At 45.6% G+C, this 461,373-nt stretch carries 344 protein-coding genes, 8 tRNA genes, 50 pseudogenes, 2 riboswitches and 1 other annotated feature (1 of these 405 running past the window's edge); of the genes and pseudogenes, 168 read left to right on the top strand and 234 right to left on the bottom strand.

Translation table 11 applies throughout. The features are described from left to right. Positions 1-335, top strand: partial view of a VOC family protein gene (locus KW548_08800; protein QXX05366.1) — the 3' portion only. The gene continues 214 nt to the left of window position 1, outside the view; only the last 335 of its 549 coding nucleotides appear in the window; its start codon lies off the left edge, out of view; the stop codon is at positions 333-335. 91 nt (positions 336-426) lie between these two features. On the opposite strand, the gene KW548_08795 is transcribed toward KW548_08800, so the two are convergent. Together KW548_08795 and KW548_08790 are read right to left on the bottom strand one after the other, a co-directional pair. Then, entirely contained in the window at positions 427-969 is a 543-nt protein-coding gene (locus tag KW548_08795; GenBank protein QXX05365.1) for a porin family protein, read from the bottom strand. 131 nt (positions 970-1,100) lie between these two features. Then, complete coding sequence (locus KW548_08790) at positions 1,101-1,625, bottom strand: TetR/AcrR family transcriptional regulator (protein QXX05364.1); 525 nt, start codon at positions 1,623-1,625, stop codon at positions 1,101-1,103. Positions 1,626-2,307: 682 nt separating this feature from the next. Between KW548_08790 and dld the strand changes: the two genes are divergently transcribed. After that, a complete protein-coding gene (dld, locus tag KW548_08785) occupies positions 2,308-4,017 on the top strand; it encodes a D-lactate dehydrogenase (protein QXX05363.1) in 1,710 nt (569 codons plus the stop codon). Positions 4,018-4,088: 71 nt separating this feature from the next. Here dld and KW548_08780 read toward each other — a convergent pair whose 3' ends face one another. Then, entirely contained in the window at positions 4,089-5,045 is a 957-nt protein-coding gene (locus KW548_08780; GenBank protein ID QXX05362.1) for a LysR family transcriptional regulator, read from the bottom strand. Positions 5,046-5,149: 104 nt separating this feature from the next. Between KW548_08780 and KW548_08775 the strand changes: the two genes are divergently transcribed. Together KW548_08775 and KW548_08770 are read left to right on the top strand one after the other, a co-directional pair. After that, positions 5,150-6,490, top strand: coding sequence for an MATE family efflux transporter (locus KW548_08775; protein ID QXX05361.1), 1,341 nt, complete (start codon positions 5,150-5,152; stop codon positions 6,488-6,490). Between the two features lie 36 nt (positions 6,491-6,526). After that, a complete protein-coding gene (locus tag KW548_08770) occupies positions 6,527-6,988 on the top strand; it encodes a hypothetical protein (protein ID QXX05360.1) in 462 nt (153 codons plus the stop codon). Here the strand turns inward: KW548_08770 and KW548_08765 are convergent. After that, complete coding sequence (locus tag KW548_08765; GenBank protein QXX05359.1) at positions 6,985-7,983, bottom strand: LacI family DNA-binding transcriptional regulator; 999 nt, start codon at positions 7,981-7,983, stop codon at positions 6,985-6,987. The genes KW548_08770 and KW548_08765 overlap by 4 nt on opposite strands. Before the next feature lie 197 nt (positions 7,984-8,180). On the opposite strand from KW548_08765, the gene KW548_08760 reads away from it, so the two are divergent. Continuing rightward, the gene (locus KW548_08760; protein QXX08018.1) at positions 8,181-9,110 is read left to right on the top strand and encodes an aminoimidazole riboside kinase; all 930 of its coding nucleotides are present in this window, start codon (positions 8,181-8,183) and stop codon (positions 9,108-9,110) included. A 181-nt stretch (positions 9,111-9,291) separates the two neighbouring features. On the opposite strand, the gene KW548_08755 is transcribed toward KW548_08760, so the two are convergent. The 3 genes and pseudogenes from KW548_08755 to KW548_08745 all read right to left on the bottom strand — a co-directional run bounded on the left by KW548_08755 (position 9,292) and on the right by KW548_08745 (position 13,815). Beyond that, complete coding sequence (locus KW548_08755) at positions 9,292-10,911, bottom strand: glycoside hydrolase family 32 protein (protein QXX05358.1); 1,620 nt, start codon at positions 10,909-10,911, stop codon at positions 9,292-9,294. A gap of 227 nt (positions 10,912-11,138) precedes the next feature. Further along, positions 11,139-12,519 (bottom strand): annotated as a pseudogene (locus KW548_08750) (carbohydrate porin). A 306-nt stretch (positions 12,520-12,825) separates the two neighbouring features. Next, positions 12,826-13,815, bottom strand: a complete 990-nt coding sequence (locus KW548_08745; protein ID QXX05357.1) for a LacI family transcriptional regulator — start codon at positions 13,813-13,815, stop codon at positions 12,826-12,828. A 238-nt stretch (positions 13,816-14,053) separates the two neighbouring features. Here KW548_08745 and KW548_08740 point away from each other — a divergent pair, with 238 nt between their 5' ends. The 6 genes from KW548_08740 (at position 14,054) to KW548_08715 (ending at position 18,487) form a co-directional block, all read left to right on the top strand. Then, positions 14,054-15,493 (top strand): sucrose-specific PTS transporter subunit IIBC, encoded by a 1,440-nt coding sequence (locus KW548_08740; GenBank protein QXX05356.1) that lies wholly within the window; start codon positions 14,054-14,056, stop codon positions 15,491-15,493. 335 nt (positions 15,494-15,828) lie between these two features. Further along, positions 15,829-16,335: an XRE family transcriptional regulator gene (locus tag KW548_08735; protein QXX05355.1), complete on the top strand. Its 507-nt coding sequence runs from the start codon at positions 15,829-15,831 to the stop codon at positions 16,333-16,335. Continuing rightward, positions 16,322-16,642: a hypothetical protein gene (locus tag KW548_08730; protein QXX05354.1), complete on the top strand. Its 321-nt coding sequence runs from the start codon at positions 16,322-16,324 to the stop codon at positions 16,640-16,642. Before KW548_08735 ends, KW548_08730 begins: the two co-directional genes overlap by 14 nt. A gap of 3 nt (positions 16,643-16,645) precedes the next feature. Beyond that, entirely contained in the window at positions 16,646-17,278 is a 633-nt protein-coding gene (locus tag KW548_08725; protein QXX05353.1) for a queuosine precursor transporter, read from the top strand. Beyond that, positions 17,256-17,984, top strand: a complete 729-nt coding sequence (locus tag KW548_08720) for a metallophosphoesterase (GenBank protein ID QXX05352.1) — start codon at positions 17,256-17,258, stop codon at positions 17,982-17,984. Before KW548_08725 ends, KW548_08720 begins: the two co-directional genes overlap by 23 nt. Beyond that, positions 17,981-18,487, top strand: coding sequence for a DUF2165 domain-containing protein (locus KW548_08715; protein QXX05351.1), 507 nt, complete (start codon positions 17,981-17,983; stop codon positions 18,485-18,487). Before KW548_08720 ends, KW548_08715 begins: the two co-directional genes overlap by 4 nt. A gap of 72 nt (positions 18,488-18,559) precedes the next feature. On the opposite strand, the gene pheT is transcribed toward KW548_08715, so the two are convergent. The 6 genes from pheT to KW548_08685 all read right to left on the bottom strand — a co-directional run bounded on the left by pheT (position 18,560) and on the right by KW548_08685 (position 27,667). Continuing rightward, positions 18,560-20,965, bottom strand: a complete 2,406-nt coding sequence (gene pheT, locus KW548_08710) for a phenylalanine--tRNA ligase subunit beta (protein QXX05350.1) — start codon at positions 20,963-20,965, stop codon at positions 18,560-18,562. Positions 20,966-20,983: 18 nt separating this feature from the next. Beyond that, a complete protein-coding gene (gene pheS / locus KW548_08705; GenBank protein QXX05349.1) occupies positions 20,984-21,967 on the bottom strand; it encodes a phenylalanine--tRNA ligase subunit alpha in 984 nt (327 codons plus the stop codon). Between the two features lie 337 nt (positions 21,968-22,304). Then, positions 22,305-23,486 carry a hypothetical protein gene (locus KW548_08700; protein ID QXX05348.1) on the bottom strand — a complete coding sequence of 394 codons (1,182 nt, stop codon included), beginning with the start codon at positions 23,484-23,486 and terminating at the stop codon, positions 22,305-22,307. An 8-nt stretch (positions 23,487-23,494) separates the two neighbouring features. Continuing rightward, on the bottom strand, positions 23,495-24,295 hold the full coding sequence (locus KW548_08695; GenBank protein ID QXX05347.1) for an outer membrane lipoprotein-sorting protein: 801 nt from the start codon (positions 24,293-24,295) through the stop codon (positions 23,495-23,497). 11 nt (positions 24,296-24,306) lie between these two features. Then, complete coding sequence (locus tag KW548_08690; GenBank protein QXX05346.1) at positions 24,307-26,697, bottom strand: MMPL family transporter; 2,391 nt, start codon at positions 26,695-26,697, stop codon at positions 24,307-24,309. Positions 26,698-26,878: 181 nt separating this feature from the next. After that, positions 26,879-27,667, bottom strand: a complete 789-nt coding sequence (locus tag KW548_08685) for a TetR/AcrR family transcriptional regulator (GenBank protein ID QXX05345.1) — start codon at positions 27,665-27,667, stop codon at positions 26,879-26,881. A 344-nt stretch (positions 27,668-28,011) separates the two neighbouring features. Here KW548_08685 and KW548_08680 point away from each other — a divergent pair, with 344 nt between their 5' ends. Then, positions 28,012-28,989: a PQQ-dependent sugar dehydrogenase gene (locus tag KW548_08680; protein QXX08017.1), complete on the top strand. Its 978-nt coding sequence runs from the start codon at positions 28,012-28,014 to the stop codon at positions 28,987-28,989. Positions 28,990-29,019: 30 nt separating this feature from the next. Here the strand turns inward: KW548_08680 and KW548_08675 are convergent, their stop codons facing one another. Then, positions 29,020-29,598: a TetR/AcrR family transcriptional regulator gene (locus tag KW548_08675; protein QXX05344.1), complete on the bottom strand. Its 579-nt coding sequence runs from the start codon at positions 29,596-29,598 to the stop codon at positions 29,020-29,022. A 135-nt stretch (positions 29,599-29,733) separates the two neighbouring features. On the opposite strand from KW548_08675, the gene KW548_08670 reads away from it, so the two are divergent. Continuing rightward, entirely contained in the window at positions 29,734-30,774 is a 1,041-nt protein-coding gene (locus tag KW548_08670) for an alkene reductase (GenBank protein ID QXX05343.1), read from the top strand. A 105-nt stretch (positions 30,775-30,879) separates the two neighbouring features. Here the strand turns inward: KW548_08670 and KW548_08665 are convergent. The 7 genes and pseudogenes from KW548_08665 to uvrY form a co-directional block, all read right to left on the bottom strand. After that, positions 30,880-30,955: transfer RNA gene (locus tag KW548_08665), tRNA-Gly, on the bottom strand. Positions 30,956-30,972: 17 nt separating this feature from the next. Further along, a tRNA-Leu gene (locus KW548_08660) sits at positions 30,973-31,059 on the bottom strand. A 71-nt stretch (positions 31,060-31,130) separates the two neighbouring features. Continuing rightward, positions 31,131-31,206 (bottom strand) — tRNA-Gly (locus KW548_08655). Positions 31,207-31,209: 3 nt separating this feature from the next. Next, positions 31,210-31,283: transfer RNA gene (locus KW548_08650), tRNA-Cys, on the bottom strand. 235 nt (positions 31,284-31,518) lie between these two features. After that, positions 31,519-32,076, bottom strand: a complete 558-nt coding sequence (gene pgsA / locus KW548_08645; GenBank protein ID QXX05342.1) for a CDP-diacylglycerol--glycerol-3-phosphate 3-phosphatidyltransferase — start codon at positions 32,074-32,076, stop codon at positions 31,519-31,521. Positions 32,077-32,154: 78 nt separating this feature from the next. Next, a pseudogene (gene uvrC / locus KW548_08640) lies at positions 32,155-33,986 on the bottom strand (excinuclease ABC subunit UvrC). Beyond that, on the bottom strand, positions 33,986-34,630 hold the full coding sequence (gene uvrY, locus KW548_08635; GenBank protein QXX05341.1) for a UvrY/SirA/GacA family response regulator transcription factor: 645 nt from the start codon (positions 34,628-34,630) through the stop codon (positions 33,986-33,988). Before uvrY ends, uvrC begins: the two are co-directional and overlap by 1 nt. A 350-nt stretch (positions 34,631-34,980) precedes the next feature. On the opposite strand from uvrY, the gene KW548_08630 reads away from it, so the two are divergent. The 3 genes and pseudogenes from KW548_08630 (at position 34,981) to KW548_08620 (ending at position 39,877) form a co-directional block, all read left to right on the top strand. Next, a complete protein-coding gene (locus tag KW548_08630; protein QXX05340.1) occupies positions 34,981-35,466 on the top strand; it encodes a DUF3015 domain-containing protein in 486 nt (161 codons plus the stop codon). 123 nt (positions 35,467-35,589) lie between these two features. Continuing rightward, positions 35,590-37,440, top strand: a complete 1,851-nt coding sequence (locus tag KW548_08625; GenBank protein QXX05339.1) for a DUF4105 domain-containing protein — start codon at positions 35,590-35,592, stop codon at positions 37,438-37,440. Between the two features lie 74 nt (positions 37,441-37,514). Next, positions 37,515-39,877, top strand: a pseudogene (locus KW548_08620) (DNA polymerase II). Between the two features lie 11 nt (positions 39,878-39,888). Here KW548_08620 and KW548_08615 read toward each other — a convergent pair. Beyond that, positions 39,889-40,302: a transporter substrate-binding domain-containing protein gene (locus KW548_08615; GenBank protein ID QXX05338.1), complete on the bottom strand. Its 414-nt coding sequence runs from the start codon at positions 40,300-40,302 to the stop codon at positions 39,889-39,891. Continuing rightward, entirely contained in the window at positions 40,269-40,616 is a 348-nt protein-coding gene (locus tag KW548_08610; protein ID QXX05337.1) for a hypothetical protein, read from the bottom strand. Before KW548_08610 ends, KW548_08615 begins: the two co-directional genes overlap by 34 nt. 423 nt (positions 40,617-41,039) lie before the next feature. Here KW548_08610 and KW548_08605 point away from each other — a divergent pair, with 423 nt between their 5' ends. Then, positions 41,040-42,890: a leukocidin family pore-forming toxin gene (locus KW548_08605; GenBank protein ID QXX05336.1), complete on the top strand. Its 1,851-nt coding sequence runs from the start codon at positions 41,040-41,042 to the stop codon at positions 42,888-42,890. A 65-nt stretch (positions 42,891-42,955) separates the two neighbouring features. Here the strand turns inward: KW548_08605 and KW548_08600 are convergent, their stop codons facing one another. Next, positions 42,956-43,723: a nucleotidyltransferase domain-containing protein gene (locus KW548_08600; protein QXX05335.1), complete on the bottom strand. Its 768-nt coding sequence runs from the start codon at positions 43,721-43,723 to the stop codon at positions 42,956-42,958. A 136-nt stretch (positions 43,724-43,859) separates the two neighbouring features. On the opposite strand from KW548_08600, the gene yeiP reads away from it, so the two are divergent. Both yeiP and KW548_08590 read left to right on the top strand, forming a co-directional pair. Then, positions 43,860-44,426 (top strand): elongation factor P-like protein YeiP, encoded by a 567-nt coding sequence (gene yeiP / locus KW548_08595; protein QXX05334.1) that lies wholly within the window; start codon positions 43,860-43,862, stop codon positions 44,424-44,426. A 2-nt stretch (positions 44,427-44,428) separates the two neighbouring features. Then, positions 44,429-44,749: an HI1450 family dsDNA-mimic protein gene (locus tag KW548_08590; protein QXX05333.1), complete on the top strand. Its 321-nt coding sequence runs from the start codon at positions 44,429-44,431 to the stop codon at positions 44,747-44,749. Between the two features lie 117 nt (positions 44,750-44,866). On the opposite strand, the gene ihfA is transcribed toward KW548_08590, so the two are convergent. Then, positions 44,867-45,163, bottom strand: a complete 297-nt coding sequence (ihfA, locus tag KW548_08585; GenBank protein ID QXX05332.1) for an integration host factor subunit alpha — start codon at positions 45,161-45,163, stop codon at positions 44,867-44,869. Between the two features lie 689 nt (positions 45,164-45,852). Between ihfA and KW548_08580 the strand changes: the two genes are divergently transcribed. The 7 genes and pseudogenes from KW548_08580 (at position 45,853) to KW548_08550 (ending at position 51,426) form a co-directional block, all read left to right on the top strand. Next, a complete protein-coding gene (locus KW548_08580; protein QXX05331.1) occupies positions 45,853-48,354 on the top strand; it encodes a response regulator in 2,502 nt (833 codons plus the stop codon). 290 nt (positions 48,355-48,644) lie between these two features. Further along, positions 48,645-48,887 (top strand): hypothetical protein, encoded by a 243-nt coding sequence (locus KW548_08575; protein QXX05330.1) that lies wholly within the window; start codon positions 48,645-48,647, stop codon positions 48,885-48,887. 127 nt (positions 48,888-49,014) lie between these two features. Beyond that, positions 49,015-49,567, top strand: a pseudogene (locus KW548_08570) (septation protein A). A gap of 92 nt (positions 49,568-49,659) precedes the next feature. Continuing rightward, entirely contained in the window at positions 49,660-50,058 is a 399-nt protein-coding gene (gene yciA / locus KW548_08565) for an acyl-CoA thioester hydrolase YciA (protein ID QXX05329.1), read from the top strand. Between the two features lie 113 nt (positions 50,059-50,171). Continuing rightward, positions 50,172-50,468, top strand: coding sequence for a YciI family protein (locus tag KW548_08560; protein ID QXX05328.1), 297 nt, complete (start codon positions 50,172-50,174; stop codon positions 50,466-50,468). A 1-nt stretch (position 50,469) separates the two neighbouring features. Continuing rightward, the gene (locus KW548_08555) at positions 50,470-50,868 is read left to right on the top strand and encodes a GspS/AspS pilotin family protein (protein QXX05327.1); all 399 of its coding nucleotides are present in this window, start codon (positions 50,470-50,472) and stop codon (positions 50,866-50,868) included. Between the two features lie 336 nt (positions 50,869-51,204). After that, on the top strand, positions 51,205-51,426 hold the full coding sequence (locus KW548_08550) for a hypothetical protein (GenBank protein QXX05326.1): 222 nt from the start codon (positions 51,205-51,207) through the stop codon (positions 51,424-51,426). A 72-nt stretch (positions 51,427-51,498) separates the two neighbouring features. On the opposite strand, the gene KW548_08545 is transcribed toward KW548_08550, so the two are convergent. Then, positions 51,499-51,747 (bottom strand): DUF1289 domain-containing protein, encoded by a 249-nt coding sequence (locus KW548_08545; protein ID QXX05325.1) that lies wholly within the window; start codon positions 51,745-51,747, stop codon positions 51,499-51,501. 214 nt (positions 51,748-51,961) lie between these two features. On the opposite strand from KW548_08545, the gene KW548_08540 reads away from it, so the two are divergent. From KW548_08540 to KW548_08520, 5 genes and pseudogenes are all read left to right on the top strand, one after another. Then, entirely contained in the window at positions 51,962-52,408 is a 447-nt protein-coding gene (locus tag KW548_08540) for an META domain-containing protein (GenBank protein QXX05324.1), read from the top strand. A 204-nt stretch (positions 52,409-52,612) separates the two neighbouring features. Next, positions 52,613-53,754 (top strand): annotated as a pseudogene (locus tag KW548_08535) (ABC transporter substrate-binding protein). A 27-nt stretch (positions 53,755-53,781) separates the two neighbouring features. Continuing rightward, complete coding sequence (locus tag KW548_08530) at positions 53,782-55,491, top strand: thiamine ABC transporter permease (protein QXX05323.1); 1,710 nt, start codon at positions 53,782-53,784, stop codon at positions 55,489-55,491. Then, on the top strand, positions 55,457-56,107 hold the full coding sequence (locus KW548_08525; protein QXX05322.1) for an ATP-binding cassette domain-containing protein: 651 nt from the start codon (positions 55,457-55,459) through the stop codon (positions 56,105-56,107). The genes KW548_08530 and KW548_08525 overlap by 35 nt, the downstream gene beginning before the upstream one ends. Next, a complete protein-coding gene (locus KW548_08520; GenBank protein QXX05321.1) occupies positions 56,100-56,705 on the top strand; it encodes a CDP-alcohol phosphatidyltransferase family protein in 606 nt (201 codons plus the stop codon). The genes KW548_08525 and KW548_08520 overlap by 8 nt, the downstream gene beginning before the upstream one ends. A gap of 30 nt (positions 56,706-56,735) precedes the next feature. Here KW548_08520 and KW548_08515 read toward each other — a convergent pair whose 3' ends face one another. The 4 genes and pseudogenes from KW548_08515 to KW548_08500 form a co-directional block, all read right to left on the bottom strand. Further along, positions 56,736-56,885, bottom strand: a complete 150-nt coding sequence (locus KW548_08515) for a hypothetical protein (GenBank protein ID QXX05320.1) — start codon at positions 56,883-56,885, stop codon at positions 56,736-56,738. Between the two features lie 91 nt (positions 56,886-56,976). Then, positions 56,977-57,909 (bottom strand): class I SAM-dependent methyltransferase, encoded by a 933-nt coding sequence (locus KW548_08510; protein QXX07945.1) that lies wholly within the window; start codon positions 57,907-57,909, stop codon positions 56,977-56,979. Positions 57,910-57,919: 10 nt separating this feature from the next. Further along, positions 57,920-58,615, bottom strand: a complete 696-nt coding sequence (locus KW548_08505; protein QXX07944.1) for a TIGR01621 family pseudouridine synthase — start codon at positions 58,613-58,615, stop codon at positions 57,920-57,922. Positions 58,616-58,737: 122 nt separating this feature from the next. Next, a pseudogene (locus KW548_08500) lies at positions 58,738-60,169 on the bottom strand (sodium-dependent transporter). 404 nt (positions 60,170-60,573) lie between these two features. On the opposite strand from KW548_08500, the gene cls reads away from it, so the two are divergent. The 4 genes from cls (at position 60,574) to KW548_08480 (ending at position 65,351) form a co-directional block, all read left to right on the top strand. After that, positions 60,574-62,028: a cardiolipin synthase gene (cls, locus tag KW548_08495; protein ID QXX07943.1), complete on the top strand. Its 1,455-nt coding sequence runs from the start codon at positions 60,574-60,576 to the stop codon at positions 62,026-62,028. An 87-nt stretch (positions 62,029-62,115) separates the two neighbouring features. Next, positions 62,116-63,321 (top strand): cystathionine beta-lyase, encoded by a 1,206-nt coding sequence (locus KW548_08490; protein ID QXX07942.1) that lies wholly within the window; start codon positions 62,116-62,118, stop codon positions 63,319-63,321. A gap of 241 nt (positions 63,322-63,562) precedes the next feature. After that, a complete protein-coding gene (locus tag KW548_08485; GenBank protein QXX08016.1) occupies positions 63,563-64,483 on the top strand; it encodes a triacylglycerol lipase in 921 nt (306 codons plus the stop codon). A gap of 10 nt (positions 64,484-64,493) precedes the next feature. After that, on the top strand, positions 64,494-65,351 hold the full coding sequence (locus tag KW548_08480) for a lipase secretion chaperone (GenBank protein QXX07941.1): 858 nt from the start codon (positions 64,494-64,496) through the stop codon (positions 65,349-65,351). A 21-nt stretch (positions 65,352-65,372) separates the two neighbouring features. Here the strand turns inward: KW548_08480 and KW548_08475 are convergent, their stop codons facing one another. The 7 genes and pseudogenes from KW548_08475 to pspA all read right to left on the bottom strand — a co-directional run bounded on the left by KW548_08475 (position 65,373) and on the right by pspA (position 72,794). Then, positions 65,373-65,933 carry a DNA-3-methyladenine glycosylase I gene (locus tag KW548_08475; protein QXX07940.1) on the bottom strand — a complete coding sequence of 187 codons (561 nt, stop codon included), beginning with the start codon at positions 65,931-65,933 and terminating at the stop codon, positions 65,373-65,375. Positions 65,934-65,994: 61 nt separating this feature from the next. Then, positions 65,995-69,095 (bottom strand): annotated as a pseudogene (locus KW548_08470) (efflux RND transporter permease subunit). Further along, complete coding sequence (locus KW548_08465) at positions 69,088-70,173, bottom strand: efflux RND transporter periplasmic adaptor subunit (GenBank protein QXX07939.1); 1,086 nt, start codon at positions 70,171-70,173, stop codon at positions 69,088-69,090. Before KW548_08465 ends, KW548_08470 begins: the two are co-directional and overlap by 8 nt. Before the next feature lies 1 nt (position 70,174). Then, positions 70,175-71,206: an efflux RND transporter periplasmic adaptor subunit gene (locus tag KW548_08460; GenBank protein ID QXX07938.1), complete on the bottom strand. Its 1,032-nt coding sequence runs from the start codon at positions 71,204-71,206 to the stop codon at positions 70,175-70,177. Between the two features lie 133 nt (positions 71,207-71,339). Next, positions 71,340-71,729: an envelope stress response membrane protein PspC gene (pspC, locus tag KW548_08455; GenBank protein QXX07937.1), complete on the bottom strand. Its 390-nt coding sequence runs from the start codon at positions 71,727-71,729 to the stop codon at positions 71,340-71,342. Beyond that, positions 71,722-71,955 carry an envelope stress response membrane protein PspB gene (gene pspB, locus KW548_08450; protein QXX07936.1) on the bottom strand — a complete coding sequence of 78 codons (234 nt, stop codon included), beginning with the start codon at positions 71,953-71,955 and terminating at the stop codon, positions 71,722-71,724. The genes pspC and pspB overlap by 8 nt, the downstream gene beginning before the upstream one ends. Before the next feature lie 170 nt (positions 71,956-72,125). Then, positions 72,126-72,794, bottom strand: coding sequence for a phage shock protein PspA (gene pspA / locus KW548_08445; protein QXX07935.1), 669 nt, complete (start codon positions 72,792-72,794; stop codon positions 72,126-72,128). 215 nt (positions 72,795-73,009) lie between these two features. Between pspA and pspF the strand changes: the two genes are divergently transcribed. The 7 genes and pseudogenes from pspF to KW548_08410 all read left to right on the top strand — a co-directional run bounded on the left by pspF (position 73,010) and on the right by KW548_08410 (position 80,167). After that, positions 73,010-74,008, top strand: coding sequence for a phage shock protein operon transcriptional activator (gene pspF, locus KW548_08440; protein ID QXX07934.1), 999 nt, complete (start codon positions 73,010-73,012; stop codon positions 74,006-74,008). Between the two features lie 110 nt (positions 74,009-74,118). Further along, positions 74,119-75,738, top strand: a complete 1,620-nt coding sequence (sapA, locus tag KW548_08435) for a peptide ABC transporter substrate-binding protein SapA (protein ID QXX07933.1) — start codon at positions 74,119-74,121, stop codon at positions 75,736-75,738. Further along, positions 75,738-76,700, top strand: coding sequence for an ABC transporter permease subunit (locus KW548_08430; protein QXX07932.1), 963 nt, complete (start codon positions 75,738-75,740; stop codon positions 76,698-76,700). The genes sapA and KW548_08430 overlap by 1 nt, the downstream gene beginning before the upstream one ends. Then, positions 76,687-77,573: pseudogene (locus KW548_08425) on the top strand (ABC transporter permease subunit). The gene KW548_08430 and the pseudogene KW548_08425 overlap by 14 nt, the downstream one beginning before the upstream one ends. Next, positions 77,573-78,571, top strand: a complete 999-nt coding sequence (locus KW548_08420) for an ATP-binding cassette domain-containing protein (GenBank protein ID QXX07931.1) — start codon at positions 77,573-77,575, stop codon at positions 78,569-78,571. The pseudogene KW548_08425 and the gene KW548_08420 overlap by 1 nt, the downstream one beginning before the upstream one ends. Then, positions 78,568-79,353: an ATP-binding cassette domain-containing protein gene (locus tag KW548_08415; GenBank protein QXX07930.1), complete on the top strand. Its 786-nt coding sequence runs from the start codon at positions 78,568-78,570 to the stop codon at positions 79,351-79,353. The genes KW548_08420 and KW548_08415 overlap by 4 nt, the downstream gene beginning before the upstream one ends. A gap of 28 nt (positions 79,354-79,381) precedes the next feature. Next, positions 79,382-80,167: a DUF2927 domain-containing protein gene (locus KW548_08410; protein ID QXX07929.1), complete on the top strand. Its 786-nt coding sequence runs from the start codon at positions 79,382-79,384 to the stop codon at positions 80,165-80,167. Positions 80,168-80,177: 10 nt separating this feature from the next. Here the strand turns inward: KW548_08410 and KW548_08405 are convergent, their stop codons facing one another. Together KW548_08405 and KW548_08400 are read right to left on the bottom strand one after the other, a co-directional pair. Then, positions 80,178-80,567 carry a DUF2750 domain-containing protein gene (locus KW548_08405; GenBank protein ID QXX07928.1) on the bottom strand — a complete coding sequence of 130 codons (390 nt, stop codon included), beginning with the start codon at positions 80,565-80,567 and terminating at the stop codon, positions 80,178-80,180. A gap of 69 nt (positions 80,568-80,636) precedes the next feature. Further along, positions 80,637-81,542, bottom strand: a complete 906-nt coding sequence (locus tag KW548_08400) for a manganese-dependent inorganic pyrophosphatase (protein QXX07927.1) — start codon at positions 81,540-81,542, stop codon at positions 80,637-80,639. Between the two features lie 184 nt (positions 81,543-81,726). Here KW548_08400 and KW548_08395 point away from each other — a divergent pair, with 184 nt between their 5' ends. Continuing rightward, the gene (locus tag KW548_08395) at positions 81,727-82,941 is read left to right on the top strand and encodes a putative manganese transporter (protein QXX07926.1); all 1,215 of its coding nucleotides are present in this window, start codon (positions 81,727-81,729) and stop codon (positions 82,939-82,941) included. 43 nt (positions 82,942-82,984) lie between these two features. Here the strand turns inward: KW548_08395 and alr are convergent, their stop codons facing one another. The 11 genes and pseudogenes from alr to KW548_08340 form a co-directional block, all read right to left on the bottom strand. Then, a complete protein-coding gene (gene alr, locus KW548_08390) occupies positions 82,985-84,214 on the bottom strand; it encodes an alanine racemase (GenBank protein QXX07925.1) in 1,230 nt (409 codons plus the stop codon). 72 nt (positions 84,215-84,286) lie between these two features. Next, positions 84,287-85,918, bottom strand: a complete 1,632-nt coding sequence (locus KW548_08385) for a methyl-accepting chemotaxis protein (GenBank protein QXX07924.1) — start codon at positions 85,916-85,918, stop codon at positions 84,287-84,289. Between the two features lie 284 nt (positions 85,919-86,202). Further along, positions 86,203-86,838: a bifunctional phosphoribosyl-AMP cyclohydrolase/phosphoribosyl-ATP diphosphatase HisIE gene (locus KW548_08380; GenBank protein QXX07923.1), complete on the bottom strand. Its 636-nt coding sequence runs from the start codon at positions 86,836-86,838 to the stop codon at positions 86,203-86,205. Continuing rightward, positions 86,835-87,608, bottom strand: coding sequence for an imidazole glycerol phosphate synthase subunit HisF (gene hisF / locus KW548_08375; GenBank protein QXX07922.1), 774 nt, complete (start codon positions 87,606-87,608; stop codon positions 86,835-86,837). The genes KW548_08380 and hisF overlap by 4 nt, the downstream gene beginning before the upstream one ends. Beyond that, positions 87,590-88,327, bottom strand: a complete 738-nt coding sequence (gene hisA / locus KW548_08370) for a 1-(5-phosphoribosyl)-5-[(5-phosphoribosylamino)methylideneamino]imidazole-4-carboxamide isomerase (protein QXX07921.1) — start codon at positions 88,325-88,327, stop codon at positions 87,590-87,592. Before hisA ends, hisF begins: the two co-directional genes overlap by 19 nt. A gap of 12 nt (positions 88,328-88,339) precedes the next feature. After that, on the bottom strand, positions 88,340-88,954 hold the full coding sequence (gene hisH / locus KW548_08365; GenBank protein QXX07920.1) for an imidazole glycerol phosphate synthase subunit HisH: 615 nt from the start codon (positions 88,952-88,954) through the stop codon (positions 88,340-88,342). 26 nt (positions 88,955-88,980) lie between these two features. Then, positions 88,981-90,054, bottom strand: coding sequence for a bifunctional histidinol-phosphatase/imidazoleglycerol-phosphate dehydratase HisB (gene hisB, locus KW548_08360; GenBank protein ID QXX07919.1), 1,074 nt, complete (start codon positions 90,052-90,054; stop codon positions 88,981-88,983). A gap of 68 nt (positions 90,055-90,122) precedes the next feature. Further along, a complete protein-coding gene (gene hisC / locus KW548_08355; protein QXX07918.1) occupies positions 90,123-91,163 on the bottom strand; it encodes a histidinol-phosphate transaminase in 1,041 nt (346 codons plus the stop codon). A 12-nt stretch (positions 91,164-91,175) separates the two neighbouring features. Continuing rightward, complete coding sequence (hisD, locus tag KW548_08350) at positions 91,176-92,468, bottom strand: histidinol dehydrogenase (GenBank protein ID QXX07917.1); 1,293 nt, start codon at positions 92,466-92,468, stop codon at positions 91,176-91,178. A 5-nt stretch (positions 92,469-92,473) separates the two neighbouring features. Continuing rightward, positions 92,474-93,371, bottom strand: a pseudogene (gene hisG, locus KW548_08345) (ATP phosphoribosyltransferase). A gap of 40 nt (positions 93,372-93,411) precedes the next feature. Then, positions 93,412-93,548 (bottom strand) — a sequence feature (His leader region). 174 nt (positions 93,549-93,722) lie between these two features. Further along, positions 93,723-95,324, bottom strand: a complete 1,602-nt coding sequence (locus KW548_08340) for a Na+/H+ antiporter NhaC family protein (protein ID QXX07916.1) — start codon at positions 95,322-95,324, stop codon at positions 93,723-93,725. Between the two features lie 909 nt (positions 95,325-96,233). Here KW548_08340 and KW548_08335 point away from each other — a divergent pair. Then, a complete protein-coding gene (locus KW548_08335) occupies positions 96,234-96,641 on the top strand; it encodes an H-NS histone family protein (GenBank protein QXX07915.1) in 408 nt (135 codons plus the stop codon). Between the two features lie 93 nt (positions 96,642-96,734). Here KW548_08335 and KW548_08330 read toward each other — a convergent pair whose 3' ends face one another. Continuing rightward, complete coding sequence (locus KW548_08330; GenBank protein ID QXX07914.1) at positions 96,735-98,039, bottom strand: inosine/guanosine kinase; 1,305 nt, start codon at positions 98,037-98,039, stop codon at positions 96,735-96,737. A 239-nt stretch (positions 98,040-98,278) separates the two neighbouring features. Next, positions 98,279-98,548: a hypothetical protein gene (locus KW548_08325; protein QXX07913.1), complete on the bottom strand. Its 270-nt coding sequence runs from the start codon at positions 98,546-98,548 to the stop codon at positions 98,279-98,281. Positions 98,549-98,741: 193 nt separating this feature from the next. Here KW548_08325 and mnmA point away from each other — a divergent pair. From mnmA to purB, 3 genes and pseudogenes are all read left to right on the top strand, one after another. Beyond that, a pseudogene (mnmA, locus tag KW548_08320) lies at positions 98,742-99,864 on the top strand (tRNA 2-thiouridine(34) synthase MnmA). 28 nt (positions 99,865-99,892) lie between these two features. Then, a complete protein-coding gene (gene hflD, locus KW548_08315; GenBank protein QXX07912.1) occupies positions 99,893-100,510 on the top strand; it encodes a high frequency lysogenization protein HflD in 618 nt (205 codons plus the stop codon). Positions 100,511-100,659: 149 nt separating this feature from the next. Continuing rightward, positions 100,660-102,030, top strand: coding sequence for an adenylosuccinate lyase (gene purB, locus KW548_08310; protein QXX07911.1), 1,371 nt, complete (start codon positions 100,660-100,662; stop codon positions 102,028-102,030). 80 nt (positions 102,031-102,110) lie between these two features. Here the strand turns inward: purB and KW548_08305 are convergent, their stop codons facing one another. The 9 genes and pseudogenes from KW548_08305 to htpX form a co-directional block, all read right to left on the bottom strand. Beyond that, positions 102,111-102,644, bottom strand: coding sequence for a DUF3833 domain-containing protein (locus tag KW548_08305; protein QXX07910.1), 534 nt, complete (start codon positions 102,642-102,644; stop codon positions 102,111-102,113). Position 102,645: 1 nt separating this feature from the next. Further along, positions 102,646-103,179: a chalcone isomerase family protein gene (locus KW548_08300; protein ID QXX08015.1), complete on the bottom strand. Its 534-nt coding sequence runs from the start codon at positions 103,177-103,179 to the stop codon at positions 102,646-102,648. Then, positions 103,162-103,674, bottom strand: a pseudogene (locus tag KW548_08295) (DUF2878 domain-containing protein). Before KW548_08295 ends, KW548_08300 begins: the two are co-directional and overlap by 18 nt. A 2-nt stretch (positions 103,675-103,676) precedes the next feature. After that, positions 103,677-104,916: pseudogene (locus tag KW548_08290) on the bottom strand (cyclopropane-fatty-acyl-phospholipid synthase family protein). Next, positions 104,913-105,711, bottom strand: a pseudogene (locus KW548_08285) (DUF1365 family protein). Before KW548_08285 ends, KW548_08290 begins: the two co-directional pseudogenes overlap by 4 nt. Beyond that, positions 105,711-106,991, bottom strand: a complete 1,281-nt coding sequence (locus KW548_08280) for an NAD(P)/FAD-dependent oxidoreductase (protein ID QXX07909.1) — start codon at positions 106,989-106,991, stop codon at positions 105,711-105,713. Before KW548_08280 ends, KW548_08285 begins: the two are co-directional and overlap by 1 nt. Before the next feature lie 12 nt (positions 106,992-107,003). Further along, positions 107,004-107,729, bottom strand: coding sequence for an SDR family NAD(P)-dependent oxidoreductase (locus KW548_08275; GenBank protein ID QXX07908.1), 726 nt, complete (start codon positions 107,727-107,729; stop codon positions 107,004-107,006). Next, a complete protein-coding gene (locus KW548_08270; GenBank protein QXX07907.1) occupies positions 107,726-108,145 on the bottom strand; it encodes a nuclear transport factor 2 family protein in 420 nt (139 codons plus the stop codon). Before KW548_08270 ends, KW548_08275 begins: the two co-directional genes overlap by 4 nt. A 186-nt stretch (positions 108,146-108,331) precedes the next feature. Then, positions 108,332-109,191 (bottom strand): annotated as a pseudogene (htpX, locus tag KW548_08265) (protease HtpX). Between the two features lie 308 nt (positions 109,192-109,499). On the opposite strand from htpX, the gene KW548_08260 reads away from it, so the two are divergent. After that, positions 109,500-109,667: a hypothetical protein gene (locus KW548_08260; GenBank protein ID QXX07906.1), complete on the top strand. Its 168-nt coding sequence runs from the start codon at positions 109,500-109,502 to the stop codon at positions 109,665-109,667. A gap of 64 nt (positions 109,668-109,731) precedes the next feature. Here KW548_08260 and bioD read toward each other — a convergent pair whose 3' ends face one another. Genes bioD through bioB form a run of 4 tightly spaced genes read right to left on the bottom strand, consistent with a single transcriptional unit; the run spans position 109,732 to position 113,402 of the window. Beyond that, positions 109,732-110,418 carry a dethiobiotin synthase gene (gene bioD, locus KW548_08255; protein QXX07905.1) on the bottom strand — a complete coding sequence of 229 codons (687 nt, stop codon included), beginning with the start codon at positions 110,416-110,418 and terminating at the stop codon, positions 109,732-109,734. Further along, positions 110,415-111,218, bottom strand: a complete 804-nt coding sequence (gene bioC / locus KW548_08250; GenBank protein QXX07904.1) for a malonyl-ACP O-methyltransferase BioC — start codon at positions 111,216-111,218, stop codon at positions 110,415-110,417. The genes bioD and bioC overlap by 4 nt, the downstream gene beginning before the upstream one ends. Continuing rightward, the gene (gene bioF, locus KW548_08245) at positions 111,218-112,363 is read right to left on the bottom strand and encodes an 8-amino-7-oxononanoate synthase (GenBank protein QXX07903.1); all 1,146 of its coding nucleotides are present in this window, start codon (positions 112,361-112,363) and stop codon (positions 111,218-111,220) included. The genes bioC and bioF overlap by 1 nt, the downstream gene beginning before the upstream one ends. Continuing rightward, on the bottom strand, positions 112,350-113,402 hold the full coding sequence (bioB, locus tag KW548_08240) for a biotin synthase BioB (GenBank protein QXX07902.1): 1,053 nt from the start codon (positions 113,400-113,402) through the stop codon (positions 112,350-112,352). Before bioB ends, bioF begins: the two co-directional genes overlap by 14 nt. A 134-nt stretch (positions 113,403-113,536) precedes the next feature. On the opposite strand from bioB, the gene bioA reads away from it, so the two are divergent. Further along, complete coding sequence (bioA, locus tag KW548_08235) at positions 113,537-114,814, top strand: adenosylmethionine--8-amino-7-oxononanoate transaminase (protein ID QXX08014.1); 1,278 nt, start codon at positions 113,537-113,539, stop codon at positions 114,812-114,814. A gap of 48 nt (positions 114,815-114,862) precedes the next feature. Here bioA and KW548_08230 read toward each other — a convergent pair whose 3' ends face one another. Beyond that, positions 114,863-115,528: a DUF2057 domain-containing protein gene (locus KW548_08230; protein ID QXX07901.1), complete on the bottom strand. Its 666-nt coding sequence runs from the start codon at positions 115,526-115,528 to the stop codon at positions 114,863-114,865. 75 nt (positions 115,529-115,603) lie between these two features. Then, positions 115,604-116,710, bottom strand: a complete 1,107-nt coding sequence (locus KW548_08225; protein QXX07900.1) for a porin — start codon at positions 116,708-116,710, stop codon at positions 115,604-115,606. A gap of 519 nt (positions 116,711-117,229) precedes the next feature. Between KW548_08225 and dinG the strand changes: the two genes are divergently transcribed. The 5 genes and pseudogenes from dinG to KW548_08200 all read left to right on the top strand — a co-directional run bounded on the left by dinG (position 117,230) and on the right by KW548_08200 (position 121,942). Then, the gene (dinG, locus tag KW548_08220; GenBank protein QXX07899.1) at positions 117,230-119,302 is read left to right on the top strand and encodes an ATP-dependent DNA helicase DinG; all 2,073 of its coding nucleotides are present in this window, start codon (positions 117,230-117,232) and stop codon (positions 119,300-119,302) included. Between the two features lie 18 nt (positions 119,303-119,320). Further along, on the top strand, positions 119,321-120,100 hold the full coding sequence (locus KW548_08215; GenBank protein QXX07898.1) for a TSUP family transporter: 780 nt from the start codon (positions 119,321-119,323) through the stop codon (positions 120,098-120,100). Further along, positions 120,097-120,643: pseudogene (locus KW548_08210) on the top strand (primosomal replication protein). The gene KW548_08215 and the pseudogene KW548_08210 overlap by 4 nt, the downstream one beginning before the upstream one ends. Before the next feature lies 1 nt (position 120,644). Then, complete coding sequence (gene rsmS, locus KW548_08205) at positions 120,645-120,809, top strand: pleiotropic regulatory protein RsmS (GenBank protein ID QXX07897.1); 165 nt, start codon at positions 120,645-120,647, stop codon at positions 120,807-120,809. Positions 120,810-120,829: 20 nt separating this feature from the next. Beyond that, a complete protein-coding gene (locus tag KW548_08200; GenBank protein QXX08013.1) occupies positions 120,830-121,942 on the top strand; it encodes a cupin domain-containing protein in 1,113 nt (370 codons plus the stop codon). A 34-nt stretch (positions 121,943-121,976) separates the two neighbouring features. On the opposite strand, the gene KW548_08195 is transcribed toward KW548_08200, so the two are convergent. Beyond that, positions 121,977-124,094: a methyl-accepting chemotaxis protein gene (locus tag KW548_08195; GenBank protein ID QXX07896.1), complete on the bottom strand. Its 2,118-nt coding sequence runs from the start codon at positions 124,092-124,094 to the stop codon at positions 121,977-121,979. A 223-nt stretch (positions 124,095-124,317) separates the two neighbouring features. On the opposite strand from KW548_08195, the gene xthA reads away from it, so the two are divergent. Beyond that, complete coding sequence (xthA, locus tag KW548_08190) at positions 124,318-125,124, top strand: exodeoxyribonuclease III (protein QXX07895.1); 807 nt, start codon at positions 124,318-124,320, stop codon at positions 125,122-125,124. A 94-nt stretch (positions 125,125-125,218) separates the two neighbouring features. On the opposite strand, the gene KW548_08185 is transcribed toward xthA, so the two are convergent. Together KW548_08185 and KW548_08180 are read right to left on the bottom strand one after the other, a co-directional pair. Further along, a complete protein-coding gene (locus KW548_08185; protein QXX07894.1) occupies positions 125,219-126,280 on the bottom strand; it encodes a hypothetical protein in 1,062 nt (353 codons plus the stop codon). After that, positions 126,238-126,864, bottom strand: coding sequence for a hypothetical protein (locus KW548_08180; protein ID QXX07893.1), 627 nt, complete (start codon positions 126,862-126,864; stop codon positions 126,238-126,240). The genes KW548_08185 and KW548_08180 overlap by 43 nt, the downstream gene beginning before the upstream one ends. Positions 126,865-127,187: 323 nt before the next feature. Between KW548_08180 and KW548_08175 the strand changes: the two genes are divergently transcribed. Then, on the top strand, positions 127,188-128,264 hold the full coding sequence (locus tag KW548_08175; GenBank protein ID QXX07892.1) for a formylglycine-generating enzyme family protein: 1,077 nt from the start codon (positions 127,188-127,190) through the stop codon (positions 128,262-128,264). Positions 128,265-128,419: 155 nt separating this feature from the next. Further along, positions 128,420-129,488: pseudogene (locus tag KW548_08170) on the top strand (formylglycine-generating enzyme family protein). Positions 129,489-129,512: 24 nt separating this feature from the next. Here the strand turns inward: KW548_08170 and KW548_08165 are convergent. The 10 genes and pseudogenes from KW548_08165 to KW548_08120 form a co-directional block, all read right to left on the bottom strand. Continuing rightward, on the bottom strand, positions 129,513-130,187 hold the full coding sequence (locus KW548_08165) for a hypothetical protein (protein QXX07891.1): 675 nt from the start codon (positions 130,185-130,187) through the stop codon (positions 129,513-129,515). Then, complete coding sequence (locus tag KW548_08160; protein QXX07890.1) at positions 130,109-132,073, bottom strand: LysM peptidoglycan-binding domain-containing protein; 1,965 nt, start codon at positions 132,071-132,073, stop codon at positions 130,109-130,111. Before KW548_08160 ends, KW548_08165 begins: the two co-directional genes overlap by 79 nt. Beyond that, positions 132,070-132,669, bottom strand: coding sequence for a DUF4123 domain-containing protein (locus tag KW548_08155; GenBank protein ID QXX07889.1), 600 nt, complete (start codon positions 132,667-132,669; stop codon positions 132,070-132,072). Before KW548_08155 ends, KW548_08160 begins: the two co-directional genes overlap by 4 nt. Positions 132,670-132,775: 106 nt before the next feature. Further along, positions 132,776-134,907: pseudogene (vgrG, locus tag KW548_08150) on the bottom strand (type VI secretion system tip protein VgrG). A 545-nt stretch (positions 134,908-135,452) separates the two neighbouring features. Beyond that, a complete protein-coding gene (locus KW548_08145; protein ID QXX07888.1) occupies positions 135,453-136,655 on the bottom strand; it encodes a trans-2-enoyl-CoA reductase family protein in 1,203 nt (400 codons plus the stop codon). Between the two features lie 179 nt (positions 136,656-136,834). Further along, positions 136,835-139,119 (bottom strand): annotated as a pseudogene (locus tag KW548_08140) (acyl-CoA dehydrogenase). Between the two features lie 65 nt (positions 139,120-139,184). Further along, positions 139,185-139,811, bottom strand: coding sequence for a TetR/AcrR family transcriptional regulator (locus KW548_08135; protein QXX07887.1), 627 nt, complete (start codon positions 139,809-139,811; stop codon positions 139,185-139,187). 345 nt (positions 139,812-140,156) lie between these two features. Continuing rightward, complete coding sequence (locus KW548_08130) at positions 140,157-140,570, bottom strand: GtrA family protein (GenBank protein QXX08012.1); 414 nt, start codon at positions 140,568-140,570, stop codon at positions 140,157-140,159. Beyond that, entirely contained in the window at positions 140,570-141,970 is a 1,401-nt protein-coding gene (locus KW548_08125; protein QXX07886.1) for a glycosyltransferase family 39 protein, read from the bottom strand. The genes KW548_08130 and KW548_08125 overlap by 1 nt, the downstream gene beginning before the upstream one ends. Then, positions 141,967-142,968: a glycosyltransferase family 2 protein gene (locus tag KW548_08120; GenBank protein QXX07885.1), complete on the bottom strand. Its 1,002-nt coding sequence runs from the start codon at positions 142,966-142,968 to the stop codon at positions 141,967-141,969. The genes KW548_08125 and KW548_08120 overlap by 4 nt, the downstream gene beginning before the upstream one ends. Before the next feature lie 214 nt (positions 142,969-143,182). Between KW548_08120 and KW548_08115 the strand changes: the two are divergent. The 4 genes and pseudogenes from KW548_08115 (at position 143,183) to KW548_08100 (ending at position 146,483) form a co-directional block, all read left to right on the top strand. Next, positions 143,183-143,858: pseudogene (locus tag KW548_08115) on the top strand (response regulator transcription factor). Between the two features lies 1 nt (position 143,859). After that, complete coding sequence (locus KW548_08110) at positions 143,860-145,119, top strand: HAMP domain-containing histidine kinase (GenBank protein QXX07884.1); 1,260 nt, start codon at positions 143,860-143,862, stop codon at positions 145,117-145,119. A gap of 67 nt (positions 145,120-145,186) precedes the next feature. Next, positions 145,187-146,080, top strand: coding sequence for a 1-aminocyclopropane-1-carboxylate deaminase/D-cysteine desulfhydrase (locus KW548_08105; GenBank protein QXX07883.1), 894 nt, complete (start codon positions 145,187-145,189; stop codon positions 146,078-146,080). A 97-nt stretch (positions 146,081-146,177) separates the two neighbouring features. Beyond that, positions 146,178-146,483, top strand: coding sequence for a YnjH family protein (locus KW548_08100; GenBank protein ID QXX07882.1), 306 nt, complete (start codon positions 146,178-146,180; stop codon positions 146,481-146,483). Between the two features lies 1 nt (position 146,484). Here KW548_08100 and KW548_08095 read toward each other — a convergent pair. Further along, a pseudogene (locus tag KW548_08095) lies at positions 146,485-147,386 on the bottom strand (ROK family protein). Between the two features lie 157 nt (positions 147,387-147,543). On the opposite strand from KW548_08095, the gene manA reads away from it, so the two are divergent. Continuing rightward, entirely contained in the window at positions 147,544-148,728 is a 1,185-nt protein-coding gene (manA, locus tag KW548_08090; GenBank protein QXX07881.1) for a mannose-6-phosphate isomerase, class I, read from the top strand. An 87-nt stretch (positions 148,729-148,815) separates the two neighbouring features. After that, positions 148,816-149,214, top strand: coding sequence for a DUF296 domain-containing protein (locus KW548_08085; GenBank protein QXX07880.1), 399 nt, complete (start codon positions 148,816-148,818; stop codon positions 149,212-149,214). Positions 149,215-149,231: 17 nt separating this feature from the next. Here the strand turns inward: KW548_08085 and KW548_08080 are convergent, their stop codons facing one another. From KW548_08080 to KW548_08015, 14 genes and pseudogenes are all read right to left on the bottom strand, one after another. Then, entirely contained in the window at positions 149,232-149,840 is a 609-nt protein-coding gene (locus KW548_08080; GenBank protein ID QXX07879.1) for a hypothetical protein, read from the bottom strand. A gap of 82 nt (positions 149,841-149,922) precedes the next feature. Continuing rightward, positions 149,923-150,534, bottom strand: a complete 612-nt coding sequence (locus KW548_08075) for a hypothetical protein (GenBank protein ID QXX07878.1) — start codon at positions 150,532-150,534, stop codon at positions 149,923-149,925. Between the two features lie 4 nt (positions 150,535-150,538). Further along, positions 150,539-151,150, bottom strand: coding sequence for a hypothetical protein (locus KW548_08070; protein QXX07877.1), 612 nt, complete (start codon positions 151,148-151,150; stop codon positions 150,539-150,541). Between the two features lie 9 nt (positions 151,151-151,159). Then, entirely contained in the window at positions 151,160-151,774 is a 615-nt protein-coding gene (locus KW548_08065) for a hypothetical protein (GenBank protein ID QXX07876.1), read from the bottom strand. Positions 151,775-151,987: 213 nt separating this feature from the next. Continuing rightward, positions 151,988-152,599 carry a hypothetical protein gene (locus tag KW548_08060; GenBank protein QXX07875.1) on the bottom strand — a complete coding sequence of 204 codons (612 nt, stop codon included), beginning with the start codon at positions 152,597-152,599 and terminating at the stop codon, positions 151,988-151,990. A gap of 146 nt (positions 152,600-152,745) precedes the next feature. After that, complete coding sequence (locus KW548_08055; GenBank protein QXX08011.1) at positions 152,746-153,372, bottom strand: hypothetical protein; 627 nt, start codon at positions 153,370-153,372, stop codon at positions 152,746-152,748. Between the two features lie 258 nt (positions 153,373-153,630). Then, positions 153,631-154,098, bottom strand: a complete 468-nt coding sequence (locus KW548_08050; protein QXX07874.1) for a hypothetical protein — start codon at positions 154,096-154,098, stop codon at positions 153,631-153,633. A gap of 15 nt (positions 154,099-154,113) precedes the next feature. Continuing rightward, positions 154,114-154,398 (bottom strand): hypothetical protein, encoded by a 285-nt coding sequence (locus KW548_08045; GenBank protein QXX07873.1) that lies wholly within the window; start codon positions 154,396-154,398, stop codon positions 154,114-154,116. A gap of 174 nt (positions 154,399-154,572) precedes the next feature. Further along, positions 154,573-155,207: pseudogene (locus KW548_08040) on the bottom strand (hypothetical protein). 348 nt (positions 155,208-155,555) lie between these two features. Next, positions 155,556-156,182 (bottom strand): hypothetical protein, encoded by a 627-nt coding sequence (locus KW548_08035; GenBank protein QXX08010.1) that lies wholly within the window; start codon positions 156,180-156,182, stop codon positions 155,556-155,558. An 11-nt stretch (positions 156,183-156,193) separates the two neighbouring features. Beyond that, a complete protein-coding gene (locus KW548_08030) occupies positions 156,194-156,808 on the bottom strand; it encodes an AHH domain-containing protein (GenBank protein QXX07872.1) in 615 nt (204 codons plus the stop codon). 8 nt (positions 156,809-156,816) lie between these two features. Continuing rightward, positions 156,817-159,590, bottom strand: a pseudogene (locus KW548_08025) (DUF4150 domain-containing protein). Positions 159,591-159,612: 22 nt separating this feature from the next. Then, positions 159,613-160,071, bottom strand: coding sequence for a hypothetical protein (locus tag KW548_08020; protein QXX08009.1), 459 nt, complete (start codon positions 160,069-160,071; stop codon positions 159,613-159,615). 489 nt (positions 160,072-160,560) lie between these two features. Further along, the gene (locus tag KW548_08015; protein ID QXX07871.1) at positions 160,561-161,142 is read right to left on the bottom strand and encodes a porin family protein; all 582 of its coding nucleotides are present in this window, start codon (positions 161,140-161,142) and stop codon (positions 160,561-160,563) included. A 308-nt stretch (positions 161,143-161,450) separates the two neighbouring features. Here KW548_08015 and KW548_08010 point away from each other — a divergent pair, with 308 nt between their 5' ends. Both KW548_08010 and KW548_08005 read left to right on the top strand, forming a co-directional pair. After that, on the top strand, positions 161,451-162,275 hold the full coding sequence (locus tag KW548_08010; protein QXX07870.1) for a winged helix-turn-helix domain-containing protein: 825 nt from the start codon (positions 161,451-161,453) through the stop codon (positions 162,273-162,275). Then, complete coding sequence (locus tag KW548_08005; GenBank protein ID QXX07869.1) at positions 162,266-162,745, top strand: hypothetical protein; 480 nt, start codon at positions 162,266-162,268, stop codon at positions 162,743-162,745. Before KW548_08010 ends, KW548_08005 begins: the two co-directional genes overlap by 10 nt. 92 nt (positions 162,746-162,837) lie before the next feature. Here KW548_08005 and KW548_08000 read toward each other — a convergent pair. The 17 genes and pseudogenes from KW548_08000 to KW548_07920 form a co-directional block, all read right to left on the bottom strand. Next, positions 162,838-169,034: pseudogene (locus tag KW548_08000) on the bottom strand (DEAD/DEAH box helicase). 14 nt (positions 169,035-169,048) lie between these two features. After that, positions 169,049-172,428: pseudogene (locus KW548_07995) on the bottom strand (STY4851/ECs_5259 family protein). Positions 172,429-172,531: 103 nt separating this feature from the next. Next, on the bottom strand, positions 172,532-173,836 hold the full coding sequence (locus KW548_07990) for an McrC family protein (GenBank protein ID QXX07868.1): 1,305 nt from the start codon (positions 173,834-173,836) through the stop codon (positions 172,532-172,534). Then, a pseudogene (locus KW548_07985) lies at positions 173,836-174,615 on the bottom strand (AAA family ATPase). The gene KW548_07990 and the pseudogene KW548_07985 overlap by 1 nt, the downstream one beginning before the upstream one ends. Before the next feature lie 2,316 nt (positions 174,616-176,931). Next, positions 176,932-178,275 carry a restriction endonuclease subunit S gene (locus KW548_07980; GenBank protein QXX07867.1) on the bottom strand — a complete coding sequence of 448 codons (1,344 nt, stop codon included), beginning with the start codon at positions 178,273-178,275 and terminating at the stop codon, positions 176,932-176,934. Further along, complete coding sequence (locus KW548_07975; GenBank protein QXX07866.1) at positions 178,275-179,876, bottom strand: type I restriction-modification system subunit M; 1,602 nt, start codon at positions 179,874-179,876, stop codon at positions 178,275-178,277. The genes KW548_07980 and KW548_07975 overlap by 1 nt, the downstream gene beginning before the upstream one ends. Positions 179,877-180,052: 176 nt before the next feature. Further along, on the bottom strand, positions 180,053-183,607 hold the full coding sequence (gene hsdR / locus KW548_07970; protein QXX07865.1) for a type I restriction-modification system endonuclease: 3,555 nt from the start codon (positions 183,605-183,607) through the stop codon (positions 180,053-180,055). A 34-nt stretch (positions 183,608-183,641) separates the two neighbouring features. Beyond that, on the bottom strand, positions 183,642-184,772 hold the full coding sequence (locus tag KW548_07965; GenBank protein ID QXX07864.1) for a TIGR02584 family CRISPR-associated protein: 1,131 nt from the start codon (positions 184,770-184,772) through the stop codon (positions 183,642-183,644). Between the two features lie 91 nt (positions 184,773-184,863). Then, on the bottom strand, positions 184,864-186,534 hold the full coding sequence (locus tag KW548_07960) for a hypothetical protein (GenBank protein ID QXX08008.1): 1,671 nt from the start codon (positions 186,532-186,534) through the stop codon (positions 184,864-184,866). A gap of 76 nt (positions 186,535-186,610) precedes the next feature. Beyond that, positions 186,611-187,270, bottom strand: coding sequence for an OmpA family protein (locus tag KW548_07955; GenBank protein QXX07863.1), 660 nt, complete (start codon positions 187,268-187,270; stop codon positions 186,611-186,613). Continuing rightward, on the bottom strand, positions 187,270-189,510 hold the full coding sequence (locus KW548_07950; protein ID QXX07862.1) for a hypothetical protein: 2,241 nt from the start codon (positions 189,508-189,510) through the stop codon (positions 187,270-187,272). The genes KW548_07955 and KW548_07950 overlap by 1 nt, the downstream gene beginning before the upstream one ends. A gap of 2 nt (positions 189,511-189,512) precedes the next feature. Continuing rightward, positions 189,513-189,860, bottom strand: a complete 348-nt coding sequence (locus tag KW548_07945) for a hypothetical protein (protein ID QXX07861.1) — start codon at positions 189,858-189,860, stop codon at positions 189,513-189,515. Between the two features lie 4 nt (positions 189,861-189,864). Next, on the bottom strand, positions 189,865-190,950 hold the full coding sequence (locus KW548_07940; protein QXX07860.1) for an HNH endonuclease: 1,086 nt from the start codon (positions 190,948-190,950) through the stop codon (positions 189,865-189,867). Position 190,951: 1 nt separating this feature from the next. Then, complete coding sequence (locus KW548_07935) at positions 190,952-191,662, bottom strand: OmpA family protein (GenBank protein ID QXX07859.1); 711 nt, start codon at positions 191,660-191,662, stop codon at positions 190,952-190,954. Between the two features lie 2 nt (positions 191,663-191,664). Beyond that, on the bottom strand, positions 191,665-193,419 hold the full coding sequence (locus tag KW548_07930; protein QXX07858.1) for a hypothetical protein: 1,755 nt from the start codon (positions 193,417-193,419) through the stop codon (positions 191,665-191,667). A gap of 395 nt (positions 193,420-193,814) precedes the next feature. After that, positions 193,815-195,878: a hypothetical protein gene (locus KW548_07925; GenBank protein QXX07857.1), complete on the bottom strand. Its 2,064-nt coding sequence runs from the start codon at positions 195,876-195,878 to the stop codon at positions 193,815-193,817. Continuing rightward, the gene (locus KW548_07920) at positions 195,860-199,477 is read right to left on the bottom strand and encodes a hypothetical protein (protein QXX07856.1); all 3,618 of its coding nucleotides are present in this window, start codon (positions 199,475-199,477) and stop codon (positions 195,860-195,862) included. The genes KW548_07925 and KW548_07920 overlap by 19 nt, the downstream gene beginning before the upstream one ends. A gap of 72 nt (positions 199,478-199,549) precedes the next feature. Here KW548_07920 and KW548_07915 point away from each other — a divergent pair, with 72 nt between their 5' ends. Continuing rightward, a complete protein-coding gene (locus KW548_07915; GenBank protein ID QXX08007.1) occupies positions 199,550-200,410 on the top strand; it encodes a WYL domain-containing protein in 861 nt (286 codons plus the stop codon). Between the two features lie 62 nt (positions 200,411-200,472). Here the strand turns inward: KW548_07915 and KW548_07910 are convergent. The 3 pseudogenes from KW548_07910 to KW548_07900 form a co-directional block, all read right to left on the bottom strand. Then, positions 200,473-200,873 (bottom strand): annotated as a pseudogene (locus KW548_07910) ((deoxy)nucleoside triphosphate pyrophosphohydrolase). Next, a pseudogene (locus KW548_07905) lies at positions 200,870-201,707 on the bottom strand (HNH endonuclease). The pseudogenes KW548_07910 and KW548_07905 overlap by 4 nt, the downstream one beginning before the upstream one ends. A 43-nt stretch (positions 201,708-201,750) precedes the next feature. Next, a pseudogene (locus KW548_07900) lies at positions 201,751-203,459 on the bottom strand (methyltransferase domain-containing protein). 490 nt (positions 203,460-203,949) lie between these two features. Between KW548_07900 and KW548_07895 the strand changes: the two are divergent. The 3 genes from KW548_07895 (at position 203,950) to KW548_07885 (ending at position 212,026) form a co-directional block, all read left to right on the top strand. Next, the gene (locus KW548_07895) at positions 203,950-205,281 is read left to right on the top strand and encodes an MBL fold metallo-hydrolase (GenBank protein QXX07855.1); all 1,332 of its coding nucleotides are present in this window, start codon (positions 203,950-203,952) and stop codon (positions 205,279-205,281) included. 311 nt (positions 205,282-205,592) lie between these two features. Continuing rightward, entirely contained in the window at positions 205,593-209,918 is a 4,326-nt protein-coding gene (locus KW548_07890; GenBank protein ID QXX07854.1) for an Ig-like domain-containing protein, read from the top strand. Between the two features lie 335 nt (positions 209,919-210,253). Beyond that, a complete protein-coding gene (locus KW548_07885) occupies positions 210,254-212,026 on the top strand; it encodes a hypothetical protein (protein ID QXX07853.1) in 1,773 nt (590 codons plus the stop codon). A gap of 129 nt (positions 212,027-212,155) precedes the next feature. Here the strand turns inward: KW548_07885 and KW548_07880 are convergent, their stop codons facing one another. Together KW548_07880 and KW548_07875 are read right to left on the bottom strand one after the other, a co-directional pair. Beyond that, positions 212,156-212,545: a type II toxin-antitoxin system VapC family toxin gene (locus KW548_07880; protein QXX08006.1), complete on the bottom strand. Its 390-nt coding sequence runs from the start codon at positions 212,543-212,545 to the stop codon at positions 212,156-212,158. Positions 212,546-212,558: 13 nt separating this feature from the next. Beyond that, positions 212,559-212,792, bottom strand: coding sequence for an AbrB/MazE/SpoVT family DNA-binding domain-containing protein (locus KW548_07875; protein ID QXX07852.1), 234 nt, complete (start codon positions 212,790-212,792; stop codon positions 212,559-212,561). 613 nt (positions 212,793-213,405) lie between these two features. On the opposite strand from KW548_07875, the gene KW548_07870 reads away from it, so the two are divergent. Further along, positions 213,406-218,754, top strand: coding sequence for an Ig-like domain-containing protein (locus KW548_07870; GenBank protein QXX07851.1), 5,349 nt, complete (start codon positions 213,406-213,408; stop codon positions 218,752-218,754). Positions 218,755-218,995: 241 nt separating this feature from the next. Here the strand turns inward: KW548_07870 and KW548_07865 are convergent, their stop codons facing one another. Continuing rightward, a complete protein-coding gene (locus KW548_07865) occupies positions 218,996-220,708 on the bottom strand; it encodes a hypothetical protein (protein QXX07850.1) in 1,713 nt (570 codons plus the stop codon). After that, positions 220,687-222,177: a hypothetical protein gene (locus KW548_07860; protein QXX07849.1), complete on the bottom strand. Its 1,491-nt coding sequence runs from the start codon at positions 222,175-222,177 to the stop codon at positions 220,687-220,689. Before KW548_07860 ends, KW548_07865 begins: the two co-directional genes overlap by 22 nt. Before the next feature lie 249 nt (positions 222,178-222,426). Here KW548_07860 and KW548_07855 point away from each other — a divergent pair. Continuing rightward, a pseudogene (locus KW548_07855) lies at positions 222,427-222,749 on the top strand (hypothetical protein). A gap of 313 nt (positions 222,750-223,062) precedes the next feature. After that, positions 223,063-224,166, top strand: a complete 1,104-nt coding sequence (locus tag KW548_07850; GenBank protein QXX07848.1) for an alpha/beta hydrolase — start codon at positions 223,063-223,065, stop codon at positions 224,164-224,166. Positions 224,167-224,369: 203 nt separating this feature from the next. Here KW548_07850 and KW548_07845 read toward each other — a convergent pair. Continuing rightward, a pseudogene (locus KW548_07845) lies at positions 224,370-225,611 on the bottom strand (S8 family peptidase). Positions 225,612-225,990: 379 nt separating this feature from the next. Here KW548_07845 and KW548_07840 point away from each other — a divergent pair. From KW548_07840 to KW548_07830, 3 genes are all read left to right on the top strand, one after another. Further along, positions 225,991-226,170, top strand: a complete 180-nt coding sequence (locus KW548_07840; protein QXX07847.1) for a hypothetical protein — start codon at positions 225,991-225,993, stop codon at positions 226,168-226,170. Positions 226,171-226,381: 211 nt separating this feature from the next. Then, positions 226,382-226,990 (top strand): bifunctional diaminohydroxyphosphoribosylaminopyrimidine deaminase/5-amino-6-(5-phosphoribosylamino)uracil reductase RibD, encoded by a 609-nt coding sequence (ribD, locus tag KW548_07835; GenBank protein QXX07846.1) that lies wholly within the window; start codon positions 226,382-226,384, stop codon positions 226,988-226,990. Beyond that, positions 226,918-227,475, top strand: coding sequence for a RibD family protein (locus KW548_07830; GenBank protein ID QXX07845.1), 558 nt, complete (start codon positions 226,918-226,920; stop codon positions 227,473-227,475). The genes ribD and KW548_07830 overlap by 73 nt, the downstream gene beginning before the upstream one ends. Before the next feature lie 63 nt (positions 227,476-227,538). On the opposite strand, the gene KW548_07825 is transcribed toward KW548_07830, so the two are convergent. From KW548_07825 to KW548_07780, 10 genes are all read right to left on the bottom strand, one after another. Continuing rightward, positions 227,539-228,453: a LysR family transcriptional regulator gene (locus KW548_07825; protein QXX07844.1), complete on the bottom strand. Its 915-nt coding sequence runs from the start codon at positions 228,451-228,453 to the stop codon at positions 227,539-227,541. Between the two features lie 131 nt (positions 228,454-228,584). Beyond that, positions 228,585-229,187: a nitroreductase family protein gene (locus tag KW548_07820; protein QXX07843.1), complete on the bottom strand. Its 603-nt coding sequence runs from the start codon at positions 229,185-229,187 to the stop codon at positions 228,585-228,587. Positions 229,188-229,204: 17 nt separating this feature from the next. Beyond that, the gene (locus KW548_07815) at positions 229,205-229,735 is read right to left on the bottom strand and encodes a DMT family transporter (GenBank protein QXX07842.1); all 531 of its coding nucleotides are present in this window, start codon (positions 229,733-229,735) and stop codon (positions 229,205-229,207) included. 161 nt (positions 229,736-229,896) lie between these two features. After that, on the bottom strand, positions 229,897-231,567 hold the full coding sequence (locus KW548_07810) for a WD40 repeat domain-containing protein (GenBank protein QXX07841.1): 1,671 nt from the start codon (positions 231,565-231,567) through the stop codon (positions 229,897-229,899). A gap of 17 nt (positions 231,568-231,584) precedes the next feature. Next, complete coding sequence (locus KW548_07805) at positions 231,585-232,142, bottom strand: GTP cyclohydrolase II (protein QXX08005.1); 558 nt, start codon at positions 232,140-232,142, stop codon at positions 231,585-231,587. A 47-nt stretch (positions 232,143-232,189) separates the two neighbouring features. Beyond that, the gene (locus KW548_07800; protein ID QXX07840.1) at positions 232,190-233,197 is read right to left on the bottom strand and encodes a formylglycine-generating enzyme family protein; all 1,008 of its coding nucleotides are present in this window, start codon (positions 233,195-233,197) and stop codon (positions 232,190-232,192) included. A 15-nt stretch (positions 233,198-233,212) separates the two neighbouring features. After that, on the bottom strand, positions 233,213-233,950 hold the full coding sequence (locus tag KW548_07795) for a class I SAM-dependent methyltransferase (GenBank protein ID QXX07839.1): 738 nt from the start codon (positions 233,948-233,950) through the stop codon (positions 233,213-233,215). A 1,073-nt stretch (positions 233,951-235,023) separates the two neighbouring features. Then, on the bottom strand, positions 235,024-235,467 hold the full coding sequence (locus tag KW548_07790; protein ID QXX07838.1) for a MarR family transcriptional regulator: 444 nt from the start codon (positions 235,465-235,467) through the stop codon (positions 235,024-235,026). Continuing rightward, on the bottom strand, positions 235,464-236,084 hold the full coding sequence (locus tag KW548_07785; protein QXX07837.1) for a DJ-1/PfpI family protein: 621 nt from the start codon (positions 236,082-236,084) through the stop codon (positions 235,464-235,466). Before KW548_07785 ends, KW548_07790 begins: the two co-directional genes overlap by 4 nt. Positions 236,085-236,526: 442 nt before the next feature. After that, the gene (locus KW548_07780) at positions 236,527-236,985 is read right to left on the bottom strand and encodes an HPP family protein (GenBank protein ID QXX07836.1); all 459 of its coding nucleotides are present in this window, start codon (positions 236,983-236,985) and stop codon (positions 236,527-236,529) included. Between the two features lie 99 nt (positions 236,986-237,084). Between KW548_07780 and KW548_07775 the strand changes: the two genes are divergently transcribed. Next, complete coding sequence (locus tag KW548_07775; protein QXX07835.1) at positions 237,085-237,648, top strand: TetR/AcrR family transcriptional regulator; 564 nt, start codon at positions 237,085-237,087, stop codon at positions 237,646-237,648. 83 nt (positions 237,649-237,731) lie between these two features. Here KW548_07775 and KW548_07770 read toward each other — a convergent pair whose 3' ends face one another. The 5 genes and pseudogenes from KW548_07770 to KW548_07750 form a co-directional block, all read right to left on the bottom strand. Continuing rightward, positions 237,732-238,325, bottom strand: coding sequence for an RNA methyltransferase (locus KW548_07770; protein ID QXX07834.1), 594 nt, complete (start codon positions 238,323-238,325; stop codon positions 237,732-237,734). A 153-nt stretch (positions 238,326-238,478) separates the two neighbouring features. Further along, positions 238,479-238,828 (bottom strand): annotated as a pseudogene (locus KW548_07765) (hypothetical protein). Positions 238,829-238,911: 83 nt separating this feature from the next. Continuing rightward, a pseudogene (locus KW548_07760) lies at positions 238,912-239,816 on the bottom strand (alpha/beta hydrolase). Between the two features lie 403 nt (positions 239,817-240,219). Continuing rightward, positions 240,220-241,329 (bottom strand): alkene reductase, encoded by a 1,110-nt coding sequence (locus KW548_07755; GenBank protein ID QXX08004.1) that lies wholly within the window; start codon positions 241,327-241,329, stop codon positions 240,220-240,222. 481 nt (positions 241,330-241,810) lie between these two features. Next, complete coding sequence (locus tag KW548_07750) at positions 241,811-242,086, bottom strand: hypothetical protein (protein ID QXX07833.1); 276 nt, start codon at positions 242,084-242,086, stop codon at positions 241,811-241,813. 306 nt (positions 242,087-242,392) lie between these two features. Here KW548_07750 and KW548_07745 point away from each other — a divergent pair, with 306 nt between their 5' ends. After that, positions 242,393-242,854 (top strand): VOC family protein, encoded by a 462-nt coding sequence (locus tag KW548_07745; protein ID QXX07832.1) that lies wholly within the window; start codon positions 242,393-242,395, stop codon positions 242,852-242,854. Between the two features lie 144 nt (positions 242,855-242,998). On the opposite strand, the gene KW548_07740 is transcribed toward KW548_07745, so the two are convergent. From KW548_07740 to KW548_07720, 5 genes are all read right to left on the bottom strand, one after another. After that, positions 242,999-243,643: a leucine-rich repeat domain-containing protein gene (locus KW548_07740; protein QXX07831.1), complete on the bottom strand. Its 645-nt coding sequence runs from the start codon at positions 243,641-243,643 to the stop codon at positions 242,999-243,001. Positions 243,644-243,728: 85 nt separating this feature from the next. Continuing rightward, positions 243,729-244,052 carry a hypothetical protein gene (locus KW548_07735; protein QXX07830.1) on the bottom strand — a complete coding sequence of 108 codons (324 nt, stop codon included), beginning with the start codon at positions 244,050-244,052 and terminating at the stop codon, positions 243,729-243,731. Positions 244,053-244,317: 265 nt separating this feature from the next. Then, positions 244,318-244,405: transfer RNA gene (locus tag KW548_07730), tRNA-Ser, on the bottom strand. Between the two features lie 147 nt (positions 244,406-244,552). Continuing rightward, a complete protein-coding gene (locus KW548_07725) occupies positions 244,553-245,002 on the bottom strand; it encodes an L-alanine exporter AlaE (protein QXX07829.1) in 450 nt (149 codons plus the stop codon). Between the two features lie 224 nt (positions 245,003-245,226). Beyond that, positions 245,227-247,659, bottom strand: a complete 2,433-nt coding sequence (locus KW548_07720) for a response regulator (GenBank protein QXX07828.1) — start codon at positions 247,657-247,659, stop codon at positions 245,227-245,229. 124 nt (positions 247,660-247,783) lie between these two features. Here KW548_07720 and KW548_07715 point away from each other — a divergent pair, with 124 nt between their 5' ends. Beyond that, entirely contained in the window at positions 247,784-248,353 is a 570-nt protein-coding gene (locus KW548_07715) for a UPF0149 family protein (GenBank protein QXX07827.1), read from the top strand. 31 nt (positions 248,354-248,384) lie between these two features. On the opposite strand, the gene KW548_07710 is transcribed toward KW548_07715, so the two are convergent. The 3 genes from KW548_07710 to KW548_07700 all read right to left on the bottom strand — a co-directional run bounded on the left by KW548_07710 (position 248,385) and on the right by KW548_07700 (position 251,167). Further along, positions 248,385-248,744, bottom strand: coding sequence for a hypothetical protein (locus tag KW548_07710; GenBank protein ID QXX07826.1), 360 nt, complete (start codon positions 248,742-248,744; stop codon positions 248,385-248,387). After that, positions 248,737-249,963 (bottom strand): serine protease, encoded by a 1,227-nt coding sequence (locus KW548_07705; GenBank protein QXX07825.1) that lies wholly within the window; start codon positions 249,961-249,963, stop codon positions 248,737-248,739. Before KW548_07705 ends, KW548_07710 begins: the two co-directional genes overlap by 8 nt. 166 nt (positions 249,964-250,129) lie before the next feature. Beyond that, positions 250,130-251,167 (bottom strand): potassium channel family protein, encoded by a 1,038-nt coding sequence (locus KW548_07700; protein ID QXX07824.1) that lies wholly within the window; start codon positions 251,165-251,167, stop codon positions 250,130-250,132. A 292-nt stretch (positions 251,168-251,459) separates the two neighbouring features. Here KW548_07700 and KW548_07695 point away from each other — a divergent pair, with 292 nt between their 5' ends. Both KW548_07695 and KW548_07690 read left to right on the top strand, forming a co-directional pair. Beyond that, positions 251,460-251,615 (top strand): hypothetical protein, encoded by a 156-nt coding sequence (locus KW548_07695; GenBank protein QXX07823.1) that lies wholly within the window; start codon positions 251,460-251,462, stop codon positions 251,613-251,615. Between the two features lie 12 nt (positions 251,616-251,627). Beyond that, entirely contained in the window at positions 251,628-252,167 is a 540-nt protein-coding gene (locus KW548_07690) for a disulfide bond formation protein B (protein ID QXX07822.1), read from the top strand. Positions 252,168-252,223: 56 nt separating this feature from the next. Here KW548_07690 and nadA read toward each other — a convergent pair whose 3' ends face one another. From nadA to KW548_07610, 16 genes and pseudogenes are all read right to left on the bottom strand, one after another. Beyond that, positions 252,224-253,285 carry a quinolinate synthase NadA gene (gene nadA / locus KW548_07685; GenBank protein QXX07821.1) on the bottom strand — a complete coding sequence of 354 codons (1,062 nt, stop codon included), beginning with the start codon at positions 253,283-253,285 and terminating at the stop codon, positions 252,224-252,226. Between the two features lie 146 nt (positions 253,286-253,431). After that, complete coding sequence (gene ybgF / locus KW548_07680) at positions 253,432-254,208, bottom strand: tol-pal system protein YbgF (GenBank protein ID QXX07820.1); 777 nt, start codon at positions 254,206-254,208, stop codon at positions 253,432-253,434. Between the two features lie 14 nt (positions 254,209-254,222). After that, positions 254,223-254,762, bottom strand: a complete 540-nt coding sequence (gene pal / locus KW548_07675; GenBank protein ID QXX07819.1) for a peptidoglycan-associated lipoprotein Pal — start codon at positions 254,760-254,762, stop codon at positions 254,223-254,225. 37 nt (positions 254,763-254,799) lie between these two features. Then, positions 254,800-256,152: a Tol-Pal system beta propeller repeat protein TolB gene (tolB, locus tag KW548_07670; protein QXX07818.1), complete on the bottom strand. Its 1,353-nt coding sequence runs from the start codon at positions 256,150-256,152 to the stop codon at positions 254,800-254,802. A gap of 10 nt (positions 256,153-256,162) precedes the next feature. Next, a pseudogene (gene tolA / locus KW548_07665) lies at positions 256,163-257,193 on the bottom strand (cell envelope integrity protein TolA). Between the two features lie 13 nt (positions 257,194-257,206). Beyond that, the gene (locus KW548_07660; GenBank protein ID QXX07817.1) at positions 257,207-257,650 is read right to left on the bottom strand and encodes an ExbD/TolR family protein; all 444 of its coding nucleotides are present in this window, start codon (positions 257,648-257,650) and stop codon (positions 257,207-257,209) included. Between the two features lie 5 nt (positions 257,651-257,655). After that, on the bottom strand, positions 257,656-258,354 hold the full coding sequence (tolQ, locus tag KW548_07655) for a protein TolQ (GenBank protein QXX07816.1): 699 nt from the start codon (positions 258,352-258,354) through the stop codon (positions 257,656-257,658). Beyond that, positions 258,344-258,763: a tol-pal system-associated acyl-CoA thioesterase gene (gene ybgC, locus KW548_07650; protein ID QXX07815.1), complete on the bottom strand. Its 420-nt coding sequence runs from the start codon at positions 258,761-258,763 to the stop codon at positions 258,344-258,346. The genes tolQ and ybgC overlap by 11 nt, the downstream gene beginning before the upstream one ends. 165 nt (positions 258,764-258,928) lie before the next feature. Beyond that, entirely contained in the window at positions 258,929-259,231 is a 303-nt protein-coding gene (gene ybgE, locus KW548_07645) for a cyd operon protein YbgE (GenBank protein ID QXX07814.1), read from the bottom strand. Continuing rightward, a complete protein-coding gene (gene cydX, locus KW548_07640) occupies positions 259,224-259,331 on the bottom strand; it encodes a cytochrome bd-I oxidase subunit CydX (GenBank protein ID QXX07813.1) in 108 nt (35 codons plus the stop codon). Before cydX ends, ybgE begins: the two co-directional genes overlap by 8 nt. A 12-nt stretch (positions 259,332-259,343) precedes the next feature. Further along, positions 259,344-260,480 carry a cytochrome d ubiquinol oxidase subunit II gene (cydB, locus tag KW548_07635; protein QXX07812.1) on the bottom strand — a complete coding sequence of 379 codons (1,137 nt, stop codon included), beginning with the start codon at positions 260,478-260,480 and terminating at the stop codon, positions 259,344-259,346. 15 nt (positions 260,481-260,495) lie between these two features. Continuing rightward, positions 260,496-262,082 carry a cytochrome ubiquinol oxidase subunit I gene (gene cydA / locus KW548_07630; GenBank protein QXX07811.1) on the bottom strand — a complete coding sequence of 529 codons (1,587 nt, stop codon included), beginning with the start codon at positions 262,080-262,082 and terminating at the stop codon, positions 260,496-260,498. Positions 262,083-262,540: 458 nt separating this feature from the next. Beyond that, positions 262,541-263,544, bottom strand: a pseudogene (ruvB, locus tag KW548_07625) (Holliday junction branch migration DNA helicase RuvB). A gap of 20 nt (positions 263,545-263,564) precedes the next feature. Continuing rightward, entirely contained in the window at positions 263,565-264,182 is a 618-nt protein-coding gene (gene ruvA / locus KW548_07620) for a Holliday junction branch migration protein RuvA (protein ID QXX08003.1), read from the bottom strand. 227 nt (positions 264,183-264,409) lie between these two features. Further along, on the bottom strand, positions 264,410-264,931 hold the full coding sequence (gene ruvC / locus KW548_07615; GenBank protein QXX07810.1) for a crossover junction endodeoxyribonuclease RuvC: 522 nt from the start codon (positions 264,929-264,931) through the stop codon (positions 264,410-264,412). Between the two features lie 57 nt (positions 264,932-264,988). Then, the gene (locus tag KW548_07610) at positions 264,989-266,737 is read right to left on the bottom strand and encodes an alpha-galactosidase (GenBank protein QXX07809.1); all 1,749 of its coding nucleotides are present in this window, start codon (positions 266,735-266,737) and stop codon (positions 264,989-264,991) included. 470 nt (positions 266,738-267,207) lie between these two features. Here KW548_07610 and KW548_07605 point away from each other — a divergent pair, with 470 nt between their 5' ends. After that, positions 267,208-268,911: a YdiU family protein gene (locus tag KW548_07605; GenBank protein QXX07808.1), complete on the top strand. Its 1,704-nt coding sequence runs from the start codon at positions 267,208-267,210 to the stop codon at positions 268,909-268,911. Between the two features lie 81 nt (positions 268,912-268,992). Here the strand turns inward: KW548_07605 and torA are convergent, their stop codons facing one another. The 3 genes from torA to torE are packed head-to-tail and all read right to left on the bottom strand — an operon-like array spanning position 268,993 to position 272,894. Next, complete coding sequence (gene torA, locus KW548_07600) at positions 268,993-271,455, bottom strand: trimethylamine-N-oxide reductase TorA (protein QXX07807.1); 2,463 nt, start codon at positions 271,453-271,455, stop codon at positions 268,993-268,995. A gap of 24 nt (positions 271,456-271,479) precedes the next feature. Then, positions 271,480-272,664 carry a pentaheme c-type cytochrome TorC gene (gene torC, locus KW548_07595; GenBank protein ID QXX07806.1) on the bottom strand — a complete coding sequence of 395 codons (1,185 nt, stop codon included), beginning with the start codon at positions 272,662-272,664 and terminating at the stop codon, positions 271,480-271,482. A 50-nt stretch (positions 272,665-272,714) separates the two neighbouring features. After that, positions 272,715-272,894: a trimethylamine N-oxide reductase system protein TorE gene (torE, locus tag KW548_07590; GenBank protein QXX07805.1), complete on the bottom strand. Its 180-nt coding sequence runs from the start codon at positions 272,892-272,894 to the stop codon at positions 272,715-272,717. A gap of 471 nt (positions 272,895-273,365) precedes the next feature. Here torE and KW548_07585 point away from each other — a divergent pair, with 471 nt between their 5' ends. Beyond that, entirely contained in the window at positions 273,366-274,169 is an 804-nt protein-coding gene (locus KW548_07585) for an ABC transporter permease (protein ID QXX07804.1), read from the top strand. A gap of 209 nt (positions 274,170-274,378) precedes the next feature. After that, the gene (locus KW548_07580) at positions 274,379-274,519 is read left to right on the top strand and encodes a hypothetical protein (protein QXX07803.1); all 141 of its coding nucleotides are present in this window, start codon (positions 274,379-274,381) and stop codon (positions 274,517-274,519) included. 54 nt (positions 274,520-274,573) lie between these two features. Here the strand turns inward: KW548_07580 and focA are convergent, their stop codons facing one another. Further along, entirely contained in the window at positions 274,574-275,416 is an 843-nt protein-coding gene (gene focA / locus KW548_07575; protein ID QXX08002.1) for a formate transporter FocA, read from the bottom strand. A 453-nt stretch (positions 275,417-275,869) separates the two neighbouring features. Between focA and KW548_07570 the strand changes: the two genes are divergently transcribed. Then, the gene (locus KW548_07570) at positions 275,870-276,103 is read left to right on the top strand and encodes a TIGR02647 family protein (GenBank protein ID QXX07802.1); all 234 of its coding nucleotides are present in this window, start codon (positions 275,870-275,872) and stop codon (positions 276,101-276,103) included. Here the strand turns inward: KW548_07570 and KW548_07565 are convergent. After that, positions 276,096-276,878 carry an ABC transporter substrate-binding protein gene (locus KW548_07565; protein QXX07801.1) on the bottom strand — a complete coding sequence of 261 codons (783 nt, stop codon included), beginning with the start codon at positions 276,876-276,878 and terminating at the stop codon, positions 276,096-276,098. The genes KW548_07570 and KW548_07565 overlap by 8 nt on opposite strands. Before the next feature lie 182 nt (positions 276,879-277,060). Between KW548_07565 and KW548_07560 the strand changes: the two genes are divergently transcribed. Then, positions 277,061-277,882 carry an NAD(P)H-binding protein gene (locus tag KW548_07560; protein QXX07800.1) on the top strand — a complete coding sequence of 274 codons (822 nt, stop codon included), beginning with the start codon at positions 277,061-277,063 and terminating at the stop codon, positions 277,880-277,882. A gap of 15 nt (positions 277,883-277,897) precedes the next feature. Further along, positions 277,898-278,530: pseudogene (locus KW548_07555) on the top strand (YdcF family protein). Between the two features lie 52 nt (positions 278,531-278,582). Here KW548_07555 and clpA read toward each other — a convergent pair. Further along, positions 278,583-280,856 carry an ATP-dependent Clp protease ATP-binding subunit ClpA gene (gene clpA, locus KW548_07550; GenBank protein QXX07799.1) on the bottom strand — a complete coding sequence of 758 codons (2,274 nt, stop codon included), beginning with the start codon at positions 280,854-280,856 and terminating at the stop codon, positions 278,583-278,585. A gap of 42 nt (positions 280,857-280,898) precedes the next feature. Then, positions 280,899-281,219 (bottom strand): ATP-dependent Clp protease adapter ClpS, encoded by a 321-nt coding sequence (gene clpS / locus KW548_07545; protein ID QXX07798.1) that lies wholly within the window; start codon positions 281,217-281,219, stop codon positions 280,899-280,901. A gap of 464 nt (positions 281,220-281,683) precedes the next feature. Between clpS and cspD the strand changes: the two genes are divergently transcribed. Further along, on the top strand, positions 281,684-281,905 hold the full coding sequence (gene cspD / locus KW548_07540) for a cold shock domain-containing protein CspD (GenBank protein QXX07797.1): 222 nt from the start codon (positions 281,684-281,686) through the stop codon (positions 281,903-281,905). A gap of 96 nt (positions 281,906-282,001) precedes the next feature. Here the strand turns inward: cspD and KW548_07535 are convergent, their stop codons facing one another. Then, entirely contained in the window at positions 282,002-284,227 is a 2,226-nt protein-coding gene (locus KW548_07535; GenBank protein QXX07796.1) for an NADP-dependent isocitrate dehydrogenase, read from the bottom strand. Between the two features lie 302 nt (positions 284,228-284,529). Between KW548_07535 and KW548_07530 the strand changes: the two are divergent. After that, positions 284,530-285,223: pseudogene (locus tag KW548_07530) on the top strand (pseudouridine synthase). A gap of 747 nt (positions 285,224-285,970) precedes the next feature. Here KW548_07530 and aspS read toward each other — a convergent pair. After that, positions 285,971-287,746, bottom strand: coding sequence for an aspartate--tRNA ligase (aspS, locus tag KW548_07525; GenBank protein QXX07795.1), 1,776 nt, complete (start codon positions 287,744-287,746; stop codon positions 285,971-285,973). A gap of 275 nt (positions 287,747-288,021) precedes the next feature. Between aspS and KW548_07520 the strand changes: the two are divergent. The 6 genes and pseudogenes from KW548_07520 to KW548_07495 all read left to right on the top strand — a co-directional run bounded on the left by KW548_07520 (position 288,022) and on the right by KW548_07495 (position 294,340). Then, positions 288,022-288,887, top strand: a pseudogene (locus tag KW548_07520) (DUF72 domain-containing protein). A gap of 92 nt (positions 288,888-288,979) precedes the next feature. After that, positions 288,980-289,717 carry a carboxy-S-adenosyl-L-methionine synthase CmoA gene (gene cmoA, locus KW548_07515; protein QXX07794.1) on the top strand — a complete coding sequence of 246 codons (738 nt, stop codon included), beginning with the start codon at positions 288,980-288,982 and terminating at the stop codon, positions 289,715-289,717. A 173-nt stretch (positions 289,718-289,890) separates the two neighbouring features. Next, complete coding sequence (cmoB, locus tag KW548_07510) at positions 289,891-290,865, top strand: tRNA 5-methoxyuridine(34)/uridine 5-oxyacetic acid(34) synthase CmoB (GenBank protein QXX07793.1); 975 nt, start codon at positions 289,891-289,893, stop codon at positions 290,863-290,865. 221 nt (positions 290,866-291,086) lie between these two features. Beyond that, entirely contained in the window at positions 291,087-291,833 is a 747-nt protein-coding gene (locus tag KW548_07505) for an ATP-dependent zinc protease (protein ID QXX07792.1), read from the top strand. 8 nt (positions 291,834-291,841) lie between these two features. After that, positions 291,842-293,347 carry an inactive transglutaminase family protein gene (locus KW548_07500; protein ID QXX07791.1) on the top strand — a complete coding sequence of 502 codons (1,506 nt, stop codon included), beginning with the start codon at positions 291,842-291,844 and terminating at the stop codon, positions 293,345-293,347. A gap of 3 nt (positions 293,348-293,350) precedes the next feature. Next, positions 293,351-294,340, top strand: coding sequence for an alpha-L-glutamate ligase-like protein (locus KW548_07495; protein QXX07790.1), 990 nt, complete (start codon positions 293,351-293,353; stop codon positions 294,338-294,340). Positions 294,341-294,467: 127 nt separating this feature from the next. Here the strand turns inward: KW548_07495 and mukB are convergent. The 4 genes and pseudogenes from mukB to cmoM all read right to left on the bottom strand — a co-directional run bounded on the left by mukB (position 294,468) and on the right by cmoM (position 301,766). Beyond that, a pseudogene (gene mukB / locus KW548_07490) lies at positions 294,468-298,929 on the bottom strand (chromosome partition protein MukB). Further along, positions 298,926-299,654, bottom strand: coding sequence for a chromosome partition protein MukE (gene mukE, locus KW548_07485; protein ID QXX07789.1), 729 nt, complete (start codon positions 299,652-299,654; stop codon positions 298,926-298,928). The pseudogene mukB and the gene mukE overlap by 4 nt, the downstream one beginning before the upstream one ends. Continuing rightward, positions 299,635-300,972 carry a chromosome partition protein MukF gene (gene mukF, locus KW548_07480; protein ID QXX07788.1) on the bottom strand — a complete coding sequence of 446 codons (1,338 nt, stop codon included), beginning with the start codon at positions 300,970-300,972 and terminating at the stop codon, positions 299,635-299,637. The genes mukE and mukF overlap by 20 nt, the downstream gene beginning before the upstream one ends. Before the next feature lie 2 nt (positions 300,973-300,974). Next, positions 300,975-301,766 (bottom strand): tRNA uridine 5-oxyacetic acid(34) methyltransferase CmoM, encoded by a 792-nt coding sequence (gene cmoM / locus KW548_07475; GenBank protein ID QXX07787.1) that lies wholly within the window; start codon positions 301,764-301,766, stop codon positions 300,975-300,977. Positions 301,767-301,880: 114 nt separating this feature from the next. Between cmoM and elyC the strand changes: the two are divergent. Further along, positions 301,881-302,671: pseudogene (elyC, locus tag KW548_07470) on the top strand (envelope biogenesis factor ElyC). 49 nt (positions 302,672-302,720) lie between these two features. Here the strand turns inward: elyC and torR are convergent. Next, positions 302,721-303,434, bottom strand: a complete 714-nt coding sequence (gene torR, locus KW548_07465) for a two-component system response regulator TorR (protein ID QXX07786.1) — start codon at positions 303,432-303,434, stop codon at positions 302,721-302,723. A 237-nt stretch (positions 303,435-303,671) separates the two neighbouring features. On the opposite strand from torR, the gene torD reads away from it, so the two are divergent. The 5 genes and pseudogenes from torD (at position 303,672) to KW548_07440 (ending at position 307,696) form a co-directional block, all read left to right on the top strand. Then, positions 303,672-304,319, top strand: coding sequence for a molecular chaperone TorD (gene torD / locus KW548_07460; GenBank protein ID QXX07785.1), 648 nt, complete (start codon positions 303,672-303,674; stop codon positions 304,317-304,319). 214 nt (positions 304,320-304,533) lie between these two features. After that, the gene (gene purR, locus KW548_07455) at positions 304,534-305,541 is read left to right on the top strand and encodes an HTH-type transcriptional repressor PurR (protein ID QXX07784.1); all 1,008 of its coding nucleotides are present in this window, start codon (positions 304,534-304,536) and stop codon (positions 305,539-305,541) included. 145 nt (positions 305,542-305,686) lie between these two features. After that, positions 305,687-305,772: riboswitch (cyclic di-GMP riboswitch) on the top strand. Between the two features lie 188 nt (positions 305,773-305,960). Further along, positions 305,961-306,555: pseudogene (locus tag KW548_07450) on the top strand (TfoX/Sxy family DNA transformation protein). A gap of 137 nt (positions 306,556-306,692) precedes the next feature. Further along, complete coding sequence (locus KW548_07445; protein QXX07783.1) at positions 306,693-307,388, top strand: TVP38/TMEM64 family protein; 696 nt, start codon at positions 306,693-306,695, stop codon at positions 307,386-307,388. Further along, the gene (locus KW548_07440; GenBank protein ID QXX07782.1) at positions 307,385-307,696 is read left to right on the top strand and encodes a DUF2007 domain-containing protein; all 312 of its coding nucleotides are present in this window, start codon (positions 307,385-307,387) and stop codon (positions 307,694-307,696) included. Before KW548_07445 ends, KW548_07440 begins: the two co-directional genes overlap by 4 nt. On the opposite strand, the pseudogene KW548_07435 reads toward KW548_07440, so the two are convergent. The 4 genes and pseudogenes from KW548_07435 to topA form a co-directional block, all read right to left on the bottom strand. After that, positions 307,693-308,489: pseudogene (locus KW548_07435) on the bottom strand (alpha/beta hydrolase). The gene KW548_07440 and the pseudogene KW548_07435 sit on opposite strands and share 4 nt — an antisense overlap. A 164-nt stretch (positions 308,490-308,653) precedes the next feature. Beyond that, positions 308,654-310,111, bottom strand: coding sequence for a glycogen synthase GlgA (gene glgA, locus KW548_07430; protein ID QXX07781.1), 1,458 nt, complete (start codon positions 310,109-310,111; stop codon positions 308,654-308,656). Continuing rightward, a complete protein-coding gene (glgC, locus tag KW548_07425) occupies positions 310,101-311,318 on the bottom strand; it encodes a glucose-1-phosphate adenylyltransferase (GenBank protein ID QXX07780.1) in 1,218 nt (405 codons plus the stop codon). The genes glgA and glgC overlap by 11 nt, the downstream gene beginning before the upstream one ends. Before the next feature lie 507 nt (positions 311,319-311,825). Next, positions 311,826-314,453, bottom strand: coding sequence for a type I DNA topoisomerase (topA, locus tag KW548_07420; protein QXX07779.1), 2,628 nt, complete (start codon positions 314,451-314,453; stop codon positions 311,826-311,828). A 382-nt stretch (positions 314,454-314,835) separates the two neighbouring features. On the opposite strand from topA, the gene KW548_07415 reads away from it, so the two are divergent. Then, positions 314,836-315,066 carry a DUF2498 family protein gene (locus KW548_07415; protein QXX08001.1) on the top strand — a complete coding sequence of 77 codons (231 nt, stop codon included), beginning with the start codon at positions 314,836-314,838 and terminating at the stop codon, positions 315,064-315,066. A 45-nt stretch (positions 315,067-315,111) separates the two neighbouring features. Here the strand turns inward: KW548_07415 and aroA are convergent. Together aroA and KW548_07405 are read right to left on the bottom strand one after the other, a co-directional pair. Further along, a pseudogene (gene aroA / locus KW548_07410) lies at positions 315,112-316,393 on the bottom strand (3-phosphoshikimate 1-carboxyvinyltransferase). 159 nt (positions 316,394-316,552) lie between these two features. Beyond that, positions 316,553-317,008: a glycine zipper 2TM domain-containing protein gene (locus KW548_07405; protein QXX08000.1), complete on the bottom strand. Its 456-nt coding sequence runs from the start codon at positions 317,006-317,008 to the stop codon at positions 316,553-316,555. A 17-nt stretch (positions 317,009-317,025) separates the two neighbouring features. Here KW548_07405 and aat point away from each other — a divergent pair, with 17 nt between their 5' ends. The 3 genes from aat to infA all read left to right on the top strand — a co-directional run bounded on the left by aat (position 317,026) and on the right by infA (position 318,742). Then, positions 317,026-317,748: a leucyl/phenylalanyl-tRNA--protein transferase gene (aat, locus tag KW548_07400; protein ID QXX07778.1), complete on the top strand. Its 723-nt coding sequence runs from the start codon at positions 317,026-317,028 to the stop codon at positions 317,746-317,748. Next, positions 317,745-318,443, top strand: coding sequence for an arginyltransferase (locus KW548_07395; GenBank protein QXX07777.1), 699 nt, complete (start codon positions 317,745-317,747; stop codon positions 318,441-318,443). Before aat ends, KW548_07395 begins: the two co-directional genes overlap by 4 nt. An 80-nt stretch (positions 318,444-318,523) precedes the next feature. Next, a complete protein-coding gene (gene infA / locus KW548_07390; GenBank protein QXX07776.1) occupies positions 318,524-318,742 on the top strand; it encodes a translation initiation factor IF-1 in 219 nt (72 codons plus the stop codon). Between the two features lie 90 nt (positions 318,743-318,832). Here the strand turns inward: infA and KW548_07385 are convergent, their stop codons facing one another. Continuing rightward, on the bottom strand, positions 318,833-319,411 hold the full coding sequence (locus KW548_07385; GenBank protein QXX07775.1) for a thymidine kinase: 579 nt from the start codon (positions 319,409-319,411) through the stop codon (positions 318,833-318,835). A gap of 65 nt (positions 319,412-319,476) precedes the next feature. Then, a complete protein-coding gene (cysS, locus tag KW548_07380) occupies positions 319,477-320,859 on the bottom strand; it encodes a cysteine--tRNA ligase (protein ID QXX07774.1) in 1,383 nt (460 codons plus the stop codon). Between the two features lie 201 nt (positions 320,860-321,060). Between cysS and KW548_07375 the strand changes: the two genes are divergently transcribed. From KW548_07375 to KW548_07360, 4 genes and pseudogenes are all read left to right on the top strand, one after another. Then, on the top strand, positions 321,061-321,555 hold the full coding sequence (locus KW548_07375) for a peptidylprolyl isomerase (protein QXX07773.1): 495 nt from the start codon (positions 321,061-321,063) through the stop codon (positions 321,553-321,555). A gap of 56 nt (positions 321,556-321,611) precedes the next feature. Continuing rightward, a pseudogene (lpxH, locus tag KW548_07370) lies at positions 321,612-322,345 on the top strand (UDP-2,3-diacylglucosamine diphosphatase). A 77-nt stretch (positions 322,346-322,422) separates the two neighbouring features. After that, the gene (locus KW548_07365; protein ID QXX07772.1) at positions 322,423-323,640 is read left to right on the top strand and encodes an HDOD domain-containing protein; all 1,218 of its coding nucleotides are present in this window, start codon (positions 322,423-322,425) and stop codon (positions 323,638-323,640) included. An 18-nt stretch (positions 323,641-323,658) separates the two neighbouring features. Continuing rightward, positions 323,659-324,153 carry a YchJ family protein gene (locus KW548_07360; GenBank protein QXX07771.1) on the top strand — a complete coding sequence of 165 codons (495 nt, stop codon included), beginning with the start codon at positions 323,659-323,661 and terminating at the stop codon, positions 324,151-324,153. Between the two features lie 64 nt (positions 324,154-324,217). Here the strand turns inward: KW548_07360 and KW548_07355 are convergent, their stop codons facing one another. Then, positions 324,218-324,505: a DUF1315 family protein gene (locus KW548_07355; protein ID QXX07770.1), complete on the bottom strand. Its 288-nt coding sequence runs from the start codon at positions 324,503-324,505 to the stop codon at positions 324,218-324,220. A gap of 107 nt (positions 324,506-324,612) precedes the next feature. Here KW548_07355 and KW548_07350 point away from each other — a divergent pair, with 107 nt between their 5' ends. Then, the gene (locus KW548_07350) at positions 324,613-325,434 is read left to right on the top strand and encodes a DUF2989 domain-containing protein (protein ID QXX07769.1); all 822 of its coding nucleotides are present in this window, start codon (positions 324,613-324,615) and stop codon (positions 325,432-325,434) included. A gap of 53 nt (positions 325,435-325,487) precedes the next feature. On the opposite strand, the gene msrB is transcribed toward KW548_07350, so the two are convergent. Then, entirely contained in the window at positions 325,488-325,892 is a 405-nt protein-coding gene (gene msrB / locus KW548_07345; GenBank protein ID QXX07768.1) for a peptide-methionine (R)-S-oxide reductase MsrB, read from the bottom strand. A gap of 336 nt (positions 325,893-326,228) precedes the next feature. Here msrB and gap point away from each other — a divergent pair, with 336 nt between their 5' ends. From gap to KW548_07295, 10 genes are all read left to right on the top strand, one after another. Next, positions 326,229-327,224, top strand: a complete 996-nt coding sequence (gap, locus tag KW548_07340) for a type I glyceraldehyde-3-phosphate dehydrogenase (protein QXX07767.1) — start codon at positions 326,229-326,231, stop codon at positions 327,222-327,224. Positions 327,225-327,379: 155 nt separating this feature from the next. Then, positions 327,380-328,264 (top strand): D-hexose-6-phosphate mutarotase, encoded by an 885-nt coding sequence (locus KW548_07335; GenBank protein ID QXX07766.1) that lies wholly within the window; start codon positions 327,380-327,382, stop codon positions 328,262-328,264. A 243-nt stretch (positions 328,265-328,507) separates the two neighbouring features. Beyond that, complete coding sequence (locus KW548_07330) at positions 328,508-330,544, top strand: methyl-accepting chemotaxis protein (GenBank protein QXX07765.1); 2,037 nt, start codon at positions 328,508-328,510, stop codon at positions 330,542-330,544. Positions 330,545-330,661: 117 nt separating this feature from the next. Further along, positions 330,662-331,498 (top strand): 23S rRNA (guanine(745)-N(1))-methyltransferase, encoded by an 837-nt coding sequence (gene rlmA / locus KW548_07325; protein ID QXX07764.1) that lies wholly within the window; start codon positions 330,662-330,664, stop codon positions 331,496-331,498. Positions 331,499-331,569: 71 nt separating this feature from the next. Further along, positions 331,570-332,496: a ChaN family lipoprotein gene (locus tag KW548_07320; protein ID QXX07763.1), complete on the top strand. Its 927-nt coding sequence runs from the start codon at positions 331,570-331,572 to the stop codon at positions 332,494-332,496. Between the two features lie 202 nt (positions 332,497-332,698). Further along, a complete protein-coding gene (locus KW548_07315) occupies positions 332,699-333,055 on the top strand; it encodes a hypothetical protein (protein ID QXX07762.1) in 357 nt (118 codons plus the stop codon). A gap of 404 nt (positions 333,056-333,459) precedes the next feature. Further along, the gene (locus KW548_07310) at positions 333,460-335,037 is read left to right on the top strand and encodes an alkaline phosphatase (GenBank protein ID QXX07761.1); all 1,578 of its coding nucleotides are present in this window, start codon (positions 333,460-333,462) and stop codon (positions 335,035-335,037) included. 125 nt (positions 335,038-335,162) lie between these two features. Then, positions 335,163-335,468: a ribbon-helix-helix domain-containing protein gene (locus KW548_07305; GenBank protein QXX07760.1), complete on the top strand. Its 306-nt coding sequence runs from the start codon at positions 335,163-335,165 to the stop codon at positions 335,466-335,468. A gap of 83 nt (positions 335,469-335,551) precedes the next feature. After that, complete coding sequence (locus KW548_07300; protein QXX07759.1) at positions 335,552-335,947, top strand: VOC family protein; 396 nt, start codon at positions 335,552-335,554, stop codon at positions 335,945-335,947. A 37-nt stretch (positions 335,948-335,984) separates the two neighbouring features. Continuing rightward, the gene (locus KW548_07295) at positions 335,985-336,269 is read left to right on the top strand and encodes an antibiotic biosynthesis monooxygenase (GenBank protein ID QXX07999.1); all 285 of its coding nucleotides are present in this window, start codon (positions 335,985-335,987) and stop codon (positions 336,267-336,269) included. A 289-nt stretch (positions 336,270-336,558) separates the two neighbouring features. Here KW548_07295 and KW548_07290 read toward each other — a convergent pair whose 3' ends face one another. The 3 genes from KW548_07290 to KW548_07280 form a co-directional block, all read right to left on the bottom strand. Further along, positions 336,559-337,611, bottom strand: a complete 1,053-nt coding sequence (locus tag KW548_07290; protein ID QXX07758.1) for an acyltransferase — start codon at positions 337,609-337,611, stop codon at positions 336,559-336,561. Positions 337,612-338,199: 588 nt separating this feature from the next. Then, complete coding sequence (locus KW548_07285; protein QXX07757.1) at positions 338,200-338,937, bottom strand: hypothetical protein; 738 nt, start codon at positions 338,935-338,937, stop codon at positions 338,200-338,202. Beyond that, positions 338,928-339,329, bottom strand: coding sequence for a hypothetical protein (locus tag KW548_07280; GenBank protein ID QXX07756.1), 402 nt, complete (start codon positions 339,327-339,329; stop codon positions 338,928-338,930). Before KW548_07280 ends, KW548_07285 begins: the two co-directional genes overlap by 10 nt. 26 nt (positions 339,330-339,355) lie before the next feature. Here KW548_07280 and KW548_07275 point away from each other — a divergent pair. Further along, positions 339,356-339,496, top strand: a pseudogene (locus tag KW548_07275) (site-specific integrase). 119 nt (positions 339,497-339,615) lie between these two features. Here the strand turns inward: KW548_07275 and KW548_07270 are convergent. Next, complete coding sequence (locus KW548_07270) at positions 339,616-340,056, bottom strand: YcgN family cysteine cluster protein (protein ID QXX07755.1); 441 nt, start codon at positions 340,054-340,056, stop codon at positions 339,616-339,618. 147 nt (positions 340,057-340,203) lie between these two features. Then, positions 340,204-340,611 (bottom strand): DUF2850 domain-containing protein, encoded by a 408-nt coding sequence (locus tag KW548_07265; GenBank protein ID QXX07754.1) that lies wholly within the window; start codon positions 340,609-340,611, stop codon positions 340,204-340,206. Between the two features lie 222 nt (positions 340,612-340,833). Between KW548_07265 and KW548_07260 the strand changes: the two genes are divergently transcribed. Beyond that, on the top strand, positions 340,834-341,082 hold the full coding sequence (locus KW548_07260; protein ID QXX07753.1) for a YkgJ family cysteine cluster protein: 249 nt from the start codon (positions 340,834-340,836) through the stop codon (positions 341,080-341,082). A gap of 33 nt (positions 341,083-341,115) precedes the next feature. Here KW548_07260 and KW548_07255 read toward each other — a convergent pair whose 3' ends face one another. The 4 genes from KW548_07255 to KW548_07240 all read right to left on the bottom strand — a co-directional run bounded on the left by KW548_07255 (position 341,116) and on the right by KW548_07240 (position 344,832). After that, positions 341,116-342,315, bottom strand: coding sequence for a NupC/NupG family nucleoside CNT transporter (locus tag KW548_07255; GenBank protein ID QXX07752.1), 1,200 nt, complete (start codon positions 342,313-342,315; stop codon positions 341,116-341,118). Between the two features lie 222 nt (positions 342,316-342,537). Continuing rightward, the gene (locus tag KW548_07250) at positions 342,538-343,485 is read right to left on the bottom strand and encodes a LysR family transcriptional regulator (GenBank protein ID QXX07751.1); all 948 of its coding nucleotides are present in this window, start codon (positions 343,483-343,485) and stop codon (positions 342,538-342,540) included. 50 nt (positions 343,486-343,535) lie between these two features. Beyond that, positions 343,536-344,501, bottom strand: coding sequence for a lytic murein transglycosylase (locus KW548_07245; GenBank protein ID QXX07750.1), 966 nt, complete (start codon positions 344,499-344,501; stop codon positions 343,536-343,538). 43 nt (positions 344,502-344,544) lie between these two features. Beyond that, a complete protein-coding gene (locus KW548_07240; protein QXX07749.1) occupies positions 344,545-344,832 on the bottom strand; it encodes a YcgL domain-containing protein in 288 nt (95 codons plus the stop codon). A gap of 161 nt (positions 344,833-344,993) precedes the next feature. On the opposite strand from KW548_07240, the gene minC reads away from it, so the two are divergent. The 3 genes from minC to minE are packed head-to-tail and all read left to right on the top strand — an operon-like array spanning position 344,994 to position 346,753. Continuing rightward, positions 344,994-345,656 carry a septum site-determining protein MinC gene (gene minC / locus KW548_07235; protein ID QXX07998.1) on the top strand — a complete coding sequence of 221 codons (663 nt, stop codon included), beginning with the start codon at positions 344,994-344,996 and terminating at the stop codon, positions 345,654-345,656. Between the two features lie 20 nt (positions 345,657-345,676). Further along, on the top strand, positions 345,677-346,489 hold the full coding sequence (gene minD / locus KW548_07230; protein QXX07748.1) for a septum site-determining protein MinD: 813 nt from the start codon (positions 345,677-345,679) through the stop codon (positions 346,487-346,489). Then, complete coding sequence (gene minE, locus KW548_07225) at positions 346,490-346,753, top strand: cell division topological specificity factor MinE (GenBank protein QXX07747.1); 264 nt, start codon at positions 346,490-346,492, stop codon at positions 346,751-346,753. A 1,259-nt stretch (positions 346,754-348,012) separates the two neighbouring features. Here the strand turns inward: minE and adhE are convergent. Beyond that, on the bottom strand, positions 348,013-350,715 hold the full coding sequence (gene adhE / locus KW548_07220; GenBank protein ID QXX07746.1) for a bifunctional acetaldehyde-CoA/alcohol dehydrogenase: 2,703 nt from the start codon (positions 350,713-350,715) through the stop codon (positions 348,013-348,015). A gap of 609 nt (positions 350,716-351,324) precedes the next feature. Between adhE and KW548_07215 the strand changes: the two genes are divergently transcribed. Next, positions 351,325-351,963 (top strand): YchE family NAAT transporter, encoded by a 639-nt coding sequence (locus tag KW548_07215; GenBank protein ID QXX07745.1) that lies wholly within the window; start codon positions 351,325-351,327, stop codon positions 351,961-351,963. Positions 351,964-352,014: 51 nt separating this feature from the next. Continuing rightward, the gene (locus tag KW548_07210) at positions 352,015-352,857 is read left to right on the top strand and encodes an ion transporter (GenBank protein ID QXX07744.1); all 843 of its coding nucleotides are present in this window, start codon (positions 352,015-352,017) and stop codon (positions 352,855-352,857) included. A gap of 104 nt (positions 352,858-352,961) precedes the next feature. On the opposite strand, the gene asd is transcribed toward KW548_07210, so the two are convergent. Continuing rightward, a complete protein-coding gene (gene asd / locus KW548_07205) occupies positions 352,962-354,092 on the bottom strand; it encodes an aspartate-semialdehyde dehydrogenase (protein QXX07743.1) in 1,131 nt (376 codons plus the stop codon). Positions 354,093-354,539: 447 nt separating this feature from the next. Here asd and nhaC point away from each other — a divergent pair, with 447 nt between their 5' ends. Next, positions 354,540-355,973, top strand: coding sequence for a Na+/H+ antiporter NhaC (gene nhaC / locus KW548_07200; protein QXX07742.1), 1,434 nt, complete (start codon positions 354,540-354,542; stop codon positions 355,971-355,973). 44 nt (positions 355,974-356,017) lie between these two features. On the opposite strand, the gene KW548_07195 is transcribed toward nhaC, so the two are convergent. After that, positions 356,018-356,446, bottom strand: a complete 429-nt coding sequence (locus KW548_07195) for a VOC family protein (GenBank protein QXX07741.1) — start codon at positions 356,444-356,446, stop codon at positions 356,018-356,020. A gap of 218 nt (positions 356,447-356,664) precedes the next feature. On the opposite strand from KW548_07195, the gene KW548_07190 reads away from it, so the two are divergent. Next, a complete protein-coding gene (locus tag KW548_07190; GenBank protein QXX07740.1) occupies positions 356,665-357,369 on the top strand; it encodes a class I SAM-dependent methyltransferase in 705 nt (234 codons plus the stop codon). On the opposite strand, the gene KW548_07185 is transcribed toward KW548_07190, so the two are convergent. Next, complete coding sequence (locus KW548_07185) at positions 357,325-358,557, bottom strand: Hpt domain-containing protein (protein ID QXX07739.1); 1,233 nt, start codon at positions 358,555-358,557, stop codon at positions 357,325-357,327. The genes KW548_07190 and KW548_07185 overlap by 45 nt on opposite strands. Before the next feature lie 108 nt (positions 358,558-358,665). After that, entirely contained in the window at positions 358,666-359,667 is a 1,002-nt protein-coding gene (yejK, locus tag KW548_07180; GenBank protein QXX07738.1) for a nucleoid-associated protein YejK, read from the bottom strand. A gap of 85 nt (positions 359,668-359,752) precedes the next feature. Between yejK and KW548_07175 the strand changes: the two genes are divergently transcribed. From KW548_07175 to KW548_07165, 3 genes are all read left to right on the top strand, one after another. After that, complete coding sequence (locus KW548_07175; protein QXX07737.1) at positions 359,753-359,977, top strand: YejL family protein; 225 nt, start codon at positions 359,753-359,755, stop codon at positions 359,975-359,977. A gap of 27 nt (positions 359,978-360,004) precedes the next feature. After that, positions 360,005-361,810 carry a DUF3413 domain-containing protein gene (locus KW548_07170; protein ID QXX07736.1) on the top strand — a complete coding sequence of 602 codons (1,806 nt, stop codon included), beginning with the start codon at positions 360,005-360,007 and terminating at the stop codon, positions 361,808-361,810. A 53-nt stretch (positions 361,811-361,863) separates the two neighbouring features. Continuing rightward, positions 361,864-361,940: transfer RNA gene (locus KW548_07165), tRNA-Pro, on the top strand. A 235-nt stretch (positions 361,941-362,175) separates the two neighbouring features. Here KW548_07165 and KW548_07160 read toward each other — a convergent pair. Then, positions 362,176-364,229, bottom strand: a pseudogene (locus KW548_07160) (PAS domain S-box protein). Between the two features lie 165 nt (positions 364,230-364,394). Between KW548_07160 and KW548_07155 the strand changes: the two are divergent. The 8 genes from KW548_07155 (at position 364,395) to KW548_07120 (ending at position 376,831) form a co-directional block, all read left to right on the top strand. Further along, entirely contained in the window at positions 364,395-365,750 is a 1,356-nt protein-coding gene (locus KW548_07155; protein QXX07735.1) for a sigma-54 dependent transcriptional regulator, read from the top strand. Positions 365,751-366,036: 286 nt separating this feature from the next. Next, positions 366,037-367,041, top strand: a complete 1,005-nt coding sequence (locus tag KW548_07150; GenBank protein ID QXX07734.1) for a TAXI family TRAP transporter solute-binding subunit — start codon at positions 366,037-366,039, stop codon at positions 367,039-367,041. 31 nt (positions 367,042-367,072) lie between these two features. Then, the gene (locus KW548_07145) at positions 367,073-369,202 is read left to right on the top strand and encodes a TRAP transporter permease (GenBank protein QXX07733.1); all 2,130 of its coding nucleotides are present in this window, start codon (positions 367,073-367,075) and stop codon (positions 369,200-369,202) included. Positions 369,203-369,444: 242 nt separating this feature from the next. Then, a tRNA-Ser gene (locus KW548_07140) sits at positions 369,445-369,535 on the top strand. 546 nt (positions 369,536-370,081) lie between these two features. Beyond that, a complete protein-coding gene (locus tag KW548_07135) occupies positions 370,082-374,389 on the top strand; it encodes a LysM peptidoglycan-binding domain-containing protein (GenBank protein QXX07732.1) in 4,308 nt (1,435 codons plus the stop codon). A gap of 64 nt (positions 374,390-374,453) precedes the next feature. Continuing rightward, on the top strand, positions 374,454-375,206 hold the full coding sequence (locus tag KW548_07130; GenBank protein ID QXX07731.1) for a hypothetical protein: 753 nt from the start codon (positions 374,454-374,456) through the stop codon (positions 375,204-375,206). 129 nt (positions 375,207-375,335) lie between these two features. Then, on the top strand, positions 375,336-376,082 hold the full coding sequence (locus KW548_07125; GenBank protein ID QXX07730.1) for a hypothetical protein: 747 nt from the start codon (positions 375,336-375,338) through the stop codon (positions 376,080-376,082). A 17-nt stretch (positions 376,083-376,099) separates the two neighbouring features. Next, positions 376,100-376,831: a hypothetical protein gene (locus KW548_07120; protein QXX07729.1), complete on the top strand. Its 732-nt coding sequence runs from the start codon at positions 376,100-376,102 to the stop codon at positions 376,829-376,831. 113 nt (positions 376,832-376,944) lie between these two features. Here KW548_07120 and KW548_07115 read toward each other — a convergent pair whose 3' ends face one another. Both KW548_07115 and KW548_07110 read right to left on the bottom strand, forming a co-directional pair. Further along, positions 376,945-377,568, bottom strand: coding sequence for a hypothetical protein (locus tag KW548_07115; protein ID QXX07728.1), 624 nt, complete (start codon positions 377,566-377,568; stop codon positions 376,945-376,947). After that, positions 377,510-377,878, bottom strand: coding sequence for a LysR family transcriptional regulator (locus KW548_07110; GenBank protein ID QXX07727.1), 369 nt, complete (start codon positions 377,876-377,878; stop codon positions 377,510-377,512). The genes KW548_07115 and KW548_07110 overlap by 59 nt, the downstream gene beginning before the upstream one ends. 117 nt (positions 377,879-377,995) lie before the next feature. Here KW548_07110 and KW548_07105 point away from each other — a divergent pair, with 117 nt between their 5' ends. Together KW548_07105 and KW548_07100 are read left to right on the top strand one after the other, a co-directional pair. Continuing rightward, positions 377,996-378,214 carry a hypothetical protein gene (locus KW548_07105; protein QXX07726.1) on the top strand — a complete coding sequence of 73 codons (219 nt, stop codon included), beginning with the start codon at positions 377,996-377,998 and terminating at the stop codon, positions 378,212-378,214. A gap of 3 nt (positions 378,215-378,217) precedes the next feature. Beyond that, a complete protein-coding gene (locus KW548_07100; GenBank protein ID QXX07725.1) occupies positions 378,218-379,150 on the top strand; it encodes a sodium-dependent bicarbonate transport family permease in 933 nt (310 codons plus the stop codon). Between the two features lie 156 nt (positions 379,151-379,306). Here KW548_07100 and KW548_07095 read toward each other — a convergent pair whose 3' ends face one another. Both KW548_07095 and KW548_07090 read right to left on the bottom strand, forming a co-directional pair. Then, on the bottom strand, positions 379,307-379,789 hold the full coding sequence (locus tag KW548_07095; protein QXX07724.1) for an NUDIX domain-containing protein: 483 nt from the start codon (positions 379,787-379,789) through the stop codon (positions 379,307-379,309). Positions 379,790-379,798: 9 nt separating this feature from the next. Beyond that, entirely contained in the window at positions 379,799-380,725 is a 927-nt protein-coding gene (locus tag KW548_07090) for a histone deacetylase (GenBank protein QXX07723.1), read from the bottom strand. Between the two features lie 258 nt (positions 380,726-380,983). On the opposite strand from KW548_07090, the gene KW548_07085 reads away from it, so the two are divergent. From KW548_07085 to KW548_07075, 3 genes are all read left to right on the top strand, one after another. After that, positions 380,984-381,664: an SDR family oxidoreductase gene (locus KW548_07085; protein QXX07722.1), complete on the top strand. Its 681-nt coding sequence runs from the start codon at positions 380,984-380,986 to the stop codon at positions 381,662-381,664. 121 nt (positions 381,665-381,785) lie between these two features. Further along, positions 381,786-382,319 (top strand): YbhB/YbcL family Raf kinase inhibitor-like protein, encoded by a 534-nt coding sequence (locus KW548_07080; GenBank protein ID QXX07721.1) that lies wholly within the window; start codon positions 381,786-381,788, stop codon positions 382,317-382,319. A gap of 14 nt (positions 382,320-382,333) precedes the next feature. Then, complete coding sequence (locus KW548_07075) at positions 382,334-383,119, top strand: helix-turn-helix transcriptional regulator (GenBank protein QXX07720.1); 786 nt, start codon at positions 382,334-382,336, stop codon at positions 383,117-383,119. On the opposite strand, the gene KW548_07070 is transcribed toward KW548_07075, so the two are convergent. After that, positions 383,116-385,080 carry a DNA topoisomerase III gene (locus KW548_07070; GenBank protein QXX07719.1) on the bottom strand — a complete coding sequence of 655 codons (1,965 nt, stop codon included), beginning with the start codon at positions 385,078-385,080 and terminating at the stop codon, positions 383,116-383,118. The two genes, KW548_07075 and KW548_07070, sit on opposite strands and share 4 nt — an antisense overlap. 93 nt (positions 385,081-385,173) lie before the next feature. Next, positions 385,174-385,509, bottom strand: coding sequence for a Grx4 family monothiol glutaredoxin (locus KW548_07065; protein ID QXX07718.1), 336 nt, complete (start codon positions 385,507-385,509; stop codon positions 385,174-385,176). Positions 385,510-385,764: 255 nt separating this feature from the next. Here KW548_07065 and sodB point away from each other — a divergent pair, with 255 nt between their 5' ends. The 3 genes from sodB (at position 385,765) to KW548_07050 (ending at position 387,852) form a co-directional block, all read left to right on the top strand. Further along, a complete protein-coding gene (sodB, locus tag KW548_07060; protein QXX07717.1) occupies positions 385,765-386,349 on the top strand; it encodes a superoxide dismutase [Fe] in 585 nt (194 codons plus the stop codon). Positions 386,350-386,481: 132 nt separating this feature from the next. Continuing rightward, entirely contained in the window at positions 386,482-386,991 is a 510-nt protein-coding gene (locus KW548_07055; protein QXX07716.1) for a hypothetical protein, read from the top strand. Between the two features lie 198 nt (positions 386,992-387,189). Beyond that, positions 387,190-387,852 (top strand): SDR family oxidoreductase, encoded by a 663-nt coding sequence (locus tag KW548_07050; GenBank protein QXX07715.1) that lies wholly within the window; start codon positions 387,190-387,192, stop codon positions 387,850-387,852. A gap of 1 nt (position 387,853) precedes the next feature. Here the strand turns inward: KW548_07050 and KW548_07045 are convergent, their stop codons facing one another. Continuing rightward, the gene (locus tag KW548_07045) at positions 387,854-388,318 is read right to left on the bottom strand and encodes a low molecular weight phosphotyrosine protein phosphatase (protein QXX07714.1); all 465 of its coding nucleotides are present in this window, start codon (positions 388,316-388,318) and stop codon (positions 387,854-387,856) included. 492 nt (positions 388,319-388,810) lie between these two features. On the opposite strand from KW548_07045, the gene folK reads away from it, so the two are divergent. The 5 genes from folK to cobO all read left to right on the top strand — a co-directional run bounded on the left by folK (position 388,811) and on the right by cobO (position 391,813). After that, positions 388,811-389,323 carry a 2-amino-4-hydroxy-6-hydroxymethyldihydropteridine diphosphokinase gene (gene folK / locus KW548_07040; GenBank protein QXX07713.1) on the top strand — a complete coding sequence of 171 codons (513 nt, stop codon included), beginning with the start codon at positions 388,811-388,813 and terminating at the stop codon, positions 389,321-389,323. 89 nt (positions 389,324-389,412) lie between these two features. Continuing rightward, positions 389,413-389,790, top strand: a complete 378-nt coding sequence (folX, locus tag KW548_07035; GenBank protein ID QXX07712.1) for a dihydroneopterin triphosphate 2'-epimerase — start codon at positions 389,413-389,415, stop codon at positions 389,788-389,790. Beyond that, positions 389,787-390,425: a GTP cyclohydrolase I FolE gene (gene folE / locus KW548_07030; GenBank protein QXX07711.1), complete on the top strand. Its 639-nt coding sequence runs from the start codon at positions 389,787-389,789 to the stop codon at positions 390,423-390,425. Before folX ends, folE begins: the two co-directional genes overlap by 4 nt. Continuing rightward, on the top strand, positions 390,422-391,135 hold the full coding sequence (gene folM, locus KW548_07025; protein ID QXX07710.1) for a dihydromonapterin reductase: 714 nt from the start codon (positions 390,422-390,424) through the stop codon (positions 391,133-391,135). Before folE ends, folM begins: the two co-directional genes overlap by 4 nt. 72 nt (positions 391,136-391,207) lie before the next feature. Then, complete coding sequence (gene cobO / locus KW548_07020; protein ID QXX07709.1) at positions 391,208-391,813, top strand: cob(I)yrinic acid a,c-diamide adenosyltransferase; 606 nt, start codon at positions 391,208-391,210, stop codon at positions 391,811-391,813. A 175-nt stretch (positions 391,814-391,988) separates the two neighbouring features. On the opposite strand, the gene KW548_07015 is transcribed toward cobO, so the two are convergent. The 3 genes from KW548_07015 to apbC all read right to left on the bottom strand — a co-directional run bounded on the left by KW548_07015 (position 391,989) and on the right by apbC (position 396,277). Further along, complete coding sequence (locus KW548_07015; GenBank protein QXX07708.1) at positions 391,989-394,181, bottom strand: AsmA family protein; 2,193 nt, start codon at positions 394,179-394,181, stop codon at positions 391,989-391,991. A 146-nt stretch (positions 394,182-394,327) separates the two neighbouring features. Next, entirely contained in the window at positions 394,328-394,969 is a 642-nt protein-coding gene (udk, locus tag KW548_07010) for a uridine kinase (protein QXX07707.1), read from the bottom strand. A 234-nt stretch (positions 394,970-395,203) separates the two neighbouring features. Further along, positions 395,204-396,277, bottom strand: a complete 1,074-nt coding sequence (gene apbC / locus KW548_07005; GenBank protein ID QXX07706.1) for an iron-sulfur cluster carrier protein ApbC — start codon at positions 396,275-396,277, stop codon at positions 395,204-395,206. 155 nt (positions 396,278-396,432) lie between these two features. Here apbC and metG point away from each other — a divergent pair, with 155 nt between their 5' ends. The 4 genes from metG (at position 396,433) to KW548_06985 (ending at position 402,690) form a co-directional block, all read left to right on the top strand. Then, positions 396,433-398,493: a methionine--tRNA ligase gene (metG, locus tag KW548_07000; protein ID QXX07997.1), complete on the top strand. Its 2,061-nt coding sequence runs from the start codon at positions 396,433-396,435 to the stop codon at positions 398,491-398,493. 194 nt (positions 398,494-398,687) lie between these two features. Then, a complete protein-coding gene (locus tag KW548_06995) occupies positions 398,688-399,770 on the top strand; it encodes a hypothetical protein (protein ID QXX07705.1) in 1,083 nt (360 codons plus the stop codon). Next, entirely contained in the window at positions 399,767-401,674 is a 1,908-nt protein-coding gene (locus KW548_06990) for a DUF3857 domain-containing protein (protein ID QXX07704.1), read from the top strand. Before KW548_06995 ends, KW548_06990 begins: the two co-directional genes overlap by 4 nt. 203 nt (positions 401,675-401,877) lie before the next feature. Next, positions 401,878-402,690, top strand: coding sequence for a hypothetical protein (locus KW548_06985; protein QXX07703.1), 813 nt, complete (start codon positions 401,878-401,880; stop codon positions 402,688-402,690). A gap of 86 nt (positions 402,691-402,776) precedes the next feature. Here KW548_06985 and udp read toward each other — a convergent pair whose 3' ends face one another. The 10 genes and pseudogenes from udp to moaA all read right to left on the bottom strand — a co-directional run bounded on the left by udp (position 402,777) and on the right by moaA (position 411,400). Further along, positions 402,777-403,535: a uridine phosphorylase gene (gene udp, locus KW548_06980; protein ID QXX07702.1), complete on the bottom strand. Its 759-nt coding sequence runs from the start codon at positions 403,533-403,535 to the stop codon at positions 402,777-402,779. Positions 403,536-403,802: 267 nt separating this feature from the next. Continuing rightward, positions 403,803-406,108, bottom strand: a pseudogene (locus tag KW548_06975) (zinc/cadmium/mercury/lead-transporting ATPase). Between the two features lie 57 nt (positions 406,109-406,165). Beyond that, a pseudogene (locus tag KW548_06970) lies at positions 406,166-407,631 on the bottom strand (MATE family efflux transporter). Between the two features lie 81 nt (positions 407,632-407,712). Beyond that, a complete protein-coding gene (locus tag KW548_06965; protein ID QXX07701.1) occupies positions 407,713-408,129 on the bottom strand; it encodes a CBS domain-containing protein in 417 nt (138 codons plus the stop codon). Between the two features lie 114 nt (positions 408,130-408,243). Beyond that, the gene (gene nrtS, locus KW548_06960; GenBank protein QXX07700.1) at positions 408,244-408,453 is read right to left on the bottom strand and encodes a nitrate/nitrite transporter NrtS; all 210 of its coding nucleotides are present in this window, start codon (positions 408,451-408,453) and stop codon (positions 408,244-408,246) included. A gap of 163 nt (positions 408,454-408,616) precedes the next feature. Further along, positions 408,617-409,071 (bottom strand): annotated as a pseudogene (moaE, locus tag KW548_06955) (molybdopterin synthase catalytic subunit MoaE). After that, the gene (gene moaD / locus KW548_06950; protein QXX07699.1) at positions 409,071-409,316 is read right to left on the bottom strand and encodes a molybdopterin synthase sulfur carrier subunit; all 246 of its coding nucleotides are present in this window, start codon (positions 409,314-409,316) and stop codon (positions 409,071-409,073) included. The pseudogene moaE and the gene moaD overlap by 1 nt, the downstream one beginning before the upstream one ends. After that, positions 409,313-409,792 carry a cyclic pyranopterin monophosphate synthase MoaC gene (moaC, locus tag KW548_06945; GenBank protein ID QXX07698.1) on the bottom strand — a complete coding sequence of 160 codons (480 nt, stop codon included), beginning with the start codon at positions 409,790-409,792 and terminating at the stop codon, positions 409,313-409,315. The genes moaD and moaC overlap by 4 nt, the downstream gene beginning before the upstream one ends. Positions 409,793-409,808: 16 nt before the next feature. Continuing rightward, complete coding sequence (gene moaB, locus KW548_06940; protein QXX07697.1) at positions 409,809-410,321, bottom strand: molybdenum cofactor biosynthesis protein B; 513 nt, start codon at positions 410,319-410,321, stop codon at positions 409,809-409,811. A gap of 89 nt (positions 410,322-410,410) precedes the next feature. Continuing rightward, positions 410,411-411,400, bottom strand: coding sequence for a GTP 3',8-cyclase MoaA (gene moaA, locus KW548_06935; GenBank protein QXX07696.1), 990 nt, complete (start codon positions 411,398-411,400; stop codon positions 410,411-410,413). Continuing rightward, positions 411,389-411,526: riboswitch (molybdenum cofactor riboswitch) on the bottom strand. Its footprint overlaps the gene before it by 12 nt. Before the next feature lie 179 nt (positions 411,527-411,705). Here moaA and yvcK point away from each other — a divergent pair. After that, complete coding sequence (yvcK, locus tag KW548_06930; GenBank protein QXX07695.1) at positions 411,706-412,593, top strand: uridine diphosphate-N-acetylglucosamine-binding protein YvcK; 888 nt, start codon at positions 411,706-411,708, stop codon at positions 412,591-412,593. Here yvcK and KW548_06925 read toward each other — a convergent pair. The 3 genes from KW548_06925 to uvrB form a co-directional block, all read right to left on the bottom strand. Then, entirely contained in the window at positions 412,579-412,923 is a 345-nt protein-coding gene (locus KW548_06925; GenBank protein ID QXX07996.1) for an Hpt domain-containing protein, read from the bottom strand. The genes yvcK and KW548_06925 overlap by 15 nt on opposite strands. A 3-nt stretch (positions 412,924-412,926) precedes the next feature. Next, positions 412,927-414,321 carry a sigma-54 dependent transcriptional regulator gene (locus tag KW548_06920; GenBank protein QXX07694.1) on the bottom strand — a complete coding sequence of 465 codons (1,395 nt, stop codon included), beginning with the start codon at positions 414,319-414,321 and terminating at the stop codon, positions 412,927-412,929. Positions 414,322-414,570: 249 nt separating this feature from the next. Then, positions 414,571-416,601 carry an excinuclease ABC subunit UvrB gene (uvrB, locus tag KW548_06915; protein QXX07693.1) on the bottom strand — a complete coding sequence of 677 codons (2,031 nt, stop codon included), beginning with the start codon at positions 416,599-416,601 and terminating at the stop codon, positions 414,571-414,573. A 553-nt stretch (positions 416,602-417,154) separates the two neighbouring features. On the opposite strand from uvrB, the gene KW548_06910 reads away from it, so the two are divergent. From KW548_06910 to KW548_06860, 11 genes and pseudogenes are all read left to right on the top strand, one after another. Continuing rightward, a tRNA-Asn gene (locus KW548_06910) sits at positions 417,155-417,230 on the top strand. A 754-nt stretch (positions 417,231-417,984) separates the two neighbouring features. Next, the gene (locus KW548_06905; protein ID QXX07692.1) at positions 417,985-418,962 is read left to right on the top strand and encodes an AraC family transcriptional regulator; all 978 of its coding nucleotides are present in this window, start codon (positions 417,985-417,987) and stop codon (positions 418,960-418,962) included. Positions 418,963-419,120: 158 nt separating this feature from the next. Then, complete coding sequence (locus KW548_06900; GenBank protein ID QXX07691.1) at positions 419,121-420,083, top strand: helix-turn-helix transcriptional regulator; 963 nt, start codon at positions 419,121-419,123, stop codon at positions 420,081-420,083. Positions 420,084-420,343: 260 nt separating this feature from the next. Next, positions 420,344-422,311 (top strand): TonB-dependent receptor, encoded by a 1,968-nt coding sequence (locus tag KW548_06895; GenBank protein QXX07690.1) that lies wholly within the window; start codon positions 420,344-420,346, stop codon positions 422,309-422,311. A 4-nt stretch (positions 422,312-422,315) separates the two neighbouring features. Then, a complete protein-coding gene (locus KW548_06890) occupies positions 422,316-423,557 on the top strand; it encodes an MFS transporter (GenBank protein QXX07689.1) in 1,242 nt (413 codons plus the stop codon). A gap of 108 nt (positions 423,558-423,665) precedes the next feature. Beyond that, positions 423,666-429,815, top strand: a complete 6,150-nt coding sequence (locus KW548_06885; protein ID QXX07688.1) for an amino acid adenylation domain-containing protein — start codon at positions 423,666-423,668, stop codon at positions 429,813-429,815. A 55-nt stretch (positions 429,816-429,870) separates the two neighbouring features. Further along, positions 429,871-441,850 (top strand): annotated as a pseudogene (locus KW548_06880) (amino acid adenylation domain-containing protein). Next, the gene (locus KW548_06875; protein QXX07687.1) at positions 441,843-442,928 is read left to right on the top strand and encodes a Gfo/Idh/MocA family oxidoreductase; all 1,086 of its coding nucleotides are present in this window, start codon (positions 441,843-441,845) and stop codon (positions 442,926-442,928) included. The pseudogene KW548_06880 and the gene KW548_06875 overlap by 8 nt, the downstream one beginning before the upstream one ends. Further along, positions 442,925-443,761: a thioesterase gene (locus tag KW548_06870; protein ID QXX07686.1), complete on the top strand. Its 837-nt coding sequence runs from the start codon at positions 442,925-442,927 to the stop codon at positions 443,759-443,761. The genes KW548_06875 and KW548_06870 overlap by 4 nt, the downstream gene beginning before the upstream one ends. Next, positions 443,754-445,150 (top strand): annotated as a pseudogene (locus KW548_06865) (salicylate synthase). Before KW548_06870 ends, KW548_06865 begins: the two are co-directional and overlap by 8 nt. Continuing rightward, on the top strand, positions 445,147-446,754 hold the full coding sequence (locus KW548_06860) for an AMP-binding protein (GenBank protein ID QXX07685.1): 1,608 nt from the start codon (positions 445,147-445,149) through the stop codon (positions 446,752-446,754). Before KW548_06865 ends, KW548_06860 begins: the two are co-directional and overlap by 4 nt. A 56-nt stretch (positions 446,755-446,810) precedes the next feature. On the opposite strand, the gene KW548_06855 is transcribed toward KW548_06860, so the two are convergent. The 13 genes from KW548_06855 to KW548_06795 all read right to left on the bottom strand — a co-directional run bounded on the left by KW548_06855 (position 446,811) and on the right by KW548_06795 (position 461,122). Further along, entirely contained in the window at positions 446,811-448,499 is a 1,689-nt protein-coding gene (locus tag KW548_06855) for an ABC transporter ATP-binding protein/permease (GenBank protein QXX07684.1), read from the bottom strand. Further along, on the bottom strand, positions 448,492-450,144 hold the full coding sequence (locus tag KW548_06850; protein ID QXX07683.1) for an ABC transporter ATP-binding protein/permease: 1,653 nt from the start codon (positions 450,142-450,144) through the stop codon (positions 448,492-448,494). The genes KW548_06855 and KW548_06850 overlap by 8 nt, the downstream gene beginning before the upstream one ends. A gap of 252 nt (positions 450,145-450,396) precedes the next feature. Then, positions 450,397-450,837 carry a polymer-forming cytoskeletal protein gene (locus KW548_06845; protein QXX07682.1) on the bottom strand — a complete coding sequence of 147 codons (441 nt, stop codon included), beginning with the start codon at positions 450,835-450,837 and terminating at the stop codon, positions 450,397-450,399. Further along, complete coding sequence (locus KW548_06840; GenBank protein ID QXX07681.1) at positions 450,723-451,691, bottom strand: peptidoglycan DD-metalloendopeptidase family protein; 969 nt, start codon at positions 451,689-451,691, stop codon at positions 450,723-450,725. Before KW548_06840 ends, KW548_06845 begins: the two co-directional genes overlap by 115 nt. Before the next feature lie 179 nt (positions 451,692-451,870). Next, on the bottom strand, positions 451,871-453,241 hold the full coding sequence (locus tag KW548_06835; protein ID QXX07680.1) for a hypothetical protein: 1,371 nt from the start codon (positions 453,239-453,241) through the stop codon (positions 451,871-451,873). A 76-nt stretch (positions 453,242-453,317) separates the two neighbouring features. Continuing rightward, on the bottom strand, positions 453,318-453,758 hold the full coding sequence (locus KW548_06830; GenBank protein ID QXX07679.1) for a flagellar export protein FliJ: 441 nt from the start codon (positions 453,756-453,758) through the stop codon (positions 453,318-453,320). Positions 453,759-453,768: 10 nt separating this feature from the next. Next, a complete protein-coding gene (locus KW548_06825; GenBank protein ID QXX07678.1) occupies positions 453,769-455,115 on the bottom strand; it encodes a FliI/YscN family ATPase in 1,347 nt (448 codons plus the stop codon). After that, entirely contained in the window at positions 455,108-455,857 is a 750-nt protein-coding gene (locus tag KW548_06820; protein ID QXX07677.1) for a flagellar assembly protein H, read from the bottom strand. The genes KW548_06825 and KW548_06820 overlap by 8 nt, the downstream gene beginning before the upstream one ends. Before the next feature lie 3 nt (positions 455,858-455,860). Next, positions 455,861-456,880, bottom strand: a complete 1,020-nt coding sequence (locus tag KW548_06815; GenBank protein ID QXX07676.1) for a flagellar motor switch protein FliG — start codon at positions 456,878-456,880, stop codon at positions 455,861-455,863. After that, the gene (gene fliF, locus KW548_06810; protein ID QXX07675.1) at positions 456,843-458,591 is read right to left on the bottom strand and encodes a flagellar M-ring protein FliF; all 1,749 of its coding nucleotides are present in this window, start codon (positions 458,589-458,591) and stop codon (positions 456,843-456,845) included. The genes KW548_06815 and fliF overlap by 38 nt, the downstream gene beginning before the upstream one ends. A gap of 3 nt (positions 458,592-458,594) precedes the next feature. Further along, a complete protein-coding gene (gene fliE, locus KW548_06805) occupies positions 458,595-458,951 on the bottom strand; it encodes a flagellar hook-basal body complex protein FliE (protein QXX07674.1) in 357 nt (118 codons plus the stop codon). Positions 458,952-458,963: 12 nt separating this feature from the next. Further along, positions 458,964-460,295: a sigma-54 dependent transcriptional regulator gene (locus KW548_06800; protein QXX07673.1), complete on the bottom strand. Its 1,332-nt coding sequence runs from the start codon at positions 460,293-460,295 to the stop codon at positions 458,964-458,966. A gap of 2 nt (positions 460,296-460,297) precedes the next feature. Beyond that, on the bottom strand, positions 460,298-461,122 hold the full coding sequence (locus KW548_06795) for an OmpA family protein (GenBank protein QXX07672.1): 825 nt from the start codon (positions 461,120-461,122) through the stop codon (positions 460,298-460,300). Between the last annotated feature and the right edge of the window lie 251 nt (positions 461,123-461,373).

Genomic DNA, 461,373 nt, shown 5'->3' with positions numbered 1-461,373 from the left:
GTCCAATTGATCATATTTCATTTAGAGTGAAAAGTATTGGTGATCTAAAGCTTTTCAATTCATCATTAAGGTCAGTCTCTGGCATCAATTTGCAAACGGTATCTCACGGCACCACTTGGTCTCTATATTTTCGTGATCCTGAAAACAATAGATTTGAAATTTTCACAGATACACCATGGCATGTAAACCAGCCATGTAAGTTCCCTATTAGTCTAGAATTATCTGATCAAGAGTTAATTGAATTTACAGAGAATGAGGTTAGAAATAGGCACGGTTTTTGTCCAAAGAGCGATTGGAAAATCGCTCATAAAAAGAGTTTAGGCGAATTTGCTTAACCATGGCCGTATAAGAAATTCAAAAGCCAACAGAAGGGAGTAGTAACTTGATGCTATTCCCTTTTATTTTTTCTATTGAGTTAACCTGAGTTCAGAACTTAATGTTCATACCAGCAAAGATCACATCGGATTCAAAGTCATCAGCCAACAAAAACTTTCTGTATTCCAAGTTTAAACCAAGGGTACTAAAAAATATCAGCTCAGTGCCGGCTCCGTAGTATGGGTGTAGTCCGGTGTGAGTATCAGTTCTTTCTGTTCCCCCCGAAGGCGTATAAGTTTTCTCAACATCCGAATAATTCGCACCACCGACAACATATAGGTTGACGAAAGAAACAGGAGATACGCCCGCTTTCAAGCCAGCAAAGCCAGTAGAGTAAGTCACTTCTTGCTTGGTCGTCCCAAAAACAGATGTGACGATATTGCTTGTCATACCATCAACCGCAGCATAACCGATCTCTGCGGCAAAGTTGGGGTGGAATTGATACGCGTAATCAATCTTGCCCGCAAACCCCGAGTCACTCCAATCATTCGGCCCATCCGTACTACCACCCCCTATCCCAAAGCCGATTTGATGATTACCTGCAAACGCGGCTGAAGATAGCAATAATGGCAATAGTAAAAGCATTTTTTTCATCGTTGAGTACTCATCATAAACATCTCATAAAGCTGGAAAATACGGCAAACTTTCAATAAGTTGTACATATTCTTTGTAAGCCTTTGTCAGAGCATTGTATTAAAAGGTGTGGTCATTGATACACGCTTCGACTAGACGATATTGAAAATTTTACGATACTTATCCTCAAGTTCTTGCAAGGCGGCTGTTAAGTTAGGCTCTGGTCGACTGAGGTGAGTAATCAGAGTCATAAAATAACAGTCCATAATTAGCGGTATTCTTTCCGCTCCCTTGGTCGACAAGTTTGAGTTTGCAAATACAGCATCATTGTAAGATTGGTAGTAATCCATATCCCAAATAACTTCTTTGAGCAGCGCTCGACTTAAGTTCACATTAGCAAAATAGTAACCATAATAGGTTGTTGCAAACCTCAGCCCAATTGCCATTACGTCGTTATCTGAGTTGGATATTCCCTGGTCAGCCATCTCAGTAAGCTGAGCTAGCATACCTTCACGCAATATCGCGAGCTTATTTTCAAAATGGCTAAAGACCGTACCATCAGCCACTCTTGCTTGCCTTGCTATTTGACGTGTCGACGTTTCCTGATAGCCCTGCGCTTCAAAAAGTTCCCACGCAGCGCTAAGGATCCGTTGTCGCGTTTGTTCTCTCTTTCCCATGATTTCTTCATCCCAAATATTGCTGTTAGATCATACCTGTCCCCAGATGAGTTGACAAATTGAGCACGCTCATTTAATAATTGAGCACGCTCAATTATTAAATGTGGAAATTATAATGAAAGACTCTTTTAAGAAAGCCATCACCCTTTTGGTTCAGTGGTTAGTGTTCATACCGATCTTGTTTTGCTTCTCTTACGTTTTAAGACCAATACTGATGTCAATTTTGATCCCTGGCGGTCTGTTGTTTCTTGCCATCATTGGAGGTGCGGAGGTAAGAAAAGTAATGAAGAAAATGCTAATGTCTTCCTTAACTAAATGAGTCTAAGTAATGAATACGACTCAAATAGGTGGGGCAATTCGGTCATGTTCGCTCGTAACTGTTTGCCTTGCTCTCGCGACTCATCATTGGGTTAAGTGAGGGTTTGATCACTTAATTTTTACAACTTAACGTGCATTGATTATGTTCATTTTGGAACAAGACAATAACACTTATTCCAATAATAGATGAATGACAATCACTTAAGTAGTTGATAATTGGTGACTTAGCTTCTAAGGCGTGTTTTATTGACCGAGAAAGCTCGCAGCTATGAATTTTCACTTCTGGTTCGAAATGAGATTCGAATTTAAAATATCCAAAACCAGAAAGTAACAAGCACGTCACAAAGGAAGCAAAAGGGACGCCATGAGTAATCAAGCGCTAATTCAGACATTCATCAACATTGTCGGCCAAGACCATGTGTTAACTGATCACAAAAAAACCGAATATTACCGCTCAGGCTTCCGCTCGGGTAAAGGCAAAGCGCTGGCGGTTGTGTTTCCTGGTTCATTAGTTGAGCAGTGGCGTCTGCTTCAGGCTGCAGTAGAAGCGAACTGCATTGTGATCATGCAAGCCGCCAAAACTGGTCTAACCGAAGGCTCTGCACCAAGTGGCGATGATTACGACCGTGAAGTGGTAGTGATCAATATCATGCGCATCAATTCGCTGCATTTGATTGAAAATGGCGAGCAGATCATCAGTTTACCAGGTGTGAGCCTTCATCAACTTGAGAAAAAACTCAAGTCCGTTAATCGTGCGCCTCATTCCGTGATTGGTTCTTCTTCAATTGGGGCGACCGTTGTTGGTGGTATTGCCAACAACTCCGGTGGTGCTTTGGTCAAACGTGGCCCTGCGTATACGGAATTGGCGCTATTTGGCCAAGTTACCAAAGAGGGCAAACTAGAACTTGTAAATCATTTGGGGATCGAAGGCCTTGGTGAAACGCCAGAAGAGATCCTGACCAATGTTGAACAAGGCAACTTTGACCCGTCTAAGATTGTCCACAATGAAGCCATGGCATCAGACAAAGAGTACGAGGCTCGCGTTCGTGACGTCGATGCTGAAACCCCTTCCCGTTTTAATGCTGATTCCAGACGCCTGTTTGAAGCCAGTGGCTGTGCAGGTAAGCTGGCAGTGTTTGCAGTCCGTGTCGATACCAACCCTGTCGCTGAAAAAGAACAGCTTTTCTACATCGGCTGTAGCGATCCAGCGAAAATGACGATGCTGCGCCGTGACATGCTCAGTGGCTTTAAACATTTGCCAGAAATGGGCGAATACATGCATCGCGACATTTTCAATTTGGCAGAAACTTACGGTAAAGATGTTTTCCTGTCGATTCATCACCTAGGCACTGACAAATTGCCTAAGTTCTTTGCGCTAAAAGCAAAAGTAGAGTCGATTCTCAAACGCATACCGTTTGTTTCTAAAGATTTGCCAGATATTACGCTTTACTGGCTCAGCAAGCTGTTTCCACAGCACCTTCCTAAGCGCATGCTGGAATTCAGAGACAAGTACCAACACCATCTGATCCTAAAAATGAGTGATGGTGGTATCGATGAAGCGAAAGAGTACCTGGAGAACGTCTGGTCTAAGCAGGACGGATGTGAGTACTTTGTTTGTGATGCAGATGAAGGCAAGAAAGCTCTGCTTCATCGCTTTGCGGCCGCGGGTGCTGCGATTCGCTATGAAACCATTCACTCCAATGAAGTGGAAGACATTCTGGCGCTGGATATTGCTCTGCGCCGAAACGACATTGACTGGGTGGAACAGCTACCAGAAGAGATCACTAAAGACTTAGTTATGGGTCTCTACTACGGTCACTTTATGTGTCATGTCTTCCATCAGGATTACATCTTCAGAAAAGGCGCAGACACAAAGAAGATCAAACAGAAAATGCTTGAACTTTTAACTCAGAAAGGCGCGAAATACCCAGCAGAGCATAACGTTGGCCACCTTTATGAAGCAGAAAAACAGCTTCAGGAGTTCTACCACTCGTTGGATCCTACTAACACCTTTAATCCAGGTATTGGCAAGATGAGTAAGTACAAACGTAACTGCAGTTGCTGTGGCGGTTAACGGGCTTATTTAACTCTGAGCTTTTTCAGTTCTTAACTCAAAGAGCTCAGAGGCTTTCTCACTCTGCTGCATTACCCCAAAGCTACGTTATTCTGGCTCCAGCCAAATTTGTCGCACAGCACTTTAAGCTGATTAATCTCATCTTGAGTCTGTTCGACCAACCAGTTAAGAATCTCACTGATCATGGGAGAATGATTACGTTGGCAGCAGTAGTACTGCCAGTCACTATGTTGAAGTGAGAGCTGTTCAGGGCATTTAAGAAACTCACGCTTGAGTTCAGGTAATACCAACAGCAGGTCTGTCACTGTTACTCCCTGACCGGACAAACATGCACTTAGCGCTAAATCCAAGCTGAAAAATACGGTATCCCTACCCTTTTTCGCCCCTTGCAGATCAGCGTTGTTTAACCAGTTTTTCCAATCTTGGTGATCGAGAGTCGCATGCAAATGTGGCAACGTCAGAACGTCACTTAACTGAATATGCTGCTTAGAGAGAGATTCAGCGTAAACTGGCGCCATAAACTCATCGCGAAGGAAGGTCACATCTGAGCGATTCTGGTATCGCTCACGCTTTCGCGTGTTCACGATCAGCAGATCGCAGTCTTCAGAATCAAGCGGTGGATCTTCTTCAATCGATGGGATGATAACAATCTCGTGTTCAGGATATCGCTCATTGAGCATCGCAACCTTAGGCATCAGAATACGCGTGGCATAACTGAGCGCACTTTTTATCACAATACGCTTCTTATTCGGTAACGCCCACTGAGCTATCAAGCTATCCAATGCAATGTAGTTTTTACGTAGCACTTCATAGAGGTCTTTCCCTTGCGTCGTTAACTCAATCGCTCGGTGTTTTCGGCTCACTAGAGATGCTTCTAGCTCATCTTCAAGTTGTTTTATCTGACGACTGACTGCACTTTGGGTAACATTAAGCTCATCAGCCGCTTTGGTAAAGCTCATAAGGCGTGCCACAGATTCAAAGACTTTCAATCCGTTGTGTGAATAAGGGAGACGGTCATAAGGGGACATAATTCACTCGCATGATCTGAACTCATGTAAGAGTGGCATAAATGTCATTTGAAGGCTAGTCAGCAAACTCGTACCTTATTGTGATAACGATCACGAGGCACACAATGAAAAAAATTCTCTCTCTGGCATTTCCACTGATAATTTCGCAGCTCATCGCAATGGCACTGGTTCTGACTGATGTCTGGATGATGTCGCGACTCAGTGTGTCTGCGCTAGCAGCTGGAGGATTGGGTGCATCCATCTACAGTTTCGTCTTTATTGTGGCGAGCAGCACCGTGGGTTGTGTGGCGAATTTAATTGCCATTGCTTATGGTCAACGTATTGCGAGACCGGAATACGGCAATCAGCAAATCCGCTTAGCCGTAAAAGGGGCTGTACTACTGACGGTGATCCTGTCTGCGATCTTAACCTTGTGTTTTGCATATGCACCGCAACTACTGGCACTGGCGAAGCAGCCTCAAGAGCTCGCTGGCCCAGCTATGGCATACCTAGACGCATTAAAATGGGCCATGTTGCCGTCTCTGATGCTACTGGTGTTGCGCGGCTTAACCAGTGCGCTTGGTAATGTTCGCTCGATCATGGTGATGTCATTACTCACCGTTGTGCTCAACGTACCTATCAGCTATTTGCTTGCTTTCCAGCTAGAGCTTGGCTTGGCAGGACTTGGCGCGGGTACCGCTTTAGCAGCGTTCATTGTAATGATGGGCTACGGCTACTGGGTGTTTAAACGCCCTGAATACCAGCCGTTTGCGCCGTGGAAAAATACAGAAGAATACTCGCTATCATTGCTTAAACCTTTACTGGCGATGGGATTGCCTATTGCACTGGCTGCGCTGCTTGAACACGGCCTGATTTACGGTGGCACCTTGATGGCAGGCACCATCAGCATCGCCGCACTCGCATTGCACCAAATTTTGCTGCAATGCCTGAGCTTCACCTGGAACATCAACTTTGGTTTCTCGCAAGCCGCTGCAATTTTGGTCGGGCAGGACTATGGGGCGGAAGACTATGATGGTATTAAGCGCACAGCCCTGCGTAGCTTTGGCCTGACGACAATGATCAGCGCAGTGCTGGCAGGTGTCTTCATGTTATGGCCTGAGCTGATCGGCTCCATTTTCAATCTGGATTCTGAGCTTTCAACACTACTCGTCGCCGTTCTATGGGTAGTCGCATTATCTTTCATTGTTGATGCATGGCAGCTACTGGCGATTAACCTGCTTCGCGGCATGAAGATCGTTGTTGGCCCGACTGTAGTGACGGCTGTCGGCTACTGGCTGTTTGGTCTGCCTGCTGCATGGTTGCTACTGCCAGACTTTGGTTTAGGCGGCATCTGGGGTGGTATCGGTATTGGTCTAGGTGTCACAGGTGTGCTGTTACTTGTTCAGCTTCTGCTAGCGATTAAGAAGCAACGCCATACAGATTCTCTTGCCGTAGCCATGGGTTAGTCGGTAGTATCGCTTCGACCATGAGTGAGAGAAGCGATGACAGACCTCGATATTGAATTTGAACATATTTTTCTGGAAGTAAAGGCCGAACGCTGGCATAGCATCGAGCGATTTTATTTCAGCTACTTTTGCTTCCGGGAAAGTTACCTCACCAAGAAAGGCAAGCCAGATTGGGAACTCGCCCGGCAACATTGCCCTCGTTCACGCTCCCTCACTATCATTAAGCACGCTGAGCTTGAGCCGTTAGTCCCACACGAAGTGATCACCGGAGAAATCAAACGTTACTGGCGTGATGGTTTACTCACACCAAGAGCATTACGCCGTATTCTCGACAGCCTTCTGGATTATGTGACCATTACCAAAGCAGAAAAGAACGCCTTAAAACAAGCAGGCCTTCTCAACGCAATGCCAGCCTTTTGGTATCAATCCAAAGACAAATCACCGATATCAAGGTTCACAGCCGCAAATATCGAGATGCAAGACCAATCAAGAGATTAGCGCCTACGATGAATTCTTGCGGGCAATACCGTAATTCCTGTTTTCATCTGCGGCTGCTTTAGAATGGTTTGCCCGTAATCAAATAGTGTCTGAGCAATCAGCTCACAGTCCTGTTCAACCGAGTCAATTTTCACGGGTAAGCAATCCAGAATGTCGTAGTTATCGAAGGTCGCCAAGCGAATATCTTCACCCAGCATGTTCTTCTCGGTCAAAAAACGCAAAACCCCTTCCAACAATGAATACGAGGCGGTATACACGGCTTTAGGTAGACGCCCTAGATCTTCTACAGCCAGTGCCATGAGCTCGTAGCCTGACTCAGGTTGATAATCCTTGGTATACACGTAGCGATCATCAAAACGCACACCTGCATCCTTAAGCCCGAGCTGATAACCCTTAAAACGATCTCGGCTCGTAGACAAGTTAAGCTGACCACCGATATACACGCACTCTTCACCACTTAAGGCTAATTGAGCCACCACTTCCTTCGTCGCTTGTTCAGCATTGGTTTTGATATTGATGAAATGGCTATCTTCTAATATACGGTCAAAGAAAATGACTGGAGTGCTTGGGCTGATAGGTTGATAGAAGGTGTCATCCATCATGCAAGTTGCCACTAACAGGACATCCACCTGCCGTTCAATCAAGCTCTTTACTGCCTGCTGTTCCTGTTCATGATCATCGTCGGACGAGGCGATAAGTAGCTGATAACCATTATTCCGACACAGTATTTCCAACCGTTTAGCAATGTTCGCAAAACCCATGTTCGCTAAATCCGGAATGACTAAGCCTACGGTATAGGTCTGCTTAGACTTGAGCGCTCTGGCGTAGATACTTGGCTTGTAATGATACTGTTCAGCAATAGCCTGTACTTTCTCCACCGTGTCTTCATGAATACGGTGCTTTTTTGCGTGTCCATTGAGCACAAAGCTCACTGTTGACTTGGAAACACCCGCTAATGCTGCGATATCTGCCAATTTCAGCTTTTTACCTGCCATTATTCTCTTTTCCTACTCGGTGTCTTTATCAGCCTGCCTTGCTGCTAGCTCTATCAACGACACTGTGCTCTCATGTTTAGACTCTGACAATGATCACAATTTGATCTTTATCGTGATAAATGATCTCTGCAAACCTAGATCGCTAAACCGTTTTAGCCATACAATCAGCTTAATTTAGTTAAGTAAGAGATGCAATGATGATGAAGAACAGAGTTTGGGTAACAGGAGATGCCGTTGTAGACCTGATTCCAGATAGCGAGTCCAGCTACTTGAAATGCCCAGGTGGCGCGCCTGCTAATGTGGCAGTCGCCATCGCCAGATTGGAAGGTGACGTCGCTTTTATTGGTCGTGTCGGGCAAGATCCCCTTGGCCGTTTTATGCAACAGACACTCAAGCAAGAGCAAGTCGATACGCAGATGATGATACTCGACGAAGCACAGCGCACTTCAACCGTCATAGTTGATCTTGATGATTCTGGCGAGCGAAGTTTTACCTTTATGGTCAAGCCCAGTGCAGACCAATTCCTTGAAACCAGTGACCTGCCGGCCTTCACCCAGGGTCAGTGGCTGCACGTATGCTCAATTGCGCTAGCGAACGAGCCAAGTCGCAGCAGCACACTGGAAGCGATGCGTCAGATTAAAGCCGCAGGTGGATATGTAAGTTTTGACCCTAACTTAAGAGAAGAAGTGTGGGCAAACCCAGAAGAGCTCAAACCTATCGTACGTGAAGCTATTGCGCTAGCCGATGTCGTCAAGTTTTCCGATGATGAACTGCTGTTTTTGACCGGTAGCGATACCCTTGAACAAGGTGTGGAAGCACTGGAACCGTTTAAAAATACACTGGTCTTAATCACTCAGGGGGCAAAAGGTGCGTTAGTCCTGTTTGAAAAAACACAACAGCTTATTGCCAGCCAAGCAGTATCACCCATTGATACTACAGGTGCAGGCGATGCTTTTGTCGGAGGCTTGCTCGCTAAGTTGTCTCAATATAATGACTGGCAGCAGCTCGAGGTCATTCAGTCTGCGGTAAAATGGGCTAATGGCTGTGGCGCACTTGCTACTACGCAGAAAGGCGCTATGACTGCTCTACCTTCCTATCAGGCTCTTGAGGAGTATATTCAGAGGTAGTTGGAAGGAAATTCTGGATAAGAGAAAAGGCAGAGGGTTCTGCCTTTTTATCGCCTAACTCACCTACGGAACCTCAACAATTCAGGGAACACTTCAACTGCGCGGTTGACGTCATCTCCAAGTACAGCTTCAATGTCTGAACTCCGGTTACGCCAATCCACCGCCGCAGTCCGTTACCTAATCAAGCAAATGGCGGTCGTGCTGCTTTGAGTGTTTTTAATCTGGCGGTCTGACAGCCATGCAACAGTGAAATACCTGTCGCTGCCTGCTCAACGAAAACTCGTGATGTCATCACTGCTAGGCCGTGGTTGATGAACACTTCTATTGAGGAAGTATCGGCAAGAATGCGCAGTTGAATCTTATCTGCATCGATCTTGAGCTCTCTTTTAGTATCTACCGCTCGATTCAGTGTCTGGCTGCGGTCCAATATCAGTGTTTGGCGATCTTCATCCGCGTACAAAACAACTTTGTGCTGGCTACTTTCAAACAAATTCAGGCTTTGCCCCCAATCAAGCTCAACTTCAAGATCGAACGAGTTACGATCCAAGCGATAAGGCTCGTCGCTTAACTCAATGTAGCATTGTCTTTGAACGAGCTCGTCGAGCTCCTTAACAGGCCATTGGTTCAGTTGTCCGTTTTGGTAACTCAGCTCACGCATACAAGTGAGCTGATGCACCCAACCATTTTCGCTGCTTGGTTGGTCAACTTCATCAGGTAATCCCATCCAGCCACACATGACCCGCCGACCATCCGGTGTTTCAAGTGTCTGGGGAGCGTAAAAATCGAAACCGTGATCCAGGTGTTCAAACTGCGACAAAGATAAACCGTTTTCCAAACAAGCTTTAGCAATCCCGTTGTGATGAGGAATCGTATTGTGCTTAGAGAAAGACTCAATCCCTTGTGGCCCAATGACGACAAACATCTGCCCATCGAGTTCAAACATGTCAGGACACTCCCACATGTAACCAAAATCCCCCAGCTCTTCACCATAAAGCGCATCAAACTTCCAGGTCCTAAGATCTGTTGAGGTGTAAACAGCTAGGCGTCCTTTTAGGTGCGTAGTTTGTGCACCTAACAACATAAACCATTGGTTTTGATGTCGGACGATTTTAGGGTCGCGAATGTGTGCGGTAACTCCATCGGGTAACTCACTGATAACCGGCCCATGTTTATCGAAATTCACACCATCTTTGGATGTGGCAAGACACTGAGTTGTGTGACGTTCGCGATTCTCGCCAATACGAGCATTACCTGTATAGAACAGCATCAACTCAGAGCCATGACTGAGTGCGTGCCCAGAAAAGACACCATGGCTATCAAACCAGTCAGATGGTGTGAGCGCAACTGGTTGCCACTGCCATTCAATCAAGTTTTTGCTGGTTAAATGTGCCCAGTATTTGTCCTTGTGGGTACAGCCATGAGGATACCATTGATAAAACAAGTGATACTGCCCTTCATGATAAACAAAACCGTTAGGATCGTTGAGTAACCCCTGTGGCGGAGAAATATGCCAATCGGGTCGAAACGGACAGTTAACCGCGTCGAGCGCGTGTTCAAGCTCCAATCTTTGTTTTCCGCCGATACGCTGTCCTATAGACAGCAGATCGGCGGGGCTCATTGAGTCTGGAATTGGGAACTCTACTTGATATTCACCTAGTACAATTTTGATTTGAGAACCTGACACCATGCTCGCCACTCGCGAACAATCTCTGATTGCAAATATCAATCGACCTTGCGGCATCAGAACTCTTGTTATGTTTGTCTCACCACCACACTGGGTGATCAGGCTTTCAATCGACATCTTTAAAACCTAAAAATTGGGAACGTTTGCAAAATACACTATTTGTTCTATTTGAACAAGATCTGCAGATACTCGCCTTCACTATTCAGATGGTGACAGAGTGTATCGAAACGAAAATAAATACGCAGAATCCGGTGAGATTCAGAAATTGAAAATGGCTTCCGGCACTAAGCTAGCACCTGACCGGAAGCCTTTTTATCGAGCAATGATTCTTTGAAAGCTCGGGGCTAGAACCAAGTTTCCATTTGTAGGGCAAACAAGGTTTCACCACCTTGCCCCATTGTGCTGGCACCTGAATCCAAGCTTACTGAATAGTTGTCTGAGATCTTCACTCCAGTCAACGTAACTGACAGCAAAGCGAATTTCAGGGCGGTCAAAGAATCCAGCTGATGTCGCCAGCTTCACAGTCGGAGCCACCGTTAACTTGTAGAAGCTACCGTCTGCTTTTTCCACGCTGTTATCTAGATTCATGTACTGATAGGAACCTTCATAAACCATCTCAAAGTTCGCATTTAGCTCTTGAGCCAATCGAACGTTAACAGATGCCCATAGGAATTCATCGTTATCTTTAACACGATCTTTGCTCATCTCAGCCATAAATGCGGGTGCGATGCGCCAGTTATCGGAGAATTTAGTGACGCCATAACTAAAGATTCGAACTGCCTGAGCATCATCATTCAGATCACCATCAGAGCCAATACCTTTGAGTGATGCACCAAGGCCCTGGCCAATCAATACACCAGACTTCGAGAAGCCCTCGCTGACACCGAAAAAGTCATTGCCATGGTAGGCTAACATTGCATGTAGGCCGTCTTCTGCTCGCTCTGTGGGTGACGATGAGCTGGTTGAGCGGTCTGCATTATCGTTTGATTTCATCGCGTTGAGCATTAACTGCCATGAGCCAAAGTAGTTGTTCATAGTCGCAACATAGTTCTCCACATCAGTACTTGAACTATCGATTTCGCCAAAATCGCGGCCATAAAGAGAGAAGTTTGCTTTCCAGTCCTCACCTAGTTTCACGTCATACAGACCGGCGCCCGTACCAGAGAGAAATACGATGTCAGAATCAAAGAAATGGATATCGAAATTGTCTCTATCAAATCTCTTACCCGCCCAGATCTTCGCCTCTTCAAACGCACCGCTAAACCAGGTTAAATCAGAGAACTCTGTGTACACCTGTCGAACGTTTAGCTGACTATCGCTTGCTGTCCATTCATTGTTAGTCTCGACACTGTCCGCCAGCATGATTTTGTAATACGCTTTTGAACCATCTTCGGCCACGCGATGATGAACAAGGTTGGCTTCCAGATAGTTATCATCTTCAAGGCCAAGACGTCCAACCGGAGCACCTAAGGTTCCTGCCGCCGTCATGTATGGGCCACTTCCTGTCGCACCATTCAGGCTATCATTAATCAACAATCCTGCTCGCGCATAACCGTGGAACTCAAAGCTTCCGGCAGATTTTTCAGCCTCTTTTGCTACTTGCTCTGTTTGAGCTAGGCGGCTTTCTAGTTCCGAGATCCTTGCTTCAAGAGAAGCCATATCGTCTTGAGAAAAGGCATTAGGTGTGATTGCCAGAGTGACAGCACACGTAAGTAAAGACTTCATATTGTTCATTCTAATTCTCCATTGAGTAAATAACTTGGATTCAGCAGCAAACGTTCCCAGTTAATTCACAACCAATGCGAATCGTCGAATTTTAGGTCTATAAACCTCAATACTCGTTCTCGATTTATTTACTTCACCTCAGTGATAGTGAGTGGACTATAAATATAATTTCGGTAACGTTCCCGAAATTAATTATAAAAATAGAATACTCATCACGAATATCTATAGAAGTGTGATCTTATATGATGATAGGATTTTCATATGTGGGAATAAAAACGCCTGAAACCAAGTTCAGGCGTAGAAAAGCTAGCAGGTTTCGCGCTGTATATTCTGAAAAGTGAGTACCACTTTACTCATCACCTGAGGTTTACCCTCAATCAATTCAAGCAGCACAGATGCACCACTTTCTCCTGCTTTATCAAATGGATAACTAAACGTCGACAAACTTGGAGATACAACAAAACCAAGCTCATCATTACCTACTCCCAGTATTTTAACTTGCTCACCAACCACTATGTTTTCTTCCTGCAGTGCTTTAATTGCACCAATGGCAATTCGGTCAGTTGCACAAAAAACACCATCAACCTGAGGATATTCTTTGATAAGACGCCGCATATTGGCATAACCAGATTCAATGCTGAACTCTCCGTGACAATGGAACAATAACGCTTGTTCACTGTGCATCGTAAGCGCTTGCTTCAATCCATCAGAACGCTGTTTATCTACGGCGAGGTCTGAATCCGCTACTCCAATAAATCCGATATTTTCGCATCCAGCATTGAGCAAGCGCTTTCCTGCTTCGTACCCTACACGCAGATCATCATGGACAATACTCGGGATATTAAATAGTGAACCGTCCTGGCCAATTAGAACAATCGGAGCTCTTGACTGAGCAATGGCTTCAACCAACTGAGTGTCAATGTGTGTCGCATACAGAACAATACCCTCCACTCGCTTTTGATTGAATAAGCGAATGAACTCGATCTCTTTCGAATCGGATTGCTGAGTGCTGGCCAGCAAAACATGCTTTCCTGCCTTTTCGAATATGCGGCTTAGGCCATCAACACCTTGAGACGTGGCATTAGATGAAACTCGCGGCACAATGACACCCACCAAATTGGTTTTCTGTGATTTGAGATCTTTCGCCACTTGATTGACCACATAGCCCACTTCGTCGACAGCTTTCATGACTTTCAACTTGGTCGCTTCTTTTACACCATACTCGTTGTTGATCACACGAGAGACTGTGGATTTAGATACTCCGGCCAGTCTGGCGACATCGTGCAGGCTTGCCATGTCTATGCCTTCATTAAGTTATTGGGAATGTTTGCAAAAGTTACCAGAATCTGACGGAATTTCCACTTCGCACAATCGGTTTAGCAAAAAAGTTTAGCCGATCCAACTCACAATACCTTTTATTACCCTTTGACTGACGCTGACAGATAGAGAAAAATTCATTTTGCAAACGTTCCCAGAAAAATTTACTGCCTTTTTGAACTATAAATTATTAGCAAAATAATAATCGGGGTTTGGAATGAATTATCCAAAAATTGCCAGAGAGCTGCTGGAGTTACTTGGAGGTAAAGACAACCTTCAAGCACTCGCCCACTGCGCGACGCGACTGCGCCTTGCACTGAAAGACGATTCAATCATCAATGAAGAAGCGATCAGTAACTTAGATGGCGTCAAAGGCCAATTCAAAGTTGCTGGACAATATCAAATCATTTTTGGTTCAGGCATTGTTAATCAGGTACACGCTGAAATGGCGAAGCTAACGGGCATGGCAGACATGTCGACCAACGATGTAGCCAGTGCGGGTGCACAGAAACAGAATATCATTCAGCGTGCAGTGAAAGGTTTATCCGACATTTTTGTACCTATCATCCCTGCAATTGTCGCTGGTGGTCTGTTGATGGGTCTGTTCAACGTACTGACAGCGAAAGGCCTCTTCATTGACGGTCAATCTCTGATTGATGCCAACCCAGGGCTTGCTGATCTCGCTAGCATGATCAACACATTCGCTAACGCACCTTTTGTTTACCTTCCTGTTTTATTAGCGTTTTCTGCCAGTAAAAAATTTGGTGGAAACCCGTTCCTCGGGGCTGCTCTGGGTATGCTGATGGTACACCCAGATCTGCTGAACGGCTGGGGATTCGGTGGAGCAAGCGTAGCTGGGACAATCCCGACGTGGAACATCTTTGGTTTCGAAATCCAAAAAGTCGGTTATCAAGGTTCAGTTCTACCTGTATTGGTTTCTGCCTTCATACTTGCCAAGGTTGAAAATGGCCTACGCAAGGTAATTCCTTCTGTGCTGGATAACCTCCTAACGCCGATGCTGGCTATTTTTATCACGGGTTTCCTGACCTTTACATTGGTTGGCCCAATCACGCGTGATATTGGTTTCCTGCTTGGCGATGGTCTCAACTGGCTATACGATTCTGCTGGTTTCATTGGCGGCGCACTGTTCGGCTTCATCTACGCACCGTTTGTGATTACCGGCATGCACCATAGCTTTATCGCAATTGAAACTCAGTTGCTCGCAGATATTGCAGTCACTGGCGGCACCTTTATTTTCCCTATCGCTGCCATGTCTAACATCGCACAAGGTGCTGCAGCATTGGCGGTTGGCTTTACCACTAAGGACAACAAACTTAAAGGCATTGCAATGCCTTCGGGGGTCACTGCCCTACTGGGTATTACCGAGCCAGCCATGTTTGGTGTCAATCTTAAGCTGCGTTATCCGTTTATTGCGGCGATTATCGGAGCGGCATCGGCCAGTGCATTTATTACTCTGTTTAACGTCAAAGCTCAGGCATTAGGTGCTGCAGGTCTACCTGGCGTGATTTCGATTGTGCCTGACAAGCTAGGCTACTATGTCACAGGCATGGCTATTTCATTCGTTATAGCGTTTGCTCTAACACTCGTACTTGGTGCTCGCTCCGGCCAAGAGTCAGGCAACGCTGCAACAACATAGATGAGAGCAGTCCCCCGTAGCTAAAACATGTTTTTTAGCTCACTCCTACCCGCCTAAGGCGGGGTATTTTATCTTGAATGAAAAAAGCCCACCAAAAGGCGGGCTATGATTCCAAAAATGGAGAATATAATTGGCAATAATACAACTATGTCCCGATTAACAGGTGACGACTTTAATCAGATCAATTAACTTATAATTAACTCTGGATTAATAGCCTAAAAACATTTAGATTCTCGGGGATCATATAAAAATTACACATTAGAATAGAATAAATCAAAGAAATTTATTTTAATGAATTACAAGCATGAATTAAATCACGTTTGGTTGGCAATTAAATGATAGATAAAATAATTAGGCTTATCACAGAGAGTAAGCATGACACAGGTGGTGTGAAGTTCCTCGCTCAAGAAATGGGCATTAAGTACAGCACGCTGTACAGTCTATATTCTGGCAAGAATAGTAACCCTACTATAGATACGGTTGGGAAGATCTGTGATTATTACAACATCACTTTCTCCGATCTTTCTGATGAAGCAGAAACACCTCATCATTTTGACTCGTTACAACCTGAAATTATTAGGCTGGCTCAACATGAAGGTGTCGACATATTCATTAAAAACAACCAACTTATTGATACTTTACCCAAAAGTAGCCAATTGATTTTTGAAAAGTTCACACCACCTTTGAAGAATAAAAATCACTACATTTGTCTCACAGAAACTGGTGAAATAGTCTTGAGAAAAGCCATTGAAGAAGATGATAATTTTTTATTTATCTCTTCCAATAGAATAATTCACAATAATGATTATCCAATAATGCAGCTTAAGAATGTCAAAATATAACTTCTTCAAAATAAGAAAAAAACGATCTCAGCTCTATTCCATCGATGGACTGGTGGGTTTTATAGATAAAGAGATGTTTCGCCACGCTTATATTGATAAACACGACGTCGATCTTCACAACGGAAAGTATTCGATTTCCGATAAACGGATCCGTGCGATCAATGTAAAAGACAAAACCATCGAAATGGAAATATCTGATATTCCAGTAACTGTGACGATGAAAAGCCTGCTTACCCCTTCAATCAGACAAGAGCTCAATATTAGTAATGAAAACTTTGTCGCTATCTATCGCCAAATGGAGCAATAATCAATGAACGTACTCGAAAGATCGACCATGCTTGCTACGCTCGGTCTGTTCTGTTTCCTAACCGCTTCAAACATGGCTGCAGCAAAAGCTGTTGAATTCTTCGGTATCCACCTAACTGCGGGATTCTTCACCTATCCGTTTGTTTACCTCTTCTCTTCCATCATCATGGCGACACGCTCTCCAGATGTGTACTTCAAGTGTATTACCTTTGCCTATTTCGGTTATCTGTCGTTTATCAGCCTGATGTACATTGCAGCGATTCTGCCCGGCGTCAACGCCGAGTCGACTTACAACAAGAGTTTTGACCTCATCTACAATCTCAGTAACTACCGTATTTATTTATCCTCACTGTGCGCCTACTTTGTTTCGATGTTTCTGTTTGGTGTACTGTTTAATTCACTGAAAATTGAGAGTATCGCAATAAGAATTGCGTTAGCGACACTGATCGTCGCCCTCGCCGACGTAAACCTATTCCTCATCCTGGCTTTCTGGGGTGTTAAAGCAAGCAGCCTACTGATGGACATTATGTTCTGGGCGAGTATTAAAAAACTCGTCGCTCAGCTGGTTCTATTGGGTCCCACTCTCTTAATTATCAATCTTATCAGGAACAAGCATGAATACTGTGTTTCAAATTAGCGATTGCCATTTGAGCGATGAGTCGAGCTTCAAAAACCTTGGGAAGGCGCTGGATGTTGCAAATGCTGATAGTGATTGCGACACAATTCTGCTGACCGGTGATATCTGCTGTGGCCCTAAATCAGGCGATTATACAAAGCTGCTGAGTTTTGTTTCCCAGCACGTTGATAGTAAAAAACAGGTTTATGCCATTGCAGGTAACCATGATGATATCGTTTTGATGAAAGATGAGCTGAAGGGCTCTTTGATTCAGGTGGTGGATCAATGTGAGATTGCAGGGCGTGATTTCATCTTCCTTGATTCAAGCCAGAAGCCTATTGATGCTCAACACCCTCTCGGCTCTGGCAGAATTGACAATCGCGGTATCGCTCACCTGAGAAAGCAAATCCGCAAGAAGAAAAACCCTATTGTGGTCGTACATCACCCAGTGATTCGTGTTGGCTCAGAGTGGATGAAAGCCATCTGCCTTGAGAACGACCAACAGATATTCAACATCCTTAAGCAATCTGGTGTCAGAGAAGTTATTTGTGGTCATGGTCATGATCATATTACCTGCACCAAAGAAGGTGTTACGCAGTACATGGCGCCAGCAACCGCTTATGGATTTGATCACTCCATTCCTGAATACAATCGAAGTGAACGTATCGGAATGAACAAATTTACTATTTCAAAACAAACAATAACTGTAAATGAGGTTGTGCTATGAGATTAAGCTTGGTTCTCGATATTTCGAAAGCCGTTGTCGCGATGTATGTGGGGATCTTCTGTGTGCTGGTCAGCTATAACAATGTGATTGACTACAATACAAACTTCCAATTTGTACAACACGTATTAGCTATGGACCAAATGAAGGCATTTTTTACAGGCGATAACCTGTATGGGCGTGCGATCACTTCTCCAACACTTCATACTGTGTTTTACAATCTGATCATCGCACTTGAATTCCTTGCAGGCGCTTTGTGCGTTGTCGGCGCTATAATTATGTTCTTCAAACGTGAAGCGGCCGGATTCTCCAAAGGTCAGGCGTTCTATGTAGCTGGTGTTACCGTCGCTTTAGGTGTGTGGTATTTCGGTTTCGGCGTGGTTGGCGCTGAATGGTTTTCGATGTGGGCAAACTCATGGAATGGACAAATGAAGGCATACACCTTCGCGATGTTTATCATTCTGACGTTGATTTATGTCCTGATGCCAAGACCAAATAACGATTAGTTCATTGCTATACTAATAGCAATAAAAAACCCTGCTAACTAAGCAGGGTTTTTACTATCTAATCAGAAGTGATTAGTCACGCAGTGACGCACCAAACTTGTCAGATACGTGAGCAACGATAGCGTCAACCGCGCCAGCGATGTCGGCATCTTCAAGCGTGCGCTCTACAGATTGTAGCGTTAGCGCGATTGCTAGGCTCTTCTTACCTTCTTCAACGCCTTTACCAACGTAAACGTCGAACAGTTTCGCATCTTTCAGGAACTCGCCACCTTGCTCAAGACATGCTGCAACGATGTCGCCAGAAGCGACTGCTTCGTCAACAACTACCGCGATGTCACGACGGTTTGATGGGAACTTAGAAAGCTGTACTGCTTCAGGGATCACTTTAGTGCTGATTGCAGACCATTCCACTTCGAATACGATAGTACGGCCGTTTAGACCAAACTTACGCTCTAGCTCAGGGTGAACGGTACCAATCACACCAACTTGCTTGCCATCAACGATGATAGCTGCAGATTGACCTGGGTGAAGCGCTGGGTTCGCTGCTTTGTCTTCAGCAGAAAGCGCTGCGAAAGCGTAAGCGGCTTCATTTGCTGTTAGCTCAAGAACCGCTTCTAGATCGCCTTTCAGATCAAAGAAATCAACTGTGTTGGTTTCGATGTCCCAGTGCTCTTCGCTGCGAGTACCTGCGATAACACCAGCAAGCATAGGCTCTTGGCGCATACCGTTTTCAGCCGACTCACAAGGGATGAAACGTAGGCCGTATTCGAATAGACGAACGCGCGGCTGTTGACGCTTCTGGTTGTGAACCACAGTGTTTAGTAGACCTTGAATTAGGCCTAGACGCATTGCTGACATGTCCGCAGAGATTGGGAATGGCAGGATTAGCGGTTCAACACCTGGAACAACAAGCTTTTGCTGCTCTGGCTCAACGAAGCTGTAAGTGATCGCTTCTTGGTAACCACGGTCAACAAGAAGGTTACGAACGCGTTTTAGCGGGATGTTCGCTTCAACGTGGTCGTGCATCTTAAGTGCTGCCGCTGGGTTTTGGTTAGGAATGTTATCGTAACCGTAGATACGACCTACTTCTTCAATTAGGTCTTGCTCGATTGCGATATCAAAACGCCATGTCGGTGCAGTTGCTGTCCAACCTGCATCTGTTGTTTCAACAGTTAGGCCAAGACGCTCTAGGATTTCAACAACATCGCTGTCTGCAATGTGGTGGCCTAGTAGGCTGTCTAGCTTAGTGCGACGTAGTGATACTGTGTTTGCTTTTGGTAGGTCAGCTTCTGACTCTACTGCAACAACAGGGGCTACTTCACCGCCACAGATCTCAACTAGAAGCTCTGTTGCACGCTCCATTGCGCTTGTTTGTAGTGCGAAATCCACACCACGCTCAAAACGCATTGAAGAATCTGTGTGTAGACCGTAGCTACGCGCGCGGCCACGGATGTGGTCTGGTGCGAAGAACGCACATTCAAGTAGTACGTCTTTAGTTTCAGTGGTTACACCAGACTCTTCACCGCCAAAGATACCTGCGATAGCAAGGGCTTTGTTGTAGTCTGCGACAACTAGAGTATCTGCGTTTAGCTCAGCTTCGTTGCCGTCTAGAAGAGTTAGCTTCTCGCCCTGCTCTGCCATACGAACCACGATGCCGCCTTCAATCTTAGCAAGATCAAATGCGTGCATTGGCTGGCCTTGCTCTAGAAGAATAAAGTTAGTGATGTCTACTACTGGATCGATAGAACGGATACCACAACGGCGCAGTTTTTCTTGCATCCAAAGTGGTGTTTCAGCTTTAACGTTTACGTTCTTAACCACACGGCCAAGGTAACGTGGACATGCAGCTGTCGCTTTCACTTCGATAGAAACCGTGTCATCAATCGCTGGATCTACTGCGTTTACTGCAGGCTCAGTTACGTCAGCACGGTTTAGAACGCCAACTTCACGCGCCATACCACGGATGCTGAAACAGTCCGCGCGGTTAGCCGTTAGGTCTACGTCTACTGTTACGTCGTCTAGACCTAGGAATTCGCGGAAATCAGTACCGATTACTGCGTCTTCTGCTAGTTCCATGATGCCATCAGATTCAACGTCGATACCTAGTTCAGAGAATGAACACAGCATGCCGTGTGATGGTTGACCACGTAGTTTTGCTTTTTTGATTTTGAAATCGCCTGGTAGAACAGCACCAACCGTTGCTACAGCAACTTTGATACCTAGGCGACAGTTAGATGCGCCACAAACGATGTCTAGAAGTTCTTCAGCGCCAACATCTACTTTAGTTACACGTAGTTTGTCAGCGTCTGGGTGTTGACCACACTCAACCACTTTACCTACTTTAACGCCAGTGAAAGAACCAGCTACAGGTAGTACGTCGTCTACTTCTAGACCCGCCATTGTGATTTGGTGTGTAAGTTCGTCAGTCGATACCGCAGGGCTTACCCACTCACGAAGCCAAGATTCGCTAAATTTCATAGTGATGGTTCCCCTGGATTACTTGAACTGTTTTAGGAAACGAAGGTCGTTCTCGAAGAACGCACGAAGATCGTTTACGCCGTAACGAAGCATAGTTAGACGCTCAACGCCCATACCAAATGCAAAGCCAGAGTATTTCTCAGGGTCGATGCCTACGCTGCGAAGTACGTTCGGGTGAACCATGCCACAACCTAGAACTTCAAGCCATTTACCGTTTTTACCTTTCACATCTACTTCAGCTGAAGGCTCAGTGAATGGGAAGTAAGAAGGACGGAAACGCACTTCCACTTCTTCTTCAAAGAAGTTACATAGGAAGTCGTGCAGGATGCCTTTAAGCTGTGCGAAGTTTACGTTCTCGTCTACTAGCATGCCTTCCACTTGGTGGAACATTGGCGTGTGCGTTTGGTCGTAGTCGTTACGGTAAACACGTCCCGGTGCGATGAAGCGGAATGGTGGTTTGCCATTTTCCATCGTACGGATCTGAACGCCAGACGTGTGAGTACGTAGCATTAGGTCTGGGTTAAAGAAGAACGTGTCGTGGTCAGTACGCGCTGGGTGATCTTCTGCGATGTTTAGTGCATCAAAGTTGTGGAATGCATCTTCAATCTCAGGACCAGACTCAGTGTTAAAGCCTAGCTCACCAAAGAACTGTTCAATACGCTCAACAGTACGAGTAACAGGGTGTAGACCACCGTTCTCGATACGACGACCCGGTAGAGTCACGTCGATAGTTTCTGCTGCTAGCTTCGCTTCTAGTTCTGCACGTTGTAGCGCATCTTTACGAGCTGCGATCGCTTGTTGAACAACGCCTTTCGCTTTGTTGATCTCTTGACCAGCTTCACGGCGCTCTTCTGGTGGTAGTTTACCTAGGCTTTGAAGTTGAGCCGTTAGCTCACCTTTCTTACCTAGATACTGAACACGCACTTCATCAAGTGCAACTAACGAATCTGCTGCTTCAATAGCGGCGTTCGCGTTAGCAATGATCTCTTCTAGATGTTGCATCGTTTCCTCATCTACCTTTAGGTAGTTTCCATAAGGGTTCCCGCGAGGGATTTTTGGTATTTTAAGATAGCTGTACATAGTAACGAAAGCGAGGTTTAAATCCAATCTGAAATCGGGATTCGACCTCTCTTTGGGTAAAAAAGCAGCTTAATGATTGTTCACTTTCATCACGCTCAGCCATTTAAGCCTAAAACTGAGTGTTTTAGAGACAAACGTGATACCTCACAGTACAGAGGAATACCGCGATGCTAAAGACTTAAATACAACAAAGGGAGCACAGTCGCCCCCTAAGAATGACCACAAAGACCCATTGAAAAATGTACTACTGAGTTGTCACTTAAAAATAATACTCTAGCGACACTTCAATGAAGTCATCCTTACGCGCGAAGTACAATAAGTCGTCAGGTGTTTCATTCTCAAACCACCAACCATCGACTCGCCATTTAAGGTGATTGGTCAATCGACTCGAAGCCTCCAACTTAGCACTGAACACGTCACTGTTATCCAGATCCTGAGTGAATCCGAGTAATATTTCAGTACCATCCTCATCGTTCAACTCGAAACGTGAACCGATGAACACATCGTTTTGACCTGTACTTTGAGCATTGTTGCCTCGACTGTCATAGAGATACTCTGTGATAAGCCCGACATCCCAAACACTTTCCAATGCACCAACAATGGTGTATTCAAACCCTGAAACCAGCCCAATGTGGTGATCAAAACTGTCACGATAGATGCTCTCGAGCTTCCATAGCCAGTCGCCGACAATGCCTTGAACATCCACGCCGACTTGCTTCGCCTGCGCGTAGTAAGGCTTCAAGTCAGTTCCTTGAAGGCGGAAATACGGATCACGATTGGTCCCTTGAAAGTAGCTTAACCCTAGATCCCAATCTCCAAACATCTGGGTGTATCTCAGTGCATAATCAACGTGCTGCTCCTCACGCGAAGATTCATACACCGCATTCTCTGACACTGGCAATGTCGTCCTCAAACGCCCGTCTTGGCCTGCAAAGGTACGTTCACGGAAGTAAGGAAGAAGCATCGCGTCAAGAATTCCCCAATCTTTGACTGAAGTCAGGTGCAACATGGGTTGCCCTAGCTTGTCTTCGCCATCCACCGCTTCAATCGAATCGGTTTGATTCACTACATCGACCAGATGTGCCGACTCAGTAACGCCCCAGAAAACCTTTCCGATCCCGGCACGCAGCTCGTAGTCGTCCCAGTAGGTTAAATAAAGCGCTTCTCGAATGTCGCCGTGACTTCGCTCATCATCTTCGCTGTCTAAACGATAAAAAGGCGTGAAGGTAAAATCTGAATTGTCATCAATCTGCCAATAAAATTCAGGCTGTAAGACGATTGAACTTTGACCTTTACCTTGCCCCTGAAGTCCGTCGGAAAAGAACTGTCGATGCTCAAGATTGACCTGACCTGAGAGCTCGACACCATGGCAATGTAAGGCAGCTAGCGTCAGCGATACACAGGCCGCGAGGCGACCTGTCTTACTCCATATTTTTCTCATAGCGATCCTTATTTCACCCGTTTGAGGATATTCTTCTCAAAATCTCTTGCTCTCAAACCAGTCTGAAACTGGAGACCACTAGTAGTAAGCAACGTGCTCTTGCCTGTTTGATGGTTCGTCATCGCCATGGTGTGGGCACGCCAGTATTTATCTAGATAAAGCTGATAATCATCGAATTTAAGGGTTTTCAGCAGTGAACCTTTTCGGTCATAGAATTCAACCTGCATTGGTCGGTAATGCTCTTTATCCAGCCAAACTTGCTGTTTGGTGTAACCCGAATTTTTGTCTGTTGGTATCTGCTCGACAACGAAAGTGTTACTTCCTCCGAACTCTTCATCACGGAGGTAAGTAAAGGTGTATTTCTCCAACTCAAACGAGCTCAAGTCTTCGTAAGCAAATTCACTGCCCATAAACGGGCCCGATTTATTACGTGATGAAATCCGTTTAACTCGTTTGAGCGCTGGTAGATACAGCCATTGGTCATCAGCATCGACTGTGTGCGAGTGATTGAGAAATGCCGTTCCTTTGACGTCTCTTGGCTGGTCAAAAATCGTCAAACCTTTATCGCCGTCATCAGCCACTTCAAATGACTTCATGCGCATTTCGCGAGTACTGCTCTCTCCTTGTGCATTTTTCAGTACCATTTGCATGGTTGCGATTGAGTCACCCCAGCCTTCATCTCGTGCTTTGCGTTCAGTGGCAATTTCCAATCCTTTTTCAGCGTTAGCAAACGCCGTAGATTGACCGCCGATTGTCAACAAAGCAGACAGCACGACCGATGTTATCAATGAATAATTTGAATGTTTCATAGTGTATTCCCTTAACTTTGTGTCTGAGGAGCCGTTGTTGGCTGAATTGAATTGGTGGCTGATATCAGTGATTCATTTTCCTGCGCGTAGCTTGCGGTATCAAAGCGCATCAACAGCGCTGGTAGGAAAACAAAATCAACAACAAGAGCAATAAAGATCACCATGGCGCTTAACTGGCCCATATCTGCATTAAGTCTGAACGTGGACATGGCCAGCACAGTGAACCCTGCAACCAGTACAATGGTGGTGATCCATAGAGCTCGGCCTACTGTGTGAAAAGCGTAGCGAACGGCTTGCTCCGCGTTTTGCCCTTGCTTACGTGCACGTTGATATTTCGAGAGAAAGTGGACCGCATCATCAACAACGATACCCAGTGTCAGAGTGACAACCACAGACAGACCTAGATTTATCTCACCAGAGATCAAGGCCCATAAACCAAAGCCAATAATTGCTGGAGCCATGTTGGGTACAATACTGATCACACCAAGTCGCATTGATCTCAGTGCAAAAACCATCAACGCTGAAATCAAGATCAGAGTAATAGGCAGTGTCGACAACATACTAGCCATGTTGGTCTCACCAATGTGTGCAAACATCAGCGATGGGCTTGAAGCCAACGCGTCGTACTGCGAGCCATTAGCCTTAAACCAGTCGTAAATTCGATTCTCTAAATCGACCAGTTCAACACTGCCCAAGTTGTCGATGGTCACCACCAGTTTGATCGACGATTTATCGACATTAATCTGGTTATTAAGATCAAGACCATATGGCAGTGACATTTCATACAACAGCAAATATTGGGCAGCGAGCTCTCTTTGCAGAGGCAGCTTGTAGTAGCTGTCATCATCGCCATGCATGTTCTTGTTCAGGCGTTTATAGACATCGGAAAGTGTGGCGACGTGATCCGTTTCAGGCTGCATACGAAGCCAGTCAGTAAAATTACTAATCGTCTGGAGAAAAATAGGATCCGCAATCCCTTGGGACTCATGGGTTTTCACCGCAATACTGATGGTTGTCATGCCACTGATGCGCTCTTCCATGAAATCTGCAGCACGGCGAAACTCATTGCGCGAATCAAAATACTTCACCGATTCATCGTTCACCTTATTCAGTGGAATCAGTGCTGCTGATACCGCAATCACAACAACAGAAATAGGCAGCAAGGCTTTGCGATTATTCACTACCCAATCGCCAAGCTTATCCATCGAGTCGCTGCTTTTCCGATTATCGGTCTCTTTTTGCTTCACTTTAATTGGCAGCAATTTGAGTAACGCTGGCAACAAGCTGACTGACAGAAAACACGCCAACATCACACCGAGCGCTGCCAAGTTACCGAAATCTCTCAATACCGGTGAATCCGACATATTCATCATCAGAAAACCAATTGCTGTAGTCACTGAGGTGATGAAGATGGGCATGAAGTTAATCGAAACGCTGTGGTCGATCGCGTACTGCTTAGAATGGCCTTTTTGCATGCTCTGACGCATCGTTGCGATAACATGAACGCAGTCTGCGACAGCCAACGTCATCACTAAGGTGGGAATATTGACCGTAGCTGTACTAAGGAACATACCAGCCCAACCCGATAATCCCATAGTTGAAGCGACTGAGCCGATAATCACCACAAGCGTGGCGATCACACTCAGGAAGGAACGCAGCATAATGGTCAAAAACACCAGTATTACCAGCAACATGGCTGGCACTAATGTTGAGCTGTCATCCTGAGCGGCGACCATGAAAGCATGGTTCATTGCAATGATCCCCGCTTTATGGAACTCGACATGAGGATACAACTCACTGTATTTGCTTAACAGTTGATCGACTCCAGCAACCACTTCGAGTGCTTCCGTCGTCTCATCAATTTCAGGCAACTGAACGGTGACATTCACCACTGTCACATCGCCTTTTTCAGAGATCAGGGCGTGCTTGACCACAGGTTCAGACAAAGCAATTGCCTTAACCTTTTCGATGCGTTCTGGCGTAAGAGGATAATCTTCCAACAGAAGATCCTCGACAATCAGGTCATCTTCAATGGCTTCGGTATGCTGATAATTGGCTATGGAGTCGACTCGGCTTGAATAAGGAACTAGCCAAGCATCTCGGGTGAGCTGCTGAATCAGTTCCAGAGTTCTTGGCTCAAAAACGTTACCGCTTTGGGGAGAAATGATGATTGCGATGTTGTCGGATTTGGCAAAAGTGGTTTGTATTTCCTCATAGGCGAGCAGTTGTTGGTTTTTTCCGTCAAAAAAGATGTTGTAGTCACCTCGGAAATAGAGATTCTTTCCTCCAAAAGTGGCAGCGGTGACCAGTGCTAATGTCAGTAGGAGTACCCAACCGCTAAATCGGGTGGGTAAAGTTAACCACGGGTGTGGTTGATTTGGATTAGAGTTGGCTGATTTCATCACACTCTCCGTTTGTGACGTTTCGTCAAAAGTTGTTATTTAAAAACCAGCTAACGCTGGCACTTAAGTAACAAAGCTCGTGTTTGAATAATTCAAACCTTATCGAGTGTCTTTTTTGACGATTCGTCATTTAGAGAGTCAAATAAAACCCATAACGGGCTTTATTTTAGGCTGAAGTAGATTAGCGTCCGACGGAGTTGAGATATTCGATCTCTTGACTAAATAGCTCCTGTTCTACTCGGCGCCAGGTTTTCTTGTAATCCCACTCACTAGAGAGAGGCTTCCAGTTCAACCCATCTAACAGCATATTCGCATTATGGAGCACAGAGAACGGGTCCTGTAGGCGATTGATACAATGGCTATTGGACGCATTTTGCGTAAGGGCATTAGACCCAAAAGCAATCGACCAATTGGCAAACACTATCGCATCTGAGCTGATACCTGGTGAGAACTTGAGGTCACCACTTTCAACCGCGTAGTTAACCAGTTGATCGGCGCCTTCTATCACTTGCTCTTCCAGCTCATTTAGCGCTTTAACACGTTCTGGCGACGCCTTCTCAAGTACAAAAGGATTTTTCGCCATTAGTGCACACATGGACAAAATCGGCTCCATGCGCGTGTAGATACGGTAGCCTACATGCATCGCTATGATTTTTTCCCGTGTACAGCCTTCAAATTCTGCAGCGCGGGCGAATAACACAGCTTCGCTTTTCAGAGAATGAATACAAAGCGCAACAATCGCGTCTTCTTTACTACTAAAGTGATTATAAATCGTACCTTTCGAGTAAGGGCTTGCTGCCGTCAGCTTGTCCATGGTCAGGTTACTCCACCCTTCCTTTTGAACCAGCGCTTTCGCCAGCAGAATCAGCTCTATTTCTCTATCGGCAATGGCCTGTTGTTTCTTGGTTAACCCAAAACCACAACGGACGCCGTCTTTTTTATCACTCTTTTTACAGCTAAAGCCAAACATGATTATTTCGATCCGTACCCGTCTGTTACTCCTTAACTTTCTCATTGTAACACGAATCATAATATTGCGATAAACCACAATTATGACGATTCGTCATTTTTGACACTTCGTCATAATAGATCATATATTACTCAAATAAAAGATTTATTCGTAGATACATACATAAAAACTATGAATTATTATCGTGCTAAACTTTATGCACTTATCTGAACTAGAGAGACATTGCCACGTGTTCAAATACTTAGCTTTACCGCTTGTTACTTTTACATGCTGGACAAGTCCGGCATTGTCAGCGGATTACTCAACAGAAAAAAATTGCTTCAGGTTTACTGGTTCCTTGGGGAATGACGTTTGCCGACGACAACACGTTACTGGTCACCGAACGCAAAGGCCATATTCTCTCGGTCGATATCGCTACAGGCAAAAGTACTCAGCTTATGGAAGACCCCGCAGGCCTTTATGCCAACGGTCAGGGAGGGTTGCTCGATATCGCGATGTCCCCTTTCGAACCGAACAAAGCGTATGTGACCTATAGTAAACGCACCGCTAGCGGTTCAGATACCACTCTTGCTACCTTCACATTTTCAGACGGTAAGGTCTCTGACTGGAGAAACATCCTTACGACAACATCCAATTCCTCGACCAATCGCCACTATGGTAGTCGGGTGACCTTCGATGATCAGTACCTCTACATGAGTGTTGGCGATCGCGGAGAACGAGATAATGGACAGGACTTAAGTACCCATGCGGGGTCGATTCTCAGGTTGAATCCTGATGGTTCAGCAGTCGAAGACAACCCTTTCGCCGAGCAAAAAGGCGCGCAAAAGGAAATCTGGAGCTTTGGTCATCGTAATCCACAAGGCTTGTTTTACGATTCAGCAGCTAGCGCTTTGTGGTCGATAGAACATGGTCCTAGAGGCGGCGATGAAATCAATTTTATTCAGGCAGGCTCAAACTATGGCTGGCCAATCACTTCTCACGGTAAAGAATACTGGGGGCCGATTAATGTCGGAGAATCTAAAGAAAAAGAAGGGATCGAGTCACCAGTAAAGGTGTATGTTCCTTCCATCGCTCCCTCAAGTTTGCTTTTGTATCGAGGTAAAAACTACCCTGAACTGAACGGTAAGCTTCTCGCACCCGCTTTAAAACTGACCCATATTAATGTGGTCACGATAGACAAAAACAATCAAGCGGTAGATGAAACTCGAATATTATCAGAACTTAACGAACGCATTCGCCATGTCATCGTCAGCCCTAAGGATGAACTCATCTTTAGTACTGATCAAGGCAATATATACCGCCTTGTTCCAACTCGCAGTTAAGAAAAAGGCCCGCAATAACGGGCCTTGTTCTTAAGCAGTGATATGCTCCAGCAGTTCATCCTTGAGCTCACCTAATACCCCAGGCTTTGGCTGAGTGTGAGATAAAGTCCGCATACCATAGATGCCCATCACCAAAAATTGAGCTAACTGAGCTGGCGATTTTTTTTGAGACGCATTTCCCTCTCGCTGAGCCAGAGAAAGCTTCTCTTCAATAGACTGATGCCAATCTTGAAGCATCATGCTGATAAGATGTTCCACCTCATCATCCTGCTGTGCCATCTCACTGAGTGATTTCTGCAGCAAACAGTCTTTGATTTCTTCCGTTTCACACTCTTCGACAACCCAACTTAGATATTTTTCAAAGCCATCCATCACTGTTGGTTGAGAGTCAAACAAAGCCTGAAACTCTTGCGATTTATCATCACGATACTGTTCCAACGCCGCAATCAATAAGCCGCGCTTGTTTTCAAAGGCACAATAGATTGAACCGGGGTGCAGTCCAGTTACCTTTTTTAGGTCTTGCATACTGGTCTTAGCGTACCCTTTAGCTACAAAAGCATCCATTGCAGAACGTAATACTTCTTCCCGATCAAATTCAGCGCTGCGCATTGGTTCTCTTATCTCAATTATCAATATTGATTGATTCTACTTTATTTTGAACAAGCATTCAAAAAAGTAGTTGAATGCTTGTTCAAATTAGACTAACTTGAATGGGCATTCAAGAAAAACCACAAAGGGAACGTCATGAATAACCTATTTGAACCATTAGCGCTGAACGACACCATTACGTTGAACAACAGAATTGTGATGGCACCACTGACTCGTTGTATGGCTGATGACAGCCTAGTTCCAACTCAAGCGATGGTGGATTACTACGCTCGTCGAGCAGATACTGGTTTGATTATTAGTGAAGCGACCATCATTCGCCCAGATGGTCAGGGATATCCAAATACCCCCGGAATATTCAGTCAGGAGCAAATTGCAGGCTGGCGTAGGGTGACAGACGCGGTTCATGAAAAAGGCGGTAAGATTTTTGTGCAGTTGTGGCACACTGGCCGTGTTGCGCACCCTCATTTCTTCAATGGAGAATATGTACTGGCGCCTTCCGCAGTCAGCGTTGAAGGCAGCGTACCCCGCATGCGAGAATTGGCCTACACCACGCCTAAGCCAGCGACCCGAGAAGAGATTGAAGAACTTGTTGACGATTATCGTCAGGCCGCTATTAACGCTCTAGAGGCAGGCTTTGACGGGGTTGAAATCCACGGAGCAAATGGCTATCTGATCGACCAATTCCTGCATTATTCAAGCAATACTCGAGACGATGAATTTGGTGGCTCAGCAGAAAATATGGCGCGCTTCCCGTTGCAAGTCGTCGATGCAATCGTTGATGCTATTGGTAAAGATAGAACAGCACTACGACTCTCTCCGGGTGCTTACTTCAACATGGAACCAGACAGTCGTGATCGTCAGGTTTCAGATTACTTGCTCAAAGCGCTCGAAAGTCGTGATCTAAGTTACCTTCACGTGGGAATTTTTGACGATAGCATGTCATTTGATTACCTAGATGGCACCGTTTCAGAGTATATGCGTTCAAACTACAGTAAGACGCTAATGGGTGTTGGTGGTTTTACACCAGAAACCGGGAATGCGGCGTTGGAGTCCGGTAAATTTGATTTACTAGCAATTGGTCGTCCATTAATCGCCAACCCTGACTATGTCGAAAAAGTAAAATCAGGCTCAGTGTTGACAGAATATTCGGATGAAATGCTTGCCGAGCTTGTATAACCCGTTCACGTTTGGTGAGTTAAAAATCAGCGGCTTTTTGCCGCTGATTTCTTATGTAATGAAAATACAAAAAAGCCCTGACCAAATGGTCAGGGCTTCGTAATTTGGAGCGACACACGAGGTTCGAACTCGTGACCTCAACCTTGGCAAGGTTGCGCTCTACCAACTGAGCTAGTGTCGCATAATGCGTTAGTTAGATGGTGCCCCGGGCCGGACTTGAACCGGCACAGCGCGAACGCCGAGGGATTTTAAATCCCTTGTGTCTACCAATTCCACCACCAGGGCACACAAATCTAAATTTGTGATGGAGACACCATCTTTGACATCGACCCATTAGGAATCGTTATCATAAAATTTGGAGCGACACACGAGGTTCGAACTCGTGACCTCAACCTTGGCAAGGTTGCGCTCTACCAACTGAGCTAGTGTCGCAAATGGAGGCGCGTCCCGGAGTCGAACCGAGGTCCACGGATTTGCAATCCGCTGCATAGCCACTCTGCCAACGCGCCTTCGTAACACCAATCGTCTCGCTTATTTCGCTGCGTTCCTCTTGGGTACGGGATGCATTCTACGGATTCGAACTAATGAGTCAACACTATTTTTAATTTTTTGAATCGTTTGTCTAATTAACAGTCAAAAGCTTCTAATTTGATTAATTTACTCTCAAAATTCTTTTAATTTTGACCAAGTTAACTTAAACAAAGTAGATGAGAGGTATAAAAAACGGGCTATTGCCCGTTTTCTTTAATGATGCTCTTCACTGAGAAGGTCGTCTTTGGCTGCCATTAAATACTGTGCCATAGACCAATAGGTCAATACGGTCGCAACATAAAGCGCGGCGTAACCTAACCAAACCATCCAGTCATCATAACGCCAGATAAGCACCCATAAAGCAAACATTTGGCTAAGCGTTTTTACTTTACCTACCCATGAAACTGCCACACTGGCACGTTTACCGATTTCTGCCATCCATTCACGCAATGCAGAAATAATGATTTCTCGAGCAATCATAGTCACAGCAGGAATTGTTACCCAAATGGAGTGGTAGTGTTCCGTGACAAGAATCAGAGCGGTCGCGACAAGGACTTTATCAGCAACAGGATCGATAAAAGCACCAAAACGGGAGGTTTGCCCCAACTTTCGCGCTAACATTCCATCTAGCCAGTCCGTGAACCCTGCAACCCAGAACACCATTGCCGCTGCAAAAGGTGCCCAACTGTAAGGAAGATAAAAAACCACGACAAATACTGGAATAAGGAAAAGTCGTAACAAAGATAAAATGTTAGGGATATTTAAACGCATATTTATTGAGGCTCTTATCGTTTGCGTATTGCTCTGTTCACTGCTTAAAAACAGGGCTCTTATGGTGCGGGATTTTTCCTATTGTTTCAATGCTTGATAAATGTTTTCTGCCAAAGAAACACTAATCCCAGGAACTTTGGCGATTTCTTCTACGCTAGCACGTTGAAGTTCCTGTAATCCCCCCATGTATTTGAGCAATGCCTGACGACGTTTCGGCCCCACCCCTTCAATGCCTTCCAAGGCACTGGTTCTTCTTGTTTTTCCACGCTTGGCTCTATGCCCCGCAATGGCATGGTTATGGCTTTCATCACGGATATGTTGCATCAAATGTAGAGCTGGTGCATCACTAGGCAAGTTGAACTCTTCACCGTCTGTGGTAATCAAAGTTTCCAATCCTGGTTTACGAGTTACTCCTTTCGCAATACCAATCAAACGTGGCCGTTTAGGCCAATCTCCCCAATACTGTGAAATGATTTCAAATGCTCGGTTAAGCTGCCCTTTCCCCCCATCAATAAACACAATATCCGGGATTTTTTCTACATCTAGCTGCTTGGAGTAACGCCGCTCAAGCGCTTGTCCCATCGCGGCGTAATCATCACCACCGGTAATTCCAGTAATATTGTAGCGACGGTATTCCTGCTTCACTGGCCCTTCTTGATTAAACACAACACAGGAAGCAATCGTACTTTCTCCCATTGTATGCGATATATCGAAACATTCCATACGAGTGATAATATCCATACCTAAGACTTCCCGTAACTCTTTAAAACGTTGGGATATTGTCATCTTGTGGTTGATTTTAGTAGTAATTGCCGTCAGTGCGTTGGTATTCGACAACTTAAGGTAACGTCCACGAGTCCCCGTCGGGTTAACATGAAAATGGACTTTACGTCCGGCAATCTCGCCTAGAGCCTCTTGTAATGGCAGCGATTCTTCCATCAGGCCGGAATTAAGGATGATTCGTGTCGGGATCGTTCGTGCTTCGTTGTGGCTTAGATAATACTGGCTAAAAAAACTATAAAACACTTCTTCCTGAGTCGTATCATTGGGAATCTTAGGGAAATGGCTACGACTGCCTAAAATCTTACCTTGGCGAATCATCAGAATATGGATACAGGCAATGCCATTTTCTTGAGCAAAACCTAAGACGTCCATATCATCTTGAGAGTCTTCAGAAACAAATTGCTGCTCCTGAACACGGCGTATCGCTTGAATTTGGTCTCTAAACTTTGCCGCGTCTTCAAACTTAAGACTTTTACTAGCTAGCTCCATTTTTTCAACCAATGTTGTTAAAACCTGCTGATCTTTTCCTTGCAGGAACAAACGAACAAAACCCACCAGTTCGGCATAATCTTCATCGGAGACAATACTGCTAACACATGGCCCCGCACATCGGCCAATTTGGTACATCAGACAAGGCCGAGTTCGATTACTGTAAACCGTATCTTCACATTGTCGAACTGGGAAAATTTTTTGAATTAAATGCAGCGTTTCCCGAACCGCTCCCGAGTCAGGGTAAGGCCCAAAGTATTCACCTTTGCGCTTTTTGCACCGCGGTGCATCGATAGTCGCGGGTGCTTGTGGCCACTGACAAAAATGTAAGGATATGATTTGTCATCACGCAGTAATACATTGTATTTAGGCAAATATTGCTTAATGTAATTGTGTTCAAGTATCAGTGCTTCTGTTTCGGTATGCGTCACCGTGACATCAATCTTGTCAATATTACTGACTAAAGCTCGTGTTTTTTCACTGTCTACTTTGCTGCGGAAATAACTAGAAAGGCGTTTTTTGAGGTCTTTAGCTTTACCCACATAAATGACAACAGCCTCGGCGTTATACATTCTGTATACGCCGGGCTGATTAGTAACGGTTTTTAGAAAGGAAGCCGAGTCGAATGTGTCGGTCACTACAATGTCTCGGTGTCTAACATTCCATGGCGAATGGCTAGATGAGTCAACTCTACATCACCGCTGATATCCAGTTTATTGAACAAGCGGTAGCGGTAACTGTTGACCGTTTTCGGGCTCAAATTCAGCTGCTCTGAAATATCAGTGACTTTCTGCCCTTTGGTGATCATCATCATGATTTGTAATTCACGCTCGGAAAGATCGGCAAAAGGATTTTCTGATGCTGGAGAGAATTGGCTAAGCGCCATCTGCTGAGCAATTTCAGGAGAAATATAACGCTGGCCGCTATTGACCACACGAATTGCGTTGACCATTTCATCTGGCCCCGCACCTTTAGTCAGGTAACCCGCGGCACCTGCTTGCATCACTTTAGTTGGAAACGGATTTTCCGTATGAACAGTTAAAACAATGATTTTCACATCAGGATTGAAACGCAAGATTTTCTTGGTTGCCTCTAAGCCACCAATACCTGGCATATTCATATCCATCAAAATGACATCGGCATGATTGCTACGACACCATTTCGCTGCGTCTTCACCGCTTTCAGCTTCCCCTGCTACGTTCATTCCACGGACGTCTTCAATAATACGTCGTATCCCTGTGCGAACCAGCTCATGATCATCTACAAGGAAAACACTTATCAAACTTGTATCTCCACACTTCTTGATTGGCTCTGCACCCACTCGTTAATAGTGGATAACAGCATGGCAGCCTATTTTAACTCAAATTACATTTTTTACTTACTCTGAATATGTGCTCTAACGCAAACTTTAGCAAGTACTTATTTTCATATCTGCTGCTTAACACACTATTGACATATCGATCAATAACTTAAGTCATACATTGCGCTTGTGATTCAAAAAGCCGCATGGGGACACACAACACAAGCCTTAATATTGAAAATGAATCTAATTTCACTTAATAATACGCAGTGCAATACATATTGTTGCACAAATAAAAATACACTTTAAATATTATCTTATAAGGATATGTTATGAAAAAGCTTCTAGCAGTGGCAGCCCTAGCAACAACTCTTCCTATGTCTAATCTAGCACTGGCAGATAATGATATTGGTTGTGGTTTGGGTACTATGGTATTCGATGGTAATTCAGGTAAGGTCTCTAAAATCCTAGCCGCTACAACTAACGGTACTTCTGGCAACCAAACTTTTGGTATCACTTTTGGTACTCTAGGCTGTGACGGTACTGGTACGATTTCATCATCTCAAAAGCTAGCGATGTTCATTGATGGAAACATGGACAACCTAGCACGTGACATTGCTAAAGGCGAAGGCGAAACTCTCGCGACGCTTTCTGAGGTATGGGGTATTAACGAAGCAGACAAAGCAACATTTAACACACTAGCTCAGGAAAACTTTGCACAGGTTTTCAAATCTGAAAATGTCACTTCTCAAGAAGTGTTTGTAAACCTGAACAACGTTGTTGCTGATAACGCACAATTAGCGGGTTACGCTATTTAATCAATACCTTTCTAAAAGGTGCCTTCCTGGGCACCTTTTAGCATCACCCTAAACCTCCCTTCTCTTTGCTGTACCCTAGCACTGAAAGTAGAAGATAAACCAAACTGTAAGACTGTGTATTAGATGAAGTCCTGTGTGCTAAAAATTTCATTGTTGTGTGGCGTTAGCTTGTTGCTACCTTTTACCTCGACCGCTAGCGAATTCGATGTAGAACAGCTTTCCAAGCACTCTTACTGGCATAAGCTGGGACACTATTTGCCTACGTTTATCACTGGATACGAGAGTACCGTCGATAAAAGCGAGTTTTTTCTTTCAGAGCAAGGAAAGTACTCTCCTAGAGCCGAGCTTGAGGCAACCATCAATCAGCTCTATTCCGAAGATAAGCAACTTGCATTAGAAACTCAGTGCCAATACCCCGCGCGCTATCGTTGGCTTGAGCAACAACAAGGTCGTGAGGCGATATTGAACTGCCCAGAGTTGGAAACTTGGAGCCAAGCCATCGATCCGGCGGGTCTTACGCTGGTTTTCCCAACCGCATTTATGAATAACCCTTCTTCGATGTTTGGTCACACTCTATTGCGTGTCGATGCTAAGGATCAAACCAGACATAAAGAATTGGTAGCCTTTGCTATTAATTTTGCTGCTGAACCGGAAACAGATGACAACCCTGCTCTGTTTGCCATCAAGGGGTTGATCGGCAGCTATCCCGGTCGTTACACCGTGATGCCATATTATCGAAAAGTTCGTGAATACAACGACATCGAATCCAGAGACATTTGGGAGTACAAACTTAAACTCACGGAAGACGAAGTCAATCGAGTGCTATTGCACTTATGGGAGATGCAAAGAGCAGAGTTTGATTACTATTTCTTAGACGAAAATTGTTCTTATCAATTGCTGTCTCTGTTAGATGTCGCTCGGGAAGATTTGCGCTTAACCAAAAACTTCTCTGTACAGGCTATTCCATCAGATACGGTTTATGCCTTAGCGGAAAGCGGACTATTGGAAGAGCCTCAATATCGCGAAGCATTTGGCACCAGATTGCTACATCAAGCCAATGAAGTCGATGAGAAAATATTCGAGGCTGCGAAAAAAGCGACACAAGGCGAGTACCCGAGTGAAAACGAATTCTCAGATAAAGAACGAGCAGCGATTCTAGAGCTCGCCTATGAGTGGTTAAACTTTCAATTGTATGACTCCGATTTAGAGCGAGACCCAACAGCCAAACGATTGACTAAGTTGCTCTATCTACGCAGCAGAATCAAAGTTGAATCTCCGTTTACCCCAGTACTTCAACCTGATGTCCCACCAGAAAAAGGGCATGCTTCCGCTCGTATCGGACTGAGCTACCAGTACTGGGACGAGTACAATAATCAAGCCACTATTGAATGGAGAGCAGCGTATCATGATTTGCTTGATTCACAGGATGGCTTCATACCCGGCGCACAGATTAATTTTTTAGATACTCAAGTGAGCTTTGATCGGCAAGGCACTGCTCGGCTGGATCGATTTTACTTTATCGACACAATGGCGCTGGCGCCAAGTAATAGAGTGTTCGACAGTTGGGCTTGGAATATTCGTACTGGTTTTGACCGCCAGCCTATGTCTAATAAGATGGCAGGCAGATGGTTCGGACAGGGTGGCTTTGGCAAGGCCTGGGGCTCACCAGGCAAAGTCCACGTATACACTCTCTTGTCAGGTGCAGTCAGTGGCGGCAATCTGACCGAATATGACGCAACCCCTGGAGTCGGCTTGGAAACGGGTATAATTTTCCAAGCTGGCCGTAATCATAGAATAGGGTTACAAGCTCAAACTATGGCGCTGGTAAGTTCTCCGGAAGAGAGCCATGTCGACATTGATGCAAGCTGGAACTGGAGCTTTGATCGTAACTTTGCTGTGCGAACACAATTGAGTTATCAAAGTTGGCAGTCTGAGAACATTGGCGCCAAACTTACTGGCTTTATCTATTATTGAGAGTGAGCCTGCTTATGCTAAGCTAGTGAAACCAAGCTTCATCCGTTGCTTGGTTTTCATTTAGAGCAGTACAAATGTCCGTCCAACAAGGCTTCCTACTTACCCGTCACGCCAGAGATGTTTCTGGTCAAACTCAGATCGATTTATGGTTATCTACTGATAATGGGCCTGTACAGCTTGTTATACCGGGAGAGAAAACCGTCTTCTTTATTCCTCAAGACGATATCGAACAATGCCAAACTCTAATTAAAGAGTTATCAATTCAGGCTGAGATAAAACCTTTGGCGCTGCATAGCTTTGATGATGTAGAACTTGCGGCTTGTTACTGCTTAACCATTAAAGACGGACAACGGCTAAGCCAGAAATTCAAACAACATGAAATTCTGGTACTCGAAGACGATATACGCCTTGCAGATCGATATTTAATGGAGCGTTTTGTTCAAGGCAGTGTCGAATTTACTGGTCACCCCCAACTAAGAAAAGACTACACTCGCTTTTCAAGCGTCAAATGTCGTCAGGGGGACTATATCCCTCAGCTGAAGGTCGTCTCGCTCGATATTGAATGTTCAGAGAAAGGCGTTCTGTACTCTATCGGACTCGATAGCCCGATGGACAGTCGAGTGGTCATGATAGGTGAACCGCAAGAGGCGTGCACGAGTATCGAATGGGTCAAAGATGAAAAACAACTCCTGCTCACTTTAATCTCATGGTTTGAACGGTTTGATCCTGACGTCATCATCGGGTGGAATGTAATCGATTTCGACTTTAGGCTGCTACATAAACGTGCCGAGTGGAATAAAGTCAGATTAGCGATAGGACGTGCGAATCAGGCGAGTTTTTTCGCACCTCAAGTAACACTCAACAAGCATTCATATCAATCCCAGGTCGCGTGGTTTTAGATGGTATCGATACGCTAAAAACTGCCACTTACCACTTTCGAAGCTGGTCGCTTGAATCGGTTTCTCAGGAGTTACTCGGCGAGGGTAAGCAAATCCACAATGTTCATGATCGAATGGACGAAATCAATTACATGTTCAAAAAGGATAAGCCCTCACTTGCAAAGTACAACCTGCAAGATTGTGTTCTGGTCAACAAGATTTTTGCCCACACCCACTTGCTCGAGTTCGCCATTGAACGCTCTAAACTGACTGGCGTTGAGCTGGACCGTGTCGGCGGTTCGGTCGCTGCATTTACCAACCTTTACCTGCCACAAATCCATCGTGCTGGGTACATTGCCCCTAACCTACAATCTGAAAACTGGCTGGCTAGCCCAGGGGGCTATGTCATGGACTCCATTCCGAACCTGTATGATTCGGTGTTAGTTCTGGACTTTAAGAGCCTGTACCCTTCCATTATTCGCTCTTTCCTAATTGACCCAATGGGTTTGATCGAAGGGTTGAAATTGGACGTGGGTAAACAAGAGAACCAGGCTGTTGAAGGATTTCGTGGCGGTCAATTTCATCGTAGTAAACACTTTTTGCCCGAGATGATCGAAAACCTGTGGGCAGCGCGCGATATCGCTAAGAAAAACAACGAAAAGGCGTTCTCACAAGCCATTAAGATCATCATGAACTCGTTCTATGGGGTACTGGGGTCTTCTGGCTGTCGCTTCTTTGATACTCGCTTGGCGTCAAGTATCACTATGCGTGGTCACGAAATCATGAAGCAGACAAAAGTACTTATCGAGAATAAAGGCTATCAAGTAATTTATGGGGATACAGATTCGACGTTTGTATCGTTAAACGGGCAATTTTCTCAACAACAAGCCGATAAGATTGGCCACCAGCTTGTAGACCACATCAACGAATGGTGGACGAATCACTTACGTAATGAGTACAACCTCAACTCAATTTTGGAGTTAGAGTATGAAACACACTACAAAAAATTCTTAATGCCAACGATTCGCGGGCAGGAAACAGGGTCAAAAAAACGTTATGCGGGACTTATTGGTGAGGGAGAAAATGAGCAGCTGATTTTCAAAGGATTAGAAAGTGCGCGAACAGACTGGACCCCACTAGCACAAGAGTTCCAAAAAACACTGTACTCAATGGTATTTCATGGTGAGAATCCGAGTGAATATATTCGCGGATTTGTCGAGCAAACAAAAGCGGGAGATCTCGATGATAAGCTGATTTATCAAAAGCGATTGAGAAGAAAGCTCCATGAATACCAGAAAAACATTCCCCCTCAGGTACGCGCAGCCAGAATGGCGGATGAAATAAACAGTCAACTCGGTCGCCCGTTACAGTATCAAAACAAAGGGAGGATTGAATACGTCATCACTATTTCAGGACCTGAGCCCAAAGAATACCAAAAAAGCGCCATCGACTATCAGCACTACATTGATAAACAACTCAAACCGGTTGCCGAAGCCATCTTGCCATTTATTGGCCTTGATTTCTCGTCACTTAGTGAGCCACAACTAGGTTTGTTCTGACAATGAACAAACTATTTGGCATCTTTCATTATCTCCTCATAACGGCCAGATGCGATCAGTTTCTCTAAACCTAGGTTAAACTGCTCCACAAAATACCTTTGATGAGGGCTGTTATTTGAGATGAGTACACTCCATTTTTGCGTATCGATGGACTTTCTAGCATGAGTGATTCTTTTGGCTTCCTCAACAGAAAGACTGTTACGAATTAGGGCATAACCAACACTTTCGGTCGCCACAACTAAGTCTACTCGGTTGGCCAGCAGTTTTTTAAAATTCCCGACTTCTTTTGCTATACGCTGAACATTAATCACGCCTTGCCGTTCAGCCTCCTGGAATTCATCTGAATACTCATAACCAATAGTTCCACCAATCTCATATTCACTAAGGTCACTCAGCGTATGCCAGTTGACGACCTTGTCAACCAAATGAAAAAAACACGACGATCCTCTAAAATAGGAAGGGTATAGAGGAAGGCGGCTTGACGCTTTTTGTTTTCGGACCAAATCACTGTTCCATCATATTGGCCTTCTTCAGCTAGAACGTAAGACCGTTGCCACGGGTACCAACCCCAAATCACATCTATGCCTTGGTGTTTGTACGCCTCAACAATAACTTGCGATGATGGCCCACCATTTGGTAAAGATTTCGACAGATAAGGAGGCCATTCACCGTTGGTTAATTTAATGACATCCGGCTGTGCAAAAACATACGCAGAGACTAAATAAAGAGTTGTAAGCATCAACCGAACATTCAAAGTAACTCCGACAGGGTAAAGAGTCCATCACTATGACAAGTATAGTCGAGCCAGCAGCCCTTTGTGATTCCAGCCTCCGCTTGCACTCATCGATTACGCTCTATTGTCGCAACGCCATTGATGCCCCCACCTATCCATGATTGGCCGCCAACAGTGTGAGACATTCGTTCAAAACCAATCATTTAATAACAAAACATGTATTCTTGCTTGCGGTTTTTAACCCATTTTTAACCCTATTTGTACTATTAACGACATGCAACCACTATTTGAACATTCGGTGCTGCTTAATTCTATATTTCGGCCAAACCTAGCGCATCACACAAATCTTGACTGTTCCCGTTATCAACTTCATTGGTGTCCAGATTGCCAACGTTCAGGTTTGTGCCGTCAAATAACAAGAGAGATAGTATGAAAAGACAATTCAACCTGCTTCTAATAGCTGTATCAAGCGTTTTGAGTACCAACATTTGGGCATCAGAATTTGACGAGCCTGCTGGAGCAGCCATTAATATTCTCAGTGCCTTACAAGATTCAAGTGCGGTGAATTACATCAATGCTGAAAATCTCGTCAACGGAAACAGCAAACCACCGACATTATCTCAAGTCAAAACTCAGGTTTTAGCGCAGAACAAACGCTATTTGATCGATTTTAGCAACATAGAACATGAATCTGACAAAAACATAGCTCAAGATAAGCTCCGTAGAAGCTTAGGGTTATTGACTCTCGGAGATATGCTAATCATAAGTGAACACAAAGGTAAACTCCTGTTTAGTCAGTTGGAGGGTTCTGATGACACCAACCTTAAACGTCTTGAATACAAACCAAAAACACGCCGAGTAAAGAAAAGCATCTCCCCTCTTGCAGAGGTAGACAACAGCATACCTAGGGTCGCTTTTTATATCGAGGCGAAACGCGCCATCAGTGATGCAGCATGTAACCCTACCTGGAATACTTACCAAGGCCCCGTAAAAAGTACAGGCATGTGTGACAATGCCCATATTTCTCTGATTTATCAGGTGACACTGCAGCGTTCATTACCATTTGGAACCCAAGGAAGCGCAACACCTGATGCCAAAATAGTGAGAATTGCAATTGACGATTCAACGACTGGTGCGGGTATTCAACTGAACCGAAACTTCGGCAACATTCTGCTTCATACACGCGGTATACCTTGGCCTGAGGGCGGCGACGAGCATGAGATGGTGACCACAGCACTCGCGCAAAGTTATGACTTCAATTTCAATGCTTCAAATGAAAAAGCCCATATCCTGCGCACTGTGCCTAAAAGCAATTTAAACAAGAATTACACAAACCGTGAGATTTCGACCTTTTCATTTGGTGTGGTCGCGGGAGGTGACGCAAGTAGTGACGGTGCAAAAGGCAAACTCGAAGCTTCGGCGAACTGGACAGAATCAAAATGGTTATCCTTTGAAACCAATGACTATCGAGTCGATCGCCATTCAAATGGCCCTCAGCATGTGGGTTTCGAGTGGGCAAGGGAGCAGTACCCAACCGCGGAGTCAGTGATGGTCACCACGATTCATGGCTATACGGCGGGAATCACACTACCTGTAGATGAAAGTCGTATCAACAAAATGGGCCACGCAAGCTTCCTACCAAAAATGGAAGTCATTTACTCTGCTGACCCTGATGCGACGGGAAACACCAAATTTGATATTGATTCCACTGTCGACATCACTGGTTTTAGGTATATGACGAACGTGACGCCATTCTTTGGAGTACGAACTTACTACGCTAAAGACGACGATCACCAAATCAATAGCGTCAACAAGAACATTAATTTTGTGGTTGATTGGGACCACCCTGTGTTCACTGGCGGCAGGCCAGTTAATCTGCAACTGGGCGGATTCAAGAACCAATGTCTGGCTATCGATACTCAACAGCATATTTCGGCTAAAGAGTGTGATGAATACGATAACCAACAAGCTTTCATCTACAATCGAGATGGTCATTATATTAGCGCATACAATACAGAATATTGCTTAGACAGTACTGACCTAACTCAAGCTCAGTCATGCAGCTTAAGCCTCACACAGAAATGGAGTTGGGAAGAAGAAGCTAACCAAGATCGTTTAAAGAGTGCCCACCTCGACCATTATCTGACACACGATAAGCAGACTGGTGAACTCAGCATGACTGTCGGTACAGAATCAAAGTCTAGCCTCAGCACCAAGATGTACACACGATATGTCAATGTTTTTGATCCTTCTACGGTAGAAACCAACTCGTATAAGTAATCAGCCACATACCTAAAAGCGGCAATAAAAGACAGTGAGGCTTTTATTGCCGCGTCATCAATATCTCAGCCTATTTTAAATTCGGTTTTTTTGTACTGCTTAGCCAACCACTCACCGAAACCATCAAGGATACCAATCACAGAGCGCTTTGCGATCACCCGTCCGGTGAGCAAAATTCCTAACCGTTCAATTTCGACTTGTTTATCTGGGTAATAGCGTAAAAAATTCTGGCCGCACTCGATAGGATCATCAAACCAATTCTTGTCTTTGTACATCACCAAGGAATAACTCGCACGCAAAAGCTTCTTAGCAATCACTATCTGCGCTTTTGACTGTTCCTCTGGCGTTGCGGAGCGAGCAATGCGATTACGATAAACGGCTACCCAATCTTCCACATCCATATTCCAATGTTTGGCAATTTCCCAACTTGGCTCATAATCACCAAAGCATTCGGAAAGGTCTTCGCCATAAATGCACACCGAGCAGTGGCGTAACTGGAAGCCCCAAGAAAATATGCTTTCCAAACTGGCCACTTCTTTTACGAGCGTGTTCTTCAAGGAGACATCTTTAATAAAGGGATAAGATTTCTGAAAACGCCATTTTATCGAATTGAATAGGGTCGTTCTGACATCACTAAAGCTCTCATTGGTCACCACTAAAACATCGAGATTTGAACGATTAGGCCTCGCTCGCTTGCGAGCAACACTACCATAAAGGTAAACACTGTGTAGATTATCGCCCAGTCCCCCTTTAAGAAAAGCGATAAGATCGTTGATGGCAGGCTGATACCTTGCTTGAAAAGGTTGATTCGGATCGATAATGGAAAGATGCATTTAGTTGATAACAATAATTTTTAGATCTTCGATTTCTTAATGTTCGCCCACTCGCCTGGATGAATCAAGATATTCCTTCCCTTAAACACTATGTATATAATACGGCGATTCCATTCCATATTAAGGAAACATTTTTATGCCAAGGGCAAGTGAACTTAAAAAAGGTTTTGCTATCGAATCTAGCGGCAAAACACTCTTGATCAAAGATATCGAAGTCACCACTCCGGGCGGTCGCGGCGGCGCAAAAATCTATAAACTGCGTTGTACTGATCTTGCAACAGGTGGACGCGTTGATGAGCGCTTTAAATCCGACGACGTAGTTGAAACGGTGGATATGTTTAAACGTGCTGTCGCTTTCTCCTACGTTGATGGTGACGAATACATCTTCATGGATAACGAAGATTACACTCAGTACACCTTCAAAAAAGAAGAAATTGAAGATGAGCTACAGTTTGTCACTGAAGAAATTCAAGGTTTGCACGTCATTGTCGTTGATGGCAATGCAGTAGGACTGGAACTTCCAGCCTCTGTTGAGCTTGTCATCGAAGAAACTGACCCATCAATTAAAGGCGCTTCAGCTTCAGCGCGCACGAAACCCGCACGTTTCGCGACAGGTCTGACCGTTCAAGTTCCTGAGTACATAGCAACGGGCGACCGTATTGTGATCAATACAACTGAACGTAAATACATGAGTCGAGCGTAATTATGTCTGAACTGATCTCCTATGATGACACCATTGAAACGGCTTATGACATCTTTCTAGAAATGGCTCCGGATAATCTGGAAGCAGCAGACGTTATTATTTTCACTGCGCAATTTGATGATCGTGGCGCTGCCGAACTCGTTGAAACTGGCGATGACTGGTCTGGTCATGTTGGCTTTGACGTTGATAAGGAAACGTACGCGGAAGTCCGCATAGGCTTAGTCAATGAAGTGAATGACGTCTTAGATGAAGTCTTTGCTCGTTTACTGGTGAGCCGAGATCCGGACCATAAGTTCTGCCACGTGTTGTGGAAGCGAGACTAAATGCTACAAAATACCCAAGCTTTAACATGGGTATTTTTAGCAATAACTAGAAGACGAATTATCGACTAATTCGTCTTCTAGAATTCTGTCGGTTTCAACTGACAAACGGTGTGCTTGTTAGTCTTCTACCTTGGCATTTTCTACACGGGCTTTTAGTTTTTGCCCCGGGCGGAAGGTGACAACGCGACGAGCGCTGATTGGAATGTCTTCACCCGTCTTTGGGTTTCGACCTGGACGTTCGTTTTTTTCTCGAAGATCAAAGTTACCAAATCCAGACAGTTTTACCTGTTCGCCACTCTCTAGTGCCTTACGAATTTCTTCGAAAAACGCCTCAACCGTTTCCTTGGCATCCCGTTTACTGTATCCGAGCTTCTCAAACAGGTTTTCAGCCAAATCGGCCTTTGTGAGCGCCATAAAACTTTCCTCAAAGCTGTGTTATACAATGCTGCCGACTTGACAGCGCCAAAGCATTTTGCCCAGCCAATCAACAACATATCGGCTTTACTTGGGAAAGTGTATGCCAACCTTCTGATTTTCGCCAACTTTTTTGTTGATTGAACGCACTTTAATCTTAAAAAACAAACAGATAAATCAATCCTCTCATCCTTAAAACGACACAAGAGAGTTATTAAGCTTTTGTTTTTTATGAAAAATCACCCCTAAAATCAAATTAGTCAGTATTAGGCACTGAAATAGTTGGCAAAAAAAATTTATTTTGACGTGAAGGTCAATTTCTATCGTCGCTTAAGTCCAGATGATCTGCTTTTAAATTCATCGCAATACCAAGTGTCGTACTAAAAACATTCAACCTGACTTAACTACATTCGCTCAGAATCCACTCCTTAACTCGTCTGGTTAGAAAACTTTAATATAAATAATGAGACAGAGCTCAGACACAAATAAAAAACAGGTTGCATAATTTTTTTTTGTCATGTACACAAGACTTCCAAGCGTTGAACCACTACACATATCGTCCGAGGGTAGCTTAAACTTTGTCACCTTCGCATTGGATAATTACTAGGCTCCCAATGAACATTGACGATAACTACAAATAAAATTCGGGCCAACGTTCGTAACGTCAAAACTGGTGAAAGCAGAACATCATGTTCAGTTATTTATTGAGTCAACTTATGTATACCAAGGCGGTGGTTTTAATTTTAACCGCCCTATTGGTGCTGATTTGGGCTGTGTACTTTTGTACAGTACTTGCCAAACGTCATGGAGCACTGAGTTTGTGGCAGTATAGCTACTATATTTGCTACTCAATTGGCGTCTCCATATGGATTCTTAGCAATAGCTATTTTCATACTGGCTTACTGGTGCATTTTAGTGATGAAGTGGCAATCAACATGGCTATTATTGCCAACTTAGCGACCTCGCTTGCCTTTGCTTGCGCATGTTGCTTTATCGCCAAGCTACACAAACACTACACGGGCCGATCTGCCCCGATGTGGCAAGGGGTATTGGTTGCGTTTATTTCTATATTTGGCGTTGTGGTCAATCTGATCCCTGGGTGGACAGTTAGCGGTATAGAGATAGTAGGTCCGAGTGAGTTTCAATTAGAGTTTGGCCCTTTCACCAAATACTTCTTTCTTGGTTTTACCACCATCATTTTTCTGACGCTTGTTAATTTGCTGTCCCTAAAAAATTGTACAAGTCAAATCAGACGGAACCGTATCAACTACATGATATTAGGCATCGCTATTTTCATGTGTTCCACAGCTATCATTCAAGTTGGTGTCACTTTTTTCTTCGATGATTTCTCATTGACTTGGTTACCACCAATGCTCTCAATCAGCGAAATGCTTTTGATGGGTTATGCACTGCTGACATCGAGGTTTTATAGCCCCAAGTATATATGTTTTGTTGCTCTTAGTATCGGAATAACTGCCGTCATCTATGCGTGCGCAATATTGCTGCCCTTCTCTGGTGACAGTGCAGAACTCTTCGAGATCCTATTTGTTGTTTTGATTGTTGGTATGACATGGCAACCACTTTATAAAGTGGTTAGGCAGGGCGTGAGTCAAGTCTTGTACGGGGATGTAATGTGCCCCGTCGACAAGATTTCTCAACTAGAAGTAGACTTTAGGAGTTCACCTTCTACAGCCATGGAACAACTAGCGATTTATCTCGGAGTTCCCAAAGATCAACTTCGCTTGCTTGATGATTCTCATGGTGCAGATCTCTACCGCTCGTATTTTGCAAACAACAGTAGTTCTCTCGTTATCGAAGAAGTTGAAGAGGCTTTACTTCTATCATGTGATCAAACACTTAGGGCTATTCATCATAGAATGAATGAAACTAACTCTGCCCTTGTCTTACCGCTCTATGAACGTCAAAACAAACTATCTCATGTCCTAGTTTCAAGCTCAAAAAGTGGCGGCGTCTATTTCTCCAACGAAGAACTATCTGCGCTAGAGCGAGTGTTCAAAAAAGTTCAGGTGTACATAAACCACGAGCGGAAGGTGAAACAATCACAAGCACTCGCCAGCTCCATTGCAAATGAGATGCAAAGCCCTTTCGCACAACTGCAATTTGAATTCGAACATTTAAATCACGGTATCGAACTTAGTCGACCGCCAGAGCAGCTCGCTCAGCACTTAAGTAAGGGGAGAGACGCCATAAATAGAGGTCGTCAACTGATCGACATAATAGTTCGAGAAGTCAGTAAACCATCATTGGCTGAAGAACCGGTTATGCCTTCATCGATAGCTTCTGCTATTAATGTTGCCGTTAGTCAGTACAGCTTCCACGATAAATCGCTTCGCCAGCGCGTACAAGTGTCTGTCGAGCAGGATTTTGTGGCCAATATTAATCAAACTTTATTCAATTTCGTCTTGTTCAACTTGCTACGCAATGCCATCTATTACTTTGATTTATATCCTGATAGCCAAATAATCATCCAGACAGAAAAAGGACGCTTCCAAAATCATGTCATTTTCACGGACACAGGCCCTGGGATACCTCAAATCTACTTAGCACGTATATTCGAAGATTTTTTCAGTCACAATAAAACTGGAGGGAGTGGTTTAGGGTTAGGTTACTGCAAACGAGTCATGAACGCCTTTGGTGGAACGATTCAATGCGACTCGAAAGTCGATGAATATACAAGGTTCTATTTGAGTTTTCCTGTTACTTCAAACACAGAGGAGGAATTCCACGCCAAAGAAGCGATTGTAAGCGCTGACGATGTCAGAACTTTGCCCACGTCTATCGCCAATTCAACAACCACTTCAGAGAAACCTCTTATCCTCGTTGTAGACGACAAACAAGTTCAGCTTTCACTCGCTAAGCTTTATCTTGAGCAATTGGGTTATAACGTTCTACTGGCAAACAATGGACAAGTCGCCATTGAGGTAATTGAGAACCATCCAATTAGCCTCGTCTTTATGGACATTCAAATGCCGATAATGGATGGATTTGAAGCAGCAACTATAATCAAGCGTTCACACCCATCTCTTCCCATCATTGCTCTGTCAGGCGAATCGGGAGAAAAGGAACTGAAAAGAATTAGTGAAGTTATGGATGGGCGTTTATCCAAACCCACATCAAAGCAGGCATTGGATCAGATGCTGGCATCAGCGTTGTCTGCTTGTGTGCACTAGCGCTATTGCAATTTCAAAACGACTCGCAAAATGCGTGGCGCTGAGAGGTGATGATCAAAAGCAATCTTTCTTGTATCAATTATTATTTGGCGTTTGAAATTTGACACCGAAATTGAACTCTCTAAGTGATTAATACAGCGAACGAAAGTTCATTTTGGTGTAGTCCTATTCGATTGTGGCACTCATTATGCTTCTACATGATCAACGAGGATAAAGTGGCAATAATTTGTCTCCGTCACTTTATCAGCCTGAGACGGTTACCGGGCAGACGCAGATAAGAGAGGCTGTTTATGGAAATTCATCGACATACGTATTATCGCCTTATCCATCATGGAATCAAAAGCTTGTTAGTTGATCGCATCGGTCATTTCACTGAACACGAGTATCATGATTATCTCAATTACATGACTGGTAAATCCAGCTGTTTCTCCATGACTAATGAGGAGCTGGAGGTCGCTGTCGCTAACCTTAAAAGCGAAGGCTATCTAGAAGACATCAAACCCTTGATACGACACTTTGAAATGCACTCCTAATGATACAACGCCAAGGCCAGCAAGATATCGCTGGCTTCGGTATATCATCGCAACAGGGGCTTAAACCATTGTGAATTGTACAGATTTGGTTAGACTGAGGGCAATTTGGCAACTCACAGACTCTACAATGAAACAACTGATCGATTTTATTCCGCTCATTATCTTTTTTTGTCCTGTATAAAATGCACGACATCTACGTAGCTACAGGCGCTCTCATCGTAGCGACAGCAATTCAAATAATCGTTACCTACGCCTTATACAAAAAAGTTGAAAAGATGCAGCTTATCACCTTCTTGATGGTGGCTTTTTTTGGTGGCCTGACCATTTTCCTACACGATGACAATTTCATTAAGTGGAAAGTCACCATTGTATACATGGTCTTCGCAATCGGCCTTGCCGTCAGCCATATCATTGGCAAATCGGCCATAAAGGGGATGCTTGGCAAAGAAATTAGCCTGTCCGATCCAGTATGGGCGAAGGTCACTTGGGCGTGGGTTGTGTTCTTTTCACTCTGTGCGGGACTCAACGTGTATGTTGCGTTTGAGCTACCACTTGATGTGTGGGTCAATTTCAAAGTCTTTGGTCTACTTGCAGCAACATTTGGTTTTACCTTGCTGACCGGTATCTATATCTACAAACATCTGCCAAAAGACAAGCCCGAAGCCGACTCTGGTGACTGACCATACGTTTTTGATATAATCCACACTAATTTTTCCCCATTGGGGTATTTCAGCGGCTGTATTGGCCGCTGTTTAATTTTATGGATGTCAAAATGAGTAAAGAAATCACTTCCCCTCGGGGACAAATGCTTTTACGCACCCTTGCCATGCCAGCAGACACCAATGCAAATGGCGATATATTTGGTGGTTGGATCATGTCACAGCTCGATTTAGCAGGCGGCATTCTAGCAAAGGAAATATCTGGTGGACGAATTGTCACTGTGTCGGTTTCAGGGATAACTTTCAAAAAGCCAGTTAAGGTTGGCGATGTTGTATGCTGCTACGGTGAATGTACCAAGATTGGCCGTACATCGATGAGCATTGATCTGGAAGTGTGGGTAAAACCAGTCAAAGAACACGGCGTGGAAGATCGCTTCATGGTGTGTGATGCTACGTTCAACTATGTGGCTATCGACACAGAAGGCAAACCTCGCCCTATCAAACAAAACTAATCTCACACTTTGCTGTCAGAAGGTCTTTAAAAAGCTGTTACATTCTGTAGAGTTAGGCTAATCACACAATAAGCGGTTTCTTAGTAGCTTATTTATTATAAGGACATCTATACATGTGGTATGTAATTTTCTCTCAAGACGTTGAAAACTCGTTGGAAAAACGTTTAAGTGCTCGCCCTGCTCATCTAGAGCGCCTGCAAAAGTTACAAGATGAGGGCAGACTACTAACCGCTGGCCCGATGCCAGCCATTGATTCGGACAACCCTGGCGAAGCTGGTTTTACAGGCTCTACGGTGATTGCTGAGTTCGAATCCCTTGAACAGGCTCAGAACTGGGCCGATGCGGATCCTTATATTGAAGCAGGTGTCTACGAAAAAGTGATCGTCAAACCTTTCAAGAAAGTATTTTAAGATGAAATTAAAGATTGCCTTAGCTGCGCTCTCTGCTGTTCTTATGGCAGGCTGTACATCACCAGAGGGAGACAAGCAACGACAGCTGGAGCTACTCGCTAGCAACCGTGCCAGTTTATTGGCTTCAGAGTTGCCGATGGAAGCCGGTCCACTTTCTATCATGAGAGCCAGTGCAAAAGGCCCGTTCATAGAAATCATGATGGTATACAACCAAGATGCCCAAGGCGCCAAACCCATCCAGCAAGTGCTTCGCCAAAGCATCAACACATACTGTACCAATCCTGATACCAAAAGTAATTTGGATGTCGGTTTAGGTTATCGATTGAAAATGCGCAACAGCCGCGGACAGTTAATGGTGGACGAAATCGTAACTAAGCAGACTTGCCAAGCCAGACCTTAGCACGCTTTTCGCCCAGTAATTACCCCTAAGACCTCGCAATGCGGGGTCTTATTTATTGAAGCATTTGCTCACTTCCTCTTGCCCCTCCATTTAATAAAAACTCAGTTGCATACGAAGCATATGATAAAAATGAAGTTTTTATGACAACTAAATTACATTATAAAATAGACAAAAACCTCTAAGTGCTTATCGATAATCAAAATAATCAACCCCAATACGTGTATTTAATCGCCATAAAAAAGAGAGATAATCTTTAATCTTGTGTTCTCACATTGACGCTTACCTAATCGCCTTCTAACTTTTCATATTAGTGTTACTACCAAGGAGGATTCCCCAATGAAGCGCGCAAGCAATTCCTACCGCCTGCAACTAATAAAAGAAGTCGCTACCCGGCAAGAGCGACTCAACTGCGGGGATCCCATGGCTAACTATATTCAAGGATTATTAGACTCCAAGTCTGATTCTGAACTACATACAGAAAAGCATTATCGCTTTAGCGGCAATCACTTCGACGAGCATGTTGGCGGCTGGGTTAGTGACAAGTGGGGGTTAAAATAACCAGTGACATGAGGGGTATAAACAAGAGGGTATACTTCTCACCTTGGCGTTTGTTTAAAGTGTCTAAAGCAATCAAAAAAGGTCTTGCTGAGGACTTTGGGGACCCGAGTCTGCTTGCTGTTCAACTTTGGCACCGAGTCTTTTCCGACGATAGCGCTGGCGACATAGTTTAATAATGTGCAATTGCTCGGCAGGGGTAAAAGTAAGCCAATTAAAGCGCTCTTCACGCTTGCGCATACAGCCCTTACAGTAGCCTTTTTCATCTACTGTGCATACGCCTACACAGGGGCTCGGGACGACAAAAAATTCTAGCTGCTCCATATGTGCCTCTTCAATCGTTTTCTCAGCTACCCTTTACGCACCTATAACCACTTTATCGCATCCACAATTGAATAAAGTTCAATCACTTCCATTGTGTGACTACAAACAAACTATGACCTTAACCTGACAAGAACAGTGGTTTATAACCTATACTTTGTGCCATTAAAGTCGGCAAAGTGTCGATTGATGTTTCTATATTTCGGAGTTCATTACTATGAAGTTTAGCCCAAAAATATTACTTGCTGCCGTCACTGTACCGTTTGTTATGACGGCTTGCGCAAGCAATGGAGGCGATGTGAAGCAAATAACTGTTCAGGACCTTCAACATCACAACTGGGAACTGGTGAGTATTGATGGAAAAGAAATCAAACTGGAAGGCCACCAAAAACGACCTCGCCTAGAATTGGGCGAAAAAATGATGGCCAACGGCAACGCTGGTTGTAACAATTACTTTGGTCAAGCTGAACTCAAGGATAACCAGTTCCGCATCGAAAAAATGGGCATGACGATGAAAATGTGTATGGGTGACGCGATGGATTTAGAGCGGTCATTCTCGACAACGCTCGCTGAATGGAGCGACATATCCCTGACCAACGAAGGCATGGTACTTAAAAATGACCTTCATACTCTGACTTTCAAGCTAAGTGATTGGAAAAACTAATCACCCGCAAGGATAAACGAAAGCAGTCGATTGATGGCTGCTTTTTTGTTGCCCGTAGCAAAAGAGAACAAATCTCATACAACCCGTCTACCATTCCTTCAAATACATAAAAAAATTAAATTTTTTCAGTCATAATGAATGAAAAGCATGGATAGCACGGTCTATCACAAAACTTATAGATTCATTCAAAGGGTAAGGACAACCATGAAAAGGCTGATCACTTTCATCTCTGCTGCACTTCTGTCTGTCGGAGTCACGGCACAAGACAATTGGCAACAAGTAACAGAGCAAGCAAAAGGACAAACCGTGTACTTCCATGCTTGGGGTGGCAGTCAAGAAATCAACAACTATCTGCGCTGGGCAGATAAACAATTGCAATCACAATATGGTGTGACGCTAAAACATGTCAAAGTCACGGATATCGCCGAAACCACAACTCGCTTAATTGCAGAGAAAGCAGCCGGCAAGAACACTGGCGGCAGTGTTGATATGGTATGGATAAATGGTGAAAACTTCAAATCAATGAAGAACAACCAACTGCTTTTCGGCCCTTTTGTCGAACGTTTACCGAGTTGGCAAAAAGTCGATAAGTCCTTGCCCGTTGATAGTGATTTCTCAGAGCCTACTGAAGGATTAGAAGCACCTTGGGGGTAGGCCAGTTGGTATTCATCCACGATAAGATGACGCTCAACAACCCTCCAGCATCGTATGCTGAAATGCTCAGCTACGCCAAAGCATTTCCCAACAAATTGAGCTACCCTCGCCCACCCGCATTCCATGGCACCAGTTTTCTTAAAGCCGTATTAATCGAACTGACCGCTAATGATCCGTCTCTAGCCAAACCAGTTGAACAAGTCGATTTCAATGCTGTCACTGCGCCTTTGTGGAAGTACCTAGATGAATTTCACAAAGTCGCATGGCGCCAAGGCAAACAATTCCCGGCAAGCTCTGCTGAAACAGTTCAATTGCTCGACGATGGGCAGTTGGATTTAGCCATCACGTTTAATCCAAACTCAGTTTATTCCGCACAGGCGAATGGTAATCTGGCCGAAAGTACCACTGTGTACGCCATGGATGGAGGCGCTTTGTCGAACATACATTTCCTAGCGATTCCATGGAATGCGAATGCGACAGAAGGTGCATTAGTCGCTATTAATTTTCTTTTAAGCCCTGAAGCGCAATCACGCAAAGGCGATGTGTCTATCTGGGGCGATCCATCGGTACTTGAAAATCAATACCTGACAGGAAGTGCAAAGAAAACGACCTTGTTTAAATCCGTTGCCGAACCACACCCTAGCTGGCAGGCTGCTCTGGAAGCAGAATGGCAAAAACGCTACGGTAATTAAGAACAATCGTTAAGTTACGAGAGCCAGATGTTAAGAGCTGCGTACATAGTATTAATTTTGCTTTGCATTGCACCAACAATCCCCGGATTAGTTGGTGTAATGCTCTCATCATTTGGCTACGTTCCTCCTGTTGGCCTGTTCAATTTCTCACTCAGCAGCTATCAGCAGTTTTTCGAATGGCCTGGGATCAAGCACTCTATTGGGCTGACTTTATTCAGTTCGATAGTAAGTACTTATCTTTCTTGCTTAATCTGCTTTGCCATTCTTCAAAGCCTTTGGTTAGACCGCCATTGGCGTAAAGTTGAAGCACTGCTGTCACCTTTACTAGCAATGCCTCACGTTGCTTTCGCGATTGGATTTGCTTTTCTATTCGCCCCAACCGGTATGGTTGCACGCTTGCTAGCACAAACCTTAGGTATTGACGTCGACACACATGAAGTAACTTGGTTAGTCCATGACCCTTATGCACTGGGGTTAGCCATGGCACTTTCATTTAAAGAAGTACCATTTTTGCTACTCATGAGCATTCCCGTTTTGCAGCAGATTAAAATCGACAAATTGTATCAAGTCAGCTCCTCTCTGGGGTACTCACCCGCACAAATGTGGTGGAAGTCGGTCTTCCCTCTTTGGTTAGTAAGAATGCGCTTCGCTTTGTTTGCCGTGATGGCTTATGGCGTTTCCGTGGTCGATTTGAGTTTGATCTTGGGCCCAACCAATCCACCTACTTTGGCCGTATTAGTCTGGCAGTGGTTTAACGATCCGGACTTATCCCTTATCCCTCGTGCGGCATCAGGTGCAGTTATGCTGTTTGTGTTAGCCAGTTTACTTTTAGTCTTAATCGTGTTGGTCGAAAAACTACTCGTCGGTCACTTTGGTCAATGGCAATACTCAGGTCGAAGAGGGTTTAATCTCCCCGGGAAAACGCTGTTTACCTTCTCGGCCATTTTAGCCGGCGTCATGTTTCCACTAATGTTGATCTGGAGTTTCGCTCATCGATGGCGCTTTCCGGACCTGCTCCCAACCCGATATAGTGACCGCTTTTGGAGCAATGAGTGGCTCAATATATTACCGACGATTAACCAAAGTTTGATCATTGCTGCCGTCACCGCTTGTTTTGCTGTGATATTAGGCGTTGTGGCTCAGGAAAGTCGTCTCCGTTTTCGCTTGCATTTGCCAGGTTATGTCATTGCTTTACCTATGCTTATCCCGCAGCTTTCTATCTTATTTGGTATCCAGATAACCACTCTCTACTTGTCCGGTGACGCCTATTACGTTTGGGTTATCTGGTCACACGTGTTCTTCGCGTTTCCATTTGTGTACTTAGCACTGGATGGCCCTTGGCAAAGCTATGACAACAACTATACTCGAGCAGCATTAAGCCTTGGGAAAACACCTCTTTTTGTTTTTTTTCACATTAAGGTTAAGTTGTTGCTGCCTGCCATCTTGTACGCGTGGGCTGTCGGAGCCAGTGTGAGCTTGGCGCAATATCTACCCACTTTGATGCTCGGTGGAGGCAGGATTGCAACCGTGACCACGGAAGCTGTCGCTCTTTCGAGTGGCTTCGATCGACGTGTTACTGCCATCTACGCGATTTGGCAAGCCATCTTGCCATTTGTATTCTTTGTCTCTGCCATCCTCATTGGTAGATTCGCATTGAGACAACCTGATTATCAACAACAAACGAACAAGGATGCCCTTACACATGACGCTGTCCCTAGAAAGCCTCGCCATCCATAAAACCAACGGTGAAGCCCTATTCTCTGATTTGAATATATCCGTTTCAGCGCAGGAAGTCGTTTGTCTAATGGGCCCCAGTGGATGTGGGAAATCAACCTTGTTGAGCTTAATTGCAGGGCATATGAGTAGCGAGTTTGTCCATTCTGGACACGTGCTACTGAATGGCATTAACTTGGCTGAACTTGAACCCCATCAGCGACAAGTTGGAATTCTGTTTCAGGATGATTTGCTATTTCCACATCTAAACGTGTGGCAAAATCTCGCTTTTGCCCTTCCTAACTCAATCAAAGGCGATGAAAGACGCCATCAAGCTATAACTGCATTGAACAAGGTTGAGCTCTCACAACTCTCGGACTCTTTTCCTGACCAGATCTCCGGCGGCCAACGTGCGCGTGTCAGCTTACTCAGAATGCTGCTGGCCAAGCCTAAACTGGCGCTGTTGGATGAACCATTTAGCAAACTGGATAAAGAACTTAGAACACAGTTTCGTGACTGGGTCATCGCTCAACTGGAAGAAGCAAACATTCCTACTCTGATGGTGACACATGACAGGGATGATGTTCCTGAGAATGGGCGGATATTGAGTTGGCCGTGGGAGACGACTCATCATGCTTGATAGATTTAGTATCAAAATCATTCGTTCTCCTTTGGCCATTGCAGCCGCTGGATTGGATAAACTCGGTGTGACCGCAAACCAAACGACGCTAAGTGGTTTTCTTCTTGGGTGTCTGGCGTTTCCCGCTCTGTGCTTTGAGCAATACGAGCTGGCACTTGTGTTGATCGTTATTAACCGAGTGTTTGATGGTTTGGATGGCGCGTTAGCTCGGCGTCAAGGCATCACAGATGCCGGTGGGTTCCTCGATATAAGCCTCGACTTCCTGTTTTACTCTCTGATCCCATTTGGCTTTGTGGTTGCTAATCCAGAGCAAAACGCGGTAGCGGGCGCCTTTCTCATTTTCTCATTCATTGGTACTGGCTGCAGTTTTCTTGCTTTTGCCGTCATGGCAGGGAAGCGCGGAATTGAGAATCCTGTTTATAAAAACAAATCCCTTTATTATATGAGTGGGCTGACTGAGGGCACTGAAACCATAGCGTGTTTCATTGCGTTTTGTCTTTTTCCGCAGCACTTTGCCATCATTGCATACCTGTTTGGTACAGCCTGCTGGTTCACGACCTTTACTCGCATCTATTCAGGTTTCCATACCCTGAAATAGACATTAAAAAAGGTCGCTTAGCGACCTTTTTTAGAAGACAAAATTGATCAACACTGCGACCAACAATCCGGACAAGAAACTCGGAACATGAAACTGACGTTTCGGCATAGATTGGTATTCCAATGCAGGCTCTTCCTGAAATGTTTTCTTTGTTAATTCCTTGGTGTAGTCATTCTGCAACTGCATTCTCCCAACTGAAGTGAATCTGACTTCAGCATAGAAGCTCAAGTTAAGTTGAGGTCAAGATGGAATGACAAAGATTTCAGTGCACTTAGCGAAACAGCATCACTTTAAGCGCCGCTTCACTATCAACATCAGCAAATTCTGGCGGATTATCTAACCGTTGAACAAAGCTCAGTTCTGGCGCTTCTTCCTTCATGCTTTCAATCAAGAAATCACTACTAACCTGAGGAGAATTCACACATGCAAGCACTTCGCCCTTATCAGTGAGTAACTCAGGCAAACGACGCAAAATTCTCTTGTAGTCTTTGGTTAGCGCAAAGCTGCCTTTTTGAAATGAAGGTGGATCGATGATGACTAGATCATAAGGTCCGGATCTTTTGATTTTCCCCCAAGACTTGAATATGTCGTAAGCGAGAAATTTCACTTGATTAAGGTTGTGCTCGTTCAATCTATGGTTATCTCGCCCTTTCGACAATGATGACCTTGCCATGTCGACATTCACTACTTGATCAGCACCACCATCAATAGCCGCAACAGAGAATCCACAGGTATAAGCAAATAAGTTAAGAACATTTTTATGTTTAGCATGCTGCTGAACCCACTCTCGACCTAGGCGCATATCGAGAAACAAACCAAAGTTCTGGTTGCGACCAATATCGAGTTGGTACTTCAGTCCTGACTCAACCACAATAGGTTTAGTGTTCAGTTCACCGATAAGCACTTCCGATGGCACACCTTCGCTGTATCTATGCTGGATAACCGCACATTTAACACCTTTCTCCTGCCATAGCGCAGTCTCAGATAGCTCATGCAATCCCTGTTTGAGCTGCTCAAGAAACGCGTCGTCAACACTCTTGAAGATATTGATCAGCAATTGGCAATCGACCCAATCACACGTGATCTGCTCTAAACCTTGGTATACACGGCCTCGACCATGAAATAAACGCCTAACTTCATTGGAAGTACTCGCTAACTGTTTCGTAATGTGAGCAAAGAATGTTGGAAGTTGTTCAACCTGCATACTGGTTCCTTTATTTTTTGATTTTCGGCCATGAAAGCTCCCAAGGTTTCAACCAAGCATTGATTCCTTGGCTGACAATTTCCTGCCGCCACTTATCGCCAAGCAGAGTATTTTCTCTCGGGTCACAAACAAACTGGAATGCTTTTTCATGAAACTCGAACCCTAGTGCAAATGCATGGAGGTAACCTCGGTCTGATTGACTGGTAGGGGTATAAATCGCATCTCCGACGATAGGTGAACCGACCGACTTTAGTGCCACCCTGATTTGATGCGTTTTACCTGTATGGAGCTTGCACAAGAACAAACGCTCTCCCGGTTCCGCGCTAGCTGAAAGAAACTGCGTGATCGCCGGATTTGAATGAGAGTTGGTCAGTTTCCATGCCGAGCGACGCGAACGCTCCATATCACCACTGACAAGCCCTTGTTTCTTTTTAGGCTTCTTACTACCAATCGCCAAATAGAATTTCTCCACACGACGTTGAGCAAATTGTGCCGATAACTCACTTGCAGCCGCAGCGTTGCGCGCAAGCAAAAGAAGCCCAGAAGTCATCTTATCCAATCGATGCACAAGGTAGAGCTGCTCATCTCCAGTAAATAATGCCACTTCATGTAGCAACATGGTTTCGCCATCATCTTTATGAACTGAAACATTGGGGTGTTTGTTAATGACGACAAAGTCTGAGTGAGAAAAAACGATATCAAACATAGAGGGCTCCACTTTGGACGCATGAGTATACCTGTTACGCGATTGAATTCCATAAGTAGATAAGCAAATAAAAACGGGAAGCCATACTGGCTTCCCGTTTATGCTCTTGTCTGGATTCAGCGTTACAGTTTCTTAGAGAAGAGACCAGCAAGCGCAATGATCCCAATACCCAGTAACATGATTTCTCCTTTGCCACTATCGAAGCCAGACTTAATGCCCATGTAAGCAACGATTGCGATAGCAACAGGAATAACGAATTTCACTAGGTTGTACCATAGACCAAATAGAGGGAAAGGTACTTTACCGTCGTTAGTGATTTCTTTCTCAAGCTCGGCACGACTTAGACGCCAGCCCGCAAAGATACATACCAGCATTCCACCAACGGCTAGGAAGATCTTGTCAGTCAGTAAGTCGAAAATGTCGAATGCACCCGAACCAAACAGAGTTGGACCTACACCATTCAGAGATAGAGAAGCAAACACACACAGTGCCGCCATGACTGAGCTGGCTGCGATTACCGCTATTGGTCGTTTCATACCTTTCTCATCGATTAGGTAAGAAACCACCACTTCAAGCAATGAAACTGACGATGTTAATGCTGCAACAGTGAGACCGATAAAAAACAGCAGCGCGAAAATAAGGCCAATAACACCACCCATTTCAGCGAACAGCTGAGGAACAACAACAAACACTAAACCAGGACCGGCTGCGGGCTCCATACCAAATGCGAACATCGCTGGGAACATAGCCACACCAGCTAGGATAGCAACACCCGTATCCATTGCTGTCACCATGCCCGTCGTCTGAACTAGATTCTCTTTCTTCTTCAGGTAAGAACCGTATGTCATCATACAACCCATACCGAGACTTAGTGAGAAAAACGCCTGACCTAGTGCAGCCAATACGACATTGCTATTCACTTTGGAAAAATCTGGCATAAATAGAAACTCTAAACCGGCCATTGCACCTGGCAGCATTAAGCCTTTTACCGATACAACGATCAGGATGAGGAATAGCAGTGGCATCAGAATCTTGCCCGCCTTTTCGATACCGCCAGAAATACCTTTAATTACGATAGCGATGTTAAACATCAGGTAAATACCCATCCACATCAATGGCTGGAAAGGGTCAGAAATAAAACCATCAAAACTATCGCCAATCGCTTCTGGCGTATTGAGTAGTCCACCACCAACTTTAAAGATGTATGCCAGTGCCCAACCGCCTACTACTGGGTAGAAACCCATGATAAGCAAGCCACTGAAAACACCGATGACACCAGCAAATGTCCAATGACGATCGGTAGACTTAAACGCACCGACTGCAGATAAACCTGTCTTACGGCCAATAGCGAACTCTGTCAACATAACGCTAAAACCGATAAAAATAACAAAAATCAGATAGATAGCGACGAACGCACCGCCGCCACTCTCACCTGCTGTGTAAGGAAACTTCCATATATTGCCCAAACCTACAGCAGAACCTGCTGCGGCCATTACGAAGCCTAATTTAGACCCCCCATGTATCACGGGGCTTTGCACTTGTACTGGTAGCCACGGTTACTCCATTAATAAATTCATTAGTTGTGTTTGCTAGGTTAGGCGTCGAAAAGTTGAGTGTGCATTTTTATTTACACCTTTTAGAATTCTGAGTGACCCTAACATTGTGGCAAGTAAAGCAGTTTGGGAGTAAAATTGGAACCCCAAAAATTATAAATTCCCACCACGACACGGTATAGCATGCTTAAATGCTGCTTTTTTAATCAAAATCCTCCTCTTTTATCTACAATTTACATTTTCATAACATAATAATTCTATTTCTGATATTTATCTAACCACTTATGTCACATTACTCATAACAACATTTAGCAACGAAATTTTGTTGTCGGCGCTGTGAACTGGATTTAATATCTAAGCTAGCCATCCACTACGCACAACCAATTGATTTATTCAGGAAATTGAATGGAAAAGTTCTATCACTTCCTCACATTAGCAGGCATTGTCTTTTACTGGATTCTAGTTGCAGGAGTGACTTTGCGCGTCGTTCTGAAACGGAGAGCCGTTAGCGTCTCTCTCGCATGGCTAATGATCATCTACATCATCCCCATTGTTGGGGTCGGATGCTACTTCCTATTTGGTGAATTGAATCTCGGGCGGAAAAGAGCAGAACGCGCAAAAGAGATGTTTGCTCCTTTCGCTCAATGGTTTTCCAGTCTTAATGAATGCCATGCACATGATACCAAGAGCTTTGGACGCCACATTTCTCGCATTGATGAGTTGTGCAACAATCGCTTGGGCCTGCCAGCCTTGAGTGGCAATACCCTGTCTCTTCAGAGTTCACCGACTGAAATACTCCACTCCATCATTAATGATATTGAGAGTGCGCAAACAAGCGTAAGAATGGTTTTTTACATCTGGCATCCGGGTGGACTTGCCGATTCAGTCGCCTCCGCACTAATAAGGGCTGCAAAGCGTGGAGTGGACGTCAAACTGCTTCTCGACTCAGCAGGCAGCCCACGCTTCTTCCGCAGTCCGTGGCTCAAGATGATGCAAACCGCTGGTGTGGAAGTAGTGCAAGCATTGGAAGTGAGTCCTTGGCGTATTTTTCTGCGTCGCCTCGATCTCCGTCAACACCGCAAGATCATCGTTATAGATGACAATATTGGCTATACAGGTTCAATGAACCTCGTTGACCCAGCTTTCTTCAAACAAGAGTCAGGTGTCGGACAATGGATCGATATGATGGTCCGTGTCACTGGCCCAACCGTAAATGTTCTTTCTGCTATCCACTGCTGGGATTGGGAAGTGGAAACTGGCTCTCGTTCACTCCCTCAGCTACCAGAATGCCGGCTGGATCCAAATGAACCTCAACATCCAGTGCAAGTTGTGCCTTCTGGGCCAGGGATGCCTGAGCATCTGATCTCACAGGTGCTGACACTCGCGATTAATCAGGCTAATCAATCCGTGAGGATAACCACTCCCTATTTCGTACCCAGTGCAGATCTACTCGAAACCCTCAAAATGACGGCGCAAAGAGGCATTTCCGTTGAACTGATTATCCCGCACAAAAACGATTCACTGATGGTCCAATGGGCTTCGAGGGCGTTTTATGCTGAGTTGATGGAAGCTGGTGTAGAAATTTACGAGTTTTATGGTGGCCTATTGCATACCAAATCGGTTGTTATTGACCAACAGTTCTGTTTAGTAGGAACCGTTAATATGGACATGCGCAGCCTTTGGCTTAATTTTGAGCTCACATTAGCTATTGATGACGAAGCATTCACTAAAGAGATGTATTGGCTTCAAGAGAATTATATGCAAACCTCCCACCAAGTGAAGTTAGAGGAATGGAAAAAGCGCTCTCTATATTCACGTTTCTTAGAGCGTACTTACTACCTATTTAACCCACTCCTGTAATCTGTTATTTCTTACTCTTGCCCCTCTTGCTATTCATGCGTTGCCATGTTTTAAATAGAGCAACGCATTTTCAGGTAAGGACTTCCAATGTCAGAAGGCAAGCAAACAAGACTCGTCACCGCAGGTCGTGATGAAAAATGGACCAATGGTGTCGTTAATCCCCCCGTTCAACGAGCTTCTACTGTCGTATTTAATACGGTTGCTGAAAAACACCATGCAACCGTTAACCGCGCAAACAAAACACTCTTTTATGGCCGTCGCGGCACCAACACTCACTTTGCTTTCCAAGATGCAATGGTTGAAGTTGAAGGCGGCGCAGGTTGTGCTTTATACCCTTGTGGCACAGCGGCGATTTCAAACGCGATTCTCTCTTTTGTCGAGTCGGGTGATCATATTCTTATGGTTGATACCTGCTATGAACCAACCCGCGACTTCTGTGACAAGATCATGAAGAAGATGGGAGTAGAAACCACCTATTACGACCCTGTGATTGGAGAAGGTATTCGCGATTTGGTTCAGCCTAATACCAAAGTACTTTTTCTAGAATCACCTGGCTCTATCACTATGGAAGTACAAGACGTTCCGACCTTAGCCAAGATCGCTCACGAACATGACATCATTGTAATGCTCGACAATACTTGGGCTGCTGGTGTGAATTTCTCGCCTTTTAAACATGGTGTTGATATTTCTATTCAAGCGGCGACTAAGTATATTGTTGGCCACTCGGATGTCATGTTAGGCACTGCCATCGCCAACGAAAAGCATTGGGATCAACTGCGTGAGCAAAGCTACCTGATGGGTCAATGTGTGTCGCCGGATGATGCTTATTTAGGGCTTCGCGGTATCCGCACACTAGATGTCCGACTGCGCCAACATGCTGAAAATAGCCTTAAGGTTGCCCAGTGGTTACAAAGTCGACCTGAAGTCGATCACGTGCGACACCCAGCTTTAGAAAGCTGTCCCGGTCATGAGTTTTACCAGCGAGATTTCAATGGCGGTAATGGCCTGTTTTCATTTGTACTCAAAACCAGCTACCCACGGGCTACTACAGCACTACTTGATGGAATGAAGCATTTCAGTATGGGCTATTCTTGGGGAGGTTTTGAAAGCTTAATTCTGGCAAACGAACCAAAAAGCTTCAACAGCTTGAGAACCGTTGCCAATCCAAACTTCGATGGCACGTTGATCCGCCTGCATATCGGTTTGGAGAATGTTGAGGATCTGATCGCTGACCTTGAGCGAGGTTTTGAACGCTACAACTCACTCATTTTAGAGCAGTCCGCGACGGCTTAACGCTAGCCAATTCAATCAAGCCCCTGACTCAGGGGCTTGTTTTTAAATTAATGATATTATTGAACATTTTATCAATTAAAAATGTTATTAATATGTTAATTGATTGTGTTGTTTTGTATCTCCAATTCACAATTCTATTGCTTACTGTCCATTCAAATTTCGTATAGATCAGTTTCTGCTCTACTGTTTAGTTACTCATCAGAGGTCAAACCAGAAGGAGCTAATTTTGAAACACAAACTGATACTTGCTGTGCTCTGTATTTTCAGTTTAGGGCTATCAGCAACAACCAGCGCATCCGGTGCTAGTGGTTACACTCAAACTCAACACCCCATCGTGCTAGTTCACGGGTTATTCGGCTTTGATACTTTGGCAGGCGTTGACTACTTCTACGGTATTCCTCACGCATTGACCAAAGATGGTGCAAAGGTGTACGTCGCCCAAGTTTCCGCGACCAATAGCTCGGAAGTTCGAGGAGAGCAGTTGCTTGAACAAGTGGAAACTTTACTTTCAGCAACAGGCGCAGCAAAAGTGAACCTAGTCGGACATAGCCACGGTGGTCCTACTGCGCGTTACGTGGCATCTGTCAGACCTGATCTTGTCGCTTCTGTCACCAGTATCGGCGGTGTCAACAAAGGCTCTAAAGTCGCTGATCTCGTTCGTGGTACCGTACCGGAAGGATCGGGGTTAGAGGCCTTGGCAGTCAAACTAGCCGAAGGACTAACGACATTGATTAATCTGTTGTCTGGTGGTGGCGACCTCGACCAAGATCCTCTTGCTTCATTGGATGCATTGACGACTGAAGGTTCACTTGCATTCAACCAACACTACCCTGAAGGTATTCCTACTACTGAATGTGGCAACGGTGAATTACTCGCTGATAATGGGGTCTATTACTACTCTTGGACAGGTTCCTCTACCTTTACCAATATCTTCGACCCAACAGATGCCGCAATGACCATTCTAGGCTTAGCATTCAATGAGCCTAATGATGGGCTGGTTGGGGCTTGTAGCACTCACTTAGGTCAGGTTATTCGTGACGACTACAAAATGAATCATTTGGACGAGATCAATGGCTTGCTAGGTATCCACCATTTATTCGAAACCGATCCTGTTACCCTTTATCGCCAGCATGCCAATCGCCTGAAACTTCAAGGTTTATAGGAACGACAAGATGAAAAAGACCGCTCTAATAACAACAGTGATGATCGCCTCGATGAGTCTTGGAGCGGTCTATTTTGTCAATCAAGAAGACGGCGAAACTGTGATTAACCAATCACAATCTCAAAGAGATACCCAGATCGATACCTCCTCAAGTCGAGACTTGTTTGATTACGCGCTAAGCAGCTTAGGTGAACAAGAGTTAGACCAAATTAAAGCTCAGATACAAAGCTTTCCTAAAGACCAACCAGGTCTAGTCGTCGATGAAGCACTCTTCGAGACCTATTTACAATACAAAACCGAACTTGCAACTTTAGAGTCTTTTACCTCACTTAAAATCACCCTAGCCGATCTAGAACAATTGCATCGGCAGATTATGGCGCTACAAAGCCAGTATTTTACTGACGAACAGATACAGACATTGTTTGGTGAAGAAAATAGATTACGCCAGCTCGCGATCGATAAACTCGCGATAGCCAATCAAAACTTGGATGCGGAGTCAAAAGCGCAATGGTTAGAAGAGACCTTAGCCGACCAACCTGACTATATTCAGCAAGCAGAACGCAACAATCAGCTCATTATCGGGCTTAACCAATCGGCTCAAATGGATGAACAAAACAAACATTTGACGCGCGTAGAGTTAGTCGGGGAAGAAGCGGCAGAGAGGCTTGATAAACTAGACGCCAAACGTGAAAAGTTTAATACTCAGCTCGGCAGCTACTTGCAGCAAAGAAGCGTAATCCTTTCTAACAACACCTTATCGGACGATGACAAGCAATCTCAAATCGCATATCTGAGAGAACAAAGTTTCGACGCTGTGCAATGGCGAAGAATCGAGGCATTAGAACGCATCCATGATCAAAATTTGTAGTCGTAGGATGCGTCTAAGCAGTCAATACTTGGGTTTCTTAGGACAACTCACCAGGTGGTCATCGACCATGCCAACCGCCTGCATAAACGCGTAGCAAATGGTCTCGCCCACAAATTTGAAGCCTTTCTTTTTCAGGAATTTGCTCATGGCTTTTGACTGCTCTGTCGAGGCTGGCACTTCGCTCATCTCTTGCCACTGGTTGACCCTAGGCTTGCCATCCACAAACTGCCATAACGCCTGTGATAAGCTACCGTATTCTTCGATCAGCGCTTTCGCGGCTCGCGCATTACTGAACACGGATTTAATTTTGCCTCTGTGCTTAACCACATCATAATTTTCAACAATATACTCAGCGTGCTCGTCCTCATACGCCGCTAATGTATCCAGATCATAGTCTGCAAAGGCTTGTCGGTAGCCTTCGCGTTTTTTTAGGATGGTGATCCAACTCAATCCTGCTTGGGCTCCCTCTAAAGTAATAAACTCGAACAATACCGTATCGTCATAAACGGGAACACCCCATTCTTTATCGTGGTATTCACGCTCAAGCTCATGATTCATCGCCCATGCGCAAGTGGTATCCATTGCTTTCTCCTCAAATAAAACGCCCCCGACAAAGTCAGGGGCGTCTTCGATCTTAGTTGATTCAGTTTGGCACTTTCACTTTGTGAAAGATACGATACAACACTGGCACGACAATAAGTGTCAGTACGGTCGCAAATCCCAAACCAAACATGATGGTCACTGCCATTGGTTTAAAGAATATATCCGGTAGCAGCGGAATCATGCCCAGAATCGTGGTAATAGCAGCCATACAAACTGGACGTACACGGCTCAGAGAAGCGTCCACGACGGCCAGATATGGGTCTTTGCCTGACTTCATTTCGATTTCTATCTGATCAAGCAGTACGATACCGTTTTTGAGCAACATACCCGATAAGCTGAGGAAACCGAGTAATGCCATAAAGCCAAACGGAGTGTTTAATGCCAGCAAACCGGTTGTCACACCAATAATGGCGAGCGGAACAGTTAGCCATACGATCAAAGGCTCTTTCACAGTATTAAACAGGAACACCGTCACTAGGAACATGAACAGATAACCCATCGGCATGGTCGTGAACAACGACGCTTGCGCATCACCAGATGACTCGTATTCGCCCCCCACTCCAACTTATAGCCTGGCGGAAGTTCAATCTCCTCAATCTGAGGCTGCAAACGCTTCTGCAAGGTTGCTGCCGTCTCTTCGCCAAGCAAGTCGGGATCAGCCATCACTGTCAGCATGCGTTTTCGGTTCTTACGCACGATGATTGGGTCTTCCCAACGCATGTCGTAACCTAGCGTCACTTGCTGCAGTGGAATGTATTCGCTTAACGCCGGACTCCAAATTTTCATCCCTTCAATATTGCGAATATCCACACGTTCTTCTTCTGGTAACCGCGCCACAATAGGCATAAGCGTTGTACCATCACGATACACACCAACGGATTTTCCGGAAAATGACATCGCGAGAAATTCGTCCACATCTGACTTAGTGATACCATAACGTCGAGCCTGACCTTCGTTAAACTGTGGTTCCAGCACTTTAGTACGCTCGCGCCAGTCATGGCGGATGTTGGTCGCACCTGGGTCAGCATGCATGATGTCTTCAACTTGCTTCGCAATGGTTCTCAATACGGTCGGATCGGAACCGATCACACGAGCTTCTATCTTCGCGCCGCCGCCCGGGCCCAATTCAATTTGCTTAAGCTTATAATTGATTTCCGGGAACCCTTTTTCGACGTGAGCTCGGAAATCAGACATCAACTTAGCTAATTGGTCATAGCTCTCAACCCGGGTCGTGATCTCACCATACGCCGAATAACTCTTCTCTGGAGCGTAAGTAAGCATGAAGCGTTGTAAGCCTTTACCCGCTGTGGTCGTAATGTGCTCAACACCATCTTGCTCGGACAACCAAGACTCTAATGCCTTCAGCTTTGTGTTGGTTGCTCGAATATCTGTCCCTTCCGGAAGCCAGATGTCCGCTTGAAATATTGGCGTTGTAGACGATGGGAAGAATGACTGCTTAACGAAAGTGAAGCCGTAGATACTGACTACCAAGCCAGCAATCATCACAGCAACCGTCAACCAAGCACGCTTCATACAAAACTCAAGGAAGCCCTTGTAAAGCACGAATATCATGCCGTTATATGGATCGCTGTCTTCTCCGCCACCTTTCATTTTTTGCCCTTTAAAGAAGATATCGGCAAAGAACGGCGTCAGAGAAATCGCAGTAAACCAGCTGAGCATGAGAGAAATTAGGAGCACGGTAAATAGAGTGCCACAGTATTCGCCCGTTGCATCCTCAGACAGTCCAATAGGCGCAAACGCGGTAACAGCAATGACTGTCGCACCCAGCAACGGCCACTTGGTTTGAGTCACAATGTCAGTAGCCGCCTGCATTCGCGTTCGGCCTTTTTGCGTCCCTATCAGTATCCCTTCGACCACTACGATGGCGTTATCCACCAGCATACCGAGAGCGATAACCAGTGCACCAAGCGAAATACGCTGTAAGTCGATGGCAAAATACTTCATGAAGATGAAGGTGCCCAATACGGTGAGCAACAAGATCAAGCCAATAAGTAAGCCTGAGCGCAGCCCCATAAAGAACAGCAGGACGATAATGACGATCGCCACAGCCTGTCCGAGGCTCACCACAAAACCACTGACTGATTTATCCACTTCTTTTGGCTGACTATAGATTTCAGAAATACCAACGCCGACAGGTTGCTGGTACTTGAGCTCTGCGAGGCGGCGATCAAAGCGTTTACCCACTTCAACCACGTTAACACCTTGAGCAAACGAGACGCCTACGTTCAATGCCAATGAACCGTTGAAGGTAATAATGTTGTCCGGAACGTCAATATATCCCCGCTTAATTTCGGCAACATCACGAAGATAAATCAGTCCCTGAGCACCACTCTCCGTGATGATCAAGTCACCCAGTTGATCGACATTCTCAAACTCACCCGTCGGTTGAATACGTATATACTCACTACCAACCCGAATAGCGCCGGCATCAGAAACCACGTTTTGAGTCGACAACAGGTTAAACACTGTGTTGGGTGCCAAACCCAAACTGCTCAAACGCTTCATTGAAATTTCGATGAAGACTTGCTCTTGTTGCTGACCAGAAACAGAGACCTTACTCACACCATCGATCAGCTCCAGTTCACGCCTTAAATAGTCGACGTAATCGAGCAGCTCTTTGTAACTGTACCCTTCTCCGGTTACAGCGAGCAAAATACCGTAAACATCACCAAAGTCATCAATCACCGACGGATCATTCACTCCCGGAGGAAGCTGCCCTTTCAGATCATTTACCTTACGGCGCAACTCATCCCAGATTTGCGGTAAATCGTCTGGGCCGTAGTTGTTCTTCATTGTCACCGTGATTTGAGATAACCCACGACTAGAAATCGAGTTTATCTCATCAACATACGTAAGCTGCTGAATCGCTTTTTCGATCGGATAGGTCACCTCTTCTTCGACTTGTTGAGGCGTCGCTCCAGGGTAAGAAGTCACGACCATGGCGTCTTTAATAGTGAAGGCAGGATCTTCCAAACGACCTAAGCCGAAGAACGCTGCTACCCCACCAATCAAAAAGATCAGTGAAATCATCCAACTGATGACACGATTGCGAATAAAATACGCGGCGATACCTGTTATCTCTTCGTCTTTGAGAGACGGTTGATTATTTTGCTCAGTCATTGCCTGCCTCCTGATGTACGATTTCAACCTTCATCCCTTCCCTTAAACGAGAAATGCCCGCCACTATTACCTGCTGTTGACTTTCAAGGCCATCAAGAATTTGCAAATCATTTTTGGTCACTTTACCAACCGTTACTGCTTGTTTAGAAACAGTGTTGCCATCGTCTAAAACCCAGACATATTTGTTCGAACGGCCAATATCGTCGCCATCAGCATTGAACACAGCTTCAATAGGTACCAATACACCAGCGTTCAAGCTGAGGCCTACGTCATCACCTTCAGATGTCACTTCAACCGCCATACCGTCCAAAATAAACTCTTCATCAGGCATGAGAAGTGACAGGGTCACGGTAAATGTACCAGTGGCAGGATCTGGCTCGGTGGTGAATTCTTTTATGGAAGCTGAATATTCATTTCCACTTGGTACTTTCACCAAAGCTTGAATACGTGACAAGGTTTCGGGATCCGGTTGATTGACATACAGTCGATCCGGCAACTGAATCAGGACTTCAACATTTTCGAGGCTATGAATATTAACAACCTGCTGCCCAACCTGAACATTTTCAAACTGATCAACACTGACGCGGGAGATAATGCCATCCACGGGAGCAAGCAACTCGGTGAAAGAGAGCCTTAGCTGGGCTAGCCTTAACTCTGCAAAGGCAATCTGTCGATTTGCAGCAATTTCATCGAACTGAGATTTCGCTAACAAGCCTTTGTCGACTAAAGGTTTCGACCGCTTGTACTGGCTATCAACCACGCTGTACTTTGCCGAGGCATTGTCAACAGCCAGTTTATAATCCGTAGGGTCTAGCTTGGCTAACACATCACCCTTCTTAACTTGGTCACCTTCTTTAACATTGAGCTCACTGATTTCTCCTGCAACACGGAAACTGAGATGTGAGCGTTCTGCGGCATTGGCCACTGCAGGGAAATACAAATTGTCGCCTTGTGTTCCACTGCCTACTTCCATGACTTTTACTTTAGGTAAACCAAAATCCACATACTGATTTTCAGCACCACAGCCAGCAAGAATTGCAGCTGTGGAAAGCATACTCAGGCTAATCCAGTGCTTCATATTACAACCCTCGCTCCTTGACCCACTCTCTCACTTTGATACCAGGCTCAATTCCGCTGACACCAGAGATAATGATACGGTCACCATCATTTAAGCCACTTTTCACCTGACGTTTGTCGTTTAAAACAATCGCGGCTTTCTCAACCACGCCTGTCTGACCGACACGCCACACGCAGGTTTTGCCGTTTTCTTCGAAGATAGCGGCACTAGGGATTCGAGTCGCTCCGGTTGCATCCACTTTGACATGCACCTCACCCGCCATACCAGGAAGAATACCGATGTCGGTTGGACGTTCCATTACCATTGTGACTTTGTATGAACCTGTTTTAGGATCGGCTTCAGTATCGACTTCTTGGAAAGTGAGTTCGTAACTATTCTCTGGGAAAGCATCAAACTTCATCGTAGCGGTAAGGTTGATACCACTCGCGAAACGATTAAGTAAATGATCTGGAAGCTGGAATTGCACCTTCATCAGCTGATTAGTCTGGATGTTCATCACGCCTTCTTTAGCCGCAATATATTCATAGTTCTCAGCGGGAATGATCGAGATAGTGCCATCATATGGCGCAACTAATTTGGTATAACGCAGATTGGCGCGCGCTTGTTCTAAAGTCGCTTTTGCCGAATTGTGGTTGGCTTTGGCTTGATCAAAGTCTTGCTCAGAAACGACTTTATCAACGCGAAGCTTTTTATAACGTTCATATTGAACGTCGGCCAGACGATATTGCGCCTCAGCTTGTTTGGCCAACAACGAATATTCGTCTGGGTTTAAAGAAGCTAGTACTTCACCTTTAGTTACAGGTTGACCTGAAAGCACATCGATAGATTGAAGTTGACCCGGGACTCGGAAAGCTAAAACGGCTTTATCACCAGCTTCAGATGTGGCGGGAAAATGTCTTTCAAACTGAGCGTTGCCAACTGAAACAGTAAAGAGTTTTGCAGGTCTGGAGTCGGGTTCAGGGACAGGAGGGAGCTCCTTACCACAGCCGCTTAGGGTTGCAGCCATGGCGAGAAGCACGAGATTCTTGTGCATAGTCAAACATCCATTTGTCACTTGTAGATACAAAGATAGATGAATGATTACCCGACTGCCAGATACATACCAGTAAATTATTATGAAAATTAGTAATTTGCTGACAAAAGATAGTCGCACTTCTCACTATGAGCTATAAACTTTTAAACTCTCGGTCGACTTTAAATGTGTCAGATGTTACATACGCTTCTAGATCACGAATGTTGCCTTCGAGCCTATCAAAATCTCTCTCAAGCGTCTCTAGCAAAGCGCCTGGAGTCTGGCCTTGTTGCCATGGCTTACTTTTCAGCTTATGCTCCTGCTCACTCTTCAGAGACTCAACATAATTGGCAGGCTGTTTCTCAATCATAAACGTCATCGCTATATACGCCAGCAGTACCAAGAAGCTACCGCCTAGAAGCGCGGCCGATATGACCAATATTCGAATCAACCAAACTTCAGTACCAAAGTAGTTTGCTAAGCCTGCACAAACTCCAGAAAGCTTACCATTGGTAGTATCATGATACAGTTCTCGTTTATTCATATCTACGTCTCCAATTGGGGGTTTCTTCATCAAGAATGCGCTCTAGCGTGTTCACTCGCTTTTGCATCTGATCGGCTTTTTCTGACAAGGTTTGTAGCCTTTGAAAATCGTCTTCCGATAAACCACCTGCTGTTTTCTTCTTACTGCGATAATGCAGTAGCAGCCACAATGGAGCGACAAAAATCAAGAAGACAATCAATGGTCCAGCAATAAGAAATGACGACATAAGCGACTCCTAAATAGGCAACAGTTTTACGTCAGCAAGCCCTCTGCATAGCGTAAACTGTTATAAAATCAATTAAATAAAACTAAGTACTTCAATACTTTTTAATGAAACGATTCTTTAGGCTAAGTCAGGTGGTGCACCTGACCTATGCCCTCGGATGAAGAAGGATATTACTTCTTTTCGCTCATCTGTTTTTTCAGGTTTTCGAGCTCTTTCTCAATCTCATCTTGAGCTTGAAGTTCAGCAAACTCTTGGTCTAAAGATTTCGAATTGCCTGACTTAGCGTACACATCAGCTTCAGCTTCTAACTCATCAATCTTGCGAGAGTATTGCTCAAATTTCGCCATTGCTTCAGACGTACGCGCAGTGTGCAAGTGCTTTTGCACATCACGTCTATTCGATGCTGCCTGAGAACGAATAGTGAGAGCCTGCTGCTTAGCTCGAGTTTCGGTGATTTTGCTCTCAAGTTTACTAATTTCACCAGTGAGTTTTGCAATCGTTTCTTCTACTAACGTTTGTTCAGTATGCAGACCTTTTAGTACATCTTGCAGCTTTTGCTTTTCAATTAGCGCTGCCCTTGCTAAGTCTTCACGCTGCTTAGTCAGAGCCAAAGTTGCCTTCTCTTGCCATTCACTGATTTGTTCTTCAAGGGCTTCAACTTTACGTGACAACTCTTTTTTATCCGCAATAGCTTTAGCGGAGTTTGTTCTTACCTCAACCAAGGTATCTTCCATTTCCTGAATGATAAGGCGAATCATTTTTTCAGGATCTTCAGCTTTATCCAATAGGGCGCTGATGTTTGAATTTACGATGTCGGCAAAACGAGAAAAAATACCCATAACTTAGCTCCTTATGCTGTAATCAATCACTACTGTCGCGATTTGATTGCATCTGATGTTCATAGTAGGTTTCACTTACTCATGAACTAACCAAGATACGTGCCAACATATAATTTTATATAAAACAATACATTAAGAAAAATGTCATTGTAATTTTATCTAATCTATGATGAATTTAACTAACAATAGGTAAATTTCACCATCGGAGTGGTTTCATGCAACAAAATCTCATTGGCGAGTCACCCGCTTTCCTTTCGGTCCTAGATAAGGTATCCAAACTGGCCGCCATAGAAAGACCCATTCTGATCATCGGTGAGCGAGGAACGGGTAAAGAATTAATTGCACAGCGCCTACATTATCTTTCGAAACGGTGGGATCAATCACTTATCTCTCTCAACTGCTCGACTTTAAGTGAAGGCTTGATTGATTCAGAACTGTTCGGCCATGAACAAGGCGCATTTACTGGTTCTAAGGGGCGTCACAAAGGGCGCTTTGAGCGTGCTGAAAACGGTACGCTATTCCTCGATGAACTCGCCACCGCTCCGTTGTTGGTCCAAGAGAAACTACTGAGAGTCATTGAGTACGGACAGTACGAACGTGTCGGTGGACACCAACTGCTTAATGCCAACGTGCGTTTGATATGCGCAACCAATGCAGACCTTCCCGAGATGGCTGAAAAGGGAGAATTCAGAGCAGACTTGCTCGATAGACTCGCATTCGACGTCATCCATTTACCACCGCTTCGTCAACGCAAAGAAGACATCTTGCTGTTAGCAGAGTACTACGCCATAAAAATGTGTCGAGAGTTAAGCTTTGAGTACTTCGTTGGTTTTTCTCCTAATGCTGAGCAGTCACTACTTGATTACCAGTGGCCGGGAAATGTCCGTGAACTTAAGAACGTCATAGAAAGAGCCGTCTATCAGCATGGGCAACAAGACGTACCAATTGATAACTTGATATTCGATCCTTTTGCATCCCAGTGGCAAACGAAACCCAACCGCACTGAGATAGGATCAGGCGCAACGACAGAACAAGCGACTTATCACTTTCCGATCGACTACAAAGTTTGGCAGGAAAGCCAAGATATCGAACTGTTAAAAGCGGCACTTGAAGAGAGTAAGTATAACCAACGGAAAGCTGCCGATATGCTGGGTCTGAGCTATCATCAGCTAAGGGGGATGATTAGAAAGTATAACCTCTCCAATCTCTCCTAACCACATGGCGTATTATTTTGAAAACCACAAACTAATAATGGTAAATTACTGAGATCTTAAGGCATAATGGAAAGTTATATTATGCTTTGTCTCCGGCAATTGTTCTTTCTATGAAAGCAATCATTCAACTGACATTGAGTATCTTCGGTATCACGCTACTTTCTGGCTGTGGTGAAGAGCTTGATCACAATAAAATTCGTCAAAGTGGTTTCGTCTACTGTGGTCAAGGTGGGCCAACTAGCTTCAATCCGCAGTTAGTGGACAGTGGTATTACGTCTGAAACACTAAGTCCTCAAATTTTCGACACCTTATTAACGCTAGATTCGAGTAATTTCAAACCCATCGCCAATCTTGCCACGAGTTGGTCAGTTAACAAAGCGGGGACGGAGTATACGTTTAACCTGCGTGAGGACGTCAGTTTTCAAACGACCGCATGGTTTACCCCCAGTAGAACCATGAATGCAGACGATGTGGTGTTCAGTTTCCGTCGCATCATCGACAGCGCTCATCCCTATCATTACGTAGGTAGCGGTCTATACCCTTGGTTCAGTGGTATTGACTTTCAAGACCTATTGATTGATGTTCAAGCTGTTTCAAAACATCAGGTTCGTTTTACTCTAAGCCGTCCGGATAATACCTTTTTGTCAAACATTGCCACAAGCCACGCTGTCGTCCATTCAGCGGAGTATGCAAGTCAGCTTGAGTTAAGAGATGATAAAGCCATGCTAGACAGTCACCCTGTTGGAACCGGCCCATTCTATCTAGATGATTATCAGGTCAACGACCTAGTCAGACTTAAACGCCACAACGGTTACTGGAAAGGCAGACCCAAGATGGCTCAGGTGGTATTCGATATTTCCCACCGCGGGACAGGTACTTTAGCTAAACTGCTTCGCAATGAGTGTGATGTATTGAACTCACCTCTGTCCAGCCAGATCCCTATTATTGAAAAGCAGAGCGATATTGAGCTGACGGCTAAACCCGCAATGAACATCTCGTTTATAGCGGTAAACACAACCCATCCCGCGCTCAATGATCCTAGGGTAAGAAAAGCACTCAACTACGCGATTAACCGCCAGAATATTCTGGAGTCTGTCTATTACGGAACCGGTAGTCAGGCATATTCTGTTTTACCACCAAGCTCATGGGCTTACCTCAAAGACAGTGTGCAAATTCGCTATGATCGAAATTACGCCATAGCTCTGATTAAAGATGCGGGATTCGACAAAGGACTTGAGCTAACAATGTCAGTACCTCTTGAGCCAAGGGCATATAACCCGAGTCCTCGTAAAACAGCAGAGCTTATTCAAGCTAACTTGGCAGATATTGGCATTACACTCAACCTGCTAACAGACGACCGCTATGACCGCACTGACATAGCAAGCAATACCAATATTGACCTATATCTTACCGGATGGATTGCCAACACAGGTGACCCAGATAACTTCCTTCGACCGTTGCTTTCGTGTGATTCAAAACGGGTCGGTTTGAATGTGTCAAGTTGGTGTAACTCCGACTTTGATTTCCTGCTCGATCTCGCGTTAGAAGTCGATAAGCCTCGTTACCGTCTCAACTTATACAAACAAGCGCAAAACATTCTCAACGAAGAGTTTCCTGTGATACCACTGAGTCATGGCATGCAGTTCCAAGCGCATGATGCTTCATTGAAGGGCTTCAAGGTAAGCCCATTTAACGCACAGCCTTTTGATGCAGTAGAGAGGGCTAAATAATGTTTCTTTATACCTTTCGACGCATCAACCTTTTTATTATTACTTTACTGATACTGACCATGGTGGGCTTTAGTCTTCTTCGCCTTGATCCTAACTCTCATTGGTCTCTTCAAAGCTTTTGGCCTGGTTGGTTAACTTACATTGGCGAGCTCATGCATCTTAACTTTGGGGTGACAAAAAATGGCGTTCCAATTGCCGATGAACTCGCTTTGGTCTTTCCTGCAACACTTGAGTTGTGCTTGATTGCATTTACGCTTTCTCTCCTCATTGGTATTCCAATAGGAACGCTGGCGGGGATGAAACAAGGAAAATGGATTGATACAGCGATTTCCTTTACGTCTATGTCCGGTTATTCTGCGCCTATATTCTGGGTGGCACTGCTAATGATCATGGCATTTTCACTTCATTTTGAGATGTTGCCAGTCGCAGGACGTTATGATCTGCTCTATGAAATCGATCACGTCACTGGCTTTGCCATCGTAGATGCTTTCTTTACGCGTGGTGAATATCGCGCCCATGCCCTACAAAGTGTTCTCGAACACTTGATATTACCCTGTCTGGTGTTAGCCCTTGCCCCCACAACTCAAGTCATTGGCTTAATGCGAGCTTCGGTCGCTGAGGTCATGGGGCAAAACTACATTCGAGCCGCTCGCATTAAAGGTCTTTCAACACATGAGATTGTTACTCAACACGTATTGAGGAACGCGATACCACCTATTATTCCCAAGATAGGTGTTCAGCTTTCAAGTATGCTGACGCTGGCCATTATCACTGAATCGATCTTTAATTGGCCTGGTATTGGGCGCTGGCTTCTAGATGCGTTGTCCAATCAAGATTACGTTTCGATCCAGGCAGGCGTTATTGTGGTCGCGACTTTGGTTTTGACCGCTAATATTCTTTCAGATTTGATCGGTGCAATGGTCAATCCGTTAGTAAGGAAAGAGTGGTATGTTAACCGATAACGTATATCAGGAAGAACAGATCCCGACTCAATTTGAGCGTTTTTGGCGCAGTTATCGTGCCAATGGACTGGCCATGTTCGGATTGTGGTGCCTTGTCTTAATAACACTGGTCACTATCACTTCTCCTTGGTTGACACCGCATGACCCTCATGCACAAGCCGGTGAGTTATTAGTCCCGCCTTCTTGGGATCCAGCAGGCACAGTCGAGTACTTCCTCGGTACCGATGATTTAGGTCGAGATATTCTCTCCCGTCTCATTGAAGGTTCACAATTAACCTTCGGTGCTGCGGTTATCATCACACTCATTGCAACAGTTGTAGGTTGTCTGATGGGTATTTTAGCGGGAATGACAAAGGGCTAGTATCGAGTACGCTTAACCATCTACTCGACACGGTTATGTCTATCCCCTCTTTACTACTGGCCATTATTTTTGTCGCATTTCTAGGCTTCGGTGAGTTTAACATCCTACTTGCAATATGCCTTGCATTGATTCCAAGGTTCGTCCGCTCGATTTACATAGCGGTCCACACTGAAGTGGAAAAAGACTACATCATGGCGGCACGTCTCGATGGCGCAAATGACTTTTATCTACTCTGGAATTCCATCTTACCGAATATTTTAGTGGTGATTGCTTCCGAGGTAACTCTCGCTCTTTCCATTGCTATTTTGGACATTACTGCGCTGGGTTTCCTAGGTTTAGGCGCACAAGCTCCAAGCACCGAATGGGGAGCCATTCTCGGAGATTCGGTAGAACTAATCTATTTAGCACCTTGGACGGTGACTCTTCCCGGTCTTGCCATTATGTTTATTGTGATCGTCATAAACTTGGTGGGTGAAGGGGTTCGTCAAGCTCTCAATGCGGGGATTGAATAATGCCATTACTAGATATACGCCACCTGACGATTGAAATTGAGACACCTCAAGGGCTGATGAAGGCGGTAGATCGAATGAGCCTGACCATGAATGAGGGTGAAATTCGTGGTTTAGTAGGCGAGTCCGGGTCAGGTAAAAGCTTAGTTGCCAAAGCCATTGTTGGTGTCTGTAAAGAAAACTGGAAAGTGACCGCCGACCGGATGCGTCTTGGCAATGTTGACTTACTCCAGTTAACACCGAAAGAGCGACGCAGGGTCATAGCGCGCGATATCGCAATGATTTTTCAAGAGCCTTCCACTTGTCTCGACCCTTCGGATGAGGTCGGAAAACAGCTGATTGAGTCGATTCCAGCTCATTCTTTTAGCGGCAAATGGTGGAAACGTTTTCAGTGGCGAAAAAAACAAGCGGTCGCTCTGCTACATAAAGTTGGAATCAAAAATCACGAACAAATCATGTCGAGTTACCCATATGAGTTAACCGATGGGGAATGTCAAAAGATCATGATTGCCATGGCTATTGCGGCCAAGCCTAAGCTCCTGATCGCTGATGAACCGACCAATGACCTCGACCCAATCACACAATCTCAGATTCTGAGGCTGCTTAGTCGTATGAATCAGATCAACAACACCTCGATATTGTTAATTGGTCATGATCTTACCACCATCACTCAGTGGGCAACGAGAATTACCGTTATGTATTGTGGACAGTCGGTCGAATCGGCGGATACGAAAAAGATTCTTGAGAAATCTAAGCATCCTTATACAGTGGCTTTACTCAAAGCGATGCCTGACTTTGGTGAGTGGATTCCTCATAAAGAAAAACTTCAGTCTCTACCCGGAAGTATTCCACCATTACAACATTTGCCTATCGGTTGCCGCCTCGGCCCACGTTGCCCGTATGCACAAAGGCAATGTGTTGAAATGCCAATGACAAAACAGGTTAAAAATCACAAGTTCGCCTGTCACTTCCCGCTCAATATGGAGAAGAAAAAAGTATGAGTGCGCTGCTAGAAGTCAATGGTCTAGGCAAAGAGTTCGTGACTCGATCCGGTCTGTTGCGAAAAAAAGTCCATCAAGCAGTTAAGCCCGTCAGCTTTACACTTGAAGCTGGCCAAACTCTTGGTTTCATTGGTCAGAATGGCTCTGGGAAATCGACACTAGCACGGATGTTGGCAGGTGTAGTAGAACCCACAGCCGGTGAAATTCGTGTCAATGGAGAGCGTTTAGAACACAAAGATTATTCAACTCGCTGCAAGTTGATTCGGATGATATTTCAGGACCCCAATACCTCTCTCAATCCACGCATTCAAATTGGGCGAATTCTTGAAGGTCCTTTAAAACGTAACACCAATATGACGCCTGATGCACGTATGAAACGGGTCAAAGATGTCTTGCTTCGGGTTGGACTACTTCCAGAACATGCGTATTTTTACCCTCAAATGCTAGCCGCAGGTCAAAAACAGCGTATATGTCTGGCACGAGCTTTGATTCTTCAACCTTCGATTATTGTTGCAGATGAAGCACTCAATGGTCTTGATATGGCCATGCGTTCCCAGATTATTAATCTATTCTTAGAACTACAGGAAGAGATGGGCGTATCGTTTATCTACGTATCGCAGCATCTCGGGGTCGTTAAACACATCACAGATAAAGTGATGGTTATGCATAATGGTGAGGTGGTCGAGGCCGGAGAAACTCAGCAGGTTTTGAGCTGTCCAGACCACATCATCACTCAACGTATGGTGGAAAGCCACTTCAACAAAGCGACCTGCTTTAAGTAATCGGTTTTAAGATTGACAGGAGTCCCACATGCTACGGATAGCGATTGGATTCATATTTGGTTTACTGCTACTCAGCCCTGCATTGGCGTACACCACGACCAAAACGTGGTTAGATCCCAGCTTTATCAACCAGGCATTTTTGGACGTCGCCCTAAAGAACGAATATTCAGCAGGCAATAAACCTTTGGTCAAGTGGAAGCAACCGATCAAAGTTTGGGTTGAACACAAGGTCGCTGACCAAGATCTTCATGATGAACTCACCAATGCTCAACTGAGAGACCTCTCATCGATAACTCGCCACCCAATAGAACGCGTCGCCAGTAGAGAACAGGCCAATATTGTCTGGATCTATACCCGTGAGTCAGATTGGCGAAAAGACATCGAAAGAGAAATCGGTCCAAGTGCGCTGAAAAACATTCATGGCGCACTTTGCAAGGCGGGATATCGAATAAACCAAACCACGAGTGAGATTGATTCTGCAGTCGTCATTATCCCCGTCGACCAAGCAAGAGAACATGGAAAGCTATTGGCTTGTATCGTAGAAGAAATCACCCAGGTGATGGGCTTGCCCAATGATGCAGACTCAGCCTACCCCTCAATTTTCAATGATGAAACGCCCGAGGATCTTCTTTCTCCTTTGGACATCATTCTATTGAAAATGCTCTATGACCCAACGTTAGAACCAGGAATGGAGCGAGCTCAAGTGAAAAAGCTCGCTAAGAAGATTTTAGACCAGTATCAACGTCAAGGGTTACTCAGCGAAGCCGTCGCCATCTCGAAGTCTGGCGAGTTGTTCCAGCTTGCTGGATATTAATCAGGGTAAATTAACGCTTATTTTCCTGCTTTTTTAGTTCAAACTCGAACTCATCCGGGTAGAGCACCAAACCTTCTTCATTTTGGTTTGGAAATACCACGATGGATAGTTCATCGTCTTCAAGACCGTACGTCCAGCGGCTAAACCATTTTGCAGTTGAAATCGACTCTGCCTTACAGTGTTCCCAATCGCCTGTTGCCCATTGATTGGCAAACTCTTCGTGAGGCCAAACAGGCACACAATCTTCATCTTCAGTGTTGAGCATGACACAGCCGTGTTCATCAGTAAGAATCCATACTTTTCTATGCTTCGCGATTTCTTTGACTGTGTACTTCAGGCGCTCATCTTCACGCATTTTAAGCACTGATTCAACCTGCTGCGGTGAAAGTGGTTCTGACATTTTCTTACTCCTCAAATAAAACGCCCACGGAAGTCCGTGGGCGTCGAATTTTGTTATTGCACTGACGATTTAAGCCAGTTCAGTCTGAAGCCAAGGCCAACCTTGCTTCTTACGGCTTAGCGTGTTTTCCATCATCAGCATGCCATCTTTTTCATGCTGAGTCAGTTTCTCAGCCCACTCACCTTTGTATAGTAGACGAGTTTGAGCTGTAGTGATGTCAGTGAGCATGACTGCAGCAAAGGCTAGGTTTTCTTCAGCACAGCGGCGTTCTAGATCAGACTCCAGCGCGTCAATCATGCCGTCGACTTGCTCTAAAGTCGCAAGTTCAACCTGACCGACAACTACATCACGACCGTTAAATGGGTAACCTTTCAGATCTTTTTCTACAAGCTCAGCCGCAGAAAGACCTTCGATGTTTGTTTTTGCGATAAGAAGATCTTTAATGAAAGCGTCAACATCACATACATCGGCAATTCTCGCTAGCTCTTCAACAGCATCTTTATCTTTCTGTGTACAAGTTGGAGAAGCAAAGCCGACGGTGTCAGACAGGATAGCCGACATCATTAGCTTAGCGATTTGTGGTGAGATCTCATGACCTTCGATTTTAAACATGTTGAAAAGTACTGTATTCGTACAACCAACAGGCCAAATCCACGCTTCCATTGGGTTGACAGTCATAACATCACCTAGGCGGTGATGGTCAACAATACCTAAGATTTCTGCTTCAGCCACGTCATCCGGTGCTTGTGCTAGATCTGAGTAGTCAACCAACCAAATTTTCTCACCGGCAACAGAGGTACGAAGTTCAGGAACTTCAGCACTTGCGACTTCAAGAATATGCTGTGTTTCACGGTTGATTTCGCCTTGGCGAATTGGCATTGCTTCAACGCCACGCGCTTTCAGCAGTTCAGTGGCTACCAATGCACTACAGATACTATCACTATCAGGGTTCTTGTGACCTACAACTAGAATCATCTTATTTCCTACTACGACTTAAATAGGCCCGTATTGGGCAATTACTCACAAAGGCCGATACTTTACCTGAATTTTGAAATTTGTCATGAGTTAGCAAAAAGAAAAGTGCAAATCACAACTTTTAGTTGCAAATAATCGTGACTACCATATATTGAGAATTATTCGTATTTGCATTTAAAGCCCAATGGACTCGATAAGACTTTCTCATTCATTGCCAGATTGGCTGTCTTTTTCCCAGTTTCGGCCTGCCTATAAGCGCCTTCTTCTGCCTGTAACTCTACTGGCACTGGTATTGAACGAAACCACACGTGAAGTGACTGTTTCCACTCTGTCTGACGCGTTCTGGGCAGTGTCTGCATACGTCGCTTTTACTCTGGTCATCTATCACTACGTTTCCCTGTGGATGAACAAGGAGAGCAAGCTGATTAACCTATACCAGAGCTCACGTAGCTATCAGGTTTTTTTTGCTGCTTTGCTGGGCGCTCTACCCGGATGTGGCGGCGCCATTATCGTCACCACTCAGTTTGTCAGCGGGCGAGTTGGGTTTGGCGCGATAGTGGCAGTATTGGCTTCGACTATGGGCGACGCCGCTTTCCTTCTGCTTGCCAGTAAACCGGACATCGGACTAGGTGTCGTCGGAATGGGTATTGTCGTAGGCAGCGTTTCTGGTTGGGTTGTTAACGCTGTCCACAAAGATGATTTTTTGCGTCCGACAGTAAAATCGGCGATCGCGGAAAAGTTCAACTGTCGTTGCAGTGACAATGAGCAGTCCCATTTCGAGAAGAAAGCCATCAACCTGCAAGGGGCCTTCTGGAAGTGGTTCATCATTCCTGCGACTGTGGTAGCGGTATTGGGTTCATTTCAAGTCGATATCAATCAACTGCTTTCTTTACCTACTATGAGCATTGAGTGGCTTGGGGCTGGGCTGATCATTTTGAGTATGCTGCTTTGGTCGCTGACAAAAGAAATTAAGGACTACCAGTCAACCGTATCAGAAGATAAGAAAACCGTTTCTTCACATCCTTTACAGAAAGCAGCTCAGGATACCAACTTCGTTACAGCGTGGGTTATTTTAGCCTTTATGGCGTTTGAGTTGATCGCTTTCTTTGGCCACATCGATTTAGCCACCACGTTTTCTGGTTGGGGAGTATGGATGCCACTGATGGGCTTAGCAGTTGGGATGCTGCCTGGATGTGGACCGCAAATTCTGGTGACCAGTTTATATATCTCTGGAGCAGTACCACTGTCTGCTCAATTAGCCAACGCGATTTCAAATGATGGTGATGCCCTATTCCCTGCCATTGCTCTGGCGCCGAAAGCCGCTCTCGTCGCCAGCATTTATACTGCCATACCAGCACTACTTGTAGGATACAGCTACTATTATCTTTTTGAAGTTTAATCAGTAGAAAGGCAAAGCTGACTTTGCCTTTCATATTGGCATTTTAGTGAATATAAAATCTTGGGTTGCTATTCCCCCAAATCGTATAAAGCTCAGGGAATATAAGCTCCGCATGATTTTCCATCTCACTAATTGAGATAGACTGCTTGTCTTGTGAGCCAAACAGTGTGACTTCATCTCCGGGGAGAACCCCTTTAATATCGGACATATCAACCATCATGGTATTCATCGAGGTTACTCCGATGACTTTAGCCCGCTGACCATTGATCAGTACCTCCGACTTGTTGCCCATTTTTCGTGGATAACCATCTGAGTAACCTACCGGAATATTCGCCAACACACTGTCTTTTTTTGTCACAAATGTGCTCTCGTAGCCAACTGTACTGCCTTTCGGCAACGCATGCAGCGAAGCCACACGTGTCTTAAATGATACAATTGACGGATATTCAGGGTTTGTTGGCAGATCGCCATACAACACGCCCCCAGGGCGAACCATATCTAGCTGAGCTTCAGGTACATTCAGTGCCGTATATGAATTCGCCACATGGAGCAGAACATCCTTACGCTTTACATCACTGTTTTTTATCAGCCAAGACACGTGTTGCTCAAAAGTAACCAGCTTTGCGCGAATATCATCTGCATCATAACTCGGGAAGTGAGTCATGATACCTACGATTGATACCCCCTTTTGTTTAGTAATGCGTACAGCCGCTGTTTCACCACTTTTATTGCTCATGTCTAAGCCATTACGGCCCATACCACCATCATTGAGGGCAAGATGAACTTTGATATCACGGCCTTGCTTCAACGCCAACTCAGAGAGCGCTTTTGCTTGCTCTTCACTACCAATCATTTCTTCAATATCTAAATGCAAACCGCTCTCTACTTCAGACAGGCTGGCTGCACGAACTCGCATCAGTTGACCCGTAAATCCGCTATTTCGTACGGTTTCTGCTTCAATGTTACTGGCAATGGCAACACAAGGAATGTTTTGTGCCAGTATAGCTGGCATAAGGCCTTCAATGCCGTTACCGTATGCATCGGCTTTCATTACAGCACAAAACCGAGTTTTCTCGCTTAGGTGTGATTTGAATTGATCAATATTTTTATTGAACTGCGCGACGTTTACCTCCAACCATGCATTGGTTTTGGCCAACTGGCTTTCATTTGAGACAGGATGAGTTAACGAACTGGGCGCTGCTAGCGTATTGACTGACGGGGTCAACACAGCCGTCGCCACAGCCATAGACAACAAAGATTTTTTTATTAGCATAGGTCCTCAAATGCACAAATTGAGACAATGATTGAATGAGCCCTGATAATTCAGGGCTTTAGTGAATTGGCATTAATTCAGATTGAAACGAGTCATGACTTTTTGAAGGGAGTGTGAAAGCTGCGTAAGCTCACGACATGCTTGAGAAGTTTGCTCAGCACCCTGGGCAACCTCTTCTGATGACATGTGAATACTTTCAATATTTCGATTTAGCTCTTCAGCAACGGAATCTTGTTGATGACAGGCTGTCGCAATTTGAGTGCTCATATCAGAGATATCTGAGATGGTGGACTCTATTTCTGTCATGATCACTTCAGAATGAGTGCCTTGTTCGACGCATTTAGATATCGACAAAATCGAATCATTGGTGGTCGACTTGGCTTCTTTGGTTAGTGATTGTAATTGCTGAATGATCTCGGCGATTTCACTGGTTGACTCTTGAGTTCTTCCTGCAAGTGTTCTCACCTCTGAGGCCACAACTGCAAAACCGCGTCCATGTTCACCCGCTCTCGCTGCCTCAATGGCCGCGTTGAGTGCAAGAAGATTGGTTTGTTCCGCAATATCACGAATTACATCAACGATCATCGTGATTTGATTCGATTGCTCTTCAAGCTCAGTCACTTTCTTGCCAGCTTCTTGCATAATGTCTGAAACGTTTTCAATCTCAGCCACCATGGTTTTGATGTTTTCAACACCCTGTCTAGAACGAAGATTAGCGGAATTAGCGCGCTCAGCAGAATCGTCAGTATTGCGTGCGACATCCGCAACTGCCGCTTTCATTTCTGTCATTGCAGTCGCAACTTGGGTCACTTGTAACTGCTGAGAAGTCATACCCGATGCAGATGTCTCCGAGACTTGTGTCATTTCTTCTGCCGCGCTGCCAAGTTGCGTTACCGCTGCAATCACACTGTGAATAACATCACGCAGATCGTCCTGCATTTTACTGGTTGCATCGGCAAGTGTACCCAGCTCATCATGACCAATGGCTTTGCGGTCAATAGAATGAGAAAGATCACCTTTCGCGATTGCGTTCGCTTGTTTCACGACTAAGTTCAATGGACCACAAATCAAACGAGTCAATACAATCGTCACTGCGATCATAATACAAAGGATCATCAGGTTGCTGATAATACTGGACACATTGAGGTCATTAACTGACTTAAGTATGTGAGTTTTATTGCTATCCATCGCTTGCTTTAAGATCTTAACAAGCTTGGAAAGTTCATTGTCTAAACTTTGAAACTCTGGCAGAGAGTTGGCCAAGATTGGATGAGCGGCCGCTTTATCATTCGCTAACATAGCTTGGTTGTAGCGATCCATGATCTTCAGGTAATCACGCCACTCACGCATTAGCTTGTTAAAAGTCTGTTCTTCTTCACCAGGCCAAAGTGTTTTACTGTAAGCGTCAAGCTTGCGCGCAATCTGTTCCCTTTCTTGAATATTACTGGCAATTTTCTCAGCCACTTTGTCACTATTCTCAAAGGTATAGGCAACAAACTGAGACCTGCGCCAACGAGATATATCATCACGAATGGCATCGACTCGCTCCATCGCTGGAAGAGTATCATCAGTGTAGTTAAGCAACTCTGATTTGATGTTTTTGAGCTCGACCGATAAGTAGATACCAAAGACGATGTTAATCAAAGCAATGATAGAAAAAGTGAATGATATCTTTTTCGGAATTGATAAATTCTTAATAAACATGGGTGATACACCTAAAATAATGCTGTTTTGGCAACCAAAATCACATCCATTAACCTTACAAAAATCACATTTTCCATTGCAAAATCCGGCAAAATGTATCACAAGAGAGAATCAATTAATATAAAAATCAATACATCGGATGAGTTGTCGATAGGCAGCAGAAATACAAATGAGCAAAATATCGTGGCATGTCTTTACGGCAGGGAGCACAAAAAAGCCGTGACGACTTGTCACGGCTTCTTTGATTTGCAAAAGATAAAATGCGGTTTGCAGTAGAAAAATAGTTAGCGATGACGTTCCTTGAGCTTATTGATCACATCATTTATTGATAACCCTTGGTCTTGCAACAAGACCAACAAGTGATAAACCAAGTCGGCTGATTCACACACTAGCTCCGCCTTATCACCCGACGTCGCCGCAAGCGCGACTTCAACACCTTCTTCGCCCACTTTTTGCGAAATACGCTTGGTGCCACGGGAATAAAGGTTGGCAGTATAAGAGGAATCAGGGTCGGCACTCTTGCGGGCAGCCAGTAACTGTTCAAGTTGATGAAGCCATACCATTTGCGACTCCTCTTGTGGGTCGACACCCCAGCAAGTGGTGTTGCCCAAGTGACACGTAGGGCCAATGGGATTCACTTTCACCAGTAGCGTATCGTTATCGCAATCTAATTGCATGTTCACCAATTGCAATACGTTGCCTGAGGTTTCACCTTTGGTCCAAAGACGCTGTTTGGTACGAGAGAAAAACGTCACTTGACCCGTTTCACCCGTTTTTGCCAACGCATCTTGGTTCATGTAACCCATCATCAGCACTTGGCTTGATTGGAAATCTTGTACGATGGCAGGTACTAGGCCATCCACCTTGTCCCAGTTGATGCGCTCAGCTAAAGAACTTACTTCGGCGGTGTTTACACTCATAGTCGCACCTCAATACCTTGTTGTTTCAAATACTGCTTTAGTTCACCAATATTGATGACTTGTTTGTGAAACACCGATGCGGCAAGCGCCCCATCGACATTTGCTTTTTGGTAAGCTTCTGCAAAGTGCTCCATCGCCCCTGCCCCGCCAGATGCAATCAGCGGCACGTTACACACTTCACGCACCATGTTCAGTTGTTCGATGTCGTAACCGTTACGCACGCCGTCTTGGTTCATCATGTTCAATACGATTTCACCAGCACCACGCTTTTGCACTTCTTGCACCCAATCACGCATTTCCCATTGGGTCGCTTTGGTTCGTTCTTCATCGCCAGTAAACTGGTACACCTGATACTTGCCAGTCTCTTGGTCGTAGTATGAGTCGATGCCAACCACGATACATTGAACGCCAAATTTATCCGCAAGGTCAGTGATTAACTGTGGGTTTGCCAATGCTGGTGAGTTGATAGACACCTTGTCTGCACCGAACTCAAGAATACGCGCTGCGTCTTCGGCTGACTTAATGCCACCAGCGACACAGAAAGGAATATCGATCACTTCTGCTACACGCGCAACCCAGCTTTTATCAACCACACGGCCATCGCTTGAAGCGGTAATGTCGTAAAACACTAGCTCGTCTGCACCTTCTTCTGCATAACGCTGAGCCAGAGGAACGATGTCGCCAATGATTTCGTGGTTGCGGAACTGAACGCCCTTCACCACTTGTCCATCACGTACATCAAGACATGGAATTATTCGCTTAGCCAACATGCAAATGCCTCCTCTGCTGTGAACTTGCCATCAAGTAGTGCGCGACCAACGATCACTCCAGCGACACCAGAACCTTTCAGCGCTTCTATATCCGCTAATGAGCCAATGCCACCTGATGATTGGAATTGCACTTGTGGGTATTGTTTGCATAGGTCTACATATAGCTCAACGTTTGAGCCTTCTAGCGTACCGTCACGAGAAATATCAGTACAAAGCACATGCTGTAAGCCAACGGTTAGGTAATCATTAATCAGAGCTTCGATAGTCACGCCTGAGTCTTCTTGCCAACCAGAGATCGCTACCTTACGAGTACCGTCTTGAGCGATGTTGATATCTAGCGCGAGAACAATTTTTTCCGCGCCGTATTTTTCCATCCAACCTTTTACTAGTTCAGGTTGCTTTACCGCTGTCGAGCCAACAACAACGCGCTGAGCGCCTGCTTCGAGTAGATCGACAACGTCTTGTTCTGTACGTACACCACCACCGATTTGGATATTCGCTGGAGTGCTCGCAAGTAGCTTGGCAATCAAATCAAGTTGGCGCGCTGTCGTGTCTTTCGCGCCCGTTAGATCGACTAAATGCAACCAATTAGCACCGGCTTGGTGATACAAGTTGAACTGTTCTGCTGGGTCCACTTTGTACTCGGTTACTTGGCCGTAATCACCTTGATAAAGGCGAACCACCTGTCCTTCAATTAAATCAAGAGCTGGAATAATCACACTAAATCCCTTTTATAATTCTAAGAAGTTTTGAATAAGCTTTGCGCCCGCTTTTGAAGAACGCTCAGGGTGGAATTGCACACCGTAGTAGTTACCGCTTTGCACTGCAGCCGTGAATGGGTTTTCGTATTCACATTCTGCAATCGTGTACTCGCCAACAGGCATGGCAAAACTATGTACGAAATAGAAGTACTCGCCTTCTTCAATCCCTTTGAATAGTGGGTTGCCCGTTTTAGCTGAGACAGTGTTCCACCCCATGTGGGGCAGTGGTAAGTCACCGGTTTGAAGCAGCTTCACTTCACCATCACAAAGTCCAAGGCACTCAACTAGCTCTTCCGCTTTCTGCCCTTTTTCTTGAGATACTTTGCCTAACAGTTGCATTCCTAAGCAGATACCTAACAGCGGCTTTTCTACCTGTTTGACCAAGCTAATTAGATCTCGCTCTTCGAGGTTCTTCATCGCTTCACTTGCTGTCCCTACACCCGGTAGGAATAGCTTGTCAGCCGATAATACAACTTGTGGCTCTTTTGAAATTGTTACGTCATAGCCTAGGCGTTCAATGGCAAACTTCACCGAAGAAACGTTGGCACAACCAGTATCGATGATAACAACTTTCTGTTCTGTCACTGTTTTTCTCCTTACTAGCGCTAACCTTAAAGCACGCCTTTACTACTTGGCAGCTCAGTACCTTCTACTTTGATTGCTTGACGCAGAGTACGACCAAACGCTTTAAATAGACTCTCAATGATATGGTGATCATTGTCGCCAGCAGAAGAAAGGTGCAGCGTACACGCTAGAGTGTCAGTCAAAGAACGGAAGAAGTGAATCACCATCTCGGTTGAAAGGTCACCCACTTGCTCACGGCTGAACTTCGCGTCGAACTTAAGGTAAGGACGCCCCGACAAGTCTAGAGCACATTGTGCCAAACACTCATCCATTGGCAGGCTAAAGCCAAATCGGCCAATACCACGCTTATCACCTAGCGCTTCTTTCAGCGCTTGGCCCAACGCAAGTGCGGTGTCTTCCACAGAGTGATGATCATCAATGTGTAGGTCGCCCTCCACTTTACACACCATCTTAAATCCACCGTGTGTTGCGATTTGATCAAGCATATGGTCAAAGAAGCCTAAGCCAGTAGAAATATCATTACCGCCTTGGTCATCAAGATTTACCGCGACTTTAATGTCCGTTTCTTTCGTCGTGCGGACCACTTCAGCAACGCGGGCTTTCACCGTCAGATCTTTCAGAATCTGCTTCCAGCCCATGGTTTCTGGGTTGTACTGAATGCCGCGAATCGCCATGTTTTCTGCAAGTTGAAGATCGGTTTGACGATCGCCAATCACAACAGAGTTTTGGAAGTCCACTTTGCCACCTTGAAGGTACTCTTTCACCATGCCTAATTTAGGCTTGCGGCATGAGCAGTTATCTTCTTCAAAGTGAGGGCAAATCAGTACGTCATCGAACGTCACACCTTGAGATTCGAAGATTTCCATCATCATATCGTGCGGTGCATCAAAGTCTGCTTGTGGGTAGCTCTCGGTACCCAAACCATCTTGGTTGGTGACCATCACTAGGCGGTATCCTGCGTCCTGCAACGACAGCAGGCTTGGGATAACAAATGGCTCTAGCTTTAGCTTATCTAGGCGGTCTACTTGAAAATCAACCGGCGGCTCAACAATTAAGGTGCCATCACGGTCAATAAAAAGGATTTTTTGTTGTTTGCTCACTCGAACTTCCTTATTGCTAATCTTTGGCGCCCCCGCTTGTCAGCGAAGGCAATTAATTTTGTCTCTACTTATGAGTAGTAGTTTCTAACAAATCCGAGTGTTTTTTCGCACTCGTCACGGTTACCGACACTGATACGCACGCAGTTCTCAATTGGCGTGTTACGCAAGATAATGCCTGTCTCCCAAGCGGCTTTGAAAAGATCATCGCCATCTGGGAATTTCACCAATAGGTAGTTTCCCCACCCTTCAAACACTTCCAAACCCGGAATCATTGAAAGACCAACTTGCAAGTAAGCACGGTTTGCATTCAGATCGAGAACTTGGAACTTCGCTCGCGCTAGGCCTGCTTCAGAAAGCGCTTGGGTAGCAATTTCCGCCACTGGAACCGGGACTGGGTATGGTGCGATCACTTTCAGAAGTACATTAATCAGCTCTTCGTTCGCAAGCGTAAATCCACACCGCAGACCAGCAAGGGCAAAAGCTTTCGACAGAGTGCGCAGAATCGCAAGATTCGGGTATTGCGCCAGTAGGTCTACCGTTGACGCTTCTGGACAAAAATCGATGTACGCTTCATCCATCACCACGATTGCACGGTCTTTTGTCATCTCAAGCAGAGACACAATATCTTCACGCTTAACCAAGTTACCTGTTGGGTTGTTTGGCGAACATACAAAAACCAGTTTCACCTTATCCAGATTGGCTTCGATACCTGCAAGATCTAGTTGCCAATCTGACGTTAGCGGCACGGTTTTACGCTCTACACCGATGGTTTCTGCACTGATGGCGTACATGCCGTAAGTCGGTGGGCAGTAAAGAATCGCATCTTCACCCGGCTCACAGAAAGCACGGATCAGTAGTTCAATACCTTCATCCGCACCGCGAGATGTTAGTGTTTGCTCTGGTTTGACACCTGCATAGGCTGCGTAAGCAGAAATCAGTTCTTTAGGCTGGCATTCGCTGTAACGATTAAGACGAGCAAAGTCTGTTTTGTATTCATTATTAAATGGCGATTCGTTGGCATTTAGCCACACATCACCTGTACCACCGATACGACGAGCCGATAAATAAGGGGTCAGTTTTTGAACCTGTTTGCGCGCTAGCTTTTCCATCTCAATATCCTCTTACTTAGCTGCCAATTTTTCTACACGGATAGTCACTGCACGTTTGTGTGCATCTAAGCCTTCCGCTTCTGCCATGGTTACCACGGTTGGTGCTAGACCTTTGAGACCGTCAGCAGACAGCTCTTGAACCGTCATACGTTTCGAAAAGTCCGCTAAGCCTAAGCTTGAATACGTGCGTGTGTAACCGTAAGTAGGAAGAACGTGGTTGGTGCCCGATGCGTAATCACCTGCTGATTCAGGCGACCAATCACCTAAGAAAATCGATCCAGCGTTATCTAGCAGCGGTAGAAGCTCGCGTGGATTCTTTGTCTGAACAATTAAGTGCTCAGGACCGTAATAATTCGAGATGGAAACTGATTGAGTAAGAGACTCGGCAATGATGATCAAGCTTGAGGCCAATGCTTGCTCGGCGATGTCCGCGCGAGATAGATCCTTAAGCTGACGTTGAACCGCATCCGTCACTTGATCTGCAATAACAGGAGAAGGAGTAACAAGTACCACTTGAGAATCAGGACCGTGCTCGGCTTGGCTTAGCAGATCAGCAGCGATGAAGTCAGGATCCGCAGTGTCATCGGCCAACACCAGCACTTCAGATGGGCCTGCTGGCATATCAATCGCAGCACCGCGGAAATCATTGCTCACCTGACGTTTTGCTTCCGTCACATAAGCGTTACCCGGGCCAAAGATCTTATCAACTTTGGATACCGTCTCTGTACCATAAGCCATCGCAGCAACTGCTTGACCACCACCGACGTTGTACACTTCATCAATACCACACAGTTGCGCGACATAAAGGATCTCGTCTGCGATTGGCGGTGGAGAACACAACACCACTTTACGACAGCCCGCAATTTTTGCAGGAACGCCGAGCATCAAAACCGTCGAAGGCAATGGCGCACTCCCGCCCGGAATGTACAAACCCACTTTTTGAATCGGGCGCGTTACCTGCTCACAAAGCACACCCGGTTGAGTCTCTACTTTGATTCGCTGTGGCTTCTGTGCTTTATGAAACTTCGAGATGTTTGCATAAGCTTGCTCAAGCGCATCTTTCATCTTTTCAGAAAGGCGAGCAGACGCTTCATCAATTTCTTGTGCTGAGACACGAATGGATCCCGGCTTCACACGGTCAAACTTCTCAGTCAGTTCCAATAATGCAGCATCACCCTCTTTACGAACTTTTGCGATTATTTCAGAAACCGCAGTCGTGATGTTTGCGCCCTCTGCGATTGCCGGACGCTCTAGAATCGATTCTTGCTGCGTTTCACTCAGCGATTGCCATACGACGGTTCTCATTGCAATTACTCCATCATTTTCTCAATGGGTAGGACTAGAATTGAGCTCGCACCCAGTTCCTTTAGCTGTTCCATGGTTTCCCAGAACAGGTTTTCAGTACTAACCAAATGAACCGCTACTTTTTGCTTGTCAGCAGATAGAGGTAATACCGTTGGGTCTTCTGCACCAGGAAGCAATGCTTTGATTTGGTCTAGTTTCTCGGCTGGTGCGTGTAGCATGATGTACTTCGACTCTTTTGCTTGCTGTACGCCTTGCATGCGAGTCAACAGTTTTTCGATTAGTGCTACTTTATCTGCATCGAATTCACCGGTGCGTTGAATCAGCGTCGCTTTTGACTTGAAGATAATCTCAGCTTCTTTTAAGCCATTCGCTTCTAGTGTCGCACCTGTAGAAACCAAATCTGCGATGGCGTCGGCAAGACCCGCACGAGGGGCAACTTCTACAGAACCGGTCAGCATACAGGTAGAAAATGGAACACCTTGTTGATCCATGTAAGCTTTAAGCAATTGTGGGTAGGTAGTGGCAATTCGTTTGCCTGCTAAATCCTGAGGACCGTTGTATTCTTCATCTTTGTCGATAGCGATAGATAAACGGCAACCACCGAAATCGAGACGACGAAGTGGAACAAATTCACATGGCTCGCCAAGCGCCTTACGATCAAGACGAACTTCTTCAAGTTCGTTTTCACCAATAAAGCCAAGGTCAACAACACCATCCATAATTAGACCAGGAATGTCGTCATCACGGACTAACAGCAGATCAATAGGCATGTTCAGCGAGTGAACGACCAGACGTTCACCCATGATGTTGAATTTTACGCCGCACTTTTTGAGCAGTTCTTGGCATTCTTTGCTTAGGCGACCTTTTTTTTTGGATTGCGATTCTTAGGCGTTGTGTTTGCATTGCTGTTATCCCTGTGCAAATTAATTTTTAAATCGTTAAAACTAAAAAACCCTCGGAAGAATTGGTCTCCCGAGGGTTCTGAATCTTGTAGTTTGCGATTTCTGCCTCCGGGAGTTTCCTATCTCCCGGGTATGCGTACATCTCCCGAAAGACTAGACTGGGTGATGATGGTGATGAATGTTCATTACAAAATTACGCATACTTATAAGCTCTTCAGTTCGCTTGCTTGGTAACCACACTAACTAAGGCAAATCCATTTTTCAACTAAAAATTGAAGATTTTTTCAATTTGTATAAGACAAATAAAAAGGGAGCGAAAGCTCCCTTTAAAATTCTTTTATCGTTCAGCTCATTAAACGTTTTGACAGCTTGCCATCTTCGCTTTTGAAAGAATCGATAGCAAAACACAAACGCCTACAAAAGCAACCGCCGAAACAGCGAAAGAAATGCCTACTGATGCGGTCATACCCAGTGTGATGAAACCAATACAAGAGACAGCCGCAACTGATAATGCATAAGGCAACTGAGTCGCTACGTGATCAATATGGTTACAACGTGCCCCCGTTGAAGAGAGAATTGTCGTATCTGAAATTGGTGAACAGTGATCTCCAAATACCGAGCCTGCCAACACAGCACTTAGCATAGGCAGCATCAAAGCAAGATCCGTGGCACCTGCCATATCGCCAGCAATTGGCAGCATAATACCAAACGTCCCCCATGATGTACCGGTAGAGAAAGCCATAAGACCAGATAGCAAGAACAGGATAACAGGTAGCCAATGAGGATTGATATTGCCTTGTGCTAATGTCGATAGGTATTTACCCGTGTTCATATCACCGATAACAGAGCCAATAGTCCAAGCAAAAATAAGGATCAAAATGGCACTAAACATTGATTTGGCACCAATCCAAAGAGTACGAGCTATTTCGCTAAATGCGATGCCCTGCTTAAGCACCGTAAACAGAGCGACAGCCAACCCGACAAGACCACCATAGATCAACGAAGTGCCTACATCTGTGTTCTCAAAAGCGCCCAGAACATTAAAGGCTTTGCCATCTGCGGCTAATTCCTGTCCGCCCGTATATAGCATTGAAACAATCGTTGCGACAATCAGGAATACAATCGGTAGAACTAAGTCGGAAACTTTACCGCCTTCACTTTCCTGGATATCCAACTCTTCATTGATATCATGCGCTTCCTGAGAGTCATCAGCTTGTTCTTTATCAAAGCCGTGTCCCTGAGATGCTGCAATTTCATGGTTGCGCATCTTACCAATATCGAGACCAAACCAAGCCACTGCAAATACCATTAGCAAAGCGAAAACAGCGTAAAAGTTCATTGGAATAAGACGTACATAAGCACCAAGTGCTGAATACTCAGTAATACCATGGGATACCAAAATACCAGCGATAATCGTCATGATGTAAGCACCCCAACTAGAGGCTGGCATGATCACGCACATAGGTGCTGCTGTTGAGTCTAAGATGTAGGCCAACTTAGCGCGGGATACATAAAAACGGTCTGTAACAGGTCGAGAAATCGCGCCAACGGCTAGGCTGTTAAAATAGTCATCAACAAAAATGAATACGCCTAGAAAAGCGGCCAGTAACTTGGAGCCACGCTTGCTTTTCACTCGTGATTGGGCCCACTCAGCAAAAGCGCGAGTACCCCCTGACAAGGTTAACAACGCTGTCATCATGCCTAGTAAGAGTAAGAAGCCAACAATACTCATGTTCCAAGTATTAATACCGCCATCTTCGATAAAGACGCTTGATACCGTTGAACCGACATAACTGAGCGTACTCCCCATAGAATAATCATTGAGAAGGATAGCGCCCAGCGTGATACCTACGCCCAGAGACACCAGCACACGACGGGTAATAATTGCTAGACTCAGAGCCACCAGTGGTGGTAACAAAGAGATAGGAGATGATGCAAAATCAATTAAATTCATGATCTTCAAAAACCAGTAATAAATGGTTAGAGATCTACTGCAGACAGAATTGGAGGAAAAGTTTCCAAACAATCAAGTTGAACCAAGCGAAAGGGAAGCGAAAGCTTCACCCAGCCCTACAGTAGCGCTCCATAGTTTTACAAAATTATAGACTATGGCAGTGTTACCCCTTTCGAGTGTAACCCCAGCAAGCATCTTTGATTTGATTACTCACTTCGGCGAAATAACCTTTCACATTTGTTCATTGGCATCACCCCAACAAATGCTACTGATCTATCTCGCGCCTCTACCGCGATTGTTGGTGTTTAAAACTGTCATTAACAAAATCTTACAACAATTTAACCAACCTATCGCATTAGGTGGCGCCCATTGTACTCATCTAAAGCCCTATTTCAATACATCATGCCAAAAATTCCAGCCTCTATATTGTCATCTCAACAATGCTGAAGGTTTCTTAGCTATTGCATAGAGTTCAACTAATATCATAGCCAGACTGTCGCACATGGCACTCATTATTCATAATTTAACTTGCGAATACTGATTTATACGTCTACATCTAGATATTAAGCTCTAAAAACGAAAACTCTAGAGAAAAACTCGTGAATTGATGAAGATTTGTTACTATCTTGATAATTAGCTGACAAAAGGATAATTCAAATTATTTTGATACTGTAAAACAAATATCTGTTTACGTATGAAACTTATCCGCTATAAGTATTGTCAAAATCACAAATCTCCCGATATTTTATGCAACAAGAATTGGTTGATTAATTAGAAAGGTCTCATTATTCAAATGACCTAACGATTAATTAATAAATTTTTATAACAATTTAACCAGAAAATATTGTATTGCGAATAATACGGGTTTAATATTTATTTTATCGGCTCCTTAAATAAGTGGGAATTTACATGTCGGAACTAACTAAAACTCTATTAAACATTCGTAGTCTACGCGCATTCGCACGTGACTTAACTCTAGAACAACTAGAGGAAGCTCTAGACAAATTATCAACCGTTGTCGGTGAACGCAAAGAAGCAGAGGCAGCAGAACGCGAAGCTCAAGCGGCACAAGAAGCCAAGTTGGCAGATATTGCAGAACAAATTAAACAACTTGGTCTAGATAAGGACATGGTTATTTCTGCGCTTGCAGGTGAAGCAGCAGGTAAAGCAAAACCTAAGCGTGCTCCTCGCCCAGCAAAATACAAATATCTGGATAATACTGGTGCAGAAAAGACTTGGACAGGTCAAGGTCGAACTCCTTCAGCAATCCAAGAACAGCTAGACGCTGGTAAGTCACTAGACGACTTCCTAATCTAATCTGGCTGAATTTATAAAACGCTAGCTGCTAGCGTTTTATCGCTCAATAAAAAGCCTCGCTATAGCGAGGCTTTTATATAATTAATACCCTAATTAACGTTCCCAGTATGCCTCTTCTAGGCTGTCTTCTCGCTCAGGTAAACCTCGAGACAAGCGCGGAGAGTGCTGAACTAACACTTCATAGCTGGCACGATTTGAATATTTGCATACTTGGGAGAAAGAAGAATATGTCAGGTACGCATGAGCATGCTTACTCGAGTTAGGCACATTTTCTTTATGGTATTTATTCGCAGCCATATCGTGTAACAGCGCTGATAATGCGGCGTCACCAGCACCATTGGTATTTTTAATCTTTTCTGGCCCACCCATATAAGGAGATATATGTGAGTATACTTTAATTGGATTATCACAGGCCCATCTTGCAGCTGGACGACTAAACTCATATCGGTTGAATTCAGCAATGCTTCCAGGAAGTAACGGCAGAGAAGTTTGACGCTTAGCGGCTTCTTCCGTGTAACCCGCCATAAACAAACCTACAGGGCCCGCAGTACATAGCACTAGGTCGACCCATTCGAGCGTTTTATCTGACGCCGCTAATGGATCAGATTCGCCCGTTAACGCCTCTGCCTCGTCTTCATTCATAGCCACAACACTCACGTGGTCACGTAAAAAGTTTTGCCAAAATACCGGATCATCCTGAATAACGAATTTCGTTCCAAGTGTGAGCACGACAGGAACATTATACTTCTTCGCATATTCAATCGCTTTCATCGTAGCTTCTGGCATTGGGTCACCTTGTTTACAGCGAACCAAATAAGCCGTAAGCACTAAAGCAGACGCATTTTCAAAAATCTTCTCTGGAATGCTATTCGGATGCAGCTGGTTCATCTGACCTTCGCTAATGGCAAAAGTGCGCTCACCATCATCGGAAATCAGAGCAAAACAACGACCAATAGCACCATCAACACCCTGTAAATAGTTCAGGTCCATTCGACTGGAAGTGTTACACAAATAGCGGAAACCATAGCTACCAATCTTAATATCTTGACTCATGACCCCCAAAAGTGTTGAGCGGTCATCGGCAAGTACAGAATAGTTGTGAAGAGTATTACCAATAGTACCACCCGCATATTCATTGGTAATCAGTCCATTTTCCTTCAGCTCATTGTACAGCGCTTCCGCGGTCACATCGTCAATAACGAGTGAGTGACCTTTACTCAACTGATATTTCTCAATGAGTTCCGTGCTGACTTTCGCTTCAATATCCACCAAAGTCTGGTCAATACCGATAATATGCGTGCTGGACATTTTCTTGCTCTCTTGAGATTGACTCACTAAAGGGTCGCGCGCATGGACAGGAAAATAGTGCTTGGACTTTCGTTGGCCTGGAAACTTCATAACAAAATATTCTGAGATAGGGTCAAAAGATGCCGGATTCTACCGCGCACTATCTAACGCGGCAACAACCGGAATTATAGCAAACGTTTGCGGGAGAAATTAAAATTCTATCACTTGATAGGTGATAAACAGGAAGCACTTAATGCACAAATAATTGTAAATAGGAAACCGCTAAAGTTTGACGAGCCACACCGCAATGTAACAAGCCAACTGATGACCAGTTGGCATGGGGTTACCGCTTATTCACCTTCCATAAAACTGATATCTGGCAAACGGTCAAGGTGTTCTGAATAACGTTTGAGATTAAACTCACCTTCGTTTTTCATTACGTCGAAGATCTCAATAGAGACAGCACATGCCATCATCGCGACAGCCTCGTCTCGCGGCGTTCCTGTCATCATCAAACGCATCAACGTTTCTTTTACTTTTAGCGGCTCACCATCTTCCAGCTGATTCTCAACAATTTCAATCAGCTCTGCTTCCGCCATGAATTGACTATCATCACTCACGTTTTGTACCTTAGTTCACTTGAATTTTGCCAACTATGCCACATATAGCCTGTCTGTAGTGAAAATTCGCAGATTAAGATCGTGAACGAGTAAAATTGCGGCAAAATTGAAGTGTGAGTTCGATCTCGGAACTGTCACCTCGAAACGCTTTCTGTTAAAATCTGCCTCCAGTTAAATTTTGTGGTGTTTAGTAATGTCTGAGAACTGTACTGACAACAGTAAAAAGAAAGTTATCGTCGGCATGTCCGGTGGTGTGGATTCATCCGTTTCCGCGTATCTCCTCAAGCAGCAGGGCTATCAGGTTGAAGGCCTGTTCATGAAGAACTGGGAAGAAGACGATAACGAAGAATACTGTACAGCTGCAGAAGACTTAGCTGATGCTCAAGCTGTTTGCGATAAATTGGGAATACACCTCCACACCATCAACTTTGCCGCCGAATACTGGGACAATGTATTTGAGTATTTTCTGGCGGAATACAAAGCTGGTCGCACACCGAATCCTGATATCCTTTGTAACAAAGAAATCAAGTTCAAAGCTTTCCTTGAATTTGCAGATGAAGTTCTCGATGCAGATTACATTGCGATGGGTCATTATGTTCGACGTACTTTCCCTGAGAACAGTGACAAGCCGCAAATGTTGCGTGGTCTAGATGGCAACAAAGATCAAAGCTATTTCTTGTATACATTGAGCAGTGAACAGATCGCTCGCAGCTTATTCCCTGTTGGAGAGCTGGAAAAACCTGAAGTGCGCCGAATCGCCGAAGAGCAAGATCTAATTACCGCGAAGAAAAAAAGATTCGACGGGCATATGCTTCATTGGTGAACGTAAGTTTACTGACTTCCTATCTCGTTACTTGCCAGCACAACCGGGCAAGATTGAGACACCTGAAGGCAAAGTGATCGGTGAGCATCAAGGTTTGATGTATCACACATTAGGGCAACGTAAAGGTTTACATATAGGCGGTCAGAAAGGCGGCGGTGGTAATGAAGAGCCATGGTACGTCGCAGAGAAGGATCTTAAACGTAACGTACTCATTGCAGTGCAAGGTGCTGAGCATCCACTGTTAAAATCTCAAGGATTGATTGCTTCTCAGCTGCACTGGGTCGATCGCGAAATTATCAAATCACCACTTCAATGCAGTGTGAAGACACGATACCGTCAAACGGATATCCCTTGTACCATTATCCCAATTGATGATGAAAATATTAAAGTTATTTTCGATGACCCACAGGTAGCCGTAACCCCAGGTCAATCAGCAGTATTTTATAAGGATGATGTTTGCCTTGGTGGCGGCATCATTGAAAAACGTATTTAATTCAATGTCTTTTCAGGAGTAATACGACGTGACTAACGCTCTTTACGACCGTACCATCGCATTTGCAGGAATATGCCAAGCTGTCGCTCTGGTTCAACAGGTCGCGAAAAACGGTCACTGTGACTCTGATGCATTTGAAACGTCGCTCAAAGCGATCTTAAACACAAACCCAAATAACACCGTCAGTGTTTATGGTCGAGAGTCGGATTTAAAACTTGGCTTAGAATGTTTGGTGAAGGGCATCGATAGCACACCTTCTGGCAGTGAAGTGACTCGCTATATCATCAGCTTGATGGCGCTTGAACGTAAACTGAGTGGACGCAACGATGCGATGTCTCAATTAGCCGACCGAATTAAAATGATAGAGCGACAACTTGATCATTTTGAACTCTTAGATGACCAAATGATAAGCAATCTTGCCAGCGTCTATTTGGATGTCATCAGCCCGATCGGGCCGAGAATTCAGGTAACTGGAACCCCTTCTGTACTGCAACAGACAGGTAACCAACATAAAGTTCGAGCCTTGTTACTATCTGGTATTCGCAGTGCTGTGTTATGGCGCCAAGTAGGCGGAAAGCGTCGCCACCTCATTTTCGGGCGCAAAAAAATGGTTGAACAGGCTCAAATCCTCTTAGCCCGTATGTAATGACTTAACAATACAGCTCGCGCCCATCGCGAGCTGATTTTTTCTACCAAAACAAGCTCAAGGCAAACGATTGCGCAATCTGCGTGACAATCTATGCGGTTATTGGTATAAAGCACACGAAATTTAGAAACTCAATTCAGGAGAACATCATGGAACTGTCAGCACTGACTGCTGTTTCACCAGTAGACGGCCGTTACGGAAGTAAGACGATTGCACTTCGCAGCATTTTTAGCGAATTTGGCCTTCTAAAGTACCGCTCTATCGTTGAAATTCGTTGGCTACAGAAGCTTGCTGCAACTGATGCAATCAAAGAAGTACCAGCGTTCAGTGCAGAAGCAAACCAGTTTCTTGATGATCTTGCCGCTAACTTCAGTGAAGAAGACGCTGCTCGAATTAAAGAAATCGAGCGTACGACGAACCACGACGTAAAAGCTGTTGAATACTTCCTGAAAGAAAAAGTGGCTGATATCCCAGAACTTCATGCCGTCAATGAATTCCTTCACTTTGCTTGTACTTCAGAAGACATCAACAACACGTCTCACGCGCTAATGCTTAAAGAAGCTCGTGATGAAGTCATTCTTCCTGAGATCAAAAACATCATTGACGCGATTAAAGCACTTGCTGTTGAATACCGCGATATTCCTCTTCTATCTCGTACACACGGCCAGCCAGCTTCTCCATCTACTATGGGTAAAGAAATGGCGAACGTGGCGTACCGTATGGAGCGTCAATACAAGCAAATCGCTAACGTAGAAATCCTAGGTAAGATTAACGGCGCTGTAGGTAACTACAACGCTCACCTATCAGCTTACCCAGAACTAGACTGGCACAAGTTCTCTGAAGAGTTCATCACAGAGTCTCTAGGCGTAACTTGGAACCCTTACACAACTCAGATTGAGCCACATGATTACATCGCAGAACTATTCGATGCGGTTGCACGTTTCAACACCATCTTGATCGACTTTGATCGTGACGTTTGGGGTTACATCGCACTAGGCCACTTTAAGCAGAAGACAATCGCTGGTGAAATCGGTTCTTCTACCATGCCTCACAAAGTTAACCCAATCGACTTTGAAAACTCAGAAGGCAACCTAGGTCTTGCGAACGCGGTATTCGGCCATCTAGCACAAAAATTGCCAATCTCTCGCTGGCAGCGTGACCTGACTGACTCAACCGTTCTACGTAACTTAGGTGTTGGTGTTGGCTACGCAATCATTGCTTACACTTCTACGCTGAAAGGTATCAGCAAGCTAGAAGTTAACCGTGAAGCACTACTTGCTGAACTAGATCAAAACTGGGAAGTTCTTGCTGAACCTGTACAAACTGTTATGCGTCGCTACGGAATCGAGAAGCCATACGAGAAGCTAAAAGAGCTAACTCGTGGTAAACGTGTAGATGGTGAAGCAATGCGTAACTTTATCGACAGTCTTGAGCTACCAGAGCACGAGAAAGCACGTCTAAAAGAGATGACACCTGCCAACTACATCGGCCAAGCCATCGAGCTGACCGACAAACTGTAATACAGTCTATGTAAACACTTAGGGCTGACGTCGATACGTCAGCCCTTTTTTATGTCGATTAGACACCACTATCGAGTCGACTAACTGTCGACTTTTTGAAAGAACAACGTAATTTTGCCAACCTCAATACCGAACTTTCGTATGCTCGTGATATTGAATACATGAGTCTCGTCTTGTCTGAACAACCAATCATCAAACGCGACCGTTATTGTAGAACCGTCGACGACAAGCTCAAAGTCATAGACCCAGTGCAATGCATTACCCTCTTCTTTGCCTCGTGCGACACCTAAGATGTCTCCAGCTTCTCCTTCGTAGGTATTGTCGCTGAGTCTCTTGATTTTCCAAATCCTTTGGTCAAGCTCGCCGTCATCGAACTCAAAGTCTTCGACAAGAGTTAGGGTATCACCATCGATACTGCCGACAATATCAACTTTAAAACGACGTTGCTGCTTGTTGGTATAATCCTGAACCATTCCCCAAGCTGTCACCTCTCCTTCAAAATACTCAAACAGATTGAAGGCAGGTGTACTGCCTTTGTATTCCGATATATCCGTAGAGCACCCGGTTAATAGCGTTAATAAGCCAACAACAATCAGCATTTTAATCTTTCGCATTTTATCTCGCTCCAATGAGGTCTTGTCTTAACTTGGGGTACTGTGTTTGTGGGGATAGCCATATCGCTAGAAATGCGTCGTTCAGAAGTGGATCATTGATTGAACCAATCAACCGGTTTTGGTCATTTTGTGACGAAAAAAAGAATCGCCCAGTGTCACCATCAGAGACATAAGTCAGCTGTTGGCCATCTTTAACATCGGGAAAAATCCTCTCGAGCTGAGTCACCCAAGGGCCCGTATCAGAGTACCCTAACTTGTCCCATTGCTCTCTCGTGGCATCAACCAACTGTTTCTGGCTGATGTCTCGTTGATATTTAATAGATAAAGCCAGTGGGTGTGGTGAGATATCTTTGCCGAGAATATACTCACCAGTCGGGGTGAAGAGCTGAGATTGGTAAACGTCGAAAAAGAGAAAAGTAAGCTGTGCGCTCCCGACTTTACGCCATTCCTGCCATTTATCGTCGCTAGCCATGGTGGCTTTTGCGCTTGCGCTGACCAACAAGACGCTAACGATCCCCCTACCAACGTAGTCCATTTGATCCGATGCATTTCCATAAACCTTTATAATGGCTGCCACAATGAGCAGCCACTCCACCATTAATACAATCAACGTGGTTGTCGTTGGTAAAGGGAAATAGACCGCGCCAAGTTTTTCTCCCGCCAAATAGCTCAACGCCCCACCAACGCCTCCTACTGTATATACGAGTATTGTCGGAAATCGGCTCACTATCGGAGCGAGAAAATAGGCGTACCAAACAAATATAAACCAAAGTGCCATCAGCCAAATTGGGAAATCACTATCGGTGAAACGAAATACACCCAGCGTCATGTTGGCATAATCGACCATGACACCCAATACCGCCACTAAAAACACTCGTTCAAGCTTTATTGGTGCAACCAACTGGCTGTATACATAGGTACCGACGACCAGACCGACAGCTAACCACTGCAACTTCTCTTGGCCTAGTACAGCAACTATCCAGACAACTTGGAACCAGAGGGAATAACAAATCAGCTTTTTTGTCGTCATCATCACGCCTTTTGAAAGGTCATATGAACAGTGCTTATGCTTTGGGCACGAAATCCACCTTCACAGTAACAGAAATAATATTTCCACATACGCATAAAGGTGTCATCAAAACCTAGCTTCCTGACATTGCTTTCTGATGACACAAATCGTGTGTGCCACTCTTTCAATGTCTTTGCATAGTCCAAGCCAATATCGTATAGGTTACGCAAAACTAAATCGCTATGCGCTGTTGTTGCTTGGGTCAAAGCCGTAATCGAAGGTAGGAAACCACCTGGAAAAATATACTTCTGTATGAAATCGACATTGTTACTGTAATAGTCGTATCTTTGATCGGCGATAGTAATGGCTTGTATGGCCATCAACCCTTTTGGCCTTAAAAAGAGACTGACACTTTTTAATGTACGAGCCTAAGTATTCTTTACCAACCGCTTCGATCATTTCAATGGACACCAACTTGTCGTAGTGCCCTTTTAATTTTCTATAATCCTGCTTGAGCAAGGTTATTTTGTGCTCAAGTCCCTTATCGATTATCTTCTGCTTAGCGTACTGATACTGCTGTTCCGAGATCGTCGTGGTGGTTACGTGGCACCCATACTTTTCCGCCATATATATGGCCATGCCACCCCAGCCTGTCCCTATCTCAATCACGTGGTCGTCAGAGGACAATTCAAGCTGCTGGCACAATCTTTCCATTTTGTTGAGCTGAGCCTGCTCCAAACTGTCTGATTCCCTATTAAAGATTGCAGCGGAGTACAACATCTCTTGATCAAGAAACGTTTCGTAGAGTTCATTGCTCAAGTCATAGTGGGCGCTAATATTCTTAGCGGCATTCTTCTCAGTGTTGCGGTTGAACCAGTGCCCAAGCTGGTATGATATTCGAGAGATAAAACTACTTTGGCCTTCAATAGAATCGAGGGTTGCTAAGTTCACGGCCATCAGTTCCATCAGCGCCGTCAAATCTGGGCTGTCCCACCAGCCGTCCATGTAGGCTTCGCCTGCTGCAATACTCCCGCCTTTGAGCAGCCTAGCGTAAAAGTCTGGATGTTTGACCTCGATAGCCGCCTGTAAGCGTGAGGCTCCTGTGTCACCAAAAGTCACCCTATTTTCTGAAACGGAGAATGATTCAATGACCGTTAGCGAACCTGATTTGATTTTCTTGAGGAGTGACATTGCCACGCTACGCGCTGTTTTTTGTGTCGTGCTTAGTGACGTTGAGTAATCTATCGTTTGGGAGTTAATCATGACTTATGCTCCTTGCCCTGCTCTCTCGATTTATAGTTTTTAGAAGGTATTTCTGGTTGTTTTTTATTATTAGGATGGGAGTAAAATGGAGCACCCTTACACCAGAGCTTAAACGCCTGCCAGTAAATTCCAATCAACATTTTTACTGCCATTAGCGGCGTTTTAATCAAGTGTTTGAGAAGCACTCTCGATGTCAGAGCCTGTTTGCCCATGCTAAGCGTGGCATCAAATTCCTTTTTGATCCCGATGGCACTCTAGGTGAATCGAAAGCTTTCTCCCTAATGGCTTCAATCGCCAAACATAGTCTTGGTCTATAGGGTTAAACGGTGACACATGAAACGCTTTGCCGTGTCGCCACAATGTTTGGTCAAAAGCAGGAATCGCATAGTAGTGTCTTTGATTCCAAGGGGTATTACTCACTTCAGCCAACAAGTAACGCCATTCTCCTTCCTTGTTATAAACATAGTAGAAGTTTACCGGACTGAAATAGATACCAAGATAACGGAGATGAATGACGGCTTTGACGCTCCCCTCGACAGTCTCTCCCGTGAGCTCTTTAATCTTGTCAAATACCGCGTGTTTTAAATCTCCTTCCCCTAAATAATCAGAGCGTTTAAACCTCGCCCAATGCCACCACTTTCGTCCAAAGCCCCAAACAGATTTCTCCACAGCATGGATCTTATCCAAGTCGATACATGGCATAAAGATAGGGTAGCTTAACTGATGCTCTACTGGGCTAAAGCGCCGATGTCTTACATCACCCACAAATAAAGAGCCGCCATGCTCTGCGCTCATTATGCTGCTCCTCGTTGGCGATCAACGTTTTTGAGCAGTTTCAACTCACTGACAATATCTAGAGCGCTTCGAACCCCGTCTTCATGAAAACCGTTGTACCAGTAGGCACCGCAGAACCACACCTTGTCCTGCCCATTGATTTCCTTACGTCTCTGCTGGGCCTGCATAGATTGCTCGCTGAACACAGGATGGTGATACGTGAATGTTTTGAGCACTTTACTTGAGTCAATAAGATGACCGCTATTTAAAGAAACACAGAATGTCACAGGCGCTTGTATATGTTGTAGAATATTCATGTTGTAAGTCAGGGTTGGTGGGCGTTCACTTTCACCTTGCTTTCCATCTAACCAATAATTCCAAGACGCCCAAGCCGACTTTCTTTTAGGCAGTAAACTCTCATCAGTATGCAGTGTCACTTCATTCGCTTGATATTCCAGCTGACCTAGAATTTTACTCTCGAGGTCACTGGCATCACTAAGCAGGGCAAGCGCTTGGTCGCTATGACAGGCAAAAATCACTTGGTCAAAGCGCTCAGTCCGATCGCCAAGATCAATTCGCACGCCCATTTGCTCCCTGCAAACCGATTTTACAGGTGTAGAAAGGTGAATGCGGTCAGCATACTCCTGAGTGAGTGGCTCGACATAGGCATTAGAACCGCCTTTTATCACGTACCACTGAGGCCTGTTCAACACATCGAGTAGTCCATGATTCAGAAAGAATCGTGCAAAGAATTGCAGCGGAAAAGCGCGCATATCGGCAAGTGTGGAAGACCAGATTGCAGCACCCATTGGTAAGATATAGTTGTTGCAAAAATAGTCGCTGAATTTCTCTTCCGATAAAAAGTCGCCGAGTGTTTTCTCACACTCACTGGATTGTTCGACTATCCGTTTAACCTGTTTATTGAAACGCAGTATCTCGAAAATGAAGGCATAAAACTTGGGATTGAACCAATTTCTTTTCTGCGCGAAAAGCGTCGACACTGTGTGTCCATTGTACTCCAATCCACACCCATCGTTTCTTACACTGAAACTCATCTGTGTAGGTAAGCCCTCCACACCCACCTCATCCATCATGGCAATAAAATTGGGATACGTTCTATCGTTGTACACAATAAAACCGGTGTCGACCGCATAGTTCTCGCCTTCCACTTCCACATTGACCGTCGCAGTGTGCCCACCGATGTAATCATTGGCTTCGAATAGAGTGACATCATGTTGTTTATTCAGATGATAGGCACATGTCAACCCAGAGATACCTGTCCCGATTATGGCTATTTTCATTTTGGAATCCTCTTACTCTGAGATCAATTTCGCGGTTAAATACTTTTGCCAGCGGTAAGGCAAGGCACCAATCAGGCGCAGTAGCGTTGTGAACCTTCGCGGGAAATATATATACGGTTTACGTTTAGCAAGCCCTTTACGTATCGCTTGTGACGCCTGTTGTGTCGTCACAAGCATTGGCATTGGAAACGTGTTTTTATCGGTCAAAGGCGTTTTGACGAAGCCAGGGTATATCACTGACACACAAATCTCTTTTTTAACCAAATCAAGCTGGAGCGCTCTACCTAAATAGCTGACAGCGGCTTTAGATGCGCCATAGGCTTCAGCCCTTGGTAAGGCCAATTCGCTCGCAATAGAACCGACCAGAGCCACAATATGTCCGGGCTGAAAATGGTGCTGGCTTGCTTCTATCGCGTTAGCAAGCCCAACCACATTGATGTCGAATACACGCTTTATCAATTGTGCGTCAATGACACCATCATCAATGTACTCACAATCTCCAGCATTAAAAATCCAAACATCAGGGGTAATGACCAGCTTTTCTAACGCCTTTTTCGTAGCCGATAAATCGGTTAGGTCAAATTGAAGCGAGGTAATATTAGTAGAGGTAGAAACAAGCGCTTCTAACGCTTGTGGGTTCCTTCCGCAAGCAACGACTTCATGTCCCGCATTTGCATAATCTTCTGCCAGTTGCCTACCGATACCGGATGTGGCGCCGGTGATTAACACACAAGTCATTGCCCTAGCCTCTGTTTGATGGTCTTGATCACTGAACCTAGCAGTGGAAGGTTTTCATAAAGCATTTCACCGAGGTCGAAGTAATCTCTGTGATAGATAACCCTACCATCTTTGAATTTGAGGTGGCTGACACCATTGACGACCACGGTTTTACCTTTTTGCAGTTTGGGATGCTCCAGCGACATAGACCACGTAAGAAATCCACTGTCACCAGACTGCTGTTGCTCTTTTATGTCAAAGTCGCAGCGCCTGACGTTTGTATAAAGACTGTCAAAATAGCTTTGTAACGCTTGCCAACCTTGGAGACGATGCGCAGAATCTTCGAAGACAACATCTTGATGGTAAACACCATTTAACAAGTGCAAATTTTCCTTGCTAAGTTGCTGATATATTTGACCAACTGACTCGACGTTCATATCCTCTCCAGATAATTATACAAAATAAAATAATGTACAACCCTAACGCTAGCTTAGGGTAATTTGTTGGGGTTGTACAAACATTAATTTTGTAAAAGTTTAGTTTTCAGCTTTGTACGGCGGTTAAATAATAAGGGATCAAAAAAGGCTTGATATAAAATCAAGCCTTTTCGTTAAATCATAAACTTATGAGTTTCGCAGCGCTGCGATGCGCTTATCTAATGGAGGGTGACTCATCAATAATTCTGTTACTGAACGCTTACCATTGATACCAAATGCCATCATTGAACCTTCTAGCTGAGATTCATGACTCACTTTTAAACGCTCCAAAGCAGCAATCATTTTGTGCTTACCGACCAACTGCGCTGCACCTGCATCAGCATGAAACTCACGATGGCGGCTGTACCACATAGTAAGAAAGCTCGCTAGGAAGCCAAACACGAGTTCAAGAACAATGGATACACCAAAGTAAACCATCATGTTGCTGCCACCTTCTTCATCATCGTTAGATGAAACAATATTTGCAATAAAGCGTGATAGGAAAATCACGAAGGTATTCACCACACCTTGCATTAGCGTCATGGTGACCATGTCACCATTGGCAATATGACTCACTTCGTGAGCAAGTACGGCTTCAGCTTCATCACGAGTCATATTTTGCAAAAGACCAGTTGAAACTGCCACCAAAGAATCATTACGCTTAGCGCCTGTTGCAAACGCGTTGATATCAGCGGAATCATAGATGGCGACGGTTGGCATACCGATGCCCACTTGCTCAGACTGTCGGCGAACCGTTTCAAGTAACCAATGCTCTGTTTCATTACGCGGGCTTTCAATCACCATCCCCCGACAGAACGCAGCGCCATACCTTTTGACATCATCAATGAGATGAATGAACCACCAAAACCAAACACAGCGGCCATAACAAGCAGTCCAGACAAGCTACCAGGTTGCATACCTGTAACCGCATACACAATATTTAAAACAACACTCAGAACCAGAATAACGGCCAAGTTGGTTGCCAAAAATAACATCACTCGCTTCATTACTTTTCTCCGAAACAGGAAGCTTAATTATCTGCCGTTGCGATACGAATATCGCACTGAGGCTTTATGTCTAACTTATAGATATAGTCTATTCCTTTTAAACACAAGGGATAGACGTAAATTGAAACATTTGTTTTCTCAACGGAAAAAATTGTTAAAACACTCGACAAACATTCACATGAAAAATGATTCGATTTCAATGTATTAATCAATAGCACCAGCATTAGACTTTAGTCTTATTGTACCTAGACAACAGCGTGCTAGATTGTACCCAGAATACAATACCCATGTGTGAAAAGGACAAAATCATGGTCGAAACTAACAACTATCAAATGGCTATTGACCTACTATGCTGCCACCTTGGTATTTCAGAGGAAGAAGCAAAGCAGCAACTTGGTATATCTTCAGAGCAACAAGCGCAACAACGCATCTCGGATACCCAGCAAGCATTGATGGGCTTGCACCAAGACAAGTAATCGTCAAAATTTAGATAAAGTAAAGGCTGCCATTGGCAGCCTTTCTATTTTGGTCAGATAAACACTACTCTTCGCCAACAAGAGTAGAAACATCAATATATCTGGCTAAGTCTTTTTGTTTGACACCTGGCACGTAAGGGATTTCCCCCAATTTGGGAGCGCCAATCTTCTGTTCCAACATTTGTATAATGTCAGCATAGTGTTCAGTACCAGGGTTAATTCGATTCGCAACCCAGCCTACCAAGGATAAACCGTCTGCTTTAATCGCATCCACTGTTAGCATCGCATGGCTAAGACATCCTAACTTGATGCCTACCACTAGTATGACAGGCAAACTTTCTTGCTGCACCCAGCTTGAAAGACAATCAGATTCTGACACTGGTACGCGCCATCCTCCTGCTCCTTCAACCAAAACCACATCCGCTTTCTGTTTATGACCTGCTAATTTTTCACTCAACACTGAATATTGAATGTCAATGCCGTCATGCTGAGCAGCAATATGCGGTGAAGCGGGCAACGCCAAAGCGTATGGATTGACCTCATCATAAGCGACGTCAACGGTCGATGCTTTTTGCAAATACAAAGCATCCGAGTTGCGATAGCCTTGTTGCGTTTTTTCGCAACCGGCCGCAACAGGCTTATAGCCAATCGTTTTTAAGTCCTTTTGCGCTAAAGCGTTAAGAATTGCCTTTGAAGCGACTGTTTTACCAACATCGGTATCCGTACCAGCAATAAAAAATGCATCAATCATAGATGTATAACCCCTAAACAAACCTGATAAGTGGCAGGCAGAAGACCTTGATGGTTTTTGAACTGTCGATACGCTCGTTCGACTTTAAGTAGCGCACTACGGTGGGTTAAACCATCAGAACGACCATTAACATGGTTAGCGCCAATGCCCTTTAAGTCACGCATTAAGGCGAACGCAGTATCGTACCAAACTATCATGGTAGGCAAGTCTAGATGATTGCGGTGATTGCCAGATTGCGCTAACGCAATTTTTACCTGATTGCTGCTGATAAAATCGTTGACGTGTTGATAGGCATCCACTTCACCCCAAGCACTCTTTAACTCTTTCAGCGAACCGTCTAATAGGGTGGAAAAGTACGCTTTGCCGTGAGGCTTTAATACCCTGCGCATTTCGCGTAAAGGGCGTGACAAATCATCACACCACTGCAATGCCAAGCTAGAAAACACATAATCGATTGAGCAGTCATCGAATGGTAAGAACTCAGCATCACCTTGGCGGTATGTCATTCTCTCAAAGCCACACCGTTGTTGCGCTTTATCCAACATTGACGGTGACAAATCACAACAAATGACCATAGCTCCCCGATCGCGGAGTTTCTCTGAAAAATACCCAGTGCCACAACCCAGATCGAGCACGGTTTTACCCCCCAGATCTTGGGGGAGTTTTGCTAATAAACGTTCTCCAACTTCTCTTTGAAAAGCAGCATGATTATCGTAGGTGCTTGCCGCTTTACCAAACGCTTCAGCGATGGCGGATTTGTCTTGCTGCCAACTATCATGCATCAAGGTCGCTTGTTCCATTAACATTCCTTTTCTATCGCACTCTCTAGGATGTTCGCCAATTTTCGTACGTGTTGCACAGAGTGATTTACAGAGAGCGTTACTCTTAGCCTTGCTGAGTTTTTGGCGACCGTTGGTGGCCTGATCGCAGTCAGCCAACAGCCCGATTGCCTTACTGATTCGGCAACGTTGAGCGCAGACTGACTGTCACCGATTAGCAGGGGTTTTATTGGTGTGGGTGTCTCTACGTAACCTTTAAACGAAGAAAAACACCGCTGGTACTCTTGTTGCAGTTCTTGAAGCTTCTCTCGTCGCCAATCTTGCTTTCGTGTCATATCGATCGCGTGTATTAATGCAAACGCTTGGGACGGAGGCATTGCCGTCGAATAAACATGGTGACGAGCAAACTGGGTTAAATAGTCCCCGATTTCTTTGCTGCACATAATCGCGGCCCCTGAAACTCCTAACGCCTTACCAAAAGTCACAACAAGCAGATCTGAGCGGATTCCCGCCTTTTCACAGCTGCCTCTGCCTTGATCGCCCAACACACCGATACCATGGGCGTCATCAACCACTAACCATGACACGCCTTGTGTTACTTTGTGTATGTCCTTTAGAGGCGCCAGATCACCATCCATACTAAACACGCCTTCGGTAACGACTAAAGCACTTCGCTGCATAAGCTCTTGCAGATGCGCAGAATCGTTGTGACGAAAACGTTTCATTGTCGCACAAGAGAGCATACCGGCTTCCATCAGCGAGGCATGATTCAGCTTGTCTTGAATCAGAAGGTCATCTTTGTCTAGCAGACTAAAGAGCAATGCCTGATTCGCTGAGAACCCCGAACTGAACAATATTGCACGTTCATAACCTAACCAGTCACAGAGAGAAGCTTCTAATTCTAGATGGGCTGTTGAGTATCCTGTCACAAGTGGAGAAGCACCGCTTCCACTTCCATACAAATCCAAACCACGCTGCCACGCTGCCACGAGGCTTTTCTCGGCAGCTAAGCCCAAGTAGTCATTGTTGGAAAAGTTCACATAGGGTTTGCCTTCAAACAGTAACTCAGCACTATTACCTGATTCAACAATACGCAGGCGGCGTTCCAATCCCTGCTGCTTCCGGAGACTCAGGGATTGGCGAATACGGTCGTTAAACACTGGCATCGTAGAAAAGATCATCCTTCGCTGGACGAGCAGCGATACGCTCAACGACACGATCAAGCAGATCATTTTCTTCAATCTCATCTGGCCGCTGAGAGACTTCTTGGCTGTTGATACCCAGCTTGGTAAATAACTGCATATCTTTGTCTTCCGAAGGGTTGGGCGTTGTCAACAGTTTGCATCCATAAAACACCGAGTTGGCTCCAGCCATAAAGCACAGAGCCTGCATCTGCTCATTCATATTTTCGCGCCCCGCTGACAAGCGCACTGCTGATTTTGGCATCAAAATACGTGCAACAGCGATGAGACGAATAAAATCAAATGGCTCAACATCTTCAACCTCTTCAAGTGGCGTTCCTTTAACCTTGACCAACATGTTGATAGGGACGCTTTCAGGATGAGTAGGTAAGTTGGCTAACTCCACCAACAGTCCAGCACGATCGTTGGCACTTTCTCCCATACCTATGATCCCACCAGAGCAGATTTTCATACCGGCGTCACGCACGTGAGACAAGGTATCTAAACGATCTTGGTAGGTACGTGTCGTGATAATACTGCCGTAAAACTCAGGAGAGGTATCAAGATTATGGTTGTAATAATCCAAACCCGCATCTGCTAATTCCGTCGCTTGCTCAGGCGTGAGCATACCGAGAGTCATACAGGTCTCAAGACCCATACCTTTGACCCCCTTAATCATTTCGGTCAAATGCGGCATGTCACGAGCTTTAGGGTTTTTCCAAGCCGCCCCCATACAAAAACGGGTCGAACCCGCATTTTTGGCTTTTTGTGCAGCATCTAACACTCGCTCCACTTCCATCAAGCGCTCTTTTTCGATATCGGTTTGATAGCGGGCACTCTGCGGACAGTACTTACAATCTTCAGGACATGCACCTGTTTTAATGGAAAGTAACGTACTGACCTGTACGTAGTTGTGTTGTTGATGCTGGCGATGGACTAGCTGCGCTTCAAAAAGAAGATCCATAAACGGCTTTGCCATTAGCTCGCGTACTTCAGACACGGTCCAGTTATGACGTACTTCCACTTGTATTCCTTACTATTATTGTTAGTTTCTAGACTTGGCTAGTCTACCGACGCGAGGTAAACTGTCAACACAATTAAAATTCAAATGTTTACATGTGATTAATAATGAATCAACTCAATGTTAAACAAACATCGATGGATCTCGAGTTTGACCGTCGCCATATATGGCACCCCTATACTTCGACACTAACACCTCTGACCTGCTACCCCGTGACCTCCGCCAAAGGGGTCTATTTACAACTCGAAGATGGTAGAGCACTCGTTGATGGCATGTCTTCTTGGTGGTCAGCTATTCACGGCTACAATCATCCTGCTCTCAACGAAGCGGCTCACCAACAAATAGGAAAAATGTCACACGTGATGTTTGGCGGCATCACTCACGAGCCTGCGATTAACCTGTGCAAAAAACTCCTATCACTGACTCCCAGTAATCTTGAACATGTATTTTTGGCCGATTCAGGGTCCGTGGCCGTCGAAGTGAGCCTCAAAATGGCCCTTCAGTATTGGCATGCAAAAGGAAAAACACGTCCTAAGTTTTTGACCCTCAGAGACGGTTATCATGGTGATACCTTCGCCGCAATGTCCGTGACAGACCCAGATAACTCAATGCATTCGATTTATAAGGGCTTCCTTCCCGAGCATATCTTTGCTGACTCGCCGCGAACTGGCTTTCATCAGGAGTGGGATGAATCCGATCTGGATGATTTCACCGCTAAACTGGAAGCTCATCACAACGAAATCGCCGCCGTGATCCTTGAGCCCATTGTTCAAGGCGCCGGTGGGATGCGCATTTACCACCCCAACTTTCTAAAAGGCGTACGCCAGTTATGCGATAAGTATGGTGTGCTATTAATACTTGATGAGATTGCTACAGGGTTTGGGCGAACAGGTACAATGTTCGCCTGTGAACATTCGCAAATCGAGCCCGATATTCTGTGTGTTGGCAAAGCGCTGACAGGAGGGTACATGACATTGTCAGCCACTCTCGCCTCAAAACACGTCGCCGACACTGTCTGTGGCGGTGAAGCGGGCTGCTTTATGCACGGACCCACTTTTATGGGCAACCCACTCGCCTGCGCTGTGGCGGCAGCAAACTTAGAAATACTTGAAACGGGTCATTGGCAGCATCAAACACAGCAAATCGAATCGGCCTTTAGTGAGTTGTTGCCGAGGTTAAAACACTATGACTTAGTCGCTGATGTAAGATGGCTAGGGGCCATTGGCGTCGTTGAGGCAACACGACCTGTTAATATGGAAAAAATCCAACAACAATTTGTTGATCAAGGGGTGTGGATCCGCCCATTTGGCAAGCTTATCTATATGATGCCACCATTGATCAGCCAGCCTAGACATATCGAAACACTCGTGAATGCTATTGAGAGTGCGTTACTAGAGCCTGACTGCTTTGATTAAATACTGAGTATTAAAAAGGCTTCCAATTGGAAGCCTTTTTAATTCAAATTAGTCTTGCTCGATCATCCAGCGCTTAAAGTTCTTGCGATCTTCATCGCTTGCGCGCAAATACCAGAGTTTTAGCTGTAAGGTATTTTCTGACTCAGTAACACCTGCAATCGTGGTAGTTTTTCTTTCGCCCGAAGCAAGAGGTTGGCTTTGCTCTAATTTGGCTAACTCTTCTTTTAGCTCAACGACTTTTCCAGAATCGAACACCAGTCCACGCTCTTTATTATACGTATCCACTAAAGCCGGAATATTTGAGTATGGGAAGGTGCCTTCAGCAGGAGGCAGTAGCTCTTGATGGTCATCAATGACTTTTCCATCAATTTTAAATTGAAAGATCGGTTGTTTTTTATCAACCCACCGTTCGATTTTATTCAACTTTGTGGAAAGCAATTCCACTTCTAGTTTCTCGGCTGTGGAAAGGTCCAAAGTCACAATATATGGGCGTGAAGAATAATATTCTCGCTTGTGGCCGTCTTTCAGTTTGCCACTAAATTCAAACACAAACTGGTTGTCACCTTTGACCAATTCATAGTTTTCGTCTTTGATTGTTTTGCCATTCAATACTTCTGCTGAAATACCACTGCCTAAATCCAAATCAAGCGCCATGGAAGGGAGAGAAATAGCAGTCGCCAGTACAGCCAGAAATAGAGGTTTTATTTTTTTCACGTGGTATTTCCTTTTAAAATAACAAAAAAGCCAACGCTTACGCGTTGGCTTTAACCTATTCTAAATGACGAGCAATTAGAATGTGTAGTAAGCACCAAGTACAAACGTATCTGCGTCTAGACCTTTAGCACCGTTAGCACCGTCAAAGTCGTTAGAAGTTTCCGCAGTTTGGAATTCACCAAAGATAGTTACGTTGTCTTGAAGAGCGTAGTCAACACCAAGAACTAGGTTAGTAGTGTCACCTTCAGCATTCGCGCCGCTTACAGTGAACTCGTCTAGGTCCATTACATCGTAAGTTGCGTATAGACGAGTCTTGTTGATAGTGTACTGTGCAGCAACGCCGTAAGCATTACCGTCCATGTATGCGTAGTCGTTATCAACAGTAGACTTAGCACCATTCGCGTCTGTGAAAGTTGAAGTAGTCTTGTCACCAAATAGACCGAACGAGTTTACACCTTCAAACTGTGCAAACGTTGCAGCAAAGTAGAAACCGCCAACCGTTGCAGAAGCAGACATACCCACTACTTGGTAATCAGTGTCTTGAGCTTGCTCACCGTTGATAGCAGAAGCACCTACAGAGAACATGTCGTTGATAGTCCAGTCTAGAGACGCACCGTAAGTGTTGTCTACGTTTTTGCTAGACTCAGTGTTAGCGTCAGCTACGAATACTAGACCTTCAGCAAGTTCAGCTTTGAATACGATGCCGTTGCCGCTTGACTCAGCACGGTGACCGCCAGCAGAACCGAAGAATTGACCTTCGTTAGTGATATCGCCTTTCTCGATTGCGTCTAGAGATTCAGCTAGGTCGCCAACTTCACCAATTGCCACACCCCAAGTGTCAGTTTTAACACCGATGTACATGTCGTCAAACTTAGCGCTGTTATCTGTCTTCGATGAATCGAAACCAGTGCTAGATTCGATTTCGAAAGAAGCGAAGCTAGTTAGTGTATCGCTAACTTTGTGCTCAGCGTCTAGTTGAACTTTACCCCAAACTGTAACAAATGGGTCTGTTTCAGTGCGTTCTACACCAGAAGTGCCTTGCTTTTCGATATCTGTAGTTGCAACGTATGCATCTACTTCACCCTTTAGAGATACTTTAGAAGCATCTGTAGAGTAAATTTCAGCTGCATTTACGTTTGCTGCTGCCGCTAGAACTGAAAGAGCTACTAGAGTCTTTTTCATAATAATCCACTGCCTTTTCTATAGAAATAGGGAAATCCTTATCCGGTTCCCTTTATGTTTTTTGATGACAACTCTGAACTCTTACTGGTCAGATGTTGTCGCCACTAAATTTCGGGGTCTAGATTGCAAAAAGAATCTCTTCACTGTCAAATGATATAAATAAAACAAATAAAAAAACATAAAACCCTTAAATTACAACAACTTAACAGGGGTGCGAGAAGATTTTAGAGCAAGTAATAATCAAACTAACTAAATTATCATTAAAAAGAAAAAACGACTTTAGCGATATAATAAACTACAAATAGTTAATGTTGAGTTAACAGGCAGAATTTTTATCTGCGCAAAAAACACTTATGAAGAGATATATTTTTAGATCAAAAAATATGAGCTAAGTTTATGAAGGTTCAGTTTTTTTTTGTGAACGAGATCTAGATTTTAACTGAAAGGCTCTTATTTCGTGAACTACTTACCGCTTAAGAAAATGTGATAACATCGCTTTCCCCAACTGAAGGCGCCCGTATGACAATCAGTAAAATCCAGCAAATCATTCGTACCAGTTATCAAAACTTGCAATCTCAGTTGGATAACTTCGTACCTCGGCGAGCTCAAAACTACTTAGTCGCAGAAATTACTAAAACTTTATGTGGTGAATATCACAAATCTACACGCATGATTGTCGCAGAAGCTGGAACAGGCATAGGAAAGTCACTCTCTTATCTTATGGCAGCGATCCCGGTAGCCTTGCTCAACAATCGCAAGGTGGTCATTTCAACCGCCACGGTGGCGTTACAAGAACAATTGATCAACAAAGACCTCCCTCTATATAGAAGATTGGTTGAGCGAGAGTTTTCTTTCATACTGGCCAAAGGAAGGCAACGTTATTGTTGCGCGGAGAAGCTCGCCTCGGCTTGTGGCGCGGATGGCGGCCAGATGGCGATGTTCGACAGCAAACCAAAGCGCAAAGATATTGAGCAACTTGAGCTGATGTACAACAGGCTGGTACAAAATAAGTGGGATGGTGATCGAGACTCTTGGCCAAAACCCATCCCAGATGACATTTGGCAGTCAATCGTCAGTGACAAACATAGCTGCAACAACAGTATGCCTGCTCATCGCGATTGTCCGTTCCAAAAAGCACGTTCAGAGTTAGACAAAACCGATGTCATTATTGCCAACCATAGCTTAGTGATGGCTGACGCCGACCTCGGTGGCGGCGTTATTCTTCCCGAGCCCGAAAATACCATTTACGTGTTTGATGAAGCCCATCACCTACCCCATGTGGCGCGAGATCACTCCTCGGCAGCCGCGAGTTTAAAAGGTGCCGCCAGTTGGCTTGAGCGTTTAAATCAGTCTGTGACCAAGTTTGCCAACCTTGCCGATGAAAAGCGCGTCGGCCGCTTTCGCAACGATCTGCAAGATGCCGTTCAGCAGTTGATTCCCTCACTGACTCAACTTGCCAGCCGCTTTGATGCGGATCAGTTCGAAGATGGCTGTTATCGATTCGAAAATGGCGATTTGCCGACTTGGCTCGAGGAAGAGTCCAAACAACTTAAAATCATCACACAAAAAAGCGCACAAGCCGTCGCCAAAATTGCCGACCTGATCGCAGAGCGAGTCAAAGAAGGCGAACTGGCTAATCGACTAGCGGAACCAGCTCTGGCAGAACTGGGCTTTTACATACAAAGAATGGATAACCTGGCTCAGGTCTGGAACCTGATGGCAGAACCTGCGCGAGAAAAAGGTGCTCCCCTTGCAAGATGGCTAGAGGTTGCTCCAGAACGTGAAGGCGACTTTGTTGTCAATGTCTCCCCATTAGAAGTGGGTTGGCAATTGGATCAACAACTATGGAGTCGATGCATTGGTGCTGTCTTAGTGTCAGCCACCATGAGAGCACTCAACTCCTTTAGTTTCTTCTGTCGACAAGCCGGGATCAGTGAAAAGCCAGAAGACGGTGTGAAATTCCTCGCACTGGCTTCCCCGTTTGACTACCAGAATCAAGCTGAGCTTCGTGTGCCTAAAATGAGTTACGAACCTCAAGCTCCTCAGTTCACGGAACACTTGGTCGATCGTTTACCAGAACTCATCGTTGAGAACAAAGCTAACTTAGTCTTGTTTTCATCTTACTGGCAGATGAATCAGGTCACGGATGCCTTGTCGTCATATTTTATAAAAAAAGGTTGGGCACTACAGGTACAAGGTAAGGAGTCTCGCTCCGAAATCCTAAAAAAACATAAAACCTTGGTTCAATGTCAGAAAACCAGCATTCTATTCGGCACGGGTAGCTTTTCCGAAGGGCTTGACCTTCCTGGGGAGTTGCTGGAAAACCTTATCATTACCAAGATACCTTTTGCCGTCCCCACTTCACCAGTGGAACAAGCTCACGCAGAGTATATTGAGAGCAAAGGTGGAAACCCATTTATGCAAATCACAGTACCTGAAGCGAGCAAAAAAATGATTCAATCCGTCGGACGACTGCTGCGTAAAGAGCGCGATTCTGGTACAGTCATCATCCTTGACCGCCGTATTGTCACAAAGCGATATGGCAAGGCACTACTCGACTCTCTGCCGCCATTTAAACGTATCATCGAATAACTAGAATTAAGACACTGTATGGAATTTTTTGAACCGACAATGTTGTTGGTGTTAGCCTTGGTTGCCTTTGTTGCAGGCTTTATCGACGCCGTTGCCGGTGGAGGTGGTATGCTCACCGTGCCCGCTCTGCTTTCATTGGGCTTACCCCCTCATATTGCCTTGGGGACCAACAAGCTCGCCGCCACTTTTGCTTCTTCAACAGCCGCGGTGACCTATTACAAAAAACGCCTATTCAAACCTCACTGTTGGGGAAGGGCCTTTATTGCAACATTAATTGGGGCAACACTCGGTACCTTGGTGGTTGACCTTATTAGTACCGAGTGGCTGGAAAAAATTCTGCCCATCATCATACTACTGGCGGCGATGTATACCATCTGGCATAAAACACCACACTCAAACAGCAACGAAATGCCACAACCTTGTCCTAAGTTCAATAAGAAGCAATACATCCAAGGCTTCAGCATAGGTTTTTATGATGGGGTGGCAGGACCGGGGACAGGCGCGTTTTGGACCGTCAGTTCGATGGCTTTATATCGACTCAATATCTTGTTAGCCTCTGGCTTATCGAAGGCGATGAACTTTACCAGTAATTTTACGTCGCTGGTCACCTTCGCCATCTTAGGTCACATTGATTGGGTGCTTGGGCTCACCATGGGGATATGCCTAATGGCTGGTGCCTTTGTTGGCGCCCATTCCGCCATTCGATTTGGCGCCAAGTTTATTCGCCCTGTCTTTGTTACAGTAGTCAGTATATTGGCCGTTAAACTTGCCTATGAAGCTTGGTTTGTTAACTTATGAATCCATTTAGCCAGCTATCGCCACTTTTAGAACAGTTAGAGCAAGACGCCGCTCAACTCGACGCCAGTAGAGGTGAACACCATGACGATCGATTTGATAAAAAGCTATTTCGCTGCCAGTCCAAGCTATTGACCCCCTGTGTGCATGAAGCACATGAGACGCTCGACAAGATCCTTTACGAACAGTCAACCGGAACATTAACGCCACAACAGGCCGAATTTCTCACTGATCGCCTGCTTTGCCAAGTCAGTGCTATTAAACGAGAGCTTGCGACTCAATCTCTGAGAGCAAACGAACCGATCAGAAAATCGTTCAGCCAACAAAGCCTCAACGCTCTGTATCAAAGCCTTGCTCAACACCAAGAGTGGGAACAGCGTCTGAAAGCACTGGTTCAAGAGAAAGAATCGCAGCACAAATGCGCCCCCCAAAGACAAGTCCTTCGCAGCCCAGACGTTGCAATCGGCTCGTCGGCGTTTACAGAGATGCCAGCAGGCTAAAATCAAAATCGAAAAACAGATCACCTATAAAGAACGGAATCAGTAATATGTCATCGAACTCAACCGGTCTGGAGAGTGCTCCAGATGAAATTAAACTCGCCGTTGATCTGATTTACCTGATCGAAAGTAACGAGATCGATCCTCACGTTGCTCTCGCAGCAATAAAAATCGTCGAGTCTGATTTGAAGCAAAAAGTGGAGTCTAACTCGTGAGCTATTCATTGCGTTTCGACATGGCTGAGTTTCTGGCTCAGTACTGGCACAAAAAACCCACGGTCATTAAATCTGGGTTTAGTGATTTTGTTGACCCAATTTCTCCAGACGAGTTAGCTGGGCTTGCGATGGAAGAAGAGGTCGATTCACGCTACATTGCTAACGCCGACGGTCAGTGGTCAGCGCAACAGGGCCCTTTTGACGATTCTCTGTTTGAAAACCTGCCAGAATCCCATTGGCAATTGGTCGTTCAAGCCTGCAACCATTGGCACCTTGGCGCCGCACAACTCATAGAGCCTTTTAAACAACTACCGAATTGGCTATTTGATGATCTCATGGTGTGCTTTTCTGCACCTCAAGGCGGCGTCGGCCCCCACATCGACCAATATGATGTATTCATCATTCAAGGCAGCGGGCAACGTCGCTGGCGGGTTGGCGCTCTCGATAAAGGTCAATATAAAGAATCGATTCAGGCTGGTGCTTTACGTCAGATTGAAGGGTTTGATGCGATCATAGATCAAGTCCTAGAACCCGGCGACATTCTCTATATCCCGCCAGGGTTCCCTCATGAAGGGGATACGCTAGAACCAAGCATGAGCTACTCGATGGGCTTTCGTTCACCAAAAGAACAAGAGCTGCTGAGCAACTTCGCTGACTATATACTCGCCAACGACAAAGGCGATGTGCATCTGCACAACCCAGAGATGACCCCTCAGCATCAGTACGGTGAGATCCTCAGCACAGACTTAGACAAACTAACGTCGATGCTAAGATCGGCTCTGCAATCAGAGTCCGACATCCGTGAATTCATGGGTAGCATGCTCAGCCAATCTCGCCACCAGCTCGATATAGTTGAACCTGAAGCACCGCTCAACACACAGGACATCTATCACCACCTCGAATCGCTAGGCAGTTTACGTAAAGTCTCGGGCCTACGTGCTCTGTACCATCAAAATCAACCTGCTCACGTGTACATAAACGGCGAGGCCTACTCCGTTGAGTCACCGCATCTTGCCGATCTATTATGCAATCAAGAGTCAATCGAGTTGCAGCACATCGACGGCCAGTTATCTGACCCACAACTGCAGCTTCTCACGACACTGGTCAATCTCGGCTACTGGTACCTAGATTAGTCAGCAAAAGGGCCTCATTAAGAGGCCCTTTACGTTACACTTTAAATTGACTGACCAGTTGCTGCTGCCTTTGTGAAAGTGTACCGATTTGTGTGCTGACCGTTTCAGACTCTTCTGCTTGAGATAAGATCTGGGCGCTCAGATCACGGATGTTACTGACACTCTGATTGACTTCTCCTGAGACAGACTGCTGTTCTTCCGCGGCTTTCACTATTTGTGAGTTCATATCATTAATAGAGGCAATCGCCTCAAAGATCTGGTTCAGTTGTGAGACCGCTCTTTCCACTTGCTGCGCAGAATCGTTGGCAAGGTTATTACCATCCTGAATAGCATCCACCACATCTTGCGTGCCTTGCTGAACACTCTCAATCACCTGACGAATCTCACCAACCGAAGACTGTGTACGACTGGCTAGACTGCGAACCTCATCGGCGACGACAGCAAAGCCACGCCCTTGTTCACCCGCTCGCGCCGCTTCAATGGCTGCGTTTAACGCCAGTAGATTCGTTTGTTCTGAAATGCCTTCAATGACCGTCAGGATCTCAGTGATATTGGCGTTGTTTTTCGCCAACTCTTCCACCACAGGGACCGCCGCCGTCATTCTCTCAACCAAACGAACCATCTCGGTTTGAGATTGCTCAATCACCTTCTTACCTGAGTCAGCCGCTAGATTAGCTTTTTCCGCTTCACTTACGGCAATTTCTGCATTTTGAACAACCAGGCCTGCCGTTTGTGTCATCTCTTCAGAGGCCGTGGCAACCAAATCCACCTCTTTGAACTGAGCATCACTGCTTGAACGGGTTTGCTGCGCGGCAACGTGGGATTGCTCAGTCGTGGTACCAATTTGCAACGTCGTTTCGACAACATCACTAATAATGGATTGCAGCTTATCTAAAAACTGGTTAAACCCGATCGCAAGATGACCAATCTCATCTTGAGATTTAACCTCCAAACGCTGCGTTAAATCCCCCTCACCAGAAGCAATGTCATCCAATCTTGCCACCACTTCACGGATCGGCTTAACCAAACGAGATGCCAGCAAAGCAATCGTCGCTAGCCCTAGAATGACCAATACCACACCGGCAAACAATTCTGTTTTTACGCTAGACTCCACTTGATGGCTGATCGTCTGATCAAGCATTTCAGCATCGGCCAACACACTGCTTCTTGGCATATCAAACAGGACACCCCAAGTCTGATTGGCCACCATAATAGGCGCAAATACGCTCAACCACTGCCCATTACTGCTCCACTGGGTTTGAACCTCTTGGCCGAAAAGAAGATCCGTCAGCTGATCACCCGACAAGGTACTGCTACTGAACGACTGCCCAATGGCAGCAGAAGGCTCGTCACTGGCGATCAACGAGCCATCTAAACTGATAATATTGACATGGCCGTTGCCATTAAAGAGCTGATTGTCCGACTCGGCGACAATATTAGCCATCGCATCCAAGCGTAGATCAATACCAAAAAAACCAATCACAGTATCATCGATCATGATCGGAACCGATATCGACGTTGCGAGCACTTGCCCACCATCCTGATTGATCAAACGGGGTGTACTCACACAGGAGCCACCGCTCGAGAGTGGACAGAAAAAACGCTCGCTATTTTGAGTCGCGTCTAGGTCAGCTTGGCTCAATACGTTAGACACCACGTTCTCGCCATTTTGAGCAGTAACCCAATAAGGGGCAAACTGCCCTCTTTCGTTTGAGCCAACATATTCCGCATCAACATAGTTGCTGTCTTCGCCATCCAACATGTTTGGTCTAAACACCAGATAAGCGCCATGAATCGAATCAAAACTCAGTACCGACCTGCGTACCATCTCATCTAAAGCGGTACGTAACTCCTCACTGTCACCAAAATTTTCTTCCGTATTGGTTTTCAGAAACAGCGCATTAGAGGCCAACATTTCTGCTCGATACAAAGCCTCATTGAGATACTCAGCGACCTCAGTGGCATTGAGCTGAGCTCGTGTTTCAAGCAGTTGCTCAGACTTATTGATCACAGACTCAGCACTTTGTGCCTTAATCTGTTGTTGGTTAGTCACTGCGTTGTAGACAGAAAATCCGATCAGGGATAAAGAAGTGATAAGCAGGCAACAACCTGCGAGAAGGGTTATTTTCCATTGAACGGAAAGGGTTCGCATAGTACATCCTTATGAGCAAACTCATTCATATCGCATCAAAAACGAAGGCCAAATTCTACATTTCGAGACCAATTACAACATATTGCAATCATTTATCAATCGAAAGTTTACAAATATGTTAATGCCAATACACCAAGTGTTAACTTTAGGTAGTGACTCAAGAAAGTGGTAATATCTGGGGAAATTTCAATTGGTTGAATTATTTCAATAACAAGGAATAAAAATGAAAGTGATCAGCTTTAACATCAATGGTCTGCGCGCACGCTTGCATCAACTGCAAGCGGTCATCGACAAACACCAACCTGATGTGATCGGCCTTCAAGAAATCAAAGTGCACGATGAAGCCTTCCCGGTCGAAGACGTTGAAGCGATGGGCTACAAAGTCTACTTCCATGGTCAAAAAGCCCACTACGGTGTCGCCATGCTATGTAAGAAAGCACCGCTTTCTGTTCAGAAAGGCTTTCCAACCGACAACGAAGATCATCAAAAACGTATGATCATGGCGACGTTTGAAGACGACAACGGCGAGAAAGTCACCGTGCTTAACGGCTACTTTCCTCAGGGCGACAACATCAGCCACGAGACCAAGTACCCATACAAGCGCCAGTTCTACCAAGACTTGATGACTTACCTAAATGATCATCATAACAATGACGAGCAGCTTATCGTGATGGGCGACATCAACATCAGCCCAATAGATGCTGATATCGGTATCGGCGAACCCAACCGCAAACGCTGGTTAAAAACAGGCAAATGCTCTTTCCAACCAGAAGAGCGCCAATGGTTGAAAACATTGATCGACTGGGGATTTGTCGATACCTTCCGCCAGCTTCACCCACAGGTTGAGGATCGTTTCTCTTGGTTTGACTATCGCTCACGCGGTTTTGATGACAACCGTGGGCTACGTATTGACGTAGTACTGGCGACACCAAAGCTTGCTGAGAAATGTATCGAATCAGACATCGACTACGAACTGCGCGGTATCGAAAAGCCGTCGGACCACGCCCCGATTTGGGCGACGTTTAAATAACCAAAACACAACAAGCTAAAGGGGTGACGTGTTGTGTCGCCCCTTTGACTATGCCCAAACCTAACCTATTAGATAGATGCACTTTCAGTGGTTTTTAGTCTTGCTCGGATTGCGTATCGACTAAATTCCAAAAGTCACTCCACGACGTATCTTTAATGGCGCGGTGTTTTACTTGATTGGCTCCCAAGGTATACATGACGCGTCCTGCGTTTTGCGCTTCAAGCCTATTTTTATGGATGGAAAGTGGCGACCCACTATCATGTCTCTCAAACAATTGCTCAAGGATGTCAGTCAACCATGCCCGCGTTTGTTCAGTGAATTGAGGCTGGTGTTTCAGCTTTCGGCGTACCAATAGTTCTGCCGCCTCAATATAGGCCCTTTTGGCTTCCTTATCTTCCACCTTGTCCCAGAACTTGGTCTCATCTACTCCAGCACTGACAAAGATTCGATTGAGTAACCTTTTTACCGCCTGATCATCGGATATCTCTATGTCATCGATATAATAATACTTGTTGCAAAACACAACGTAAGGCTCTGACTTATCCAACGTCTTCTTAGGGACATGAGGCACCTCTGACTCCCAAGCATAGCGCCCTAAAACGTCATCCCATACCGCTTCAAGAGAAATATGATTGTCTTTGTGCATAGCCAATTTGAGCTGGATTGCCGCTAGCACGCCGTCAGAAGTCAGAAATTCACAGTTACGCAAACTGTAAAAATTGCCAAAAGCGCTGTATGCCCCACCCATGCCCAATTCGTTTTGATACTCAGGATCCAACTGAGACCGTGCTTCAACCCGACTAATGCCAATTTGCCCAAGGTGGAGATACTCACTTAAGCTGAGCACGTTGGTTCTGGGCAGGATGTTCGCGTCTTCATTAACGCCAGATTGATGACCAAAATAGAGGGTACTTTTGTAGTTATCCGCTAACGCAACATGTACGCACCTTTGCTGAGTACGATTCAAACCATGAGGCGCATCCATCACATCGGTCAGATCAATCAAATTGGTTCCCACAGCTTCGCAATAGTCCCGCCACTCAGTGACCTCATCTGGCGTTAATTTGCTGCCCACGAAACCAATATCATGCATAGGTAACTGCTTTTTTGCATTCATTGCATTGATGATTTCGACAATGTCTTTAAAGGCTTGCATGTAAGTGCTGTGCCTTTCATTTCTCGGATCCCAAACCTCACTTTTGGCTCGCCGATTAATGTTAAATAGCACCAGGCACTTTTCTCTATTCCTAACCGGCCCAATGTGTTTCGAGGCGAGATATTGTCCGACACTCGGATCATTGGCGATTTTGTCTTGATAGAATAGCAACGCTTGTCGGCGGATATCGCGGTCATAAGTGTTGTTGTCATACTCTTGGTAATGATGGACTTTATCCGCGTGCTTTTTACTTCGTTGACATCCTTGGTGGTCAACCAAACATAGTCCCGCCCCTCTTTGAGTAAACCAAGATCTCTGATGTGCTGATTGATTGCCGGGATATTTCGATTGAATTCTTCCTGCTCAGACCCTTCTCGAGGAGAATCAAAATATTCAAATACCGTAATCGGTCGCGCCATTTCCTCTTTAAAGGCAACGTATTTGTAGGCATTCATATCCCCTCTGGCACTGGGTGGGTAATGCACAAAAGGCCTTTTCGAATTCAAAAGCCTTAAGACCAGATTGTTTTTGTACTGCGTGATATCTGGCTGTGAAACGATGTCAGTTAAGTCTTTATTGCTCATTGATTTCTCACTTAGAAAATGAATATGATAAAAATCAAAACGCACCACCTAAAGATATCGACTTGATAAAGCAATATATGTCAAGCAATTAGCGGCACACCCGATGTGAAAAATTCGCTAATCCTCAAAATTAGGTCGTCCTACCCGCGTTATATATCGGGCTATTTTATTGACTTGGAAGACTCGGTAATTGGGCTGTTGGGTGAGAAATTAGGGGTAAGCGACGGGATTGCAGCCTATCTCTAACAGGGTACTGATAGTCGCCCCCTGAAAGGCAGCCTGCTTATGGGTAAAATAGGCGCATTAAACACAAGGAGTATCGAATGAAAAACCGATGGTTAGGGTTAATCGGCACACTGCCTGTCTTGGTCGCCTGTCACACTGGCTCCAGTATCCAGCTCTCTAGTGAAACGGTTTCTCCGCAGCAAATCAAAACCATTGTCACCAATATCACTACCCGTTACCCGCAAGCAACAGCACAACAAAAACAACAAGCGGCTGAAGCTGTGGTCCGTGCGATTGAAAATATGGTGTTTGTCGACGGTGGCAGCTTTGATATGGGCGATTTTAAAATGGATTGTGATTTTCCTAGTAAAACCGAGAATCGCCTCGATTGGTCCCCTGATGCCGAATGTCTTAGTCATTTTGCGAGCAGTATGTTCGGCGCTCAATACTTACATAAAATCACCTTGGATTCTTACTCGATCTCCAAATATGAAACCAGCTTTTTAGATATGGAATGGATGCGGCAAATTAATCAGCTACCGCCCGCCATGACCTACTATGTCAGTATGATCCCGATGCAAGCTAGACCAATGAAACGTACGGATGACAGATACCATAATGCGATGAAATATAATTTAAAGCATACTAGAGCGACGTATACTAAATCGTGGCAAGAAGCCAAAGACTACTGCCAATGGCTAGGCGACATCTCTGGCTTAGCGTTTGATTTACCGACCGAAGCGCAGTGGGAATACGCGGCAAGAAGTCGAGGCCAGCACTATTACTACGCCACCAATGACGGTTACCGCTCTCTGGCAGGAGGGTATTATTTTGATCCTCTCACTGACCAGTATGTTGATATTCTACCCTCCGAAGTCAACAGTGACATCAGTCAAGAGGAATATATTGGCCGTTGGCCTGCCAACCCACTGGGTATTTATGGGATGAGCAATGGAATTAAGGAGTGGGTAAATGATTGGTACGCAAAAGACTACTATCTCAATTCCCCCGAGCACAACCCTCAAGGGCCAAGTTCAGGGACACAAAAAGTAATGCGAGATAGCGCAAGTAATGGCATGACATTTGGCCGATATGCAGAGGATCTTGTTTTGGAACATTACTCTGTCACAAACAGTTTTCGCTGCGCGGTACAAAGCACAACGCCGCTCCACTGAGCGTGGCCCAATAGGGCCACGGTTTTAGCCATAAAGGTAAGCGTAAAGCTTGGTGACAAAATTCCTGCGTTATCACTGGGCTTATGGTGTTTTTGCAACTGTTTTCTCAGCATGTTTTTGCGTAAAATAGCAGCATTAAACACAAGGAGTATCGAATGAAAAACCGATGGTTAGGGTTAATCGGCACACTGCCTGTCTTGGTCGCCTGTCACACTGGCTCCAGTATCCAGCTCTCTAGTGAAACGGTTTCTCCGCAGCAAATCAAAACCATTGTCACCAACATCACTACCCGTTACCCGCAAGCAACAGCGCAACAAAAACAACAAGCGGCTGAAGCTGTGGTCCGTGCGATTGAGAATATGGTGTTTGTCGACGGTGGCAGCTTTGATATGGGCGATTTTAAAATGGATTGTGATTTTCCTAGTAAAACCGAGACTCGCCTCGATTGGTCCCCTGATGCCGAGTGTTTTAACTTTGCTACTAACTTATCTGGTGCGCAACATTTACATAAAGTCACCTTGGATTCTTACTCGATCTCCAAATATGAAACCAGCTTTTTAGATATGGAGTGGATGCGTCAAATTCATCAGCTACCGCCCGCAATGAGCCAGTTTGTTAGTGTTAATCCATTGAAAGCAAAGCAAATACAGCGCACGGATGACAGATACCATAATGCGATGAAATATAATTTAAAGCATACTAGAGCGACGTATACTAAATCGTGGCAAGAAGCCAAAGACTACTGCCAATGGCTAGGCGACATCTCTGGCTTAGCGTTTGATTTACCGACCGAAGCGCAGTGGGAATACGCGGCAAGAAGTCGAGGCCAGCACTATTATTATGCCACCAATGACGGTTACCTCTCTTTTGCAGGAGGGTATTATTTTGACCCTCTCACTGACCAGTATGTCGATATTCTACCCTCCGAAGTCAACAGTGGTATCAGTAAAGAGGAATATATTGGCCGTTGGCCTGCCAACCCGCTGGGTATTTATGGGATGAGTAATGGCATCAGTGAATGGGTAAACGACTGGTATGAAAAGGACTATTATCTCAATTCCCCCGAGCACAACCCTCAAGGGCCCAAACATGGCAACAAGAAAGTATCGCGAGATGGGGGGGGTAAAGACTTTTGGCCGCTATGGACAAGATCCTGTTTTAGAACATTATTCTGTCACAAACAGTTTTCGCTGTGCGGTGCAAAGCACAACGCCGCTCCACTGAGCGTGGCCCAATAGGGCCACGGTTTTAGACATAAGGGTAGGAGGTAACATTGCCATATAAAGAAGCGTATTGCTGCTCAATTTGGGTTTGTTTTTGGGTAAACTCCCTGTGTTGATAAACCGCAAAGGGCGCTTGTGCTACCTTATCAGCCAAGTTGACTTCCGTTAATGTCGCCACCCAGCGATTAAACATTGCTTGCTGCTTATTATCAAGAATGGCGTTAATGCGTTCGATGCTGTTAAACAGGGCTTTTTCACCGCTCACCTTGCTACCTGTTGGGTTCATTCTGGCTAAAATCTCTTCAAACTTATGCCAACTGTAGGTGCTCTCTTGCAGCAGTTTGCAAATCGCTTGTTCCTGTTTTTCTTCCCAGTTGAAGATAAAGGTGCGGGTTAGCGTATCCAGCATACGGCCAACGGCTTCTGGCGGAAGCTGGTTAAAGGGCACCCCACTGCGAGTCGAGTCATCCAGCACCCGCTCGGCTAATACAATGGCTTCTTTTTCGAGATTTAATGTTTCGTTCCTTACATCTTTGAGCTCATCTATGAAGCTTTCGCCAGCAGAAACGGCGAATTTAAGCGCATTAGCAGGTGAGGTAATGGTGTCTACCGCAGTAAAGGCTAAATACGTAGCATCAACCAAATATTCATAGGCTTTAGGGGCGATATTGCTGAGTTGACGGTAGTCGATGTATTGCAACCCTTGCCACACCACTTTAGCCAGTTGCCAAATCGTTTGCCCATCAATGGCAATGGCAAATCCAGCCCCCCGCCGACGCCCCAAACCAATTTGGCTGACACTTTCAGGAAAAATTGCCCCCGTTCTAAGTGCAAAATAAAGTCGGCGTTATAACCGCCGCCGACAGAGACGTTGCCTTCCAGGCTGACTTCCGCCAACGAGCGAAAATAAGTGGTGGTGTCTGTTGGCGGCTCTTTCCATTGAACGCCGCCAGAAAACTCACCGCTTAGCTGCCCACCGCCAAATATACCTGCTCGAAACCCTATTTGACCATTGGTGTTGCCCATGGTGACACTGGGGTCGAAGAGAATCCCCACATCATCACCGACTTCTGGGCGCCCATTGCCAGCGCTAAGCCGTGCTTGACCGTTCACACCAACAAAACAGCCAAGTTTGACTTTGGCATTAAATCTAAAGCTGCCGAACGAATGCGTGGCGTCTTGACCATTGGCGTCCTTATAGCTAAGGCAAGGGGTGTAGCCCGCATCACTAGGTAAGAACAGCTCAGCCCCTACTGCCGCTTCAAAGACCGAAAATGCCGCTTGGACACCGACCCCTAAGTCTACTTGAGCATTGGCGTTGCCATTCTCATCTTTGTTAAATGGGTTGAGTTGAGCGTCTACCGCCGCTTGCATCCCCCAACGACAAAGCTGCGCTTCTGCACTGACGGCAAACATGGTGTTGCCTTCACTATTACGCAGTAGCGAGCTTGTGGTTTTCCACTCCGCCAATTTCCCGCCCGGAGCTTGCCATTTCCATAGGTTCGCTTTGAGGTCGGGGTTTACCAACTTTTTGCTCGCATCCTTAGTGATGTCATCAGCGATGGCTTTACCTAAGGCGGCGGTATCGCCTCTGGTCAGCGCTTGGTGAGAGCGGGTGGTGCTGGTTAACGTCATCCACGAGTTGCGAATCCGTGTTTCACGCTCAAAAAAGGCTTCTCTGATGTACAGATACACACCACGGTTAATCGAGTACAGCTCTCGCACCCCAGAACGGTTAACAATGCCATCCAAGCGTGTTTCTTTGGTCTTGCCTGATCGAGCCAGGTCAACCGACTTCACGTAAGGAGTTTGAGGTTTCACCGCTAGCTTAGCGAGAGGTTCCCACTTAGCCAGCTCGCTTTCCAAGTTAGGGATCACCGTATTGATCAAATGCGCTTTGAGTTTGTCGGTGGAATCCTGCGTTCCATACCAATGGTCATACGCTTTGATGTAGTGAATGCGGTTTTTTATCTCAGTGACTTTCGCATTGGCGCGGCGTTGGTTTTCAAGCGCCTTCTCTTTTGCTCGTTTTTCTTTGCGACGTTGCTCTGCCCTTACAGAGGCTCGGTTGTTGGTTTTCGGCGCAGGCAGTACGCCTGCGTAAATCAGCTTTTCACATAAGGCTTGGCGTTGCTCGGCGTGTTTTTCTATCTCAGCCCAAGCTTGATCACCTTTAGGCGCACCACTGAGCACCTCTTGGTAACACTCAAAAAGAGTTTGAGTTTGTTCAATTTCTTGATCTAGCTTTTCAATAGCTTCCGCGGTTAAACAGTAATAATGATTCGCAGGTTCACCTGTGGCAAAGACTACGTCTTCAATCTCCTTGGCGGCACACAAGGGAGGCACCGTAAGACTGCCCTTTTCCTTGACGCACATTGCCGTGACTGGCTCGACGGGAAAGTCTGTTTCCGCAGGTTTCGTCTCTTGTGGCACAGGAAGTTGCAGCGTTTCGCCTGCGACAATGAGGTCAGGATTGGGTTGATACTGTGGGTTTAACGTCAACAAGGTCGTAAAGTCGACATTGTGCTCGATGCCGATACCGATCAAGGTATCGCCGGGTTTAATTAAATAAGGTTGGGTGCTCATGAGTTGATTACCATTGCGATGCGCTCCATCGCGCTGAGTTGTTCTTGCGAAAGTGCCCAAGGTACTAATGGCTGTACTGACTCTGAGGGGGCGTCAAATGATACGCTCAGCCATGCACCATGATGCCATTGCAGGTGAGACAGCAGAGGAAAGGCGGTCTGTCGTTCCTCATCACTCAGCGCCGCCATTAACGGTAACAAGGTTCTGGGTTCGTAATAACGGAATAACGTTTGGCCCCTTTCTGTGGTGAGGAAAAGACGCTGGCGCAAAGAGGCCACCAGTGCGTCTGTGGCGATCCCAATCGGGCTCCATACCAAGCATCCACAAGGCGATTCGCTCATTTTATCAACGCAGGCTTGAAGCGCCTCATGAGCCTTGTTCAAAGGGATCAATAAAGGGCCGTTAGGCAAATAAGATAGTCGCGTTCCCGCCATCAAAGCGTGGGCATCAAGCGGCGTGATATAAGCGTCGAGTGCTTCCTGCCAATCGGGCCAAAGCAGTGGTTCGATAATGGCATAAGCATTCTGTCCTTCTCTTAAGTGAGGCTCGCTCTGGTTTTGAATGCGCCATTGAGTCGTTAGCTGTGTATTTGACATGTTTTTCCACTCCCACAATCACAAAGTTCTTGCATAAGACCGCCTTCTTCAACCAAACCTTGGTAAGTGGCTGGCGTCATAACGGGCAAGATTTTCCTCATAATGGCTAGCCCCCTCGGGCGCTGAGTTTGCACGCTGACGTTACCGTGTGCTGCACCACTGTCGTTAATATTGACCTTGCCCCCATGGCCTTAACATCGCTCGCGCCATCAATGGTGATCGACGTTCCGTTAAGGTGGATCGCTCCGCTGCTTTTGAGCACTAAGCTTGATGCGCCCACTTGCACTTTGATTTCATCCGCCGCTACGATGGCGGTGCGGCCCTCAGAGCGCACCGAGGTATTGCCGTTGACTTCAACACTGAGGTGTTTGCCAACCGTTAATGCGTCATCGCCACCAATGTCCTGAGCACGCGCATCCAAGATGACACTGGATTGATCCTCCCCCACCTCTAGGGTGTCATTTTTGCCTATCTGAGTGCGGCGATTGTCGTCAACATAGCCATCACGATTGTGCGCGAGTGAGACCGCTTCGTTGGCGTTGTAGGTCACCGTGACATCTTGTTCGACTCGCTCCATGAAGGTCTGCTTGGTGACCGAGGTTTTGTGACCATCAATCTCCTCTTTGCGATCACCGTGAACCACGTTTTCTTGCAGGTTGCCAACCACTAACTCTTCATCGTTCCCAATATCTCGATAGCGATTGTTGAGTACCTTGGTTCTCATGTCCTTCTGAGCACGCAGATACACCCTTTCTTGGTTATTTTCGTCTTCGAAATAGAGCTCGTTATGGCCTTCTGCTTTGTGGCTTTGAGTGCGAAAAACGGTGCGCGTTTTGTGTTCTGGCAAGGAATAAGGCGGTAAGTGCAAGCCGTTGTAGACGGCGCCTGTCACCAGCGGCCTATCGGGGTCACCTTCTAAGAAGGTCACCACCACTTCGTGACCAATTCGCGGCAGGTATACCGCCCCCCAGCTTGGGGCCGCCATCGACTGACTGACGCGCAGCCAACATGAACTGCGTTCATCATTTTTCCGTAGCGGTCCCAGTGAAATTGGACTTTGATTCGCCCCAGCTCGTCGGTATAAATTTCTTCGCCCGCAGGACCAACCACCACCGCGGTTTGCGGCCCTTCAACCACCGGCGGGGCGATTTTCTTCACCCGATAAGTGACATCACGCGGTAAGCAGACAAATTGATTGCGGTATTGGGTGGGGGCGTCCGACCCTTCTTCTTCGTGGACGCGCGGGTTTTCGCCAAAGTGCGTCACGGAGAGCATCAGATAATCACGATTTATCGCCGCACGAGGGTGCTCAACTATCTCAAAGCCAGCCCCTGATGCTAAGCGCATAATATTGCTGGAGGCGTAAATTTGGTGGCTCTCTACCGTGTATTGTGACCTCCACTCGTTGCTGCGCAGAGCGCCAATCTCGGGCGCCGTGTAGCGTCCTGGGTAGTCGTAGCGTTGCAAGTCGCTGTTGGCATCGTCCCCCGACTCTTGGCCTTGAGGAACCTTTGGGGTCAGATAGTTGTAGTCGTTGTAGCTCACATGCCCTGTCAAGGCACGATGAACTTGCGCCAAATCGAAAATGTGTTCTCGATCGGCCACACCGCCGCCTTGAGCATGAAACAGCAAAGGCCCAAGGTAAGAGCCGTTCTGATGCGTGCTCTCCAGTTCTGGAATGGCATCATTGCTGTCTACAATCACCATGGTATGCGCGCTATCGCTGTGCTCAAAGTAAAACCACAAGCCATGTTCTGCCAGCAGGCGCGTCACAAACTTATGATCACTTTCACGGTATTGTAAAACGTAGTCTTTTGCTTGGTACTGCCCCGTCAGTTCAAAGCGATAATCGCTCATTCCCGCGTCATCAAAGACATGGCGAATGATATCTGGCGCCGTTTGGTTTTGAAAAATTCGGCAGTCTTGGCGATAGGTCAAAAACCACAACTGCGGCACCAGGGTAATCTGATAGCGAGAGTAACGCCGACCCGTGCCCAAATAGCTCAGCGCTGAAATGCAGCCGTTAAACTGGCGAGCTGTCGCTAGACCTTGACCAAACAAACTCAGCACGCCGTTTTTCCTGCTCAGCGTTTCAAAGGTCATGTCATTGGTCTCTGATAACACCGTGAGGCTGATTTCAAACGCGGTGGACAGGGCTTCCTTGACACAAAAACTTTCAACTTTGAACCTGGGTAAAACACCAGACACTTCAAAGGTAAACTCTAAATCATTAGCCATACCGTTTCACTCTTGTGACCATCATCGATTGCGAAAAATGAACTTATGTGCATACCAAACGGTAAAACGGTAACAAGTTATGAGTGAGGTATCACTAGGCAAAAGTAGGGTGTTGAAGCGAAGAAAAACCGGCAAAATCACCAAATCATTAGTGTTTTTACCTAAAGGGGCATATAAGGACACCGCAGCTGTAGTGAAAAGCACGGTTTTGTTATCCGCAGATAAATGTGTTTTTTAGAACGACTTCACATTATGGGATTAGATGCACATTTAATAAGGGTATGATTGCTCTTAAGCACCTTTCTACTGCTGTTACGCAAACCCGATATCGAGTTCACTCAAGTGAGTAAGGGCAAGGACAGAACGCTTTTTTATGCTAAATAATTAGATTATTTAGAACAAGCCCAAGACCACAGAATGTTGACAAGGGTCATGGTTTTGCGAGTTTGGCGCAACCCGTGATGACTACCCATAGCCACACATCGCGGCGCAAAAAAAATCCGGAGCCAAGGCTCCGGATTGGGTGACTCACTGAGTGCCATCAATTAGATAGCAATAAAGTCTGCTTTGTAGTCTGGGTTAACGTCCGCGTCATAATCGACACCTTCAGCACCAAAACCAAACAGCTTCAAGAACTCTTCTTTGTACTCAACATAGTCTGTCAGTTCTTTCAGGTTCTCAGATGTGATTTGTGGCCATAGCTCACGACAGTGCTGCTGGATATCATCACGCAGTTCCCAGTCGTCTAGGCGTAGGCGGTTTTTGTCATCCACTTCAGGGGCAGAGCCATCTTCTTTGTACAAGCGCTGGCTGAACATGCGGAAGATTTGTTCCATACACCCTTCGTGTACGCCTTGTTCACGCATTTTCTTAAACACCATCGCGATGTAAAGCGGCATAACAGGAATCGCTGAACTGGCTTGAGTCACAACAGACTTCAATACCGCAACGTTGGCTGTTCCGCCTGTTGCCGATAGCTTCTCGTTTAGCGCTGCTGCCGCACGGTCTAGGTCCATCTTAGCTTTACCTAGCGCACCATCCCAATAGATTGGCCAAGTCAGCTCAGTACCGATGTAGCTGTAGGCCACTGTCTTACAGCCTTCAGCTAGAACGCCAGCTTCTGAAAGCGCGTTGATCCATAGTTCCCAATCTTCACCGCCCATTACCGTGACCGTGTCTTTGATCTCTTCTTCAGTAGCAGGCTCAACGCTCGCTTCGATAATCACATCTTTGTTGGTGTCTACCGCTGTCGAAGTGTAAGTCTCACCAATTGGCTTAAGCGAAGAACGAATCACTTCACCTGTTTCCGGCATTTTACGTACTGGAGAAGCCAGTGAGTAAACCACCATATCGATTTGACCCAAGTCTTGTTTAATTAGATCGATGGTTTTTTGCTTCGCTTCGTTAGAGAAAGCATCGCCATTAAGGCTCTTTGCATAAAGGCCTTCTTCACGAGCAAGCTTTTCAAAGGCAACGGAGTTATAGAAACCTGCAGTGCCTGGCTTTTTCTCTGTGCCTTCTTTTTCGAAGAACACACCGATAGTTGAAGCGCCGCCACCAAATGCCGCAGCGATACGAGAAGATAGACCGTAGCCACTTGAAGCACCAACCACAAGAACACGCTTAGGCGCATTTTTAATTGGGCCTTGTGCTTTTGTGTAAGCAATTTGTTCTTTTACGTTAGCTTCACAACCCACAGGGTGCGTTGTCGTACAGATAAATCCGCGAATTCTAGGTTTGATGATCATATTCAACTTCCTTTACAAAACCCCGCTAGGATAAAAGGTTCAAGGCCAGTTCGCATCTAATTTCTGTAAAAATGTCGGCAAAATGCAAGTGGTTGGAGCTGTTTCATACCAGTTTTAGATTTCGAGCAAAAAGAAAGGCACCGTGAAGGTGCCTTTTACTAAATACAGATTATTCCAACTTAAGCCACGCTATCGAGCTTCGGCTTTGAGCGATCGGTACCAGTTCTTACTTCGCTGAAATCATGGCTAAAGTCATCCACTTGAATCGCTTTGTAACGCAGCGCGTCTGCAGCTAGGATTTGGTCGACTTCATCCTGCGTTAGTACATCCGCTTCCAGCGCTTGAGCCAGACGATCTTTGAGCAGGCCTTTACGAGCCACTTTACCGTCTTTCGCCGCTCGCATCAGTTTACGTTCTAAACTCTGTACGCCATACATCGCAAGGAAAGCATTTTCCATCAGGCCAACGCTGTCGTCTTCGGCTTTACCGATGTAGCAAAGGTGCGTTAGACGATCTCGATGAGCGCCCGGTGTCATTAGGCTTTCGGCCAACTTCACAGTGAGCGTGTCGCTTGGTTTAGCGAAATGATTCCCCAATGGGAAGATCAACACTTTCAGCAGGCCACCCACCGCTTTTTGCGGGTAGTTAGAAAACGCTTCTTGAAGCGCCTTGGCCGCGTTATGCAGACAGTGCTGAACCGAGTAGTGAACGTAATCAAGATCTTGCTGCTGACGTCCTTCGTCTTCGTATTTCTTCAGTGCCGCTGATCCCATGTAAAGGTAAGCCAACACATCACCTAGGCGCGCTGAGATCATTTCTTTTCGTTTCAGATCGCCACCGAGTGTTGCCATCGCGATATCGGCACTCACAGCTAACGCGCGGCTTAGACGAGTCAGATCTTTGTAGTAGTGCTGAGTTGGACCACTCATGTCTGCTTTGATAAAGCGTGACCCTGTCAAAGCAGCACCGAACGCACCCAAGGTGTTTTTAGTCGCATGGCCAATATGCTTAAACAACAAGTCATCAAACTCTTTGGCACCTTGATTTTGATCTGGGTTAGCGGCGGCTTCCATCTCCTTAAGTACATAAGGGTGACAGCGAGTCGCACCTTGACCGAAGATCATCAGGTTACGGGTCAGAATGTTGGCCCCTTCCACTGTAATCGCAACAGGGATCCCTAAGTAAGGCGACGCCAAATAGTTCATTGGGCCATCTTGAATCGCGCGACCCGAATGGATGTCCATTGAATCATTGAGGATAGTACGCGCCATTTCAGTCATATGATATTTGGCAATGGCTGTGACTATGCCCGGCTTCTCTTTCAGATCGAGTGATGTTGTCGTGAGCGTGCGGGTCGCTTCCAGTAAGTAAGTTAGACCACCGATCCGGCCCATGGCTTCTGCCACCCCTTCGAACTTACCAATCGACATGCCAAACTGTTTACGAACATAGGCATAAGCCCCCGTGGTACGTGACGTTAGGTGGCCGATTGCCGTGCCTAATGCCGGTAGAGAAATACCCCGACCTGCAGACAGACATTCCACCAGCATACGCCAACCTTTACCAGCGTAATCTTGACCACCGATCAGCCATTCCATTGGGATGAACACATCTTTACCGCGTGTTGGACCGTTCATAAACGCAAGACCTAGTGGGTCATGACGCTCACCAATCTCGACACCTTCATGATCAGCAGGGATAAGCGCACAAGTAATGCCTAACTCTTTCTTATCACCAATCAAGCCATCTGGGTCGTACATCTTAAAGGCAAGGCCAAGTACCGTAGCTACTGGTGCCAGCGTGATATAACGCTTGTTCCAGTTAAGACGAATACCTAGTACTTCTTTGCCTTCGTGCTCGCCATAACAAACCACACCATCATCTGGAATGCCGCCTGCATCAGAACCCGCTTCAGGGCCCGTCAAGGCAAAACACGGAATGTCTGTACCGTTCGCCAAGCGCGGCAACCAATAATCTTTTTGCTCCTGAGTACCATAGTGAGACAGCAGTTCACCTGGGCCCAAAGAGTTAGGCACCATAACAGAAACCGCCGCACTGATACTGCGAGTCGCAATACGAGTCACAATGGTAGAGTTGGCTAACGCCGAAAATTCTCGACCGCCGTACTCTTTGGAAATGATCAATGAGAAGAAGCGCTCTTTACGCAAGTATTGCCAAACTTCAGGCGGCAAGTCGCGGTCTTGTTTGACGATTTTTTGATCGTCTAACATGCTAAGTAGCGTCTCCAACTCGTTGTCTACGAAGGACTGCTCTTCCGCGCTCAACGTAGGGGTTGGATATTTGTGCAGCTTGGTGAAGTCTGGGCGACCTGAAAACAGCTCCCCATCCCACCAAACACTGCCCGCTTCCATTGCTTCCTTCTCAGTGCTGGAAAGTGGTGGCAGTACTTTTTAAACATTTTGAAAGCTGGGTCACTGACCCATTTTCTGCGTAGAGAGCCCATAATCAGATCCTTTTGTTCACTGTTGGTGGTCCAATTTATATTTGTTTTATATTTCGTTTGTTCTATTACTCAGCCGCAACACCTGCGGCTAAATATGGGATAAGCTGATCGACAATAGACTTAGCGTCGACCGGCTGCCCGTATGAATTTTCTGCAATGTCCATCAGAGCTTGACTCGAGGCCATAGTGAATACACACGTACCTAACGTAAAATGAAGTCGCCAAAACAACTCTTCCTGAGTCAGCTTAGGGTTGGCTTTGGTCACGGATTGGGTAAACAAAGTCAACGTCTCTTGATAACGAGTGGTAATAAACCAGCGCAAATGGCCTTGCACATCGGTGTATCCGCGGCCAATCAGCAACATAAAGCGACTGGTCCCATTTGGTCTAACATCATTCAGTGCGCGCAGCGGCCCTCTTAGCGATTCAAACACATCCGCCATTTGGTAACTTTCGTTGAGATTGAGAGTGATCAAGGCATCTTGAACCGCTGGCATAAAGGCTTCGAGATAGCGGTTCAATACAGCACGTACCAGTGTTTTCTTATCACCAAAGTGATAGTTCACCGACGCGAGGTTAACGCCCGCTTTACTGGTAATCGTACGCAGTGAGGTGTCGTTGAAACCGTGTTCTGCAAACAGAGCTTCCGCAACATCTAGGATTTTCTCTTTGGTCGTATTTCTCATCGACATTTCAATCGCTCGTATTAAACATCTGTTTGAAATATACATCCGAAACAAATAACCAACAAGTTTTTAACATCACATTTTTGAAGATTGGTCCGACCAGATTGTAAATTGTGCGAGATAAGCCTTTGAAGAAAAAAAAAAAAAAAAAATTAAAAAAATTTTGCCAACTATGGAACTGATTTGAATTCGGTGGGTCTCAATAAGTGTAGTTAGCAGAGCCTTCTTAAGTTTACAGGCCGTAACACTTGTTTTCTTGACTGACGCTACTAATTTACGCTGCTTTTTCTTCATTAACTCCTATGTTTTGTATCAGCCCAGAGCGCGATTGCTCTGGGCTTTTTTTATTCGTCACTGAGACTCTGTGTGTGGAAGAGATTGTTGGCCAAACACCCACCAATGACAGAACGCAAAGTTACTCACCATGCCAGCCAACACACCAAGGGCTAAAGCCAGCATCGCCAACATGCCGTCACTGCCACAATAATGCGTCGTCAGTTTGAATACTCCGACATTAGGCACAGCGGACAACGTCGCGCATCCGACGAATTTAAGCCATTGCGAGAACTTCCCAGTGGTTTGTTGATGTGTAAAGGTAAAGATTCGGTTGCCAAACCAAGTGACGGTGGCCGCGAAGAAAAAAGACACCACACGCGCCCCCAGTATCGGCCACCCGATGCCATAGAAGAACAAAGCAAAAAGAGAGGCGTCGGCGGCAAAGCCAACGCCTCCGACAATAGCGAAGCGCCACAATTTACTCATTATCAAGGCTGCTCACAGCGATATAAAGCTCGCTTGCTTTGTGCCACAAAATCAATCGAGCAACTGAGCTTGTTCGCCTTGACCAGCGGCTCTACTTGGCTTTTCTCGCCGATCAGCTGCACTTTGTCTAACCCATCCAGCAGTGAACTGTCTGTGAGCTTTTTCGCCTTGCCCTGACTGTAGAACTGGCCCGAAAATGGCCGATTGCCAACGTAATACGTGGTGACCTGAGGGTCGGCATTGCGAAAAATCACCTTGTCACTTTTACGCTCCCCCACCCCAAACTGGATATAAATCACGGCAGCAATCAACAAACAGGGCAAAATACCCGCCGTTACTTTGAACCACTTTATGTCCTCTCGCACATCCGAGAGCAGGATCGCCATCAGCATGCCGATCGCAGGCACACCCGGTAACACATACGCAGGGAGTATGTTGCCTGAAAAAGTAAACAGCAGCAGAGGTGACAGCATCCAGCACACAAGAAAACTTATGATGCCCTGTTTGAGTTCGATGTCTCGCCCCAGCGCTTTACGTTTTAAGAACAAAACAACCGGCAATACCACTGACCATGGCGCGGCCGAATAGAGCCAGAACAGCCAGATGGTCCCTCTCGGTTCATCGTGTGCCGTGCCATAGAGATCTCCCTGCCAGCCGCTGACCAGAAAACGGTGAAAATGTTCACCAACAAGAAAGTAATCGAGAAAACCAGGCGTGGCCGCTTCAGCCGCGACATACCACGGCAATGCGAGAGCCAACATTACAACCGTGCCGCCCAAGAGTGGAAAGCGTTGCCAAAGCACGGCCAATGCCCCTCGTGCACCATGCTGAATCACCAACCATGGCATAACGGCCAAGCCCATCAAAACAAGCACCAGCGGCCCTTTAGCCAGTAGCCCGATCGCCAAGCCCACAAAACCGACATAGCCCCACACTCTTGCCCCTTGCCAACACAAGTAAAAACCGATCATCGCCAGCGACAGCCCTAATGTCAGCGCCATATCTGTCATAACCGCGCCCGCCGCGACAGAAAAAATACCGCAAGTCGCTAACACCACCGCCGTGATCAAACCACTAAATCCTTGCCGATTGGCAAAATAAGCCATTAAGGCAATCACCATCACTCCGGCTAACCAGTGGGGCGCACGCACCGCAAACTCATTAATACCAAACAATTCGATACCGCCAGCACTTAGCCAAGTAAATAGCGGCGGCTTGCTCCAAAAAGGCACCCCATAATCAAACTGTGGGGTGATCCAGTTATTGGTTTCAATCATCAGACGCGCCATTTCTCCGTAGCGCGCTTCCGTGGTATCCATCAACGGATACGCGCCCAAACTCAGCAAGCGAATCAGTAACGCAACGCCTAATAGTGCCCATAAGTGGACTCGGTTGATACTCACGCGCGTTTCTCCAAGGCTGGATGTTGAGTGGTGGCTGGTTTCTCATTGACGGATTGAACCAAATACAGTGGTCGCCCTTTGGATTCAATGAAAATGCGGCCGATGTATTCGCCGAGCACACCAAGACACAACAACTGGATCCCGCCTAGCGCAAGCTGAACCACCATCATTGACGGATAGCCAGTGACCGCTTCACCAAAAATCACGGTTTTCAACACAATAAAGGCTCCATAGCCGAACGCACTTGCCGCAATCAAAGCACCAAACAAGGTGGCCAAGCGCAATGGTTTGATCGAGAAAGAAGTGATGCCGTCCACTGCTAGACCAAGCAGTTTGAGGTAATTCCATTTGGTTTCACCGCAGCGGCGCGCCTCTCGTTGAAAAGGCAGTGTCGCTTGCTTAAAACCCGGCCAAACGAAGAGCCCCTTCATATAGCGATTGCGCTCTGGCAGTTGATTAATGTGATCCACCACCTCACGGCTTAACAGCCTAAAGTCACCGACATTTTCAGGAATGTCCGATTTGACCAATGTATTCAGCAGACGGTAAAACGCCGCGGCAGAAGCCCGCTTCAACCAGCTTTCCCCTCGCCTTTCGCTACGCTGCATGTTGACTACATCGTAGCCTTCTCGCCACTTAGCCAGCATCTGAGGGATCAACTCCGGCGGATCTTGCAGATCGGCGTCAATCAGTATCATCGCCAGTCCTCGGCTATGCTCAAGACCTGCGCTCATCGCCGCCTCTTTACCGAAGTTACGACTTAGCCCAATGCTACGGATGGTGGTGCTTTGCGCACTAAACGATTCGACCAACGACAAACTGTGGTCGCTGCTACCATCGTCCACATAGATGATTTCACTGCTCTCGGGCAGCGCGTTCAATACCTGAGTTAACCTTTGGTGTAGCTCAGGCAACACCTCCGCTTCGTTGTAGTAAGGAACAATGACCGATACTGTCACCGCTGTTTGTCTGTTTGGTACCGAAGTGACTAGCCCCATAGAAAGACTCACTCTAGTTGCATACGTACCATGAGATGCTTCACTATACGTATTGTTTATCTGAACAAGACTGAGACGGTGATTTCACTCATCTTGACGCCCAGCCTTTGCGACGTTTTGCTAGGTTACCAATCGCAACGTGAAAACGATGTTGTTCACGTTTTTTCCACGTCGGTTTTGCTTTCATAAGGCGATAGAAATAGAGAGCCATTGCATGAACAAAATTTTATTGGTCGAAGACAACCGGGAAGTGGCCGGTATTCTGTTTGATTACTTCGAAAGTATCGGTATGGAGCTTGACTACGCAGACAATGGCGAGCTGGGTTTGCAACTGGCCCTCAGCGGCAACTTTGACCTCATTTTATTGGACTTGATGCTACCCAGAATGGATGGCCTGACCGTGTGCAACACACTCCGTGAGGCAGGTAACAACACCCCAGTATTGATGCTCACCGCCCTAGACAATCGCGAGGACATGCTGAAAGGGTTTGAGCACGGTGCCGATGATTACCTCACCAAACCGTTTGATTTGGACATTCTGGAAGCCCGCATGCACGCCCTCGTCAAGCGCTACCGTGGCCAAGTCGCCAACACAGTCCTGAGCTTTGGCAGCCTGAAGGTGGATCAAAAAAACGCGTCAGGCCTTTCGTGAAGGCAAGTTACTCGCCCTCAACCCAACCACCTATACCATTCTTGAGGCACTGTGCCTCAAAGCACCTGAGATCCTCACTAGACAGGAGATCTCTGAAAAGCTCTGGCAAGAAAAAGAGCCGAACCATGACGTGTTGCGCAGTCACATCTATCAGCTACGCAATCAACTCGACAAACCATTCGCTGAGCCGATGTTGACCACCTTGCCCAAGATTGGCTTTCGTTTAGAGGACGTCTGACATGAACCGAGTCCTCTCCAGTACCAGGACGCTCACCGGTCGATTGGCGCTGTTTTTCACCAGCCTCTCCTGCATTATTGGCGTGGTCATTTTTCTCATTTTTACCTTATCGCTCCAATGGTCGGAAGACAGAGTCGGTGAACGCAGGATCTTGATTGATAGAGACGAAGCCGTGGCACGCTTTATTGCGGGTGAAGACGGCGAAATACAGATTGATGCCCTAACCCGAGCGTATAACGACTTATCGTTAGTCCCGGATTTTTATCGTCAGGTTACCGATGCTTATGACACTTACCTAGGCGAAGTTGGCTCCACCTTGTCCCCCAACGGCCATATGGTTTACAAGGGCTACTACACCGATCAGGGTGAAAAGAAAGTGGTGGTGCTGTTGTCTCTCATTGATCAAGTTGAATTCGCCACCGATGAATTCATCTACTCTGGCGTGATCGTGATTTCTTTTGTCTCAGTTTTAATGTTCCTGTTCGGTACTTTGCTCTATCGGTTATCAACCCGGCTCATCGAGCCCGTCAACGAGATTGCCAAACAGTTGGAAAGCCACTCCGGGAGCGCCACACAAGCCTTCACCATACGTGAAGGGGCCGCCGACGAATTTCAGACCCTGACACAACAGCTCAATCAATACCGACAAGACCTCAACCTTGCCCTCAAACGCGAACAAGCCTTTGCCCGTTATGCCAGCCATGAACTGCGCACGCCACTCACGGTCGTCAAAGGGGCCAACAAACTGCTGACTCGTTCCGAACCGTGCGAATTTCAGCAAAGGCAAATCAGCCGCATTGACGATGCGACGAATCAAATGACCACTATGGTCGATGCTCTGCTCTCCATCGTTCGCTACGAAAGAAATGTCGATGACGCGCCGCTAAGAGCAATCGAAAAAAATGAGCTTGAATCGATTGTCGAGGCCAATTCGGTTCAAGCGACCGAGAAAAACGTCACCATTCGGCTCATTACTTCTGGCTTGCCTAGCGTCAGGGCAACCCCTGCGGTCATGAACATGATTGTAGGTAACTTGATCCGCAATGCGATCGCCGCCACCGCAGAAGGGACGATCACTATCGACGTCTCCGAGCAAGAGTTAGTAATTATTGACGATGGGCCGGGGTTGAGCGACACCCCCAATGCTGACGGACACGGACTCGGGCTGTTGATTGTCGATGATCTTAGCCAGCGCTATGGCTGGTCATTTGAACTGGAAAACCACCCTAGCCGAGGCTGCGTCGCTCGCATCCGGTTTTGATCCATATTCAGGCTTTTGCGGCGAAATCAGGTAAGATAGGCCCCCATTTTACTGGCCAACGATTCAGATGAAACTTTGCGACACACCCATCACCCAGCACCAATTTAACGGCACCACGTTTTACCTCAAACGGGACGACCAGCTCCATAGCCATTTCAGTGGTAACAAAGCTCGCAAGTTCATGACGCTGTTAGAGGGAAGCTACCCAGAGGTAACCACTCTGATTAGCTATGGCAGTGCGCAAGCCAACTCACTTTACTCATTGGCCGCTCTGTGCGCCATCAAAGGCTGGACCCTTGAATATTACGTTGACCGAATTCCGCCGTGGCTAGTCGACAGACCGATGGGTAACTATCGAGGCGCGCTCGAACTGGGCGCGCGTGTCATCCCTGTTAATGAATCCAACCTTCACCCAGCACAATTCATTGATACTGTTCGCCAGCCAGATGCCCGCTGCCTCGTCATTGAAGAAGGCGGCCGTTCCGCCGACGCTAGATTGGGCATTGAGCAGCTTGGCCGTGAAATCCTATCTTGGAGTCGCTTCGAAACAGGCAAAGAATTTGTTGTGGCGCTGCCATCCGGCACGGGCACCACAGCACTGTATTTGCACCGTTTTCTCCACACGCACGGTATCCAAGTCCTGACCTGCCCTTGTGTGGGTGGCAAAGACTACTTAATCGAGCAATTTAAGCAGCTCGGTGAACGCGATTTCCCGCACATACTCGAACTGGAAAGCAAACATCATTTTGGCAAACTTTATCGTCAAGATTATGAAATCTGGCGTAAACTTCTCGAACAAACCCATGTGGAGTTTGACCTGCTTTACGACCCTATGATGTGGCAGTGTTTACAATCTTGGTCTGAGCAACACCGAGACAAAACCATTATCTATGTCCATCAGGGAGGCGTGTTGGGCAACGAAAGTATGTTGCCTCGATATCAGCGCAAATATGGCGATTGAAGCGGCATCGCCACCCGCTAACCTTTTTCTCGCGAGTCATTTAATCTTCACTCACTATCGGTCGCCCATAATTGATGGGTTAATCTAAGGAGAGTTTATGCGCATCCATCTATTTACTTTACTGCTACTGGCATCGGCATCCACTTGTGCCAACGTGATCACCACACCCGGCAATGCCGTGATTGCCATCGATGGCAGCGAAGCCGCCAAGCGAGTCTGCTACTACCAAGATCAGGGCTACTCTCTCGGCGCCGTTATTCAGGTTGGTGACCACTATATGACGTGCACCCAAGCCAACGACTTTGAAACCAATGGTGCGTTAAAATGGGCGCCTCTCGACAGCCAAACTCAAGCTGAGCCAAAAGAGAGCCAACCCAATGTCAAACGTTACTCCGTTAAGTAACTCACTGGCCGAGGGAGTGCAAAAACGCCGCCCCTCGCACGCCAGATGAATCACCATGGACACTTTTGACAATGCGCGTTTGGGCGGATTTATTAAAGGTGTAGAGGTTCAGTTTGGCGTTCACCAACGGGTAAATAGCGTCAACATTGGACATACCGCCGCCAAGGACGATCACTTCAGGATCGACAAAGTTAACGATTGACGCACACACACGTGCCAGCTGATCACAGTAGAGATCAAAGTGCTGCTGTGCGGCTGTATCGCCCTCAGCGCAAAGCGCCATGATTTGTTTGGCATCCGCAGGGCCGTGTTTTTCGGCAAACGAGCGGCTAAAACCCGTTCCTGATACAAAGGATTCTGTGCAGTTGAGTGACCCGCAGTAACATTGCACTGGCGCGCCATCTTTGTCTTTATCGAAACCCGGTAAAGGGTTATGCCCTAGCTCTCCCCCAGCTTGTTCAACCCCGTCACTAAGCCGTTGTTGATCACCACACCAGAGCCGCACCCAGTACCAATAATGATAGCAACACACGAATGCTGGGCGTGTTTCGCCGCCCCATCTTTAAATTCAGACAGAGCGAGACAGTCTGCATCGTTGGCTAAGGCAACCGGCACATCGATATAACGCGTTAAGTCACCAATAAAATCCTGACCGTTGAGAACCGTAACGTTCGCCCCTTGCATCAAACCATCATTGCCGACCGAGCCACAGCATCCGATACCAATAGACTCGATCTCACCATGTTGCGCCACCTCTTTTATGACCGCTAATACCGAATCAAGAAACCCCTGATAGCTGTGTGTATTGGTCGGCTCACGATGTTTGACTAAGGTTGCATAGCTCTCCTTATCGAGACCGACACCTTCTATTTTTGTCCCACCAATATCTAGGCCAACAAGCATCGTTTTCCTCTCCATTCACCACTAAACGTTTCACCACATCATGACACAGTCACACTCTTATCTCTTTTATCTTGCTCATGGTATTGGCAAGTTTGTAAACTAGGTGTGTTTAGGCCCGTTTGGGCTTTTTGCTAGCTGTATTTTTTAAGGTATAAGAATGTCTAACCCTGCTCCATTTTTCCTACTGGAAAATGTTATTCAACCCTACCCTTGGGGTAGCCGAGATTCGATCAACACTTTGTTTGGTATTGCCAACCCTGAGCAACAGCCTCAAGCTGAAATCTGGATGGGTGCCCACCCTAACGGATGTTCAAAAATTCAAATCGCGAATGAGACGGTTTTGCTGTCTGATTTTATCAACCAGAACCCAGAGCAAACCCTTGGTGCCGAGACCCAACAGCGATTTGGTGAACTGCCCTTCCTGTTTAAGGTACTGGCCGCCGCTCAGGCGCTTTCCATTCAGGTTCACCCATCCAAAGCCCAAGCGGAAGAAGGGTTTGCCAGAGAAGACGCCGCTGGCATTGCGCGCAACGCGGCTAACCGCAACTACAAAGATCCAAACCACAAGCCCGAGCTGGTTTACGCACTGACGCCTTACATGGCGATGAACGGCTTCCGTGACTTCGAAGAAACCATTGCCCTATTTGATGCGTTGAATGCCCCCGCGCTAAAGCAAGATGTTGACGCTTTTCGTCATAACCTGACCTCACAAGGTTTACAGGCCTTCTTTAAAGCCATGTTAGAACTGGATGGCGATAAAAAATCTCAGGCACTAGACGCACTGCTTAGCTGGGCCAATAACAACCCAGATCCGTTAGCAGTGCTGGTGGTGGAGCTAAATAGTCAATACCCGAATGACGTTGGCCTGCTGGCCCCGCTGATGCTTAACGTGCTTGAGCTTCAGCCCGGTGAAGCCATGTTCTTGGATGCCGGCACCCCACACGCCTACATCAAGGGCACAGGCCTTGAGATCATGGCCAATTCGGATAACGTGTTGCGCGCGGGTCTCACGCCAAAATACATGGACGTAGAAGAGTTGGTCGGCAGCTGTAAATTTGCCGCGCTGAATAAAGATAAAATCCTGACGCAACCCGTCGAAAGCGACGGTGAGTTCAACTTCCCAGTGCCTGTGGAAGACTTTAAGTTTTCTGTGCTGAAGCAACCAAAAAACAAACCGCTGACGCTGAACCGCGCTGAGATCCTATTTGCGGTGGATGACGATGTCACACTGCAAGCTGGTGACGAGACACTTGTCTTGACCAAGGGGCAATCTGCTTTTGTACCACTATCGACTAAGACGCTCACCGTCAGCTCGCAAGGCACAGTAGCAAGAGCCCATTAAGCCGCTGCTTGGCAGCCAGACCCAACATTTGAAAGGAGCAAACCATTTGCTCCTTTTTTACACACCACATGGATACCGGAACCGACTATGATTCAGCCCATCGCCGTTCGACTCACCAAAGGCCAGGACTTAAAAAAGCAAATTCAGTCTCTGGTAACAGAGCATAAAATTCAAGCTGGCACTATTGCCTCGTGTGTCGGGTGTTTAGAGCAAGTTAGCCTTCGCCTTGCGGGCGCTGAGCAATCCATCACGCTGACGCAACCTTTTGAAATAGTATCGGTGATGGGAACACTGACGCCAAACCACCAACACATTCACATTTCTGTTGCTGACAGCAACGGCAAAGTCATTGGCGGCCACCTTCTCGACAACAGCCTTATCGATACCACTGCCGAACTGATCCTTCACACGTACCCAAGCCTACGCTTTTCGAGAGAGCAGGATGACACTACAGGGTATAGCGAGTTAGTAGTTGAGGAGTGTTGAACAACAACAGAGCGATGTTATACGTATTTGCCGCCTAATCTATATTCACTCAGTCGAAAAAACCTAAAAGCATCAGGGTCTATGTAGCGACTAATTTGCGTTACTAGATTTTCATGAATAAATAAACCACCGCCAGCGACTTTGCTTGGGCGTACAATCAGACGATTTTCTAATGGAATCGCATCTAACACGTCATTCTTTAATTGGTATCGGATGATTTCATGCCGACTGTCTTCTGGCGAATAATCAAGTATTTCACTGCGATCAAAGTCTATACAGTCGAGGTTGTCATAAGCATTAAAGAAGAAAAAATCTTCATGCCACTTCTCGTCATCACCAATCAAAACCGCTGGAAACAACTGAAAACCATTAATGGGGTAAGGCATTATTATTTCGGCAATTTTCTTAGAAACCACAGGGAAAAAACCATGCAGTAAAAAATCACTAACTGTGAATGGCATTTCGCCTTTATCTGCATTGGTAAAGAATATGGGCCCATCGCCAAAATCTAATTGAGTGAAGCTATAACGACGGCGACCCGCATCTTGTGATGCCTTTAAACGCAGGTAAGTTTTCCGGCATGGGACTTCAAACACTTTGTAGTATTGTTGTTCATAGTTTTGCATATTGTTATCTCAGGATAATCAATCACCTTGACGTTTGTTGTTGCACCCTGTGTCTGTAGCGTTTCCCAACCACAGGCTCCCGTTAACCCGTGCGATATTCCATGCCCAGTTCGTATTCACTGAGTTTGAAAAACTGGAAAGCTTCAACATCGAAGTGGGCTAATGCATCGACTATTTTTTGGTGGAAAATCAAGGCACCACCTTCGACACGAGCCAGTTTGATAATTAGGCGGTTTTCCTCTGGTATACCATCCAGCACATCGCCCCGCAGTTTGTAACTTATCACCTCATTGTATCTAGCATTGGGCTCATACTCATCGACATCACTATTTTCAAAATCGACACAGTCTAAAGGAGCGTAAAAGTTAAAAAAGTAAAATTCCTTATGCCACTTACCATCATCACCAATAATCACCGCGGGAAAGAGCTGGAAACCATCAATATTGTACTCTCGAATAACAGACGCGACTTTCAAGGACACCACTGGATAGATTCCATCAAATTGACCGTCTGTCAGGTAGAAAGGGACTTCGCCTTTAAAGCCATTTTCAAAAAAAACCGGACCGTCACCATAATCAAGCTTTTCATAAGTATGATTGCGTACTCCTGTATTTTTTGTTGCTTTGAGTTCTAAAAAATTTTCTTGAAAAGCAACCGTTTTAGAAATGTAGTAGATATCTTCGTAGTTATTCATATGCCTACGGCTTAAACTCATCACCTAATTTATAATCACTCATTCTTAGAAATCGAAAAGAGCTCTTTTCAATAGATTTTTCTATTTTAGATACGATGCTTTCATGAATAAAGACACCTCTACCCCAAACATTTTTAGGACGAATTATTAGTCTTTCTTCCAGTGGAATAGCATTTAGAACATCGTCTTTAAATTTATACCGAACCACATCATATCTCGTGTCACCTGGTTCGAAATCTTGTATCTCACTATTTTCAAAGTCAACGAAATCAAGTTCTTGATAAAGGTTAAAAAAGAAGAAATCTTCGTTCCATTTATCATCATCATCAATCAACACGGTTGGAAAAAGTTGAAAACCATCGATATCATAACCTTTTAATACATCAGCGATTTCCTTCGATACTATAGGAAAAAAACCATGAAGAAAGAAATTACTTAATACAAACGGGATATCACCTTTATCTGAGTTTACAAAGGTAATGGGCCCATCACCAAAGTCTAGTTTGGTAAATGTGTACCGCCTCCTACCCGTCTCTAGAGATGGTTTTAGAGAAAAAGCATCTTCTTTAAATGGCGTATCAAATACTTGGAAATATTGTTCTTCATAGTTTTTCATATTGTTATCTCAGGAACCCATTCGATATTCCATGCCCAGTTCGTATTCACTGAGTTTGAAAAACTGGAAAGCTTCAACATCGAAGCGGGCTAATGCATTGACTATTTTTTGGTGGAAAATCAGTGCACCACCTTCGACACGAGCCAGTTTGATAATTAGGCGGTTTTCTTCTGGTATACCATCCAGCACATCGCTCCGCAGTTTGTAACTTATCACCTCATTGTATCTAGCATTGGGCTCATACTCATCGACATCACTATTTTCAAAATCGACACAGTCTAAAGGAGCGTAAAAGTTAAAAAAGTAAAATTCCTCATGCCACTTGCCATCATCACCAATAATCACCGCGGGAAAGAGCTGGAAACCATCAATATTGTACTCTCGAATAACAGACGCGACTTTCAAGGACACCACTGGATAGATTCCATCAAATTGACCGTCTGTCAGGTAGAAAGGGACTTCGCCTTTAAAGCCATTTTCAAAAAAAACAGGACCATCACCGTAATCTAACCGCTCGTACGTATGATTTCTTCTTCCTGTATCTAACGTTGCTCGCAGTGACAGAAACTTTTCACGGTAAGGGACTCTTTTTAAAATAAAGTACTCTTGCTCGTAGTTTTTCATATTTTTCTCTTCAAATCCCAGTTTTGTGGAAAATCTATAGCAGTATCTATGATTAACAGCAGCAATCGTTATCCGTTATCAGGACAGGCCCCTGACTTCAACTAACACAAATACCAAGTGAGAGACTCCAAGCCTAAAGATTAAAATAGGGAGCATTTTGTGTGCTCCCTCATTATCCCTTTTGCTAAATATGCTCAATCAATGTGAGTCCACTTAACCCATGCGATATTCCATGTCCAGTTCGTATTCACTGAGTTTAAAAAACTGGAAAGCTTCAACGTCGAAGCGGGCTAATGCATCGACTATTTTTTTGTGGAAAATCAAGGCGCCACCTTGGACACGAGCCAGTTTGATCATCAGGCGGTTTTCTTCTGGGATACCATCCAGCACATCGCTCCGCAGTTTGTAACTTATCACCTCATTGTATCTAGCATTGGGCTTATATTCACGGACATCACTATTTTCAAAATCAACACAGTCTAAAGGAGAGTAAAAGTTAAAAAAGTAAAAATCCTTATGCCACTTACCATCATCACCAATAATCACCGCGGGAAAGAGCTGGAAACCATCAATATTGTGATATCGAATAACAGACGCGACTTTCAAGGACACCACTGGGTAGAGTCCATCAAATTGACCGTCTGTCAGATTGAAAGGGACTAAACCTTTAAAGCCATTTTCAAAAAAAACCGGACCGTCACCAAAATCAAGCTTTTTATAAGTATGATTGCGTACTCCTGTATTTTTTGTTGCTTGGAGTTCTAGAAAGTTTTCTTGAAAAGCAACCGTTTTAGCAATGTAGTAAATATCTTCGTAGTTATTCATATGCCTCTCTCAAACGTCCAAGTATTGTCGAAATCGATAGATCCATCTGGTTGGTATGTCTTGCTCAAGCAGGATTGATGGTTATATTGGCTCATTGTTCTATCTTGGGTAATTTAACCTTTCAGAAAAAATGCAGTGCTGCTATTTTAGAACTCATCACCGACATGATACTCACTCGCTTTAAAGAACCGAATACCTTTAACATTATGCTTTTTAAAAATATCGACGACTTTTTGATGAACAAAAATTTCTCCGGTTGTTGTATTTCCCAATTGAAAAATTAAGCGTTCGTTTTCTGGAATCGCATCGAACACATCTTCTCGAAATCGGTAATTACTCATATGAGGGCTAATTGTAAAGCCATCAATTTCTGTGGTCCCATCACCTGGCATATAAAATTGACTTCTTTTTAGATCAACACAGTCTAAGTCATCAAAAGTATTCAGTGCCCAGAGGCCTTCAACCGAATTATTGTTCTCATCTGGAATAATTGCTGGAAAAAACTGACTGCCGTAAAGGCCATCTTCCAGAAGTTCTTTAAGTTTGGTTGTGACGACAAAGTTCTTTACGTTAAATGCTAGAGCGTAATCTTGCTGCAAAAAGTCCAAATTATCATTATCGGAGACAAAGGTAAGTGGCTTTATACCAAAGGTCAGCTTTTCAAACTTCCAATGAGTATTGGCGGTATATTGAGTTGGGGTGAGGTCATTGTCATAGTCCTCAAATTCATAATCCGGGAATATAATATAATAAGACTCATCGTAAATATTCAACGCACTCAAAATTATTTTCCTCTTGCTAGGTGACTTATTAATCTTCACCGTGGCTTTTAAATACAATATCGCCTTGAATCATCGTACTACCTTAGTTATCCATGTTATGGTTTTGGTGTTCTGCGATAAATGAATCAGAAAACCATTATATTCTTTAGTACTCATCCCCAAGTTGATAACTTTCAATGGAATAGAATTTGAGATAAGGAATTTTTCTCTCCAGTTTCCTCTTAATTTTTTTATGTACAACTATCGGAGCTAAATCATCTCCCCCATCTTAAAGACCAATCTCTCTGACTCTGGAATTTCATCGAGAACAGCATCATTAAGGCTGTATTTTATAACATGTGGTTCATCATCAGGATCATCATGCTCATAAACTGAGCGATTTCTATCCCAACAATCGAGAGCTTTATATATATTAATTAGAAAGTAATTATGTTTAGTGTTGTTTATTATTGCCGGATACAGTTTTCCGCCATAAACGCCGTCATCAAAAACCTCTTTTAGATCTTCAGATATAATAAAGCTAGGCGTGCAGAATAACATTTCCACATCATCATATAACTTTTGGCTATTCTTGGTACTAAACCTCAATGCAGGCTCACCATAGACAAGTTCACGGTAATGAAACCTACGTAGACCGGTTGAAGCAGAAGGTATTACAGAATACCCTGCAACGTCATAGTCTGGGCTCATAATGTAGTAGTCTTGATCGTATTTCATTCTACTTTCCAACTTCTAAGTCATATTTTCTTTTTTAAAAAACTTAAATTCGGTATGATTTCTATCACAACAGTGGGTGTTAACATCATTTGAATCAACTAAATCGTCAATACTAAACTTACCTGCTTTTTTCCCTAACCCGTTACACCCCACCTCACCACTTTTAAAATATCTATGTACTCTAGTCAACCTAATACGATACGTTTTAATGTCTCCTAGTATCGTGCTACTTTTTTTATCTAAGCAATTTTGGACCTTTTTTGAGTTACCTTCTTCACAATTCTTCTCAATTAATTCCATGGCCTTTATCATCAACCTTGTTGCATGGGCGTGATACGGCTCGTCGTGCTCATCATCGTCATCATTTGAGGAGGATGTGTGATTCCCACGATGTAACTGAACTTCTAAAAGAATAAACGCCCAACTCTTGATGCTAAAGTAAGTGGGTGACACCTTATTAAGCAAGCATACCGCTTAAAAAACGTTGAACTCATCGCCGACATGATACTCACTCGTTTTAAAGAACCGAATACCTTTAACATCATACTTTTTAAAAATATCGACGACTTTTTGATGAACAAAAATTTCTCCGGTTGTTGTATTTCCCACTTGAAAAATTAAGCGTTCATCTTCTGGTATGGCATCGAACACATCTTCTCTAAATCGATAGTTATCCATATCTGGTTTAATAGTAAACCCATCAATTTCCTTGGTTCCATCCCCTGGCATAAAATATTGACTTCTTTTAAAATCTACACAGTCTAAGTCATCAAAAGTATTCAGTGCCCAGAGGCCTTCAACCGCATTATTGTTCTCATCTTGAATAATTGCTGGAAAAAACTGACTGCCATAAAGGCCATCTTCGAGCAGTTCTTTGAGTTTGGTTGTGACGACAAAGTTCGGAACGTTAAATGCTATCGCGTAATCTTGCAGCAAAAATCCAAATTCTCATTATCAGAGACAAAGGTAAGTGGCTTTATACCAAAGTTCAGCTTTTCAAAATACCAATGAGTGTTGGCGGTATATTGAGTTGGGGTGAGGTCATTATCATATTCTTCAAAATCATCATCGGGAAATATAATATAATAAGACTCATCGTAAATATTCAACGCACTCAAAGTTATTTTCCTCTTGCTAGGTGACTTATTAATCTTCACCGTGGCTTTTAAATACAATATCGCCTTGACTCATCGTACTACCTTAGGCAGGGCGGGATCACACTTCGCTCACTTCTTAATCAAGCTGTATTCGAGCTTAAAATCTAAGTCGAATTTCCCGAAAACTGCCGAGAAAATACAAACTCCTCAGTTTGAAAATCGACCAATATGTTTGCGGATTGAACGATTAAGTTAGTATGCTCTCACCCTGCTTCCTCATTGGGTGAGACGTATATCTAACGCTCTGGAGCATCTCATATCAAGCTCAATAATATTAGTTGTCTTTTGGGTCACGAATTTTTAATGTTGGTCCCCATACTCAAATTCACTGACTTTAAAGAATTTTATGCCTTTAACATCGTATCTTTTAAAAATATCGACGACTTTTTGATGAAAAAAGATTTTTCCTCTTGATGTATTTCCGAGCTGAAAAATTAAACGTTCGTTTTCTGGAATAGCATCCAGCACATCTTCTCGAAGTCGGTAATTATCCATATCTGGTTTAATAGCAAACCCATCAATGTCCTTACTTCCATCACTTGGCATATAGAATTGACTTCTTTTTAGATCGATACAATCTAAGTCATCAAAAGTATTCAGTGCCCAGAGGCCTTCAACCGCATTATTGTTCTCATCTTGAATAATTGCTGGAAAAAACTGACTGCCGTAAAGGCCATCTTCCAGCAGCTCTTTGAGTTTGTTTGTGACGACAAAGTTCGGAACGTTAAATGCTAGAGCGTAATCTTGCTGCAAAAAGTCCAAATTATCATTATCGGAGACAAAGGTAAGTGGCTTTATACCAAAGTTAAGCTTTTCAAAGTCCCAATTAGTGTTGGCGGTATATTGAGTTGGGGTGAGGTCATTGTCATAGTCCTCAAATTCATAGTCTGGAAATATAATATAGTAAGATTCATCATAAATATTCAACGTACTCAAAGTTATTTTCCTCGTTCTAGGTTATAGGGTATCTCTATGAAAGAACTAAATTTATCATGTTTTCTTCCATTGCATGTACACTCTTTTGGGCTAGCCTTTAACTTTAACCATAGCTCTGGCACTGTTGTGGCGCCCAAACACCCCACCCCGCCACGCTTAAAGGCATTGGCAACTTTACTTAAGGGCAACTCAAAGCTACGAACCTTACGTAATATCAGCAAACTGTGGTAATCCATATAGCGCTGAATACCAGGGTTATCCTGCTTTTCACAACGTTTACTTATGGTCTTATAAGCCTCTTTTACTAACTCGGTTACTTCTATGTGGTAACTCTTAGGGTGTTCCTTATCATTATCATTGGTATCAATAACAGCAGGGTGATCACCTCTATGTAGTTGAACTTGTAAATGACACGCGCCTTCCAAAGTGCAAGGTAAAGCGACTAAATTACCCGGCAAATTAATATCATAACCGTAAGACTTCAATTTTGGACCCTTGCCTGTTTTTTTAACACCTGCCTTTGATAAAAGGTGGTGTACCTGCATTTGAAAACCGTGGTTTATTGGATGATTTGGATCTTCTACAGCCGAATCCAATACTGATTCTCTATATCCCATTTTGCACCTTAAATATACTCTAACTCACCAAATTTAAAACGCGGCGTTTTATGTTGGTTGGAATGACAAAGCCTACAGCTTGCATCTCGTTTCACCGCTTTCTTTTTCGCAGTCATGGTTGTAACGGGCTTGCCTTTAAATTTTCCAAGTGGGCGTTTAACCAGTTTTTTCGCTAGCTCCTGATAATCAGACAGTACATTGATCAAGCTTTCCACAGCCTTAATAAATGAATCCAATGCTTTGGCCGCATTTCTTATTCCCTTGACCTTCTTAGCCCCTCCCGCAAAACGTGCTACTAGTGTCGCGATACGAGCCGCTACTCCTGTGCCTAACGTACAAATAGCCAGCACAACGGTGAGAATCAGTTCAAGGATCAAATAGGTACCCGCTTTACCGCCGTAGTAGAAATAGAAATTAGGTGGAATAGCCTCAAGCATTAAAGACAGATAAGTCACATAAGTCAGAATCGTGTCGTGGTCTTCTATGATTGCCAATGCATTAGGGAACTGCTCATGGCTCTTTATTTCCTGTGCCCAATCAGGGTCAAGCTCCATCAACACCGTGTCTACAAAGGTTTCGACCGCATCGACATCACCATTAGAGATTCTCTGTGGCAGTTCTAGAATCGCCTGTCGATGCTTAGCAATACACTCTAACTTTCGCACCACATCTTGGCTTTCCGCGTACAGCTTACTGACATCTTCTATCGCTTCATCGACAGATTCAAAAACACTGTTTTGGAATGATCCAAACTCTCTTCCTAATGTGTCCAATACCCAAGTCGGGTTTATAAGTTGCCCCTTCTCATTAAGTATTGCCTTGGTGATGGAATTGAACTGATCGACTGAATAAATCGCCAATTTATCGACAGCAGAAGAAGATAAATCTGAGATAGTGGTTGCAGCGTCTCCCCAAAAACTAGGAGACAACATATCAACAATATCAGCGCCCCAAGCTTGGGCACCGTCAATCACACCATCACCTAAAGTCCAGTAGCTTTCTTCATCCCATTGTTGTTGGAACCCTTTCATATCCTCAACAAGTGCGTTGTATGCACCATCAAGTGTTGCCTCAACGCTGTTTTGGATATTGACTATTTGTTCCTCAATACCAGGCTCACCTACGAACTCTGCAGTCACCATATCTGTGGTAGGTTTTAATGTGTCAAATACCGCTACGCCACCTTCAACTTGATTGGTTTCGACAGCCAAATCTATGGTTTCAGATTCTGTACTATTCAAAGGAAATGCATTGAGCGAGGCGTTCTCTTTATGCACCACCGAGTTAGTGGTTATTTTGAGGTTTTGCGCATAGATAGGTGTCTGCCAACGATCGGAATATATTGCACGAACCTTAATCCACTTCTGCTCCTCTAGATCTATTTTCTGTATCGCATTAACCACCGCTTCAATCGTTCCTGCTTCCGCAGAGTAGACGTTGTCGGCAGCCTGTATCACTGACACTTCCGACACATCGCTCAATAGAAGGTCAGATTTTGATTTTAATCGTTTAAAGGCGCTAGAAAGGTTATCAGTGAGTTTTTTAGCATAGGTGTTAATGGTACTGATGTGCTTATCAAAAACGTCCGACGTCAAATATACGTAGTTCAGTTTGCCAGCTTCTGCGCTGAGAGACTCAACTCGGCCTTTAATTTTCTTAAGTAAGGCTTCTAGATCCCCCCGACGGTTTTTTGCGCGCCGCTCCAGTCGAATTCCTTCAAATAGGTTTGCGGGTTACCTTTACCACGTGCTCGCATGTAGGCCAGCATACGGTCGGCCGTTTCATGCTTAGGTAAACGATATAGGACAGAGAGAATTTCGCCTGCTTCCATCATCATCGGCAAGCCAAACGAGATGACGCTGTCCATACTCTCGTCAGACATGCTTTCAATGCCTGCGATAATCGATTCCGCCAGGTCATCAAACTTAAATTCTGGATGATGCTTTTTGAAATGGGTTTTAACTTCTAACTTCACAATATCGGCAAAGTATCGATCAGCCGTGAGACTTGGCCCCATAAACCCCCAACCTTCTACGGGCGGAGCAATACGCTTTGGCTGCCAGAAGGTTTGTTGGCCCCCAGCGGACCTATCAAAAAAGTCAGCATCGCTGTAGTCTGAGACATAATGAGGGTTGGTGATACGAACTGGCTTAGGGATAAACTCGTCGGTACTTTCTTTGACAAGGATTTGGATTTGACCGGGCTTTAAGCCAGACACTTTGCTTTTTCCAGATGCCGCAAAATGACCGGGCGCCAATACACCGCCAGAAACATCGGTGATATCAAAATCGGCATTTTTAAGCAGCACGCCATCAGGGTATCTGGCCTTAACGTAGACGGTGTAAGTGCCTTCTTCATCTTCGGTAACCGTGACTGACGGGTTTTGAACGCCACCTAGGCACATGGTGTTGCCCTTGTTCATCGTCATTTGGTCAGACAGCCTAGCCACTCCCTTACCCTCGATAATGACATTCGGTGAAGCGGAAATGAATTCGGCTTCGGATTCAATCGTACCCGATGCCACGCCTTTTTTGTCCCCACCGGCATCACCAGTACTCTTAGCGAACTTACTGCTCTTTAACGCAATACTGTTGCCGCCGTCTGCTGTTACCGTTGTGGTGCCATCGACCAAATCTGCCGACTTGGCATTGTTGCCATAAGGGATAGGAACCACAGCAGGGCCGACGGTGGTCAGGCAAACGTCGGGCAATGTGGCATTCGCCTCACCGCCAGAGCCTTTATGAACGATGCTCAACCCGTTCGCATTGATGGTCACTGGCATATCAACTCCTTGTTAAGCTCGGTCAGTTCAGTTCGATTTTTGAACCTCTGATCCTGTTGACTTTCTCAGCTTGGCTCGTGATATGTGTCGCCTTGGTCGTAATGCGCCCATCATTGTCACTGTATTTGGTTTCAGTCTCGCCGGACATCACCGTCAATTCCTGCTTCCCTTCGAGAATCATCCGTTCCGCTTTGATGATGATCTCTTCTTGCCCCAGCAAGGAGAAGTAAATATCGGTCAGACTCGGAATGCTCGGGTCATCGTCAACAAACTCTATGAGGCAATCGAGCTGGTTATCTATCGCCAAATGAAGCTCTGCACAAGTGAAAAGCTTGCCCAACACCGCCCAGGTAGGTTGCTCGCATGCCTTACCACGAATTTCAACTCTCACTTGCTTGCCCTCTGAGTGAATTTCTTTTATCTTGGCAACGCAAGGGGGATGCTTTAGCGTTGAAGCATCAGTAGAAAAAACATTCATAATCAAAACCCAATATCAACAGAAACTCATATGACTATAACGGTGAGAGGTAGGCTTATCTAATGTTGAAATGACAGCCTTTTACCGCATTCTGCCTAGTTAAAATAGAGCTTAGTCAACCATATACCCAAATTCGCCCTTCACTTTGACGCTTTGACCCGTGCATTTGCCCATTTGAGGCTTTGAACTTTAGTTTGCTTTTGTGATATTCGCCGCAAACTATTTTCCAAAAAGCGCTTGATTGACTCGACGAGTTCTCATTGGCCTCTCATTGCTTCAGTAGTGCAAAAGTTCACGAATGCATTGGCCGAGGTAGTGAGTAATCCTATATAAGTTCCCAAGCTTAGGCTTTTCTAGAGAGCGGGATGACACTACAGGGTATAGCGAGTGAGTAGTTGGGGAGTGTGGGTAGCGCTTGGCTGTTCTCAGCACTACCGCGTCGTTCGGTTTAGCCAAGATAGAAAAATGGCGAGGTAGATACCTCGCCATGGGTTAGAACTTGTAAGTGGCTGCCACGTACCAAGCACCAACAGACTGCTCATACGTTTTGGAGAAAAGCATATCTCGAGTCTCAATCTCGTAGTGGTCTACTTCATAGGCTGAACGTAGCGATAAGCCTTGAAGCTGTGGCGGAGTATATTCTAGACCTAGGCCTAAACGGACTATACTGCCATCATCAGAAAAGCTGCCCTCCGTATAATCCATTGAGCCAAGCCCGACAATCGCAAATGGTCGAACACCGCTATCAAACGTGTAGCCTAAGTTGGCTGCCACCGTATAGCTTTTATGTTCGATCTTCCCGCTGATAGTCTCGCTTGGCGTGTGTATTTTAACGTTCGTATCCCCATAGCGGGTGAATTGGGTTTCTAAGCTAACAATACGGTTGAACTGGTAACCCGCGATGATTTTGTATGAGTTATCCGAATCCGTTGAAATAGGCAGATTGGTGTCACTAAAGTATCCATCATCATCAAAGTCTGTGGTGCCGACACCAGCACCTAGGTAAAAACCGCTGTGAACGTTTGCAGATGCAACACTAGAGAAAAGAGCAGTAACTAAAAGGAGTTTTTTCATTGTTTAGAGTCTCGATATCAATGAGGTTGTTTTCGCTGCTGACTCTATAAAAATGAGATTTTTAGGCTAAAGAAAATTCAAATAAAAAACTCACATTATAAAATTGTGCCATTTATATTTTTATATATTTTTTCAAGCCATTGTTTTAAATGGAATTTATTGAAAATACAACCTTAATTACAATCTTGATTTCTAAAAACAGCACAGTAGAATGTGCCGCTCCTTAAATGATTTACCACTATGATATAGGTTTTAGCACACACGCTTTGGCGAGTGGTTACGGCTAAATGGCAAGGGGTAGCGATTCAATGAAAACCATTCTGTTCTCTTCACTAAAACTAGAATGTGCAACTCGAACCTTGTCGAACGACAGCGGCGATAAGCTGGTACTCAGACCATTGCCGTTTGATGTTTTGATGTATTTATTACTCAAAAACGCCCCGGCATCGAGAGAAGAACTGTTCGAGAATTGCTGGGGCGGGACGATTGTCACAGACCAAGCGTTAACCAACGTGATCTCTGGACTACGTCGCCATTTTGTTGCACTAAACGCCGAAGGCATCCACATTCAGACCATCAGCAAAGTGGGTTATTTTCTTGATGTGGAAGCCAAAGTAGTTGAGCAACCAACGACTGATCACACAACAAATGAGGCGGCGGATGCCCAACCAACCCCTGCGACGCCGCCACAAAGGCAGGTTGTTGGTTTGCCAAAGCCTAGGTCAAACGGCAAAGCCAGCTACTTGTTGGCCGCGGCTTTGATGGTGATGATTGCCGCGACTTATATTTTTCAACCTTTTAAGCCACGTTCACCGTTTACTGACCCTTCTCAATATGTGCAACTCAAACAGGGAGAGCCAGCGTTTTACCTAATGGATGCAACCAACGCTAGTATCGACACGGCATTGTTGAGAGAGCAACTGAGTAAGACGCCATTCACTGACTGCCCGGTGGACGCCTTTATACGGATTTTCCCTTCTATTTATGAGCCTGATGTGATTGCCATGACCGTTAGGCTGGCCTCTAAAGTCAGCTCTGATTCACATGTGTTCCAGCATTTTAATGTCACGAATCTAACACTGACAGAGTCGATTATGATGGCCTTTGATAATCCGGAGGTAGCATGCGATTGACCGTAGCGGGATTGGTACTCATCCTTATCTCAAGCGTGATTTATCAGTGGAAGTTTGCGAGTTATGATTTTACGGGGACACGTTGGATGTGCTCTGAATCCAAGTCTGGCTTTACCTCTGAGACCTACCGCCAGTTTAAAAAAGTGACTGAAATCACGAGTATGTATTTCAATTCAGAAGAGAAAGTGACCTATTTTCAAACTGGCGTGTTGGTTCACTCAGATGGCATGGAAGAGCCGTATGAATTGATATTAACCGCTGACAACGAAACCAGTGGCAATCGGCTTAAGCAGACGTTTACACGCATTGATTGGAATCTAAAGCCGAAACACGCTCCGTTCTATATCAGAGATAAAGACAGCATAGTCGGCTATAAATCCGATTTAAGGTATGAAGTGGATGGCAAACGGCTGTACTTTTTCAACCAAGCAGGCAGTGAAGACGTCAACATCGCTTGTCATCAGTCATAAAGAAATGGGCACATAGTGCCCTTTTGAGCGTTAGAGACTTCTCGAAAAGAGCCGCATACATTGGTGAACTGGCCTTTCGTTAGGGTTCAAGCCTAAGCAAACGACACAAAGACATCTGTTGGAAAATTGCCTGAAGATACTAGAGAGCGCCCTTCCTCTATAATTTTCGCGTGTTCTTCGTTACTCAAATCATACGGTAAATGGTTTTCTGCCATTCTTTTGTCTGCAAACCAATAACCAAACCCCTGATCAAGCCATAGTGTTACTTGCTTGCCATTATCAAAAGATAGAACCAGTGTTCTTGAGTGCGGCAGCTTGTACTTAGACGCGGTTTTGAACCTCATATTGGCCTCTGAGCTCTCAATAGCTAAAGTGGCCACCTTGTCGCGCGAATAATCATCAAAAAAGTTATCTTGCACCGTTGCAGGTTTATAACCTCGACTTAGCTCCCCGGTACGAATTTCTATTTGGCAGCTTTTATAATGCTCGCCTAAAAACTTGAGGGTATTAAAGCAGAGGGAGAAAGGTAAAGTCGCCGCGAGATAACGGTCAGAATACGTCGCGGTTTCGAGGACTTGCTCCTTCATCAGCGCCATCAAAGCAGGAGAACGCTTAAACACATAAGACCAAAACTTAAAACCGAACTCAGAGGCCTTCCCATTTAATTCACTGTCGATAACTATCTTCTCTACATCAGAACTCTGGTGTAAACGCGTTAGATCAAAGTCCGTCAGCGTACCTAGCGACCCCATTCCAATTACTAAGGTTTTATGATCGTCGTTACGATACCCCCACTGGTAGCAATATGAGTCATTAGCCACACAAGCCAAAACTCGATGTTCAGTCTGACTATTTAGCTCTTTGCTCATCAGCCTTACATTAGGATGATTCTGATACCAAGACAGCGTGATTTTTTGTTCCAAAGATAGATCTTGAGTCTGACTTTCTGTCAGTATCAAGTGTACTTTGCGCTCTGAAACCCAACGACTAAATGCGTGATATAGCGGCCAACTACCTAAATCACTCAATTGGTTTATAGGCAGCTCTACATAGAGCTCCGAGTTATCCTGCTTCGCCAATGTTTTCTCAATCGCGATCATTAGTGGACGTAATTCGCGTCTATTGTGGTGGTCAAACAATTCATACTCGGCCGGAAGACTAAGGTTATTGAAAAAACCACGACTTAAGTATGTGGCAACCTTACGTCTATCAAGTAAATCAAGAACATGTTGAGTCGAATAATCAACCAAACAACGATGGCACGCTTTGTCACATTGACAGCTTGACGCTACTTTCTTAGCCCCTTTCAGTAGCTCAATAACATAATCCGAAGCTTGGATTGAGAAGCCAGCACCACCAGCTGCATGGTCAAATAGTACGATCGCTTGCACTTCTCGTCCTTCATGATTCACTGGTTTGGTTGTACAGCCAATTTCATCGTTATTAATGCCCAGTTTTTCTGCCAACTGATTCCGCATCAACACAGCTACTGAGCGCGCAATACATCTATTCGTTAATGGCTGCCCAGACTCATCAAACAACAATAATTCGAATACATCGGTATAAGTGCTATGACCCAATTTAAGAGGACCTTTGACCGTAAATTCTCGGTCATTTCCAACGCACAGGACTTCGCTCGAACTCGTTAAATGCCCTTTACCACCTCGTAGAGGAGTATGTCCCATCAATACCTCTTTCGGCGACTTATTTCCGCCTTCGGGCATCGCTTCCATACGGCCACATTCCAAGCAAAGCGCATACCCCTTATTGACAGGGCCAGCGCTGTAGTAATAAACATGACCGCTGTGGCTTGATCGGTAGGACGCCCCTGGGTTAACACTAACTTCATTCCAATCAGAGCCATCCACCGTTACCCATGGGTCGTTGAAGGGCACATGATTCAATCGAGATATATCGTTATGGGGTTCATCTCTAATATCAACGGCAAAGCTCGCAGGCTGAATATATGGGTGAATACGGTCTTTGGTTTTTTCTTCGCTCAGCGAAAACTCATTGCCACAGCAGTCGCACTGCTCCGGTCTCAACGAAGATGTATTGCTGGCACCACACTTATCACAACGCCATGCCCACCTTAACGCCTGTATCTCTTTTACTTGGTCAACAGATGCTGGACTATGCCAATTCAGCAACACCCCCTTAGACTGATAAACACGTCCATCAATCACGATATCATTACCCGGAGCATAGTCGCGGATAGCAACCGATAGGTCTCGAGACGGAAAACCGCCAGAACTATATAGATTGTCTTTACGTGATGTTTTATCGTCGATTTGGTCTTGCTTCATTTTGATATAGCGCTGACGCCTTTCGATCGCTTTGGCATGGTCTGTGTTGAAAGATACGACATCTGTCGGGAAACCATATCCCGGTAAAAAGCCTCTACGAGCTAACTCTGAAAGTAAGAACTCGCCTTCTAAACGCTGAATTTGACTTTCGACTGCAGCTTGAGCAGTCGACAAGGAGTCTTGGTCTTCTTCCAAGCTTTTTGCTTGGTTTTGTAGCAATTGATGCTCTGAGGACCACTGTTCGACAATGTCCTGCATACGCTGAGAAGAAACATCAAGTATTTCGATACGCGATGTGGCATCAAGAGATGTACGCCGCAACAACGTATCCAACCCATCTTGAACCAGGTCCAATGCCCCATTGATACACCAGTCAACAAAATCCTCAGCTTGAGAAGACGTCGACTCATGTACGGATTTAAAGAAGTTTCCGCAATTAAGCTTCAACGAGTTCTCTGACTTCACAACGTGATTCAAAAATGTTGAAAGTAGTAGTGAATTCACATGACGACGCACAATATAATCACTTGATAAAGATACGTTAGGGACTTTGATTTCTGTATCGAATGCCCAACGAGTATTCGAGAAGATATGCTCGCCATGCGGTGTAGATTTACACAATGTAAGCGCAATTGATTTGCTTTCCCCACGGCGACCAGCACGACCAGCACGCTGCAAATAGTTGGCTGGGTTTGGCGGAGCGTTATTCATCGCCACAACTGAAATACCACCAATATCTACACCCATCTCCATAGTTGTAGAACAACTTAAAACGTTAATTCTTCCAGCTTTGAACTCTTTCTCATATTCACGCAACTGGCTTGCCTTTAACTGCGCCGAATGTTCCGCAACCCTAAAGTAAGGCGTGCGTTCTACAACACGGTCAGCAATATCAGACCAAGCATTTTCTTTGCGTACATCAATTAAATCAGGTTGTTCTTGCCACTCCCTGATTTTGGCTAGAGCAACAGTTTCTCCGCTTTCAGGATCACGACCAAACGGATACGGATAATCTGGAGTAGAGATAGGCTTACACAAATGTTCACGGCGGTCTGCCGTTAAATTCAGATATGGCGTTATCCCAAGTAATGGCTTGTCGATGATTTTTTGAGTATGGGGGCACTGCTGTTTCTCTGCAATCAAAGAGAAGCTCACTTGTTGCTCAAGCTCTAAACGATAGCCATCACCGCTCGGTGTCAAAACAGAAGATTGCAGTGCCATCCATGCTTGGCGTAAAATTTCATTAATATCGAGACGTGAATCCGCGTCTTCTAACTCTAAATTTAGCGCTGTAGCTACCAACCTAGCTAACCTTGGTTGGCGTGGACCATTGCGCCTAATCTTAGGCCATGCCTCTACATTCCGAATGTGCGTGGGTTCATCTTGCCCGACTAAGAAAGTCGGAGAGTATTTGGCTCCAATCCAGTTAATCTGTTCATCAGTCAGCCTGACCGCTTTCATACTTCTTACATGAAAGTTCACGCAAACTGTGAGAAATTTAACCCACTCTTGACGTGCTTCATCGACACTATCAAAACATTTCAACCATTCACTAGGAGCTGAACTCGCCTTTTTATCTAGCGCAGGATACTCCATGCAGACTAACCCCATGGTTTCGAGGGTGTTTTGTCTTCTAGGTCGGCTATTAAACTCTCTTAGCAACAATAAGCGAGCAAGTAGTTTCGGATTGGCTACCATGTCCATACGATCATCGAAGTGCTCATAGAATTTTTTGATCCAAAGCTGGACTTCTTTTTGCTCAGCTAAGAATTCTTCAACTTCTTGCCAAGTCACTACTACAGGGTTGCTACCTGTTGTAAGTTGGGCAATTTCACACTCAATCGCCTCAATATCCTCTGGTTCGTCCATACTTATTGCAATCTTAAGCATTCGTTGGAGTCTATTGAGCTTCTTTTCATCATCTGGATTTATTGCACTCGACCTCAGCGCTTTATCCAAAATCAAATGATAAATCGTTGAGCGCAGAAACTGTCTTTCAGAATCCTGCTGTGACTTGGCGGAGAAGCGGGCTGTGCCCTGTCGGCTATCGGTAAAAGTGATCATGCGACGACCGTTCCAAGGCCCTTGCAATTGCTCTTTCTTACCGTCTTGGCAATATTCTAGTAGCGTCGGAATCACCGTTGACAACATAAACGGCGCACCATTTCTGAAATGACGATAGAACTCGAAGTTCTTCACTTTCGTGTTCTGGCAACATGGACATCGGAGAGATAACGCACCATCAGTCTTACGATATCCCTCTACGCGGTGGATAAGGTGTGTACCCGGCACCTTGGCGGTTTTTACATCTCTTTGGTTGTTTATCCAGTACTCACCCGTTTCTTCAAAGCTCAGTGGAGAGATAAGAGCGAAACGATCATATTCATCCGCAGTTTCTTCATCACCTTCGAATGTGAGATCTTCTTCACCGGCAAGGTCTAAGGCAAAGTCATCAACCGATGAGTCAGGTTTTGTTAAATGAAACTGAGTGTGACTGGTTTCTGAATCCGTTTTCTCGGTCGCAGCCAATAAGCTCGTACCACACCCATTACAACTCACCATTTCAAACACAGGCGAACCACAAGAACACGTCTCACGTCGTGACATGTGAACCATACCAAAACGCCAATCCACTGCATCTAAAGGTGTGCCTAATTTGGCCGAACAATCTGAATTTGAACAAGCCCACAGCCCACTAGCAACTCTATGGAATAGATGGAGCCTAAACGGAATATATGCATCCCCTTTGGCATTCTTTGTCGAAGCACATATATCAAGCCACTGAAGAGAGTCTTTTGCTGATAAAGGCTCTTCTGTACTGGACAGTAGCTTGGCAATTTCGCTCAGTGTCATTCTGTTGTCTTCTGAGCTGAGGCGCTGTCTTAACGTTCTTAATGGCGGTAAGCTTTGTAGAACATCGTAGCGTTCTGCTTCATCAGAAATACTTGCAACATTCTCAAGATCCATCGCCTTGATTTGCTCCCGTTCAATCAAGGGCTTGATATCACGTTCGCCCTTTACCAAGTGCACTTGAGTGATATCGACACCAGCGACATCAGCCAAAAACGCTTTAAGGTCTGCATCGGAGTCCTTTCCACCAATCGTTGCAGAGGTCGCCACAAATCTCACTTGATCTGGCGTCACACCAAATCCATGCATCACACGTCTTAACAACAATGACAGTTCGGCCGCTTGAGAACCGATGTAGGTATGAGCTTCATCCAACACAATCCAACGCAGCTTACCGTTCGAACGGTTCAAAATATTGGCATCTTTTTGACGAACCAGCATGTACTCCAGCATTGTAGAGTTGGTCACCAATATTTGTGCGGGACTCTCTCTCAGCTCCTTGCGAGATAGCTGTTCATTCGGATGCTTTGCGCGTTCAGCAGCACTGACAGACTCTGCCGTATCACCATTAAAAAGACAGAACTTGACCTGGTCACCCAGTTGATGAGTCCACGCGGTTAAGCGCTCTCGCTGGCTATTAATTAACGCATTAAGTGGGTATAGAAACAGAGCCTCAACGCCATCGGGTTTGCTGTTGCGTTCAACAATGTCATTCAGAATAGGAATCAAGAAACACTCTGTCTTACCAGAACCTGTACCACTACTCACGATTACAGACTTAGGAGCGGGTGCTAGTAAATGCGACCATGCTTCATATTGATGAGAGTATGGAGGCCAGCTGCTATCAAAAAGGTAGTCTTCTTTCAGCTCTTTCGGTGGATTTGCCATGGCATTAACAATTGAGCTATTGAGCAGTACTCCCGACAGTTCTTGCATACTTTTAGGGTGTAGTTTCCAACCAAAGGTTGCTTCAAATACTGGGTCAGCGAGAAAAGCCCCTCTTTACCCGGAGACTGAGAAAACGACTGCCATAAGAATTCACGTAACGGCTTAGAGCGCAAACCAAATTGCCCTAAAGTAGCGCGCGCCGCGCGTTTAGTCAGTTGGTCAACTAAAGATTCGAAATATTGCATACTTATTTTACCTTTTAGCTATTCACTAGGCCGAAAATCATTTTTTGTGTAAGAGCGAATACTTGCTCAAAGTAGTCCGGATCGAAGTTATGGTATTGTCTCATTGCATGTACAAGTTCAGGTGTCATTCTCAGCGACGCTGCACCACAAGTGGACAAAGCAAGCAATACAGGCGCATTCATTACGTTATTGCGGTAAAGCTCTTTAGTGGTGAAGCACACTTCGGCTAGTTGTGGTTCAACGCCCTTAATTGAACTCTTAACTATGTGGTCTGAAAAATTACAAGGCCAGTGAGATTCATCATGTTGGTTATTCAAAGAATTTCGGGCATCGAACAGTTGCTGAATGTAAGCGGCGGGGTTAAGAGAAGGTTTCTCTCGTCTAAGCTCTATTTTGTGCAGCAATAAAGCCTTTAGACTTTGCAACCCTGAATATCTAGTGGCCAACTCATCGAGTTTCGATTCTATTTGATTGCAGATGATGTCCGAGAAATCACTGCCGTACACCTCTAGACGCGAGGCATAGAAAGCACTCACCACCGACATAGCATCGCGAGCTTTCATAGAGTGCCATAAAAATGGAAACTGATGACTGAACTGCCAAATTCGCTCTGCTTCTTTTTTGCTTGCGCTTAACAGCATGGCAAGCATAAATTCTGGCTTCTCGATTGCACCACGCCACAAATCAAATGTAGTGAGCGGAACGCTATCAAATGCCAGCAGAGCTTTGATATATGCCCATTCTGGCGCATCAAAGTCCAGTGCCAATTGGCTACAAACGACGGTAAACTGTTCTAAACGTTCTGCACTGTCACCTATAGAAGCGGCCTCTTCAAGTTTATTGCTTGACGACGAGAGTAGTTCGAGATCTTTACTCCACATCAAAGGTCTTACACCTTGATCTTTTTCATCAGCATAAATAAGCCATGCGCCTGGAGTCGCCTTCTCTTCGGGGAAATGCCATTGCCCATCACTCTTAGCTAAAGTAATCGGAGCAAAGGTAGGGTTATCCAACGGCACCATAGAAAGGTTGCCTGTAAAATTCTCGTACTCGAATTCAATCGTACCTTGCGCTCTATTTGGAATAAGTGCATTACTGTAAGCATTAACATTGAAGTTAAAAATAGTGTATGCACTATCTAATACAGAAACCCTGACTGTTGCATCTAGCGAAGCGGATAAAGCAAACAAAGACTCTATATCCTCTTTGAATGTTACAAAGGAAAAGCCGATAGATAAGGAGCCACCTTTGGGTAAAGATCGCTTCACATATGCGGATTTAGCAAGAGCACCATAAACATCCTTAGCCTGCAGCTTGAATTCCACTTCTAGCGAATCACTTACACCATAACCAAATAGCTCATAACGATTGAGCTTATCGACCAAAATGGATTCGGTGTTGCGAACGACCTCTCCCTGAGTGCTAATTAAACAAATACCTTTAGCGGGAAAAGGCAAAGTTATCGATAATGACTTAGCTTGCTCTTGCCACCACATCGCAACTTCAACTTGTGCTGGTGGGTAAGCTTGATGGCTTAACATATCTAACGAACGTTTTGCTTCATTATTCGATTGTTGAATATGAGATAGAACTGAACTCGGCAGAGCCTCAACGTGTTCAGCATCCTTTAGTGCAATAAATGGCAATGATTTATTGGAGTAAAATCCGATTTGTCCTATCTGAACCTTGTGGGTTGATTGGAAATCAATCACAAAATCATCTGGTAATAAGCCCACCGAAAAGCGCTTAATGGGTTTATCGTCTTCGAACAGAGCAATATCGACCTTACCAAAAGGTACAGTATCCATGGTCTGCCATTGTTCAAGCACAGTGTTACGCCAACGCAGTTGGTTCCTCGCTACTACCGTTTTTTGACCATTTTCATCAATAGAAACAAGGTTAGGTACGCCTAAAAAGCACTTACTGGGATTAGTTTGATAAGGGACAGACTGACCAACCAAATTGAATTCTATATATTGCTCACTTTGCTGTTCTAGCGACACACAATACTCTTCAAAGTAAAACTGAGACCCAATTTGTGAAGTTACATCGAAGAGAATTCGGTCATTAAACTTACCGATAGGCTCAAGGTTAGGATGTGAAAAATGACTAGGTACAGAAACTAAAGCATTCACTTCTTCACACGCGACACTTCCCGCGCCTTTGAGTAACCATTTATCATTGGATTGTATGAATACCCAAGGATCATTTGCATCAATCCCTGCGCCACCTAATACAGGTGCGTTCCATTCATTACCAAGGTCATCAGTGGCTTTTAGCTGAATATCGCAATCAAACCACTCCGCAGGAAGAGACCGGGTGTAAACGTCTAACAAATAATGCTCTGAGTCAGTGCCTCGTTTAAATGCTTTCGCTAACAAAAGGCTCTTTCTACCAACCGCAAACAAATTGAGACGATCAGGCAAATTCACACTACCAAACAACTGCTGTAAGAATTTAGCATTGAGACGAGACTTGAGCGTGATGTCTATTTGGTTGTGCCAATGATACGCTTCATCAGAAAGTAGGCCCGCGTCATCGGATCCAGACATCTCCAACATCGAAGCATACTGAGAATAAGATTGACGTAAAGAACGAATAATCTTAATCGAATTTGGTAAACGACGTTGAACTTCAATCGCAAGGCCTAGCGCATTCCCCAATAATGTTCGTACCGCTTCAGGCTCCAAGTTTAACGGTAAACTTTGCGACCAATTCACGTCTACTGTGTTCAAGTAGTACAAAGGATCACTTTGCTCATCTAACCCATGTTTATCAACTAGGTAGTAAATGGATTCGGCAACTTTCGCCACAATGCTATACACAGTTTCATCTCGGAATGATGCGGCAATGTAGTGCGCATGCGCTTTGGCTACCGATTCTGCACTTAAGTGCGAATTAGCAAACTGACCATAATCTTGGATAACTTGTTCGAAATAATAGGCAAGTTTACTATTTGGGTCTTGGATAAGTGTTTGTGGCAAGCCTCCTTCAACGGCTATCGTGCCAAGTAACATGCGTCCTTTAGTATTACTTAAGACCTTTCTCCCCCAAAAACTTAAACCCTTAACGACCATCTCACTTCTTTGTGCAGGCGAAATCGCGTTGGCGGGTAAACCTAACGACTCCAATACAGGTTCCCAAGCCCACACCCCCCTTGAAATGAAGTTCGCCACCACTCCGCCGCATATAATACAAAACACCCAGCCCACTCCCTCGTCGGCTGGTTAGCATAGGTGTGAATGCCATTGTTCTCGACGCTAGCAATCAACGACTGTTTGAGAGACTCAAACTCCAAAGCGGTGACTTTGTAACTATATACTGGTTGAGCATTGGGCTTGGTTAACTCTCTCGCACTCAGAATTGACGAGAGGACGTTTTTGTATGTTTCCATGAACAATCCTGACCTAGTGTGACGCCTTTGTATGCGCTCAATTCGAACCTATTTTATTAATTGGTAATTTACGATACTTAACGGATATGTGGTGTACGTAAGCTTACGAAGCTGACGCATATTCCGGGAATTCTTTTGGCCATCTAACCTTAGAATTACCATCTGGTGAAATAACAAACGGAACAACCCAAAGCTTTAGCGACTCACTAAAATCAAAGCTAAATTCTATCGGCTGTTCAAAACCGCTATGTGAGGGATAAATTAACAAAAGGTCACCTTTACCATTTAGATATTTATGCCCGTAAGCAAACATTTGATAGAGATCGGATTGAGAAAGCCCGTAATTATGTTCGCCTAGATCGAGTAGCTTCCATTTCGTATCGAGAACCAATTTTGAGTTATCTGGGAAGCTCATCAACAAATCAGGTTTAAGTTGAAACTGATTACGAGCGTTATGCGAAACCAAATATTTTGATGATGCTTGGGTGGTAAGCTCCACTTCATCAGAAAGTTGTTTTCTGAGTACAGACGCTACGTAGCTTTCAAACACCGCTTCCATTGGGAACAATAAGGAAAGCGCGCTGCTATCACCTTTCATACTCAGCGGAGAGAAACCATCAAGTATCAATTTGGCCCAAGAAATCGGCGAATGATAGTCCACCATCCCTCGGCCCACTTTGAGCGCATTCATATCTTGTTTCACTGACTGACTCGTTGGGACATCTGTAAAAGCAAACTGTAGTTCACACAGTAACTTCTGGTTGGTCGCTAGCCTTGTGTAATTACCTAATTTCAACAGAGCCGTTTTAATCAGTCGATTTGCAGGCCGGTTAATCAGATACTCATCATATTCAACATAAAACTTGTGTTTATTGACGATGTTGTGTCTGATTTGTTGAGAAACTTGAAGCTTGCCCTTCTGATAGTGGAGGTTATCTTCTTGTGTGACATAGTCACTTTTCAGCCCTCGCTTCACCAAGGTATTGACCGACTGTAAAAACTGACTAATAAATGCCTCAAGCAATGGCATTTGCTTTGTAGCGATATTAGCTTGGTTAGAAGACACATAACGAAAAGAGCCTAAATGCTGTAGCATCATCAACAGCATCTCACGAGATTCTGAAACCGCTTGGTTGTGTGTTACCGACTTACGCCCTGTTTTGGGTAGAACTTCAATATGCTCTCCTGTCGGTGTGAACAATACACCGGCGTAGTTTTTCACTTGAAGCAACTCATGGCCAAAATGCTTGGTTAAACCTAAACACTTATTGGTATCAGATTCTCCAGCGCTTAAGCTCACGTCCTTTAAGTACTCGAATGCACGTTTCGAAATAGTCTTTGCACCAAGTTCATCACTCGCAGCTTTGTCATACGTTAAATAACCATATTCAAATACAGTGGTGTGCATTACGAAAGCTCAACGTCTATTTCGGGTTCAGTCTCAGGTGACTTAGTTAACACCTCTTCACGCGGTTTATAGATACCAACATAGGCTTCAGCGTCTGTCCAAACACGTGCGCTGCTGCCAGCGAGTGTATATTTCACTACTGACTGACCGTATTGATCCAAGTTATGCCCCTTGCCAAACAAACTCTTCAAATCGTCAGCTTTTTGTTTTTGTTCTAGTACAAACTGTTGTGGTTCATTATTCGTCTTTTGATTGTCAGCGAGCACTAGGCGGATCTTGCTCCAATCTTCGAAGAAGTACTCTTCCAGAAGCGGAATGATCTTGTTTTTGAAAATAGAAACCAAAGCACCGAACGCCTGGCCTTGCTCCCCCTTTTCTACCAGTTTTTTAACTGGCATAAAGAAAGCATGCCCTAGGGTATGTTCTCGGTCATACAGAATTTCAATTCGTTGGTTCAGTACTTCAAGCAGACGCTGTAAATTGATGCCCTTTACTTCGACCCCTGCAAGCAACTCTGGTTTTGGCATCATCTCTACAAAATCAAAACGACGACGCAGAGCGGTATCCATCATGGCAAGTGAACGGTCAGCGGTGTTCATTGTACCGATAATGTAAAGATTATCCGGCACCGAAAATGGCTTACCAGAATATGGCAGTGTTAGCTCTAACGCTTCGTCCTGACCTTTACGCTTAGAATGTTCAATCAAGGTAATCAACTCACCAAATACTTTTGAGATATTGCCTCGATTAATCTCATCGATAACTAATGCGTAATTTTGTTGTTTGCTACCTACTTGCTCATGGCTATTTAATTTAACACCCGATCTCTCTAAAACTTCATAGAGTTCAATGGAACTAAATCGTGTTAGCTCATAGCAAGTTTTTAGTGTTAGTCGAGTATTGTCATTTAGCTCGTAGAGGTTCACATCCAGCTCCGTTGCCAACCAGTCGACTGGCATAACATGGCAAAAATCTGAACGGTCCTCGATACCTTCCTTACGGAATTGATAATCACCAGAAACCACACCAACAGCTTGAATCGACCATTGCCCCTTAACACAAACTACGATGTCTCCTTCCGCCATACGGCCGGAGAACTCCATTACCGAAGACTTCGCCAATGCGCCGAGCTGTTCAAAGTAATCATGTTCGTCTGAACTGTGCTCTTCACTCGACATATCACCAGTCTTGCCCCAGCCAATCGCTGCCAAATTATTTGCAAAACAGTAGTCGCGAACTTTGCTTGGTTTAACACCATCGATCGATAACTTCCAAATTTTTGCACTGGGCTTGATTGCAATAGGGTGATTATTGGCACTTACAGCTGCGTCAAGGCACACCTGTTTAAAAACGCCTGATTGCACAGAATACTCAATTTGATTTTCATCATTTGAAACCGCGCGCAGGCCTTCAACAAACTCTTCATAACCATAGCTTTGATGAAAAGTCACAAAGCGGATGCGTTTATCAGCGACTAAACGATCGTACTCATCTTTTAACTCATTTCGGTTCGCCCAAACAAAATCAGGTTCTGCCGCTTTAACGGCCGCTTCAATAGTGTGATAAGTTTTACCTGTGCCCGGAGGTCCATAAAGGATTTGGTTCAGTGGTGATAGATTGTCCATTAGATGTACTTCTCCTTGTTGGCTGGTTTGATTGTCGCCTGATTGTTCATCTAAAAAGCCATCCAAAAAATAGCTAGAGGGCCAGTAAGGCTTACGAGTAACTGGATATTGCTGAGTAAAACGAATAAGTTGTTTTGATTTACGTAGTTTTCGGAAAAGTTCATCAGACACCCCCGAACAGTAATAAACATCTCTATGCTCGAAACGAATCTCAAAGTTTATTTTCTTTTGCGTAGGCTCAAATGTTGCGTATACTGCTTCTGCTCTTGAAGCATTTAACTCTTTGCGCCCGAGCCTAATCATCGGCCCAGAAGACATATCAGTGGTAAACACATCTAGCTTATTGGCGCGCGCTTCTTTGATGATCAGGCAAAAAGCATCCACTACCTTCTGCGGCCACTTAGGAAAACATAGTTTAAACGCATCAATATGAGTAAACTGGCTGAGAATCTGATGTTGTTCAATGTCATTGTGTTTCTGCGCTGCGACTTCCCAGCATTGAGTACCAAAGTCTAATAAGTCTTGATTACCTTTCTGTTCAATCAGCTTCTGATACATAGAAGGAAACGACGCATTTGTACTACTATCCGTCAATACCTCTAGCATCGGCTTAGAAAACATATTAATGAGCGCGGGCTTTTTCTGGTTTTGATAAAGGAAAGCGATCTTCCACTTTACTAGGGGCGCAAAATCAATCGCATCTATCGCCTCCAAATCACCTTGTCCAGCAGCCTGAGAAATGTTGATTAGTACTGCTTTTACATAGTTAAAAACTTCAGACTCATTGCTTCCGTATCGGGTACGCCATGAGTAGATAGCGCCATGCTCAATACCCCCTTGCTCCTTACCGTCACTTCCGCGCTTATATATGCCAAACTTTGCAGATGTATTGCCCTGAATAGACCCTAACTCTCGTGTCCTAGTTTCTAACCAATAAGTAAATGTATCGTTATTATTAACAGAAACGTACTCCTCTAACGTTAAGTTCTGCAATTCTTCTTTTGGCCAGCGCGCTAAAAACTCATCCCACAATAATTGTTGTTCTACTTCCATCAGCTCCTGCCGTTAAATCACACCTAAATAAAGTGAAGTCGGTTCAAAAAACAAAGCCGAATAAGCCTATCATTTCATATAAATGACTTCTTTGATCTAATTTATAATTTTGATGTGAGTAGATACTTTTAGGAAACTTTCTGTGTTCTCTCACATAACGGCATCATTGCTCTTATTAACGAGTGTCAACGGCGAGTTCAGGTTCCCTTTTTAACTTCTCGATTGTTGTATTTCCTCTATGTTGAATGGGGAAAGCAGAGAGAAGAAACTCATTACCATTGAGCACAGGCTTTTTACAAGCTCAACGATTGACTTACACAGCGTAGATATTGCTTTAAACAGTTAACAATCTCATATAACAGGCACTAAAAAGGGGCTCTCGCCCCTTTATTAACACAACAAAGTAAAGCTTAGCACTTAGGCGCTTTTTGCGGCTCTTTTCTTGGCGGGGCTCTTGGTAGATCGGGCTTTTTTGGCTGCCTTGGCTAGGGCTTCGGCATCGGCGCGAGCCTTAGCAATGCGCTCCAGCAGTTTGTCGGCTGGCTCATCATTTGGGTCTTGCACCACCAACTCACCACGGAAGGCTTTTGCCAAGATACTCTGGGTAAGGTTATCGACCCTCGCCTGCGCTTTTTTCACTTGCGCTTCAATGGTTTCAGCGAAAGCAAAGTATTGGTCGATTAAGCGAACAATTTCTTTTTGTTCTTCTAGTGAAGGTAGTACAAACTCTAAGGCAGATAGCTCTTTTGAGTTAATATTATTTACTCCACTAGTCGAGCGAGCACCCAACTCAACAACATCTCTCACAACTCTTGAACTCAAAACATTTAGCAAAAAGCTTGGTATTACTTTTTCTCTATCGCACCTAATTCTGATCAAATAGCCAGCATATAAAAAACCTTCATACTGAGACTCGACTAAGGCGGGTTTAGCCACGAGGTCCAAGCTGCCATTAGAACGAATAACTAAAAGATCACCCGACTTAAGAGCTAATTTCTCAAGTTCTTTCTCAGTGAAATCTGCCGATTTCAAATCTGAAACATCTAGTTTTCTATCACCAATATTAGGAATACGGATTACAGGAGTATCCCCTCCTTTGTAATCACATTTTTTAGAAGTTCCATATCGAATATCCTCAGATACATCACCAATAGTCATAAGACGAGGAGTCTTAACAGCTATCAACTTCCCCGACACCGCAGAAGCGAGTACCGATTGGCGGAAGCGTTTTAGCAAGTCTGGGATGCCATCTAGGCGAGCTTTAATGGTGTTGACCTGTGCCAATACCTCATCGAGTTTTTCAACGATGCGTTTTTGTTCGGCTAGTGAAGGGACTGTTATTGACCAACCTTCCATGCCACTTTTGGTCATGTGCGGCATCGCTACACCATGAGCAGCAGATTTAATTGCTCCGGTTATATTGCAAAGGGTGTAATATGCAAATCTCAATGTTATTGCGTTGGTCGGTTTAACATTCCAAATGTGATAATGAAAGATGGCCTTGTCCCACTTCGCCCAATACGGACCAAATGTAGCTGACCACGCATACAGCAAATCACCCTTATAGCAATATTTATCCTCTGCCAAATCCAAATCTGAATAAAACCAGTTGTCCCCATTGTTCAAGTTTTGAATCCTCAAAATAGGGGTTGCACCATTCGGGGTATCTAGCATTTCATGCTTTTTGTAAGCTCGTCCATTAACTAGAGTTAGTACATCACCTAACTTGCAATCAACCCAACCCTTCGGCAATTCACTCATTACTCTGCCTCCGGCTTTTCTGCCAAGCCAAAGGCTTCTTCCAGCAACTGCTTTTGTGCTTCCGCTTCATCATTGGCACCAAGAGCTTGCATCAGTTGGTAAATTTCAGACATGGCTTCAGTCAGCTCTGCCATCGCCTCACCAGCCAACACTTCTGGCTCTGGCAGGTTTTCTGCGCTGGTGGCTTCTAGGTCTTTTAGCCATGAGATATCTAGGCTATCGCCTTTCTGATCACGAATGAATTCACGGCTAAATTTGCGGAAACGAGCGTTTTCGGTGATGTGTTCAACACTGTCCTGACCTTCAGCAAAGATGTTGCCCAAAGTCTCGTAAACCCCCTCTTCACGAGGTGATTGACCGTTTTTGTCTTCGCCGTAAGCATTGATAAAGGCTTCAAAGTGCTTTTCAGTCAGTGGGCGACGCTTACCAAAGGTGTTCATGTTGGTACGCATATCGAATACCCATGTCTCTTTGGTACAGCCTTTGTCTTGGTTCTTGTTCTCTGGCGTGCCTTTTTGGAAGAAGAGCACGTTGGTCTTTACGCCCTGTGCGTAGAAGATACCTGTCGGCAAACGCAGAATAGTATGCAGGTTACACTTATCCATCAGGTCACGACGAATATCGGTACCCTTACCGCCTTCGAATAACACGTTATCAGGAATGACTACCGCTGCTCGGCCGCCCGGCTCTAACGCATCATAGATATGCTGCATAAAACAGAGCTGTTTGTTACCGGTTGGGTGAACAAAGGTACGAGTAATATTGGTACTTGCGGCACTACCAAACGGAGGGTTAGTTAAAATCACATTGGCATTTGGCAGGTTTTCGCCAGCACTACCCAGGGTGTTACCTAAACGAATCGCACCTTCATCTTGGTCACCTTCGATATCGTGCAGTAGGCAGTTCATCAATGCTAAACGGCGTGTTTCTGGTACCAGTTCCAAGCCAACAAACGCTTTGGTCATTTGGAACTCTTGATCATCATCGTCTAGGTCATCTAAATCGTTGGTTTGCGATTTGATGTACTTATCTGCTTCAATCAAGAAGCCTGCGGTGCCTGCTGCTGGATCTTGAATGATTTCTCGTGGCTGGGGCTGCATGACTTTGATGATAGTGCTGATCAACGAACGGGGCGTAAAGTACTGACCTGCGCCGGATTTGGTTTCATTGGCGTTCTTTTGCAGTAAGCCTTCGTACATATCACCGAAATCATCACGGCTTTTGCCTTGTCCATTTTCAGAATCAGGGCCATCAAACCACTCTAGGCTATCCATATTAGAGACGAGCTCGGTTAACTGAGCTGGCTGAGTAATGGTGGTGTTGACGTTTTGAAAGATGGCACGAACGATAGGTCGATTAGATTCACCCAGTTCTACCAACAACTTACGGTAGAACTGGTGCTGATCTTGACCGAGTCTAGCTTTAAGATCGGCCCAACGATAACCTTGTGGAAGTAACTTCACATCCTGCTCTGTCTCTTCACACATTTTAAGAAACAGCAATGACGCCAGTTCGTTGACATAGTTTTGGTAAGAGACACCGCCATCACGCAGGTTGTCACACAGTTTCCACAGTTTGGCGACTAGATCATTGTTGTTCATGTTTGTTCTCTTGTTGTTCTGGCTCGTGCCAGATAGGTAATTCGTTTAAGACAAGTGCTAGCTAGAGATTCCAGACAGTTCGTTCCTCACTTCTGGAATGACGATACTGCGTGCCCTTGTTAATCCGCACGCTCTTATTGAGCGTGCATTTTTACGTTTGGTTCGATTGTACTGAGTTACGCAGGCTCATCCCACATAAACTCGTTGAATTGGGTCAGTATGCTGTCTAATTCGTCATTGAAGACGTTCATCAGCTTACGTTTGCCCCCTTTGCGCTTGTAGTTACCCGTTTTAAAGGTGTCTTCATCGAGTACCACTTTGTCTTTGATTGATGAGGCTAAGCGATCTAACCAGCTGAGTTGCTCGTCATTCCAGTCGTTGGCGGCTTTAATACGCTCTAATGCTAGATCGACACGTTGTTCAAACGGCATCAGCGCGTCACCCATCGAGGCGCGGCGAATATGACCAATAAGCTTGGCGGCTATGTCTTGGTTCTTGGCTGTTTTCCATGCGCTGCGCAGGGTCGAATCATTGAAGTTTTGGTTATCAAACCATTCTTGCAGTTCAATCAATCCTTTACGGGTCAAATCCCGTGGTCGATTGATAATAATATCGAGCGCTTCTTGCTGGTTGCTTGAGGCTCCGACCAAGTTATCAAACGCTTCCAAGAAGTCATCCGCATTATCGAACTCGCCATAGGTTTGTTTCACTTCGACAATTTCATCATCGACATCAGAGAAGATCGGCATATCACGCAGAGCGTTAATGTCACTCTTTAAGCTCTCTAAGCGACTGACTAAGTTGGTCACCTTGTTAAACACTTCTGCCGACCATTTTGGCCCTTTGTCTTTAAGGGTTTTCGGTAAGCTGGCAAAATCACACCCTGCACTGTTTAAGCACAGTTCGTCAATGCGTTTAATGTGCTCATCCACTGGTTTGGATTTATTGCGGTTAAATTGGGCATGGCTAACAATGCGCTGCAACTTAGACACCAGCTGTTCATGGCTATGCTCTGCAAAACTGCGGCCATCGGCTTCGATGGTTTTATAGGTTTCTGAGTCCGTAATTTCGTTAACCAGTGTTTGCAATTCCACTTGGGGGCGCACCACCACCGGGCGCATGGTATCGACACTTTGCAGCGTAGAATAGAGATCGACCGCATCAAAAATACGGAATGAGGTTTTACCCGCTTGTGGACATAAGCGAGTCGCACGGCCTTTCATCTGTTCATAGAGAATTCGGCTGCGAACCTTACGCATAAACACTAAATTACAAATGCTTGGAATATCGATACCAGTGGTGAGCAAATCCACCGTGACTACAATGTTTGGTAAACGCTCTTTGTTAAAGCGAGTGATCATGGATTGGACTTTGGTGGCATCTTTATCTGCATCACCGGTGATTTTAATGATGGCGTCGTGCTCAAGCTGAGGGTATTTAGCCTTAAATGCAGTACGCAGCTCTTCCACCACCATGTCCGCATGGGTGTTATTCACACAGAAGACTAAGGTTTTTTGCGGGTTCGCTGGATCAATATGGTTAACCGGATCGATATGATTGGTCAGCTCTTCACACACCACTTTATTGAAGTTCGAGGCGATTAAGGTACGGTTGAAATCGGCAACTTCAAAGCCTTGTTCATCTTCAAGCTGATCATTGAGCAGCTCACCTTGATTGGATAAACGCTGAACTTCGGTGCCCTTCGACAGGTAAAGCCCGTCTTGGCTGAGTTTGGTGATGATGTTAATCGGTGGTTCTTGGTCACACAGGTAGCCATCAATCACCGCCTTACGATAGCTGTAACGATAAACGGGCTTCTGCTGCTCTCCACCAAAGATGTCAATGGTGTGCAACGCTGGCGTTGCGGTCAGCGCGACTTTGACCGCATCAAAGTGATCAATAATACGACGGTAAGAAGAGATAAAGTCTTGCAGATTACGAAACTTCTCTTCCCCTTCGGTTTGTTCTTTATCGAGTATGTATCCACGGTGCGCTTCATCAACAATGATGCAGTCGTAACGGCCGACAGGCATCACTTCATCACTCTGTAATGTGCGTTTAACCAGTGATTGAACCGTGGCAACATGGATTTTGGTGCTGTCCTCAGGGAAACGGTCGGTTAACCCTTTAATGTTGAAGATGGCGTTAAAGGTATCGCCTTTGATGTTGGTGTCTTCAAACGAGTCTAGCGCCTGCTTACCCAGTGAGGTTCTATCCACTAAGAAGAGTACACGCTTAAAACGCTGTGACTGAATTAATCGATACATAAGCGCAATCGCGGTGCGCGTTTTACCCGTACCGGTCGCCATGGCAAGTAAGATGTCTTGCTGGCCTGCAACTATGGCTGTTTCTACCGCTTGCACGGCTTCTTCCTGGTAATAACGCAAGCCCAAGTCGCTCATATCTGCGTTCTGGCTGAACCAGCTGTTTTGGTAATGAACATCGTCTTCAAGCTTAGCGAGCAGCTCTTCAGGACGGTGCCATTCTGGCAATGCTTTGGGCATATTGGTGGCATGACGTACATCGCGATACCAAATACCACTTTTGGTTTTTACCGCCGCGCGGTAATCACGACCGTTGGCCGAGAAACAGAAAGGCACTTTATACGTTTCACCTGCACCGCTGTCATTCCAAGTGTGGATATACTTAGGAATGGCTTCGGCCACTTTATCAAGCTGTTCTTGGTCACTCGCAAGAGCTTCCAATTCACTGCGCAACAAGTCGTGCTCAAAATATTTGCTGTAACGGTAGGCTTCGGTGAGTTTTGCTGCCACATCTTTGTTTTGCTGCTTGGCCTCGACCACGGCAATGGGTTTTAACCCAACAAACAGTACATAATCAGCGAAGCCGGTCTTGCCCGTCTCATCACCACTGGTTGGCCATTCTGCAATCGCCATGTTACGCCCGACTTCTGGTCTGGTACCCTTTGAGAATTTCAGATTGTTGGTGTCGGCATCCCAGCCCGCTTTGCGAAGCTGAGCATCAATTAAATAGCGGGTTTCGGCTTCATCTAAGTTTAGTGAGCGCTGGCTTGCCTCGTTGGCAATTTGCTTACGGTAGGCTTTGCGTTCTACCTCTGTCTTGGCTGAAAGCTCAGCTTCTTTCTCTTTAAGCTTAGCGGTTAGCGCTGCAATACGAGCTTCTGACTGCTCTTGGGTTTCTTCTTGTTTACTTTCTAAGACCGAGATGTAGCCATTAAGTGCAGTGAGCTTGGCCTTTTGTGCTTCAACTTCTGCTTTGGTCTGTGTTTCTGACTGCTTGGCTAATTCAAGTTCGTGCTTTAGCGACAGAATCTCTTGCTCAAACTGCTCGCCGCTTTGCGACGTTGGAAGCACAAATTCAGGAACCGCAAAATCATAATTTTTGGTGACCAAACGGTAATACCAAACCGCTAAACGGAAGGCTAAGCGAAGGCACATTGCCGCATCGTCTAGGTCGTTATGGTATTCATGTACCGCTTGGTTGCCAATTTTACGCAGCTTATGAAACACGCCAAGAATAGCATCATCAACAAAGGGGATTTTACCCAGCTCACGTAGGAGATCGTTTTGATTATCAGGGATATCGATATCAAGCAGTTTGGCGAGGTGTTTAGCCGTCGCTTCGCCAAATACACGCAACTTAACCAAGGTGGTGTTTGGGTCATCAGGGTAGTTTTTTTCTGCTGCACGGGCGATGGCGAATAGGAAATCATTCACACCTTTCAGAAATTCAAAGTTGGAACTAGCCATTAACACCTCCGTCTAAAGACTGTTTTTTCATTTTCTATTTATCATTCCATTGCAGTTGGCATTCTTCATTCGCCAAGACTACCCAATAGCGCTGTTCACCATTTTCTGGTTTTGAGCGAATCATCAATTTATCAGATGTTTGAGATGGTAGATGGTTCTTAAGCTTACGATTTATATTTGAACAGATTGGCTGGAGGAACTCCCGCTCCATTCCCATTAACGACGAATAATCACCTGCTTTAAAATCTTCTGGCGTCGTTTTAAAGGTATTAAAAATACGCGGATCCGTCGCGACATCACAGTAGGTGTGCAAGAAACTCATACTATGCTCTTGGTTCTCTTCAAAATAGCGGTCAACCAAAAGCCCACTCTGACCTTTGTGATAAAGCCAAACATAAAATGCCATTTCTTTCGCTGTCAGTTTTATATCAACCCCTAAGGTCGAGATTAACTTCGCAGACAAATCAATGGAGACATTCAACTTGTGCTGGTGACCAGAATTAAGCATCCCAACCGTTTGGCTGAATGATAGGTTCGCTAACGACGCAAACACGCCCGGTTCTATTGAAGCTCTCATACGAACAAATGGAATTTCGGCCAGAGTTACCGTGGCTTTGCTCAGATCTACCTCCCCCTGACCATGTTTGCCAGCGACCCACTTCGGCTTTTTGGTTGGATACCAAAAATCAGGTACAAACTCGTATTGGTCGTCAACAAATACATGACTGAGCGTGTCATGCTCACGGCCAAACATCGACATCGCATACCCAAAGTAAAAGGCCATGGTTTTACGACCACCAGCCAGCGATGCATGAATACTCACATTTTCCTGTTGCGTAAGCTCATAAACTTTACGCGTAATGAAATTCGCCATTGAAGTCTGGTCTTCTATCGACTTAGCATCATCAATGTACTCGCCGTTTTTATCTTCAATCAGCCAGATATGGCTTTGATCAAACTTAAAATCTGGCAATGAGTATTCATCTTTTAGAGCCTTCAAGTGACCATCACGAAACAGACCATTGGTCAACGCCTCAAGGCTACTTTGGGTCGTGATGACGTACACTTCTTCAGGAAATGGTCGACCGCTTTGATGAAGGGCAAATAAGGTTTCGGTGAGTACTTGCGGGCTAGCGCCCGTTGTCGATAAGAGAACGTTTTTCATACTGTAATCTGAAACGAAGTTTGGCAAATTTTAAAACTTAGCTTCGCCAGACACCACGTTTCAGATCACGTTTAGTTGCTATTAAATGGCGTTAATATGCAATTCGAAAGCGATCTGCTGTTTCCATCGCTTCTTTGTGCCCTTTAGCGGCCGCTTTGCTTACCCATTCCTCACCATATGAACGTGTTTTCGCGTCACTTTTGCTACTGAGCAGCATCGCCTTACCAAGTTGCCACATTGCCTCTGAGTTCCCTTGGTTTGCTGCTTTTCTGATAAATAACTCGTAGTCGTCCTGATTGCCAAGCTGTTTAGCCATCAGCGCTTTTGATAAGTAAAGCGTACTCTTCTTCTCTAAACCAACAAGCTCACCAAACTTGCCTGTTTGCAGTTCACTCGCCCAAAAGCTTTCGACCCAAGACTCCAGCTTCTCTCTGCGCTCTATGAGCATTTTTTCATCGGGCTCAACGACTAAACCATGCCCTTGTTGATACTGGTTTACCTCTGGTGGTAGCCCTCTGAAATAAGGAATGTTTGTGTTCGGGGTAACCTCGAACTTGGTGCGTAACAACTTCTCAAGAAAATATTGCCACGAAGGCAAATGGTCATGAACATCTAGCTGAGACATGGTGCGAATCTCGGCAATGGTCAGAGCCTTGCTGTCAAACAGCCGCTTTGAATACCATGAATCATTCTTGAAAAAGCGGGTTTCACTTAGTGCCCCTCGAAGAAACTCTACAGCAATCGTCTTACCCAGTTCAAAAATATAAACTTCGGTATCTAGTGAACCAGTTTCATCAATATCATCAACAAATGGAGGAAGGCCTCTGTTACGCGCTTTCACAAAGTGGAAACTGTTTTTCGGCAATAACACACGAACTCGCTCAAATTGAGCACTGTAATTGGACCAAAACATTGAACGACTGCGAATTTGGCGCGTTTGGTTTTCTGTGAAGCCTAGTTCCTCTGCGGCTTGCTCCGAATACAAAGCCGACGAGATAGAACGTAAGTCAAAGTAATTCGATAGATTGAACTTCTTCTTAAGAATTTGCTTAGCCGTGATGCTTAGCTGATTCCAGTAGTTTTCATCTTGATTGGGTAAACACTGAGAAACGATCAATTCTTCACACAATTCACCGTAATTAAACTGAGCAAATTTAGTGATGAAAGATTCACAGAACGCTACTCTCTGCTTAGTCGTTTTAAGGTTAATGAAGTTGCGATGTAACCAAGTGTCATTTGTTTCACTTAGGTCCCCTTCGTCGATACAAGTCAACAGGTTTGCGCTGACTTTTTCAGCGTAATGGTTTGCCTGTGGCAAACGCAGGTATCGGATAAACTCAGGAACCGACCTATGCTGTTCATAGCAATACTGCACCAGCTGCGGAAAGTCTTGCTTCTGCAACGCGAGCAGCCAGTCAATTTTCCTAGCTTCCAAAGGTGCAAGGCCCTTAGCCGTCCGAGCAATGTGCATGGTTTGAGTGAGATGATTGACGATGCTAGTGGGTCGCCCGTCTATGGATAACGCCACCTTAAACATCACAATATCACCAAGGACATGATTGGTACCAATCGTCGACCAAGCGGCGATACAAGACTCGACATTTTCATCTTCTGTTTGCGCATCCCACTGTTTTTGATCTTCAATCACATCGAGCCACTCAAAAATAGATATCTGGTCGCTTTTCCCTTCTCTGACTAGGCGAACCATTTCCGGTAAACGCTTGGCAGGAAAACTGGGTAAAGTAAACTCGCCCATCTGCATCTCCAGAAACTCATCAAAAGAGAGACGTTCTAAACGAGTGTCTTCGGGTAGTTTCGGCTGCGAAAAGGAATAATGACTACTTTTCAACTGGCTGAACCTCCGAGAAATTGCCTAGGAACTCGTCATCCTTAAACTGGAAGCGGAATTTTACCTTTCTGTCCGAAGCCCGCGCTTGTTCCTGGTCGGCTTCTATAGAACCCCGTCCGGAGATAACGACTTTGTCAAAAAAACGCTCCTGATTATCAAACGTCATCGACCTGACAAAGGCAATGACACTGTTAGCACGCAGAACGCTCAATTCCATATTTCGATTAAATGAGCCTTCAGAACTAGAATGACCTTCAATAACGATGCGGCTGACTTCGTCGGCGGTTGCCTCAGATTGGAAAATCACCTTGGCGTAAATCGGAATAAACGTGTTTAAAAACGCTCTACCTGATGGTTTTAACCTATGGTCATTGAGATCAAACAAAATGGAATCTGTGATTGAAATATCACCCGTGTCAGAATCGGCTTTGACCTCAATTCCTGCCGCATTTAGCGCATCATTGATCCCTTTAATGATCACAACACGAGTATTCTGACTCTCCTCATACACCTCTGATATTTGCACTAGTGCGCTTATCAGCAGGAGTGCAAATATCATCAATAGTACCGACATCAAGTCTCCGACAGAGAGCCAAACACCCGACTCTTCAGCATCAGCAGTCCGAGGTCCTGTCGCTAATCCACGCATTATGCATTCACCTCATCTTCTTCTCGCTGATGGCGCTGTACTTGTGAGTTAATCAAATACCCTGCGGCTTGAGACAGTTTGTTGTGAATTTTACTTGCAGACTGATCGAAATCATTAAAAAAGCTTTCGAAACTTTCATTGGCACGAGAGAAGTAGTCATCCATGGCTTTGGGTAAATTCTCAGTGACATCAGCAAAGGTCGCAGAAGCCTGAGCATACTCTTTCTTCAACGAAGCGATTTCTCGACTCATAGAGTGAGCAGTATCTTGGAGCTCTGCCATTTTCGCGGCTTCATTCAACCCAATAGCCTTAGCTACGCGCTCTAAAGTGACAGCAGATGCTTCTAATTTTTCATATTGCGCGGTCAGCTCTTGGAGTAAGTTGTGTCTCGCTTGATATTCGCTTTCAAAAACGCTCCGGAAGTTATCGACAACCTCGTTTAAGCCATTACGCTGCTTGCTCAAGCTATCTTCAAGAAGGTCGTTCTGCTGTTCGAAGTAACGCGTCAGCTTATCTTGGTACTGTAAGCGGAACGCTTCAAGTTCACTCTGCACCGTTTCAGACATCGACTTCACTTTAGTATCGATATCACCTAGGCCCTGTTGTAGCTCCGATTTTGCTGACTGCATGACCTGACTCGCTTCGTCGCCTACAAGTGTGATGGCTTCAGCCTGTTGTTTGAAAATGGCTTGCGAGTTCTGAACCAAGTCAGTGATTCTGCCCTCCATTTCGCCAAATAACTTCGATTCCTCTTCTCGACGTATTTTTACTGATAACTCAAAGTCGTTTTGCGCTTGATTCATCAGCTCGGAAGCCGTTTCACCCGTTTGAGTCAAGACGGAAGTTTGATTTTCAAAGGAAGTGGAGATCTCAGAAAGCAATTCATTAATACGAGTGGTCACATTGTCAAATAAAACGTTTTCTGCCCTTTGACGCTCATCTAATGCTGCTTCTAGGGAGTCTTTCATACCTTCAAACGCACCAGCCGCTTTCTCAGCGCTTCGTTCAAAAGCAATTCGCTGTGAATCCATTCCCTTAGATGCATTGCTCAGCATAGTGTTAACCTCAGAAGCGATAGAGGTCATCGCACCCTGCGTGTCCTTTTTGAAGCTGTACAGTATTGCTTTTAGAGATTCAGCAAAGTCTTGCAACTTCGTCATGGTCTCTTTTTGGAACTCATTAATTGTATTTACTGTTTCCGAGGTGCTTGTAACGACTCGCTCAATGTTGTGGTTCAGCTCGGCGGCAATCTCATTGCTCTTTGTTACTGCGTCACTGGTTTTGTTTAGCTCTTGCGTGACGGGTTCAATCAATTCTGATTTCATTTCTCGAATCAACAACTCGACCAGTTCTTGCTGTGATTGCTCTTTAATCTCTTTTAAGGTCGACAGTTCTTGCTTAATTTCACCGAGCATAGGCGTCATCGTGGTTTCGATTGACTCTGCTAAGGCTGTCGATATCTGCTTCGCAACAACATCGCCATTGAATGACAGACCCAATTGGGTAAGTGAACGACTGGTTGCTTCCAGCGTTTCACCTACAGACTCCATAGCCTGAGACGACCTGAGCTGGGCATCAAGCACTTCTTGCTGACTGTCATTCGACATGTTTTTCAGATAGTAAATCGCACTGGCTTCAAAATATTGAGCTGACAGTGTATTGACCAGTTTTTTCTGTGCTTTGGCTAAAAAACTGGATGACATTTTCATCCACACCATAAACAACGCTGAGGTGCCCAGACCCGCTAGCGAAGTATAAAAGGCGGTTTTCATACCTTCTAACAGCTCAGCAGCTGACGCTAACAATGCTTTAGAATCCCCTGCCATGGTAAACTCGCTCAGACCTAAAGTAATGCCTAAGAAAGTTCCCGTAATACCAATACTGGTCAGCAGGGCTGGAATCAGCTTATAACGTGAAGAATCGATTGAAGGTAACATCAGTGAAATCGGAGACTTGGTTAACCACAAGTCGCCATTGCTTTCAACGACTAACCCATTGGGGCTGGGTGCATAAACGAGATGGTCTGTCACCCAAACCAATTGCTCCTGCTGCAAATGTTCTGGCTTAACTACATTCGATTGAGCTTTTGGTTTAATCTCCCCAATCGCCTTGTACAGGTTCCTAGCATTAAGGGTGGCTAAAAGCTCTCTTATTGAGAAGAAGACAAAGACAGTAAAAGTTATCGTAATGATCGAATCCGTTATCCAATCACCAGAAATAAAAGCTAAGTGGTCGTACATATTTAGTTGAACCTATTTTTTAGCAATTGAGTAATTTCTTGCTGTGTTAAAATTTCTTCGGCGATACGCACAGGAAGGTGTTCTGCGTCATATCTTTCACACCCATTGACAACAATGGGCCTATTCAAACGAACGCTGTACATCTCTTCGTCCTGCGAGTCATTGTCCGTCGCTTTCAAAAGATAGGTTTCATTAGGAAACTCTCGCAGCAGCGTTGCCTGCAATGAAGACTTTGTATGCCTGAGAGATTGAGTCGCAGCAAACTGATTACCAAACTCCTCTCTCGATAACTTCCAGGCATGATTGATCGCGATTATCCTTTCCAACATTTCTTCTAGCTTAACCTGCATTTACTTAGTGCCTTAAGTTGTAAGCTTGTGATTTATAATTTTCCAAAAAGTCATTGATACTGACCACCTGCCATCCATTACTGTTCGCATCTTCAATATCATTCATTGATATCGCGACACCAAATTTATGCCTTGGCCACGCAAGTTCTAGGCGTGCAGCAAAGTCTCCAAAATCATCTTGAACAAAGTAGTTAACTTCTGGAAGTTTCAAGTAGGCTTGGCGGCATGCATGCAGCACACCGTGAACACCAGGGTCAGACAAATCAAACAACGCCTGCCAATCACCTAGCTGGTCCAAGAGAGATTGCTGTTTACGCAGGTCGTTAATGGTTTGGCGTTCCCTGTGGCTTACCGCCATGTGGGAATGCATAGGCTGCTTGCTGTGACAATCTATACATAACGCTTTAAGGTTCTTTGGGCGGTTGTCAGACTTCACTCCGCTTACATGGTGCACATGAAGAAGATGACGATGTGAGCGAAGGTTGACATCACATTGTTCGCAAGTGAAATTCTTATCAACGCGATAATGTGAAGAGACTTTGGTCCAGTCCTCGCTGTATCCTGTTTCCGCAGTCTCTGCCTGACGAGAAGGCATGTGGGGGAAGAAAGAGCTGTAGGTAGCGAAGAACTCTCCCATATCAAACGTGTTGACAATAGATTGAATATTAGTCGTGGTATTGCAGCCTTTATAGTTCAACATTTTTAAGCAGTTCTGACACACCTTCAACGGCGCTCTGCGTTCGCCATAAGCGGTCGCTATCGTAAATTCCCCCGACGTATCATTAGTCACCACATAACGTTCGAACCTCCCGTTTGCCCTCATTCCCTGAAGGGTGCGGCAATCAGCCACATGGAAGCGGGCAGATGTGCCATTGTCTTTAATGTATAAAGAGACATTGCGCCCTTTATAACTAAGGAGGCCGGAGTCAATATCCACATCTTTTAGTTCAACGTCTTTACCTTTGGCGAGTTCTAAATCCAGCTTTTCAATACTGGTTTCGACAAACGCTAGATTAAACTCGCCTTTCTTTTTCGGCTCCATCAACTCAATGGCAGCATTTAGGTTTTTGAAGCTAATACTCAGTTTCAAGTTAAACCTCTTCCAAGATCTTACGAATTTGCTCTTCTGCATTTGTTATAACGCGGAACGATACACGTCGGGATTTCTGTTCATCTTCATTCCCAAGCTTATCTAGAATCAGCTTTGAAGAGGAATAACCAACCGCCGCTACGTTCTGCTTAACCCAGTGGTAATGTTCTACGACAACGGGTTCCAAGCTCATGATGTAACCTAATACTGCTCGTGTTCGTGATTGAGATAGACGCATATTGTTAAAGTAGGCTTCATAATCGGTCGAATCTTGATTCCATCGGCTTGATGTATGACCTTCTATTTTTATCTCTTGGATAATTGGCTTATAGCTATCTAACACTGACAGATAGCGTGGTATGAAATCATCCAAGATCAGTTGGAAGTTTTCATTGAGATCAGCTCGACCATTTGCAAACAGTACATCAGGCGCAGTAAAGTTTACGCTCAGTGTCTCTCTATCTATCTCTGCTCCCCACTTTATCAAGTCTTTTTCAAACTCTTCGTGGAGTGAAACGTAAATGGCTTGCTGGGTTTGTTGATAAGTTTCAGCAACTTCTTTAATTTTGTCGCGCTCGACCATGGCATCTCGCATTAGAGCAACAGAAATGAAGAGAAAAACCATCATCAGACCTGCCATTAGGTCTGATACAGACATCCAATGCTCACCACTATCGCTGTGCTTTTTGGTACTTCCAAAAACCTTATCCATGACTACACTGCCATTTTGCTGCTTGTAACAACGTTATTCATTTCACGAACCAGCTTTTGGTAATCACGAGTGAACTGTTGAGTGATGGTTGCTAAGGCTTCACCCATTTCACTCATGGTGCGGTTAATCTCTTGCTGCATTTGAAGATCAAGCACTTCAACTTGCTTCTCTACAGCACTACCAGTTTTACCAACAGAATCAGTAATCTGGTCTTCTAGACTATCAAAGGTTCTGCGTACGGCTTGGGCTTGTACTTGGAAGACATCTTCTAGCGTTGTTTCTAAACGCTCATGAAGCTTAGAAATTGCCGTTGTGGTTTCTTGCTGAATCTCTTTCGTGCTGTTTAAAAGCGCTTGGTTTGCGTCTTTTAGTACTGTCCCCGTATCTTTTGCATCATCTTTTATCTCAGCGACTAGAACACGCAGCTGACTATTTAGCTCAACCATAGAGTCTTCCAACTGTTGCTTAATTTGTTCAGCGTTGTCGGTGAGATAAGTTGCACTATTTTGTAGCGCACCAGAGGCATTGGTTACGTTGTCTGTAATATCGTTAGACGCTTCCGCTAAGCGACCACCAATTTCTACCGCTCGACTTTCAAGCTCATGTGAAACTTTGGTTGCACCTTCCTCAAGATTTGTGCGCATTGATTCAACACTTTGGTTTGCCGTCGTACTGAAGTTATCAATAATCTTTTGTGATTCAACCAACATAGAGTCGTAATGGGTTGAAGCCGCTTTGACGGAATCACCAATAACAGACATAGTGCTATCCAGCTGTTCCTTAATTTGAGGCATAGCCTCGACAGCTTTATCTCTTAGGTCTTTAAATGCCTCCAGTCTGTGTTCTAACTCCGAAACTTGGCTATGACCTAATTGCATAACTTGGTGCAGTTTTTCCATTGTTATTGGAATGGATTCGGCTCTCTCATTGATGCTCGCTACCGATTTTTCCGTTGAAGAGATTGCCTCCACCCCAAGCTGATATTTGTTCGCCATGTCTTCTAGCTGAACTCGGTAGTTTTCTTGCCAATCGACTAGCTTTTTCACTGACTCATCTAATCGCTTAAAGTTTTCGCCAAATTGCTCCGTCAACTTATCATTGAACTCAACTATCACTTCTTTTAAGGCGTTAACAACCTGCTCAGTTGCAGACTTAGACAATAAGGCTCCAAACTCATCCATTTTTTGCCATAGTGTGGTTTGGAATTGTTCGCTCGTTTCTACGGCTTGCTCCATATGACGAACGAGTGTCTTTTGGCCGTCGTTGATATCTGTCCGAAGGTTCTTAATCTGTGTGGTTAGGGAAGAGTCCTCATCACCTTTTATCGCCGATAGAAGCTCATTGGATGCATTTAACTGGGCCGACATCACTGAATAGATTTCTTCAGGGCCAACGCTCTTTAGCGCTGCTTCATCTTTCTGTGGGACCATTCCCAAAATGGCCTTATAGGCGATCGAAGCTGCCATACCAACCAAACTGGTTAAAAATGCCGTTTTTAAACCTGCCAGTAACGACTCAATACTTCCATCAATATTGGTCGGATTAAACTCCATCAGGCCAACAACAATACCCGCAAAAGTACCAAGGATACCAAGAGAGGTCAGGATGTTGGTCGTACTCGCAGTAAACCTAGGAGCACGACCTAAGAAGGCCAGTATGCTGGAGCCGATGAGCAATATAAAAATTGAGTATATAAAAGCATCAGAAATCGCATCCGCAGAGTAAGATGCAATAAAAGTAGCGATTGTACTTGTCATTTCTTAATAACTTGGTTGTATATAAAGGCGACGATTTTAGACCAAAAAATTGACTCAAGCTATGATTCAAAGAACAACTTATGTATGCAACAAGTATGTAAAATAAGCGACGTCCCTTTTCTAATACACGTATAAATTCATCAGAGAGTAACCAAATAGTCAGTATCTTGATGAGGCAGCGGTTACCACTATTTCCATGCGAGAATTAGATTCTATTAATCACCCTCCTTTAAACAACTCACCTCTATGATGAGCTAGATATGGCTTATGTTCGCGCCTGATGTTAAACGACATGTCTTCGCGCAGTCCTATTACCTCGGGAGCTTCAAGATAATCAGAGATAAGCACCTTGCCGTTGTCGTCAAAGCTTGAAGGGACAGGCGCTATATTAATCTTCAAGATTTAAAACGCTGCATCTCAATATACTCGCGCAGATGCTTAAATGGATAAGGTGTTACGGTTGGTAGACGATGCCTTAAGTGATAAACGTCAAACAAGTTTTCTACCTCTTCAGGTAGTGCATCAAACGAATGTTTTATCAGGTATAAATGGCTAAGAGTTTCTATTTTGCTTTGTGGGCTGCCTTTGCCACCAGCAAAGTACATCCCCTGATCTCGGTTATAGAAGAAACCTAAAGATGCATTAAAGAATCCCTCACTTTGTCCTCTCATCGATGTTTTTAAGAAGAATCCTTGTTCGCGCAGCCAATCATAGAATTGTTTTTCATCATTGCTTTTGTATGCAATTGTCGAAAACTCATCAAACGGTACAGGGGCCGTATCATCCCATTCTGACAATATCGCTCTCAGTTTATTTATTACTCTACTCTCTGGGTTTTCTTCAATGAACTGAGTCAACAATGCAATCGGAACATCTTGTGAACGCCCTTCTTTGAGTTCACGCAATCGCTCAGCAACCGCTTCAAATTCCGGCAGCATTTGGATACCGGTATCAATGAAAATGGCATAGTCACCTGAGTCCGGCCAATAAATAAAAGGGGAACGTTGATACCCTTGAAATACTTGCCATTTATCATTACCCAAATCGAGTTCAATATCCTCAAGCTCCTCTTGAGTTGCTTGCGTATATTGCCATTCATTACCCACTAACTTGGACGCATACACTGGCCAAGGCCCGTCTCGTACCTCTAAAGACTCGCCTTTCGGTCTATGAGGCATGTAATAAACACATTCTTCAGACCCGCTTGGGTATTCAATCAAGTGTTTTCTTGTGTGGACTTCTAGCTTGATAAGTAGTTCTTTTAACAGCACTTCCACCACGTGTCGGTTTGGCTGGCCTTTACGGTTCCATAAGCGCTCTGGGTAACACGATTGAAAAACTGTGTCTTGGTACTTTTTGCGATAAACCTGATACGGGTCTTCTTCAGCTGACTTGTAGGTGTCTTTGTTGTCAACAATTAGGATATTCAGTGCACCACGAATAGGAGCTTCGGCAACTTCTGCGTTTATATCTAGATGCTCGATACCATGAAGCAATACCAATGCTGCATCAGTGTCTTTATCTTCAGTTAAATCACAGATCACCAAACGATGTTCTTTCAACGCATCAAACAGCCCGACATAGTGATTTCTAACAATCGTATCTGAAACAAATTTGTGCTTTTCTCCGGGAATCCGCTGCAACTTCACGGATACTGAATCGCCATAAGCTTGCTTAAGATCTTGCATGAACTGTTCAAGAATACCGACCTTAGACAGTTGAAAACCGCTATAAGATTCTTTGGTTATATCAATCGCCTGAATTCGATTCTTCGCATTAGAGTAAAGCGGCTTCTTGATGTAGTCGCCCTTTATGGATTTGCTTACCAACATCCCCACATCATCAAGTTGATAACGTGTAGCAAACTTTGCCTTTTTCTGTATCTCTCCGTTCTCTAACGTAAACCAAGACAAAGGGGAAAACGTTTTGGCACTCATTGACAGTGTTTGTTTAAATCCAAGGGCTGCACATGGCGCTAAATCGATTTCCACGGTCGTTAATTCATAGCCTGAGTGATCTTTCGGTAACTTTTTGCTTTTGACTAGATAATATAAACCTTCACTTTCAAAGCGTTTTATCCCTGGCGCCGTATCACTCAATACTTTTGGAATCGCTTTGAACAGTAAACGAGCCAGCTTCCAGGTTGGAAGCTCAGCAGCGCTACTGGGTTTAATTGCCAAAGAGGTATCTTTGAGTTCTAATTTTTCGTCCTTGGGTAACAGCACCCAATAACACGCTTCTTTATTGGCACCTTTGACTAAGCAATAAACACTTCCTGATTTATAGATTTCAGACGCTAATGTTACTAAACGCTTAGGTCGTTCCAAGAAGTCTATTCCTTTATAACTGACACAGTAAATTGCGAAGTTTCTATCAACCCAATCAGTGTCAATGGATATTTGTTCCACTAAGGTTGATAAAGGACCGTGTGAGGAAGGTTCTAGCTGTTGTGTAACCATTTTATCAACTCCTGTACTGCGGTTAGGTTAGTGTCGGCATTGCTATCATCAATTAGTGCCGGAATTTCAATAACTTTAGCTAACTGTGGTGAGGTTTCTACGAAACACGAGTTCAAATATCTAATCGGCTTTGAGGCATCCCCCAACGCATTCACGTAAATAAACTTCGAAGGTCCAAACTCTTCTTCTACTAATGAAATTTTCGAACTGTAGCCTTCGCTGCTTTCATTGCCTTCATGCTTCCAGTATTTGCTGTCTAGCCAGATCGGTTGCTCAACCCCGGCAAATTTGACTCTATTGTCAAATCGCTCGTAAATAGAATGTGGAACTTCTTCAAAGCTAAAATCGAATGCTGTTAGCACCGCCTCTACCGCTTGCTCGCCCAATGCTCCCTTATAGATGTTGGTAAACATAACTGGCGTCATCACATACGCTTCTTTTTGCCACGAACAGGCAAAACCTTTGTGTTCAAACCACGGCCTCACATATTGGTTCTGAACTAACGTAGCGAGGCTGCACGCTTGCTCTGAAACTATCTCGCCAGTAGGCACTCTATCAAAAAACTCGAAGGCATTAGGATCACCATCTAAGTTACCCTGGTAACGGTAATACCCTTTGGTCATAGACTGTAAGTACAATCGATTGAATCGGGCAGGTTGAGAGGCAATCGTAGGATGGCGAAGTAACTGAACTCTAATGTCTTGCCACTCTTGAATATCATTATCAGATGCAGGTTGATTATGTAGACGACGAACTAGGGCCTTGATTGACTGCATACCGTCTTTGTTGTTTCGTTGAGCAAGATTAAACAAACGACGAATACCTCGATCCTCAACTTTCGCCTTGTTCGCTGATTGCGCTTTATCAACCAAAGCAACATATTCGTGCGAAAACAAGCTTGGCTCTCTACTCTCTTCCGCCAGAATTTCCTTCAAACCGGAATCAGCAAACAAGAGAATTTGTTTTCGTTTCAGAGATGTTCTCCCGGCTCTTCCTACCGCTTGCTCAATGTATTTCCTTACCGCGCTTTGGTAGTCACTTGTTTGGTAATATTGCTGTAGAGAGCGCTCTCTGCTCATGCCCATAAGTTGCTGGCGACACCAGCTTTCAGCACTTCTCGGCGACAACTCTCCGTTCTCTTGCAAAGATAAGATTTGGTGGAACTGACAAAGCTGGTTAGCAGTATGCGAGTAATCATCTGACAGGAGTAGCTGAGTAGGTTTTTCAAGATAAATACTGTCTATATCGCTTCGCTGCTGTGGGCTATAACTGACATCGGCAACGGATATTAGGCTTCCACCTTCCAACGCTAAATTGACTGCATAATCAGGGTTTTTACCAGCACCCATTGAAGCATATGTACTGAATACAACGACTTTCCCTGCTTCTGTGTTTAGGTGATTGGAAATTTCATCGTAGCCAACTAACCTCATCCAATCAGCGTTCACGCCCAAAAATGTCTTGGTTGGAACACTAAATTCTTTCGCCCATTTATCACAACAGAACTGGATGAAATCATTAATATCCTGACGTGTTGTATCAAGACTCCGGTTTAACAGTGACAGCATATAACGATTATCAGGAACTGAGATAAATGCTTTAATACTCGCTAAGAGCTTAGACAGCCAGCTCCGAACAAATGCCTGCTGTGACTCATCAATACCGAGATGGTGATTTAGAATAAAGTGGCTTGAACGAGCTTCTGGCTTGTATTCTTCTAGCAAAGTATCAAGAAACACATCTCGACTATTAAGGTATTTGACCGTTAAAACCACACCGTTATCTTTATAATTGCGCTTACTATGATAATAATCATTTACCCGCTGCTTTTGCTCTCTAGACAAAGATAGAAGCTTTTTACCCAAACGCTGATTCAAGTATTTAAAATCAAAGTTATGTATTACGGTGTCTGCTCTCGCTGTTGCACTTATACCGAGAATGAAAGCTCCGGCATCAACCATATCCGCCAATACGCCCGATGGTGACAGATTTAAGAAAGATGCTTTACAATTTACGGTATCGCGAGTCCCCTGATTATGAGCGACTTCCACAAGTTTCATTCCGGTATGATGGTAGCTCTTGCTAGAACTTAACTTGCTCGCTTGCCCACCAGCCGATTGCCTCAGCCCCCTAGTATCAAATGACTCGTACACAGCAGACTCAAATTCTTGCAAGTTAAAGTGGGTGAGCAGAGATTGAACAGCTTCTTGGAACGTTCCTTCTAGGCTTCTATTTTCACGCCCTTCAATTTCAAGACTGCGAACGTTCTCCCAGTACTGAAACACGGCTTTACGCATTGTGCCAAGAAACCACTGGTATATAACATCCGCTTCATTGACAAAGCGGGTTAAAAGCCCATTTTTTTCAATGAGAGAACCTTCCACTTTCTCTTCACTAAATATGAGATTCTTCTGTCTCAATAGATCTGATTTTAATGACAGCTTATGAGTGGCACTGCTTACATGCGTGAAGCTTCTATCTGAAAACAACCGAACAGGTCGTTCATTCAAGTTTGGTCCTTCCGTATTAAACGCAAACGCTAGGTTCCACTTGGTGCCAAACTCTTCGAGTCGCTCACGTAGTGGTTCAAACAGGTCTTCAATCTTGTCGTAGCGAGGCGAACTCTCAAGTTGGTGATCTCGAAAGTTTGCTCTCAGAGTTCTTATAGCCCAAATTAAGTCCTGCGCTTGTTGCTTACACAGTTCGGAAAGGATGACTTGATTCTGCTTGTCAATTTCATCAATGATAAGCACCGCACCACTTAAATCGCGCAATGGACTATAGCGCGAGCGAGTATTGTGGAAACCTTTCAGAAATTTACTCGTCGTTAAGAAAACAACATGAGCGCTTCCATTGCGGATTTTTTCTCCCGGCAGGAGTGCTTCAACAGAGGTCAGTAACGAGCCATTCAGCGAGATTTTATCGGCCCCTTTTTGTTTCTTTTGCAACCGGGCAACTAAATTACGGTAGAAGTAACCTGCTTGCCTACTTAAAGAAACTTTAACTTCTGGCTTGCTCGCATGATGCCTTAGGCCCGAGATAGCGCTCCACTCTGCTTTAGCATCGCGCTCAGCGTTCAAGTCAAACCCAGTTAACACTTCATTTATGACAGCATCAGAACATTGCAATAACTGCTCTGACTGGTTAGGTAAGTGGACTATTTGCGCTTTCAGGTACTCTTGCTGTTCTAGAGTGAAGCGAGGTTCACCTCTAACTGTCTGCTTTTCAATTAACTTCAACAAGTCTGCTTTCGCGCTTACCACATTATCTACTGAATCAGTAACGTAATACAGCAAGCGTTTGGATTTGTTGCCGGTATTTTCTTCTTTCAGCTCGCTTCGTACTTGCTCTAACATCTGCTGGAGTAAGAAATTTAGTGCCGTGTAAGTTTTCCCGATTCCGGTCTGAAACGGTAATGGAAGCAAAGCACCAGATTTAGCACCATTAACTTTAGTGTGATTTTCGAGAGATTCAGTAATCACAAGATCAAGCGGCGATGGATCGGGAACAAGCTGAAAATCAAAATGAGTAAACTCTTCTATAGACACGTTCATGCAATATTCCTCCGGCAGTTCTTGATGTTTTATTAACCAAACCATAGTATGACGTCATCAACGACAGGTAAACACTGATTACATACACACGTCGCATAACTAGACAGGAGTTACATGATGAGCAAATGGCCAATACGCTGGGATCTGCTGTTCCGCTACAGAATGATAGAAATCATTGCTCTGTGGGAAGGGCGACTTACGACTAACCATTTAATTCAAAGTTTTGGTATTGGCAGACAGCAAGCATCAAAAGACATCAACACCTACCTCACCGATATCGCGCCAGGTAACCTTGTCTATGATAAGCAGTTAAAGGGCTACAAACCCAGCAGTAGCTTTATCCCACAAGTAACAAAGGGTCATGCGGATGAATATTTGCACATTCTTTCAAGAAGTGAAGATATGACCATCACATTTAATGAACTTGATATGGGGTTTGAGAATACGGCCATGGTTCGCCCTGTTGCTCGCAATATATTGCCACAAGTATTACGTCCGTTGGCTCAGGCTATTCGCGAAAAAAAACGTGTCGATATAAGCTACACATCGGTCCAAGACGGTATTGAAGTTGAGCGAATTATTTCTCCCCACACTCTCGTTTGTACCCCACTTCGTTGGCACGTTCGTGCCTATTGTGAGCATGGAAATGGCTATCGCGACTTTGTACTTAGTCGCATACACGGCGTGCCAATTCTTGAGGCGAAGCAAGTCAAAGGGAAAAAGCATGATGAGTTATGGAATACTCCCCTAACCATTGATTTAATGCCTGATCCACGGCTAACAGAAGCTCAAGCTAAGGTCGTTGCTCATGATTATGGAATGGATAAAGGCGTCCTTAAAATACCAACCAATGCGGCACTAGTTCGCTATGTGCTTGACGCTTATAACATCGATATTAACGTTCTTGATTCGAATCCTAAAGGTCAGCAGATTATTGTGGGTAATTTTGAGGAGCTAAAACCGTACTTATACTTTTAGGCAGAACAAGCATAATAGTTAAGGCGGGCTGTGCCCGCCTCTAAGTCGATCTTCCTCGCCTTCTAGAATGTCGCTTGGATCTTTTCAACGGCCGGTATATCGGCCGCAGCCCAATCCACATCCCAAAGTTTCTCTTTAGACAGCCAGCGAGAATCGATATGTTCAGTGAGAACCAAATCTCTTGTGGGCACCTCGATCACAAAGCAATGCATGGTGATATCAAAGTCTGGGTAGCAATGTTCAATCGTTAACAAAAGCTGAGGTTCGGTAACGGTAACTCTGAGTTCTTCATCTAACTCTCTGATAATCGCGGCAACCAGCGTTTCACCTGCTTCTACCTTCCCCCTGGAAACTCCCATTTTTTGCTAACATAATCTAACTCCGATGGCCCTCTTCGTACGGCTAGGAATTCGCCCTTGTTTCTCAACACAGCAGCGACAACTTCAATGTGCTTCTTAATCATTGATTATGCTCTTCCAATAATTTTTGGCTGCGGATTTTTAGCGCCTCAACATCCTTTTTATCATCGACGATGTGCATTTTCTTATGGCAGTTGGGGCACAATGCGATGGTATTTTCACTCGTGTCGTCACCCTCTTTGGAGAGCCAAATAATATGGTGCGTTTCGAGGTATGGCTCCCCCTTCGCATTCTTAAAAGGCGCGGGTTGAAGGCATAACTGACAAGTCCCTTTCGCCAGCCTTTTAGCCAGCTCTGCTACCCAAATATTTCGCTCATAGCTGGTTGACTGTTGTAGATAACGAGTGGCTTTTTTTGCCAGACTTGACCGCCAATGTCTTGAGCTGCCCAAGAGTTAACTTTTTCGCCTTGCGGGTACGGATGGTCTCAACATTGTCTCGATCTTGCTTTTTAACCTGACGCACTCCCGAGACGAGTTTCAAAGGAAACACGTAAACCTTTCTTGGGTTGCCTTGTTGATCATCTTGCATTTCCGAATAAGGTTCGCCTTCAAGTTCGACCTGACCGACATAGGTATATTCTTTCTCTTTGAACACCTCGAATAAGTGAACGGCGACACCGTTGGAACCTGACTCAGCCAAGGTTTTGTTTTGCTGAAACGTTAGGCTTTGGTCGCCCTTAGTCCCCATGCCGGTGTAATGCAGAACGCCACCAGACCAACGGTCATCATAGATTGATTCGACATGATTAGAGACAATGACCAAAGTATTGGTTTTGTGGGCGCGGCGCATGCCGCCTTGTGGGCTACAGCCAAATGTTTCGCGTAACTCGTTATTATTAAGTTTTGTGCCTGGGGCAGGTAGTGACAAATCAACCATTATATCTATCTGTTTTACTTCGTTGTTGGGGTACTAGCGGGTATTACCATTCCGAAACCAGCAAGCGGGCCTTCAGGCCTTTCACTTGCAATCCCATCGCTTCAAACACTTGTTCAAAGTCATCGCATTGCGCTGTTACGTTAGGTAAAGAAAGGGCGGCTTGATTAAAAAGCGTTGTTGCTGCAAGGGGTCGCTGCCCCACGCCATCTGCCACCACTGCAAGATACGTTCACGGGATTCGGATAAACGCTGAGCCTTAGGCACACGATCACTTTTGCTTCGATTCTGTTTTGAGGTGGTCGGCAGGAGGTTCCACTTATCATTGTTCGGCCAATAGGTAAAAGGAAGGCAGTGGTCCACATCGTATTGGCTCGTTAGCTTGGTGTTACTCCAAACATTTGGCACCGCTTCGCCTTGGGCGCGTAACTCATCGACTCGTTTGCGGACTTCACGCGTATCACGTGATGAATCAAGCCACACCAAGCATTCATGGTAAGTTTGCAGAGTAATGTTGCGCGCTCGATTCAGCTCAAAACGCTGCATTTCCGTTATCCATTGGTTCACCACCAACGGCTCTATCCAAGCACAATACAGCCGCAAGCAATCCCACAGCTTTTCATCCAAAACAAACTGACCAAAACTAGCAAAAAACTCGCCGTCTAATACAATCGCTTGCGAACGTTTTCCGCGCCTTGATGCTGAATCTATTTGGAACAGCTTGTTATGCTTATCGCCCTGATAGATATGGGTTGCGGGCCCTTCTTTTATGGTGCTTAACGTCTGGGTAAACAGTTTCTGAATTGCAATGGCCTCTTCTCCGATAAAGAGTGAACCGATGGCAAGGTCATCAGCCGCAAGGTGCTTAAGCTTGTTCCAGCCATCATCTTTGACAAACCCCAGCCCCTTACGTGTGTTGGAGTTTTGTTGAATGCCAGTGCCTTCAATATCAATATCGATAAGACGCTTGAATTGCCTCACCCAATACAAGGCCACAAGGCCAGCAGAAATACTGACTTTGCCATCCGTCCTATCTAAAACGGCGCCGGGATGAGCATCAGCAATACGGAGCAACGTTCTTAGCAATGCCAACTTGTAGGTTGCCGACTTGTTGTCATGAATAATGATGCGTCGAACCTGATTCAGGCTACCGGCTCCATCATCAGACAAGCTAAACACCACTGTCTGCCAAGAGACATCCGTCCTATTTAGGTTATCCTCACTATCGGTGACTTGTACCGTGTTGAGCGCATAGTCTTTTGAAAACTGTTCCAGTTCTGCCACTGAAACCGGATGGCCTACTCGACCGTCGGTAAACGAGCCATGACGTAAACTGATCACTAATTTTCCATTCGGAGACAATAAACCAGATAGTTTTCGAAAAGCTCTTTCACGCACTGAAGGCGCTAGATGCATCCAAACGGCGCTGATAAGAATAAGGTCAAAGCGCATTCCAAGGCTTTGGACGCTTTTTAAGGCGGGCAAGGAATCATTGAGCCAAGTCACTTGTGGTGTGGTGCCTGCTTGCCCTATTTGACGCAGTGCATCGCTGGGCTCAACTGCAATCACCTCACAGCCCTGTTCGCTCATCCATTGGGCATCTCGCCCAGAGCCTGCACCGATATCTAAAACGGCATCGCCAGATTTAGGCCAATAAGCAGACCAAGACTGATGGACAGATTCAAAGTCTAGGGCGTTATATTGCTTGGCAAGCTGAAGGGCATTGTTATCGTAAAAAGAACTCGTTGCGGACATACATCAAACCACATATCACAATGCAGACATGATATATCTCTCAGTGATATAAGGCGATAAAGTATTAGAAAAGAATGATTTATTGTGATGGCAGTCGTATCGGAAGTTTCGGTGATTGACCACCAGCACCTTGATGCCTGTAGATAGCTTGTCGCTAGTTATACGAGCAAAACCAACACGTCCATGAAACTGCACTTTTGAGAATGCTTTGTCCACAACCCTCGGTGGTGAGCCTCTTTACCACCGTTCAACCCCCACCATCAACCTCTGCCTAAAATCAGGCGGTGGCTGATGGCAGTGATTGTTCTCGCAAACTAAGCTTCAACTCTAGAAGTGATTTAGAGACAGGCACCAATGCCTTACAGATAAACCACTGAGTACTCTATAACTTACTGCCAAAAGTGTTCAATCCTCGCAAATTTGGCTGGGCAAGTTGTCGTAAAATAGCTTTGTCGGCACAGTCAGCTTGAAACGGTTGCGAGGATTTAACATGAAAATCATTCACCATGGCGGTAAACAAACGATTACTGGCTCTTGCCATGAGCTCAGATCAGAGGCCCAAGCCATTCTTATCGACTGCGGGCTATTTCAAGGCGCTGATGCTCGGCCGTTGGATATTGAATTTGAAACCTCTCACTTGACCGCGATTATCATTACCCACGCCCATATTGACCACATAGGTCGATTGCCGTGGTTACTCGCCACTGGCTATAACCAACCTATTTACTGCACTACCGCAACAGCCGAACTGATCCCGTTAATGCTCGAAGATAGCCTAAAGCTGCAACTCGGTTTAGACCGCAAACAAACCGAGCGCGTGTTAAACAAGATACGTCGCCTGATTGAGCCCTTGGACTACAATTGTTGGCACTGCCTAGACGAGATTCACTCCATAAGTTCGATGACGATACGATTTCAACCCGCGGGGCATATACTCGGTTCGGCCTATGTGGAAGTGCGCTTGGCGAATCAAGAAGTGGTCGTCTTTTCTGGCGATCTCGGTCCAAGTAACACCCCACTCCTGCCTGATCCTAAATCTCCACAGCGTGCCGATTACCTGCTGATTGAATCAACCTATGGCGACAAACAACATGAAGATGTCGCCACGCGAGCGGAACGGTTAAAAGCCATCATAGATCGCTCTCTTGAAGATGGAGGAGCAATCTTAATTCCTGCGTTTAGTGTTGGGCGTACTCAGGAATTATTGTTCGATATTGAGCAGCTCATCCACCACCATCAAATTGATGTTTCTATCCCTATAATTCTCGATTCTCCCATGGCCCAACGTGTCACTCGCTCCTATCGCCATTTCAAACAGTTATGGGGCAAGGAAGCGAAACAGCGGCTAGAGAGGCATCGCCACCCACTCGCGTTTGAGCAATGTATTACGGTTGAAGATCATCGCACCCATCAGCGCTTGTTTAATCGCCTCCAATCCACCCAAGAGCCTGCAATAGTCGTCGCGGCCTCTGGAATGTGCCAAGGTGGTCGTATCATGGACTATCTGAAAGCGCTACTGCCTTTGGAAACAACCGATGTTCTTCTTGCAGGTTATCAAGCACAAGGAACTTTGGGCCGAGAAATTCAATCTGGCGCGATGGATGTAGAAATTGACGGTGAAAAGGTCGAAGTCAAAGCGCAGGTTCATACAATGTCAGGCTACTCTGCCCATGCAGATAAACACGATCTACTGCGCTTTATTAATGGCATTGCTGACAAACCAAAGCAAATTCACTTGATTCATGGCGAACCCGACACGCAAGCGCAGTTTGCCTCTGAACTAAAAGCACTCGGGTTCGAAGTGAAAAGCAACTCCGACTAACCAAAGCGAACAGCCTTAAGCGGTTCTCTATATACCCTTGATATTGGCTAAATGGCCGTTACCAGCTTGCCTCCTCAGCCTCTGCCTAAAATCCGGCGGTGGCTGGTGGCAGTGATTTATCTCGCAAACTAAGCTCCAACTCTACTATGAGTTCTAACAGTACAAGGGTATGAAATTAAATTGATAATATATATCGATCAATTCAATTAAACACATTAACAATCAATATCAAATAAATTACCCATTAATTAATCAAATCCACCCTACGTTTCGTTTTCAATCTATTTAATTAAACATAGGGACAACTAAAAATGGACAAGCAATTCAACGTTAAGGATCTATTGCTCCTTATGACGTTAACCTTGGTCGTGCTGCTCCTCTCTGGCTGTGGTGGTTCAGAAGAAGGCGCCTCTCAAACCGAAAGCAGCCCACCTCAATCCACACCCTCTTCAACTAGGCCTCAACCAAGCCAAACCGAGGCTACCGTCCAATTGGAGCGGCTGACGCTTACCGCCTTCCCTATCAAAACCAAGGGGACGAGCGAGCTCACGCTTATTACGGGCAACGAGCAATATTTTCTTGCCGTGGGTGAATATTCTAACGGCCAATCGAAACTGTTGACTGAGGAGTTAACTGTCGAGGATTGGCAATCCAGTGACCAAACGATTGGCGAGTTTATTCAATCCGGTGTTTTGCAAAGCAAGGCCTCAGGGGTGGTGTCGGTTGCTTTTAGCAAAGATAACCTCACCAGTAACCCCGTCGAAGTGAAGGTTACCGACGCCACCATTACCGATATTACCATCACACCCTCAGTGGTGAAGTTAGCCAAAGGCCATTACCAACCGCTAACGGCTATAGCGACATACAACAACGGCCTATCATCCGATATCAGTGACTCTGTCAATTGGCAACCTAACGATCACAGTACCGCCAAAGTCAACACTAACGGATTGTTGTCAGGCAGATTGGTCGGTACTACTACCGTCACCGCGATGAAAGAAGGCATCACCAGTAACCCCGTGAGCGTGGAGGTCACTAATGCGGTGATCACCGATATCACCGTCACCCCGCCACACGTCTCTGTTGCCAAAGGGCAAACCCAAGCATTCACGGCCACCGCCACCTATAGTGATAACACCTCATCCGATATCAGTAACTCCGTCACTTGGCACCCTGTCGATAACCGTACCGCCACTGTCAGCCCAAGCGGGGTTCTGTCAGGCGGCAAAGTCGGTACTACTACCGTCACCGCGATGAAAGAAGGCATCACCAGTAACCCCGTGAGCGTGGAGGTCACTAATGCGGTGATCACCGATATCACCGTCACCCCACCAAACGTCTCTGTCGCCAAAGGGCAAACCCAAGCATTCACGGCCACCGCTAATTATAGTGATAACACCTCATCCGATATCAGTGATTCCGTCAGTTGGCGCCCAGTCGATAATCGTACTGCCACTGTCACCTCAAGCGGGGTATTGTCTGGCGGCAATATCGGCACCACCACGCTTACCGCAGTCAAAGGTGGGGTTGCCAGTAACACCGTTAACGTCGAGGTTACTAATGCGGTGATCACCGATATTAGCGTCACTCCGCCAACGGTCAGTATCGCCAAAGGTCAGAAACAGCGTTTAACCGTCAATGCGACTTACAGTGATAACACCTCGTCGGATATTAGTGATTCCGTCACTTGGATACCTAACGATAGCAGCATCGCTACTGTCTCACCCAAAGGGTTGTTGGCAGGCGGTAAAGTCGGAACCACTACCCTTACTGCGGTGAAAGATAATATCACTAGCAATACGTTTGGCGTGGTAGTCAGTGATGCGGTGATCACCGATATCACCGTCACCCCGCCAAACGTCTCTGTTGCCAAAGGGCAAAACCAACCACTAGCGGCTACCGCCACTTACAGTGATAACACCTCATCCGATATCAGTGACTCCGTCAGTTGGCGCCCAGTCGATAATCGTACTGCCACTGTCACCTCAAGCGGGGTATTGTCTGGCGGCAATATCGGCACCACCACGCTGACCGCAGTCAAAGGTGGGGTTGCCAGTAACACCGTTAACGTCGAGGTTACTAATGCGGTGATCACCGATATCACCGTCACCCCGCCACACGTCTCTGTCGCCAAAGGGCAAACCCAAGCATTCACGGCCACCGCCATCTACAGTGATAACACCTCATCCGATATCAGTGACTCCGTCGGTTGGCGCCCAGTCGATAATCGTACTGCCACTGTCACCTCAAGCGGGGTATTGTCTGGCGGCAATATCGGCACCACCACGCTTACCGCTGTCAAAGATGGGGTTGCCAGCAACACCGTTAACGTCGAGGTCACCGATGCGGTGATCACCGATATCACCGTCACCCCGCCAAACGTCTCTGTTGCCAAAGGGCAAAACCAACCGCTAGCGGCTACCGCCACTTACAGTGATAACACCTCATCCGATATCAGTAACTCCGTCACTTGGCGCCCAGTCGATAAACGTACCGCCACTGTCAGCTCAAGCGGGGTACTGTCTGGCGGCAATATCGGCACCACAACGCTTACCGCTGTCAAAGATGAGGTTGCCAGCAACACCGTTGACGTCGAGGTCACCAACGCGGTGCTCACTGATATCACCGTCACCCCGCCAAACGTCACTGTCGCCATTGGCCAAAACCAAGCGCTAACGGCCACCGCCATCTATAGTGATAACACCTCATCCGATATCAGTAACTCCGTCACTTGGCACCCTATCGATAACCGTACCGCCACTATTACCTCAAGCGGTGTATTGTCTGGTAGCAATGTCGGTGCCACAACGCTTACCGCTGTCAAAGATGGGGTTGCCAGCAACACGGTTAATGTCGAGGTCACCAATGCGGTGATCACAGGAATTAGTGTTACGCCCTCTGTGGTTACTATCGCCAAAGGCCAAAATCAAGCGCTAACGGCCACCGCCACTTATAGTGATAACACCTCATCCGATATCAGTGACTCCGTCGTTTGGCGCCCTATCGATACCAGCACCGTCACCTCTAACGGGGTGCTGTCTGGCAGCAGTGTCGGAGCGACTTCCCTCACTGTGGTAAAAGATAATGTCACTAGCAACACGGTCGGCGTGGTGGTCAGTGATGCGGTGATCACCAGCATTAGCGTGACACCTTCTCTCGTCTCTATCGCCAAAGGGCAAAACCAAGCGATGAAGGCTACCGCCATCTACAGTGATAACACCTCATCCGATATCAGTAACTCCGTCACTTGGCGCCCAGCCGATAGCAGCACCGCGACTGTCACCTCAAACGGGGTCTTATCCAGTAGCAACGTCGGTACCACCACCCTCATTGCCCTAAAAGATGGCGTCACCAGCAATACCGTTAATGTCGACGTCTCCGATGCCATCATCACTGGGATCAGCGTTACACCTTCAGTGGTTAATATCGCTAAAGGGCAAACCCACGCGCTAACAGCCACCGCCACTTACAGTGATAACACCTCATCTGATATCAGTGGTTCCATCACCTGGATCCCTATCGATACCAGTATCGCAGCGGTCACCGCTAAAGGCGTATTGTCAGGCAGTAATATGGGCACGACTACCCTCACCGCAGTCAAAGATGGCGTTGCCAGTAACACCATTGACGTCGAGGTCACCAACGCGGTGATCACTGATATCACCGTCACCCCGCCAAACGTCACTGTGGCCAAAGGCCATAACCAAACAGCAACCGCCACTGCAACTTACAGTGATAACACCAGATCAAATATCAGTGACTCCGTCACTTGGATCCCTGTTGATAGGGCTACAACCACCGTCACTCCTCAAGGGCAAGTCACCGGAGTGGACGTTGGCACCACCACCCTCACTGCGGTAAAAGATGGGGTCACCAGTAATGCAATAGACGTTGAGGTCACCAACGCTGTCATGACAGGGCTGACTTTGAGCCCCCCGTTGATCGGAGTGGTCAAAGGTCAAACGCAAGCGATAACAGTCACCGCTAACTACAGTGATGGTACCTCCTCCGATGTTAGTAACTCTGTTACGTGGTGGATACCCGTAACAACCGAGATGTCTGTCACTTCTGATGGTATGGTCACAGGGCTTAATGCAGGAAGTAGCACAATAAAGGCATCGAAAAACGGCTTTACGAAGAGTATTGACGTCAACGTATGTAATTTAGACAGTAACGGTTTAGAAGGTAAGTGCATTGACCTCTTCGATACAGGTAACGGCAAGTGGTTTACTAGTACCCCCTCCGTTGCTTACCTTGACAGTCTTGGCCTAGGTGGAAGCAGTCATACGGACGGCATTGAGGCAGGGAAGTTTTACAGATTCACTTGGACAAAAGCGATTGCACTATGCACTAATTACAACACAATCAAACTAGCAGGCCGCTCCAACTGGCGTTTACCCACACTTGATGAGTTAAGAGACGAGCTCTATGCCTATTACGGGGTTAGTCCTTATATACGCGCGAAGCTGTCTAGCGAACGCGGTTGGTCAATTAGTAGACATTACTGGGCCTCAACACTTAAAGGATTAATTGATAACAAATACAAAGAATACTGGAGCGTATACATGTACAACGGATTTCGGGGCGCCTACGTCAACTCTTTTAGATTCTATGCCTCATGCGTTTCTGAGCCTTAGACTGCAATGTCTTAAATGGTTAGCTAAACAGCAGATATGAGTGCAATAAAAAAGACGTCTTCGGACGTCTTTTTTATTTGTTAGGGCGAGAGCCTAAGCCACTATGTCTGGTACTCAAAAGTCATTCAGGCACAGGCCCCATAAGCTTAAATGTTAAGAGGAAAAGCGATGGTCCTTCTTTTTTGCATTTTATCGGCCTGAGGGGGGCAAACATAACATTGTGTGACGGCCCTTATAGTTTTCTTTTTATATGCACTCAGCCTCGCATTGGTTACTACTCTCAATAGGAACGTGCACCACTGTGTGCTTTGGCTAGTAAACTAAAAGGACTTCCTATGAGCCTTCCAAAATTATGCTCTTTGCAAAACGTTAATAATAAGAAATATCGTTGCAACCATGCCACTAAGCTGGCGTCTGATTATAAACCCCCACAATGTCTGTTTGAGCTGTTGCCGTATGGCAATGAAACCTATGCGATTAAGAATGTCGACAATGGGGAATTCTACCAAAATCATATTCGTTCATTAGCCAGCAGTGTTAAGGGAGATGGTCAGCTTTGGACGATTGTGCCCGATGCTGAGGCTGAAGGAACGTTTACGATTCAAAATGTCGAAAATGGCGAATACATGACGAGTCATGCAGGTCAGTTGCATAAGGGCACGCCTGGGGCGAATGAGCGTTGGGTAATTGAAGCACGTGAGGAGGCAAAGCCGGATCTTAAGGCGTCTTTCTATGGCTTCTTGAAGAACCAAAGTAATAGTGAGTATCGATGCAATCACGCCGCGCAGTTGAAGGATAAGCCAGTTGTGCCCAACTGTTTGACGAAGTTTATTCAGTACGATGACGGCACGGTAGCGATTCAAAACCAAGACAATTACGAGTTTTTCCAAAGCTCGATTGTTACGATGGCTGACCGCGTAACGTCGAATGCGCAAAAGTGGCGTTTAATAGAGGTGGACTCTGAAGAAGGCAATACATTTTATGTGAAAAATGTCCAAAATGAAAAGTACATGACCCGTAAAGCGAGTCAGCTTCACGCCGGTAAACCCGGTAAAGATGAAGTGTGGGTGATTGAGCCATTTGACTGCGCGCAAACCTCGTCTTGGATGAGCAGTAATGCGGCGCTTCTTGACAATAAGCCGCTCAGTGAAATTTGTCTGCCAGCGTCTCATGATTCAGGGACTTATAAGCGCACGTACCACACTCGGTATGGTACTCAAGCAGTGACAAAAACTCAGATCTTTGATATCCAAATGCAACTGATGCAAGGGGCCCGTAAGCTCGATTTGCGCCCAGCACTTTGGAATGGTGATTTTTATACGGCTCATTACACAGACATTAGCAAGGATAGCGGTTTAGCAGCAACATTTAAGGTTGGCTTTCAAGGTGCTGCTGGAGTTGCGTTATCAGAGGCGTTAGCGCAGGTGGCGGCGTTTATTGAGAACAATCAAGGTGAACTGGTGATTTTGAAGTTCAGTCACTTTATTGATTGGGCGAAGCGTGATGATCGTAAAGATAACGGTTTGTCTGCAGAGCAATCGGAGTTGTTTATCTCGATGGTTCGTGATGTTCTTGGCGCGCACCTTATCACAGGGGATGCGGCGAACCTGTCGAGTTTGACGGTCAATGAGCTACTCAGTAAAGGCAATGTTATTGCGCTGATGCCGAATGATTTTGAGGGCATTGATTCGAAGGCAGGGATTTGGGCGAGCGATCAGTTACCTGGGGAGGGAAGTTATTCCAACACCAATGTGCTTGAGAAAATGGAGGCCAATCAAAAGGAGAAGTTGACTTCTCATTCCCATGATAACCAGTCTTTTATGATGAACATCTCTTGGCAATTAACGTTGGATACTAGCAACTCTATTTCTGGCGCAACGTTGGGAACACCGACGATTTTAAGTTACGCCCATAAGGCGAATACTGATTTGAGCCCGACGCTTTCTGAGTGGCTTGTCCATGACGTGATTAATGGTACGTATTATCCGAATACGTTGCAGACGGATATCTGCTATGAAGAGCAGACTCAAGCAGTCGCCCTTTCTTTAGCGATTACCCGTCAGGTAGAGAGGTTGCTCCATGAGCGTCAGGAGACGCTGCCAGCCTAGCCTTTTTAGTGTGTGATAAACCAACCGATAGGTGAAGGCCTATCGGTTTTTTGTGTTTCAGGAAAATGATTTGGGGACAGGCAGCGTAAGCTCTAGAAATCAGCGTTCAACCTATCTTAATTTCCCTTTCTAGCGAACCCAATCTTCAAGCTCTAGTCCTTCGACACGCTGAAACTCTCTTATATTATTCGTGACAAGCACACAGCCAGTCGACATGGCGTGACCTGCAATAGCAGTGTCGTTGTTGCCAATGGGTGTACCTTTGGACATTAGATCGCGTTTAACTTCAGTAGTTGCATCAACAGCTGCTTTATCCCAAGGTAAAATCTCATCCACTCGCTTTAAAAATTCTTCAACAAGCACAGCATCTTTTCTCCCCAATAACCCGTACTGCATTTCTTGATAGGTAATGGCTGAGATAACGATTCGATGCTGCTCACCAACCACTGTTTGAAGCTTTTTAAGCACCGCAATTGGTTGCTCTCGCATAATGAACGAACAAATACACGTATCGAGCATATAGTTGATTTTTTTACTCAAAATTGAATCGTCCTTCGTCCGTCATCACATCTTCACGGTTTGCCATGAAATCACTATCAGCCTTTTCTTGCTCACCAAATGAAAGCCAATCTGGACGAACTGGGCGCAAGGTGATGACATCACCCTCTTTGTGGATTTCAAGCTCATTGACGCCGTCAAACTCAAAATCTTTTGGCAAGCGCACCGCTTGATTCTTGCCATTTTTAAAAATAGATACTGTTCTCATCACACCCCCTCTCTTAGCATATGCCAAACCTATGCTAAGTGTAAAATATACGCTATCTGTCAAGCATAGGATGCGTTTTACAGCGCAACTTTTGCGGCTTATGAAGGCATTTAGGGACAGGCACCAACGGCTCTGGTGTACACACCGAGCTGCGATTGTGGTCATGAACCCCAATTTGAATACCGCGGCTAACAGAATTAATGCTCTAGCACTGTTTGCGCCTTATTTAAAGGGTTTATCGCTAAACTACTCACAAAGTGGCACGGTTAATTATTAAACACAACCAATCGGCTTTTTATTAAAATAGGCAATTCTAGATAACAACATTTTCAAACCTCGGTGATAATTGTATTTATCACCGCTAAATCCCCGCATCAATAATCGCACTCCAAGCCAGACTGCATCTAAGGCAAGTGATTTCCCTCGCAAACTAAGCTCCAACTCTACTATGAGTTCTAACAGTACAAGGGTATGAAATTAAATTGATAATATATATCGATCAATTTAACCAAACACATTAACAATCAATATCCAATAAATTACCCATTAATTAATCAAATCCACCCTACGTTTCGTTTTCAATCTATTTAATTAAACATAGGGACAACTAAAAATGGACAAGCAATTCAACGTTAAGGATCTATTGCTCCTTATGATGGCGTTAACCTTGATCGTGCTCCTCCTCTCTGGCTGTGGTGGTTCAGAAGAAGGCGCCTCTCAAACCGAAAGCAGCCCACCTCAATCCACACCCTCTTCAACTAGGCCTCAACCAAGCCAAACCGAGGCTACCGTCCAATTAGAGCGGCTGACGCTTACCGCCTTCCCTGTCAAAACCAAGGGGACGAGCGAGCTCACGCTTATTACGGGCAACGAGCAATATTTTCTTGCCGTGGGTGAATATTCTAACGGCCAATCTAAAGTGTTGACTGAGGAGTTAACTGTCGAGGATTGGCAATCCAGTGACCAAACGATTGGCGAGTTTATTCAATCCGGTGTTTTGCAAAGCAAGGCCTCAGGGGTGGTGTCGGTTGCTTTTAGCAAAGATAACCTCACCAGTAACCCCGTCGAAGTGAAGGTTACCGACGCCACCATTACCGATATTACCATCACACCCTCATTGGTGAAGTTAGCCAAAGGCCATTACCAACCGTTAACGGCAATTGCGACATACAACAACGGTCTATCATCCGATATCAGTCACTCTGTCAATTGGAAGCCTAACGATCACAGTACCGCCAAAGTCAACACTAACGGATTGTTGTCAGGCAGATTGGTCGGTACTACTACTGTCACCGCGATGAAAAAAGGCGTTACGAGTAACACCGTTAACGTCGAGGTCACTAATGCGGTGATCACCGATATTAGCGTCACCCCGCCAAGCGTCTCTGTCGCCAAAGGGCATAACCAATCGTTGCAAGCCAAAGCCACCTACAGTGATGGCACTTCGTCTACTATCAGTGATTCGGTCACTTGGATACCAAACGATAGCAGCATCGCTACTGTCACATCCCAAGGGTTGTTGGCAGGCGGAAAAGTCGGCACTACTACCCTCACGGCGATGAAGGATGGCGTCACGAGTAATTCAATCGACTTGAACGTGACCAATGCGGTGCTCAAAGAGATTACCATCACATCACCAAGCGTCTCTGTCGCCAAAGGCCAGAAACAGCGTTTAACCGCCATGGGGACCTACAGTGATGGCACCACGTCGGATATTAGTGATTTCGTCAACTGGAAGGCAACCCATAACAATATCGCCATCGTCACACCCAAAGGATTGTTGTCAGGCATTCAGGCCGGCGCCACTACCCTCACCGCGATGAAAGAAGGCGTCACTAGTAACACCGTTAACGTCGAGGTTACTAATGCGGTGATCACCGATATTAGCGTCACTCCGCCAACGGTCAGTATCGCCAAAGGCCAGAAACAGCGTTTAACCGCCAATGCGACTTACAGTGATAACACCTCGTCGGATATTAGTGATTCCGTCACTTGGATACCAAACGATAGCAGCATCGCCAACGTCACATCCAAAGGGTTGCTGGCAGGTGGTAAGGTTGGCGACACCACTCTCACCGCCATGAAAGATGGCATCACCAGTAATTCAATCGATGTTGACGTCACCAAGGCGGTACTCAAGGAGATTACCATCAAACCAACAAGCATCTCTGTCGCCAAAGGCCAGAAACAGCGTTTAACCGCCATGGCGATATACAGTGACGGCACCACGTCGGATATTAGTGATTTTGTCAATTGGAAGCCTGACGTTGCCACCACAGCCAACGTCAGCACTAGCGGGGTGTTGTCAGGCGTTATGGTCGGTACCACTACTGTCACCGCGATGAAAGAAGGCGTCACCAGTAACTCCGTTGACGTGGAGGTCACCAATGCGGTGATCACAGGAATTAGTGTTACGCCCTCTGTGGTTACTATCGCCAAAGGCCAAAATCAAGCGCTAACGGCCACCGCCACTTATAGTGATAACACCTCGTCGGATATCACTGCGGCAGTCAATTGGACTTCGACGAATAAAACCACCGCAACAGTAATGTCTACAGGTTTATTGAAAGGTGAAGATGTCGGCCAGACTACACTCTCTGCCATGAAAGATGGGGTCACCAGTAACCCAGTAGGGGTGGTGGTCAGTGACGCGGTGATCACGGGTATTAGCGTGACACCGCCAATTGTCATGGTCGCCAAAGGCCAGAAACAGCGTTTAACCGCCAATGCCACCTACAGTGATAACACGTCATCTGATGTCAGTGCTTCGGTCACTTGGATACCTGTCGATAGCAAAACAGCAATCGTCACCTCCCAAGGATTGTTGTCAGGCGGTGAGGTCGGTCCCACCACCCTCACTGCGATTAAAAATGGCGTCACCAGTAACACCGTCACTGTTGATGTCACCAATGCGGTACTAACGGGTATCAGCGTCACACCGCCAACACTCGCTGTGGCTCGCGGCCAGAGTGAGCGATTAACCGCCATGGCCACCTACAGCGATAACACGTCATCCGATATCAGTGATTTCGTTAGCTGGGAGCCTATCGATAACAAAAAAGTATCTTTCACCCAGAACAGCTTATTAACCGGAGAGAAGGTCGGCCCCACCACAGTGACCGCATCGCTAGACGGGGTCACCAGTAACATCGTCGATGTGGATGTCACCAATGCGGTGCTCACCGCGATTAGCGTCACACCACCAACGGTCAGTATCGCCAAGGGCCAAAAAGAGCCACTGACAGCCACGGCCACCTACAGTGATGGCACCACGTCGGATATTAGCGGTTCTGTTAGCTGGATACCTGTCGATAATAAACCCGCAACTATCACCTCTAACGGGTTGTTGACCGGAGCTAACGTTGGTAAAACCACCCTCACTGCAATTAAAGATGCGGTCACCAGTAACCCAGTAGGGGTGGTGGTCAGTGACGCAGTGATCACGGGTATTAGCGTGACACCGCCAAATATCACGGTGGCCAAAGGCCAGAAACAGCGTTTAACCGCCAATGCTACCTACAGTGATCGTACCTCGTCTGATATTAGTGACTCGGTCAGTTGGGTTTCTGTCGATACCAACACGGCAACTATGACCTCTGACGGGTTGTTGACCGGAGCTAGCGTCGGGAAAACCACCCTCAGCGCAGTAAAAGATGGGGTCACCAGTAACACCGTCGATGTTGACGTCACCAATGCGGTGCTCACCGCGATTAGCGTCACACCACCAACGGTCAGTATCGCCAAGGGCCAAAAAGAGCCACTGACAGCCACGGCTACCTACAGTGATGGCACCTCGTCGGATATTAGTGATTCTGTTAGCTGGATACCTGTCGATAATAAACCCGCAACTATCACCTCTAACGGGCTGTTGACCGGAGCTAACGTCGGTCAAACCACCCTCAGCGCCATAAAAGATGAGGTGAACAGTAACACCGTCGATGTGGATGTCACCAATGCGGTGCTCACCGCGATTAGCGTCACACCACCAACGGTCAGTATCGCCAAGGGCCAGACAGAGCCAATGACAGCCACGGCCACCTACAGTGATGGCACCTCGTCGGATATTAGTGATTCTGTTAGCTGGATACCTGTCGATAATAAACCCGCAACTATCACCTCTAAAGGGTTGTTGACCGGAGCTAACGTTGGTAAAACCACCCTCACTGCGATTAAAGATGCGGTCACCAGTAACCCAGTAGGGGTGGTGGTCAGTGACGCGGTGATCACGGGTATTAGCGTGACACCGCCAAGTGTCACGGTTGCCAAAGGCCAGAAACAGCGTTTAACCGCCAATGCTACCTACAGTGATCGTACCTCGTCTGATATTAGTGACTCGGTCAGTTGGGTTTCTGTCGATACCAACACGGCAACTATGACCTCTGACGGGTTGTTGACCGGATCTAGCGTCGGGAAAACCACCCTCAGCGCAGTAAAAGATGGGGTCACCAGTAACACCGTCGATGTTGAGGTCACCAGTGCTGTGCTCACCGCTCTTCATGTGACGCCAACGACGATCAGTATCGCCAAAGGCCAAAAAGAGCCAATGACGACCACGGCCACCTACGGTGATGGCACCTCCTCCGATATCAGTGACTTTGTCAGCTGGAAAATAACCGATAGCAATATCGCCACCGTCACACCCAAAGGATTGTTGTCAGGCAGTCAGGCTGGCGCCACTACCCTCACGGCGATGAAAGATGGCGTCACCAGTAGCCCCGTAAATGTGGAGGTCACCGATGCGGTGATCACCGATATCACCGTCACCCCGCCAAGCGTCTCTGTCGCCAAAGGGCATAAACAATCGTTGCAAGCCAAAGCCACCTATAGTGATGGCACTTCGTCTATTGTCAGTGATTCTGTCACTTGGATACCAAACGATAGCAGTATCGCCAACGTCACACCCAAAGGTTTACTGGCAGGCGGTAAGGTTGGCGGCACCACTCTCACCACAATGAAAGATGGTGTCACCAGTAATACCATTAACGTTGAGGTCACCAGTGCTGTGCTCACGGCGATTAGCGTCACACCAACTACGCTTACCGTAGCGAAAGGACAGACCGAACCGCTGACCGCTATGGCCATCTACAGTGATGGCACCTCCTCTAATATCAGTGATTTCGTTAGCTGGGTGCCTCTCGATACCAGCACCGCAACCGTCACCGATCAAGGTTTATTGTCAGGGGCCGATGTGGGTACCACCACTCTCACTGCGGTTCAAAATGGCATCACTAGTAATGCAATAGACGTTGAGGTCACCGACGCTGTCATGACAGGGCTCACTTTGAGTCCCCCGTTAATCGGAGTGGTCAAAGGTCAAACGCAAGCGATAACAGTCACCGCTAACTACAGTGATGGCTCCTCGTCCGATGTCAGTACCTCTGTCGCTTGGTGGAAGTCTGGTGACTCCACAGTTTCAGTGAGTCCTCAGGGCCTAGCAGGGGGAAGTGGCAGTGGTACAGTCACGGCAGCTAAAAACGGATTTATGGGAACCGTTGATATCTACGTATGTAATACGTTGAAAGAGAAGTGTATTGACTTTGTGCATACGGGCAACCAAAAGTTGTTTACCAGCACACCGTCTTCAGCCTACATGGAAGGTCTCGGTCTCGGTGGAAACTTCCGGCTGGAAACCAAACGCGATAAGAGCGGTTCTTTTTATACATTTACTTGGCAAAAAGCGAATGAGCTGTGTGCCAAATACAATACTATTAATCTAGCTAGACGCGATAACTGGCGTTTGCCGACACTAGAGGAGTTGAGGGATGAGTTGTACAAATCGCCCAGCGGCTGGGCAAATAACAATGGCAAGTACAGCAAGTACTGGACCTCAACTAAAAATTACGATCCAAGATCAACACCCGGAGTATACTGGTCCGTCAACATAAGTAATAAATCCATTAACAAATACTACGGCAAAAATTATTCGCTATACGCCTCATGCGTTTCTTCTGGTCAACCTTAACCTTTAAGTGCCGTCATAAAAGCAAGGTAGACACGAATAGGCCGCATAGAGTCTGCCCTGCTTACCGATTAACTACAGAGCGCGGTTAGAAACGAAAAAGACGTCTTCGGACGTCTTTTTAATTTGATGATGAGTACGAGCACCGCTTAGGTATCGCCAATATAGACTTCTCGCTTCTCTTGGTACAGACGTTGTTCTCTGAGTCTGGATGTTATCAAAGCATCAAACACTGAGTTGGGGTTTAATCCTGATTCTCCGCTTTTTCCCGCATAAAGAAGTCATACGCTTCACTGGCCGTCAGCGTTGCACTGGCCTGAATCTCTTCCAAATGGCGGAGTATCACAGGGGTAAAGGGGTTTTCGTCAAAATACCAGTCCGTATCAAACGCCTCAAACTGACGCAGATAAAAGGCATAGGCCAGCTCACCCTCAAGCCCGGCTTGTGTAATAAGTCTCACCATCTCAGCTGCTCTTTTAGGCTCGTTTTCAGTGCCATCTGGGAACTTGTTATCCAAAATATCAAAGAAATCATCAATGTTATCCAGGTTATCGCTGGCAAATAAAAACGCCAATAACTTTTGCCATCGGGCGTCGGAGGCGCACAGCAGGGTTGCACAAATATTTCTTGTGTACTCCCAGGGTTTGCCTCGGCTGAGCTTGGTCAACACTGTGGGTGTGATGTCGGTCAGGGAGAGTTCGCCCATCAGGTAGTCCATCAATGCATAGACAAGCGCCTCACATTCAGCTTCATCCGCGTCTGTGTTATCAGAAAAAAATGCGGCCAATTCAGGAACAAGCTCAGCGGTGACGAGTGCATTATACGCGGCTTCATCAAACCCCGGATACGCAAAACCGAGAAAGCGCTGCCTGTGTTTGTCGTCTAAAAGGTCCACCGCTGCACTTATCGCCTCTGAGATCTTTCGCTCTTTTCTGGCCAGCATCTCTGGCTCGTTCGGGTCCTGCTCGTCTTTTTTTCTATAGCGATTGAGCAGGCGCAAATAGGCATCCCTCAGGCCGTTATCATTGTTAAACCCATCGACATGTTTGCGCACTTGGGCTTTTTGAATCATCACAATGCGCAGTAAAAATGCGTATTTCTCATTGATTCCCAGATCGGTAATAAAATCGCAAAACGCTTCAATTTCATCGTTCGTGGTTTGATAGGTGTAAACACCGCTTTCGGAGAACTCATAAAAGCTCACCAACAGGGTTTTGGCGGGAAACAGCTCCAGCATCAAGCCATACAGCGCTAATAGCTGTTTTTTCAACGGTGCAGGCGCCACTTTGGCGGCATACAGCATAGACGCCAATATCATGCCCACATCATCAGATACAACAAAAACATCGCTGTGCAGTGTACCCGTCTCCTCATCTGGGCTGGCTAACAGCTCGCGGATACAGGCCAGCGCCTCATCTTTAGACACCGCTTGCGCCGCAGGCTCCTGCTTCATCAGCTTGGCAAACAGGCTATTGCCCCCGGATGCCTGGGATTCGACATAGGCTTTGATTTTCTCGGACAGAGCCTGAGCTTTTTCATCACAGTCTAATTCGTGATGCTGCGCCATCTCCCGATAGAAGCTCTTAAATACGTGCTCGCTGTAAAACCCGGCCAGCGCACCCAGATGTTCGCTCGGGGTAAAGGAGTTCGCTTCCTGACACAAAATATACGCCACGCTCAGTAATTGAGAGCCTCTGGCGTAGTCAATCTGATTGAGATCAGGGGTCAGCGCCAAAATATCCGGGTCGGTATCCTGATAGGCGCGCAGAATCACCTCGTCCAGCATCTCGCCAAACAGGGCTTCATCGCGCTTAAAAAAGTCGTGTAACTCCTCGAGCCTGGCGCGACCAAAAGTGTCTATGGTGTCTTCATTTATCAGGCCATACACCCTGTCTTTTATCTCATCTTTGCTCAGCGCTTTCAGGGTATAGCGCTTCACCGCGTCTTTTTCGAGCACAACTCAAATTCATCGACCACCTCTTTGAGTTCACTGCCGCTGAGTTCTTTTTTACCCAGCAAACGCACCAATACGTCTAAGGTTCGCAAGCACTTTTGGTCTTGCTCGGCTTCGCCATCATCTACAATGCCAAACAGCTCCGGGTTGAGATAGGCAACAAAAAAGCGCTCCAGAATATCGGACAGCTCTACGTCATGGTCAATTTCTTCGGACAGCTCAAAACCACCCGAGCCAAAGTATTCAAAGCGTTTGAAGATGTACAACTTCTTGTCACGCGCCAGCTTGCGGATATTGGTGGGCACAAGCTCGTCCAATACCTCGGAGCACTGATTGTGTTCGATATAGGCAAGAATCTTCTCTCCGTTATCGAATCCCTCTAAAAAGAAGGCCTTGTTAGTCTCGTATTCGCTGTCTTCATTGTATTCCTGATAGAAGGGATCATCACGGGTGTCACCTAAGGTTACCCCTTCATACACAGGTTCACTGTAGTAATACAGCTCAGCCAATGGCACATCTTTGACCAGCTCGAACAGCGTCTCATCCAGCGCCTCAAGTACCTCAGACATAGGCCTGCCGTGAAAGTCCAGTTCACCAAACTCTTGATCGTCTTCGTCCCACTCCTCGTTTTGGTTCGCGGCATCATCCATCATTTCATCAAAACAAGCTTCCAACTCTTCGCTTAACCATAAGCTTTGCGTGTCCACAGGCCTGCGAGTGAGCGAGGCTTTCAGCGCCTGAACAAAATACTGATACTTTTGTTCATCGGCTAAAAAGCACTTGAGCAAATTGGGCCTAAACCTGCTCCAGTCAGAAAAACCTTCTGCCATCGCGCTCATGAGATTCGGACAACGGGTACTGGCAAGAATATCCAGCATCATGGGATCATAACCATACTTGTCAAATAGATAGGTGATATCGCCGGTACAGTGATAGCCCAGCTGGTGATAATCGCCGTTTGGCGGAACAAACTCCCCTATCAGATAGGCGTATTCTGGGTATTTTTCCGCCAGTAACACCAATAGATACGTGCCGAAAATGGATCTGGAAGAGAAAAACAGCTCGTTAGAAGAGTTGACCCGAATACTGAACTCAACCAGCTCCTGACAAATACGCAGCACTAGAGGTTTAAACGCTTCATCAGCCAGGGCGTGTTGAAACACAGTGACATGCGAGAACTTTAAATACACATCCGAGCGGTTGAGCTGCTCTAATTCCAGCTCAGATAAGCGTTCCATTTGCTCAAAGCCGGGATCATTAATACTGCCAAATCTGGCCATGCCCTGAATTTGCTCCGGGTCCTGTAGATCTGAGGTTTGAAACAGCCTGTTGTCATGTGAAACAAACCCTCCCACCTGATTAATTAGCTGGCCGGTCTTGTACACCGCCTGAAGGTGAGATTGAAAGGTTTCCAAAGCCTGTTGCAGTGAGGCTTTATCCTGAAGATTGACGGGGATTATTTGCGGTTTCATTTGCGCTCTCAATTGTGGTGACAAATCGTAATAAAGAATGATTTCACCACTAGTAAAGCGTCAAGATTAACTAAATTATTCAATGAATTGAATAACTAATGCTTGATTAACCCAAGTCGTACATAGATGATAAAAACTGCAACAAGCCGCAAGTCACATTAAGCAATGTATTGCTGATGGTATTGAAGCGTGTATAAATAAAAACATTTTTAATGGCTTCAGTATGGGCTCAACTTTCTAGGGAAACAGATGTCAGACATAAAACCACTATTAGGGTTGCTATTTTTCGTGTGGGGAGGGGTCTATTTTTATCATCTTGTCGTTTACTCTTTGGGTGATAAAAAGCATATCAATCAATTGGTCGACAACTTGGCTAAAGAGCCTCAACGTTTTAAGAGCATCAATTACATTGCTATGAATAGCGTAGGCGCTGGGGGCTATTCTCCTATTTCTGCCTGATTTATCCTTTTATCAGGCATCGAAGAAGAGAAAAGAAACGTTCTTTTGACGTTTTTATGGGCTTAAATTGGGTATTTTTTATGGCCATTCTTTACGTTTCTGTTTTTGTCTAAAAATGGCGAGCGCGGTCAGAAATGACAAAAGACGTCCTAAATTCACTCCATATTCAACAACGAGTATTATTTGTTATGCCATAAATAGGTTGCCTACAAGGCTTGCGTTTGGCAACTATTCAACCAGTAATCAAGTCGAAAGCCTGACTGATAAGAGGCAAAACATCCCTACTCAGAGAAGATATCATTTATTTATCACTCTCCATTATTACCCAATGCAATCATATGCAATGACATACCCATACACGATCACGACAGCGACTGACATTTTCCCTCGTTACACTGCCCCTATCAATCCAATAGGGAATCATACATGACTAATTACAAGCACCTGCTACTTGCCGCACCACTCATCGTATTGGCAGCCTGTAACTCAAGCTCAGGCAACAACAGCAACAGAAAAGGCATAACCCAAGATAAACCATTAGCAAACTACAACTTCAATGATACTGATCTTGCGAGTGTATTGGCAGAACGTCGACCGTTACTTGACTCAATGAGCGTAAGTTTTGACGGAACCACTTACAATCGGGTTCGCTACGCAGAAGAACTTGGCGAAGAACGCCTTGTCATTCATTTACAAAATAGTAGCGATAAAGGTCTGGATCTGTTTGTGACCACTGACGATGACAGTGATTGTGCTATCTATCGCGAAGGTGAGCTATATGATTTGTTTGCGTGTGGCGACTCGACCCAATCAGAATCTGGTAACAAGACATTGATTCAATCCGTTACCCAGAAGGTTAAAAAGTCGATCAAGGTCGAATTCAATAACGAACTAATCGGTGATCTCTCAAGCATCGGTTCCACCATTTTGACAGCGACTGATAACAGCATCGGCGTCGATATCGACACCTCTTTTGCTTTTACTGGTTTCTATAAAGATGTATTTGGCATCACCTCAGCCGACGAACGAATTCATTCAACCTTAGGAGTTAGCACCTACCTTGAGCTTGCCTCGATTGTCCAAAAATATCCTGGCCAGAAGATGGTAATAAAGTTCAATAACAATATAGGTGGAAGCGCAGATGACGACATCAATATGTACACTGGCATGATGATCCATAATCAAGCGATGAAAACCGTCGTTACCCCGAAAGGCTCAGTATTTTCAGGTGGTACGGATCTCTTCGCTGCAGGTCAATCTCGAGTTCTTCAACGTAGCAAAGACGTCGATAATATAGAAACAAATAAACAGATCGGCGTTCATAGCTGGAGTAACGGCAATCAATCTGCCAAACAGATCCCTTACACAGATGCTAGCCACCGTAAACAAGCCACCTACTTTAAGACCATGTTGGGTGACAAAGGGGTCGATTTTTACCTCTTCACGCTAGACGCAGCGCCTGTTGAAGGTGAACACTGGATCACTAAAGCAGAATCAGACAAGTTCAAGTTTATTACCTCGATTGAGTAATCTTCTTGTCGCTTGAGCCTAAGAACCGGTACCAAAAGCCGTATTACTTACGAAGCCACGATATACACAACCAAAGGTACAAAAGGATAGTGTAAAATTGGCGATAGGCAGCGGTGCTCCTCATTGCTCCCATAACCTTAAACAATCATGCCAGTCAGGATTTGCTGACTGGCATTTTTTCTAGAAATTGGAAATCATTGAATACTGTCGGTTAGGCTATATAGCAGCTTGTTGACAGTACCTTTAGCATCACTGACTTTGTTTGTGCTCGCACGTTGGCTGATCAGCGTTGAGACTTGAGCTGGTGACAGGGTGTTGTTTTCTTGCAGATACAGAGCCGCGACGCCTGCTACGTGAGGTGTTGCCATCGATGTACCACTAATGGTGCGGTAGCCACCATCGTACCAAGCCGATTTGATATTCGCACCGGGCGCAAACACGTCAACACAGCGACCCCAATTAGAGGAGCTTGCACGTCTATCGCTGCTGGTTGTCGAACCGACAGTCACACCGCTTGCTTCGCGCGCTGGTGAGAAGTTACAAGCGTCAGCGTTGGAGTTACCAGCTGCAAGCATAAAGCTGATCCCTGACTGAACCGCGCTTGCTACTGCTTGATCAAGAGCGGTTGAAACACCCCCACCTAAGCTCATGTTGGCCACCGATGGGCCAGAGGCGTTGGCCGCTACCCAATTCACACCGCCAATGACACCTGAAATCGTACCAGAGCCACGACAGCTTAGTACACGTACACCGACGATATTGACGTTTTTCGCCACACCGTATTGAGCACCACCAATGGTGCCCGCTACATGAGTACCGTGACCGTTACAGTCAGTCGCGTCACTATCGTTGTCGACGAAGTCATAGCCTGATCTTGCACGGCCACCGAATTCAACGTGCGTGTTTGTCACACCAGTATCGATTACATAAGCGGTCACACCTGAACCATCGTAGTTGTAGGTGTAGCTGTTGCTGAGTGGCAAATCACGCTGATCGATGCGGTCTAATCCCCAAACAGGATTGCTTTGATTAGCGTTCGCCGAGATAACAGGATCGAGCGAGATGATTTGGTCTTGTTCAATAAAGTCGACTTGTTGATCAGCACGCAGGGCTTTCAATTGTTCATCAGAAAGAGTAGCGACAAAACCACTTAACGAGCGGCCATAAACTTTATCGATTTTAACTGCATGTTGGCTAGCGAGACCAGACACCGTTTGTTGGGTAAACTGCTGAAGGGCTTGTTGATCATTGCTCATCGTCAGTGGTTGCTTTAGCACAACGATGTATTGATTTTTAATCGCAGATTTTGCCGACGCTGTCATTAAAGGCGCAAGCATTGGGTCCTCAGATGCAATGGCTCCTCCTTGATTTTGTTGCGCAAGCCCCGAAGTTGAAACGACTGAAAGAGTCGAGGCAATACAACAACTTAATAATTTCTTAAACATACTGTCTTCCTTTGAATAGTAAAAGAGATTGTTGAACATGGCCTACTACAAACATCAAGCATGTCTAGTGGACTCTCGTTGTGCCAAAGAGAACCTGATTACAAATTTCACACTATGCACTTATTCAATTTATTGCATATTGTTGTTTTAGTTAATCTATAAATATGCGCACGGTTTATAAAATTATTGAAATTGAGTTTTTACTGTTTCTTGATTGGTGGGATAACAATCAAAGACGAGAGCTTTTGCTCTATAAAGTGAAATCTACGTGCTAAGGCAATAGTGATTTGTTTTGCATGAGTCAATGATTTAAGGACAGGCAATGGCTCCACACTAGTATACTTTCCATAATGGACTCTTTTCATCGAGGTTTTATGTCATGGGAAAGGTATTTTTACACGTGATTGTTGTCCTTTTTTCTTTCCAAGTGATGGCTTCAACGACATCATGGAAAGAGTTAATCTGGATAACCGAAGAATACCCACCCTGGACCTATTCTGACAATGGCGTGGCCAGTGGTATATACGTTGAGCTCCTAGAAGCTATTTGGGAAAAATAGAGAGTAATAAAATATTTTTGATGAGAAATAATAAATCTAACCCTTATATTATTGAAATTTATTCCACTATAATAATAAATTGATATATTTATTTGTCACTAAGCATTACCTTTTGAACTGCGTCAACTTGTTCGTGAATTATTAACTATTTAAATTTATCTAACATGATAACATTTGATAATTATATAAAGTTATTAAAGGCAAGATTAGAATGCATAATAAATATATGCAATTGGCGTTACAGCAGGCGAGAAAAGGCTGCATGTCGACAAGCCCGAACCCAAGAGTCGGTTGCGTGGTGGTTAAGAATGAGCAAGTCATCGCGACCGGATTCCATCAAGTCGCAGGAAGTGCGCATGCAGAGGTCAACGCGCTAAAAGGCGGCCTTGCTCAATACGAGGGCACCACTATTTATGTCACTCTAGAGCCTTGCTCTCACTTCGGGCGCACACCTCCTTGCTGTAACCTTCTTATTAGCGCTAAACCGAGCAAGGTTGTTGTCGCAATGCTAGACCCCAACCCTAAAGTGGCGGGCAGAGGTGTAAAAGCGATACAAGAAGCCGGAATTGCAGTAGAAGTAGGATGTTGTGAAGAAGAAGCGCTCCAACTCAATGAAGGCTATATACGCAGAATGCAAGGCTTACCGCCGCGGGTTGTAGCCAAGGTGGCCGCAAGCCTAGATGGTAAAGTGGGATTAAAAATGGCCACAGACTTGGGCTTATCAATGATAAGTGCCGCCACGATGCAATGCGGCTACGTGCAGAAAGTTGTGCTGTTATTACCGACATCGATACCATGCTCGCCGACGACCCATTGCTGATTGCACGGTTCGAAACAGAGCATATCAAGCAACCTGACATTATTATTCTCGATCCCAAACTGGGTCTTCCATTAGATTCACGGGTCATCACGCAACACTGCGACAGAAAGGTGATGGTTTTAACCACATCCCTCTCTGTACAACCAGAGAAAGAAAAGCGGCTGACTGACCTTGGCGTTACAGTGATCAAGGTTGAGCATTATGAAGACAAGGTCTGTTTAAGCGACGTTAAACAGTGGTTAGCAAACACTGACTATCACAACATTTTGGTCGAGTCAGGGCCGACGCTAATATCAGAGTTTATTCAATCGAATATGTTAAATGAAATAGTCATCTACCAAGCACCTATATTACTCGGTCACGATGCGATAGATTTATTTACATGTAAAATAACGGCACTTTCTTCCGCACCAATTCTACAGCTTGATAAAATAGAAAATATCGAAAGTGATATTAAATTAACTTATAAATTTAATATCGACTGATCATTTGAGACGAGGATGGTGCTTCATATAAAAATAGTAACGGAGCACCATAGTGGGAGTGTTTTATTTATTTTCAGTTGAGTTGAGTACTCTACCGATCATTTTTCTCAACCAAATATGAGCCGGGTCCGTCGCCTTTCTACGGTGCCAAATCATATCGAAGTCAAAGGTGTCAATGTGGAAAGGTGGCCGAAAAACCGTCAGCTGTTGATTACTATCGACCGATTCCAATGCTCTGGCTGCGACCGTTAGGATAAGATCCGTGCCGACCACTAACTCACCGGCTGTTCTCCAGTGTGGCAAGATCATACTGATGTTTCGTTTGTGGCCTATTTTGTTGAGTGACTGTTCAATTTCGTTATCAGTCCCTTCTCTCAACGCCACCAGCAGATGAGATCGCGCCAACCAAGCGGCTAAATCTAAATAACCACACTCGGGTATCGTTGAACTATCGGCGACACAGACAAACTCTTCATTGAATAGCGTTTCGACTTGCAGCTCTTGACCTATTTCAGGAAATACGCCAAACGCAAGATCGGTTTCCCCATCAATAACACTAGCGATCATTGCATCTCTGCTGCCTTGTGTCACAACCAGCTTAATATTGGGAGCTATGGCTCTAATTTGTCGAGACAGTTCAGGCAGGATCACTTTCGCACCGTAGTCCGACATCGCAACGCGGAAAGTACGACTGGCCAGATTAGGGTCAAACTCCGGCGGTTCAAAGAGTGTCGTCAACTGAGAGAGCGCTTCGTCTAACGGTTTCAAAAGCTCCTCTGCTTTAGGCGTGAGCTCAAGTTTGCCAGACTTCCTAATCAGTAAAGGATCATCAAATGTTTTTCTTAGATAGGCCAACGAGTGACTCACTGCAGGCTGGCTTTTATTCAGCCTTACCGCTGCCCGTGAAATGTGTTTTTCAGACAACAATGCCTGTAAGGTAACTAAGTGATTAAGATCGACTCGTCTTAGGTAGTTCATATTATGCATTTGGATGACAACGATAACTTAACTCATTGTACAGAATATAGATTTCTAGACAAACCTATATTCGGTAAAGTCTTCTAGGTGAGTTTATGAGCTAGAACCGACAGCCCTAGCTCGTATGGAGTTTATTCAAACACAAGCTGTCGTTGCAGATCAGAAATGAACTCTTTATCGTCTGGCTGGTTTTCTATCGTACCAAATGGCATTTGGGCGATAAGCTTCCAGCTTTCAGGCAACTGCCACTCATTCGCTACTGCGGTGTCAATCAATGGGTTATAGTGCTGCAGTGTCGCACCAAGATTCTCTTCAGCAAGTGCCGTCCAAACCGTTAACTGCGCCATTCCATTCGCCTGTTCAGACCATTTTTCAAAGTTGTCTGCATACAGAGGATAAGCTTGCTCAAGCTCTTTAATCACATCGGTATCTTCAAAAAACAATACCGTACCAAAACCAGAAGCAAAACAAGCATCAATTTTCGACGCACTGCTATCGAGTTCACTTGCCGTCAGTAATTTTCCTAACTCGTGTTTCACTAACGCCCAATGTCTTAAATGGTGATCGCCAAATAACACCACCACACGCGTACTTTGAGAGTGAAACGCAGAGGGTGTCAGCTTGACGGCATGGTTGATAAGCTCTGAAATGTAATCCTTAGCTAGAGTAACGTTGTTTCCTAAGCTATAAATAGAACGTCTTTTCTCTAAAATTGATAAAAATTGATTGTTCATCGTTATCCCTACTTGTTTTATTCCGCAATTGATATTTCTTGTGTCTTATGTTCAACCTTGGCTGAGAGTGTTGGCTTTTCTAGCGTAAAATACTGCACCAGTGCCATTCCTAATATAATGAGTAAAACGCCCATTATTCGGCCTAAGTTCATCTCTTTTGCTGGTAAGCCCATTAAGCCAAAATGATCAATAAATAGTGAAATAATGACTTGCCCAGTAATGACACAAACAATAAAGGTTGTCGCACCTAGCTTTGGTGTTAGGACTAACGCTGCTGTGATGTAGATAACACCAGCGACCCCACCAAACCAAGCCCACCAAGGTAAGCTGCCTATAGTGTCAACCTTCATTGCTGGCACTTTCAATGCGATTAAAATCGGCAATACCACAGACAAACTGATAACAAGCGACACCACTGTCGCCCATAAAGGATGCCCTAGTTCTTTACCAAGAAATGCGTTACTCCCAGCCTGAAAAGGCACTAATGCACCAGCAATAACAGCAATCAGTGAAAAAAGCACCAGAGTCATTGAAAAGTTATACGACATATTGCTCCCCTTGATAACTTTATTTGATTTTATTGTTACATGATTAGTTTCATTTATGAAATTCTAAAAAATATCTTTATTATTCGTTAGGCGAATAATCTCAATTAAATAATATGACTCTAATCAAGGGAGAAAGGCTGCCAGAGGCAGCCTGATAGTGATTAGATAACGTAAGCTTGTCCATCATAAGAACTCGCAACAAATGATTGTTTGTCATTGCAATAAATCAAGCTCGAAATACCGCTGGTTGTTGGTTTAGTTAAAGGCGCCCATTTGCGTTCAACCGTATCAAATACCGCTACGCTACCCCCATAGCTACCTGTAGCGAGATATCTTTCATCTTCACTGCTGGCGATACACTTTATTGAGTTCATATGCGGGCTGCTATAGCGCTGTGGCTCTCCGTCAATCCAAAGCGTTAACTTGAGATCCCGTCCGACACTCGCATACTGTTTGCCAAACGCCACACAAGCGTTGGAGATTTTCTCATGCGCTTCTGGCAGATAACTGGAAAGCTCAAAAGATTCAATGTCGTGGTATGCCGCAGCACCCGTCGCACATACGCTAAAGATCGTCTCTCCGTTGGCTGCCAACCCTTTTATCGCATTGTCGTGCATGGACAGCGTCCCGTAATAGGCAATCGCGCCACTGTTATCGAGATTAAATAGCAACCCCTCTCCGGTGTAGGTACCTATCACCGCGAACTCAACACCTTGACGTGAAAATGTTGCACAGCAGTTTAGAGGCGAATGATGCTGGTGGATGAGTTTGCCTGTTTTCGCGTCAAAAACTTTACCCATTTGCCCACCAGACAGTAGGTATTCACCAAATGGTTGTAGGAAGTTACACAAGCTACCCATCTCTTGAACTGGATTGCCGTCTACAGACAGTTTCCCTGCATCTCCAATCGCGTAGAGGCGACCTTCAATACTTGATACGGCATTCAAGCTGGTTGAGTCATCGATATGCTCCGTCAACCACTCATCGTCTGCGTAATTCCATATCGCATAAGTTGAACCAAACGTGACAAAAGCTACGCGATCAGCGCCTAGGAATGCGCAGCTACGAGGCCAGACAATACTTGGTAAGTCTGTTTGCGACTGCTGTACTAATTGCCCATCCACCAGTTGCCAAATAATCGCACTTCGGTCATAACTCAAACTGATGAGCTTGCGACTTGATTCGTCCCATACCACACGCTTTACACCGGCTTTATGTGCATTAATGTGTGTTTTTTGTTCGCCATCAATAACCGTTAATCGGCCTTCATCATCACCAGCAAAAATCTTTCCGTCACGGCTTAACGCAATGGTATCGGTCTCGACGCCACCTAAATCGATACAAGCAAGTTGTTGTCCGGAGTCCACATCCCAAGTACGAATGGTTCCGTCATCGCTACTTGAAATCAAAGACGTCCCACAGGCTGACCAACTTACCGAAATCACATCAGCTTCATGTCCACGCATAATCTGGCGCGTCTCGCCATTGAGATCAAAAATCCGAATGGTATGGTCACGAGAACACGTCGCCACTAAACGGCTATCTGGCGAAAACTGCGACATTTCTACGTCATCAGTGTGACCATAAAGCACCGTTTTCAACCTTAAGTCAGGCAGTTGCCAGATGCGAGCACTATAGTCACTGCTCGAACTCACCAGGTATTGTCCATCTCCACTAAAGCTGCACTGATTGGCAAGATGATCATGGTTCACTTGATTAATCGGTGTATTGTCTAGTGCATTCCACAAAATCACACGGTTGTCATAACCCGCCGTTGCGATAAATTTATCCTTAAAGCTCGCGATCCCGCTGATTGAAGAAGTATGTTTCATTGTCATTGTCCTTATGTTTACAGCGCGATGGAGTGATTTTTTTTATCGGCTTTTGATTTTAGATATTTGTGATTGTGCTCTGTTAGATAGATACCTGAAGGGATAACCTCAATCACGTCGATCCCTAACGCTTTGAGTGTTGCCACCTTTTCAGGGTTATTAGTGATCACTCGACACTGCGAAACATTGAGCGCTTCCAGCATTCTTACTGCATCGGAAAAATCACGATCGTCTTCAGGCAATTGGAGGTGAGTATTTGCCTCAAATGTGTCCAAGCCCATATCTTGGAGGCGGTAAGCATCAAACTTTGAGTAAAGCCCAATACCTCGCCCTTCTTGGCGAAGATAAAGCAATACACCACCCTCTTGGCTGATTTTTTCCACCGCTTCATTAAGTTGGGGTCCACAATCACAACGTTGTGACGCAAAAACATCACCAGTCAAACATTCAGAATGAATGCGAATGACAGGCACTGTGTCTGCGGCTAGCTCACCAAATACCACCGCAAAGTGTTCTTCATTCCACTTTTCGCCTGAGAACGAATGAAAAAGACCTTTTTTGTTTTCACTTCCCATTGGGATAAGCACTGACGTTTTTACTTCAAGTTTATTCGTATTCATTGTTATGCATCCTCTGCCAATCTAAATCCCATCACGTAGATATCCTTTGGAAAGGCTCCGTGGCGGCGGGTATTTCTAGTTAAGTCTCTAAAGCGTGAAAAACTGCCACCACGCGCAATTCGGTGGCAACCTAATTTGGTAACGAGATCGTCTTCAATAAAATCAGCGCCCGGATAGGGGGCATAGTCATCAGCAACAAACTCTTCAACATTGCCTGCCATGTCCATACAACCAAACGGGGAAGCCGCGTGACTAAACAAGCCGACAGGTGTTGTGGTCAGCACCCCAAATTCTGCCGTGTTACAGTGGTCAGCTAGGAACTCATTGCCCCAGGGATACTGATAATTGTTTGGGCCTGCTGCCGCATATTCCCATTCAAATTCCGTCGGTAAGCGAAACTCACGGCCTGTTTTTCGATTGAGCCATTGAATATAACTTTCCGTATCTTCAACACTAATTCCCGTCACCGGGTGATTTGCGCACTCTTGCGGATACCGGCCTAAAAACCAATGCTTAGGGATGCGTTGCTCTTCAGTGTCGCAAAGAAACGCTTTGTACTCTTGGTTAGTAATTGGGTATTTTCCGATGCGAAAATCACGCAGAGAAATTGAATGGCGAGGGGTTTCTTTCTCTATCCATATTCTCTCAAGTTTGAGGTGCTCACAGTCATCCATAACCTGATCAACTTGCTGCTCATCAAGCCCAACAGAAACCTTGCCACCGGGGACGTCACACATTTCAGGATTGAACGTATCCAGTCGTGAGTCACCCTGGTAACAAAGGTGTTGACCAGCAAAATATCGAACGTCAATGGCAGCATCTTTGCTTTCTAGGATTTCCGCCAGTTGCTGAGGTGTTTTATCCTTTAATAGTGAACGAATTTCCTCGTTAAAAACAAACTCACGCAATGGGGTGAAATGTTCTGGATAACCAAGGAGTTCTCTATCGGTCATTTCAGGACAAGCCGTAGCACTTAGTGTCGGCGAGTAATAATCTACTTCGTACTTCATCACTCTATTTCCACACTATAAAATACAAACTAAACCCGTCTGCAGGCAGTTACTTTGGAAGGTATCCCAAAAGCCTTCAGGACGATTAGCAACATCTTGTTCTTGAAGTAATGGCTTTTGCCAGTAAAAGTCGCTAAATCCCGCTTCTTTGATCGCCTGCTCATAATCGGACTGGCTCCAGCGGAAGAAAGTAAATGGGCTCGGTGGCGTCGTGACGAACTCTGCCGTGTGTTTATAGCCTTGCTGCCACACCTCCTCCGTTTTGACATTAACCCCGTAACGGTCAAAGTTACCTTCACTAAGAGAAAAATTAGGATCCACTGTATACGCGACAAGTTTACAGCCCGGCTTTAAGTTATTGGCAACGTTTTTAAACATCGCTTTAAGCTGTTCAAGTGAGTTCGCATAGTTAAAAAGCCACGCTGCATTAACTAGGTCGAATTCACCTAACTTCTCCATTTCTGCCGCATTGCGTACATGATAGGTAATATCGCGTTGATTGGTATCTGCATACCCTTGAGCCAACTCAATCATGGTTTCAGAGATATCGATGCCAACTACTTTTCTCGCCCCCATCTGATAAAATCTATTCGCAAAGAAGCCATAACCACATGCCGCATCTAATACGTCCAGCCCATCAACATTTCCCACCATCGACATTATTGTTCGAACTTCAATCTCGCGCTGCGCTGCTGATTTAGTAAATTCGCCAAATAGCTTTCCTATTGAGTCATAATCCGCAGTTGTTGACATTTATCTTTCTCCTCATTATTGGTATTTTAAATACTTATAATTTCCTTGGAAATCATTCTTCGTATGGATATCGGATATTATTATCAATGATCTTTTTTTATTAATTCCAATTCTTTTGACACATAAAAACTATTCGTAATACGAATAAACAGACAAGAAATTCAGGCCATTTCATTAATTTTTTCAGTCCAAAGATGGGTCTACGCTGTTGGTACCCCACTATCACTGAGTGCAATTATGATTCACTTGTTCGGCATCTTCGATAACCGCGCAGTTCCTTGTTAGGCCTTGGTATAGATAGCATCGATCGACATTTCATTGTGTTCGTCTCATTTGGCTTGGCTAGTGATTATGCGAATTCATTACATAACCACTCATGACACCAATAAAATAAATTCAACAAAACAAATAAATAAATAAATAAATAAAGTGAATGGTATAAATTTCATGAATACTATGAATGTCACCATGTCGATTAGTTGATGATAACGTGTCGGATTGTGACATAGTGCAAATCCATGATCAGGACATTTCAAATATCGAAACGACTCTTCATGTGTATTCTTTGGTCTAATAACCATGTTATTTTTGCGCTATTTAATACATGGTTGGGGATGTGATGATAAGAAGCCAAGGCTCTTTTGCCCTCTTCCTGACGAGTTCTTGTGGCACATACGACTATGTCGATGTGTGTTGCTTCCTTGCCGTTAATGTAAGCTCTGAGCCATCAATTAACGTTTTATTTCCAAGTGTCTGAAATGTGATTGTTTTTAAGAATGCTGGGACATTAATTATCAAGAAATACAATCACAACTAATAAAATAGCAATCCACTTAGTCATACTTTAAACATCTTAATTATTAATAGATATACCAATTAATTGTATTGATTTACCTTACGAAGGTGTTAAACACAGTCACTTAGGAACAGGCACCAAAAGCTTATACGTTGCTCGCACTCTTGTCGCTAAACTGTTGCTGTGAGTACGTCTAGAAACGAAAAAGACATCATCGGACGTCTTTTTGTTTTGATAGCGATAATGACAACCACCTGCTGTAATTTTCCCACCCTAGCTAAATGGTTTTTAGCTTATCCATGGCTGCCGACAGCTCAGACGCGACTTGTGCCATTTTAGCCAGCTTATCTTCTCCTAATTCATCTACAAGCTGTTGCGCATAAGCGCTATGAAACGGTGTCAGCTTAGCTAACGCGTTATGTCCTTCTTGTGTCGGCTGTAGGAGCATGGCTTTTCGATGCAACGGGTTGGCCAATGTTTCAAGTAACCCTTCGTCAATAAGCTGCTTGCTGGTTCTTTGCACACTTTGGCGCGTTATGCCCATTTGCCGCGCAATCTCGGCTTGTGTCAACGCAGAGTCGCCAACGGCCCCCAGTACCTGCCAGCGAGTAGCAGTAAGCCCAGCCTGAGTGGCAATACTTTCAGCAATGGATAAAAAGTGACCATGTAAAGAAAATACTGACAGAGCGAGTGTACTAAGGTGCTGTTTGGCTTCGCTCATTGGGCGTTGGACTCCATTAACTCATAAAAGCCAGCCAGATCTTTTTCCCCAAACAGCTTTATCCAAGCATTCAGCATATCGTCTGAATAGATTTCAAGCTTGCGGAATATTTCTACGGCAAAAGCCACAGGCTCAATACCACTGGCAGTAATGATGTATTCGCTTGAAACGGCCGGAGTTTCAACATAGTGATGGCTTCCAGCATAACCTGTCATGGCTAGAAACTCTTTAGCATTACTGGTATGTGCCACATCGTCTAACAAGCCATTTCTGGCTAAGGCCGCCGTCGCCCCACAGATAGCAGCAACACAGATGCCATGCTCGACAAAGCTCTTTGCCTTGTTGACGAAGTCATCGATTCCTCCAGTGGCAGCACTCTCGGATCCCGCCAAGATCAGCATTGCACTTTGGTCATAGTTCAGCTCGTTAAGCACCATATCAGGCAATAGGGTGATGCCGCCTTTGGTTTTGATCGGTTCTGCGCTTCGGCCTACGGTTTTGATTTCGTAAGTCTGGGGATGTTTTTGAAACTCAGGAGAGTTGAGATGTGCCACAACATAACCGTATTCCCAGTCAGAAATACCATCATAAACCGCTAAATGAACAACCTTTTTCATGTTAACCTCGACAATAATGACAACAGGCTTACATGATGTAAGCCTGTTGTCATTGTGTCAAGTTATTCGTTGTCACAACCAACGGTGGAAGATTTCTGAGTTTAACCTGAACGCTGTGCTCAAATTACCACCTCGAACGAAAACCCGACCATAGCAAAACCAAATTATAACGTGTTGGTGGCCTGTTCTTTGAACGGTTGCTCTATTAATCCTTCACGATCAAATGAGTCAACCTTTTTGACTTCAAGTTACATTCATCGGTGTAGATAACTGATACTCTCTTTCCCGCTGCATAGGCTGCCAACGCTGATGAGTATATCTCTTTGGATAGGTGGTCGGTAGAAGGCCACCAATATTGTCCGTTTGAACTCGCACATCCCGCTAAAGTTAACACCTATTTAACCCGTCAAATCCAGGCGTCCGTGATCACGCCAACGCTTGGTTAGGATTCGGGTTTAAAGGGGTATTGTTGAACTTTTTGCAGTCCTTTGCCCATCAACACTATCACGATGGTACCAATCAACACCGGGGTCACTAAAAATGACCAACCATGGCCTGCCAACATAATTAAAAGTGGGTTGGCTCCTGCTGGCGGATGGGTAGTTTTAGACACTAACATGCAGGTGATACCGAGCCCCGTTGCCATCGACAAACTGACAGCAGAAGCCCCCACATACTGAGAGAACAGGATACCAATACTTGCAGTGATCAAATGACCAAAAATGACATTTTTCGGCTGAGCAAGCGGGCTCTGTGGCAATCCAAACACAAGGACAGCTGTCGCTCCAAATGGTGCCATCACCAACACTGTACTTTCCATATTCGTTTGCGCCATCAAAAGAAGACCAAGAGTAACGGCTGCTCCAACACCGGCAATTAATGCCGATACATACTGATTCATAAACACCTCACAAAAGCAGACCGACTTGTCTACTTTTTTATGGTAGACAGATCGGTCTACCCCTGTCAATATACATCGGTTAGATTTTGAGGCGTCTTTATGAGCAAGAAGCGAGACTTACTATTAAGCACAGCGTTAGAGCTGTTTTACCAACACGGCATTCATTCCATTGGGGTCAATGAAGTCATTAAGGTTTCTGGTGTGGCGAAAAAGACGTTATACAGCCACTTCAGCAGCAAAGAAGAATTAATACTTAAGGCATTGGAGAAAAGGCACAGAACCTTTATGCAATGGCTAGAGTCGAAGCTTGAAAATACGGCCAACAACCGCGAATTGATCGACACCCTATTTGCGTCTTTAGAAAGCTGGTTTAACAGTGCAGAGCCAGAATTAAGCAAATTCAATGGGTGTTTCTTTATTAATACTTCAGCTGAGTTCCATGACGCGAACAGTGAGATATCGCGCTATTGTCGTTTCCACAAAGCGGAAGTGCGCCAGTTGATACAAAGTAAGTTAAGTGAGGGTTCAGAAGCGTTGCTCAATGCCATCTGCTTACTAAAAGAAGGCGCCATTACCACCACTTATATGACAGGCGAAAGCGCTGAAACCATAAGGAACAGTGTCAAGATTTTACATCAGCTTGAGTGCCAAACACCGCGTTGAATGGTGAGTCACGCGGTGATTAGGTAACCGCTTCAAACATTCACGCTTAACGGTTGAGCAACCAAGATGCCTCTATGATTCGTTTAGGTTTTCTTTCGAATCGCGCGCTTGTATTTAGCTTGATATTCTCTACGTTGTTTCGTCACCTCGTACAGTACAATACCTGTCGTCGTAGCCAGATTGAGACTCTCGATCATGCCAAACATTGGGATTGATATACAAGCTTCGCTTCTCTCTACCACGAGATCACTAACACCACGGGACTCATTGCCAAACCAGACAGCCAATCTCGTCTGTGTGTAATCGGCTTCATGTAAAACAAAGTTGTTTTTTCCTTTCACATGCGGAGAGGTAACCAGCGAGGTGAATCTATTTTTTTCAAGGTGCTCTAAGCACGCTTCTGTGCTATCAAAACGTTTTACAAACGTCCATTTAGAGGCGGAGACCGATATCTTAGAAAGGGATTTGCGTTCTCTGATTTCTTGCCAATCATCGGGTAGTGATCTGCGGCTGTCTACCACATAGATTTTTTCAACCCCCAAGGCATTGGCATTGCGTATTACCGAGCCAATATTTTTCACGTCCATCGGGTTTTCTAATACTGCAATAAGATTTTTGCACTGGTACTGTTTAATTTCGTCCGCTCTTTGGCGGACTGAGTTGTTTGCACTTTCCATTTTCTTTATTTGCCTTCATAGACCAAACACCGCGTTGAATGGTGAGTCACGCGGTTAACTCATCGGTGCCATTGTGCCGCAGGCACTACACTCAAAGCAAACCGAATACACAGAGCATCATAAACGTGGTTGACGCTATGGTTGAGCTGAGGCTTATAGCCACTGAAGGACGAGACAAGCGACCAAAGCAGGTAGGCCAGCGATAAACAACACCAAACCGGTTTGATAGTTGGCACGATAATGCTCACGTTGATCTTTCTCGAAATCATGCCCTTGAACCATTTTGTAGACTTTATCGGTTTTGGCATCATCTAGCCGCGTCGTCTTGCTGTGGATCCCCCTTCCCACATCAGTTTGGCTAAGATCCATATTACGATGACAACAAAGAACAGAAAATCGACCAACTGAGTGGTCGCAAAAAAAGGAACAAACTGGGCTAGTACTACCACAGCAAGCGCCGCAGTGAGATTAATCAAAACCACTTTCTTGAGCAAATCGAACAACCTTATCTCCTTGAATAAAAAGGTATTAAGGCGCAGAGTATCACGCCCCTTGATGGTATGTCATTGCACTGTGCTAGCTAGATTTACTCCAGCCATGCTTGAATCTGTTTGATAACGCTTGATGCCTCACTTTCTCCTCGCTGGTTTTTAAAGGCGTGATCCAAACCAGCGAGTAGCATAAACGACACGTTCGAACGTGACTGCATCAGCTGCTCTGCTTGTCGTATTGACTGCTCAGGTGAAACGTTAATGTCTCGCTCCGATTGCAAAATCAGCGTGTCAGCACTGACGCGTTCCAGTATCGCCCTTTGGTCTAACGTCAGCACCTCTTTCCACCAAGCAAAGCCATGGGAGCTCATATTGATGTCCATCGTTTCAGCGCTCACCACGGCCTGCTGAAACCCAAGAAACCATTTTTTGCTTCCATAAAAGCTTCCGGAGGCATGGTTTGCTCCATATTGTAGAGAACATCATCGACGAAAAAGCGTCCACCAGCGTTCAAAGACACTAAGCTATCAACCGATGGAACTTGTGACGCGACCATGGCAGCAACCACGGCCCCTTCACTCCCGCCAAGCACAATAATGTGCTCATAATTATTCTCGAGCTTTTCGAGCACTTGCTGGTAGTCTGCCGCACGCTGTGTCGGTGAGTCCTTTTGAATGTAGGCTGTCGGGCAATCGGGGCTATCGCCATCGGGATTCCATCTGATCGCTTGGTTTAGCCCGTATTTCTCTACCGTGAGTAAATCAGCCTCTGGCAGCGTTTGAGAAAACAGATCGTTAATCCTCGTGTTATGGGAGACGCTATTGCAGTCAGAACCCTGCATAATGACCAACAAGGTATCACTCGGATTTTGCGTCGTTCTGGTGAGGTAGTAAGTTAATGAAGAGCCATCTGGTCGCTCGATAACATGGCTGGTGGAAGACGCTTTGGCGGCACCAACAATAAACAGCGGTATTAATAGAATTATCCGAATAAGGCTCATCTCAATCCCTTGAAATTAATATAAAAAGTGAAAATCTGTACCTTTTGAACACCACGAATCATTTAAGTTCATTTTGCCTTTAAGATTCTGAAAAGAGGGGTAAATTAAAGCTTCACCAGCTCCTTTAGGGGGCTGCTGTGATGAATTCATGGTCGCCAGGTATTCGTGTTTGTCAAATTGCATCCACTCTCTTCTCTGACTCTGACTCTGACCAACTTATTTCACGCCTTCATCGTGCTTATAATAGTGAGCCCGCAAGGAGAGTGCGGTAGCGCACTAGGTCTATGTATGATCCACCATTCAGCGCCGCGTATCTGCTAGCGCTGAATTGGCATCGCTTTGCGATTCTATTGTTGTCCTTTCCTGTTTTATTTAAAAGTCGCCTCATTGACGTCTTGTGGCGCTAGCCATACTCGGGGTAATCGGTATACTCGGGGTAATCGGTATACCCACGTTCATCACCACCGAACAGTGTCGCGCCATCCAGCTCCTGCAGAGGCTGTTGATGCTTTAGACGTGAAACCAAATCTGGATTGGAGACGAACGGACGCCCGAACGCGACTAAATCGGCATAGCCTTTTTCGAGTACCGTCTCGGCACGTTGCTGGGTATAACTGCCCGCGACAATGATGGTGTTGGTGAAGTAGCTGCGCAGCTGTTGTCTAAAACTTTCGGGGATCACTGGTGCGTCATCCCAATCGGCTTCCGACAGGTGTAAGTAGGCAATATCGCGAGCTTGAAGCTGCTGCGACGCCTGTAGAATCGTTGCGACAATTTCTGGGCAGTCCATGTCCTTAAATGTAATGAAAGGTGCCAGTCGCACTCCAACTTTGTCGCTACCAATCGCGTCGCTCACGGCATCGACCACCTCCAATAAAAAGCGCATGCGGTTTGCCTGAGTGCCGCCGTATTGATCAGTTCTGTGATTGGAGTTTGTGCGCAGGAACTGATCAATCAAGTAACCGTTACCACCGTGGATTTCAACGCCATCAAAACCTGCTTCAATCGCACGCTTTGCCGCGTAAGCAAAATCGTTCACCACTCGGTCAATATCCGCCTGAGACATGGCTCTTGGCTCAACACAATCCACCATATTACCGTTGCCATTCTCGTCAGCGATCCACACTTGAGTATCTAGAGGTTTGAGGGCCGATGGCGCGATAGGTTGCTCGCCATTTTGAAAACTTGGGTGCGAGACTCGACCCACATGCCATAGCTGACAAAACATGACTGTGCCCTGTTGTTTGGCTGTTTGAGTGACGGTTTTCCAACCCGCCACTTGTTCATCAGTGTAAACGCCCGGAGTGAAGGAGTAGCCTTGCGAATCGTCAGAAATCTGTGTCGCTTCAGAGATAATTAAGCCCGCGGTCGCGCGTTGCTGGTAATAGGTTGCCATCATTGAGTTAGGAATATTACCCGGTTGGCTGGTGCGCGCTCGGGTCATGGGTGCCATCACGACACGGTTTTGCAGATCCAGTTGTTTCAGTTGCGTCGCATCAAACAGTTTGCTCATCATTGGTTCCTCAGTTAAGTCGTGGTCACTGGGGGTGATTGCTCACAAACGCCAGCCGACCTGATTATCATGGAGCCAGTATATTGATTAGATTAAGTTTGATAATGGAGTTAAATTTGAATTGACTATTCAGCTCAGCCAAATAGTAAAGTCTCAGGGGCGAACGGGAGAGCCGCCTGCAGCTATCCGCACTCATCTGAGGCATCATGATGGGGTTCAAGATCTATAGGGGGGCAAAGACGAGGTGGTTTAGCCAAATGATGAAACATAACACACTAGCGGGCTCAAGCTGAGGCTAAGGTTAACAGTCATGACTAGTGAATCATGGCAATCGGCAACGATCCCTTCAAACCGATAATGGATCGTCGCCAAAGCATGCCGAGCGTCGACTTAAGTCAATATTCGCCGTTTGCCGACCACAACACGGATGGTAGCCGATGGCAGAACAAGGTCACCTTATTCTTCAACTGGCCGTCATGCATTACTGTTTTTTGCCGGCAACTTGAACGTAATCAATACCGATAATGCGATTGATAATACCCAATACAGAGTCTGTATCTGAGTTTGTCGCTTGAATAGTCTCAACCGTCGCGCCTTCTGGCACTAATTCCATAGCACGGTCTTGAGTGTTACCCGGAATTTGTAGACCAACAATGTTAAAGCTTTCAGCATGGGCGGTATACACTTCCTCATTGTGAGTGATCCCTGAACAACCTGCCAAAGACATCACACCTAAAATACACAACAACTTTTTCATATAAAGTACCTTTGAATGAGTGGAGTTCAGCCCGTAAGATTTCGTATCTCTTCGGCCGTTGCTGAGTATTATTCCACAGCACTTTTGTTGTTACTGTATCGGTTTGTCAGTCATATCATGACATTGTAAGCGAGTAATAACGTACCAGGCATGGGGTCGGCGAAGCGATAACGTGTTTGTTGGCAGGTCGGGTATGGATTATTCGGCTTGGACGAATAGTGTTTTTAGATTGGCTGCTCTTCTCTTTACCCTCATCGGTCACGTATTGTGACACATACGTTTTCTCTTCAGGAATGAGGTAGTCACATGCGTATAAAGGCCATCGATCACTTTACCATCAGAACCGCTCATCTGGATATGACCATACGGTTCTTTGAACAGTCTATTGGACTGCAGCGCGGCCCTCGCCCACAGTTTGCCTTCCCGGGCGCTTGGCTGTACGACAATGATGGGCACCCTATTTTGCATTTGGTGTCTCTCCCCGAGGGACATATCCCCGAAGCATTGGTGGATTATTTAGGGGGCAAAGACGGTCAATCAGGTTCAGGGGCCATCGATCACATTTCCTTCAAAGGGCTACACCTCTCCTCAACTCAACAGCACTTGACGGACCTTAAAATCCCTTTTCGTGAACGCGTGATCCCACAAATCAATGAACATCAGATCTTTCTCGACGATCCGAACGGTATCACGATTGAAATTATTTTCCCTTTTTCGCCCGACCACGAAATAGTAGGTAACCCATTACCCGTAGTCGAAGTCACTTAACAATCTAGTTTGTTTGCTTGTTACACTGTGCGGGCCTGTCAACAATACGATTGATGCCAAGCCCGTTTGGCCTTGAATGTATTGGTTTGTCAGTTACATCATGACATGGTCAAGAGGGCGCGCGAAATAGCGAATAATAAGCCGCTAACCCACGGTGACCTTTACTCCAGCATCAAAAGCATACTCGTCAAGGGACACGATGGACTGTGGAACCACCACATTGACCAACTGATTGCAGACAAAGGCCCCATTACCGATATGAGTGACCGACTCGGACATCACAACCGATTCTAGCGCGTTATCCGCAAAAGCTCCTTCATCAATAAACGTCACAGAATTTGGTAGAGTAAGGGTCTTTAATAGGTTGCCTTCAAATGCAAAATCGCCGATATGTTCCACTGAGTTCGGGATCTCTACTTGTGGTAGCTCGTTCATTGCAAATGCCGCACCATAGATTTTTGTCAGCCCTTGCGGGAGTGAAATACTCGTCAGCCCATTGTTTGAAAAGGCAAACTCTCCTATCGAACAAACCGATTTGGGAAAAATCACCGTGGTGAGGTGATTGAACGAGAACGCGCTCTCTCCTATGGTAGTCAGAGTATCTGGCATGACCAAAAGGGTTATTTTTTTCGAGCAAAAGGCTTTGCTCCCTATTGCGTTTACTGGAGATCCGCCCAAACGTTCAGGGATAATAATGTTCTTGTAGCCCGAGGTATAAGTGACGATTTCACCACTTTGGCTATCAAATTCCACATCACTCAACGTGAGCGTGCGCACCTTGTTGGTCATATTAAAAAACCAACAATGCATTGCTGACCTTAAGGTATTTATGATTTTAAACAACATAGCGACTCACCCTAGAGAGCATCCTCAATCACCACACTAACCACTTAAAATAACAAAGAATTATGAACGCGGTCGTTAATCCGACCCAACCAATGGCTTTGGTGACAACTTCAGGAGAATGCTGATTAAAATGCGGAAACAATATGGCACCAAAGGATAGTGCCGGAAGTAAACCATAAAGTTGGCCCATATACTTAGAAGTCATAGCAGGGAACGGCTCTATGAGTAGATAGACAATCAAGTAGAGCCCATAGAATGCCATCGCAATAAGCGCTTCCTTTAAGGATGTGTCACTGCCCTCTACAAAGAGATAAGCAGCGCCTAGAACAACGAACACGATTACTTCGAGCATGTCGACGCCCCTATGATGGGTGGCGTGATAACTCGCGCTGACGACGTCGGTGACGGCTTCTCTATTTGACTCGACACAACCATACTTCCTTTAGGTCATCAATATGAGCCGGGAGTTTACTAAGTGCATGAGTTTAAAGCAAAGTCAGTGCAAAGATTGCCTGAAGGAATATCACATTGAGCTCGACTCAACCTCGGAATTTCGGTTTGATGTATTATCTTTAGACATAAAAAAAGACGTCCTAGGACGTCTTTTTTTAAGAATGTGGCGGTGAGTGAGAGATTCGAACTCTCGATACGTTGCCGTATACACACTTTCCAGGCGTGCTCCTTCAGCCACTCGGACAACTCACCGAATCAAATTGTGGTTGGTGTTATGAACCAACGAGGCGCTAATTTAATGATTCTATTGGGTTAGGTCAAGTCCATTGAGAAAAAAAAAACCTCACGCATTGGTCGTTTGATTACTTAATGGCTAATTCGGCCAGATTTCCCGCAATATCACGCTTGTTGGCAGTATCCCGGCACCTTAAACCACTTGCGGCACATATCAAGAAAATAACCGTAAAGAACGCCCATCCCACACGAAATCACAGCGTTTGATGCGACAGCCGTGACGATTTGATCAGACGAGGCGCCAACAACAAACAAAATGGCCGCGTATACGGGTGATTGGAATAGCACATAGGCCAGTAAATCCGCGATGTTCTTTGTTAAACCGCTCGATGAAATGCGTTCGCCTTGTCGCAGCATCAAGTCTCTAAACATTCCATATGGCCATGCAATAGCAATGTTTACTGGAATAGAAAGGGTTCGTGAAGCCAGCGATTGCTCGAATGTCATTCCGGAAATAAACACTTCAATGATCATGCCTGAAATGAAACAGAAGACTACCATTGCAAAAGTATCTGCAGCGGCATTGCGAATACAAAACGGCCCACGCGATTTCATCTATAACTCCAGTATAAAAATTCAAATAAAAAACAAAAAGCCAGTCATATAAACTGGCTTTAAGGTTAATAACCAAAATATAAGGCTATTATTTCATTAATTTTTTAGTTTTAGATTTCAAATTTGAACCACGAAGGTAAATTAGTAACCGTATTTAGTAGAAAAATTAGATTAATTCACTAAAAATACCAGATAAGTTCAAAAATCAGCCATTTGAGTGTAATTTACTTACAAAAGTCCTTTAGTAACACCGTTAATACATCCAAATCCGCTTGAGACGGCGCCTCACCCGACGAAAGCTTGAGTTGAATAGCATCGAAGTTTTCCGTTAAGTGGTTGTCTTCAATGTCGGCAGTGATATTTTTCAAAGCTTGAAAATGCGCTTGCGCTTCTTCTAACTTGCCATTCTCTACCGCCATATTAAACGTCAGTAGTAATGACTCAATTTCTTCTGTTTCTTCTCTCCTCAAGCTTTTCAATAACGCGGGTTTGTATTGATAAAGACGCTCCGAATATCGGTAAAGCGCATCATCTAACTCGTTCTCATCTATGGGTTTTGAGACGATGTAATCAACGCCAACACCCAGCATGCGCTCGCGTGTTTCTCTAAAGACATCTGCAGTGCAGCCTAAGATCAAAATTCTCGATTTCGAGCTAGGCATAGAGCGAATGGCGGTTGTCGCCTCCACACCATCCATGACTGGCATATGGTTGTCCATCAAGACTAAATCGTATTCCTCGTTGGCGATCGCATGAATAGACAGCTCGCCGTTTTCAACCACATCACATTCAAACCCCTTGTTGGTCATAAAAGTATTGATAATGATGGCGTTGGTTCTGTTGTCTTCAACAATTAGAGCTTTTAAGCCGCTGTAGTTGAGTTTGATGTGCTCTTGAATATCTTGGCTATGAGGCTCACATCGATCCATTGCAACCAATACATCGAAACTGGTGCCGATACCTAATTCACTGGTTAAAGTCACGCTCCCCTTCATTAGACCACATAATTGCTTGACGATGGCTAACCCTAGGCCTGTACCTCCAAAACGTCGCGTAGTCGAAGACTCGGCCTGCTCAAAAGGTTTGAAGATTTTCTGCTGCGCTTCTTTGGCGATACCAATACCAGTATCACGCACTTTGATCTCTAGGTAGTTTTGGCCTCGTTTTTCTATCTCTTTAAGGTAAACCTCAACGTAGCCACGTGAGGTAAATTTGACCGCATTGTTGAGTAAGTTGAACAGTATCTGGCGCAGGCGCGCCTTGTCCGACATATACCAACGATCCGCTGGTACTTCCGAGTAAACTTTGAATTGCAGTCCTTTTTCTGAACAGAGGGTAAAGTAAACACTATTGATACTGCCTATAATGGCTTCGAGTGGGAATGGGTTGTTCTCTAGCTCCAGATGGCCTTGCTCAATTTTTGAGAAGTCGAGGATTTCGTTCAGCAGTGTCATCATATGATCACCCGATTCATACAAGGTTTTCATATGCTTTTTCTGCTCTTCCGTCATGTCGGTTTTCAGGAGGATCTGCGCCGTACCGAGTACCCCATTCATTGGTGTTCGAATCTCATGGGACAAGGTAGCAAGAAACGCACTTTTGGCCTTTGTTGAAGCCTGAGCTTTCTGCTTCTCAGCTTCAAGGTAGACGGTTTTTTGGTTGAAGGTATCAATGAGGTGTTTAATTTCGTCCTGACTCCGATAACGCATATCGATAATGCCACCTTCGATCGAAGCATCCACTTTCTGAGCAATAATGATGATCGGTGAGATCAGGAAACGGTTGATGAGAAAGTAACCCAGCATCACACACGCGAGCATGATAGGGATAATCCCTGCTTCGACTTTCGACACTAAGTCATAGACCTCCTCCGTCACCAAACGGTTAGCGTTGACGACATCAATATACCATTTGAAGTCACCAAATTCGGCGCTGCTACTGTAGATATCTTCGACCACTTGAAAATTGTGTTCGGTGATCACGTCGCCGTAAGAGTCTCTTAGTACCACGCCCAGTTCATACTCTTCGGCATGTTTGCGCACAAACCCCACCAAGCTTTCTAGAGAGATGTCGATGGTGGCGACGCCGGCGAAAGCGCTATCCACATAGTAAGGGGAAGACGCAGTGATCATCTGAACATGGGTAAAAGGATCAATATAGACCTGCGACCAAGAAACCGTGCCCATTGGCTTGCCAATCACTGAGGTATACCATGACTCCTGGTCATAGCCACCTGACTCTGGGTTATCCCAAGAGAACACTTGGTCTACTTGTCCATCACTGGCTCGATTGAAAAATAGGCTTTTATACGCTTTACCTTGCTCGATTGAATAAGGGATTGGCCACAACCCACCACTTACCGCAACCCCATCCACGACCGAAAATAACTCAAACAGCATCTCGGCCTGATGGCCCTGCGGCTCATGGGTATTACCGATGCTGACAACACTCTGCAAAATCCCCAGCGAACTGTTCAGAGGCTCTCTGATTTCGGCGGCAATGATTTGTGTTCTTAGGTCAAGGTTCTTTTCGAGCTGCTCTCGCACGGGAGGCTCAACCACAAGATAGCTCACCGTACCTATCACTGCGATGACAAATGCCATGTACACAGCAAGCGCTATAAAGCTCTTTCTTTTGAGGGAGGAACGAATTTCCATAAGCCTTTGAATTTTGTCCGTTTAAACTCAATTATAGCGAATATCCGCACGCTGCCACCTTTTTATGTCTCGTTTTGGCTGTTAGTATTAGCTCAATTTCCATTACCCCACTTTGGTATTCACTTTGACACTACAAGAAATCCTTTCTCAGCCAGAACTTGAAAACCGACTTATCAACGAGCCTAAGACTCAAGGATTCGTTACAGCAATGGCGGCTGCGCCGAATGTGCTGCCACCAGAAGAATGGCTTCCATTTCTATGGGGAGGCGAAGAAGTGGCGCCATTCTCAGATGGCGAGCAGTTAGAGACTTACATCGAATTGATCATTGCGATGTGGAATGAATACCGTCCTGCTCTTTTGGACAACCAGTGGGCATGGCCTAGCGAGTGTGCACTAGATGAGGCCGATATCGTTAATCAGGCGACTCGTGATTTCTGTGAAGGTGTGCTTCAAGGTTGGCAGCTCGCCAGAGATGATTGGGAAACCATCATGCCGGAGTCAAGCGAAGACAGCGCGTTGCTCGGTGGTGTATTGCTCTCTTTGAGTATGCTCTATGACCCAGAGACGTCCATCGCGACGCTTGCAGAACAAGGCATTGAAGGCTTAGAGCAGTTTGAAGAGATATTTGATGCGATTCCGACTATGCTGTGCGGCCTCGCAATGCGCGGTTCCATGTTAGTGGAAGCGGAATAATGATAAAGCCGGCTCTGAGCCGGCTTTTTACTTACTTACGAATCGCTTCACCAATCGGGTTATTGACCGAGATCCGCTTACCTTTTATCGAATCCAATAAAGGCAGTTCAAAGGCTTCATAAGCCGCCATTCGTTTACAAGGGTCTAGCTTGATTCGAACGACTGAGATTGTCGCCTGTTGGGCGCCCTCGCTATCCACTCGGATCTTAAAGTCTTCACCTGTACTGCACCCTGTCGAAACCGCATTGAAGACTATCCGATCAGCATTAATCTTATGGCTTTCAAGAGGCACCACAAGATCCGCTTCATTTGCATTACTCGACGTTGAGTGACACGCCGTCAAACCTAGCCCTGAAAAAACGAGCAGCAGGTTGGCACACCATTTAAACATTTTTTCTCTCTTTCATTCTGCTCACGAAGCCAAACAAAGCGAGCAGTATTAAGCCGTAAGATGATGAGCCACCGCTATCGCCATTTTGATATGACTCTGTATTACCATAGCTATATACGATATGCATATCTAACTCTCCGGCTACACTATGATCCGTTGCCACCGTCATTGTGGCACGATTGGATGCAGCGTAAACGGTAGAAGCGTCCACTTTAATATCTATAGAACACGAGTCGCCTTGATTGAGAGTGGTAGTACAATTGTTCGACACCACAGCCACACCAGATGGCGTGGTAATATTCGTCACATCAAACGCTTCTGCTCCGTAATTTCGGATTGGCAAGTTGTAGGAATACTCGCCACTTTTACTACTAAGCCTGATGTCCTGAGTATAGCTAACGTTAGCCGTTTTCTTGTTGATCCAACCATTATTATTAAAGTAGCCAACGTTGGCATAAACACCATAAGCGTTCGCCTGAGCACACTCGTTACCCCAACTTACAACACCAACTTGTTTATAGGTACCGCCGTCATTAACGACCAATGGACCACCGCTATCGCCATCACAAGAATCTTTTCCCCCTGCTGCATAGCCCGCACATATCGCATCGCTGCCAACAGTCATATAACCTCCGCCTAGATTCTGACAGGTACCTCGATCAACGTAAGGTAACTCCACTTGATGGAGCTGTGTTGGATAAACGTAACCAGAAGTGCTTTGGTTACCCCAGCCCATGACCGTTAAACTTTGACCTACAGACAAGCTGTTCACTTCAGTTGCAGAAGCCAGTGTTACTTGACTTGCTGTGACATCATCGACTAACTCTAGAATAGCGATATCGTTCACGACAGTTGAGGAGTTGAAATCTGGATGTATGTATTTAGCACGTACTTCAACACGTTGGCCCTGAGTCGCTTCATTGGTTAGATCATGAATACCAATCGAAACATCAATTTCGCTTGCTTCTTTGTCGTCCACACAATGTGCTGCGGTTAAAACATACCTACCACCAATAAAACTAGCTCCACAGAAACGGCCACTGGCGGCACTGGATGAACGATAAATTAGGGCCGTCATAAATGGCCAGCTTGATTCGTTAGCCACTGAACCATTGATGATACGTGTGTTTACCTCATTCAACGAACCCGTTGGCTCTTGAGCACTTGAAACCATTGGCATCAACATGCTCACTGCAAAAGCCACTAACGTTTTTTGCATATTATTTTTCCTTTATTATTGATAGTGCAAATACTCTGCGACACACTAATCAATAATTTTATAAAATCAATAAATAAAGAAAAAATATATAGAAATAAAAAGACAGGTCTCTACGTTAAGAAACTTAACACATAAATAATGAGAATTTTGGCTAAAAAACCGTTCGCTAGGTAGGCATACTTTGCCAATCAATGCGGTCTATGCGCTCATCGGCAATGTAAAAAAGCTTCGCCCCTGCAGGAATCGCTGTGTCTAAATCTGGGTTAAGCTCTATGCCGCTTCCTGTATCAATGGCGATCAATGTGGCTTGATAAGCGCGTTTAATATAGACAAAAATAGACTGCACATCCGTAGGCGCTGCACTCTCTGGATAAATGGTGGAATACTGAGTCATCCCTCGCGTTGATGCGAGTAGCTCCTGATGGAGTGCACTAGATCCTGGGTCTACTGCGGCTTTGGCCAACATTTCTGCACCAACAGCAGGAATACATTCTGCGTTCGGGCAATGTTGATTTAACAATCGGCTCAACGCTTCATCTTTGAAATAAGCTAGTAAGTGCGCATTTGGGTTGACGTTGGCTGAGTAAAGCGCCGCTGACAAGGTAATATCATCTTCCAAGTTATCCACCACGATACAACTTGCCTGTGTGATCGATGCCTTTTCCATCTCCTGCTCGTCAGTATAACTGGTGACTTTGACAAAACCGATTTCTCCGGGCAAAGGGTTTTCAATGTCTGAACGACTACACAATACGATAGGCCGTTTACCCTCTTCCTCGTGCTGAAGCATGCGAATGAGATGCATGGTTCGCTGACCATTCCAACCTAAAAGCAGAATATGATTTTCCACACCAACTCTCCGTTTTCCTAATATTCCTGCGCGCCAGTAATCCACTGACGCTGACGCTAATCGGCCAACTAAAGCGGCAAATAAGGTTAAGCCACCCGGTATAACAAACAAAATCACTACCCATTTTCCAACTGGGGTAACAGGGGAATAGTCGCCATAACCGACAGTCGAAGCTGTTACCATGAGGTAGTAAATAAAGGTCGATACATCTTGAGTCAGCTCGCTTTCCCCACTGGCTGCCAACGCTAGCCAAGACATGGCAATGTAAACGAAAAGCAATAGGATCAAGTTGCGATTGCTTAGCTGGAACAAACGTACGCCCAGCCACTTTTTGAATACCAACCAAACTGACATTTTCTACTTACTCGACTGATTACTATCAATATTCTTTCAAGACTAACTTACTCAGGACCGATGAGCCAACTCTGTCGCTCAAAGCCATGCTCAATCTGAATAACTCATCACTATAATGCTCGTAAAATCAGGCTGATAGTACAAGACGTAAGATCCTAAGGTTTTAATACCTGACTTTTTGCAATCTTAGGTTTTGCGTTTAGCTATCGAATCCAACCGACCCCAAGTCTATCTTAACGATAGACGAGTACTAAACTCGCCATCACTCAGATAAGAAAGTAAGGGTTTTCACATGATGTCTTTCATTTTTTTGGTGCTTTTTGCCGCGATGCTGTTGGCATTCTGCGGCAAAAAATCACTTGGCTATATCCTGTTTGCCACTTCGGTAATACTCGGTCTGTATTGGTTTAACCACCATGCGAACGATGCTCTTTCAATATTGTTGTAAGGAGGCAGCACGATGAACCAAAATCAAATCATTAGACTCAATATTCTCGGCCTTTTTGGTATGACATTCGTCTTGCTGATCGGCTTTGTTCTTCAGTTTGCGCTCAATGAACTCCCCTGCCCGCTTTGCTTGCTGCAGCGCATTGGCTTTGCCATGGTCATGTTTGGCTTTATGCTCAACATTAAGTACGGTGTTCAACAGCGTCACTATGGTGTGGTTCTGATAGGTGCTTTGTTTGGGGCGGCAACCGCGTTGCGACAAGTCTCACTGCATGTCATTCCCGGTACTCCAGGATATGGCAGTGCAATTTTCGGCATGCACTATTACACTTGGGCGTTTGTTTTGTTCGCTGCAACGATTCTGGCGGTGGCGGTCTTAATGATGCTTTGGAATCAAGCATGGAACAACGAGTCATATGAAATGAGCAAACTGGGGCGTCTGGTTTGCCTACTGGCCTTGTCAGTGGTCGCCCTGAACGTGATTTCTACGTTTTTCGAATGCGGACCTTACCAATGTCCAGATGATCCAGTGAGTTACTGGCTATTCAGTTAAGACAATGCAAAGACAAAAAAGCCAGCTTAGTTAAGCTGGCTTTTTTGGGAAAAGCGTTAAGTGTTGCCTTTCACTTTGATGTTGAGCTGTTCAGCAAAATCTAGCATGCGGTTGAGGGGGATTAAAGACTTAACACGAAGCGCTTCATCAACAAAAATCTCATGCTGCTCACCACCATCTCGCAGTGCGCTCTCGATCGCTTTAAGCCCATTCATCGCCATCCACGGACAATGAGCACAGCTTCGACAAGTTGCACCGGCACCAGCCGTGGGCGCTTCAATTAGCTCTTTCTCTGGCACTAATTGCTGCATCTTGAAAAAGATGCCTTTGTCGGTCGCAACAATCATTTTTTTCTGCGGCAGTTCTTTGGCTGCTTTGATCAGTTGGCTGGTGGAACCCACAGCATCTGCCAATTCGACAACACTGGCTGGTGATTCAGGGTGGACCAAAATCGCAGCTTCAGGATAGAGGCCTTTCATCTTACGGAGTGCATCAGCTGAGAACTCGTCATGAACAACACACTCTCCCTGCCACAGCAACATATCTGCGCCTGTTTGGTTAGCAATGTACGAGCCTAGATGGCGGTCAGGTCCCCAAATAATCGGTTTGTCTTCTGCATCTAAATGCTCGACGATGTCCAATGCGATACTTGAGGTCACGACCCAATCTGCGCGTGCTTTAACCGCTGCCGAAGTATTGGCGTAAACCACCACGGTATGATCAGGATGCGCATCACAGAATTCTGTGAATTTGTCCGCAGGACAGCCTAAATCTAGCGAGCACTCAGCTTCAAGTGTGGGCATCAGAATGCGTTTTTCAGGCGTTAAAATCTTGGCAGACTCACCCATAAAACGTACACCACCTATGATGAGTGTACTCGCAGGGTGTCGGTTACCAAACTTAGCCATTTCAAGTGAATCACCAACAAATCCCCCCGTTTCTTCAGCTAGGGCCTGAATTTCAGGATCAGTGTAGTAATGGGCGATCAATACCGCGTCTTTCTCTTTTAACAGCGCTTTAATATTTTTTATGTGCGCTTGTTTTTGTTCGTCTGTCAGCGGTGTTGGTTTTGGAGGGAATGGGTAAACGGTTTCGATTGTATCTAAAATGTGGCTCATTGCTCTTGCTCTACGCAACTTCCAGTAATCCGGGTATTGTAACCTCAACCTAGTTCAAGATGCCAGTTTCCGTCACAATTACTTATCGCTTACACCCTGAAAGCAAAAGTGATAAAAAAAGGAGTGGCAATGCACTCCCTTAACTATTATTTGAGACGTTCTGCTGCCAGTTTTGCAGAAGCACTATCGGGATAGTCATCAATGACCTGCTGATAGTATTTTTTCGCTTGTGCTGTATTGTTGTTACGTTGCGAAATGTCACCAAGTTTCACTAACGCGTCAGCACGCTTGTTTGAGTCTTTGTAAGACACGACAGCGGCAAAACTTTTCACAGCCTCTTTGTCTTGCTTGTCAGCAAAATAGAGTTGCCCCAACCAATAGTGGGCGTTTGGCGCAAATATTGAATCAGGAAAATCTTTCTGGAACTGCTGGAAAGCGGCAATTGCCCCCGCGTAATCTCTCTTTTTAAGGATCAGATCGACGGCGTCCTGATAAGCGGTTTGTTCATCAGCGTTGGTACTGAACTTGCCTGCTGACTTAGCCTTATCATCCGTTGGTGTCGTAGCTGCGACTGGCGTGCTGTTGACTTGGCTGCGAAGTTTATCAAGTTCGATAAACAATTCGCGCTGACGCTGCAGCATCTGCTGCATGTCGTAATTATTCTTTTCTAGCTGACCACGAAGATCGCTAATTTCCAACGCCATTTCGTCGAGCTGTTGCTGCATCTGCAACTGAACACGATTGCGATTTTGTAGCAAACGCTCAAGACGTTGAACTTCGGTTTCATTAGCCGGAGCGGCTGAGGAGGACGGCACAGGGTTGCTGCCACTGATATCAGATACTGGAGCTGGTGCAGCGAACACAAAGTTCGCTGCACTTGCCAGTAACGTAAGCGTAACTACGCGCTTAAGGTTACTGAACATAAGGTTTTCCTTGATTAGTATACTAGAACCGCACGACGGTTCTTAGCGTATACATCTTCAGATTGACCTAGCAGTAGAGGTTTTTCTTCACCGTAGCTCACGATTGAGATTTGATCCGCTTGAACACCTAGTGCTTGCAGGTACTTAGCAACTGCAGCTGCACGACGCTCACCAAGCGCGATGTTGTACTCTGGAGTACCACGCTCATCAGCGTGACCTTCAATCGTCACTTTAAGTGCTGGGTTCTTGCTTAGGTAAGCCGCGTGTGCAGCAAGTATTTTTTCGTAGTCACTAGCGATGGTTGCGTTGTCAAACGCGAAGTAAATTGTTTGAGACTCACGAAGTGCCTGCTCTTTAAGCTCTTGCTCAGAAAGTTGGCCGTTCTCACCGATTGGTGAAACTACAGTGGTATCAACGCCGTTAGCAGAACCAGACGTTGATTGGTTAGTTTCAGAACCAGAAGCGTTCGCTGCATCATCGCTTGAACTACATGCTGTAACTGCTAGAACTGGTAGCGCAATCAATAGCCCTTTAAGAACTTTGTTTAGTTGCATTGTTATATTTTCCTTACTTTTTGATACTTATTACTTGCTACAAAAACGGGGACCATGCCGGAGCACGAACTCGACCGTTTGTTGCCGGTAATCGAGCTTTAAAGCGTCCATCTATTGAAACCATTGATAATACATTGGCTTTGTTATAGATCGAGCTATAAATAACCATACCGCCATTTGGCGCGATACTCGGTGACTCATCCAGCAAAGTTTTGGTCAGAACCTGAACGGCACCCGTTTCAAGATCTTGCTTCGCCAGATTGAAACCCGAATTAGTACGATTGACCATTACTAGGAATCGTCCATCAGGCGTGATCTGCCCACCTAAGTTCTGACGACCCTGCCAGGTCAGGCGGTTGGTAGAACCACTTGCCAAATCTACTTGATAAATTTGAGGTTTACCACCCCGATCCGAGGTAAAGATTAATGATTTACCATCAGGATGCCAGAATGGTTCCGTATTATTTGATCTACCGCGTGTTATTTGCGTCAACTTACGGGTTTTGAGATCTAATGTATAAACTTGTAGGCTACCTGTTTTCGATAACACTAAGGCAAGTTTATTACCATCAGGAGAGAATCGTGGCGCACCATTATGACGAGGGTATGACGTTAGTTTTTCACGCTCACCCGTGTAGATGTTCATGATGTAGATTTCGGCTTGCCCATTTTGGAAACTCACATACGCCAACTTCTTACCATCTGGTGACCAAGCAGGAGACATCAAGGGCTGTTTAGATCGCAAGACCAAGCGTTCATTATAACCATCGTAATCGGCTACACGCAGCTGATATGGATAACTGTCTTCGTCATTCACCACAACGTAAGCAATACGAGTCAAAAAGGCACCACGCTCGCCAGTGAGTTCTTTGTATACTAAATCTGAAATTCGGTGAGCATATTCACGCATACGCTCTCCAGGAACGGTTGCACGTTTGCTAAAAAGCACGTGGTCTTTAGACAACACAAGTTGACCATCAGTACTTAATGCTTTGCTTTGTCCTTGAGTCAGCTGGCCTCGAATCACATCCACCAACTGGTAGTTGATGACATAATTCCCTTCCGCATTTTGCGAAATGGTGCCTGTGAGTAGCGCATCAACACCTAACCCCGTCCAAGCATCAAAGTCGATTTCCCTTTCACTGTAAGGCGTTTGCGGCATTTTACTGGTCGCAACTGGGCTGAATTTACCACTACGCTGTAAGTCCGAGGCGATAATGGCTGACACATCATGAGGTAACTGGGTTGAACCTTCCCATTTAAATGGGATGATAGCGATTGGACGTGCAGAGTCAATGCCGTCTGTAATCACAAGTTCCAGTGCCGCATTAGCTACCTGAAACACGCTCATCACTGTGAGCAAACATCCTAATACTAGTCGCTTAAACACAAGCTTTTCCTTATGATTTAGGTTCTACGGTTAAATTGATATTCTTTAGCCTGTTAATGACATCTTTCTCTTGGGGTAATGGAAAGCTGCCCACCTGAGCGACGGCGCGCTTTGTCGCAGAGCACAAACGACTATCGCCATCAAGTACACTTAAATCACCGACAATGGCGCCAGCACCTGTTGGGATCAGGCGCAGATTAACCCGACAAAGCTTTCCCTAAAGCTATCCTCCAGTAACAGGTTCTGTTGGATTAGCTGAGTGTAAATAGCGCCGTATCGTTCAGCTTCACTGGTCACATGTTGCTGTCTTGCTGAGCTATTTTGCGCTGCTTCTGTTTCCAATCCGGAAAAGATATTATCTAAAGCGGCTTCTTGCTCTTTACGTTCGCGCTTTAAGCGCTCTAAACGCTCTTTTTCTTTGCGGGCTTTTTCAGCTGCTTCTTTGGCGGCTTTCTCTTTCGCTATACGTTGTTTCTCGGCTTTTTCAGCCGCCTCACGTTGACGACGAGCTTTTTCTTCTGCTTCTTTTGCTGCTTTTTCACGTGCAACACGTTCTTGCTCTGCTTTAGCGATGGCTGCTTCTTTCGCTTTACGCTCGGCTTCCAGTTTAGCCGCTCGTTCTCGCTCTTTCTGAGCTTGCTCTTCGGCCGCTTGGCGTTCTTTTTCTTTCTGTTGTCTTGCTTTCTCTGCTTCGCGTGCTGCTTTCGCTTCACGAGCCTGCTGTTCTTTCAACTGACGAATACGCTCTTCTTCTGCTTTGCGGTTTTTCTCAAGCTGCTCACTTTCGCGACGTAGCTTATCCAAACGCTCTTGCTCTTTCTTAGCCGCTGCTTCTCGTTGACTACGAATTTTCTGAGCTTGTTGGCGCACCAAGTTGGGGTCAATCACAACCGCTTGAACCATCTGACCAGAAGGCTCTGGCTTTGACATGGTAAAATCGGTTCCCCAAATAAGTGCCACCGCCAACAACGCATGCAAAGCCGCAGAGATTGCAATCGGCTTGGTGTAATCACTCTTTTTCTTTGGTTTGGTCTGTTTCATAACCTGAGAGCGCTTATTCCTTTATGTCCGTAAGAAGCCCCACTTTGGGGATCCCAGCACGACTCAATTCATCCAGCACTAAAACGACGTCTGCATAAGGCGTCGCCGCGTCGCCACCCACAGCAACCGGTGACTCTGGCTTTAAAGACAGTTCTGCTTTGACACGTACAATCACGTCTTGCAACGAAATACCGCGTATAACCTCTTCATCGTTGACACTCAGGCCCAAATTGCCTTCACGGTCAATTTCAACAATGATGAAGCTTGAATCACTATCGCCGGCAAGCTCTGATGCTGGTTTCGCCGTGGCTGTTTTAGGTAACTCAACATCCACGCCCTGCGTTACAAAAGGCGACGTCACCATAAAGATGATTAACAGCACAAGCATAACGTCGATGTAAGGCACAACGTTAATCTCTGCGGTCATCTTGCGTTTTTTAGGTTGATAGCCTGCCATATCCGTTAATCTCTGTTGGCGGAATCACGTCCAGCCATCGCTTGACGGTGCAGGATGCTGTGGAATTCTTCTGAGAATGTGGCGTAGTTGTGTTCCAACTTACCCACTTTATTGCTTAATCGGTTGTAAGCCATAACCGCGGGAATCGCAGCAAACAGCCCCATTGCGGTCGCAACCAGTGCTTCAGCGATCCCTGGGGCAACCATAGCAAGGGTCGCCTGCTTGACTTCACCCAATGCAATAAAGGCATGCATAATGCCCCAAACCGTACCAAATAGGCCGATATAAGGGCTGATTGAACCAACGGTCGCAAGGAACGGCAGGTTAGTTTCAAGCTCATCAACCTCACGTGCAACCGCAACACGCATGGCACGACCTGTGCCTTCCATGATGAAGTCCGGTGAATCAGCGTTGGATTTTCTTAGGCGAGCAAACTCAGTGAAACCTGAATAGAAAATTTCTTCGGTTCCTGCCAGTTCGTCTTTGCGCTTTTTGGCGTTTTGATAAAGAACGGAAAGATCAGTGCCTGACCAAAACTTATCCTCGAAGGTTTCAGCGCCTTTCGCCGCTTGGGATAGCACTTTACTGCGTTTAATGATCATTGCCCATGAAACGATCGACATACCTAACAAGGTCAACATCACCATTTTTACGAGCAGGCTTGCTTGCAAAAACAGGTCAAGCATTGAAATATCAGCGGTCACTGTGAGTAAACTCCATAACTATTGATTGAGGGATCGCTTTTGGCCTCATTTTGTTATTATCGATGCATGCTACCTTAACCATTGCTTTACACAATGTTTTACCTGCAGGATTTACGATCTCCTGACAGAAAATAAGGGTGGCTTTCTTAATCTCTGCAACCGATGTCTTAACCGTTAGACGGTCTTCAAGACGCGCGCCTTGCAGAAAATCGATGTCCATATGTCGGACTACGAAACCAATGTTTTGTTCCAAAAGAGTCGATTGAGAAACGCCAATACTGGTCAGACACTCCGAACGACCACGCTCAAAATATTTAAGGTAGTTGGCGTGATAGACCACACCTCCCACATCAGTATCTTCATAATAAACGGTGACAGGCAGCTCAAATACAGCACGTTCGTTTTGCAAACCAAACCCTTTCTAACAATTGAGGTGCTTTACTATAACGCAACTCGTTGTCCTTTATGCAAGGGTTAATGTAGGTTTTCAAAGATTGAAACAAAAAAATAGCGCCAACTATCAAGCAGTGGCGCTATTGTGACTAATAAGTGGATAATTTTCAGTCAGTTCAAATTATAAAACTCGTACTAGAGTTAGATAAATTAGAATCATTAGAGAAAAATAGGGACTGAATAATACCTGCCAATACCAATTTCTTGGTTGGAAGCTCAGGCCAAAGATCATGCTGGAACAAATAGCCCAAATCATTAGCGGTGAGATTAGGGCATTAAAACCACCAATCGATGCAGAGTATTGCTCAGGGTCCCACATCACCATAGCGACATGATAAAAACCAAGAATCAGGGATAAGGCTCGAAACAGAGCCTTATCCATTGGCGCATGTAGCTTAGCGACGTGCTCAGTGAGTTTACTCACTGTCTTTATCCATCATTTCTGAATGCTCTAACCAAAGCGCGTTGATGATACCGAATGCACAAGCAAGTAGTACACCTAGAATCCATGCGAAATACCACATAGTAATTGCTCCTTAGTAAAGTGAGTTTTTGTTGTCTTCAATGAACTTATTGTCCAAACGGCCAAACATTTTATAGTAAGTCCAAATGGTGTAAGCCAAGATAATTGGCACCATAATGAAGGCGACGCCTGTCATCAGGTTCAAGGTCAGCTCAGATGACGTTGCATCCCACATGGTCAAGCTGTGATTAGGCATCAAATCAGAAGGCATGATGAATGGGAACATCGCCAAACCCGCTGTAAAAATAATACCCGCATTACCAAGGCTTGAAGCAAAGAAGGCGATGCCACCACGCTCCAGACGTGACGCCAGTACAGTCACAAGAGACATCGCGACACCCAATATTGGAGCAATCCACATCAATGGATATTGTTCAAAGTTGTTCATCCAAGCACCCGCTTCACGAACCACTTCTTTGGCAAGTGGGTTTGACGCTCCGTTATGGTCAATCGCACTGGTAATCACATAACCGTCAATGCTCTGGATCCAGAAACCTGCAGCAACGAAAGTCGCCACGGTTAATAAGCCCATGATTTGTGCAACACTGCGTGAGCGATCGTGCACTTCGTCAGTAGTCTTCATCTGAAGCCAAGTAGCCCCTTGCATCAAAATCATGAACAAGCTGACTAGGCCACATAGCAATGCGAACGGGTTTAACAAACCAAAGAATGAACCGTGATACGTTGGCATCAAAAATTCAGTCAACTGGAAGGGCACACCTTGCAGTAGGTTACCAAACGCCACACCAAAGATGATGGGTGGAACAAAGCCACTGATAGAAATACAGATATCCCAAGTTTGACGCCACTTCGTATCTTCAATCTTTGAACGATAAGAGAGGCCTAGGGGTCTCAACCATAACGCCGCTAGCGTCAAAATCATCGCCAGATAAAACCCGGAGAAAGACGTCGCGTAAACTAAAGGCCATGCAGCAAATAGAGCACCACCCGCTGTCACCAACCAAACTTGGTTGCCTTCCCAGTGTGGGGCGATCGAGTTGATCATCACACGGCGTTCCGTGTCATTTTTTCCGATGACAGGTACTAGCGCGCCAACGCCCATATCGAAGCCATCAGTCACTGCGAAGCCTACCAGGAGAACACCGATCAGAACCCACCAGATAAGTCGCAAGATTTCGTATTCAAACATAAGTTTCTCCTTGCTTTACGCGTCTACTTGACGACTAACTTTGTCTTCAACAGAGTCAGCGTTTTGCTCAAAGTGGTAACGACCTGTCTTCAGGCTGCTAGGACCTTTACGAGCAAATTTCACCATCAAGTACACTTCTGCAATCAGGAAGACGGTGTATAGCGCCAAGATTGCAAACAGTGATGTCCAAATTTCTCCCGCTGTGAGTGCCGATGCGGCCACATTGACAGGTAGAATTTCACCGACTGCCCATGGCTGGCGACCAAATTCAGCCACAAACCAACCCGCTTCGATAGCAATCCAAGGCAGTGGAATGCTCAGCAACGCGGCTTTTAATACCCATGGTTTTTGTTCAATTTTCTGGCGACACGTCTGGATGAATGCAGCACCGAATACAAACAGCATGATAAAGCCACACGCCACCATGATTCGGAACGACCAGAATAGAGGCCAAACCGTTGGAATGGAGTCATCGGCCGCCGCTTGGATTTGATCTTCAGTCGCATCAACCACCTTGTCTGTGTAACGCTTCAGAAGTAGGCCGTACCCTAGGTCACCCTTCACTTCATCAAACGCCGCCATGTTTTCTTCTGACTTATCACCTGAACGAAGTTTTTCAAGCAGTTCATAGGCATACATGCCCGTGCGGATGCGTTCAACGTGCTCGTCTCGAAGATCACGCAAACCTGTTACCTGCTCATCCAGCGAACGCGTCGCAATGATACCCATAACATACGGGATCTTGATCGCGTAATCGGTATGCATGGTTTCCTGATTTGGGATACCAAACAGAGTGAACGCAGCAGGTGCTGGCTCGGTATGCCATTCAGCTTCTACTGCTGCCAGTTTTACTTTCTGCACTTCACCGAGTTCATAACCAGATTCATCACCGAGCACGATTACAGACAGAATTGCCGCCATACCAAAAGAGGCAGCGATGGCGAATGAACGACGAGCGAAAGCGATGTCACGACCTTTTAGTAGGTAGTAAGAACTGATGCCAAGAATAAACATCGCGCCTGTCGTATAGCCAGAAGCTACCGTGTGTACGAATTTCACCTGAGCGACTGGGTTAAGTACTACCTCGGCAAAGCTCACCATTTCCATTCGCATGGTTTCAAAGTTGAATTCTGCGCCGACTGGATTTTGCATCCAACCATTCGCCACCAAAATCCACAGTGCCGAGAAGTTAGAACCCAAGGCAACTAACCATGTTACGACCAAGTGCTGTCGTTTAGTCAGTCGGTCCCAGCCGAAGAAGAAAAGACCAACAAAAGTGGACTCAAGGAAGAAGGCAACCAGTGCTTCGATGGCCAACGGCGCACCGAATATATCCCCAACATAATGAGAATAGTAAGACCAGTTAGTACCAAATTGGAACTCCATGGTCAGGCCGGTGGCTACACCAAGTACGAAGTTAATACCGAAAAGCTTACCCCAGAACTTTGTCATGTCCTTGTAGATTTGCTTGTCCGTCATTACGTACAGAGATTCCATGATGGCGAGAAGGAAAGCCATACCCAGAGTCAATGGTACGAAGAGGAAGTGATACATCGCAGTGAGCGCAAACTGCAACCGCGACAGATCGACTACATCAATCATGTTTACTCCTATGTGTCGGCTGAAGACACTTTCTACATTTATGCATCGTAAATAGGCGTTAAGCCGACTTAGATAATGTTGCTAAAGAACAGTATGTTGTTGCAAAAATGTACCGTAACGGTTAGTTAATTGTTAAGCATCAGCTAATATAGCTGGCGCTAATGCTACTCCTAAAAACAGTCCGTTTCAAAAAGTTTATAATTAGGCTTCGCTTTGATTTAAATCAAATTTTACGCGGCCTTTTTGACCAAAAAAGCATCACATTGATCTCCATCAACAGTTTAAGCGAGCTTTTGTTAATTTGGCGTTATTTGCGAGGTTCAACAAGGTATTTATGCAAAACAAGCGCTTAACAACTCACGTATTTTAGTTACCTATTTGGCATTATCGAGATCTCATTATTGTGATCAAGATCACCCATAATAAAAGACCAGCTCGTTTGAGCTGGTCCTGAAAACTTATTTTTCAATTCCGAAATGAAGATAGGCCCTATCGGTCGCAATCCGGCCTCTCGGTGTCCGTTGCAGATAGCCTTGTTGTATCAGATACGGCTCAAGGACATCTTCAATGGTGTCCTTCTCCTCGCCAATGGCAGCGGCCATATTGTCCAATCCAACCGGCCCACCTCCGAACTTCTCCATGATCGCTAACAGTAACTTACGGTCCATGTAATCAAAGCCCTGTGCGTCGACATCCAACATATTGAGGGCTTTATCTGCAATATCGGCACATATGTGACCATTGCCTTTCACTTCTGCGTAATCACGCACCCGACGCAGTAAACGGTTGGCAATACGCGGTGTTCCACGAGCACGCCTTGCGACTTCAAGTGCGCCTTCACTTTCCATCGACAAGCCAAGGCAATCAGCACTACGCTGAACAATATGTTGCAGATCAGCAATTTTGTAGTATTCGAGACGCTGAGTAATACCAAAACGATCACGAAGTGGTGAGGTCAATGAGCCCGCTCGTGTGGTCGCGCCGATTAAGGTAAAGGGGGTAAATCAATTTTGATAGAACGCGCAGCAGGACCTTCACCAATCATAATATCGAGTTGGTAGTCTTCCATCGCCGGATACAACACCTCTTCAACCATCGGGCTGAGACGGTGAATTTCATCAATGAACAATACGTCGTTTTCTTCGAGATTAGTCAGAAGCGCAGCCAAGTCTCCCGCTTTTTCCAACACAGGACCAGATGTGGTGCGAATGTTGACGCCCATTTCATTAGCAACAATATTCGCCAATGTGGTCTTGCCCAAACCAGGAGGACCAAATATCAACAAGTGGTCCAATGCTTCTTCACGTAAGTTAGCCGCCTTGATGAAAATCTCCATCTGATCACGAACGTGATCTTGTCCTTGATAATCCGCCAGTTTTTTCGGGCGAATTGCCCTGTCGATAACGTCTTCTTCTTTATAAACCGCATTTTCTGGCGCGATTAGACGATCCGCTTCTATCATTTACCGTTCCTAGTCGTCACTTAAACCATGGACTTCAGAGCTTCGCGGATCAGCTCTTCGCTGCTCATATCCGCGCTTTTGACCTGAGACACTACTTTAGAAGCTTGCGTCGGTTTATAGCCAAGTGCAAGTAATGCGCTGATTGCTTCTTCTTCGGCGTTTGCTTGATCTGCCTGAGGCGCTGAATCGACGGGCGCCGCATCGGTATGTGGTGTGAACAAATCACCCGCTCCCCAACCTTTAAGACGGTCTTTCATCTCAACGACTAGACGCTCTGCGGTTTTCTTACCTACGCCCGGCAATTTGACCAGTGTAGAAATGTCTTCACGTTCGACACAAGAAACAAACTGACTGGCTGTCATACCTGACAATATACCTAGACCCAGTTTCGGGCCGACACCGTTGGCTTTAATCACTTCGCGAAACAGAGCGCGTTCTTTAACGGTATTGAAGCCATACAGCAACTGAGCATCTTCGCGAACAACAAAATGCGTGTAGATGATTGCTTCTTCACCAATATTAGGCAATTCGTAAAAACAGCTCATCGGCATCTGAACTTCATAGCCAATACCATTTACTTCAATCAACAATTCTGGGGGTTGCTTTTCAAGCAGAATGCCACGCAAACGTCCAATCACACTCAATACTCTTTGGAAATGAATTTGCGACAGGATAATAAAGAACTGGATAGACATCCAGTTCTTTATAATGTGTGACTAGATTTTTGAGACCATCAGATCAAGCTGAGATGTGAGAGTGCGTACGGTTTCGACCTGTCCGTTTAACTGGCAATATTCAGTGCCAGTAGTGGGGCTGTTCCGCGACCGACGTGCGAATGAGCCTCTTTATTACTTTGCTCCTGCAATCAGCGATATCGCCCTCGCCGTGCACTGGTTGCTTTGCCCGCGAGCGCCACTAACGTTTTATTGGTATTTGCATGACAGATTGCCACACCTAACGCATCAGCCGCGTCCGCCTGTGGCTTGGCAGGGAGTTTGAGCATTGACTGCACCATATGCTGGACCTGCTCTTTATCTGCCCCACCTGTGCCAACCACCGCCTGTTTGATCAATCGAGCTGCGTATTCGAACACAGGAAGATCAGCATTGACCGCGGCGACAATTGCGCTGCCGCGCGCTTGACCAAGTTTTAGGGCTGAATCTGCATTGCGCGCCATAAACACTTGCTCAATGGCAAACACATCCGGTTGGAACTGAGTAATGATTTCGGTTACACCAGCGTAGATTTGCTTCAGGCGACCGGGTAGTTCTTTTTCTGATGTCCGAATACAACCACTGCCCAAATAGTGAAGGTGGCGTCCGGTCTGACGGATCACGCCATACCCTGTGATGCGGGAGCCTGGGTCAATACCCAAGATGATTGACATAGTGCTTCTGGAACCTATTCGTTGAGACAGCGCGTATCTTAGCTTACCCCAAAACCTTTAGCGAGGTTTCAACGCGGTCACTACCGCTCGGCTTGACAATCCTGCGTCCAAAGTGACTTCGATCACCGCTGTACGCTCATGACTGAGCTTGTCACCGCTCCAGTAATCATACCAATACACTGGACAGTGCGACGTCAGAGTGACTTCTCGTGCTGGTTGGTGAAAGTTAAATAAGCAATGTAATTCGTTTTGTTCCGTCATGGGCAAGTAAGCATGATGCAGACTGAGTGACGTGAATTGAGCGGCATCTTGGTTATGTTTATGACGGACAAACAAGCGCGAAAGGGTACGCTGTGCAAAGGGGGTCATCTCTGGCAGCGGGTCTCCAGATAACAACATTCCTCCTATGGCCAGTAACACATCACGATGAAATTCATAGTAACGTCGCTCTGTCGCCTGATTGGGTAATGAGACCAATGTGGCACAATCTGGGTCAACCATCCACAGCCTTCGATGCTGCCAACTGCGATAAAAGCTTTCTTTTGCGATCTGCTCAAAGCGCCGTTCGTCTCGCTCCACATCGTCTGACACTCGCATGGCATCAACAAGTCCTAGCGATGGCCACATTGGCGCATTGCAACCGAGAATTAAGGCATCACCAGCTCCTTCAGCAATTGCTTCCATGCCGAGTCGATACGCTTCTACCCCGGTGATACCGCTTTGATCTCGACGTCCTTTTAGTGTCCCCCAGTAATTGGCATCGAGCTTAAAAAGCTCAATGCCCCACTCTTCACGCATTGTTCTGACGACGTTTGTTAGATGCTCCTGAACATCGGCGTTTGACGTATCTAAAATGTACCACGGTGTACAACGCCAGCCTGCGTAAGTGACGTCTTCGGCCTTGAGTAACGACCCATCTTCGTGAGTCACAAACCAGTCTTGATGCTGCTTAAACAGGTCCGATTCTGGCTGAGCAATGAAGGGGGCTAGCCATATCGCCGGCTTTTTCCCTTGAAGGGTGATTTCTTTGATCAGTGCTTTCACACCGGAAGGGAATTTGTCTGAAGGCGTCAACCAGTCTCCCATGAAAGCTTGATAGCCATCATCCAACAACACATAGTCGAGCGACTCCAGCTCCCCCTTCATATGCTTGATATTGTCGAGGACATGACTTTGCGTGACCTCAGCATAGTAAGCGTACCAAGAACACCAACCAATTGGCGCCGTTTTATTTACGCCAGCTCTTGGTGGATGATGATGCGAAATCAATTGGGCATATTCAGAAAAGAGGTTTGATAGGTTTTCCCCCTGCAGTACCACGACAGATTCAAGCTGATTAGAGGCCCACTCTAGTGGATAGGTGTCTTCACCATCGATGCAGATCTTCAACCAATTATGGTTTTCCAGATCGACTACTTCGAAATAGCCTGCAAAACGATGGCAAGAGGTAAAACCAAATAAGGTGTAGCCCAAGGCATCCTCAACCACTAGATAGTTATAATACCGCTTTGAGCCTGTCGAAGAATAGATGCGATAACTTGCAGAGTTGTCTGGGCAACGACCAATGTCGATAGGGTTATCGACTGTGCCTGTCGTTTGGGCAAGCATCTGAAAGCCATCTCCTAATAGAACGGCACTTTCTTCGAAAGCAAATTCAGTAATTGCCAGAACATAGCGACCACGGATACGATCATTGTTCAAACCTTGATAGCTGAACGTGATCTCATTGTGATGGATATCGGCATGCAAATTGATGTCTCTAACCCTCAGAGTACGACCATTTTCCAGCCTGACTGAAAACGACATAAAGAATTCCCCAGATCGATGAAATTTGCTTTGCCCTTGTTCAAATTAGAGCACTAGGTTTTTTTTATTGTCCAATCACTAACTTAGGTATTATTGGTCTGAGTCACGAATTGCTTGCGTCCCATTTAGAATAATTATATGAAATGGCGTTTGAATGCCTGCTTGTACAAAGCAGAATCAGGATTAAATCAGAGGTAGATTTTCTAAAAGCAACAACGAATGAAATAGTATTAAATGATCAGATTAAGCTTGGTCTGACAACAATACAGCGTCTAACTTCAGAGGGCGAAAAGACCATGGACTATTGCGAGCCTCTCCTACTTTCATCCAACTTACATAAGAGCTTCATTTGAAAACGGCCAACCAATTAACTCGCCAATCAAACTTTAACCGCTCTCTATTGATGTCTTTTCTTCATTACCAACGTAAGATTGCTGATAGAAACTACTGCCGTCAGGAATGATAAAAACATGACTAAACATGAAGGGATGAAAAGCCCAGTAGAGATTGATAACTTGACCCAGCTTGCTCAGGCCTGTGACTATTCTTTGCTCGACACGCTGATTTGCGACCCAGATGCGACGAATGATGGTGAAGACCACCTCCCAAGGCAGGTGTTTTCAGGCCATTTTGTACCAGTAAAACCGACGCCCATTTCTGACCCGATTTATGTCAGCCATAGTCACTGTTTTTTTAAACAACTGGGGTTACATGACGACCTTGCACTGACCGACGAGTTTAAACAGCTATTTTCTGGCGATGTGAGCCAGGTACCCACTCCCATGCGCAGCACGGGCTGGGCGACAGGTTACGCGTTGTCTATCTTTGGTAACGAATATACAGAGCAGTGCCCATTCAGAACGGGCAATGGCTACGGTGATGGGCGTGCTATCTCTGTCTTTGAAGGCGTGCTCAACCACCAGCGTTGGGAAATGCAGTTAAAAGGCGGAGGCCCAACTCCATACTGCCGCGGTGCCGATGGAAGAGCGGTTTTGCGTTCAAGCGTCCGCGAGTTCCTTGCTCAAGAACACATGCATACACTTGGTATTGCTTCATCACGATCATTGAGCTTGTTTGTATCACAATCTGAAACGGTTGATCGTCCATGGTATCGTGAAGGCTCTCGCTCTCAGGATCCGGATATCATGGTCTCTAACCCTGTCGCGATCTCAACTCGCGTCGCACCGTCTTTCTTACGTGTCGGTCAACTCGAACTATTTGGACGCCGTGCACGTAGTCAGGAGCATCCTAATGCTATCGCTGAGCTGGAGATGATGGCTTTACACATGATTGATCGAGAGTATGGCGATACTATCGAAGCTCATCTTCCTTTAACTGACAAAGCGCTCCGGTTAGCCATCGAGTTTCGCGAACGGCTCACTACATTAGTGACACACTGGCTACGTGTCGGTTACTGTCAGGGCAACTTTAACAGTGACAACTGTGCAGTAGGCGGATTCACCTTAGATTATGGTCCTTTCGGCTTTTGTGAACGCTTTGAACCTTATTTTCAACCTTGGACAGGTGGTGGCCGCCATTTTGCTTTCTTTAACCAACCATTGGCGGCCGAAAAGAACTTTGACTCTTTCTGCTCCGCGTTAGAACTTCTTCTGCAGTCTTCGCCGGAGCTCATCAAGCAATTGGATGAGATTCGCGATGGTTTCTCTTCTCTTATGCAAGAAAAAGTGACTCAGATGTGGGCGGACAAATTGGGGCTCGATACCTTTGACGCTCCGCTGTTTAATTCGCTACTCACTTTGATGATGAAGACCCATGTCGATTACACCATGTTCTTCCGCGAGCTCTGCAACATTCCAGAGGACGTCTCTGGTATTGCCAAAAGCTTTTACGCAGAGCCTGATGAGTCATTGGCAAACGAGTGGCATCAGTGGTTAACCTCATGGCGTGAATCATTGAATGTTGCAAAAGGTATCGAGGTTATTCGTCGTGAGATGAGGCAAGTCAATCCCAAATACACTTGGCGCGAGTGGCTTGTTGTCCCGGCCTATGAACAAGCTAGACTCGGAGATTTTGGCTTGATCCATGAGTTGCAAACGATTTTAGCGGATCCATATGGCGAGCAATCCAAAGAGGTCGAGGAGAAATACTACAGGCTCAGACCATTGGAGTATTTCTCTGCAGGCGGTGTTTCTCATTACAGCTGCTCTTCTTAGCGACCACTTCACCCCTTGAGTTACTCAAACCACTAAAGACTAAAAAACCAGCCCGAAGGCTGGTTTTTTTACTGTCGTTGTTTACGCCACCTCGATGGGACCACCAAATGAGGTCACAGGGGGAACCTTGCCAGTGAACTTCTCAAAATTAACGATACAGGTATTCGCAGAGGTCGCCTGGGCTAGCTCTGAAGAACCGATATCCATTGTTAAGGTATTCGGATCGCCGTAGGTACAAATCGCCCCTTCTTTTTCGTTCAGAGGACCATACCAAGCACCCTCTTCGATACGAATAACGCCACGAGCATAGCTATCCGTAAGAACGGCCCCTGCAAGTAATTGACCGCGGTCGTTGAACACGCGAACTAAGTCACCATCTTTGATGCCTTTCTCTTTGGCATCCTGAGGGTTGATGTAAACCGGTTCACGACCTTGCACCGCGTAGGTTGCACGGAACTCTTCCGACTCGCACATCTGCGAGTGCAGGCGTTTGTCAGGGTGACACGATTGCAACCAGAATGGGAACTTGTCTGAACCCGGTCCACCATGTGAACGTTCTGTCTTTTCAAACCACATCGGGTGTTCTTGACAGTGTTCATAGCCGTAACGACCAATCTTACGAGACGTAATTTCAATAAAGCCAGAAGGCGTACCCAGCGCGTTGATTTCGGGGTCTTCTCGGAAGTCAGCGTGGCGAACCCAAGGTTTACCTTCACCGAAATCTAGAACGCTCTGTTCCCAGAAATCATCGAACGATGGCATGTCGAACTTACCTTTATTCGCCGCACGACAGTCATCATACAATGAGCGAACCCACTGCATTTCATCCATACCACGTGTGTACTCGTTGTGGCGACCAAATCGGCGGCTTAGCTCGGTAAAGATATCGAAGTCCGTCTTAGACTGGAACAATGGGTCCACTAGGCGATGCATCGCAATCAAACCTTTACCAGAATATGAGCCGTAGACGTCAATGTCATTACGTTCAAACTGGGTACAAGCTGGTAGTACGATATCAGAGAATCGACACGTTGCCGTCCAAGCAAATTCCACCGTCACTACAGTCTGAAGCTGCTTGAAGGCTTTCTTCATACGGTTACGATCTTGGTGGTGATGCCACGGGTTATTACCTGAAATCACCATCATTTTATACCCCGGTAACTTCACTTTACTGCCGTTATAACGAATTTCTTTACCCGGTTCTAACAGACAGTCAATCCAACGAGCAACAGGAATGGTTTTGCTATAACCGTTGTAGTCGTTATTGTCCCATTTTGGCTTCATTCCTGGGTCGAGGTTGCGTGGAAAACCACCCGGTGCGGCGAAGCCAGTTGAAGGTACGCCGATACCAGAATAGTGGTGACCATAAGAAATACCGCCACCCGGAAGACCAATTTGACCAACCATTGCTGCAACGACCGCTGCTGCCCAGTATGGTTGTTCACCGTGTTCCTGACGTTGGATACACCAACCCATCAAGATTTGTGTGCGACCATTAACCAGCATACGAGCGAATTCACGGATCTTATCGGCTTTTACACCACAGATTTCAGCCGCCCACTCCGGTGTTTTTTCAAGTTTGTCTTTTGTTTCACCTTGAACGTACTTAATAAACTCATCGAAACCAAGGCAGTAGGTATCAATGAATTTCTGATCATGAAGCTTTTCGTTATACAACACATGAGCGACCGCCAACATAAACGCAACGTCAGTCATTGGGTTGATATACAAATGCTCATTTTGCAGGAAGCGCTGAGTTTTGTTCTTCACAGGGTCGACAGAAAGTACGTTTATCTCGCCTTTAGCCACTTTCTCTTTCAGTTGCTCTAAATAAGGGAACGACTGGTGAGTTTCACAGTTCCAACCTACTTGCAGGTTCTTTACTGGGTCATTAGCCCATAAGATGATGTTGTCTGAGTTTTTCAGAATCTCAGACCACGATGTACCTTGTGCGTAAACTTCCGTCGAGCCCAAAACGTAAGGCAGAATCGTTTGTCCTGCACCTGTTGAATAGTCGCCCACTTTAGTAATAAAGTTACCATGCATACCTACTGCACGTTGCATGTGACTGGTACAGCTATGGAATTGACCTGTCTGACGCCAACCCGTTTGGCCTGCGTGCAATGCCCAAGGTCCATAGTCTTTCTGAACACGCTCTAATTCACGGTAGAACAAATCCAAAGCTTCATCCCAAGTGACACGAATAAAACGATTGTCGCCGCGAGTTTCGGCACTGTACTTGTGCTTTTTCAACCAATCTAGGCGCACCATTGGGTAGCGGACACGAGACGGGTTATAAATAACACCTTTGATACCGTTGATCATATCAGTTGGGTTGGTATCGGTTTCTAGCGGCTTGATCTCTTGAACTTTACCCGCGTAGATATGGGCACGGAATGCGCCCCAGTGAGAACCGGAGACTTTCCAAGTTCCTGTCGTTTCAGCTGCGCTTGCAGAAGCAGATGCCAATAAGCTTGGACCGATTACTGACGCTGCACTAGTCGTTGCTACCCCTTTAAGAAAACTTCTTCGTGTAATAGCCATTTCAATTACTCCATCCGACGCTTATTAGTGGTGACCTTCAGCAAAATCTGAAGAGTGCTTCTGTAGGTACTTCAATACGAGAGCTTCACTGTCTGTGTCAAAGTTCACAAACGCTAGCATTCCATTGAACATCCCTGGCCAAGTGTTGGCATCGAAGTGCGCTTCATCAGGCTGAGTGTGACAAACTGAACAGTTGGTCTTGTACGCTTCGCTCGCTTTTTCCCAGATCGGGGTAACGTCGTTGAGCATAGCTTCTTTCTTCATCCACACTGTTGCTGCCACTTTCTCCCAAGGAAGACCCGTTAGCTCATCGACCTTTTTCTCGCCTTTTGTCACAACATCATCACTGGTTGCCGCTTCTTTAAGTAGTGAACCCACCGCGATATTCATACCGAAGTCTTCTTGAATAACCCGGCCAAAGCCTTTTGCCTTGCGCCAGCCGTCAATCTCGACTTTCATCATGTCCCCTTTGTCTTCAAGCACAGTAACCGTCGATGCTGGGTTGAGTAGACCCGCTTCCTCCGCCCCCATTTGGTCGAAGTAGACAGGTAAATGACGAACACTGACTAAAGCATTACCCACCGAGTAATCTGTGCTTGAAGTGAGTTGCTCCAGTTCACCAACAATTCCACCAATACTATCCATACCAGCAGGCAGTTTGTGCGCAATACCTTTGTGACAATCAACACAGCTCTGATCTTTTTCCGCGGCTTGCTTCATTTGGATGCGCGCCGTTGGGGACATTTGTTCGAAGTCCATTGACGCATAATTGTGGCAGTTTTTGCACTCTAAGGATTTGTTGGCAGAGAAACGATCCCACTCGTGCTTGGCGAGTTCGATGCGTCGCTCTTCAAATACACCAGGTTCATCGTAGTTACCAAACACCTGAGCGAAAACTTCTTTGGACGCCTGCATTTTGCGCGCGATCTTATCTGTCCAGTTGTGAGGAACATGACAATCTGGGCAAGTCGCACGTACGCCAGAATGGTTTTTCCAGTGAACGGTTTCTTGAAGTTCAACGTATACATTATCACGCATGGTGTGACAGCTGATGCAGAACTTTTCTGTGTTAGTGGCTTCAAGGGCTGTATTGAAACCACCCCAAAAGACCACACCTGCGATAAAGCCGCCCATCGTCAACACACCGAGACTGATGTGCACTGCTGGGCGTGTCATGGTACGCCACAGTTTTACAATCAATGATTTCATGGTTTGCTCTCTTAAAATCTTTTCAAAAATAGGGGAACGAGATCAGGGGTTTACATGCCATGCGCACCAGGAGGACCAAGAAAGAACACCTGTAGCATCCAAATAATGAATCCGTAGCCACCCACGAAAGCCACACTCAGAACCGGGAAGAGCAGCACTGCGATGAAAAGGAAAGACTTCCACTCCAACGAGCGTTTTTCACCACTCTCTATTTTGTTAACATCACTCATACATTTGCCTATTTTGTATTTAGTGTTATCGGATAGCTCTTGTCGCTGAGCTAACGTTTTTACAATCTCTAGTAAAAATATTAGACCATACTAATTGTAGGGTTCAATCAGATCAGCCCAAGCAGAGCATGTTATTCGACACTTTTTTGAGCTCATCCAGAGATGTGTTTGATTAATAACTCATATGTCAACATGCATAGTTTTGTGAAAGTTTGTGAATAGAGCAGAATTGTTAACTTGTTAGCAATTCAATTACAATAAAGCAAAGTATCGCGTGTATTTTTCGCCTTGTAGCACGCCCTATCCCCATAAAAACGAACCTAAATGTTACATATTTGTTCTAGAACATGACTCAAAATAGAGCTATTAGGAGTGCTGAGAGGGACAGACTAGAATCAGCATGTTGACAATGACATCCACTATGCAGAAAAGATTAGGTATCCAATACATATTGCGTTGTAGGGAGGACCCATGAGCGGGGTTATCGATATTTCCTGGCCTCTACTGGCTTTGTTTTTCTGTACATTGACGATCCCACTTTTGATCAGCCGCTGCTACAGACTGCACATTGAAACAGAAGTATTGATTAGTGTAGCAAGAATGACCATCCAACTACTGCTGGTGGGGGTATACCTTGAGTACCTCCTTAACATTAACAGCCTAACTATCAACATATTGTGGCTAATAGCCATGACTCTTATTGGGGCTAGTTCTATTATCAGTAAGGCGAAGCTTCCTAAGCAACGGTTGATGTATCCAGTCACTAGTGGCCTAATTGTTGGCTTGTGTCCTCTACTACTTATCATCTGTATTGTGATCGTGCAGCCAGAACCACTATTCAATGCCCAGTATCTTATCCCATTGGCTGGCATGCTGCTGGGTAACTCTCTCAGTGGCAATATCGTGGCCCTACAAAATCTTTTCACTTCAATGGAAACACGTCGCAGCGAATATGAAGCCGCCATCGCTTTAGGCGCTTCACCAAACTTTGCCACTCTACCGTTCGTTCGGGAATCGATCCTCAAGTCTCTCGCCCCCACCTTAGCGTCGATGACAACCACTGGTTTGGTGACACTGCCTGGAATGATGACGGGGCAAATACTGGGAGGAGCGAGCCCAATCGTAGCGATCAAATATCAATTGATGATCATGATCGCGATCTTCGTCATGCTGTCTGTTTCGATCAGCCTGACTCTATCACTCACTATTCGACACTGCTTCACTAAAGATGGAAAAGTCTTAGTCGACCTCAACCACGAGCGATCTGGATGCTAACAACTTTGAAGAGAAAAGATCTTATCCACAGAATCTGTGGATAACCGTGTCATCGCTTTCAGGATAAGTCTGCTTTTCGCAATCAGACACGGTATACAAACCAAAAACACCTAGTATTCATATGCATACAAACACGTTCTTCCCATGTCATCAAAGCGTCAAATATGAGCTTTAATCTCCAAGGTTCTGCTTTTGTAAGGATACAGAGAATGCAACTAGGTACCGTTTGTCATGTTGAAAAGCCCTCGCCATCGGATAATGACGAGGAACGAAACTGGCTCGTTTCCCAACCAAAAGAACTGCTCGATCTGGATGACTTTATTCAAGAGTCATGGCGACAATGGCACTGAGAGCCATCAAGATCAAAAAAGGCTCGTTTCTCAACGAGCCCTCGTACTATCGATCTAATCTCTTAAGTATATCATCCAGTACCACATTCCAACAAAGACGCCACCACCGATGATGTTACCTAGAGTCACAGGAATAAGGTTATTGGTAAGAAAACTGAGCAAATTCAGGTCCGCATAATCAGAAATATTCGCTCCTGTCATTTGCCAAAATTCTGCTGGCGCGAAAAACTTAATCGCGATAGCCATCGGAACCTGAAACATATTGGCGATACAGTGCTCAAATCCAGCGGATACGAACATCGCGACAGGCAAAATCATAACAGCGATTTTGTCAGTGAGAGTGCGCCCACTGAATGTCATCCAAACCGCTATACAAACCAATACATTACACATGATACCTAGCGCCACCGCTGAGATAAAACTATGGTGAAGTTTATGCTGAGAGATCGCCATCGCGTTTAAGCCAACTTGACCGCTATCGAACATATACTGCTTAGTCAGCAACATACAAACCACTAGTAGTAACGCACCGATAAGATTGCCACCATAAACCACAGCCCAGTTTTTCATCAGCATCTTCCAGGTGATTTTACCACTTGCTCTCGCCACCAGAGTCAACACCGAACTAGTAAACAACTCACCACCTGTGACAACAACCAGAATCAATCCAAGACTGAAAGCCAAACCACCAAGCAATCGAGTGACACCCCAAGGCAAGTCACCTGCACCTGTGGTGACTACTGTGTAGAAGACAAACGCAATTCCAATATGAATCCCTGCAGAAATCGCTAATAAAAACGACTTCATTGGGTCTTTAGTGACCTTACCAACACCGATTTCAGCGGCACGTTCCGCCATCTGAGGCGGTAATAAAGAATCAAACTGGTTTAAATTCATCATGGAAAGACATTTCTGTTAATGTGGATTTTCGGCGCGGATAATTACTCTTATTGTGGTCAATTTCAAGCCTTATTTGTTAGTTTTATCTCAAGCTCCGTTTACACAAAGAAAACTGCACCGAACAAGCCAAACTAGACGGAGAAAACAAGACAAACATGGACAATAAAAAATAGAGAATCTTAATTATTCTCTTATAGTTAACATTCACTACGTTAAAGAGTTAGTCACTAAGATAGCGATGAATTCATATTTGCATATCAATCTCTGTTGTTATGCAGTTTAAGCATTAAAAACTGCGCTAAACCCAGCCTATCTATTGCTCACTATCTAGTCAGTTAAAAGAGATTTTTCTTCAAATTCAGCGGTAGGTAACATTTCTATTGGCATCTAATTGCTGAATACCAATATCAGGAATATGGTTGTTCCAGTACTTGCTGTAAGGAAATCACTATGAAATATACCTCTGACAAAATCGACGAGTTAAACCTTTTATTGCAATTTGACATTAGCAGCGCCGCGACTGGCATTAAAGTTCATCATGATGCATCACAAAACATGCAATCGGCGATTCAAAGGCTATTCGACAAAGGGCTATGTACTCAGCCTGACGGTGGTTATCTCACAGATGAAGGTATCGAAGTTGCTGAACATGCAGATAAAATTCTTAGAGTTTTGTCTAGTTAGTTTTCTTGATCACTGGCGTATTGCTCAGAACGATCTGCTCATTGTCAGTTAGCTTCATAAGCCGACTGACAATCCGTTCGATATCAATTTTCTTTAGCCCTTGATTAAATACTTCTCGGATATCTCTGCCCTCGGGTTGATCTTTGAACGCTATATATAACTGCTTAGTTTCCAATAATTTAGCATTCATCCTGAGACGCTTTCTAAGTAGATCTTCTCTCACATCAATACTGATGAGGTACTCTAGAACATTTGGGTCTATTACAGCGATATCCAATCGACCCTTTGCTACCTTGTGTATGTTTCTAGCATCATTGGTCGAGGCCTCAACTTGAAGCTCGCCCGTTTCGACCATATCATCAAACTCTGTCGTATTAACGTAGCCCTGCACCACCCCAATTTTGAAAAATGTCAAATCAGACAGTGTTTCCCATTGAATCGGGAAACGAGTGTTCTCTACAAAGCCCAAAGGCCCACTGCCTATGGAATCTGAGAAAACAAATTCGGTAGTGTCAAAATAGTACTCTGGGAAGTATCCCACATATTTCTCAGACTTGGTCGCTAGAGCGACAGCACGAACCCATGGTTGAAAGTCCACGACTAACTCGTACCCCATCACTGAAAACGCTTCGCGCGCGACAGCAACAGAATAGCCATTCTCTGGTAAATCCGCACCCGAATACGGTGGCCATTCTAATGACGTCATATACACTTTTTGATTGGCCGTTGAGATGGATGAAAACAAGACGGCCCATATCCACAGATACCATTTCATGAGCTTTCCTAAAAGTTAGGATGGCATAACGCCTCACTAGTAATAATAGACTCATTTTAGAGAGATTTGAGTCTCTTCCGTATTACTCGTTCACCCACATACAAACACCAAACAAACCATTGATTAATCCTTGCTTCTTTAGGATAGTTAACGTTATCAACCTCTTCAAACAGGGACTTAGTGTGAAAACAATATTGATTATTGGCGGTGGCTGGCTTGGAAAACCACTCGCACATTACCTCGAAACTATCGGTCATAAAGTCTTTGTCAGCCGCACTACTGACGCAGGTGTAGAAGAGCTCGAAGCTCAGCATCTCACAGGGCTTAAAATCGACTTACAGAGTAATCCGGATATTGTCGCTCAAGCCATTAGTAACACTAAGGCGGACATTGTGATTGGCTGCTTCCCTCCCGGTTTTAGAAAAGGGATGGGGCAACAGTACGCTCAGCACTGGAATATGCTCTGTCAGGCTTGTCTGGTTGCTCAGGTTAAGAAAGTCATCATGGTCAGCTCGACCACCGTATACCCAAACCTAGCTGACGCCTTAGACGAAGATGCTGCCTCTCTCAATAAAGCGCACAACAGCAACTTATTCTCGGAAAAAGCAGCTACGATGTTGCAAGCAGAGCAGTATGTAATTGATTCAGGGCTTGATTACGGCGTTGTCCGCTGTAGTGGACTCGTTGGACCTGATCGTCACCCTTCTCGCTTTGTCGATAAATTGAAACAAGTCAGTGAACTCGCTCCAGCCAATATGCTTCATCTGACCGATGCGATAGGTGCAACAAGCTTCGTTGCACTCACTTGCAAGAACGTTGTAATCAATGCGACGACACCCAATACGGTTAGCAAGGCTGAGTTTTATCAAGCAGCACTCAACAGTGTCGGCTCTGATGTCCGCCTACCACCTGTTGTACAACAAGCAGACAAACGAATTCTAGCCGATCGCTTGCAAAGATTAGGTTATCGCTTTCATTACCAGCACACGTTAGAACTTGTATAACACTGGGAATCTGATATGAATACCAAGCTTTTCCAGCACATAGAAAACCTGTGGGATTACATGCAGCTCGATCAGCCATTACATAAAGCTGACTGCCTATTTGTACTTGGTAGCAACGACGTTAGGGTTGCAGAGCATGCCGCAAAACTTTATCACGATGGTTGGGCAACCAAGATTGTATTTTCTGGTGGTGTTGGACGATGAACAGACGGTATTTTTGATCAAACCGAGGCACATACTTTTGCTGCTATAGCGAGAGATCTCGGTGTCCCCTCAGCTGATATCATCCTCGAAGTTCAAGCGACCAATACCGGTGAAAATATACAGTTAACGGCCAAACTTCTCACCGAACTTTACTACGATTTTCGTTCGTTTATATTGGTTCAAAAGCCCTATATGGAGAGACGAGCTTACGCGACTTTCATGAAACAATGGCCAAATGAAGTCAACCATGTTTGCGTAACGTCCCCTAAAACTGCTTTTATTGATTACTTTAGTGAAGAGATATCTCTTGATGTGACCGTTGAAGCTTTGTTGGGTGATTTTGAGCGAATCAAAGAATACCCCAACAAAGGATTTCAGATAGAACAGGAAATACCGCCACACATTGAGACGTCCTATCTCGCATTAAGATCCGTTTTCAACTGATACAAAAAAGCCAGAGCTTCACACGCTCTGGCTTTTTCATTAAACACACGACTTAGTGTACAGCCGCCTCTTTTTCACTTAAGTACTTAAACTTAAGCTCATCTTTCTTCAGATTGACTTTCACGGTGCCGCCGTCGACCAACGTACCGAACAGCAGCTCATTAGCAAGAGGTTTCTTAAGTTGCTCTTGAATAACACGTCCCATTGGGCGCGCACCCATGGCTTTATCGTAGCCTTTTAGTGCTAGCCAATGCCTAGCATCATCTGAGACCTCCAGCGATACACCACGTGCATCTAGCTGCGCCTGTAGCTCAACAATGAACTTATCAACCACTTGATGGATTACATGTTCGTCAAGGCTGTTAAACCAGATGATGTTATCCAGACGATTACGGAATTCAGGCGTAAAGACTTTCTTGATTTCCGACATCGCATCGTGGCTGTGATCTTGCTGGATAAGACCGATGGACTTCTTGATCGTTTCCTGCACACCAGCGTTGGTCGTCATCACAAGAATGACATTACGGAAGTCCGCTTTGCGACCATTGTTGTCAGTCAGTGTTCCGTTATCCATAACCTGAAGAAGCAGGTTAAAGATATCTGGATGCGCTTTTTCTATCTCATCCAAAAGCACAACAGAGTGTGGATGTTTAATCACAGCATCCGTCAACAGACCGCCCTGATCGTATCCAACGTAACCTGGAGGTGCACCAATCAAACGGCTCACAGAGTGACGTTCGCCATATTCAGACATATCAAAACGCAGTAGCTCGATACCCATCAATTTCGACAGCTGAACGGTAACTTCCGTTTTACCCACCCCAGTTGGGCCTGCAAATAAGAATGAACCGACAGGCTTATTGTCCGCGCCAAGACCAGCTCGAGTTAGCTTGATGGCTTCGCTTAGTACATCAATGGCATCATCCTGACCAAACACCAGCATCTTCATCTTCTCATCCAGATTCTGAAGAATCTCTTTGTCAGAAGAAGACACTGATTTTTCAGGAATACGAGCCATTTTAGCGACCATGGCCTCAATGTCGGCTACACCGACGGTTTTCTTGCGACGGCTCGCTGGCGCTAAACGATGACGAGCACCAGCCTCATCAATCACGTCAATAGCTTTGTCTGGCAAATGACGCTCATTGATGTATTTAGCCGAAAGCTCTACCGCAGCACGTAATGCTTTGTTGGTGTAGCGCACTTCATGGTGAGCTTCGTATTTAGGTTTGAGGCCCATCAGAATTTTGGTGGTATCATCAAGTGACGGCTCAACGATGTCTATCTTTTGGAAACGACGGGACAGCGCACGCTCTTTTTCAAAAATATTACTGTATTCCTGATACGTGGTAGAACCGATACAACGCAATTTACCGCTACTTAGCAGAGGCTTAATCAGATTCGCTGCGTCGACCTGGCCGCCAGATGCTGCACCAGCACCAATAATGGTATGGATCTCATCAATGAAAAGAATCGCGTCGTCTTCTTTCTCTAATTGTTTAAGAATGGTTTTAAAACGTTTTTCAAAATCACCACGGTATTTGGTGCCTGCGAGTAGCGAGCCAATATCTAAAGAATAAATAACGCTATTCTTAATGACTTCAGGCACTTGCCCTTCAACAATTCTCCACGCTAAGCCTTCCGCAATCGCTGTTTTACCCACGCCCGCTTCACCCACTAGCAGTGGATTGTTTTTACGGCGGCGACACAATACTTGGATCGTTCTTTCCAGCTCTTTATCTCGACCAATCAGTGGATCAATTTGACCTTGCTTAGCCAACTGATTCAAGTTCGAGGCAAAACTCTCTAGGCGCTCTTCCGAGCCCGCTTCTTCACTACTGTCACTGCTACTGAAAGAGTCGGATGAAGAAGAGTCATCACCTGAGCTTGATGCTTTGGTAATACCGTGTGAAATAAAGTTAACGATATCCAGACGGCTAATATCGTTCTTCTTCAGAAGATAAGCCGCGTGAGATTCTTGTTCACTAAAGATAGCAACCAACACGTTGGCACCTGTTACTTCACTGCGTCCTGAAGACTGCACGTGGAAAACCGCACGCTGCAGAACACGTTGGAAACTTAATGTAGGTTGGGTTTCGCGAGTTTCATCATTTTCAGGGATAAGAGGAGTTGTCTGATCAATAAAGATGTCTAACTCGCTTCTTAATGCATCAATATCGGCCTGACAGGCAAGAAGGGCTTCCCTTGCAGCATCGTTTTCCAACAATGCTAGCAGGAGGTGCTCGACAGTCATGAACTCATGTCGTTTGTCTCTAGCGCGGGAGAATGCGCCGTTTAGACTCGACTCTAACTCTTTATTCAGCATAAGTACCTCCTTTGGCAGCAACTTAGGTTGCTTGATTCAGCTTTACGCTTGCTCCATTGTACAAAGCAAAGGATGCTCGTTTTCTTGAGAATACATTGTCACTTGCGCTACTTTGGTTTCGGCGACTTCGGCAGTAAATGTGCCACATATCGCTTTGCCTTCGTAATGCACTTTGAGCATCACTTGTGTTGCCTTGTCTATATCCATAGAGAAAAAACGCTCTAGGATTTCAATCACAAAGTCCATTGGTGTGTAATCGTCGTTATTCAAAACAACGTTATACATGGACGGCGGCTTTACTTTTGTTTTTTCTAGCTCCAGTAAATCAGAGTCTGGAGTGACCCATTCAAATTGCTTGCTCATGACTCATCGTGTTTAGAAAGTTGCTTAAGATAATTTTACCACTTCACTACGCGGAAGTTATCGATTTAGCTCTTATAAGTAAGAACAAATTGAGCCAAGCAAATTTGTGCCCTTACTTAGAGACTAATGCAGCAATTGTATCGCTGCAAATAAAAGATTTCTATCAAACCGCATTCTCTATCTAATTGATTAAAAAGACACCAAAAACCATTCAGCGCTTAAATACAACAGACCGGATTCAGCTGAAATTCGTTGCAAAAATGTAAATCTTAAAAGTGATTTGTTTGCAAATATGTTGAGTGTGATACGTTTTTTCTATTGACTGTACTCAACCATTGGCTACATTGGTCAAATAGTGACTCAAAATTTGGCAGCGGCTGAATGGATATTCACTTTTTGTTTACACACGGAATAAACGTGTAATCACACAACTTCAGTAACAATATGCATGAGGGATGTATAGCATGGCTACAGGTACAGTAAAATGGTTTAACAACGCCAAAGGATTTGGTTTTATCTGTCCGGAAGGTGAAGACGGTGATGTGTTTGCGCATTACTCCACAATCAAAATGGATGGGTATCGTACTCTGAAAGCAGGCCAACAAGTCACATTTGAAGTGGAACAAGGTCCGAAAGGGTATCACGCAAGCTCTGTGATACCAGTAGAAGCTCAAGCCATTAAATAAATACGCTGCCAAAACCTATCTCGGCACCTTAGGTGCCGTAACAGAAAAAATAAAAAACCCGCCATTTGGCGGGTTTTTCAATTTTAAAATGACTCATTAGTCATTGATAATAGCGTTCAATGTTGCGCTTGGACGCATCAGAGGGGCTGCTTTGTCAAACTCAGGTGCGTAGTAACCACCCAGTTCACCTGCCACGCCCTGCGCACCGTTAAGCTCAGCAACGATAGCGTCTTCTTTTGAAGATAGCGCTTCAGCAACAGGTGCAAACTCTGCGGCTAGGTCTGCATCAGTAGTTTGAGCTGCTAGCGCTTGCGCCCAGTAGGTTGCTAGATAGTAATGGCTACCACGGTTGTCTAACTCGCCGACTTTACGCGAAGGTGACTTGTTGTTATCCAAGAATTCACCTGTTGCTTTATCTAGTGCATCAGCCAATACCTGAGCTTTAGCATTGCCAGTCACTGTGCTTAGGTGCTCTAGAGAGGCCGCTAGTGCGAGGAATTCGCCCAGAGAGTCCCAACGTAGGTGGTTCTCTTTCTCGACCTGTTGAACGTGCTTAGGTGCCGAACCACCAGCTCCAGTTTCAAACAGACCACCGCCATTCATTAGTGGCACAATTGAAAGCATTTTAGCTGACGTACCAAGCTCTAGAATCGGGAATAAATCCGTTAGGTAATCACGCAGTACGTTACCTGTTACAGAAATAGTATCCTGACCTTCTTTGATGCGCTCTAGAGAGAACTTACATGCATCTAGTGGTGCTAGGATCTTGATTTCTAGACCTGATGTATCGTGGTTAGGCAGGTAAGCGTTCACCTTCTTGATCAGCTGAGCGTCGTGTGCACGATTCTCATCTAACCAGAACACTGCTGGTACACCTGTTGCGCGAGCACGTGTTACCGCCAGTTTCACCCAGTCTTGAATCGGAGCGTCTTTCACCTGACACATACGGAAGATATCGCCTTCCTCAACCGCTTGCTCTAGTAGCACTGCACCAGCAGCGTCAACAACGCGGATTGTGCCCGCTTGGTCAAGAATGAACGTTTTATCGTGAGAACCGTACTCTTCCGCTTTCTGAGCCATTAGGCCTACGTTTGGCACGCTACCCATTGTCGTTGGGTCAAACGCACCGTTTTCTTTACAGAAATCGATAACCGCTTGATAGATGCTTGCGTAGCTACGATCAGGAATCATCGCTTTGGTGTCTTTCTGCTTACCATCTGGACCCCACATTTGGCCAGAAGAACGCAGCATTGCAGGCATAGAAGCATCAACGATGATGTCGCTTGGCACGTGAAGGTTAGTGATACCACGATCTGAATCAACCATCGCTAGCGGTGGTTGAGTTTCGTAAACCGCTTGCAACGCAGCTTCGATTTCTTCTTTTTGAGCAGCTGGTAGAGTGGTAATCTTAGCGTAAACATCGCCAATACCATTGTTCACATCTACGCCCAGTTGATCAAATACGTCACCGTATTTCGCAAACACATCTTTGTAGTAAACTTTAACTGCGTGACCGAAGATCACTGGGTCAGACACTTTCATCATGGTCGCTTTCATGTGAAGCGATAGAAGAACATCTTGCTGTTTCGCATCAGCAATTTCTTTTTCAAAGAATTCTACTAATGCTTTTTTGTTCATTACTGAACAATCTATGATTTCTTGGTCTTGAAGAGCGAATGGTGCTTTAAGCTCTTTAACCGCACCGTCAGCCGCAGTGAATTCGATCTTAACCTCGGTCGCACCTTCTACCGTGTGAGACTTTTCGCTACCAAAGAAATCGTTACCAGACATGCTTGATACATGAGACTTAGAATCTTTTGACCACGCACCCATTGAATGAGGGTTTTTCTTCGCGTAGTTCTTAACCGACAGTGGCGCACGACGGTCTGAGTTACCTTCACGTAGTACAGGGTTTACTGCACTACCTTTGATTTTGTCGTAAGTCGCTTTAATAGCTTCTTCTTCATACGTGCTTGGCTCTTCAGGGTAGTTAGGCAGATTGTAGCCCTTGTCCTGAAGTTCTTTGATTGCTGCTTTAAGCTGTGGGATAGAAGCAGAAATGTTTGGAAGTTTGATGATGTTAGCTTCAGGTGTTTTTGCTAGCTCACCTAGCTCAGCCAGTGCGTCACCAATGCGTTGTTCTTCAGTCAAATGCTCTGGGAAGTTTGCAATAATACGCCCAGCAAGAGAGATATCACGAGTATCAACATCAATACCAGATGAAGCTGTGAACGACTGAATGATTGGTAGCAGTGAATACGTTGCTAGTGCAGGAGCTTCATCAGTGATGGTATAAATAATGGTAGGTTTTTCTGTAGGCATGAAATTTCCCTATTGTTCTAACAAAGCCCGTCGGATGAACGGCTTTGGGTTGTGTGTCCGCCAACAAGTTGAATTGTCATCCCCTCACTTGTTTGCGATTTATTGTCTCTTTTGTTTTTTCCTTACGTTTGCTTAAGCGTAAGATCCGTGAGAACTGTACTTTTATAATTAAACAAAATCGGAAGAATAGTCTATTATCTTGTGCACCAATCCTGTTTTCGGGCGCGCACATCATAGCCTAAAACGGATGATTTTGAAAATTTTCGCCCACACTTCGTTTACATTTTTGCAAGGTAGTTAACATGTCACCACGCTCACACCGTGAGTCTTCTTCGCCCTCTTCACGTAGACGTCAATCTGGTTTTAAACACTCCCCAGCAGCGCATAAAACCAAACCACATTCGTCAAGAAACCGAAAAAAAGCCAACGAGTAATAAGCCTAGATTAGCGCCTGAAAATCGCAAAGTTATCGTGTTCAATAAGCCCTTTGATACATTGAGCCAATTCACGGATGGTGAAGGCCGAAAAACACTGGCTGATTTTATCCCAGTGAAAGATGTCTATGCGGCCGGGAGATTAGACAGAGATAGCGAAGGGCTAATGGTACTGACTAATGATGGCATATTGCAGGCTAAGTTGACTCAGCCAAAATCTAAGTCACCGAAAACGTATTGGGTGCAAGTTGACGGAGCACCGTCAGAGTCTGATCTCGATAAGTTGAGGACGGGTGTTGAGCTTAAAGATGGCATGACTCTACCCGCAAAAGTTGAAGTGATGGCAGAGCCCAGAGTATGGGAACGCAGCCCTCCTGTTCGCTTTAGGGCCAATATTCCAACCACTTGGCTGGCCATCACCATTATCGAAGGAAGAAACCGTCAGGTTCGTCGTATGACGGCTAATATTGGCTTCCCAACCCTACGTCTCATTCGATATTCAATAGGCGATATTAAGCTGGGTGAATTGCAGCCAGGTGAGTGGAAAGAGATAGAGTATTAGAGACAACTTGCAGGATTGGCACTTAGTAAGCCCTTTTTGTTGCTGTCATCCTCATGAATGACAGATAACAACCAACTGTCATCCTCAAGAATGAGGGACGAATGAGTTGGGGATCTGTTGAAGCGAATCGAAAACCTGTAGAGATTCCCTACTCGCTCCTGCGTCTCTCTATGGAATGACAGATAACAATCAACTGTCATCCTCATGAATGACAGATAACAACCAACTGTCATCCTCATGAATGACAGATAACAATCAACTGTCATCCTCAAGAATGAGGGACGAATGAGTTGGGGATCTGTTGAAGCGAATCGAAAACCTGTAGAGATTCCCTACTCGTTCCTGCGTCTCTCTATGGAATGACAGATAACAATCAACTGTCATCCTCATGAATGATAGATAACAACCAGCTGTCATCCTCAAGAATGAGGGACGAATGAGTTGGGGATCTGTTGAAGCGAATCGAAAACCTTTAGAGATTCCCTACTCGTTCCTGCGTCTCTCTATGGAATGACAGATAACAATCAACTGTCATCCTCATGAATGATAGATAACAACCAACTGTCATCCTCAAGAATGAGGGACGAATGAGTTGGGGATCTGTTGAAGCGAATCGAAAACCTGTAGAGATTCCCTACTCGTTCCTGCGTCTCTCTATGGAATGACACGCCTGCTTACCTAACAAAACAAAAAACGGCGCTTCAATTGAAGCGCCGTTTTTAATTAGCTATTCGCTAGAACAAAGAATTAGTCTTCTTTCTTCTCTGCTAGTTTCACTGCAATCGCTAGCTCTTCAAGCGCCGCTGGATTAGCAACACTTGGTGCGTCAGTTAGTAGACATGCCGCTGCTGTTGTTTTAGGGAACGCGATAACGTCACGGATGTTCTCTGTACCACATAGCAGCATCACTAGACGGTCAAGACCGAATGCTAGACCTGCGTGAGGAGGCGTACCAAACTTAAGTGCATCCAATAGGAAACCAAACTTAAGCTGCTGCTCTTCTGCATCGATACCTAAGATATCAAATACGGCTGCTTGCATCTCTGCATTGTGGATACGAACTGAACCACCACCAACTTCATAGCCGTTTAGGACCATGTCGTATGCGTTTGAGTTAGCTGCCGCTGGGTTTGCTTTTAGCTCTTCTGCATTCACGTCTAGAGGTGATGTGAATGGGTGGTGCATTGCATGCAGGTTGCCTTCGTCATCTTCTTCGAACATTGGGAAGTCAACAACCCATAGCGGTGCCCATGCGTTTTCGTCTGTTAGCTCTGGATCTTTACCTAGTTTCAGACGTAGCGCACCCATTGCTTCCGCAACTGTGTTTGCTTTATCTGCGCCAAATAGAATGATGTCGCCTGACTCAGCTTGAGTGCGATCTAGAATGCCGTTGATAACATCTTCACTTAGGAATTTAGCCACAGGAGACTGGATACCTTCCATGCCAGCTGCGCGGTCGTTAACCTTCATCCAAGCTAGACCTTTCGCACCATAGATACCTACGAACTCACCGTAACCATCAATCTGCTTGCGAGTTAGAGAAGCGCCACCTGGTACGCGAATCACTGCAACACGACCTTTATCATCGTTTGCAGGGCCTGAGAAGACTTTGAACTCAACGTCTTTCACTAGATCAGCAACGTCTACTAGCTCTAGTGGATTACGTAGGTCTGGCTTATCGCTACCGAAACGACGAATCGCTTCGGAGAAAGGCATCACTGGAAATTGCCCTAGGTCTACGTTGAGTAGCTCTTGCCACATATCGCGAACCATTTTCTCGGTCGTTGCGCGAACTTCATCAGCCGTCATGAAAGACGTTTCGATATCGATCTGAGTGAACTCTGGTTGACGGTCAGCACGTAAGTCTTCATCACGGAAACACTTAACGATTTGGTAGTAACGGTCAAAACCAGACATCATTAGCAGCTGTTTGAATAGCTGTGGAGACTGAGGAAGCGCGTAGAACGAACCTTTGTGAACGCGGCTTGGTACTAAGTAATCACGTGCGCCTTCTGGCGTCGCTTTAGTGAGCACTGGCGTTTCAATGTCTAGGAAACCATTGTCATCTAAGAAACGACGAACAAAGCTAGACGCCTTAGCACGTAGCTTAATGCGGTCGCTCATTTCAGGGCGACGAAGATCTAGATAACGATACTTTAGACGCTGCTCCTCAGAGTTCTTCTGGTTGAAGTCGAGTGGCAGAACGTCTGCACGGTTGATGATTTCAAGACCTTTGGCGATGATCTCAACTTCACCCGTTGCCATATCTTTGTTTACTTGGCTGTCTGGACGAACACGAACTTCACCCGTTAGTTTGATACAGAATTCATTACGAAGTGTGTTAGCTACTTCATACGCATCTGCCATATCTGGATCAACAACTACCTGAACGACGCCTTCACGATCTCGCATATCGATAAAAATAAGACCGCCTAAATCACGACGACGGTTAACCCAGCCGCAAAGTTCTACAGTTTGTCCTGCAAGGGACTTGTTCAGGTGACCACAGTAATGGGTACGCATAATGAATTTCCCAATCTCTCTAAATTTGTTAATTACTTGATATCAGCGTTTTCTTAGCTGATAGCGCAAAGATCCATTTATACGCTGAAAGTCATTCAAAATCGACTATTCAGAATACAATTTATTGCTGTTTATCTGGTTTTGATGCTTTTTAGCACAATAAAACAGCAAAACCACATCAATCAGAAAAAATTGGCGCTGATTATAGATCGAAAGTATCACTCTCTTCAAAACTCTCGTAAAGTATCTGGCAAGATAGGCAAAGACTGTTAGACATGAACGAATTACCTCTCCGACTTGGCCTCACCATGTGGTCTCACAACAACTGGCAACAAAGCTTTTATGGCAGTGGTACTAAACCCGCCGAAAGGTTACAAAAGTACGCTCAGGTTTTTCATACCGTCGAGGGAAACACGACATTTTACGCCACACCAAGTGTGTCAACCGTACAGAACTGGCGTTCTGCAACGCACGATGATTTCAAGTTCACTTTTAAGCTGCCCAAAGCGATAACCCATCAACAAATGTTGAGAGGCAGTCAAGGGCCACTCAATGAGTTCATGCAAATCATGGCACCTTTGCATGATCGCATAGGGCAGTGGACTATTCAGTTACCAGCGGCTTTTGGCCCTGAGCACTTAAATGATCTGCAAAGATTCTGCGATTTGTTCCCCCCCAACTTTCCTATTGGTGTTGAAGTTCGACACCCGGCTTTTTCGCCAAAGGTGAGGAAGAGCGTCAATTGAATCAGTGGTTGCATGAGAAAGGCTACGACCGGATCATCATGGATAGTCGGCCTGTGTTTGCTGCGAAGCCAGACAATGAAGCCATCGTGGACGCACAGCAAAAAAAGCCAAAAGTGCCAGTACATGCTATCGCCACAGCGTCACACCCTATGATTCGCTTTATCGGCCATCCAACAGAGTCTGAAAACTATGCTTTTTTCACCCCTTGGCTGAAAAAACTGCCAGAGTGGATAGCAGAAGGGAAACGACCTTATGTAATGATTCATACTGCCGACAATATTATTGCGCCAGAACTTGCGAGCAATTTGTATAAAATGCTGCAAAACCGTGCTCAATTGCCTGACTTATCAGCATTTCCAGCAAACGATGGCAATTCCCAGTTACAAATGTTCTGAGTAGAGTAGCCTCAAGACATGACACGGGCGCGATTTTCTCATAAAATACGCGCCTTTTTGATACCAATGCGAAACTGGTCAGAGAATCGATTATGAACCCTAAGAGCAATCCAGATACGATGTTTTCCGCTCCTATCGATAAAATAGGGGATTTCACGTTTGATGAACGTGTCGCAGAAGTTTTTCCTGATATGATTCAGCGTTCTGTTCCTGGATACAGCAATATCATCTCTGCCATCGGCATGTTGGCCGAAAGGTTCGTTAAACCACATTCAAACATTTACGATCTTGGTTGTTCGCTCGGTGCGGCTACATTGTCCATGCGTCGTCATATACAGCAGGAAGGCTGCAAAATCATTGCCGTCGATAACTCATCCGCTATGGTTGAGCGTTGCAAACTGCACCTTAATGCTTACCGCAGCGACACACCTGTAGAAGTCGTTGAAGCAGACATTCGTAATATTGAAATCCAAAACGCTTCTGTCGTAGTACTCAATTTCACGCTGCAATTTTTGTCACCTCAAGATAGATACACTTTGCTAGAGAGAATCTATGCGGGTCTCCGTCCGGGTGGCATTTTAATCCTGTCAGAAAAATATGTGTTCGAAGATCAAGTGTCTAATGAATTGCTTATCGATCTTCATCATGACTTTAAGCGTGCCAACGGTTATAGCGAATTAGAAATCAGTCAAAAACGCAGCGCGATAGAAAATGTAATGCGCCCAGATTCAAAAAAAGAGCACAAAGAGCGCTTTGCTGAAATTGGCTTCAGTAGTTTTGACGTTTGGTTCCAATGCTTTAACTTCGGCTCGATGTTCGCGATAAAATAGCGAGAAGCAAACACAGCTTGCTCCCATTTATGACGTCATCCTCAAGAGCGAGGAACGAGCGAGTTGGGGATCTCTTATCAAAAACGATAAAAGCCGAGATGTCCTATCACGTTTGTCCCTCACTGTCGGGAATGACAAACTTGACTGTTACACCACAAAATCAGTGAAAAACTATGTTTAACTTTGCCAATTTTTATCAGTTAATTGCCACAGATACACGCCTTCAACCGTGGCTGAATGTTTTGCCTCAACAACTAACCGAGTGGCAAAATGCAGAACATGGTGATTTTGGTCGCTGGCTAAAAGCGCTGCATAAAATCCCTGAAGGTTCACCTGATCAGGTTGATTTAAAAAACTCAGTCACTATTGCGAACGATACACCATTTCATACTGGTGAGCTTAAAAAGCTAGAAAACCTGCTTCGTACATTCCACCCTTGGCGTAAAGGCCCATACCATCTACACGGTATCCATATTGATACAGAGTGGCGCAGCGATTGGAAGTGGGATCGTGTTCTGCCACATATATCACCTCTGAAAAATCGCAGTGTACTAGATGTAGGTTGTGGCAACGGCTACCACATGTGGCGCATGCTGGGTGAAGGCGCGCGATTGTGTGTCGGTATAGACCCATCCCATTTGTTCCTAATTCAGTTTGAAGCAGTACGCAAACTCATGGGCGATAACCAACGCGCACACCTGTTACCTCTGGGTATTGAGCAACTGCCAAAGCTTGAAGCCTTCGATACGGTGTTTAGCATGGGCGTGCTATACCATCGCCGCTCTCCACTCGACCACTTGATTCAACTTAAAGACCAGCTTGTCGCGGGGGGCGAGCTTGTATTGGAAACATTGGTCATTGAGGGTGATGAAACCTCCGTTCTGGTTCCTGTAGATCGATACGCTCAGATGCGTAATGTGTACTTTTTTCCTTCAGCCAAAGCCCTCAAAGTGTGGCTCGAGCAAGTCGGCTTCGAGGACGTGCGCATTGTTGATGAGAATATCACCTCTATCGGTGAACAGCGCACAACCGAATGGATGACTCACAATTCTCTGCCTGATTATCTCGATCCGAACGACCCGAGTAAAACGATTGAAGGGCACCCTGCCCCACGTCGTGCGGTTCTCGTCGCGAAAAAACCTAATTAAGACTAATTATTGACAGACTCTTAACTTTTTAGGTCCTTCAAATACTTAATCTGAACCTTAAAAGGCTCTAAAATTTAGGATGCTCCGTGCATCCTATATTTTGCAGTGCATCACTAATCATGACTCAATAAGTCTTAGACAGGTAATGTGTCTTGTGAGCGAAGTGAGGGATGATTTAAACTCTCAATGTATAAACAACTTAATCTAATTCAGGATTTTCAATGTTTACCAAATTGACTCCGGTCATTTCGATTGCCCTACTCTCTGGCTGCACCCTCACCAACAGTGAGCAGTATCATCAAGAAACCCTTGCAGCTATCCAATCTTCAGAAACCAACCTCACTCAAAAACTTTCCTTTTTGGAGCAAAAAGTCAGCAATCAAGCCGAACACATTGAAAGCCTACAAACTAAAGTCGATTTGTTAGACAAAGAACTGTTCAAATTTAAAACGGAAGCCATGGCAGAAGTGAAAAGAAACCGTGAGCCTATCGTCACGCCCGTTCCTGTAAAGCTTGCTTCTACACCTTCGCAAGAGTTGGTATTGGGTGAAATAGAGAAAGTCAGTATTGATTCCATCAAGCAGACATTTGACAGTCGAATTGATACTGGAGCCGCCACTTCTTCACTCAATGCTGTTGATATTGAACAATTTGAACGTAACGGCAAAAACTGGGTGCGCTTCCATTTGTCCGATGGCGTCACGCCATTGGATGATACAAATTGGATTGAAGCTCCGATTATACGTTTTGTAAAAATACGCCAATCGACAAATGCTGAGACGGAACGCAGAGCGGTTGTCGAATTATGGGTAAGATTAGGCACGATTCACGAAAAAACACAGTTCACTTTGGCAGATCGCTCACAGATGACCCATCCTGTGTTACTAGGTCGTGAATTTATCCGTGATATCGCAGTGGTGGATGTAAGCAAGAAGTACGTCCAAAAGGAAGTTGAACAAAAACAATAAGGTAGCTTATGACGTCTAAAGTCCCTTTTTACATATCGGTCGTCCTGCTGATTATTGCAGGCATCGCTTTAAGCCTGTTTAGACATCAGACTTACGGCGTTCCATGGACTCCAGGGGAAACCCGTCAGGTTTGGGATATTGAAGCTCGTATTGAGTTCAATGCCCAAGCCAAACCTGTTAAGGCGTCATTGGCCGCCCCTCAAACTCAAAATGGATTCACACGGATCAGTGAGTCATCATCGTCACCAGGCTACGGAGTGTCATACGTTAAGACTGACACTGGTCGTCGTGCTGAGTGGTCTGTTCGCCACGCTGTTGGTCCGCAAACCATCTACTATAAAGCCCAATTCCTCGTCGACCCACAAGCAAAAGTAGAATCGAAAGCACCGAACAAAGACATCACACCGCCTACTTTTGACGGTCCGACAGAAGCCGCTGCAGTTTCGTTAATTGAACGCGCTAACAAACGCTCTGCTGATGACATCACATTTGCTCGCGAACTGATTAAAATCCTCAACGACTCGGACAGTCAGAACTCAGCACTCATTCTGAACAAGATGTCAAAAGTGGAGGCGGTTGATAAGATCCTCGCATATGCAGAAATACCGAGTAAAGTTGTCGGTGTTGTTGAGCTAGAGGATGGTCGTCGACGTCAGACTATCCAGCAAATGAATCAGGTTTGGGACGGCAAAGCGTGGAAACTATTCAACCCTGAAAATACGAATAAAGTGATCGCTGATAACATCCTAATTTGGGACGAGTCCAATGTATCACTACTTGATATCATCGGCGGTCAAAACAGCCAAGTTCACTTCTCGATGATCGCTCAGGAAGTCTCACCAAAACAGGCCACACTGGACAAAGTAGAGGCAGATGGTCTGCTTAACTTCTCTATTCATAGTTTGCCACTTGAAGAGCAAGCGATGTTTAAAACCATCATGCTGATCCCAATCGGTGCGCTTATCGTGGTTTTCCTGCGTGTCATCATTGGTTTGAAAACCTCAGGTACATTCATGCCTGTTTTGATTGCCGTTGCATTTGTTCAAACTCAACTCCTAACAGGTATCGTCGGCTTCTTGCTGATTGTTGGCACAGGGCTGGTAATTCGGAGCTATCTGTCAAGGCTCAACTTACTTCTGGTTGCTAGAATTTCTGCCGTGATTATCACGGTCATTATGATCATCTCCGTTTTCACTGTTGTGGCGTTTAAGATTGGTTTGACCGAAGGTTTATCAATTACCTTCTTCCCAATGATCATCCTTTCTTGGACCATCGAGCGGATGTCGATTCTATGGGAGGAAGAAGGCGCTAAAGAGGTGGTGTTACAGGGTGGTGGCTCATTGGCGACTGCCGTGCTGGTTTACCTAGCAATGACCAGCACTTACATTCAACATCTGACCTTCAACTTTATTGGCCTTCAGTTGATTGTTCTCGCCGGCATACTACTCCTTGGGACTTATACCGGTTATCGCCTAACTGAATTACGTCGCTTTAAGCCACTAGCGGAGGACTAAACGATGCTCACACGTTTAACTTCGCAATTTACATCGCCAGATAAGCTTCGTCATAAAGGCATTATGGGTATGAATCAACGTAACCACAGCTACATTGGCCGTTACAATGATCGCTCTAAATATCCACTGGTGGATGACAAGCTCAAAACCAAGATTATTGCTCAGCAACATGGAGCAACCACACCGAAACTCATTGGTGTGATCAGTAGCCAGGTTGAAGTCAAAACCATTCATAAAATGGTGAAAGAGTGGCCAGGTTTCGTTATTAAACCTGCCCAAGGCAGTGGTGGTAAAGGTATATTGGTTATCACCTCTCACAAGGATGGTACCTATACCAAGCCCTCAGGCACGACGATCAACCAAGAAGACGTCGAACGCCACATTAGTAACGCACTAGCGGGTCTTTTTTCACTAGGGGGGAAGAACGATGTCGCGGTTGTTGAAAATCTGATCAAGTTTGATAGCTGCTTCGACGGGTTCAGTTATGAAGGTGTACCAGATGTACGTATTATTGTTTTCAAAGGCTACCCTGTTATGGCAATGATGCGTTGCTCCACCGCCGCCTCTGATGGTAAAGCAAATTTACACCAAGGTGCAGTCGGTGTCGGTATTGATATCGCGACAGGTCGCGCAGTAAGAGCTGTCCAATTCGACCAACCTATTACACACCACCCCGATACGGGGAAAGAACTCGCTACTTTACAAGTACCCCACTGGAAGCGCTTACTCACATTGGCTTCAAGTGCATGGGAAATGACAGGTCTGGGTTATATGGGTACTGACATGGTACTCGACAAAGAAGAAGGGCCAATGGTCCTAGAGCTCAATGCTCGTCCGGGATTAGCCATCCAAATAGCGAATGGAGCAGGCTTGTTACCTAGGCTTCATCACATCGAAGGTTTGGGCTTAGGGATGGAGTACCCCAAACCTGCCGAACGTGTCGCTTATGCCGCCAAGCAGTTTGGTATATTTGCCAAAGAGGTGACGGGCTGAGCTTTCGATGATTCAAAAACCACGACATGACGCAGGTACTGAAAGCATGTCCGGTTACGCATCAAGACACTGATGCTAAACAAAAAAATACCCGCTAACTCAGCGGGTATTTTCTATCAGCTTGTCTTTATAGCTCTTCAATCAGTTCTTGAGCTTCCGACTTATCTTGATCCGCTTGTCCAAAGCCTCTTAGACCAACCACATGAACATGCTCATGGTCTTTAAATACTTTACGTACGAGCTTGTAAGTGGTGCCCTTCTCTGGGCTGATGTTTTCTGGTGCCGCAATCAACAACTGCATGTCCAGACGGTCACATAGCTCAAACAGAGTCGAAATCGACTTAGCATCCAAACGCGCAGCCTCATCGAGGAACAGCAGTCGACAAGGAACAATGTCTTTACTACGTAGACGGCGAGATTCTTCTTCCCAGCTCTGAACCACCATCAGAAGAATCGACTGACCAGTACCAATCGCTTCACCCGTAGACAACGCACCAGATTCCGCTTGGAGCCAACCATCTGAGCCACGGCAGACCTCAACACTCAGCTCTAGGTAGTTGCGGTAGTCCAGCAGCTCCTCACCCAGGACTTGAGGACTACGTTGTCCCATATCAATATGTGGGTTAACGCGCTGGAACAATTTCGCCATCGCTTCTGAGAAGGTGTAGCGAGAGGTCTCAAACAGGTCTTTGTGCTGCTCTTGCTGCGAAGCTAAACCATGAAGCAAAATGTCGTGGCTTTCACGAATCTTCACATTCAAGCGAACACCTTTTACCTGACCAAAGGCAATGTTCGACAAGCCTTGGTTTAGCATGCGGATGCGGTTTTGCTCACGCTGAATGGTTTTCTTGATGATGCTAGCGACAGATTCAGAACTGATCGCGAGGCGATTTTCACGTTGCGTCAGTTCTTCGGTCAATCGCGCCAGCTCCACTTCCATCTCTTCAATGGCCTCAACTGGGTCATCAGTATGGATGATATCTTGGCGAATGCGTTCACGCAGATGCTGGTACACTGCGATATAGAACAATACCTTACGCTCAGGACGTGCATTGTCTTCTGACAAACGCAGGGCATCACGCAAGTCATCATTGTCTGCCACCGCCAGACGCAACGCTCCCAACGATTTATCCGACATCGAACGCAGTTCATCCGCTGACATATAGGCGAGCTCACGTTTATGCAAACGGCGTTCGACATCGTTTTCACGTGCTAACCGTAGTACAGAGCACCAGCCAGCTTTGGCTGCAACCACAAAGGTGCGCAGTTCAATGTACTCTTTCTGAACCTTCTTAAGACGCTTTGCTAGGCCTTTCATTTCTAGCTCAGTCGAGGTGATGGTACGCTCGTATTCACTCTTACGACTGCGTGACGTATGCAGACGTTCCTGCAGTTCATCTCGACGACGCATGGCTCGCTCTTGTGCGCCTTCATCAGCCGTTACACCAAACTCTTGCAGCTCTTGCTTGAATTCTTGCACCGTTTCCTGCTTAGCCTGATGAGAACTCTTCAGCGATGCCAAAACCTGGTTGTACTGGTTCATCTGACCTTGAGATTGCTTCAGCTCGTCACGCGAACGCGTACGCTGCCTCTCTGCTTCAACAAGCTTGCCTTTAAGCTGTTCACTTAGCTCGCTACTCTTGTTGAGTAAGTCAACGGAGTCAGAATAAGCAAAGTAATGGCGACGCTCCACCAAGTCAGACAACGCAAAGATCTGCTTCTTAAGTTCTTGTAACTGAACATCCGATGCCTGATATTCGGCTTCTAGTGCATCAAATTGTTCAGGGTCGGCTTCAAGCGCTGAGGCGATTTTTTCCAGTTCAACGACTGTTTTCCCGTGGCTGCTCAAAAATGCTTTCGCTTCAGACAACTGAGCGATTTTCTCTTCAAGCTCTTCGAAGCGCAATGTCAATGAGTCATCTTCAATCAGCGCCATCATTGGTGCTAATTTATCCAGTGAGGACAACGCCTGCTTACTCGCTAACAATTGAGAACGTTGCTGCTGCTCTTTGGCATCCAACTCTGCCAATACTCGTGACACTTGATTGCGCTTCTCGCGAGCCACTGTCAGCGATTGCTCCGGATCCGCTTCAAAAGCAACCTGAATGTGCTTGGCAACGAAGTTGTTGAATGCCTGATACAGACGCTGCAGTTTTTGTGAATCAAACGCCGCTTTCGCATGCTGTTCAACAACTTCTTCACGTTCATCACGCAGCAACTCTAAACGTTGTTCACGCGCGGCACGACCAAACAGAGGAATTTCTGGGAAACGTGAGTAACGCATCTGGCGATCGTTCATGCGAACACAAACCGCCCCTTCTAACTCTTCGGCATCAAATGAGCTGTCATCAAAGGCGTCAATATCACCTTCAATGATGTAAAGGTCTTCAGGGCAATCGTCCAGCTCAACCAGCTTTTCTTCAATACCCGTTAAGTCAGACACCACAATCGCATGACGAGAAGGGCCGTACATCGCACTGAAATAAGGCGCATCGCCGATGGTGATATCGTCATAAATCTCTGACAGCAACACACCACCTAATGTGTCAGCTAAGCCTTTCAAACGAGGGTCATTGGAGCCGCCCGGTGACGCTAACCGCTCAATTTCATTCTCTAAGTGAGCACGGCGCTCAGCGAGCTTTTCTTTCGCCAGTGACTGTTGCTTTTCTTGCTCAAGTACTGCTTGCATGTGAGACATAACCGCTTGGCTGTCATACAGATCAGCACCGCTTTGCTCTTTGAGCATTTCCAGTGCGTTGTGAGCAGCAATCCAAGTTGGCGCAATGGCTTCAAGCTTTTTGATTTCGCTAGCAGAATCCTGCTCTAAGCGACGCTGTTCGCTGCGTTGCTCGCGTACCTCTTCCTGAGCTATCTCAAGCGATTCGACCTGCATAGCGTGGCGTTCACGTTCCTGCTCAAAGGTTAACTCATCAACGAGCTCAGCACGATGTTGCTTCTGATACGCGTCGACTAACTCACGAGCCTGACGCTGTTGATTGAGATTACGCTCTGAGATCTCTGTGCTGTGCTCGCCATTGTTGTTCATTTTGTGCAATTTGCTCGGCATCTCGCGTTTGACGAATCGACTGCTTTGCAACTTCAGCGGCATTTTTACGCTCCACTGAATCGCCAGCAATCTTACGAACCAAAGTAAGCGCCGTCTCAAACTGCTCAACGGCGGCTGAAGACATATCCAGTTTGTGTTTCACCGACAGCAAAGCCGCCGTGCTTTCTGATTCCTGATTTTTCAGCTCAGAGACCAACGAGTGCGCGCGTTCGGCAGTAAGGTCATCATCTTCCAGCAAGGTTTTGGCTTTCTCTAGCGCTTGAACTGCCTGTTGGTATTGAAGTGCGCGGGTTTGCTGAACGTCCAACGCTTGCTGATAATCAGCTAACTGAGTCTTTAGGCTGTCTACCTCTTCTTCCGCAACTGTCGCTTGCTCTTCCATCATGAGAACACGTTCTTGCGCTTCTTCAACGACCATCATCTGTTCTTCAAGTCGTTCGCTGAGCTCTTCAAGATCTTCTTGGTAGCGCTCGATCTTTTCCTGCTGACGCAATGCATTCTGCACAAGCTGTAAGTGGTCGGAAGCCGCTTGGTAGTCCTGCTCTAGAGCCGATTCGGATTCCACCAGCAATTCAAGCTCTTCCTGAACACGATTAAGCAAGCTATTTTGCTCAACCAGTGTTTCGCGCGAGCCAAACAATTCAGAGCGCAGAGACAGAGTCTGCTCAAGCTTATTACGACGATCATTGGCATGGCGCATGTAGTCAGCCGCCACGTAATTGGTCGATTCAGTGATCAGATGTTTAAACAGATCTCGATCTGCTTGAGTGGTTTTAATCGCTTCAAGCGTCATGCGGTTTTCACGCAACGCCGACTCCATGTCCTGGAATGCTTTCTTAACACCACCATTTTGAGGCAGTAGATAATCGCGCAATGAGCGGGTAATCGCACTCGAAATACCACCGTACAGAGACGCTTCAATTAAGCGATAGAACTTAGAACGGTCACTGGAGTTACGCAATTTCTTAGGAATCACGCCAAACTCAAACATTTGCGCGTGGTAATCGACGATGGAATTGAAAGTCTTAAGTTGCACACCTTCATGTTGCGCGACTGACTCTTTGATTTCGTTGATCTGACGAACACGCGCTTGAGTCGCAGAAACACTTTCAATCAGAATATCCGTCGGCTTCACACTGCTTGGCAGCCCTTGAATCACGAACGGTTTGATATCCACTTTCTTATCACGACCCGCGACTTGCTGCAGCTTCACCGCAAACAGTAAGCGTTGATTGCGTGAGTTCACCACATCCAGTGCCGCATAACAGGCACCTGGTTGCAATTTACCGTAAAGGCCTTTGTCACGTGAAGACTGGCTACTGCCCGCTTCAGTTGTATTTCGGAAATGCAGTAGCGTTTGGTCAGGTATCAAGGCTGTAATAAATGCCGCCATTGTGGTTGATTTACCTGCCCCATTACCTCCTGATAACGTGGTAACTAAGCCATCAATGTCAAAAGTACGCGCAAAGAAGCCGTTCCAGTTGACCATGGTCAGCGATTGATATTTACCTCTTTCAATCATGCTTCACCTTCTTCTAATTTTTCTGATTGAGATGACTCATCACCTTGTTCTGATTCTGTCAACAAGCTGCCTTGGCTTGGTTCTTTGGTATGCACCACAGCTTCACCATCACGGATCAAGCGCAACTGCGCTTCGCGCATGTCGTCTCCGACACGCACATCAGCACCAAAGCGGAATACTGATTCACTGATACTGAATTTACCGGTTTCACCAATATTGATGATCATCCCCAGGCGGCGTAAACGGCGCAGAGAAGTGCGGACCTTTTCAAACAGTTTTTCTTTATCTAAATCTGAACCAGTCGCGCGGTTAGTCACCAGCTTCATCAGCTTTTTCTCATCGGATAAAGCCAGCAGCTCTTCATACAGTTCTTGATTGGTAAAGATTCCCTCATGCGCTAAACGCTCTGGGCTTAGGTAAAGGAAACACAAGACCTTGCCCACCAGCATATCGAGCTCAGACAGCACACTGCGATTAATCAAGGAAGTAGAACGAGGGCGAAGGTAAAAGAAGCCTTCTGGTGCTTTCACCAGTTCAGTGTTGTAGCGTTGGTAAAATGAAGACAGCTCAACTTCAAAGTCAGACAGTAGCGCATGATTGTCGAGGTCTTCGCTAGAGATATGGCGTCCAGCACGAAGCATACTGTCTAGCGCCGGGAAAAGTGGGTTTGAAATCGCTTTTGCCAGATTCTCTGACATGTAATCATTAGTATCGGTCAATGACATTTGCTTGTACCTTTGCTCCGTATTCGTTAATTGCCTGCCAATCTGGTTGAATCGCTTGATAGTCCGATTCGGAGTAACCCAGACGTACGGCTTGATCAATGACGATACGGGCTAAATCGAAATGATGAGTGCGCGGATGCTGTGATAAATAGTCGCGTAATACGGTTCCAAGATGGATAGCGGTACCCTGCTCTTTATGCACTTTGAGCATGTCACCTATGCGCTCAGAAAGCTCATCATTCACTTGTTGGAATTCTTCATACTCCACTTCCAGTGGCACTTGACCAGTCACTTCATCATCTCGAAGCACCAGCGCTTCATCGCGGAGATCGACTAACCTTTCTGCATCGGCATAAGTCAGATACCAAGGTGTGTCGAAGTAATCTTTGACTGACTGACGCAAACGCGTGCTAAAGGCACGGTTCTTATCCATGTCAATGGCGGTGCGGATAAATTTATGGACGTGCCTGTCGTAACCAATCCATAAATCAATCGCTTGTTGACCCCAGCTTGTGATGCGATCTAATTTCATCTGTAAGCCAAACAAGGCCTCCTCAATAAACTCAAGGTCATCTTGTCCGTAAACAGTTTCTTGAATATCAAGGATTTGAGTTTGTAGCTCATCACTGGCTGCTTGTAATGTATCTTGCAGCTCGCGCAAGGTGCTAGACGTTTCAGATAACAACTCTTCACAGTTGTTGATCGCTTCACGCCAATCTTTATTCAGGAGCTCAGCAATCTGCACTTTAACGGATTGTTGCTGCTCATCCATCACACGTTGGTTGAGATCAATTTGATCGAATATCTCACCCACGGAATATTTGAGCACACCATAAACGTTCTTTTTCCAGTGGCCCGGCGTTCCGCCTTGCTGAGCAGATTCAATCGCCTTCGCCATTTCATCCGCCACCATCGACAACTGGATAGAGAGGCGTAACTTAGAAAACTCACGATGGCGAACATAATAGTCCGTAATCCCAATCGCGAGCGGCGACAAGCGATAAATACTTGCGCCATCATTCACTTCACTGGTGAAGCGGCTAATCAGCCTCTGCTTCACCATCTCATTAATTGCATTGTTAGCCCGAAAAGCAGACGCTTCTCCGGTATCCTCAAATAATCGAGTGACGATAGTAAATGCGTCGTGCAATTCACCTTCACCCAATTCTTCATCAAACCTCTCATTGCTAAGCACTGCAATAGCGATGAGAAATGCGAGACGTTCAGTCGGCAGGTTTAATGAGAAATCGTGCTGCTTAACCCAGCCAACCAATTCATCGATTGGTTGCTCAGCAGCGTTGAGAGTCATCTCACTCATTATTATTCCTGTTCTTCTTTCTTTTTGGCCCATACATGTATGTAACGGCCTAGCGAGAGGTAAGGCTCTTGTCGACAAAACTGTCGCTCAAGCGCCACTACATCTTCTGTCTTATAGTCGCCCATGTATTCCCTGTTGCCGATATAATCACTGAAACAGCGAATACCAGCTTTGCCACCGATCTCAAAACCAGCGTCTTCGATCCACTTGTAGACTTCTTCTGGTTTAAGCCCTTTTTGCGGCTGCAACTTAAATCGTTTTCGATGCGGCATTCCCTCTAACACATGAGGAATATTGCCACATACCACATTCTTGTATACCAGACCATGATGGTTGTAGAACATAACGGACGCAGCACCACCTGGTTTAACCTGCTCAAGTAATGTTTCAAGAGCGGATTTGGGGTCCACCAACCATTCCATTACAGCATGAAACATCACAACATCGACAGGCTGTTTCAGATGCTCTGCAATCTTCTGTACTGGCGAATGAATCAGCCGATACTGCTCAAGCAAACCGTTTTTTTCAATATCCTGCTCGGCTAGTTGCAGCATTTCCAAAGATAGATCACATAAAGCAATGCGATGTCCGAGTTTAGCCAGCTTTTGCGACATTTGTGCTAAACCGCCACCAGCATCCAGCACGTTGAGGCTTTTCCTGCTACCATTAATCGCACCAAGTAGTTGTTCAAGTTCTTCCCAAACAATAACTTGGCGTATCTCTCCTTTATCGGAGCCGTAGATGTTTTTTGCAAATTTGTGGGCAATATCGTCGAAATTGCGGTCTTCAGTCACGGCAGCTTAGGTTATTATGTCGAATCGTGCTGCTATTCTGTCATAAGAAAGGCAGATATAAAGAGGGATTCTCTTAAATTAAAATCAATTGGTGTTTTTTCGGACTATTTATGTATGTTTGAGCTGAAAAAAGTAGTTTCATCCCTTTTAATGCCCTTGCCAGCATTGCTGATCATCGGTTTTTTAGGCCTGATGCTGATTATGTTTACAAGGAAGCAAAAAACAGGCTGTTTTGTTGTTCTATTCTCTTTCATTGGCATTTTTCTCATTTCGTTCCAACCCGTTTCGTCTCGTCTTCTGATGCCGCTTGAAAGGCAGTATTCCGCCTTTTCCCAATCGATGGGAAGATCGATTACGTAATGGTGTTAGGAAGTGGCCATGTAGTGGATGATAAAATCCCACCAACCTCTGAACTCAGCCGTACTGGCTTGATGCGCCTAGCGGAGGGCATTCGTATTATGCGCATGTATCCTGGTTCTAAACTGATTCTATCTGGATACTCTGGAGGTTCTGAAGTGAGCAACGCTCGCATGATGGCAAAAGTTGCCCTAGCGCTCGGCGTTTCAAAACCAGATATTTTGTTGCTGGAGTCAGCCAAAGATACTTGGGAGGAAGCAAGACAAGCGGTGCCAGTGGTTAAACGTGACAACCTGGTCGTCGTCACGTCCGCCAGTCATATGAAACGGGCTCTGCACGAATTTCATTCTGCTGGTCTTAAACCTTACCCAGCTCCAACCAACTATCTGGCTCACAACAAGGTAACCCAAGCTTGGGCAAAATACGCACCTAAAGCCGTGTATCTCGAACAAACTGAACGCTATTGGCATGAGACGCTGGGACGGATCTGGCAGTCACTTCGTGACTGGGCAACAAATTACGAAGAGCCATCCGATAACGATGTTTAATAAAAAATACCGAGGATATACCTCGGTATTTTTTAGTTGTCTGTTTAACTCAGTCACCCGCAAACATATACCCTTCACCATGAACAGTCACAAAAATTTGTGGATTTTTAGGATCGAATTCCATCTTAGCGCGCATGCGGCGAATTAACACATCGATCGTGCGATCATTAGGTGCATCAACTCTATGACTGATCATATTGAGTATACGTTCTCGGCTGAGTACTTGGTTCGGATAAGAGGAAAGAGCAACTAACAGCTCATATTCGGCTTTGGTCAGTTTTACTGGTTCGCCATTTTTGCTTAGCGCTCGACGAGGAACATCGAAGGTCCATTCAGCAAAACGTATCACATTGCCTGTATTTTTTTGCTGTTCATCGACATCAATGCCACGACGAGCTGCGGCAATGCGCCACAATAGGTTCTTAACACGAACAAGCAATTCACGCAGTTCAAACGGCTTGGTGACATAATCATCTGCGCCCATTTCTAGGCCTACGATTTTATCAATGCTATCCGTGCGCCCCGTTACGAGAATAATTCCAATGTCTGATTGACTGCGAAGTTCACGTGTGAGCATTAACCCATCTTCACCGGGAAGGTTGATATCCAGCATCACCAAATCAATTTCATCACTTTGTAGCGTGTCGCGCATTTGCTCGCCACTTTCAGCTTCACTGACTTGGTAACCCTCGTTTTGAAAGTAGCCAACCAACTTGCTGCGAGTGACTGTGTCGTCTTCAACTACTAATACGTGATAGCTCATTTACACCACTTACTTACATTTGGAATTGTCTTCGTCTGTATTCTATTCATAATCAGTAACAATTCTAGTGTTTGTCGTCCTATCAAAGGGAAACCTGAGTGTTTATTGATTCAAAACAAAACTGGTCTCAGGCATTAATAACTTTGCACTTTTGCACTCAATCTGAAACAACACCCATTATCGCTATTCATTTTTATTGGTTAAACTGGAGAGCAGAATTTTCAGGAGTCTGAACTCATGCAAGAACTTAAAGCATTCAACGAAAAACGCGCTGAAATATACTGGTGGTTGTCCAGCTTATTTGCTAGAGAGCTAACAGAAGAGGATCTTCAGCAGTATCAATCTGTAGAGATCCGTTCTTTTCTAACAGGGTTGGGGGAAAACTCTCACCTGAAACCAGCCATAGATAAACTAATCATTGCGCTCAATCGTCTTATCGATCGTGAAGATGCTCAGCTTGAACTGGCCGCAGACTTTTGCGATTTGTTTCTCAAATCAAACAAGGACTCAGCACTGCCTTACGCTTCGATATATATCGGCAACGCTGGCCTTCTCAATGACCAACCAGCCGCAGACATGGCGGAGTTGATGGCTAAACATGGCATTGAGGTCGACAAAGGGCTGAATGAGCCCGCAGACCACCTTGCGATTGAGCTCGATTTTTTGGGTAACCTGATTATCCGAGCTAACGAGCTAGAGCAAGAACGCCACATGGAAGATTCATTCGTCGAACAAGAAGGATTTATTCAACAACATCTCCTGAGTTGGGTGCCACAATTTAGTAAGCTTTGCGAAACATTGGACAAATTTGGCTTTTACTCTGCGGCTGCTTTGCTACTGGTTACGTTTCTTGAACTCGACTGTGCCTACTTAAGAGGTGAGTAACCTTGTTATGAATGTGTGATACAAAACTTATTACACCTTCTTTTTGTTTGCTCTTCTTTTGTTTGCGGTCTAGAATCGTGACCGCAAACGATAAAAATGAATGAACTAGAGACAAACCGCTGAATACAGCGGTTTTTGTGTTTCTGATACTTTCTGCCAATTTATTCTACAATCTGAATATATCTCCTGGCAGTCATCGACAGGACAGAACCTTATGGCCACTATTAAAGATGTGGCACGCCTAGCTGGTGTGTCAACTACAACAGTTTCTCACGTAATTAATAAGACACGCTTTGTTGCCGAAGCGACACAAGAAAAGGTAATGGAAGCAGTCACGGAATTGAATTACGCACCAAGCGCCGTCGCACGCAGCCTGAAGTGTAATACTACTCGTACTATCGGCATGCTTGTTACTCAATCGACCAACCTATTCTTCTCTGAAGTCATTGATGGTGTAGAAAGCTATTGTTATCGTCAAGGCTACACGTTGATCTTATGTAACACTGGTGGCATCTACGAGAAACAACGCGACTATATCCGTATGCTCGCGGAAAAACGTGTCGATGGCATTCTAGTTATGTGTTCTGACCTAACAGAAGAACTCAGTGAGATGCTAGACCGTCAGAAAGACATTCCTAAAGTAGTCATGGATTGGGGGCCTGAAAGCTCTCAAGCCGATAAGATCATTGATAACTCAGAAGAAGGGGGTTATCTTGCGACCAAATACCTAATCGACAACGGGCATAAAGATATTGCTTGTCTAAGCGGGCACTTCGAAAAAGCGGCCTGTCAGGAACGTATTTTAGGCTTCCGTCGTGCAATGACCGAAGCCAATCTTTCCGTCAACGAAGATTGGATTCTAGAAGGTAACTTCGAGTGCGATACAGCGGTGTTGGCAGCCGATAAGATCGTCGCCATGGACAAAAAACCATCAGCAGTGTTCTGTTTCAACGACACCATGGCACTAGGTTTAATGAGCAGACTGCAGCAAAAAGGTGTTCGTATTCCAGAAGATGTTTCTGTGATTGGCTATGACAACATCGAACTCGCCGAGTACTTCTCACCACCACTCACAACGGTCCACCAACCTAAACGACGCGTTGGTAAGAATGCGTTTGAAATTCTTCTCGAACGCATCAAAGACAAAGAGCATGAAAAGCGTGTATTTGAAATGCACCCAGAAATTGTAGTACGCGATACTGTGTGCAAATTCAACAAATAGCAGTGTGAAACGCCCGATTAATAACTCAATCTATTAGTCGGGTCTATCATTCAGGCGCAATTTAATTGAACCAAGATCACATTTGATCAATAGAGATGTGATACTTGCCTCAAATTTTATTTATCCTTAAGATGTTCGACTAATGCCACGAACAGGGCAAACCACTCGAAAGGGTGGGACGCAAAGCTTCCGGCCTGACTCAGGAAACTGAAAGGTAGCGGGGTTGCCGATGGGCAAAGATGCAAACGATTCGTATCGTTTAAAACACAACACTGCAATTCTCACTTTTGAGCGAACATTGTAAATGTATGAGTTTTATTCTGGTATGACACCTTATTGACACTTTATCTGCATTATTTTGCTAATCTCTCGGACCTGAATTTGGTGGCGTATAATAATATACACCGAGATAACACAGCATGGATAAACCAATACTTAAAGACTCGATGCGACTTTTTGACCCACTTGGTCGTATAAAATCGCGTTCGATGTTCGGCGGATTCGGAATCTTCGCAGACGACACAATGTTCGCATTGGTAGTTAACGATATGCTCCATATCCGCGCCGACGACAAACTGGCTAGTCAATTTAAATCTGAAGGCTTAGAGCCCTATGTTTACAAAAAACGAGGCTTCCCGGTCGTAACCAAATACTTCGCTTTAACCAACGATGTCGCCTCCTGCCCCACCCGCGCGATAGAGCTAGCGCAGAGCGCACTCGAAGTCGCTAAAAAAAGAAAAGACATCTCAAGCGAAAACTCGACCTAACCGCCTTAAAGACCTCCCTAACCTCCGTCTTGCAACTGAACGTATGCTAAAGAAAGCGGGCATCGATAGCGTTGAAAATTTAGAGGAAACAGGTTCAGTTAAGGCATTTAAGGCGATTCAAGCCACTCATACCGCAGACGTGTCCCTAGAATTACTTTGGGCGTTGGAAGGCGCAATCAATGGTAAGCATTGGTCCGTCATTCCACCTGAACGTCGACAGGAGCTGGTCAACATACTCAACAGCTAATCAAGAATCGATGAAAAGCCAACCAGACGGTTGGCTTTTTTATTGGCTGTGAAATTTAATCTTTGCCAAACAGTTCTTATTTGTTAACAATTTAAATGAGCGCAATGTGTCTGCTGCTCGAAATAGAGGAAGTCGTTATGAATAAGAAACTTGTGTTGGGTATCCTGTTGGTCGGCCTGATCATTTTTCTCGGAGTCAATTTCGGTCAATACCTAACGTTAGAAAATGCCAAGTCACAACAAGTTGCATTATCTGCATACATCAACAGTAATTTTACCCTAGCTGCAGCTATCTACTTCCTGGCTTACGTCGCTATCACTGCGTTTTCCATTCCAGGGGCAGCAGTAGTCACACTACTTGGCGCCGCTCTATTTGGATTTTGGACGAGTTTGTTACTCGTTTCATTTGCCAGCACCATAGGAGCAACATTAGCCTTCTTAAGTAGCCGCTTCCTGCTACGTGATTGGGTGCAAAGTAAATTTGGCGACAAACTGAATGCCATCAACCAAGGTGTCGATCGAGATGGGGCTTTTTACCTGTTCTCATTGCGCCTCATACCTGTGTTTCCATTTTTTCTCATCAACTTACTCATGGGTCTGACACCTATTTCAACGTCTCGATTTTATCTCGTTAGTCAGCTAGGCATGCTACCTGGTACAGCGGTATACCTGAATGCAGGCACACAATTGGCACAGATAGATAGCTTATCAGGTATTGTCTCTCCATCAGTATTGGCCTCATTCGCTCTTCTAGGGCTCTTCCCTGTGATTACCAAATGGGTGATGGGAAAAATTAAAGGGTCACCACAGACACGAGATGGGAGCCCGTCTTGAAAATATTCACCGCTAACAACCCACCCGAAGCTCACATCATTTGTGAGCTTCTTAAATCCAACCGAATACATTGCGAAGTGAGAGGAGAAGGTATCTTTAGCCTGCAAGGAGAGATCCCATTCGGAGAACATTCGCAGCCTTATGTATGGTTAATAGACCTTCAAATGAAAAAGCGCGCAATCGCAATCATTGAACAGTTTCATCAACAAGCCTGCGCGGGCAATGAATGGTGCTGTGGAGAGTGTGGGGAAGCTAACGAAGCTCAATTTGGTGTATGTTGGCATTGCGGAGCTGCAAGCCCTACTTAAGTAGCCTGACTCTTGATAAACGCGATCGAGTACTGGTTAAAGGCTTCAGGGCGCTCGACATTACATACGTGACCGCAATCTGGGATCTCCAACAATGTACTTGTTTTATGCGCAGCAACCATTTCTTTAACTGGTCGAATGAACATATAATCTCTTTCCCCCATTAAGTAGAGCGTTGGGATAGGCAGTTCACGTTCTTTAAAATAGCGCATGAGAGGATTCACGTCTGCTGTAAGAATAAACCAGCGCTTGAACTCTTTTTGGCAAAGCTTCTTAGCCTCACGAATAAATAGATGGCGAGATTCTTTCTGAGTGCGTTGTGGCATGACGATATAAGCAAACAGGCTGTACAGCCACATGTAAGGCACAATATGCTTACACATATTCCCTAGCCTCACCAAAACTTGAGAGCGTGTATTAAGGCGTGTTACTGCACCTCCCAGTACCATTGACTTAACTCTTCCCGTTGACATTTCTGCTAAATTTCGCACGATGATGGTCCCTAAAGACATGCCCACAAAATGAGCCGACGTTATCTTTAGATGATCGAGTACTTTGAGAATATCGGCCGTGACAGCTTTAAATGTGTAGCGATTGGAAATCAGTTCTTTCAAAAAAGGGCTAGATTTTCCGTGTCCTCGCAAATCAACAAGTAGCAGATTGAAATGCTGCCGGTAGGCTTTGATCTGTTTGAACCAGATCGATGAACTCCCCCTGCACCATGCACAAAAACAACCCACTCATGACTGGTTGGGTGCAAATATGTTTTATGGAAAAGAAGCGTTTCACTCATAGAGTATTCAGTCAACGGGTTCGAAATTCATGTGTCAGCAGAGTACCACAAACTTAATTTATTTTACGTCAGTTTATGTCAATTGAGCTCAGAATTACCAGAAATCACGCTTAGAATTGAACAAAAAGAGCGTCTAATAGACGCCCTTTTTCATAGTATAGAGATTATTTGAGGGCACTAAGATACAAGCTTAAATACTCATCAGCCGACTTATCCCAGCAAAAATCCTGCTGCATAGCATGCAACTGAACGCGTTTTAATTCATTCGGTTGCTGGGCAAACAGTAGTAAAGAACGTTGTAGAGTGAGCAATAATTCTTTGGGTTCTGGTAAGTGGAACACAAAGCCAGTCGCGGTCTCAGGATCAGCATCATAATCATTAACGCTGTCTTTCAAGCCGCCTACTCCACGTACGATAGGTAACGTACCATAAGCCATGCTGTATATCTGATTTAAACCACAAGGTTCAAATTCCGATGGCATAAGGAAGAAATCAGACCCAGCTTCCACCAGATGAGCCAATTCGTTGTCGTAGGCCTCTATAAACTTGAACTTATCACTGTGTAAGGCTTCGATATCTTTGAGCTTAGATGCCAGAACTGGGTCACCTGTACCGACAATGACCAGTTGAACCTCATAACGCAAAAACTGGTCGAGTATCGGCAGTAAGTAATGGACGCCTTTCTGGTTCGTCAGGCGGCATACCATGCCATACACTGCACCGTCATTTTCCGCTAAACCAACGCGCTCCTGAAGAGCTCGCTTACATGCCTTCTTTCCTCTCACCATACTCTGACGATTGGGTTTGTAGTTAACTGGTAGATACTGGTCGGTTTCGGGGTTCCAAGCTGAGTAGTCACAACCATTCAATATACCCACTAAGTCACTCTCTCGATGTTTGAACTCAGCAGCCATACCATGGCTGCCTAGTTCTGTTTTCAGCTCTTGCGCATAAGTGGGGCTGACCGCATTGATCTTATCTGCATTCATCACGCCCGCTTTCAGCATAGTGACATGTGTTGAACTCACTGCGGCATCTGGTGCGTAACGAGTATGCATTTCAGGCAAAATCTGAAGCTCCTCGTAACTGAACACACCTTTAAATACCGCATTATGAACTGATAAAACACTTTTTGTTTGTTCAAAAAAAGCTGTGCGACCATATCGGTGTTTAAGCAGATAAGGAACCAATCCCGTATGCCAGTCATTTGCGTGTATAATATTGGGTTGAAAACTAAGCTTAGGCAGCATATCTAGACACGCTGCACTGAAAAAGGCAAAGCGTTCGCCATTGTCGCTGTAGGCTTGATTGTTTTCTGCGTACATCTCCGGGCGTTCAAAGTATCGCGGGCAGTCAATGGCGTATACGCTAAGCCCAGCAAGGTTCAATGCTTTGACGCTGTATTCAGTATGTGGCCAGTGATCCAGATTCGTCTCAAGCACAGTAGGTGCCAAGTCGATATGAGGGATTTTTTGATAAGCTGGTAGGGTTACTCGTACATCTTGTTTAAGTCTAAGAAGAGCCTCAGGCAGTGCCTTGGCAACATCAGCCAAGCCACCACTTTTAATCAGTCCTTCAACTTCCGATGCTACAAACAGAATAGATAAATTCTCAGTAGCCAACTCGCGCTCCTTTTGGTATGACGACAATTCCATCGTTAGACACGTGGAAGTGCTTTTTATCTTCCATTAGGTTTACACCAATTTGTGTTCCCGGTGCAATATCCGCGTCTTTATCAATGATGACACGACGCAATATACAGCCTTCGCCTACTTTCACGTCGCCTAAAAGGATACTTTCGCTAATATCGCACGTAGATGCAATGTTACTGCGGAACCCAAGTATAGATTTTTCAATTCGAGAGCCACGAATATAACTTCCATTGCACACTAAACTGTCGATGATCTGCACACGGCCATTATCTGAGTCAGAAAAAGTCGCTGGTGGAAGGGCTGGGTAGAAGGTATGCAAAGGCCACTTGCGATTGTATAGAGAGAATGGCGCATCTTTCTCAAGGAGATCCATATGCGCTTGCCAATATGCGTCAATCGTACCGACATCACGCCAGTACACTTCTTCTTTTTCGCCAGTAATACGGTTGGTGCTGAAATCATAAACAAACACATCACCGCGTGGAAACATCTTGGGAATGATATCTTTGCCAAAATCATGGGACGAATCCGGATTGTCTGCATCTTCAATCAATTCTGCAAACAGTGGCTGAGCTTCGAATACGTAGTTACCCATGGACACTAAAGCGTACTGAGGATCACCAGGAATCGGTTTGGGCTGTGCTGGCTTTTCCTCAAAACCAATCATTCTCCCCTCTTCGTCAACCTCTATCACTCCAAATTCAGACGCTTCAGATAAACGCATACGCAGCGCAGAAACGGTCAGTGAAGCCTGTTTTTCTTTATGGAAATCCAGCATCTGCTTGATATCCATCTTGTAAATATGGTCCGAGCCAAAAATGCAAACTTGCTCCGGCTCAGCCAGTTCCATGAAACGTAGGTTTTGATAAATCGCATCAGCTGTACCTTCATACCAACGTTTGCCTGTACGCATTTGAGCAGGGATTGGGTCTATAAATCGATCGGTGATACCGCTGATATTCCAACCTTTCTTGAGGTGGTGAAACAAGGATTGAGACTTGAACTGAGTGAGTACATAGATGCGCATTAAATCTGCATTTACGAAGTTGTTTAAAGCGAAATCAATCAGGCGATAACTACCGCCAAAAGGAACCGAAGGCTTGCTGCGAGACTCTGTCAACGGACGCAGGCGAGAGCCTTCTCCCCCAGCTAAAATCATTCCTAAAACACCAGCCATTATTTATTCTCCATAATAATTTTTTAATTCTAGATAAGTTGTTATTTCGGGGACTTATCTTTGTCTTCCTAGTTACTAGCCTGATCTCAAAAACACACGATATGGGATATTTAACTAGCCATTCGTACATAAATTAACTTTATAATTCATCTGTTATTTATTCTTTAAGTGTGCACAAGGTTTACTATAAATTACCGTATTTCATTAATTTTACAATTTAAAAGATGCCATACCTTGAACGCGACAAAGTTTGCTTTTTGCTGCCCTGAAGTAAGTCACAGAATCGAGCCCAGATAATACAAGCCTTTAACACTAAGCTTACACAGTGGTCACTTAGACCTCTTTTTTTGCTTTCAACATGATATGAAGGTGAGATGGCAGTTTAGTGAATCTCAACCATGACGATTTAATCGGCAACATTTACCTACACGACCGTCGACCACATACACCAAACAATAAAAAAGCAGCCCAGAAGGCTGCTTTCGAATTTAATTTATATGGGAAACTTTATTTCGCGGCTTTTTTACGCTTGTCGGTCACTTCCCACTTGCCATCAATGTAAAGCGCAGTATAACCCGATGGCTTACCATCAACCTCAGAACGAACATAGTTCTCTTTCGATTTACGGCTGAAACGCACTACCATAGGAAGACCATCTGGATCTTTTTCAGGCGCCGTCGTGAGATAGTGGAATTTCGGAGAAATACGGTCTTTAAAACGAACTAACTCTTCGACAAGAGGAGCACGAGTCTCACGTGATTTAGGGAAAGTACTTGCGGCTAAAAACAGACCTGAAGCACCATCACGCAATACAAAGTAGGCGTCTGAGTTTTCACATGGTAACTCAGGAAGATGAACGGGATCTTCTTTAGGCGGCGCGACTTCGCCGTTTTTCAAGATCTTACGCGTGTTCTTACATGTCTCGCTAGTGCAATCCATGTATTTACCAAAGCGACCGTTCTTTAGAACCATGTCACTGCCACACTTGTCACACTCAACAACAGGGCCGTCGTACCCTTTCACCTTGTACTCGCCATGCTCAACGATGTAACCATCACAATTAGGGTTATTACCACACACGTGTAGCTTACGCTTATCGTCGATCAGGTAAGCGTCCATTGCAGTTTCACAAATCGGACAACGCTTTTTCGCACGAAGTGCTGCTGTTTCAACGTCTTCTTCTAAAACGTTAATGATGCCTTCTTCGTCACCCAAATTAATGGTGGTCTTACAACGCTCTTTTGGCGAAAGTGCATAACCTGAACATCCAAGGAATACACCTGTCGATGCTGTTCGGATACCCATTTCACGAGAACAAGTTGGACACTCGATATCGGTGTAGACGATATGGTTTGGCTTCATGCCACCAAGGTCTTCATCTTGCTCCGCTTTTTCCAGATCACCGGTAAAGTCACCAAAGAAGTTATCTAGCACCTTCTTCCAGTTCGCTTCACCTTCAGCAATTTGGTCAAGCTTTTCTTCCATGCGAGACGTAAACTCATAGTTCATCAACTCATGGAAGCTATCATCTAAGCGATCCGTTACGATTTCACCCATTTTTTCAGCGTAGAATCGACGTTGTTCAACTTTCACGTACCCACGATCCTGAATGGTCGAAATGATAGACGCATACGTTGACGGACGGCCAATGCCTCTCTTCTCAAGCTCTTTAACTAACGCCGCTTCTGTAAAGCGCGCCGGTGGCTTAGTAAAGTGCTGTTTAGGATCTAAGTGAATCAAATCAACCTTGTCACCTACCTGAACAGCGGGCAGGATCTGGTCTTCATTCTTACCTAGTGGACGCTGAACACGAGTCCAACCATCAAACTTAAGAATGCGGCCTTTGGCCTTAAGCGTGTACTCAGCAGCTTTGACGCTCACTGTCGTAGAATCATACTTTGCAGGTGTCATCTGACACGCGACAAACTGATTCCAGATCAGTGAATACAGTTTATGCGCATCCGCTTCCATGCCTTTCAGATCGTCAGCTTTAACTGCCACATCTGAAGGTCGGATTGCTTCGTGCGCTTCCTGTGCACCTTCTTTGCTGCCATACACATTAGGTTTAGCCGGAAGGTAAGCGTCACCGTACTCATCGCCAATGAATCCACGAACGGTTTCTACAGCTTCTGCGCTCAAATTCGTTGAGTCGGTACGCATGTAAGTGATGTAACCCGCTTCATACAGACGCTGAGCTAACATCATTGTTTTCTTAACGCCGTAACCTAAACGAGTGCTGGCTGCTTGCTGAAGTGTCGAAGTAATGAAAGGAGCAGAAGGCTTGCTCGACGTTGGGCGGTCTTCACGTTTACATACTTCGTACGCTGCTTTTTCCAGTACAGCAATCGCTGACTGCGTTTCAGCTTCATTAGACGGCTTAAACGACACACCATCTTTCTGAGCAACCTGCAGACGGAAATCGGTCTTGTCAGCGGTTTTAGTGTCCGCGTGGATGTCCCAAAACTCTTCTGGAACAAACGCTTTGATTTCGCGCTCGCGCTCAACCAATAGTTTTACCGCAACAGATTGTACACGGCCAGCAGACAGACCACGCGCGACCTTTTTCCACAACAGTGGTGAGACCATAAAGCCCACAACACGATCCATAAAACGGCGTGCCTGTTGAGCGTTAACGCCATCCATACTGAGCTCTCCCGGTTTCTGGAAAGCCTGTTGAATCGCATTCTTAGTAATTTCGTTAAAGACAACTCGTTTGTATCGCTCTTCATCGCCACCGATGATCTCACGAAGGTGCCATGCGATAGCTTCTCCCTCGCGATCCAAATCGGTTGCGAGGTAGACACGGTCTGCATCTTTCGCAAGCTTCTGTAGCTCAGCAACAACTTTTTCTTTACCAGGTAAGACCTGATAGTTAGCTTCCCACCCGTTAAACGGGTCGATACCCATTTTTTTGATCAGCGCTTTACGGTCTTTTTCTTTTTTGATTCGAGCTTTTTCTTCAACACTCAAACCTTTCGTAGAGACAGCTGCGGCTTTCTGGCCAGTACTCTGACCTGCGGTAGGCAGATCGCGAACGTGACCCACACTGGACTTAACGATAAAGTCCTTACCTAAATACTTATTGATGGTTTTAGCCTTGGCTGGCGACTCCACAATAACGAGTGACTTACCCATATTGACTCAAGTGTCCTTAATATGATTTCGGCGATTTAACGCACGACATACTTTAATATAATGCTTCTTTTTTACTATTGAGCGAGAAACTCAGAAGATCAATATCTTTTTTCAAATTCAACATTGACTGGTCGACAATTCGACGAATGGTCTTTACTCTATGTTTAGAAAGTGCCACATACTAAACGTGGAAAAGAGGCTTTCGCTAGTACAACAAAAAAAAATTTTGCCTCCGGTCACAAAACCTATCCTCTTCCCTACCCAACATTGGCTCAAATTAAATTGATCTGACGCATTTGCTTTCGTGTCCAACCCACTTAAAATCCCCCTGTATAAAGGTAAACATTGATAAGCGAGTGATACATATGGCTCACAAAAAGTCATTTCCAAATTCGAATTGTTACTGATCGCCAACCACATCATTCAGGAACATGAAGACTATACGGAAGGAATCCGAGCAGACAGTGTCGAAGAGATAGATGACGTGTTAGTGTTCAAAGGGAATTACTTTTTGAATGATGAAGGTCTACCGACAGCAAGCACTACCGCTGTTTTTAACATCTTCAAATATTTGGCACACCACTTATCGAAAGAATTTACTTTAGAAGATTAGACCGCTCAATCAAACCCTGATGACGTACATCAGGGTTCACGACAATTAGCAGCTCAGCGAGTCCAGTTTGTCAAAATAATCCGGGAAGGTCTTTGACGTACATTTCGGATCATTGATCGTTACAGGTGTATCACTTAAAGCAACCAAAGAGAAACACATTGCCATACGATGATCATCATAGGTGTCAATCGCAGCATGGGTTAGTTGAGTAGGTGGCGTGACAACAATGTAATCTTCCCCTTCTTCCACCTTTGCACCGACTTTACGCAACTCTGTTGCCATTGCCGCTAAGCGATCGGTTTCTTTCACTCGCCAGTTGTAGACATTGCGGATAGCCGTTGTGCCTTTAGCAAACAATGCCGTCGTTGCAATTGTCATTGCCGCATCAGGAATATGGTTGAAGTCCATATCGACAGCGTTTAGCTGACCAACACGAGAGATGACGTAATCGTCACCCCATTCGATTTCGGCTCCCATTTTTTCTAGCGCATCAGCAAACTGGATATCGCCTTGAATGCTTTTTTTTACCGATACCTGTCACTTTGATTTCACCACCCTTAATGGCAGCAGCAGCAAGGAAATAAGACGCAGAAGAAGCGTCACCTTCAACTAAAAAATCACCAGGAGCAACATAAGATTGACCTTTACGGATAACAAACTCTTGATAATCGTTGTTCTCTACCTCAACACCAAACTGCGACATAATGTGTAGAGTGATGTCAATGTAAGGTTTGGAGACCAGCTCTCCAACAATTCTGATGGTCACATCGTCTTGTGCTAGCGGAGCCGACATCAAGAAGGCCGTCAGGAATTGACTGGAAATCGAACCATCAATTTCAACCGTGCCACCTTTCAGGCCCGTGCCTTTAATTTTCAGAGGTGGGAAGTTTTCATTTTCCAAATAGTCTACATTTGCACCAGCCTGACGAAGTGCTTCAACGAGGTGGCCTATCGGACGCTCTTTCATACGCGGCTCGCCAGTCAATACATACTCTCCGCTTCCCAGACATAAGGCAGCGGCGAGCGGTCGCATCGCCGTGCCTGCATTGCCCAAGAAAAGCTCCAAGGCTTCTGGTGTATCAAAAGCTCGACCTAATCCTTCTACTTCGCACACCGTTTTGTCTTGCGACAAGGTATAGTTAACACCAAGTTGAGTTAACGCATTCAACATATGGCGAATATCGTCGCTGTCTAGAAGGTTGGTTAGGCGAGTCGTTCCCTTTGCCAGTGCCGCGAGCAATAGTGCACGGTTAGAAACGCTCTTAGAACCGGGTAAGTTGACCTCACCATTGACTTTATTGATAGGTTGTAACGTAAGGCTTTCCATTAAATTCAGTTATTCCTTGATCACTTTGCCTTCCTAAGCAAGCGATGAACAATTCTTCGTACTTGCAGCCTATCTAAAATCGACATCTAAAACTAGACCAAAATCACAATTAGTCGCGATCTTTTATCTGGTATCTACATTAACAGCACGCAGGGTGCATCAATACTCTTTGTCAACCCTAACGCCGTTGTCAAAATACAGTATTCGTACCTTGTCCCCACGCTCAAACAGCATTGTGTTATCGACATCCTGAATCACATCAATCAACTTATTTTGGTCTGTGCTAATCAGAACCTCGACCAGCTTGTACTCCACTTTATATTCCTGATTGGCACGCTTATGAGCGATGCCCGCCCCTGCCACCGCGCCAACACCAGTGGCGACTTGTTTACCTGTTCCACCACCAAATTGATTGCCGATAACACCGCCGACGACAGCGCCAAGCAAAGTTTCCCATCCTGAAGATTCAGCTTTAACAATATCTTGTTGTGTAAGATAACGAACTGAGTCCACTTCACCAAATACGACCTGATTTACGGGTCTGGCCTGATTTCTCTCATATGCTGCATTGGCAACAAGCGGAAAAATGAATAAGATCCAAAGCCACTTTTTCATCATGGTTCTCCTGTTTCATGGCGATTTACTTAACAGAGCTCGACGAAAACAAACTTTGGTTCCCGTCTCCTTACGAAGCATTGAGCGATCCTAATGGTTTGCTTGCCTTTGGCGGTGATCTTTCACCGGATCGCCTTTTGCTTGCTTACCAAAATGGGATTTTCCCTTGGTATGGACCTGGTGAACCTCTTTTGTGGTGGAGTCCATCTCCGAGAGCTGTATTTGATCCTAAGACATTCAAACCGGCTAAAAGTCTTAAAAAGTTTCAACGTAAGCACAAATATCGGATCAGCATCAACCTAGCGACCGAGTCAGTCATTGATCGTTGTGCTTCGATGCGGCCAGAACATGAAACTTGGTTGAACCATGAAATGCGTTCCGCCTATAAACGAATGGCATCTCTTGGCCACTGCCACTCTGTCGAGGTTTGGAGCAATGATGAACTGATTGGTGGCCTGTATGGTCTATCGATTGGTCAAGTTTTTTGCGGAGAATCTATGTTTAGTCAGCAAACCAACGCGTCTAAAATAGCGTTGTGGTATTTCTGTGAACATTTCAAAGCGATGAACGGCAAACTGATCGATTGTCAGGTCATGAACCCACATCTCAAGTCTTTGGGGGCTCAAGAGCTTGAACGCGATGAATTTATGCAAAGCCTGCTATCCTTAAGACAGGAAAAGCTTGTCGATAACAGTTTTAAAGCTCAATGGCTTACGCTGCCCTCAGAGGAGAATCAATGAGTTCCGATCTGCAACAAATCCGTATTGGATTAACCGACTGCCACCCTTGTAGCTATCTAAAAGATAAGCAAGAACGGGTTGCAGTAGCCTTAGATCCAACAATGCATACCGCTTCTAGCTATGAAGTGTTGCTGGCAAACGGGTTTCGACGCAGCGGTGATACGATTTACAAGCCACATTGTGACCAATGCCAAGCTTGCCAAGCAATCAGAGTCTCAGTACCTGATATTGACCTGTCCAAAAGCCAAAAGCGTTTACTCAATAAAGCAAAAGATTTAAGTTGGGAGCTGCGCGACGAGATGATTCCGGGCTGGTTTGATTTGTATTCTCACTATATCAACGTCCGCCATAGTGATGGTACCATGTACCCGCCTAAGCAGAACGAGTTTGCGAAGTTTTCTCAATGCCACTGGCTGAACACTCAGTATTTACATATCTATGACCAAGACCGCCTGATCGCTATCGCTGTCACTGATATTCTTTCCAATTCTGCCAGTGCGTTTTACACCTTTTTCGATCCTGATTACCCATTATCTTTGGGTACTCTCGGTGTATTGTATCAGCTTGAATACTGTCAACAGCAAGGAAAACAGTGGCTCTATTTGGGTTATCAGATTGATGAATGCCCTGCAATGAGTTACAAAGTCCGCTTTCAGCGCCATCAAAGGCTAGTAAATCAGCGTTGGCAAGGGTAGAATACGCCCCAACTTTACTTATTTCATTTTTATCGGCGAAACCAGTCGGTTGAAATTATCCATTTTTAAAAGAGGATTAAATGGCTAAAGAAGACGTAATTGAGATGCAAGGCACTGTCCTTGATACTCTTCCAAACACAATGTTCCGTGTTGAGCTAGAAAACGGTCACGTAGTTACTGCTCACATCTCTGGTAAAATGCGTAAGAACTACATCCGTATTCTTACTGGTGACAAAGTAACTGTAGAGATGACTCCATACGATCTATCCAAAGGTCGCATCGTCTTCCGTGCTCGTTAATCTCTGATTGCCTCGCGCAATCCGAATTAGCCGAATACAACAAAAAACGGAGCCTGAAGCTCCGTTTTTTGTTGTATTGCATTGGAATTCTTACTTACCGAGCGCTTCTTTGTAATGCTGACGGCATACCGACACGTATCGATCGTTGCCCCCAATCGCAACCTGATCACCTTCAGCAATCGCATTTCCGTGCTCATCCGTACGAATGACCATATTCGCCTTGCGTCCACAATGACAGATGGTTTTCAGTTCTACCAATTTATCCGCCCAAGACAGAAGGTATTTACTGCCTTCAAACAACTCTCCCAAAAAGTCGGTACGTAGGCCATAACACAAAACTGGGATACGCAGTTTATCCACCACCTCGGTCAACTGGTATACCTGTTCTTTAGTGAGGAACTGACACTCATCCACTAAGATACAATGACGCTTCTCTTCCTCATGTAACGCGATAATGTCTTGGTACAGGTCAGTATCCGCGCGAAACAATTGCGCATCTGATTGAAGACCGATACGAGAGCTCACTTTACCAACCCCATATCTGTCATCCAATGCAGCGGTGAAAATCACGGGCGTCATGCCACGTTCTTGGTAGTTAAAAGAGGATTGAAGAAGAGTGGTGGATTTCCCCGCATTCATTGCAGAGTAATAGAAGTACATCTGAGCCACTGGTTGCTACCCGTATAAATATGATAAAAAGAAAAGGGCTGAATAATCAGCCCTAGAAAGATCTGTTATTTGCGACGCCAAGTAGTCCCTTCCGGACCATCTTCGAGAATGATTCCTTTCTCATTTAACTTGTCGCGAGCTATATCAGCATTGGCCCAATCTTTTGCTGCACGTGAATCATTACGCAGCTTGATAAGCGCTTCGATTTCAGCCACTTCATCGTCATCGCTCGCATCACCTTTCAGAAAAGCTTCAGGATCTTGGTACAAAATACCAATGACATCGGCCATCTCGCGCATCAGTGAACCTAATGCGCTAGCCTGTTCGAGATTATCGGCTTTGATGCGATTAATTTCTCGAGCGATATCAAACAACACCGAGTAAGCTTCAGGCGTGTTGAAATCATCGTTCATCGCTTCAGTAAAGCGTGCAACGTACTCTTCACCACCAGCCGCAGGTACGGTGATATCTAAGCCACGAAGTGACGTATATAGACGCTCAAGAGAGGCGCGAGCCTGATTCAGGTTTTCTTCACTGTAATTCAACTGGCTACGGTAATGTCCTGACATTAAGAAATAACGAACCGTTTCAGCATCATAATGACCAAGGACATCGCGAATGGTAAAGAAGTTACCCAGCGACTTCGACATTTTCTCTTTGTCGACCATCACCATGCCACTGTGCATCCAAGTATTCACGTATTGAGTATCGTGTGCACAGCATGACTGAGCGATTTCATTTTCGTGATGCGGGAATTGAAGATCCGAGCCACCACCATGAATATCGAAATGATTGCCTAAGATTGACGAGTTCATCGCTGAACACTCAATGTGCCACCCTGGACGTCCTGGTCCCCATGGCGATTCCCATGTTGGTTCTCCAGGTTTAGACATTTTCCAAAGAACAAAGTCTAGCGAGCTGCGTTTAGCACTTTCGATCTCAACACGAGCACCAGCTTGTAGCTGTTCTAAGTCTTGGCGTGACAGCTTGCCGTAATCGCCATATTTGGCGATCTCAAACATAACATCACCATTGTCAGCAACATAGGCAAATTCGCGCTCGATCAATTTTTGAACGAGTTCGATAATCTCCGTAATGTATTCCGTTGCACGAGGCTCAACATCTGGGCGCTTCATATTCAATGCGTCAAAGTCAGCGTGCATTTCACCAATAAGGCGCTCCGTTAAAGAGTCACAGCTCTCGCCGTTTTCATTTGCACGTTTGATGATCTTGTCATCGATATCAGTGATATTACGAACGAAAGTCAGATCATAGCCAAGATAGCGCAGGTAACGAGACACTACGTCAAAAGAAACAAACGTACGACCATGACCAATGTGACAGAGATCGTAGATGGTGACTCCACAGACATACATGCCAACTTTGTCAGCATTGATTGGTTTGAATTCCTCTTTCTGTCTTGTGAGTGTGTTATAAATCTTTAACATGATCTCTATCTAATTATTTGGGTGAAAAAATAGTGCCTCAGTATATCAAGATGCTTGGCATCAGGTCATCCCTGAAATGTTGAAAAAGCCATCAATAAGTGGATTAATCACCGAGATGGAGCAACTTTTCACGTATAAAAGTGGTGAAAGTTCATATAGAATTCAGACTTTCAGTCAAAGTCATAAATAAAGGACATCATCATGATCACCCTTCACACTAATTTTGGTGACATCAAAGTTAAACTAAACGAAGAAAAAGCACCAGAAACATGCGCGAACTTCCTGCAGTACTGCCGTGATGGTTTCTACGACAACACGCTATTCCACCGTGTTATCGATGGTTTCATGATCCAAGGTGGCGGCATGGAATCAGGTCTGCGTGAAAAAGCGACTCGCGCATCTATCAAGAATGAAGCAAACAACGGCTTGAGCAACAAAGTAGGTACACTTGCAATGGCGCGTACCATGGAACCACACTCTGCAAGTTCACAGTTCTTCATCAACGTGAGCAACAACACTTTCCTAGATTTCCGCAGCGAAAGTCTAGACGGTTGGGGTTACTGTGTGTTCGCGGAAGTGGTCGAAGGCATGGATATCGTCAACCAAATTAAAGGGGTAAGCACAGGCTCACAAGGCATGCATCAAGATGTTCCTTTAGAAGACGTTGTCATCACAGGCACCACAATCGAAGATTAATGATTGTTAGGGAGAGCATTTGGCTCTCCCTAGTTGTTCCTTCAGGTTCACACACTATGACCACATTATTTATATCAGACCTCCATCTCTCTCCCACTACACCAGATATCACGGATTGCTTCATTCGCTTTATGCGTGAAGAAGCGATTCATGCTGACGCCTTGTATGTTCTCGGCGATCTGTTCGAATTTTGGATTGGCGACGATGACCGCTCAGACTTTGCTAAGCAAGTCCGACACGAGTTCAAACTGTTGACGTCTCTTGGAGTACCTTGCTATTTCACCCAGGGCAATCGAGATTTCTTGGTTGGTAAACGCTTCGCTAAACAAACTGGCATTACCTTACTAGGTGACGAAACAGTGATTGATCTCTACGGTAAAAAGCGGTCGTTTTGCATGGAGATACACTGTGTACTGCGGATGTAAAATATCTCCAGTATCGAGAAAAAGTGCATCAACCTTGGCTACAATGGTTGTTTAACCGCATCCCAATGTTCATTAAAAAGAAAATTGTTTCGAAAGTTCAATCTGATATTCATACCGACAAACAAACCAAATCGCTCGATATAATGGACGTGACACAAACGGAAGTGGAAGCGGTCATGGCAGACCATAATGTCGATTTGATGATTCACGGACATACACATCGCCCTAATGTGCATGTGTTCAAAACGCACAATTCAGAAAAAACCCGTATTGTTTTAGGGGATTGGTACACTCAAGGCTCAGTTCTGGTCTATGCTAAAAATAGCTTCAAGTTGGAAGCTAGGCCATTTCAGACTTCCATGTAAGAAGCTGACTAAACTCTTAATTATTCATTGGAATCTGGCCAATTCCATAACAAATAATAAGACGTTGGGACTAGGTTTTGAAAAACTCTTACATCGCCAGACAACCCATACTGGGTAGAGATAAACACACGGTAGGGTACGAACTCTTGTTCAGGGATGGGCCCAAGAACACCTTTCCTGAAGTTGATCCGGACCACGCGACCAGTCGTTTGCTTTCTGATCACTTCCTCAACACGCACTACGACACTCTGGGTGACAAACTTGGGTTCGTTAATTTCCCTTACCAAAGTTTAGTTAACAAAGTCCCAACTTTATTTCCCAAAGACAACATGGTTGTTGAAATTCTTGAAGATTGCGCACCAACACAAGAACTATTGCAAGCCATTAAAGAGATGGCTGAGGAAGGATATAAAATCGCTCTGGATGACTTTGTTCCGAGTAAAGAGTGGAAAGCCTTTCTCCCCTATATCTCAATCATCAAATTTGATATCCGACTAGTTCCGATAGAAAAAGCTAAAATTTTCATGATGAGTCTTGAAGGTTCAAATATTGAGTTCTTAGCAGAAAAAGTTGAAAACTATGAAGAGTTTGAGCAAGCCAAAAGAGCAGGATTTGAATATTTCCAAGGCTACTTTTTCAGCAAGCCTGAGATAATCAGCAAAAAAGCGTTGGAACCCGCTTTCATGACGATCATCCAACTTTTAACCGAAATTTCGAAAGATGATATTGACTACAACACCATTGAGTCACTCATCAGCAAAGATGTGTCGTTATCTTACAAACTACTGACTTTTGTCAATTCGTCCGCCATAGTACAAACACAAATTCAGTCTTTCCGTCAGGCTTTGGTTTATCTTGGTGAGGATAAATTGCGCAAATTCATTTCTCTAGTCTCGCTGGCATCGAGCCAAGATAGCAAACCCGACTATCTGTACGGGTTGTCTATCCAACGTGCCCGCTTCTGCGAGCTGATCGGAGAAAAGCTTCAAGTAGAACTTGGTGCCGGACAAGCTTTTCTTACTGGTATGTTCTCGTTGCTCGATAGTCTTCTAGACAAGCCATTGGATCTTATCGTGAACGAGATTCCTATCGAAGAGGCCGTAAAGCTGGCATTGACAAAGAATGCAGGCATACTAGGCAGTATTCTCATGTTAACCGAAGCGTATGAGTTAGCTGAATGGGAAGAGGTATCCAACCTTAGCGAGTCTCTTGGTTTAAATCCAAAAGACATCATTTCAAGCTATAACGCTTCCGTTAAATGGACCGCAGATCTTCTCTCAGTATCAACAAAATAGCGTTTCATTGGAGCCATCATGCAATATTGCCCTTGTGGGACAGCAAAGCGCTACAGCGATTGCTGTGAGCCGATTCATCTCGACCATTCTAAAGCCACGACGCCTGAAAAATTAATGCGTTCTCGCTATAGCGCACACGTTAAGCAATTGGTCGATTATGTAGTAGAAACTTATCACCCAAGTTGTCATGCCAATGAACAACGCGAAGAAATTAAACAATCGATAGAAAGTGATTGGTGCAAGTTGGAAGTCATCAATACAGAAGTAGGCAAAGATGCGAACGAAGGTTTCGTCACTTTTAAAGCTTATTTTAACGACGACAAAACACAACATTGCCTGGAAGAGCGCTCTCGTTTTGTAAGAGAGAATGGCTTGTGGTACTACATTGATGGCACGTTTCCAGAGCCCGATATTGACCCACGGCTCAATCAAACCATAAAACAACTCAAAGTCGGCCGAAATGATCCTTGTATCTGTGGCAGCGGTAAAAAGTTTAAGAAATGCTGCGGCTAAACCGTCAGGCAACAAAAAAGCAGGATGAATTTCCTGCTTTTGCGTATCAGAGCTTAGTCGGACACTAAGCGTCCTTATTTGGGTTGACTCGAACAATATCTTGCTGATCTTGCTTGAACTGCTTTTTCAGTTCCGCTTTTGACTTAAAACTGATCTCGCCCCCTTGGGCCACCGTCATATGTTGCGCTTCTGCGTTATGCTTAGATTGATACAACATCACAGCTTGCATACACGAATCTCGCTGCTCGTGAGAAAGTGGTGTACCCTCAGGCCACTTCCCCGTTTCTACAGCATAGAGTAGACGCTCATATGCCTCTGGTGTAATGGCATTAATTAACTGCTCTGCGTCCATGGTCTATCCTTAAGTTGTAACTGAGATGGAAAGAACATAACTGGATAGCATTCTTAGTCAAGATTGCACCCAAGAATAAGTGTAACGGATCACAAGCAAATCAAATTATGAATCATATAAGAGCGCTACTAATCTTAAGTCTGGCTATTGCGTTATCAGGGTGTTTCGAAAATCGTCAGAACACTGACAAACTATGCGCCGATAATCCCAGATTACAATGTGAACGGCTTAATATGAACGATGGTCAGTGCCGTGTACCTAGAACCGACTTGATTTGGCATCGTAATGATGTGCTTAAACAACCGACCGACAGCAATATTATTGCCGAATACCACTATCTGGCGGCCTATAAGAAGTGCCTTGAATTAGCCTCACAGATACAGCCTATTGAACAGCCTGGACTAAAAGAGCGTCGATTCAATGCATTAATCAACTCAGGGGAGGACTTAGAACAATTGGTCGAGCGAATTCGTCAATCTTCTTCTCCAGAATCCCTCTATTTCCTTTGGAGCCAAACGGGTGATGACGAAGCACAAAGAAGCTTCCTGCAACTCGAAGGCACTCCGGCTCTGGACACTCCTGAGATGCAGTATGCACTTGCTACCTTTTATACCAGCCGTGATCTGGAGAAAACAATAAGCTTACTCAACAAATCGCTCGAACTGAGTAAAGGCAAGAACCTTAATACGGACATTTTTAAGACACTGGCTAGTATTACCTATCAACAGAATCGTAAAGAACAAGCTTACATTTGGGCGATGGTGGCGAGTCGCTTCGACGTTCCCATTATCGGCTCAGCGCAGGAAATGAAAATTCTTTATGGATTCAGCCAAGACAAGTACAAACAGCTCGATGATATTGCCGACAATATTGAAAACGCGCTCGATAGCGGCCGTTACCAAAGAGACATGGTTCCTAACTTCAATTAGCGTCGACAACATGAAAGGATTAAACAATGAGCGGTGAATTAATCACCGCTTTTTTAAGAATTGTTGAAAATTAACGACACAGAATTCACACAAAATCTTTCACCTGTTGTCTTTGGCCCATCAGGAAAAACGTGACCCAAGTGGCTATCACAAGCTGCACACCTAATCTCTGTTCTCACCATTCCGTGACTTAGATCTTCCAAATAACGAATAGCCTGATCATTAATAGGGGCATCGAAACTTGGCCAACCACAACCGGAATCATACTTGTTATCTGATTGAAATAGAGGGGCCTGACAGCAGGTACAAGAATATACCCCAGTTTCCTTGTTTTGCAGTAACTTACCTGTGAACGGTGCTTCTGTTCCCTGCTCACGACAGATGCGATATTCTTCTTCAGAAAGCTTTTCACGCCAGTATTCATTGGGTTTGATGACTTTTTTATTATCCTGTTCCACTTTGTCTTTTTCTCCGAATTAATCACTATTACTGTGACTTTTTTTCTCAAAAACTTGCGCAATTTATTGTTTGTAGCACATACTTTGAATCCATAAAAGGACGCTTAAACTTTGATCAAAAGTGAAAGCGTTTGATCTATTTTACGTCAACTGGTTAAACAAGAAACCTATAATCCGTTCAAAAGATAGTCAATTACGACTGATTGTGAAAAAAAGCGACGCTTTTTTTTGACTTTAAACAAGTTAAGTCCGATTATCTGTTGCAGATTTTGACTGGATTCTGTAATTTTACTACCAGTTATCTTTAATCAGAAATTAAGTTGTGGAGCAACTATAATGACTATCAAAGTAGGTATTAACGGTTTTGGCCGTATCGGTCGTTTCGTATTCCGTGCAGCACAAGAGCGTAGCGACATCGAAGTTGTAGGTATCAACGACCTGATCGATGTAGAGTACATGGCATACATGCTTAAGTACGATTCAACTCACGGCCGTTTCAACGGTACTGTTGAAGTTGAAGGTGGTAACCTAATCGTTAACGGTAAGACTGTACGTGTTACTGCTGAGCGTAACCCAACTGACCTTAAGTGGGACGAAATCGGTGTTGACGTTGTAGCTGAAGCAACTGGTATCTTCCTAACTGACGAGACTGCACGTCAGCACATCACTGCTGGTGCTAAGAAAGTTGTTCTAACTGGTCCTTCAAAAGACGCAACTCCAATGTTCGTAATGGGTGTTAACGACAGCACTTACGCTGGTCAAGACATCGTTTCTAACGCTTCTTGTACAACTAACTGTCTAGCGCCTATCGCTAAAGTTCTTAACGACAAGTTCGGTATCGAATCTGGTCTTATGACTACAGTTCACGCTACTACAGCAACTCAAAAAACGGTAGATGGTCCTTCTGCTAAAGACTGGCGCGGTGGTCGTGGTGCTTCTCAGAACATCATCCCATCTTCAACTGGTGCAGCTAAAGCGGTAGGCGTTGTTCTTCCAGAACTCAACGGCAAACTAACTGGTATGGCTTTCCGTGTACCAACTGCTAACGTTTCTGTCGTTGACCTAACCGTTAACCTAAAAGAAGGTGCATCTTACGAAGCTATCTGTGCAGCGATGAAAGAAGCTTCTGAAGGCGAGCTTAAAGGTGTTCTAGGTTACACTGAAGACCAAGTTGTTTCTCAAGACTTCATCGGCGAAGTTCAAACTTCAGTATTCGATGCTAAAGCTGGTATCGCTCTAACTGATAACTTCGTTAAAGTTGTATCTTGGTACGACAACGAAATCGGTTACTCAAACAAAGTTCTAGACCTAATCGCTCACATCTCTAAGTAATTAGATAGTTAGCAATTAGCGAATAACTTCGTTAAAGAAAAGGCGGCTCTAGAGTCGCCTTTTTTTGTATCTAGACTTTTAGTAATACAAACTCGACATTGCATATAATGTGCGAAATATGTCGAAAAGCTCTCCCCAGCGATAGGAAACTACACATGGATTTAAACACTCTCCCAGCCCTGACCGTGTTATCTGACAACATCACTATCGTTGAAGTTGATCAGGTAAAAGTCGTCCGCGTGATTCATGAAAAAGCAACGGCAGGCATCGCGCTGCACGGTGGACATGTCGTATCGTTCACGCCAGTAGGCCAAGAAGATCTGATTTGGATGAGCGACAGCGCCATTTTCGATGGTAAGGCAGCGCTTCGTGGTGGCATTCCAATTTGCTGGCCTTGGTTTGGCCGCATTGCTGCGCCTGCACATGGCTTTGCTCGTAACAATGAGTGGTCACTGCTACAACATCGTGAAAATGAACAAGGCGTTGTGATTGAGCTCGGACTGAAACCTTCAGAGCAAACGCTATCAATCTGGCCGCATAAATTTGATGCGCGTTTAATAGTAGAAGTCAGCAACGCGCTTAAAGTAACGCTCGACGTCACCAATACTGATACGAAACCTTGGGAATTTTCAGGCGCATTGCACACGTATCTTAACGTAGGCAACATCAAACAAGCACAAACTACTGGGATGGGCCCTGAATACATCGATAGCCTAAAAGCAGGTGCAATCTGTCAAGGGGACAAGGTTCTTCAACTTACTGATACTATAGACCGTGTTTACACTCAGCCAGAAGCGCAAATTTTAGTTAAAGATCCAGTGTTGGATCGAATACTAAGCGTGGAGAACCAAGGCCACAACTCGGCTGTATTATGGAATCCATGGGCACAAGGTGCTGAATCTATGCCGGATATGTCCGATGACGGCTACCTTACTATGCTGTGTGTGGAATCGACACTGCATGCACCCAATATCGACCTTGGAAAAACACTTCAACCTGGTGAATCACACCAACTGATCACGACAATCTCAGCTCGATAACTCTTTTCACTGCAGGCCATGAGGCCTGCAATGCACGACCTCGCTCGAAATTATTTCTCTCGCCATCAGGTCTTTTAGTCTACACACGCTGTTCAACGCACATTCTTTAACCTTCTAATTACTTAAATAGTTAATAAGAATCAATTATCACCTTTAAACAAGTTGTTATCATCACGATTGAATGACAACTGGATCACTATTGTCAGCGATAAGACACGTCTCCAAAGAGAGGATAATGAAACAATGTTCGAAAAATTCAAAAACCAAAGTGTTGGCTTTCAGTTGAAGTTGGTCATACTGCTTTGCTTGCTCGTTTCCTTCGTAGGTACCGCGACGCTTGTTTATCGAAATGCATCCAAAGTACTGCTTGATAACACACTCAAAGGTCATCAAACTGAAGTCGAAGCCATGGCAATGACTATTGCTGGACAATTTAATGCCTACCTGCATACCGCAAAAGTTTTGGAGTCTACCTTTAGGAATGGTTATCTTGCAGGCGTTTACGTAGAAGACTACTCCGTCGACTTTAACGGTCAACAAGTTGTGAATGTCACTCAGTACGGTGAAAGCTTGATCAATGATGCAAAACTGGTGGACAGCTTTACCCGTGATACGGGGGCAGTGGCCACTCTATTTGCTCCTTTTGATGGCGACTTTATTCGTATATCCACTTCACTCAAGGACCCGTCAGGCAATCGTGTCGTGGGCAGTACATTAGGTAAAGACCACCCTGGTTACAACCAGCTCATTAGCGGTCAACCCTATTATGCTCAGGTCAAACTATTCGGTGAGAACTACATTACCTACTATGCACCATTGAAGAATGCAGAGAATAAGGTGATAGGTATTACATTCATCGGTCTGCCTGTTGAGCAAGCAACACAAGATCTCTTTAACTCGTTGCGCTCTATCAAATGGGGCGATACGGGTTACACTGTCGTGGTGGACAATAGAGAAGACAATTTAGGCCATTACCTGCTCCATCCTGTTCATGACGAAAACACGGCGCCGATCATGGAAATCGCCGACTATGATGGCAACAAACCTTTTCATCAAATTTTCGAACAGAAAAGTGGCCTGATCCGCTACCCATATGAATATCAGGGCAATGTTGGAGAGAAATACCTCGTCTACACAGAAGTTCCTGGTTGGAACTGGAAGTTGCTAGGCGGAACATTCATCAAAGAAGTCACCAAAGGCAGTGATACTTTACTCAAGCTGATCATCACGATCGCAACCGTAGTCGCTCTGGGCACCTTCGTCATTTTAACCGTTTTTCTTAACCGTAACCTCAAGCCACTGACGATACTAAACGGATACATGACTCGTCTCGCGAAAGGTGAGGTCAGCCTAGAGATCCCTGCGACAGGTAAAACATCCAACAATGAAATCATCAACCTGAATAATGGCGTCGCCCATATGGCGGGGCAATTGAATTCCTTGGTTAGCGAAATCCGTTCTACAAGTGATGCTGTTCAAGACGCGTCACGAAGCGTATCTCAGGATGCCAACCAAAACCTCGGCCAATCTGACATCCAACAACAACAGGTTGAGCAAGTTGCAACCGCTATTGAGGAAATGGCTTCGTCAGCACAGTCGGTAGCACAGCAAGTCGAAGCGATTGCCGAGAATGTCCGCCTCACCAACGAAGACAGTCAGTCAGGGTTGGAAAAAGTAGAAGGGGTATGCATTGATGTCGCGCAGCTTAACGATCAACTGGACAATTCCGCGCAAGCCATAGAGCAGGTCAATAAAGACAGTGAAGCTATCCAAACCGTTACCAAGATGATTGATGAAATCGCTGAGCAAACCAACCTACTCGCTTTAAATGCAGCGATTGAAGCAGCACGAGCGGGGGAGCAAGGTCGAGGCTTTGCCGTTGTCGCCGATGAGGTACGTACTTTAGCGCATCGGACACAAACGTCTGTTCAGGATGTAGTCACCATTATCGAAAAATTAAAGTCCTCTACAGTCAACGCGGTCAATTTGATGGGGCAAAGCCAAAGTAATGCAAATCAAGTGCTCGATAAGGCTCAAGAAGCAGGGTCAGCATTAGAGGCCATTGCATCGCAAGTCCAATCTATTGCCATGCAGGCGGATACCATAGCCGCAACCTCTGAAGAACAGGCAAACGTATCGCAAGAAATTGCCGCCAACGCCAATTCTATCAGTGAATTGAACCGTGAAAGTCGAGCCACTAGCGCTAAAACGGCTCAAAGTGCCGAAGAGCTGCAGACGCAAGCCAGCTCATTAAAACAGCAAGTCGACTTCTTCAATTAATAACAAAAAGGGGCAGATATATTCTGCCCCTTTTTCCGCAGTGTTATCTTTGCCATGCTAGTCTCAAAACTCGGTTCCTGTTAGAATTCGCGCTCTTTTTGTCATCCTGAGATCCTTATGTCTTATACCTGTCCTTTATGTCATCAAAGCCTGTCGCTCATTGGCCACACCTTTCGCTGTGAGAACAATCATGCTTTTGACTTAGCCAAAGAAGGCTATGTCAACTTGATGCCTGTTCAGCATAAGCGTTCCAAAGATCCGGGCGACAATAAAGAGATGATGCAAGCACGCCGTCGTTTTTTAGAGAAAGACTACTATCGCCCGCTGAAAGACAAAGTGGCTCAAGTCTGTGCTCAATACCTTGAGGGCACTCAGCACCAGTTACTTGATATTGGTTGTGGTGAGGGTTATTACACCACAGAGGTCGCGAGACAACTTTCAGTACAACACCCAGAGGCAGTGACTTATGGCATCGATATATCTAAGGTAGCGATTCGCTATGCGTCTAAGCGCTACACCAACTGTTCTTTCAGCGTGGCATCGAGTACACGCCTTCCTTTTTCAGACGGCAGTCTAGATGCCGTATTGCGTATCTACGCCCCTTGCAAACCACAAGAGCTAGCAAGAGTCGTCAATCACAACGGTGTCGTGATCACAGTCACACCTGCGGCCCGTCACCTTTACCAACTTCGTGAGCACCTCTACCAAGACGTCAGATTGCATAGTGAAGAGCCAGAAAATATCGATGGGTTTGTCCTCCAAGACTCTCTCAAGCTGTCCTATACTATGCCTTTGCAGGATGGTGATGCGGACGACTTGCTTCAGATGACACCTTTTGCCTGGAAAGCGAGTGAGGAACTGCGTGATTCTCTAAAATCAGCTAAGTTATTTGAATGCGAGGCAGATTTTATGATTCGTATCTATTGCAAACAGCCAAATTCAGCATTTAGATAATAATTCTCATTTAGATTGAGTTATCTTGCTGCCTCCATTAGTATGCTCGCATCATATTTAGGAGGCCTGTTATGCGCAAACTTCTCACTGTATCTTTGGCTTGCCTGACCTTGTCAGCTTGTTCAACGGCAACTCATCAAGAAGTGACCAGTTTCTACGATTACCAACTCTTCACCCCCGACGCTCAAGCCGTGTCTTTAAGTCGTTTTGGTAAAGACATTCAAAACGCAGACATCATTTTGGTGGGAGAATGGCATACCCATTCAGGTGTTCATCGCTTTCAAACCGACCTAGTCAAAGCGCTTATTTCACAAGGCCATGATGTCGCTGTCTCTATGGAGCAATTCTCTCGCGACAGCCAAAGTATTATCAATCAGTACCTAGCGGGTGAAATTGGTGAACAAATGCTGATTAAGAGCGCTAGCGCCTGGCCAAATTATGAAAGTGACTATCGCCCATTGGTTGAGCTGGCTAAAGCCAATCAGATCGATGTTATCGCCGCCAATGCCCCCAAGCCAATAGTGCGTTGCATTGGGCGGCAAGGACTTGATTACCTTGAAAAGCTTACCCCTGAACAGCGCGCTTATGTGGCCGAGACCATCGATGTCGCCCCCAGCCCATACAAAGATAAATTTATGGCGTCGATGCACCACGGCAAACCTGAACAAACAGAAAAACAGTTTTCCGCTCAAGTGACATGGGATGAAACTATGGCTGAAAGTATGATTCGTTATCTTGAACAGAACCCTTCCAAGCAGATCATCCATCTTGCCGGTAAATTTCACATCGAAGACGGGTTAGGCACAAAGGCCTCAATTCTCTCTAGAAAGCCGGATTTGAATGTTGTAGTGATCACTCCGACAGAGGACGTCATATCTGATAGCCGAGATTACCAGCTAAAGGTCCTCGTTCCTCCTGTACGATATGTACAAATGGAGAATCAAATGAAGGCTTACCACCGTCTAACAAAAAGAAACCAAGACTTATCTTGTCTTTAAGACGGCATTGATTTTGCTGACTATGATACGATAATTTGAATCCACATCATAAAAATCCAACCAATAGCACTGTTTTGATATGCAATGTGTAAATCAGGCACACTTTGTGCTTGAATATATTTCATACAAAATCGACATATTTTGCACAAGTTTTTCGCTCATTGGTCGATATATTCCATGAGGATGATGTAAGGAGATCGCTATGACACCAGTAGGAATGGAGCCAGCAAAGCTGACACCAGCCCAGCAGGTCAAACCTCAAGCGAATCAAAGTGAGTCAAATAATGGCTCTGCGCCGCTTAAAGTGGAGCAAAATAAAGTCACGCTTTCTGATGAAGGAAAAGCGTTGCTTGCCGCTTTGCAGGAAATTGATAAAGAAGCGAAAGCTGCTGAAAAAGCCAATAAGACGGTTGGCGAGCAGGTAGAATCTTTCACCCATGGTGCGTTAGGCATTGATAAACCTGACGAAATCAAAGAAGAAGACGATGGCGCTTACTCTGCGGGGCAATACCTTTCCGCCGCGGCAACAGTGGGCGGAATACTTCTCGCGCTAATATAGAGTGAACCCGCTCGATGGCTTTTCCCCTTCCTCCGAAACGAATCAGTGACGGTGGGGAAAGGCTGCGCCCGTTATGCCCCCCTGTTATGCTCGAGAGTCAACACAGGTTACATTATTAATACGCACTGAGGGCCCTCACTCGTCAATGAAGGCTTAACACAACAGTAGCGTTCGGTCCAACTGCTACCCCCTTGCATTGTGTGTCTTACCTTGTTGCAAAACATCGAATACCGCTGATGTACGGGTATCCTGCTATTAAAAAACCTATTTTATTCTACTTTTTTCGTGTCAGTGGGCACAGAAACCAACAATGAAATCAATTTTATAAATCAATACATTGATGAAATAAATATGAAATGTAACAGTGATTTAATCGGGACGCTTTTATAAATAAGGACAATTCGATGAAGCACTTAACCAAACCTCTTGTCGCGGCAGCCGCGGCTTCTGCGCTCTCTTTTAATGCACTTTCTGCAGACATTAAGAACGTCATTCTAATGATTGGTGACGGAATGGGCCCACAGCAGGTTGGCCTGCTAGAAACTTATGCCAATCAAGCCCCGAATTCCATTTACCAAGGTCAACCAACGGCACTGTTTAAACTCGCTCAGGAAGGGGTAATCGGTTCCTCACTGACCCACCCTGAAGATGCCATTGTGGTTGACTCTGCTTGTTCAGCAACCATGCTTTCAACAGGTATTTATACTGGCTCCGAGGTCATTGGTATCGACTCTCAAGGTAACCATGTTCAGACTGTTTTAGAAAAAGCTAAAAGCATGGGCAAAGCAACCGGGTTGGTTTCTGATACTCGCCTTACTCACGCAACCCCAGCCTCATTTGCCGCACACCAACCTCATCGCTCTCTTGAGAATGACATTGCATCTGACATGTTGGAAACAGGAGCAGATGTCATGCTATCCGGCGGCCTTCGTCACTGGATTCCAAAGTCCACCAACGACAAAGGCGACACATACAACCAGTTAAAAACACTGACTCAGGGCGATGTTTACCTTAAGTCGAAGCGTAAAGATGACCGCAACCTACTCACTGAAGCACAGCAAGACGGTTACTCACTTGCCTTTAACCGTGACATGATGGCAAAAGCGCAAGGTGATAAGTTGCTTGGCCTGTTCTCCTACTCTGGTATGAACGACGGCATTGCTTATAGCGTGAGTAAAAATGATCCAAAGCGTACTCAACCAAGCCTCAAAGAAATGACAGATAAAGCGCTGGATATCCTTTCGAAGGACGAAGACGGCTTCTTCCTCATGGTCGAAGGCGGCCAAATTGACTGGGCGGGACACAGTAATGATGCTGGCACCATGCTGCATGAAATGATCAAATTTGATGAAGCCGTCAATACTGTTTATCAATGGGCACAAGGCCGTGAAGATACCATTGTCATCGTCACCGCTGACCATGAAACGGGCTCTTTTGGCTTCAGCTATTCCTCTCAGGATCTGCCAAAACCAGAGCAACGTGATGGCGAAGCTTTTGCCGAGCGTAGTTACGCTCCTAACTTTAACTTTGGTGCATTTCAGATCTTAGATGGATTATACAACCAGAAGAAGAGCTATTACGGCATCGTGAGTGAGTTCCAAAAGCTGGATAAAAATCAGCAAACTGCAGCTAAATTTGCCGAATTAGTGAATAAAAATACCGACTTCCCAATAACTTCTGGCCAAGCCGCGAACGTCCTTGCCAGCAAACCTAACCCATATCGCTTGGCAGGGCATAAGTATCTGTCTGTTGAGGAAGTTCCGGCAATTAACGACTTCGACGCCTTCTTCCCATATAACGATCGCGGTAACCTGCTTGCACGTGAGCAGGCCACTGGCCAAAACATTGTATGGGGCACGGGTACGCACACACATACCCCAGTAAACGTGTTTGCTTGGGGGCCAGCAGAAGCCATTATTCCTGTGTCTAAAATCATGCATCACTCGGAGCTGGGTGAATACATCAAGACACAAGTTAAATGAGCGTACTTTGAAGCTTCAATAGAATAAAACGCCCTACGGGGCGTTTTTTAATGGTGTCAGTTTATGTTGACTCGCTTTGAGGGGCAGGTTAGAAATAATGGTTTATCATCGATCAGCATCGTATTATGTGTGAAATATTCTCTAATCAACCTCAAGAAAACTATCAGATTATTGCCCGTTCGATCCGAATCGATGGACACGCCACCAGTGTTAAGCTCGAAGCCAGTTTCTGGAAGATCTTAGAGGACATCGCGCAACAGCAATCTATGACACTACCCCGCTTTATCAGCGCGATTTACTCAGAAGCGTTGAAATATAATGGGGAAATCAAAAACTTCACCTCCCTACTTCGCTGTGCTTGCCTAATCTACCTTCGCCAGCCCGATGATGTAATGGCAGCCGTTAAGCAGCAGCTCATAACCCATCAGTAAAATCTTTTCATTGTCGTACCCCGGTACTACCTTCTGCTCAAATTTACCCCTTATTCTTCCAGCCTACAGAACAGGAGGTAACAATGACAAGGCTCATTCACACTATGGTAAGAGTAAAAGACCTAGCCACTTCAATAGCATTTTATCGCAGCGCATTAGAATTAGAGGTGAAAGACCAATTCGTTTTTGACAGTTTTACTCTGACCTATCTTGCCAACCGCGAAACTGAGTTTGAACTGGAGCTGACCTACAATCATGATACAGAAGAAGCTTATCATCATGGGAACGGCTACGGGCATATTGCTGTATCAGTCGATGATATTCATCGGACACATCATAAACTCAATGCACTTGGACTGGATCCCTCTGAAATGAAAACCATACAGCATCAAAATATTGATCTCGCCACTCTCTTTTTCATTACCGATCCCGATGGATACAAAATCGAATTCCTGCAACGTCAGGGAAGATACCAGTAAATAACAACGAACAATCGATAATTACAGAGCAAACATGATGATAAACTTAACCGCGACTTTTCACGCCAAAGCTGGCAAAGAAAGCGTACTGCAGTCCTTGTTAGTTGCTATGCTAGAACCGACCCGAAATGAGCCAGGATGCCTACGCTATGACTTGTTAATAGACAGCAGCAACCCGGCAATATTTATGTTTCAGGAGCAGTTCACTGATAAACAGGCTTTTGAAGAACATTGCCAACAGGCGCACTTTCTCAAACTTTTAGACAGTTTGGAAGGTTTGCTAGAGCAGGAACCAACCATCACCTTTTATGACCAGCTATAAACGACAAAGAGCGCCATTGGCGCTCCTAATTTAATCTGAGTGATCCCACTTAACTTTATGCGGGTGGACACAAAGAGCTATAAGCTAAGTTCTATCTGGATGGTTTAAGATGTGATCTTATTGCGCAATTAATATTTAATTAAATTAAAACAACTAGATAAAACCCCACCACATTGATTTTGTCCCAAAATGTCCACAGCTTTGTGGTACTTCGTTCGTCTTCTCTGAACTCCAAAACGAAAAACCGTTTTTCATCACTCCGTAAACTCAAATTGAACAAAGCCGCTATTTAGCTCTTAGTAGAACGAAATACGAACCAATTTTGTAGTCCGATACGTTTCAATCTGAGAGATGGTTTTTCCACATAATGCCAACTTACGTAGGACAATAATGAAAGTAAAACAGCTGCGTATAGCAGCTCTACATAAACACTGGTGTCAAAATTGGAAACTATAATTTGTGTGACTGGCCATGCAAACAAGTAGATCGCATAACTGTAATCATTCTTCATAAAAGAGAATTTTTTCCAGTACAGAGCTAAATGTATTGTTGCTACGGTTAATACTATATTGACAGCGAACTCCTTAATAATTGGCTCACATACATAAATAATTATTAATCCAATGATAATGTTAGCATTTAACTTTCTAGCTTTTACTAGATCATACACTCCAATCCCTATGATAAAGTAGCCAAAAACTCTAAGAAGATCGTATCTTATACCAGTTGAAATAACGTGAGAATGTGACATTACATAGACAAAAACTACCGCCAGCAGTAGTTTAATTACTTTCTTCAGGTTGCGATCAAAGAACAATGGAATCACAAAAATATAGCTCATCACTTCAAAAGGAATTGTCCACAATGAGCCATTTAAGGCTCCTGGGATCGCAGTGTTTGCCCAAGCACCAGAGATAGACCCTTCGAACAATGTTAGTGGCACAAGGTTTAAAGTAACTATATTAATAACTTCTAATAGCATGGCTTTTCCACCGTGGCTTGGTTCTGTAAAAGCTACGGCCGCTAAAACAGTAAAAAATATAGCTATAATGTAAGCTGGATAGATTCTCAACACCCTAGAAACCGCAAAAGAAATAAAGTCTCGGTTACGGTAGCTTTGAGAAATTAATACACCACTAATAAGAAAAAAAGCATTGACTGCATACCAACCCCAGCTGTGAATTCCAAACGGGATTCCCGGCTCTGGTAAACCATATACTGCATAAAAGTGACTAACAAAAACAGCAATAGATAAAACTAAACGCAACACTAGTGTATTGTTTTGGAACTGTTCTATATTGCTTTCTAACGACTGAAGATACTGTGTTGCCCTTGAATGCATTCCTAAATCTCTAAATAAATACGTACCTTAGGCTATGCTACCTACGATTTACTTTGCTATCAATGAGTCTTGAACTTCATTGAAAAAAATAGTTTCTCCAAAATTCGCTTTCAAGCCTTGCCCTATCTAGCTTAACAAGACACAAAAGAGATCTTTAAAAATCCCTTCCAGATCGTTGAAACAATGACAAAAAACAGAACATCCATTATTTATCAATAACTTAAAATCAATCACTAGATCTTTTCTGATCGTTAATTTTTCAATTTGCTGAAAAAAACTGAAATGACTGAAATTCTATATAGGGCTATATCAGCCATTTTGAGAGGACTTCCCCCCCACGCCCCCTTATAGCAAAAGGCTTTGCACCTTATCCGCTTGGCTTTCTAACGCCTTGATTTTTCATAACTCAAAAACTGCAAAAAAACTGTTCGAAAAACCGCGCAGGTGGGGAGGGGGAGTGATTTTTACGTCATCTAGTCGTTCGCTGTCGTGGCAATCCATCGGCTGTTATCCACATGTCGGTTCACTGAGGTTTATGCAAAAAGAAACGCAGCCTATTGACTGCGTATTGCTGTGGGGTGTTAAGGATTAAGATTTGGTGATAGGCGTAAGTCTATCTTTTAGCCCAGTACTACTTTTACCATGTCCAGTAAACGTAGCCGATTGAATTGGCGCGGTTGTTGGGGCTCCACTTTCTGGGCTAGTGTGTGTATGTGCTGCACATGTATCGGATAAATCAGTGACTACTTGCATCAACTCACCTAGCAAGTTGAGTACGTTCTCACTTTCGGAACCTAGCCACGTCTTAGGCGAACGATAATCTTGCTCGGTGCTTGCGCGAACTTCTCTTAACTTACAGTGCAATTGCGCCAATTTATCGGTAATACTGCGAAAGTTACCAGACTGATCAACGTGGTGGTAAACACCAGGCCTTTGCTGGTATCGACTTTCACCAGCTTTGATTGCTGGCAGCTTCCAGCCCAGCCCCAATACCGTTCGAATGAATGGTTTATCAGGTTCACCATTAGCAAATCCAAGTTCAACTATTGCGCCAATTGCTGGCGGTTCTAATCGCCCTGCTTGTTCACCAATACCCGGCACTGGTAAAGGTACTGCTTGCATGACTGGCACATCTTTACGTTCAACTAACTTGCTATCAAGTAACTGAACATCTGCGGCATAGTGAGGATAAAAACGCTCTGATAAATCGCCCTCTTTCGGTAGTTCGGGCAATGCTACGACCTTTGCAAATTGAGATAAATGCCAGTTACCTGTTAGTTCTGGGAATAGTCGGTAGACAATACGCTTAATTGTTTTTACGTCCATGTTATGACCGTCTCCGTTCCTATATGTTCAACGGTGGCAAGCTTACGACTATTCACGATCACACCTGGTTTAAAGTGTGGCGTACAAGGAATCGTTGCCGTCTTCTGGGCTTGGTGTGGATTGAGCATATTGACAGGAATAGTCGCTGGTTTATCTGCCCAATAACTATCAGCCCAACTACCTACAAATATTTGTCCATTACCTTGCTGCTGCCAGATGTAATCAGAAATACTAAAAGCCTGTGCTATCTCATCAAGTACCCGATAGCCATTACCTGTCGAATAGAAACAAGGGATAGCACTATTAGCATAAGCTCTGTCAGGGACCACGAACTGCAGCCCTGTTTGTTGAGTGATATTACTAAGCAACTGAACAAGTGTTGGATGTCGCATGACCACATTCAGAGGATGATAAAGTGCTGATGAACGGCGGTAACATTATCGCCCTGCAGCGAATCCTTGGTCACAGTGACATAAAACAAACCATGCGATACGCTCACCTAGCCCCCGATCACCTAGAAGATGTGGTCACGAAAAACCCGTTAGCGAACCTCAAATAAGTGGCTAATGTGGACACTAAAACGTCCACATTATGTCCACAAATTTTCAGGATATAGATAAATATTGATGGTTATTGATGAAATAACCACAAGCAAAGCCTTGATGTACCTTGCTGCGCCTAGTCCCTGTTAGGATGGTTTAATATGTGATCTTCCCAATCTACCACATCAATCTCATACACGATTTTATTGCGTACGCTTTCGCCAGCGGCATGCATCGCAGATTTAGAGCCTGTGAGCAAAGGGTGCCATTGAGGAAGAGGCTGATTTTCCGCCAATAAGCGGTAAGCACAAGTATGTGGCAACCAAGTGAAATCATCAATATCGTCACGGGTTAACTTGGTACACTCCTCACCAGAAGTGAATCGGTTGGGATAGTCTTTGCACGAGCAAGTTTTGCTGTTTAACCAACTGCACGCCACATTGGTGTAGTAGATTTCTTCTGTGTCTTCATCCATGAGTTTATGTAGGCAGCACTTACCACAACCATCACAGAGTGCTTCCCATTCTGGTTCGGTCATTTGTTCTAGTGATTTACTTTCCCAAAATGGCTGGCTCATAACATTACTTCGGTCTCGGACAGGGGAGCGTTTTATACCGTTTAGACGCATAAAGTTCAAGGGCAATGTTTGTCCTCGGCAGAGATATCAAAACGATACAATCACGATTTTGAATCACTCACTCAATTACGCCACAAACTAGCGAGCTCAACGACCTCTAGCACGATTGCCGAAAGCGTAACTTCTTGTTGTTTGTTTGAGATATTTCGCTTTGTAGCTACCGTTAAGGTGCACTAAGGTTCCTCTTAGCCTATCGAGGTGATAACGCTGTTGGTTATTGCCCAAATTAAATTCAAGAGTTTCGCCGTCGAAAGCAAAGTGGGTACTGATTAAGTCTTCGTTCCAGTAAATCCCCTCTTCAGCCACATGGAGCGTATTGGCAGCGTAGGTCGCGACATTCGCTTCTTCCCAAACACCAAGCAATTCTTGTCTCGCTTTGTGGTGTTCATGTTCCATCACAAAATAGATGCCGATACCGATCATGATGGCACCACAAACACCGACAAATGAGGCTATTTTACTGGAATGTTTTGCCCAAAAACTTTTATCGCTCATCTAACACGACACTCCCAAGTTTACTTATTAATTTTAGTGGAACATGGATCAAAATGACAAAAATATAAATTATAGTAAAAAATACACCCGCATTATCGTCATATAGGCGACCAAGTAATGAATGCCATTAAGTAAACAATTGATACGAGGGAAGCGTTTTATACTGCTAGGGGTCATCTTTTTTGCTAATATCGCGCCCCGATTATCAATGAGGTCATCATTATGGAATGCCGATTAGGCTGCGGAGCGTGTTGTATCGCGCCAAGCATTTCTTCGCCGATCCCGGGTATGCCGAAAGGCAAACCTGCAGGCACAAGATGCGTTCAGCTCAATGAAGAGAATTTGTGTAAGTTGTTTGGTAAACCGGAACGACCAAAAGTTTGCCACGACTTTAAGCCCTGCCCTGTGGTCTGCGGTAGTACAAACCAGCAAGCCATCGACAATATGACTGAACTCGAAAATCTGACATAAAAAAGCCGCTTTATGATAAAGCGGCTTTTCGTTTCAGAGACTGAGTATCACACCAACAATGGCGGCACTCATTAAATTGGCCATGACACCGGCCGCAATGGCGCGGAATCCATATTTTGAAATAAAGCTTCGACGCTCAGGCACCAAGCTACCCAAACCACCGATCAGCATCGCCATTGTTGAAATGTTAGCGAAGCCACACAGAGCAAATGTCACAATCGCTTGAGAATGTTCACTGAGCTGAGATTTCACTTCCATCAGTTGGATAAAGGCAACAAACTCGTTGACCACAACCTTATTACCTATAAGCGAACCTGCCGTAATCGCTTCATTCCAAGGCACACCCAGTAGCCATGCAACAGGGGCAAACAAGTAACCTAAGATAAGCTCAAAGCTTAACTCTATGCCTACCAGGCTGCCAACCCAGCCCAACATACCGTTGAGCATAGCAATGACACTGATGAACGCTAATAAGGTTGCCCCTACAGCGACAGCAATTCGTAAGCCGGACATCGCGCCATCCGCCATCGCCTCAACAACATTTGTCGCTCTGGGCATGTCAACATTGTCTATTTCAACCTGAGCGTCAATTTTTTCGGTTTCAGGCACTAACAGTTTTGCCATCAGTAACCCCGCTGGCGCAGACATAAACGCTGCAGCGATAAGGAAATTGAGATCGACACCTAATGACGCATACCCCACTAACGTACCACCAGCAACTGACGCCAGGCCGCCTGTCATCACAGCAAACAATTGTGAATCGGTCATTTGGCGTAAGTATGGCTTGACCACAAGAGGCGCTTCAATCATACCGACAAAAATGTTTGCCGTCGCAGACAAAGATTCAGCCCGACCTATCCCGAGTAGTTTTTGCAATCCTCCGCCAATCACATTGATCACTTTAGGCATGATCCCAATATGGTACAGGCCAGAAATCAGTGCTGAGAAGAAGACAATAATACCCAATACATTGATAGCAAATGTAAAACCGCCCGTTGCCAAGCCACCAAATAAAAAGGCTATCCCTTCTTGGCCGTAGTTGATCAGAGTGGACACGGCTGCTGTAACACTGTTTAGCGCTTCCTTACCAACGGGTACATAGAGGACTAACAGCGCAAAAGTCACCTGCAGAGCAAAGGCTAAGGACACGGTTTTCAGGTTAATATTTTTTCTGTTGGTAGAAAGTAGCCATGCTAAAGCAAGAATGGCTATGATTCCGAGGATTGAGTTCATGGAAATATCCGACTAAAAGGACCATTAATAATGGCGTCGGATAATATTCCGTTCCAAATGAGATGCAAATCTAAGTTGTTAAAATCCGGTTTAGTTTGAACAACTCAAACTTTAATCAAGTCGATAAGCGGCTGTTTTAAATCAAGATAAACGTTTGCTTTTCACTATTATTTCCATATAAAAAAAATGTTTCTAAAAACAGAAACAATCTAAAGTAACCAATCAGGCTTGAGGTCGGTGAATATAGGGAGACAATCGTTTGTCCCAGTAGCAGGGTGAACCGATTTTACGCTTAATAAACTCAATCACTGCGGTTGTCTTCTTCGACAGGTAACGGCGGCTAGGATAAACCGCATAAAAAGGCATGTTCTGACTGGGTAACCACTGAGGTAAAAGCTGAATCAACTGACCTTGCTTAAACTCATCACGGATGAGATAAGTCGCAAGGTAGGCGATGCCCCATCCAGCAACGGCAGCATCTCGCACTGCCTCTGCCAAATCGACCGAGTAATTTCCAGATACTTTCACGTTCAACTGGTCATCATGGCTGGAAAATGCCCAATGGGTGTAGTCACGCTCCCAGCTTCGATAAATCAAGCAATTGTGGTCAACCAAATCGTTCGGGTGATGAGGCGTATCGTGTTTCATCAGATACTCTGGCGAAGCGGCTACCACGAACTGGCTGTCCGCTAAACGCTGAGCGACATATCCTTCAGGTAGCGTCTCGTTATTGGTGATCCAAAGATCCAACCCCTCTTGTAACATGTCGACTTTATAATCAAACAAATGCATCTCAACTTTCAGATTGGGGTATTGCTCTCGCAGCTCATCAATCGCAGGGAGAATGTGCAAAGTCCCAAAAGACTGCGATAAACCGATTCGAATCAAACCCGCCACTTCATCTTTCTGACTTTCCACCTCGAGGTGCGCTTCTTCAACGCTTCGCACCACTTTCTGGCAATGATAAAAAAACTGTTCCCCTGCCTCAGTCGGGGTAAAAGTCCTCGTCGTTCGTTGAACCAGTTTAACGCCTAACGATTCTTCTAGCAGCGCCAGTTGCTTACTAACATGTGAAACCGAGACCCCTAAGCTCTTCGCAGCCTGAGTAAAGTTTTTATGAGTGAGTAAGGCGGCGAACACCACCATTTGAGATGCACGATCAGATAGCACAGGGACTCCACAAACTAAAAGGAGCTCCAAAGAGCTCCTAATCAAAACAATTAAAGCGTTATTCTGTCGGCCAAATGGCTCACGGCTAAAGCAAAGTAGTATGAGCGATTCCACTTCATCAGAACATTGTAGTTGTTATAAACCAGATAGACTCGCCCGTTGGCATTGTCTGGCGCAGTTAACCATGCATCCACGTTCACTTGTGGCAACGAGCTCCCATCGTAACGAGTGATGCCAAGTTGATTCCATTGAGCGAGCGTTTTCTCTTTACCTTCAACACGCCCTTCAAGGTTCATGTCGAAACCTTGCGGCAATTTAACCTGACGCCCCCAAGTGAACTTGTCGTTCCAACCATATTGACTCAGATAATTGGCCGCTGACGCGAACACGTCCGATTCGGTATTCCAAATATCTTTCTTGCCATCACCACTTCCATCCGCGGCATAAGCAAGGAACGAGCTAGGCATAAACTGACATTGCCCCATGGCTCCTGCCCAAGAGCCTTTAAAATCGCTGAATGGAATATGTCCCTCTTGCAATATTTTCAGTGCGGCCATGGTTTCTTTGCGGAAGAAAGCTTCTCGACGGCCGTCGTAGGCGAGCGTCGATAATGCATCGATCACAGGATAGTTACCCGTGAATTTACCGAAGTTACTTTCCACGCCCCACAATGCAACAATAAAACGTGGTTGTACGCCGTATTCTTCACCAATTCGGCTCAACTCTGCATAGTGCTCTTTGTACAGCGCTTTAGCCTGCTTTACTTTCCAATCTGGGACTGCACGAGGAATGTACTCATCCAGTGTCAATTTTTTTTCCGGTTGGTTCTTATCCGCTTTTACAGCACGAGGCTTATGAGTCACATTGCCGAAAGCCTGATTGATAATTTGCTCCGAAATACCATTGATACGCGCTTCTTGTTTTAAGCCTTCAACATATTGCTCAAAACTGACCTCATTCGCATAAACAGAGGTAGAGAGTGTTAATCCTAGAACGACTGACAGTAGTTTTTTCACATTGCCCTCCTTGAGCAATAGAAACCAACAATCCAATGATTATTTACTCTTCAGATTGCTGACGAGCTTGTTTGTGCTCTTTATATTCATCGAGTAGGTTTTTGGGTGGCGGCGGCAATTGCAAGAAAAAGCCATCATCGATTAGAGACTGTTTTACTTTATCGACATCAACTTGTGCCAGAGTACGCCCTTCCAATTTGACCACCATAACCATAATAGGTTTGCCAAACATTTGCATCAAAGTGTCAGGAACTTGTGAAAAATCATCCTTTTTCGGGATATATAGGTAAGCGCCTTCTTTTTTAGAACTTTTATATATTGCACAAAGCATGGTAAGCCTTTTGTCTGTTTAGATTCAGAGAACGTCAATGTTTCGCTATTTTTTACAGCAAAACACTCAATTGAGCGCAAGATAACTTGCTGTGCTTATTATGGGAATATAACATGACAACCCTAGTCTCAGGCAACGTCCTTACGAGGTTCCTAAAAAAGATGTCAAATTTACCGGACCTGAAAGGTAGTAGTTTTACTTTGTCCGTTTTACACCTTTCAAACAACGATGTTGAAAATACACTGCAATTTCTCAGTGAAAAAGTCGAACAAGCGCCTGCTTTCTTCGCTCAAGCCCCTGTTGTCATCAATATTTCAAAAGTTGATGGTGATATTAACTTTGCGAGACTAAAACAAGGGATTTCACATGCTGGAATGATTCCAGTAGGTGTGACAGGGTGCCGCGATAAACGCACTCAGAATCTGGCTTCAGAGGCTGATTTTGCGGTTATGTCAGCCACTAAATCCCCTTCTCAAGCTCCGGTGAAAATGACACCAACCAAAATCATTCGTACTCCGGTACGATCTGGTCAGCAGATCTACGCCAAGGACTGTGATTTGGTCGTGTTAAGCCACGTCAGTGAGGGTGCCGAGGTTATTGCAGATGGTTCTATTCACATTCACGGAACACTCCGTGGTCGTGCGATTGCTGGCGCCAGTGGCAACACAGGTGCAGTGATCATCTGCAATAAGCTTAATGCCGAATTAATGTCAATTGCCGGCCACTATTGGCTCACAGAACAGTTTGCTGATGAATACTGGCAGAAGAAAGTTATGTTCAGTTTGGACAATGACTCGCTCAAGTTCGAGTTGTTAACCGTTTAAAGATTAATAAGGAACACATAATGGCACGCATTATTGTTGTCACGTCAGGTAAAGGTGGTGTAGGTAAAACCACATCAAGTGCCGCTATTGCTTCAGGTCTGGCACTGAAAGGAAAGAAAACCGCAGTGATCGATTTTGATATTGGTCTTCGCAACCTCGATTTGATCATGGGCTGTGAACGCCGCGTAGTTTATGACTTCGTCAACGTCATCAATGGCGAAGCAACGCTCAACCAAGCCATGATCAAAGATAAACGCACAGACAACCTCTTCATCCTACCCGCCTCTCAGACGCGTGATAAAGACGCGCTGACTCGCGATGGTGTTCGCCGTGTTTTGGACGAACTGGATGAAATGGGCTTCGATTTCATCATCTGTGACTCTCCAGCAGGTATCGAGCAAGGCGCATTAATGGCGCTATACTTTGCAGATGAAGCGATTGTGACAACGAACCCTGAAGTTTCTTCTGTGCGTGACTCAGACCGTATCTTGGGCATTTTAGATTCAAAATCTCGCCGTGCTGAAGAAGGATTAGAGCCCGTTAAACAACACTTACTGCTGACCCGTTACAATCCAGCACGCGTGACACAAGGTGAAATGCTGAGCGTAGAAGATGTCGAAGAAATTCTGCACATCTCACTGCTCGGCGTAATTCCTGAAAGTCAGGCAGTACTGAATGCGTCAAACAAAGGTGTCCCTGTGATCTTCGATAACGAGACAGACGCGGGTATGGCTTACGACGATACTGTCGAGCGCTTATTAGGATCACAAGTGGATTTCCGCTTCCTAACCGAGCAGAAGAAAGGGATCTTCAAACGACTATTCGGAGGCTAAATGTCATTACTTGAATTTTTCCGCCCGCAGAAGAAAACGTCTGCCAATTTAGCCAAAGAGCGTCTGCAAATCATCGTTGCGGAGCGCCGCAGTCAGGGTGATCCATCACCTTCGTACCTGCCACAGCTAAAAGAAGACATTCTCAAGGTCATTGGTAAATACGTCGCTGTGGATCCTTCTATGGTTGATCTCTCTTTTGAACACAAAGACGATGATATTTCGGTACTGGAGCTGAATATTAAGTTGCCAGAAGACGAAAAGTAAGTCTGAGGGAATGTAATTTTTAAAAGGCCGATGTGAAAACGTCGGCCTTTTTGTATCTGGCTTTTTGTCTCGAGTGAGGAACAAACGAGTTGGGGATCGCTCAAGTTTAGTCACCAACTAAGAGGGATTCCTTGCTCACTCCTTCGTCGCTCTATGGAATGACAGATGCCAACTAAGGTTCAACTGCATACTCTTCGTCATCCTCAAGAATGAGGAACGAATGAATTGGGGATCTCTTGAGGTCGGTCGCCAACAAACGGAGATTCCCTACTCACTCCTTCGTCGCTCTATGGAATGACAGATGCCAACAAAGATTCAACTGCATACTCTTCGTCATCCTCAAGAATGAGGAACGAATGAATTGGGGATCTCTTGAGGTTGGTCGCCAACTAACAGAGATTCCCTACTCACTCCTTCGTCGCTCTATGGAATGACAGATGCCAACAAAGGTTCAACTGCATACTCTTCGTCATCCTCAAGAATGAGGAACGAATGAATTGGGGATCTCTTGAGGTTGGTCGCCAACAAACGGAGATTCCCTACTCACTCCTTCGTCGCTCTATGGAATGACAGATGCCAACAAAGGTTCAACTGCATACTCTTCGTCATCCTCAAGAATGAGGAACGAATGAATTGGGGATCTCTTGAGGTTGGTCGCCAACTAACAGAGATTCCCTACTCACTCCTTCGTCGCTCTATGGAATGACAGATGCCAACTAAGGTTCAACTGCATACTCTTCGTCATCCTCAAGAATGAGGAACGAATGAATTGGGGATCTCTTGAGGTTGGTCGCCAACAAACGGAGATTCCCTACTCACTCCTTCGTCGCTCTATGGAATGACAGATGCCAACTAAGGTTCAACTGCATACTCTTCGTCATCCTCAAGAATGAGGAACGAATGAATTGGGGATCTCTTGAGGTTGGTCGCCAACTAACAGAGATTCCCTACTCACTCCTTCGTCGCTCTATGGAATGACAGATGCCAACAAAGGTTCAACTGCATACTCTTCGTCATCCTCAAGAATGAGGAACGAATGAATTGGGGATCTCTTGAGGTCGGTCGCCAACAAACGGAGATTCCCTACTCACTCCTTTGTCGCTCTATGGAATGACGGCTTGCTCTAACCCTTCATCACTCTACGAAATGACAAATGTTTTAATCAAAAAAAGCCCCAGTCCTTCAACTGGGGCTTTGGTCTTTTCCCGATAGATAAGTGTCGTGCTAGCGAAAACCTATCTCAACACTGACGCGCTTACTTATGCGTTAGCTTTTGCTTTTTTTGATTTTGGTGCTGCTTTAGCGGCTACCTGATCTGCTTTCTTCTTGATAACAGTCGTACCTTCGAAAGTCTCGCCTTCAACGAACGCTTTACCGTAGTAAGATGCGAGTAGAACTTCTTTCAGCTCTGTGATTAGAGGGTAACGAGGGTTAGCACCGGTACACTGGTCATCGAACGCTTCTACCGCCAGTTCGTCTAGTTTAGCAACGAAGTCTGCTTCAGAAACGCCAGCCGCTTGGATAGACATTGGGATGTCTAGGTTAGCTTTCAGCTCATCAAGCCATGCTAGTAGACGTTCAATCTTCTGAGCAGTACGGTCACCTTCTTGGCTCAGGCCTAGGTGGTCAGCTACTTCAGCATAACGACGACGTGCTTGTGGACGGTCATACTGAGAGAATGCAGTCTGCTTAGTTGGGTTGTCATTCGCGTTGTAACGTACCACGTTAGAGATAAGCAGTGCGTTCGCCAGACCGTGTGGTAGGTGGAACTCAGCACCAATCTTGTGCGCCATAGAGTGACAAACACCCAGGAATGCGTTAGCAAACGCGATACCAGCAATAGTTGCTGCGTTGTGCACCTTCTCACGAGCGATTGGGTCTGCTGCACCATTTGCGTAGCTTGATGGTAGATACTCTTTTAGCATCTTGAGTGCTTGCAGAGCCTGACCGTCAGAGTATTCATTTGCTAGAACAGATACATAAGCTTCTAGAGCGTGAGTGACCGCATCGTAACCACCGAATGCTGTAAGAGACTTAGGCATGTTCATGACTAGGTTAGCATCTACGATAGCCATGTTTGGCGTGATTTCGTAGTCAGCTAGTGGGTACTTAGCGCCAGTCTTGTCGTCAGTCACCACCGCGAATGGCGTAACTTCTGAACCTGTACCTGAAGTTGTCGTGATACAGACAAGCTCTGCTTTCTGGCCCATTTTAGGGAACTTGTAGATACGTTTACGGATGTCCATAAAGCGCATTGCCAGTTCTTCGAAGTGCGTATCTGGGTGCTCGTACATTACCCACATGATTTTCGCTGCATCCATCGGAGAACCACCACCTAGCGCGATGATAGTGTCTGGTTGGAAGCTCTTCATCGCTTCAGCACCTTTCTCTACTACAGATAGAGTTGGATCGGCTTCTACGTCGAAGAAGGTTTGAACTTCCATACCTTGAGCTTTAAGCAGGTTAACTACGTCATCAGCGTAACCGTTGTTGAATAGGAAACGGTCAGTGACTAGGAATGCGCGTTTCTTACCTTCTAGGTCGCTCAGTGCGATTGGAAGGCTACCACGACGGAAGTAGATAGACTTAGGTAGTTTGTGCCACAACATGTTTTCAGCTCGCTTCGCTACAGTTTTCTTGTTGATCAGGTGCTTAGGACCTACGTTCTCAGAGATAGAGTTACCACCCCATGAACCACAACCTAGAGTGAGAGAAGGTGCAACGTTGAAGTTGTACAGGTCACCGATACCACCGTGAGTGGTCGGGATGTTAATTAGGATACGAGCGGTCTTCATCTTGTCACCGAAGTAACGGATGCGGTCTGCGTTAACGTCTTGGTTAGTGTATAGACCCGATGTATGGCCGATACCGCCAATCTCAACCATAGTCACAGCCTGTGCCACAGCATCTTCGAAGTTGTCAGCACGGAACAGACCTAGAGTTGGAGATAGTTTCTCGTGAGCAAATGCGTCATCGTAAGACACTTTGCCTAGGCCTTCACCGACTAGAACTTTCGTGTCTGCTGGAACAGTAACACCTGCCATTTCAGCAATGGCCGGCGCTGGTTGACCAACGATTTTCGCGTTTAGCGCGCCGTCGATAAGAAGAACTTTACGAACCTTCTCTGCTTCAGCTTTGCTTAGTACGTAAGCTTTGTGAGAAGCGAAACGCTCTTTAACTTCGTCGTATACTTCGTCGACTACGATCGCAGCCTGCTCAGAAGCACATACTACGCCGTTATCGAACGTCTTAGACATTAGGATAGAAGCGACAGCACGTTTGATGTCAGCGGTTTCGTCGATAACGACAGGAACGTTACCTGCACCTACACCGATTGCTGGCTTACCAGAAGAGTATGCGGCTTTAACCATGCCTGGACCACCAGTTGCAAGGATAAGAGCGATGTCATCGTGCTTCATTAGAGCGTTAGAAAGCTCTACAGATGGCTGATCAATCCAGCCGATGATGTCTTTTGGCGCACCGGCTGCAACCGCTGCATCTAAAACAAGTTTAGCTGCGTCGTTAGTAGAGTTCTTCGCACGTGGGTGTGGGGAGAAGATGATACCGTTACGAGTCTTCAGAGAGATTAGAGATTTGAAGATAGCAGTAGAAGTCGGGTTAGTCGTTGGTACGATACCGCAGATGATACCTACTGGCTCAGCGATAGTCATAGTACCTAGGTTGTCATCCTCTTCAAGGATGCCACAAGTTTGTTCGTCTTTGTATTTGTTGTAGATAAACTCAGAAGCGAAGTGGTTCTTGATTACTTTATCTTCAACAATACCCATACCAGATTCTTCTACCGCTTGTTGAGCGAGCGGGATACGAGCTTGGTTAGCGGCAAGAGACGCTGCACGGAAGATTTTGTCCACCTGCTCTTGAGAGTATGTAGCGAACTCTTCTTGCGCTTTTTTAACGCGAGCAACCATTGCATCTAGTTCAGCCATATTAGTTACAGGCATAGGGAATCTCCTAAAATTAACAAATTATTAAAAACTTTTTAGTAAGTAAGCTGTCGGCACATTGAGCATTGATTTAACAGTCTTTCTTAGTAAATTGCTTTCAGGGCTGATTATATTATTTCAAGTTATGAAAAAAATTGACCCAGATCAGTTCTGAAATACTATTTACCTATTAAGTCGTAGCTGGCGTCAGATAAAAAGCATAAGAACTTGAATTTAAAGCAATAAAAACAAATTTCAAAACACAACAAATTTACCAATCAGGCGTCTTTCAACTTTCCAACTGAACACAAACTGTAAAAAGTTTCATTTTCTGACCACGGAATTACATGTACTTCACGAACATTGTGCTACTAAGCTTATATCTAATCGAGGATAAGGCGCTAACATCCCACTCACTTTTTATTAAAAATGTGCAAATGTTAACGTTTGTGTAAATCGATAGACACCGTGCTAATGTTACAGTGCAGCCAGCAATTAGACCTTCCTATTCATCCATTCAGATAAGCGTTAGATTTTTTTCATTCGTTACGCCGCCAATTTTAGACTATATTCCGCATGTCACTCTGGTGGCTCTGTTCTGGTCTTTACTTTGTGTAGGCACACGCAATGCAAACGTTCGAAATCGCAATTTTTTTACAATTTTTTCTTGGGTTAGTCGCCGCTGTAAATCCTGTCGGGATCATGCCGGTGTTTGTTTCTTTAACTGGGCATATGACGCTGGAAGAAAAGCATAAAACGGCCGCAACTGCTAATCTCGCGGTTGCGGTGATTCTTATCGTTTCTCTACTGGCGGGTCAGATGTTGCTAGATATGTTCAGCATTTCACTCGATTCATTTCGCGTCGCTGGTGGTCTGCTACTGCTTAGCATCGCTTTTTCGATGATGAGTGGTAAGTTAGGTGAAGATAAGCAGAACAAACAAGAAAAGTCTGAATATGTTAGCCGCGAACAAATTGGCGTGGTGCCTCTCGCCATGCCTTTGATGGCAGGCCCCGGTGCGATCAGTTCAACGATTGTTTATGGTGCCCGTTATCCAACCATGCTGGATACCCTTGGTATCATTATTACCGTCAGCTTATTCTGCCTTTGCTCTTGGTTCTTATTCCGCTCAGCACCACTAATAGTCCGCTTTCTTGGCCAAACGGGTATCAACGTGATCACGCGGATAATGGGGTTAATTCTAGGAGCGCTTGGCATTGAATTTATTGCTAATGGCTTGCGTAACTTGTTTCCTGGATTGGCCTGACATGGATGATGAAGGTATGATTAACGCTATCGTTTAAAAGTTAGTACCGTCATGCCACGCAATTCTCTCAAACATCACCTCTACATCATCATTTTTGGCACGCATACCAAAGCCGGGCGTGCCTTTGATATCGCTCTCATCATTGCGATTCTTTCTTCGTTACTGGTTCTGGTTCTCGAATCGGTCCCAGTCGTCGCGTCTCAGTGGCGAACAGAACTGCGTTATTGTGAATACACATTTACCGCTCTCTTCACTATTGAATATTTGTTGCGTCTTTACTGTTCACCCAAACCAATCGCTTATGCCAAAAGCTTTTACGGCGTTGTCGATCTGTTGGCCATTTTGCCGACTTACTTAGCGTTTTTCTTTCCGTCCGCAACATTCATGGGGGTCGTCAGGCTGTTGCGTGTGATGCGGATATTCCGCGTACTTAAGCTGGTTCGCTACTTACAAGACTCTAACATCCTGTTGCGTTCATTGTTGATGGCAAGAAGAAAAATCTTCATATTCTTCAGTACTGTCGCCATTCTCGTCACCATTTTTGGTGCGCTGATCTTTGTTATTGAAGGGCCCCAAAACGGTTTTACGAGCATCCCTAAAAGTATCTACTGGGCAATCGTGACCATCACAACCGTCGGGTACGGCGATCTTGTCCCACAAACCAATTTGGGCAAGGCCATCGCTTCTATCACTATGTTGCTTGGTTACTCTATCTTAGCCGTCCCAACAGGTATCATTACCGCCGAACTTAATCAAGAAATGAACTCGCACAAATCTCTGGTTAAATGCCCCAACTGTTCTAAATCGGGCCACGAATCTGATGCGATGCATTGCAAATATTGTGGGAGCGAGCTGGCGGACCCTGATCAACGGATCGTCACCGTAGAGGACTAGAAGTGGGCTAGCCGGAAAATGAAAGGGTTGACGTAAAACGTCAACCCTTTTTGATCTTTTGAGGCAAGAAATCCAAAGATAAGGTGTTTGTATCGCGTTGAGATTTACGCTTTTTCAGCCAGAATAATACGTAGCGTACGACGTAGCGGTTCTGCTGCACCCCATAGTAGTTGGTCCCCCACAGTAAACGCATTGAGGAAGTCATCACCCATCGCCATTTTACGTAGTCGACCGACTGGAATCGATAGCGTACCTGTGACTTTCGCCGGCGTCAGTTCTTGTGCCGTAATATCGCGGTCATTAGGAATCACTTTAACCCAGTCGTTGTGGGTGGCGATCATCTCTTCGATTTCATCCATTGGGACATTTTGTTTGAGCTTGATCGTCAGCGCTTGAGAATGACAACGCATTGCGCCGATTCGAACACAAGTGCCATCAATGGGTACAGGCGCATCTTGGAAGCCGAGAATCTTGTTCGCTTCAACACCCGCTTTCCATTCTTCTTTACTCTGACCATTATCGCGTTTCACATCGATCCATGGAATCAAAGAGCCCGCCAGTGGTACACCAAACTTGTCCGTAGGGAATGAACCGCTGCGCATGGTATCAGCCACTTTTTTATCGATATCAAGAATAGAGCTTGATGGGTTAGCTAATTCTGAGCTTACTGAGTCGTTGATAACACCCATTTGAGAAATCAGCTCACGCATATTCTGTGCACCCGCACCAGATGCGGCTTGGTAAGTCATCGCACTGGTCCATTCAACCAAGCCTTTTTCAAACAGACCACCCAAGCCCATCAGCATCAAGCTCACTGTACAGTTACCACCAACAAAGGTATTGGTGCCACCGTGGATACCTTGCTGAATCTGAGCCATGTTCACTGGATCAAGCGCGATGATAGAATCTTGTGCCATACGCAGCGTGGATGCCGCATCAATCCAGTAACCTTTCCATCCTGCCTGACGAAGTGCTGGGTAGACTTTCTCTGTATAACTACCACCTTGACAGGTAACGACTGCATCAAGCTGCTTTAAACTTTCGATGTCAAATGCATCCTGTAGAAGACCTGCTTCTTTGCCCACCTTACGGTTTCCAAATAAGGGCGCAGGAATACCTACCTGAGAAGTGCTGTAAAATACCGGCTCAATAAGGTCGAAATCTTTTTCTTCAACCATGCGCTGCATAAGCACTGAACCTACCATGCCGCGCCAACCGACTAAACCTACTCTCATTCTCAACTCTCCGTGTGCAATATTTAAAAAGGGATGCCTCAATACTTCAATTTTCCCAACAAAATCTCAAGGAAAAATTCACTTATTTCTGTCACTTTTGCTTCCTTTTTTTAAATATTGCCTTCAAATCGCTTTTTGTCTGTTCTTTGTTCATCCACAATCAGTCATAACTGCGCATGAGAATTCATCTACACAAGAGAAATCTTCGTGCTACAAATCATTTACAAAAAAACTCATTTCAAACCATTAAATTTAACCAAATTTAATATATTTAACTAGCAATAAATACATCAATAGACTTAAATCACATCGGAGTTGTATTTGTTCGAAATATTATTCTGAGTCATGTAAAGTGCATCCGGTACCCAAATGAGTAAACACTCTCTATATGTCCCTTCCCAGTACACAAAGGCGCATATGGCATATAACACATATAAGAGGCTCTGCATGACGCAACTCACCCCCCGTTTACCAAGTTTGATGCAAGTTATCGTTGCACTTGGTTTATTTTTGCTAATGGCTTTCTCTTTTACAGCCCAGTTAGATTTGCCTATTCAGCTAGCACTCTACATAGGCTGGTTTGTCATCATGGTTCTTGGTGTTCGTCTCGGCCACCAATACAAAGATTTAGAAAAAGCAGCACTTAACGGCATTTCCAATGGTCTAGGCGCTGTTTTAATTCTTCTTGCTGTCGGAGCTTTGGTTGGTACTTGGATCTCAGGCGGTATTGTTCCAACCATCATCTATTACGGCCTGAAAGCGATTCATCCGTCTATCTTTCTACTGGCAACCATGATTATCTGTTCCCTAACCGCGCTAGCAACAGGAACATCCTGGGGTGCTGCAGGTACTGCTGGTATTGCCATGATGGGCATCGGTCAAGGTCTAGGTGTTCCAGCACCAATAACAGCCGGTGCGGTTTTGTCGGGTTGTTATTTTGGTGACAAAATGTCCCCTCTCTCCGACTCCGTCATCCTTGCCTCTTCAATGTCTAACGTCGAAGTGGTTGAACACATCAAAGGAATGCTGCCCATTGCGCTGATCAGCTACATCATCACGGGCGTTATGTTCACTGCGTTTGGTTTCCATTATGCAGGCAATGTAGATATGACACAGGTTCAGTCTGTGATAGACGCAATGGAGAACCAGTTCTACATCACGCCATATTCGTTTGTACCTGTTATGATCGTACTTGGTCTGTTAGCCATGCGTATGCCCTCTTTCCCAGTGATCAGCTTCGGTTCTCTATTGGGTATCATCTGGGCAGTGATGATTCAAGATGTTGACTTCCTTCAAGCATTTAACACCGCATGGGCTCCGTTCCATATCGAGTCTGGTGTCGGTTTCATTGACTCAATCCTAAACCGTGGTGGTATGTCCTCTATGTTAGGCTCAGTTGCCGTGATCGTCTTTGGCCTCGGCTTTGGTGGTCTATTGGATAAAGTCGGCGTACTGGAAACCATCGCCAAACTGTTTGAACGTCGCGTACAGAGCCCTGGCTCGCTAGCAACCAGTACTATCGGTACCGCTTTCCTAGGCAACGTATTTGGCTCAGCCATGTATGTGTCCCTTATCCTCACACCCAAGATCTGTGCGAAAAACTACGATCGCCTTGGCTACAAGCGTAAGAATCTGTCACGAAATGCTGAATTCGGCGGTACGTTGACATCAGGCATGGTTCCGTGGAGTGATAATGGTATCTACATGGCAAGTATCTTAGGTGTTGCCACATTGTCATACGCACCGTTTATGTGGCTAAGTTTTGTGTGTATTTTGGTAACGATTATTACCTCGTACATGGGTTGGTTTGTCGACAAGTGCGAACCCACGGGCACAGACAGCACGGAAGAGACGCCAGAGTTAAGCAAGCAAACCGCTTAATACACCACTAACAAAAAAAGCGCCATACCGGCGCTTTTTTCACTCTATAACCAGTAATCATTCTTCTGTTCGGGTTGCTGCGAGAAGTACTCAATAAACTCAAACTGGAGGTTATGATCATCGATATAATAAGCGTTCTTTCGATAAGGATGTTCATCACCTCGATGATCGACGTAGTAGCCTTGCTTAGCCAATCTTGCTTCCATCGCTTCCAGATCTGTCACCACAATTCCAACATGCTTTACCCCTGTATATCGCGTTTGCCAGTCCGGTGCTTCCCCCTTCCCCGTCGACGAAAGTGCAATATAGGAGTTTTCATCGCCAACGTGACACCACTGAATCCTTTCACCTTGGCCGTTGATGTATTCTCCTCCCCCACGGATCCGCCACCCAGGTAAAGCTGTGGTCAAAAATTCCACTGTTTTATTTGGATCAACAACACCAATGTTTGCATGCTCAACATAGCCTTTCATAGTACAGTCCTTTTGAGTAGATAATAAGTATAAAGATCAGCGTATTACGGCTTAATCTTATCTTCACTCGTGTCACTCTAATTCCTCAAGTTAGCTTGAGGTAAAGTACTTTTTAGATTTAATTTTATTCAGTGGGAAGAAAAGCAGGGGAAATACTCCCTTGTGCCGACAGTGAAATTAGGTAGTCTGAGGCTATCACTCTTTGTTTGAGAACCACTATGCACCTAGTCGATCGCTTGAAAATCTATCTGTTCCACAAAGAAAAGGTACGACGCTGGAAAGGGTTGAATCATAAGGTGCAAGGCTGGTCCAGCCATGAAGAGCAACAAGTGCGCTTTAAAGCCATAGCCAATAATGTAGAGTTCCAGGGAAAGCGAGTATTGGATCTCGGATGCGGGCTGGGCGAGTTGTATGACTACCTGTCAGACAATCAATGTCCTGGCTTCTATCTCGGTCTCGATCAACACTGGCCTTTTCTTCGCCAAGCCAGAAAACGGATAGGCTCCTCACAATGCCGATTCAAATTTACCGATATCAGCCAAGCAAACTTACCGAAAATGGACATCGTCGTCGCCAGTGGTTCATTGAGTTACCGGACGAAAAACCCAGACTATCTAACAGAAATGATCACGCGTATGTTTTCTGCATGCAGAGAGGTCACTGTATTCAATCTTCTTAATATCGAAGCTTTTCCTGATCAAACGATATTGCAAGCGTACAACAAACAAGAAGTGTTAGCGTTTTGCCAGACAGTGACACCTAACGTCACCTTGATTGACGATTACTCTGACGCTGACTTTACTCTGGTGCTAAAAAAACATAAAAGAGAGCACTATGAACTCTCTTTAAGAGATTGGCTAATTTGGTCTTTGAATAAATCAGCCATTGGGATCTTGTTCATTAAGAAACGTTTGTGCCTCTAGAATAGCTTTATCTAAGCGAGCTTTAAGCTCTTCCAACAATCCTGAAACCGAACCAATGTCATCTTTAATTGCCTGCTCGACCTTGCCTGCTGCCTCACGAAGTTTTAAGGCCCCTAAATTTCCACCGACCCCTTTAAGGCTGTGAGCTTTGCGCAACGCTTCTTCAGGAGCATCGTTGAGCAATTGAGCGATTCGCTCAGCGTCCCCCGTATGGTCGTCGACAAATACCTCTAGCAACATACACACAGATTCGTAGTCATTACCCAATGAATCAAGCATGCCGTCCAAGTCAATTTCTGGACCATCATCCAATGCAGCGGCGGCAGTCACTATAGAAGTGGACTCTTGGGTTGTTTCAACGATAGATTGAACCTCTTTCTGAGAGTTATCTTCCACTTTTTCTGAACGTTCAACCATACGTTGGACTCCTGTAAATCGAGAAATAATCAGTATCATCGCCAGCAGACATATCCCACTATATACAACACCGCTGATGACCAGGTTACGCTGCTGTAAATGGTATTGCGTCTCTACCACATTGATTTGCTTATGAATGGAATGGGTCATCATTTTCTCGATGACATAACTCCCTTGTGCATAGCTACCCAATACCGCGGACGTTTTTGACAACAATTGCTGAAGGTCTTGCTTTTGCAATGCGGGCAGCGATTCCGATTCCACGTACAATTGGTCAAGCTCACGGAACACCTGAGGGTTGGATTTATTCGAGCTAAACAAAGCCTCCAACACATTCGCACTCAAATGGTAATAGTGAGATCTCAACTCATTATTATCTTGATATTTCGCGCGAGTAAACTGCGCTTGATCCACCAACGAAATCAAAGCAAGTTCGTTATCGAGAAAGATTTTGGTCTGCTCTATAAATCGATCGGTGATATAGAGAAGTTGGTTAACATCTGGCGTTAGCCAACTCTGCTCATAAGTCGCTTCAATCTGGAGCCGAAGCGCGTAGATAAGTTGCAAGTTGAGAGACTGACCATCCGTCAACTCGGCCCGGTAGGCTGGTTCCCGAAACAAGGAATACTTAAGTTCATCTATGCTATTGCTCAGTTCTCCAACCTGACTCATTGTCATTACGTTTGAGCGATAACTGAAGGACAGTACGGTCATCCCTATCACCCAGACAACAATAATCAGCCAACTCAGCTTGAGCGCTTTGCGATCCATGTCATGCCGTCTTTGAATAAATGCCATGATTACAAGCATATACGCAAAGCTTGAGAAAAGTAGGACTAAGTGCATATTTCTTCGACTTAGTCCTGATTTAATGAGGAATTAGCGGTTACGGGTCAGTTGATCACGCAGGTTTGGTGGGGTGCCTTTGATGGTCAATGTATCGGTTTCTGGATCATAAAAAATACGCTCGCCAAGCAACAAACTATCGAAGTTAATCGTTAAACCACCGCCTGCACCAACATATTTAGTCAGTTTGCGCACGGCCGTTCTGTCACCGGGGAAGCTTTCTTCCAGTTCGTAACCTTGCTCGTGAGTGTAATCAAAGAAGCTGGTACCATCATGAGAAGGAGGTAACTCTCCCGACAGCTCACGAATCTGAACTTCATCACCACTTTTGATTTGTTCGTTGCAGTAGTCCGCCACCTGTTTTTTATAACTGATCGCTTCGTCTTTCTCTAATTTAGAATCTGCACAAAAATCTTCAACCGCCTGCATCAAAACTTGGTTCTGTTGCTTGGTATCCAACCCGACCTCAGCCTGTAAAAAATCAAGGAAAAAGTCTGCCACTTTACGCCCTACTCGACCTTTGATGTAGGCGAGGTAGCGATTTGACTCTTTATCTGTCTCATAACTGGTCAGATCAATACGTGCAGCAATATCCATTTTACTCAGGTCAAGATAATCAGTCGCACTAATTTCGAGACCTTCTGTCACTTTTAGACTTTCATTGGATGGAATGATGGCAACAAAAAGGTAATCTGTCGCCAGAGACTGATATTCTGCAATCACCAGAATACCTTCATCAGCAAAGGGGTACTTACTCAACTCATCTTTCAGACGATTTGCACTTTTTTGTGAGAAATCATAGAAGTTTCTCTCACCTTTACGAAGTTCATGCAACCAGTTTTGGAATTCACTGTCAGACTTGAAACAACCAAACCCTTTGCCTGCTTTGGAATTAAAAACACGGTGCAGCTCTGCGACTAGGTTTTCCGTCGATGCATCATTTTCAAGGGAATCGGCTCGAAAGTTAACAACAAGTTCGTCAGAATCGTTTTTACGCAGTTGATGTAATATAACGTTTGAAAGATGAAGACTCATGATGAATTTTTATCGTCGTGTAGGTTTCAGTTGCGGGGCATTGTAGGTTATCATAAGCCGCTTTACTATCACCATTAGAGTCTTTATGCCGATAACATCTAAATACAGCGACGACAAAGTTGAAGCGATTCTGTCAGAAGTAGCTGCAGTGTTAGACAAACACGGTGCGGGTCCGGAATTGTCTTTGATGATTGCGGGAAATATCGCTACCAATGTCTTAAATCACAACGTTAATGCTTCACAACGCAAAGCACTTGCTGAAAAATTTGCACAGGCACTGTTGTCTTCTATTGAAGAAAACACTCACTAGAAAAATAAACGGACAATAGAACAGTACATGGTAGATAACGGAAATACATACGGCGAGCGCGTATCGCGTTTAGTGGGTTGGGGGCACTGGTTTGCCTTTTTCAACATCATAGCGGCCATGTTAATTGGCACCCGTTATATCACTCAGTCCCCTTGGCCCGACACCCTTTTAGGACAATTCTATCTGGCCATTTCTTGGGTAGGGCATTTCGGTTTCCTCGTTTTTGCACTTTATTTACTGGTTCTGTTTCCGCTTACCTTCCTGATACCGTCGCGTAAGCTATTTCGCTTAGTGGCGGTTTGTTTTGCTACCGTCGGTTTGACGGTGCTACTGATTGATACTCAAGCCTATCAGAAGATTAACCTTCACCTTACTCCCGTCGTCTGGGAGGTGCTATTTAATGATGAAGGCAGTACGATCAGTATTGATTTGCAACATTTATTTGTCGTTCTACCTTTAATTTTTTTGCTACAGCTTGCTTTATCTGAGTGGGTATGGCGCAAACAACGTCGGCTTTCGCACAAACATGTCGGTCGCCCGATTGCAGCATTATTCTTTATCAGTTTTATTACCAGTCATCTCGTTTACGTCTGGGCTGATGCCTATTTCTATAATCCAATTACTGCTCAGAAGGCCAACTTTCCGCTTTCCTATCCTATGACCGCGAAGTCCTTTATGGAACGTCACGGTTTGCTTGACAGAGAAGAGTATCTTCAGCGCCTAAAAGAAAGTGAGGCTAACGCACATTTGGTCCGCTACCCGCTTGAAAAGCTTGAGTTTAACCGTCGTGCCAATCCACTGAATATATTGGTAGTCAGTGTTAATAACCTACGCGGCGATGTGCTGACAAATGAGCTTATGCCAAACACATCAGAGTTTGCCTCACAGAACCTGAACTTTGTTAACCACTACAGCTCAAGCAACGATACCTTCGGTGTCTTTGGCCTGTTTTACGGTTTGCCAAGTAGTTATGTCAGTAGCATTAAAACCCAAGGTTCTCGACCTATTTTGCTTGATACTCTATTGGATAAGGATTACAACTTTGGTTTGTTCAGTGGGGACAACTTTGACGATAACCTATACGGTGAGACCGTATTCCGTGGTTTGAATTTTACTGGTATTGCTTTCAATGACAGTACCTCGCCCGATACTCAAGCTATTAATGCTTGGGCAACATGGGTCTCTCAGCAAAAGCAGCAACCTTGGTTTAGTTTTATTGAGCTGACGACGGTTGATAACTTTAGTGCCTATGACGACTCAGGGAACAACAAGTCCACATTGCAAACCTTGATACAAGGCTACCACACGTCGGTTAACAACGCCGATGAAGAATTGGGTGTGCTTTATGAGAAGATTAAAGAATTAGGCATTAGTGACTCAACCGTTATTGTTATCACATCCAATCACGGCACCGAGTTCAACGAAACTAAGACCAATAGCTGGGGTTCAAACAGTAATTACAGCCAGTACCAACTTGCAGTGCCAATGATCATACATTGGCCAGGCAAAGTGGCTGGTCAATACGATCACCGTACCAGTCACCTCGATTTATCGGTCACACTGCTTCAGGACCTACTGGGGGTCTCCTCTAACCCATCAGATTTCAGCAGCGGTCAGAACTTATTTGATGAACGCTCGAGAAAGTGGATTCTTGCCGGTGGTACAAGAGAATTGGCGCTGATCACCAACAAGAACACCACAGTGATCGATAAGTTTGGTAACTATAAATTGTATGACAGTAGCTACCAACGCCTACACGACGAAAACCCAACATTACCAGTTTTAATGCAGGGTCTAACAGAGCTGCAGCGTTTTTATGTAAAAAGTAACTAAATCATACTCTTAGTGATTGACCTGCTCATGAATTAAGGGTAGATTATCGCCATCGGACTGTAGCGCAGCTTGGTAGCGCACCGTCATGGGGTGTCGGGGGTCGCAAGTTCAAATCTTGTCAGTCCGACCATTACACCTAAAAAAAGAGAGCTTCGGCTCTCTTTTTTGCTTTTCTCGTACTACAAGCCGTTACTGGCTCCACTCCTCAGCAGTTCAACAGTCAAAGCAGCGCCTACAAATGATTTATATTGGCATTGGAAGAGTCGTCGAGGTAACGATAGGAGCCTTGGTCATTGAACTGCGACGGTATTGCTCCTCTAACTGCAAGATAGCTAACTCAACAGGTTTGATATCAATACTGCCAATTAGCCAGCTTTTCGTAAAACCAGCGTAAATGTCATCCCACGTCTTACATTATTTACTCCTGACAGCCTTCCCTGCATGTCGCGAACATTGTTCGCCGCAATGGCTAATCCAAGCCCTAGCCCTTCACCGATTTTTTTGCTGGTGTAGAAAGGCTCAAACATACGGCCAAGATTAGCTTGTTCTACACCACAACCGTTGTCTATGATCCTAACTTCTATTTCATCTGATACAGATTCCACCTCAATTTGTAACCGCGGAAAGTCAGTCTCTGTCATCGAGTCCAAGGCATTCCCAACCAAGTTGCCAAGCACATGGCGAAGCCTAGCCTCTTCGCCATACACAAACAGCTCCCGAGTCTCTAATTGAAGTTCCAAATCCACCTTGTCCAAACGCATTTGATGAACTTGTAGGACTTCATCCAAAGCTTCATTGAGTGACACAGGCTGAGGAGATTCAAGTCGTTGAAAGGCGAAAGACTTGAGCTGACGCGTCATCGACGCCATACGCTCAAACAACGTCATTGCCAAGGACATGTTATCTTTAAGTAGCTGTGTTTGCCCCCTTTCGAGCAATAATTGGTTACTTGAGAATAGCGTCCTAAGCCCAGTAAGAGGCTGATTGAGTTCATGCACTATAGCGCTGGACATTCTCCCAAGCGCCACCATTTTGCTCGACTCGATCAATTCTTGTTGAGCATTATCGAGTGCTTTCGTCCTTTCTTCAACGCGCGCCTGCAACCTCTGGTTTGACTGCTTTAAAGCCATTTCAGCACGTTTTCGTTTACTAATATCAATCACAGTGCACAGGTAGTAACCTCTTTCATGCCAAGGTAAGGCACTCAGCGAGATCATCACGGGAAAGCAGCTTCCATCACTGCGCTGCCCAAGAATCTCAACTTCCGTCATTTCAGCCAAATAAGCGTGCTGATCAAAGTTTTTCAGTAGTTCTAACGCCGGCGAATCGGAACCACTGCTTGTAAAAAGCTGCCAGAGTTTGATTTGGCGCGTCATCGACTCTGAAAGGCTAAAATACTTCTTCGCCATTGGGTTAATGTCTTGGATATCACCACTTTCATCGATCAGTATTAGCCCAACATGGGTTTTGCTCAGCATCACATTCAACCTTTTCTCAGAGGCTTCCACCAGCTTTTGCATGCGCTGCTGGCTACGCACTTTCTGATGTCGCTGATACCTGATTACCATGAGCAACGTGATGATTACTCCCCCACTATTATGCCCGCGCTTATCCAATGCGCACTACGTAACATCGATTGCAAGGGAGTGAGATACACCAATCTCCAGTTGAGATCATCTAAGACAACAGACTGGACTAAATACTTTTGCTCCTTTACCTGCCAGGTTTCGATGCGCGTACCGTCATAGAGTCGGTGGTACTCGATCATCGCCCCACTGTCGAAGTGCTGATAAAACCAAGTAGATGAAAAAAGAGGGTTGCTGGAGAGAAAAAACTGACTATTAGGGTGGTGTGCTAAAATCGCTTCACCCTGTGAAAACCATTGATCGATAAGAAGAGTCAGGTCGACTTGAACGGCGACAATACCGATGATTGTCACACCATCGTAGAGAGGTGAAGCAATAAAATAATCTGAGCTCTCTGGGCTGGTGGTCACATGAGACACAACCCCACGATGCTGCTGAATTTTTGCTGCAATCGCTTTGGCGCTGTGTGACGACATTCGCCGAGATTGAACACTAGAAATCTTAAGTCCCCCTCTATCAGTAAGCACATACCAACCTTTGGTGTTAGCCGCTTTGTCCAATTGAATCAATTGCTGCTGAATCTGTTGGTAAAACTGATGCTCACCGCGTAAAAAACGCACACTCGCTTGATCTTTGGTGATCAAAAAAGGCAAGTAGTCAAAACGGCGCAATGTTCGGCGAACTTCTTCGATGTAGCCGAGAAAACGCTCTTCCGCATGACGCTGTTTACTCTCAAGTTTCCACTGTTTAACCACTTCTTGACTCACGATCTGAATCAACCCTATCAGCAACAGTGTAACGGCAAACAAGCCATATCGTTGTGGGACTGCCATTGCAGTGTCATCCTTTATCACTTATTGGGGCCACACATATTAGATTTTGATGACTTGTACTGCTTGGTTTTAAAAGGGATATACTAGTTGCATAAAGTGAGAGCTAGCTCATGCTAACTTGAGGTCACTTTTAAAAACGTGATGGAACAAGACAACGGCGTAGATATGCAACAAACAACTAAACACCCTATCGTGCTGATCGAGGACGATCCCATCGTTCGTCAGACGACAGCACAATGGCTTCAACTGGCTGGCTTTGAACTTACCACCTTTGACAATGGTACGGCGGCACTCGCCGCCATTACTCAACACGAATTCATGGCAATCATCAGTGATGTTCGCTTACCTGGCATCGACGGCTTAGAGTTGCTACAGCAAGTGAAGCAGCAAGCTCCTGATATTCCAGTGATCCTGATCACTGGACATGGTGATGTCGACATGGCAGTCAACGCTCTGCAACAGGGCGCTTACGATTTTATCGAAAAACCGTTCGAACCTGAGCGCTTAGCACAGACCGTCAACCAAGCCATCCAACCCTATATCGAATCGCAAAAATGGCGGTCACGGCAGACCTACCTACAAAGCCTTGAAGGCATAGAACAGATATTGATAGGACGCAGTCGGGTAATGTGTGAACTGCGTGAACAGGTGCAGAAAATCGCCAGCATTGATACCAACGTCATTATTTATGGTGATACAGGGTGCGGAAAAGAATTGGTCGCTTACTGTCTGCATCACTTCAGCACCCGACAGCCGCACCCATTCGTTCCACTCAATTGCGGTGCAATACCGGATAACCTATTTGAAAGTGAGTTGTTTGGTCACGAAGCTGGTGCTTTTACCGGGGCTGCCAAGCGGCGCATCGGCAAGATAGAGTTTGCTGACAAAGGCACTTTATTTCTGGATGAAATTGAAAGCCTACCTTTGGCAATGCAAGTTAAGCTGTTGCGCGCGCTGCAAGAAAACACCGTTGAACGCGTGGGCAGTAACCATGCTAAAGCGGTTAACTTACGCGTGATCTCCGCTGCTAAATGTGACTTGCTAAACCACTCTGAATTTCGCCCAGATCTGTTTTACCGTTTGAATATCGCCCAGCTTTATTTACCCGCTTTGAAAGACCGCGAGGAAGACGCTTTACTGCTGTTTGAACATTTTACTCAGGAAGCCAATACCAACACCCGACGTCCCAGCCCTGCTGACCAACAAATGTTGCTCAGCTACCCTTGGCCAGGCAATGTTCGTGAGCTACGCAATGTCGCGATTCGTTTTGCACTGGATGATTCTCTAACCGTTGGAGACATTCTCTCATGCCGTCCACAAACGACCACAGCCGGCATCAAGCAAGGTTTGCCGCTCGCCATTCAGATGCAAAGCTTCGAAAGAAAAATTCTCCACGAAGCGTTGAAGCGCCATCAGGGACGCATCAATGATGTGCTGGAAGAGCTCGATTTACCCAGACGAACTCTCAACCAAAAGATGGTCAAATATGCGCTAAACCGAAGTGACTATACGCCCTCTTAGTGTGTTCGCAGCCGATAGGCAAAAATTGGCTTATCTCAATGTGCTGCCTATCAGCGGCTACGTCACCGTGGGCTGGTTGTTTAGCCCCTGACATCTCATTGGTTACCCTCTCCCTTTGATAGGCCATTTTTTGCTTATGGCAATCCCTCCCAATAAGCAATTAAATGCTTATAAACCACTAAATTAAACAAAAAAACCTTTAGTAACAATTAGTTAAGTTTTGGCATTTTGCTTGCTCTAGGTAAGTTTTCCGCTTTAAGCACACCACATGATACGGAGCATCATCATGACGTTAAAAAACATCTTCACCACCACTGTACTCACACTAAGTGCATTGGCGTTTACCCAATCAACGCTTGCTAGCGAGCGCAGTTACATTCTTGCAACCGCTTCAACTGGTGGCACTTTCTACCCAGTAGGCGTAGCACTGGCAACATTAAGTAAGGTGAAACTCGCTCCCAAACAACACTTTTCATTGGCTGCTATCAGTTCAGCTGGCTCGGGAGAAAACATTAAGCTTCTTAATGACAATCAGGCACAGTTTGCGATTTTGCAAGGGTTGTATGGCGCTTGGGCTTGGAAGGGCGCAGGACCGTATAAAAGCAGCCAAACTCAGCTGCGGTCAGTGTCCATGCTATGGCAAAACGTAGAGCATTTTATTGTCCGTTCAGATATCGCGCAAACAGGGACCATAAGCGATCTTGAAAAACTACAAGGCAAAAAGTTTTCTATCGGTAAAAAAAGCTCAGGGACAGAGAACTCAGGGCGTCAGATCATGCAAAGTCTGGCCATCAACCCAGAAGAGTTCAAACTTGCCTTTATGGGTTATGGCGGTAGCGCCAGCGCACTGCAAAACGGCACCATTGATGGTATGAATACGCCTGCGGGTGTACCTGTCGGCGCAGTCACTCAAGCATTTGCAGCGCTTGGCAATGACATTCAAATCCTATCTTTCACTGATGAACAAATCAAACAAGCAAACCGAGAATATGACATCTGGACCAAGTATGAGATACCCGCCAACACCTATCCGAACTTAGATAAACCCATCACGACCATTGCACAGCCGAATTTTCTCGCCGTGCGTGACGATATCCCTGAAGAAGACGTTTATCAACTAACGAAAACCATCTACGAGAATTTGCCTTTCCTGCAAGGTATTCACAAGGCAACCAAAGCGATGGCGTTAGAAAAGAGCATCTCCGGACTGCCCGTTCCCCTACACCCTGGTGCAGCTCGTTACTACCGAGAAATGGGTATTGAGCTTCCAGCGGAATTGATCGCGCGTTAAGCCGCCCTAACCTGTACGAATGGAGTTTGTTATGAAGGATCCACTTCAACAAGAACTGCAAAAGTTTGCCCTGCCGACACGTGATGATTTTCCATTAGTTGGCAAAGTCATCACGACACTTAGTGTGGTTCTCTCTTTATTGCACGTCTGGTTTAATACCGTCGCAACGCTACCAGAATTATGGATTTCAGCCATTCACTTTGCTGGTTTCGCCATCATATGTGCACTCTGGTATCCAGCGCATGGGCGCTTTAAGCGAAGTCGCGCAGCTCTTGGCGTCGATATTGGGCTTGTCATCGCCATCCTCGCATGTGTGATTTATCTCCCGTTTGCCGAAGATGCCCTCTATGAACGTGGCATGAGCTTTATTGCCAGCGACTGGTTGTTTTCCATCCTGGCGATCGCTATCGTCATAGAACTCATACGCCGCACCATGGGCTGGTTCATTCCGCTACTAATCCTTGTCTGTCTTAGTTATGTCGTACTGTGGGGGAAATGGACAACGGGTTTATTCCACTTCCCTGGATTGAGTTTTGAGACCCTGCTTTTTCGCAGCTTTTATTCATCAGAGGGGATGTTCGGCCCCATTTCTCGCATAAGCTGGACATTTGTCTTCATGTTCATTTTGTTTGGTGCCTTTCTGGTCCGATCGGGCGTTGGCGACTACATCCTTGCCGTAGCGAAAGCGGCGGCTGGAAAAGTGATCGGTGGACCTGGGTTTATTGCCGTCATTGGCTCAGGTTTAATGGGTTCAGTATCGGGGTCAAGTGTCGCCAATACCGTTTCCACGGGCGTTATCAGCATCCCTCTGATGCAAAAAGCAGGCTTTCCGCCGCGATTCGCCGCTGGTGTAGAGGCCGCCGCATCAACCGGAGGACAGCTGATGCCACCTGTCATGGGGGCCGGTGCATTTATCATGGCCTCTTACACACAAATCCCCTATGTCGATATCATCTTGGTCTCTCTCCTACCGGCATTGATCTATTTTCTGTCTGTCGCTTTCTTCGTGCGGATTGAAGCCAAACGCAGCGGCGTACAAAAAGAATCGACAGGTGGCGAATCATTGATCCGCGTCTTGGCCTCTGGTTGGCACAACCTGATTCCATTGGCAGTATTGGTGACGCTACTGGTGCAAGGATTCACGCCAACTTATGCCGCCGGATTATCCATTTTGTCTGTTGTCGTCGCGTCGTGGTTTTCAAAACATCACAAAATGGGCCCTAGTGCTATTTACGAGGCATTGGCGCAAGGGGCAAAAAACATGGCAACGACCGCGGTGCTTTTAGTCGGCATTGGGTTAGTGGTGAATGTCATCAGTACTACAGGCATTGGCAACACCTTCTCACTGATGATCCATCACTGGGCTAACGGACAACTGCTGCTGATGCTGCTGTTTGTGGCTCTGGCCTCTTTGATTCTGGGTATGGGTTTGCCTGTCACTGCTTCCTACATTGTGCTCGGCACACTGTCTGCCCCAGCGCTATACGAATTACTGGCCGAAAAACAACTACTCGACCTGATGATGGCAGGCCAACTGCCCCAAGAAGCCATGTCTATCTTTATGCTCATCACACCTGATCAACTCACCACACTAGCCGCCCCTATGTCACTGGAAACAGCTCAACAACTGCTCTCCCAAGTTCCAGCTGATTTTATGCAGACACTACTGGAGCAAAGCTTGGGGCTTGAAACCGTCAGTTTAGCTTTACTGTCCGCTCATCTGATCATTTTCTGGTTATCGCAAGATAGCAATGTCACGCCACCGGTATGTTTAACCGCCTTTGCCGCTGCAACCATTGCCCGCACGCCACCAATGCGAACCGGCTTTACGGCGTGGAAAATCGCCAAGGGTTTATATTTGGTCCCTCTGCTTATTGCCTACAGTGGCATCATCAGTTGGGATACGATGTCAGTACTTGAGGCCGGGTTGTTCGCCATTTTAGGCACTTATGCATTTGTTGGAGCCATGGAAGGCTATCTGGAAGGAAAAGTCCATCTGCTCATGCGGCTTTTACTCATCGTGATAGGCTGTGCTCTGGTTTGGCCTGAAACCCCGATGAGTGTGCGCTTAGCCTGTTGTGGGATATTGATCGGTTTCGTATGGTACAGCCGAAAACATGACCAGCCCACGCCAATCCAACAACCTATTTCTTCTAGCTGACAGTATGGCTGCCTAAAGAAGAACTTAACTTCTGTGCGCTGTGATGATCACAGCGCTTTGTTACTCTCGGCGAACCTCTTTTCTACCCTTCTCAATCGAATAACCCTCTGTTTATTCGTTAGATTTGGTCTAAAAACACGCACTTGCTCTAGTTTTCTGCCTCAAGTGCTCACAATTAAAGCAATCAGTAAAATTAGGGGTTTACAAGAAAAACCAACCTCTATATTATTCGCCTCAACAACGGAGAGATGGCTGAGTGGTTGAAAGCACCGGTCTTGAAAACCGGCATACGTTAATAGCGTATCTAGGGTTCAAATCCCTATCTCTCCGCCACATTCAGTAAAAAAGCCGCTAAGCAATTAGCGGCTTTTTTCATATCTGGGTGCACTTGATCAAGTAAGATTGACTGAATCAACGTGCTGCTCCCAACCAGCTTTTACTACCCCACCTTTGTTTGACCATGCGCCTTAAATTTCGACCTTCGTTTTGACACCATAACCTTCCTGTGAGCTAAGAAAGTCATACAAACCACTGTCGTAATACGCTAACAGTTAGCCAATCGTAACCTCATCCATTCTTGCCCTGAAATTTGCTCGTTACAATACTCAAACAAAACACATCGACACCTGTTCTGGTGTGGTGATTTCAGTACGTATTAAGCTCAAGGGGCTGGGGTCAACACAGATGGGGGATGAAAACACGCCTTGAAAAAGCGTTAGCCATGAAGAGTAATATACTACTTTGATTAGCATTGTTTACATATAACGTTGAATGGAAATCTACCAATAAAATAATTTAGAATAAATCACCAATAATTAACTCTTTGCCTACAACGTACGCGCCTACACTCCCTCTCAACTTTCGACAGAGGGCATGGACATGGAGCGTAAATACCCCGACCCGTTTAAAACCAAAAGACCTCATATGAGGGCTGGCTACAAACCGATTATTGAAGAGAAATCGGCTGGCCCGATGCCAACCATTTCTCCACCCGAAGAGAAAGAGCCAGCCTTCGCTTACGCGGTCGAATACGCGTGCGAGATGAGTTTGTACAGCAAGGCAGTCGAGCCACACATAGGCAGCCTGCTAGGCAAGACCGCACAAGAAAGCCGGTTCTCTCAATGGCGTCAAGTCGCCAATGGCCCTCATACCCGCAGCATTGTCTCGATAGACAAGCAAGAAACCCAACAATTGTGGGTCGGAAGCAAAGCCCCGCTTCCGGTCAATGCCGAACTCCGTTGGTCAGACATCCTGCCTCAAGACAAAGACCACCTCACTATCGAATACGCGTTTGTGCCCATTCGCCCCGCCATCCAAATCGGCGAAATGCTCGGCTTACCGACCGAAGGCTATTTGTACCATTTTGTTGATGGTGAACTGCTGCATGAATACCGCTTCCAAGGCGACACTCGGTATCACTTTTTGGTCACGCAAAGCACTGCGGGGGCGATGAATCCAGAGCCTAGAAGCCAGTTTGGCAGCGACTTTGTCTTAGCCCTGTGGAAACGAGAGGGTCAGGTGGTGGTCAACCAGCACTTGCTGTTTAGCCGACACGCCATGGATGACCAAGCCATGTCGGCGGTAGACGCGGCCTTTTTAAATGAGCATGGCGTCCAGCTCGATATGGACGCCATCATCCCTTTGACCAAAGGGCCAATCGTAGAAGAGGTTAGTCGCCGAGCCGCTCATCAGGCGGCTCAAGGGGAAACCCTAGAGCAGATTGCTCAGCAGCACGGCGTCACTCTTGAAACCTTACAAACCTTAAACCCGACGTTGCCATTATCGCCACTGGACAAGGGGGCGGTCATCTATACCGAGCCCGTGAGGGTGTACAACCATGCGCTGGATGTCGGTTACCCAGCCTTCACCGCCCGGCTCAGTGAAGGGCTGCTCTCGATAGACCGCATTGCCCGTGAAAAACCGTTTCCCGTGGTGAAGGTCGCCACGGCGAATCAAAGTGCCTTTGCCGCCTTGGCTCCGGTGCGCTACGCCATCGACAACCGAAACCTAGACACACTCAATGATGAGGTAGTCAAAGGGCTTAACCCCATCACTGACACCGCGCTCTTCCCGGGCGGCGTGCTGCGTTCAGACAAACTCCCTTATACCTTACGGCAGCTGCGCGATGGCTGGCTCTATGCCCTAAGCCAAGACCCAAAAACCGACGTCTGGTCGGTGGCCGAATACCAAGTCGTCAAAGGCGAGTTCTACCGTTTTGTTGGCGACCTGGCCGAAACGCGATATAACGCAGACGCTGAAAAGCCACACGCTTACGTGCTTTATCAAACTGGCCGGCCCTATTTTATCGGTTATGCGAGCCAGCGCTGGACACAAAACCTGCAAGATTTCTACACAGGCAATACCCCAGAGAGCCAGCAAGCAAGACAAGCCTGGCTGCGCGATATCACCGCCCCAACCCATCGTCTGCCGATTGAACAAATCTCAAAAGAAGTGGCCGACGTCGGCCACGAAGACTTAAGCGCGTATTATTTGACCTGCGCTTCTCCCACCGTCACCGAAGCCGATGAACAAGGGCTCATCACCCCACTGCAGCCCGCGTCCCTCATCAGCTACCAGTATCAAGCGCCCCTCTTGTGCGCCCACCATTTTGTCGCTTTGGATGACCCCTTGGCTGACTTCACCGACTTGTATCTGCGCTTGGCGCAATCAGTATTGCCCTTGTTGCAAGACGACCACACGCAGCGAAAAATCGTGGTGGCGGAAGCCATTCGGAGCTTGGTGCGCATTTCCCTGCCACCGGGCACCTTAGATAATGTCCCGGTCGACAAGGTGGTTGAGGTCGAGCAAGACCTAGATACCTGCTTGGAGTACCACTACTATCAAGCGCAATTGAAGAACGGTAATGCCGTCGGCAATTGGGGCGCCAGTTTGGCCTTAGAAGCGCAACCCATTATCGCCGCCTACCCTGAAGCCAGAGCCAGACTCAATCAATACGGTATTGCACCAGCTCTACTCGAGTCACGCTTTAGAGAGTATGTTGAACGGCGCAAAGCGCACCGCCAAGTCAACTGGGCAGACTTAGACACCTTCTACAAAGACTACCTAAGCACCCTTCATCATAGCGTCGCCATGATAAAGCACGACGCCCCCCATGTGATAAAGGCCATCACCGCCTTAGGCACCGACCCGCGGCGCTTTGGCCTCGACGTCGGCGATCATGCCCACCACCGAGTGCTAAGTACCCTGATGGATGCGACGCTCAATGAACTCGAATTGAGTGCCCAGCAGGTGCCCGAGTTGAGCGACAGCATCGATGAATTGCTCACCGAACCGGATAACTTATTAGGCTTGGCGGTGTACGGATTCTCGTCGGAGATTTATGCCGCCACCGAACCACTGCTCGGTGGCGTGACCTTCTCGGATTTTACTGGTCAAACACGTATCCCGCTAAGCGGGTTTATCTCGGCGTTTAACGATGTAATTGGGTTCAGCGACCCCAATTCGGCCTTGTTTACGGCGACGAAGAGCTTACTCATCCCCCTTGAAAGGCAAATCAATCAGGCCACACAGGCGGTCAAAGACAAAGGGGATAAAGCGGTGCGCAGCCTACAAATGCTGCGTTTTCGTATCATTAACCGCGTGATGAAACTGCCCGGTTTGTCGGCGCGGCGCGCCATGGCAATGTCGCTGTGGGGGCAAGCTCAATTGAGTCAGGGTAAGGTGTTTCTTAACGAGGGCCTTAGCGCTCAAACCCAAGCGGCCAATGGCCGTTACCACCAGTTGTTAATGGAAGCGCACAGTACCAATACTGCCTTGTCCAAGCTCCCTGCTGACTCACCAGACTATCGCCGAATGTCGACGTCGTTACGTCAGATAAACAAACAAATCAGTCGCTATGTGGAGTCTATCCCACCAGTGTTCAGCGAATACCAGAGCCAAACCGTTGGCAAATACACCTTCAGCAACGCCGCGAGCTCGGTCAGCCATGCCTTTGACCGCCTTGGCGGCACGGATTTGGTGGTGGCGTCCCTCAACCTAATTAATATCACCTCACAAATACAAACCCTGCAAGAGATGGAAAAGTCGGCCCCTTACCCGGATACGCGTCGCCAACAAACCACCGTAGGTTACAGTATCGCGTGGTTTGTTAATAACACAGGCGTGGTGCTAAAAGGGCTATCACTGAGTAAAATCCAAGGCAAAAGTGGTGTAATGGAGAATACGCTAAAGACACTCAAAACCAGTAAGATGGAAGGTGTGAAAATTGCAGATGTTCTTAACGCTCAGCGCTATATTGCCCACTCACTGATTGCCGGCGCAGCAGGGGTGATCGCCGCGGGTCTAGAAGGCTGGCAAGTCGTAGAAGATTTCTCGTCATCAAAAAGTTCGACAGAAAGATTCTTATTGTTTGGTAAAGGCGTGGCTCTGGCTGGGCAATTTGCAAGTTGGGGTGGATTGGTCTACAACTCGCTAAGAACTCGTTTAGGCCTGATATTCGTCGGTGAAGTATTAAAAGGTTGGATGTTAGCCATTAACTTCTGGGGCGCGGCTTTGTATGCCGCAGTGACCATACTGCTGTTGCTGACTAAACGAACCCCGCTGGAAACCTGGCTGCGCCATTCAATATGGGGCAAAGAGCCAGACTTTAACCGCAGCGCTGTGGATGAATACCACGCCTTACTGGCTTTGCTTAACCAGCCGTCAATCCAGTTTCGCACCACTGCGCGACGTATTGATAGAGCGGGGGCAAGCAACAGCGCGACCGTCTATTTTAAACAAGAGATGACCATCCTGCTGCCCAACGCTTATGCCAATGAAGCCGTGACCCTGTGCATCGAAAGCGGCTTTCCGCCCTCGGATTATCAGAACTTTACCGCTCACACCTTATTCAGCGGCCAAGTAACACGCGATAAAAATGAGCCGACCCTGTGCCGCTACCACTTACCTTTACCTCAACCACTGCAACACCTAGTGGCGCAAGGGCAAGGGACCATCAGACAAGAAAGACTCAACGTGTTTGTTGGTCGCCATGCCAATAACCCGTATGATAACGGCAATGCACTGGTTAGCGTCTATCAGGCGCAAACCTTAGCGGGGGTCAGCGAGCACAAAACCATGCCAGCGCTCGCGGAGTCAAAGCTATCACTGATGCCAACCCATCAGGTTCAGTTGCGGCTGCCCCCCATGCCAACCCACCCAGCGCCAGCCAGTAAAAAACCAGAGTAAAGAGGAATAGCCTTATGCGACCACTGAATCTAACGTATCCAGTACCAATGGAGGGGCCTCACTGATGTATGTGTCTGTCGACTCGTTACCGGAGCTGACCCCAGAGTATCAACACGCCCAGCAGCAAGCGGTACAAGAGGCCAAAGTGGTCTATCAATTTGAAATCGTAAGACAGCGTCCCAACGATTACGGCACAATTTTTATATGGACGTTGTTTGGCTTATTTTCCTTATGGATGATGTGGATCGCAGTGCAAGACGGTCTATGGGCAGGTGTTCTTCTTGTTATATTGTTTTCCGGAGGCTTTCTGACGTATTGCTATTTTGCTGGTAACCCAGATGTAAAACAAACCGTGACCTTAACCGAAAAAGGCATGATAGTCACCGAGCTAACTCTGGCCCCTGACGCCTGCTTTGCTGCCTTACGCTACTCAGGCTATGTGGGCGTTGCTATTTCGATTATCGGTGTGGTGCTGGTGGGGCCGATGATGTTTGTTGGTGCCGGCGCTGGGCTATTAATGTCGTTTAAAATGGCTGGAGTGGTCAATAGACCTAGGCAGCGAGTGTTGCCATTTAACTCTATGCTTAATTACGAATTTTTTATTGCACCTGCCATAAAATATAAACATGGCCTTGTTCAGTGGCATATGTCTCCAATGATCGAAATGGATGATACTGATAGTTATGATGACGGTGAAGAAGACCCTTATCACACTCAACGAAACTTCTACTTCTTAAGTTATGCCGCTTCGCATGAAGAGCAAGCTCAAATAGTAAAACACTTAACCCCCTTTATTAACATTGTCGAGGAAGAGTAAATAGTCATAGGTTCCCTAAACAAGGAGCCTGTGTGCGTACTGGGGGACAGCGATTGGTGGTGAATCAAAAGCTGAGTAGAACGTCCCCCTGAATCTAACGTATCAACTACCAATGGAGGGGCCTCACTGATGTATGTGTCTGTCGACTCGTTACCGGAGCTAACCCCAGAGTATCAACACGCCCAGCAGCAAGCGGTACAAGAGGCCAAGGTGGTCTATCAATTTGAAGTAGTCAAAGTGCCACCTATTGATTATTGGGCAATATCGATATGGCTAGCATTATTTGGCCTGATTGTGTGGGTTGGTTCCCAATTAGACTGGCTTGGAATGACCGTATTTACCTTATTTGCTTTTGCTTTAGGCAGCTACTTATATTACGCCGGTAACCCAGATGTAAAACAAACCGTGACCTTAACCGAAAAAGGCATGATAGTCACCGAGCTGACTCTGGTCCCTGACGCCTGCTTTGCTGCCTTACGCTACTCAGGCTATGTGGGCGTTGCTATTTCGATTATTGGAGTGGTGCTGGTGGGGCCGATGATGTTTGTTGGTGCCGGCGCTGGGCTGTTAATGTCGTTTAAAATGGCTGGGGTTACTAATCAACCTAGAATCAGAGTTCGCCCTTTCAACCCTAACATTGAATATGAAATGGCGGACAATCAATGTATGAAGTTCAAAAATAACCTCATTCTTCGGCGAGTCGTGCCTCGTATAAAGCTAGAAAATGACGGTGGTGAAAAAGATGACCTGTTCAGCGATAACAAAGAATTTTATTTCCTGACCTATGCCAGTACAGAGCAGGAGCAAATAGAAATGATGCGCCACTTGAAGAGGTTCATCAAAGTTGAACATGAAGACTACTACCATCAGGTGTAGTTGATGGGGCCTCACTGATGTATGTGTCTGTCGACTCGTTACCGGAGCTAACCCCAGAGTATCAACACGCTCAGCAGCAAGCGGTACAAGAGGCCAAGGTTGTGTATCAATTTGAAGTAGTAAAAGTACCCGCTACCGATTATGGCGATATTTTCACTTGGATACTCGGGGCTTGTATGTTTTTTTGGATAGGATACCAACTCTCATGGTTAGGCATTCTTGTTGCCTCGTTGTGCGTTTTTGCCATTGGTAGCTACTTATATTACGCCGGTAACCCAGATGTAAAACAAACCGTGACCTTAACCGAAAAAGGCATGATAGTCACCGAGCTGACTCTGGTCCCTGACGCCTGCTTTGCTGCCTTACGCTACTCGGGCTATGTGGGCGTTGCTATTTCGATTATTGGAGTGGTGCTGGTGGGGCCGATGATGTTTGTTGGTGCCGGCGCTGGGCTATTAATGTCGTTTAAAATGGCTGGAGTGGTCAATAGACCTAGGCAGCGAGTACGCCCTTTCCCTCCCCATACAAATTATAGAATTTATATTGTTCCAGAATGCCGTTATAAAAACGGACTTTTACAATGGCATATGTCACCAATGATTGACCCTGAAGTAGAAGGTGAAAAGATGGAAGCTATTTATCGTGAAAATAGGATATTTTATTTTTCTCGCTATGCCGCCTCACCTAAAGAGCAAAAGCAGTTTCTACAACACCTCAGGCAATTAGTTACTGTTATAGAAGAAGAGTAAATTTTCACAGGCTCCCTAAACAGGGAGCCTATGTGCGTACTGGGGTTCAGCGATTGGTGGTGAATCATAAGGCTGGAACCTTAATTGAATCAGTTTATAAGCTTTGTAACAGTTTAAAGCTGACTGACTTTCTGCATTATCTCTCTGCCTTCAGTCTCTACATAGTTGAGGAAAACTTTAGCGAGTGGTGATAAAGGTGTATTTTTCGCCCAGTAAAACGACCATTTAGTTTTAATGGGTAAGGATTCCACGTTAACCACTTTTACATTGTAGACGTTACCAAAAGCCAAAGTATGTGCCGACAGAATCGAAACACCCAGTCGCGATAATACCGAGTGAATGATGGCTTCGTTGCTGGCTATAGTCATTTTAATGTTGGGCTGATACGGCTGGTCTTTAAAGAATGCTTCTGTTGCATATCTTGTCCCTGAGCCAACCTCACGAATGAGAAAATCCTCCTCACAGAATTCTTCCAGCGAAACGCTCTTTTTTTGGGCAAAAGGATGACTGGCTTCTGCGATCGCAACGAGATCGTTTGACATGAACTCTATCTTTTCAAGCTCCTGGCTGTCTGGTAAATGGCTAAACACGTAAAAGTCATCGACTCCATTTTCAAAACGATCAATAACTTGCTGCCTGTTGGCTATCGTGAGCTGAATATCTATCCCCGGATAGCGCTCACGAAATGGCCCCAGTAGGTGCGGTGTGAAATACTTGGCCGTCGTGGTAACAGCCAACCTCAGGGTTCCTGATTCCAGTCCCCTCAAACTGGAAAGACGCATGTCCAATTCTTCGCAACTGTGTAGTATTTTTTTTTGCCGTTTCTACCGTTGCCAGACCAGCATCGGTAAACTTCATTTTTTTGCCTACCTGTTGATAAAGTGGCAGACCGATCGCTTCTGTTAGCTTTTTTAGCTGCATAGAAACCGTCGGCTGAGTTAAAAACAGCGTCTCTGTTGCCGATTTTATGCTGCCCCCTTCATAAACTGCGAGCAAAATTTCCAACTGACGAAACGTTCCGATATATGCGTGTAGCCTGGACGCCATAATCCCTCCGACAACAACTTTTAACATAGATAAAAGTAGATTATTTTTATTAATATTATCTATTTTAATCTATTTAAATTTAGAAGTAACATGCTCTGAAAATTTAAGGAGACTGTTATGAATTATCGAAATATAGCCCTGTCAGCGATCACTATTGTTATGTTGACTATGTTTTATTTTTACGGTGTATCAATAGGTTATAAGCCATCTGGCTTCGTCGCTATCGCCGTAGCACTGATGGGGTTCACCTCGTTGAACGCAGTCATATCTTGTATACGTAAAATGGGGTTCAGTACTCACACAGTCGCTGTGCCGTACTTGAGCAAGGGCAAATAAATCATGGTCATAGATGCGGTCGTTGCATTTTTCATTCTCGGTATCGTCATTCAATTGGTGGGAGCTAAGATCCCATTCCCCGAAAATCTGTATAAAGCGCTCAGTCTGGTTTTAATGATCGCCATTGGTCTCAAGGGAGGCATAGCGCTGCAAAAGCATCTTGACCCCGACCTTCTCACTATGTCAGTGGCGGTAGTGGCATTTGGCCTTACTATTCCATTAGTGGCTTATCCAATACTTAGGTTTTTCGGTCAGTTGGATAACATCAATGCTGGTGCGATTGCAGCCCATTACGGTTCTGTAAGTGTCGCAACCTATGCCGTCGCCGTCGCCTTACTAGAGGCAGCAAACATCAGTTATGAAGCTTACTTCCCACTTTTTGTCGTTTTACTCGAAATGCCCGCCATTCTGGTCGGTCTTTTATTAGCAAAAGGAAGCCTGAGGCATATCAACACGGCGTTTATCCGCAAGGAACTAATCGCTAACCCCAGTATTCTTCTTATGATGGGTAGCTTAATCATCGGCTATATTGGAGGGGAAAGTGTACACAAACTCTCTCCATTGTTTATAGAACTGTTCTCTGGTGTATTAGCTTTGTTCCTGTTGAAAATGGGCCTAACGGCTGGCAAACAGTTAACTGCGTTGAAAAAAAATAGCCTGTTTTTAGTCAGCTTTGCGGTTTTAATGCCAATGCTCGGAGGTATCGCAGGTACAGCCCTTGGCCTAGCACTACAATTAAGTGCCGGAGGCATTACCCTAATGGCAGTATTGGGAGCCAGTGCTTCTTATATCGCCGTACCAGCAGCGATGAAAGAGAGTTTACCGGAAGCGAACTCGGGCATGTCGATTACCGCGTCACTTGGGATCACTTTCCCTTTCAACGTTTTGTTTAATGTCCCTTTCTTTATTGCCGTTGGGCAGCACGTGGGCAGCTAATTAGTGCGTGCTTTAACCGAGGTGATGAGGATTTTCATCACCCTGCTTCAATAGACCAAGACGGCGATAAACCTAAAACTTTGCGCGCCGCTTGGTCGGTCTGTATGTTCGAAGGCTTGCAGGTGCCCTGCTATCATCCACACAATACCACCCAATCTATAGCTGATTGAGTTCTTCCTGATCCCCTTGCGCGTAACTGCCAAGATGAGTAGAAAAGCTCTCGGTCTTAATCAGTTCCAGTACTTTATCTTTAAGCTCTTTCGGATACATCCGCTTGTCGTTCAGTTCAGATAATGGCACCCATTGCACAGACTGGATGTATTCTTCATCGTTAAGCCCTGCAAGGTTCTCGATATGAGGCTCACCATGATAGCGTGAGACATGATAGAAGAATTCGGAGTGATAACGGTTTCTGTGTGTTTCAAGAAACTCACGTACACAAATCAGTTCTCCGGCTTCAATATCTAGCCCAGCCTCTTCTTTAAATTCCCTCACGACGCAATCTTTTGAGCTTCTGTCGCCCTCTTCCATGCCACCACCCGGTGGGATCCAATACTCTCCTGTAAAGTCTCTGACTTTCAAAAGCAGTATTGCGTCATTGTCGATGAGTATACCTGCCGCCCGAATTCTCTGTTCCATTGTTAACCTTTATTGATTGCCATAGACCTGAAAGGCCGCATTGAGTAACTGCATGTGGATCGGTACCAATTCACTGTGATCCGTTCGATAACCGCCTCCAACAACACAACCTATCGGAAGTGAGTTTGTCTTTGCCAGCTCAAACATGGCAACGTCTCGTTGGTAAATAGCTTGAGTAGAAACATTGAAGTAACCCAGCTCGTCGTCTTGATGGATGTCCACGCCCGCATCATAAAGGATCAAATCCGGTTGATGCAGATTAATCGCCATTTCGACAACTGAGGCAAACGAGCTAAGAAACTCTTCATCACAGGTTTCACGGGGTAAAGCCACATCCATATCAGAGTCTGGCTTGCGAGCAGGAAAGTTTTTATCACAATGAAAAGAGAGCGTTACTATGTCATCGTGATCGGCACATAATGTCGCTGTTCCATCACCATGGTGAACGTCACTATCAACAATCAGCACTTTGTCGATACTTTCATAGGTTAATGCTCGTTTCGCCGCCAAAACCAAATCATTGAGTAAACAAAACCCACTGCCAAAATCATAATGCGCATGGTGATATCCGCCACTTAGGTGGATAGCCACACCATGTTCAATCGCTTTTTCAGCCGTCAGGCAAGTTCCACCTGCCGAGGTCAACGTACGTTCAATAAGGCACTCACTCCACGGAAAACCAATACGTCGCATCCGAGCTGCAGGCAGGTGGCCAGAAAACAGTTCAGACACGTATTGCTTACAATGCGTTTTAATCACTTCATCAGGGGTCAACGCTTGGGGTTTACAATAGTGAAAAAATGTTCGCCACTGCTCGTCACGAAAACGCACTTTTTCGATTTCATTGAATAACAGTCGGTACTTATGGATCGGGTATCGGTGACCTTGAGGTAACGGCAGCTCTGAGTAGATGGAGTGATAAATCAGTGGAATCATTGATATCCGTCGATATTTGAGTTTTTAGTATGGTAACAAGTTGCATCATGGTTTCAAGTTACCTTAAATGGTAATAGTTTTCATTTAAGTAGTTTGAGATTTTGCATCGTCTAAAACTGTTTGTACTGCTAGGAGTCATCGTCGGTTCAGTAGCCGCTATATCTTTGTTTTCACTGATACTGTTCTCTGCGTGGTGGCTGGTTGATTTTACGTTGACCGCTGAGCAAAATAGCCTAAATACTTTTACAGGAGTTCTCCATGAAAACGGTTCTAATCACCGGAGCTAACCGTGGTATCGGGCTGAGCTTAGTCAAAAACTATCTTGCTCAAGGCTGGCAGGTTCACGCAACCTATCGCTCAGAGAAAAGCTCGCAGGAGCTCCTTGAGCTGGAAGGTGACAACCTGACGTGTCATCCGTTCGACGTGACGGATTATCAAGGTCTCAGTGAGTTCGCCAACGCTCTACCAGCACTTGATGTACTGATCAATAATGCTGGCTATTACGGGCCAAAAGGATACAGCTTTGGTCATACCGATATCGACGAGTGGCGCAAAGTACTTGAAATTAACACCATCGCGCCACTCAAACTCGTTGAAGCACTTTTCCCCAATCTACAAAGAGGTCAGCTCAAAAAGATCGCCTGCCTCTCTTCTAAAGTGGGTAGCATGACGGAAAATACGTCGGGTGGTGGTTATATTTACCGCTCATCCAAAGCCGCGCTTAACTCGGTAGTGAAAAGCCTGAGTAACGACCTTTCCAGTCAAGGTTTCACCGTTTTAGCGCTTCACCCAGGTTGGGTACAAACAGAAATGGGCGGGCCAAACGCGTTAATTGATACGCAAACCTCTGCCGCGGGACTGGTTGAAGTTATCGAGAGCGCCGATATCAGCCGCTCTGGTAAATTTATCAACTATGATGGCAGCGCACTTCCTTGGTAATATCAAAATCAACAAAAAGTATCACTTTTAACTAACATTAGATTAAATGTGATACTTTAAGACCCAACAATTCAGATTGAGCTCGTTAAACTGACATAAAATCAGACCCAAGGAGCTCAACATGAAAGCCACCACATTAGCACTAATGACAGCAGGCTTGATGCTGTCAGGCAACACATTCGCCTTTGATCTAACCAGTCAGGATATTCAGGAAGGTCACCCAATGGAGAAGACCTTCGAGTTTGCTGGCTGGGGATGCTCAGGTGATAATTTGTCGCCGCAGTTAAGCTGGCAAAGCGCACCAAAGGGTACCAAGAGCTTCGCCATTACGGCTTACGACCCAGATGCGCCGACCGAAAGTGGCTTCTGGCATTGGATTGCACTCGATATTCCTGCTGGCGTCAGTCAGCTACCTAGAGGGGCAGATATCAGCAAACTAGGTGGCTTAGAAACCCGTATTGACTATGGCACCAAAGGCTTTGGTGGCGCTTGTCCACCTGCGGGTGATGGTATGCATCGTTATCAGTTCACGGTTTGGGCACTACCAAAAGCGAAGCTGGAATTGGGTGAGGATACACCGGCGGCTGTGGTTGGCTTTACCCTTAATAGCATCGCAATAGCGAAAACGACGCTGACAGCGACCTATACCCGCTAATTGAAGGAGGAGTGATGGCTCACCAATTTCAGATCACTGAGTTTCGTGCCCAGCACTTACAAGCTTTGAGAAATGTGACGATTCACTCCCCTAGCATCATCCAGATTTTATCCGGCAACAAAAGACTGTTCTGGCATGAAGAGTCTGTGACGCTAACGCCTGACTCGCTCATACTGTGCAGCGCAGCCAGCTCATGGAACTTTGCCAATCTTCCAGAAAAAGGGCCATTCCTATCACGAGTGTTTAGCTTCCACTATTTACCTGGTCAGGAAATGCTCGACTTGAGCGAAAGTACCGCTCGCTCATCGAGTCACTCTTACTACTTGGTCGACAAACCAACCAGAGACACACTCAATACACTTGCAACAGTTAACTTAAAGGCGAGCAGTCCCCGCACTCAGCAGTATTGGTTAATGCCGCTTTATCAGCAGTTGGCAGAACAAGGCGTTCTGCATAAAATTTTTCGCTCTGCCCAAGCATCACTGACACAAACTATCACCCAATACCTTTCCATCGCTCCAGCAGACGATCACTCTCTTGAAGGCGTCGCTGATCATTTTGGTATGAGCCGGGCAACGCTGATCCGAAAGCTCAAAAAAGAAGGCAGTCAGTATCGGCAATTACTGGCGCAGGTGCGCCTTAACCATGCATTGCAATTGATGCAAAAACATCCATATGATGGCTACCAGTTAGCGCAAATGTGCGGTTATCAGTCTGAGGAACGCTTCCGTCAGCGCTTTAGAGAAAAGTTTGGCGTCACACCAAGAGAGTATCAACGAACTATCGGCAATGAGCATTAACTGCTCTTACGACGCGTGGTCGCACGTTTCTGACCACCAGCTTTCGAACTGCTTCTCCGCTTACGCTTAAAGGCAGGTCGTTCCACCTTAGGAAGATGACGCAGCGACTCAGGCACTTCGCCGCCTTTGACTTGCTGCATTAAACCGTCAATACGCGTTTGCAATGCCTGCATAAATGGGCTGTAGGCTTGATTACGTTCAGCCATTCCTTGAAGCTGATGCTCCCAATGTGCCGTCATATCAGGATAAGTCGACTCGGAAGGCAATGCATGCACTAGCCCTCTTCCCGCTGGTGAACTGAGGATAGTTTTACCCTGTCGTTGCAGCAGTTGACGCTTAAACAGCGTATCCAAAATCCCTGCGCGAGTCGCTTCGGTACCTAGGCCATCGGTTTCTTTGAGGATTTTTTTCAGCTCTTTGTCTTCAACAAAACGGGCAATGCCTGTCATCGCTTGCAGTAAAGTCGCTTCAGTAAAGTGCTTAGGTGGCTCAGTCTTACGGTCTTTGATCTCGCCTTCGCGACAAGTCAGTACTGTGCCTTCATCAAGCGGGGGAACCGCGTCAACGCCCGTGTCGTCATCATCCACTTTTCCCATCAACGCTTTCCAGCCAGCCGAAACAAGCTGGCGACCTTTGGCAATAAAAGTCCCGCCAGCAATGTCAAACACCAGCTTCGCCTCTGCATAAACCGCCGCTGGATAAAACTGCATTAGATACTGGCGAGCAATTTGCTGATAGATTTTCATCTCATTGCCTGACAGCGCATTTACGGAAGCCTTTTTAGGCGTGGGAATGATCGCGTGGTGCGCGTCCACTTTTTTATCATTCCATGCTTTGGATTTGAGGCTTAAATCAGCGCCATGAACCGCCTGACCTAACTCGTTACAGTTATTCGAAATCGCATCGCAGACACTGTTGGCCTGTCCATAATGTTCCATCGGCAGGTATCGGCAATCTGACCTAGGGTAAGTAATGAGCTTGTGCTTTTCATACAAAGATTGGCAGGTATCTAAGACCTGTTGAGCACTCATGCCAAAACGCTTGGCTGCGTCAATCTGTAACGCAGAGAGAGAATAAGGTAAAGGAGCCGATTGCTTAGTTTGTTTTTGCTCCGACTCGACCACCTTGGCAGGCTGATTCGTAATGCGATTGGCAACGTTCTCGACCAGTTTACGATTGAGAACCCGCCCCTCTTCATCTTGCCAAGGCTTACATGCTTCACTCGGTTTCCAGCGAGCACGGATATCAAACGCACTATTGCCATCCTGATAGGGGATCAAGGCATGTAAGGTAAAATAGTCACGAGGAACGAAGTTCTCGATCTCTTCATCACGACGAACCACCAACCCAAGCACGGGCGTCTGAACTCTGCCGACTGACAACACCCCCTGATAGCCCGCTTTTTGCCCCAGTAGCGTATAAGCGCGGGACATATTCATCCCATACAGCCAGTCAGCTCGGGAGCGAGCAAGAGCGGAAACCGAAAGAGGAATAAACTCGCGGTTACTGCGCATCTGATTCAGCGCGCGTTTAACTGCTGGTAAGTTGAGGTCGCTAATCAATAAGCGTTGCGTGGCTTCTTTTTTCGTCTTACTGACTTTGCAGTAATCCAACACTTCATCCACCAACAACTGGCCTTCACGATCCGGATCGCCAGCATGAACAATTTCAGACGCCTCTTTGAGCAGTTTCTTAACCACTGTCAGCTGTTTAGAGGCCGACTTGCGAGGACGTAATTGCCAGTGTTCTGGAACGATTGGCAAATCAGCCAGATTCCATTTTTTATATCTATCATCGTAGGCGTCTGGTTCTACCTGCTCTAGCAAGTGACCAATACACCACGTCACTACGTCGCCATTGCCACAACGAATAAAGCCTTGATCTTTCTTCTGCGGATTAGGCAGGGCCGCAGCGATAGCTCGACCCAAACTCGGTTTTTCAGCAATAAACAGACGTGTCATAAAACTTAATCAGGCAGATACAATAAGGGCCACATTATCGAATGTGGCCCTTAAAAATCAAGAAAAACTGTAAATTTAGACAGTGGTTTTCAGTTATTCTTCATCCGTACCAGCGCGCTCGGCTGCTTCTTTGATCAGAGGCTGAAGTTCACCTTTCTGGAACATCTCAATAATGATGTCACAACCACCAATCAGCTCACCTTCAACCCAAAGTTGTGGGAATGTCGGCCATTGTGCGTAGGCAGGTAGCTCAGCACGGATATCTGGGTTTTGTAGAATATCTACGTAAGCGAACTTTTCACCACACGCCATTAGTGCTTGTGATGCCTGAGATGAGAAGCCGCAGCTAGGTAGCTTTGGAGAACCTTTCATGTAAAGAAGGATAGCGTTCTCTTCGATTTGTTGTTTGATTTTGTCGATGGTTTCCATTACTTCCTCTTCATGGAGTGACTGCCAGTGATTCGCCCATTTTAAACCATTGGCTGAGAATAAAAAGCCTATAATATCTGCGGTTTTATAGAAGAAAGAAATTTGTCGAGGCGCTTTTATTAAAGTAAAAACTTGTTAGACTATACCCAAGTCAGCAGAATTACATGGTTGGCTTTTTGGCGAGCCATGAATAATAAATAACACTGGAAGCAATCGAAAGAGTTTAACTCTTTCATATCAATGGAGAATCGAGCAATGGCATTTGAACTACCAGCTCTTCCTTACGCAAAAGACGCACTAGAACCACATATCTCAGCAGAGACTCTAGATTTCCACCACGGTAAACACCACAACACTTACGTCGTTAAGTTGAACGGTCTTATCCCAGGCACAGAGTTCGAAGGTAAATCACTAGAAGACATCATCAAGACTTCTACTGGCGGTGTATTCAACAACGCTGCACAGATCTGGAACCACACGTTCTACTGGCACTGTCTAGCGCCAAACGCAGGTGGCGAGCCAACAGGTGCTGTTGCAGACGCAATCAATGCTGCATTCGGTTCTTTCGAAGAGTTCAAAGCAAAATTCACAGACTCTGCTATCAACAACTTCGGTTCTTCTTGGACTTGGTTAGTTAAGAAAGCTGATGGCTCTCTAGAGATCGTAAACACGTCTAACGCAGCGACACCTCTAACAGAAGAAGGTACAACGCCACTTCTTACTGTTGACCTGTGGGAACACGCTTACTACATCGATTACCGTAACGTTCGTCCAGACTACATGAATGGTTTCTGGGCACTAGTTAACTGGGACTTCGTAGCAGAAAACCTAGCTAAATAATCCTTGCCTATAGGATGATAAGTTTAGTCGCTTAAAAAGCCAGCACTTCGCTGGCTTTTTTCTTTTCTAGTCAGTTATTTCCCCTAAAGTTCACCTCGATATTGCCGCTACATAGTCATCAAGCGAGGTAACATGCAAACTCAGATTCACACTCTAGACAAAGCAGGCATTATTAACGAACTTCAGTTCGGCAAGGGGATTAACCATGCTGTTCATGAAGGACGTCGCGCCGACTTCGCCTTGATTCTGTCGATGTTTTCTGACGACGTTCGTGATAACACACCTATCGAGAAAGTAAACGAACAAGACACGACAGAAAAAGCGTTGCGGCGTCGCTTCGAAATACCGCCTCCCCAGCAAATTCGTTCTGACCAGAGCTCCTACCCGATTTCAGCGATGCAAGCCGATATGTTTCATCGCGCGGGATTGCCGAGCGCCAAACTCACTCACTACCTTCACCCAGAAGTTTTGACCTACCTGCCAGAAGATACGCACGACCTTCCCGAAGAGATTTACAATAATTTATCTGGGCATCAGCGCCGACAACTAGGTGAAAAAGAGGCTAAGGAGCTTATACCAATTGATCTCTACAACCAGTTGATCAAAGCTCAGCGCACCTTCCAGATCCAAACGCAAGTTTAAAGATCTAGCGAGATCACATAATTCTGTGGCTTACGCCACTCAATACTCAACCTATCACTTATAAATGTGAATGAGCGCAAATTATTTACTTTAAGCACAAGATATGCACAAGTTATTTGAGCTTATTCACACTTAAGCAACAACTAATCTACCATGCTATGTGGACAACCTTTTCAGCTATGGACGGAGGCTCTCTATATGGATATAAAAAGTGCCGTGATTTTAATCACTTCGGCAGGCTCACAGCTTGGTAGTACACTCGCTACGCACTTTGCTTCACTAGGTGCCACCGTCATTTTATGCGACAAAAGTGCAGTGCAATTGAACGAAACCTTCGTGCGTTGTAAAGCCATTTCCCCTGATATATATCAATATGCTTTGCCAGATCATTCCATGGATTCTATCCACTCACTGTTCAGATTTATTGATCAATCGGTTCATCAATCACCCAATGTGTTGATCAATGCGTTGACCAGTCAGGCGATGCCCAAGCTCTTTGATGAGCGGGCCGGAGATGTTTTTACGCAGCATTTATCTCTAATGGCCGCAACATTGTTTAGCTTTGGCCAAGCTACGGCAGAAAAAATGCGTCAAGACAAAAAAAATGGCGTGATTGTAAATGTGATTGCTCACGCGAATTACCATGATTTATCAGGGTTTGAGAACGCAACCTCTATGGTTGCCGGCTTTACTCAGAGCTGGGCTAAAGAACTCACGCCGTTTAACATTCGCGTCGGTGGTGTGGTCCCTTGCTACGAACAAGAAGAAACACAGTGGGCTGAAATCCACGATGAACTGATCCGCAATACAGAATACATTGTCTCAAACGATTATTTCAGCGGCCGCGTGATGGCCGCCTAAACTAAAGGGACCGAAGAAGCTTTTCTGACGCTTCTTCGATCAAGTCCAGCACCAATTCAAATCCCTTGTCTCCACCGTAATAAGGATCTGGGATTTCTTCTTCAGCGGCTTCGCCAAAACTAAGAAACAGCCGGATCTTACCTTGATGCTGTAAAGGGCATTGTGCTTTTAAATCGGCTAAGTTGTCTTTATCCGCTGCTAAAATCAGATCGAAATACTCAAAATCGTTATCGACCACTTGGCGAGAACGAATCCCTTGAAATGAGTAACCTCTTTGTTCTCCCGCAGCTTGCGAGCGGGGATCTGGAGGGTTACCTTGGTGGTAGCCAATGGTACCAGCCGAATCGACTTCGACATCTACGCCCATTTGCTCTGCTTTCGCTCGCAGAATCGCTTCTCCGGTTGGAGAACGACAAATGTTCCCCATACACACGACAAGTATTGATGGTTTATTTCGATTTTTCATAGTGTTACTCCTAAAATTGTCATGCCCAACATGCACATTATTTTAGCATTAAAACCTGCTATCAAACTTCGGCTTAGAGGAGGCATTTTCACCTAAAGTAACCCACACCATTGTCACAAAGTCAGAGCTCATCGTCTGTTTTTGCGCACATCGGCGGTCAGTCGATGGATGATCTTTTTAGCCCAACCCTCCGTAGACCAAATGGCTATTCAAGTCGCAACGACTGAAGAACCAGCATTGATTGTGACGCTCATTGAAGAGAGATAGCAAAATGTAGAAATCGTGTACGACTTGGTCTTAAATACATGAGTGGGTCCCGACCGGGCAATGCTAGTCGTAACGCTAAACCTCACAATATCAAGCTTTCTCACCAAGCTGATGAACACAAAATATCATCGACTTGTCACAGTGATTGCACGTTTGCCACTTGCGAGAGAATGAACGAGTTTACCGACCCACGTTGTGACTCATAAACCGGATAGGACATCAACCATGCATTACGTTACCGTCAGTATTGGCAGCAACATCGACAGAGAGTTTCACGTTAGTCAAGCGTTGAACGCACTTGAGCACTTTTTCGCGCCTCTGACCGTTTCCAACCTTTACGACTGTGTTCCTGTGGGTTTTAAAGGCGAAAACTTCCTCAATTTAGTCGTAGGATTTGAGTGCTCTCAATCCGTAAGCGAACTAGCAAACATACTCAGACAGATTGAAGATGATAGTGGTCGCGTAAGAATTGGAGAGAAATTCGCCTCCAGAACACTGGATCTCGACATACTTACTTTCGATGATCTGGTCGGTATCATTGATGGCGTAGAACTCCCACGAGGAGAAATTACTGAAAACGCCTTTGTACTTCGCCCGCTTGCAGACATTATCCCTGATGATATCCATCCACTCACAACAAAGACCTATGCACAACTTTGGAGAGAGTACGACAAAGACACTCAACAGGTAAAAAAGACTGATCACATATGGCATAAATCATCACTAAAGCGTGCTTAGATTCACATCTACACCTTTCCAAATGCAAACTGATCTCAGCAAGCTACTATTACGTAGAGATTACCGTAATCCTAAATTGGGAAGTTAAGATGAATCACAATGCCATAATAACAATCACCAATCTCAGACTTCGTACCTATATTGGGTTCAACGAAGAAGAGAAAACCAAGCAGCAAGACATCATTATCAACGCAGAAATTCACTACCCGGCTAACAAACTGTGCTTAGAAGACAATATTGACAACGCTTTGAATTACAAGACCATCTGTAAAGGCATTATTCACCACGTCGAAAACGGCCGTTTCTTACTGCTGGAAAAGTTGACCAGTGATGTTCTTGGGATCTGTGTCGATCACCCTTGGGTCTCATATGCTCAAGTAAAAATCGACAAACCTCATGCTTTGAGATTTGCAGACTCTGTTTCTCTGACCTTGAACTACAAAGCAGAAGCAGGAGAGCAAGCATGATTTCACCAGAAGCGCACAAAGTACAACAAGCGTTAATCGCACGGGGGTTGGAAACGCCACTCGTTCCATCCGACATGACGTCAGATGAAAAGTACCATCGTATTCGAGGCTTACTTACTGAAGTAGTCAGTACATTAGGGCTGGACCTTACCGACGACAGCTTGTCTGAAACCCCCCACCGCATTGCAAAAATGTACGTGCATGAGATTTTCTCTGGTCTGGAATACCAAAACTTTCCCAAGATCAGTGTGATTGAAAACAAAATGGCCGTGGATGAGATGGTCAAAGTATCAGATGTGAACCTCACATCGACCTGCGAGCACCATTTTATTACTATCGACGGCCTAGCTCAGGTCGCCTACATACCAGACAACAAGATCTTGGGGTTGTCAAAAATCAATCGTATCGTACGCTTCTTTGCACAGCGTCCACAGGTACAAGAGCGTCTCACTCAGCAGGTCTTAGTCGCGATTCAGACCCTAACGGAAACAGAAAATGTTGCGGTGTCGATAAAAGCAACGCACTACTGCGTCAAGTCTCGAGGTGTAATGGACACCAGCTCGGAAACATCGACTACGGCACTGGGCGGTATTTTCAAAACCAATCCACAGACCCGTGCGGAGTTTTTAGGATGAAAGGAACGGTAGTGATCACGGGCGTTGGTAAAAGATTGGGGTTAGCCTTAGCACAAGATTTTCTTGCTAATGAGTACAGGGTCGTTGGTACTTATCGTACCGTCTACCCTGAGCTCGAATCTTTGCAAGCGCAAGGGGCCGATTTACATCAGGTTGACTTCTATCATCAACAAAGCATTGATGCCTTTATTCAATACCTCAACAATGAATACGCCCAGCTAAGGTGCATTATTCACAATGCTTCAGACTGGTACCCTGATAAGCCAGCGGATTCTAGTAATCACGCTCAGATATTACAAAAAATGATGGCGATTCATGTCAGCGCCCCGTATCAAATGAACTTGGCACTGCAAGGCTTACTTAATCAGGGGCCAGACAGTAGTGACATTATCCACATCAGTGATTATGTCGCTGAAAAAGGCAGCAAAAAGCACGCAGCCTATGCGGCAAGTAAAGCTGCGCTCAATAACCTAACACTTTCATTCTCAGCTATGTTAGCGCCAAATATTAAGGTGAACACCATTTCCCCAGCCCTGATCAAGTTTAATCAGCATGATGATGAAGCCTACAAACGAAAGGCCCTCGCCAAAGCGCTCATCCCCAGAGAAGCAGGCTTTGAAGAGATAGTAGAAGCCGTTCGTTTTATCCTGTCTAGCAAATACATGACTGGCAGGAATATCCATCTCGATGGTGGTAGACATTTGAAATGACACAATGATTGCTGGTATTTAGCAGCATTTTTTTTGGTTATGATAAGGCTAAACTCACTTAGGGAATGATTCATGCCTGATCAAAATTCAAAGCAAGAACGACATAAAGCGCGTCAGCAAAAAGTAAAACAGCAAATCGACGCAAAAGTAGCGGCTGCTCAGGAAGAAAAAGGTTTGCTACTGGTCATCACGGGTAACGGCAAAGGTAAATCCACTTCCGGATTTGGTACTATTGCCCGTGCTGTAGGTCATGGCCTCAAGTGTTCCGTCGCCCAGTTTATTAAGGGGACATGGGACAACGGTGAGCGTAATTTGCTAGAGAAGCTCGGGGTTGAATTCCAAGTGATGGCGACGGGTTTTACTTGGGAAACTCAGAATAAGACCACCGATACTGAAGCCGCACAAAAAGTCTGGCAAGAGTGTAAACGAATGCTGACCGATGAATCTATCGATGTGGTTCTGTTCGATGAACTCACTTATATGGTCAGCTACGGTTACGTTGAGCTTGACGAAGTCGTAGAAGCATTGAACAAGCGCCCCAAAATGCAATCCGTGGTGATCACTGGTCGTGGCGCACATCGCACTTTGATCGAAATGGCAGATACTGTCTCTGAAGTGAAGAACGTTAAGCATGCCTTTGAGTCCGGAGTGAAGGCACTTAAGGGTGTTGATTGGTAATCATCTACGGTGTTCAAAAATGAAGACTAGGTGATAGAACAACGTTTTCATTTCCCCTCCCTTCAACCTAGGCACATTCGTCCGGTGAATCTGCAAGCATTTATGGTAACGTTATAAACGGACGCCAAATAAAAAGCGCACCCTTGGGTGCGCTTTCAACTGCTATCCAAATCGATTAGTTGAACAAACCTTTCAGTAAACCATTGATCACTTCTTTGGTCTTTTCATCTTTGATTTTCTCACCCAGCTTCTCATCAAGTTTCTTCAGACCGCGATCAATTTCTTTCTGCGCTTTTTGCTTCAGAACATCATCGAAAACCAGCTTGAATTTAGGCTGCTGCCAAGAGCCAGAAATGTTGATTGGGATCGTCACATCACGTAACTCATCAATGTCTTTGCCACCCTGCCCCTCTAGAGAACCGACAATTGAAGTACTGACGGTGAAATCAACGGTTTGGTTCAGGTAATTGGCACTACCGTTGCCACGAATACGCAACAGTGGTGATTGCATCGTTAAATCGTTGGTCGAGACATTACCCTTGTTCAGTTTCAGCGTCGCCTTCATCGCACTAAAGTCCGTCTTTTGTGTCTCATTGCTAGACTCAACTTTCTGGCCTTTTATTTTGGCGTAGTTTTCACGAATCAATTGTGCAACGTTGATACCGTTAACGGCGCCATCGGTGAAGTTAATACCTACAGTCCCGACCAAGTTTTTCTGAATACCCGTTGGGGTCAGACTGCTGCCTTTAACGTCAACATCAATGTTGCCCGTACCTTCCAGCATGTCATTGTTTGCCACGTCTTTGAGTAGTGGCAGAACTTTAACACCTTTGATTTGCTTCTTCGCTGTGTAAGATGCTGGGCTCTTACGTGCATCCAATTTAGCGGTTGCAGTAATTGAACCTTGGTACAAGTTTGACGAGAACGATGTCAACTCTGCAATCCCTCGATTGACATAGAAGCTCGCTGTGACGTTTTGCATTCTGGCGTTGCTGGCTTTGAACTTATCAATAGTGATGTCACCTTTGACGTCCAACGTCTTCAACGCTGACAAATCAGGTTCTACTTCAGCTTGTGGCTTACTTGACGATGCAGCAGCACTATTTGTAGATACAGGGTCGCTATTAGAGCTTGTCGAGTCTGTATTTGCTGGACCCGATGTATCAGGTTGTGAAGCATTCTCTGCTGGCTTATTCAGACCAAGAAACTCATCCAAATCGATGTTAGGACTGTGCAGAGCAAAACGCACTTTTGGAATATCACCTAGCGTTACATCCGCTTTACCATCAAAAGCCAGTGCATTGGCGGTTAATGTCTCTAACACAAAGCTCAAGTGGCTTTTCGTCAGGTCAAACGTCAAATCAGAGGCCATATCCACTTTCATTGGCGATTGAGGCAGTGCATCACCTTTGAATGTCGCATCCAAAGTCAGCTTATTCATCACCACTTTAGAAATCGCGGTGTCGACCATCAGCGCACCTGCGCCTTTCATATTGATGTCGAGACCAGCCGCTTGACCTGCAAGGCTGTAAGTCAAAGCGTTTGCTTTATCAAACTCAAACGTTTCTAACCCAAGCTTGATTGAATCCATCTTGGTTGCCGGATCACTAAAGCTCGCATTGAGATCAATATTACGCAACGCATACTCAGCAAAGCCTTTTGCTAGCTTAAATTCAGCACTGCCTTGCGCCGTGAATTTTTGCTGGTTGTTTTCGCCTTTGGCAGCAAATTCTGCTTTGGTCCAAGTGTCGATAGCAAACTCAGACAAGTTAAGCGACACGTCGTAGAGCTTAGTGTAAGAGCCTGCCTGTTTATCTTGGATTTCAACCGCAGCATTGGAGACGGTGACTCCTGCAAGATTAATCGTCCAAGCAGAGACAGGACTTGGGCTTGACTCTGACGGAGCGTTTTCCGTAGATGCTTCGGGGCTTGGTGTATCCGTTGCCGTTGCGGCGGCCTCCACCTGCGTAGTTTGAGCCTGAGTCAATACATCAATGTTCTTTCGACCATCTTTGAGTGTTTCGAGGTAAAACTCAGCACCCGTGAGAGTAACATTGCCAATTTCAAGTTGTTGACTGAGTAAAGGCATAACAGAAACATCTACGCCTACCGTGTCAACTTTAAACATATTTGGCTGGCTAAAACCCTGCGGATTACGCAGTTCTGTTTTGCCTAGCTCAAAGCCGATAGACGGGTAGAATTGCCAGCTGATATCGCCTTCAATGATTAGCTCAAGGCCTGTTTGTTTTTGCGCCTGCTCAACAATGAGGGGTTTAAATTGGTTTGGGTTAACCAACAGCACCAGTGCCAATAGTGCACCGATAATGATTACTAGAGGAATCGCTATATATAGCAACAGTTTCTTCATCAGCATTGTCCTTGCTATTCGGGTATTGGTGGACAAATACCCCAATTATAAGTCTTGTCGAAAAACGTTTATGAAACATAAAAGAAAGTGGCACTTAAAGTGCCACTTCTTGCGTAAAAAATAAAGCGTCTGAATGAGACAAAGGGTTAAGCTTTCAAAAGTTTTGCAATATGCGCTTTCAGTACGTCGATCGCAATACGGTTTTTTCCACCACGAGGGACAATGATATCCGCGTACTGTTTTGACGGTTCGATAAACTGCATAAACATAGGACGTACCGTTTCTTGATATTGCTTCAGCACGGATTCCATAGTACGACCACGCTCTTCCACATCACGCTTCACACGGCGTAGCAGACAAATGTCGAGAGGGGTGTCCATAAACACGGTCGCGTGCATCAAATCACGTAAGCGTGGATCAGTCAGAAGAAGAATACCTTCCAGAATGATCACCTTTTTTGGTGTCATCGATGAGGTATTGTCTGTGCGTGTGTGGTGCGTGTAGCTATACTCTGGTACTTCGACAGCTTCACCACGAGTCAGCATTTCAAGATGCTCACACAAAAGATCGTGATCCAGCGCGCTCGGGTGGTCGTAGTTGGTCTTAACACGCTCTTCCATGCTCAGGTGACCCTGATCGTTGTAGTAGCAATCTTCCGTAATCACACCAATTTGATGATCGCCCACTTTCTCACGAAGTTCGTTATAGATAGTGCTGGCGATTAAACTTTTTCCAGAAGCAGACGCGCCAGCAATACCGACGATGACGCATTGATTATTATCAGACATTATTCTTGCACCCGATGAATTGAATTGGTGTCATATTCTAATACTAGCAGTGTGCATAAAGCGCACATTGTGTATTAGTGTGTAATAGATAAACCGCCTGATTATAGGGAGTTCGGCTTGCAGTTACTAGTGAGTATTTAACCCAAACCTACAAATGGAATAAATAAGCTCAACGCAAACGTTTACAGGCCATAAGATGAAGAAACGAGTGCTTAAAAAGCACTCGTTTTATCGTTACTCGACCATGGTAAATTGGATAGAAGCGGGCTTTTCTTTACCATACCAGTACATTCGAGCACAGACGGATTCAGCTAGTTGAATGTATTGAGCGGCATGTTCGGAGTCTGGGCGCGCAGCCACCGTTGGACAGCCATTATCAATGTCTTCACGCATAGAGATGTGCAAAGGAATTTGAGCCAGTAAGTCAAGACCATACTCACTCGACATTTTCTCAGCCCCTCCAGCACCAAAGATGTGTTCTTTACCACCACAGTGACTGCAAATGTGATAACTCATGTTCTCAACTAACCCTAATACAGGTACTTGTACCTTCTCAAACATAGCCGCACCTTTGCGCGCGTCGGCTAATGCGAGATCTTGTGGCGTAGTGACTATCACAGCTCCAGTCACTGGAATTTGCTGCGCAAGTGTCAGTTGGATATCTCCTGTCCCCGGCGGCATATCGATCACCAAATAATCTAGCTCAGGCCATTCCGTCTCATTCAACAGTTGAGCCAGCGCCTTGGAGGCCATCGGCCCGCGCCAGATTGCTGCTTCATCCTTCGACACCAGATAACCAATCGAATGTGTATAAATGCCATGCGCAGCAATAGGCTGCATCCACTTGTCATCGCGAACGACTGGTGTTGCCTGTTGCTGACCTAACATCATGGGTACGGACGGGCCATAAATATCCGCATCAAGTAGCCCGACTTTTGCTCCAGATTGCGCCATGGCAAGCGCTAGGTTAACTGAAGTTGTCGATTTGCCGACACCACCTTTCGCAGATGTGACTGCAATGACATTTTTGACACCTTTGACTTCATGCACAACATGAGTTTCCAATGGTTTAGGTTCAACAGAAATCTCACACTCAAAAGCGGTGACCCCACCACTTTGCTGCTGATCATGAACCCACTCTGACAAATCGCTAACCAACGCTTTGGCGGCGAAGGGAATCGCGATTTGGATAGCGTTAGCTCCAACCGTGACAATATTTGCCACAGATGCCCATTGCGGAGCTAAACTCGGGTGCTCAAATTGGTTTAACCAAGTACAGAAATCTTGCTTTGAAGTGAACTGACGCATAGGTCCTCCTTATGCATCTAATCGTAGCACTGAGCGGCGCAGGACTGAACCCCGAAAAAACTAAGGTAATCACGCTGATGACTCCTTGGAGTCACTGGTGGGATAAGGTAGTATTACTCTCTATTTTTATACACCTTAAGAAGCGATTATTAAGTATGGCAAACGATCCAAGAAAACTACTGGTCACTTGTGCCCTTCCGTACGCTAACGGTTCGATTCACCTAGGTCATATGCTTGAGCACATTCAAGCTGACATCTGGGTTCGCTACCAACGCCTACGTGGCAACACTGTAAACTTCATCTGTGCTGACGATGCTCACGGCACGCCAATCATGCTAAAAGCACAACAGATGGGTATTACGCCAGAAGAGATGATCGCTGCAGTAAGTGAAGAGCACCAGAAAGACTTCGCTGGCTTCGATATTAGCTTTGATAACTACCACAGCACACACTCTGAAGAGAACCGTGAGCTGGCTTCACACATTTACCTAGAGCTGAAAAAGAATGGCTTTATCTCTAGCCGCACTATCTCTCAGCTGTTTGACCCTGAAAAAGAGATGTTCCTACCGGACCGTTTCGTAAAAGGTACTTGCCCTAAGTGTAAGTCAGAAGAGCAATACGGTGACAACTGTGACAACTGTGGTGAAACGTACAGCCCAACTGAACTGATTGATCCTAAGTCAGCAGTATCTGGTGCGACACCAGTGATGAAAGACTCTGAGCACTTCTTCTTCGACCTACCTCAGTTCGAAAGCATGCTCCAAGAGTGGACTCGCTCTGGCTCACTTCAAGCTGAAACAGCAAACAAGATGCAAGAGTGGTTTGAGTCTGGTCTTCAACAGTGGGACATCTCTCGTGATGCGCCGTATTTCGGCTTTGAAATCCCAGGTGAGAAAGACAAGTTCTTCTACGTTTGGCTAGATGCCCCTATCGGCTACATGGGTTCATTCAAAAATCTATGTGACAAGCGCGATGACCTAGACTTCGACGAGTACTGGAAGAAAGACAGCACAACTGAGCTTTACCACTTCATTGGTAAAGACATTGTTTACTTCCACTCGCTATTCTGGCCGGCAATGCTTGAAGGCAGTGGTTTCCGAAAGCCAAACAACGTATTTGTGCACGGCTACGTAACCGTAAACGGTGCGAAGATGTCTAAGTCGAAAGGCACATTCATCAAAGCCGCTACTTACTTGAACCACCTAGACCCAGAGTGTCTACGCTACTACTACGCCGCTAAGCTAAACAGTCGTATCGATGATCTCGATCTTAACCTTGAAGACTTCACTCAGCGTGTGAACGCAGACGTGGTCAACAAGATTGTTAACCTAGCGTCTCGTAACGCAGGCTTCATCAGTAAGCGTTTCGAAGGCAAGCTGTCTGAAAACTTCGCTGAGCCAGAGCTATACAACGAATTCGTTGCTGCTGCTGATCGTATTGCAGAGCTTTTCGAAACTCGTGAGTTTGGCCGTGCTATCCGTGAAATCACGGCACTGGCAGACAAAGCCAACCAATACGTTGATGAAAAAGCACCGTGGGTTGTAGCCAAAGAAGAAGGTAAAGACCAAGAACTACAAGACATCTGTTCTGTGGGTATTAATCTATTCCGCGTTCTAATGACTTACCTGAAACCAGTCATGCCAGAGCTTGCAGCACGAACGGAAGGCTTCCTAAACGAAGAACTGACTTGGGAAGGTATCGCTGCTCCACTAACGGGTCACGAAATCACTAAGTTCAAAGCACTGTTCAATCGCATCGATCCTAAGAAAGTTGAAGCCATGGTTGAAGCTTCAAAAGAAGATGCAGCAGCGGAAGTTGCAGCAAAAGAAGCGGCAGAAGCAGCAAAGAACCAAGCAAGCCAGACGGAACTTGATAAAGAGCCAATTGCAGACGAAATCGAATTCGATGACTTTGCCAAAGTTGATCTTCGTATCGCTAAGATCGTTGAGTGTGAAGAAGTGCCAAAAGCAAACAAACTTCTCAAATTGAAGCTGGATATCGGTGGTGAAGTCCGTCAGGTATTTGCAGGCATTAAGTCAGCTTACAAGCCTGAAGATCTGATTGGTAAGCACACGGTTATGGTGGCAAACCTTAAACCACGTAAGATGAAGTTTGGTATGTCTGAGGGCATGGTACTAGCAGCGGGCCCGGGTGGCAGCGATCTTTGGATCCTAGAACCACACGAAGGTGCCCAGCCAGGCATGCGCGTCATGTAAGTCAGCTGACTTTTAGTTACTCAAGCCCCGCTTTTATAGCGGGGCTTTTTTGTTAATGTAGCCATAATGAGTGCATCACAATACGCAAAGCCATGAATTAACATACAAAATAAAAATCAATAAATAAATAACTTAATATTGATATATATAAAATAAACCTTTAGCTTTGGGGCAAATAACAAGGATTTGCTCTAATGTCTGACACCGCGATTACAATTGAAAACAATACCGACTCTTCGGTACACCATACAACGTCTACAAACAATATAAGGCTTAATCAAACTCGCTCTTTTATATGGGAGTTCTTGCTCAGTTTTGCTACTTTTGGCAGTTACTCCAGCTTCTATTTCATATTTCGAACACACGAATTTAACAAGCTAGGAAAGAAAAGGTTTACACCGTGGTTGTGGTTGTTTTCTTTAACACCCGTCATTTCATTATTTAGTCTACCGGCGTTGCATACAGCTTTAAATGAACTCGAAGCTGAATACCGCTCTCCTCATAGTAAGAAGTTCAACGCTCTAATCGTGATGTTGATGTTACTAAGTAGTACTTATTTAGCAATATCATCAAGCTTACATAGCCCAGTATGGCTCGACGTACTGATACTCACCATTTTTTCCGTTAGCTTCTCTTTGTTTGCCAAGCGTATATCGACCCTGAAACATGCGATACCTAATGTTAACTGGACTAAAGAACACAAAATTAAAGTTATCCTCAAATGGCTGTTTACCGTTATCTTTGTGCCTCTCTACATCATCGCAATTGCTTCCGAGCTTATTGATATATACAAATATAAAGATACGCCAAGACTTGAAAAAAACACTTCCATTTCCATCTCTCAAGATCAAATAGCATCACTCAGTTTCTTTGAAGACGGATGGTATCAGGATGAAATAGGCACCTACTCTGACGGTAGCGCTGAAGCTGAGTTTAGTAACATCAATACATCGAGCTATCTAATGTTATTTACTTATGACGAAAAGTTTGACCTGCTTGATGAGCATATTCACGCTAGACGAAGTTGGGTAGAAAACGAGCTATCGCAAACAAAATGTCACCAGGATAAATACCTGTTAAGTGACCAACTGTCTGTAAAGGTTGACCTTATTTGTAGCGGACAAGCAAATGGTGAAGATCAAGTGGGGTTTGTTAGTGTTATTGAAACCGCAAACAAAACGTATGAAATTATAGGTATATACGCTGGCTCACCCTATTCTTTTTCACAAAGTAGTCAAGAGATCACTCAGATGGTCAGGGAGTTCAAAACACGATGAAAAAGTTAATTATCTTCACTTTAGTGAGTTTTGGGGCCATTGCAGCAGACCAAAAGGAAAGTGTTGTTTGGCAACAAGATCTAACTGCAAATCGAACACTAATAGAACAAGCAAATGTGCTGAAGGACTCAGTGGCTAACACCGATACAATGACAAGGTTGTTGTACCAGCAATATTTCGATATACAAGCCAGAAACGTCGAACGTATCGTAACTATTGTCGACTATTATCCGGACTTTACAGACACCAAGGAATACGGGTCAAAATCGATCTATTTCGACAGATATGAACAACAGGTTGATATCATTGCTGCCACGACCATTTCTCCACAAGGTGAACTCGTCAATGTCGACCCTAAGTTAACAAAGCTACTTGATACTCATAGTGAAAATACTTTTACAGATCAACAACAACTGCTCATTCCGCTTCCGTCTCTAAAGAAAGGCAGCATTTCAATTGTTAAGTATAGGACTACAACTACACGCTCAGAGCAAAACGACCACTGGTCAAATCAAAGCTACACTCGACGCTCATACCCAATACTTAATTACCTGTTGGAAGCCAATTGGCGTCCTGAAGAAGTCATCCAATGGAAAGCAAATACAAAGGATGTTGTCTGTACAGACCAAGCGCATGGTATGCAATGTCGTGGTGAAAATATCGAACCATATCAAAATGATAACTCAACTCGATGGCAGGACCATATAGGTCGAATAGAAATATCAAATTTTTCCAATTGGCAGCAAGTAATAGATCAAGCAAATGCAGCTATGTCAGATGCGGAAAATGACGTTAGAGGCCTCGATTCCTTGTACGCAGAACTTTCGCAAAAAGCGAAAGACACGGATGAAGTCATAGCCAATATACTAGAATTCGTCGCTCGTGATATTCGCTACGTATCAATGTCTGAAGCTGAGCACTCCATTACCCCACACACATTTTATGAGACCATCAATAATCGCTATGGAGACTGCAAAGATAAGTCAACGCTACTCAAAGCGCTGTTAGCGAAAGCTGGTATAGATTCGAGACTTGTCTTAGTTGATACAGATCGCTTTAACCAAGACTCTATGTTGCTTCCTGCGATGAATCACTTTAATCACGTCGTTGTGTGCTTCGACTTATCCGGCAAAAAATACTGCCTCGATCCGACAGATACTTACACTAATTGGCAGTCGACACCTACTTGGATTCAAGGTAAAGCGAGTTTAGCCCTCGAAAACAACCAGCGCCCAAAAAGCATCAACGCAAGTCCCTATCGTTGGAAGGTTGATTCTGAGGTCACATTGCAATTCGACCAACAAGGCGGACAATTGGAACAGCAGTCTCGTATCTACACAGGGGAGTATGCGGCCTACTACCGTCGAAAATTGCTGTCACTAAGTAAGGAGGAACAACAACAGTTCCTTGAAGAAGAGTACGATGCTGAAGTTAGTTCACTGGCAACACCGGATTTCTTGGTTACTCACGTCAACGATATGAACGCGTTACTTAAAATCAACTCAGATGCTGAATTCGAGCCCTTCCTTGACCCTACAGATAAGAAGCTCAGCTACTATGAAAATGATGCTTGGTTAGCGTATGAACTCAGTTCAATGAAACTTGAAAATGAGTGGCACAGTGAAACTTTTTCAGGCATTAGTGTATCCAGTAAATATACGTTTGATCTCGCTAACAGCCCGTGGCTTGTAAAGTACCTACCTTCAACAGTAACATTTCAGCACAAGTACGGTAGTATGATACGCACTGTAGAAATGAAGTCAGACAATAAGTTCAACGTAACCACTCAGGTGAAGATACGTGCTCAAACGGTTCCAGGGAAAGAGATTGAATCGTTTAATAGCTTTATCCAGATACTTGAAGACCATTCTCAGATTCAATTTACTGCTTTTAGCAAAGCTTAGTTCTTATCACGCTCGTTCTCGAAGCCCCGCTTTTATAGCGGGGCTTTTTTTGTGCCCTATTTCACACTTTTGGTGAGTTCGTGCACCTTCTGAGAGCATAACTGCACACCTAAAAACAATAAGTAGTTGAAATATAATAGATAAAATTCTGGCATCAAAGCTGCTCCTAGCATTGAGAGGTATCAAGCAACAAGGAGTCAGTCATGTTTGTACTCATTTCTCTCGTTATATCCATTGGCATTTTGCTGACGCTGTTTCACTTTTCAAAACACCGTCAAACGACACTACAGAGAAAATTCGACATTCTCGTATTACTTAGGCAAGTTTTGCTGCTGAGTCGACAGCACAGATCGCTCACTCATCAAGCACTGTCCCTTCAACATCAATCTCAGAGCTTTCCTGAGTTAGAACGAATCTATGACCAAATGATGGAAAAATCGGGTGAGCTTATCGCTGTGGCACAGTTTGAAAACAAACCTATGTACCGAATACTGCAGCTCAAACTGAAAGGACTACATAAAGAATGGTCACAACGCTCTGTTGCGCGCAATCAAGTCATTCATGGGCATGCCATCCGCCATTGTATGTTCATGATGGATGAGGTGGCTATTGCATGGCTGATTGAATCCGGAAGAGAAGAATTGAGTGACGAATACCATCTAAACTGGCAACAAGTGTTAGATAGTATGGAAGTGCTTACTCAGTTACGCGTATGCATTCAAGAAGCACACTACCCAGAGGGAATGCTAAGAGTTAAATACTATTGTGAGAAGTCGAGACGAAAACTTAATCAACTCTCTTTAATTTGTCCAATGTCGATTGCCTCACCGCTAAGCTCAAAGTCCATGCATACTTTGTCCGAAATAGGTGCTTCTGATGATATGGCGCTTTCAGTGGAAGAGCTCTACCAACTGACGACAGATATCTCCCTGATTATTTCTCAGGTGTATGACCAGATGTTGTCCAACATGACAGAAAGTTTGTATTTGCCTCTCCCTAAAGTGGCTTTTAGTTAGCCGAACATCCCGTTATAGGTGTGTGTATTGCGAAATAAAAAAGCCCTGCTCAAAGAGCAGGGCTTTAGAAAGGGAAAAGTTTGCTATTAAAGCATCTTGCGTGCAGCTTCAACCACAACTTTGATTGAACGCGCTTCTGTTTCTTTTAGCGTTGAATGGTCTGGGATCTCTTTCTGAGTACGGTTGATAATAACACCCGCCACACAGCCCGCTTTCAGACCTGAGCTCGCACACATGGTTAGCAATGTTGCAGACTCCATTTCAAAGTTCAGCACGCCCATATCTTGCCATTCTTTCATCGAGCCTTGGAAACGCTTCACTACGCGACCTGAGAATGTATCGTAGCGTTCCTGACCTGGGTAGAAGGTATCACTAGATGCAGTGACACCCATGTGTACATTTGCACCAGACTCTTCAACAGCGGCTTTCATCGCTGTCGCCACTTCAAAATCAGCCACTGCTGGGAATTCCATCGGAGCAAAGTGAAGACTAGCGCCATCTAGGCGGACAGAACCTGTTGAAACAATCATGTCACCAACATTAACGTGTGGCTGAATTGCACCCGTTGTCCCTACTCGTAGGAAAGTACGAACACCTAGTTGCGCCAACTCTTCGACAGCGATCGAAGTAGAAGGACCACCAATACCAGTAGAACAAACCACAACCGGCTTACCATCTAACTCAGCACGGTAAAGTGTGTATTCACGGTGGCTCGCCAAAAATACCGGATTCTCCATTTCTTCGGCGATCTTTTGAACGCGCGCGGGGTCACCTGGAATGATCGCCAACGTGGCACCAGCAAGATCAGCTTCAGTAACGCCTAAGTGAAATACGGCTTGAGACATAGGGGGCTCCTTAGTTTGACGAAACTTGATTCAACACACGAACCTGTTCGTTCTATAAATTTCATTGGGTACAGGAATACTTTATCTGACTCACGCCCGCCAAAGAGTGACAAGTCTCACATTGATGAGCGCAAACAGTATTAACATTACACATAAAATCGTTTGGCATCACATTTTTATACAAATAGCCTGCTCATGTTGCATAAAAAACAGCCTCTATACCATGGATACAGAGGCTGAGAGTTTAGTCAGGAATGCAGTGACTCGCTATTCCTGCTGGGACTTAAATTTCAATAGCCGAAGCGCATTCAACGTCACAATCGCTGTTGCCCCACTATCTGCTAATACTGCCACCCAGAGGCCAGTAATACCCAATAAACTGGTCACTAAGAACACTCCCTTCAGACCCAGAGCTAAGAAGATATTCTGACGAATATTGCTTAGTGTCGCACGCGACAGCTCAATCATACCTGCCAGCTCCACTAAACGGTTGTGAGTAATTGCAGCATCCGCGGTTTCGAGAGCCACGTCTGTTCCCCCCCCATAGCGATACCGATATTTGATGCTTTCATCGCAGGTGCATCATTGATACCGTCACCGACCATAGCAACGTTTGCATTAGCGGAAAGCGCCTCAACATAGGTGACTTTGTCCTGAGGCAGAAGGCTGGCTTTGAAATCAATGTCGATCATTGAACTGATCGCTTGCGCGCTGCGAGGGTTATCACCTGTTAGCATAATCGAATTGATACCTAAACCTTTCAACGCTTTCACAGCTTTGGCGGAATCTTCTCTTAACGTATCTTGCCAAGCAATCAAGCCTAGTACTGTGTCTTCGTTTTGGACAGCAACTACCACTGTCTTACCGTGCTCTTCCATCTGACGAACACGAGTTTGGATGTCGCTGCTCAGCTCGAATCCCAGTTTGCTTGGTGCAATCGCTTGATACACAACCCCATTCACTACACCGCGAATACCACTACCAATCAACGCCTGTTTGTCCGAAGCCTCTGGTAAGTTAATGCCCGTTGATTTTGCTTTGTTCACCAGCGAGACTGCTAGAGGATGGCTGGAACCCACCTCAATAGCCGCAATGTTCTCAAGCAACTCCAACTCTTGCACATCACCAAGAGTAATGATGTCGGTTACTTCCGGTTTACCTTTGGTCAAAGTACCCGTCTTGTCGAAGGCGATGGTTTCAATCTTTCCAAGCTGTTCTAGCGCCGCTCCACCTTTGATTAGAGCCCCACGTTTTGCTGCCGCAGCCAGCCCCGATGTAATCGCTGCTGGTGTGGAGATCACCAGTGCACAAGGGCATGCAATCAACAGCAACGCCAGACCACGGTAGACCCAAGTTTCCCATGGCTGAGCAAAGAACATTGGCGGCACGATAATCACAAACAGTGACACCAGCATCATGAGTGGCGTGTACCAACGGCTAAATTTGTCTAAGAAACGTTCCAGAGGCGCTTTACGTGATTCTGCTTCTTCAATTAGATGAAGAATACGATCAATGGCATTCTCACCTTGTTTAGAGGTAATCGTGAAGCGCACCACTTTGTCCACTACAACAGCACCAGCCATGACAGATTCATTTTGGTAACGCTCGACTGGGATTGACTCGCCGGTGAGTGCACTTTCATCGAAACTGGCGACTTCACCGATTAATTTGCCATCTGCGGGCAATCTTGCTCCAGGCGACACCTCGATGATATCGCCAGGTTGCAACTCACTGGCTGAGACTTCAACACGCTGGCCGTCAATAATTTTGGTCGCGGTTTCCGGCACCAATTCCATCAAGGCTTGCACGCCGCTGCGGGCACGAGAAGCTGCAAAAGCCTCTAACTGCTCACCAATCAAGAACAGCAGTAATACCATGGCCGCTTCAACGGTCTCCCCCAGATAAAGAGCACCCAGTGCTGCCACACTCATCAGAGTTTCAATGGCAAAGGGCGTACCTGATTTGGCTAATACAATCGCTTTCTTACCGATGGGATACAGGCCAGCCAAACACGTCAGGATAAACATCCATTCGCTGACTAGAGGAAGAGCCGGTTTGAGCACTGCCGCAACCGCCATCGCCGATGCAATCGCAATAATCTGGGCGTTTTGCTTGAAGATATGTTTCCAACCAGAAGTCGTTTTTTGATTAGAAGAAGAGTTGGGACTGGCAAAGCTAAAGCCAGTATCACGAATAGTTTGTTCAACCAGTTGCGCCACACCAGAGTGGTCTACTTTTACAACCAATTTTTCTGTCGCAAACAGAACTTTGGCTTCAACAACGCCATCAACTTTGTTAACGGCAGTTTCAATTTTTCGCGCGCAGGATGGGCAGTCCATACCACCGATTTTCCAGCTTTGTGTCATTCGAGGGTCTTGTGACAGACCGGAGTCACTTTCCTCATCGGCTGGGTCAGTGCCACTGCCACAACTGTCTGAGCTGCAGCAGCCAGAATCTACCGTTTCAACGCCTGCCATCTTAATGGTTGAAATTTTTGGGCTGGCACAAGAGCCTGTATTTGAAGGATTAACCGCCACTTTGTCTGAACGACATGCTTGATGTTTGGTGCACATAAACTTATCTCCATTGAATGTACACCTTAATCATAAACCTTGGAGTCAACTCCAAGGTCAACTATTTTTTGCTTCCTGAGGCAAAATTTCTTTCTGTCTCGCCACTTCATCAATCAAAACAGCGTCATGAGTACAAAACGGTTGCGAATTAATACTGGTGATCGAGGGGTCCTCCTCCACTAGCTCTGCAGTACCACCTTTGATTAAGTCGGCTAAATGCATGCGCAATACCAAGGTGGCTAGGATGCCGAACACAATCGATCCAAGCGCTTGACCATAAAGCACGCCCAATGCCCCGAACCAATTCGAGCCTAAATAGACAAACGGTAACGTCCCTAACGTCGCTTTACCTAAGTTTAGCGCTGTAGAATAGAGCGGTTTACCGAGATTGTTAAATGAGGTGTTGGCGACAAATTGAGCGCCATTAAAAATAAAGCTTGCGGCCACATAGGTACAAAAGGCAGAGACGATAACGGCGGCATCACCTTTCAAGCTGAACCCAGAAATCACCAACGATTGTGCGAAGTAGAGAATGAAGCAAACCAGAATAGTATAAGTAGTGGTCACGATTAGTGAGTTGTTTAACGTATCACGCACACGATCAAACCGCTCTGCTCCGAAGTTTTGGCCTATGATAGGCCCGACCGCACCCGACAAAGCAAAAATCACAGCAAAGCACACTGGAATCAAGCGTCCGATAACCGCATAACCTGCAACAAAATCTTCGCCGTATTGTGCAATCGATGTAGTGACAATCGCGTTACCAATCGGAGTCGCGATATTAGTAATCACGGCCGGAATTGCAATCATCAGAATAGCTTTAAGGTTATTGCTCCATACAGATAGCGAGAGTGGTGCCACCAACCGATGAATACGAATTAGGGGGTGATGGAGAAAAACAGTACGATAAAACGAGCAAAAACAGTGGCAATAGCCGCACCTTCCACATTCCAGCCAAAACCAAAAATGAAAATCGGATCGAGAATGGCGTTTGCAATACCGCCGGCCAAGGTCGCCCACATTGAACGCTTCGCATCTCCCGCGGCTCTTAAGCCTGCGCCCGCGGACATAGCAATGGCAATCACAGGGCCACTCGGAATAAGAATCCTCAAATAAGCTTCGGCGCGCTCTGCCACGTACCCTTTAGCACCAATCGCGTGCAGCAATTCAGGAATGTAGAGAAACATAACCGCGCTGACCACACTGCTGATAACAAAAGCGGTGGCAATAATACTGCTACTCAATCGCCTTGCATGATCACGCTGTTTAGCCCCTATCGCTTTAGAGACTAATGCCCCCATAGCGATCGAGGTACCAATAGAAATAGAGGTGGAGAAAAACACCAATGTACCAGCAAAACCGACCGCAGCAGCTAATTCAACTTGCCCTAACATGCTGATAAACAACATATCCAGTAAGTCGACAACAAACAGGGCCATTAAACCCACAGAGCCTGCTCCTGACATCACTAGTATGTGGCGCATGGTTGAGCCTTCAACAAATTTAGCGCTCTGATCCTGCATGCTTCTCCTACGGGTTTTGCTGATATCAATAACAACAAGAGGCGCATCGTTGCGCCTCTTTCTAAAATTTATAACACGCCACTATACTGGATGTTTAAAGCAATCGTCGAGATTCTTCGCCACCGCTCTGAGTACATCACGACGTGTAATAATGCCGACGAGTTTGCCGTTATCAATCACCGGATACACTTTCGGTTTACCCACTTGCATCATATCTGCCAGCTCAATAATTGAGGTATCAGGTCCAACCGAAATAACATCAGGATGCATGCAGTCCGAAACAATGTGAGTATCCTGACAGTAGTAACTGACCTTAACCAGTTTATCTAGCAAGTCATGCCCTGAAAGAAAACCAATCACTTGTTCTTTTTCATTAATAACCGGTCCACCGAGATAACTCGACTTCATCACTTTTTCCAGCGCAGCACTTAGTGACATTTCAGGTTTAAACGTCACGGCTTGCAGTGTCATGTAATCTCTTACTTTCAATGATTCCATTTGTATCTCCTTAAAGAGCAAGTCACGCTTGCCATATTGTAATTGTTGTCTAATTTCTTGATTTTACTAAATTGAAAACAACAATTTTTCCAATAGACGTTACCTATCACAGAACTAGTCGCCGGGACAGTTGGACTGCGCATCACGTGTGGCCAGCCAACTACTGAACAGTGAGACACAAAACGGGACACAATAGGTCAAAGACGCTTTGGCCCAGTTGACAGAGCCTTCCCCAAGAATCGCATCATACTGGTTGATGACATTGAGTAACGTGCCGACTACGGCCGCAATGATCAGCGCTCTTTTGGTCATTTGTGCATTCATATGAGCAAGCCTTATGTTTGTATCAATACTTGGTGACCTAACTAAACTATAGTTAGAAGATTTAAAGCAGTTAAAGATTCCCCCTCGCCCAACATGCCAGCGCGACACCAAACATATAGATTGATCAAATACAAAACAGGCCCATCATCAAGAGGGCCTGCTTTTATGATTTCCAACGCTCAGCAGCTTTGGTATCCGACTCTCGGGATTCAACCCAACGAGTCTCTTCTGTTGTGCGTTCTTTTTCCAAAACGGTGCTTGGGTCTTGAGATAATCCATGATGAATTCGCAGGCTTCAAACGCCGCACCTCGGTGAGCACTTGAAACACCAACGAAAACTATCTGATCGCCAATATTCAAATCACCGACACGATGAATCACACGAACATCAAGCAAAGGCCAGCGCTGCTCAGCTTTCTGGCAAATTTCGGCGAGTGCTTTTTCTGTCATCCCCGGATAATGCTCCAGAGATAGCCCAGTGACCTTATCGCCAAGGTTCATGTCTCGTACTTTGCCAACAAATGTAACGACGGCGCCAGAGGCTGTGCCCAGTGCGAGAGCTTCGTACTCAGCGCCAACAGAAAAATCTTCGAACTGAACAGACACACGTTCCATGATTAACCTCCTGTCACAGGAGGGAAAAAAGCCACTTCATCACCATCACTCAAAGGGTGCTCAAGAGACACAATAGACTGATTCACTGCTGCCAGTAATTTGCCTGGTTCCAACGCTAAGTCCCATTTACCGTCGCGGGCTGCAAGTTCTGCTCGTAGTGCTTCTACGGTCTCAAAACGAGCTTCTAGTTCAAGTTCATCAGTATCAACCAATTCACGGGTTTGAGCAAAAAACAGAACTTTAATCATGCATCCACCTTAAAATGACCTGACTTACCACCCGTTTTCTCCAGCAGACGAACTTGGCCTATCACCATGTCTTTTTGTATAGCTTTACACATGTCGTAGATAGTTAATGCGGCCACTGATGCGGCGGTTAGGGCCTCCATTTCAACACCGGTCTTACCTGCTAACTTACACACAGACTCAATACGAACCATATTTTCAGCTTCGATCGCTTCTAGCTGCACTTCAACTTTAGACAGCAATAAGGGGTGGCAAAGTGGAATTAAATCCCAAGTTTTCTTCGCGGCTTGAATACCGGCAATACGCGCGGTCGCAAACACGTCACCTTTATGATGAGAACCAGACACGATCAATTGCAAAGTCTCAGGTTTCATATGAACAAAAGCTTCAGCGCGAGCTTCTCGTACTGTTTCTGCTTTGGCCGATACATCAACCATGTTTGCTTCACCAGAAGCGTTGATATGAGTGAATTCGCTCATTAGCTACTCCTGAAGGTTAAACCGCTAGGTGAGGCATAAAGTTACAAGGACGATGGCTGGCATCCAACTGTTGCTTAATGATCTTTGTCCAACCTGTACGACACGCACCTGTCGAACCCGGCATGGCAAAAATAACGGTATGGTTAGCAAACCCTGCAATCGCGCGTGATTGAATGGTCGATGTACCGATTTCTTCGTATGACACCTGACGGAACAGCTCACCAAACCCTTCTACTTCTTTGTCAAACAGAGGCTTAAGTGCTTCAGGTGTACTATCGCGAGAGGTAAAGCCCGTACCACCGGTAATCATCACAGCTTGCACGCTTTCATCCGCAATCCACTGAGAAACGATCGCACGGATTTTGTACATATCGTCAATCACGATCTGCTTGTCCACCACGTTGTGACCCGCTTCCTTTGCGTTCTCAACCAGATATGCGCCAGAAGTATCATTTTCTTCTGTACGTGTATCAGAGACGGTTAACACTGCAATGTTTGCTGGTTGAAATTTGCTTTCTGCGTGACCCATTTGTTCACCTACCTATTTCGATTTGTTCAGATTGCGCCAAGCTGAGGCTTAGCCCAACATAATATGATTTGAGAATTGAGTATCAGCGTTTAGCCGCCTATCGATGCGAGATGCGGTGTCATGCCCGCATTGCCATCATGAAGGAAGTGGCTCACTGATTTCGTCTGTAATTGAGCCTGAATACGCTCAATCAACGCATTTTCTTGCGAGTCTTGCTGCAATAAGTCACGCAGCTCAACACCATGTTCACCAAACAGGCACAAGTGCAATTTGCCTTTAGCCGAGACACGTAAGCGGTTGCAGCTCTCACAGAAGTCTTTTTCATAAGGCATGATTAGGCCAATTTCACCTTGATAATCAGGGTGAATAAAAACCTGAGCAGGGCCATCGTTGTTTGCACGCGCTTTAAGTAACCAACCATTGGCAATCAGCTGATTACGAATCGCTACACCTGAAACATGATGATTGTGGAAGAGCTGATCCATCTCACCCGTTTGCATCAGCTCAATAAAACGCAGCTGAATTGGACGGCTTTTAATCCAACCTAGGAACGCTGGTAATTCGTGAGAATTGAGGTCCTTCATCAACACCACGTTTACTTTGATCTGCTCGTAGCCAACTTCAAAGGCGCGATCGATACCGGCCATCACTTGTGCAAACTTATTTTCGCCAGTAATTTGATGAAACATTCGTGGGTCAAGACTATCGACACTGACATTAATGTGGGTCAATCCAGCTCGTTGCCAATCCGCGACCTGCTTTTCCATCCGGTAACCATTGGTGGTGGTGGCGATCTTATCAATACCTTCGGTCTCCGAAACGGTACGAATAATATCGGTAAAATCTTTACGCAAGCTTGGCTCACCGCCAGTGATACGGACTTTCGACGTACCACAGTCAGCAAACGCCCTAACCACACGTTTGATCTCTGGAAGCGTTAAAAAAGACGAGTTTTTCTGTCCCGAGGGTTGATAACCATCAGGCAGGCAATATGTGCATTTAAAGTTACAGACATCTGTAACAGAGAGACGCAAGTAGTAAAACTTGCGTCGAAATCTATCTTCGAATTGTTGCGCCACGGAACACCTTTCCAAACACGGGAGGCGATAATCATTTCCAATTATGCCCTGGTGACAATCAGTCACTGGCTCAGCACGCATATTCATTATGAACTTAGCCCGATGAGCTCGGAGTTATGGCAACTGCCTATTAAGATCTGCGCTTAAAGACAGCAGCTGACGATAAAATACTTAATAATTGTGTGTGTTTCTACCCTAAACAGAAAAAAATCACATCCAGCGCCCAAAATACCTCGTATTGAGTACTTTCAGCAGTTCAATTATTCTAGATTGTAGATGAATATGATCAAATAAGAACAAAATTGATGACTCTGTACTGTACAAAAAAAGTGGTCGCCATTGGCGGTGGCCACGGCCTAGGACGTATGTTAGCGGCTTTGAAAGACTTTGGTGGAAATGCGACAGGCATTGTTGCTACTACAGATAATGGAGGCTCGACCGGAAGGATCCGTCACTGTCAGGGAGGCATAGCTTGGGGTGACACACGAAACTGTATCAACCAATTAATTACTGACCCTTCAATCAGTTCGATGATGTTTGAATACCGCTTTAAAGGTTCAGGCGAATTAGATGGTCACAACTTAGGCAACTTAATGCTAACTGCACTCGACAACCTTTCGGTTCGGCCTTTGGATGCAATTAACCTTATTCGTAACATGCTGAAAGTAGACGTGAATATCATTCCAATGACAGAGCACCCCGCTGATTTGAAAGCACTCGCTCCAGACGGCCAGTGGGTAACTGGAGAAACGAGTGTCGATGAAATGCCAGAGAAACTGGTACGCCTCGACTTAGAGCCCGAAGTTCCAGCGACCACTGAAGGCGTGCTGGCGATAGAGCAGGCTGACGCCATCATTCTTGGTCCGGGCAGTTTTCTAACCAGTATTATGCCGCCGTTGTTATTATCTGAAATTGGTCGAGCCATTGAGAATAACAAGAAAGCTCAACTGGTTTTCGTTGAAAACCTCTCTCCAGAAAGTGGGCCTGCCGGTAAGTTGACCCTTAAAGAAAAGCTAGAATGGTGTCAGCGTGCTTGCCGCGGGCGTAAAATTGATGTGGTACTGGGTGAAGAAACGCATCCCGAATTAAACGATTGGAATTGCGTGACGACGCCTCTGGCTTCACCGAATCGAGACTGGCGACACGACAGAAGCAAATTGCAATCTGCCGTAGAATCGCTATTTTGTCAGTAATGCTCTGTAACGCTGTTGGGTTTCACTCAACAGCGCGACCATTTGCAGCTGCGTCGCTGAGATATCGAGCTGCTGACCCGATTTAGCCTTGGCATCCACTTCAACAGCGTATGCACAGAGAGATTCAGCGCCAAAGCTCGCTGCACTGCTCTTTAGCGCATGACTAATCTCTTTTAGATAGGCATCTTTATCCAAATCTTCGTCAGTGCTTAGCTTCTCAATGTATTGCACCAGCTCCCCGAGAAAGATATCGAGTAAAATGGGGACATTATCGGCACCAATTTCACTGGCCAATCGGTCTATTTTGGTTTGATTTAAGACTTCCATGATCGATTACTGTGTTTCCTTAGTGTTCCAGTTTTGTAGCTTACGATAAAGCGTTGATGGGCTGACATCTAAATAACCCGCCGCTTTAGGAATATTTCCTTCACAGGCCTTAATCGCTTGCTCGATGGCTTTCTTCTCTGTTAACCACAGAGGGAAAATGTCATGCACAGAAAAGCTGTCTTTGTCCTGCAGTTCAATCCTTATCTGCCTCTCAACTGGCTGGTTAAGTGGTGGTGGCAACATATCCATCGAGATATTTTCACCATTGTTGAGCACCACGACATTTCTCAGCACGTTTTGTAACTGACGCACATTACCTGGCCACTCGTATTGGGCAAAACGACTAACGACTTCTGGTGCCAATCGGACAAAGTCCTTTCCTTCCTCTTTAGACATAAAGCCTAGCAGAGAGTAAGCAATTTCTATGACATCATCACCACGCTCTCTCAAAGGAGGTAAGTGCAATGGGATCACGTATAAACGATAGTACAGATCTTCACGAAAGCGCCCTTCCTGCACCTCTTTCCATGGATCGCGATTGGTCGCACAAACAAAACGTACATCGACACTCTTCATTTTCGAGGAGCCCACTTTTTGAAATGTGCCCGTTTGGATAAAGCGTAGCAACTTAGTCTGCAGATCTAAATCCATTTCACACAGCTCATCGAGAAAGAGAGTACCACCATCGGCAAGTTCTGCTGCGCCTTGACGATCAGTAGCAGCCCCCGTGAACGCGCCTTTCACGTGACCAAACAACTCGCTTTCAATCAGATCTTTGGGAATGGCTGCACAGTTGATAGCAATAAAAGGTTTGTCGCCACGCTTACTAGCAGCGTGAATGGCTTCAGCACACACTTCTTTGCCCGTACCACTTTCTCCAGTAATAAAAATACTGGCTTTACTCGCTGCAGCGGAGTCAATGGTGCGATAGACAGCCTGCATAGTGTGGCTACTGCCGATAAAGCCTTGATAGTTCTGATTACCAGGATTATCTGCTTCATTTTTCAACTTCGTCGCTTTGCGAATAGCGTTGTTGACCGTGACACGAAGCCGATCAGCTTCACATGGTTTGATAAGGAAATCCTGTGCACCATGACGCATCGCTTCTACTGCCGTGTCAATCGAGCCGTGAGCCGTCATGAAAATTACTGGAACATCAGGGGTTTTCTGTTTTACTGCATGTAAGACATCCATGCCAGTCATGTCTGGAAGTCGCAGATCTAACAAAATTAAATCTGGAGTGCGAAAGTTGAGACTCTCGATAGCATCACGCCCAGTGCCAACAATATTGATATCGATGCCCAATGGAGTGAGATAAGAACGGTACAACGCCGCGACTGACGCTGTGTCTTCCACCATCAAAAGATATCTTGACTTTTGTGTTTGCGTATTTTGTTGCATAACCTAGCCGAATTTTTCTTCGCAATTTGTATAAATGATTGCATTGCGCTTTGCATTTTGCAAATTTATTGTTTAAAAAACGAGAAACGCCCTAAAATTGGCGTAAAAAAATTGGCACGTTAAATGCTGCTCAAATAATGACCCTTTGGGTCACCTAGCCAACTGACGTTGTTAGTGAACTTAGTCTTCACAACTTACAGCCAATAGGATGTTACCTACTGGCTATTTTTTTGCCTGTCAGAAGTTCATTCAGCTATTCACTATGAACTGCTGGCGCAATTTCTCTATCTGATCTCGTTTTTCAGCTGCCGCTTCGAACTCCAGATCCTGAGCATGCTGATACATCTGCGCTTCCAACTTGCTGATCTCTTTTTCAAGCTGTTGGGGTGTCATCGCATTATAGGACTGGGAGGGCTCAGCAACTTCAGACAACGGGACCTGTTTATTAGTTCGTTGTTTTTTGCTCTTAGCAATATCACCAAGTTCCATAATATCTTTGATATTACGCTTTAGTGCCTGCGGCTCAATGCCCATCTTAGCATTATAGGCTTGTTGTTTCTCTCTACGACGGTTGGTTTCTCCCATCGCCTTATGCATAGATTTCGTTACAGTATCGGCATAGAGGATCGCTTTACCATTAATATTCCGTGCCGCACGGCCTATGGTCTGAATCAGCGAGCGCTCCGAACGTAAGAAGCCTTCTTTGTCGGCATCAAGAATAGCCACCAGCGAAACTTCTGGCATATCCAAACCTTCTCGCAACAAGTTGATACCAACCAAAGCGTCAAACTTACCTAGTCGTAAATCACGGATAATTTCCACACGTTCGACCGTATCGATATCAGAATGGAGATAACGAACGCGAACATCGTGTTCTGTTAAATACTCAGTGAGATCTTCCGCCATTCGCTTTGTCAACGTTGTTACAAGGACACGCTCGTCTTTGGCAGAACGAAGGTGGATTTCAGACAATAGGTCATCTACCTGAGTCGCTACAGGGCGAACTTCTAATTCGGGGTCTAACAAGCCTGTGGGGCGCACAACTTGATCGGCAATTTCACTATCCGATTTTTCCAGTTCGTAGTTACCGGGTGTTGCAGAGACAAATATCGTTTGGGGTGCGAGAGATTCAAATTCTTCAAATTTAAGCGGACGATTATCCAGCGCTGAAGGCAATCGGAAGCCAAATTCCACCAAGGTCTCTTTACGAGAGCGGTCTCCTTTATACATGGCGCCAATTTGCGGTACCGTCACATGAGACTCGTCAATCACCAACAAACCATCATCGGGCAAATAGTCAAACAAAGTTGGAGGCGGTTCACCTTCACTACGACCACTGAGATAGCGCGAATAGTTTTCGATACCAGAGCAAAAACCAAGCTCGGTCATCATCTCGATATCAAATTGGGTCCGCTGCGAGATGCGCTGCTCTTCGAGTAGCTTGTTGTTGTCCAATAGGTATTTTTTGCGACTTTCCAATTCAACTTTAATGTTCTCTATCGCATCGAGGATCTTATCTCTGGGTGTGACGTAGTGCGTTTTGGGGTAGATAGTAAAACGCGGCAAATCGCGCTGTTTCACTACCCCTGTGAGAGGATCGAAAACACTGATACAGTCGATTTCATCATCAAACATTTCAATCCGGACAGCATCTTGATCAGATTCTGCGGGGAAAACATCAATCACTTCGCCACGGACACGGAACTGACCTCGCTCAAAAGCAACATCATTGCGGCTGTACTGCAACTCAGCCAGTCGACGCAGAATATCACGTTGATCCATCACGTCACCGCGACGCACATGCAGCATCATTTGCAAGTAAGACTGAGGGTCACCCAGACCATAAATCGCGGAAACAGAAGCCACTATGATAGCGTCTTTGCGCTCAAGTAAGGCTTTGGTCGCTGATAGACGCATTTGTTCAATGTGGGCGTTCACAGAGGCATCTTTCTCTATAAACGTATCCGTTGTCGGTACATAGGCTTCAGGTTGGTAATAGTCATAGTAAGAAACAAAGTATTCAACCGCATTATTAGGGAAGAATCCCTTCATCTCTCCATAAAGCTGTGCTGCCAGTGTTTTATTCGGTGCAAGCAGGATGGCCGGACGCTGTGCCTGTGCGATAACATTAGCTAGGGTAAATGTCTTGCCTGAACCTGTTACACCCAACAAGGTTTGATGCGCGAGTCCCGAATCTAATCCGTCCAACAACTGGCTAATCGCGGTTGGTTGGTCGCCTGATGGCTGGTAATCCGACACTAAATCAAAAACTTTGCTCATTGGCACCTCATCCGTACATGAAGAATAAATCGGGTCTATTTTGACTGTATGAATATACAGAAACAATAGCTAAAGAAAAAATAACCGCCTGTTTTAAATATTTTGTCCGCATACCGCTAGATCCTAATATTCAATCCTGCTACTATCTTTGGCCCTAAACTGTTTGCGCTCTAATCTTCGCGTAGAAACTCATTCACAGTTTACTCACATCTATGGTTAATCAACCAGTTTATCCACACGATTCAAAAAAACGCTCTACCATCATCAGTTATGTTCTAGCCTGCTACTGAAGCTTTAATGTACAACAAGTTATCACTGAACTTTTATTGGTCAGTTTTTCATCTAAAAATCGATTGCTTCGACGTTATTTCGTTTATCAAGTTTAATTAACACACTTATCCACAATTTTGGTGGATAAGTAAACCCAACCTTTACGCTTCAAGGGCTAAAAAAAGTAAAGCACTTTCTAACAAAAATATTTAACTCAATGAGGCGATTTTGAGGTTGACAGAGTCTCATCCCGTCGATAAGATTCGCAGCGCTTAAACGCAATTCCCCCTTAGTTCAGTTGGTAGAACGGCGGACTGTTAATCCGTATGTCGCAGGTTCGAGTCCCGCAGGGGGAGCCAAATTCAGAAAAAAAGCTCAATCGAAAGGTTGAGCTTTTTTTCGTTTTCAACTGCGACTTGCTTGTTCCAAGCAAATGTCTCAGAGCTAGCCGCCCGCGTTGAGTCCCGACAAGGGGAGCCAAATTCAGAAAAAAAGCTCAATCGAAAGGTTGAGCTTTTTTCGTTTTCAACTGCGACTTGCTTGTTCCAAGCAAATGTCTCAGAGCTAGCCGCCCGCGTTGAGTCCCGACAGGGGGGAGCCAAATTCAGAAAAAGCCGTGTCGTAAGACGCGGCTTTTTCGTATCTAATGCTTCAGGTTTGTGCCAAACCAATGCCTCAGACCTAGCCGGCCATGTTGATTCCCGTAGAGGGAGCCATATTCAAGAAGATTGCAAGCCCTAACGATCGTTTCCCAACGTTTTGCGCAAACATTACCCACTGAGCAGTACTTACTCGTCATTGTTGGCGGCTGCGGCGACAGTCGAAGTTTCATGTGCATCAGTCAAATAATTTTGGTTTTCCTTTGCTATAAGCACTACTCAATTGCGGTGCAAAGTGAAGAAAAATGACTTCCGATCCGAGTAGACAGAAATCGAGTAGCTCAACAGAATGGAGATCTCGTTTATAAAACCAATAATACGAGTTTCAAAAAATAAAATAAAAATATGAGACAACGTGTGGAAAATAAGTACTTTGCCATGTGGCCCGCTTCTCAATACTCCAACGAAACATGTGTGCATTTAGCTGACTAAGCCGTATTGAAGGGTACCAACTATGAACTGCGTTGACTCAAAATTTCAATCTGATTGCTCTCAAGCCACATCGTGTGCAACTAGCCAATCTTTACGCTCACCGATAAAACCGACCTGCCAATCATTCGGCGGGTGCCTTGGGTGTCAAATTCATACTTTATCTGGATATGGAGGTTGCACAGCCTACGAGACTCAGCCTAAGGAACCCACCTGTTGCCTGCGCATATTAACCGTTTTGCGCGGTGAACGATTGCTTTGGCACAATGGTCAAGATCAACCGCTTGAACTGGAACCCGGTAAAAGTGTTCTTATTTTATCCACCGACCAGTTCAATGACGTTTTTATAAGTACAGAAGAAACCTTTGTTGAGATCGCCGACATTCGGTTTGAATGTCACTACTTGGGCAAGATTCATCACCAAATTCAAGAAGTGCTAAAAAATCGTAGCCTTGAACCTCTCGCTGACAATCGACCTTGGGTATTTGATACAAGCTTTGATATTCAGCGCTTTCTCAGTCAGCTCGATATCAATGAAACACCCCATACACCAGAGACAACAACACCCCTGTACACTGTTTCACAAGCCTATCAGTGTTTGTCAAAGTTACTAGGGCAGCTGGAGATGATTCAGCCAAACCGAAAGACTGATGATAGCGCGTGTTTGTCCAATCGAACTCTGAACAAGATCCGTAAAGCACATTCTTTAATCGAGCAAGAACCTGGCAAAAACTGGAGTATTGCAGAGCTATGCAAAGAAGTGGGTACCAATGAAACGAGCTTTAAACGAGGATTCAAGTTGCTCTTCAATACGACATTCTCCAAGCGGCTACAACAAACACGAATGGATATCGCTGCAACAGAACTCGAGTTCACTGACCAGCCTATTATAGATATCGTATACAAAGTAGGCTATTCAAGCCCTTCTCACTTCACCAAACTGTTTAAGCAACACTTTGGACAAAACCCTCTTCAATATCGTAAGTGCCGCCAAAGAGCCTGATATTACCCTTCTGTCTTTCCCTCTGGTAGCGAGTTGAGACCAGCCCCGGCGTACGTCGGGGTCTTTTTACTAGAGTGTTTGTACTAATGCAATAATAGACATAATAGCCAATAAGTGATAATGTTTCTCATTATCAAAAAATAATTATTAATAAAACTATGGCTTACTACCGTATTCCTTTCCACTTAGATCTCATGGAGGAGTCTATCCAAACCAATGGAAACATTGTATTTAAACATCCTAGATGTGAATTTTCCCTAAGGTGTAATCAACTTAATGATGATGTCGTGCTGAGCGAGTTCCATGGCCACTTCAGCTCTCCTATCCAACTCGATACACAAGACAAAACTGAGTTCGATTCCGTTACCATCATGCTCAACTTTGGCAATGCGGTTTACTATTATATCGACAGTTTAGCCACCCCTCGTATCCTCCCCAGCCAAGCATTGGCCTTGTGTTACTCTGATGCGAGAACAGGCATGTGCCGATACCAACCTCAACAAACCCATCTATTTGCGATACAGATGCCGAGAAAAGTGTTGATGGAATATCTGGATGTCATGCAAATCGGCGACGACATCCAAGATAGGCTTCGACGTAGGGAACCCTTTCTGACAATGAAGCCCGCAACGGAGGCATTCAAACGGTTCGCGGATCGCCTATCTCTAGCCTCTACGCTCAATGACACGCTGCACCATCACTTAGCCTACTCGTTTATAACGGAAGCCACACGATACCTGTTTGCAAATGATGATGTTCGATGTACACGTATAGACAATTGCAATGGTCTCGAAAGAGCCATCGATATCCTTGATAAAGAATACATGGTGCCCACTACTATCACACAACTGGCCCGACGAATTGGCACCAACGAAACATCACTCAAGCAGTGGTTCCGCAAAGAGCTAAACACCACGGTGCATCAATACATTGTGCAACAACGTATGGCCAAAGCAGCCGAGTTGTTAAGTATGCATGCGCTCTCCATTTCACATGTTGCGCAAGAGGTAGGCTATGCCAATCATGGCCATTTTGCCGCGGCATTCAAAAAAGAGTTCGGCTGTGCTCCCTCGGCTTATCCGTCAGAGTCCCCCTCGACACCGTATCGCCACACACTGTAAGTAACGCTTAACACAATAATTACGCCCGTTTGAAATCTAGATGCAGAAGAACAGATCTCATAAAAAGCCCTTTAAATACAGAGTATTAAACACATAAACCAAGAGATTGACAAATTCCCTCTAAAGGCTCGCGTTTGAATTTTACTCATTCATTGTCGAAAACGCCTATTCGCGCGTTTTTTTCCCCTGATTGAGTTAGCGCCTCGACGATGAGATTTGCACCATAGACGATAAAATCATTAATAGAAGGATTCCGTAAAATGTTCAGGCACCGTTTCTCACTTTCTCCGCTCTCACTGGCAGTGTTGACGGCAATGCTAAGTCCAGCCGTCGCTGCTAATGACCATAGTCAGGAAGTGATGATCATCGAAGCGACTAAGCAAGACATTCCCTTAGAGCGTGTCGACAATGCCATCTTAATCAAAACTGGTGAAGAGCTTGAGAAAGCGGGGATCCACGAAGTAAAAGATTTAGAGAAAGCATTTCCGGGTCTGATGATTCAGACACGAGGTAATCGCACGTATGCCAATACAACCGTACGAGGCGTTAGCTCACCAGACTATTATTCACCCACAATCAGTATCTACGTTGATGGTGTACTGCAAGACAGTGCATTCCTTACCCAGCAGTTATTAAACGTAGAACAAGTCGAACTACTCAGAGGTCCTCAAGGCACGCTATACGGAGGTAATGCTCAAGGTGGTGTCATCAACATTACGACAAAAAAGGCTACCGATGAGACCGCAGCTTCAGCAGGTGTTACCTACAGCAATCGAAGTCAACAGCTTGATGCCTCAGTCGCCGTCGCGATTAGCGAGGCAGCCTATGCTGATGTGGCAATCCGCTCATTAAAAGACGAAGGAAACATTCGTCATATTCCAAGCAATACCGATGATGCCAATGAAACCGAAGACTTTAGCGGTACTGCCCGATTCCACTATCTGCCTGAGCAATCACCACTCTCCCTCACTTTTTCAGTATCTTCTGCGCACTTAGACAGCCATGAAGAGTGGTATTTAACTCAACAAGAATATAACAACAAGGCGACCAGCCAAGACATCCCTGAACTTAAACGTGTCGTCAATAGCTATGCTTTAAATGTGGGTTACGATCTTGGGGCAACTCAGCTCACCAGTATCACGGCGTACCAGAATCGCAACGTTGACCGTCAGTTTGTCGGTGGCAAATGGGTGGAAGACCAAAACACCTTCAGTCAGGAGGTGCGCGCTAACACCCAATTCAACGATGACCTTTCAACATTAGTTGGTGGCTACTACGAGAATCGACGCTTTGATGCTAACTCGGGTGGTCAGAATGACATCAAGACCGATACCTATGCTCTATTTGGCCAAGCAACTTATGCGCTAACACAAAGTGTCGACCTTACTGGCGGGTTACGCGCATCAAGATTCTCCTCCGAGTCCGACTTTGGCGGTAACCCCGTCCGGAAGATTGACAGTTACCAATCGGACAAGTCGGAAAGTGTGGTTTCACCAAAAGCGTCGCTTGGCTGGCAAGTGGATGAAGATTCAAGAATATTTGCCTCATTAACCAGTGGTTACAGACCAGGTGGCTTTAGCTCAGTTCCACTCAGCTCAGGTGATAAGAATGGTTATGATGCGGAGAAGTCTCTAAATGGTGAATTGGGGTGGCGAACCATCTTGCTCAATCAAACGCTACACTTTAGTGGCGCTCTTTACTGGATCGACACCAAAGATATTCAATTGTACACTGGCACCCCCAACAGTCAGGTCCTAAGCAATATGGGCGATGCGCAAAGTCAGGGTATAGAGCTGGATCTTGCTTACTACCCCACAGACGATCTGACGCTGACACTAGGAGCTACCTTCGGTCAGTCGACATTCGAATCGGGCAACAATGGTATTCAAGGCAACACTCTGCCTTATGCACCGGATACAACCGCTGTCGCTGGGCTTGAGTATTACTTGCCTCAAACCTGGGTAGACGGCGATATTTCAATCATTACCAACGCACGATACACCTCAAAAATCTACTTTGATGAAAACAACACGGTGGCACAAGACGGCTATACTCTAGTTGACTTAGCTATTCAGTATGCCATCAATGACAATCTCTCTCTGCGCTTATTCAGTCATAACTTGACCGACAAAGAGTACGTCACCTATGCGTATACTTGGAGCAACACGCGCTACAGCAACTACGGTACAGCGCGAGAGGTTGGCTTGAACATGAAGCTAGAGTGGTAATGCCATGAACACCGCTCAAACGACGCTGGGCCTCAAACCACTATTGGCGGTTCTTGCTGGCGTATACACCATACAAAGCCTCGTTGGGATGTTTACACTGCAAGGTCTACCTGCCGTGTTGCGCTCTGAGGGTATCTCAACCTCTCAAATCGGCTTGTTTTATTTAGCGATGCTACCATGGGCGTTGAAATTCTTATGGGCACCCTATGTGGAAGCAATGCGAAAGCGTCGCGGACTGTTGAGCCATGGGAAACTGATTGGTTTTGCCCAATTAGGCGTTGTTGTCATCCTCACTGGAATGGCTTTAACTTCAGCGATACAGCTCCCCGCCCTGTTGTTTATCAGCGTGTTTGCTCTGGCTTTATTCTCTACTGTTGCAGATATCAGTACGGATGGCTTAGCGGTCGATCGATTGCCGCAAAGAAGTCGTCATTTAGGCAACTCAATGCAAGTCGGAGGCGCTTACATCGGTGCTCTATTTGGTGGTGGACTTTTCATCTATATGATGGGGGTCTACCAATGGCAAACGGCGCTGTATGTTCTGATGACACTCATTGTGGCGATGTCACTACCAACGATTGCATTGTTTCGTAAAGAGGTGCCTTCACCACAACTTCAAATCGAAACGTGCCACCCTTCATTGCGCAGAGCCTGGAACAGTTCCAGCGTTCGTTTGGGGTTACTCATGGTAGTAGTATGCCAAATAGGGACACGAGGCGTGCAATCAATGATGATGCCTTACCTGTTTGATCAAGGTCTTCAATTGACCGATCTAGGTGTACTTGCCGCAGGAGGTGGTGCCATCACTGGACTGATCGGGGTGCTAGTCAGTGCCATATTAATGAAACACTTTTCTGCTCGTACCATGCTGCTGACCTGTTTAAGTTTAGAAGCCTTGGTCTTCGCCTGTTTTTTCCTCGATACGCGAGAGCTCATCACAAGTACATTCCATTTACCGATCCTCTACGTGCTCAGCTCAGCAGTAGCCGCCGCGAAGTTTGTTGCCCTTTATACCCTGATGATGGAATGGGCATACGGCAAGCAAGCTGGTGTTGACTTCACCCTCTTCCAGTCCACAGACATGGCGGTTGCCATTCTGATGGCACTGGCAAGTGGCATTGTCATCGCCAACTTAGGTTATGGCGCCCACTATGGCATTGCGGTTATTGCAACTGTCATTGCTTTTGGGCTTGGTATTGTTCGCCTCTCTATACCAAGGTCATCACCTCAACCTCAAGTTACCTAATCCCATAACGCCCACCGATGGTGGGCAAATTTACCCTCTCTCTAAGCCACATGAACGCATGTGGCTTAGGGAGGCTCAACCTAAATTTGATAAAAGTAAGATGCCAACATGTCCAATAACACTGATCTAATTACCCAGTTTGAACAGGCGCTCTGCGATACTTATGCACTCTCTCATGCTGCTCTCAATGACGAAGAAAACATGTTCTCACTAGGCGTGGATTCAATGTTTTTAATGCGTATGGTCAGTCAGTTTAGGCGCGCAGGCTGTAAAGTTAGCCTCAAGCAGCTCTATGCCAGTCCAACACTAGGTGATGTGCGCGATCTACTTCGTTTACACGCAAGCGGTAAAAAACACCAGCAGGCGCAATCAGAAGTCTCGCCTGCCCGTTTGCCTAGTATGCTCGATGGTCAGCCGTTTCCGATGACACCAGTGCAGCATGCGTATTATGTCGGTCGCGACCCGAATCAGCCGCTGGGAGGCAACGGCTGTCACCTTTATCAAGAGTTTAATGGACGACAGCTCGATACCGTTCTCTTAGAACGCGCTCTAAACACTTTAGTCAAACGCCATCCGATGCTGAGCGTCGCATTTCAAAGCGATGGTATGCAACGCTGGCAAAGACCAACGAGTCCGATAAAGGTCATTTGTCATGATTTGACAGACATGCCTGCTGAGCAGGCAGACAGTGCCTTGCTCGACTTGAGAGCGAAACTTAGCCACCGTCCGTTAGACGTACAAAATGGCCAAACGATAGAATTTCACTGTTCTTTATTGCCTCAAGACCAATTCAGAGTGCATGTCAGCATCGATCTCTTGGTTATGGATGCCGCGAGCTTTAGCCTGTTTTTTAATGAACTGTCACAACTATTACAGGGCATGCCGTTATCGCCTCGCTCAAAGCACTATGATTTTTGCAGCTATCTGGCACAGGAGAAAGCGGAATTGGCTACTGTGCGCCAAGCCGCCAAACAATTCTGGTCCGAGCAAATAGACTCGCTACCTACAGCGCCAAAGTTTCCTTTGACAAATGAACCGCATCAAATTGGTAAGCCCCAGTTTCATCGTCGTCGCCATACTCTAAATCATGAGCAATGGGCGATATTTCAGAAACATGCTTCGGCACATCAAGTCACACCAACCATGGTATTGGCAACCGCTTATGCAGTCGTTCTCTCTAGGTGGAGCGGTCAAACCGATCTCCTACTCAATCTAACCTTGTTTGATTGCTACCCATTTAACGAAGATGTACAGCACTTACTTGCCGACTTCACCAACATTCTTTTGTTGGATATGCGCCTCGAAGAGAAAAGCATTGTCGAGTTGGCTCAAACACATCAACAACGCTTCGCAGAAGTCTATGAACATAGGCATCATTCTGGTGTAGAGGTTCTTCGAGAGCTGAAAAAAAAGGGAACCCATCCGCACGGCGCACCTATCGTCTTTACCAGTAACCTGAACCACTCCCTGTTCGGTGACGATGACTCATCGCCTTTGGGCGAACCTGGTTGGGGCATCTCACAAACACCTCAGGTCTGGCTCGATTTTGTCGCCTTTAAGCACAAAGACGGCATCATGTTGCAATGGGATAGCGTGGACGCACTGTTTCCGTCAGGCTTTATGGATAGTCTATTTGCAGCTTTTGTTCAGGTTGTCGAACATCTGGTTGCCAAAAACACAAACTGGTCAGAGCCTTTCCCTGAACTGTTACCGGAGCAACAGAAACGACAAAGGCAAGCTCGTACTCCTCTACCGACTCAACTGCCTGACGGGCTGCTTCACCAACGCATTTTTGATGTTGCTTCGCGCCACCCAAATGCGATAGCAGTCGTGCACGACGGGGAGACGATTAGCTTTGAAGCACTGACATTTCGTGCTCAATGCCTCGCCAACCTATTAATCAAAGCAGGCTTAGAAAAAGACGAACGTGTCGCGATCAGTATGGAGAAAGGTCCTGGCCAAATCATTGCTGCACTTGCCATTCTCTACGCAGGAGGCATTTATGTGCCTATTGCCCCCGACCAGCCTTTGAGCCGCCGACAAACTATATTAGATAGCGCGAATATCCGATTTGTATTGCGTTGTCAGAACACTCTCTCACGCTACGATTGGACAGATGCCGATCATATCGAGTGGCAAACCGCTATCGAGTCTCCGTTGCTATCTCCCCCTCATCGATGCACACCTGATGACACCGCGTACATCATCTATACATCAGGCTCTACGGGGATACCTAAAGGTGTCGTGATCTCTCATCAATCGGCTCTGAACACATGCATTGATATCAACCAACGGCACCAAATCAGCACAAAAGATCGCGTCTTGGCATTGTCTGCTTTGCACTTTGATCTGTCTGTTTATGACATATTTGGCGTGCTTTCAGCGGGTGGTGCCTTAGTCGTTCCACTTGAAACACAACGACGAGATCCTCTGGCTTGGGCAGCTCTAGTTGATAAGTACCATGTCACGCTTTGGAATACGGTACCCGCTCTGTTTGACATGTTTTTGACCTACTGTGAAGGTATGGGCCTCACGACTCCATCTCATCTCAGAACTGTGATGCTCTCAGGGGATTGGATCGATTTGTCTCTCCCTGAGCGCTACCGTAAGTTTCGCCCGCAGGGGACGTTCAGTGCCATGGGAGGCGCAACGGAAGCAGCCATTTGGTCAAATGAGTTTTTGGTCGATAAGGTTGATCCAATGTGGCGTTCCATTCCCTATGGCTACCCTTTAAGTAATCAAGCCTATCGAGTCGTTGATAGTGCAGGTCGTGATTGCCCTGATTGGGTAGTGGGTGAACTCTGGATTGGTGGCGTGGGGGTTGCGCAAGGTTACTGGAACGATCCTGAACGTACTGAAGCACAATTTATTGAAACTCATGACTCAGTCAGTGGCGAACGTCAGCGATGGTATCGGACCGGCGACATGGGATGCTACTGGCCTGACGGCACACTTGAGTTTTTAGGACGTCAGGACACTCAGGTCAAAGTCGGCGGCTATAGGATAGAGTTAGGTGATATTGACGCCGCACTTAATCGCATAGATGGTGTTCGTCACGGTGTGAGTTTAGCCCTCAGCCCTTGTGGGGGAAAAGATCGTCAATTAGAAGTGTTTGTTGTCGCTGAAGGCAATCAACTTTGCGCAAGTTCAACCCCAGACAACAGCCTGCCCAAAAGCTACAGCGATCTATTTCCTGCGTCGAGTCGTCCGGCGAACCAGCTTGGGGCAAACGAAGTCGCTCATTTTCTGCTCTATCACCTTTGCACCAGCATCCCTGCAAGTGAAGCATCACGTTCATTCGAGTCTTGGTGTCATGCTTATGGAGTAGCAGAAGGCTACCAGCCACTATTCAAGCAATGGTGGGCGTTACTCTGTCAGCAAGGTTTAGCTACGCAGTCAGAAACCCATTACCAATTGCACAACCCAACCGGTCAGTGTCCAAACTGGTTTGAAACACCTTCCGAGTTTACGCACAACAGCGAATTGCTGAAAGCCATCATGACAGGAAGCAAGCCAGCGCCAGCCCTGTTAGATAGCATACTCTCTCCTGAAGCGTTAATGACTCAAAGCCCCGCGTTTCAGGCGCAAATTGGTGCTCTTGCTCAAGGCATATCTAATCTGTCATCTCAACTTGGTCGCCCTGTCGTTCTCGCAGAGTATGAAGCCAGAAGCGGTCGAGTCGCGCACGCACTATTGGAACTGTGTGGTCCTGACACCCTTCACTACCACGCAATGGACACGTCTTTGTCCCTCGTTCAATCAGCCCAATCAAGATTAGCGCGCTTCTCTCATGCCAGCGTGCATCATTGGGATAACAAGGACAACCAGGAGTTGTTCGGTCAATCAGACATCGTTCTGCTCAATAATGTTCTTCACCGACTCACAGAGCCACAAGCAGGGCTCACCAACGCTCAAAAACTGCTGACGCCACAAGGCTTGATGCTGGTACTTGAAACTTCCGCGCTAGGAGAAGGTGCGCTTATCAGCGCTTTGGTCATGGACCCTGCCCTCTCAACACTCCCCACTCAGAGCGAACTGCTCACTTGGTTCCAAGATGCTGCCCTGCGTCTCGAGCATAAGCTAGATCAATGGCCTTTGATGGGTTATGCCCTACGTAATTTATCTCAGGTCCTAGTTCCTGATAGTGAAACTCTAAAAGCAAAACTGGCAGAGCTTTTACCTCAATATATGCTACCCAAACGCGTCCATTTCCTGACATCACTGCCACTGAGTCCAAATGGCAAGGTGGATCGCAAGCGATTGGCGCAAAACAATACATCAATGGACGAAGCGCCACCACTTGAATCACCGCTGCAAACTGAGAACGAACGCGTTTTGGCTCAAGTCTGGCAATCGCTTTTCCCCAAACAGACTTTTGACCGCCACAGTGACTTCTTCTTGCTCGGTGGCGACAGCCTGATGGCTACCCGCTGTATTGGCGCGTTGCAAAAGCTCGGATACATTGCCGATCTCCCTGATCTTTTCACTCACACAAGGTTAGAAAGCTTTGCCACCAAATTGACTCACGCTGAAGCTCAGAAACAGCCGGCCCAACTGATACCAAACCCAGAAGATCGCTACAGACCATTCCCAATGAACGAAGTACAAGAAGCCTATTGGATTGGCCGACAATCTGGTTTTGCTTTAGGGAATACAAGCGCGCAGTTCTTCGTTGAATTTCGTGTGTCTGAGTTTGATGCACCAAGATTTAATCAGGCGTTTAACCAACTGATTAACCGCCATGACGCACTGAGAACGGTCGTACGCAATCATCAGCAGCAAGTCTTAAGTGACGTTCCTGCTTTCTCAATCCAATGCCATACCTTCGCTGATATTGACTGTCATGAGGCCGACCTAATTCGCACTGAATTATCTCACCGAGTGAATGACCCCGCATTGTGGCCACTGTTCACAGTGGAAGCCCTTGTATCGCCAGAACACTCCGATGCTCGACTCTGTATCGGATTAGACAACATGATGTTGGACGGGCTGAGCATGCAGATTTTCTTCTCAGAGCTCGAAGCTTTGTATCTGAACCCAAGCATTCAGCTTCCGGCGATCGAACTGACATTCCGAGATGTGCTTCAGTGGCAGAGCAATCACCGCTCGCCTCAAGCAGAAGAGCATGCCAAGACCTATTGGCAGCAGCAACTGACTACTCTCCCGCCGGCAGCAACACTTCCATTGCAAGCCGACCCTGCAACTTTGAGTCGCCCGAAGTTTATACGAGCAGCTGGGACTTTATCGCCACATGAATGGCAAGCTCTCAAAACACAAGCAAGCCAGCAACAGGTAACACCATCCGTTATTTTAATGGGTGCATACGCTGCAACGTTAGCAGCATGGGGACGCCAGTCATCGCTAACCCTAAACCTGACTCTGTTTGATCGTCCTGATGTACACCCACAGATTAATCAGGTGATGGGTGATTTCACCACATTGCTCCTATTGGCTTGGCATCAGGAGTCTAATTGGCTCAGTAGTATCAAACGTCTGCAACAACAACTGGCTCAAGATTTAAAACACAGTAATGTCTCCGCCGTTTGGGTAATGCGAGAGCTCGCTCGTCAACAGCACTTATCCAGTGCAAGCATGCCCGTCGTGTTCACTAGTGCGCTGGGGACTTCCGATGGCGACTTTTTGTCGGATAAAGGCTGGCTAAAACCTGTCTGGGGTATCTCTCAGACACCTCAAGTCTGGCTTGACCATCAAGTCTATGAGTCCGAAGGAATGTTGTGTCTAAACTGGGACGCGGTTGAAGCACTATTACCTCAACCACTGCTGGATCAGATGTTTGGACACTATGTCGCATTGTTAAAAACACTGGCTAACCAACCTCAGAGCTGGTCCCAATCTTTGGACACTCTGCTGCCTGAACATTCGGAGCCGGTCACCTCTCCGATCCCCCATGCTACAGGTCAACCGTTGGTCTCTCAATCTAAGAGTAACCGAGGCAAACCAGAAAATGTGCAACGGATTCAGGCAGCCTTTGGTCAAATTGTCTCGACTCCGATTGGTGAAAACGACAACTTTTTCGATGCCGGGGCAAGTTCATTGCAGTTAGTCCAACTGCATGGGTTACTCACCCAGCAAGGCGATACGATCTCGGTTACAGACCTGTTTACTTATCCTTCACCAGCCTTACTTGCTGGCGCGTATGAGGTACCAACAAAGGGTTCTGAACCTCACTCTGCGCGCACCCAACGTCAGCAGAGGCAGACTCAACGCAAACTCACACGCCGACAACGCGTTAATTAAAGACTAGCTCGAGGTGAGTGCTATTGAGCTCTCACCTCGAAATGAGAGAATAACCATGGACAACAACCACTTATATGACAATTGTGACCCAATCGCGGTCATCGGAATGGCGTGTCGGTTCCCTAAAGCTCCAAACATAGACGCTTTTTGGCACAATCTGACCAATGGCATTTCAGGTCAATCTTTCTTCAGTATTCAAGAGTTGCAAGCAGCAGGGATCAATGCTGAGGTTTGCAAGAGGGAGCACTTTGTTCCAAGCGGTGCCGTTATTGATAAACCCGAGTACTTCGATGCCGCGCTTTTCGGCTATTCGCCTGCAGAGGCAACCTCTATTGACCCACAGCAACGCCTCTTCTTGCAAAATGTATGGCATGCGCTAGAACACGCTGGTTATGCCCCAACGCAAGCGCCATCCAGAACAGGGGTCTTCGGCTCGATAAGAACCAGTACCTACCCTTCTTTTGAAGCATTCGATGTCACCCAGGTAGGTCAAGTAAAAGGATTGCAAGCTTTACTGGGCAACGACAAAGATTATCTCGCAACCCGAGTTGCCCATAAATTCAATTTCACAGGTCCCGCTTTTACTGTTCAAACCGCCTGTTCCAGCTCGTTGGTTGCTGCGCACCTTGCTTGTGAAAGTCTCAGGTCTGGTGAGTGTGATATGGCTATCGCTGGTGGCGTAGCGGTGTCGTTCCCGCAAATTTCAGGTTATGAATATCAGCCGGGTATGATTTTCTCACCTGATGGCTTATGCCGTCCTTTTGATCAGCAGGCCAACGGTACTTTTGGTGGTCACGGCGTTGGCAGTGTTGTGTTGAAGCGCCTAGATGACGCTATCGAAGCTGGAGATACTGTCCTCGCGGTTCTGCGTGGTAGCGCCATCAATAATGATGGGCAGGATAAAGTTGGCTTCACCGCTCCTTCAGTGAATGGCCAATCTCAGGTTCTGGCAGAGGCACTCCACCTTGCAGATGTTCAACCTGATGAAGTGGAGATGATCGAGACTCACGGAACAGGCACAAAACTCGGCGATCCTATCGAAGTCACTGCCATCAAGAATGCTTACTCACGCAGCTCTGGAGCACCAGTATGTCACTTGGGCTCAGTAAAAAGCGGGCTGGGACATCTAGATACCGCAGCAGGTATTGCTTCACTCATTAAAACGGTATTGTCGGTATCACGAAAAAAGATCCCGATGTCACTGAATATTGCTCAAGCCAACCCTGAACTTGGCTTAAATGGTTCCAGCTTTGACTTAGCAACACAAACACTGGACTGGCAAAGTCCAGTGCGCACCGCCGCAGTCTCCTCTTTTTGGCATTGGAGGCACTAACTGCCATATGTTGGTGCAATCTTCGTCACAGCCAAACCAAACTTCTCAGCCAACCAGAGCAGAAGACAAAGATATTCCTTTGTTCCTGTCGGCCAATTCTCCTAAATCTCTTGGTGACATCGCTCGTCGTTACTCTGAGCATTTGGAGCAACACCCTAATTGTGCCGACATTGCTTACTCGGCCTTGAGCACTCGTTCATTAGACTTACCGTATCGATTGGCCGTTTTAAATGCTAATCAAGCTAAACCAGCACTCCGTGCATTTGCAGAATCGGGGGAGGCTTCCCATCAGATTCGTATAGGCCATGTCCAATCGCGCACCAAGCTGGCATGGACATTTACCGGACAAGGTAGCCAGTTTGAAGGAATGGGTGAAACTTGGTACCAAACCAGTGAGGCTTTCCGACACAGTATCGATCTCAGCCAGTCCTATACAAAAGGCAAGCTTGAAGTACCGCTAACTGAGATCATGTTTGGCTCAGAAAGAAAGTGGCTTTCACGCACCGATGGCGCTCAAGTTGCCATTGTCGCCTTTGAGCTCGCTTTAGCGGCACATTGGAAGTCGAAGGGAATGACTCCAGACGTTGTTTTAGGCCACTCAGTCGGTGAGATCTCAGCGTGTGTCATTGCTGGCTATCTGAGCCACCAGCAGGCGATCGAATTGGTGATCGAGCGCGGTCAGCGAATGCAGCAATGTACTCAAAACCAACATGGCGCCATGCTAGCGGCTTTTGCGCCATTGGAGCAACTGAACACCATTTCATCACTAGCAGAGCTGGATCAAGCGGCTCATAACGGTGCTGCGCACTGGGTGTTCTCTGGAGATATCGAGAAGGTCACACAGGCCAGCAAAGAACTCGAGGCTGCCGACATTACTTACCATCACTTGGATGTTCCTTGCGCTGCACATTCAAGGCATCTCGATTCGATGTTGTCATCTTACGCCAACTTCACTCAACACCTGACTCCGACTCAAGGTGAGATCACGCTGATTTCAAGCGTAACAGGCCAAGTCATCCGTTCATTGAGCGAGCTTAATGCTGACTATTGGACACGCCATGTTCGAGAGACCGTCCAGTTTCAACCGGCGATCGAGCAAGCACTTGCGTTAGATTGTCATACCTTTATGGAAATCGGTCCTAAACCTCACCTTACGTCCATCGGTCGCCGTGAAAGCTGGAGTTTAAAGTCATGCTGGCTTCACGCTGCAGATGAGAATGTGTTAAGTGAACTGTTTATACTCGGTATTGATGCACCGTGGAAAGAGATGCTCGACATTGCCGGAAGACGATGTGAATTACCACTATATGCCTTTGACGAACAACAATATTGGGTTGATTCTCGCCAAGACAAAAAAACGCAGCCGCTAATCACTCCAGAACCCGTAGCAACATACCCTCTGGAACCGTTAACACTGCGTTGCGCAGTCATAAACGACTTCCTGAGAACTTGTACATCTCGTAAGTCATTCAGCCTGATCGACATTATTCGAGGGGGAAGAATACTCCCTCGCCATCGAGATCATATCAAGGCGCTGTTAGATCTCTTGCTATCACAGGGGTATTACCACAAGCAAGGCAAACAGTGGGTGTCGTCTGAATCAGGACTGCCAAACGCCGACATCATCGCTCAGCATTGGCGCTCTGAAACAGAGGGCCCTCACTTGGCCAGTGTCCAGCGTACCTGCACACAGTTATTAGCTTTAGGACAGTCCCTGCCAGAGTTAATGCGCCAACTCGAACATGCCGAAAACCTAAGCAAGCACCTAGCGCCATTACTGGATGGCGATAGCGCAACACCAGTCAGCCCATGCCATGATGCCGGCCTAGCATGGCGAAACACGCTCTCAAGCCTCACCTATCAAGACTGGTCGCCAGTGGCGGAGCATGGTGATTTACGCACAGCCATTCAGCACCAATGTTCACCGTTTCTGCCCTGCGGTTTCAAAGATGCCGATCTATCGGTGTCGGCTAAAATTGGACTCAGCAATGTGTCAAGAGTTGCCATCAATCGACTCAGTAAAATGTGGGGACAAGATATTTATCATTTGCGAGCACAGGCCCCTCAAGGACACTGGGAATGGCTTGCTCGAATTGAACCTCAGGCGACAAATAAAGATGACCCAGCGGAGCTACTCCCTTCACCGCACAATCGCTATCACTGGCAAGTACGTCCTATTGAAGCAGACCAACCGCTGAATCCTATCACCGTTGAACAGGTGGCATCGGCATTTAATGAGCGAGGTACTGTCCACAGAGCGGCTGCCGATCAAGGCATACTGGTTTTACCTTCAACTCCCTTATCAGAAACGGCCACACTGCTCGCACAAGGCTTAAGCAATAGTCCTGATAACTTATGGATACTGACTTGTGATGCGATGAAAGCGACGCCTAATGACACCACAGAGCCTACCGCAACGGCCCTGTTGTCTCTGATACGCGTCGCACGTACAGAGTATCCTAACAAGCGCTTTTGTGTCCTAGATACATCAGAAAGCGACGCGGAAGAAGTGACACAAGTACTGGCGCATGCACCGTTTGTATCGGCTAGCGAGCTAGCCTATCGAGACAATCAATATTGGGCTTATCAACTTGAGCACGCTCCAACCAATGATAACTCCATTCCAGCATCTTGGTTCAATGCCGAGGGCAGTCATCTTGTGACGGGTGCAATGGGAGGAATTGGCCGCTTAGTGATTCGCTGGCTAGCCTCTTGCGGTGTCAAACGCGTCATAGCAATTGGCCACCACCAACACTCAGACTGGTCCGCGTTTTGTGCTCAGATGGCTAAGTTCGGCTGTCAAATTGAAACACATTTGGTCGATTTAACCTTGAGAGGAGCACTGACTAAGCTGCTCAACCAACTCGCAGATAATCGGCCTGTCGCAGGTGCCATTCATGCCGCTGGTAATCCTCATCATGGTCTGATCGACCAATGGGATTCGCTGACGGCAGAACAGGTAATCCGTGTAAAAGCAGAGACCTTCGAAACGCTTTATCACTGGTTAGAAGCTCGACAGGCTGGTTACCTGATCGGCTTTTCTTCGGTCGCAACTCTCGGCGCACCGACACAAGGGCTATATGCTGTCGCTAATGCATTCATTGACGGTTTTGCTCAGTCTCATCATGCCAATGGACACTGCCGCGTCATGAGTCTGGCTTGGGGGGCATGGGATCACGTCGGCATGACCCGTGACGCAGCACTAGTTGCCAAGCTGGGTGAGGAAGGTATGCATACACTGACACCAGCCGAAGGCCTATGGCATCTAAGTCAAAGCTTATTAATGGGTACCAAGCATGCCTTTGCCATGAATATAAGTTCAAACTCGCCTCAATTTAGCCAACATTTTACCTTGGAATCATCAGAGAGAGCCGCTGCCGATTGTGCCTCTTTGGTCGTAGATGCGCTAGCGACAAGCACATGGCTTGGAGGATCGTATTCGATACCAGCTAGGCTTGGCTGAAAATGACCTACTAGAGCCTCAACAAGACCTCATGCAGCTAGGTCTGGACTCGTTGCAATTCCTTGAACTCAACGCTGCGATACAAAAGCAATTTAACGTTAAACTCACCGCTGAAGAAGCGTATCAAGCAATGACCATTCATGGGCTTGAAGCATTAATCGATAGTAAAAGCCATCATGCAGAGCCTCAGCCGTCCCTGCCTTTTGTTATCCAACCGGATCAGCGACATCTGCCATTCCCACTGACACCGATTCAGCACGCCTATTGGGTAGGGCGTGAATCTTGGGTGCCTTACGGAGGCATAGCATGTAACGTCGTGTTTGAATGGGACCTATCACACTCTCAGTTTGATATTCAGCGGCTAGAAGCGGCATGGAATGCACTGATACAGCGTCATGACATGTTGAGAATGTCCGTCTTACCCACTGGTGAGCAAGTTATCTTAGAAGAGGTTCCAAATTACACGTTTTCGACTCAGGACCTATCCCGTTTAGATAACAACGCCAAAACACAGGCACTGGCAGAAACGCGTCAGACAATGAGTCAGCAAGTCCGTCCAGCCACTCAGTGGCCTTTATTTGATGTACGTATCAGCAGCCTCTCTGAGCACCAATACCGACTTCATATGAATCTTGATTTGCTTCAGTTTGATGTTCAGAGTTTTAAGATCATGATGGATGATCTAGGTCGTGCTTACCACGGCGAACATCTGCCACCGCTATCACTTTCATTCCGCGACTATGTGGTCCATGAACAGGCGTTAAAGAACCAACCAGATTGGCAAACTTCTTGGAACTATTGGCTGGATCTGTTGCCATCAATCCCCAAAGCACCTCAACTACCACTGGGTAATGTGGCTAATTCGTACAAGCCCGAATTTGTTACTCGGAAAGGCAGTTTACCAAAATCCCAGTGGTCGAACCTGAAATCACACTGGCAACAAGCTGGCATTACGCCATCGGCAGGCTTGCTGACGTTATTCTCTCGCATACTTGCTAAGTGGTCAGAATCCCGTGCTTTTACGCTGAATATGACCTTCTTCAACAGACAACCATTTGATCAGAACGTGCAAGATCTAATTGGTGATTTCACATCCGTTCTTTTGATGGATTTTGATTGGTCTCAAGATCTGAACCTGAAAGAACAATTGTCTCGTACTCAGGAAACGCTTTGGACCCGTCTAAGTCATAGTCAAGTCAATGGTGTTGAAGTGATGCGAGAGCTAGCAAAATACCGCAAAGCCGAGCAGCAGGTGACGGAACAGGAAGCATCACTCCCCATGACACCCGTCGTGTTTACCAGCATGCTAGGCATGTCGATGGACGGTATGGACATTGAAAAAGCAATGACACACTTGCTCGGCGATCCCGTTTATGTACTCAGTCAAACGCCACAAGTCTGGCTAGACCACCAAATCATGGAGGTTGATGGCGAGCTGAAATATCACTGGTACTGCATGAATGGCGTGATCGCACCGGATGTACTAGATGACATGTTCACCCAATACGGTCAGTGGCTATGTCAAATGGCAGAGGCACCAAGAGAATTCGAACGCACAACCCTAGTATCGAAATCAGCGCCAACACCATACAAAACAACACTCCCTGAGATTAGCTCTGCAATAGAAAGTGAAGTGACGAATGCTTGGTCATACATAGAGCATAAAGCACTGACCGGGCTGTTAACGACCTTACGTCGACATCAGCTCTTTCACCAACGTGACCAACGGTTCAGTTACTCTCAGATCATACAAGTACTGCGCACCGCACCAAAGCATCACAAATTAGTCCAACTATGGCTGGATCAACTTGTAAGAGAAGGCTTACTTCACTTCAACAATGGCCTCTATCAATGGCAAGGACATGAGCCCACTGCGCCAGACTGTGAATTACCACAGAGCGAATGGTGTCAGCGTCTATCTCAATATCTAGACGAATCACTACAAGCACACCCAGAATTATTGAATGACCAAAAATCCGCACTGGAGATCTTATTCAAAGACAACCAGATCACTGATGCGCTATACAGAACGAATCCTTCTCTAAAGATACTCAACCAAAGCGCAGCCAATCTGATCTCAGCGCTGGGAGAGAAAAAGGGAACACCACTAAAAATCCTAGAAGTGGGTGCAGGAACGGCGGCAACGTCCACTGCAGTTCTTGGCCAAGCCGCTCGATACATTGAGCACTATCGTTTCACTGATGTGTCGCAAGCGTTTTTGAACGAAGCCAAGCAGTCTTTAGCACAGTACAACCAAGTTGATTTCGGATGGTTAGACATCAACCTCGCTCTCGAACCCGAAATGCGAGTAACAGGCGGCTATGACGTCATTATTGCAGTCAACGTCCTTCATGACGCAGCCGACCTTCCTGCCACGCTTAAACAGCTTAAAGGCGCACTCGCCACCAATGGGCATATGCTGCTGATCGAAGCCACTGATCAATACAGCCCGATGCAACTGGCCACGGTTGGCTTTATCGAAGGGATCAACGCCTTTAGCGATTTCCGCCAACATACTGGTAGCGCTATGCTCAGCGCCTATGACTGGCAACAAGTACTTGGCGAGCAGGGCTTGGTGACTGAGCGACGTTTCCCAGATTCTGAGCAATCCGTGTTACGCCAACATTTATTCTTGGCAAGAGCCACACAGAACGACTCGCCGGAGGCATTACCTTGTGCTTACTCACCCAAAGACAAAAACAAAGCACAAGAAGTGATTGTAGAGTCTCAGAGCGTACCAACCCAAGATGCACTCATGTCGCGTATCGCTGAAATCTGGACATTATTACTCGGACAGTCAGTGACCCCGCAGACAGACTTCTTCCTGTGCGGAGGCGACAGTTTAATGGCCACTAAGATGATTGTGGAAGTCAACAAACAGGAGATCGCTCACGCTAGCTTACAGCAGATATTTGAACATTCGAAACTTGAACAATTCGTTCAAGTGCTGAACGGCACCTTGGATCAACAAGCGGGTAATGAAGAGCTAGAAATCAGCTCAGAAGAACATGAAGTTCAGCAAATCTGGCAGGCTCTCCTTAGCCAAGACATCACTTCGGAGACAGACTTTTTCCAGTGTGGTGGAGACAGTTTGATGGCGACTAAGCTGATCGTTCAACTGCAGCAAGCAGGATTTAAAGCAGTGACTCTGCAACATATCTTTGAGCAGCCAGTCTTCGCTCAATTCTGTAAGCATTTATTCAAGCCGGATGCTGAAGCAACGGTCAATGCACAGAAAGCTAATCGGGACTACCCATTGACTCCGTTGCAAAACGCCTATTGGCTGGGCGAGAGCAGCCTATTCTCTTTAGGTCAGGGCATTGCACACTTTTACGCTGAGCTAGAAATTAAAGATCTGAATCGCGCAAGGCTTGTCGACGGCTGGAATACAATGGTGCATCACCATGATCAGTTGCGTGGAGAGATTCGTGAAGGGCATTATTGCATTCTTCAAGAAGTACCCCATTATGAGCCTGATTATGTTGACCTAACACAATATGCAGAATCGGACAAAGCACAATATTTGACCGAAGCACGAGAGCATATTGCAGCACAAGGTATACCGACTGATCGCTGGCCTCTATTCAACCTCACTATTATCAAAACAAATGAAGACACTCACCTACTTCACCTGGTGATTGATTTAGTCGTAGCCGATGGGACAAGCCTTAACCTGCTATTCCAGCAGTGGCAACAGTTATACAACGACCCTTCAGCGACTCTGAATAAACCTTCAATGACGATTGCTCAGTATCTGGAGCAGAAAGCAGAACGACATGCCAATGGTTCGCAACACGCCTCTCGACAATACTGGATAGAGCGCTTGCCGACTCTACCGGATGCTCCTGCACTTCCCTTAGCGGATTCAAGAGCAGAGAGTATGAACCAATGCGTGCTGACACACCGCGTGTCTGAAAAGGACTGGAACCAGCTTCAACGTCAGTCACTTGGTCACAATGTTTTACCTTCTATGGCAATGCTGGCGACTTTCTGTCTCGTTTTACGACGTTGGAGTGATACACACCACTTTTCGCTCAATGTACTGCACAGTAATAGACCAGCAAGCGAACCTGATATAGCCAATGTAGTGGGGAACCTGTCGACGACATCCATGTTGGAAGTAGACATCAGTAAAGAACCCACTTTGCTTGCTCTTATACAGCAAGTTCAACAGCAAATGTCAGACGACCTCGCCCATGCAGAATTTGACGGACAGGACGTTTTGACCGAAAAGAACAGGCTCAATCGTAACTTCAGCGCAGGTATGCCCGTTGTGTTTAACGATACCGTGTCTGTTGGCCAGCAAAGCTCTCTTACGTTGGGTACACTGCGTGATTTTGGGGCACAAACACCGCACGTTTACCTAGACGCGATGCTCATTTCCTCTGTATGCGGCGGCATAGACATCAAATGGACCGTGCAGCAAGACCACCTCAAACCGGGGGTTTTCGACGCTATGTTCCATGCCTATACCAAGGCTGTAGAATCACTGACGACCAGTGACTGGCATAAACCCCTTTGTGTCAGTCTATCTGAGTCGCAATGGGGACATCAGTCAAACAGTTCTAAAGCTAGCCTCACCGAACAGCCAAGCGCTTCAAAACCTCAATCCTTACTGGAAATGATCAAACAAGGCTATGAGGCATACCCAGAAAGAATCGCGATTCAACAAGGGGAAACGTTCCTGACTTATCGGGAGATCTGGAACGCGGCCCTTGGGTTGGCTTCCTCGATTGCAGCCAACGACGATGATGCTCCTTTAGTTGCCGTCGTCATGAACAAAAGTTGGCAACAGGTGGTGGCAGTAATAGGTATCTTAATGGCAGGTAAAGCATACTTACCTATTGATGCCGCCTACCCTGAAGCAAGGATTCATGCATTACTTGAGCAGGGTCAAGTCACAACCGTTGTTGCTGAAAAGGGATTAAAAATCGCTTTGGACACTTATCGTGTCCTTACTCCATCAGTCAGCCACACGCAGCACAACGAGTTCCAACCTAAGATGGTGGGGCCATCGGATCTAGCCTATGTGATCTTCACCTCGGGTTCTACCGGGCAGCCCAAAGGCGTGATGATGGATCATCAAGCTGTCGTCAATACGCTTTTGGATGTAGAAAGCCGCCTTTCTCTCGATTGCGAAGACAGAGTACTGGCCATCTCTTCGCTCAATTTTGACCTGTCTGTATTTGATGTGTTTTCAACCTTACACTGCGGGGCTTGTCTGGTAATACCTGAATCATCGCCAGCCAAAGACCCTGATGCCCTGATCGAACTCGCCATTAAAGCACAGATCACCATCTGGAATAGTGTTCCAGCGTTTGCTCAACTTTTGGCTGATGGACTGACATCACGCTCCTCAGTGCTTCCGTCGTTGCGTCATATAATGATGAGCGGCGACTGGATTCCTGTATCTCTCCCTGAACAGCTGAAGGTCATTGCTCCCAACACCAAATTACTCAGTCTGGGCGGTGCAACAGAAGCCGCCATTTGGTCCATTGCTTACCCCATTGAAGGGAGTCATGCTGAACGCAAAAGTATCCCTTATGGTAAGGCGCTTACGAACCAAGCCTTTTTCGTTCTAGACAGCCAACTTCAACCATGCCCAAACTGGGTTTCTGGTGAACTTTATATCGGTGGTTCGGGTTTATCACTTGGTTATTGGCAGGATGAGTCGAAAACACAAGCCGCGTTCATCACTCATCCAGAATCCGGCCAGAGATTGTATAAAACGGGTGATCTGGGTCGCTATCAAGACGATGGCAACATAGAATTCTTGGGCCGTAACGATCATCAGGTCAAAATCAACGGCTATCGAATTGAGCTCGGAGAGGTAGAGAGCACGCTTCGTCTGTGTCCGAACGCGGGTTTGAAAGAACGGCTACAAAACATCATCGTTCAGCCTATCGCGATCGAAGGTGTAGGAACAAGATTGGTTGCCTATACGGTCTGCACACAGCCAGAACCTCAAGACGCAACACATTTACTCGATCACGCAAGAAACAATCTGCCTACTTATATGTGCCCAGTTCAGATAGTCTCGCTTGACACTATTCCTCTGACATCTAATGGAAAAGTAGATCGAAAGGCTCTGCCAACTCCGGTGGTTGAGATCAACGCAAATTCACGACCTCCAATGACAGAGACAGAAGAGCAGATTGCTCAGATATGGCGTGACTGCCTGCAGCAAGCTGCCATTCCAGCCAATCAAAGCTTCTTCGACTTTGGGGGAATTCACTCGCTGCCGTTAGGGTAATCAGTCGAATCAACTCACAGCTCGGTAGCCAGCTTACCGCAGGTCACCTTCAGTCTCATGATACTATCGAACGGTTGGCATCACTGATCGATCGTCGGACAACATACGAGAGCTCCGAGCCTGTACTTCTTAACCCGACCAAAGAAGCCAAACCGCCTCTGTTTATCGTGCATCCGATTGGTGGGCACTTACTCAGCTATCAACCTCTAGCCCAGCAATTAGATCATGTTTCCTTGTATGGATTGGCTTACCCAGACACGGGGTTCAAGCAAAATGAGTTCGACGTAACACAGCTAGCACAGCACTATCTGAATCAAATAAAAAGAATTCAACCACACGGTCCCTATCGTCTAGCGGGCTGGTCATTTGGTGGCATCGTTGCTTATGAGATGGCCCACCAGTTGGTCGAGAGCAAGCAGAAGGTTGACGCTTGCATCTTAATCGACAGTTACAGACCAATACCTCAAAAAGAAACCATGTCTGCTCAAGAAGTGCGCCGCCATTTTTATGCTGATGTGATTGGCCGCTTCCCGCAGCTTATGCAGGTAGAGGAGCCCGATCTGAGCACTGACGATTCACTCTGTGGTCACCTTTCATCAGCGTTTGGGCATATCGCAGCAATCGAAGATGTGACCAAGGATAGCGTACAGCACTTACTTGATGTGTATCGCCGAAATCTGGCCGCCATGTTGTCATATACCGTACCTGAGCTCACCTCTGTGAACACAGCACTTATTGCAGCTGGTCGGAATAACCATCTCGATTTTATGAGTTACCAAGATCCCATCATTGCTCAAAGCCCACATCATGGTTGGGGTGATGTGTGTGATCTGACCGTACATGAATTGGATGGCGATCACTATACCTTACTGCAAGAGCCCAACGTCAGCGAATTGGCTAACACGCTCGTATCTTTGCTTGATCGAACTCTGAAGCGCACTCAGGGTTCGCAATCTTCCACAATGGAAATCCTAGAAAATGAATAAAACAAAAAAAATCATCATTGTTGGTGCCAAATTTGGGGAGCTTTACCTCAATGCGTTTATTGAGCCACCCGAACATTTGCAACTGGCTGGCCTGCTTTCAACAGGCAGCCCACGTTCAAAGAACCTTGCAAAAGCATTTGGCGTGCCTTTGTATACGAACGTATCTGATTTGCCGCAAGACATCGATATCGCCTGCGTCGTTGTGCGAGCCTCTGTTATAGGAGGCACTGGCAACCTTATCGTCGAAGAGTTGCTAGAACGAGGAATACATGTCATCCAAGAACACCCAGTGTCGATCAATGAAATGACACGCCATCAACGTCAGGCTGCGCAGCATCAAGCCCATTACTGTGTTAACGCTTTCTATGCCGCCTCGGACGCAGGACAAGCTTGGCTAACCAGCACCAATCATATCGTACAACGCACAGGCCAAAAACCAAGCTACGGTAACATCACCACCAGCAGACAACTTTTGTACTCAACACTGGATTGGCTGCTGCAAAGTTTTGGATCACAAGCCGAGCCGTTAACGCCTGAATTACTGAACAAGCAGCCTCAGTTTGATGTAATCAATCTGCGTTCACAATCCGGTCATTATTTATTGCAGTTGCAAAACTATCTCGACCCCAGTGACCCTGATATGCATAGTCTGGCAATGCACCGAATGATGCTTGGTTGGGATAATGGTTACCTTTCATTGACAGACAGCTACGGCCCGATCACCTGGACACCCGTGTTGCATGCCGACAATCACCAAAGCGATCATCTCAGTCTGTATCAGCGTGCAGGCACTCCTGAGGGCGACTACCTTCAAGCTCCCGTCACTCAGGTGCTCTACCAAGAGAACGCTTCACGACTCGATACATTTGAAACCCTAGGGCCAAAAGGCGTCGCCAACACACTGAGTATGTTCGCTCGTCACATTGACGGCGAGCAGGATATCGCCCCTCTGGGTGTTGCTCATCAGCGAAATGTCGCTCGTCTATGGGAAGAGATCTTAACCCTATGTGGGCCAGCAAAAGAATGCGCTCTCAAACCCGCCGATATGGTTCACTTTCCATTGGGAGGTGCAGCATGACCACAGCTACTTTCAAGGTGTTATGTCAGCGAGGAAAGGTGGTTGATGAACTGTGGGTGATCTGCCCGTTTGCTGGCGGCAGTCACAGCGCCTTCACTAGTTGGGCTTCTCTGAAGGAAAACGACCTACCTAACAATACGCAAGTTCTTCTTGCCACCTACCCCGGCCGTGATCAACGAATGAGGGAGCGTGCGCTTTCTAGCATCGGTGCGATCGCCTGTGATGTGTTTGATGCACTCATGGTACGCATGGCTTCTTCGCCACCAAACCAAGTGCCACGTTTGCGCCTTTGTGGACACAGTATGGGGGCACAGGTGGCCTTTGAGGTGTGCAAACATTTCGAAGACTACTACGGCTCGTCAACACCAGTTTCACAGCTAGTTTTATCGGGCTGCCATGCGCCACATCTAGAAAGCCGACGTAAGCTCAGCCACCTTAACGACCAAGACTTTGTCGAACAATTAATAGAAATTGGCAGTGGCAGTCCGGTTCTTAAGCAGCATCCTGAACTGCTGGCACTCTTTTTACCTATGCTCAGGGCTGATTTTTCAGCCACAGAAAACTATCTAACGACTCAGGGGGCCGCGCCAAAACTGGCACATACTCCCTGCACTTTAATGTTCGGAGAGCAAGACCCTGAGGCATGGTCTAGCGAAGTGATCGCTTGGCAAGATTGGCATTCTTGCCCAGAAATGACTTCGGTATCAGGCCTTTCAGGAGATCATTTTTACATTACCGCTCAACCAACACAGTTTATTCAGAGCGTGATTAATCACGCTCATGATGCCCCACATGCATCTCATATCGAATTTGGAGAACCTCAATATGGCTAAACCATCTATTACTCAGTACCACAACCACATCATCCCACACCAATGTGACCCTCTAGCCATAGCGACCGAGCTCAGCATGGCTGAATTTTGCGATGATTATGTGGTGTATGAACACAACCAAGAGTGGTCAATCGGTATCAATAAGCTGGCCGAACTGACCGTCGATACACAAGGCAAAATCACTGACTTTTCTGGTCACGTGCATCAGCCTGAACACGATCTGATCTGTGACACCATCTACCAAGCTACCCAAACTTTACCTTGGGAGGGATGGCGTGTATTTGGCCGAGTCGATTTTGAGTTCAGCCACTTCGCCCATCATTTGGCACAGAAAGAAACAAATCGCACTCTGCTAGAACTCTTTGTGGCTCAGCATGATATTCGAATTTCAAACCATCAACTCGCTGTTCGCACAACCGACGACTCGGTATTGCCAGAGATTCATCAGGCGATAGCCCGAGCATCATCGTTAGTTCAGCCGGAACCGATGGCACCGCTGACACAAGCCGACATCCTAGACCATCATAAAATTCAACATGACTATCAAACTATCGTTGCTTCAGCGGTGCGAGAAATCGTTGCGGACGATTACAAAAAGTCATTTTATCGCGCTCAGCTACTTTGCCTGCTGCGATCGATATCCGTCGCAGTTTTGTATCTGGACGTCGCAATAACACGCCAGCCCGTTCTTTCATGCTCAAACTAGGCGATCTGGAAGCCTTTGGATTTTCGCCTGAAACCGTACTGGAGGTCGACCATCTAGGCCATCTAAGCACGCAACCTTTGGCAGGTACTCGCTTCCTCCCTGCCGATCCCGAAGAAGCCCAAAGACTGAAACGAGAGCTAACAACCGATCCAAAAGAAATTGCAGAACACGCGACATCAGTCAAACTGGCCGTAGAAGAACTTGAACAAGTTTGCGACCGAAGTACCGTTAACGTGGCTGAATTTATGGATGTCTCTGAACGAGGTACCGTTCAGCACCTTGCTTCACGAGTGACAGGACAGCTGACACAAGGAAAATCTGCATGGCATGCATTTAAAGTCTTGTTTCCAGCGATCACCGCATCGGGGATCCCAAAACGAGAAGCCATTGACGCCATCGCACGCTTTGAACCCACTTCACGCGGTTTATACAGTGGCAGTGTCTTGATTGCCGATCAAGACGGTTTCTTTGATGCCGCATTGGTATTGCGTGCCGCCTATAAACGTCACTCTGTCTCCATGCTGCAGGCCGGAGCCGGTGTCATCAGCCTGTCCACACCGGCAAGAGAATGGGAAGAAACATGCGAAAAAATGGCTTGTGTCCTTGACCATCTTGTCTTTGAAGCGCCAGCAGAAGACCAACCTTCTTCAACAACTCAGCACAAGGAAGAAGTGAAAATATGACCTCTCGCAAGGCGATGGAACCGGTTATCCCGCATTCCACTGAAAAACAACAAACGTACCAACAAGCAGGCCTATGGGAACAAGTCCCCTTGTGGCAATTACTGTGGTCTCACTCTGCCAATACACTCAACCAAATAGCCGTCAGAGATGACATTAAATCAATGACATACCGAGAGTTAATCAATGAAGCGGATCAAATCGCTCAAGGGCTAATTTCTCAGGGCTGGGCAGCGGGCGACCGTGTAGTGATGCAACTGAGCAATCGCTGTGAGTTCGCTGCTACACTGTTCGGATTCCTGCGTGCGGGGCTCATTCCGGTGATGGCGTTGCCTGCACACGGCCTAGCAGAGATAGAACACTTTATGCGTACTTGCAATGCGCAGGGCTATGTTGGAGAAGGGAAGATTGGTAAGAAAATAGTCAACAACCTCAAGAAACAGGGCGATCTAAAACTCTACCTGATCGATCAATGCACGCCAACGTGTGCTTTACCTCATTCCGAGGCGAATGGCTTTGCCCCTGCCGACGTTGACCCAGCAGAAACCGCATTATTTTTGGTCTCTGGGGGTACGACAGGGCTGCCCAAGTTGATTCCCAGAACGCATAACGACTACCTGTATAATATTCGCTGCTGTTGCCGTGCGAGTGAAGTGGCAGAAACAGAGGTTTACCTAGCCGTGCTTCCAGCCGCTCACAATTTTACGTTAGGTTGCCCAGGATTTTTAGGCACCTTATCGGTGGGTGGTGAAGTGATTTTTACTCAGTTAGCCAGCCCTGACCATTGCTTTGAACTTATTGAACAGTACAGTGTGACAGCAACCGCACTAGTGCCTGCTCTGGCACAACTATGGACCGAAGCAGTTCAGTGGGAAGAGGCGAATTTGACCAGCCTTAAGCGGATCCAAGTCGGTGGTTCTAAATTGGCGTACAGCGACGCGATAGCAATGCAACACGTATTTCCGGGGGTCTTACAGCAAGTGTTTGGTATGGCAGAGGGCCTGATTGCTTGCACCCGGCTTAACGACACTCCCGAGGTCGTTGCTTCAATGCAAGGCAAGCCTGTGAGCGAGTGGGACGAAGTACGTATTGTCGACTCCGATGGCAAGGACGTTGAATTGGGAGAAGAAGGCGAGTTGTTAACCCGAGGCCCCTATACGCTCCGTGGCTACTATCGTGCGGCTGAACACAACGCTCGCTCATTTACAGAAGATGGTTTCTATTGTAGCGGGGATAAAGTACGCATGAATGACCAGCAATACCTCTCTGTCACAGGCCGTATCAAAGATGTCGTCAATCGAGCGGGAGAGTGCATTGCTGCGGATGAAATAGAAGAACAATTACTGGCTCACCCCGATATTGCTCAGGTTGCGGTGGTGGCAGTCCCTGATCCGCACTTAGGTGAACGGATAGGAGTTGCAGCGATTGGACGCGATACATCACTGACACTGCAAGACTTAAGACAATTCCTACTCGAACAGAACCTAGCAACATTCAAGATGCCCGATGAATTGCTATGGGTGTCGACATTGCCCAAAACAGCGGTTGGCAAAGTGGATAAAAAAGCCATAGTCGGGCCATCAGGCACTCCTTGGCATCTGGGCTAAAACCCTAAACAAAGCCTCGCTTGATAGCGAGGCTTTTACTTTGCTGTCCGGGATTTCTAGGCGACTTGGCCAGCAAGCCACAATTGCTGATAGCCCCCTCCTTCTGCCATTAAGGTATCATGGGCTCCGGAATCAACAATTTTGCCATCCTCTAAGTAGTAAATCGTATCGGCATGTTGAACGGTGTCTAAGCGGTGGGCGATAGTAATCACGGTCTTCCCTTCAGACAATCTGGCAATCGACGCCAATACTTCATTTTGCGTGGCCTCATCCAGCGCCGAAGTAATCTCATCCAATAGGAGAATCGGCGCATCATGCAGCAAGGCACGAGCAATGGATACTCTCTGGCGCTCACCTCCGGATAATTGGTTGCCGTTTTCACCAATATGACTATCCAGACCTTTTGGTAAACCCGCCACTAAGGCAGACAAACCGACGGCCTCAATCGCTTGTTGCAACTCTTCACTGCTTGCTTCTGGTTTCGCAAGTAACAAGTTGTCTCGTAAACTGCCACCGAGCAGTTGAACATCTTGTGTGACATAGGAAATCAGTTTATACCAGTGTTGAGTTCCGATCTCATCAATGCTGCGTCCGCCAATATTTATAGAACCCGAAGAGGGAATATGGAAAGCAGCAATGGCATCCAGAAGACTGGATTTTCCCGCTCCACTTGGTCCCACAAAAGCGATACGATGCCCTTTGGGGATGGTAAGGTTGACGCCACTCAGTATCTTTTGCTCATCAATAGTAAGATATAGGTCATCAATGACGATATCGTGCCCAGCAGGAGCTTCCCCTTTCGCTGCTTGTTGAGGCAATTGAGCGAGCGCCTGCAAACGGTCGGCGGCATTGAGCATATATCGCAATAACGCGGCATAAACCGTCATTCGGGTTAAAGGGCGGATACAAACCACGCTTGCCACAATCACCACTAAACATTCTGGCCATGTCAGCTGATCAGATTGCAAAAACAGACTTGCGAGGCCAAGGTTTAGCACCAGTGCGAGCTCAGTGATCAATGTAGCGATAAGAACACCCATTCCACCAGCCCATTCCAGACCAAGGCCAGCGGCTCGTTGTTGCTCTATTTTGTCACACAAGGGGGCCGCCAGACGTTCACTTTGGGCAAAACCACGTAGCATAGGCAAACAGTCAACATATTCTAACAGTCGGCTGGAGACCTCACTATTCATACTGTGATGATGCTGTGCTCGCTGACTGAATGTGCTCTCCGCGAGCATTAACACCCCCAGAGCCAAAACGAATATCCCCAAAGTAACAGCCCCTAAAACAGGGTCAACCAAGCCAATCACCAATAGCATGGCAAATGGCACAACCCACGCTGAAATGAAATCCGCTAATAGATGACTGAATATATCTTCAAACTGCTTCAAATCTGCAGTCAGAAGTTTCATTTTTTCGCCTAGACGCTTGCCTTTTAGTGCAGCAAGAGGTTGTCTTCGAATATCCGTCAACAGCTGGCTTCTCAGTCCATGAGTAATGCTATAAGCACCGAGAAATGTCTGCTTGGCACTCTGGCCAAACCACCATTGGCTCACCACCACCATCAATGAGATCGCTCCTACCGTCAGCCAAGACACTGATTCTGGGCTCAAAAGCCAGACAAAAAGCGTACCAAACACCAATAGAGGCAAGGCTTCCACCACCAGCTTTCCAGCAAGTCCTTTCCAGAACTGCCGAGCACTGATACCACTATGGCGTATCAAGATCTGAATACTAGTCATCACCACTCTCCTGCACTTTACCCGCCTCCACTCGTAAGCGACGATTCACTTGCTTAACTCGACCCGCTCGATGACTGATAATCAACTGAATCTGTTCAGGGTGATAGTCACGAAGTCCTTCTAGCACTATTTGCTCAGAAATTTGATCAAGATGCGCTGTCGCTTCATCAAGAATCAACACTGGCGTTTTAGCCAACGCCGCCCTGACGATTGCCAGACGTTGCATTTCTCCACCACTGAATAAACGCTGAGCTTCGCCAATCGGGGAATCCAGACCTTGGGGTAATTTCATCACTAAGGTTTTCAGTTTCATGAGCGACAACAGTGACCAAAGCTCATCATCATGTAATGCCTTGCTAGTCAATGACAGATTGTCACGCAATGAACCGGAGAAGAACGCCACCTGTTGATCGACACTCGTCACATAACGGCTGCGTGTTACATCATCCCAACCCTTCATCGGCATACCATTGACACGCCAATCACCCTTGTCCGCAGTCAGAGCTCCAGTCAAGGTCATTAGCCAAGAGCTTTTCCCCGCGCCCGATTCCCCTTCGATCGTCACCCGTTCCCCGGGATAAAATTCGACATTTATCTCACTCAATAGCGGATTGTCTGCGCGAGAAAGCGTCAACTGAGTGCAGGAAAGAGTGGCTAGCGGGGCCACATAACTTGGTACCACAGACTGACGAGAGTGAAAGAAAGGAAGGAGGCGATCGACGGCAACAAAGGATTGCTGTATCTGAGAAAAGACCTGGGTCAGATCGAGCCAAGGTTTTAAAATACCCGCACTGATACAAACCACCATGACCAGCTCTGCATGCGACAACTGTCCCATTTGAACCAATGCGATGGCAGCAGGCACAACCAACATGAGTGACGTCTGAGCCAGTGTAACAAACGTCACCCAAGCGCCAACCATGACGCGAGTATAGCCAGTGACGATTTTATTATGGGAACGAATTGTGCGGCTAAGCGTCAAGTAAGAATCTACATCGACGGAGAACAGTTTCATGACACCAATGCTACGCAAAAATTCCATCTGCGCTTGGTGCATATCGGCAACGATCTGCATGTACTTTTCTTGCCGATGACGGAAGCCACTCATCAACATAATCTGAACAACCAGTGCCACAGGTAAAGGCAGCAGTGCGATCAACGCCAGACGCCAGTCTATGTAACCCATCAGTATGGTGAGCAGTACGGGCATCATAAGACCATTAATCACATCCGTACCATGATGGGCAATGAGTGGCTCAAGACTCTGACAGTCATCCGAGAGTCGTTTTTCTATGTCTCCTCGCTTCAAGCTTCGGAGCTGTTCGATTTTCATGGATGCCAAAGCACGAACAATGTGTTGGCGTGTCTTCTGGATAATCTGATACGCGGCTAAATGCGCCAGCCAAACCGCAAAAGCGTACAATCCATAGCGCGCAAATAATGCGATAACGAATACCAACAGATACTCAATGGGTGACTCTCCAGAAGCCATGGCTTCGAGAGAGAGAAGCAAACATAACCAAGGTACGACTTCTATTAGACTGCACATGACCGCGCTACCTAATGAAAGAGTGACTTGACGACGCTCACTGTACAACATGGCTTTAAGTGCTTCGCTTCGCCCCATGCCCTTTGACAGTAACATACATACTCCCGACAAATGGAGAGTATTGTCCGGCAGTTTGTCGGGAGCGACTAACGTAATCAGGTGTTAAAATGGCGACTTCCGTCCTTATTGGTCACTCGACGAAAGAGAGCAAAAAGTCAGCCTGCCCTAGCGAATTTAACCAGTGAATGAGGTGTCATGATGCGAGTAGGGTGGCGAGATAACGCCTAGGCGGGATGTGGGCGGTGTTTGATGTCTCCCTCAATTCGGGAGACATCCTTGACTCAACACTCAAGCACACTGCTCGACTTTACCTTGTTCCGTTTTTGCTCTTGGCTTTGATGTCTTTTTCGCCGCATCTAAGTTGACCACTTCTTCTGTGGAAACATTTTTTGAATTGCCTAGGAAGACGCCACCTTTCTGAATCGTAAACTCTGTCGCTGACACCTCTCCTTCAAGGTAGCCGTGTTCGAGAATCTCCAAACTTTTGGTGTAAACCTTGCCCAGAAAACGACCATTGATAATCAGGCGTTCTGCGCGAATCGACCCATCGACAGAGCCCGTAGCACTGATAGTGACACTTCGATCGGTTTCAATACTGCCCTTTATTTGACCATCTATCTGGATGTTACAAGTAAGCTTGAGCTGTCCCTCAATATAGCCTCCTTCCGCGATGACAGTTTGAGAGCAGTGGCTATTTGATTCTCGATTCTGTTTACCAAGTAATCCCATTTTACGTCCTTATTCGATTCGAAAATCGAGTCAAAGTTATTCATTTCCCATTTGGTGAACGGCAGTGGATCCAGAGAGCGCCCCACCAAACGAACCTCATAATGCAGGTGATATCCAGTCGACAACCCAGAGTTCCCCGATAGGCCTATCAAATCACCTTTTTTAACGTAATCTCCACGCTTCACCTTGAATGCACTCAGGTGAGAGTAAGAAGAAGTAAATCCGAAGGAGTGCGCCAGCTTGATGAAATTGCCAGATCCCTTATTGCTCTTTCTCGCCACTTCAATAATGCCATCGGCTGGAGCGTAAATAGGTGTCCCAGCATTCACCGCATAATCAATACCATGATGCATGGTTTTTACTTTGGTAACAGGATGCACTCGACGGCCATAATGGGAAGAAAGATGACCCGCCTTAACAGGCCGTCCATTGGGTATCAGTTGCATCATTTGATGACGAACAGCGGCACTGAGCCCAGCACTGTCCACCCGTTCCCTTAAATCTAACGATTCGTTAGAAAGCGCTAGCGCAGACTCAATATCGCGCAGTTTGTCCGTGACATAAGCGAGGTCTTGCTTCTTTCTTGTCAGGTGGCTTTCCAAATCACTCTGAAATTCATGTGAGCGTATGAGCTCTTGTTCGAGAGAAGAGGCTTTGCTCAGTAACTCACTTTTTTCTCGCTCAGAGTCAGAGGCATCACCTGCTAAAATCGACAAAAGTCCGAGCAGGGTACAGAACACCACTGCAATAAAAAGGAGTGAGTACTTAATCCCTTTAATGGCCCGGAACGAAAGATTAAAAAAGCGCGTTCCTTCAATGCCTGTGACCATAACGGTTAAGTGATTAGATTCCATACTTGTTCAATGACACACTCTTACAATCATTCAAGTGAGAGGAATTCTATCAGGGCACGACGACGCGAAAAGAGGCAGGTTTCCAATTCGGAAACCTTATCCCAGAGATAAAAATTGAATTTAATTCGCGAGTAAAACTGGTCGCTTTGCCTATTGTGGTACTAAAAATAGAGTCTCAACTACTCAGCGACTTTCTCGCGACTAAAACGCTTCATGTCACTGGCAAATTGTTTAAAGTCGATGCGTTTAACCAACACAGCACAGATAGGAGGAAGAGGTTCAAACATAAACACACTGTCATGATGGAGAAGGTGGTCAAAAATGAGGGTAAGGTTGTCTTTGCTGGACAAGCCCGTTGAAAGATATAGGGCGTGGATTTTTGCCACACAGCTCACCTTGTCAAGCTTACGGGTAAAGCTATCCAGCACAGACTCGGCGCTTTGGCGGACACCAGTGAGGAATTCAGCATGAAGCTGAATTATCGCCAGATGCTGACTTTCACTATCTGTAAGCTTATGACGAGACATTTCTTTAACAACCTGATGAAATTTCTTCTCATACAAGCCACTGCCCTCTTCGCTTCGCATCCATAACATTAATAAAGCAAAGAGATAGTTTAGCGTGTGCTGAGCCACATCTCGATTGATCAGTTTGGCCGCATTAAGTCCAGAGGAAAAGTGCACCAGAGCATCATCATATCGGCCTGCTGCAATACTCATCAGCGCCAAGGATGTATGTTGAGTTAAACTGAGACCCCAACGTGAACCTGAGCGAGTCAGCAGACGATAAGCCTGCTGCACACTGCCATTTTGCAACATCAGCAACGAGCCTATCTCATCAAACGGCTGACCGAGTTGGAACTTAGCAGATTGGAACTTGTTATACAGCTCAAGAGCATCCTCAGATTGGGCATTTAATACCAGTGCATTGAGAAACAGGCTGATTTCCAGCGAGTAATCGCGCTTACCCGCTTCTTTTATCAAAGCACCATAGAGCTCCGTTGCTTGCTTAAGCTCACGTTTAACGAGATGGTAGTGGGCACGATTAAGTTTGAAATCATACTGATATTCGAAGTAATGCTGCTCAAAGAATTGGTAGCGCTTCTCCATTTCGTCAGCACACTCGATATCGTTACGCTGAAGCAATGGCCAGACTTTGTTCTTCTTTTCAAACACCTTACGGATCAGAACGCTGACATCGCGTTGATTGTCTTCCGGTTTAAGGTGAACATCACCCAAATAATAAGAGCTATCACGGATACTACTATCCGCGCAATCCATAATGATGGTCGAACGCTCATCAATGGTCTGCGACTTTCTCAGCTCGAGAATCAAGTCCTGTGACTTGACGGTGTTTTTGCGAAAGCTCTGATCACAGATCAGAATATCAAACCGGCCATGGAAGGTACGATTAAGCGCTTCATGAGGCGAATTGAGATGAATTATCTTATGTTGCTTGATTCCCAAAGAAAGCATCAGGCTAGATATGCTAATATTTTTGTTGGGAAATTCTTTGATTATAAGGACATTTGCATCTCTTAACTTAAGCATACCAACCTTTCTATTATTCTTAACTAAATTAGGCTTGATGCAGTTTAAAGGGACGCAAAGCCTTGCGGGTGACGAATTATTGAGCTTTTTGTGCGAATCGGCTATTGATAATCTCTTCTAACGCGAGCTCTTCCTTGTGTCGAATATCAGAATTGTGCGCTTCCTTCCAACATTCGAGGGTTTTTTCTAGACCTTTGACTCTGAGATGCTTAGTTTCAAGTTGTTTTTGCAACGAGGCGCACTCTGCTTGCATCACTTGCTGTTCATGCTGTTGATGTACGATCAGTTTATGGAGCATCTGTTCCACACGGCTACGATTGAGTAACGCCTCTCGATGCGAAGACGTGACATGGCTCGATCTAGGCTGCGTCTGGCTCTTCAAATCCATCAGTTGCTGCAAACGCTGTTGAGCTGAAGCATGTTGTTGACGAAGCGATTCTAACTGCACCGACATCAGATCTCGATGCTTTTTCTGAATTTTCTGAAACTTCGCCACAGCACGCAATTTCGCTTCCATACGTTAATTCCTAATTTGGTTGAAAGAGCTGAGCTAGCTCTGTCAGGCTTTGAGGAAAATCCACCGAGCAATCAGCGGCTTGCTGGAGGTATGCCGTCAATTGTGGATACAGAGCCACTGAGCGATCCAATTCAGGATCTTGTCCCGGCTGGTAACCTCCGAGTGGCAGTAGGTCTTTAACCTGAAGGTAGTTCGAGTAAGTTTTGCGAAACTCGTTTGCCAAGGTCAGATGGGCAGGCTGGGAGCAAGCCGTCATACAGCGACTCACTGAAGCATTTATATCAATCGCTGGATAATGCCCTTGTTCTGCAAGTTTACGCGACAAGACAACATGCCCATCAAGAATGGCCCGCGCCGAATCCACCACGGGATCTTGCTGGTCATCACCTGCAGCAAGGATGGTATAAATAGCGGTCAGACTGCCGTTTTGGTTTTCGCTGTTACCAGCGCGCTCAAGCAACTGCGGTAAAGCATTAAACACCGAAGGCGGGTAACCTCTGGTAGCAGGGGGCTCCCCCAAGGACAGGGCGATTTCTCTCTGTGCCATCGCATAACGAGTCAAAGAATCCACCATCAACAAGACATCTTTGCCCTTGTCGCGAAAATACTCTGCGACTCGATGGCATAACAGCATGGCTCTAAGGCGCATCAGGGGCGATTCATCTGCTGGTGCAGCAATGATGATCGCCTTGTCACGAGCTTCAGGTGTTAGGTTTCTCTCAATAAACTCGCGCACTTCACGACCACGCTCTCCAATCAAACCGACCACAATGACGTCTGCTTCCGTGTTTTGAGTGATCATTCCCATCAAAACACTTTTCCCCACACCACTGCCGGCCATCAGACCAATACGCTGGCCTTTGCCGACAGTAAGCAGGCCATTCATCGCTCTTACCCCAACATTGAGCGGCGAATCCACCGGCCTACGCTTAAGGGGATTTATCGGTCTAGGTTCAAGCGAAACTCGCTCCCCTCCGTGCAATTGAGGGCCGTCGTCAAGGGTTTCACCCAATCCGTTGACGACTCGGCCCATCCAGTTTTCGCCAAGTTGCACTGTGCTATCGCCATCCAGTGGGATCACTTTCGCACCTGCAAACAAACCACCAAGTCGACGAATTGGCATCAAATAAGCGATGGTATGATCGAAGCCGACGACCTGAGCTTCAATCATGTCTCCTTCAGCGGTTTCAACTAAACAACGCTGTTCAAGCTTAAAACGGCACCCTACTGCTTGAAGCATGAGCCCCGTTACCTTTACCAGCCTGCCCGTTACTCTAGCTACAGGAATAGAATCCAATGAAGCAATCGCTTCACTGGTTCGCTCAGACAAAAGCTCAAATGCGAGGGTATTACTCATTATGCTCTTCTACCACAGGTGTCACTTCGTCGAGCAAGTGTTCTTTGACGTTATCCATGCAGGCTTGTAAACGAGAATCACAACTGGCATCGGCCTCAGCCTCTTCAGTCACTAGATGGCAGCCCCCCGTCGGCAATTCTGGGTTACCGACCAGTTTCCATTCTTTAGGCAATTCCGCGTTAATTTGGGTAATTCGGTCAAGGTCCTGAGGATTAAGGTGCACCGTCACTTTCTCGGTTTTTCCTGGCATCGCTTCAAGTGTTTCATCAACAAGCGCTAAGATTTGCTGTGGCATCAGAGTGAGTTCTGCTCGAATCACCTGTTGGGCAACCTTTTGTACCAGCTCGCAAATGATGTGTCGCTGTTGCTGCTCACGTTCAGATTGCCAGCGCGACAAAGTTTGATAAAGCTCATTAACTGGCTTAGCCGCTTCAAGGAAAGCTTGCTTGCCGGACTGTTCGCCGGAGACAAAGCCTTGCTGGAAGCCTTCTTTTTGTCCTTCCAATAACCCTTGCTGCTTACCCTGATTCAGTCCTTGACGCAGACCTTCTTCGTGCCCCTGTTCGAGGCCTGTCTGGAACCCTTCTTCAAGCTTTTGTTGGATATCTATCTGAGAATCTTGCCAAGAATCTTCTATGGCAAATTCATCCTCATTGACCACTGGCTGAGCCAGTGGTGGAAAGCGGTGAATACGATACCCAGATGCAGGAACTTGCAATAAATTGGATTTCATTATTGACATGCATTACTCCACTGTTGGTTCGTCATAAAGCACGAGTTCGATTTCACCTTCTTCATCCAATTCACGCACGATCTGCATGACCTCGTGTCTGGCTCGTTCAACACGACTCAGAGGGACAGCACCACGGATTTCCATATCATCTTCCAGCGCTTTGACCATACGCTGTGGCATCGCACTCTTTATCGTTTGTTGTAGAATGATCTCCGCCCCTTTAAGAGCTAGGCTCCAAAGTTCAAGTGGGACTTGCTGAACCAAAGTATCCAGTGTTTCTTCTGTCTGTCGACCAAGCACCAAAAAGTCGAACATGTTGAGCTCAATCTCACTCACCACCTCTTCATCGTGCAACTTGAGCATTTCCATTAACGAGCCACGGTCACCTTCAAAACGGTTGATGATGTCTGCCACTTGCTTGACTCCAGATAATGGCGCACTCTGACTGGCCGATACCTGTTCAATACAGCGGTCAATGAGGTCGTTGAGATCACTGGCGACCTGATGGTCAATATCCTGCAGCCGGGCAATCCGGTACAAAATTTCGTCATGATAGTCTTCAGGTAAGTGCTTAAGTACCGTCGATGAGCTTTCTGCAGGCAAGTAGGCCAGAAAAATGGCTTGCATCTCTGGGTGCTCATTGGCGATGAATCGAGCTAAAATGTCAGCATCCACCCACTGTAAACGCTTCATGTTATTGCGAATCTCATCACCGTATAAGTTGTTGAGAAGACCTTTGGCTAGGTCATTCCCCAAGGCTTTGCGCAGGGTATTCGATAGATACTCTTTCGACGCACCGCGAATGCCGCTATGCTGCCGAAAGTCTTCGAAGAAGTGCTGGATAATGCCATGAGCACGATCACTTTTTATTCCACTGAGCTTCGCCATTGCTTTCGTCACACGCTGGGTTTCATCTCGGGTGAAGTTGCGCAGCACTTTGGCCGCGGCATCTTCCCCCATGCCGAGAAGTACCAGAGCGGTTTGCTCTACGTAACTAAGCGTTGCTTTTTGATTTAACTCTGCTGTGTTCATTCACATTTACCCATTGTTTTAGTACTTCGGCGACTCGTTCAGGTTCTTCGTTGGCGATTAACTGTAGGTGTTTCAGTTGAATCTCCAGTGGCGACCCAGGTGGCGGTAGCATGTCATTCCCCACATCCAAGCCAGTGGAAGCGGCAATGCCTTTTTCCGATAGTTTTCGATTCAAAGCTTCTTCTCGCTCACGTTCTTCTCTTGTTTGCAGATTTTCGTAGATAGGGTCATCCTGAGGATCAGCGAACTCCAACTCTTGCGAACGCATGTCCGATCCCGTCAAATGCATGATAAGTGGACGCAGCACGAAGAAAATCATCGCCATCCCTAGCATACCGCCTATTACGTAACGCATAGGTTGCTGAACCGTGGGATCCTGCCACCATGGAATGGTCGGTGGCGCCTCAATCGTGAGCGGTGTAAAGCTAAAACTCATCAAGCTAAGAGTGTCGCCACGGTCAGCCGCAATGCCTACCGCGTCGGTAACCATGGTCGAAATTTGTGCTTTTTCCTCTGCGGTCCAAGCGGTACCATTAGGTGCGGCCGCCTGATTAAGCAACACAGACACACTGAGTTTTTCAATCTGGCCCTGCTGATAATGTGTACGTCGCACACTACTGCCCACCGCGTACTGGCGGTTTATTTCAGAGCGTGTGTTGGTATTTTTGCTATCCTGAGTTGGCGCTTCACCAGTGACTGGAGGCTGGTTGCTCAATGTTCCCGGGACACCGAGTGCTATCTGATCAGTCGAGTTGTCGGAGATAGTATGCTCGTTGCGAATGATCGGCGTATTATCAAGAATTTCTTGAGTCTCTTCGACCTGACTGAAATCAAGATCTGCCGCGACCTGAACACGGAAGTTGCTCGGTCCAACAATCGGCGTCAGCATGTCTGAAGCACGTTGAATGATTTGTTTCTCAACGTTCTTCTGATATTCAAGATATTTTGCATTGACCTTACCGGCTTCCGCTGAAGCGACATCGGCACTCAACAAACGACCGTATTGATCAATCACAGAGACCAACTCAGGCTTCATTCCTGTCACACTGCCAACAACCAAATTGATAATCGCTTCAACTTGTTCCGGCTTCAGATCTTCACCAGGTTTAAGCTCAAGCATCACTGACGCTGAAGGCGCTTCGCTGTTTTGTCTAACAAACAAGGTTTGACGCGGTATTGCTAGGTGAACACGAGCGTTAGACACTGCATTGAGTGACATAATGGTACGTACCAGTTCACCTTCCAAGCCATGACGATAGCGAGCGGTTTCCATAAACTGACTGGTGCCAAGGGAACTGTCTTCTTTAAGGGAATCTAACCCGGTTGGCAGCTTGGCTTTCACGCCTTTTGCTGCGAGCAACATTCGGATTTTGGCCACATGTCCTTCTGGCACTAGTACTTGGCCATTTTGCTCTTGAAGTCGGTAATTGATACCTTCAGATTCGAGGACAGAGACAATTTCACCAGTATCAAACCTCTCTTGCTGACTGTAAAGCGGGCGATAACTCTGTGTTGAGCTCCAAAGTGCGACCACTATGATTGCCGCCACGATAGCGGCCAAAACCGCGGACAGAACCAGATTTCTCTGACTGTTTGACCACAGCTGTTTCAATTTTTGAGTGAAATCTTCCATTCCTCGCGTGGAGGAGGTTTGCGTACTGGCAGCACTAAATGTTCCGCCACCTGCAACTTGGGTTGTTAAGTCTGACATGGGTTACACCGGCATCTTCATAATATCTTCAAACGAGGTCACGACCTTGTTACGTACCTGCATCAAAGCGTTGAATGACAGGCTGGCTTTCTGACTAGCGATCATGGCTCCGACTAAATCATCGCTTTGGCCTGTTTCGACCGCGGTCATTTTCTGGCTGGCCACTGATTGATGCTGATTGACCGTATCGAGCACATTGGTCATTGCTGTGGAAAATGAGAGAGGCGAATTCACCTGCTGCACATCAAGTGGATTCGCTGAAACCACAAACTCAGGTTGGATCTGAGCACGCATTGCATCCATCTTGGATAGCATCAATTGTTCTGCGGTCATCGCACTGTTTATTGGTTGACTTGCCATAACTTATCCTCCTTAAGCAGCCGAACCTAGGGCCGACTGTAGATCAATACCTTGTTCACGCATTGCCGCTAACTTGTAGCGTAATGCGCGGGTCGTAACGCCAAGTGCGTTTGCTGTCTTGGTGCGATTGCCGCCATACTGGCGAAGTTGTTCGAGAATGTACTGGTATTCAGCCTGTTTCTTGACCTCAACGTGTCCCATACTTTGGGCAGGCGTCGTGGTTTGGACAGGGCTAATTAACTCAACGGGCAACATCAGATCATGGGCGGTAATGTAGTCACCATGTCGCATGACTAGTGCACGTTGAATCACGTTTTCCAGCTCTCGGATATTACCGGGCCAGTGATATTGGCTGAGCGCCATGATCGCGTCCTGAGAAAGATGACACTGACTGCCATCCTGAAATTTGTTGATGAAGAACTGACTGATCGGCAATATGTCTTCACTGCGTTCCCGCAGTGGTGGCCAATGCAGGGGTAAAACATCCAAACGGTAATAAAGATCCTCACGGAATGTGCCGTTTTTCACTTCTTCACGCAGATCTTTATTGGTTGCGGCAATGACCCGAATATCAAGCTGAATAGACTTATGACTGCCTACTCGCTCAACTTCTCTTTCCTGAAGTACACGCAAAAGCTTTGCCTGGACCGCTGGTGACATCTCTCCGATCTCATCGAGCAATATGGTTCCGTTATTGGCTTCTTCAAACTTACCGCTTTGAGAATGAGTCGCGCCAGTGAACGCACCTTTCATATGGCCAAACAAGACGGCTTCAAGCATAGATTCGGGTATAGCAGCACAGTTTACCGCAATGAAAGGACCGTTCGAGCGTGGTGAGTGCTCATGGACATAACGCGCCAACACTTCTTTACCTGTGCCAGATTCTCCGGTCACTAACACACTGGCATTGGTGCAAGCTGCACGGTGCGCCAACTGAAGTACCTGTTTGCTGCGCCATGATTCAGCCACAATATTAGCCATGGGCTTGCCAATCACTTCAACACGCCGTAAAAGGTTGAGCAACTGACTGTTTTCAAATGGACGGAGTAGGTAATCCGTCGCGCCAGCTTTCATGGTTTCGGCGGCTAAGATTCCCTGCTCTTGTTCTACGATTGCAATAGCGACACCATTGCTTGATGTCTTTTGATGACAACTGACAAACTCTCTGACACACATGTCAGGCAAATTTGAACTCACCAGCGTAATCGACGCCGACCCTTCAAGCAGCGCACTCCGCCCAGTACGAGAATGAGTAACATGGTAACCCGCCTCTTCTAGCACTCTAATGACTGGCTGGGCGAACTCATCTCTTGGCTCTACTAACAAGATATTGGTCTCTGCCATCTTTAAGCCTTTTCCCTATCGTTAATTTTATTATTTTGTTTTGGTATCACTGCTTCATCATTGCGCACCAGTCTTAAAGTCACGCGTCGGTTCTTAGCCTGCCCTTCTGGTGTTGAGTTATTGGCGATGGGGTATCGAGAACCATGAGACCTTATTTCTATTCTTGCGGCCTCTACGCCTGATTTTTTAAGTGCTTTCGCAACCAAATCTGCTCGTTGCTTAGCGATAGTGAGATTCGCGACCTTAGACCCGATGTTGTCGGTGTAGCCGTCAATAAGAATTTTTTTGATATTTTTGTCAGCTCGTATGTACGTGTATAGCGCACTAAGCGTATCGATTTGTTGAGTCGTTAACTGACGCTGGCCTAGATCAAATGACAGTGTGATGTTGCGTGCTTGAGCATAAGGAATGCTAGGTAATGAAGTTTGGCAACGGTGAAATTGAGCGAGCGCTTTTTGAATACGGATCGTGGGTAAAAGATAAGTTCGACTGTCGGAAGGGTGACTTCCGCTAAACGCGAGTTTTATCCAATGCCCTGATTCAATATTGTTCAACAATTCAGGTATATTATGCTGAAAAACAGAATGCTGTTTATTAATAGTGGCATTAGGGCTTATAAACTTGGCATCACTTCCCCTACTCCATGGAGCAGGAGAACTATATAACTTTCCGTGATTCCAATTTTTATTATTCGCTTCAAACTGGGAGTGTAAATATATTTTACCTACTTCCTCAGAGCGGAAATAAAACTTCCCATAGGAAGAATTCTCATATTTAAGATTGCATACCAAGCTGTTCCCATTATAAAGCCAATTGACTTCATCCATGGGTACTTCAACTTCAGTTGTTGCCAGTGAAGAGGAGCAATGGAAGAGTAAAGCTATTAAATATATTTTCTGAGCCTTCGTATTCATGATGTTATATGAGCGCCATTAAATAAACAGACTAATCATCCATTTCGAATTAATAAGATATCTAATGGGATTTAAACAAATTATAGTTTGTCTATATGTTGCACATTGCCTCCTAAATACGGAAGAAATTGTAATTAACATGTAAAAAATCAATAAAATTCATT

It is taken from the genome of Vibrio neptunius (genome assembly GCA_019339365.1).
Classification (GTDB): domain Bacteria; phylum Pseudomonadota; class Gammaproteobacteria; order Enterobacterales; family Vibrionaceae; genus Vibrio; species Vibrio neptunius.
Note: the sequence above shows the minus strand (reverse complement) of the source record. Positions and strands in the feature narration are given on the sequence as shown.

Excerpts from the sequence above, each read along its gene's own strand:
- KW548_08380 (QXX07923.1), bottom strand. The coding sequence starts at position 86,838 with ATGAGTGTAAACACCGCCGAAGTAAGTTCTTTAGCTGAGCGCATCAAC.
- KW548_07815 (QXX07842.1), bottom strand. The coding sequence starts at position 229,735 with ATGTCGTATAACTTTTCAATGACTCTGGTGCTTTTTTCACTGATTGCT.
- KW548_07120 (QXX07729.1), top strand. The coding sequence starts at position 376,100 with ATGTATGTGTCTGTCGACTCGTTACCGGAGCTAACCCCAGAGTATCAA.
- KW548_08700 (QXX05348.1), bottom strand. The coding sequence starts at position 23,486 with ATGAGAAAAATATGGAGTAAGACAGGTCGCCTCGCGGCCTGTGTATCG.
- KW548_06875 (QXX07687.1), top strand. The coding sequence starts at position 441,843 with ATGAATAAAACAAAAAAAATCATCATTGTTGGTGCCAAATTTGGGGAG.
- KW548_07330 (QXX07765.1), top strand. The coding sequence starts at position 328,508 with ATGTTCGAAAAATTCAAAAACCAAAGTGTTGGCTTTCAGTTGAAGTTG.
- mukE (QXX07789.1), bottom strand. The coding sequence starts at position 299,654 with ATGTCATTGACCGATACTAATGATTACATGTCAGAGAATCTGGCAAAA.
- KW548_08135 (QXX07887.1), bottom strand. The coding sequence starts at position 139,811 with ATGTCGATGAGAAATACGACCAAAGAGAAAATCCTAGATGTTGCGGAA.
- KW548_08490 (QXX07942.1), top strand. The coding sequence starts at position 62,116 with ATGTCAGAAGGCAAGCAAACAAGACTCGTCACCGCAGGTCGTGATGAA.
- KW548_08145 (QXX07888.1), bottom strand. The coding sequence starts at position 136,655 with ATGATCATCAAACCTAGAATTCGCGGATTTATCTGTACGACAACGCAC.
- KW548_07195 (QXX07741.1), bottom strand. The coding sequence starts at position 356,446 with ATGAAAGGCTATGTTGAGCATGCAAACATTGGTGTTGTTGATCCAAAT.
- KW548_08260 (QXX07906.1), top strand. The coding sequence starts at position 109,500 with ATGGTCGAAACTAACAACTATCAAATGGCTATTGACCTACTATGCTGC.
- KW548_08160 (QXX07890.1), bottom strand. The coding sequence starts at position 132,073 with ATGAGCACCCAACCTTATTTAATTAAACCCGGCGATACCTTGATCGGT.
- KW548_08625 (QXX05339.1), top strand. The coding sequence starts at position 35,590 with ATGAAGTCCTGTGTGCTAAAAATTTCATTGTTGTGTGGCGTTAGCTTG.
- uvrB (QXX07693.1), bottom strand. The coding sequence starts at position 416,601 with ATGAGCAAAGTTTTTGATTTAGTGTCGGATTACCAGCCATCAGGCGAC.
- infA (QXX07776.1), top strand. The coding sequence starts at position 318,524 with ATGGCTAAAGAAGACGTAATTGAGATGCAAGGCACTGTCCTTGATACT.
- mukF (QXX07788.1), bottom strand. The coding sequence starts at position 300,972 with ATGAGTGAGATGACTCTCAACGCTGCTGAGCAACCAATCGATGAATTG.
- KW548_07100 (QXX07725.1), top strand. The coding sequence starts at position 378,218 with ATGGTCATAGATGCGGTCGTTGCATTTTTCATTCTCGGTATCGTCATT.
- cmoB (QXX07793.1), top strand. The coding sequence starts at position 289,891 with ATGTTTAACTTTGCCAATTTTTATCAGTTAATTGCCACAGATACACGC.
- moaC (QXX07698.1), bottom strand. The coding sequence starts at position 409,792 with ATGAGCGAATTCACTCATATCAACGCTTCTGGTGAAGCAAACATGGTT.
- KW548_07145 (QXX07733.1), top strand. The coding sequence starts at position 367,073 with ATGAAGGATCCACTTCAACAAGAACTGCAAAAGTTTGCCCTGCCGACA.
- KW548_07255 (QXX07752.1), bottom strand. The coding sequence starts at position 342,315 with ATGAACTCAATCCTCGGAATCATAGCCATTCTTGCTTTAGCATGGCTA.
- KW548_08780 (QXX05362.1), bottom strand. The coding sequence starts at position 5,045 with ATGTCCCCTTATGACCGTCTCCCTTATTCACACAACGGATTGAAAGTC.
- KW548_06885 (QXX07688.1), top strand. The coding sequence starts at position 423,666 with ATGTCCAATAACACTGATCTAATTACCCAGTTTGAACAGGCGCTCTGC.
- KW548_07240 (QXX07749.1), bottom strand. The coding sequence starts at position 344,832 with ATGCTTTGTGCAATATATAAAAGTTCTAAAAAAGAAGGCGCTTACCTA.
- KW548_06900 (QXX07691.1), top strand. The coding sequence starts at position 419,121 with ATGGCTTACTACCGTATTCCTTTCCACTTAGATCTCATGGAGGAGTCT.
- KW548_07360 (QXX07771.1), top strand. The coding sequence starts at position 323,659 with ATGCAATATTGCCCTTGTGGGACAGCAAAGCGCTACAGCGATTGCTGT.
- KW548_08695 (QXX05347.1), bottom strand. The coding sequence starts at position 24,295 with ATGAAACATTCAAATTATTCATTGATAACATCGGTCGTGCTGTCTGCT.
- KW548_07565 (QXX07801.1), bottom strand. The coding sequence starts at position 276,878 with ATGAAATGGTATCTGTGGATATGGGCCGTCTTGTTTTCATCCATCTCA.
- cydA (QXX07811.1), bottom strand. The coding sequence starts at position 262,082 with ATGATTGATGTAGTCGATCTGTCGCGGTTGCAGTTTGCGCTCACTGCG.
- pspA (QXX07935.1), bottom strand. The coding sequence starts at position 72,794 with ATGGGTATTTTTTCTCGTTTTGCCGACATCGTAAATTCAAACATCAGC.
- KW548_07570 (QXX07802.1), top strand. The coding sequence starts at position 275,870 with ATGAAATATACCTCTGACAAAATCGACGAGTTAAACCTTTTATTGCAA.
- KW548_07105 (QXX07726.1), top strand. The coding sequence starts at position 377,996 with ATGAATTATCGAAATATAGCCCTGTCAGCGATCACTATTGTTATGTTG.
- KW548_07850 (QXX07848.1), top strand. The coding sequence starts at position 223,063 with ATGACTAATTACAAGCACCTGCTACTTGCCGCACCACTCATCGTATTG.
- KW548_08110 (QXX07884.1), top strand. The coding sequence starts at position 143,860 with ATGAACCGAGTCCTCTCCAGTACCAGGACGCTCACCGGTCGATTGGCG.
- moaD (QXX07699.1), bottom strand. The coding sequence starts at position 409,316 with ATGATTAAAGTTCTGTTTTTTGCTCAAACCCGTGAATTGGTTGATACT.
- bioD (QXX07905.1), bottom strand. The coding sequence starts at position 110,418 with ATGATTGATGCATTTTTTATTGCTGGTACGGATACCGATGTTGGTAAA.
- KW548_08690 (QXX05346.1), bottom strand. The coding sequence starts at position 26,697 with ATGAAATCAGCCAACTCTAATCCAAATCAACCACACCCGTGGTTAACT.
- KW548_07875 (QXX07852.1), bottom strand. The coding sequence starts at position 212,792 with ATGAGAACAGTATCTATTTTTAAAAATGGCAAGAATCAAGCGGTGCGC.
- udk (QXX07707.1), bottom strand. The coding sequence starts at position 394,969 with ATGTCTGATAATAATCAATGCGTCATCGTCGGTATTGCTGGCGCGTCT.
- KW548_07125 (QXX07730.1), top strand. The coding sequence starts at position 375,336 with ATGTATGTGTCTGTCGACTCGTTACCGGAGCTAACCCCAGAGTATCAA.
- pheT (QXX05350.1), bottom strand. The coding sequence starts at position 20,965 with ATGAAATTTAGCGAATCTTGGCTTCGTGAGTGGGTAAGCCCTGCGGTA.
- KW548_07660 (QXX07817.1), bottom strand. The coding sequence starts at position 257,650 with ATGGCAGGCTATCAACCTAAAAAACGCAAGATGACCGCAGAGATTAAC.
- KW548_08080 (QXX07879.1), bottom strand. The coding sequence starts at position 149,840 with ATGCAAAACTATGAACAACAATACTACAAAGTGTTTGAAGTCCCATGC.
- KW548_06870 (QXX07686.1), top strand. The coding sequence starts at position 442,925 with ATGACCACAGCTACTTTCAAGGTGTTATGTCAGCGAGGAAAGGTGGTT.
- KW548_07535 (QXX07796.1), bottom strand. The coding sequence starts at position 284,227 with ATGCCTACAGAAAAACCTACCATTATTTATACCATCACTGATGAAGCT.
- KW548_07690 (QXX07822.1), top strand. The coding sequence starts at position 251,628 with ATGAACCAAAATCAAATCATTAGACTCAATATTCTCGGCCTTTTTGGT.
- KW548_08740 (QXX05356.1), top strand. The coding sequence starts at position 14,054 with ATGAATTATCCAAAAATTGCCAGAGAGCTGCTGGAGTTACTTGGAGGT.
- cysS (QXX07774.1), bottom strand. The coding sequence starts at position 320,859 with ATGTTAAAGATTTATAACACACTCACAAGACAGAAAGAGGAATTCAAA.
- KW548_07505 (QXX07792.1), top strand. The coding sequence starts at position 291,087 with ATGTTTACCAAATTGACTCCGGTCATTTCGATTGCCCTACTCTCTGGC.
- KW548_07210 (QXX07744.1), top strand. The coding sequence starts at position 352,015 with ATGCCACGCAATTCTCTCAAACATCACCTCTACATCATCATTTTTGGC.
- KW548_07930 (QXX07858.1), bottom strand. The coding sequence starts at position 193,419 with ATGACAAGTACAATCGCTACTTTTATTGCATCTTACTCTGCGGATGCG.
- KW548_07290 (QXX07758.1), bottom strand. The coding sequence starts at position 337,611 with ATGCATTCAAGGGCAACACAGTATCTTCAGTCGTTAGAAAGCAATATA.
- KW548_07055 (QXX07716.1), top strand. The coding sequence starts at position 386,482 with ATGCAAACTCAGATTCACACTCTAGACAAAGCAGGCATTATTAACGAA.
- cspD (QXX07797.1), top strand. The coding sequence starts at position 281,684 with ATGGCTACAGGTACAGTAAAATGGTTTAACAACGCCAAAGGATTTGGT.
- KW548_08555 (QXX05327.1), top strand. The coding sequence starts at position 50,470 with ATGAAATTAAAGATTGCCTTAGCTGCGCTCTCTGCTGTTCTTATGGCA.
- KW548_07700 (QXX07824.1), bottom strand. The coding sequence starts at position 251,167 with ATGTCAGTTTGGTTGGTATTCAAAAAGTGGCTGGGCGTACGTTTGTTC.
- KW548_08545 (QXX05325.1), bottom strand. The coding sequence starts at position 51,747 with ATGGAGCAGCTAGAATTTTTTGTCGTCCCGAGCCCCTGTGTAGGCGTA.
- KW548_07585 (QXX07804.1), top strand. The coding sequence starts at position 273,366 with ATGAGCGGGGTTATCGATATTTCCTGGCCTCTACTGGCTTTGTTTTTC.
- dinG (QXX07899.1), top strand. The coding sequence starts at position 117,230 with ATGACAATCAGTAAAATCCAGCAAATCATTCGTACCAGTTATCAAAAC.
- KW548_07335 (QXX07766.1), top strand. The coding sequence starts at position 327,380 with ATGGATTTAAACACTCTCCCAGCCCTGACCGTGTTATCTGACAACATC.
- KW548_07750 (QXX07833.1), bottom strand. The coding sequence starts at position 242,086 with ATGAAAAAGTTGTTGTGTATTTTAGGTGTGATGTCTTTGGCAGGTTGT.
- KW548_06850 (QXX07683.1), bottom strand. The coding sequence starts at position 450,144 with ATGTTACTGTCAAAGGGCATGGGGCGAAGCGAAGCACTTAAAGCCATG.
- KW548_07790 (QXX07838.1), bottom strand. The coding sequence starts at position 235,467 with ATGAGCGAAGCCAAACAGCACCTTAGTACACTCGCTCTGTCAGTATTT.
- KW548_07820 (QXX07843.1), bottom strand. The coding sequence starts at position 229,187 with ATGAACAATCAATTTTTATCAATTTTAGAGAAAAGACGTTCTATTTAT.
- KW548_08520 (QXX05321.1), top strand. The coding sequence starts at position 56,100 with ATGCTTGATAGATTTAGTATCAAAATCATTCGTTCTCCTTTGGCCATT.
- KW548_06820 (QXX07677.1), bottom strand. The coding sequence starts at position 455,857 with ATGTCAATAATGAAATCCAATTTATTGCAAGTTCCTGCATCTGGGTAT.
- torR (QXX07786.1), bottom strand. The coding sequence starts at position 303,434 with ATGAGCTATCACGTATTAGTAGTTGAAGACGACACAGTCACTCGCAGC.
- KW548_08765 (QXX05359.1), bottom strand. The coding sequence starts at position 7,983 with ATGGCAGGTAAAAAGCTGAAATTGGCAGATATCGCAGCATTAGCGGGT.
- aat (QXX07778.1), top strand. The coding sequence starts at position 317,026 with ATGGCGATTTACTTAACAGAGCTCGACGAAAACAAACTTTGGTTCCCG.
- KW548_08060 (QXX07875.1), bottom strand. The coding sequence starts at position 152,599 with ATGAATAACTACGAAGATATTTACTACATTGCTAAAACGGTTGCTTTT.
- ruvC (QXX07810.1), bottom strand. The coding sequence starts at position 264,931 with ATGTCAATCATCTTGGGTATTGACCCAGGCTCCCGCATCACAGGGTAT.
- KW548_08525 (QXX05322.1), top strand. The coding sequence starts at position 55,457 with ATGACGCTGTCCCTAGAAAGCCTCGCCATCCATAAAACCAACGGTGAA.
- KW548_07925 (QXX07857.1), bottom strand. The coding sequence starts at position 195,878 with ATGGTTACACAACAGCTAGAACCTTCCTCACACGGTCCTTTATCAACC.
- KW548_07890 (QXX07854.1), top strand. The coding sequence starts at position 205,593 with ATGGACAAGCAATTCAACGTTAAGGATCTATTGCTCCTTATGACGTTA.
- KW548_08575 (QXX05330.1), top strand. The coding sequence starts at position 48,645 with ATGGAAATTCATCGACATACGTATTATCGCCTTATCCATCATGGAATC.
- KW548_07725 (QXX07829.1), bottom strand. The coding sequence starts at position 245,002 with ATGAAATCGCGTGGGCCGTTTTGTATTCGCAATGCCGCTGCAGATACT.
- KW548_07740 (QXX07831.1), bottom strand. The coding sequence starts at position 243,643 with ATGACCAACAAGGTGCGCACGCTCACGTTGAGTGATGTGGAATTTGAT.
- KW548_07800 (QXX07840.1), bottom strand. The coding sequence starts at position 233,197 with ATGAAGTACGAAGTAGATTATTACTCGCCGACACTAAGTGCTACGGCT.
- KW548_08735 (QXX05355.1), top strand. The coding sequence starts at position 15,829 with ATGATAGATAAAATAATTAGGCTTATCACAGAGAGTAAGCATGACACA.
- KW548_08715 (QXX05351.1), top strand. The coding sequence starts at position 17,981 with ATGAGATTAAGCTTGGTTCTCGATATTTCGAAAGCCGTTGTCGCGATG.
- adhE (QXX07746.1), bottom strand. The coding sequence starts at position 350,715 with ATGCCTGTAACTAATATGGCTGAACTAGATGCAATGGTTGCTCGCGTT.
- pheS (QXX05349.1), bottom strand. The coding sequence starts at position 21,967 with ATGCAACATCTAGAAGAGATCATTGCTAACGCGAACGCCGCTATTGAA.
- KW548_08680 (QXX08017.1), top strand. The coding sequence starts at position 28,012 with ATGACGTTTGCCGACGACAACACGTTACTGGTCACCGAACGCAAAGGC.
- KW548_06995 (QXX07705.1), top strand. The coding sequence starts at position 398,688 with ATGTCTGACACCGCGATTACAATTGAAAACAATACCGACTCTTCGGTA.
- aspS (QXX07795.1), bottom strand. The coding sequence starts at position 287,746 with ATGCGTACCCATTACTGTGGTCACCTGAACAAGTCCCTTGCAGGACAA.
- KW548_07975 (QXX07866.1), bottom strand. The coding sequence starts at position 179,876 with ATGAACAACAATGATCTAGTCGCCAAACTGTGGAAACTGTGTGACAAC.
- KW548_07860 (QXX07849.1), bottom strand. The coding sequence starts at position 222,177 with ATGAAACCGCAAATAATCCCCGTCAATCTTCAGGATAAAGCCTCACTG.
- KW548_08795 (QXX05365.1), bottom strand. The coding sequence starts at position 969 with ATGAAAAAAATGCTTTTACTATTGCCATTATTGCTATCTTCAGCCGCG.
- nadA (QXX07821.1), bottom strand. The coding sequence starts at position 253,285 with ATGAGCCACATTTTAGATACAATCGAAACCGTTTACCCATTCCCTCCA.
- alr (QXX07925.1), bottom strand. The coding sequence starts at position 84,214 with ATGCTAATAAAAAAATCTTTGTTGTCTATGGCTGTGGCGACGGCTGTG.
- KW548_08760 (QXX08018.1), top strand. The coding sequence starts at position 8,181 with ATGATGAAGAACAGAGTTTGGGTAACAGGAGATGCCGTTGTAGACCTG.
- KW548_08185 (QXX07894.1), bottom strand. The coding sequence starts at position 126,280 with ATGCAAGCCTTTAAAGACATTGTCGAAATCATCAATGCAATGAATGCA.
- KW548_08685 (QXX05345.1), bottom strand. The coding sequence starts at position 27,667 with ATGTTTGGCTTTAGCTGTAAAAAGAGTGATAAAAAAGACGGCGTCCGT.
- KW548_08410 (QXX07929.1), top strand. The coding sequence starts at position 79,382 with ATGCTACGGATAGCGATTGGATTCATATTTGGTTTACTGCTACTCAGC.
- KW548_07045 (QXX07714.1), bottom strand. The coding sequence starts at position 388,318 with ATGAAAAATCGAAATAAACCATCAATACTTGTCGTGTGTATGGGGAAC.
- KW548_07375 (QXX07773.1), top strand. The coding sequence starts at position 321,061 with ATGATCACCCTTCACACTAATTTTGGTGACATCAAAGTTAAACTAAAC.
- KW548_07880 (QXX08006.1), bottom strand. The coding sequence starts at position 212,545 with ATGCTCGATACGTGTATTTGTTCGTTCATTATGCGAGAGCAACCAATT.
- KW548_07710 (QXX07826.1), bottom strand. The coding sequence starts at position 248,744 with ATGTTTAAATGGTGTGCCAACCTGCTGCTCGTTTTTTCAGGGCTAGGT.
- cls (QXX07943.1), top strand. The coding sequence starts at position 60,574 with ATGGAAAAGTTCTATCACTTCCTCACATTAGCAGGCATTGTCTTTTAC.
- KW548_08670 (QXX05343.1), top strand. The coding sequence starts at position 29,734 with ATGAATAACCTATTTGAACCATTAGCGCTGAACGACACCATTACGTTG.
- KW548_08405 (QXX07928.1), bottom strand. The coding sequence starts at position 80,567 with ATGTCAGAACCACTTTCACCGCAGCAGGTTGAATCAGTGCTTAAAATG.
- pgsA (QXX05342.1), bottom strand. The coding sequence starts at position 32,076 with ATGCGTTTAAATATCCCTAACATTTTATCTTTGTTACGACTTTTCCTT.
- KW548_08065 (QXX07876.1), bottom strand. The coding sequence starts at position 151,774 with ATGAAAAACTACGAGCAAGAGTACTTTATTTTAAAAAGAGTCCCTTAC.
- KW548_07350 (QXX07769.1), top strand. The coding sequence starts at position 324,613 with ATGAATCATATAAGAGCGCTACTAATCTTAAGTCTGGCTATTGCGTTA.
- KW548_07090 (QXX07723.1), bottom strand. The coding sequence starts at position 380,725 with ATGATTCCACTGATTTATCACTCCATCTACTCAGAGCTGCCGTTACCT.
- ybgF (QXX07820.1), bottom strand. The coding sequence starts at position 254,208 with ATGTTCAGTAACCTTAAGCGCGTAGTTACGCTTACGTTACTGGCAAGT.
- KW548_08280 (QXX07909.1), bottom strand. The coding sequence starts at position 106,991 with ATGAAAATAGCCATAATCGGGACAGGTATCTCTGGGTTGACATGTGCC.
- KW548_08215 (QXX07898.1), top strand. The coding sequence starts at position 119,321 with ATGGAATTTTTTGAACCGACAATGTTGTTGGTGTTAGCCTTGGTTGCC.
- fliF (QXX07675.1), bottom strand. The coding sequence starts at position 458,591 with ATGTCAGACTTAACAACCCAAGTTGCAGGTGGCGGAACATTTAGTGCT.
- KW548_07150 (QXX07734.1), top strand. The coding sequence starts at position 366,037 with ATGACGTTAAAAAACATCTTCACCACCACTGTACTCACACTAAGTGCA.
- KW548_08725 (QXX05353.1), top strand. The coding sequence starts at position 16,646 with ATGAACGTACTCGAAAGATCGACCATGCTTGCTACGCTCGGTCTGTTC.
- KW548_07295 (QXX07999.1), top strand. The coding sequence starts at position 335,985 with ATGATAAACTTAACCGCGACTTTTCACGCCAAAGCTGGCAAAGAAAGC.
- KW548_06830 (QXX07679.1), bottom strand. The coding sequence starts at position 453,758 with ATGGAAGCGAAATTGCGTGCTGTGGCGAAGTTTCAGAAAATTCAGAAA.
- KW548_08610 (QXX05337.1), bottom strand. The coding sequence starts at position 40,616 with ATGCTTACAACTCTTTATTTAGTCTCTGCGTATGTTTTTGCACAGCCG.
- pspB (QXX07936.1), bottom strand. The coding sequence starts at position 71,955 with ATGTCGTCATTTCTTATTGCTGGACCATTGATTGTCTTCTTGATTTTT.
- KW548_06835 (QXX07680.1), bottom strand. The coding sequence starts at position 453,241 with ATGCTTAAGTTAAGAGATGCAAATGTCCTTATAATCAAAGAATTTCCC.
- dld (QXX05363.1), top strand. The coding sequence starts at position 2,308 with ATGAGTAATCAAGCGCTAATTCAGACATTCATCAACATTGTCGGCCAA.
- KW548_06825 (QXX07678.1), bottom strand. The coding sequence starts at position 455,115 with ATGAGTAATACCCTCGCATTTGAGCTTTTGTCTGAGCGAACCAGTGAA.
- KW548_08180 (QXX07893.1), bottom strand. The coding sequence starts at position 126,864 with ATGAGCAATAAAGACTTAACTGACATCGTTTCACAGCCAGATATCACG.
- KW548_08505 (QXX07944.1), bottom strand. The coding sequence starts at position 58,615 with ATGTTTGATATCGTTTTTTCTCACTCAGACTTTGTCGTCATTAACAAA.
- KW548_07935 (QXX07859.1), bottom strand. The coding sequence starts at position 191,662 with ATGGATAAGGTTTTTGGAAGTACCAAAAAGCACAGCGATAGTGGTGAG.
- KW548_07050 (QXX07715.1), top strand. The coding sequence starts at position 387,190 with ATGGATATAAAAAGTGCCGTGATTTTAATCACTTCGGCAGGCTCACAG.
- KW548_08430 (QXX07932.1), top strand. The coding sequence starts at position 75,738 with ATGTTTCTTTATACCTTTCGACGCATCAACCTTTTTATTATTACTTTA.
- KW548_08550 (QXX05326.1), top strand. The coding sequence starts at position 51,205 with ATGAAGCGCGCAAGCAATTCCTACCGCCTGCAACTAATAAAAGAAGTC.
- KW548_07920 (QXX07856.1), bottom strand. The coding sequence starts at position 199,477 with ATGGTTTGGTTAATAAAACATCAAGAACTGCCGGAGGAATATTGCATG.
- KW548_08015 (QXX07871.1), bottom strand. The coding sequence starts at position 161,142 with ATGAAAAAACTCCTTTTAGTTACTGCTCTTTTCTCTAGTGTTGCATCT.
- KW548_07735 (QXX07830.1), bottom strand. The coding sequence starts at position 244,052 with ATGCTCGAAGTAATCGTGTTCGTTGTTCTAGGCGCTGCTTATCTCTTT.
- folX (QXX07712.1), top strand. The coding sequence starts at position 389,413 with ATGAATCACAATGCCATAATAACAATCACCAATCTCAGACTTCGTACC.
- KW548_07775 (QXX07835.1), top strand. The coding sequence starts at position 237,085 with ATGAGCAAGAAGCGAGACTTACTATTAAGCACAGCGTTAGAGCTGTTT.
- KW548_08745 (QXX05357.1), bottom strand. The coding sequence starts at position 13,815 with ATGGCAAGCCTGCACGATGTCGCCAGACTGGCCGGAGTATCTAAATCC.
- KW548_08630 (QXX05340.1), top strand. The coding sequence starts at position 34,981 with ATGAAAAAGCTTCTAGCAGTGGCAGCCCTAGCAACAACTCTTCCTATG.
- bioC (QXX07904.1), bottom strand. The coding sequence starts at position 111,218 with ATGGAACAAGCGACCTTGATGCATGATAGTTGGCAGCAAGACAAATCC.
- KW548_08790 (QXX05364.1), bottom strand. The coding sequence starts at position 1,625 with ATGGGAAAGAGAGAACAAACGCGACAACGGATCCTTAGCGCTGCGTGG.
- KW548_07155 (QXX07735.1), top strand. The coding sequence starts at position 364,395 with ATGCAACAAACAACTAAACACCCTATCGTGCTGATCGAGGACGATCCC.
- KW548_07885 (QXX07853.1), top strand. The coding sequence starts at position 210,254 with ATGAGCCTTCCAAAATTATGCTCTTTGCAAAACGTTAATAATAAGAAA.
- hsdR (QXX07865.1), bottom strand. The coding sequence starts at position 183,607 with ATGGCTAGTTCCAACTTTGAATTTCTGAAAGGTGTGAATGATTTCCTA.
- KW548_08120 (QXX07885.1), bottom strand. The coding sequence starts at position 142,968 with ATGGGGCTAGTCACTTCGGTACCAAACAGACAAACAGCGGTGACAGTA.
- yvcK (QXX07695.1), top strand. The coding sequence starts at position 411,706 with ATGACTCTGTACTGTACAAAAAAAGTGGTCGCCATTGGCGGTGGCCAC.
- fliE (QXX07674.1), bottom strand. The coding sequence starts at position 458,951 with ATGGCAAGTCAACCAATAAACAGTGCGATGACCGCAGAACAATTGATG.
- KW548_08005 (QXX07869.1), top strand. The coding sequence starts at position 162,266 with ATGCGATTGACCGTAGCGGGATTGGTACTCATCCTTATCTCAAGCGTG.
- ihfA (QXX05332.1), bottom strand. The coding sequence starts at position 45,163 with ATGGCGCTCACAAAGGCCGATTTGGCTGAAAACCTGTTTGAGAAGCTC.
- KW548_07610 (QXX07809.1), bottom strand. The coding sequence starts at position 266,737 with ATGTCGTTTTCAGTCAGGCTGGAAAATGGTCGTACTCTGAGGGTTAGA.
- KW548_07065 (QXX07718.1), bottom strand. The coding sequence starts at position 385,509 with ATGGAAACCATCGACAAAATCAAACAACAAATCGAAGAGAACGCTATC.
- torD (QXX07785.1), top strand. The coding sequence starts at position 303,672 with ATGCAAGAACTTAAAGCATTCAACGAAAAACGCGCTGAAATATACTGG.
- KW548_08050 (QXX07874.1), bottom strand. The coding sequence starts at position 154,098 with ATGAAATACGATCAAGACTACTACATTATGAGCCCAGACTATGACGTT.
- KW548_07795 (QXX07839.1), bottom strand. The coding sequence starts at position 233,950 with ATGTCAACAACTGCGGATTATGACTCAATAGGAAAGCTATTTGGCGAA.
- topA (QXX07779.1), bottom strand. The coding sequence starts at position 314,453 with ATGGGTAAGTCACTCGTTATTGTGGAGTCGCCAGCCAAGGCTAAAACC.
- KW548_08475 (QXX07940.1), bottom strand. The coding sequence starts at position 65,933 with ATGGATACCACTTGCGCATGGGCGATGAATCATGAGCTTGAGCGTGAA.
- KW548_06840 (QXX07681.1), bottom strand. The coding sequence starts at position 451,691 with ATGGAATCTAATCACTTAACCGTTATGGTCACAGGCATTGAAGGAACG.
- KW548_06815 (QXX07676.1), bottom strand. The coding sequence starts at position 456,880 with ATGAACACAGCAGAGTTAAATCAAAAAGCAACGCTTAGTTACGTAGAG.
- KW548_07315 (QXX07762.1), top strand. The coding sequence starts at position 332,699 with ATGACACCAGTAGGAATGGAGCCAGCAAAGCTGACACCAGCCCAGCAG.
- KW548_08155 (QXX07889.1), bottom strand. The coding sequence starts at position 132,669 with ATGTCAAATACACAGCTAACGACTCAATGGCGCATTCAAAACCAGAGC.
- KW548_08600 (QXX05335.1), bottom strand. The coding sequence starts at position 43,723 with ATGCATCTTTCCATTATCGATCCGAATCAACCTTTTCAAGCAAGGTAT.
- KW548_06985 (QXX07703.1), top strand. The coding sequence starts at position 401,878 with ATGTTTGTACTCATTTCTCTCGTTATATCCATTGGCATTTTGCTGACG.
- KW548_06965 (QXX07701.1), bottom strand. The coding sequence starts at position 408,129 with ATGGAATCATTGAAAGTAAGAGATTACATGACACTGCAAGCCGTGACG.
- rlmA (QXX07764.1), top strand. The coding sequence starts at position 330,662 with ATGTCTTATACCTGTCCTTTATGTCATCAAAGCCTGTCGCTCATTGGC.
- KW548_07755 (QXX08004.1), bottom strand. The coding sequence starts at position 241,329 with ATGAGCAAACTGTTTGATGCGACGCAACTGAAACAACTGGATCTGCAA.
- KW548_08770 (QXX05360.1), top strand. The coding sequence starts at position 6,527 with ATGACAGACCTCGATATTGAATTTGAACATATTTTTCTGGAAGTAAAG.
- KW548_08085 (QXX07880.1), top strand. The coding sequence starts at position 148,816 with ATGATTCAGCCCATCGCCGTTCGACTCACCAAAGGCCAGGACTTAAAA.
- KW548_08225 (QXX07900.1), bottom strand. The coding sequence starts at position 116,710 with ATGAAAAAGACTCTAGTAGCTCTTTCAGTTCTAGCGGCAGCAGCAAAC.
- KW548_07955 (QXX07863.1), bottom strand. The coding sequence starts at position 187,270 with ATGCGTGGATTAGCGACAGGACCTCGGACTGCTGATGCTGAAGAGTCG.
- KW548_08590 (QXX05333.1), top strand. The coding sequence starts at position 44,429 with ATGTCTGAACTGATCTCCTATGATGACACCATTGAAACGGCTTATGAC.
- KW548_08270 (QXX07907.1), bottom strand. The coding sequence starts at position 108,145 with ATGAACGTCGAGTCAGTTGGTCAAATATATCAGCAACTTAGCAAGGAA.
- KW548_07500 (QXX07791.1), top strand. The coding sequence starts at position 291,842 with ATGACGTCTAAAGTCCCTTTTTACATATCGGTCGTCCTGCTGATTATT.
- KW548_07605 (QXX07808.1), top strand. The coding sequence starts at position 267,208 with ATGACTAAACATGAAGGGATGAAAAGCCCAGTAGAGATTGATAACTTG.
- clpA (QXX07799.1), bottom strand. The coding sequence starts at position 280,856 with ATGCTGAATAAAGAGTTAGAGTCGAGTCTAAACGGCGCATTCTCCCGC.
- ribD (QXX07846.1), top strand. The coding sequence starts at position 226,382 with ATGCATAATAAATATATGCAATTGGCGTTACAGCAGGCGAGAAAAGGC.
- KW548_07075 (QXX07720.1), top strand. The coding sequence starts at position 382,334 with ATGGCTCACCAATTTCAGATCACTGAGTTTCGTGCCCAGCACTTACAA.
- KW548_08175 (QXX07892.1), top strand. The coding sequence starts at position 127,188 with ATGAAAAACCGATGGTTAGGGTTAATCGGCACACTGCCTGTCTTGGTC.
- KW548_07015 (QXX07708.1), bottom strand. The coding sequence starts at position 394,181 with ATGAAGAAACTGTTGCTATATATAGCGATTCCTCTAGTAATCATTATC.
- KW548_07870 (QXX07851.1), top strand. The coding sequence starts at position 213,406 with ATGGACAAGCAATTCAACGTTAAGGATCTATTGCTCCTTATGATGGCG.
- KW548_06800 (QXX07673.1), bottom strand. The coding sequence starts at position 460,295 with ATGGCAGAGACCAATATCTTGTTAGTAGAGCCAAGAGATGAGTTCGCC.
- KW548_08075 (QXX07878.1), bottom strand. The coding sequence starts at position 150,534 with ATGAATAACTACGAAGATATCTACTACATTTCTAAAACGGTTGCTTTT.
- KW548_07780 (QXX07836.1), bottom strand. The coding sequence starts at position 236,985 with ATGAATCAGTATGTATCGGCATTAATTGCCGGTGTTGGAGCAGCCGTT.
- KW548_07080 (QXX07721.1), top strand. The coding sequence starts at position 381,786 with ATGAAAGCCACCACATTAGCACTAATGACAGCAGGCTTGATGCTGTCA.
- KW548_08730 (QXX05354.1), top strand. The coding sequence starts at position 16,322 with ATGTCAAAATATAACTTCTTCAAAATAAGAAAAAAACGATCTCAGCTC.
- udp (QXX07702.1), bottom strand. The coding sequence starts at position 403,535 with ATGTCTCAAGCCGTATTTCACTTAGGCGTTACTGAAGCTGATCTTGCT.
- KW548_08400 (QXX07927.1), bottom strand. The coding sequence starts at position 81,542 with ATGATTCTAGTTGTAGGTCACAAGAACCCTGATAGTGATAGTATCTGT.
- KW548_07320 (QXX07763.1), top strand. The coding sequence starts at position 331,570 with ATGCGCAAACTTCTCACTGTATCTTTGGCTTGCCTGACCTTGTCAGCT.
- yciA (QXX05329.1), top strand. The coding sequence starts at position 49,660 with ATGAGTAAAGAAATCACTTCCCCTCGGGGACAAATGCTTTTACGCACC.
- KW548_07810 (QXX07841.1), bottom strand. The coding sequence starts at position 231,567 with ATGAAACATACTTCTTCAATCAGCGGGATCGCGAGCTTTAAGGATAAA.
- bioF (QXX07903.1), bottom strand. The coding sequence starts at position 112,363 with ATGCCAGTGTTTAACGACCGTATTCGCCAATCCCTGAGTCTCCGGAAG.
- KW548_07960 (QXX08008.1), bottom strand. The coding sequence starts at position 186,534 with ATGCAGATGGGCGAGTTTACTTTACCCAGTTTTCCTGCCAAGCGTTTA.
- KW548_07185 (QXX07739.1), bottom strand. The coding sequence starts at position 358,557 with ATGGATCGCAAAGCGCTCAAGCTGAGTTGGCTGATTATTGTTGTCTGG.
- KW548_08675 (QXX05344.1), bottom strand. The coding sequence starts at position 29,598 with ATGCGCAGCGCTGAATTTGATCGGGAAGAAGTATTACGTTCTGCAATG.
- asd (QXX07743.1), bottom strand. The coding sequence starts at position 354,092 with ATGAGAGTAGGTTTAGTCGGTTGGCGCGGCATGGTAGGTTCAGTGCTT.
- KW548_08335 (QXX07915.1), top strand. The coding sequence starts at position 96,234 with ATGTCGGAACTAACTAAAACTCTATTAAACATTCGTAGTCTACGCGCA.
- folM (QXX07710.1), top strand. The coding sequence starts at position 390,422 with ATGAAAGGAACGGTAGTGATCACGGGCGTTGGTAAAAGATTGGGGTTA.
- KW548_08300 (QXX08015.1), bottom strand. The coding sequence starts at position 103,179 with ATGGACTACGTTGGTAGGGGGATCGTTAGCGTCTTGTTGGTCAGCGCA.
- KW548_07095 (QXX07724.1), bottom strand. The coding sequence starts at position 379,789 with ATGGAACAGAGAATTCGGGCGGCAGGTATACTCATCGACAATGACGCA.
- KW548_08395 (QXX07926.1), top strand. The coding sequence starts at position 81,727 with ATGGACTCGATAAGACTTTCTCATTCATTGCCAGATTGGCTGTCTTTT.
- KW548_08510 (QXX07945.1), bottom strand. The coding sequence starts at position 57,909 with ATGCAGGTTGAACAACTTCCAACATTCTTTGCTCACATTACGAAACAG.
- KW548_06845 (QXX07682.1), bottom strand. The coding sequence starts at position 450,837 with ATGGGATTACTTGGTAAACAGAATCGAGAATCAAATAGCCACTGCTCT.
- KW548_08200 (QXX08013.1), top strand. The coding sequence starts at position 120,830 with ATGGCTGAGTTTCTGGCTCAGTACTGGCACAAAAAACCCACGGTCATT.
- KW548_06795 (QXX07672.1), bottom strand. The coding sequence starts at position 461,122 with ATGGATGAAGTCAATTGGCTTTATAATGGGAACAGCTTGGTATGCAAT.
- KW548_07945 (QXX07861.1), bottom strand. The coding sequence starts at position 189,860 with ATGCAGGTTAAGCTAGAAGAAATGTTGGAAAGGATAATCGCGATCAAT.
- rsmS (QXX07897.1), top strand. The coding sequence starts at position 120,645 with ATGTCATCGAACTCAACCGGTCTGGAGAGTGCTCCAGATGAAATTAAA.
- minD (QXX07748.1), top strand. The coding sequence starts at position 345,677 with ATGGCACGCATTATTGTTGTCACGTCAGGTAAAGGTGGTGTAGGTAAA.
- KW548_07070 (QXX07719.1), bottom strand. The coding sequence starts at position 385,080 with ATGACACGTCTGTTTATTGCTGAAAAACCGAGTTTGGGTCGAGCTATC.
- KW548_08330 (QXX07914.1), bottom strand. The coding sequence starts at position 98,039 with ATGAAGTTTCCAGGCCAACGAAAGTCCAAGCACTATTTTCCTGTCCAT.
- KW548_07990 (QXX07868.1), bottom strand. The coding sequence starts at position 173,836 with ATGCACACCACTGTATTTGAATATGGTTATTTAACGTATGACAAAGCT.
- KW548_07285 (QXX07757.1), bottom strand. The coding sequence starts at position 338,937 with ATGGACGTAAAAACAATTAAGCGTATTGTCTACCGACTATTCCCAGAA.
- glgC (QXX07780.1), bottom strand. The coding sequence starts at position 311,318 with ATGGCTGGTGTTTTAGGAATGATTTTAGCTGGGGGAGAAGGCTCTCGC.
- hisF (QXX07922.1), bottom strand. The coding sequence starts at position 87,608 with ATGTTGGCTAAGCGAATAATTCCATGTCTTGATGTACGTGATGGACAA.
- cydB (QXX07812.1), bottom strand. The coding sequence starts at position 260,480 with ATGTTTGAATACGAAATCTTGCGACTTATCTGGTGGGTTCTGATCGGT.
- torA (QXX07807.1), bottom strand. The coding sequence starts at position 271,455 with ATGGCTATTACACGAAGAAGTTTTCTTAAAGGGGTAGCAACGACTAGT.
- minC (QXX07998.1), top strand. The coding sequence starts at position 344,994 with ATGTCAAATTTACCGGACCTGAAAGGTAGTAGTTTTACTTTGTCCGTT.
- purB (QXX07911.1), top strand. The coding sequence starts at position 100,660 with ATGGAACTGTCAGCACTGACTGCTGTTTCACCAGTAGACGGCCGTTAC.
- KW548_07720 (QXX07828.1), bottom strand. The coding sequence starts at position 247,659 with ATGGAAATTCGTTCCTCCCTCAAAAGAAAGAGCTTTATAGCGCTTGCT.
- KW548_08305 (QXX07910.1), bottom strand. The coding sequence starts at position 102,644 with ATGCGAAAGATTAAAATGCTGATTGTTGTTGGCTTATTAACGCTATTA.
- KW548_07405 (QXX08000.1), bottom strand. The coding sequence starts at position 317,008 with ATGAAAAAGTGGCTTTGGATCTTATTCATTTTTCCGCTTGTTGCCAAT.
- KW548_07895 (QXX07855.1), top strand. The coding sequence starts at position 203,950 with ATGAAAATCATTCACCATGGCGGTAAACAAACGATTACTGGCTCTTGC.
- KW548_07745 (QXX07832.1), top strand. The coding sequence starts at position 242,393 with ATGCGTATAAAGGCCATCGATCACTTTACCATCAGAACCGCTCATCTG.
- KW548_07270 (QXX07755.1), bottom strand. The coding sequence starts at position 340,056 with ATGAGCCAGCCATTTTGGGAAAGTAAATCACTAGAACAAATGACCGAA.
- clpS (QXX07798.1), bottom strand. The coding sequence starts at position 281,219 with ATGAGCAAGCAATTTGAATGGGTCACTCCAGACTCTGATTTACTGGAG.
- KW548_08755 (QXX05358.1), bottom strand. The coding sequence starts at position 10,911 with ATGTCGATTGAAAGCCTGATCACCCAGTGTGGTGGTGAGACAAACATA.
- KW548_07175 (QXX07737.1), top strand. The coding sequence starts at position 359,753 with ATGCCGATAACATCTAAATACAGCGACGACAAAGTTGAAGCGATTCTG.
- KW548_08720 (QXX05352.1), top strand. The coding sequence starts at position 17,256 with ATGAATACTGTGTTTCAAATTAGCGATTGCCATTTGAGCGATGAGTCG.
- gap (QXX07767.1), top strand. The coding sequence starts at position 326,229 with ATGACTATCAAAGTAGGTATTAACGGTTTTGGCCGTATCGGTCGTTTC.
- KW548_07695 (QXX07823.1), top strand. The coding sequence starts at position 251,460 with ATGATGTCTTTCATTTTTTTGGTGCTTTTTGCCGCGATGCTGTTGGCA.
- hisD (QXX07917.1), bottom strand. The coding sequence starts at position 92,468 with ATGAGAACCGTCGTATGGCAATCGCTGAGTGAAACGCAGCAAGAATCG.
- KW548_07300 (QXX07759.1), top strand. The coding sequence starts at position 335,552 with ATGACAAGGCTCATTCACACTATGGTAAGAGTAAAAGACCTAGCCACT.
- focA (QXX08002.1), bottom strand. The coding sequence starts at position 275,416 with ATGAATTTAAACCAGTTTGATTCTTTATTACCGCCTCAGATGGCGGAA.
- cmoA (QXX07794.1), top strand. The coding sequence starts at position 288,980 with ATGAACCCTAAGAGCAATCCAGATACGATGTTTTCCGCTCCTATCGAT.
- KW548_08775 (QXX05361.1), top strand. The coding sequence starts at position 5,150 with ATGAAAAAAATTCTCTCTCTGGCATTTCCACTGATAATTTCGCAGCTC.
- KW548_07445 (QXX07783.1), top strand. The coding sequence starts at position 306,693 with ATGAATAAGAAACTTGTGTTGGGTATCCTGTTGGTCGGCCTGATCATT.
- KW548_07085 (QXX07722.1), top strand. The coding sequence starts at position 380,984 with ATGAAAACGGTTCTAATCACCGGAGCTAACCGTGGTATCGGGCTGAGC.
- pal (QXX07819.1), bottom strand. The coding sequence starts at position 254,762 with ATGCAACTAAACAAAGTTCTTAAAGGGCTATTGATTGCGCTACCAGTT.
- KW548_07705 (QXX07825.1), bottom strand. The coding sequence starts at position 249,963 with ATGCAAAAAACGTTAGTGGCTTTTGCAGTGAGCATGTTGATGCCAATG.
- KW548_08605 (QXX05336.1), top strand. The coding sequence starts at position 41,040 with ATGAAAAGACAATTCAACCTGCTTCTAATAGCTGTATCAAGCGTTTTG.
- yeiP (QXX05334.1), top strand. The coding sequence starts at position 43,860 with ATGCCAAGGGCAAGTGAACTTAAAAAAGGTTTTGCTATCGAATCTAGC.
- moaB (QXX07697.1), bottom strand. The coding sequence starts at position 410,321 with ATGGGTCACGCAGAAAGCAAATTTCAACCAGCAAACATTGCAGTGTTA.
- KW548_08275 (QXX07908.1), bottom strand. The coding sequence starts at position 107,729 with ATGACTTGTGTGTTAATCACCGGCGCCACATCCGGTATCGGTAGGCAA.
- KW548_08540 (QXX05324.1), top strand. The coding sequence starts at position 51,962 with ATGAAGTTTAGCCCAAAAATATTACTTGCTGCCGTCACTGTACCGTTT.
- KW548_08105 (QXX07883.1), top strand. The coding sequence starts at position 145,187 with ATGAAACTTTGCGACACACCCATCACCCAGCACCAATTTAACGGCACC.
- KW548_07260 (QXX07753.1), top strand. The coding sequence starts at position 340,834 with ATGGAATGCCGATTAGGCTGCGGAGCGTGTTGTATCGCGCCAAGCATT.
- KW548_08385 (QXX07924.1), bottom strand. The coding sequence starts at position 85,918 with ATGTTTATTAAGAATTTATCAATTCCGAAAAAGATATCATTCACTTTT.
- folE (QXX07711.1), top strand. The coding sequence starts at position 389,787 with ATGATTTCACCAGAAGCGCACAAAGTACAACAAGCGTTAATCGCACGG.
- KW548_06920 (QXX07694.1), bottom strand. The coding sequence starts at position 414,321 with ATGCAACAAAATACGCAAACACAAAAGTCAAGATATCTTTTGATGGTG.
- KW548_07215 (QXX07745.1), top strand. The coding sequence starts at position 351,325 with ATGCAAACGTTCGAAATCGCAATTTTTTTACAATTTTTTCTTGGGTTA.
- pspC (QXX07937.1), bottom strand. The coding sequence starts at position 71,729 with ATGAATAAACGAGAACTGTATCATGATACTACCAATGGTAAGCTTTCT.
- pspF (QXX07934.1), top strand. The coding sequence starts at position 73,010 with ATGCAACAAAATCTCATTGGCGAGTCACCCGCTTTCCTTTCGGTCCTA.
- KW548_08045 (QXX07873.1), bottom strand. The coding sequence starts at position 154,398 with ATGGAATTAATTGAGAAGAATTGTGAAGAAGGTAACTCAAAAAAGGTC.
- nhaC (QXX07742.1), top strand. The coding sequence starts at position 354,540 with ATGACGCAACTCACCCCCCGTTTACCAAGTTTGATGCAAGTTATCGTT.
- KW548_07950 (QXX07862.1), bottom strand. The coding sequence starts at position 189,510 with ATGTACGACCACTTAGCTTTTATTTCTGGTGATTGGATAACGGATTCG.
- torE (QXX07805.1), bottom strand. The coding sequence starts at position 272,894 with ATGAGTGATGTTAACAAAATAGAGAGTGGTGAAAAACGCTCGTTGGAG.
- KW548_07830 (QXX07845.1), top strand. The coding sequence starts at position 226,918 with ATGCGGCTACGTGCAGAAAGTTGTGCTGTTATTACCGACATCGATACC.
- metG (QXX07997.1), top strand. The coding sequence starts at position 396,433 with ATGGCAAACGATCCAAGAAAACTACTGGTCACTTGTGCCCTTCCGTAC.
- KW548_06990 (QXX07704.1), top strand. The coding sequence starts at position 399,767 with ATGAAAAAGTTAATTATCTTCACTTTAGTGAGTTTTGGGGCCATTGCA.
- KW548_08030 (QXX07872.1), bottom strand. The coding sequence starts at position 156,808 with ATGGGATATAGAGAATCAGTATTGGATTCGGCTGTAGAAGATCCAAAT.
- KW548_07130 (QXX07731.1), top strand. The coding sequence starts at position 374,454 with ATGTATGTGTCTGTCGACTCGTTACCGGAGCTGACCCCAGAGTATCAA.
- purR (QXX07784.1), top strand. The coding sequence starts at position 304,534 with ATGGCCACTATTAAAGATGTGGCACGCCTAGCTGGTGTGTCAACTACA.
- KW548_06905 (QXX07692.1), top strand. The coding sequence starts at position 417,985 with ATGAACTGCGTTGACTCAAAATTTCAATCTGATTGCTCTCAAGCCACA.
- KW548_08070 (QXX07877.1), bottom strand. The coding sequence starts at position 151,150 with ATGAAAAACTATGAAGAACAATATTTCCAAGTATTTGATACGCCATTT.
- KW548_07170 (QXX07736.1), top strand. The coding sequence starts at position 360,005 with ATGGTAGATAACGGAAATACATACGGCGAGCGCGTATCGCGTTTAGTG.
- cobO (QXX07709.1), top strand. The coding sequence starts at position 391,208 with ATGCCTGATCAAAATTCAAAGCAAGAACGACATAAAGCGCGTCAGCAA.
- KW548_07495 (QXX07790.1), top strand. The coding sequence starts at position 293,351 with ATGCTCACACGTTTAACTTCGCAATTTACATCGCCAGATAAGCTTCGT.
- KW548_07305 (QXX07760.1), top strand. The coding sequence starts at position 335,163 with ATGTGTGAAATATTCTCTAATCAACCTCAAGAAAACTATCAGATTATT.
- KW548_08465 (QXX07939.1), bottom strand. The coding sequence starts at position 70,173 with ATGAAGCACTGGATTAGCCTGAGTATGCTTTCCACAGCTGCAATTCTT.
- torC (QXX07806.1), bottom strand. The coding sequence starts at position 272,664 with ATGAAATCATTGATTGTAAAACTGTGGCGTACCATGACACGCCCAGCA.
- folK (QXX07713.1), top strand. The coding sequence starts at position 388,811 with ATGCATTACGTTACCGTCAGTATTGGCAGCAACATCGACAGAGAGTTT.
- KW548_08580 (QXX05331.1), top strand. The coding sequence starts at position 45,853 with ATGTTCAGTTATTTATTGAGTCAACTTATGTATACCAAGGCGGTGGTT.
- hisC (QXX07918.1), bottom strand. The coding sequence starts at position 91,163 with ATGGAAAAGCTAGCGCGCAAACAGGTTCAAAAACTGACCCCTTATTTA.
- KW548_08460 (QXX07938.1), bottom strand. The coding sequence starts at position 71,206 with ATGCACAAGAATCTCGTGCTTCTCGCCATGGCTGCAACCCTAAGCGGC.
- minE (QXX07747.1), top strand. The coding sequence starts at position 346,490 with ATGTCATTACTTGAATTTTTCCGCCCGCAGAAGAAAACGTCTGCCAAT.
- KW548_07110 (QXX07727.1), bottom strand. The coding sequence starts at position 377,878 with ATGGCGTCCAGGCTACACGCATATATCGGAACGTTTCGTCAGTTGGAA.
- xthA (QXX07895.1), top strand. The coding sequence starts at position 124,318 with ATGAAAGTGATCAGCTTTAACATCAATGGTCTGCGCGCACGCTTGCAT.
- KW548_07190 (QXX07740.1), top strand. The coding sequence starts at position 356,665 with ATGCACCTAGTCGATCGCTTGAAAATCTATCTGTTCCACAAAGAAAAG.
- KW548_07355 (QXX07770.1), bottom strand. The coding sequence starts at position 324,505 with ATGGACGCAGAGCAGTTAATTAATGCCATTACACCAGAGGCATATGAG.
- KW548_06860 (QXX07685.1), top strand. The coding sequence starts at position 445,147 with ATGACCTCTCGCAAGGCGATGGAACCGGTTATCCCGCATTCCACTGAA.
- KW548_06895 (QXX07690.1), top strand. The coding sequence starts at position 420,344 with ATGTTCAGGCACCGTTTCTCACTTTCTCCGCTCTCACTGGCAGTGTTG.
- nrtS (QXX07700.1), bottom strand. The coding sequence starts at position 408,453 with ATGAATGCACAAATGACCAAAAGAGCGCTGATCATTGCGGCCGTAGTC.
- KW548_08530 (QXX05323.1), top strand. The coding sequence starts at position 53,782 with ATGTTAAGAGCTGCGTACATAGTATTAATTTTGCTTTGCATTGCACCA.
- cydX (QXX07813.1), bottom strand. The coding sequence starts at position 259,331 with ATGTGGTATTTCGCATGGATTCTAGGTGTACTACTTGCTTGTGCATTC.
- KW548_07840 (QXX07847.1), top strand. The coding sequence starts at position 225,991 with ATGGGAAAGGTATTTTTACACGTGATTGTTGTCCTTTTTTCTTTCCAA.
- apbC (QXX07706.1), bottom strand. The coding sequence starts at position 396,277 with ATGCGTCAGTTCACTTCAAAGCAAGATTTCTGTACTTGGTTAAACCAA.
- KW548_08415 (QXX07930.1), top strand. The coding sequence starts at position 78,568 with ATGAGTGCGCTGCTAGAAGTCAATGGTCTAGGCAAAGAGTTCGTGACT.
- yejK (QXX07738.1), bottom strand. The coding sequence starts at position 359,667 with ATGAGTCTTCATCTTTCAAACGTTATATTACATCAACTGCGTAAAAAC.
- KW548_06855 (QXX07684.1), bottom strand. The coding sequence starts at position 448,499 with ATGACTAGTATTCAGATCTTGATACGCCATAGTGGTATCAGTGCTCGG.
- sodB (QXX07717.1), top strand. The coding sequence starts at position 385,765 with ATGGCATTTGAACTACCAGCTCTTCCTTACGCAAAAGACGCACTAGAA.
- KW548_07805 (QXX08005.1), bottom strand. The coding sequence starts at position 232,142 with ATGGGAAGTGAAAACAAAAAAGGTCTTTTTCATTCGTTCTCAGGCGAA.
- KW548_07825 (QXX07844.1), bottom strand. The coding sequence starts at position 228,453 with ATGAACTACCTAAGACGAGTCGATCTTAATCACTTAGTTACCTTACAG.
- KW548_08340 (QXX07916.1), bottom strand. The coding sequence starts at position 95,324 with ATGAATTTAATTGATTTTGCATCATCTCCTATCTCTTTGTTACCACCA.
- KW548_08195 (QXX07896.1), bottom strand. The coding sequence starts at position 124,094 with ATGCGAACCCTTTCCGTTCAATGGAAAATAACCCTTCTCGCAGGTTGT.
- KW548_07770 (QXX07834.1), bottom strand. The coding sequence starts at position 238,325 with ATGGAAAGTGCAAACAACTCAGTCCGCCAAAGAGCGGACGAAATTAAA.
- KW548_07980 (QXX07867.1), bottom strand. The coding sequence starts at position 178,275 with ATGAGTGAATTGCCGAAGGGTTGGGTTGATTGCAAGTTAGGTGATGTA.
- KW548_08100 (QXX07882.1), top strand. The coding sequence starts at position 146,178 with ATGCGCATCCATCTATTTACTTTACTGCTACTGGCATCGGCATCCACT.
- KW548_06890 (QXX07689.1), top strand. The coding sequence starts at position 422,316 with ATGAACACCGCTCAAACGACGCTGGGCCTCAAACCACTATTGGCGGTT.
- KW548_07280 (QXX07756.1), bottom strand. The coding sequence starts at position 339,329 with ATGCGACATCCAACACTTGTTCAGTTGCTTAGTAATATCACTCAACAA.
- KW548_07135 (QXX07732.1), top strand. The coding sequence starts at position 370,082 with ATGGAGCGTAAATACCCCGACCCGTTTAAAACCAAAAGACCTCATATG.
- KW548_08560 (QXX05328.1), top strand. The coding sequence starts at position 50,172 with ATGTGGTATGTAATTTTCTCTCAAGACGTTGAAAACTCGTTGGAAAAA.
- KW548_07915 (QXX08007.1), top strand. The coding sequence starts at position 199,550 with ATGAGCAAATGGCCAATACGCTGGGATCTGCTGTTCCGCTACAGAATG.
- KW548_07395 (QXX07777.1), top strand. The coding sequence starts at position 317,745 with ATGAGTTCCGATCTGCAACAAATCCGTATTGGATTAACCGACTGCCAC.
- KW548_07965 (QXX07864.1), bottom strand. The coding sequence starts at position 184,772 with ATGAAAAACGTTCTCTTATCGACAACGGGCGCTAGCCCGCAAGTACTC.
- KW548_07265 (QXX07754.1), bottom strand. The coding sequence starts at position 340,611 with ATGAGCGATAAAAGTTTTTGGGCAAAACATTCCAGTAAAATAGCCTCA.
- KW548_08420 (QXX07931.1), top strand. The coding sequence starts at position 77,573 with ATGCCATTACTAGATATACGCCACCTGACGATTGAAATTGAGACACCT.
- KW548_07785 (QXX07837.1), bottom strand. The coding sequence starts at position 236,084 with ATGAAAAAGGTTGTTCATTTAGCGGTTTATGATGGTATTTCTGACTGG.
- bioA (QXX08014.1), top strand. The coding sequence starts at position 113,537 with ATGGATCTCGAGTTTGACCGTCGCCATATATGGCACCCCTATACTTCG.
- KW548_08010 (QXX07870.1), top strand. The coding sequence starts at position 161,451 with ATGAAAACCATTCTGTTCTCTTCACTAAAACTAGAATGTGCAACTCGA.
- KW548_07580 (QXX07803.1), top strand. The coding sequence starts at position 274,379 with ATGCAACTAGGTACCGTTTGTCATGTTGAAAAGCCCTCGCCATCGGAT.
- KW548_08480 (QXX07941.1), top strand. The coding sequence starts at position 64,494 with ATGAAAAAGACCGCTCTAATAACAACAGTGATGATCGCCTCGATGAGT.
- manA (QXX07881.1), top strand. The coding sequence starts at position 147,544 with ATGTCTAACCCTGCTCCATTTTTCCTACTGGAAAATGTTATTCAACCC.
- KW548_07310 (QXX07761.1), top strand. The coding sequence starts at position 333,460 with ATGAAGCACTTAACCAAACCTCTTGTCGCGGCAGCCGCGGCTTCTGCG.
- sapA (QXX07933.1), top strand. The coding sequence starts at position 74,119 with ATGAAAGCAATCATTCAACTGACATTGAGTATCTTCGGTATCACGCTA.